The 461373-nt window shown below is 60.8% G+C and carries 423 protein-coding genes, 7 tRNA genes, 2 pseudogenes and 2 riboswitches (2 of these 434 cut by a window edge); of the genes and pseudogenes, 215 read left to right on the plus strand and 217 right to left on the minus strand.

Annotated features, from left to right (window positions below; genetic code table 11):
• The 5 genes from CD351_RS13290 to CD351_RS13310 form a co-directional block, all read right to left on the minus strand.
• Positions 1–585 carry the 5' portion of a response regulator transcription factor gene (locus CD351_RS13290; RefSeq protein ID WP_111993757.1) on the minus strand. 108 nt of this gene lie to the left of the window's left edge, so only the first 585 of its 693 coding nucleotides appear in the window; its start codon is at positions 583–585; the stop codon falls past the left edge of the window.
• Between the two features lie 140 nt (positions 586–725).
• Positions 726–1604: an SH3 domain-containing protein gene (locus CD351_RS13295; RefSeq protein WP_234027138.1), complete on the minus strand. Its 879-nt coding sequence runs from the start codon at positions 1602–1604 to the stop codon at positions 726–728.
• A gap of 163 nt (positions 1605–1767) precedes the next feature.
• Positions 1768–3045, minus strand: coding sequence for an MFS transporter (locus CD351_RS13300; protein WP_111993086.1), 1278 nt, complete (start codon positions 3043–3045; stop codon positions 1768–1770).
• Positions 3042–3926, minus strand: a complete 885-nt coding sequence (locus CD351_RS13305; RefSeq protein ID WP_111993087.1) for an alpha/beta fold hydrolase — start codon at positions 3924–3926, stop codon at positions 3042–3044. The genes CD351_RS13300 and CD351_RS13305 overlap by 4 nt, the downstream gene beginning before the upstream one ends.
• 13 nt (positions 3927–3939) lie before the next feature.
• On the minus strand, positions 3940–6297 hold the full coding sequence (locus tag CD351_RS13310; RefSeq protein WP_111993088.1) for a TonB-dependent receptor: 2358 nt from the start codon (positions 6295–6297) through the stop codon (positions 3940–3942).
• A gap of 119 nt (positions 6298–6416) precedes the next feature.
• Here CD351_RS13310 and CD351_RS13315 point away from each other — a divergent pair, with 119 nt between their 5' ends.
• From CD351_RS13315 to CD351_RS13335, 5 genes are all read left to right on the plus strand, one after another.
• A complete protein-coding gene (locus tag CD351_RS13315) occupies positions 6417–7073 on the plus strand; it encodes a TetR/AcrR family transcriptional regulator (RefSeq protein WP_111993089.1) in 657 nt (218 codons plus the stop codon).
• A gap of 141 nt (positions 7074–7214) precedes the next feature.
• Positions 7215–8660 carry an efflux transporter outer membrane subunit gene (locus CD351_RS13320; protein ID WP_111993090.1) on the plus strand — a complete coding sequence of 482 codons (1446 nt, stop codon included), beginning with the start codon at positions 7215–7217 and terminating at the stop codon, positions 8658–8660.
• A complete protein-coding gene (locus CD351_RS13325) occupies positions 8657–9982 on the plus strand; it encodes an efflux RND transporter periplasmic adaptor subunit (protein ID WP_111993091.1) in 1326 nt (441 codons plus the stop codon). The genes CD351_RS13320 and CD351_RS13325 overlap by 4 nt, the downstream gene beginning before the upstream one ends.
• Positions 9979–10701, plus strand: coding sequence for an ABC transporter ATP-binding protein (locus CD351_RS13330; protein WP_111993092.1), 723 nt, complete (start codon positions 9979–9981; stop codon positions 10699–10701). Before CD351_RS13325 ends, CD351_RS13330 begins: the two co-directional genes overlap by 4 nt.
• Complete coding sequence (locus CD351_RS13335; protein ID WP_111993093.1) at positions 10701–11897, plus strand: ABC transporter permease; 1197 nt, start codon at positions 10701–10703, stop codon at positions 11895–11897. The genes CD351_RS13330 and CD351_RS13335 overlap by 1 nt, the downstream gene beginning before the upstream one ends.
• A 52-nt stretch (positions 11898–11949) precedes the next feature.
• Here the strand turns inward: CD351_RS13335 and CD351_RS13340 are convergent, their stop codons facing one another.
• From CD351_RS13340 to CD351_RS13385, 10 genes are all read right to left on the minus strand, one after another.
• Positions 11950–13683 (minus strand): ABC transporter substrate-binding protein, encoded by a 1734-nt coding sequence (locus CD351_RS13340; RefSeq protein WP_199797878.1) that lies wholly within the window; start codon positions 13681–13683, stop codon positions 11950–11952.
• A gap of 38 nt (positions 13684–13721) precedes the next feature.
• Positions 13722–13994: a DUF2160 domain-containing protein gene (locus CD351_RS13345; protein WP_111993094.1), complete on the minus strand. Its 273-nt coding sequence runs from the start codon at positions 13992–13994 to the stop codon at positions 13722–13724.
• Positions 13995–14012: 18 nt separating this feature from the next.
• A complete protein-coding gene (locus tag CD351_RS13350; protein ID WP_111993095.1) occupies positions 14013–14825 on the minus strand; it encodes a carbohydrate ABC transporter permease in 813 nt (270 codons plus the stop codon).
• Positions 14822–15697: a carbohydrate ABC transporter permease gene (locus tag CD351_RS13355; protein ID WP_111993096.1), complete on the minus strand. Its 876-nt coding sequence runs from the start codon at positions 15695–15697 to the stop codon at positions 14822–14824. Before CD351_RS13355 ends, CD351_RS13350 begins: the two co-directional genes overlap by 4 nt.
• Positions 15697–16797: an ABC transporter ATP-binding protein gene (locus CD351_RS13360; protein ID WP_111993097.1), complete on the minus strand. Its 1101-nt coding sequence runs from the start codon at positions 16795–16797 to the stop codon at positions 15697–15699. The genes CD351_RS13355 and CD351_RS13360 overlap by 1 nt, the downstream gene beginning before the upstream one ends.
• Positions 16798–16799: 2 nt before the next feature.
• Positions 16800–17888 (minus strand): ABC transporter ATP-binding protein, encoded by a 1089-nt coding sequence (locus CD351_RS13365; protein WP_111993098.1) that lies wholly within the window; start codon positions 17886–17888, stop codon positions 16800–16802.
• 182 nt (positions 17889–18070) lie between these two features.
• Positions 18071–19003, minus strand: coding sequence for a hypothetical protein (locus CD351_RS13370; protein WP_111993099.1), 933 nt, complete (start codon positions 19001–19003; stop codon positions 18071–18073).
• Between the two features lie 291 nt (positions 19004–19294).
• Complete coding sequence (locus tag CD351_RS13375) at positions 19295–20077, minus strand: LytTR family DNA-binding domain-containing protein (RefSeq protein WP_111993100.1); 783 nt, start codon at positions 20075–20077, stop codon at positions 19295–19297.
• Positions 20074–21165, minus strand: a complete 1092-nt coding sequence (locus tag CD351_RS13380; protein ID WP_111993101.1) for a sensor histidine kinase — start codon at positions 21163–21165, stop codon at positions 20074–20076. The genes CD351_RS13375 and CD351_RS13380 overlap by 4 nt, the downstream gene beginning before the upstream one ends.
• A 16-nt stretch (positions 21166–21181) precedes the next feature.
• Entirely contained in the window at positions 21182–22354 is a 1173-nt protein-coding gene (locus CD351_RS13385) for a sensor histidine kinase (RefSeq protein ID WP_162627733.1), read from the minus strand.
• A gap of 99 nt (positions 22355–22453) precedes the next feature.
• Here CD351_RS13385 and CD351_RS13390 point away from each other — a divergent pair, with 99 nt between their 5' ends.
• Positions 22454–22993, plus strand: a complete 540-nt coding sequence (locus tag CD351_RS13390) for a helix-turn-helix transcriptional regulator (protein WP_162627734.1) — start codon at positions 22454–22456, stop codon at positions 22991–22993.
• An 87-nt stretch (positions 22994–23080) separates the two neighbouring features.
• On the opposite strand, the gene CD351_RS13395 is transcribed toward CD351_RS13390, so the two are convergent.
• Positions 23081–26155, minus strand: coding sequence for a TonB-dependent receptor domain-containing protein (locus CD351_RS13395; protein WP_111993104.1), 3075 nt, complete (start codon positions 26153–26155; stop codon positions 23081–23083).
• Positions 26156–26342: 187 nt separating this feature from the next.
• On the opposite strand from CD351_RS13395, the gene CD351_RS13400 reads away from it, so the two are divergent.
• From CD351_RS13400 to CD351_RS13415, 3 genes are all read left to right on the plus strand, one after another.
• Entirely contained in the window at positions 26343–26909 is a 567-nt protein-coding gene (locus CD351_RS13400) for a hypothetical protein (RefSeq protein WP_111993105.1), read from the plus strand.
• Positions 26910–28390: 1481 nt separating this feature from the next.
• Positions 28391–30247 carry a DUF1800 family protein gene (locus CD351_RS13410; RefSeq protein ID WP_111993107.1) on the plus strand — a complete coding sequence of 619 codons (1857 nt, stop codon included), beginning with the start codon at positions 28391–28393 and terminating at the stop codon, positions 30245–30247.
• A gap of 9 nt (positions 30248–30256) precedes the next feature.
• Complete coding sequence (locus tag CD351_RS13415) at positions 30257–31675, plus strand: DUF1501 domain-containing protein (protein WP_111993108.1); 1419 nt, start codon at positions 30257–30259, stop codon at positions 31673–31675.
• 11 nt (positions 31676–31686) lie between these two features.
• Here the strand turns inward: CD351_RS13415 and CD351_RS13420 are convergent, their stop codons facing one another.
• The 7 genes from CD351_RS13420 to CD351_RS13450 form a co-directional block, all read right to left on the minus strand.
• Positions 31687–31935, minus strand: coding sequence for a hypothetical protein (locus CD351_RS13420; RefSeq protein WP_162627735.1), 249 nt, complete (start codon positions 31933–31935; stop codon positions 31687–31689).
• Between the two features lie 167 nt (positions 31936–32102).
• A complete protein-coding gene (locus CD351_RS13425) occupies positions 32103–32669 on the minus strand; it encodes a hypothetical protein (protein WP_162627736.1) in 567 nt (188 codons plus the stop codon).
• A 49-nt stretch (positions 32670–32718) separates the two neighbouring features.
• Positions 32719–33201: a hypothetical protein gene (locus CD351_RS15765; RefSeq protein WP_162627737.1), complete on the minus strand. Its 483-nt coding sequence runs from the start codon at positions 33199–33201 to the stop codon at positions 32719–32721.
• Between the two features lie 429 nt (positions 33202–33630).
• Positions 33631–33984, minus strand: coding sequence for a hypothetical protein (locus tag CD351_RS13435; protein ID WP_111993112.1), 354 nt, complete (start codon positions 33982–33984; stop codon positions 33631–33633).
• 237 nt (positions 33985–34221) lie between these two features.
• Complete coding sequence (locus tag CD351_RS13440; RefSeq protein WP_111993113.1) at positions 34222–34446, minus strand: helix-turn-helix domain-containing protein; 225 nt, start codon at positions 34444–34446, stop codon at positions 34222–34224.
• 251 nt (positions 34447–34697) lie between these two features.
• Positions 34698–35876 carry a site-specific integrase gene (locus CD351_RS13445; protein WP_111993114.1) on the minus strand — a complete coding sequence of 393 codons (1179 nt, stop codon included), beginning with the start codon at positions 35874–35876 and terminating at the stop codon, positions 34698–34700.
• Positions 35877–36044: 168 nt separating this feature from the next.
• Positions 36045–36134: transfer RNA gene (locus tag CD351_RS13450), tRNA-Ser, on the minus strand.
• Positions 36135–36425: 291 nt separating this feature from the next.
• On the opposite strand from CD351_RS13450, the gene hspQ reads away from it, so the two are divergent.
• A complete protein-coding gene (gene hspQ, locus CD351_RS13455) occupies positions 36426–36806 on the plus strand; it encodes a heat shock protein HspQ (protein WP_111993115.1) in 381 nt (126 codons plus the stop codon).
• Between the two features lie 30 nt (positions 36807–36836).
• Here the strand turns inward: hspQ and CD351_RS13460 are convergent, their stop codons facing one another.
• Entirely contained in the window at positions 36837–37691 is an 855-nt protein-coding gene (locus CD351_RS13460) for an ABC transporter permease (protein WP_111993116.1), read from the minus strand.
• Positions 37692–37783: 92 nt separating this feature from the next.
• Here CD351_RS13460 and CD351_RS13465 point away from each other — a divergent pair, with 92 nt between their 5' ends.
• From CD351_RS13465 to CD351_RS13475, 3 genes are all read left to right on the plus strand, one after another.
• A complete protein-coding gene (locus tag CD351_RS13465; protein ID WP_111993117.1) occupies positions 37784–38491 on the plus strand; it encodes a GcrA family cell cycle regulator in 708 nt (235 codons plus the stop codon).
• 74 nt (positions 38492–38565) lie between these two features.
• Positions 38566–39090, plus strand: a complete 525-nt coding sequence (locus CD351_RS13470) for a DUF1993 family protein (protein WP_111993118.1) — start codon at positions 38566–38568, stop codon at positions 39088–39090.
• Between the two features lie 5 nt (positions 39091–39095).
• Complete coding sequence (locus CD351_RS13475) at positions 39096–40052, plus strand: YdiY family protein (protein WP_111993760.1); 957 nt, start codon at positions 39096–39098, stop codon at positions 40050–40052.
• 23 nt (positions 40053–40075) lie between these two features.
• Here CD351_RS13475 and CD351_RS13480 read toward each other — a convergent pair whose 3' ends face one another.
• From CD351_RS13480 to CD351_RS13505, 6 genes are all read right to left on the minus strand, one after another.
• Positions 40076–40825 (minus strand): Crp/Fnr family transcriptional regulator, encoded by a 750-nt coding sequence (locus CD351_RS13480; protein WP_234027139.1) that lies wholly within the window; start codon positions 40823–40825, stop codon positions 40076–40078.
• Between the two features lie 250 nt (positions 40826–41075).
• Entirely contained in the window at positions 41076–41759 is a 684-nt protein-coding gene (locus tag CD351_RS13485; protein ID WP_111993119.1) for an MnmC family methyltransferase, read from the minus strand.
• Between the two features lie 78 nt (positions 41760–41837).
• Positions 41838–44132 carry a polyribonucleotide nucleotidyltransferase gene (gene pnp, locus CD351_RS13490; protein WP_111993120.1) on the minus strand — a complete coding sequence of 765 codons (2295 nt, stop codon included), beginning with the start codon at positions 44130–44132 and terminating at the stop codon, positions 41838–41840.
• A gap of 175 nt (positions 44133–44307) precedes the next feature.
• Positions 44308–44577 (minus strand): 30S ribosomal protein S15, encoded by a 270-nt coding sequence (gene rpsO, locus CD351_RS13495; RefSeq protein ID WP_111993121.1) that lies wholly within the window; start codon positions 44575–44577, stop codon positions 44308–44310.
• A gap of 12 nt (positions 44578–44589) precedes the next feature.
• Positions 44590–45513 (minus strand): tRNA pseudouridine(55) synthase TruB, encoded by a 924-nt coding sequence (gene truB / locus CD351_RS13500; RefSeq protein ID WP_111993122.1) that lies wholly within the window; start codon positions 45511–45513, stop codon positions 44590–44592.
• Between the two features lie 31 nt (positions 45514–45544).
• Positions 45545–47017 (minus strand): SLC5 family protein, encoded by a 1473-nt coding sequence (locus CD351_RS13505; RefSeq protein WP_111993123.1) that lies wholly within the window; start codon positions 47015–47017, stop codon positions 45545–45547.
• 83 nt (positions 47018–47100) lie between these two features.
• On the opposite strand from CD351_RS13505, the gene CD351_RS13510 reads away from it, so the two are divergent.
• Genes CD351_RS13510 through galK form a run of 4 tightly spaced genes read left to right on the plus strand, consistent with a single transcriptional unit; the run spans position 47101 to position 52882 of the window.
• Entirely contained in the window at positions 47101–49257 is a 2157-nt protein-coding gene (locus CD351_RS13510) for an alpha-galactosidase (RefSeq protein ID WP_111993124.1), read from the plus strand.
• 9 nt (positions 49258–49266) lie between these two features.
• Positions 49267–50748 carry a glycerol-3-phosphate dehydrogenase gene (gene glpD / locus CD351_RS13515; RefSeq protein WP_111993125.1) on the plus strand — a complete coding sequence of 494 codons (1482 nt, stop codon included), beginning with the start codon at positions 49267–49269 and terminating at the stop codon, positions 50746–50748.
• The gene (locus tag CD351_RS13520) at positions 50745–51842 is read left to right on the plus strand and encodes a galactose-1-phosphate uridylyltransferase (RefSeq protein ID WP_111993126.1); all 1098 of its coding nucleotides are present in this window, start codon (positions 50745–50747) and stop codon (positions 51840–51842) included. Before glpD ends, CD351_RS13520 begins: the two co-directional genes overlap by 4 nt.
• Complete coding sequence (galK, locus tag CD351_RS13525; RefSeq protein WP_111993127.1) at positions 51839–52882, plus strand: galactokinase; 1044 nt, start codon at positions 51839–51841, stop codon at positions 52880–52882. The genes CD351_RS13520 and galK overlap by 4 nt, the downstream gene beginning before the upstream one ends.
• 28 nt (positions 52883–52910) lie before the next feature.
• Here galK and CD351_RS13530 read toward each other — a convergent pair whose 3' ends face one another.
• Positions 52911–53627, minus strand: coding sequence for a site-2 protease family protein (locus CD351_RS13530; protein WP_111993128.1), 717 nt, complete (start codon positions 53625–53627; stop codon positions 52911–52913).
• 33 nt (positions 53628–53660) lie between these two features.
• A complete protein-coding gene (locus tag CD351_RS13535; protein WP_111993129.1) occupies positions 53661–54254 on the minus strand; it encodes a thymidine kinase in 594 nt (197 codons plus the stop codon).
• A 141-nt stretch (positions 54255–54395) separates the two neighbouring features.
• On the opposite strand from CD351_RS13535, the gene CD351_RS13540 reads away from it, so the two are divergent.
• Both CD351_RS13540 and CD351_RS13545 read left to right on the plus strand, forming a co-directional pair.
• Positions 54396–56060 (plus strand): AbgT family transporter, encoded by a 1665-nt coding sequence (locus tag CD351_RS13540; RefSeq protein ID WP_111993130.1) that lies wholly within the window; start codon positions 54396–54398, stop codon positions 56058–56060.
• 102 nt (positions 56061–56162) lie between these two features.
• A complete protein-coding gene (locus CD351_RS13545; RefSeq protein WP_111993131.1) occupies positions 56163–56768 on the plus strand; it encodes a YceI family protein in 606 nt (201 codons plus the stop codon).
• Positions 56769–56772: 4 nt separating this feature from the next.
• On the opposite strand, the gene rbfA is transcribed toward CD351_RS13545, so the two are convergent.
• Complete coding sequence (rbfA, locus tag CD351_RS13550) at positions 56773–57216, minus strand: 30S ribosome-binding factor RbfA (protein ID WP_111993762.1); 444 nt, start codon at positions 57214–57216, stop codon at positions 56773–56775.
• A gap of 155 nt (positions 57217–57371) precedes the next feature.
• Between rbfA and CD351_RS13555 the strand changes: the two genes are divergently transcribed.
• Positions 57372–57626, plus strand: a complete 255-nt coding sequence (locus CD351_RS13555; RefSeq protein WP_162627738.1) for a hypothetical protein — start codon at positions 57372–57374, stop codon at positions 57624–57626.
• A gap of 86 nt (positions 57627–57712) precedes the next feature.
• Here the strand turns inward: CD351_RS13555 and CD351_RS13560 are convergent, their stop codons facing one another.
• The 8 genes from CD351_RS13560 to pspF form a co-directional block, all read right to left on the minus strand.
• Complete coding sequence (locus CD351_RS13560) at positions 57713–58270, minus strand: DUF1697 domain-containing protein (RefSeq protein WP_111993133.1); 558 nt, start codon at positions 58268–58270, stop codon at positions 57713–57715.
• Positions 58270–58710 (minus strand): PaaI family thioesterase, encoded by a 441-nt coding sequence (locus tag CD351_RS13565; protein ID WP_111993134.1) that lies wholly within the window; start codon positions 58708–58710, stop codon positions 58270–58272. Before CD351_RS13565 ends, CD351_RS13560 begins: the two co-directional genes overlap by 1 nt.
• Positions 58711–58728: 18 nt before the next feature.
• The gene (infB, locus tag CD351_RS13570) at positions 58729–61287 is read right to left on the minus strand and encodes a translation initiation factor IF-2 (RefSeq protein ID WP_111993763.1); all 2559 of its coding nucleotides are present in this window, start codon (positions 61285–61287) and stop codon (positions 58729–58731) included.
• Between the two features lie 83 nt (positions 61288–61370).
• Positions 61371–62105 carry a DUF448 domain-containing protein gene (locus tag CD351_RS13575; protein ID WP_111993135.1) on the minus strand — a complete coding sequence of 245 codons (735 nt, stop codon included), beginning with the start codon at positions 62103–62105 and terminating at the stop codon, positions 61371–61373.
• Positions 62086–63765 (minus strand): transcription termination factor NusA, encoded by a 1680-nt coding sequence (gene nusA, locus CD351_RS13580; RefSeq protein WP_111993136.1) that lies wholly within the window; start codon positions 63763–63765, stop codon positions 62086–62088. The genes CD351_RS13575 and nusA overlap by 20 nt, the downstream gene beginning before the upstream one ends.
• Positions 63765–64331 (minus strand): ribosome maturation protein RimP, encoded by a 567-nt coding sequence (gene rimP, locus CD351_RS13585; protein WP_111993137.1) that lies wholly within the window; start codon positions 64329–64331, stop codon positions 63765–63767. The genes nusA and rimP overlap by 1 nt, the downstream gene beginning before the upstream one ends.
• Before the next feature lie 184 nt (positions 64332–64515).
• Complete coding sequence (locus tag CD351_RS13590; protein ID WP_111993138.1) at positions 64516–64926, minus strand: PilZ domain-containing protein; 411 nt, start codon at positions 64924–64926, stop codon at positions 64516–64518.
• A gap of 126 nt (positions 64927–65052) precedes the next feature.
• Positions 65053–66102, minus strand: a complete 1050-nt coding sequence (gene pspF, locus CD351_RS13595; protein WP_111993139.1) for a phage shock protein operon transcriptional activator — start codon at positions 66100–66102, stop codon at positions 65053–65055.
• A gap of 168 nt (positions 66103–66270) precedes the next feature.
• Between pspF and CD351_RS15770 the strand changes: the two genes are divergently transcribed.
• The 12 genes from CD351_RS15770 to CD351_RS13650 all read left to right on the plus strand — a co-directional run bounded on the left by CD351_RS15770 (position 66271) and on the right by CD351_RS13650 (position 71025).
• Positions 66271–66438, plus strand: coding sequence for a hypothetical protein (locus CD351_RS15770; RefSeq protein WP_162627539.1), 168 nt, complete (start codon positions 66271–66273; stop codon positions 66436–66438).
• A complete protein-coding gene (gene pspA, locus CD351_RS13600) occupies positions 66435–67397 on the plus strand; it encodes a phage shock protein PspA (RefSeq protein ID WP_369880458.1) in 963 nt (320 codons plus the stop codon). The genes CD351_RS15770 and pspA overlap by 4 nt, the downstream gene beginning before the upstream one ends.
• Before the next feature lie 60 nt (positions 67398–67457).
• Entirely contained in the window at positions 67458–67733 is a 276-nt protein-coding gene (gene pspB / locus CD351_RS13605; protein ID WP_174214322.1) for an envelope stress response membrane protein PspB, read from the plus strand.
• Positions 67730–68104, plus strand: coding sequence for an envelope stress response membrane protein PspC (pspC, locus tag CD351_RS13610; protein WP_111993141.1), 375 nt, complete (start codon positions 67730–67732; stop codon positions 68102–68104). Before pspB ends, pspC begins: the two co-directional genes overlap by 4 nt.
• Positions 68105–68147: 43 nt before the next feature.
• The gene (locus CD351_RS13615) at positions 68148–68465 is read left to right on the plus strand and encodes a hypothetical protein (RefSeq protein ID WP_111993142.1); all 318 of its coding nucleotides are present in this window, start codon (positions 68148–68150) and stop codon (positions 68463–68465) included.
• Positions 68462–68797, plus strand: a complete 336-nt coding sequence (locus tag CD351_RS13620; RefSeq protein ID WP_111993143.1) for a hypothetical protein — start codon at positions 68462–68464, stop codon at positions 68795–68797. Before CD351_RS13615 ends, CD351_RS13620 begins: the two co-directional genes overlap by 4 nt.
• Positions 68797–69096, plus strand: coding sequence for a hypothetical protein (locus tag CD351_RS13625; RefSeq protein WP_111993144.1), 300 nt, complete (start codon positions 68797–68799; stop codon positions 69094–69096). The genes CD351_RS13620 and CD351_RS13625 overlap by 1 nt, the downstream gene beginning before the upstream one ends.
• Positions 69096–69377 (plus strand): hypothetical protein, encoded by a 282-nt coding sequence (locus CD351_RS13630; protein WP_111993145.1) that lies wholly within the window; start codon positions 69096–69098, stop codon positions 69375–69377. Before CD351_RS13625 ends, CD351_RS13630 begins: the two co-directional genes overlap by 1 nt.
• The gene (locus tag CD351_RS13635) at positions 69377–69727 is read left to right on the plus strand and encodes a hypothetical protein (RefSeq protein ID WP_111993146.1); all 351 of its coding nucleotides are present in this window, start codon (positions 69377–69379) and stop codon (positions 69725–69727) included. The genes CD351_RS13630 and CD351_RS13635 overlap by 1 nt, the downstream gene beginning before the upstream one ends.
• Complete coding sequence (locus CD351_RS13640; protein WP_111993765.1) at positions 69727–69978, plus strand: hypothetical protein; 252 nt, start codon at positions 69727–69729, stop codon at positions 69976–69978. The genes CD351_RS13635 and CD351_RS13640 overlap by 1 nt, the downstream gene beginning before the upstream one ends.
• Before the next feature lie 227 nt (positions 69979–70205).
• Positions 70206–70619 carry a SufE family protein gene (locus CD351_RS13645; protein ID WP_111993147.1) on the plus strand — a complete coding sequence of 138 codons (414 nt, stop codon included), beginning with the start codon at positions 70206–70208 and terminating at the stop codon, positions 70617–70619.
• Between the two features lie 58 nt (positions 70620–70677).
• The gene (locus tag CD351_RS13650; protein WP_111993148.1) at positions 70678–71025 is read left to right on the plus strand and encodes a YbaN family protein; all 348 of its coding nucleotides are present in this window, start codon (positions 70678–70680) and stop codon (positions 71023–71025) included.
• Between the two features lie 228 nt (positions 71026–71253).
• On the opposite strand, the gene CD351_RS13655 is transcribed toward CD351_RS13650, so the two are convergent.
• From CD351_RS13655 to CD351_RS13670, 4 genes are all read right to left on the minus strand, one after another.
• Positions 71254–71661 carry a hypothetical protein gene (locus CD351_RS13655; RefSeq protein ID WP_111993149.1) on the minus strand — a complete coding sequence of 136 codons (408 nt, stop codon included), beginning with the start codon at positions 71659–71661 and terminating at the stop codon, positions 71254–71256.
• Between the two features lie 18 nt (positions 71662–71679).
• The gene (locus CD351_RS13660) at positions 71680–72180 is read right to left on the minus strand and encodes a sterol desaturase family protein (RefSeq protein WP_111993150.1); all 501 of its coding nucleotides are present in this window, start codon (positions 72178–72180) and stop codon (positions 71680–71682) included.
• Positions 72177–72971 (minus strand): fatty acid desaturase, encoded by a 795-nt coding sequence (locus CD351_RS13665; RefSeq protein ID WP_111993151.1) that lies wholly within the window; start codon positions 72969–72971, stop codon positions 72177–72179. The genes CD351_RS13660 and CD351_RS13665 overlap by 4 nt, the downstream gene beginning before the upstream one ends.
• A gap of 78 nt (positions 72972–73049) precedes the next feature.
• Positions 73050–73448, minus strand: coding sequence for a thioesterase family protein (locus tag CD351_RS13670; protein ID WP_174214273.1), 399 nt, complete (start codon positions 73446–73448; stop codon positions 73050–73052).
• 137 nt (positions 73449–73585) lie between these two features.
• Between CD351_RS13670 and leuC the strand changes: the two genes are divergently transcribed.
• The 9 genes from leuC to CD351_RS13715 all read left to right on the plus strand — a co-directional run bounded on the left by leuC (position 73586) and on the right by CD351_RS13715 (position 79370).
• On the plus strand, positions 73586–75019 hold the full coding sequence (gene leuC, locus CD351_RS13675; protein WP_111993153.1) for a 3-isopropylmalate dehydratase large subunit: 1434 nt from the start codon (positions 73586–73588) through the stop codon (positions 75017–75019).
• Positions 75016–75423: an aldehyde-activating protein gene (locus CD351_RS13680; RefSeq protein ID WP_111993154.1), complete on the plus strand. Its 408-nt coding sequence runs from the start codon at positions 75016–75018 to the stop codon at positions 75421–75423. The genes leuC and CD351_RS13680 overlap by 4 nt, the downstream gene beginning before the upstream one ends.
• A gap of 64 nt (positions 75424–75487) precedes the next feature.
• The gene (locus CD351_RS13685) at positions 75488–75649 is read left to right on the plus strand and encodes an isopropylmalate isomerase (protein ID WP_111993155.1); all 162 of its coding nucleotides are present in this window, start codon (positions 75488–75490) and stop codon (positions 75647–75649) included.
• A gap of 12 nt (positions 75650–75661) precedes the next feature.
• Positions 75662–76261, plus strand: coding sequence for a 3-isopropylmalate dehydratase small subunit (leuD, locus tag CD351_RS13690; RefSeq protein WP_111993156.1), 600 nt, complete (start codon positions 75662–75664; stop codon positions 76259–76261).
• A gap of 14 nt (positions 76262–76275) precedes the next feature.
• Positions 76276–77274 (plus strand): NADPH:quinone oxidoreductase family protein, encoded by a 999-nt coding sequence (locus CD351_RS13695; RefSeq protein WP_111993157.1) that lies wholly within the window; start codon positions 76276–76278, stop codon positions 77272–77274.
• A gap of 84 nt (positions 77275–77358) precedes the next feature.
• Complete coding sequence (locus CD351_RS13700) at positions 77359–77682, plus strand: DUF1476 domain-containing protein (RefSeq protein ID WP_111993158.1); 324 nt, start codon at positions 77359–77361, stop codon at positions 77680–77682.
• A gap of 7 nt (positions 77683–77689) precedes the next feature.
• Positions 77690–77923 (plus strand): BolA/IbaG family iron-sulfur metabolism protein, encoded by a 234-nt coding sequence (locus tag CD351_RS13705; protein WP_111993159.1) that lies wholly within the window; start codon positions 77690–77692, stop codon positions 77921–77923.
• Positions 77924–77962: 39 nt separating this feature from the next.
• On the plus strand, positions 77963–78295 hold the full coding sequence (gene grxD, locus CD351_RS13710; protein WP_111993160.1) for a Grx4 family monothiol glutaredoxin: 333 nt from the start codon (positions 77963–77965) through the stop codon (positions 78293–78295).
• 286 nt (positions 78296–78581) lie between these two features.
• Positions 78582–79370 carry an NUDIX domain-containing protein gene (locus CD351_RS13715; RefSeq protein WP_174214274.1) on the plus strand — a complete coding sequence of 263 codons (789 nt, stop codon included), beginning with the start codon at positions 78582–78584 and terminating at the stop codon, positions 79368–79370.
• Positions 79371–79379: 9 nt separating this feature from the next.
• Here the strand turns inward: CD351_RS13715 and CD351_RS13720 are convergent, their stop codons facing one another.
• A complete protein-coding gene (locus CD351_RS13720; protein WP_162627739.1) occupies positions 79380–79730 on the minus strand; it encodes a hypothetical protein in 351 nt (116 codons plus the stop codon).
• A 118-nt stretch (positions 79731–79848) separates the two neighbouring features.
• Positions 79849–79925 (minus strand) — tRNA-Arg (locus CD351_RS13725).
• A 72-nt stretch (positions 79926–79997) separates the two neighbouring features.
• On the opposite strand from CD351_RS13725, the gene CD351_RS13730 reads away from it, so the two are divergent.
• A complete protein-coding gene (locus CD351_RS13730; protein WP_111993163.1) occupies positions 79998–80888 on the plus strand; it encodes a queuosine precursor transporter in 891 nt (296 codons plus the stop codon).
• On the opposite strand, the gene CD351_RS13735 is transcribed toward CD351_RS13730, so the two are convergent.
• The 11 genes from CD351_RS13735 to CD351_RS13785 all read right to left on the minus strand — a co-directional run bounded on the left by CD351_RS13735 (position 80885) and on the right by CD351_RS13785 (position 93533).
• The gene (locus CD351_RS13735) at positions 80885–82420 is read right to left on the minus strand and encodes a Ppx/GppA family phosphatase (protein WP_111993164.1); all 1536 of its coding nucleotides are present in this window, start codon (positions 82418–82420) and stop codon (positions 80885–80887) included. The two genes, CD351_RS13730 and CD351_RS13735, sit on opposite strands and share 4 nt — an antisense overlap.
• Positions 82417–84618 carry an RNA degradosome polyphosphate kinase gene (locus CD351_RS13740; protein ID WP_111993766.1) on the minus strand — a complete coding sequence of 734 codons (2202 nt, stop codon included), beginning with the start codon at positions 84616–84618 and terminating at the stop codon, positions 82417–82419. The genes CD351_RS13735 and CD351_RS13740 overlap by 4 nt, the downstream gene beginning before the upstream one ends.
• Before the next feature lie 167 nt (positions 84619–84785).
• Positions 84786–85835: a P-type DNA transfer ATPase VirB11 gene (gene virB11 / locus CD351_RS13745; protein WP_111993165.1), complete on the minus strand. Its 1050-nt coding sequence runs from the start codon at positions 85833–85835 to the stop codon at positions 84786–84788.
• A 21-nt stretch (positions 85836–85856) separates the two neighbouring features.
• Positions 85857–86993: a TrbI/VirB10 family protein gene (locus tag CD351_RS13750; protein ID WP_234027141.1), complete on the minus strand. Its 1137-nt coding sequence runs from the start codon at positions 86991–86993 to the stop codon at positions 85857–85859.
• A 13-nt stretch (positions 86994–87006) separates the two neighbouring features.
• Entirely contained in the window at positions 87007–87852 is an 846-nt protein-coding gene (locus CD351_RS13755) for a TrbG/VirB9 family P-type conjugative transfer protein (protein WP_111993167.1), read from the minus strand.
• Positions 87849–89036: a type IV secretion system protein gene (locus tag CD351_RS13760; RefSeq protein ID WP_111993168.1), complete on the minus strand. Its 1188-nt coding sequence runs from the start codon at positions 89034–89036 to the stop codon at positions 87849–87851. Before CD351_RS13760 ends, CD351_RS13755 begins: the two co-directional genes overlap by 4 nt.
• Positions 89033–91483 (minus strand): VirB4 family type IV secretion/conjugal transfer ATPase, encoded by a 2451-nt coding sequence (locus CD351_RS13765; RefSeq protein WP_111993169.1) that lies wholly within the window; start codon positions 91481–91483, stop codon positions 89033–89035. Before CD351_RS13765 ends, CD351_RS13760 begins: the two co-directional genes overlap by 4 nt.
• Before the next feature lie 35 nt (positions 91484–91518).
• Positions 91519–91803 (minus strand): type IV secretion system protein VirB3, encoded by a 285-nt coding sequence (locus CD351_RS13770; protein ID WP_111993170.1) that lies wholly within the window; start codon positions 91801–91803, stop codon positions 91519–91521.
• A gap of 9 nt (positions 91804–91812) precedes the next feature.
• Complete coding sequence (locus CD351_RS13775; protein ID WP_234027142.1) at positions 91813–92118, minus strand: TrbC/VirB2 family protein; 306 nt, start codon at positions 92116–92118, stop codon at positions 91813–91815.
• 47 nt (positions 92119–92165) lie between these two features.
• Positions 92166–92792, minus strand: coding sequence for a lytic transglycosylase domain-containing protein (locus CD351_RS13780; RefSeq protein WP_234027143.1), 627 nt, complete (start codon positions 92790–92792; stop codon positions 92166–92168).
• Positions 92793–93110: 318 nt separating this feature from the next.
• Entirely contained in the window at positions 93111–93533 is a 423-nt protein-coding gene (locus tag CD351_RS13785) for a hypothetical protein (protein WP_162627740.1), read from the minus strand.
• Between the two features lie 329 nt (positions 93534–93862).
• Here CD351_RS13785 and CD351_RS13790 point away from each other — a divergent pair, with 329 nt between their 5' ends.
• Complete coding sequence (locus CD351_RS13790; protein ID WP_111993174.1) at positions 93863–95425, plus strand: hypothetical protein; 1563 nt, start codon at positions 93863–93865, stop codon at positions 95423–95425.
• Between the two features lie 123 nt (positions 95426–95548).
• Positions 95549–98257, plus strand: coding sequence for a TonB-dependent receptor domain-containing protein (locus tag CD351_RS13795; protein ID WP_111993175.1), 2709 nt, complete (start codon positions 95549–95551; stop codon positions 98255–98257).
• A gap of 112 nt (positions 98258–98369) precedes the next feature.
• On the opposite strand, the gene CD351_RS13800 is transcribed toward CD351_RS13795, so the two are convergent.
• From CD351_RS13800 to CD351_RS13835, 8 genes are all read right to left on the minus strand, one after another.
• Positions 98370–99056 carry a response regulator transcription factor gene (locus CD351_RS13800; protein ID WP_111993176.1) on the minus strand — a complete coding sequence of 229 codons (687 nt, stop codon included), beginning with the start codon at positions 99054–99056 and terminating at the stop codon, positions 98370–98372.
• Positions 99057–99190: 134 nt separating this feature from the next.
• On the minus strand, positions 99191–100213 hold the full coding sequence (locus CD351_RS13805) for an aldo/keto reductase (protein ID WP_111993177.1): 1023 nt from the start codon (positions 100211–100213) through the stop codon (positions 99191–99193).
• 193 nt (positions 100214–100406) lie between these two features.
• Complete coding sequence (locus CD351_RS13810; RefSeq protein WP_111993178.1) at positions 100407–101147, minus strand: SDR family NAD(P)-dependent oxidoreductase; 741 nt, start codon at positions 101145–101147, stop codon at positions 100407–100409.
• Positions 101148–101271: 124 nt separating this feature from the next.
• Complete coding sequence (locus tag CD351_RS13815) at positions 101272–102414, minus strand: acyl-CoA dehydrogenase family protein (protein WP_111993179.1); 1143 nt, start codon at positions 102412–102414, stop codon at positions 101272–101274.
• 91 nt (positions 102415–102505) lie between these two features.
• Complete coding sequence (locus tag CD351_RS13820; RefSeq protein WP_111993180.1) at positions 102506–102901, minus strand: hypothetical protein; 396 nt, start codon at positions 102899–102901, stop codon at positions 102506–102508.
• Positions 102902–102989: 88 nt separating this feature from the next.
• Positions 102990–103823 carry a ferredoxin--NADP reductase gene (locus CD351_RS13825; RefSeq protein WP_369880468.1) on the minus strand — a complete coding sequence of 278 codons (834 nt, stop codon included), beginning with the start codon at positions 103821–103823 and terminating at the stop codon, positions 102990–102992.
• 150 nt (positions 103824–103973) lie between these two features.
• Complete coding sequence (locus CD351_RS13830; protein ID WP_111993182.1) at positions 103974–105020, minus strand: Fe(3+) ABC transporter substrate-binding protein; 1047 nt, start codon at positions 105018–105020, stop codon at positions 103974–103976.
• A gap of 60 nt (positions 105021–105080) precedes the next feature.
• Complete coding sequence (locus CD351_RS13835; RefSeq protein WP_111993183.1) at positions 105081–106106, minus strand: ABC transporter ATP-binding protein; 1026 nt, start codon at positions 106104–106106, stop codon at positions 105081–105083.
• A gap of 32 nt (positions 106107–106138) precedes the next feature.
• Here CD351_RS13835 and CD351_RS13840 point away from each other — a divergent pair, with 32 nt between their 5' ends.
• The 5 genes from CD351_RS13840 (at position 106139) to CD351_RS13860 (ending at position 111655) form a co-directional block, all read left to right on the plus strand.
• Positions 106139–107812, plus strand: a complete 1674-nt coding sequence (locus CD351_RS13840) for an iron ABC transporter permease (protein WP_111993184.1) — start codon at positions 106139–106141, stop codon at positions 107810–107812.
• Positions 107813–107877: 65 nt separating this feature from the next.
• Positions 107878–108879 (plus strand): ATP-binding protein, encoded by a 1002-nt coding sequence (locus tag CD351_RS13845; protein ID WP_111993185.1) that lies wholly within the window; start codon positions 107878–107880, stop codon positions 108877–108879.
• Positions 108876–110567: a magnesium chelatase subunit D gene (locus CD351_RS13850; protein WP_111993186.1), complete on the plus strand. Its 1692-nt coding sequence runs from the start codon at positions 108876–108878 to the stop codon at positions 110565–110567. The genes CD351_RS13845 and CD351_RS13850 overlap by 4 nt, the downstream gene beginning before the upstream one ends.
• Complete coding sequence (gene bchO, locus CD351_RS13855) at positions 110564–111457, plus strand: alpha/beta fold hydrolase BchO (RefSeq protein WP_111993187.1); 894 nt, start codon at positions 110564–110566, stop codon at positions 111455–111457. The genes CD351_RS13850 and bchO overlap by 4 nt, the downstream gene beginning before the upstream one ends.
• Before the next feature lie 15 nt (positions 111458–111472).
• Positions 111473–111655 (plus strand): hypothetical protein, encoded by a 183-nt coding sequence (locus CD351_RS13860; RefSeq protein WP_111993188.1) that lies wholly within the window; start codon positions 111473–111475, stop codon positions 111653–111655.
• On the opposite strand, the gene CD351_RS13865 is transcribed toward CD351_RS13860, so the two are convergent.
• Both CD351_RS13865 and crtD read right to left on the minus strand, forming a co-directional pair.
• Positions 111652–112557 carry a hydroxyneurosporene dehydrogenase gene (locus CD351_RS13865; RefSeq protein ID WP_234027306.1) on the minus strand — a complete coding sequence of 302 codons (906 nt, stop codon included), beginning with the start codon at positions 112555–112557 and terminating at the stop codon, positions 111652–111654. The genes CD351_RS13860 and CD351_RS13865 overlap by 4 nt on opposite strands.
• Complete coding sequence (gene crtD, locus CD351_RS13870; RefSeq protein ID WP_111993190.1) at positions 112491–114065, minus strand: 1-hydroxycarotenoid 3,4-desaturase CrtD; 1575 nt, start codon at positions 114063–114065, stop codon at positions 112491–112493. The genes CD351_RS13865 and crtD overlap by 67 nt, the downstream gene beginning before the upstream one ends.
• 124 nt (positions 114066–114189) lie before the next feature.
• Here crtD and CD351_RS13875 point away from each other — a divergent pair, with 124 nt between their 5' ends.
• The 9 genes from CD351_RS13875 to pufM all read left to right on the plus strand — a co-directional run bounded on the left by CD351_RS13875 (position 114190) and on the right by pufM (position 122782).
• Entirely contained in the window at positions 114190–115323 is a 1134-nt protein-coding gene (locus CD351_RS13875) for a methyltransferase (protein ID WP_111993191.1), read from the plus strand.
• Positions 115324–115460: 137 nt separating this feature from the next.
• Positions 115461–116396 (plus strand): chlorophyll synthesis pathway protein BchC, encoded by a 936-nt coding sequence (gene bchC / locus CD351_RS13880; protein WP_111993192.1) that lies wholly within the window; start codon positions 115461–115463, stop codon positions 116394–116396.
• Positions 116393–117382, plus strand: coding sequence for a chlorophyllide a reductase iron protein subunit X (locus CD351_RS13885; RefSeq protein ID WP_111993193.1), 990 nt, complete (start codon positions 116393–116395; stop codon positions 117380–117382). Before bchC ends, CD351_RS13885 begins: the two co-directional genes overlap by 4 nt.
• A gap of 52 nt (positions 117383–117434) precedes the next feature.
• Positions 117435–118913 carry a chlorophyllide a reductase subunit Y gene (bchY, locus tag CD351_RS13890; RefSeq protein WP_111993194.1) on the plus strand — a complete coding sequence of 493 codons (1479 nt, stop codon included), beginning with the start codon at positions 117435–117437 and terminating at the stop codon, positions 118911–118913.
• Positions 118910–120367 (plus strand): chlorophyllide a reductase subunit Z, encoded by a 1458-nt coding sequence (bchZ, locus tag CD351_RS13895; RefSeq protein WP_111993195.1) that lies wholly within the window; start codon positions 118910–118912, stop codon positions 120365–120367. The genes bchY and bchZ overlap by 4 nt, the downstream gene beginning before the upstream one ends.
• A 150-nt stretch (positions 120368–120517) precedes the next feature.
• Positions 120518–120676, plus strand: coding sequence for a light-harvesting antenna LH1, beta subunit (gene pufB / locus CD351_RS13900; protein WP_007164989.1), 159 nt, complete (start codon positions 120518–120520; stop codon positions 120674–120676).
• A gap of 86 nt (positions 120677–120762) precedes the next feature.
• Complete coding sequence (gene pufA / locus CD351_RS13905) at positions 120763–120891, plus strand: light-harvesting antenna LH1, alpha subunit (protein WP_007164990.1); 129 nt, start codon at positions 120763–120765, stop codon at positions 120889–120891.
• A 128-nt stretch (positions 120892–121019) separates the two neighbouring features.
• Positions 121020–121856, plus strand: a complete 837-nt coding sequence (gene pufL, locus CD351_RS13910) for a photosynthetic reaction center subunit L (protein ID WP_111993196.1) — start codon at positions 121020–121022, stop codon at positions 121854–121856.
• A complete protein-coding gene (gene pufM / locus CD351_RS13915; protein WP_111993197.1) occupies positions 121856–122782 on the plus strand; it encodes a photosynthetic reaction center subunit M in 927 nt (308 codons plus the stop codon). Before pufL ends, pufM begins: the two co-directional genes overlap by 1 nt.
• Before the next feature lie 622 nt (positions 122783–123404).
• Here the strand turns inward: pufM and CD351_RS13925 are convergent.
• The 7 genes from CD351_RS13925 to CD351_RS13955 all read right to left on the minus strand — a co-directional run bounded on the left by CD351_RS13925 (position 123405) and on the right by CD351_RS13955 (position 130191).
• Positions 123405–123665 (minus strand): hypothetical protein, encoded by a 261-nt coding sequence (locus CD351_RS13925; protein WP_111993199.1) that lies wholly within the window; start codon positions 123663–123665, stop codon positions 123405–123407.
• A 22-nt stretch (positions 123666–123687) separates the two neighbouring features.
• Positions 123688–124176 (minus strand): tryptophan-rich sensory protein, encoded by a 489-nt coding sequence (locus tag CD351_RS13930; RefSeq protein WP_174214275.1) that lies wholly within the window; start codon positions 124174–124176, stop codon positions 123688–123690.
• Positions 124177–124210: 34 nt separating this feature from the next.
• The gene (locus tag CD351_RS13935; RefSeq protein ID WP_111993200.1) at positions 124211–125419 is read right to left on the minus strand and encodes a geranylgeranyl diphosphate reductase; all 1209 of its coding nucleotides are present in this window, start codon (positions 125417–125419) and stop codon (positions 124211–124213) included.
• On the minus strand, positions 125416–126777 hold the full coding sequence (locus CD351_RS13940) for a BCD family MFS transporter (protein ID WP_111993201.1): 1362 nt from the start codon (positions 126775–126777) through the stop codon (positions 125416–125418). The genes CD351_RS13935 and CD351_RS13940 overlap by 4 nt, the downstream gene beginning before the upstream one ends.
• Positions 126777–127703, minus strand: a complete 927-nt coding sequence (gene chlG, locus CD351_RS13945) for a chlorophyll synthase ChlG (protein ID WP_111993202.1) — start codon at positions 127701–127703, stop codon at positions 126777–126779. Before chlG ends, CD351_RS13940 begins: the two co-directional genes overlap by 1 nt.
• 135 nt (positions 127704–127838) lie before the next feature.
• Positions 127839–129263 carry a transcriptional regulator PpsR gene (ppsR, locus tag CD351_RS13950; protein ID WP_111993203.1) on the minus strand — a complete coding sequence of 475 codons (1425 nt, stop codon included), beginning with the start codon at positions 129261–129263 and terminating at the stop codon, positions 127839–127841.
• Between the two features lie 13 nt (positions 129264–129276).
• Positions 129277–130191 carry a B12-binding domain-containing protein gene (locus CD351_RS13955; RefSeq protein ID WP_111993204.1) on the minus strand — a complete coding sequence of 305 codons (915 nt, stop codon included), beginning with the start codon at positions 130189–130191 and terminating at the stop codon, positions 129277–129279.
• A 325-nt stretch (positions 130192–130516) separates the two neighbouring features.
• Between CD351_RS13955 and bchF the strand changes: the two genes are divergently transcribed.
• The 14 genes from bchF (at position 130517) to hemA (ending at position 146138) form a co-directional block, all read left to right on the plus strand.
• Positions 130517–130990, plus strand: a complete 474-nt coding sequence (gene bchF / locus CD351_RS13960; protein ID WP_111993205.1) for a 2-vinyl bacteriochlorophyllide hydratase — start codon at positions 130517–130519, stop codon at positions 130988–130990.
• On the plus strand, positions 130987–132285 hold the full coding sequence (locus CD351_RS13965; RefSeq protein WP_111993206.1) for a ferredoxin:protochlorophyllide reductase (ATP-dependent) subunit N: 1299 nt from the start codon (positions 130987–130989) through the stop codon (positions 132283–132285). The genes bchF and CD351_RS13965 overlap by 4 nt, the downstream gene beginning before the upstream one ends.
• A gap of 2 nt (positions 132286–132287) precedes the next feature.
• On the plus strand, positions 132288–133850 hold the full coding sequence (gene bchB / locus CD351_RS13970) for a ferredoxin:protochlorophyllide reductase (ATP-dependent) subunit B (protein ID WP_111993207.1): 1563 nt from the start codon (positions 132288–132290) through the stop codon (positions 133848–133850).
• Positions 133840–137478, plus strand: coding sequence for a magnesium chelatase subunit H (locus CD351_RS13975; protein ID WP_111993208.1), 3639 nt, complete (start codon positions 133840–133842; stop codon positions 137476–137478). Before bchB ends, CD351_RS13975 begins: the two co-directional genes overlap by 11 nt.
• Positions 137479–137492: 14 nt before the next feature.
• Positions 137493–138389 carry a ferredoxin:protochlorophyllide reductase (ATP-dependent) iron-sulfur ATP-binding protein gene (bchL, locus tag CD351_RS13980; RefSeq protein ID WP_111993209.1) on the plus strand — a complete coding sequence of 299 codons (897 nt, stop codon included), beginning with the start codon at positions 137493–137495 and terminating at the stop codon, positions 138387–138389.
• The gene (bchM, locus tag CD351_RS13985) at positions 138389–139096 is read left to right on the plus strand and encodes a magnesium protoporphyrin IX methyltransferase (RefSeq protein ID WP_111993210.1); all 708 of its coding nucleotides are present in this window, start codon (positions 138389–138391) and stop codon (positions 139094–139096) included. The genes bchL and bchM overlap by 1 nt, the downstream gene beginning before the upstream one ends.
• Complete coding sequence (locus CD351_RS13990) at positions 139093–140526, plus strand: BCD family MFS transporter (RefSeq protein WP_162627741.1); 1434 nt, start codon at positions 139093–139095, stop codon at positions 140524–140526. Before bchM ends, CD351_RS13990 begins: the two co-directional genes overlap by 4 nt.
• A 97-nt stretch (positions 140527–140623) precedes the next feature.
• Positions 140624–141457, plus strand: coding sequence for a photosynthetic reaction center subunit H (gene puhA, locus CD351_RS13995; RefSeq protein WP_111993211.1), 834 nt, complete (start codon positions 140624–140626; stop codon positions 141455–141457).
• A complete protein-coding gene (gene puhB, locus CD351_RS14000) occupies positions 141448–142170 on the plus strand; it encodes a photosynthetic complex putative assembly protein PuhB (RefSeq protein WP_111993212.1) in 723 nt (240 codons plus the stop codon). The genes puhA and puhB overlap by 10 nt, the downstream gene beginning before the upstream one ends.
• Complete coding sequence (gene puhC, locus CD351_RS14005) at positions 142167–142646, plus strand: photosynthetic complex assembly protein PuhC (RefSeq protein WP_111993213.1); 480 nt, start codon at positions 142167–142169, stop codon at positions 142644–142646. The genes puhB and puhC overlap by 4 nt, the downstream gene beginning before the upstream one ends.
• 3 nt (positions 142647–142649) lie before the next feature.
• On the plus strand, positions 142650–142988 hold the full coding sequence (locus tag CD351_RS14010) for a hypothetical protein (protein WP_111993214.1): 339 nt from the start codon (positions 142650–142652) through the stop codon (positions 142986–142988).
• Positions 142985–144046, plus strand: coding sequence for a magnesium-protoporphyrin IX monomethyl ester (oxidative) cyclase (acsF, locus tag CD351_RS14015; protein WP_111993215.1), 1062 nt, complete (start codon positions 142985–142987; stop codon positions 144044–144046). The genes CD351_RS14010 and acsF overlap by 4 nt, the downstream gene beginning before the upstream one ends.
• A complete protein-coding gene (puhE, locus tag CD351_RS14020) occupies positions 144040–144879 on the plus strand; it encodes a putative photosynthetic complex assembly protein PuhE (RefSeq protein ID WP_111993216.1) in 840 nt (279 codons plus the stop codon). The genes acsF and puhE overlap by 7 nt, the downstream gene beginning before the upstream one ends.
• A gap of 38 nt (positions 144880–144917) precedes the next feature.
• Positions 144918–146138: a 5-aminolevulinate synthase gene (hemA, locus tag CD351_RS14025; RefSeq protein WP_111993769.1), complete on the plus strand. Its 1221-nt coding sequence runs from the start codon at positions 144918–144920 to the stop codon at positions 146136–146138.
• Positions 146139–146275: 137 nt separating this feature from the next.
• On the opposite strand, the gene CD351_RS14030 is transcribed toward hemA, so the two are convergent.
• Positions 146276–146749 (minus strand): cytochrome c family protein, encoded by a 474-nt coding sequence (locus tag CD351_RS14030; protein WP_304529386.1) that lies wholly within the window; start codon positions 146747–146749, stop codon positions 146276–146278.
• Between the two features lie 287 nt (positions 146750–147036).
• On the opposite strand from CD351_RS14030, the gene CD351_RS14035 reads away from it, so the two are divergent.
• Positions 147037–147840: a DUF1499 domain-containing protein gene (locus CD351_RS14035; RefSeq protein WP_111993218.1), complete on the plus strand. Its 804-nt coding sequence runs from the start codon at positions 147037–147039 to the stop codon at positions 147838–147840.
• A gap of 7 nt (positions 147841–147847) precedes the next feature.
• Here CD351_RS14035 and CD351_RS14040 read toward each other — a convergent pair whose 3' ends face one another.
• The 4 genes from CD351_RS14040 to CD351_RS14055 are packed head-to-tail and all read right to left on the minus strand — an operon-like array spanning position 147848 to position 153091.
• On the minus strand, positions 147848–148450 hold the full coding sequence (locus CD351_RS14040) for a CDP-alcohol phosphatidyltransferase family protein (protein WP_111993219.1): 603 nt from the start codon (positions 148448–148450) through the stop codon (positions 147848–147850).
• A 4-nt stretch (positions 148451–148454) separates the two neighbouring features.
• Positions 148455–149732, minus strand: coding sequence for a NupC/NupG family nucleoside CNT transporter (locus tag CD351_RS14045; protein ID WP_111993220.1), 1278 nt, complete (start codon positions 149730–149732; stop codon positions 148455–148457).
• A 38-nt stretch (positions 149733–149770) separates the two neighbouring features.
• A complete protein-coding gene (locus tag CD351_RS14050; protein WP_111993221.1) occupies positions 149771–151909 on the minus strand; it encodes an FAD-dependent oxidoreductase in 2139 nt (712 codons plus the stop codon).
• Between the two features lie 54 nt (positions 151910–151963).
• A complete protein-coding gene (locus CD351_RS14055; RefSeq protein ID WP_111993222.1) occupies positions 151964–153091 on the minus strand; it encodes an FAD-dependent oxidoreductase in 1128 nt (375 codons plus the stop codon).
• Between the two features lie 244 nt (positions 153092–153335).
• Here CD351_RS14055 and CD351_RS14060 point away from each other — a divergent pair, with 244 nt between their 5' ends.
• The 3 genes from CD351_RS14060 to CD351_RS14070 are packed head-to-tail and all read left to right on the plus strand — an operon-like array spanning position 153336 to position 157563.
• Positions 153336–155045 carry an ABC transporter transmembrane domain-containing protein gene (locus CD351_RS14060; RefSeq protein ID WP_111993223.1) on the plus strand — a complete coding sequence of 570 codons (1710 nt, stop codon included), beginning with the start codon at positions 153336–153338 and terminating at the stop codon, positions 155043–155045.
• Positions 155042–156088 carry an HlyD family secretion protein gene (locus CD351_RS14065; protein WP_111993224.1) on the plus strand — a complete coding sequence of 349 codons (1047 nt, stop codon included), beginning with the start codon at positions 155042–155044 and terminating at the stop codon, positions 156086–156088. Before CD351_RS14060 ends, CD351_RS14065 begins: the two co-directional genes overlap by 4 nt.
• Positions 156089–156090: 2 nt before the next feature.
• Positions 156091–157563, plus strand: coding sequence for a TolC family protein (locus tag CD351_RS14070; protein WP_234027145.1), 1473 nt, complete (start codon positions 156091–156093; stop codon positions 157561–157563).
• A 3-nt stretch (positions 157564–157566) separates the two neighbouring features.
• On the opposite strand, the gene acs is transcribed toward CD351_RS14070, so the two are convergent.
• From acs to CD351_RS14100, 6 genes are read right to left on the minus strand one after another with little or no spacing between them, the layout of a single operon-like run.
• The gene (gene acs / locus CD351_RS14075; RefSeq protein WP_111993771.1) at positions 157567–159492 is read right to left on the minus strand and encodes an acetate--CoA ligase; all 1926 of its coding nucleotides are present in this window, start codon (positions 159490–159492) and stop codon (positions 157567–157569) included.
• Between the two features lie 55 nt (positions 159493–159547).
• Positions 159548–160126 carry an NTP transferase domain-containing protein gene (locus CD351_RS14080; protein ID WP_162627742.1) on the minus strand — a complete coding sequence of 193 codons (579 nt, stop codon included), beginning with the start codon at positions 160124–160126 and terminating at the stop codon, positions 159548–159550.
• Positions 160119–161063, minus strand: coding sequence for an XdhC family protein (locus CD351_RS14085; RefSeq protein ID WP_111993226.1), 945 nt, complete (start codon positions 161061–161063; stop codon positions 160119–160121). The genes CD351_RS14080 and CD351_RS14085 overlap by 8 nt, the downstream gene beginning before the upstream one ends.
• Before the next feature lie 5 nt (positions 161064–161068).
• Positions 161069–161539 (minus strand): cytochrome c family protein, encoded by a 471-nt coding sequence (locus CD351_RS14090; protein ID WP_111993227.1) that lies wholly within the window; start codon positions 161537–161539, stop codon positions 161069–161071.
• Between the two features lie 14 nt (positions 161540–161553).
• Entirely contained in the window at positions 161554–163806 is a 2253-nt protein-coding gene (locus CD351_RS14095) for a molybdopterin cofactor-binding domain-containing protein (RefSeq protein ID WP_111993228.1), read from the minus strand.
• A gap of 3 nt (positions 163807–163809) precedes the next feature.
• On the minus strand, positions 163810–164289 hold the full coding sequence (locus CD351_RS14100; protein WP_111993229.1) for a (2Fe-2S)-binding protein: 480 nt from the start codon (positions 164287–164289) through the stop codon (positions 163810–163812).
• A 79-nt stretch (positions 164290–164368) separates the two neighbouring features.
• On the opposite strand from CD351_RS14100, the gene CD351_RS14105 reads away from it, so the two are divergent.
• Positions 164369–164707, plus strand: coding sequence for a tRNA-binding protein (locus CD351_RS14105; RefSeq protein WP_111993230.1), 339 nt, complete (start codon positions 164369–164371; stop codon positions 164705–164707).
• On the opposite strand, the gene CD351_RS14110 is transcribed toward CD351_RS14105, so the two are convergent.
• The 3 genes from CD351_RS14110 to CD351_RS14120 all read right to left on the minus strand — a co-directional run bounded on the left by CD351_RS14110 (position 164704) and on the right by CD351_RS14120 (position 171495).
• Entirely contained in the window at positions 164704–166668 is a 1965-nt protein-coding gene (locus CD351_RS14110) for a tetratricopeptide repeat-containing sulfotransferase family protein (protein WP_111993772.1), read from the minus strand. The genes CD351_RS14105 and CD351_RS14110 overlap by 4 nt on opposite strands.
• A 79-nt stretch (positions 166669–166747) precedes the next feature.
• The gene (locus CD351_RS14115) at positions 166748–169405 is read right to left on the minus strand and encodes a TonB-dependent receptor (RefSeq protein ID WP_174214276.1); all 2658 of its coding nucleotides are present in this window, start codon (positions 169403–169405) and stop codon (positions 166748–166750) included.
• Positions 169406–169779: 374 nt separating this feature from the next.
• Positions 169780–171495, minus strand: a complete 1716-nt coding sequence (locus CD351_RS14120) for a BCCT family transporter (RefSeq protein ID WP_111993773.1) — start codon at positions 171493–171495, stop codon at positions 169780–169782.
• Between the two features lie 217 nt (positions 171496–171712).
• Between CD351_RS14120 and gdhA the strand changes: the two genes are divergently transcribed.
• Complete coding sequence (gene gdhA / locus CD351_RS14125; RefSeq protein ID WP_111993232.1) at positions 171713–173065, plus strand: NADP-specific glutamate dehydrogenase; 1353 nt, start codon at positions 171713–171715, stop codon at positions 173063–173065.
• An 85-nt stretch (positions 173066–173150) separates the two neighbouring features.
• Here the strand turns inward: gdhA and CD351_RS14130 are convergent, their stop codons facing one another.
• Positions 173151–174092 (minus strand): tetratricopeptide repeat protein, encoded by a 942-nt coding sequence (locus CD351_RS14130; RefSeq protein ID WP_111993233.1) that lies wholly within the window; start codon positions 174090–174092, stop codon positions 173151–173153.
• 111 nt (positions 174093–174203) lie between these two features.
• On the opposite strand from CD351_RS14130, the gene CD351_RS14135 reads away from it, so the two are divergent.
• The 4 genes from CD351_RS14135 to CD351_RS14150 are packed head-to-tail and all read left to right on the plus strand — an operon-like array spanning position 174204 to position 180436.
• Positions 174204–176720, plus strand: coding sequence for an NAD(P)-binding domain-containing protein (locus tag CD351_RS14135; RefSeq protein ID WP_111993234.1), 2517 nt, complete (start codon positions 174204–174206; stop codon positions 176718–176720).
• Positions 176720–177583 carry a hypothetical protein gene (locus CD351_RS14140; protein ID WP_111993235.1) on the plus strand — a complete coding sequence of 288 codons (864 nt, stop codon included), beginning with the start codon at positions 176720–176722 and terminating at the stop codon, positions 177581–177583. The genes CD351_RS14135 and CD351_RS14140 overlap by 1 nt, the downstream gene beginning before the upstream one ends.
• A gap of 10 nt (positions 177584–177593) precedes the next feature.
• On the plus strand, positions 177594–179549 hold the full coding sequence (locus CD351_RS14145; protein WP_111993236.1) for a cytochrome c3 family protein: 1956 nt from the start codon (positions 177594–177596) through the stop codon (positions 179547–179549).
• A 2-nt stretch (positions 179550–179551) separates the two neighbouring features.
• On the plus strand, positions 179552–180436 hold the full coding sequence (locus tag CD351_RS14150) for a phosphodiesterase (RefSeq protein ID WP_111993237.1): 885 nt from the start codon (positions 179552–179554) through the stop codon (positions 180434–180436).
• A gap of 290 nt (positions 180437–180726) precedes the next feature.
• Here CD351_RS14150 and CD351_RS14155 read toward each other — a convergent pair whose 3' ends face one another.
• From CD351_RS14155 to CD351_RS14170, 4 genes are read right to left on the minus strand one after another with little or no spacing between them, the layout of a single operon-like run.
• On the minus strand, positions 180727–185238 hold the full coding sequence (locus tag CD351_RS14155) for an LVIVD repeat-containing protein (protein ID WP_111993238.1): 4512 nt from the start codon (positions 185236–185238) through the stop codon (positions 180727–180729).
• Entirely contained in the window at positions 185238–187223 is a 1986-nt protein-coding gene (locus tag CD351_RS14160) for a hypothetical protein (protein WP_111993239.1), read from the minus strand. The genes CD351_RS14155 and CD351_RS14160 overlap by 1 nt, the downstream gene beginning before the upstream one ends.
• 2 nt (positions 187224–187225) lie before the next feature.
• On the minus strand, positions 187226–189220 hold the full coding sequence (locus CD351_RS14165) for a heme-binding protein (protein ID WP_111993240.1): 1995 nt from the start codon (positions 189218–189220) through the stop codon (positions 187226–187228).
• 2 nt (positions 189221–189222) lie between these two features.
• A complete protein-coding gene (locus CD351_RS14170) occupies positions 189223–190590 on the minus strand; it encodes a multiheme c-type cytochrome (protein WP_111993774.1) in 1368 nt (455 codons plus the stop codon).
• 410 nt (positions 190591–191000) lie between these two features.
• On the opposite strand from CD351_RS14170, the gene CD351_RS14175 reads away from it, so the two are divergent.
• From CD351_RS14175 to CD351_RS14190, 4 genes are all read left to right on the plus strand, one after another.
• Positions 191001–192713, plus strand: a complete 1713-nt coding sequence (locus CD351_RS14175; protein ID WP_162627743.1) for an FAD-dependent oxidoreductase — start codon at positions 191001–191003, stop codon at positions 192711–192713.
• Positions 192714–192774: 61 nt separating this feature from the next.
• Positions 192775–193605, plus strand: coding sequence for a sulfite exporter TauE/SafE family protein (locus CD351_RS14180; protein ID WP_111993242.1), 831 nt, complete (start codon positions 192775–192777; stop codon positions 193603–193605).
• Positions 193606–193677: 72 nt separating this feature from the next.
• Positions 193678–194901, plus strand: coding sequence for a two-component regulator propeller domain-containing protein (locus CD351_RS14185; protein WP_234027146.1), 1224 nt, complete (start codon positions 193678–193680; stop codon positions 194899–194901).
• Positions 194902–194944: 43 nt separating this feature from the next.
• Positions 194945–197731, plus strand: a complete 2787-nt coding sequence (locus CD351_RS14190; RefSeq protein ID WP_162627744.1) for a DUF3857 domain-containing protein — start codon at positions 194945–194947, stop codon at positions 197729–197731.
• A gap of 57 nt (positions 197732–197788) precedes the next feature.
• Here CD351_RS14190 and CD351_RS14195 read toward each other — a convergent pair whose 3' ends face one another.
• Entirely contained in the window at positions 197789–198922 is a 1134-nt protein-coding gene (locus CD351_RS14195; RefSeq protein WP_111993244.1) for an acyl-CoA dehydrogenase family protein, read from the minus strand.
• A gap of 30 nt (positions 198923–198952) precedes the next feature.
• On the minus strand, positions 198953–200149 hold the full coding sequence (locus CD351_RS14200; protein WP_111993245.1) for an acyl-CoA dehydrogenase family protein: 1197 nt from the start codon (positions 200147–200149) through the stop codon (positions 198953–198955).
• 233 nt (positions 200150–200382) lie between these two features.
• Between CD351_RS14200 and CD351_RS14205 the strand changes: the two genes are divergently transcribed.
• Both CD351_RS14205 and CD351_RS14210 read left to right on the plus strand, forming a co-directional pair.
• On the plus strand, positions 200383–201525 hold the full coding sequence (locus CD351_RS14205; protein ID WP_111993246.1) for an acyl-CoA dehydrogenase family protein: 1143 nt from the start codon (positions 200383–200385) through the stop codon (positions 201523–201525).
• Positions 201522–203066, plus strand: a complete 1545-nt coding sequence (locus CD351_RS14210; RefSeq protein ID WP_111993247.1) for a DASS family sodium-coupled anion symporter — start codon at positions 201522–201524, stop codon at positions 203064–203066. The genes CD351_RS14205 and CD351_RS14210 overlap by 4 nt, the downstream gene beginning before the upstream one ends.
• Here the strand turns inward: CD351_RS14210 and CD351_RS14215 are convergent.
• Both CD351_RS14215 and CD351_RS14220 read right to left on the minus strand, forming a co-directional pair.
• Positions 203063–204073, minus strand: coding sequence for an acyl-CoA dehydrogenase family protein (locus CD351_RS14215; protein WP_111993248.1), 1011 nt, complete (start codon positions 204071–204073; stop codon positions 203063–203065). The genes CD351_RS14210 and CD351_RS14215 overlap by 4 nt on opposite strands.
• Positions 204073–205221, minus strand: coding sequence for an acyl-CoA dehydrogenase family protein (locus CD351_RS14220; RefSeq protein WP_111993249.1), 1149 nt, complete (start codon positions 205219–205221; stop codon positions 204073–204075). Before CD351_RS14220 ends, CD351_RS14215 begins: the two co-directional genes overlap by 1 nt.
• A 92-nt stretch (positions 205222–205313) precedes the next feature.
• Between CD351_RS14220 and CD351_RS14225 the strand changes: the two genes are divergently transcribed.
• A complete protein-coding gene (locus CD351_RS14225; protein WP_111993250.1) occupies positions 205314–208529 on the plus strand; it encodes a bifunctional cytochrome P450/NADPH--P450 reductase in 3216 nt (1071 codons plus the stop codon).
• Between the two features lie 20 nt (positions 208530–208549).
• Here the strand turns inward: CD351_RS14225 and CD351_RS14230 are convergent, their stop codons facing one another.
• The 3 genes from CD351_RS14230 to CD351_RS14240 are packed head-to-tail and all read right to left on the minus strand — an operon-like array spanning position 208550 to position 213635.
• Entirely contained in the window at positions 208550–210625 is a 2076-nt protein-coding gene (locus CD351_RS14230) for a glycoside hydrolase family 97 protein (RefSeq protein ID WP_199797880.1), read from the minus strand.
• 23 nt (positions 210626–210648) lie between these two features.
• The gene (locus CD351_RS14235; protein WP_111993251.1) at positions 210649–212028 is read right to left on the minus strand and encodes an alpha-amylase family glycosyl hydrolase; all 1380 of its coding nucleotides are present in this window, start codon (positions 212026–212028) and stop codon (positions 210649–210651) included.
• Positions 212028–213635 carry an MFS transporter gene (locus tag CD351_RS14240; RefSeq protein WP_111993252.1) on the minus strand — a complete coding sequence of 536 codons (1608 nt, stop codon included), beginning with the start codon at positions 213633–213635 and terminating at the stop codon, positions 212028–212030. The genes CD351_RS14235 and CD351_RS14240 overlap by 1 nt, the downstream gene beginning before the upstream one ends.
• Positions 213636–213988: 353 nt before the next feature.
• Between CD351_RS14240 and CD351_RS14245 the strand changes: the two genes are divergently transcribed.
• From CD351_RS14245 to CD351_RS14260, 4 genes are read left to right on the plus strand one after another with little or no spacing between them, the layout of a single operon-like run.
• Entirely contained in the window at positions 213989–215752 is a 1764-nt protein-coding gene (locus tag CD351_RS14245) for an alpha-amylase family glycosyl hydrolase (RefSeq protein ID WP_111993253.1), read from the plus strand.
• Positions 215749–217404 carry an alpha-glucosidase gene (locus tag CD351_RS14250; RefSeq protein ID WP_111993254.1) on the plus strand — a complete coding sequence of 552 codons (1656 nt, stop codon included), beginning with the start codon at positions 215749–215751 and terminating at the stop codon, positions 217402–217404. Before CD351_RS14245 ends, CD351_RS14250 begins: the two co-directional genes overlap by 4 nt.
• 3 nt (positions 217405–217407) lie before the next feature.
• Positions 217408–218436 carry a LacI family DNA-binding transcriptional regulator gene (locus tag CD351_RS14255; RefSeq protein WP_111993255.1) on the plus strand — a complete coding sequence of 343 codons (1029 nt, stop codon included), beginning with the start codon at positions 217408–217410 and terminating at the stop codon, positions 218434–218436.
• Between the two features lies 1 nt (position 218437).
• On the plus strand, positions 218438–219961 hold the full coding sequence (locus CD351_RS14260) for a tryptophan halogenase family protein (protein WP_111993256.1): 1524 nt from the start codon (positions 218438–218440) through the stop codon (positions 219959–219961).
• Between the two features lie 94 nt (positions 219962–220055).
• Here the strand turns inward: CD351_RS14260 and CD351_RS14265 are convergent, their stop codons facing one another.
• Positions 220056–222764: a TonB-dependent receptor gene (locus CD351_RS14265; RefSeq protein WP_234027147.1), complete on the minus strand. Its 2709-nt coding sequence runs from the start codon at positions 222762–222764 to the stop codon at positions 220056–220058.
• 506 nt (positions 222765–223270) lie between these two features.
• Between CD351_RS14265 and CD351_RS14270 the strand changes: the two genes are divergently transcribed.
• Together CD351_RS14270 and CD351_RS14275 are read left to right on the plus strand one after the other, a co-directional pair.
• Positions 223271–223933, plus strand: coding sequence for a DUF6445 family protein (locus CD351_RS14270; protein ID WP_111993258.1), 663 nt, complete (start codon positions 223271–223273; stop codon positions 223931–223933).
• A complete protein-coding gene (locus CD351_RS14275) occupies positions 223933–225435 on the plus strand; it encodes a tryptophan halogenase family protein (protein ID WP_111993777.1) in 1503 nt (500 codons plus the stop codon). Before CD351_RS14270 ends, CD351_RS14275 begins: the two co-directional genes overlap by 1 nt.
• Before the next feature lie 40 nt (positions 225436–225475).
• On the opposite strand, the gene CD351_RS14280 is transcribed toward CD351_RS14275, so the two are convergent.
• The 6 genes from CD351_RS14280 to CD351_RS14305 form a co-directional block, all read right to left on the minus strand.
• Positions 225476–227059, minus strand: coding sequence for a sodium/sugar symporter (locus CD351_RS14280; RefSeq protein ID WP_111993259.1), 1584 nt, complete (start codon positions 227057–227059; stop codon positions 225476–225478).
• 122 nt (positions 227060–227181) lie between these two features.
• Positions 227182–229410: a glycoside hydrolase family 3 protein gene (locus CD351_RS14285; protein ID WP_234027149.1), complete on the minus strand. Its 2229-nt coding sequence runs from the start codon at positions 229408–229410 to the stop codon at positions 227182–227184.
• Between the two features lie 267 nt (positions 229411–229677).
• The gene (locus CD351_RS14290) at positions 229678–230877 is read right to left on the minus strand and encodes an MFS transporter (RefSeq protein WP_111993260.1); all 1200 of its coding nucleotides are present in this window, start codon (positions 230875–230877) and stop codon (positions 229678–229680) included.
• Positions 230874–231929 carry a LacI family DNA-binding transcriptional regulator gene (locus CD351_RS14295; RefSeq protein ID WP_111993261.1) on the minus strand — a complete coding sequence of 352 codons (1056 nt, stop codon included), beginning with the start codon at positions 231927–231929 and terminating at the stop codon, positions 230874–230876. Before CD351_RS14295 ends, CD351_RS14290 begins: the two co-directional genes overlap by 4 nt.
• Before the next feature lie 24 nt (positions 231930–231953).
• The gene (locus CD351_RS14300) at positions 231954–232910 is read right to left on the minus strand and encodes a family 16 glycosylhydrolase (RefSeq protein ID WP_234027150.1); all 957 of its coding nucleotides are present in this window, start codon (positions 232908–232910) and stop codon (positions 231954–231956) included.
• A gap of 171 nt (positions 232911–233081) precedes the next feature.
• On the minus strand, positions 233082–236432 hold the full coding sequence (locus CD351_RS14305; RefSeq protein WP_234027151.1) for a TonB-dependent receptor: 3351 nt from the start codon (positions 236430–236432) through the stop codon (positions 233082–233084).
• A 239-nt stretch (positions 236433–236671) separates the two neighbouring features.
• Here CD351_RS14305 and CD351_RS14310 point away from each other — a divergent pair, with 239 nt between their 5' ends.
• On the plus strand, positions 236672–238186 hold the full coding sequence (locus CD351_RS14310; protein ID WP_111993264.1) for a tryptophan halogenase family protein: 1515 nt from the start codon (positions 236672–236674) through the stop codon (positions 238184–238186).
• 306 nt (positions 238187–238492) lie between these two features.
• Here the strand turns inward: CD351_RS14310 and CD351_RS14315 are convergent, their stop codons facing one another.
• The 4 genes from CD351_RS14315 to CD351_RS14330 all read right to left on the minus strand — a co-directional run bounded on the left by CD351_RS14315 (position 238493) and on the right by CD351_RS14330 (position 247161).
• Positions 238493–242329: a GMC family oxidoreductase N-terminal domain-containing protein gene (locus tag CD351_RS14315; RefSeq protein ID WP_111993265.1), complete on the minus strand. Its 3837-nt coding sequence runs from the start codon at positions 242327–242329 to the stop codon at positions 238493–238495.
• Entirely contained in the window at positions 242326–243759 is a 1434-nt protein-coding gene (locus CD351_RS14320) for a metallophosphoesterase (protein WP_111993266.1), read from the minus strand. The genes CD351_RS14315 and CD351_RS14320 overlap by 4 nt, the downstream gene beginning before the upstream one ends.
• On the minus strand, positions 243756–245006 hold the full coding sequence (locus tag CD351_RS14325) for a serine hydrolase (RefSeq protein ID WP_111993267.1): 1251 nt from the start codon (positions 245004–245006) through the stop codon (positions 243756–243758). The genes CD351_RS14320 and CD351_RS14325 overlap by 4 nt, the downstream gene beginning before the upstream one ends.
• Before the next feature lie 205 nt (positions 245007–245211).
• Positions 245212–247161 carry a hypothetical protein gene (locus tag CD351_RS14330; RefSeq protein WP_111993268.1) on the minus strand — a complete coding sequence of 650 codons (1950 nt, stop codon included), beginning with the start codon at positions 247159–247161 and terminating at the stop codon, positions 245212–245214.
• 165 nt (positions 247162–247326) lie between these two features.
• Between CD351_RS14330 and CD351_RS14335 the strand changes: the two genes are divergently transcribed.
• On the plus strand, positions 247327–249609 hold the full coding sequence (locus tag CD351_RS14335) for a trypsin-like serine protease (RefSeq protein ID WP_162627745.1): 2283 nt from the start codon (positions 247327–247329) through the stop codon (positions 249607–249609).
• Positions 249610–249690: 81 nt separating this feature from the next.
• On the opposite strand, the gene CD351_RS14340 is transcribed toward CD351_RS14335, so the two are convergent.
• From CD351_RS14340 to CD351_RS14360, 5 genes are all read right to left on the minus strand, one after another.
• Positions 249691–249915, minus strand: a complete 225-nt coding sequence (locus CD351_RS14340; RefSeq protein ID WP_162627746.1) for a hypothetical protein — start codon at positions 249913–249915, stop codon at positions 249691–249693.
• Positions 249916–249953: 38 nt separating this feature from the next.
• Complete coding sequence (locus CD351_RS14345) at positions 249954–251951, minus strand: TIR domain-containing protein (RefSeq protein WP_111993271.1); 1998 nt, start codon at positions 251949–251951, stop codon at positions 249954–249956.
• A 181-nt stretch (positions 251952–252132) separates the two neighbouring features.
• The gene (locus tag CD351_RS14350; RefSeq protein WP_162627747.1) at positions 252133–252885 is read right to left on the minus strand and encodes an alpha/beta hydrolase; all 753 of its coding nucleotides are present in this window, start codon (positions 252883–252885) and stop codon (positions 252133–252135) included.
• Positions 252886–253033: 148 nt separating this feature from the next.
• Positions 253034–254251 (minus strand): HAMP domain-containing sensor histidine kinase, encoded by a 1218-nt coding sequence (locus tag CD351_RS14355; protein ID WP_111993273.1) that lies wholly within the window; start codon positions 254249–254251, stop codon positions 253034–253036.
• Complete coding sequence (locus CD351_RS14360; protein WP_162627748.1) at positions 254251–254940, minus strand: response regulator transcription factor; 690 nt, start codon at positions 254938–254940, stop codon at positions 254251–254253. The genes CD351_RS14355 and CD351_RS14360 overlap by 1 nt, the downstream gene beginning before the upstream one ends.
• 174 nt (positions 254941–255114) lie before the next feature.
• Here CD351_RS14360 and CD351_RS14365 point away from each other — a divergent pair, with 174 nt between their 5' ends.
• From CD351_RS14365 to CD351_RS14415, 13 genes are all read left to right on the plus strand, one after another.
• Positions 255115–255774 carry an ABC transporter ATP-binding protein gene (locus tag CD351_RS14365; protein WP_111993779.1) on the plus strand — a complete coding sequence of 220 codons (660 nt, stop codon included), beginning with the start codon at positions 255115–255117 and terminating at the stop codon, positions 255772–255774.
• Entirely contained in the window at positions 255771–258260 is a 2490-nt protein-coding gene (locus CD351_RS14370; protein ID WP_111993275.1) for an ABC transporter permease, read from the plus strand. The genes CD351_RS14365 and CD351_RS14370 overlap by 4 nt, the downstream gene beginning before the upstream one ends.
• 79 nt (positions 258261–258339) lie before the next feature.
• Positions 258340–259350: an AraC family transcriptional regulator gene (locus tag CD351_RS14375; protein ID WP_111993276.1), complete on the plus strand. Its 1011-nt coding sequence runs from the start codon at positions 258340–258342 to the stop codon at positions 259348–259350.
• Positions 259351–259445: 95 nt separating this feature from the next.
• Entirely contained in the window at positions 259446–260291 is an 846-nt protein-coding gene (locus CD351_RS14380) for an NAD(P)H-binding protein (RefSeq protein ID WP_111993277.1), read from the plus strand.
• The gene (locus CD351_RS14385) at positions 260288–260791 is read left to right on the plus strand and encodes a DUF1772 domain-containing protein (protein ID WP_162627749.1); all 504 of its coding nucleotides are present in this window, start codon (positions 260288–260290) and stop codon (positions 260789–260791) included. Before CD351_RS14380 ends, CD351_RS14385 begins: the two co-directional genes overlap by 4 nt.
• A 49-nt stretch (positions 260792–260840) precedes the next feature.
• Positions 260841–260981, plus strand: a complete 141-nt coding sequence (locus CD351_RS15775) for a hypothetical protein (protein ID WP_162627750.1) — start codon at positions 260841–260843, stop codon at positions 260979–260981.
• A 5-nt stretch (positions 260982–260986) separates the two neighbouring features.
• Complete coding sequence (locus CD351_RS14390) at positions 260987–261706, plus strand: CPBP family intramembrane glutamic endopeptidase (RefSeq protein ID WP_111993279.1); 720 nt, start codon at positions 260987–260989, stop codon at positions 261704–261706.
• A 433-nt stretch (positions 261707–262139) separates the two neighbouring features.
• Positions 262140–263201 carry a BLUF domain-containing protein gene (locus tag CD351_RS14395; RefSeq protein ID WP_111993280.1) on the plus strand — a complete coding sequence of 354 codons (1062 nt, stop codon included), beginning with the start codon at positions 262140–262142 and terminating at the stop codon, positions 263199–263201.
• A 258-nt stretch (positions 263202–263459) separates the two neighbouring features.
• Entirely contained in the window at positions 263460–263726 is a 267-nt protein-coding gene (gene infA, locus CD351_RS14400) for a translation initiation factor IF-1 (RefSeq protein ID WP_111993281.1), read from the plus strand.
• A 46-nt stretch (positions 263727–263772) separates the two neighbouring features.
• Positions 263773–263925, plus strand: a complete 153-nt coding sequence (locus CD351_RS15780; RefSeq protein WP_162627751.1) for a hypothetical protein — start codon at positions 263773–263775, stop codon at positions 263923–263925.
• A 57-nt stretch (positions 263926–263982) separates the two neighbouring features.
• Positions 263983–264201: a hypothetical protein gene (locus CD351_RS14405; RefSeq protein ID WP_111993282.1), complete on the plus strand. Its 219-nt coding sequence runs from the start codon at positions 263983–263985 to the stop codon at positions 264199–264201.
• A 7-nt stretch (positions 264202–264208) separates the two neighbouring features.
• Positions 264209–264430, plus strand: coding sequence for a hypothetical protein (locus CD351_RS14410; protein ID WP_199797882.1), 222 nt, complete (start codon positions 264209–264211; stop codon positions 264428–264430).
• A 63-nt stretch (positions 264431–264493) separates the two neighbouring features.
• Positions 264494–265690 carry a sensor histidine kinase gene (locus CD351_RS14415; RefSeq protein WP_111993283.1) on the plus strand — a complete coding sequence of 399 codons (1197 nt, stop codon included), beginning with the start codon at positions 264494–264496 and terminating at the stop codon, positions 265688–265690.
• A 13-nt stretch (positions 265691–265703) separates the two neighbouring features.
• Here the strand turns inward: CD351_RS14415 and CD351_RS14420 are convergent, their stop codons facing one another.
• On the minus strand, positions 265704–266078 hold the full coding sequence (locus CD351_RS14420; RefSeq protein ID WP_111993780.1) for a response regulator: 375 nt from the start codon (positions 266076–266078) through the stop codon (positions 265704–265706).
• Between the two features lie 301 nt (positions 266079–266379).
• Between CD351_RS14420 and CD351_RS14425 the strand changes: the two genes are divergently transcribed.
• Together CD351_RS14425 and CD351_RS16115 are read left to right on the plus strand one after the other, a co-directional pair.
• Complete coding sequence (locus CD351_RS14425; RefSeq protein WP_162627752.1) at positions 266380–266640, plus strand: hypothetical protein; 261 nt, start codon at positions 266380–266382, stop codon at positions 266638–266640.
• Between the two features lie 15 nt (positions 266641–266655).
• Positions 266656–266802 (plus strand): nuclear transport factor 2 family protein, encoded by a 147-nt coding sequence (locus CD351_RS16115; protein WP_369880503.1) that lies wholly within the window; start codon positions 266656–266658, stop codon positions 266800–266802.
• A gap of 342 nt (positions 266803–267144) precedes the next feature.
• Here the strand turns inward: CD351_RS16115 and CD351_RS15790 are convergent, their stop codons facing one another.
• The 4 genes from CD351_RS15790 to CD351_RS14450 form a co-directional block, all read right to left on the minus strand.
• Positions 267145–268101, minus strand: a complete 957-nt coding sequence (locus tag CD351_RS15790; RefSeq protein WP_162627754.1) for an alpha/beta hydrolase — start codon at positions 268099–268101, stop codon at positions 267145–267147.
• Between the two features lie 122 nt (positions 268102–268223).
• Positions 268224–268814: a hypothetical protein gene (locus CD351_RS14435; RefSeq protein ID WP_162627755.1), complete on the minus strand. Its 591-nt coding sequence runs from the start codon at positions 268812–268814 to the stop codon at positions 268224–268226.
• A 64-nt stretch (positions 268815–268878) separates the two neighbouring features.
• Positions 268879–271071: a peptidase domain-containing ABC transporter gene (locus tag CD351_RS14440; protein WP_255413057.1), complete on the minus strand. Its 2193-nt coding sequence runs from the start codon at positions 271069–271071 to the stop codon at positions 268879–268881.
• A gap of 371 nt (positions 271072–271442) precedes the next feature.
• On the minus strand, positions 271443–272366 hold the full coding sequence (locus CD351_RS14450; RefSeq protein WP_162627756.1) for an HlyD family secretion protein: 924 nt from the start codon (positions 272364–272366) through the stop codon (positions 271443–271445).
• Positions 272367–272811: 445 nt separating this feature from the next.
• Here CD351_RS14450 and CD351_RS14455 point away from each other — a divergent pair, with 445 nt between their 5' ends.
• From CD351_RS14455 to CD351_RS15905, 5 genes are all read left to right on the plus strand, one after another.
• Positions 272812–273015, plus strand: a complete 204-nt coding sequence (locus CD351_RS14455; protein WP_111993290.1) for a hypothetical protein — start codon at positions 272812–272814, stop codon at positions 273013–273015.
• Positions 273016–273228: 213 nt separating this feature from the next.
• The gene (locus tag CD351_RS14460; RefSeq protein WP_255413058.1) at positions 273229–273381 is read left to right on the plus strand and encodes a DUF2924 domain-containing protein; all 153 of its coding nucleotides are present in this window, start codon (positions 273229–273231) and stop codon (positions 273379–273381) included.
• Positions 273378–273515, plus strand: coding sequence for a recombinase family protein (locus CD351_RS15895; protein WP_199797883.1), 138 nt, complete (start codon positions 273378–273380; stop codon positions 273513–273515). Before CD351_RS14460 ends, CD351_RS15895 begins: the two co-directional genes overlap by 4 nt.
• Before the next feature lie 63 nt (positions 273516–273578).
• Positions 273579–274163 (plus strand): recombinase family protein, encoded by a 585-nt coding sequence (locus tag CD351_RS15995; RefSeq protein WP_234027152.1) that lies wholly within the window; start codon positions 273579–273581, stop codon positions 274161–274163.
• Positions 274057–274983: a recombinase family protein gene (locus CD351_RS15905; protein WP_199797884.1), complete on the plus strand. Its 927-nt coding sequence runs from the start codon at positions 274057–274059 to the stop codon at positions 274981–274983. The genes CD351_RS15995 and CD351_RS15905 overlap by 107 nt, the downstream gene beginning before the upstream one ends.
• A 365-nt stretch (positions 274984–275348) precedes the next feature.
• Here CD351_RS15905 and CD351_RS14470 read toward each other — a convergent pair.
• Positions 275349–275439: transfer RNA gene (locus tag CD351_RS14470), tRNA-Ser, on the minus strand.
• A gap of 336 nt (positions 275440–275775) precedes the next feature.
• Here CD351_RS14470 and CD351_RS14475 point away from each other — a divergent pair.
• Both CD351_RS14475 and CD351_RS14480 read left to right on the plus strand, forming a co-directional pair.
• Positions 275776–276795 carry a peptidylprolyl isomerase gene (locus CD351_RS14475; protein WP_111993781.1) on the plus strand — a complete coding sequence of 340 codons (1020 nt, stop codon included), beginning with the start codon at positions 275776–275778 and terminating at the stop codon, positions 276793–276795.
• Positions 276792–277109 (plus strand): DUF1905 domain-containing protein, encoded by a 318-nt coding sequence (locus CD351_RS14480; RefSeq protein WP_111993292.1) that lies wholly within the window; start codon positions 276792–276794, stop codon positions 277107–277109. Before CD351_RS14475 ends, CD351_RS14480 begins: the two co-directional genes overlap by 4 nt.
• A 1-nt stretch (position 277110) precedes the next feature.
• On the opposite strand, the gene CD351_RS14485 is transcribed toward CD351_RS14480, so the two are convergent.
• From CD351_RS14485 to CD351_RS14495, 3 genes are all read right to left on the minus strand, one after another.
• On the minus strand, positions 277111–278910 hold the full coding sequence (locus CD351_RS14485; protein WP_111993293.1) for a methyl-accepting chemotaxis protein: 1800 nt from the start codon (positions 278908–278910) through the stop codon (positions 277111–277113).
• A gap of 114 nt (positions 278911–279024) precedes the next feature.
• Complete coding sequence (locus CD351_RS14490; protein WP_111993294.1) at positions 279025–279390, minus strand: VOC family protein; 366 nt, start codon at positions 279388–279390, stop codon at positions 279025–279027.
• The gene (locus CD351_RS14495; protein WP_111993295.1) at positions 279390–281480 is read right to left on the minus strand and encodes a bifunctional (p)ppGpp synthetase/guanosine-3',5'-bis(diphosphate) 3'-pyrophosphohydrolase; all 2091 of its coding nucleotides are present in this window, start codon (positions 281478–281480) and stop codon (positions 279390–279392) included. The genes CD351_RS14490 and CD351_RS14495 overlap by 1 nt, the downstream gene beginning before the upstream one ends.
• Positions 281481–281610: 130 nt before the next feature.
• Here CD351_RS14495 and CD351_RS14500 point away from each other — a divergent pair, with 130 nt between their 5' ends.
• Positions 281611–283449 carry an ATP-binding protein gene (locus CD351_RS14500; protein ID WP_162627758.1) on the plus strand — a complete coding sequence of 613 codons (1839 nt, stop codon included), beginning with the start codon at positions 281611–281613 and terminating at the stop codon, positions 283447–283449.
• Positions 283450–283455: 6 nt separating this feature from the next.
• Here CD351_RS14500 and hemF read toward each other — a convergent pair whose 3' ends face one another.
• Positions 283456–284313 carry an oxygen-dependent coproporphyrinogen oxidase gene (gene hemF / locus CD351_RS14505; RefSeq protein WP_111993782.1) on the minus strand — a complete coding sequence of 286 codons (858 nt, stop codon included), beginning with the start codon at positions 284311–284313 and terminating at the stop codon, positions 283456–283458.
• Between the two features lie 106 nt (positions 284314–284419).
• Between hemF and pdeM the strand changes: the two genes are divergently transcribed.
• Together pdeM and infC are read left to right on the plus strand one after the other, a co-directional pair.
• Complete coding sequence (pdeM, locus tag CD351_RS14510; RefSeq protein WP_111993783.1) at positions 284420–285142, plus strand: ligase-associated DNA damage response endonuclease PdeM; 723 nt, start codon at positions 284420–284422, stop codon at positions 285140–285142.
• A gap of 99 nt (positions 285143–285241) precedes the next feature.
• Positions 285242–285760: a translation initiation factor IF-3 gene (gene infC / locus CD351_RS14515; RefSeq protein ID WP_111993297.1), complete on the plus strand. Its 519-nt coding sequence runs from the start codon at positions 285242–285244 to the stop codon at positions 285758–285760.
• A gap of 3 nt (positions 285761–285763) precedes the next feature.
• Here the strand turns inward: infC and CD351_RS14520 are convergent, their stop codons facing one another.
• Positions 285764–286369 carry a GNAT family N-acetyltransferase gene (locus CD351_RS14520; protein WP_162627759.1) on the minus strand — a complete coding sequence of 202 codons (606 nt, stop codon included), beginning with the start codon at positions 286367–286369 and terminating at the stop codon, positions 285764–285766.
• Positions 286366–286755 carry a hypothetical protein gene (locus tag CD351_RS15795; RefSeq protein ID WP_162627760.1) on the minus strand — a complete coding sequence of 130 codons (390 nt, stop codon included), beginning with the start codon at positions 286753–286755 and terminating at the stop codon, positions 286366–286368. The genes CD351_RS14520 and CD351_RS15795 overlap by 4 nt, the downstream gene beginning before the upstream one ends.
• 384 nt (positions 286756–287139) lie before the next feature.
• Between CD351_RS15795 and CD351_RS14525 the strand changes: the two genes are divergently transcribed.
• The 6 genes from CD351_RS14525 (at position 287140) to CD351_RS14550 (ending at position 294569) form a co-directional block, all read left to right on the plus strand.
• Positions 287140–288264, plus strand: a complete 1125-nt coding sequence (locus CD351_RS14525; RefSeq protein WP_111993299.1) for a DUF547 domain-containing protein — start codon at positions 287140–287142, stop codon at positions 288262–288264.
• Between the two features lie 163 nt (positions 288265–288427).
• Positions 288428–289654 carry a DUF547 domain-containing protein gene (locus CD351_RS14530; RefSeq protein ID WP_111993300.1) on the plus strand — a complete coding sequence of 409 codons (1227 nt, stop codon included), beginning with the start codon at positions 288428–288430 and terminating at the stop codon, positions 289652–289654.
• Positions 289655–289666: 12 nt separating this feature from the next.
• Complete coding sequence (locus CD351_RS14535) at positions 289667–290821, plus strand: DUF547 domain-containing protein (RefSeq protein ID WP_111993301.1); 1155 nt, start codon at positions 289667–289669, stop codon at positions 290819–290821.
• Positions 290822–290932: 111 nt separating this feature from the next.
• Positions 290933–292126, plus strand: a complete 1194-nt coding sequence (locus CD351_RS14540; RefSeq protein ID WP_111993302.1) for a DUF547 domain-containing protein — start codon at positions 290933–290935, stop codon at positions 292124–292126.
• Between the two features lie 250 nt (positions 292127–292376).
• Entirely contained in the window at positions 292377–293693 is a 1317-nt protein-coding gene (locus CD351_RS14545) for a cystathionine gamma-synthase family protein (RefSeq protein WP_111993303.1), read from the plus strand.
• Positions 293694–293735: 42 nt separating this feature from the next.
• Complete coding sequence (locus CD351_RS14550) at positions 293736–294569, plus strand: SDR family NAD(P)-dependent oxidoreductase (RefSeq protein ID WP_111993304.1); 834 nt, start codon at positions 293736–293738, stop codon at positions 294567–294569.
• Between the two features lie 83 nt (positions 294570–294652).
• Here the strand turns inward: CD351_RS14550 and CD351_RS14555 are convergent, their stop codons facing one another.
• From CD351_RS14555 to CD351_RS14565, 3 genes are all read right to left on the minus strand, one after another.
• Entirely contained in the window at positions 294653–294847 is a 195-nt protein-coding gene (locus tag CD351_RS14555) for a hypothetical protein (RefSeq protein ID WP_234027153.1), read from the minus strand.
• 78 nt (positions 294848–294925) lie between these two features.
• A complete protein-coding gene (locus CD351_RS14560) occupies positions 294926–295180 on the minus strand; it encodes a cold-shock protein (protein ID WP_111993306.1) in 255 nt (84 codons plus the stop codon).
• Positions 295181–295407: 227 nt separating this feature from the next.
• Positions 295408–295941, minus strand: a complete 534-nt coding sequence (locus CD351_RS14565; protein WP_111993307.1) for a J domain-containing protein — start codon at positions 295939–295941, stop codon at positions 295408–295410.
• 182 nt (positions 295942–296123) lie between these two features.
• Between CD351_RS14565 and CD351_RS15800 the strand changes: the two genes are divergently transcribed.
• The gene (locus CD351_RS15800; RefSeq protein ID WP_162627761.1) at positions 296124–296276 is read left to right on the plus strand and encodes a hypothetical protein; all 153 of its coding nucleotides are present in this window, start codon (positions 296124–296126) and stop codon (positions 296274–296276) included.
• Positions 296277–296350: 74 nt separating this feature from the next.
• Here CD351_RS15800 and pal read toward each other — a convergent pair whose 3' ends face one another.
• The 12 genes from pal to hisB all read right to left on the minus strand — a co-directional run bounded on the left by pal (position 296351) and on the right by hisB (position 304937).
• Positions 296351–296878, minus strand: a complete 528-nt coding sequence (gene pal, locus CD351_RS14570; RefSeq protein WP_174214278.1) for a peptidoglycan-associated lipoprotein Pal — start codon at positions 296876–296878, stop codon at positions 296351–296353.
• An 83-nt stretch (positions 296879–296961) separates the two neighbouring features.
• A complete protein-coding gene (gene tolB, locus CD351_RS14575) occupies positions 296962–298383 on the minus strand; it encodes a Tol-Pal system beta propeller repeat protein TolB (RefSeq protein ID WP_111993308.1) in 1422 nt (473 codons plus the stop codon).
• Between the two features lie 4 nt (positions 298384–298387).
• Complete coding sequence (locus tag CD351_RS14580; protein WP_111993309.1) at positions 298388–299197, minus strand: energy transducer TonB; 810 nt, start codon at positions 299195–299197, stop codon at positions 298388–298390.
• Between the two features lie 12 nt (positions 299198–299209).
• Entirely contained in the window at positions 299210–299665 is a 456-nt protein-coding gene (locus CD351_RS14585; protein ID WP_111993310.1) for a biopolymer transporter ExbD, read from the minus strand.
• Complete coding sequence (tolQ, locus tag CD351_RS14590) at positions 299665–300387, minus strand: protein TolQ (RefSeq protein ID WP_111993311.1); 723 nt, start codon at positions 300385–300387, stop codon at positions 299665–299667. The genes CD351_RS14585 and tolQ overlap by 1 nt, the downstream gene beginning before the upstream one ends.
• A 3-nt stretch (positions 300388–300390) precedes the next feature.
• Positions 300391–300861, minus strand: a complete 471-nt coding sequence (locus tag CD351_RS14595; RefSeq protein ID WP_111993312.1) for a YbgC/FadM family acyl-CoA thioesterase — start codon at positions 300859–300861, stop codon at positions 300391–300393.
• A 212-nt stretch (positions 300862–301073) separates the two neighbouring features.
• Entirely contained in the window at positions 301074–301451 is a 378-nt protein-coding gene (locus CD351_RS14600; protein ID WP_111993313.1) for a histidine triad nucleotide-binding protein, read from the minus strand.
• A 22-nt stretch (positions 301452–301473) separates the two neighbouring features.
• Positions 301474–301785, minus strand: a complete 312-nt coding sequence (locus CD351_RS14605) for a phosphoribosyl-ATP diphosphatase (RefSeq protein WP_111993314.1) — start codon at positions 301783–301785, stop codon at positions 301474–301476.
• Positions 301786–301801: 16 nt separating this feature from the next.
• A complete protein-coding gene (hisF, locus tag CD351_RS14610) occupies positions 301802–302602 on the minus strand; it encodes an imidazole glycerol phosphate synthase subunit HisF (RefSeq protein WP_111993315.1) in 801 nt (266 codons plus the stop codon).
• Positions 302603–302732: 130 nt separating this feature from the next.
• Positions 302733–303461, minus strand: a complete 729-nt coding sequence (gene hisA / locus CD351_RS14615; RefSeq protein WP_111993316.1) for a 1-(5-phosphoribosyl)-5-[(5-phosphoribosylamino)methylideneamino]imidazole-4-carboxamide isomerase — start codon at positions 303459–303461, stop codon at positions 302733–302735.
• Between the two features lie 106 nt (positions 303462–303567).
• A complete protein-coding gene (hisH, locus tag CD351_RS14620) occupies positions 303568–304206 on the minus strand; it encodes an imidazole glycerol phosphate synthase subunit HisH (RefSeq protein WP_111993317.1) in 639 nt (212 codons plus the stop codon).
• Positions 304207–304331: 125 nt separating this feature from the next.
• The gene (gene hisB / locus CD351_RS14625) at positions 304332–304937 is read right to left on the minus strand and encodes an imidazoleglycerol-phosphate dehydratase HisB (RefSeq protein ID WP_111993318.1); all 606 of its coding nucleotides are present in this window, start codon (positions 304935–304937) and stop codon (positions 304332–304334) included.
• A 116-nt stretch (positions 304938–305053) separates the two neighbouring features.
• Here hisB and CD351_RS14630 point away from each other — a divergent pair, with 116 nt between their 5' ends.
• From CD351_RS14630 to gmk, 3 genes are all read left to right on the plus strand, one after another.
• On the plus strand, positions 305054–305557 hold the full coding sequence (locus CD351_RS14630) for an SspB family protein (protein WP_111993319.1): 504 nt from the start codon (positions 305054–305056) through the stop codon (positions 305555–305557).
• A gap of 85 nt (positions 305558–305642) precedes the next feature.
• Positions 305643–306113, plus strand: coding sequence for a hypothetical protein (locus tag CD351_RS14635; RefSeq protein WP_162627762.1), 471 nt, complete (start codon positions 305643–305645; stop codon positions 306111–306113).
• A gap of 48 nt (positions 306114–306161) precedes the next feature.
• Positions 306162–306806, plus strand: coding sequence for a guanylate kinase (gmk, locus tag CD351_RS14640; RefSeq protein ID WP_111993321.1), 645 nt, complete (start codon positions 306162–306164; stop codon positions 306804–306806).
• Between the two features lie 128 nt (positions 306807–306934).
• On the opposite strand, the gene CD351_RS14645 is transcribed toward gmk, so the two are convergent.
• The 4 genes from CD351_RS14645 to CD351_RS14660 all read right to left on the minus strand — a co-directional run bounded on the left by CD351_RS14645 (position 306935) and on the right by CD351_RS14660 (position 311037).
• Positions 306935–307366 carry a PA2169 family four-helix-bundle protein gene (locus CD351_RS14645; RefSeq protein ID WP_111993322.1) on the minus strand — a complete coding sequence of 144 codons (432 nt, stop codon included), beginning with the start codon at positions 307364–307366 and terminating at the stop codon, positions 306935–306937.
• Positions 307367–307788: 422 nt separating this feature from the next.
• Positions 307789–308595, minus strand: coding sequence for an SDR family NAD(P)-dependent oxidoreductase (locus tag CD351_RS14650; protein ID WP_111993323.1), 807 nt, complete (start codon positions 308593–308595; stop codon positions 307789–307791).
• A 12-nt stretch (positions 308596–308607) separates the two neighbouring features.
• The gene (locus CD351_RS14655; RefSeq protein ID WP_111993324.1) at positions 308608–309747 is read right to left on the minus strand and encodes an acyl-CoA dehydrogenase family protein; all 1140 of its coding nucleotides are present in this window, start codon (positions 309745–309747) and stop codon (positions 308608–308610) included.
• Between the two features lie 96 nt (positions 309748–309843).
• A complete protein-coding gene (locus CD351_RS14660; RefSeq protein ID WP_111993785.1) occupies positions 309844–311037 on the minus strand; it encodes an acyl-CoA dehydrogenase family protein in 1194 nt (397 codons plus the stop codon).
• 187 nt (positions 311038–311224) lie between these two features.
• On the opposite strand from CD351_RS14660, the gene CD351_RS14665 reads away from it, so the two are divergent.
• The 5 genes from CD351_RS14665 (at position 311225) to CD351_RS14685 (ending at position 317210) form a co-directional block, all read left to right on the plus strand.
• Positions 311225–312091, plus strand: a complete 867-nt coding sequence (locus CD351_RS14665) for an SDR family NAD(P)-dependent oxidoreductase (RefSeq protein ID WP_111993325.1) — start codon at positions 311225–311227, stop codon at positions 312089–312091.
• Positions 312091–313578, plus strand: a complete 1488-nt coding sequence (locus CD351_RS14670) for an MFS transporter (RefSeq protein WP_111993326.1) — start codon at positions 312091–312093, stop codon at positions 313576–313578. Before CD351_RS14665 ends, CD351_RS14670 begins: the two co-directional genes overlap by 1 nt.
• Before the next feature lie 94 nt (positions 313579–313672).
• Positions 313673–315007 (plus strand): acyl-CoA dehydrogenase family protein, encoded by a 1335-nt coding sequence (locus CD351_RS14675; protein ID WP_111993327.1) that lies wholly within the window; start codon positions 313673–313675, stop codon positions 315005–315007.
• A gap of 44 nt (positions 315008–315051) precedes the next feature.
• A complete protein-coding gene (locus tag CD351_RS14680) occupies positions 315052–316140 on the plus strand; it encodes a Zn-dependent alcohol dehydrogenase (protein ID WP_111993328.1) in 1089 nt (362 codons plus the stop codon).
• Entirely contained in the window at positions 316140–317210 is a 1071-nt protein-coding gene (locus CD351_RS14685) for a phosphotransferase family protein (RefSeq protein ID WP_111993329.1), read from the plus strand. Before CD351_RS14680 ends, CD351_RS14685 begins: the two co-directional genes overlap by 1 nt.
• Positions 317211–317246: 36 nt before the next feature.
• Here the strand turns inward: CD351_RS14685 and CD351_RS14690 are convergent, their stop codons facing one another.
• A complete protein-coding gene (locus CD351_RS14690) occupies positions 317247–319733 on the minus strand; it encodes a S8 family peptidase (RefSeq protein WP_234027154.1) in 2487 nt (828 codons plus the stop codon).
• A gap of 255 nt (positions 319734–319988) precedes the next feature.
• Between CD351_RS14690 and dapD the strand changes: the two genes are divergently transcribed.
• From dapD to CD351_RS14710, 5 genes are all read left to right on the plus strand, one after another.
• Positions 319989–320825 (plus strand): 2,3,4,5-tetrahydropyridine-2,6-dicarboxylate N-succinyltransferase, encoded by an 837-nt coding sequence (gene dapD, locus CD351_RS14695; protein ID WP_111993330.1) that lies wholly within the window; start codon positions 319989–319991, stop codon positions 320823–320825.
• Between the two features lie 108 nt (positions 320826–320933).
• Complete coding sequence (locus CD351_RS15850) at positions 320934–321095, plus strand: hypothetical protein (protein ID WP_174214279.1); 162 nt, start codon at positions 320934–320936, stop codon at positions 321093–321095.
• A 78-nt stretch (positions 321096–321173) separates the two neighbouring features.
• Entirely contained in the window at positions 321174–321401 is a 228-nt protein-coding gene (locus tag CD351_RS14700) for a DUF2945 domain-containing protein (RefSeq protein WP_111993331.1), read from the plus strand.
• 3 nt (positions 321402–321404) lie between these two features.
• Entirely contained in the window at positions 321405–321599 is a 195-nt protein-coding gene (locus CD351_RS14705) for a DUF3008 family protein (RefSeq protein WP_111993332.1), read from the plus strand.
• 2 nt (positions 321600–321601) lie between these two features.
• On the plus strand, positions 321602–321937 hold the full coding sequence (locus tag CD351_RS14710) for a DUF3140 domain-containing protein (protein WP_174214280.1): 336 nt from the start codon (positions 321602–321604) through the stop codon (positions 321935–321937).
• A 73-nt stretch (positions 321938–322010) separates the two neighbouring features.
• Here CD351_RS14710 and CD351_RS14715 read toward each other — a convergent pair whose 3' ends face one another.
• Complete coding sequence (locus CD351_RS14715) at positions 322011–323336, minus strand: dipeptidase (protein WP_111993334.1); 1326 nt, start codon at positions 323334–323336, stop codon at positions 322011–322013.
• Between the two features lie 50 nt (positions 323337–323386).
• Between CD351_RS14715 and CD351_RS14720 the strand changes: the two genes are divergently transcribed.
• From CD351_RS14720 to CD351_RS14730, 3 genes are read left to right on the plus strand one after another with little or no spacing between them, the layout of a single operon-like run.
• Positions 323387–323845, plus strand: a complete 459-nt coding sequence (locus CD351_RS14720) for a cupin domain-containing protein (RefSeq protein WP_111993335.1) — start codon at positions 323387–323389, stop codon at positions 323843–323845.
• Positions 323842–324279, plus strand: a complete 438-nt coding sequence (locus tag CD351_RS14725) for a DoxX family protein (protein WP_111993336.1) — start codon at positions 323842–323844, stop codon at positions 324277–324279. Before CD351_RS14720 ends, CD351_RS14725 begins: the two co-directional genes overlap by 4 nt.
• Positions 324269–324529 carry a DUF3253 domain-containing protein gene (locus CD351_RS14730; RefSeq protein ID WP_111993337.1) on the plus strand — a complete coding sequence of 87 codons (261 nt, stop codon included), beginning with the start codon at positions 324269–324271 and terminating at the stop codon, positions 324527–324529. Before CD351_RS14725 ends, CD351_RS14730 begins: the two co-directional genes overlap by 11 nt.
• Before the next feature lie 16 nt (positions 324530–324545).
• Here the strand turns inward: CD351_RS14730 and CD351_RS14735 are convergent, their stop codons facing one another.
• Positions 324546–324797 (minus strand): SWIB/MDM2 domain-containing protein, encoded by a 252-nt coding sequence (locus CD351_RS14735; RefSeq protein ID WP_111993338.1) that lies wholly within the window; start codon positions 324795–324797, stop codon positions 324546–324548.
• Positions 324798–324840: 43 nt separating this feature from the next.
• The gene (locus CD351_RS14740) at positions 324841–325431 is read right to left on the minus strand and encodes a YbhB/YbcL family Raf kinase inhibitor-like protein (RefSeq protein ID WP_111993339.1); all 591 of its coding nucleotides are present in this window, start codon (positions 325429–325431) and stop codon (positions 324841–324843) included.
• Between the two features lie 267 nt (positions 325432–325698).
• Between CD351_RS14740 and CD351_RS14745 the strand changes: the two genes are divergently transcribed.
• Complete coding sequence (locus CD351_RS14745; RefSeq protein WP_234027155.1) at positions 325699–327153, plus strand: S41 family peptidase; 1455 nt, start codon at positions 325699–325701, stop codon at positions 327151–327153.
• A gap of 14 nt (positions 327154–327167) precedes the next feature.
• Here the strand turns inward: CD351_RS14745 and CD351_RS14750 are convergent, their stop codons facing one another.
• The 4 genes from CD351_RS14750 to CD351_RS14765 form a co-directional block, all read right to left on the minus strand.
• Positions 327168–327530 carry a response regulator gene (locus tag CD351_RS14750; protein ID WP_162627763.1) on the minus strand — a complete coding sequence of 121 codons (363 nt, stop codon included), beginning with the start codon at positions 327528–327530 and terminating at the stop codon, positions 327168–327170.
• A 17-nt stretch (positions 327531–327547) separates the two neighbouring features.
• Complete coding sequence (locus CD351_RS14755; RefSeq protein WP_111993342.1) at positions 327548–328237, minus strand: HWE histidine kinase domain-containing protein; 690 nt, start codon at positions 328235–328237, stop codon at positions 327548–327550.
• Between the two features lie 327 nt (positions 328238–328564).
• The gene (locus tag CD351_RS14760) at positions 328565–329014 is read right to left on the minus strand and encodes a COG3650 family protein (RefSeq protein ID WP_234027156.1); all 450 of its coding nucleotides are present in this window, start codon (positions 329012–329014) and stop codon (positions 328565–328567) included.
• Between the two features lie 140 nt (positions 329015–329154).
• Positions 329155–329730, minus strand: a complete 576-nt coding sequence (locus CD351_RS14765) for a fasciclin domain-containing protein (RefSeq protein ID WP_111993343.1) — start codon at positions 329728–329730, stop codon at positions 329155–329157.
• Between the two features lie 150 nt (positions 329731–329880).
• On the opposite strand from CD351_RS14765, the gene CD351_RS14770 reads away from it, so the two are divergent.
• Both CD351_RS14770 and CD351_RS14775 read left to right on the plus strand, forming a co-directional pair.
• On the plus strand, positions 329881–331119 hold the full coding sequence (locus tag CD351_RS14770) for an FAD-binding domain-containing protein (RefSeq protein WP_111993344.1): 1239 nt from the start codon (positions 329881–329883) through the stop codon (positions 331117–331119).
• 80 nt (positions 331120–331199) lie between these two features.
• The gene (locus CD351_RS14775; RefSeq protein ID WP_111993345.1) at positions 331200–332168 is read left to right on the plus strand and encodes a patatin-like phospholipase family protein; all 969 of its coding nucleotides are present in this window, start codon (positions 331200–331202) and stop codon (positions 332166–332168) included.
• Positions 332169–332246: 78 nt separating this feature from the next.
• Here the strand turns inward: CD351_RS14775 and CD351_RS14780 are convergent, their stop codons facing one another.
• Together CD351_RS14780 and CD351_RS14785 are read right to left on the minus strand one after the other, a co-directional pair.
• Positions 332247–332777, minus strand: a complete 531-nt coding sequence (locus tag CD351_RS14780; RefSeq protein ID WP_111993346.1) for a hypothetical protein — start codon at positions 332775–332777, stop codon at positions 332247–332249.
• 2 nt (positions 332778–332779) lie between these two features.
• Positions 332780–333124, minus strand: coding sequence for an HPF/RaiA family ribosome-associated protein (locus CD351_RS14785; protein WP_111993347.1), 345 nt, complete (start codon positions 333122–333124; stop codon positions 332780–332782).
• A 193-nt stretch (positions 333125–333317) separates the two neighbouring features.
• Between CD351_RS14785 and CD351_RS14790 the strand changes: the two genes are divergently transcribed.
• A complete protein-coding gene (locus CD351_RS14790) occupies positions 333318–333926 on the plus strand; it encodes a thiamine biosynthesis protein ThiC (protein WP_111993348.1) in 609 nt (202 codons plus the stop codon).
• A 6-nt stretch (positions 333927–333932) separates the two neighbouring features.
• Here CD351_RS14790 and CD351_RS14795 read toward each other — a convergent pair whose 3' ends face one another.
• Entirely contained in the window at positions 333933–334721 is a 789-nt protein-coding gene (locus CD351_RS14795) for a CPBP family intramembrane glutamic endopeptidase (RefSeq protein WP_111993349.1), read from the minus strand.
• A 113-nt stretch (positions 334722–334834) separates the two neighbouring features.
• Positions 334835–334944, plus strand: a riboswitch (TPP riboswitch).
• A 38-nt stretch (positions 334945–334982) separates the two neighbouring features.
• Here CD351_RS14795 and thiC point away from each other — a divergent pair.
• Complete coding sequence (gene thiC, locus CD351_RS14800; protein ID WP_111993350.1) at positions 334983–336872, plus strand: phosphomethylpyrimidine synthase ThiC; 1890 nt, start codon at positions 334983–334985, stop codon at positions 336870–336872.
• Positions 336873–336948: 76 nt separating this feature from the next.
• Here the strand turns inward: thiC and CD351_RS15805 are convergent, their stop codons facing one another.
• Positions 336949–337314 carry a hypothetical protein gene (locus CD351_RS15805; protein WP_162627764.1) on the minus strand — a complete coding sequence of 122 codons (366 nt, stop codon included), beginning with the start codon at positions 337312–337314 and terminating at the stop codon, positions 336949–336951.
• A 156-nt stretch (positions 337315–337470) separates the two neighbouring features.
• On the opposite strand from CD351_RS15805, the gene CD351_RS14805 reads away from it, so the two are divergent.
• The 4 genes and pseudogenes from CD351_RS14805 to CD351_RS14820 form a co-directional block, all read left to right on the plus strand.
• Positions 337471–338166, plus strand: a complete 696-nt coding sequence (locus CD351_RS14805) for a hypothetical protein (RefSeq protein WP_111993351.1) — start codon at positions 337471–337473, stop codon at positions 338164–338166.
• A gap of 43 nt (positions 338167–338209) precedes the next feature.
• Positions 338210–338437, plus strand: a complete 228-nt coding sequence (locus CD351_RS14810) for an AbrB/MazE/SpoVT family DNA-binding domain-containing protein (RefSeq protein WP_111993352.1) — start codon at positions 338210–338212, stop codon at positions 338435–338437.
• A gap of 115 nt (positions 338438–338552) precedes the next feature.
• A pseudogene (locus CD351_RS14815) lies at positions 338553–338944 on the plus strand (type II toxin-antitoxin system death-on-curing family toxin).
• A gap of 69 nt (positions 338945–339013) precedes the next feature.
• Positions 339014–339711 (plus strand): annotated as a pseudogene (locus tag CD351_RS14820) (IS5 family transposase); the annotation flags it as partial.
• Between the two features lie 78 nt (positions 339712–339789).
• Here the strand turns inward: CD351_RS14820 and CD351_RS16000 are convergent.
• Positions 339790–340395, minus strand: coding sequence for a DUF188 domain-containing protein (locus CD351_RS16000; RefSeq protein WP_234027157.1), 606 nt, complete (start codon positions 340393–340395; stop codon positions 339790–339792).
• A gap of 284 nt (positions 340396–340679) precedes the next feature.
• Between CD351_RS16000 and CD351_RS14835 the strand changes: the two genes are divergently transcribed.
• From CD351_RS14835 to CD351_RS14845, 3 genes are all read left to right on the plus strand, one after another.
• The gene (locus CD351_RS14835; RefSeq protein ID WP_007165167.1) at positions 340680–340895 is read left to right on the plus strand and encodes a cold-shock protein; all 216 of its coding nucleotides are present in this window, start codon (positions 340680–340682) and stop codon (positions 340893–340895) included.
• 85 nt (positions 340896–340980) lie between these two features.
• Positions 340981–341196, plus strand: coding sequence for a hypothetical protein (locus CD351_RS14840; protein ID WP_111993353.1), 216 nt, complete (start codon positions 340981–340983; stop codon positions 341194–341196).
• Positions 341197–341258: 62 nt separating this feature from the next.
• The gene (locus CD351_RS14845) at positions 341259–341759 is read left to right on the plus strand and encodes a RidA family protein (RefSeq protein ID WP_162627765.1); all 501 of its coding nucleotides are present in this window, start codon (positions 341259–341261) and stop codon (positions 341757–341759) included.
• A 324-nt stretch (positions 341760–342083) separates the two neighbouring features.
• Here the strand turns inward: CD351_RS14845 and CD351_RS15810 are convergent, their stop codons facing one another.
• Complete coding sequence (locus tag CD351_RS15810; protein ID WP_162627766.1) at positions 342084–342533, minus strand: hypothetical protein; 450 nt, start codon at positions 342531–342533, stop codon at positions 342084–342086.
• A gap of 125 nt (positions 342534–342658) precedes the next feature.
• Between CD351_RS15810 and CD351_RS14855 the strand changes: the two genes are divergently transcribed.
• A complete protein-coding gene (locus tag CD351_RS14855; protein WP_162627767.1) occupies positions 342659–343462 on the plus strand; it encodes a hypothetical protein in 804 nt (267 codons plus the stop codon).
• 878 nt (positions 343463–344340) lie between these two features.
• Positions 344341–345915 carry a YadA-like family protein gene (locus CD351_RS14865; protein WP_162627768.1) on the plus strand — a complete coding sequence of 525 codons (1575 nt, stop codon included), beginning with the start codon at positions 344341–344343 and terminating at the stop codon, positions 345913–345915.
• Positions 345916–345951: 36 nt separating this feature from the next.
• Here the strand turns inward: CD351_RS14865 and CD351_RS14870 are convergent, their stop codons facing one another.
• Genes CD351_RS14870 through CD351_RS14880 form a run of 3 tightly spaced genes read right to left on the minus strand, consistent with a single transcriptional unit; the run spans position 345952 to position 349495 of the window.
• Positions 345952–346896, minus strand: a complete 945-nt coding sequence (locus tag CD351_RS14870) for an MBL fold metallo-hydrolase (RefSeq protein WP_111993359.1) — start codon at positions 346894–346896, stop codon at positions 345952–345954.
• On the minus strand, positions 346893–348167 hold the full coding sequence (locus CD351_RS14875; protein WP_111993360.1) for a S41 family peptidase: 1275 nt from the start codon (positions 348165–348167) through the stop codon (positions 346893–346895). The genes CD351_RS14870 and CD351_RS14875 overlap by 4 nt, the downstream gene beginning before the upstream one ends.
• Positions 348164–349495: an amidohydrolase family protein gene (locus CD351_RS14880; RefSeq protein WP_111993361.1), complete on the minus strand. Its 1332-nt coding sequence runs from the start codon at positions 349493–349495 to the stop codon at positions 348164–348166. Before CD351_RS14880 ends, CD351_RS14875 begins: the two co-directional genes overlap by 4 nt.
• On the opposite strand from CD351_RS14880, the gene CD351_RS16040 reads away from it, so the two are divergent.
• Positions 349494–349628 carry a hypothetical protein gene (locus CD351_RS16040; RefSeq protein WP_255413019.1) on the plus strand — a complete coding sequence of 45 codons (135 nt, stop codon included), beginning with the start codon at positions 349494–349496 and terminating at the stop codon, positions 349626–349628. The genes CD351_RS14880 and CD351_RS16040 overlap by 2 nt on opposite strands.
• Before the next feature lie 31 nt (positions 349629–349659).
• Entirely contained in the window at positions 349660–351732 is a 2073-nt protein-coding gene (locus CD351_RS14885) for a S9 family peptidase (RefSeq protein ID WP_111993362.1), read from the plus strand.
• 95 nt (positions 351733–351827) lie between these two features.
• Here the strand turns inward: CD351_RS14885 and CD351_RS14890 are convergent, their stop codons facing one another.
• Positions 351828–352826, minus strand: a complete 999-nt coding sequence (locus tag CD351_RS14890) for a MipA/OmpV family protein (RefSeq protein WP_234027158.1) — start codon at positions 352824–352826, stop codon at positions 351828–351830.
• Positions 352827–353007: 181 nt separating this feature from the next.
• Between CD351_RS14890 and crtY the strand changes: the two genes are divergently transcribed.
• From crtY to CD351_RS14925, 7 genes are all read left to right on the plus strand, one after another.
• Entirely contained in the window at positions 353008–354285 is a 1278-nt protein-coding gene (gene crtY / locus CD351_RS14895) for a lycopene beta-cyclase CrtY (protein ID WP_111993364.1), read from the plus strand.
• A gap of 74 nt (positions 354286–354359) precedes the next feature.
• Positions 354360–355871: a phytoene desaturase gene (locus CD351_RS14900; RefSeq protein WP_111993788.1), complete on the plus strand. Its 1512-nt coding sequence runs from the start codon at positions 354360–354362 to the stop codon at positions 355869–355871.
• 5 nt (positions 355872–355876) lie between these two features.
• A complete protein-coding gene (locus CD351_RS14905) occupies positions 355877–356458 on the plus strand; it encodes a TIGR00730 family Rossman fold protein (protein ID WP_111993789.1) in 582 nt (193 codons plus the stop codon).
• A complete protein-coding gene (locus CD351_RS14910; RefSeq protein ID WP_111993365.1) occupies positions 356455–357465 on the plus strand; it encodes a phytoene/squalene synthase family protein in 1011 nt (336 codons plus the stop codon). The genes CD351_RS14905 and CD351_RS14910 overlap by 4 nt, the downstream gene beginning before the upstream one ends.
• A gap of 33 nt (positions 357466–357498) precedes the next feature.
• Entirely contained in the window at positions 357499–357972 is a 474-nt protein-coding gene (locus CD351_RS14915) for a hypothetical protein (RefSeq protein WP_111993366.1), read from the plus strand.
• Positions 357969–359861, plus strand: coding sequence for an acetyl/propionyl/methylcrotonyl-CoA carboxylase subunit alpha (locus CD351_RS14920; protein WP_111993367.1), 1893 nt, complete (start codon positions 357969–357971; stop codon positions 359859–359861). Before CD351_RS14915 ends, CD351_RS14920 begins: the two co-directional genes overlap by 4 nt.
• Before the next feature lie 142 nt (positions 359862–360003).
• Positions 360004–361554, plus strand: coding sequence for an acyl-CoA carboxylase subunit beta (locus CD351_RS14925; protein ID WP_111993790.1), 1551 nt, complete (start codon positions 360004–360006; stop codon positions 361552–361554).
• Here CD351_RS14925 and CD351_RS14930 read toward each other — a convergent pair.
• Entirely contained in the window at positions 361551–362819 is a 1269-nt protein-coding gene (locus CD351_RS14930; protein WP_111993791.1) for a multidrug effflux MFS transporter, read from the minus strand. The genes CD351_RS14925 and CD351_RS14930 overlap by 4 nt on opposite strands.
• Positions 362820–362947: 128 nt before the next feature.
• On the opposite strand from CD351_RS14930, the gene dinB reads away from it, so the two are divergent.
• Positions 362948–364123: a DNA polymerase IV gene (gene dinB, locus CD351_RS14935; protein WP_111993368.1), complete on the plus strand. Its 1176-nt coding sequence runs from the start codon at positions 362948–362950 to the stop codon at positions 364121–364123.
• A gap of 3 nt (positions 364124–364126) precedes the next feature.
• Here dinB and CD351_RS14940 read toward each other — a convergent pair whose 3' ends face one another.
• From CD351_RS14940 to CD351_RS14955, 4 genes are all read right to left on the minus strand, one after another.
• Positions 364127–364624 (minus strand): NUDIX domain-containing protein, encoded by a 498-nt coding sequence (locus CD351_RS14940; RefSeq protein WP_111993369.1) that lies wholly within the window; start codon positions 364622–364624, stop codon positions 364127–364129.
• Positions 364612–365250 carry a 6-phosphogluconolactonase gene (locus CD351_RS14945; protein WP_111993370.1) on the minus strand — a complete coding sequence of 213 codons (639 nt, stop codon included), beginning with the start codon at positions 365248–365250 and terminating at the stop codon, positions 364612–364614. The genes CD351_RS14940 and CD351_RS14945 overlap by 13 nt, the downstream gene beginning before the upstream one ends.
• A gap of 70 nt (positions 365251–365320) precedes the next feature.
• Positions 365321–365800 (minus strand): Dps family protein, encoded by a 480-nt coding sequence (locus CD351_RS14950; RefSeq protein WP_111993371.1) that lies wholly within the window; start codon positions 365798–365800, stop codon positions 365321–365323.
• Positions 365801–365928: 128 nt separating this feature from the next.
• A complete protein-coding gene (locus CD351_RS14955; protein WP_111993372.1) occupies positions 365929–366492 on the minus strand; it encodes a hypothetical protein in 564 nt (187 codons plus the stop codon).
• A gap of 299 nt (positions 366493–366791) precedes the next feature.
• On the opposite strand from CD351_RS14955, the gene CD351_RS14960 reads away from it, so the two are divergent.
• Positions 366792–367586 (plus strand): SDR family oxidoreductase, encoded by a 795-nt coding sequence (locus tag CD351_RS14960; protein WP_111993373.1) that lies wholly within the window; start codon positions 366792–366794, stop codon positions 367584–367586.
• 19 nt (positions 367587–367605) lie between these two features.
• Here the strand turns inward: CD351_RS14960 and CD351_RS14965 are convergent.
• The 3 genes from CD351_RS14965 to CD351_RS14975 form a co-directional block, all read right to left on the minus strand.
• Positions 367606–367679, minus strand: a tRNA-Gly gene (locus CD351_RS14965).
• 178 nt (positions 367680–367857) lie between these two features.
• Complete coding sequence (locus CD351_RS14970; protein ID WP_111993374.1) at positions 367858–368955, minus strand: copper resistance protein B; 1098 nt, start codon at positions 368953–368955, stop codon at positions 367858–367860.
• Entirely contained in the window at positions 368955–370682 is a 1728-nt protein-coding gene (locus tag CD351_RS14975) for a copper resistance system multicopper oxidase (RefSeq protein ID WP_111993375.1), read from the minus strand. Before CD351_RS14975 ends, CD351_RS14970 begins: the two co-directional genes overlap by 1 nt.
• A gap of 55 nt (positions 370683–370737) precedes the next feature.
• Between CD351_RS14975 and CD351_RS14980 the strand changes: the two genes are divergently transcribed.
• Complete coding sequence (locus CD351_RS14980) at positions 370738–371025, plus strand: metal-sensitive transcriptional regulator (protein ID WP_111993376.1); 288 nt, start codon at positions 370738–370740, stop codon at positions 371023–371025.
• Positions 371026–371039: 14 nt separating this feature from the next.
• Positions 371040–371786, plus strand: coding sequence for a glutaredoxin family protein (locus CD351_RS14985; RefSeq protein ID WP_111993377.1), 747 nt, complete (start codon positions 371040–371042; stop codon positions 371784–371786).
• A gap of 46 nt (positions 371787–371832) precedes the next feature.
• Here CD351_RS14985 and CD351_RS14990 read toward each other — a convergent pair whose 3' ends face one another.
• A complete protein-coding gene (locus CD351_RS14990; RefSeq protein ID WP_111993378.1) occupies positions 371833–372471 on the minus strand; it encodes a bifunctional 4-hydroxy-2-oxoglutarate aldolase/2-dehydro-3-deoxy-phosphogluconate aldolase in 639 nt (212 codons plus the stop codon).
• 182 nt (positions 372472–372653) lie between these two features.
• Here CD351_RS14990 and CD351_RS14995 point away from each other — a divergent pair, with 182 nt between their 5' ends.
• The 4 genes from CD351_RS14995 to CD351_RS15010 are packed head-to-tail and all read left to right on the plus strand — an operon-like array spanning position 372654 to position 375356.
• Complete coding sequence (locus tag CD351_RS14995) at positions 372654–374147, plus strand: CoA-acylating methylmalonate-semialdehyde dehydrogenase (protein WP_111993379.1); 1494 nt, start codon at positions 372654–372656, stop codon at positions 374145–374147.
• Between the two features lie 2 nt (positions 374148–374149).
• Complete coding sequence (locus CD351_RS15000) at positions 374150–374626, plus strand: hypothetical protein (protein ID WP_111993380.1); 477 nt, start codon at positions 374150–374152, stop codon at positions 374624–374626.
• Positions 374627–374647: 21 nt separating this feature from the next.
• Positions 374648–374959: an I78 family peptidase inhibitor gene (locus CD351_RS15005; protein WP_111993381.1), complete on the plus strand. Its 312-nt coding sequence runs from the start codon at positions 374648–374650 to the stop codon at positions 374957–374959.
• A 10-nt stretch (positions 374960–374969) separates the two neighbouring features.
• On the plus strand, positions 374970–375356 hold the full coding sequence (locus CD351_RS15010) for a RidA family protein (protein WP_111993382.1): 387 nt from the start codon (positions 374970–374972) through the stop codon (positions 375354–375356).
• A gap of 4 nt (positions 375357–375360) precedes the next feature.
• Here the strand turns inward: CD351_RS15010 and CD351_RS15015 are convergent, their stop codons facing one another.
• Complete coding sequence (locus CD351_RS15015) at positions 375361–375768, minus strand: hypothetical protein (RefSeq protein WP_111993383.1); 408 nt, start codon at positions 375766–375768, stop codon at positions 375361–375363.
• 137 nt (positions 375769–375905) lie between these two features.
• Between CD351_RS15015 and CD351_RS15020 the strand changes: the two genes are divergently transcribed.
• From CD351_RS15020 to mmsB, 5 genes are read left to right on the plus strand one after another with little or no spacing between them, the layout of a single operon-like run.
• Positions 375906–377051, plus strand: coding sequence for an acyl-CoA dehydrogenase family protein (locus CD351_RS15020; RefSeq protein ID WP_111993384.1), 1146 nt, complete (start codon positions 375906–375908; stop codon positions 377049–377051).
• A complete protein-coding gene (locus tag CD351_RS15025) occupies positions 377048–377443 on the plus strand; it encodes a VOC family protein (protein WP_111993385.1) in 396 nt (131 codons plus the stop codon). The genes CD351_RS15020 and CD351_RS15025 overlap by 4 nt, the downstream gene beginning before the upstream one ends.
• Positions 377440–378510, plus strand: a complete 1071-nt coding sequence (locus CD351_RS15030) for an enoyl-CoA hydratase/isomerase family protein (RefSeq protein WP_111993386.1) — start codon at positions 377440–377442, stop codon at positions 378508–378510. The genes CD351_RS15025 and CD351_RS15030 overlap by 4 nt, the downstream gene beginning before the upstream one ends.
• Positions 378507–379313: an enoyl-CoA hydratase-related protein gene (locus tag CD351_RS15035; protein WP_234027159.1), complete on the plus strand. Its 807-nt coding sequence runs from the start codon at positions 378507–378509 to the stop codon at positions 379311–379313. The genes CD351_RS15030 and CD351_RS15035 overlap by 4 nt, the downstream gene beginning before the upstream one ends.
• A 5-nt stretch (positions 379314–379318) precedes the next feature.
• The gene (gene mmsB, locus CD351_RS15040) at positions 379319–380209 is read left to right on the plus strand and encodes a 3-hydroxyisobutyrate dehydrogenase (RefSeq protein WP_255413059.1); all 891 of its coding nucleotides are present in this window, start codon (positions 379319–379321) and stop codon (positions 380207–380209) included.
• A 7-nt stretch (positions 380210–380216) separates the two neighbouring features.
• Here the strand turns inward: mmsB and CD351_RS15045 are convergent, their stop codons facing one another.
• Positions 380217–380945, minus strand: coding sequence for a hypothetical protein (locus CD351_RS15045; RefSeq protein WP_111993388.1), 729 nt, complete (start codon positions 380943–380945; stop codon positions 380217–380219).
• Positions 380946–381035: 90 nt separating this feature from the next.
• Between CD351_RS15045 and CD351_RS15050 the strand changes: the two genes are divergently transcribed.
• A complete protein-coding gene (locus CD351_RS15050; RefSeq protein ID WP_111993389.1) occupies positions 381036–381845 on the plus strand; it encodes an NTP transferase domain-containing protein in 810 nt (269 codons plus the stop codon).
• 18 nt (positions 381846–381863) lie between these two features.
• Positions 381864–383159, plus strand: coding sequence for a lipopolysaccharide biosynthesis protein (locus CD351_RS15055; RefSeq protein ID WP_111993390.1), 1296 nt, complete (start codon positions 381864–381866; stop codon positions 383157–383159).
• On the opposite strand, the gene gcvPB is transcribed toward CD351_RS15055, so the two are convergent.
• From gcvPB to CD351_RS15135, 16 genes are all read right to left on the minus strand, one after another.
• Positions 383160–384728 carry an aminomethyl-transferring glycine dehydrogenase subunit GcvPB gene (gcvPB, locus tag CD351_RS15060; RefSeq protein ID WP_111993391.1) on the minus strand — a complete coding sequence of 523 codons (1569 nt, stop codon included), beginning with the start codon at positions 384726–384728 and terminating at the stop codon, positions 383160–383162.
• Positions 384725–386101 (minus strand): aminomethyl-transferring glycine dehydrogenase subunit GcvPA, encoded by a 1377-nt coding sequence (gcvPA, locus tag CD351_RS15065; protein WP_111993392.1) that lies wholly within the window; start codon positions 386099–386101, stop codon positions 384725–384727. The genes gcvPB and gcvPA overlap by 4 nt, the downstream gene beginning before the upstream one ends.
• A 43-nt stretch (positions 386102–386144) precedes the next feature.
• Positions 386145–386516, minus strand: a complete 372-nt coding sequence (gcvH, locus tag CD351_RS15070) for a glycine cleavage system protein GcvH (RefSeq protein ID WP_111993393.1) — start codon at positions 386514–386516, stop codon at positions 386145–386147.
• A gap of 3 nt (positions 386517–386519) precedes the next feature.
• The gene (gene gcvT, locus CD351_RS15075) at positions 386520–387668 is read right to left on the minus strand and encodes a glycine cleavage system aminomethyltransferase GcvT (protein ID WP_111993394.1); all 1149 of its coding nucleotides are present in this window, start codon (positions 387666–387668) and stop codon (positions 386520–386522) included.
• 159 nt (positions 387669–387827) lie between these two features.
• Positions 387828–387927: riboswitch (glycine riboswitch) on the minus strand.
• A 110-nt stretch (positions 387928–388037) separates the two neighbouring features.
• On the minus strand, positions 388038–388343 hold the full coding sequence (gene csgH, locus CD351_RS15080; RefSeq protein ID WP_162627769.1) for a curli-like amyloid fiber formation chaperone CsgH: 306 nt from the start codon (positions 388341–388343) through the stop codon (positions 388038–388040).
• Positions 388344–388414: 71 nt separating this feature from the next.
• Positions 388415–389170 carry a hypothetical protein gene (locus tag CD351_RS15085; protein ID WP_111993396.1) on the minus strand — a complete coding sequence of 252 codons (756 nt, stop codon included), beginning with the start codon at positions 389168–389170 and terminating at the stop codon, positions 388415–388417.
• Positions 389171–389205: 35 nt separating this feature from the next.
• Positions 389206–389838, minus strand: coding sequence for a hypothetical protein (locus CD351_RS15090; RefSeq protein WP_162627770.1), 633 nt, complete (start codon positions 389836–389838; stop codon positions 389206–389208).
• 81 nt (positions 389839–389919) lie between these two features.
• Positions 389920–390927, minus strand: a complete 1008-nt coding sequence (locus CD351_RS15095) for a hypothetical protein (RefSeq protein WP_111993398.1) — start codon at positions 390925–390927, stop codon at positions 389920–389922.
• Between the two features lie 118 nt (positions 390928–391045).
• Positions 391046–392776 (minus strand): hypothetical protein, encoded by a 1731-nt coding sequence (locus CD351_RS15100; protein WP_111993793.1) that lies wholly within the window; start codon positions 392774–392776, stop codon positions 391046–391048.
• A gap of 147 nt (positions 392777–392923) precedes the next feature.
• Positions 392924–394663, minus strand: coding sequence for a hypothetical protein (locus CD351_RS15105; RefSeq protein WP_162627771.1), 1740 nt, complete (start codon positions 394661–394663; stop codon positions 392924–392926).
• A 190-nt stretch (positions 394664–394853) separates the two neighbouring features.
• Complete coding sequence (locus tag CD351_RS15110; protein WP_111993400.1) at positions 394854–395822, minus strand: CsgG/HfaB family protein; 969 nt, start codon at positions 395820–395822, stop codon at positions 394854–394856.
• Positions 395822–396244 (minus strand): curli assembly protein CsgF, encoded by a 423-nt coding sequence (locus CD351_RS15115; protein ID WP_174214281.1) that lies wholly within the window; start codon positions 396242–396244, stop codon positions 395822–395824. The genes CD351_RS15110 and CD351_RS15115 overlap by 1 nt, the downstream gene beginning before the upstream one ends.
• 252 nt (positions 396245–396496) lie before the next feature.
• Positions 396497–399124 (minus strand): methionine synthase, encoded by a 2628-nt coding sequence (metH, locus tag CD351_RS15120; protein WP_111993402.1) that lies wholly within the window; start codon positions 399122–399124, stop codon positions 396497–396499.
• A gap of 1 nt (position 399125) precedes the next feature.
• Entirely contained in the window at positions 399126–400172 is a 1047-nt protein-coding gene (locus tag CD351_RS15125; RefSeq protein WP_111993403.1) for a homocysteine S-methyltransferase family protein, read from the minus strand.
• Positions 400169–401098 (minus strand): methylenetetrahydrofolate reductase, encoded by a 930-nt coding sequence (gene metF, locus CD351_RS15130; RefSeq protein WP_111993404.1) that lies wholly within the window; start codon positions 401096–401098, stop codon positions 400169–400171. The genes CD351_RS15125 and metF overlap by 4 nt, the downstream gene beginning before the upstream one ends.
• On the minus strand, positions 401095–402102 hold the full coding sequence (locus CD351_RS15135) for a metalloregulator ArsR/SmtB family transcription factor (RefSeq protein ID WP_111993405.1): 1008 nt from the start codon (positions 402100–402102) through the stop codon (positions 401095–401097). Before CD351_RS15135 ends, metF begins: the two co-directional genes overlap by 4 nt.
• A 138-nt stretch (positions 402103–402240) precedes the next feature.
• Here CD351_RS15135 and CD351_RS15140 point away from each other — a divergent pair, with 138 nt between their 5' ends.
• Genes CD351_RS15140 through CD351_RS15150 form a run of 3 tightly spaced genes read left to right on the plus strand, consistent with a single transcriptional unit; the run spans position 402241 to position 405196 of the window.
• A complete protein-coding gene (locus tag CD351_RS15140) occupies positions 402241–403320 on the plus strand; it encodes a Gfo/Idh/MocA family protein (RefSeq protein WP_111993406.1) in 1080 nt (359 codons plus the stop codon).
• 3 nt (positions 403321–403323) lie between these two features.
• Positions 403324–404280 (plus strand): aldo/keto reductase, encoded by a 957-nt coding sequence (locus tag CD351_RS15145; protein WP_111993407.1) that lies wholly within the window; start codon positions 403324–403326, stop codon positions 404278–404280.
• Positions 404273–405196: a TauD/TfdA family dioxygenase gene (locus CD351_RS15150; protein WP_111993408.1), complete on the plus strand. Its 924-nt coding sequence runs from the start codon at positions 404273–404275 to the stop codon at positions 405194–405196. The genes CD351_RS15145 and CD351_RS15150 overlap by 8 nt, the downstream gene beginning before the upstream one ends.
• A gap of 8 nt (positions 405197–405204) precedes the next feature.
• Here the strand turns inward: CD351_RS15150 and CD351_RS15815 are convergent, their stop codons facing one another.
• From CD351_RS15815 to CD351_RS15170, 5 genes are all read right to left on the minus strand, one after another.
• Positions 405205–405342 carry a hypothetical protein gene (locus CD351_RS15815; protein ID WP_162627772.1) on the minus strand — a complete coding sequence of 46 codons (138 nt, stop codon included), beginning with the start codon at positions 405340–405342 and terminating at the stop codon, positions 405205–405207.
• A gap of 80 nt (positions 405343–405422) precedes the next feature.
• Positions 405423–407156, minus strand: coding sequence for a solute:sodium symporter family transporter (locus CD351_RS15155; protein WP_111993409.1), 1734 nt, complete (start codon positions 407154–407156; stop codon positions 405423–405425).
• A gap of 199 nt (positions 407157–407355) precedes the next feature.
• Positions 407356–408282, minus strand: a complete 927-nt coding sequence (locus tag CD351_RS15160) for an NAD(P)H-binding protein (protein WP_111993410.1) — start codon at positions 408280–408282, stop codon at positions 407356–407358.
• A 10-nt stretch (positions 408283–408292) separates the two neighbouring features.
• A complete protein-coding gene (locus tag CD351_RS15165; RefSeq protein WP_111993411.1) occupies positions 408293–410179 on the minus strand; it encodes a cation:proton antiporter in 1887 nt (628 codons plus the stop codon).
• 58 nt (positions 410180–410237) lie between these two features.
• Positions 410238–411101 carry a LysR family transcriptional regulator gene (locus tag CD351_RS15170; RefSeq protein ID WP_111993412.1) on the minus strand — a complete coding sequence of 288 codons (864 nt, stop codon included), beginning with the start codon at positions 411099–411101 and terminating at the stop codon, positions 410238–410240.
• A gap of 115 nt (positions 411102–411216) precedes the next feature.
• Here CD351_RS15170 and CD351_RS15175 point away from each other — a divergent pair, with 115 nt between their 5' ends.
• Both CD351_RS15175 and CD351_RS15180 read left to right on the plus strand, forming a co-directional pair.
• Positions 411217–412776 carry a proton-conducting transporter membrane subunit gene (locus tag CD351_RS15175; protein WP_111993413.1) on the plus strand — a complete coding sequence of 520 codons (1560 nt, stop codon included), beginning with the start codon at positions 411217–411219 and terminating at the stop codon, positions 412774–412776.
• Positions 412777–412818: 42 nt separating this feature from the next.
• Positions 412819–415263 (plus strand): YbcC family protein, encoded by a 2445-nt coding sequence (locus CD351_RS15180; RefSeq protein ID WP_199797886.1) that lies wholly within the window; start codon positions 412819–412821, stop codon positions 415261–415263.
• Here the strand turns inward: CD351_RS15180 and CD351_RS15185 are convergent.
• The gene (locus CD351_RS15185) at positions 415260–416288 is read right to left on the minus strand and encodes an adenosine deaminase (protein ID WP_111993414.1); all 1029 of its coding nucleotides are present in this window, start codon (positions 416286–416288) and stop codon (positions 415260–415262) included. The genes CD351_RS15180 and CD351_RS15185 overlap by 4 nt on opposite strands.
• Positions 416288–416854: a phosphoribosyltransferase gene (locus CD351_RS15190; protein ID WP_111993415.1), complete on the minus strand. Its 567-nt coding sequence runs from the start codon at positions 416852–416854 to the stop codon at positions 416288–416290. The genes CD351_RS15185 and CD351_RS15190 overlap by 1 nt, the downstream gene beginning before the upstream one ends.
• Positions 416855–417018: 164 nt before the next feature.
• Between CD351_RS15190 and CD351_RS15195 the strand changes: the two genes are divergently transcribed.
• Positions 417019–418845, plus strand: coding sequence for a hypothetical protein (locus CD351_RS15195; protein WP_111993416.1), 1827 nt, complete (start codon positions 417019–417021; stop codon positions 418843–418845).
• Between the two features lie 3 nt (positions 418846–418848).
• On the opposite strand, the gene CD351_RS15200 is transcribed toward CD351_RS15195, so the two are convergent.
• From CD351_RS15200 to CD351_RS15215, 4 genes are all read right to left on the minus strand, one after another.
• Positions 418849–424314: an AAA domain-containing protein gene (locus CD351_RS15200; protein WP_111993795.1), complete on the minus strand. Its 5466-nt coding sequence runs from the start codon at positions 424312–424314 to the stop codon at positions 418849–418851.
• Positions 424311–425492, minus strand: a complete 1182-nt coding sequence (locus CD351_RS15205) for a M48 family metalloprotease (RefSeq protein WP_111993417.1) — start codon at positions 425490–425492, stop codon at positions 424311–424313. Before CD351_RS15205 ends, CD351_RS15200 begins: the two co-directional genes overlap by 4 nt.
• Before the next feature lie 395 nt (positions 425493–425887).
• A tRNA-Thr gene (locus CD351_RS15210) sits at positions 425888–425963 on the minus strand.
• Between the two features lie 21 nt (positions 425964–425984).
• Positions 425985–426058: transfer RNA gene (locus CD351_RS15215), tRNA-Cys, on the minus strand.
• A gap of 153 nt (positions 426059–426211) precedes the next feature.
• Here CD351_RS15215 and CD351_RS15220 point away from each other — a divergent pair.
• Complete coding sequence (locus CD351_RS15220; protein ID WP_111993418.1) at positions 426212–426991, plus strand: thioesterase family protein; 780 nt, start codon at positions 426212–426214, stop codon at positions 426989–426991.
• A 6-nt stretch (positions 426992–426997) separates the two neighbouring features.
• Here the strand turns inward: CD351_RS15220 and CD351_RS15225 are convergent, their stop codons facing one another.
• From CD351_RS15225 to CD351_RS15255, 7 genes are all read right to left on the minus strand, one after another.
• Complete coding sequence (locus tag CD351_RS15225; protein WP_111993419.1) at positions 426998–427849, minus strand: crotonase/enoyl-CoA hydratase family protein; 852 nt, start codon at positions 427847–427849, stop codon at positions 426998–427000.
• 92 nt (positions 427850–427941) lie between these two features.
• Positions 427942–428331, minus strand: coding sequence for a winged helix-turn-helix domain-containing protein (locus CD351_RS15230; RefSeq protein ID WP_111993420.1), 390 nt, complete (start codon positions 428329–428331; stop codon positions 427942–427944).
• The gene (locus CD351_RS15235; protein WP_111993421.1) at positions 428328–428750 is read right to left on the minus strand and encodes a JAB domain-containing protein; all 423 of its coding nucleotides are present in this window, start codon (positions 428748–428750) and stop codon (positions 428328–428330) included. The genes CD351_RS15230 and CD351_RS15235 overlap by 4 nt, the downstream gene beginning before the upstream one ends.
• Entirely contained in the window at positions 428747–429319 is a 573-nt protein-coding gene (locus CD351_RS15240; protein ID WP_111993422.1) for a hypothetical protein, read from the minus strand. The genes CD351_RS15235 and CD351_RS15240 overlap by 4 nt, the downstream gene beginning before the upstream one ends.
• Positions 429320–429333: 14 nt before the next feature.
• Positions 429334–429687, minus strand: a complete 354-nt coding sequence (locus CD351_RS15245) for a hypothetical protein (protein ID WP_111993796.1) — start codon at positions 429685–429687, stop codon at positions 429334–429336.
• Between the two features lie 31 nt (positions 429688–429718).
• Positions 429719–430327: a LuxR C-terminal-related transcriptional regulator gene (locus CD351_RS15250; protein WP_111993423.1), complete on the minus strand. Its 609-nt coding sequence runs from the start codon at positions 430325–430327 to the stop codon at positions 429719–429721.
• Between the two features lie 108 nt (positions 430328–430435).
• Entirely contained in the window at positions 430436–431635 is a 1200-nt protein-coding gene (locus CD351_RS15255; protein WP_111993424.1) for an LL-diaminopimelate aminotransferase, read from the minus strand.
• A 216-nt stretch (positions 431636–431851) separates the two neighbouring features.
• Here CD351_RS15255 and CD351_RS15260 point away from each other — a divergent pair, with 216 nt between their 5' ends.
• The 8 genes from CD351_RS15260 to CD351_RS15295 all read left to right on the plus strand — a co-directional run bounded on the left by CD351_RS15260 (position 431852) and on the right by CD351_RS15295 (position 439284).
• The gene (locus CD351_RS15260) at positions 431852–433813 is read left to right on the plus strand and encodes an alpha/beta hydrolase (RefSeq protein ID WP_111993425.1); all 1962 of its coding nucleotides are present in this window, start codon (positions 431852–431854) and stop codon (positions 433811–433813) included.
• Positions 433814–433962: 149 nt separating this feature from the next.
• Positions 433963–434766, plus strand: coding sequence for a phasin family protein (locus tag CD351_RS15265; protein WP_111993426.1), 804 nt, complete (start codon positions 433963–433965; stop codon positions 434764–434766).
• A gap of 207 nt (positions 434767–434973) precedes the next feature.
• Positions 434974–435396: an ATP-dependent Clp protease adapter ClpS gene (gene clpS / locus CD351_RS15270; RefSeq protein WP_234027160.1), complete on the plus strand. Its 423-nt coding sequence runs from the start codon at positions 434974–434976 to the stop codon at positions 435394–435396.
• A 7-nt stretch (positions 435397–435403) separates the two neighbouring features.
• Entirely contained in the window at positions 435404–435901 is a 498-nt protein-coding gene (locus CD351_RS15275) for a DUF427 domain-containing protein (RefSeq protein ID WP_111993427.1), read from the plus strand.
• Positions 435902–436051: 150 nt separating this feature from the next.
• On the plus strand, positions 436052–437302 hold the full coding sequence (locus CD351_RS15280; RefSeq protein WP_111993798.1) for an LptF/LptG family permease: 1251 nt from the start codon (positions 436052–436054) through the stop codon (positions 437300–437302).
• 18 nt (positions 437303–437320) lie between these two features.
• Complete coding sequence (lptG, locus tag CD351_RS15285) at positions 437321–438418, plus strand: LPS export ABC transporter permease LptG (protein WP_111993428.1); 1098 nt, start codon at positions 437321–437323, stop codon at positions 438416–438418.
• Positions 438415–438939 carry a GNAT family N-acetyltransferase gene (locus tag CD351_RS15290; RefSeq protein ID WP_111993429.1) on the plus strand — a complete coding sequence of 175 codons (525 nt, stop codon included), beginning with the start codon at positions 438415–438417 and terminating at the stop codon, positions 438937–438939. The genes lptG and CD351_RS15290 overlap by 4 nt, the downstream gene beginning before the upstream one ends.
• A gap of 42 nt (positions 438940–438981) precedes the next feature.
• Complete coding sequence (locus tag CD351_RS15295) at positions 438982–439284, plus strand: hypothetical protein (protein WP_162627773.1); 303 nt, start codon at positions 438982–438984, stop codon at positions 439282–439284.
• A 3-nt stretch (positions 439285–439287) separates the two neighbouring features.
• Here CD351_RS15295 and CD351_RS15300 read toward each other — a convergent pair whose 3' ends face one another.
• Positions 439288–440382, minus strand: a complete 1095-nt coding sequence (locus CD351_RS15300; protein ID WP_174214282.1) for a fatty acid desaturase — start codon at positions 440380–440382, stop codon at positions 439288–439290.
• Between the two features lie 165 nt (positions 440383–440547).
• Here CD351_RS15300 and CD351_RS15305 point away from each other — a divergent pair, with 165 nt between their 5' ends.
• From CD351_RS15305 to CD351_RS15325, 5 genes are all read left to right on the plus strand, one after another.
• Positions 440548–441714, plus strand: a complete 1167-nt coding sequence (locus tag CD351_RS15305; RefSeq protein WP_111993431.1) for an N-acetyltransferase — start codon at positions 440548–440550, stop codon at positions 441712–441714.
• A 281-nt stretch (positions 441715–441995) separates the two neighbouring features.
• Positions 441996–442793, plus strand: a complete 798-nt coding sequence (locus CD351_RS15310) for a response regulator (RefSeq protein ID WP_111993432.1) — start codon at positions 441996–441998, stop codon at positions 442791–442793.
• 85 nt (positions 442794–442878) lie between these two features.
• The gene (locus tag CD351_RS15315) at positions 442879–443112 is read left to right on the plus strand and encodes a NepR family anti-sigma factor (RefSeq protein ID WP_111993433.1); all 234 of its coding nucleotides are present in this window, start codon (positions 442879–442881) and stop codon (positions 443110–443112) included.
• Positions 443112–443735, plus strand: a complete 624-nt coding sequence (locus CD351_RS15320; protein WP_111993434.1) for a sigma-70 family RNA polymerase sigma factor — start codon at positions 443112–443114, stop codon at positions 443733–443735. The genes CD351_RS15315 and CD351_RS15320 overlap by 1 nt, the downstream gene beginning before the upstream one ends.
• Before the next feature lie 90 nt (positions 443736–443825).
• Complete coding sequence (locus CD351_RS15325) at positions 443826–444989, plus strand: AI-2E family transporter (protein ID WP_111993435.1); 1164 nt, start codon at positions 443826–443828, stop codon at positions 444987–444989.
• Here CD351_RS15325 and CD351_RS15330 read toward each other — a convergent pair whose 3' ends face one another.
• Positions 444990–446276: a dicarboxylate/amino acid:cation symporter gene (locus CD351_RS15330; RefSeq protein ID WP_234027161.1), complete on the minus strand. Its 1287-nt coding sequence runs from the start codon at positions 446274–446276 to the stop codon at positions 444990–444992.
• Positions 446277–446412: 136 nt separating this feature from the next.
• On the opposite strand from CD351_RS15330, the gene glmM reads away from it, so the two are divergent.
• Both glmM and thiD read left to right on the plus strand, forming a co-directional pair.
• Positions 446413–447750: a phosphoglucosamine mutase gene (glmM, locus tag CD351_RS15335; RefSeq protein WP_111993436.1), complete on the plus strand. Its 1338-nt coding sequence runs from the start codon at positions 446413–446415 to the stop codon at positions 447748–447750.
• A 2-nt stretch (positions 447751–447752) separates the two neighbouring features.
• Positions 447753–448568, plus strand: a complete 816-nt coding sequence (gene thiD, locus CD351_RS15340) for a bifunctional hydroxymethylpyrimidine kinase/phosphomethylpyrimidine kinase (RefSeq protein WP_174214283.1) — start codon at positions 447753–447755, stop codon at positions 448566–448568.
• Positions 448569–448583: 15 nt separating this feature from the next.
• Here thiD and CD351_RS15345 read toward each other — a convergent pair whose 3' ends face one another.
• Together CD351_RS15345 and CD351_RS15350 are read right to left on the minus strand one after the other, a co-directional pair.
• Entirely contained in the window at positions 448584–449456 is an 873-nt protein-coding gene (locus tag CD351_RS15345) for a TIGR00730 family Rossman fold protein (RefSeq protein WP_111993438.1), read from the minus strand.
• Between the two features lie 83 nt (positions 449457–449539).
• Positions 449540–449613 (minus strand) — tRNA-Gln (locus tag CD351_RS15350).
• A gap of 175 nt (positions 449614–449788) precedes the next feature.
• Between CD351_RS15350 and CD351_RS15355 the strand changes: the two genes are divergently transcribed.
• Positions 449789–451051: a Ppx/GppA phosphatase family protein gene (locus CD351_RS15355; protein WP_111993439.1), complete on the plus strand. Its 1263-nt coding sequence runs from the start codon at positions 449789–449791 to the stop codon at positions 451049–451051.
• A gap of 13 nt (positions 451052–451064) precedes the next feature.
• Positions 451065–451730, plus strand: coding sequence for an RlmE family RNA methyltransferase (locus tag CD351_RS15360; protein ID WP_111993801.1), 666 nt, complete (start codon positions 451065–451067; stop codon positions 451728–451730).
• 21 nt (positions 451731–451751) lie between these two features.
• Here CD351_RS15360 and CD351_RS15365 read toward each other — a convergent pair whose 3' ends face one another.
• Positions 451752–452438 carry a cytochrome c family protein gene (locus CD351_RS15365; RefSeq protein WP_111993440.1) on the minus strand — a complete coding sequence of 229 codons (687 nt, stop codon included), beginning with the start codon at positions 452436–452438 and terminating at the stop codon, positions 451752–451754.
• A 120-nt stretch (positions 452439–452558) separates the two neighbouring features.
• On the opposite strand from CD351_RS15365, the gene CD351_RS15370 reads away from it, so the two are divergent.
• From CD351_RS15370 to bla, 8 genes are read left to right on the plus strand one after another with little or no spacing between them, the layout of a single operon-like run.
• Positions 452559–453464: a prephenate dehydratase gene (locus tag CD351_RS15370; RefSeq protein ID WP_111993441.1), complete on the plus strand. Its 906-nt coding sequence runs from the start codon at positions 452559–452561 to the stop codon at positions 453462–453464.
• Between the two features lie 60 nt (positions 453465–453524).
• Complete coding sequence (locus tag CD351_RS15375; RefSeq protein ID WP_111993442.1) at positions 453525–454262, plus strand: hypothetical protein; 738 nt, start codon at positions 453525–453527, stop codon at positions 454260–454262.
• Complete coding sequence (locus CD351_RS15380) at positions 454259–455530, plus strand: DUF4350 domain-containing protein (RefSeq protein WP_111993443.1); 1272 nt, start codon at positions 454259–454261, stop codon at positions 455528–455530. The genes CD351_RS15375 and CD351_RS15380 overlap by 4 nt, the downstream gene beginning before the upstream one ends.
• 41 nt (positions 455531–455571) lie before the next feature.
• Entirely contained in the window at positions 455572–456528 is a 957-nt protein-coding gene (locus CD351_RS15385; RefSeq protein ID WP_111993802.1) for a MoxR family ATPase, read from the plus strand.
• Positions 456529–456532: 4 nt separating this feature from the next.
• Positions 456533–457870, plus strand: a complete 1338-nt coding sequence (locus CD351_RS15390) for a DUF58 domain-containing protein (protein WP_111993444.1) — start codon at positions 456533–456535, stop codon at positions 457868–457870.
• Positions 457867–458946, plus strand: a complete 1080-nt coding sequence (locus CD351_RS15395) for a stage II sporulation protein M (RefSeq protein WP_111993445.1) — start codon at positions 457867–457869, stop codon at positions 458944–458946. Before CD351_RS15390 ends, CD351_RS15395 begins: the two co-directional genes overlap by 4 nt.
• Positions 458947–458966: 20 nt before the next feature.
• Entirely contained in the window at positions 458967–459860 is an 894-nt protein-coding gene (locus tag CD351_RS15400; protein ID WP_111993446.1) for an RDD family protein, read from the plus strand.
• A complete protein-coding gene (gene bla, locus CD351_RS15405) occupies positions 459857–460843 on the plus strand; it encodes a class A beta-lactamase (RefSeq protein ID WP_111993447.1) in 987 nt (328 codons plus the stop codon). Before CD351_RS15400 ends, bla begins: the two co-directional genes overlap by 4 nt.
• 6 nt (positions 460844–460849) lie before the next feature.
• Here the strand turns inward: bla and CD351_RS15410 are convergent, their stop codons facing one another.
• Positions 460850–461373, minus strand: partial view of an isoaspartyl peptidase/L-asparaginase family protein gene (locus CD351_RS15410; RefSeq protein WP_111993448.1) — the end only. The gene runs 592 nt beyond the window's last position; only the last 524 of its 1116 coding nucleotides appear in the window; the start codon falls outside the window, past its right edge; it ends in the stop codon at positions 460850–460852.

Here is a 461373-nt window from a genome sequence, read left to right on the forward strand (position 1 = left end):
GACATTGGTCTGAGGATCGAAATCCATTTTCCATACATCGCGCAAAAGCATCTCTCGCGTGACGGTCTCTCCGGCATTTTCCATAAAATAGCGGAACAGTTCGAATTCCTTGGGGCTCAGCGCCAGATGGCGGTTTTCGCGAAAGGCCGTTCGCGCCTTCAGGTGGCATTCGAACGCACCGTAAATGATTACAGCGCTGTGTTCGCGCCCCTGGGATCGGCGATGCAAGGCGCGAAGGCGAGCCATCAGCTCCCCGGGTTCGAATGGCTTGGCCATGTAGTCGTCGGCACCAGCATCGAGCCCGTCGGTGCGATCCGAGCTTCGGCCCAAAGCCGACAGGATCAGGATCGGCGTCCCAATCCCGCTTTCGCGCAGCCGCCTGGTGATGGTGAGGCCGTCAATGTCATCAAGCATCCGGTCAAGGATGACGACGTCGAACGCCTCCATCCCTGCGCGCAGCAACGCTCCGCTCCCCTCCTGCTCCCATACGATGACATCGCCATTTTGTTCGGCAAGTTCGCTTACCGCAGCGGCCGAGCGCGCATCGTCTTCGACATAGAGTATCCGAAGCGGCGTTTTGTCCATTGCCCCACCTTGGCTAATTGCGCCCGCCAGCGCACGCCCCTGAGGTTGAAAAGCTGCCATGTCTCGGTCGCCCCTGCAAGCGTTTGACGCAAAAGGCGGAAGAAGCGCTGTCGCACCCTCCCGCCTTCCCCCTTGCATCGTTAGTTGAGCGCTTCGACCGAGACCCAGCCCTTGGTCCCGAAATTGTCCTCGACCTCGACAAATAGGCCCTCGCGCTTGCCGGTCGGCGTTAGCGTCGTGCCTTCCATCAGGCCGCGAACCACCTTGGCGTCGTCCATGGGCATTGCCAACATCGACGTCGCGACAGAAACAGTGGCAACCTGCGGCTGCGTGGCGGCGGCGGCTCCCGTCTTGGGGATGGATGTGATGGTCGCGTCCTGTGCAACCACGGCGTTGAAAGCTATGACAAAGGCTTCGACCAGTTTCTTGCCCTTGCCGCTGCTGCGATATCCGATCTGGTCAGCGCGCTCGCCCCATGTCGAGTTGCGGGTGAAGGTGAGCGAGCTGCGGCGCACTTCGCCTGAGCCGGTTACGATGGTCTGCCCCGTGGCAGGCGAGAGAAGCTTGATACCAGCAGCAAGGCGCGTGCTGCGGCCTCCAAGCCCACCAAACATGCCAAGCACCGCACCCGCACCCGGAACGCGCGACATGACCGAAGCTGCTGCGCCCGAGCGTACTAACCCCTCGACAGCAGCGGTCTTGGCGAGTTCGATCGACTGGTCGACTTCCTCGGTAGTGCCCGCCACAACATTCATGAGGAAGTCAGCGGGAGCGCTCGATGCCGCGCTGTGCGGAGTGAAGCACCCGGATTCGACCGCCAGCGTGTTGATGAGTTCGCGCGGCGAACCAAGGCTGAATTCGGCCCAGCCTTGCGTATCGCCGTCGACCACCGCGATAGTGCCAAGGCTCTCTTCGCAAGTGACAAGCTGCAACTCGTCATCCGCCATCGCTGGCGTTGGAATTGCCAAAGCCGTCACTACTGCGGCGATTGCGAGGCCTGAAACTGCTTTCTTCATCATTTGCACTCCCCATTGATTGATTGCCATCAAGCAATGGAAGCGCTGGGCGATATGGGCCACACACAGTCACTGTCATCACAATGACAATGACTGTTAGGTTATGCACACACCTTCAAATCAAGTCGGCAATCAGGGGCTGTGGTGAGGTTTGGGTTGCGCGTGATTACTCAGCAACCCAATCACGGCGCAAGAATGGCCCGGCAAGAGCCATCAGCAGCCCTGCAATCCCGTAAAGGCCAAGCGCGTAAAGCATCGAATAGCGCAACGCTTCATCGCCATAGGCAGGCGCGAGAAAGTCTGACAAAGCGCCCAGCGCGTAAATGCCGCCGCCCAGACCAATCAGATTGTTGATCAGCAGGAAAAGCGCCGAGGCCGTCGAGCGGGCCGATGGAACGACGAGATGCTGAATCGCGGACAGTACCGGTCCAAGCCAGACGTAAGAGAGGGCTTGCGGCAGGAGGAACAGGAAGAACGCCACACGCGCCTCGCTGCTCAAGATTCCGGCACCGAATAAGGGCGCGCCAAGGAAGAATGCGATTGCGGGCAGCCAAGAATAATACGCCCGGTCGTGCCCTCCCAGCTTGTCGGCCAGAAGACCGCCGGCCATCACACCGGCCACGCCGCCTATCAGAAGCAATGCTCCGTAGAATTGAGACGTTTCGACAAGGTCGAAGCCGAAACTGCGAATAAGCAGGCTCGGCAACCAGAACGCGATACCATAACCGAGCATTGATGATGACGCGGCGCCAAATGACAGCAGCCAGAACGAAGGCTTTCTGGCAAGGATGCGTGCGGTCTCCCTGAGCGTGGGCCGCTGCATCTCGGGAAGCGCCTCAGATTGTCCGGCGACCCCCTTTACCTTGTCGCGCACAAGGAACTTGAAGATCGGGGCAATCGCCACTCCCGCCAATCCCACGACGAAAAACGCAGTGCGCCAATCGACGCTCGCGGCGATGTAGCCGCCCAGCAGCACACCAAGCCCCGATCCAATCGGAATGCCCAGCGAATACACCGAAAGCGCTGTCGCGCGCCGTTCGCTAGGGAAGTAATCGCCGATCAGCGCATAGGATGGGGCAACGCCTCCCGCCTCTCCAATCCCGACACCGAGCCGCGCGAGGAAAATCTGCCAAAAATTCTGAGCAAGCCCACACAGCGCCGTAAAACCGCTCCACGCTGCAAGCGAAACCGTAATAACCCACGATTTGCTCGTGCGATCTGCAAGGGCAGCAAGCGGAACGGCCATGGTCGAATATAGAAGCGCAAACGCGAGGCCGCCCAGCAATCCCATCTCACCATCGCTGAGCTGCAATTCAGCCTGAATGGGCGTCGCGAGGATCGACAGGATCTGCCGATCTACGAAATTGAAGATGTAGACCACCAACAGCATGAGAAGCACCGTGTTGCGGTGCGGTTCGGCTCTGGCCGTTGCGACGTCGGTCATTTGCAATTCTCATCGAGGAAGCGGGCGATGGCGGATACAGCTTCCGGCTCATCAAGCAAGGGCGCATGCCCACGCCCTGCGACCTCGACCGATGAGAATTTTTGCGGATGGCGCTGTCCCATCTTGGCGACGGTCTGCGCTGTCAGGATGTCACTCTTTGCGCCCCGGATAGCGAGAATGGGCTTGTTCTTCAGCGCGTCCCACATCTGCCACAGATCGGGCGGAACCGCGTTCGTGCCCTCAACGGCCATGCCTGCTGCGATGCCCGAATCATACGCGAAACGGACCGATCCATCGGGCAATTCCTCGCAGGTGCGCCGAGCGAACGCGGCCCAATCCGAATGGTCGAGGCCGTCCAGCGCATCCCGGTTGATCTGCGCGCATCGCCGCGCTGCTGCATCCCATCCATCCATTGGATCGGAGGCTCCAACGTAAGAGCGAATGCGATCAAGGCCTTCCTCGCTGACATGGGGTCCAATGTCATTGAGCGCAATGGCGGTCACCGCGCGTGGTCTTTGCGTCCCCATCATCATCGACATCAGACCACCCATGGACGTTCCAATGCACAGGACACTGTCAATGCCAAGGTGGTCGAGCAACGCCCACATGTCCTCGACGTAGATATCCGGGCGGTAATTGGCGGGGTCGCGATCATATTGCGAGCGACCCCGCCCGCGCTGGTCTGGCACGATCATTCGACCGATCCAGTCAAGCTGCGCGATGAGCGGCTCGAAGTCGGCGCTGTTCCGGGTAAGACCGTGCATCATCAGCAGTGCTGGACGCTCGCAGCCGCCTTTCGCCGGGTAATCCCTCGCGAAAAGCCGCAGGCGACCGTCTGCGCTGGTGTAGTCTACCTCTCGGTACGAGTTCGGATTTGTCACCGACCGCGCCCGATCAGAAGCGGATCTCTCCGGTCACGAAAATCCGTCGAGGGTCGCCATAGAAGCCAGTCAGAGTCCCTTCGCGGCCAAGCGTCGGCACGAACGGCGTGCCCGGAGGCGTACCGCCAGCGACGAAGTTGTAGCCTGCGACAATGTACTCCTTATCGAGCAGGTTCTTGCCGTGAACACCGATCGAGAACCGGTCTGAATCGTCGGTGTAGACAATGCTGGCATCCACCAGAACGAAGCCATCCTGATCGAGGAACGGGTTCGGCGTCTCGAACTGGCTCGCATCAGAACGCAGCGAAGCACTTCCCAGGAAGTCGATCATTCCATCAGCAGCCGGGATACCGAGCACAAAGCCCATATGTCCGGTGATATCAGGCGTGTTCTGGAACACGCGCTGATCGGCCACGTCATTGCCGAATGCGTCGATAAAGGTGTTGAAGCTTGCATCAAGATAGCCGAGCGACCAGTTCACGCTGAAGCGGCTGCCATCACCTGCGAAGTCTTCACCGACAAGCGCATTGCCTTCGAATTCGAAACCGTTGACGTCAGCGCTCGCCGCGTTCGACGTGATGCCGATGAAGCTGTCATTGATGCCATCGCCGTTCGTGTCGAGCCCGACCGATCCGGGGATCTGCACATCGTTATAGTCGCCGAGGAATGCGGCAAAGCTGACGTTCAGACGATTGTCGAGCAGCGAAGCCTTCCAGCCGAGCTCGTAACTGTCGACCGTTTCAGGCGCGAAGCGGAGGAACTCGAACTGGTCGTCGAAGTCGATGTCGCCATCGCCGTCGAGATCGGGCGCTGCAGTCGTCTGCCCGCGCGGGTCGAAACCGCCGCCTTTGAAGCCCTGTGAATAGGTGAAGTAGATGTTGTGATCGGGCGTCGGCTGCCAGCTGATCGAGGCGCGCGGATTGAAGTCCTCAAACGTTTCGCTGCCCTGGAAATCGCTGGTGGTTGCGATGGCAGCAGCGGGGCTGTTGGGAATGAACAGGTCGGAAAACCCACCGATAAAGGTGGTGCGCAACACGCGGCTCGTGCGCTTGTCGTTCGTATACCGGCCACCCAGCGATACGCTGATCGTGTCGGTCAGGTCGTAGGTGAAGTCGCCGAAGAAACTGTATGTTTCGGTATCGACATCGCCCAGCGTCTGCGCATTCAGGCCCGGGAGTCCGATAAGATCGCCGGTCGTGAACAAAGCCACGTCGAACGCCGTAAACGCGCTTGCATTGAGGTAGTATGCGCCAAAGACACCCGACAGCCGGTCGCCCTCATAAAGCAGCTGCAATTCCTGGCTGAACTGATCGTTTTCATAGATCGCTGGAACGTCGAGATCAGCAGCAGGCAAGCTGTCGAAATCGATCGGGGTCGTCGAACTGTCTTCGCGATAGCCGGTGATCGATTTCAAGGTGATCGTGTCGGACAGCTCAATCGCAATGTTGAGAGCGCCGCCATAGGCTTCAACCTCCTGATCGACGACGTTCAGACCTGCCCTTGTGTCGAACACATCGTCGAGCACGGGTGCTCCTGAGAGAAGACCCGGGATCAGACGTCCGCCCTGCCGGGCTTCGCTGTTGTCCTTCACATAATCGCCCGAAAGCCGGACGAAGACGGGGCCGTTGTCGAACTCGATAGTTCCACGCGCTGCCCAGATATCCTTGTTGTAGTTCTCGGTCCCCAACGTGAGGTTCTCGCCAAACCCGCCACGCGAAAGCCGGGCACCGCTTGCCCCGATCTTCAGATTAGGCGTGACAGGTGTGGACGCGGTCACAATCAGATCGGCCTGATCATACGATCCGTAAGTGCCGCGCACTGTCACGCTGGTTTCGTCGGGAAGGCTGGCCGTTACATACTTGATCGCACCGCCAATCGTGTTGCGGCCATAAAGGGTTCCTTGTGGCCCGCGCAGGACTTCAATTCGCTCCACATCGTAGACGTCAAGCACAGCGGCCTGAGGGCGGTTCAGATAGACGTCGTCGATGTAAAGACCCACGCCAGCTTCGAAACCGGCGACCGGGTCCTGCTGCCCCACGCCGCGGATGAATGCGGTCAGGGTCGTGTTCGTCCCACGGCTCACCTCGAGGGTGATGTTGGGAACCTCTTGCGCAATCTGGACAAGATCCTGAATGCCGCGCTGCTCGAGTTGCTCGCCGGAAAGCGCAGTCACGGAAAGCGGCACATCCAGCAGCCGCTCTTCACGCCGACGGGCGGTTACGACAATCTGGTTGCCGCCAATCTGTCCGACGCCTTCGCCCTCATCACCTTCCGCGTTCGTTGTCTGCGCCGCCGCAGGAGCAGCGATTAGCGCGATGCCAGCGCTGCCAGTCAAAAGCGCAGCGCGCACGATAGCCGAACGAATAGTCATTGATTTTGCCTCCCAAGAATCCTCTCACGAGTGTCAATACTGAAAGTTGAACCACCTTTCAAGTTCTTCTCTTGCGAATGGTCTTGCGAACCCCTAACCCACACCAATAAAGGGGACGTATGGCCGACACACGAACGGAAATGAGCGACGCGGCGGGCACCAAGACACCGCGGACGGAGCGTGGCCGAAAGACCTTGCGCAAGTTGCTCGACGCGTCCGCAGAAGAATTCGGGGAAAAGGGTTTTCACGAAGCGTCGGTAAGCTCGATCACACGCCGTGCTGGCGTCGCGCTGGGCACGTTTTACACCTACTTCGACAGCAAGGAGGCGCTGTTTCAGGCTCTCGTCCAGCACCTTAGCAGTCAGGTGAAGGTGTCGGCTGGCAAATCGGTCGGAGACCTCAAGGCCGGCGGTCAATTCAACGCCTTCGACGTCGAACAGGCTGCCCTTTCAAGCTTCTTGGACTTCGCGCGCGAACACAAGGAAATCTACCGGATCATCGACGAATCCGAGTTCGTCGATCCGCAAGCCTACCGCGCCCATTACGAAGGGACCGCTCAGCGGATCCTGGCGCGTTTGCGCGAAGGAGCGGCGCAGGGCGAAATGCGCGACGACATCGAAGAAGCGCACGCATGGGCGCTCATGGGAATGAACGTCTTCCTCGGCCTCCGGTTTGCGGTCTGGTCGGACGAAAAAAGCAGTGAAAGCGTAGCGATGGCCGCTCGATCTATCCTCGAACACGGTATTCGCGCGGCGGGGCCAAAAGCCGGCGAATAAAAATCCACGCTTTTCCAGAGCTATTCCCTGTTGGTCGATCAACGCGTGCACATTCTCGGCAAGCGTCGATGAGCAAGGCTTGCCAAACACCTGAGAAACGTGGTCGTTAGGGAATGTCGCAACACTGCATGAGGGGGTCGAATGCAGAAAATTCGGGAACTAAGGTTCGCAGCTGCCGCTGCGGCGCCCGCAATATTTGCGTTGGCGCTTTTGCAGGGCTGCTCGCTTCCCGGCACGGCCGAGCCCCTGACGTTGCAGGAAACCCTCCCATTGCCGGAGCGCTGGACCTTTGCTTCTGAAGAAGGCCAATCGATTGAACTCGGTACTTACTGGGCGCTGCTGAACGATCCGCTGATCGACGAATTCGTGGCTCAGGCCCGTGAGCAGAACTATGATATCGCACAGTCGCTTGCCCAGTTGCGCGCTGCCGAAGCAGGGCTGCGCGAAGCGCGAGCGGCGCGCGTCCCTTCTGCAACAGCAGGCGGAGGCGTCGGGCGCGACTTTGGTGACCTTTCTCGCGACGAATTCCAATTCTCGCTGAATGCCGATCTGGCATGGGAGCTCGACCTGTTCGGCAGGATCAGTTCCTCGATCGACGCCTCGCGCGCCGACCTTGCTGCAGCCGGCTTCAACGCGGCTGATCTCGAACGGGTTGTGGTGGCAACGGTCGCGATCCAGACAATCACGGCTCGTTCCGTTGCTGCACAACTCGATTTTGCCCGCAGGTCGCTCGCCAATCAGGACGACAATCTACAGATCGCCCGGTGGCGCAATCAGGCTGGCCTTGTATCCAGCCTTGATGTCGAACAGGCGCGGACACAGCGCGCGCAGACCGCAGCTTCTATACCGCTGCTTGAAGGCGATCTCGTCACAGCAGCCAATGCCATTTCCACACTGATCGGTGATCCGCCGGGCGAAGTATACGCTCGCTTGCTCGCCGATCCGCGAGATGTGCCCACCCCGCCGCTTTCGAACTCCGTCGAAGCGCCCGCCGATATTCTCAGGATGCGCCCGGACGTAAGCGCAGCCGAGGCGCGCCTGGTGGGTGATCTGGAGCGGATTGGCATTGCAAGAGCGCAGCTCTATCCGATCGCCCGCCTGACAGGCACGGTCGGCACGTCCTCATTCGGAATAGACGATCTCTTCGATGTCATCACCGGCAACATCTTCGCCAGCATTTCGCAGCTGATCTTCGATGGAGGAGCAGCGCGGGCAAGGGTCGATGCATCGCGGGCAATAGCCGACGGATCACTTGCCGCATGGCAACAGTCGATCCTCACCGCGCTAGAAGACGTCGAAACCGCATCGGTCGATCTTGAAACCAGCAACGAACGAGTGATCGCCCTTGTCGAAGCGAGCGATGGCGCACGTAACGCGGCTATTCTGGGGCGCAGTCAGTATCAGGCAGGGCTCATCGATTTTCAGGTCCTGCTGAATGTGGAAAGCGCGCTTCTCAGTGCCGAGACTTCCCAGATCTCGGCAGAAGCTGCGCGCGCGATTGCCTTTGTACAGCTGGCGCGGGCCATGGGTGGAGGGTGGCGAATGCCGACCGAACAGAATTCGCAAGACAGGGATAACGGGCAATGAGCGACACGGCGGACACGCTCCAGACGGACGATGACACGAACGTCGATGACTTCCTCGGCGTGAAGGAGCGTCCGCGCTGGCGCCGCTGGATAAAGTACTGGCTTCCGGCACTTATCATCCTGCTCCTGATTCTCGCGATCTCGCAATGCACAGGCGGTGATGGAGAGGTTTCGTACATCACCGAGGAAGTGACAGAAGGCTCGCTCGAACTCACTGTCACTGCGACAGGAAATCTGCGTCCGACAAATCAGGTGACGGTTGGCTCGGAAGTGACCGGCCCTGTCGATCAGGTGCTCGTCGACGTCAATGATCGCGTCACGCGTGGGCAGGTGATTGCGATCATCAACACCGAGATCATCGACCAACAGATCGCGCAGTCTCGCGCCAATCTCAATGCAGCGCGGGCCAGTCTCGTCCAGGCGCAGGCCTCGCTCGAGGCGACCAACGCGCAGCTTGTTCGCTTTCGCGAAGTGAGAGAACTTTCAGGAGGCCGCGTGCCGTCCCTGATCGAGCTTGAACAGGCAGAAGCAGCAGCGGCACGCGATGAAGCGGCTGTTTCATCAGCGCGCGCCAACATTCAGGCAGCGGAGGCGACCCTGAGGGCGAACCTCACCACCCGCTCACGCGCAGTAATCCGCGCGCCGGTGACGGGCGTGGTCCTCGCTCGCCAGATCGAGGTCGGGCAGACCGTGGTTGCAGCGTTCAACACGGTTACCTTGTTCGTGATCGCAGAAGACCTTGCCGCGATGCAGCTGCGCGTATCCATCGACGAGGCGGATGTCGGTCAGGTCACCGCAGGTCAGGATGCGACTTTCACCGTAGACGCCTATCCGGGCCGGCGTTTCCCGGCGATCCTCGAGAGAGTGGACCTTGCTTCTGGCAATACAGTGAACGAACAGGCTGGCGGTGCCGCTGCCGCTGCTGCAGGCGCATCTGTTGTGAATTACGAGGCGCGGTTGAGCGTGCAGAACACGGAAGGGCTTTTGCGCCCCGGCATGACTGCCACAGCAACCATCGCCACGGACACCACCGGTAGCGTCAAGCTCGTTCCCAACGCTGCGCTGCGGTTTCGACCGGGTCAGCAGAACGAGGACGAGGGCGGCGGCGTACTTAATGTCAGCGTCGGGCTTGAGCGCCAAGACCAGCAGGCCACCATCGGTGTTGGCAGCAGACAGACAGTTCAGGTGCTACAAGACGATGGCACTCTGGAAGCGGTCGAAGTCATCACAGGACGCAGCGACGGGCGCACAACCGCCGTTCAATCGGCCGAAATCGAAGCTGGCATGAAAGTTGTCACCGGGATCGAGGCACAAGGCGGATGAGCGAAGTCCCGCTCATCCGACTCGAAGGCATAACGAAAGTCTTCGGCAGCGGCCCGGCTGCATTCAAGGCGCTCAAGGGCGTGGACCTCACTATCGATCGGGGCCAGTTCGTCGCGATCATGGGGCCTTCTGGATCGGGCAAGTCGACCACGATGAACATCCTTGGCTGTCTGGACATTCCGACCGACGGCGTCTTTCGTTTTCGCGGGGTCGAGGTCCAGAAGATGGACCGCGATCAACGAAGTCTTTTGCGCCGCAAATATCTCGGCTTCGTGTTTCAGGGCTTCAACCTACTCTCGCGCACGACCGCGCTTGAGAACGTCGAGTTGCCCCTGCTCTATCGTGGCGAGAAAAAGGCGGTGCGGCGTGATGCGGCCATGCATGCTCTGGACCAAGTAGGCCTCGCGCCTTGGGCATCGCACACTCCGGCAGAGCTTTCGGGCGGCCAGCAACAGCGCGTTGCGATTGCGCGGGCGCTCGTATCCGATCCCGATGTCCTGCTGGCTGACGAACCCACCGGCAACCTCGACACCGAGCGCTCGATCGAGATCATGGAGCTTATGCGGGAACTCAACGCGGGCGGCATCACCGTCATCATGGTCACGCATGAAGAAGAAATGGCTGCCTTCGCAAAGACCGTGATCCATTTTCGCGATGGCCTTGTCGAGCGCACTGAGCGCGGTGCTCGCAGCCTTGAGGCGCAGGGAGGGATGGCCTGATGCTTGGTGCGACATTCCTCCTGGCCCTTCGCGAGATCAGGCGCCACCTGATGCGCTCGATCCTGACGACGCTTGGTATCATCATCGGCGTTGCAGCAGTGGTGACGATGGTCACGCTTGGCAATGGCGTTACCGCATCGGTTCAGGACGAGATATCGTCGCTGGGCTCGTCCAACTTCATCGTTTTCCCGGTGCGCGTTGACAATGGGCCTGTCCGCCAGTTCGAACTTGATGACGTAGAAGCGGTCGAGCAGCAGATTGCAGGCGTCGAAGTAGCCGCCGCCAATGTCGGCGCAAGTGCCACCGCATTTTACAACGGACAGGACTGGGACACGCGCGTCACCGGCGCGGACACGAATTTTCTCGAAGCACAGGCCATCGACGTGGTCGAGGGCCGTCCGTTCACCAGCGACGAGGAGGCTTCCGGGCAAAATGTTTGCCTGCTCGGCCCCAAGGTGCGCGAGGCGATTTTTCTGCCTGATGTGAGCCCGATCGGGGAGGAAATGAGGCTAGGCGACGTGCCTTGCACCGTGGTCGGTGTGCTGGAGGAACGCGGCCAGGGTGGCGGCGGAGCGGATGATGATGACACCGTTTTCATGCCGCTCAAGACAGTTCAGCGGCGCTTCCGCGGGAGCGACAATATCGATTATTTCGTGCTGAAATATAACGCGGCCTACTCAGCGTCCGTCATTCAGGACTCGCTGATCGACTTGCTGCGCGAACGCCGCGTTCTACAAGGCGACGCCGCTAACGATTTCAACATCATCGACACAGCGCAAGTCAACGATGCGCTCAGTTCGGTGACTGGCGCCCTTACCGCGATGGTTGCGGTGATCGCATCGATCAGCCTTCTGGTAGGCGGCATCGGCATCATGAACATCATGCTCGTTTCGGTCACGGAACGAACGCGGGAGATCGGGATCAGGCTGGCCATCGGGGCCTTGGCCAGGGAAGTGCGATTGCAATTCCTGACCGAAGCCGTGGTTCTTTGTGCCTTTGGTGGTTTGGTCGGGCTCTTGCTTGCTTTCGTTGCCTCCGTGTCGCTGGCCGGCGTCATCGACGTGCCCTTTGTGTTCGATCCGACGATCAATATCTTCAGCTTCCTGTTCGCGTCAGGGATGGGGATCGTCTTTGGCTATTATCCCGCGCGCCGTGCATCGCAGCTCGATCCGATCGACGCATTGCGGCACGAATAGGTCGCCTGTTCTTCGCCAGCGAGCCGACTCTCGTCGGCAGACGCAGCGCGACCTACTGCCAGGTCTGGATCAGCTCGTCATATTCGATCGTGATCGGCGCAGGGTCTTCGTTAGCAAGCTTGGCCTTCGGTGAACCCGGCTGGGAGAGCCAATAATCGGCGCTTCGAACTTCGTTGAGCTTGGGCCCAAGATCGCCCTGAAGGCCAGCGCGCTCCAATCGCTCAAGCACGCGCTCCTGCTGTTCGCACAGAGCATCGAGAGCAGCTTGCGGGCTCTTGGTGCCGGACGAGGCATCGCCGATATTCTGCCACCACAGCTGCGCGAGGCGCGGATAGTCGGGAACGTTCGTGCCGGTTGGCGACCACCGGGTGCGCGCAGGCGAGCGGTAGAACTCGACCAGTCCGCCTAGCTTTGGCGCGCGCTCGGTGAAGCTTTCGTGCTGGATCGTGCTTTCGCGAATGAAGGTGAGGCCTACGTGAGCCTTCTTCACATCAACGGTCTTTGAGGTCACGAATTGAGCATACAGCCATGCTGCCTGAGCGCGTTCCAGCGGTGTCGACTTCATCAGCGTCCACGACCCTGCGTCCTGATAGCCGACCTTCATCCCTTCTTCCCAGTACGCCCCATGCGGACTGGGCGCCATGCGCCAGCGCGGTGTGCCATCGTCATAGAGGACCGCCGATGCTTCTTCGCCCACCATGTTGGCGGTGAAGGTGGTGTACCAGAAGATCTGTTGCGCGATCGCTCCCTGCGCAGGCACCGGACCGGCTTCGGAAAAGGTCATTCCCGCAGCCGATGGCGGCGAATATTCGTTCAACCACTTGGAGTATTTGGCGAGCGCGTAAACGGCGGCAGGCGAATTGGTCGCGCCGCCGCGAACGACGCAGGAGCCAACCGGCTGCGAGTTTTCGTTGACGCGGATGCCCCACTCATCGACCGGCAGGCCGTTCGGCTCTCCAACCGAGCCCATGCCCGCCATCGACATCCAGGCATCGGTGAAACGCCAGCCAAGTGATGGATCCTTCTTGCCGTAGTCCATGCTGCCATAGACCGTTTGCCCGTCGATTTCGCGTCCGGTGAAGAAGTCTGCGATGTCTTCGTAAGCCGACCAGTTGACCGGCACGCCGAGGTCGTATCCATACTCTGCCTTGAAATCGGCCTTGATCTGAGGGTCGGTGAACCAGTCGTACCGGAACCAGTAAAGGTTCGCGAATTGCTGGTCAGGCAGCTGATACAATTTGCCATCGGGGCCCGTGGTGAAGTCGGTTCCGATGAAGTCGGGCAGGTCGAGCGTCGGGCTCGTGACCTCGCTTCCCTCGCCCGTCATCCAGTCGGTCAGGTTGCGCACCTGCTGATACCGCCAATGGGTGCCGATGAGATCGGAATCGTTGACATAGGCATCGTAGATATTCTCGTCCGACTGCATCTGGGTTTGCAGTTTTTCGACCACGTCCCCCTCTCCGATCAGGTCGTGGGTGACATTGATGCCGGTCATCGCGGTGAATGCCGGAGCAAGGACCTTGGCTTCGTATTCATGGGTCGCGATGGTTTCCGACACGACGGATATCGACATGCCCTGATACGGCGTTGCCGCCTGCATGAACCAGTCAAGCTCTGCCTGCTGCTCCTCGCGCGAAAGCGCAGACATACCGCCGATTTCGTTGTCCAGAAAATCAGTTGCAGCCTGCTGCCGCTCCGCCTCGCTCGGCACGACAAAGTTGCTTTCGGTGGAGTCCGAACACGCCGCCAGCACGAAGCTCACGCCCAGAACAATCGCAATTCTCATGAGTTTACTCGCCTCGCCCCATTTTCTCTCTCAACGCATCATACCCAGCGGAAAACGCAGAATGCAAACACCGCGCTCAGCATAAGCGCCCAATATTGCGGCAAGTCCAGAAGCCCGATCCACGCAAGATTGATGAACGCGCTTCCCAGCAAGGCAATGAACAAGCGATCTCCGCGCGCGGTCTCCATGCCGAGGATGCCTGTTCTTGACGTGCTAGGATACCGCACCTGCAAGATAGCCATCACCGCGAGTGTCGATGCAATCGCGGCGAAGAACAGCGCCGTCGGCCAGGTCCATGCCATCCATTCCATGTTCAGGCCTCCCGCATCTTAAACCCGGCCAAGGGCAAAACCCTTGGCGATGTAGCCGCGCACGAAATAGATCACGATCGCTCCCGGAATGATCGTGAGAACACCCGCCGCCGCCAGCACGCCCCAGTCGAGCCCGGACGCCGATACCGTGCGTGTCATCGTCGCGGTGATCGGCTTCGCATCGACGCTGGTCAGGGTGCGGCTCAGCAAAAGCTCGACCCAGCTGAACATGAAGCAGAAGAACGCTGCAACCCCAATGCCGGGTGCGATCATCGGGATGAAGATGCGCGTGAAGAAACGCGGGAAGCTGTAGCCATCGATAAAGGCCGTCTCGTCGATTTCGCGCGGAACACCGCGCATGAACCCTTCGAGAATCCAGACGGCCAACGGTACGTTGAAAAGACAATGTGCGAGAGCAACCGCGATATGCGTGTCGAACAGATTGACGCTGGAATAGAGTTGAAAGAACGGCAGCGCGAACACCGCAGGCGGCGCCATGCGGTTCGTGAGCAACCAGAAGAACAGATGATTGTCGCCCATGAAGCGGTAACGGCTGAACGCATAAGCTGCGGGCAGCGCAACGCTCAGCGAGATCACGGTGTTGAGCGTGACGTAAACGAAGCTGTTCACATAACCCATGTACCAGGACGGATCGGTCAGGATCGTGCGATAATTTTCAAGCGTGAAATTCTCTGGCCAAAGGGTAAATGAGCCAAGTATTTCCGAGTTCGACTTGAAGCTCATGATGACGAGCCAGTAGATCGGCACCAGCAGGAACAGCAGATAGACTACCAGCACCAGCGCGGAGGGTCGAAAGCGCGAACCGCTCATCGTGCCACCTCGTCTTTGTCGGCGCTGATCATCACCGTGTAGAACACGTACGAAATCAGCAGGATCAGCAGGAAATACATCAACGAGAACGCCGCTGCCGGTCCCAGATCGAACTGGCCCAGCGCCATCTTGACGAGATCGATCGAGAGGAATGTCGTGGCGTTGCCCGGCCCACCCCCGGTGAGCACAAACGGCTCCGTATAGATCATGAAGCTATCCATGAAGCGCAGCAGCACGGCGATGATCAAGACCCCCCGCATCTTCGGCAGCTCGATATACCGGAAGATGTTCCACCGGCTCGCCTGGTCGATTTCGGCGGCCTGATAATAGGCCTGAGGGATCGAACGAAGCCCGGCATAGGCGAGCAATGCGACCAACGACGTCCAGTGCCATACGTCCATCACGATGACCGTAAGCCAGGCATCGAACGCGTCCTGCGCGTAGTTGAACGGGATACCAAGGTCGGTCACGACCCGCCCAAGAAGGCCAATGTCGCTGCGCGCGAACACTTGCCAGATCGTGCCCACAACATTGTAAGGGATAAGCAGCGGCAGCGCCATCAGGACCAGACACAAGGTGGCGAGCCATCCTTTCTTCGGCATGCACATCGCCACGAGAATGCCGAGGGGTATCTCGATCAACAGGATGATTGACGAAAACAACAGCTGTCGGCCAAGCGCATCCCATAGCCTCTCCGAACGAAGAAGCTCGCGGTACCATTCAAGACCGACCCAGAAGAACTCATTCCCGCCAAAGCTGTCCTGAAACGAATAATTGACCACGGTCATCATCGGGATGATCGAAGAAAAAGCGACCAGCACAAGGACCGGCAAAACAAGGAACCATGCGCGTTGGTTGGTGGGCTTTTCCATCATGACGTGCCTGCACTCGCGTTCGCCAAGGGCGTTCCCTCGATGCGCCAGTCGTCACAGAAGAGGCTCGCCTTGGTCGGGTCGAGAGCCACCTTGTCCATGTCCGCCGCGATCTCGAATTTCGCATCGGCGACCATGTTGACCTCGGTCCCCATCACATTGGCGCTGATGAATTTATGCCTCCCGACGTCCTGCACCCGGTTGACCTTGGCAGGCAGCCCTTCGCCGCGTGTCAGCGAGAGGAATTCGGGCCTGATCCCCAGAACGGTTTCGCCTGCCGGATTGCCGTAATCGAATGCAAGGGCAATCGCCTCACCATCCAGATATGCACGTGACCCTTCGACAGAGACGGGGAGGAAATTCATGCCGGGCGAACCGATGAAGTAACCGACGAAGGAGTGAGCGGGCGTTTCGAACAGCTCTTGAGGCGTGCCGATCTGCACAACGCGACCCTCGTGCATCACCACCACTTCATCAGCGAACGTAAGCGCCTCGGTCTGGTCGTGCGTGACGTAGACCATCGTATGCCCGAACTCGCGGTGCAGCGACTTCAACTGGGTGCGCAATTCCCATTTCAGGTGCGGGTCAATCACCGTCAGCGGCTCATCGAACAAAATTGCGTTCACGTCATCGCGAACGACCCCGCGACCCAGCGAAATCTTCTGCTTGAGATCCGCCGTCAGCCCCCTCGCCTTCTTTCTCAGATGATCCTGAAGCCCGATCATCTCGGCAACCTGCTCGACGCGGGTCGCGATGTAGCTTGCTTCCATCCCGCGATTGTGTAGCGGGAATGCAAGGTTCTCGCGCACGGTCATGGTGTCGTAAACAACCGGGAATTGAAAAACCTGCGCGATGTTGCGTTGAGCGGTCGATGCGGCGGTGACATCCTTTCCATCGAAAAGTATCCGGCCGCGGCTGGGCTGGAGCAGCCCGGACATGATGTTCAGCAAGGTCGTCTTCCCACACCCGCTAGGGCCGAGAAGCGCATAAGCCCGTCCGTCTTCCCACTGGTGATTGAGTTCCTTGAGCGCATAGTCGCCCTCTCCGTGAGGATCGGGATGATAGCTGTGCGCGATTTGCTCAAGAGTGATGGCAGCCATTCCTAAGCCTCTGCCAGCACGCGGACCGGGTGAGCAAGAGCGCCGTCTTCGTCGAAGTACAAAAGGTCCGCTGGATCGAGCCAGACCTTGATCCCGTCGCCGGGCTGATAGTTGCGCGGTCCAGAAAGGAGCCCCACCCATCGCTCTGCGACAGCATTGATGTGAAGGTACGTTTCCGACCCGGTGAGTTCGGTGACGATCACCTTCGCATCGAATGCAATCATGCCATGTCCGCATTCGCCAACATTCAGATTGTGAGCCCGAAAGCCAGCGCGATAAACGCCGTCAGGAAATTCAGCTGGCGTTTCATCCAGCATGACCGATTGACCGGCCGGAAAGTGAATCGCAGAGCCGCGCTTTTCAGCTCGCACAAAGTTCATTGGCGGATCGGAATAAACCCTTGCGGTCGTCTCATCGACCGGACGCCGATAGACCTGTGTCGAAGGACCAAACTGCGTCACCCTGCCCTGCCAAAGTGTCGCAGTGTTCCCCCCGAGAAGAAGTGCTTCCTCCGGCTCTGTCGTCGCGTATACGAAGATGCTCCCCGACCTGGCGAAAAGGCGCGGTATCTCGATGCGCAGCTCCTCGCGAAGCTTGTAATCGAGGTTGGCCAGCGGTTCGTCCATCAGGACCAGACCGACATCCTTGACCAGCGCACGCGCGATCGCGCATCTTTGCTGTTGCCCGCCGGAAATCTCGCTAGGTTTGCGATCCAGCAGAGGGGTCAGCTGCAACAGTTCAGCCATCTCCCGGACCTTGCGATCGATCTCCTGCGCCGATGCGCCCCGAAGCTTCAGCGGCGAAGCGATATTGTCCTTCACAGTCATCGAAGGGTAGTTGACGAATTGCTGGTACACCATCGCGACATCGCGCTTCTGCACGCGCCGCCCGGTAACATCATCGCCATTCCAGAAGATTTTGCCGGTGTCGGGCACATCGAGCCCCGCCATGATCCGCATGAGCGTGGTTTTACCGGCGAGGGTCGGGCCCAGAAGGACGTTCATCGTGCCCTTCTGCAATTCCAGATCAAGAGCGTGGATGTGGGCTTCACCATCGACCGACTTGGAAACCCCTTGCAAGCGAAGGGTCATGGATCGGTTTTCAGCTCGATACTATTCAACATGCCCACCCGTCTGTCGCATCGCGCATTGCAGAGCGTCGATTGCGCGCGGAGACAAGCATTAGGTTCACCGACCTAAATGGCAATGCCTTTCCTGTTTTGCGATCAACCGAAAACCAGCGAGATCGGGCAGGGCCTTTCTCAGGGCCTTTCTCAGGGCCGGTTCGAATGGTCCATCACGACGCGATGCGTGCGGATCGCGGGGGCGCCCTCGCACTCGTCGCCGCGGAGATGCGGTCGTCGCCAGAACAGTGCATTACCCCGGCGAACGAAGTGGCCCCTGACATGATGAAGGCGCGCACGCCGACGCGCTTCGCTGGCCGCATCGCCCCCGTCATGGCGGTCGGACGCAATAAAGCAGGGTTTGAACAGACGCACTTCGCTGTGATCCAGCAGCCGCGGTTTGCCCTTGCGTAGGCGTTGTCGATTAAGCGCAGCGAGGTCGGCGGGCCGGGTTTCAATCTGCGCCTGGGCATTAAGGATCAGCACGAATGAAAACACCATTGCAGGTACCATCCAGAGGCTTTGCGCAAGCTGGCGTTTTTCGCTGGCGAGACGCGCCCCGCCCCCGCCTGCTATCCATCGAGCAGCCCACTCGGGCAGGATCTCGCCCTGTACACAGGAGAAGAAATTTCCGAGGTCGAGCGCGTCGTGGGCCATGGCGAAGCGGATACCGTCGCAGCGCGGCGCGGCGGGCTGGTCGAAGTCAAACACAAAACGGGCAGGCGAGATTTCCGGGCCGCCACTTTGCTGTTCCATTGCGACCGTAATCGTGCCAGCGCGCCCGTCGCTTGATGCCTCTACGAATGCGCCGATGCGAAAGGCAGGATCGCCTCCTTGCGCTTCTTCCACCCATTCGATCCAGCAGCACTCTGAGGGAACGCGCAGCATATCTGTGCTCGCATTCAAGAGATCCGATTGACCGAGCACCAGTTCGCGGGTGAAGCGCGCGCTGTCCGCGGCCAAGCTGTAGCGCGCCGCGCTCGAAGCAATCGCATCGCGCAAGGCGAGCATGTCGGAGAGCTTGCCCTCGACGCAGGGAGACCCGTTATCGTCGCATTGCGCGATCTGATCGAGAAGCCGCATTGGTCAGTCCCGTGCGCCAGACGTTCTTTAAAGCAGACCAAGCGGCTTGGTCCGCGTGCGCGCAGTATGCCCCGTCGCCGCTCGCCGTGCGTGCTGGCGCAAGGGCGCATCGGACGATATTGCCTGCGCAAGCTTTCGGCCTGCCACGTTGATGCTTGCCCGCACATTCCTGTCCATCAATCCCTCCTTCGATCCCTGAGGCGAAGGTGCGACAGATGCGGTTCGAAGTCCGAAGCGAAATCGGTGAACGGCTCGCTTTGGTCTGTGACCGGCCAGTTTCGCGCAAGCAGGTCAGGCGGTTAGCTTGTCCAGCACCGCGCGCTTGTAGGACTTGCTGACCCGAACGCGCGCGCCCGTCTGCAATGTCAGGCTGATCGCCGAGAATTTCTCACGATTGATCTCGCTGACTGAGGAAATCCGCACGATCGCGCTGCGGTGGACCTGAAGGAAGCGGGCGGGGTCGAGCCGCTGGGCAAGCGATCGGATGCTGTCATCGGCAAGATGCACCTCCTCGCCAACGTGGAGCGCGACATAGTCGTTTGCCGCTTCAATCCAGTCGATCTCCTCGACGCGCACACGCCTCACCGCCCCGTTTTCACGCACCCACAGGTCGCGTTCATAAGGCGACGGCACGGCGCTCGAAAAATCGGAGTTCATCCGCGACAAGGCTCCGCGCAATTGCTGGAACCGCAGCTGGTTCGCATCGCTCTCGATCCGCCCGCGCGCACGCTCGATCGCCGTCGCAAGCCTTTCGTCATCAAGCGGCTTGAGGATGTAGTCTATCACGCCTTGCGCAAAGGCATCGACCGCGAAGTTGTCGAATGCGGTGATGAAGATGACCGATGGTGCATGGTGCTCATCAAGACTTTCGAGCAACTCGAACCCGGTAAGCCCGGGCATCATGATATCGAGCAACAGAACATCGGGCCGGGTGGCGGCGATTGTTTCGAGCGCTTCGTTCCCGTCCGAAGCCGTGCCGACGATGTCGATGTTGTCGATGCTCTTGAGCGAGCGCAGAACGCGGCGCAGCGCGAGCGGCTCGTCATCGGCGACGAAAATGCGGAGCGGTTTCATGCTGGCATTTCCTCTCCGTCCGCCTCCATCGCGGCGCGCTGATAGGGAAAGCTCAGCCTCACCGCATACCCGCCAGCGCTGCGCGGCCCCGCATCGAAAGAGACATTGTCGCCGAAACGCGCGCGCAGGCGTTCCTGCACGTTGGCTTCTCCTGTCCCGAGGCCATGCGAGTTGGACGAACCCGGTCCGTCATCGACAAGGCTGATTTCGACATTCTCCCCGGCCCTGCACGCGCTCAGATCGAGCGTGACAAACCGTTTGCTCGGCGCGACAGCGTACTTGATCGCGTTTTCGACCAGCGGCTGGAGAAGAAAGCCTGAAACAAGTGCATCGCGCACGCCCGCGTCCAGATGCGCCCGGAACTCGAAACGCCCTTCGAAACGGATACGCTCGATATCGATATAGACGGCAAGATCGGCAAATTCCTGTTCCAGCGTAACGTCTTCGTTCGCTTCGCGGCGCAGGCCGCGGCGAAGGAAAATGGCGAGCTTGCGCACCATCGCCTCGCCTTTTTCGAATTGCTCTTCGCCGACCAGCGAAGAGACGGCACCAAGTGTATTGAACAGGAAATGTGGGTGAACCTGAAAGGTCAGCGCATCTAACTGTGCGCTTTGAGCCTCGCGTTGAGCCATCAGCCGCCCCTCGCGTTCCGCCTTCGCCTGTGCACCCATTACAAGCGTCAGGATGAGCACTCCCCACGCGAGCTGGAAGTGCAGCCAATAAACAATCGCGACGACATGCTGAAGCGGGGTCGCGGTTGCGCCCGCCAGTTCGAAATAAAGCAGAGAATTCACGACCGTGTGAAACGCGCCAAACACGCAAACCAGCGCGACCAGCGCGGTAATGGGCCCAATCGACGTATTCTCCACGCTCCATTCGAGGATACGGAAGATCAGCCAGCCAAGTGCAAAGCCCGACGCCATCCAAGCAAGGCGCACCAACCATAATTGCAGTGGCGGCACCTCCTCGACCGTGTTGATCGTGCCCGCATACCAGAGCATTCCCATGATGAACGCCCAAAGCGCGAGGCTGAGCCCAAGCGCCCGCCGACGCAGGCTTGCCCGGTCAATCGCTGGTGAGGCGGTCATTGAAGGGGACACGGCCTTATCCACGCATCACCAGCGAAGACAAAGGCGGCTGGCCTTCGTCCTTCAGGTGAGCGCCTGGCGAGGTCTCTTCGACAAGACGCACAAGAGGCCCGCTGACGCTGACCTGCATTCCCCCCGCGATCGCTCGAACCTCCAGATCGAAATCGGCGGGAATTGCAGCGGAAAGCTCTCCGGGAAGGGGAGCGGAGCGATGTGCGGTGCTCTCATCGGCCACGGTCTCGCTCACCCAGCGCAATTCGATGACAAGCGTGTCGCCATGATCTCGTGCCTGAAGGGTGATCGCCACCGGCTGTGAGCTGCGCGACACTCCTTCGCCGATGGCCTGCTCTATCATCGGCTGGATTAGAAATGGCGGAACAGCCGCATTCTCCAGCGTTGCAGGGAGGTTCAAACGCGTCGTCAAGCGGTCGGGAAAGCGCACGAGCTCAATTTTGAGGTAATCCTCAACCTGCGCGAACTCGTTTGCGAGCGTGTGATAGCCGCCAGCATCCTTGTGCAGGCTTGCCCGAAGAAAACTTGCAAGGCGATTGATTAGCGCCTCGGCTTCACTTTTGCGCTTTTCGAGCGCGAGAAGGCCGATCGAATTGAGCGTGTTGAACAGGAAGTGCGGGTTCAGCCGATATCGGACTGCGCGCATCCTTGCCCTGTGCGCGGCCGCGCTTGCCTCTCGGCGCAGGCTCTGTTCGCGCGATAGGCGGATATGATAGAAGCTCGCCAGGACCGCCGCTCCCCATAACAAAAGGAATTGTGCCCAAGATTCGGCGGCGAAGATGATCGGACCAAGCTCCCCCTGAAGCCATCCCATCGCCCCGCCGACCGCCCGCATAGCTAGGGCGTGTGCGATGGCGAGAGGAAAAAACCCCAGCCCAAGGACCATGATCGCCGCTGCCTGGCCTACCCTTTCGACCCATTCAAGTGCGACATAGGCCAGCAGACAAGTCGCCATCAGGACCACAAACCGCACGGCGTACATGGCGTAGAAAACATCCTGCCACACCCCCAAGAACCGCACTGCGTGAAGCGCAATTTCGACACTGATCGCAATCAGCGTGACGAGCAGCACCTTGCTCCTGAACCGCCAGAGCTCTTCGCGTGGAGCAAGAGGAGGATGGAGGATCATCATCGCGCGCATGGCGATAGTCCGATACGCACCTTTTGCAAAGGACAATGTGCCGATCCAGACGATCGCCGCCGACTTGATGGCTTGCGGGCGCGCACGTATGGCAGTTTCACAATCACAGGGTTTTCATTGCATGGTGCAGCAGGAATGACACACGCATTGTCCGACGGCGAAGGCACCCTGTTGTCTCTGATCGAGCGTGCCCAGCCGGTCACCGTCTATGAGATTTCCAAGATCTACGCATCTTCACCGGTTACGCATTTCGGCACCAGCAAGGGAAAGCTGTACCCGATGGTGCGTCGTTTGAAGGAACTGGGGCTGTTGCTGGGTGAAGAGATCGCGGGTGACCGGCGCCGGACCGAACATCTGCGTTGCACGAAAGTCGGGCTTGCGGCGCTGCGCGACTGGGCCAAGCGGGTCGATCCGGAACACCTCTTGCTCGAAGACCCGCTGCGCACGCGGATCCAATCACTGCATTTGCTCGACCTGTCCGAACAGGTCGCCTGGCTCGAACAGCTGGCCAAGGACATGCGCGCAAAGATCGCGGAGGTTCAGTCCTATGTCGAGGAAACCGAATTGCCCGAGACGGCGATAATGTTCGACAATGTGCGCGCCACCAGCGAGGCCCGGCTCGGCTGGGTCGAGCGAACGCTAGGCGCGATCCGCGAACGCAAACAATCCGACTGAAACGAAGAGAGGGCCGGCACCAAAGCGCCGGCCCTCCAAGGGTCCCGCTGTCGCAACACCGCGGGGAAGAGAAGGTTCGCCTTCGGCCTAGAAACGGAACCGAACGCCTGCGTAATACCTGCGCCCGAGGATATCGTAGACCCCCGATGCCGTATCGGTGCTGGTGGCGTTGAAGGTCGTGCCGGTCAGCAGGTTTGGCGCATCGTTGTCGAGCAAGTTGTCGACGCCTGCAAAAATCTGAAGCTCGTCGATGTCGAACACGACCTGCGTATCCAGATTGAACTCCGCCCCCTGCCGGAAGCAGCCCGCATCAAGTCCGAATGCCGAGCAGAACTGGTCGTCCTCGGTCGATGCGCCGATATACGTACCCGTAAGGCCCCAGCTGATTGCGCCGAAGTCGAACAAGGCGGTTGTGGTGAAACGATCCTTCGCCGAGCCGACTTCGCCTGCTAGCGGGTTCGCGGGCTGTCCAACCGCGGGCAGGAAATTCAGCTTGATCAGGTGCGTATAAGCGCCGGACAAATTGAGATTGGCGTTTTCGAGCCCAATCCCGTCGAGCGAGGTGTTGTACTGGACTGTCACATCGACACCCTCGGTCTCGCGAAGCGCGCCATTGGACTGAATCGCGTTGACGAATTCTAGCGAGCCGGCACTGTTGGTGCTGTCGCCGGCTGCGCGGCGGGTGATGAGATCACAAAAGACCCGATTGCCCTTGTTAAAGCACTGGTCGAGCGTGAAAGGCCGTGTCGGCGCCGCAATCACGTTTTCGATTTCGATGTCGAAATAATCGACCGTCAGTGTCAGATTGCGCAGTGGCTCGATCGAGCGCGGGTTGATGACCAGACCCAGTGTCAGAGTATCCGCAGTTTCCTCCGCGAGGTTCGGGTTGCCACCATTGAAGCCGCTGATGCCCTGAATGTCGGCCTGATTGAGCGTGAATACCCCATTGAGCGCGATATTCTCGTTTACACCCGCAAAGGATCGGCACGTATCGCCAAGTGTACCGCCGCCGCTTGGGCCGATACCGACGCAGGGGTCGGTAAGGCCTGGCGGGAAGGTCTGCGACTGTGCCGAGAACAATTCGCCAATATTCGGCGCGCGTACCGCTCGCGAATATGTTCCGCGGAAGCGAATGTCGTCGATCGGCTCCCAGAGAACTTGGCCGTTCCAGCTGGTCACTGAACCGACTGTTGAATAATCGGAAAGCCTGACCGCACCAGCGAGCTCAAGCGTGCGGAAGAACGGCACGTCGCTCAAGATCGGCACGCGCACTTCGACGAACCCCTCGATCACGTCGAATTCCCCCTGCGTGTCAGGGATCTGGTTGCTGGCGTTGAGCCCTTGGTTGGTCAGTGAATCGAAGTCGGCGAGCGAGGCTTCCTCACGGTATTCGACGCCGGTCGCAAAGCCGACCGGGCCGCCCCAAATCTCGAACAATTCGCCCGAAAGGTTGGCCTGGAACACCCGCTGCTCGATCTCGGTCTGGAACGAGCCTGGCGCATCGATATAGGCCAGCGCCTCGGGCGAGATCGCGTTCAGCCCGAAGATGTTTACAGGTGCACACCCCTGCGCTCGCGCATCGGCACTTGCACAGATCACTTCGGTAGTGTCGCCGTCGCCATCGACATCGTCAACGTCGGCCACCGCCGCGAAGGCCTGCTGGAAGTTGGGCACATTGAGCGCGCCAGCCGAACGCTGGTTCTCAGTGGTCTGGCCGTAATTGTAGCTTACATCCCAACGGAACTGCCCGTCGGCAAACTCGCCTTGCAGCCCGGCGACGACGCGGAAAAAGTCGCGGGTCGTGTCGTTGGTGCGCTCGCCCACTTCGAGCAAGCGGCGCACGAAGCCGATATCGCGCAGACCGTCGCCGTCAAGATCGGAGGCTGCCGCCACGATTTCGTCTGGGACAAGAGGGTTCAACCGGATTTCGGAGCTGTCGAGCACGCCGTCGCCGTCACTGTCTACCAGAACACGCGTTTCGATCGGCGCTCGGCCGGTTGCCGGGAACAGTCCGTTTGTCCCGCTCGATGACGACGCGAACGGTTCGATGATCCGCGCGCTCTGCGTTTTGACATAGGTCCCTTCGACGAAGGCCGTGACGCCCGGCGCGATCTCGTAATCGGCCGTGCCTGCAAAGACATAGCGCTGGACCGGCGATGCGAGCGTGCGGAAGAACTGGCGGTTGAAGCCGTTTGGCCCGCTGGCCGGGGAGCCGTCGAATGCCGTGCAGGTCGGCGTGCTGTTGACCGAAAAGCACGGTTGCAGGACGCCGGAAGGGTTGAAGGTAAAATCATCGGCATTGCTGGGCGTGCCGTTTACATCGAAGCGTCCCTGCGGCGGGAAGCTGGAGAAGAACGGCTCGCTCGGCGTGCCGAAATCGGCAGGGTCGCCGCTCAGGACGAACAAGTCGATGTCGTCGACCAGCGTGTTGCTGCGCTCGCGCGAAAGCAGTTGGCCCTGATCCGAATAGCCGGCGTGCAGCATGAAGCGCCCGCGTCCGTCGTCGATCGAACCACCGAAAGTTGCGTTGAGGCGGTAATCCTCGGCATCGCCCTGTTCGGTAATGCCATAGCGGCCTTCAAGGTTGAGCCCCTCCAGATCATCGCGATAGACGAAGTTGACCACACCTGCGACCGCGTCGGACCCATAAAGCGACGACGCGCCGCCGGTCAGGATGTCGATACGACCGATGAACTGGGTCGGGATCACGTTGAGATCGACCGTGTTGGTGCCCGCAAGCCCGCCCACGACCCGGCGACCGTTCACCAGCACCAGTGTGCGGGCGATCCCCAGATTGCGCAGATCGACAGTGGCAACGCCCGTGCCGGTGACACCGAACGCATTGTTGGTGCGCGCGAAGGTTGGCGCGCCAAAGACAGGGTTTTCGAGCAGCAGGTCCTGAATGTTCGTAACGCCCGACTGGGCGATATTCGCGGCGTCGAGCACTTGAAGCGGCTGCGTCGAAGCGGCGCTGTCCGACAGGATGCGGGAGCCGGTAACGACAATGCGGTTTTGCGCTGCGTTTTCTGACGCTGCGGCATCCGATGTGACGTCTTCGCTTGGAGCCTCGAGATCCTGCGCGCTTGCAGGCGATGCAGCAACCGCAATGGAAAGCGCTGCGCAGGATCCGAACAGTCGACGGCGTGTCTGTGAAATATGCACTGGATAGTCCCCTGATTTGCATGACAGCGACCAGGTATCGATCGCGTCGTGAGCTCAGAGGTAGTACGATTCGCACTATTCGCAATTGCTTTTAGTTCGAATCGTACTATTAAAGCGGACATCGTTGCAATTTGGCAACAAAATCAAACACCACGCCATAGCGCGGGTGAACGATGGGGAGCTTTGAATGAGTGTTTTGCCAATCCTGGGCGCGGGTCTGATCCTTGCCGGTTCGCCGGTCGTAAGTGCCTCGCCCTTCGTCGATCCGAGCAAATCGGACTTCGATACGCAGGCGACCGCATGCCGCGACGGCGTGACCTCGGCCTTCGGGCGCTATCTCGGCCAATGGGAATTCGCTGACAGTCAGATCACCCAGGACGGAACGTGGCAAGACGGTCCGGGCGGTGAGTGGGACTTCCACTGCGTCGGCGAAGGCATTGCGGTGACCGACTTCTACCGCTCACGCGCCGGGGTGTTCGGCATGACGGTTCGGATGGTCGATCCTGAAACCGGCCAGTGGGACATCATTTATACCGGGGAGGGTTCGCAGGCGATGAACCACCTCACCGGACAGGTGCGGGAAGACGGCTCGATCGAAATGCATTACACAAAGCCGGTTTTCGACCCGCTGCGCCGGATTACGTTCACGCCGATCGTCGACAATGCGTTCGACTGGACCCTCGCCATCTCGCGTGACGAGGGCGAAACGTGGCAGGACGTCTACAAGATGAGAGCAACCAGACGAGCCCTGTAGAGCGCCCTTGCCCGAAAGCTCAGCTCGGCGACCAGTCGCCTAGAGGGCGCGATATCCAGACGCCCAGCGCGCGATGCATTCGCGGACGACCAAGAGGTAATAGGTAGATGGATTAAATGGCGGAGAGGGAGTCCCCTCTAATTTAATGGTAACCCGCTAATATTGTACGGTAAGTTCTCTCGCATTGTGGTGTTCTACCACACTCTATACCACACTTAACCATCGTGAGTCTCGAAACCATGCTGGAGACGTCGAGAACGAGTTATCGCCATCTTAAGAGGCGGCTTTTCGTTTTTGGGCTCAGTCGTGTTAGTGCCTTCCCATCATGTCAGGGGGCAGACTGAATGACACGTGCAGAAGTTTTGGCGCACTTGCGCAATATCCAGACTCAAATGGATTTTGAAAGAGATGGGATTTCCAGCGCATATTTGCAAAATGTAATCGATAGAATCCTAGCTCGCTCAGAATCTCCGTCGCAAAACGATGTCACTAGCGCGCAGCCCGACAATTCAGAATGTTAATTCTCCTGGGTCAACCTTCTTGAAATAGCAATCCAAGGCACACTCTACTTTCGCCAAACCAATTGGCGTTAGCTCCAAGTACGTTCTTCTCTTGTCTTTGGGGTCCGGGCGCTTAGCCACGAGACCTTCATCGATCAGAACTTGCACCCAACGCAAACCAGTGGTCGCGGGGCACCCTGCAGCAACACATGCGTCGGTAACACTGACCTTTCGGTCGCATTTTCGCGACACGAACAAGTCGATTAAGATGTCCCATGAGGGGCTGTGAATGACTGGCACGTTGCCAAAAATGGACTGGGTTAGCTCTCTCGCCTCTAGCAGTGACGAAGCCACTCCAAGGCGGGCACTTGAATCGCATTGTGGCGGCTCGCCCGCGCCTTGTTGCTCCAACCTTTGAGCGATATTTCGAATGATTGCTGCAGCGACCTCAAGAGTTCGAGCACTAGGTGTCGATGCTCCATCGGTCATAACATTTTTGTAGTCAGCAATCCGATCTAACTCGAATGCCTCACTGTTAGATTTTCCCAACATTTGCGCCCCCCAGGATTCAATCAACTCTTGCGCTTGGCTTTCAAGCGCATCCAGAACCGATGAAACGAATCAAACACTTATCGCATTTGGATCAATCCATTAGGTGGCTGACTTATCCCGGCAGCGCGATCTATATGAACTACCTCCAGATACGGCATTAAAACTTCGACAGGCGGCCTGTAATCGAGGCAGAGCATCGAAATCGCACGAGCTACGGTGACGCTTTTCAGGCTATATTATCTATGTATAACAGATGCTTAAAATAAGGGCGCCTCAATGAGTGTGCTACAGCCCCTCATTTAGAAACCTATTCGATCTCGACGAACATTCGTCCGAAATGGAGTAAGCCGGTTAACTTAAGTATTTTCACTCAAGCGCCGACATAGCGCCAACAACTATTCTGCCTCCAACTCAATTGGAGGTCGTTCAATGGTCGCGGAGTCCCTGACACTAGTAGAAGCAAAAATCGCTCTCGATCCGTTGGGAGACGAAGATCAAGAGGACCATTCGACAAATGGCAACCTGAACCAGCCTCTCGCAATTGGCGCACTGGTTGCATCACCAATTTTGAGCAGCTGCGGTGGAGAGGACTCTGCTCCTGCAATTGTTTCGACGCCGCCGTCTAATCCCTCCCCCTCACCAACACCAAGCCCCTCCACTTCGAGGGGCATTCAAGTCGAAGATTCGGAAGCTGCTAGGTTCATACTCAGAGCAACCTTCGCTGCTTCACGAGAAGCGATTGATGCAGTGAAACGAGAGGGACGAGAAACCTGGTTGCAGCGAAACATGCGGCCACAAAACGACCAATCAGCTCAATCCTTCTTCGAGCAACTTGGTGTTGACGAGGTTGATGCTGAGCGGACGTTTGCGACTGACAGATTCCTCGACAGCATGCTCTGGTCTCAGTTCCTTTTCGGTGGGAACTCACTGCGCAAGCGCTTTGCTTTTGCTCTTTCCGAGTTCTTCGTTGTTTCTTCCAATCCGCGTTTGCGAATGTGGTGGCCTTCTCAAGCAGTGGGACACTTTTGGGACATTCTCAATCAGAACGCTTTTGGCAACTTCCGAAGCCTGCTTCGCGAAGTCTCTCTGTCGCCCGCAATGGGGACTTACCTAGACACAATCGGCAGCCAGAAAGAGGACGCTTCAAGTGGGCGAGTGCCTGATGAGAATTTTGCTCGCGAAGTAATGCAGCTTTTTACGATTGGCCTCACCGAACTGAATGATGATGGCACCGAGCGAACTAATAATGGCCGCGCGATTGAGACCTACACCAATGATGACGTCATCGGCTTAGCGAGGGTCTTCACCGGATATGACCTAGACGTATCCGGCCTCGCGAGCTTCTCCGACCCAGCCAATCCGAACCGTCAAATTCCCTCGGTAGAGGCTGTGAGAAGGCCAATGACGGCTAATCCTCAGCACTGGCCTAGACCTGCTTCTGAGAGCCAACACTCATTAAGACAAAAGCAATTCCTGGGCCGGACGATTCCAGCCGGAACTAGCGCTGAACAAAGCCTGGAGATGGCTCTCGACATCTTGTTTTTGCACCCGAACGTTGGCCCATTTTTCGGCAAGCAAATGATTCAACGTTTGGTAACTAGCAATCCAAGCCCGGACTATGTCCGAAGGATAGCGAGAGCGTTTAACGACAATGGCGAGGGAGTGCGCGGCGATCTAGGTCACGTCTTCAAGGCAATTCTGTTAGATCCCGAAGCGAACTCGCGAGCAACTCTAACGGACCTTCGCTTCGGGAAGCTTCGTGAGCCGGTTGTGCGCTTTGTGCAATTCGGTCGAACGTTCAATCTTTACAAAAACAGTGAACCAGGCATCACTAGGTCGCTCGACGACAATGCTGATGCGCTGTCTCAGTCTCCATTCCAAGCCCTCTCTGTCTTCAACTTCTTCCGACCAAGATACTCGCCGCCTGCGTCCGCCACCGCCGCAAACCAATTTGTCGCGCCGGAATTTCAGCTAGTCGATGAAACAAGCATCGCTGGGTATGTGAATTTCCTGTCCCGGCTGGTCTCCGGCAAGCTTCACTACCTCAACGACCTTGCACCGGACTATTCGGGCGTGATGGAATTTGCCTCCGAAACGGCGCGCCTAATCAACGAATTAGACCTGATACTTACGGCAGGTCAGCTTAATGAGGCAACACGCGCGACTATCGCAGAAGCGATCGACACCATTCCGAATGCCGATCAGGGGGACGACGAGCTGCTCCGACGTGTCCAGTCCGCGATTACGCTCATTATGGCGTCGAATGACTACCTCATTCAAAAGTAGGAGGCCCGCATGTGGGTTATTAAATCTCAGGAACTGTCGCGTCGCGCTTTTCTCGAACGCAGTGCATCTTTGGCGATAGCAGGAACAGCCAGCTCTTTTGCTCTTGGCCTTACAGGAATATCCGAAGCCGCGGCCCTCGCGACGAACGGCGACTATAAAGCTCTCGTGTGCATATTTCTCTATGGGGGGAATGACCACGCCAACACACTCATTCCTTTCGATGCGAACAACTACGGGAAATACGCTTCGATCAGGCAAGGGGTGGCTCTGGCGCGCGAGCAGCTTAGCGGCACCTTGCTTCGCCAGCCGGATGAGCAAATTCTCACAAACGACGTCAACTTCGCGCTATCCCCATCGATGCCACGAATGCACAGGCTATTCGGTGAGAACAAGCTGGGCGTTCTGCTAAACGTTGGGCCGTTGGAGGCGCCAATCACAAGGGCTCAGTTCGAGAGCGGCAACACGCGCTCATTTCCCCGCCCTGCCAAGCTCTTCTCGCATAACGACCAGCAATCAACCTGGCAGTCATCCGGGGTCGAAGGAACGCCTACTGGATGGGGTGGGCGCTTGGGCGACCTAGCTCAAAGCGCAAATTCCAATGCGATGTTTACTGCGATCAATGTGACAGGGAATGCCGTATTCTTGACGGGACGCTCGACCATACCCTTCAAAATATCAAAGAGAGGCCCTGTAGAGTTCGTTCCCGTGAAGTCTGGTACGCTCTTCCGCTCAACTGCAGTTAGCGATGCTCTTCAATCCGTAATGAGGACGCACCACCAGCACATTCTTGAGCAAGACTACGCGGCAACAGTCTCGCGCGCTCTCGCAAATACGCCGTTCGTGAGCGAAGTTTTGTCCGGGTCTTCATCCGTTCCGGGAGCGATTGCGGGCAACTCCCTTTCTGAGCAATTGGAGACAGTTGCGAAACTGATTGAGGCGCGGGATGCATTGGGCGTGACTAGGCAAGTGTTTATGGTTTCCTTGGGCGGCTTCGACCACCACAGCAACCTGATTGGTCCGCACGAAGAGCTGCTCTCTCAACTCGATTCCGCTGTAGATCAATTCTATCGGACCACGGAGAGACTAGGTGTTTCCGATCAAGTCACGACTTTCACCGCTTCAGATTTCGGAAGAACTCTGACGCCAAACGGAAACGGTTCAGACCATGGCTGGGGCGGACACCATTTCATCATCGGAGGAGCGGTCAAAGGCGGCCAATTCTATGGCACGGCTCCCTCCGTTTCCACTCGGACAGACGACCAAGTCGGACGCGGACGGTTGCTCCCTTCGACTTCGGTGGATGAGTATTCTGCGACGCTCGCGCGCTGGTTCGGAGTAGCAGACTCCGAGCTATCGAGCATCGCTCCAAACATCGGTCGGTTCGGCCAGCCGAACTTAGGATTTATGAAAGAGCCACCGCAGGCATAACGACGCATGCGCTAGGTTCGATAGGCAGGCGAGGCTAAGCCATCGGCCAACTCTGCCGACGGGAACTCTTGAACAAAGGCAATCGCCGTTTCGAGATTACGAAAGTAGAAGGCCGCTGTGCTGCAGGCGAAGCCCGGCTGACTGTGGCAGGCATGATCCATCGCGCCGACGTGTTCGTTGAGCCATTGATGCATTGAGTCGAGCTGCGGCCCCAACCCTTCGGCTGGTACGCGAATTTTTACTCTTATTGGGAAAGCCAAGTCATCGCGCTTGGCCTGTCGAATCGAGTGCCGTGACATTTGCGGAACAATACGGGAACAACATCAAACAGCAATCGCTTGCGCGCGCGCGCGAAAAACTGGTTTAGCGATGACGCGGCGGCTTGCCGCCGGTGTCCTTGATACCGGACTGCACATTGCGCTACCCCCTACCCCTCGCCCAGTAGGGACAGTTCGCGAGCCTCAGCCTTCCGAACCGTCACGCGGTAAATGCCAAAGGTTGGCTCGGCATCTTGCTTCGCGCGCCTGTCTTCGCCTATGTGAAGTTCGACTACCCAATTTTCATCTTCCTTAAGCTGCTCGAAAAGCTGTGTGTGCAGTTCTACTGGCAAGAATACATTGGCGCTGTCAAAACTGCGGTCTTTTGCAACTCTCGACGGCCAGCCTAATCGTGTTCTCTCGATTTGACGGCTTTCAGGAATGAAATGGATTGTCTGCGTTTTCTTGAACTCTAAGAGCAAGTCTGGGACGTATTCCGGATGAAACGGGATTATCTCCCCAACTAAATCAAAACTTCGTCCTAGACGCCAATTTCCACAGAAGCCCACCTCAAAATCCCGCGGGATTATGTGCTTCACCAACAATTGGTAGCCGCCATCGTTAGGAGGATGGTAGGTCATTTCTGGGTCCTGCCTCGATTTCGGCAATCGAGAGCGAACGTCCACAATAAGGAGGAAGATTGCGGCGATGGCGATAAAGAGGAAGCCAAGTTCCAAGTTCGAACCCTCCAGCATCGAAAGCAGGGAGGGCGTTGATTAGCCGCTGTCAGGCCATCGAGCCAATGTTTTGAGTCCGCCCCCAACGTTTGCCGACCACCAAGCCCCCATGCTTGCGCAGACGTAGACCCAATTCCACAGCTACGGTCTCAGAGCTACCCTTCACCATGTAGTTCGCCATCGCTTCGGCATTGGCCCAATAGTGAGCGGGGTTCGTGCTGGCACAGTCAAGCCTTCCCCCTATTGGCCGCATGTCGCTCACCTTGGTGCTATATTGTCCGCCCGCCCTTTTGATCCACTTGCGAGGGTGATGGCCGCTCAGTTTCCAGCCGAGTGGCAAATGAAGGGCGATGTGGACGTGAGCGCCGTTCTTGGGTCCGATTTCTCTCACCCAAACTGCCGCAAAGCATCCACCTTGATTTCGCGCAAAGCGACCGCACTGCGCGAGCAGTTTGCCGATGAACGCAGCTCCGTCGCCATCATCGATCCCGGCCCATTCGTAATTGACCGTCCAATAGCGGTTGAGCGGCATGCCCTTAAGCTCGGCTACAGCTATAGCCTTGAGAATGCCTTCACTGTGCTCCTGCTTAAGCGCAGTTGAGATACGGTTTCTGCGATTGCGTGCACCGCCCCAATTGCTGAGGGCATTCCCGCCCCCACTCTGGCGTCTAGAAGCCCGCCTCGCGCGCGTACGCGTACTGTTCCTTTTGCTCGGTTCCTCGAATGCGCGGGGAATGCGCGAAGGCTCTTCTTCCGGCTGGCTTGGCCCGGAACTATTAATTTGCATGATGCGTGCCAATCAAGTGCGCACGCCTGTTTCCCGCCTGTAAAAACAGGCAAGACCGCGTAGCACTGTCGAAGTTTCAAGATTGGTCGGAAGCTGGGTGGGGACCGCCGTGCAATGACAGCCCCCTTGCCCGTTTTTCACCGTTATAAAATGGTGTGCTGGTTGTTGTGGCGCTTACGCGCTCGCCTCGCGATTTGATTTCCTTTGATTGTTTTTCAAAGGCGAAAACCGGTGTTCGCTCGGTGAGTTATCACCAAGGAGCTTCAGCCCGAGGCGATAGCGCGCATGGCGATAAGGCCCTTCGATCTCTGTCGAGATTTCCAGCCCATCCTCGCGCAAGGCGTGGATCGTGCCGCCAAGCCGCGTATGCCAAGGAAGCGTATCGTGCTGCGTAATGCCGCCGGGGCTTTCGACCAGCATGTCGAGCACGATAGCCCGCTTGCCTCGGTAAGCCCATTTGCGGCCCTCTGAGTCACGATATGCGGTTTTGGCGCTGTCGGCTCGCCTGTAGCCTTCTAGCGCGCTCACAGCGCATCCTCAGGAGTCTGAGCAATGCCGTCGCTCTCTGAAGAGCGTCGGTCGATCAGATCCAACCAATCAATGGCCGATTGGATTGCAAACTCCACTGTAGAGCGAGGCAAGGCGAGCCATTGCTCATTCGTGTTGCTTTCACCCCGTGGTCCGAGGTACATCGGAATTGCTGTTGCTAGGACTGTAATGGCATCGGGGGTTGGTGTTGGCGCACCGCCCCCACTCTTTGCGCGATTAGGCGGCTTCATCTTCACCTCCCTTGACGATTGGCAGGCTCGCAGCCCAAGCTTCGGCATCTTCGATTGCGATGCGAGTGGCACTACCGAACTTGCGCAGCTTAAGACGACCAGCCGCAGCCTCACGGTAAAGCGAAGTCTTGCCGATGCGATAAAGGCTACAGAAGTCTGCGACGGTGAGGAGTTTACTAGGTCGCTCGGCCCATTGGTTTGAAAAACCCATGGCTTTTCCTTTCTTGCTTGGTCTCCCAATGCGCTGGGAGTGGGGTGAAACCGCGACGAACGCCACGGACGCCTAGAGAATCCTCTAGGTCGTCTCGCTAAGCAAGAGTGATGAGCCCGTTTTATTGACAGAAATTCCCCCTTGATCTGTGGATAGCGGGGATTCGACCTTAAGCTGGCACGCATCCGACATTTCTGTGGCACTGCTCCACTAGCAACCAACAGCTTATCTACTCTGTCATTGGTGCTCGGTCAGTTTGCCACAAGTTTCAGGATGCGGCCATCGGCGGAACCTACGCAATACGCAGCCCACACGTTCATCAACTGCCGACGCTTTTCGAGCATGGTTCCACGCTGATATGCAGCTACCGTCTTGTCGCTCACCACATGCGCCAACGCTGCCTCTGCTAGATCAGATGGCCAATTCGTTTGCTCGCCCACCCAATCCCTGAAAGTTGAGCGGAAGCCGTGCGCCGTCACGCCAACCCCCATGTCGCGCAGCGCTTTCGTGAGCGTCATATCGGACAAGGGCTTTCCGCGTTTCTGTCCCGGAAAGACAAGGTCGGTGTACTCGCGTCGGTGCGGCTCCATCCCTTCGAAAAGCGCCACGGCTTGCGGCGAAAGCGGAACCACGTGCTCGCGCCCTGCCTTCATTCGTTCGGCTGGCACGGTCCAAGTCGCAGCCTCCAAATCCAGCTCGCTCCACGTCATCAACCGAACTTCGCCAGAACGCGCGGCAGTCAGGATTGCAGCCTCCAAGGCCAATCGGCCCATGCTTTCGGTTTCCCGTAGTTTGCCCATAAACTGGGGAAGCTCGGAGTATGGAAGTGCGGCGTGGTGCTTGGTCTTGGCGCGCTGTCTTGGCAGTGCCTTGTCTATGACGGGAAGTGCGAGCGCGGCATCGCGATAGCCTTTGCCGACCGCCCAATCGATCACGGTGTTAATGCGTTGGCGAAGCCGCCGCGCAGTTTCCGGTTTCTCAAGCCAAATCGCGGCAAGGCAGTCACGAACCGCCGCCGCGTCAACGTCTGCGACCGATCGATTACCAAGCGTTGGCACTGCATAAGTTTCAAGCGTATTGATCCATTGCGCCGAATGCTTTGGGTTCTTCCAATTCGGCGCGTTTTCCGCATGCACCGCTTTTACGGCGTCCGAAAACGTTGGGATACCAGCCGCCCTAGCTCTTTCCGCAACCGGATCGATGCCGCGCTCAATCTTCTCGCGAACTTCGCTTGCTCGCTCTCGCGCCAGCTTGAGAGGAACCTTGCTCGCACTGCCGATTCCGATGTCGCGCCGCCGCCCGTCTTTCTGCACTCGGACAACCCAGCTTTTCCCTCCACGTTTGCCGATAACGAGATAAAGCCCTTCGCCGTCGCCATAGCGCCCTGGCTCCTTTGCCGCCTTCACCGATGCTGCTGTCAGCCTCGCCATAACCTTACCCCAACCTTGCCGTAACCTTTGGGTCTTCCCACACTTTATCCCACACGCTAGCGCGGTTGGCAGGGAACGGCAAGGCTCGGCTAGGCGCGTCGAACGCCGCTAACTCCCTCTATCTCAGGGGCTTCGTCGAAAGGTGGGGTTCGGCTAGGAAAGCGTAGGTGGCGGAGAGGGAGGGATTCGAACCCTCGGTACTCGTGAGAGCACAACGGTTTTCGAGACCGCCCCGTTCGACCACTCCGGCACCTCTCCGCATCTGCCTGCACTATCGCTTTGCCGCTTGAGCGCTGGCGTCTTGCCTGCGCTATCGCTTCGCTGCTTGAGCGCTGGTGTCTTGTCTGCGCCGCCACTTCGTCGCTTGAGGACGAAAGATGGTGCGCCGATCTGGTCCAACCGACGACAAGGAGCGCGCCCGTTAGCGCAGGCTCAGCCGCTTGCCAAGCCCTGTTCGCGACCATTTGGCACCAAAAGGCGGGCATATCTTATTGGCAACAAGGGCGCGTAACTTGTTTTGCACGTGCGAAGGACCATATTCTGAAAGCTATGGAACGCGCTCACTTCTTTTCCAGCCAAGCGGGACGGACCATCAACGCCCCTCGCTCTTCACGCAGCCGGTTCGGCATTGGCGAGGTTGTACGCCACCGCCTGTTCGATTTCCGCGGCGTCGTATTCGATATCGACCCGGTCTTCGCCAATAGCGAGGAATGGTACGAATCGATCCCCGAAGAAATCCGCCCTCCCCGCGACCAGCCATTCTACCACCTCCTCGCCGAGAACGAAGAGTCGAGCTATGTCGCCTATGTGAGCCAGGGAAATCTCGTCGCTGATCCTAGCGGTGGGCCGATCGACCATCCGACCGTCCCCCAGCTGTTTGAGCAGTTCAAGGACGGTCGCTATCGGATGCGGCGCAGCCTCACGCATTGATGCCCCGCGGCTGGCTGGGCCATCGCCGGGCTAGCTCTTAAGCTTCCAGCCGGTGCGCAGGACGGCATAGACCGCAAAAGCGATAACAAGATTAAAGACCGCGATGCCGATGGCGGCCATCGTGACGGCGCTCGCATCTCCGATATCGCTTTGCCCGAGGAAGCCATAGCGGAAGCCCGAGATCACGTAGAAGAACGGGTTCGCACGGCTCACAGCCTGGAAAGCGGGCGCGAGGTTGTCGATGACGTAGAACGTGCCCGACAGCAGCGAGAGGGGCGCAATCACGAAATTGGTAATCGCGGCGTTGTGGTCGAACTTCTCGGCCCAGATCGAGGTCGCAAGACCAAGCAGCGCCAGCATCACAGCTCCCATCAGCCCAAACCAGATCACCGCCCAAATGTGTGTCACGGCCAGAGAAACGCCCGGCCAAAGCGCCATCGCGAGCGCAACCGTGCAGCCCACAGCGATCGCCCGCGTGACAGCAGCCGCCACGATCCCGCCCATCAGCTCTCCGGGAGAAAGCGGCGGCATCAGTAGGTCGATAATCGTCCCCTGGATCTTGCCCGAGAGCAGCGAGAAGGACGAATTGGCAAACGCGTTCTGCATCATGCCCATCACGATCAGGCCCGGCGCAACGAAGCTTGCGAACTCCACGCCAAGCACTTCGCGCCCTCCCCGGCCCAGCGCGACCGTGAAGATTACGAGAAACAGCAGCGTTGTGACCGCCGGAGCCCAGATCGTCTGCGTCTGGACCTTGAGAAACCGGCGCACCTCCTTCATATAGAGCGCGAAAAGACCCACGCGGTTGATGCCGGTTATCACCGGGACACCGCGCTCCGGGAAGTTTCGCGGACTATTGGGGTTTGCTGAAAGCTCGTCTGCCATGGGAAAGGTCGCCTAAGGCCTCTGGCAAGATGTGACAAGCAACCTATCTAGGGCCCGAGGACAAGTTCGGGCACGACAGGAACGGATGTTTTATGAGTTGGACTGACGAGCGCATCGCAACGCTCAAGAAAATGTGGGAAGGCGGATCGACCGCCAGCCAGATTGCAGAGGAATTGGGCGGTGTCAGCCGCAACGCGGTGATCGGCAAGGCACACCGCCTCGGCCTCAAATCGCGGCCTTCTCCGGTCAAGACGAACGAGAAGAAAAAGGCCGCGGCCAAGAAAGCGGCACCCAAACCCGCGCCAAAGAAGGCGGCGAGCAAACCGGTGGCGAAGCCCGCCGCAAAGCCCGAGCCCAAGGCCGACGCTCCGGCAGCCGAAGCTGAGAGCGAAGCCGCCAGCGCGAAGGCAGCAGATCCCAAGTCCACAAATTCGCAAGCCATTCCCAATCCCACGCCAAACCTGCCGAAGATCGTCTCGGTCGGCCCCGGCGGCTTTCTGCGACAGGGCCCCGGCGACCAGCAGGCACCGATCCCGCCCGCACCGCCGCGTCGCCTTGTCCCCGCCAAGCCGAGCCCCGAGATCGCGGACAAGACCAGCCTGCTTGACCTGTCGGACAAGGTCTGCCGCTGGCCGATGGGCCATCCGGGTGAGCCTGATTTCCATTTCTGCGGCGAAGCGGTGAACCCCGGCTTCCCCTATTGCGTCGAACATTGCGGCCGCGCTTATCAGGCACAGCTGCCTCGCGGTGCGCGCCGTCCCCCGCCGCCGCTTCCGTTTGGCGGTCCGCGGGTCCGCTAACAATCACAATCACGTAAGGCCCGGCCGCGCACCAAGCGCCGCCGGGCCTTTCTGTTTTCAGGAAGGAACCGCCCATGCCGCTCACTCTTCACGCAGCTTTTGTCCCGAGCGCACTCCAGATGCTTGGCACCGCATCGCATCTTCTCGACAAGACCGAAGGCTGGTGCGCGACACGCGAATGCGACCATTCGGCGATCCTTGGTGCGCAGCTGATCGATGACATGTTGCCCTTTACATACCAGATCAAAAGCGTTGCGGAGCATACTGCGGGCGCGATCGCAGCGGTGCGCAAGGGGGTTGCCACTCCCGACCTCAATCCCCCGCCTTCCACATTCGATGCGCTGCGCGAAAAGCTGGATGGCGCAAAAGAGGCTATGAAAGCGCTCGACGAAGAAGAGATGGAAGACTGGATCGGGCGCGACATGCGCTTTGAGTTCAAGGAAACCCGGCTCGCTTTCACGGCTGAGGATTTCCTGCTGAGCTTTGCTCAACCCAATTTTTATTTCCACTGTAGCGCCGCCTACGCCATCGCCCGCCACTTTGGCGTTGAGATCGGGAAGATGGATTACATGGGCCGTGTCCGCGCCCGTCAGGGATGAAGCGCATGCGTTTCAAGAACACGCGCATCGCAGCCCTTGGGCTAGCAATTGCTGCGCCGGCCTTCACTGCACAGGCGCAGCTGCCCGAACCGGTGCGCGCGATGATCGATGCGGCCATCGCCACCGGCGACGAAGAGAAAGTGCGCACGGTCATCGACATTGCCCGCATGACAAATCCGGATGATGCGGGCGAGCTCGACACCATACTCGCCGCCTACGAGACGGACCTCGCCGCTGCGCAAGCGGAGGCAGCGGCGCTTGAGGAAGCGGAAATACGCAATGCCGGACTGTTTGAAAACTGGAGCGGGCGCGGCGAGCTTGGCGCATTCAACTCGACCGGCAATGCCTCGAACACCGGTATCACAGCCTCGCTGCGCCTGACGCGCGAGGGGATCAATTGGCGCCACAAGCTAAGCGGGCGAGCCGACTACCAGCGCAATAACGGCGTCACCACGCGCGAACAGCTCCTCGCCACCTACGAACCGAACATCAAGCTGAACGACAGGCTCTTCGTTTTTGCGCTGGCGCAATACGAGCGTGATCGCTTTCAGGGATTTGCGGGCCGCTACGCAGTATCTGGCGGGCTCGGTTACCAGATCTTCGACAACGACACGCTTAAACTATCGGCCAAAGCAGGCCCCGCTTACCGCGTTACCGAGTTCGTCGACGGTTCAAGCGAAAGCAGTATCGCCGGACTGATCGGGATGGATTTCGACTGGAACATCACGGACCGGCTTACGCTCACTCACGACACCAACGCTGTTGCCGAAGCCGGCGGGAATGCCACGGTCATCATCGACAGCTCGAACACCAGCATCAATCTCATCACGGGTCTTGATGCAAAGATCAGCGACAATCTCTCCGCCAGGCTGTCCTATGCTTACGAGTATGACAGCAACCCGCCCGCAGGCGCGGTCAAGACCGACACACTGAGCCGGATCACGGTCATTTACGACTTCTGAGCGTGGCGCTCATGAACGGCGGATCAGGTCTCTTCGCCAAACTCCGCTAGGGAGCGCAGATATTCGACGTCGCGAACGGTCAACGTGCGTCCGTCGCGCGCAATGATGTCCTGGCTTTCCCATTCGGACAACAGCCTGCTCACATTCTCGCGCGCCAGACCTGCAAAGGCACCAAGGTCGCTTTGACTCGGATTGTAGAGCAACCGGCCATCCGTGCGATCCTTGTCGACAAGACGCACCAGCGCTCTGGCAAGGCGGGGCCCCATCGAGAAGGTGCGGTCGCTTTCGATAATGAGGTTTTGCTGCCTCACGCGCTGCGCCAGCTCGCGCATGATACGCGCTACCGATGCGGGGCTGGAGGAGACGGCTTCGAGAAAATTCTTCGATGGCAGCAGCAGGACGCTCGATTCGACGACCGCGGTGGCCGTTGCGGTGCGCGGCCCGCTGTCCAGGAGGGCAATCTCGCCAACCACTTCGCCCGGTGCGCAATAGCTGAGAATGATCTCGCGACCGCCAGCGCTCACGAATCCGATCTTGAGCCCGCCAGACAGGACGTAGACCGCGTAGTCGCCATTCTCGTCGCCCTGATTGATTACGACATCGTCGGGTTTCAGATCCCTGCGGGTGGCATCCTTCAGCAGCGCTTCGATCTGTTGAGGGTCAAGCGCCATCAACAGGCTGTCAGGAGGCAGGTTGGCCATCATGTCACTCAAGGCTTCCATCGCTTTTTCCCACCATGCAAAAGTGATCGGCACGCGCAATCGCGCGTGCATACCGTCTTAATGCCTTGGTCTGAAACACTCTGATTGCAAAGGACTTTGCGTCCGGCTGTCCCAAGAATGGTTAATTTGTGACGGCCATCACAGACCGACGATGCGATTCGGCCTAGATAGGGTTCCAGCAAAGAGATTCTCGGAGCGACCCGAGCGGAGGGCTGTCCCCTACCGCCGACTTGGCCCACACTTCGGGGGGAGTGTGGGCCATTTGCATGTCACGCGTAGTCTTTCGGCTGTCCTTCGCATTTCAGCGGGTTTTGCGCGCGAACCAGATCGTATGATGCGCGCCCTTGTTGTTCGGTCGGGAGCGAACACCCTTCTCTTCGACCACGAAGCCTGCCTCTTTCAGTCGGCGGCGAAAGCCGTGATCGGGTGCTGCTGACCAGACCGACACGATACCTCCGGGTTTTAGCGCATCGCGCGCCTTGCCCAGCCCGGTTCTCGAATAAATGCGATTGTTGTCGGCCCGCACCAGCCCGTCGGGACCATTGTCGACGTCCAGCATGATAGCGTCGAATTTTTCGCACGTTCCGTCATTGGCATCATCGATAAGCGCGGCGACATCGCAGATCTTGAGGTCTAGCCGTGGGTCGGCGAGCGTATCGCCGGTCAGCTCCGCCATCGGACCTTCGGCCCATTCGACAATCTTGTGCGATATCTCGCCGACGACGATCTGGGCGCCCTCACCCAACCGTTCGCGCGCGGCGCGGTAGGTAAAGCCCATTCCATAGCCGCCGATCAGGATGCGTGGCGCGTCGCCTGAAATCCGGTCGAGCGTCATCTCTGCGAGCTGTTCCTCGGAGAACCGCATACGTGTGCTCATCAGCTCGTTGCGCCCCAGCACGATCATGAAATCGCGTCCGTGGCTGAAGAGTTCGAGGGTTTCGCCGTCTTCGATTTCGGCTGTATCGATCAGTTCGCGTTTGAGCATAAATGTCCCTTACCCAAAAAGAAGGCCCGCCGAAATCGCTTCCGGCGGGCCCTTTCGTGTTCGGTTAGCCTGAAGAACTTAGTCCTTCAGGAAGTCCGGCATCGCTGCAGGGCCGTCATTTCCGCCGTTATCGCCGCCCCGGTCGTTCCTGGGACCACGACCACCGCGACCACCGCGACGGTCACCGCCCCTATCGCCTCTGGGGCCGCCCTTGCCACCGCGATCACCACGCGGTTCGCGCGGCGGGCGGGTGTCTTCGAGCTCTTCGCCGGTTTCCTGATCAACGACGCGCATCGACAGGCGGACCTTGCCGCGGTTGTCGATTTCGAGAACCTTGACCTTCACTTCCTGGCCTTCGGAGACAACATCGGTCGGCTTCTCAACGCGCTCGTTCTTCATTTCGCTGACGTGGACGAGGCCGTCCTTGCCGCCCATGAAGTTCACGAATGCGCCGAAATCGACGATGTTGACGACCTTGCCATTGTAGATCTTGCCGACTTCGGCTTCCTCGACGATGCCTTCGATCCACTTACGCGCGGCTTCGATCTCGTCAGCGTTGGAAGAGCTGATCTTGATCGTGCCTTCGTCGTCGATGTCGACCTTGGCGCCGGTTTCAGCGACGATCTCACGGATCACCTTGCCGCCCGTCCCGATGACGTCACGGATCTTCGACTTGTCGATCTGCATCGTCTCGATACGCGGAGCATGCTTAGACACCTCGGTGCGGGCACCGGTAAGAGCCTTCGCCATCTCACCAAGGATGTGCGCGCGGCCAGCTTTCGCCTGCTCGAGCGCCTGTGTCATGATTTCCTGCGTGATGCCGGCAACCTTAATGTCCATCTGAAGGCTGGTGATGCCTTCTTCCGAACCTGCAACCTTGAAGTCCATGTCGCCAAGGTGGTCTTCGTCACCCAGAATGTCGGAGAGAACCGCGAAGTTATCGCCTTCGAGGATCAGACCCATCGCGATACCCGAAACCGGGCGAGCGAGCGGAACGCCTGCATCCATCATCGACAGCGCGCCGCCGCAGACCGTCGCCATCGAGGACGAGCCGTTGGACTCGGTGATGTCGGAAAGGACGCGGATCGTATACGGGAATTCCTCTGTGTCAGGCAGAACCGGACGCAGCGCGCGGAATGCGAGCTTGCCATGGCCGGTTTCGCGGCGGCTGGTGAAGCCGAAGCGACCCACTTCGCCGACCGAATAGGGCGGGAAGTTATAGTGCAGCATGAAGTTGCTATAGCTGAGGCCTTCGAGACCATCGATCATCTGCTCGGCGTCCTTGGTGCCGAGCGTGGTGGTGCAGATCGCCTGCGTTTCACCGCGGGTGAACAGCGCCGAACCGTGCGTGCGCGGCAGCAGGCCGACCATGGCTTCGATCGGACGAACCTGATCGAGCTTACGACCGTCGATGCGCGTGCCGTCCTTGAGGATCGAGCCGCGAACGATCTCGCTCTCAAGCTTCTTAACGAGCTTGAGCGTGCCGAGATATTCCGCCGGATCGCTTTCGGCGAGGTCAGCAAATGCTTCGCGCGCCTTTTCACGTGTTGCGTTGACAGCATCCTGACGGGCCGACTTGTCGGTGATCTTGTAGGCGGCTTCGAGGTCTGAACCGATGGCTGCGCGAAGCTTGTCCATCTTGGCCGACTTGTCTTCAACCGGATCGAGCTCCCACGGAGCCTTTGCAGCCTGTTCGGCAAGCTCGATGATCGCGCCGATGACCTTGCGGCTTTCCTCGTGTGCGAACATCACAGCGCCGAGCATTTCTTCCTCGGTCAGCTCTTTCGCTTCGGATTCGACCATCATCACCGCGTCATTGGTTGCAGCGACAACGAGGTCGAGACGGCCGTTCTCACCCAGAGCGTCTGCGACGGTCGGGTTGAGGACATATTCGCCATCATTGGTGAAGCCGACGCGTGCTGCGCCGATCGGGCCCATAAAGGGAACGCCCGAAATGGTCAGAGCAGCTGATGCCGCGATCATGGCGACGATGTCAGGCTCGGTCTCGCCGTCATAGGACAGGACCTGCGCAATGACGTTGATTTCGTTGTAGAAACCTTCGGGGAAGAGCGGGCGGCAGGGACGGTCGATCAGACGCGAGGTCAGCGTCTCTTTTTCCGTCGCGCGGCCTTCGCGCTTGAAGAAGCCGCCGGGAATGCGCCCTGCTGCGGAGAATTTTTCTTGGTAGTGGACGGTCAGCGGAAAGAAATCCTGACCTTCCTTGACGCTCTTTGCAGCGGTGACTGCGCAAAGAACAACTGTTTCGCCGTAAGTGGCGAGGACCGCGCCGTCAGCCTGACGGGCAATACGGCCGGTTTCCAGAGTGAGGGTTTTTCCGCCCCACTCCAGCGATACGGTTTTCGTGTCGAACATTGATTTTCCTTCTGAACCCGCACGGCCTCATTGCGGTGCGGGGCCTACATTTCCGGGAGAGACCGGCCCGGTCCGGTGCGGGGCTATTCGCGCCCCCATTGTCCGCTCCCCGCCGAATTGCGTGGGAGCCGGATAGACGAAGGGCGGCCCGTTGGAGCCGCCCTTCGCAAAACTCTTATTTACGCAGACCCAGTTTCTGGATCAGCGCGTTGTAGCGCTCGACATCCTTCTTCTTGAGGTATGCGAGCAAATTGCGGCGCTTGTTGACCATCATCAGGAGACCGCGACGCGAGTGGTTGTCCTTGTGGTTGGACTTGAAGTGCTCGGTCAGGTTCTTGATGCGCTCGGTAAGGATCGCGACCTGGACTTCCGGCGAACCGGTGTCGCCTGTGCCTTGTGCGTTGTCCTTGATGACTTCTGCTTTACGCTCGGGTGCTACCGACATGTATTTCTCTTTCTACTCAGCGACATCGGGAAGGTTGAACCCCCTCACCACTTTCGCGGTGCCATCCGAAATTTCCATCAGCGCTACCGGCACATTGTCCAGCATCGCACAATAAAGCCCGGATGATTGGGGCATTCCAGACAAGACCCGGCCAACTCGGACCGCCTGCGCGTCTGTCTGGGTGAGGTTGAGGGCCGGGATGTCGTCCAGCCCTGCCTCTAACGGCAAGAGGAGGTCAGATAAGGGCGCGCCATTAGCTATTTCGTTGAGATTGTCCAGCGAAATCGCCTGCTCCTGATGGAACGGGCCAGCCTTGATGCGACGGAGATAGGTAACATGCCCGCAAGTTCCAAGGGCGCGGGCAATATCACGCGCCAGGCTGCGGATGTAAGTGCCCTTGGAAACATGCGCGGTGAGAGTGATTTCGTCGCGTTCATGCGGGCCGTCGGCGATGCAGAGCGAATGGATCGTGACCGCGCGGGTCTTGAGAGTTATTTCCTCCCCAGCCCGCGCAAGATCGTAAGCGCGCCTCCCATCGACCTTGAGCGCAGAATAGGCCGGCGGGACCTGTTCTATCGGTCCGGTGAATTGCGGGATGATCGCCGCGATCTGCGGCAAGGATGGGCGAACATCGCTACGTTCAACAACCTCTCCCTCGGTGTCGAGCGTGGTCGTTTCCTCGCCGAACTTCAGCGTGAAGTCGTAGATCTTGCTCGCATCCAGCATCCGTCCGGCCAGCTTGGTCGCCTCGCCCAGCGCAATCGGCAGAACGCCTTCGGCCAGCGGATCGAGCGTGCCGCCGTGCCCCACCTTGGTCTTGGCATAGCCGCCTTCACGCAGGTTCCGCTTCACAGCACCCACGGCCTGCGTCGAGCCAAGCCCGCGCGGCTTGTCGAGGATGATCCAGCCGTGTGGAGGAGGCTTCTTGTCAGTCATTGCGCCCCGCTAGGGGATTGGGCCGCGCGCCTCAAGCAGTGCCGGTCGCAAGCCCGCCCGATGCATCCTCGGTCTCCTCACCGCCAAGCGAGAACACCGGCGTCTGGCCGAAGACGAGCTTGTTGACCACCAGCGCGGTCACGATCGAAAGCATCAGCGTTGCAAACATGCCGTGGATGTAGTGCGCAGGCTCCCAGACCATGCTCCAGAAGCCATAGAACGCGACACCGGTCACCACACCGATCATCGCCGCGCCTGCCTTCACATTCTTGAACAGCAGGCACACGACAAAGGCGGAAAGGATCGGCATGGAGAGCAGCCCGTAAAGCTGCTGAACCGTGTTGATGAGGCTTTCCTGGCTCGCGAAGAACGGAACGAGCGCAAGCGCCAGTACGCTCATCACGATAGAAACCGCAGCGCCCAGCTTACCGACCCGCGTGACGTCGCCGATATAGGCCTCATGCAGATCGCATACGTAGAGCGCAGCGCTCGCGTTCAGGATCGAGTTGAAGCTGGTGAGGATCGCCGCGGCAATCGCCGCGGCAAAGGCTCCGGAAAGCCAGATTGGCAGCACCTCGCCAACGATGCGCCCATAGGCAACATCGCCGACATCGCCGAACAACTTGTAAGAGACGATGCCCGGCACCACCACGATGATCGGCACGATCAGCAGCCGGATGCCAGCTGCAACCACGACGCCCTTTTGCGCCTCGCGAATGTTGGGCGCGGCCATCGCGCGTTGGGTGATCGTCTGATTGGTCGACCAGTAGAATGTCTGGATGAAGATCATGCCCGTCAGCAGCGTGTGCCAGGGGATCGGGCTTTCGTTGTCTCCGATAAGCGTCAGCCGCTCTGCGGGAATGCCGGTGAGATCGAAGTCGATGGCTTGCAAAGCGAGGAAGACGACCAGCAGCGCCAGACCCAGCACCAGCACGCCGGAATAGGTGTCCGACACGGCCACAGCGCGCAGCCCTCCAAAAATCGCATAAGCCGCTCCCACAGCGGCGAGAACGACCGCGCTGACCATGATCGTGCCGAGATCGGTCGCGAGGCCTGCCAGCGAGAGCAGGAACAGCGAACCGCCATAAAGGATCGCCGGTAGGAAAATGAACAGGTTGCCGAACAGGAACAGCACACTGATGAGCGCGCGAATGTGTTTGTCGCCGTACTTCTTTTGCAGAAGCTCGGTCGTGGTCGTGCAATTGTTCTTGTAGTAAACCGGCAGGAACACGAAGGCGAGGATGAACAGGCCGGCAACCGCAGCAAACTCCCACCAGGCGAGCAGCGCCATCTGATTGCCGTTCATCCCGACAAGCTGATCGGTCGAAAGGTTCGTCAGCGTGATCGAGCCGGCCACGAAGTACCAGGCGAGGCCCCCGTTTGCGAGGAAGTAATCGCGCTCATCCTGCGGGCCTGCGCCGCGCTTGCCGCGACAATGCAGGTAGGTTGCGAGCGCGATCAGCGCGGTGATAACCAGAAATACCGCGACCTGGGTGGTGCTCATGACGACTGTTCTCTCCCCATTTCCGCCTGTTCTTCGCGGATTTGGGTTGTCCTATAACAGTCGGTGCCGCATGGCGATTCTCGATGAGCACGCCTGTTGATGACATTGTCCGCTGGTATGAACTGCGTGCGGGCGGGTCGCTGATCGCGCTTGAGGCTGCGGTCGGTGAGCGGGCTTATGTCGTCTATGCCGGACCCAATATCGAGGGTGCATCGCCCGCAGAGCTTGCGCTGCTGGCAACCCGTCAGCACGCACCGGGCGGACCTGCCGAGCACCCGCGTGGATCGCTGCTGCATACGATCGGGACTGGCATTTCGGGTCCGTCAGGTCTGGTCGGGCACCGCGAGGGAAAGGACTGGGCTGTCGATTTGAGGGTCGCTTCGGTCGAGAGGACAGGACCCACCGCGCTCACCATCCACTGCGACGATGCGAATACCGGCCTATCGAGCGCGCATCTGTTCGCGCTCGACCCTGAGACGGGGCTGTTGACGGCCAGCACCGAGATCACGAACCGCGCCAGCGAACCGTTCTGTCTCGACTGGTGTGCTGCGCTTTGCCTCCCCTTTGACCATAGCCTGTCCCGCTTTCTGAGTTTCACGGGTCGTTGGGCAAACGAATTCCAGATCGAGGAAGTCCCGCTTTTTCAGGGCAGCATAGTGCGCGAGAACAAGACGGGGAGAACCAGTCACGACGTCTTTCCCGGCGGCATCCTCACAAACGAACACACTGGCGAGAACGAAGGCACGGCGCTCGGTTTTCACCTCGGCTGGAGCGGCAATCACCGCCAGCGCATCGACCGCCACAGCGACGGGCGCGGTTTTTTGCAAATGGGCGAGCTGTTCTTTCCCGGCGAAATGCAACTGGCCGAAAGCGAAAGCTACCGCACTCCCGACATGCTGATCGCTTGGTCGATGGACGGTTTCAATGGCGTCTCCCACGCGTTTCACGATCACCTTGAACGCGCCGTTCTGGACCGGCGCAGCGCTGCAAAACCTCGCCCCGTCCACTACAACACGTGGGAAGCGGTTTACTTCAATCACGATGAAAGTGCGCTGATCGAGCTTGCCGAAAGGGCCGCTGACGTGGGCGCGGAGCGCTTTGTCCTCGATGACGGCTGGTTCGGGTCGCGCCGAAACGACGCGGCTGGACTTGGAGACTGGTGGGTATCGCAGGACGTATACCCCCACGGCCTCCATCCGATCGTCAACCGCGTGCGCGAGCTCGGCATGGAGTTCGGCCTGTGGTTCGAACCCGAGATGGTCAACCCCGACAGCGACCTCTACCGCGCACGTCCCGACTGGGTACTGGGCGTCGAAGGAGCCGAGCCCATCGCGTCGCGCAACCAGTTGACGCTCGATCTCACGAAGTCCGAGGTCACCCAATACCTGTTCGAGCGTATCAGCGCGCTCGTTAGCGAATACGAAATCGCCTACATCAAGTGGGACATGAACCGCGATGCACAGCACCCGGCGAGTGGCGGCCGCGCAGTCATGCACAGGCAAACCAACGAGGTTTACGCGCTGATCGAGAGGCTTCGGACCGCTCATCCGGGCCTTGAAATCGAAAGCTGCTCATCAGGCGGTGCGCGCGCCGACTTCGGCATCCTGCGTCACACCGACCGTGTTTGGACTTCGGACAATAACGATGCACGGCATCGCCATGCGATCATGCGAGGCGCGTCACATTTTCTGCCGTTGCGCGTGCTCGGCAATCATGTCGGACCCAGGACCTGCCATATCACCGGACGCCGTTTTTCGATGGCCTTTCGGGTCGCGAGCGCGATCTTCGGCCATATGGGCATGGAGCTTGACCTCAGGCGCGAGAGTGAACGCGATCTCGACGTGCTCAAGGCCGGGATCGCGCTTCACAAGGAACACCGCGAACTCATCCATTCAGGCCGCTTCTGGCGCGGTGAAAGCGCAGCGCACACCAACCTTATGGGTTGCGTAGCAAGGGATGCGGGCGAGGCTTTGTTCGCCTTCGCTGTACTCGACCTCGAAATTGCGACCTTGCCAGAGCGCGTCACATTCCCCGGCCTTGATCGTGCGAAAACCTATCGCGTCAGGCTCGTCTGGCCGAAGCACAATCCATCCATCTCAACGCCTTGCATCATTGACGCGGCGGGGCTTCAGGGAGAGGGAGTGGTGGTATCCGGCGCGGCGCTGACCACTTATGGTATCCAGCCTCCGCTGACCCGTCCCGATACGTGCCTGATCTATCACCTCAAGTCCTGCGAGTAAGCATCCGATATGGAAACAGATTTCGACCTGCTTGTCATCGGCGGCGGCATCAACGGCGCTGGGATCGCGCGCGATGCGGCGGGGCGCGGGTTGAGCGTTTGCCTGGTCGAAAAAGACGATCTCGCCCAGCATACATCCAGCGCTTCGACCAAGCTGGTGCATGGGGGCCTGCGCTATCTTGAGCATTACGAATTTCGGCTGGTTCGAGAAAGCCTGATCGAGCGGGAACGGCTCTTGAACATGGCTCCGCACATCATCTGGCCGCTGCGCTTCGTGCTGCCGCACGACAAGGGGTTGCGGCCCAAGTGGATGCTTCGCCTTGGCCTGTTCCTTTACGACAATCTGGGTGGCCGCAAGCTTCTGCCGCCGACGCGCAATGTGGACCTGCGCGAGCCCCCGCATTGCGAGGTGCTCGAAGGCCGGCTGACGCATGGCTTCGAATATTCCGATTGCTGGGTCGAGGATTCGCGCCTTGTCGTGCTCAATTGCATGGACGCACAAGAGCGCGGGGCGACAATCCGCACGCGCACGGAATGCATCGGCCTTTCACGCGAGGACGAGTGTTGGAGCGCGGTCCTTCGAACCAATGACGGCGAAGAAACGATTACCGCAAAGATGGTCGTCAACGCCGCTGGCCCGTGGGTCGACACGGTGTTGGGCCGTGCCCTCCCCGGCGAAATCCATGCGAACCTGCGCCTCGTAAAGGGAAGTCACCTGATTTTCCCGAAGCTATACGAGGGCGAGCATTGCTACATCTTTCAGAACAAGGACGACCGGATCATTTTCGCGATCCCCTATGAGCGCGACTTTACCCTGGTCGGAACCACAGATGTCCTGTTCACCGGCGACCCATCGGACATCGACATCAGCGCAGATGAGGCGGATTACATCTGCAATGCCGCCAATGAATATCTGCGCGTGGACGTGACGCCTGACCAAGCTGTCGCCAGCTATGCCGGGGTGCGTCCGTTGTATGAGGACAAGGCCGCATCCAATTCCACCGTCACCCGCGATTACCAGTTCGAGCTTGAACAAGACGGCCCGAAGATGCTCTCGATCTTCGGAGGCAAGCTGACAACATATCGCAAGCTTGCCGAGCATGCGCTTGAAAAACTTGGCATAGAGGACGACAGGTGGACTGCCGACGAGGTCTTGCCGGGAGGTGAGATCGACCCGGTTCATTTCGGCCGCTTCATCGAGGATCAGGCCGCGCTGTTCCCCTGGCTCGGCGACGAAACCGTTCTGCGCCTTGCACGGGCATACGGCACGAGGATGATTGATCTGATCGGCGATGCGCAGGGCATAAACGACCTTGGCGAGCATATGGGCGGCGACCTTTATGCGCGCGAGCTTGAATATCTTGTCGAACACGAGTTTGCACGCAGCGCAGACGATGTGCTGACGCGCCGATCCAAGCTCTATCTCCACATTGACGATGCGGCACAGGCCAAGGTTGCGCGCTGGTTCGACGCTCGCACGGTCGACGCATGACTGACAGTGTGATGCTCAGACGCGCGCTGGGCGGTCCGATCCATCGCCGCGATCATCGCAAGGCCGATGGGCGAATGCTGCACCTCTATGGTCGCGCGCCGCATACGCTGCCGATCCTCTCCGAGAGTGACGATGACATCGCGCAGGGCGGCGAACTCAGATACCACCCCTTGAGGCAGGAGTGGAACGTCTACGCCGCGCATCGCCAGAACCGCACTTTCAAACCCTCCGCCGCCGAAGATCCGCTTGCCCCCACCCTTCCCGGCGGCGCGGAGACGGAGATACCGTTCGAGAACTTCGAATGCGCGGTGTTCGATAACAAGTTTGCCGCGTTCCATCCCAGCGCATCCGATGCAGCCGATCTCGGCGGGATCGAGACCGAACCTGCGGTGGGAGCGTGCGACGTGGTCGTGTATGCACCCAATGCGACGGGCAGCCTGCACACGATCGGCTCCGACCGGCGACAGGTGCTCATCGGCGCATTGATCGACCGCTATGAAACGCACTTCGCCAATGGTTGTCAGTACGTGCTTCCATTCGAGAACCGAGGCGACGAGGTGGGCGTCACGCTCCACCATCCGCACGGGCAGATCTACGGCTTCAACCGCGTGCCCGAGGTGCAGGCCCGCGCAGTCGACGCCTTTGCGAATGGCTTTGACCTTGCTGCCGAAATCGCAGCGGCGATGCCCGATTACGGGCTAGGCGCTGAGGGCGGGATGGCGGCGTTCGTCCCGCGCTTCGCTCGCTTTCCTTACGAAACCTGGATCGCCCCGGTGCAGCGCCGGGCAGGTCCATGGGATTGTACGGACGAAGAGCTTGAAGCACTTGCCTTCTGGCTTGGCGAGATGACGCGGCGGTATGACGCTCTGTTCGAGGGGCCTGCGGCGACCATGATGGCTTTCCACGCCTCGCCCAATCCGGATGCGGTCGGCGACGCATCGCGCTATCACTTTAGCGTCCAGTTCTACCCCCTGCTGCGCGCGCCGGGACGGGTGAAGTACCTTGCATCGGTCGAACAGCATACGGGAACCTTTACGGTCGATGTCATGCCCGAAAGCGCAGCAAAAGCGCTGCGTGAGCACGCCGCGCCATGAGCAAGGCTTTCACCGCAAGGGCGCCCGGCCGCGTCAATCTGATTGGCGAGCACACCGATTACAATGGCGGGTGGGTGCTTCCCGCTGCGCTGTCGGTCGGGATCGAGGTCAGCCTGACCCCGCGTGCAGACAGCGCCGTCACGGTCAGCTCGCTCAACTACGCCGCGCCCGCGATGCGCGAATTGACTGAGGATGCTGTAGGCGACTGGTCCGACCCCTGCGTCGGAGCCATATGCGAGGCGAATTCGCTTGGGCTGCTGGAAGGCGGCGCATCGCTTGATGTGTCATCGACCATTCCCGAAGGCTCGGGTCTTTCTTCCAGTGCCGCGTTGATTGTCGCAATTCTCAAAGCCGCGCGACAAGCCGCCGGCAGCGACCTGAGCGATGTCGATCTCGCCATCGCGGCTCGCCGGGTCGAGAATGAGTATATGGGCGTGCCATGCGGGATCATGGACCAGATGGCGGTTGCCCTTGCCTCACCCGGAAGTGCGATGGCGCTGGATACCAAATCGCTCGATTGGGAAATCCTGCCCCTTCCGGCGGGCCACGAAATGGTGGTCGTGCATTCGGGTCTTACCCGCAAGCTCACCGAAGGACGCTATGGCGAGCGCAAGGCCGAGTGCGACGCGGCCAAGCGGCATTTCGGGACCGAGGATCTGTGCCTGCTCGACCCCGGCGAGATCGAAGCCGCCGGTCTCGACGACGTGCCGAAACGCCGCGCTCTTCATTGCGCGACGGAGCACCAGCGTACTCTCGCCGCTGCAAAGGCACTTCGCGATGGAGACGTTGCAGCACTTGGGCGATTGATGAACGAAAGCCACGCCTCAATGCGCGATCTGTTCGAGATGTCGCTGCCCGAGATCGACGATCTTGTTGCGACGAGCGTGGGCCTTGGAGCGCTTGGCGCGCGCTTGACCGGTGGCGGGTTTGGCGGGTGCATTGTCGCCTGTGTCCCGGCGAACGAGCGCGGCGTGTGGCTCGCTGAACTGCTCAAACGCCATCCCCAAGCCCGGTTTATCGATGCCGCGCGCCCGTCCTAGGAAAGTCCCGGCCTAAAAGAAGCCGGGCCTAAAAGAAGCCAGGATTGTACCCGAATAGGCCGAAAAGAAACACGAAGGCTGCATCGACCAGCGGCAGGATCGTGACCTCAAGCCAGCCTGTTCCGAAGATCCAGCTGTATGCGATCACACCCACGATCAGCAGCACGCCAACATTTTGCAATCGCGCCCAATGGCGTCGAAGCCGGTCCGGCAGCAGACCTCCGACGATATGCGATCCGTCGAAAGGCGGAATCGGCAAAAGGTTGAAAAGGCCGAGGAACAGGTTGATCAGAACGAAGTAAAGCAGCGCGGTTTCCACCGTCAGCGTCTCGCCAACGGCATCGGCGACAAAGACCAGTCCACCCGGCCCCTCGACCAGACCGACGCCCTGCCCGAAGCTTGCAAGCAGGAAGGCGCTGAGCGTTGCCAGCACGAAGTTGATGCCCGGCCCTGCGGCGGCAACCGCCATCATGCCAAATCTGGGATTGTCGAGCCGCCGCTGATTGACCGGGACAGGCTTCGCCCAGCCGAACGGAGGACCGCCAAGCAACAGCAGTCCTGCGGGGACAAGAAGCGTCCCGATCGGGTCGACATGCTTGATAGGATTAAGGGTCAGGCGCCCGCGCTCGCTCGCGGTCGGATCGCCTAGCGCCTTGGCAGCGTAGCCGTGCGCGACCTCGTGGAAGACAATCGCCACGACGATGCAGGGCACGACCATCGCGGCGAAAATGAGACTGTCATACATGACAAGGGATATGGGGTGGGCGCTACGCCTTGGCTAGCCTTCGCCCACGATCCCGGTCTTGAGCGCCTTGCTGAAATGTTTGCGGCAAAGCGCGACATAGCGGTCATTCCCGCCGATCTCGGTCTGCGCGCCTTCGCTTACAGGAGTGCCGTCTTCCATCACGCGCAGGTTCATGCTCGCCTTGCGCCCGCAATGGCACACGGCTTTCAGCTCAACCAGCGCGTCGGCAATGCCCAGCAGCGCCGCCGAGCCGGGAAACAGTTTGCCGAGAAAATCGGTGCGGATGCCGTAGCACAGCACCGGTATGCCCGTTTCATCGGCCAGCGCGGCAAGTTGCCAGACCTGTTCCTCGGTAAGGAACTGCGCCTCGTCCAGCAGCACGCAATCGAGCGGTGTGTCCTTGTGCGCCTCGCTCACCGCAGCGAACAGGTCCGTATCGGGCCGATAAAGATGTGCACCCGCCTCAAGTCCGATCCGGCTGCGCACCATCCCTTCGCTGCGCGTGTCGAGCTCGGCAGTCCACAACATCGTTTTCATCCCGCGCTCGCGATAGTTGAAGTCGGCCTGCAAGAGCGTGGTCGATTTTCCCGCATTCATGCTGGAATAGTAGAAATAGAGCTTTGCCATCGCTCGTCAGCTTTAACGAGCGCGCTGCCCGCACACCAGAATCTGCCGGGGTCAAGCCTGTTGATTAATCCCTGTGACAGCTAGCCTGCGCGATGCTAGCCCTTACGCGCATTACTGCACTTTCTTACGGGGATCACACTTATGGCATCGGCCGCAGACGCGACCAAGGGGACTGACAACGCGCCCGGAAACGAACAGCGCATGACCGGCTTTCTGGGCTGGATCGAGCGCAACGGAAACAAGCTGCCAGACCCGGTATTCCTGTTCTTCTACCTAATCATTGCGCTGGTCGCGATTTCGGTCCTGACTTCGGTTCTCGGCGTGTCGGCGGTCCATCCGACAAAGGTCGACGAAAGCACCGGTTCGCTGGAGATCATTCAGGCGGTGAGCCTGCTTTCAGCGGACAACCTGCAAAAGCTCTGGGTCGAAATGCCCAAGACTTTCACTCACTTTCACCCTCTGGGATATGTGCTGGTCGTGATGCTGGGAGCTGGCGTTGCCGAGCGGTCGGGCTTCTTTGCTGCCGGGATGGCGAAAGCGGTGAAGAGCGCTCCCAAGGCGCTGCTCACTCCGGTGGTCGCGCTGGTCGCGATGATCGGCAACCATGCAGCCGATGCGGGCTATGTCGTGCTGATCCCGCTCGCCGGCATTCTGTTTGCCGCTGCCGGACGTCACCCGATGGCGGGTATCGCCGCGGCCTTCGCAGGCGTTTCGGGCGGGTTCTCCGCAAACATTTCGCCGGGCCAGCTCGACGCGCTGCTGTTCGGGATTACCGAAGAAGCCGTGGGCGCAAGCGCGCTCGACCCAAGCTGGACGGCCAATATCGCGGGCAACTGGTACTTCATAAGCGCGATGACCGTGCTGTACCTGCCGATCATCTGGTACGTTACCGACAAGGTGATCGAACCCAAGCTTGGTCTATGGAAAGGCGGCGCGACCGCTGGTGCAGCCGATCAGGACGATCTCAGCCCCGACCCGGCGCAGCACGATGACCAGCGCGCGTCGAAGGGCCTGCGCCGGGCCGGTCTTGCCGCGCTGGGCGTGATCGCGCTTTGGGTGGTGATGGTCTTTGCCCCCGGAACACCGCTCGTCAACGAGGCGGCGTGCCTCACCGAAACCGGCGCACCCATTCCCGATTGTTCGATCCACAGCGAGCTGCGCCCGCTATACCAGTCGCTCGTCGCGGCATTTTTCGTGCTCTTCCTGGCGACCGGCTGGGCCTATGGCAGCGCGACGGGGACGATCAACAACCACCGCGACCTGGTCGGCATGATGTCGGAATCGATGAAGGACATGGGGTATTATCTCGTCCTCGCCTTCGCCGCCGCGCACTTTGTAGAAATGTTCAACTGGTCGAACCTCGGCCTGATTTCCGCCGTCCACGGCGCCGATGCGATCCAGTCGACCGGTCTGCCGCTGCCGCTGGTTCTGGGCCTTATGGTGCTGTTTGCGGGGCTGCTTAACCTGTTCGTCGGGTCTGCAAGCGCCAAGTGGGCATTGCTTGCGCCGATCCTTGTGCCGATGCTCATGCTGCTCGGCATCAGCCCGGAAGGCGCAACCGCAGCCTACCGCGTGGGCGACAGCGCGACCAACATCATCACGCCGCTGATGGTGTATTTCCCGCTGATCCTCGTATTCGCAAGGCGCTGGCAGCCAAGCTTCGGACTTGGCAGCCTGACCGCGATGATGATCCCTTATTCGATCTGGCTGCTGGTTTCGGGCACGCTGCTGATCGTGGTATGGTTCTATCTCGGCGTCCCTCTTGGGCCAGACGCACCGGTCGGTTACCTGCTGCCGACGCCCTGAGCTACTGGCCAGACAGGCTCGGGCGCGGTGTGAAGGATAACGGGTGAAGGGTGAAACCTAACCCGGCCCTCGCGCGTAGTAAGGTGTAAGGAGAGCAATGCCATGACCATCCTACGCCTGATCCTCGCCAGCGCTCTGGCTGTGGGCGTGCCCACGGCAATCGTTGCACAGTCCGGCACGGCGGCCGCGTCGCAGGCGACGCTCAACTACCGCCTCGATGCAACGGCAAGCCGGGTATCAGCGCGCGTCCCCTTCTTCGGTATTTCGAGCAAGACCGCCCGCTTCCCGCAAATGTCCGGCGATGTTCGCATCGTTCCCGGAGCGCCCGAACGCGCTGTCATCGACGTGACGTTCGACGCGCGGGCGCTCGAAGCGCCGGACGAGACGACTTTGCGGCGGCTGCGCGGTGAAAAGTTCTTCTGGGTCGAACGCTACCCGACCATCCGTTTCGTAGGAACGTCCATCAATCTTTCCTCACCGACGAAGGGCAAGGTCACAGGGAAGCTCACCGCTCGCGGCGTCACCAACACCGAGACGCTCGAAGTGACCTTTGCCAGCGACCCGACTGTTGAAAGCCGTCAGGCGGTGCGCTTCACCGGTGAGATGGAGATTGACCGGCGCGAATACGGTATGCGCAGTTACCAGCTGATCGTTGGCAACAATGTCGATATCAAGCTTGACGCGCGCATGGTCCCGCGCGGCATGTAAGGGCCTATTCGGCCGCGCCCTCACCATTCTCGTTATCGCCTGCTTCATCGAGATCGCGCGCAACCTTGGGATCGCGCAACAGCGTTTCGATCCGGTCTGCTTCGGCAAAGCTTTCATCGCTGCGAAACTTGAGCTTCGGCGCGAATTTGAGGCCTAGCCGCTTCGCGACCTCTCGCTGAAGGAATGCGGTGTTCTGGCGCAGAGCATGGACGACGTCGGCATCGGTGATCCTGGGCCCTGACCCGAGCAACGGTTTCACATAAGCGGTCGCGTGGCGAAGGTCCGGCGTCATGCGCACTTCGGTCACCGCGATGTTCGAGGCGCTCACCACCTCGTCATGCACTTCCTGGCGTGCGAGCAATTCGGACAGGATATGTCGCACCCGCTCGCCCACTTTGAGGACGCGGACCGATTGCTGTTCGGCTGTGAATTCTTGTCGCTTGGCCATGCCTGTAACCTTCATCTGCGCGTCCCCGTACCCTCTCGCGCCCGGTTTGCCAATTCATCAGCGCAACAGCACTCCGGCTTTACTTGACATTAAGTCGCAATTGCATAGATACAAAAGCCCCTAGTTACCAATGAAACCAGATGAGGATGCCCCCCGTGAAAAAGCTGACTTCGATACTCGTAGCCGCTGCTCTCGTCGCCCCCACGATGGCTTCAGCGCAGCGCATCGCCACCCCCGGCACTTTTGAGCGTCACGAACAGAACCTCAAGAAGGTTGACGACAAGCGCGCCGAAGGTCGCATGACCGAACGCCGCGCCGACAACGATCGCAATGCGAACGAAAGCCGTGTTCCCGCCGCCAAGGCAGGCAAGGTCAACACCGCTGCCGCTTCGGCAGGTTCGCCGAACTAGGAATTAACGCTTGAACGGGCGTTTCGCAGGCGGGTGATGGGATGCCATCATCCGCCTGTTCGTGTTTCTGGACGAGCCGCTTGCGCTCAACCCATCTTCGAGAGGATGTTCTTCAGCGAGTTCATGTTGCGCGCCGTGCCTTTGCACTTGAGACGCCGCTCAAGCACCTTGTTCGACAGATCCGACACGCCGACCCCATAGACATAATCGAGGAAAAGCACCCGGTCGCCCAGCGCGAGACGCTCGCTCCCCTTACTGGCGTGTTCGGCAATCAGAGCGTCGACAGCGCTTTGTTCGGGCTGCTGACTGAGGAAAATCGAATGGACCATCTTGTCCGAACCATGTGCGGGACCTGTCCCGTGAAACGGGTTCTCCTCAATCGCCGAACGCACCTCGTCCCGTGTCCTGACCATGGCGCAGGATTTGAAGCCGAAGCTATCCTGAACAAGGCTTTCCAGCTGCACCTCAAGCATGGCCGGATCGCGATCATCGGTGAGGATCACGTTGCCGCTGGCGGCGACGGTCGCGACATTCTTCAAACCGGCGCTCTCCAGCACCGCTTTCAGATCAGCCATCTTGATGCGGTTGCCGCCGATATTGATGCTTCCAAGAAGCGCCAGATAGCGCTGCCCGCTGCCGGCCATTACCCCATGCCCGTTTCGCCGGGTGAGGGGCGCGGCGTTGGGATCGCGGTTGAGGTGGAGCGGGCATAGAGGGTACCGTCCTCCGCCAGCAATTCGCCTTCGAGGAAGACCACGCGTCGCCCGGCCTTCACCACCCGGCCTTTGCCGATGATGGTTGCGCCGTCCGGGATCAGACGGATGAGGCTCATCGAAATGTCGAGATTGAGCGGCGCCATCTCGCCGCCGGTCGCGGCAACATAGGCATAGCCCATCACATCGTCGAGATAGCCCGCAACAAGACCGCCCTGAACGCCTCCGCGCCAGGTGGTCATCTCGCGTTTGACAGTGAAATGCATGGTCGCGGTCGCGGTCTCTTCGTCAAAGGAGACGAACCGCGAGCCGAGTAGGTTGGAGTGAGGGGACCCTTCGGCCCCCTCCTCGATCTGTTGTCGCCAGTCCACGACGCAGCCGGGCCGTTGTTACCCGACCTCAAGCGTGCGTTCGCGCAATTCGACTTCGAAGACCTCCAACTGGTCGCCCGGCTGGATGTCGTTCGTGTCTTCGAGCACCACGCCGCATTCAAGGCCAGCGCGCACTTCGTCGACATCGTCCTTGAAGCGCCGCAGCGAGGCGATGGTGGTTGCCGAGACGATGACATCCTCGCGGGTGAGACGGGCGAACAGACCTTTGCGGATGACGCCTTCCTCGACCAGCAGACCCGCTGCCTTGTCCTTCTTGCCCGACTTGAAGACCTGCTTGACCGCAGCACGGCCAACGACGGTTTCGATCCGCTCGGGACCAAGCTCGCCGGCCATTTCCTTCGCGACGTCTTCGGTGAGGTGATAGATCACATCGTAATACATCATGCGCACACCGTCGCGCTTCACCAGCTCGCGCGCCTTCGCGTTCGGGCGAACGCCGAAGCCGATGATCGGAGCGTTCGAGGCCGCCGCCAGCGTTACATCGCTTTCGGTGATGGCACCGACGCCTGCGTGAAGGACGCGCGCCTTGATGTCGTCGCTCGAAATGTTGTGCAGCGCGTTGACGATTGCTTCGACCGAACCCTGCACGTCAGCCTTCACCAGAACGGGCCATTCGATGACATTCGACTGAAGGTTGTTGAACATCGTGTCGAAGCTAGTCGGAGCAAGCGCGGTGCGCTTCTCGGTTGCCTTTTCCTGACGATATTCAGCGACTTCGCGGGCACGCTGTTCGTTCTCTACCACGGTCAGCTGGTCGCCAGCCGACGGCACGCCGCCAAGGCCCAGGACCTCGACCGGCATCGACGGGCCGGCTTCCTTGATCTGCTTGCCCTGGTCGTTGACGATTGCGCGCACACGGCCGCTCTCGGTCCCGACCACGAAAGTGTCGCCACGCTTGAGCGTACCGCGCGTGATCAGCACCGTCGCGACAGGACCGCGGCCCTTGTCGAGCTGCGCCTCGATCACGGTAGCTTCGGCTTCGCGGTCCGGGCGGGCCTTGAGCTCTAGCAATTCGGCCTGAAGCGCGATCTTTTCGAGCAATTCGTCGAGCCCGGTCTTCGCCTTCGCGGAGATTTCCACGTCCTGCACATCGCCCGACATCGCCTCGACGATCACTTCGTGTTCGAGCAGACGGCTGCGGATGTTGTTCGGATCGGCTTCGGGCTTGTCCATCTTGTTGATCGCAACGATCATCGGGACGCCAGCGGCCTTGGTATGATTAATCGCCTCGATCGTCTGCGGCATGATGCCATCATCGGCTGCGACCACCAGAACCACGATATCGGTCACATTGGCGCCGCGAGCACGCATTTCGGTGAACGCTGCGTGGCCCGGAGTGTCGAGGAAGGTGATGTTCTGCTTGTCCTTCGTCGTGATCTGATAGCTGCCGATATGCTGGGTGATACCACCGGCCTCGCCTTTGGTCACATCGGTGCCGCGCAGTGCGTCGAGCAGCGAGGTCTTGCCGTGATCGACATGGCCCATGATCGTGACGACCGGCGGACGCGGGCGCAGCGTTTCTTCCGGATCGACATCCTCTTCTGCCTGAATGTCGATATCGGCTTCGGAGACCTTCTGGATATTATGACCGAACTGTTCGACGAGCAGTTCTGCGGTGTCCTGGTCGATCGTCTGGTTGACGGTGACCATCATGTCGAGATTGAACAGCTCCTTCACGAGGTCTGCGCCCTTCTCGCCCATGCGCTTGGCGAGTTCGCCAACCGTGATGGCTTCGGGGACGATTACGTCGCGAACCTGCTTCTCACGCGGCTTGGACGAGCCGCCACCCTGCATGCGGCGCTCTTTCTCCCGCGCGCGCTTCAGTGCGGCGAGGCTGCGTGCACGGCGGCCTTCGTCCTCGTTCAGCGCCTTGGTAACGGTCAGCTTGCCGGAACGGCGCTTGTCCTTGACGCTGCCGCCAGTGTCCTTGGCAGCGCGCTTGTCTTCCTTTTTCTTGGCCGGGCGCTTGGGCTCGGGCCGGGCGACAGGCGTGAACTTGCGCGCAGCGGGCGTCGGACTGCCCTTTGCAGCCGGCGCATCTTCCTTTGCAGGCGCAGCCTCGGCCTCGGTCTCAACCGGCTTGGGCGCTTCTTCGTCCTGCTTGACCTCATTGGCGCGCTTTTCGGCCTCTTCTTCGGCCTTTTTGTTTTCTTCCTGCCGCTTCTTTTCTTCCTCGGCAGCCTTCTTCGCCTTTTCGTCATCACGCTTGCGCGCTTCCTGGGCGAGTTTCAGGCGGTCTTCTTCCGCCTCGCGCTGAAGGCGAGCCACACGTTCCTGCGGGGTTTCCGCAGCCGGTGCAGGCTTCTTGGGAGCAGCCTTCTTGGGCGGCTCCTTCTTGGCGACCGGTTCGGGCGCCGGTTCCGGCGCGGGTGCGGGTGCGGGCGTCGGCTCAGGCGCGGGCGCTTCGCCCGGTTTCACGAGCTTGCGGCGGCGCTTCACTTCAACCGCGACCTTATTGGTACGGCCATGGCTGAAGGTCTGCTTGACCTCGCCAGCATCGACCGCCCTTTTCAGGCCCAACGGTTTACGTGCAGGTTTTTTCTCTTCGTCGCTCATTCTAGCTCGTTCGTCCTTCAAATATTCTTCTGTCGCCGCGCGGAGCATGATGCCTGCGCGCATGTTCGCATCGTTAAGGGCCGCTAATCGGGAGGATCGCTCCCCATGAAACGAGACAGGCGCGTTACCGCCTGTCCAACCCGGTCTGCCGCGCTCGGTCCTTTTGACCGGACACCGCGCAGACCCGAAACGCCCAGATGGACGACATTTTCGCGGCCCAATGCCACAGACAGAGCATCGCGGTCCAGTGGCAAGACTGTCCCGCGCTCACCCGATCCCTCTTTATTCGTCCCCACGCGCCACGCCTGATCGAGCTTCTTGCGCCCGTCCTCGCTGCTGTCGCTGGCATGCAGCAACAATGCGATGCGGCCCGTGCGTGCGTGTTCTTCGATCTTGGCCGACCCAAGCACCACATTCCCGCCGCGCAGTTCAAGGCCCAGCCGATCGGCAAGTACCTTGCTCAGCGCAGATTCGATCCTGTGCGGCAAATCGTCGCTGTAGGAAAGAGGAACGCGCTTTGCGTCATCTTTGGCAGGCCCGCCCTTGAATGCGCGCATCAGCGCCCGCTTGAGATGGCCATCGGTCATCGCGCTTTCAAGCGCCGCGCGATCAGGCACGATCCATGCGCCGCGTCCCGGAGCCTTGCCCGCCGGATCGGGGTGCACCGTTCCATCGGGCGCAACCGCGAGCCGGATCAGCTCCTCGCGCGGAAGGACCTGGCCCGAAAGGACGCAGCGGCGCTCGCTCCCGGAAGCGTGTCCGGGAACCTCATCTTCAGCGATGTCGGAACTTACGCGCTCATTGGGTGGAGTCCGCATCGGCGGCCTCCTCAGCGGGAGCGCTAGCGGGCTCCTCGTCTTCGGACCCCGATGGAGCTGCCTGCGGCTCTTCGTCTTCGAACCAGTGCGCACGGGCAGCCATGATGATCTCGTTGCCCTGCTCTTCGGTGAGGCCGTACTCACCAAGCACACCGCCCTTGTCCTGCTCACGCTGCGGGCGACGCATCGGCGGACCGTCGGTGTTGTTCCGGCGGCGCGGAGCCTCGCGCTTCTTGGCGATCAGTTCGTCGGTGGCAAGGTCGGCCACATCGTCGAGCGTCTTGAGCCCGGCCTTGCCGAGCGTGACGAGCATCGCTTCGGTCAGGTGCGGCAGTTCGGCGATTGCATCTTCCACGCCCAGTTCGCGGCGAGCGGTGCGGTGCGTTTCTTCCTGCCGTTCCAGTGCTTCGATCGCGCGGCTCTGAAGCTCTTCGGCGAGCTCTTCGTCGAAGCCTTCGATCGCGGCGAGTTCGGCCATTTCGACGTAAGCGACTTCCTCAAGCATCGCGAAGCCTTCGGCCACGAGCAGCTGCGAGAGCGTTTCGTCAACGTCGAGCTCTTCTTCGAACATCTTGGAGCGTTCGGCGAATTCCTTGGAGCGCTTCTCGGAAGCCTCTTCCTCGGTCATGATGTCGATCTGGTGACCGGTCAGCTGGCTGGCGAGACGCACGTTCTGGCCGCGGCGACCGATGGCGAGCGACAGCTGGTCATCCGGAACAACCACTTCGATGCGGCCATCTTCCTCGTCAAGGACCACGCGGGCAACCGTTGCCGGCTGAAGCGCGTTCACGACGAAAGTCGCGGTGTCTTCCGACCACGGAATAATGTCGATCTTTTCGCCCTGAAGCTCCTGAACGACAGCCTGAACACGGCTACCCTTCATGCCAACGCAGGCGCCGACCGGGTCGATGCTGCTGTCGTGGCTGATCACGCCGATCTTGGCGCGCGAACCCGGGTCGCGGGCGGCGGCCTTGATCTCGATGATGCCATCGTAGATTTCGGGCACTTCCTGAGCGAACAGCTTGCGCATGAAGTCAGGCGCGGCGCGCGACAGGAAAATCTGCGGCCCGCGATTGTTGCGCTCGACCTTGGTGATGAGCGCGCGGACACGCTCGCCAACACGGGCGGCTTCGCGCGGGATCTGCTGATCGCGGCGGATGACGCCTTCGGCGCGGCCAAGGTTCACGATCACGTGGCCAAATTCGACCGACTTGATGACGCCGGTGATGATTTCGCCTGCGCGATCCTTGAACTCTTCGAACTGACGCTCACGCTCTGCATCGCGGACCTTCTGGAAGATCACCTGCTTTGCGGACTGCGCATCGATACGGCCAAGATCGACCGGGGGCAGCGGGTCAACGATAAAGTCGCCGACGCTCGCGCCGTCCTGAAGCTTCTGAGCCTGCTTGAGGTCGACCTGCTTGAAATAGTCCTCGACCTCTTCAACCACCTCGACCACGCGCCAAAGCGTCAGGTCGCCGGTGTTGGGATCGAGCTTTGCGCGAATGTCGTTTTCCGCACCGTAGCGGTTGCGAGCCGATTTCTGGATCGCTTCTTCCATCGCCTCGATGACGATGGCTTTGTCGATCATCTTCTCGGACGCGACGGAGTTTGCAATCGCGAGCAGTTCTGCCTTGTTGGCGGAAATGGCACTGGCCATCAGTCGTCTGCCTTTTCTTCTTGGTCTTCTACAATGTCGTCGGCACCGGTGGTGTCGATGGGTTTGGTTGCAGCGATCAGCTTGTCGGTAAGTTCAAGCTTCGCGCTGTGAATCTGGTCTTGCGGGAGCTTTGCCTCACCCGCCTTGGCATCGGTGATGGTCACCATACCATTTTCGATGCCGCCAAGCTCGCCTTTATACACGCGCTGGCCATCATACCCCTTGGCCATGACGATCCGAGCATCATGCCCGGCCCAGTTGGCGAAATCCTTTTCCCGCGTGAGCGGACGGTCGATACCGGGCGAGGACACTTCGAGGTGATAGGCGCCTTCGATCAGCACTTCGCCCGCTTCCTCGCGCGCGTCGATCATGTCCGAGACACGGCGCGACAATTGGGCGCATTGCTCGATCACGAGCTGGCCGGTGGCCGGATCTTCGGCCATGATCTGCAATGCCTCGCCGCCGTCACCGGCTTCCGAAGGCATCATCTTCACCCGCACCAATTCGAAACCCAGAGCTTTCGCTTCGGGTTCGATCAGGTCTTCAAGGCGCGCAATGTCAGTCATGCGTTGGCGGGTTACTCTTCGATTGTGACATCATCGAAATGGCATGAGCCGTTGGTGCCGGCCCCTTGCGGCGCCAGCCCCTTCAAAGTTTCGACGATGTCGGGATGAGTGATCAGTTAGGCGTCCGGCCCCGCTTTGGCAAGCCTTAGCTCGGCCCGATCACGCACTTTTCCTCTTGCGCGGTTCAGATACCCACGGCCCAGCGCCGTGCCTCGGCCCAAAGTGCACGCACCTCGTCTTCCTCCATCCGCTCTGAATAAGCACGCACCGCCAGCACGTCCTTCTGGTTCAGCGGCGGGTCGAAGGACAGGCCGACCGTTCCACCGGTCTGCTTGAAATCACTGCGCACGACCGTGCCGAACGGTTCCAGTCCGTCGATCTGCAGCAGGGCATCCTCCCCATGGGCGAGGCTTTCTTCGAGGCTGATTTTCGCACCCGTCAGGGACAGGTCGATCAGAATGCAGCGGCGCGTATCGTATCGGGTCACCAGCCGCGCAGGTATTGCAAGCCTCAGTCGGGGCGCGCCGCGCCTTCCGACTTTCGCATGCGATATCTTCGGATCACCGTTTTGCCATGGGGTACGAGGCTTGGTCATGGCCTGGGGATAGGGCGTTATGCTCAAGCCGAGCTTGACCGCCTGCTGCGTAATTCTACGGAGCGTGTCGCAAAGGCTGAGACGCAGCCGGGCCGCTGTCTGCCGCCCCGCCAATCAGGCAGCCAGTCAGTCAGCCTCTTCCATCAGCGCATGCTTCTTGATGCAATGGCGCAGCTGGTCATAGCTGAGGCCAAGCGCCTTGGCCGTCTGGCGCTGGTTCCAGCGATGCTTGCCCAGCGCATGTTCGACAATCGCACGCTCATGCGCATCGACTGCGGCGCGCAGATCCTCGACCTCGTCGAAACACGGGGCCTGCGATGCGAAATCGCTCGCAGCTGGCGTGGCAGGTTGTGACCTGGGAGCGGACGAATCGGAGCGGCGATGGCTGGGCATTGCGGGCTTCCACGGGCTGTCGAACGGGTCGAACTGGACATGCGCGATCGGCCTGTCGGGATCGTCCCAGCGATAGACTGAACGTTCGACCACATTGCGCAATTCGCGCACATTTCCGGGCCAGCCATATTCTTCCAGCTGGTTCATCACGTGCGGCGCAAATCCCGGCCAGCCATGCCAGTCGAGTTCGGCAGCCATTCGCCGCGCGAAATACTCGGCCAGAACGCCCACGTCGCCTTCCCGCACGCGCAGGGGCGGAAGCGTGATAACCTCGAAACTGAGCCTGTCGAGCAGGTCCGCACGAAACTCCCCGGTTTCGGCAAGATTGGGCAGGTCGTCATTGGTTGCAGCCACGATGCGCACATCGACACGGATCGGGCGCGAGGAACCGATGCGAGTCACTTCGCCATATTCGACGGCCCTGAGCAGGCGTTCTTGCGCGCCCATCGACAAGGTGCCCAGTTCGTCGAGAAACAGAGTGCCCTTGTCGGCTTCCTCGAACCTTCCGGCGCGCGCTTTGGTAGCGCCGGTAAAGGCGCCCGCCTCGTGACCGAACAATTCGGCCTCGATCAGGCTTTCGGGAAGCGCGGCGCAATTCATGGTGACGAGCGGTTCGTCCCAACGGGTCGACAGGCGGTGGAGACGTTCGGCGATCAGTTCCTTGCCGGTTCCGCGCTCTCCGATGACCAGAACGGGGCGGCTCATGGGCGCAGCACGCGAGGCGCGCTCGACCGCGTCGAGGAAAGCGCCGGACTGGCCGATAAACTGGTTTTCGCGCTCCATATTCCCTCCTTTCGCCAACCTATAGTGAAAAATCCCAATGTTTGGCAACAGGAACCATAGCGTTCTTCAACGTGTCATGGAAAAACCAAGGAATTCCGGCATTTTCGAGTTTTGGCACGCTGGTTGCAAAAATGAGGGCAAACACTGACACGTTCTTGGAGACCCACAATGTACAACGCCTCTTTCTTCCGCAGCAAGCTTGGCCACGCCTCGCTCGCCAGCGTTGCCGCCATGGCTCTGATGATTGCCTTCACCGGCCAGATGACCCTCGGCGTGGAAGATGCGCATATCGCTCAGCCGAGCGGTGAAACGACCATGCTGGTTGAGCTTGCTTGAGCATTATCGTGAGCAAGCGAGACGATATTCCAGGCGGTGATCCCTTCGGGCCGGAGCGCAAGTCTCCAGTCGCGAATGCCGATTTTAGCGACGCGCTGTCCCCGATGCGCGCTCGCTCCAACGGCAGCGCTTCGGCCCACCCCTCAAAACTCTCGCGCCTCGATGCGGAAATCGAGGCCTTGCGTCGCAGCCCCACCCCGACGCAAACTCATGGCAGAAGCGATCGTGACGACGACTCGCGCCAGAGCACTAACCCGTTCCTAGATGGAGTAGCCTTCATGGGCATTTTCAGCCGCACTCGTGACATCATTGCCGCGAACTTCAACGACATGCTCGATAAAGCGGACGACCCGCAGAAGATGATCCGCATGATCATCCTCGAGATGGAAGAAACGCTCGTCGAAGTCCGGGCAAGCGCGGCGCGAACGATTGCTGACCAGAAGGAAATGCACCGTCACGTCGTCAAGCTCGACAAGCTCCAGGCCGACTGGGGCGAGAAGGCGCAACTGGCGCTGTCGAAGGACCGCGAGGACCTCGCCCGCGCTGCTCTGGTCGAGAAGAAGAAAGCGACCGGCATGGCAGACCAGCTGCGCGCCGAGATCGCCGTGCTCGACGATGCGCTGCGCGCTTACGAGGACGACATTCAGAAGCTGCAGCATCGCCTGCGCGAAGCCCGCAGCCGCCAGACTGCCATCGCAGCGCGGCTCGAAAGCGCGGAGAACCGCGTCAAGCTGCGCACGCTGATGAGCACCGAACGCACGGACGAAGCGCTTGCCCGCTTCGACCAGCTCGAACGCCGCGTCGATTACGCCGAAGGGCGCGCCGACGCGATCCAGATCGGCCAGGACCAGCCGCCCTCGCTCTCTGACGAGATCGCCGCACTCGAAGGCGCCGATGCCATCGACGACGAGCTTGCCCAGATGAAAAAGGCGCTCGGCAAGCCTGAAGCCGACGACTGAAACAAGAATAGACAAACGACAGGGAATTGAACCGTGGAACCCGAATTCATCATCATCCCGATGCTCTTCATCGGCCTGCCGTGGCTGATCCTCCACTACGTTACCAAGTGGAAGACGGCAGCCACGATCACCTCTGACGATGAGGTGCTGCTCGAAGAGCTCTACAATCTCGCCAAGCGCCTTGATGAACGCATGGACACGGTCGAGCGCCTCGTTGCCGCCGATGACCCGTCGTTCAACCCGGTCAAACGCCTTCAGGCGGACCAGGAAACAGACAATCAACAGCTGCGCGAACTCGAACAGCTGATGGCCGAAAAGAAAGGAGCCAGCCAATGAACAGCCCCCGCACCTCCCTTTACCGGGACAAGCACAATGCAAAGCTGATGGGCGTGTGCTCCGGCATTGCCGACTATACCGGGATCGACGCCTTCTGGCTGCGCCTTGCAATGGTCGTCCTTACCGTGACGCTCGGCTGGCCGCTGATTGCCTACTTCATCGCCGGCGCGCTCCTCCAGAAGAAGCCGCCGCACCTGTACCGCGACAATCAGGAACAGCAGTACTGGCAGCGTGTCCGCCAGAGCCCGAAGCGCACCGCACGTGAAATCCGCGCCCGCTTCCGCGATGTCGACCGCAGGCTGGCCGATGTGGAAAGCTACTATGTCAGCAACAATCCGCGTCTGACGGCCGAGATCGAGCGCCTGCGCTGATCCAGCGAACGCAAACTCAACATCAATCAGGGGCATTTAGATCATGGATCCGGGTCAACTCGCACTTCTCATTCCGATCATCGGGGTCTCCATCCCCGTCATCGCGATCTGGGCGGGGCACCAGCAGAAGATGGCGAAGATCAAGATGGACGCCACCGCCAATGCGACGGCAGAAAAGGCCGCTCAATACGCAGCGCAGGTCGCCAAGCTTGAAGACCGCGTACAGGTGCTGGAACGAATCGTCACCGACCGCGGCTACGATATCGCCACCCAGATCGAGGCACTGCGCGACACCCGCTCTGTCGAAGAAAGCGGTGCCGGTGTCCCCCTCAATATGGGCAAGAAGGAACTCCAGTCGTGAACGAACTCATCACCACCGAACTGTTGACTGTCGTCGGGCTGGGCTTTGCCGCCAGCTGGGTTTTCACCACCTGGTTAAGGGTCAAGCACGGCTACCCGCTCGAAGGGGCATGGGGCCAGGCGCTAAAGCCGTCCAGCGACGGTGAAGCCAAACAGCGCGTCACCCTGCTCACCCAGGAAAACGCCGAGCTTCGCGCCGAACTCGGTTCGGTCAAGGATCGCCTCGCCAATGTCGAACGCATCGTCACCGACAGCGGCTATCACCTGTCGAGCGAGATCGAACAATTGAAGGACCGCACTCTCGAACACCGCAAGGATGAAGGGAGCGCATAATGGATGCAGATCTCATCCTGATATTCGGTTTCATCACCATCGTGGTGGCGATCACCGGCATCAGCATCAACGCGATTGTCGCCAAGGTCTATGCTCACAAGAAGTGGGCGCGCGAACACTCGCTGATCGGCTCGAAATCAAGCGCGTCCGTCAACCAGATCGCCGAACGCACCGACATGATCGAGGACCGCCTGCGCGTTCTCGAACGCCTCGCAACCGATCGCGGCACGCTTTTGTCGGATGAAATCGAAGCGCTGCGCGACGATATGAAATCGCGCCGCCAGTTGGAGAACGGCTGATGTTCGGCCCTGACACCGCCTTGATGTTCGATGCCATGCAGATGTCGGCCGTCGTAGCCGGTGTCACGGGCGCAGCGGTCTACTTCGCAATGCGCTGGCGCCGGACAAGCAAGAACCGCAAGGTAATCGACAAATCGCAAGGCATGGACCTTGAAGAGCGTGTGCGCGTGCTCGAACGCATCGCGACCGACCGTTCAATCGACCTTGCCGAAGAGATCGAGGCGCTGCGCGACCCTGTACCTTCCGCCAGCGCCAAACCACAGCTTGGAGGAAGCCAGTAATGAGTTCGTGGGCAATCGTCGCTGTCATCGCAATCGTCGTCTGGGGGATCGTCCAGATGGCCAAGGCGCGCCACGGCATCACGACCGATGCCGAAGGCAACGAACACTGGACGCCGCGCGCCCATGACGAAGACGACCGCCCAAGCCGCGCCGAGATCGAAGAGACAAGGCGCGAAATGGAACAATTGCGCGAACGGCTTCACGTGCTTGAACGCATCGCGACCGACAACAACACGATGGATGCCCGCGAACGCGCGCGCATCGCCGCCGAAATCGAAGCTCTGAGAAGCCCTGGCGAGGGTTCGATAGCTTCAACACCACTCCCGTCCAAGGAGGAGCAGAGCCAATGATGATGGACCCCGTACTCGTTATCGCCGCAACCTGCCTTGTTGGCATCACTGTGGTCGCCTTCGCGCTCCTGCGAGCGTGGCAGGGCTGGCTTCAGCTGAAACGCGAGGAAATCGAACGTGGCACGACCCGGCCCGATCCCGCAGCCGAAATCGAAGGCGGCGCCAGCGTAGGCGCAGCCCGGATCGAGCTTGCCGACATGAAAGAGCGTATCAAGAAGCTGGAAGCGATTGCCAGCGGAGTGGAGCTTTAAGGGCGCTTTCGTCCGAACGGCGGAGCCAATCTTCTCGTCATTGCGAGCGCAGCGAAGCAATCCATGATCCGGCATTCGCGCCAATCGCCATTCGCGTGACTGTCACGAATAACAGTCCATGGATTGCTTCTTCGCTTTGCTCCTCGCAATGACGAAATGAGCCGCGGTGTCCAAAGGACCGCGATGAAAAGGATTGGATTTTCGCCATAGACTACTAAGTCCACGCCATGCGAAATCTTGATGATATCCGGGAAGAATACGAATTCCTCGAAGGCGATGAACGCTATCGCCTGCTGATCGAGCTGGGGCGTGAGCTTGAGGACATGCCCGATGCGCTCAAAACCGATGCGACGCTGGTGCGCGGATGTTCGGCGGCGGTGTGGGTCTATCCGACAGAGACCGCTGGCGATGGCGCGCTCCATTTCCTTGCCGACAGCAACGCTGCGATCACCAAGGGCATCGTCGCTCTGGTGATTGCTGCGGTTCAGGACAAGCCTGCGCGCGAAGTTGCCGAAATGGACGTGACCGGGGCGCTCGAACCGTTTGACCTCAAAAACCAGCTATCGTCCAACCGCACACAGGGCGTCCCCAACATGATCGCGCTGGTCAAGCAGCATGCGGCGCGGCTGGCGTTGACTTGATGGGCAATCGCCTGTCCGGGCGAGCGCTTGCGGCCCTCAAGGCCGGTTGGAGGTTACGATGAGGTGGTTCTACCTCGTCTCCGGTATCGTCTGCGTCGCGCTGGGCGCGATCGGCGCGGTTTTGCCGTTGATGCCGACCGTTCCGTTCCTGCTTCTGGCCGCGTTCTGCTTTGCGCGAAGCAATCCGGAATGGGAGCAGCGCATTCTCGCCGATCCGCGCTGGGGTCCGCAAATCCGCGAGTGGCGCGAACGCCGGGCAATCTCGCGCAAGGCCAAGATCGCATCAGTTGCTGCGATGAGCGCCGGGGTCGTTTTCACCGGCCTTACCCTTGGACAGCCGTGGGTCTGGATATCGGTCGCCGTTCTGGTGATCATCGGCGGCTGGATCGTGACCCGCAACGAATAGACGAAGCCGGATGGAGCGGCTGACGATTTTCCTACACAGGTGATGGCCTGTATTGTCGAAGTGTCTTCAGCGTGACGCCGGAGCAAATCGAAAGGTCACACATCCTACATGGGAAATGGCGCGGATGCCTCTCTCAAGACCCTGAAATCGCGTGATTATGCGGATACGCACGGGGCTTTCGCGTTTCTCCCAAACACCCCTTTGCACGGTCCAACCGGCGCCAGCAAATCAACGCTCGATCCCGGCTTCGGCCTTGTCGCGCACGCTGACCTCTGCTGCGGGCAACGGATCGCGGGTCATCTCGAACGGCCCGCGCCAATGGTCGATCTGCCACTCACCGGCAATGCGGGTGCCATCGTCGTTGAGCCTGCCGTAATAGAGCACGGTCTGGCGGTACTCCCAGCCAGCGCCGTGATAGGTCTTGGCAAAATGAACGGACTTGCCGATGCGAGAGCCGCAGACGGTCGCCCTGACAGTGCCTTCCGCAAACTCGTTCGGTTCGATCACGCTGCCCGTCAGGACACCGCCCGCTTCGCTCAGGCGCGCGAGAAACGGTGTGACAGGGCCCGCTTCGGGGACATCGGGATAGGCAAACGTGCCATCCCACTCGCCCGTGAGGTTATCGGATCCGCTCATCAATGCCGGTCAGTCCGATCAGGCCCCGGCGCTTTCGCGGACGATAGCCTCGCCGCTTTGGGACTGGCGCTTGAGCTCGGCCTTGAGCTTGGCCGGATCGCGCGCGAGTACGAAGCCGAAACTGACCCCGCCTTCCTTGCCGATGGTGGCATGATGGAGGCGGTGCGCCTGCACCAACCGCTTGGCATAGGCGTTCTTGGGCACGTACCGGCCAAAACGCTGATGGACGAGGCCGTCGTGAACGAGAGCGTAGATCACGCCGTAGAGGTTGACGCCGAGCGCCGCCCACCACAGCGCGTCCCAATAGATCGCGCCGAAGATGTACATCCCTGCGTTGATCGTGCCGAAGACGACCGCGAAAAGGTCGTTCTTTTCAAGCTTGTTGTCGTGCGGTTCGTGATGGTCGCGGTGCCATCCCCAGCCCCAGCCATGCATGATGTACTTGTGAGCGTACCATGCAAAGAACTCCATGAAGATCAGCGCGCCAAGCGTGACGGCGATGGCTGCGGGCCAACTCATGCTGCGATCTCCTTCCTCACGGTTCCTGTCTCATATGACTGTTCGACCACCCCTGCCCGCCGGGCAGCAGGCAGCGCCCACCACGGCACATCGGGCCGATGGTGATGCTCCAGATGATAACCGAAATGGAAGCAGGTCAAAAGGCTCGTCAGGGTCGAAAAGCCATCGGTGCGCGCATTGTGCTTGTCGGCAAACGGCTTCGCATCGGCATGGTGATGCGGGCGGTAGGTGCCGAAATAGAACAGCTGAAGCGAGGAAAGCAGCGCAGGCGCTCCGTAAAGCAGCACGATCTGGACCATCGGAATGCCCAGCACCAGCCAGTAAATGCCGACCACCGTGTGCACGAAGACCAGCGACTGCCAGCCGAAGTAGCGTTTGAAGAAGGTCCAGTACCACCGAAGGAAGCTCGACGGATTGTCCTCGTCAAAGTCGGGATCGCCCTTGTGCCCGGCGAGCCGGTGATGTGTGTGATGCGCATCGCGCAAGGTGCGCCATGCAAAGCCTGCATAGAGGAACAGCAGAACCGTGGCGATCGCCGCGTTGATGCGCCCGCGACCGGGCATCAGGCTGCCATGCATGGCGTCGTGGCAGACGATGAATACGCCCACCGAAAGCCAGCATTGCACCGCAGCCATGAGGATCGCGAAGGGCAGGTTCGACCACGAAAGCTCGAACACGAACATCGCATAGGCATGGATGCCCAGCCAGCCGCCAGCGATCAGCGCGGCAAGCGCAAGGCCAATCGGCCCCTGTGCGCTGCGAAAAGGCAAGGTGAAGCGTTGCTCGCTCATGCTGGTAGATACGCTAGGGGCGGCCATCGGGTTGCGTATAGGGGAGCCGGGCGCGCCTGTACAATCGCTTGTAGAGGCTCAATCTTCGGGGAAGAAGAACTCGCGCAGATGCTCTCCGATGCGAGCGGGGCGCAGCGTTTGGGCATCGATGCAGCACCAGCTCGATTGCACCTCGGCCAGCACGTCTTCACCGCGGCGGATCACCGTATGATAGAACGCGCGTGCCCCGTTGAAGCGTTCGAGCACGGTCTGCGCGATGACATCGTCTTCGAGAAAGGCGGGCTTGCGGTACGTGATCTCATGCTTGAGAGCGACCCAGGCCTTGGACGCGACCTCTTCCGCCGGAGCAAGGCCCTGCCAATGCGCCAGCACCGCATCCTGCACCCAGTTGAGGTATCGCGCATTGTTGACGTGCCCCATGAAGTCGATGTCTTCAGGGGTAACGGTGATGGGAAAGCGGAAGGGCATTGCTGACATGAATGTCAGTTAGCGTAAGAAACCCTGCATTGCCATGACAAACTGCACCGAAATCGCATCGAAATCAGAGTGCGGCTTGCTTCAAGCCTCAGCCCGACGCTAACGCATAGCTCGAAAGATCCGAAAGACCCCTTCCGATGGCCAGCAAACCGCGCACTCTCTACGACAAGATCTGGGACGACCACGTGGTCGAAACCCGCGATGATGGAACCGCGATCATCTATATCGACCGCCATCTCGTCCATGAGGTGACGAGCCCGCAGGCCTTCGAGGCGCTGCGTCTGGCGGGACGCACGGTGCGCCGTCCCGAACTCACACTCGCGGTCCCCGATCACAACCTGCCAACCACCGCGCGGCGCGATGCGGCGGGCGGCAAGGTGCCGATCGAAGACCCGCAGAGCGCGGCACAGCTCGCCGCGCTTGAACGCAACGCGCCCGATTTCGGGATCCGCTATATCGGCGATGCCGACGCAGAGCAGGGGATCGTCCACGTGGTCGGCCCGGAACAGGGCTTCTCGCTTCCCGGCACAACCATCGTCTGCGGCGATTCCCATACGGCCAGCCATGGCGGCCTCGGAGCGCTGGCCTTCGGGATCGGGACGAGCGAGGTCGAGCATGTGCTTGCGACGCAAACGCTGCTGCTCCAGCGCTCCAAGTCGATGGAGGTGCGGGTCGACGGCGAACTTGGCCCCGGAGTGACCGCCAAGGACCTGATCCTGCACATCATCGGAGTGATCGGTGCAGCCGGTGGTACAGGCCATGTGATCGAATATCGTGGCCGTGTCTTTGAAGAGATGAGTGTCGAACAGCGTCTGACCGTTTGCAACATGAGCATCGAGGCCGGCGCGCGCGCCGGCCTGATCGCACCCGACGAAACCGTGTTCCTCTACCTTAAGGGCCGCCCCATGTCGCCCAAGGGCGAGGCGTGGGAACAGGCGGTCGAATACTGGAAGACGCTGCACACCGATGACGGCGCGCGGTTCGACAAGTCGGTCACCATCGACGCCGCCGACGTCGCGCCGACAGTCACGTGGGGCACCAGCCCCGAAGACGTATTGCCGATAACCGGCTCAGTCCCCTCGCCAAGCAGCTTCGCCGACCCATCGAAACAGGCGGCGGCAGCCAAGAGCCTCGATTACATGGGCCTCACCCCCGGCACGCCAATGACCGAGGTTTCCATCGAGAACGTCTTCATCGGCAGCTGCACCAACAGCCGGATCGAGGATCTGCGCGCCGCGGCAAAAGTGCTCAAGGGTCGCCACAAGGCGGACAATGTGCGCTGGGCCATCGTCGTCCCCGGATCGGGTCTGGTGAAGCGCCAGGCGGAGGAAGAAGGGCTGGACCGCATCTTCACCGATGCCGGCTTCGAATGGCGCGAGCCGGGCTGCTCGGCCTGCCTCGGCATGAACCCCGACAAGGTCCCCGCAGGCGAGCGCTGCGCCTCGACCAGCAATCGCAACTTCGTGGGTCGTCAGGGCCCCGGCGCTCGCACGCACCTCGTCTCCCCCGCAATGGCAGCGGCGGCAGCGATCGCCGGAAGGCTGGCGGATGTGAGGGAACTGACTGGATGAAGGCCTCATGCCTCTGCGACCGCGTGACGATCACCCTGCCCGAGCGCCCCACCTCGATCACCTTTTGCGATTGCAATCTGTGCCGCAAAAGCGGCGCAGCATGGAGCTATTTTGCACGAGGCGCGCTGATCGTAAACGGCGAAACGGATTGCTTCCAGCGCGGCGATATCGACGATCCGATGGTCGAACTCCATTCATGCAGCCACTGCGCCGTGACGACCCACTGGATTGCCAGCGACGCTTCGCAAGTGGACCGTATGGGAGCCAATATGCGGCTTTTCAATCCGTCAGAGGTCGCCGGTATTGAAGCCCGCTTCATGGACGGCCTTGGCTGGGATGGTGTATCAGAAATCCGCGAACGACGCGAAAGAGGCGTCATCGGTCAAGATGTGCTGATCGCCTGACAAGAGGACCGTTACCACTCACCTATCCCTTGCCTTTCCCCCCACCCCTCACCATGAGACACCAATGACCAAGACTTCCAAAGCCGCCATCGCCGCCGCAGGTGCCATCGGTTCCGCAGCAATTGCCGCCGCACTGCTCTATGCTGGTAAGCGCTCAAAGGACAAGAAGAACGAGCCAAAGCAGATCGGCACAATTCCATCGGGCGAGCCGCCGGAAACCGACTAAGGGGGCGGGAAAGTGGATCCCATCTCGCAGGTCGAAGGACGCGCAATCCCCTTCGGCGCAAAGAATGTCGACACCGACATCATCATCCCGGCAAAGTGGCTGAAGACGATCAGCCGCGAAGGGCTTGGCGAAGGCGCTTTCGAAACCATCCGCGCGGATGAAGGCAATGTCTTTGACGATCCCGCCTACAAGGGCGCGCCGATCCTGATCGCGGGCGACAATTTCGGTTGCGGGTCGAGCCGGGAACACGCGGCATGGGCGATCCTCGACCTCGGCATTCGCGCCGTGATCGCGCCGAGCTATTCGGACATCTTCTCAGGCAATGCGGTCAAGAACGGCATCCTGCCCGTCGTCCTGCCGCAGGAAGTGATCGACCGGCTGATGGAAGTCGCAAAGGACGGTCACGAGATCACCGTCGACCTCGAAAACCAGACCGTCACCACGCCGTTCCAGGACCGCTTCACCTTCGAGATCGATCCGTTTCGCAAGCACTGCCTTCTCGGCGGGCTTGATGAAGTGTCGCTGACGCTCGAAAGCAGCGACGCGATCACCACATTCGAAGACCGCCGCAGTTCCGCTCATGCGTGGATTGCGACCGGCACCAATATCTAAGGGAGAGACCTCACATGAAAGCCATCCGCACGCACGAAGTCGGCGGTCCTGAGACGCTGACGCTCGACGAGATCGAAACGCCCAAGCCCGGCAAAGGCGAAGTGCTGGTCGCGGTGAAGGCTTGCGCGATCAACTATCCCGACACGCTGATGATCCGCGACCTGTACCAGTTCAAGCCCGAGCGACCCTACTCACCGGGCGGCGAGATCGCAGGCGTGATCGAAGCGGTTGGCGAAGGTGTCGAAGGCTTCAAGGTTGGCGACAACGTGATGGCCGGGATCGGCAATGGAGGGCTTCGCGAAAAGGCTATCGTGCCGGCCAATCGCATGTTCCCGGTGCCCGACGGGGTGCCGCATGAAAAGGCGGCCTCGCTGCTGATGACCTATGGCACGACGATCCACGGCCTCAAGGATCGTGGACACATCAAGGAAGGCGATGTCGTGCTCGTGCTCGGCGCGGCGGGCGGCGTGGGCCTCTCGGCGGTCGAGCTTGCCAAGGCGTTCGGCGCGCGCGTTGTTGCTGCGGTATCGAGCGAAGCCAAGGGCGAAGTCGCCCGCAAGGCCGGCGCTGACGAGGTGGTGATCTATCCGCGCGAGGAAATGGACAAAGCGGCCTCCAAGGAACTCGCCAACAAGTTCAAGGAAGCATGCGGCCCCACCGGCGCCAACATCGTCTACGACATCGTGGGCGGCCAGTATTCCGAACCTGCCCTGCGTTCGATTGCATGGGAAGGTCGGTTTCTGGTTGTCGGTTTCCCGGCCGGTATCGCGAAGATGCCGCTCAACCTTACGCTCCTCAAGTCCTGCGACATTTGCGGGGTATTCTGGGGAGCCTTCACCGCACGCGAACCTGCCAAGTTCGTCGAACAGGTGAAGGAGCTTTTCGCGCTCATGAAGGAAGGCAAGATCGACCCGCTGGTGTCGGAAACCTTCCCTCTCGAACGCGCAGGCGATGCAATCGCGAAGCTGGAAAACCGTGAGGCGGTGGGCAAGCTTGTCGTAACAATGGGCTGAATTGATGGCGCGGCATGGCGAAAGCCTGTTGCCGCGCGCCCTCACCGACCCTATTTCGAACAGGTATCATCCAAGGGGATCACCATGACCGATTTCAAAGACCGCGAACGCGCCGAAGAGGCCAAGTTCGCACTCGACGAAGAAACTGCCTTCAAGATCGCGGCACGCCGCAACCGCTTGCTGGGCGAATGGGCGGCCGGGGTCATGAACCTCACGCCCGAAGAAACCGAAGCCTATAAGAAAGCGGTCGTTCAGGCCGATTTCGAGGAAGCGGGCGATGAGGACGTGATCCGCAAGCTTCTGGGCGATCTCACCGCTGCGGACGCCGATGTCAGCGAAGCCGACATCCGGGCCAAGCTCGAAGAGAAGGCGATCGAAGCCAAACGCCAGTACATGAGCGAAAGCTGATCGCATTATGCCCATGACCGGCCCAGATATCGAAGCGGCGATCCTCGCTGCCCTGCCCGGCGCAAGCATCGAACTCACCGACCTTGCGGGGGATAACGACCACTGGGCAGCGGTTGTTACCGCTCCGCAATTCGTCGGCAAGTCCCGGGTGCAGCAGCACAAGATGGTCTACGCAGCGCTTGGCGGACGCATGGGCGGCGAACTGCATGCCTTGCAAGTGACCACCGTGGTCCCCACGTAGCTTTCGACACCAGAACTCGCAGAACGAAGGCCCTCCACCATGGCTGATATCAACACCCGCATTTCCACCCTCGTCGGCGACAACGACGTCGTACTGTTCATGAAGGGCACTCCGCTCTTCCCGCAATGCGGCTTTTCAAGTCGCGCCGTCGCTATACTCGATCATTGCGGCGTCCAGTATGAAAGCGTCGACGTGCTGCAGGACATGGAAGTGCGTCAGGGGATCAAGACTTTCTCCGACTGGCCCACCATCCCCCAGCTTTATGTGAAGGGCGAGTTTGTCGGCGGTAGCGACATCATGATGGAGATGTTCGAAGCGGGCGAACTTCAGCAGATGATGGACGAGAAAAACGTCACCAAGATCGAAAGCTGATCGCTTCACCCGATCGGCAAAGAAAAAAGCCGCCTCGCAACAGGTAATGCGAGGCGGCTTTTTCTTTGAGGAGGTGAGACCCAGAGACCAGGAAGGCCGCACCTCAATTCGAAGACCACTTTCTTCGCATTCCTTTATGCACCGTCCGTGCCAAAACTGCGAAGCCGCGGAATTGTGCCTCTTTTGATGGTTAGCGATCCTTAATCTTTGGCCGGGCTGTAAAAGAGTCCGACACCGCCGCTCACTGCCCTTGGCAATCTGGCGAAGCCACGTCATCACAGTTGCCATGACAAGCGAATCCGCACCGCATGGTATTCCTGCCGCCACCATCATCATTTTCCGAAACGATCCTGAAGGCGGTGCTCCTCAGGTGCTGATGACCGTCCGTTCGCGCACGATGGTGTTTGCTGGCGGGATGGCGGTCTTCCCCGGTGGCCGGGTTGATCCGGAAGACTTCGCGCTCGGTGAGATCGCAGCGTCGCGATCGGGCGGGGACATCACGCCGGACGAGGCCGCCCATCAGATTGCCGCGATCCGCGAAACGCTCGAGGAAACCGGGCTCGCTTTGGGGCTTTCAGGCGATATCGACGCATCGAAGGCCGCGAAGGCGCGCGCAATGCTTGAAATGCGCAATGAGCTTCAACCGGTGCTCGATGCCTTTGGATGGTCTCTCGACCTTGATCAGATTGTCCCTTTTGCGCGCTGGTTTCCGAAGAACGAGAACCTTGCGCGCGTTTACGACACCCGGTTCTATCTCGCTGATCTGGGCACTGGCGAAGTCGACATCTCGATCGACAATTCCGAAAATACCCGTCTGTTCTGGACCAGCGCAAAAGGTGCGCTCGAAATGGCTGAAAAAGGCGAGATCAAGCTTATCTTTCCGACAAGGCGAAATCTTGAGCGCCTTGACCTGTTTGCAAGTTTCCAAGAGGCACGAGCGCAGGCCGAAGCGATCCCGGTCAAGACCATCGTACCGCGCATCGACACGACTGGCGCTCAACCCATGCTGACCATCATGGAAGATGCCGGCTACCCGATCACGTCGGAGTTGCTTGAAACGGTCGCTCGCGGGTAGCCGCCTGACCTAGCGCCGGGCCATTCGAAACCGGTTTTCGCGGAAACTAACGACGCGGTAGCCTCGCTCGAGCATCTCTTTCTCGTAGTCGTATCGCGCATCTTCGAGCTCTCGCTCATATTCGCGGCGCGCATCGAAACGATCTTCTGCATCGGTTGCTCGTCGCAAATCGCTGCGTAGTTCGCGGCGCGCTTCGCTGATGTCGGTCTGGTAGTCGACCCACCACTTGTTCGAGAAATTGTTCGGAGACGGCGGCAGCGAGCGGTAACGCTCAACCACGATCTCGCGGTCATGCGCGGCGAGCGGCGCAGAGACGAGAATTCCGGCGACAGCCAGTGAGGCGGCAAGGATACGGGTCACGGTGAGTCTCCTGTTTGCTTCGATGACTACATTTGTCATCCCGACATGAACGTGAGCGGACTCGCCGCGCAGCGTGGCCTGTCGCGCCACAGGCCGTGCATCAGCTGCGATAAAAGAGTGGCGCGCCCGGCAGGACTCGAACCTGCTGCCTCAAGATTAGAAGTCTCGCGCTCTATCCAGATGAGCTACGGGCGCGCATTCCTGTGCGGAATCGGCCCCCATTAGCGCGCTTTGCGGACAAAGGGAATCGCGCTAGTGCCCGCGCATATGGAAAACGCATCCGACCCGGCCGATCGTGGCGCCGCTTTCGACCGCGACCCCGGTGATGGCATTCAGGCGACCAGCCGTGCGCCGATTACGTTCCGATATTACGATTTCGTTATGGCGGCCTTCGTCGCGATCCTGCTGCTGTCGAATATCATCGGTGCAGCCAAGCTGACATTCGTCGAAGTGAGCTTTTGGCCTAGCGGATGGTGGCCCGCCCCTGACGGGGTCTTCATCTATGGTGCGGGCATTCTGTTCTTCCCGCTTGGCTACGTCATCGGCGACATTCTGACCGAGATTTATGGATTTGCACGAGCACGCCGGGTCATCTGGACGGGCTTTGCAGCGATGCTCTTCCTCGCCTTCATGAGTTATGTCGTGGTCAGCCTTCCTGCGTTTGACGGGTGGGCCTGCGGAGCGAGCGGGTTTGACGGTCAAGGCCCTCTCACCTCCACCACCGATCCCGATGGCCCTACAGGCTCGATCTGCCAGCAAACCTATGAAAGCGTGTTTGGCAGCACGTGGCGGATCGTGCTCGCGTCCATCACTGCCTTCTGGGCAGGTGAATTCGTCAATTCCTATGTCATGGCGAAGATGAAAGTCTGGGCACAAGGCCGCGCCTTATGGACCCGCACGATCGGCTCAACAGTCGTCGGTCAGGGCGTCGACAGCCTGATCTTCTACCCTGTCGCTTTCCTGGGCATCTGGACCACAGAGGCGGTCATTACCGTGATGATCACGAACTGGCTGCTCAAAGTAATCTGGGAAGCGGCGCTGACGCCTGTGACTTATCTGGTGGTCGGCAAACTGAAGAAGGCCGAAGGTGTCGACTTGTTCGACACCGATACCGATTTCTCGCCCTTCTCTGGCAAGGAAACCAAGTCGGCAGGCTAGATCAGCTCGTTCTCAAGAAGCTCATCATCAGGAATGATATCGACCTTCCAATCGAGGTCGAGCTTCCCAGCGAGCAGTTTCATATCCTTTTCGGTCGGAACGCCGAACAGGTCCGAGTGGCTTTCGGCCAGGCGCAGGATCAGCGTTTTGTCCTCCACCAGTAGCCGGCTGACCTGAAGCGAGCGGCGCGATCGCGCGCCCAATCGGCGGGCAAGCCGCACGGCAAGTCCCCAGCACATCGCCTCGTCCAGCGCCTCTTCGCTAGCAAGCTCGCGGACTTCGCCTGGCAATTCAGCAGCGTTGCCGTTCGCAGCGATGGCAGCGGCGAGCATGGCCCGGTCCTTGCTGCTGACCGCGATCCAACGTTTGTGCAGCGCCCAATCGATCGCCTGTGGCAGGCGTATGTTCGGCTCAATCTGCATAGAAGCGAGCGCGAGCATCGTCGCGGCCAGTCTCAACCGCTCTGAACCGTGCTTTTGCGTCGGGGCGGCATCGACAGTCCAGCCCGCGATGCGAGCAGCGAGCGTTTGAGGAGCGCCGCGCTGAGTGGCGAACACACCCACGCCAGCGAGCAGCGGGTCCTGTGCTTTCGCGTGATCGGGCAGCCGGTCGTACAGCAAACCTTCGCGCAGGCCCCAGGATGAGAATATCAGGCAACTCGGGTCAAAACGTGACAGCATCGCCTCGGCCAGCACTGACGCGTCGGGCAGCTTCTCAGCGCGCATTGCTGAGATTCGGTCGCGCTCCTTGAGGCTATCAACGGTCTCTTTAGCAAGAGCCTTCCCGATGTGAGCCTTGGCTTCGTCAGGTTCGAGCATGAAGCCATGCGGGTCCGAAAGCGGGTGCCCTTGCTCCTGCATCGCGTAAACCGCCATCGTGCGCAGCGTGCCGCCAACAAGATAGAGCGGCTGCCCCTTTTCTATTCGAGGCGCGCCCTTCTTCAGCGCTTTCTCGATCGCCTTGCGCATCGCACTGCGCGAATCGCCTCTATATTCAGGCAGACGCAGCGTCCCCAGAGGCAGCGAAACCGCATCGCCGGGCTGACCGTTCACGACACTGACGAGTTCAAGACTGCCGCCACCCAGATCGGCAACGGTTCCGGTTGCGCCGGGAAAAGCGCCTGCGACACCGTTTGCGCTCAGACAGGCTTCTTCCTCGCCCGAGATGATACGTGGCTGGAAACCGAGTTTCCTGAGTTCGGCAACAAACTCTGCGCCATTGCTTGCTTCGCGAACCGCAGCGGTCGCGACCGTTTCGACATCATCGACGCCGAGATCTTCTAGCAACAACGCAAAGCGCTTGAGCCCGCGCATCGCAAGGTCGATTGCCTCGTCGGCAAGCTTACCGTCGGTGGCAATGTCACGGCCAAGTCGCGGGCTCACCTTCTCGTTGAGCAGCACTGTCGGCGCGCGCATGGTGCCGCCGTAGATCACCATGCGCACTGTGTTGGAACCGATGTCGATAATCGCGCGACCCGGCGTTGCACCGCCAAAAGTCCCGTCGCGCTCGGCACGCCTGCGCTTGGAGCTCATCCAGCACGCCCCCGGCGCAAGGTGAGTTTGGGCACTGCGCCTGCCTCCAGCGCGCCGCCTCGCCCGGACAAGGATGGGTTGGTCATGAAGTACCGGTGGCAATTGAACGGCTTTCCATCGGTTTCGACCCGCGAATAGCTACCATCGGCATGGAGCCACCAGCTTTGTTCAGTATCGAGCATGTTGGCGAGCAGAACCTGCTGCAAGATCTGATCGTGCACGGTCCGATTGGTGATCGGGATCAGAGATTCCACCCGGCGGTCGAGGTTTCGCCCCATGAGGTCGGCTGAGGAGATGTAAAGGCGCGCATTTGGCCCCGGCATCGCTCGGCCATTGGCGAAAGCGTAAATTCGTGAATGTTCCAGAAAACGGCCGATTATGGATTTCACACGGATGTTTTCGGACAACCCTTCGACACCGGGGCGCAGGCAGCAAATGCCGCGCACGACCAGGTCCACCCGCACACCTGCATCGCTGGCGGCATAGAGGCGGTCGATCACGCCTTCATCCGTGATCTGATTGCACTTCATCCAGATCGCAGCCGGCTTGCCCCTTCGCGCGTTGGATATTTCAATGTCGATCCGCCTGTAGATTTCCTCGCGCAGGTCGAGAGGAGCGATCGAGATCATCTCAAGCTCGTGCGGTTCGACATAACCGGTCACGAAATTCATCATCTTCGCCGCATCGCGCCCCAGTTTGGGATCTGCGGTGAAGAAGCTCATATCGGTGTAAATCTTGGCGGTGATCGGGTGATAATTTCCGGTCCCGAAATGGCAGTACGTGCGAAATCCGCTTTCCTCACGCCGCACCACCATCGCGACCTTTGCGTGGGTTTTCCAGTCGGTGAACCCGTAGATGACCTGCACCCCGGCGCGTTCAAGCTTGGTCGCCCATTTGAGGTTCTGTTCCTCATCAAAGCGCGCCTTGAGCTCCACCACGGCAGTAACCGACTTGCCGTTCTCTGCCGCCTCAATCAGCGCGCTAATGACTGCGGACTGAGAGCCTGCGCGGTACAGCGTCTGCTTGATCGCAACGACATCAGGGTCGGCGGCGGCCTGGCGAATGAAATCGACCACCACTTCGAAACTCTCGTAGGGGTGGTGGATCACGATGTCCTTCTCGCGAATTGCAGAGAAGGCATCGCCATCATGTTCCCGGATGCGTTCGGGATAACGCGGCGAATAGGCGTCGAACTTGAGGTCAGGCCGGTCCTCGTCGACGATCTCGGCAAGGCCATCGATCCCGATCATTCCATCGGTCTTGATTACCGCCGCTTCGTGCACACCCAATTGCTGAAGCAGGATTTCCTCGCCCTGAGGGTCGAAGTCTTCTTCCAGCTCCAGCTGGATCACTTGGCCGCGCCTGCGACGCTGGATGGCGCTGCGGAAAGTGCGCACCAGATCCTCGGCCTCTTCCTCGATCTCGATATCGCTGTCGCGCAGGACGCGAAACAGGCCGTCGCCTTCGATGGTAAAACCGGGAAACAGCTTCTTCGCGTAACGCTGAATCAGACTGGCGATCGAGATATAGAGTGCCTCGCCTGCCCCGGCGATGTCTCCTGGCACGCGGACGAAACGCGGCAGTGCGGTCGGGATCAGGATCATTTCAATGATCTGTTCCTGATCCGCATCGCGCGTGAGCGTGAAGAGCAGACCCATCCCTTCATTATGGACAAAGGGAAAGGGGTGCGCCGGGTCAAGCGCTTGCGGCGTAATGACGGGAAGGATTTCTTCGAGGAAGAAGGCTTCAAGCCACTTGTGAGCGGCAGGCTTTACGCGCTGTTCGTCGGCAATGTGAATGTCGGCTTCGGCAAGGCGCGAATGCAGATTGCGCCAGATATCCTGCTGACGCGTCGACAATTCGGCCAGCTTCTCACGAATGGCGCTCAATTGCTGGGTCGGAGTGCGCCCGTCGATCGCGGGCTTCTCGATACCGCGCTGAGCCTGCCCCACGAGACCAGCGACGCGAATCATCATGAACTCGTCGAGATTGCTGCCTGAAATCGACAGGAAACGAAGCCGTTCGAGGAGCGGGTAACGCTCGTTACAGGCCTCCGCCAAAACCCTCTCGTTAAAGGCGAGCCAGGACAATTCGCGATTGAAATATGCCTCGCCGCCCGGTGCGATGGTCGCAGGAGGGACGGACGGCGGGGAAGCGGCCGAAACGGTCTGATCGTCGGTGATAGGCTGGCTGCTCATTCGCGTTTCTATCGAAGCTCCACAAGGCTGTTCAAGCGCACCGTCGCGTTCCATTCAATGCGCCTCGCACGCGCCCAATGTTCGCACGCAAGCGAGGTGTAAATCACGCAAACGCCCTTGTCACACGATTGTCAATTTGGTCGGCACGCAAACCGACGCGCCCGGCTTCAAACCAATGAGCGACTATCTGCGATTGCCGTGATGCCGCGCTTCCCATTTGCATCACGGCCAAGCTGGACGATCACGTCGATCACGCTGGCAGCATAGGCAATCGTGTCGCTGCGCGTCAGTCCGATCCCGGTCTGCATAACCATGAGCGACAATTGCTCGAGCGCCCCTCGTAGTGAATTGGCGTGGATGGTTGAAAAGCTGCCTGGATGGCCCGTATTGATCGCGCGAAGGAAGGAGACGCTTTCCGCGCCGCGAAGTTCACCCAGGACAATCCGGTCAGGGCGAAGCCGAAGGGCTGCCTGAAGCAATTCGTTGGGCGTGACCTTGGCTTCGCCGAGTTCGCCTTTCACAGCGACAAGCCCGACCGAGTTTTCGCCCGGAAATTTGAGCTCGGGCGTATCCTCGACAAGCACTACACGCTCCTCGCGCGGGATTTCGCCGAGCATGGCGTTGAGGAAGGTCGTTTTGCCCGTGCTGGTCCCGCCGGATATAAGGATCGTGCGACGATGTCGGATGGCTTCGCGCAGATATTCGATCGGCTGAAACTGCGGGTCAGGCAGGTCGATCACCTGCTCGCCTGCAAGCGGGCCGGTGTCATAGGCATCGAGTGGCAGATCAAGACGGCGGTGGCGACGGATCGCCATGACCCAATGCTTGCGGCTTGCGGGAGGGCCGCAGAACTGAATGCGTGCACCATCGGGCAGTGTTGCGCCCAAAAGCGGGTGTTCGCGATTGATGCCTTGATGGCTAACCCGCGCCACCTGCTCGGCAAGCCGCTGAACCAGGCGATCATCTATTTCCGGAGTGATGATTTTCTTGATGCCCGGGTTTGATGCGTCCTCCACCCAGACCTCGCCGGGTTCGTTGACCATGATCTCGGTCACGGTATCCCGGTCGAGCCAACGTTTGAACGGTGCGAGATAGGCGTCGAGATAGACGCTGCGCTCGCCTCCAATCGGGTTTTGCGAAGCGTCCGACGCCTCCGTTTCCTGCGCGGCGCCGGACTGACCAGCACCTGAGGGAAGCGGATGTATCTCGGCTGTCATGACGCTCGGCTTTCGCTCAGATCACTCGGCCACGCCGGTGAAGTCAAGATCACGCGCCGTAAACACCCGGATCGGTTCACCCATGCGCACGCGAATGGTCGGGCTAATCTGGCCGTCCTGCTGCGCCGCAATGCTGGCAGCGCTCTGACCAGCGCCGCCGAGTACAACCGAAGTCCCGCCCGTGGCAATCGCGCCAAGCCCGCCGACTACTGACAAGAGCATGGCCGAACCGAAGCGGCGGAAGAAGTGGTTGTTCACATCGCCTTCAAGGCCCGTGGTCCCATCGAACGCCACTGCCGGAGAGGCGATGTTAACCGAAGCGCCGTCCGGGCGGATCAATCGGGTCCAGATCACATAGGCGCGCTTTTGACCCTGCTGGACGCCCGACTGGTACTGGCCGATCAAGCGCGAAGAGCGCGGGATGAGCACATTCGTGCCATCAAAGCTGCGTACGTCCTGGCTCACAACTGCGCGGACATAGCCCGGCACATCGGTGTTGATCGCGGTTTCGAGCACCGCCGGGATCATGGTCCCTTCGGTCACAGTCGTGGCCGGATTGACCATCGGGCGAGCCTGCGCCGGAGCGCCGCCGACACCGCCAACTGCGCTAGCAAACGCTGCTGCCGAGCCGATGGCACCGGAATCACCGGCACCGGGGCCAGTGGCGGCCACCGCACCGGGCGCCGTTCCGGCCGCCTGCGCGTTGAGCGCGTTGCGGCTTGCATCGTAAATCATCGTCGGGCTGGCGAACGGATTGGTCCCCGGTCCAATTGCAACAGCAGGCGGATTGGCGAGGATCGGCGCAGGTGCCGGATCTGGCCGCGCAACGACAGGGGCAGGAACCGGAGCTACCGCCGGCTGCGTGGCAGGCACGGCTGCGGCCTGAGCTGGCTGCGCGCCAACTCCGCCCGTTGCTTCGGCCTCTGGCAGTTCCGCCGCGGTCATCGCCCAGAACGTTGTCGCCCCCAGCAATCCGACAATCGCGACACCAGCAGCAAGCCCGAGTCCTTCGGTTTTGGTCTTCCGCTCGGCAACCGCGGAATAGCCATTACGGCTCGCAAGATCGATAACCTCAGCGGATTCACCGTCGCGCGGATCGCCGGCCTCAGTGTTACCGTTTTCGCCCTTCTTGGGCGGAAGACGCATGGCAAGACGCATTACTTCATCTCCCTCATGATCCGCGACCGCGATTGCTCGCGGCGCTGACCTGGCGCGATGGCGCCGGGCCGTTGTTGGTCAGTGTAGCACTATCGTTGCCCGAGCGCAGGATGATTTCGCTCGGAACCATGTCGAGCACGACCGTATCGCCGCGCACGGTGAAATTGGCAGGGCCTTCATCGCCCTGATCGTTGGTAATCAGGATAGCCGGAATGGCGGTTCCTGCGGGCCATGTGAGGAACACCGCTTCGCCATCGTCATAGGTGCGCGCAGGCAGAAGCTCGCTCTTGCCCTCGCCCGCCCATGCGAAATTGAGCATTGCGGGATCAGCAACGGCATAAGGATCGTTTGCAGCGGCGAGTTCTACCGCGTTGGCCTCTTCGCGTTGCTCCGAAGCGGCAGCAGCGAGTGCCGCCTCCTCGGCCGCTTTCTCGAGCTCGGGATAGCGGAACTGCATCACGTAAAGCGGCGCGTTGCGCGGGCTCGCCACCAGATCGAACAGATAGGTTCGCTTGCTCGTCACGACCGTCATATTGGTGCGCGCACTTGCTTCCAACGGCTTCACAAACAGGATCGACTGAGCCTGATTGGGCTGAACCTGCCAGGAATTGCTGTCTCCGATGCCGACATTCTGGATCGATTCGTCAGGCGCGAACTTGATCGTTGTCTGCACCCGGACCTTGCCGTTGATGGTGTAGACGCGGGTCTCATCGAAGATCACCGTCACAAGACGCGGATCGCCCTGCGAGGTCTCCTGCACGGTTTCGGCCTCTTGCGCCGCGACGGGCAGCGCAGTGGCTGGCGTGATGGCGATCGCGAGTGCGACCAAGGGGAGCCGAAGAGTGTCGGCGCGGATCATTGTTTCTTCTCCGGTTTGGAAAGAGCGTTGTTGGCACCTGCCGAACGGAACCGGTTCCCGATCCCGCGAGTGCGCGAAACCTGCGCGCTACCCGGCGTAGACTGACTGCTGCCTGAAGATGTCGCGAACACCTTCGTTTCGCGAACAGTGGTCGAGCCAGAGGAGCCGGTGTCATTCGCTGCCGACTGGCTCGGTACGTTGACGTCGATGCGGCGCTGCGCCGCAGCATTGGCAGACGCTGTCGGGGCAACTTGCGTGGAACGAGGCTGCGTAGCGGCGGCAACCTGGGCTGTTGCGAGGGCAGGTTCAGCTGAGCGATCCAGCACCTTGTCAGGCCTCGCAAAGCCGAACACTTCCCACTTCGCGACCATAACCGCCGACACAAGCAGCGCCATCAGCATCAGCACCACGTGCACAAAGCCGACCACGAAAAAGCCCATTGCTGCCTGCTGATCTATCTGACCCGGAACGGCGACCAGCGCGGCAAGGATCGGGACGGCGAGTTCGAGCATGATCGAACCGCCAACTACCGCGAAGAGCGGGCCGAGTGCGAGCATCACCAGCCCCTTTAGCCAGCCAACGAACAAACCGCGAGTGCCGTTGAATAGGGCGAGGACAACGAAAATCGGACCAACCGCAAGCAATAGTGCGATCCCGATCCGCGCCGTCACCAGCAAGCCCACCGTGCCCAAGAGCAGCATCATCGCCCCGGCCCACATCATCCCCGGTGGAGAAAAAAGGTTGATGTCTGTCTGGCCGGTCGATGCCTCCTGCACCGCGAGAAACACGATATCCAGTTTGGTTGCGAAAGTAGCGGTTGCCGACCCTTTGCTGTCAGTCAGGATCCCCGCAATCTGGTCAGGGCCGCCGACAACCAGATTGTAAAACACCGTCTGGAACGCGGCGAAACTGGTCGCAAAGGTCAGCACGAGGCCGATTGTCATCATCTTGGGAACGACTGCGCGAACCGACAGGTTCGAACGCCCCAGCATCAAGCTGAAACCGAAGAAAGCGACATACATCGTCAGCAGGACAGTCAGCACAACGCCAAGCTGCCCTTCGGCACCGAACAGGCGGTTGAACGCCTGCTCGCTAACCTCGCTGGCTATGCAATCAACCGCAGTCAGCGCCGCGGCGACGCCTGTGCCAAGGTCCTGGGCAGCAAGGTCGCAAGTCGTCGTCATTCCGCAGCCTGCCAGACGGGCGAGCCGTCTTCGTCAACCGCGCCGTTCCCACCATCGGGCCATGCCCTGTTGGTAAGCGCCGGGTACCACGCGCTTGGTTCGTCACCCACCGCTTCGCGCAGGAGGTCGAGACGGCGCACCGATGCCTCTCGGCCCGACAGGATCGTGAGCACTTCGGGCGCACCCGACAGGTCCAACCGCACGACCACGCTCGCATCGGGCTGCCGGACCAGGAAGCAGCGGGAATGCGCCGGCAACGTGCGGATCAGCGCCAGTTCATGATCGGTAAGGCCAAAACCGTCGCAGTAATCTTCGGGCCGAGCGCGGCTGTTCGGCATGAAAACCATGGTCGCGGTCTGTTCAACCAGAGCCGTCGAAATGCGGCTTTCCAGCGCATCTCGCGCCGACTGGGTCGCGAATCCGACAAGCGCATTGCGTTTACGAAGCGTCTTGAGCCAGTCGCGGATGCGCGCGGCAAACACCTCGTCATCGAGCGCCTTCCAACCCTCGTCGATCAGGATCATGGTCGGTTCGCCATCCAGACGCTCATCGATCCGGTGGAACAGATACATCATGGTCGGCGTGCGCAGGCGCGGATTTTCTAGGAGCTGCGTCATGTCGAAACCGAGTACGCGTGTGTCGAGGTCCAACGCGTCCTTCTCGTTATCGAACAGCCAAGCATGTTCGCCGCCATCGCCAGACGGGCTTCCGATCCACGCTCCAAGCCGGTCCGCGAGGTCGCCCGGCTCCGGACGCCGTGCACCGGCCAGCAATTCCTTGAAGTGGCGCAGGCGGCGAAGGCTCGGATCGTTGGCATAGGTCGCGTCGACCGCGGCGCTGATTGTCGCGTATTCCTCGGGTCCCTCGGCCTTCAGTAGCACGCCCAGCCAATCGCGAAGGAACGCCTTGTTCGCAGGAGTATCAGGCAGCGCGAGCGGATTAAAGCCGGTCGGCTCACCCGGATTGATGCGGTCATAGCGCCCGCCAATCCCGCGAATGAACAACTCAGCCCCGCGATCCTTGTCGAACAGGATCGTGCGCGGTTTGAACTTTTGCGCCTGCGCGGCGAGGAAGTTCATCACAACGGTCTTACCCGAGCCAGATGGCCCAATGACCGAGAAATTGCCCAGATCGCCATGGTGGAAATTGAAGAAAAACGGCGTTGCGCTGGTCGTTTCCAGCAACGTTACCGCATCGCCCCAATGATTGTTCGATGCCTGTCCCAGCGCAAAGCCGTGGAAGCTGCCGAAGCTCGCCATGTTGGCGGAGGAAATGAGCGCGCGGCGCACCACGAATTCCTCATTACCGGGGAACTGTGCCCAGAAGGATGGCTCAAGATTGGTGTCCTCGCGCACCGCAATCGCGCCAGTATCGGCAAGCGCGGCCGATGCCGCAGCCGTCGCGTCATCGAGCCGGTCGAGCGAGCGCTCACGCACCAGAACGGTGAGGTGATGATCGCCAAAGCCGACCGAGCCGTTTCCAAGCTCGTCGCGCGCGGCCATCATGTCGGCGCGTTCGGCAGCGGCCTCTTCATCGACCGAGCGTGAACGACGCAGCGCGAGGTCTATCCGCTCACGCGCCGTCGTACGTTCATTTGGCGCGTAGCTTTCGGTGACGACCATCTCGTATGGCAAGCGAAGCAGTCCATCGAGCAGGCCCGGAGACGTCGCTTCTGGATAATCCTTGAGCCCGATGATCGCGGAGAAATCGAGCTTGCCCGAACCTTTCAGCTCCATCGCATCGAGCCCGAAGCTCGCGCGGCGATATGGCAGCATGTGCCCGATATCGGTGTCCGCAGCGGGACGTCGTACCGGGCGCATCTCGCCGTTATACAGCGCGGAGAGCAGCTCCAGCATCTCGGAGTTGGTGCCGTCTTTCGAGCCAGGTGCGACATAATCGCCGAGAACCGCTGCACCATAGGCCGAAAGCGAAGCGGTCAGTCCGGTGATAGCGGCCTTCAAACTGCGGATGTCCTTGGGGTCGGCCTCAAGCTCTTCCTTGCCCTGACGCGAGAAGAACTTGCTCATGCGTTCAGGCAAGCCGGTCTTGCCCCGCGCGGGACGGCGGATGAGCGTGACGAACTGATCGTTGATGAACAACGATCCGCCTGCAAGCCGCTCTTTCCAGCGCGCGTTGATATGGCGCGAAAGCGGATCGGGGAACTCCGCGTCGAGTTCGACCTCAACCCTTCGGCGGATCACGTGGTGATATAACACGAAGCGCGCATCGAGGGTCGAACGCAAGACCACTTCGCGCGTGGCCGCGTGGGCATTGAGCGCGTCGGAATCCTCGGTTTCGAACAACAGGCCTGGGACCTGGATCGCGCTCATGACCGAGCCGTCGCGCAATAACACGGTGCTTTCGTCGATCAGCCGCTCATATGGCAGACGATCGCCGACGCGCGCTTCCTTGGCACTCCATGCAGCAGGTCCGATCCATTTCACCATGTGTGCCCCTCCCTAAGAGGCGGAAACCAAGCCGCTTATGGCGCGTAGCTGTTGCAGCCCCAGCGACGGAAATTCGGTATGCGCGGGCATTTCGATACCTTCGTGATCCACAAGTCGAAGATACGCGGTTCGCGCAGCGAAGCAAAATAGCCGATGGCGTGCATCACAAACGGCACCGGAACGATCCAGAACGAATTCAGGATAAGAAACGAAATCGTCGTCACCATCATGTTGATGATGAAGAAATTCATCGTCACGCCCATGAACATCTGTGGGCGGGTCAAGGTGCGGTGAACCGGATGACGGACGAGATCGCTCATGATCGCGCCTTACACCGCACTGATTGTCGCGACGAGGCGCGGCGCACCGAAGATGATGAAGACACCGATGATGACCGTCGCGCCATAGCGCCAGTTCATCCGGCCGGTGAGCATCATGAAGCCGACACCGGCCACAGCCATGACGGCAACCGTCGTCGCGATCGGGCCAAGCAGTATTGACTGCATCCAGACCAGAGCCGTCGTGATCGGGTCACCGCTCTGTTGGGAAGTCTGCTGTGCAAATGCTGCGCTAGGCATAGTAATGAGCGCGAGGAAAGCAGCCAGACGGGCCGAGAGGCGAGTAAGCGAAGTCATTGAGTATTCCATATCCTTCAAACGGAGTGGCCCAGGCGATGTCTCAGCTATTGGGCGCCGGGGCGTGAATGGTTTGAGAGCCGTCCCATGATGGCGGCAACATATTGGCGGGTCTCTCGAATGTTCGGGATGCCGCCTGCGCGGATCACCCGCCCCGGTCCGGCATTGTAGGCAGCGAGCGCTTTTTCGAGATCACCGTCGAAACGATCGAGCTGTTCGCGAAGATAACGCGCGCCGCCCTCTAGATTCTGCATCGGATCATCGGGGTCGACGCCGAGGTCGCGAGCCGTGCCCGGCATGAGTTGTGCGAGGCCGCGCGCTCCTGCATGCGATACAGCAGTGGGTCGCCAGCGACTCTCCTGCCACACCACCGCTTCGAGCAGTGCGGGGCTTAAATCGAAGCGCTGAGCGAGCTCGTGTATTTTCGCGGAGTATTGCGGCGGGATGGCGGAGGCATGGCGAACCGTATCGGCCACGATGTTCTCCGGGACGTAGACTGCGCTCATCGCCGTGGCGCCGTCTTCTATCGGAAAACTGCCATTGTCATCGCCGACGAGAAAGGATTCGATGGCGGCCACAGGCTGACCGCCGGCCACCCAGCGGGCACCGTTTGCGTCAACTTCCATGACGTCAGCCTGGGCTGCACTTGCCAGAAAGGCCAGCGACAGTGTCATGCCCAATGATACAGCTCTGCCCGCGCGTGCGAGAATCATTCCTGTCCTCCAGAGGCTTCCCCTTTGTCTATCGTAAATGACACGCAGGTGACAGTCTCGCCGAACAGGCTCCGTTTCGGCGCCAATTTAAGTTAACCTCCGCCCCGCCAATTTGAAAAAAGACAGGCGCGAAGCATTACACTTCGCGCCTGCTATTTGAGCGCCTCAGACGCGCCCATAGTATAACGTGTTACACGCGGGGTTTGATCACCCGACTTCAGCGCAACAGGCAAGGCCAACTTATGCGAGCCCGAACCATGCTTGTTGGCGATACCGTTTTTAGTCGCGCAGCGTGAACTGGCTGCCACTTGCGGACTGGGTGCGAAATTCTCCGCGCTCCAGCATGGCCATGGCCTTGCGAGCCAGACGCCGCGAATCGGTCATCGTGCCGTTGGCCGTTTCGAGATCGACCACATCACGGCTGCGCATGGCAGCTTCGAAATTCGCTCGCGCCTCCTCGGTTTCGCCGATCTGTGCTCGTGCGATGCCCAGATTGATGAGCAGCGCAGGATCGCCGGGAGACGCTTCAAGTTCGGCCTCAAGCGTAGCGATCGCCAGGATGGTCTGGCCATCCGACAAGGCCTGAGCCGAAAGATCCGTGTCAGCTGGCATCACGGATTGCGCATGAGCAGGCACCGCAAGCGCTGCACCCATCGCCAGAATCGCTGTTAGGCCGAGCCGGTTCTTGTTGTTGTATGACATTGGCATGCCCTCCTTTTCTTGTGAGAGCATGATGCGACTTGTTTCTTAAAAATGCAATACAACTGTAACATTGTCATACTTTTGCCATTCTAGGTCAGATTCCATCGAATTTTCAATGCGTTGAACCGCCTTTTCTGTTTCACTTTTGTTACGACTACGTAATGCTTCATAGTCACACTTGTCTTTTTTCAGTCATATGACAGTCCTGTCGCAAAAAGCGTAACTCAGCAAAAATTCTGTCATGTCCGACCCCTAGCGGAGTCTTCGGCGCCGCAGTTCGCGCGCTTCCGAATTTCGATTCTCTCGGTTTTTTTAGGGGACCGCTCGCTGTGAAAAATATCCAACGCACTCTCGTTCTTGGCGCCAGCATCATTGCTCTTGCGGGCTGCGGTGCGGACGAAATCGTATCGCCCGGCACAAGCGGCGACATCATCATCAACAACCCGTCTCCGACGCCCACGCCGACGCCTACCCCGACACCGACGCAGACTCTCGTCACCCCGGCATCGGGCTGCCCGACGATCGCGTCGACCGGTGGGCTTACCGACATCGGCACCATCGCAGGTCCGACCGGCGAATATCGCGTGTGCCAGCTTCCGACGACCTTCAACGCTGACGACAACCTGCCGTTCATCAACGGTCTGCTGTATCAAATCTCGGGCCGCGTGAACGTCGGCACCGACCAGGGCTTCAGCAGCACGGGCACCGACGTAAACCTCTCGATCGAGCCGGGCGTCATTCTGTTCGCACAGGCCGAATCGTTCTTCGTCGTGAACCGCGGCAACACCATCTCGGCTAACGGCACCGCAACCCGCCCGATCGTGTGGACCAGCCGCGACAACGTGCTCGGCCTTGCCAGCGACTCCAGCGATGCACAGTGGGGCGGCGTCGTCCTTCTGGGCCGCGCACCGGTTTCGGATTGCTCGACCCAGGTTTTCAACACCGCAGCGGCTCCAAATGCCAACCCGCAGTGCGAGCAGCAGCTTGAAGGTACGACCGTCGCAACGCCGTTCGGCGGCACCGACCCGGCTGACAGCTCAGGCTCGTTCACCTTCAACCAGATCCGCTTCTCGGGCTTCGAGCTTCAGCAGGCCAACGAACTGCAGTCGCTCACCACCGGCGGCACCGGTAGCGGCACCGTCATCAACAACCTGCTTTCGTTCAACAGCTCGGATGACGGCGTCGAATTCTTCGGCGGTGTCGTGAACGTCCGCAACCTCGCCGTCATCGGCGCATCGGACGACTCGATCGACCTCGACAGCGGTGTTCAGACCGCTCTCGAAACCGGCGTGGTCGTGCAGCGCACCAACACCGGCGACAGCCTGGTTGAATTCGACTCGCCCGACGATCTTGGCGATGGCACCCCCGGCAACGCTCTCCCGCAGAGCCGTGGTCAGTTCAACAACTTCACCTTCATCCAGCGTTCCTCGGCTTCGGGTCAGGCACTTCGCGTTCGCGGCGGTGCAGCGCTCGGCGTGACCAACTCGGTCATCGATCTCGACACTGCTGCCGACGTTTGCGTCCGCGTCGACGAACAGATCACACTCGATGCGCTGATCGGCTTCGATTCGGTTGTGTGTGACGGCGTGGATCGCCCGGTTCGCGGCTCTGACGGTCCGTCGGATGCGCAGGTGCAGGCAGTCGTCGACGCTGGATCGAACAACGACTTCACCGCGACGCTGACGCTTACCGATGTTGTCGTAAACGGCTCGTTTGAGAACGGCGTGACCGCATTTGATGCGACCGCCCGTTCGTCCTTCTTCACCGACACCGGCTTCGTCGGCGCCATCGAAAGCGCCATCGCAGACGACTTCGGCGACTGGACCTGTAACTCGTCGATCCTCGACTTCGGCAGCGCCAACGGCGACTGCACCTCGCTGCCGGTCTTCTGATCGCGCCTTTCGAATTGAGGGAGGCGCCGCGTCTAAAGCGTGCGCCTCCCCTTTTGCTTCTGACGGTTCCGACGCGGAACCGCACACGTTTTTCAAGGCCTAATCATGAGGGGGTCTAGCATTATGTCGACCGGCAAGCGCCTGGCAGGGCTGCTGCTTCTCACCACGTCGCTCACCTTTCCCGCGGTTCTTCACGCCCAGTCGACTGAGCAAACCGAGGAAGATGAGCTGGCGCAGGACGTCCAGGATCCACAGGACGACGAGGATTTCCAGGAACCCGAGGTGTCCGTTCCGGGCGGTTCGGGCATCATCGTTACCGGACGTCGCAACCGCAATCCCGAGCGCTCCTCGACCCAGGTTCTGAACGTCCTTTCCGAAGCCGACATCGCCCGTACGGGTGAAGGCGACATCGCTGGCGCTCTTGGCCGCGTTACAGGTCTGTCGCTCGTCGGCGACGGCCGCGTCTTCGTTCGCGGCCTGGGCGATCGTTACTCGCTTGCTCTTCTCAACGGCCTTCCCCTGCCGAGCCCGGAACCGCTCAGCCGCGTCGTTCCGCTCGACATTTTCCCGACCAACGTGATCGCATCGAGCCTTGTGCAGAAGACCTATTCTGCCAACTATCCCGGCGAATTCGGCGGCGGTGTCATCAACCTCACCACCAAGGCAGTTCCTGTAGAGGACTTCCTCTCGGTGAGCTTCGGCATCAGCGGTGACAGCGAGACCACCTTCGAAAACGGCCTGACCTATTTCGGCTCAGACTGGGATTCGTTCGGTTTCGACAACGGCAACCGCGACATTCCGTCGAACTTGCAGTCCTTCTTCGACAGCGGCGAGCGTATCGGTACGATCGATCTGGCCACTTCCGAAGGCATCGCAGGGCAACTGTTTCCGCTGAACCTTGTGACGCTGCAGAAGGACAATTCGCAGCGCCCCAACTTCTCGGGCTCGATCACCGGTGGCCTGTCACTTGAGCTGGGTGACGACACCTTCCTCGGCGTGATCGCAACCGCTTCGATCAAGAACAGCCTGCGCAACCGCCAGGTCCTCTCTCAGCGTGGTAACAACGACCTGAGCGAAGTGTTCGAAACCCGCGAGACCTTCATCACCGACGAGAACATCCTGGTGAACGGACTTCTCGGCTTCGGTCTCGATTTTGGCCCGCACACGGTTCGCTGGACCAACCTGTACATTCGCGACACGCTCAAGACCGCGCGTCTAGAAGAGGCTTTCGATCCCTTCCCCGGTGAGGTCGGCTTCGACTTCGTCAACCAGCAGACCGCATGGTTCGAGCGTCAGCTCATGGACACGCAGCTGGTGGCGGAGCTCGACTTTGACCGGATCAGCGTCGACCTGCGCGGCGGCTATGCCCGCACCGACCGCGAAGCGCCGTTCAACACCACCTTCAGCTATACGCGCACGAACTTCACCGGTAACCAGTTCGGTGACCAGTTTGTCGCGTATTTCAACCAGCTGTCCGACGCCGGCATCACAACGGTCGCTTTCGACGACCTGAAGGAAGAGCTTTACTACGGCGGTATCGACCTCGGATATGAGATTACGAGTACCTTCGAGGCTACCGTAGGTTACGCCTATTCGGACACCGACCGCCGCTCGTCGAGCCGCGAGTTCCGTCCGTTCATCGCACCCGATCCCGCGTTCCAAGACGTGGGCCTCAATGAAACCGCCGCGGTTGCGCTGGGTTTGCGTCGTCCCGGCGACATCATCAACGGTGCGACCCTCGCTGGCTTCAACGTCTCGCTGACCGAAGCGACGCCGTTTCCCGTGTTTGACGCAGCGCTTCAGGTGCATGCAGGTTACGGCCTGCTGCGCTGGCTGCCGACCGACACGCTGACGCTCGAAGCGGGTGTGCGTTACGAGGATGGCGAGCAGGTTGTCGCTCTCGATCAGTCAGTGTTCAACACGCCGATCGCCGGGGCAACGCCGACCAACATCTTCAACGACTACTTCCTTCCGTCGGGGACCATCACCTGGGAACCGATCCCGGACTTCCAGGTTCGCGCCAGCGCTTCGCAGACCATCGCCCGCCCACAATTCCGCGAGCTGGTCGAGCAGCGTTATTTCGATCCGGAATCCAACCGACTGTTCCAAGGTAACCCGCTGCTTCAGGACTCCGAGCTGATCAACGCCGAAGTCCGTGCAGAGTACTACATGGGCGGGCCCAACCGGGTGAGCCTTGCAGGCTTCTACAAGGAGATCGACAACCCGATCGAGAGCACGTTCAACGTCGCATCGGGTCAGGTCTTCACCAGCTTTGCAAATGCTCCTTCCGCAGAGCTTTTCGGGCTTGAGCTTGACGCGGTGTACGGGATTGATCTGTACGGCATGGGAGGCAGCTTCTGGGAGACCAAGCAGCTGCTGTTCATCGCCAACTACACCTACACCCAGTCCGAGCTTTCGGTGAGCGACACCGACATCTCGCCGGTGCCGGGCAACCCGGGGCAGCTTGCCAACCTCATCTTCGACGATGGCGCTCCGCTGGTGGGTCAGTCCGACCATCTTGCCAACCTGTCGATCGGGATCGAAGACACCGAGAAGACGCAGCAGCTTTCGGTGCTGTTCAACTATGCGAGTGAGCGCGTCACGCAGCGCGCCGGTGCGCAACCGGACTTCGTCGAAGATCCGGGCCTGACGATCGACATCGTCGCCCGCACCGAGCTTCAGCTGGGTGTCCCGATGGAGCTGAGCCTCGAGGTGCGCAACATCACCGGACGCGACAATTTCGAGTTCCAGGAACTCGGCGCGAACCGTGTGGAGTTCAACACTTTCCAAGTCGGCACGACCTTCGCGCTTGGGATAACGGCGAACTTCTGATCGCCTTGCCATCTGCGCATTTGCAAGAGGGCCGCTTCCTTTTGGGGGAGCGGCCCTTTTCGTTTGGGTCCAAGCTGAAGTTGAAGCGCGGTTCGCGCGCCCCTTTGCCGGATCAGCCGATGTCGAAGACGTAGCCCGCCCCGCGCACCGTGCGCAGCGGATTGCCCCCGCCAGCTGCCTTGATCGCGCGGCGCAGCCGGCCGACCCAGACGTCGACGGTGCGCTCGTCGATCTCCGGTTCGCGTTTGCCAAGTCCGGCGATCAGATCATCGCGGCTCATCACCGTGTTTGGGTTCTCCGCGAAGAAGCGAAGCAGGCGGAACTCGTTAGGCCGCAGCTTGATCGGTTCGCCTGACCAGCGCGCCTGAAGGGCTGACATGTCGATCGACAGGTCGCCTGCCTCGATCCGGCGCGCCGCGTGGCGGTCAGGCGCTCTCGTCAGCAGCGCCAGCACCCGGTCAAGCACGCCCGTCCGGGTCAACGGCCCGACCACATAGTCATCCGCGCCCGCCTTGAGAGCACGCCGGCGGTCCTCTTCGTCGTGCTCGTCCAGCACCATCGTGATGTGCGCGGCGGCGGTTCGTTCGTCCGCACGCAAGCGGCGGCACATTTCGAGCCCCGCCAGGTCTTCCATCACCCAGTCAACGAACACCCACAGCGCACCATCGACCAGCCGCCTGGGCCCATCCGATCCCAGCCGGTCGAACGTGATGCGCCTTCCATCGTGGATGAAGTCTTCGCGAAAGCTGTCGGGGCCCTCGCCCAAATCGCTGGTCAGGAAGACGGTGATGACATCCATGAGCCCGGCCAAGTCCAGTGGTTGCAAGTGAGGCGCACCACCGGAATTGACGCGCCTGTGTGACGCGTTCGTGACGAGCACCGCGCTAGTTCGACAGGCTTGTCACAAAGCGACTGATCTGGCCCCTAAACCGCTCATTTCACGACCGAAACTGTATCCATCGCTGGCAGCCCCATACCAAGGCCAGTTGGCAATTTAGGTCGATAGGGCTTCTCCAGCGAAGCGATCTCATCGTCGCCGAGTTCAAGCTCCACCGAAGCCAGCGCCGCTTCGAGGTGATGCGCCTTCGTCGCACCGATGATCGGGGCGCACATGGCGGGCTTCGTGAAGTGCCAGGCCAGCGCGATGCTTGCCATCGCATCGCCGCGCTGCTCGGCGAGATCGGCCAGCGCTTCGACGATTGCCCGGTCTGCTTCGTCATCATCCTTGTAGAGCGCCTTGCCCACGCCGTCGGTTTTCGAGCGCACCGTCTCCTCGCCCAGCGGCCTCGCCAGACGCCCGCGCGCCAGCGGGCTCCACGGGATCACACCCACGCCCTCATCCTCGCACAAGGGCAGCATCTCGCGCTCTTCCTCGCGGTAGAGGAGGTTCAGCTGATTCTGCATCGCTATGAAGGGCGTCCAGCCGTTTGCGCGCGCGGTTTCCTGCGCCTTGGCGAACTGCCATGCATACATCGAGGACGCCCCGATATGCAGCGCCTTGCCCGCCTTCACGATGTCGTGCAGCGCCTCCATCGTCTCTTCGATGGGCGTTTCATCGTCCCAGCGGTGGATCTGGAAGAGGTCGACATAGTCCATGCCGAGCCGCGTCAGGCTGTCGTCGATGGCCTGCATCAGGCTTTTGCGTGAATTGCCACCGGCATTGGGCGCCTGCCGCCACGGGAAGTACGCCTTGGTCGCGACCACGATCTCGTCGCGCCGCGCCATTTCGTTCAGCAGCTTGCCGGTGATCTCTTCCGACGTTCCGCCGGAGTAGACGTTGGCGGTGTCGAAGAAGTTGATCCCTCCCTCCAGCGCCTGCCGGAAGAACGGGCGGCTTGCATCCTCATCGAGCAGCCAGTCGCCGTGCCAGCCCTTGGTCGTGTCGCCATAGCTCATGCAGCCAAGGCAAAGGCGCGAGACCATCAGGCCCGAGTTTCCAAGACGGGTGAATTTCATGAGCGATTACTCCTGGATGGACCACGCAAGGGGGTGGTTTGAAAATATGAGCCCTGCCCGCAAGGCCCTGTGAAAATTGGCAATTTCGAGAAATGCGGCTGTAGGATGTGTGACTTTCCAAATCGTGGCGGCGTGACAATGCTTGAGACTGCGTTCTAGCAGTCGCCCACCCAGTAGGAAACCGACGCAGGCTTCAACTCAGCGTCAGCCCGCCATCGACCACCAGCGTCTGGCCGGTCATGTAGCTCGACAGCGGCGATGCGAGAAACAAAGCCGCGCCTGCCATGTCTTCGGGCGTCCCCATGCGGCGCAGGGGGATTGATCGCAGCGATGCTTCCAGCCGTTCGGGATGCTGCGTCGTGACGGCGGTCAGCTTGGTCGGGACCAGCCCCGGCGCGATGCCGTTCACGCGAATGCCATCCCTCGCCCACGCCTCGCCCAGCGTCTTCACGAGGCTCGCCGCGCCAGCCTTCGATGCGCCATAGGCAGGGTTGCCGATCACCGACTTGAACGCCGCGACCGAGGACACGACGATCATCGTGCCTCCCGTATCGGCAAGACCGGCGTGAAACGCGCGCGCCACGTCCATCACGGAATTGAGGTTGACGTCGATCACATCATCCCAGCCGGGCCGCGCAAATTCCTCGCGGCCATAGCGCACGATGCCCTGCGACTGGATCAGCACATGCGGCTCCAGCATGGCATCGGGCAGGCTCTCAACCGCGCTGCGGTCCATCACGTTGAGCCGGTGATAGGTCAGCCCGGTCATGTCGCTGTCCTCGGCTTCCAGATAGTCGCCGCTATCCGGCCGGGTGCCGGTGACATGGACCTCAGCCCCGCGAGCGCGAAACCCTTGCGCAATGCCATTACCGATCCCGCTCGACCCGCCGATGACGAGGACGCGCTTGTCTGTGAAATCGAGTGGATTGGTCATGGTTGTTCTCCTCGGGTAACAAACAAGAGCGGCGCGTTAGGCAGTCAAGGCGCGAATTGCATTCCAGCCCCTTTCCGTCATTCCAGCGAAAGCTGGGATGACGTGTTTAACAAACTGGCGCCCCTCAAATCGCGCGGCTGACCACTTCCTTCATGATCTCGCTCGTCCCGCCATAGATTCGGGCGACGCGGGCGTCGCGCCACAGCCTCGCGATGGCGTATTCGTTCATGTAGCCTGCGCCGCCGTGCAGTTGCAGGCAGGCATCGACCATCTCCCACTGCATCTCGGTGTGCCACAGCTTGGCTGCCGATGCCTCGTCGGTGGTCAGCTCTCCGCGAAGGTGGCGTGCGATTGCCCAGTCGAGATGCGCCCAGCCGACCTGCAGCTTGGCCTTGAGGTCCGCGAGCGTGAATTTGGTGTTCTGGAATTCGAAGACGGTGGTGCCAAAGGCCTTGCGGTCCTTGGTGAAGTTGACCGCTTCGTCGAAGGCGCGCTGCGCCCCGGCCTGTGCGGAGACCGCGATGCTGAGGCGTTCCTGCGGCAGCTCTTCCATCAGATGGATGAAGCCGCGCCCTTCTCGGCCAAGGATATTGGTCTTGGGCACGCGCACATCGGCGAAGAACAGCTCTGAGGTGTCGGCGGAATGCTGGCCGATCTTGTCGAGGTTGCGGCCCTTTTCGAAGCCGGGAGTGCCTGCATCGACCAGCACCAGCGAAGTGCCCTTGGCGCCCTCTTCCGGGTTGGTCTTGGCGACCACGATCACCACATCGGCGTTCTGGCCGTTGGTGATGTAGGTCTTCGAGCCATTGATGACGAGGTGATTGCCATCCGGAATCGCGGTGGTCTTGATCCCTTGCAGGTCGCTGCCCGTGCCCGGTTCGGTCATGGCGATCGCGCTGATGATGTCGCCCGAGATCATACCGGGGAGGTACTTCGCCTTCTGCTCTTCGCTGCCGAGCCGCTCGAAATAATTGACGGTGATGTCGTTCTGAAGCGTGAAACCGGCGGATGAGCCCATATAGGCAAGCTCTTCGGCGAGCACGCAGTTGAACCCGAAATCAAGGCCGAGGCCGCCATTCTCTTCCTTGACCGTGGGGCACAGCATGCCCGCATCGCCCAGCGCCTTCCACGCCTTGCGCGGGACCAGGCCGTCCGCCTCATGGTTGTCGAGGTAAGGCTCCATATGTTCGGCAAAGACCTTGCGAACGGTGTCGCGGAAGGCTTCGTGATCGTCGTTATAGGCGGTGCGGTGCGCGGTATCGAGCATGCGTTATCGGTCTCTCTCTAAGGTCCAGTTGCTAGGTGCAACTGAACCTGAGAGACACGCTCATGTAAAGGGGGCAAACTGCCCCGGCGGCTCAATTTGCCTTGTTGCAGATCACCAGCACGCGCATCGTTTCGCCGTCATTGCTGAAGATGGGCGAGGCCTGTCCGGTGGGCAGATCACGCAGGACATCCTGTACCGCGCCCGGCAGGCGTTCCTGCGGCACGTGGCGGTTGCGGGTGATCTCGGCATCGATGTCGCGGGCGAGATCGATTGCGTCCGCGCAGGAAGCGATTTCCTTGGTGCGCGCCTCGAACGCCTCTGCCGACATGCCAGCCAATGCGACCGACAATTGCACGAGGTGATAGCTGGGCTGGAACGAACCACGCGCGCCTTCGACCACCTGCGCCGAAGCGGCGACCGGGGCGATTGATGCAGCGAGCAGCGCGGCTGCGCCAGCGGACTTTGCGAAAAGAGACCTTGCGAACATTTGAGACACCTCCTGTTACCCGCCGCAGCAGAGTTTCAGGATTAGCCATGAACGCGGGGTGAATTCTCCCGCTCTCACCTGGCGTGCATCAGCCTACGAAAGCACGCTCGATCACGAACTGGCCGGGCTTGTTGTTCGCGCCCTCTTCGAAGCCGCGTGCTTCGAGGTCGGCGGCGTGGTCCTTGATCATCGCCATCGAACCGCACAGCATCACACGGTCGGTTTCGGGGTCGAAATGCTTGGGGCCCTTGCTGTTCTTGAACAGGCGGCCATCGTCGATCAGCACCTGAATGCGGTCGGAGGTGTGGAACTCCTCGCGCGTGACGGTGGGGACGTAGATCATCTTTTCGCGATCTTCGTCCTCAAGCAGCGGATCGCCTTCGAGCTTGCTTTCAAGAAGGTCGCGATAGGCAAGGTCGGCAACGCGGCGGACCGAGTGCACAACGATCACTTCGTCATACATCTGGTAAACCTCGGGATCGCGAACGAGGCTCATGAAAGGCGCAAGGCCGGTGCCGGTCGAGAGCATGAACAGCCGCTTGCCCGGAAGCAGCGCGTCGGTGACGAGCGTGCCGGTCGGCTTCTTGCCCAGATAGATCGGATCGCCCGGCTTGATGTGCTGCAGCCGCGAGGTTAGCGGGCCGTCCTGCACGATGATCGAGAGGAATTCCAATTCCTCTGCATAGGAAGGGCACGCCATGGAGTACGCGCGCAGCAGCGGCTTGCCGTCTTCCTTGGGCAGGCCGATCATGATGAATTCGCCCGAGCGGAAACGAAACGCAGGCGGCCGCGTCATCTTGAGGCTGAAGAGCTCCTCGTTCCACTGGTGCACATCGGTCACCGTCTCAACGGAAATCGCTCCGCTTTCCTGAAACGCATCGCGCGGGGGAATCGGGGAGGTGGTGGTGGCAGTCTCAGTCAAAACATCGGCCTCGAATTCAGGTGTGCGAGGCGCGGGGCGCGCCTCATGCTTGAGGGGGCAAATGGCGGTTTTGCCCCCTCGCATCAAGGTAGATTAGCGTTTTCGCCCTAAAGCGCGCCTTTTGAAGGTGACGTGTCCGTCAACGCCCGATCAGTTCCAGCCCGCGCGGTCGAACACCTGTACCGCCTGCGCCTGATTGCGCCCGATTTCGGCAGCGTTGAGCGTATCGGCCTTGAAGTCGCCAAGCTGCTCGACTGCCGAGTTGGCTTCGAGCCCTGCGACAGCAGGATACTCGTTATTACCATCCGCGAAGTAGCGCTGTGCGCTTTCCGATGTCAGATATTCAAGGAAGCGGATGGCGTTCTCGCGGTTGGGCGCGTTCATCACCACGCCCGCACCCGACAGGTTGATGTGCGTGCCTCGGCCATCCTGATCGGGGAAGATCACGCCAAGCCTGTCGAAGATCGCGCGCTGCTCCTCATCGCCGCCTGCAAAGCGTGCGAGGTAGTACGAGTTCACGACCGCAATCCGGCATTCGCCAGCGGCCACGCTTTCGATCTGCGCGGTGTCGTTGCCCTGCGGGTCACGGGCGAAATTGGCGACCACGCCGCGCGCCCATTCCTCCGCTGCCTCCACACCATCATGCGCGATCATCGCGGACAAAAGCGAGATGTTGTAGATGTTGGACGAGGAGCGAATGCAGATGTCGCCGCGATAGGCCGGATCGGCGAGATCGGCATAGGTATCGAGGCCCTCGGGCTCGCCCTGCTCCTTGTCGTAAATGATGACGCGCGCACGGGTCGACAGGCCGAACCACAGGCCATCGGGATGGCGTAGGTAATCAGGCAGGCGCTCGGTCAGCACGTCGGACTGGACCGCGGAGAGAATCCCCGCTTCCTCCGCGCGCCAGAGGCGACCTGCGTCGACAGTGATGAGAAGGTCGGCAGGCGAAAATTCGCCTTCGCTTTCGATCCGTTCGATCAGCGCATCGGCATCGGCCTCGATGCGGTTGACGGTGATCCCCGTTTGCTCGGTAAAGTCCTCGTAGAGCGCCAGATCGGTGTCGTAGTGGCGCGAGGAATAGATGTTGACCTCGCCATTGTCGGCGAGCGTCGAGGCTTCCTCGCCTTCAGCACAAGCGATTACGGCAAGAGCGCCGAGCGCGAGCGAAAAGCTGCCGAGAATCAGTTTCTTCATGGATGTTCCTTCCGTCATTCTTGCGAATGATTTGCAATAGTAATTTGGCGAATGCAAGCTCTAATCGCGAGCGAATGCGCGGACACTGCCAGCGCGCGGCGTGACGCGGTAGCGCTGCCCCTCCTCGACCGGAGAGGTGGTCTGGATGCTGATTTCCTCGCCGCTCTCGCTTTCGACCAGCACCCGGCTCGCAACGCCAAGCGGGTGGACGTCGAGGACGGCAAGGCCCCCGGCGTCCGGCTCGCAAACCAGTGCCTCGGCATGGATCAGCAAGTCGACATCCGGCCCCGGCGGCACATCGCCAGCAACGCTTTCGATCGGCCATGTTCCCAGGGGCGTGCGAAATCGCTCCCCCTCGCGCTCGGCGACAAGGATCTGCGCGCCCCCGAAAATCGCCCCGACCGAGGCGGTCGCGGGCCGCTCGTGCAAGTCCTCAGGTGTGCCGAACTGGACAATCCGCCCGCCTTCCATCACCGCGATCCGGTCGCCCACGTCGAGCGCTTCTTCCGGGTCGTGCGTGACCATCACCGTGATCGTCCCCGCCTCGCGCAGCAGCCGCCTGCAATCGCGCCGCAGGCGTCGCCGCAAGACAATATCCACGCTGGCAAATGGCTCGTCCATCAACAGCACTTTTGGCCCCGGAGCCATCGCGCGGGCGAGTGCGGCGCGTTGTTGCTGGCCACCGGAAAGTTCATGCGGATACCGCCCGCCCAGCCCCGAAAGCCCGACACGCTCAAGCCAATCCTCAACAACCGCGCCACTTGCGCTTCCACGCGGCAACCCAAACGCGATGTTCTTTGCAATCGTCATGTGCGGAAACAGCGCGCCGTCCTGAAACACGAGGCCGACGGGACGCGCTTCGGGAGGCGGGTTGCGTCCGGGCTCCGCCATTACCTCTCCGCCGACGCTGACGTTGCCTTCCTGCACTTCCAGCAAGCCCGCCGCGAGGTTCAGCAAGGTTGACTTGCCGCAACCCGACGATCCAAGCAGACAGGTGATTTCTCCGGCATTCGCGCTAAAGGAGACGCCTTTGAGCGCCGCAACATCTCCGTAAGCATGGGCAATATGACGAAATTCAAGGCTCACATGATTGTCCGTTTTGGAAACGCACCCGGCAAATGCAGGTGAGCCGCATTACGCAGGTCGATGGGGCCAAGGCAAGCACAGCTGCGCGCTTCCAGCTTGATCGCTGGACGCTTAGCGCGCTCGTGCTGGCCACCTTTGCCGCGCTGCCGATTGTCGCCATTCTTGCCGCAGCGCCCGAAGGCGGGTTCGAGGCGATTGCGCATCTCGCGCAGACCGTGCTGGGACGATATGTCGCCAATACGCTGGCGCTGATGGTGATGGCAGGCGGCTTTGCGCTGGTCGTGGGCACGGGATGCGCGTGGCTGGTGAGCGCAGCGCGGTTTCCGGGCCGGCGCATATTCGCGTGGGCTTTGGTGCTGCCACTCGCGGTTCCGGCCTATATCGCCGCCTATCTTTATGCCGACATTCTCGATTTCACGGGACCTGTGCAAAGCGGCCTTCGCAGCGCATTCGGCCTGTCGGCAGGCGAATATTGGTTCCCCGAGATCCGCTCGCTCACCGGCGGCGCATTTGTGCTCGGCATCGTGCTTTACCCTTACGTCTATCTGCTCGCCCGCTCCGCCTTTGCCGCACAGAGCCTTTCTCAATTTCGCGCCGCGCGCAGCCTTGGTGCGGCACCTGCGCGAGCCTTCTGGCGCGTCGCCCTGCCGGCTGCACGCCCTGCCATTGCCGGAGGTCTGGCGCTGGTCCTGATGGAGGTGCTGGCGGATTTCGGCGTAGCGCAATATTTCGCGATCCCCACCTTCTCGACCGGGATATTCCGCAGCTGGCTGTCTATGGGGGACAAACAGGCCGCGCTCAAACTTGCCGCATTCATGCTGATTTTCGTGATCGCGCTGATCGCATGGGAGGCGCGCACGCGGACGGGGCGCACCGCAAGCAAGGACGGGCTTGCCGCGCGCGATGATGCGCCTTTCATCGAGCTGTCACCTGCGGGCAAGGCGATGGCGACGCTGGCCTGCGCGCTGCCGTTGCTGCTCGGCTTCGTGATCCCGGCAGCCCACCTTGCCATGATGGCGATGAGCGACACCGCTATCGCGGCGGCGGGCGTCCTGTGGGATTATGCAAGCGGAAGCCTGTGGCTTGGCCTTGCAACCGCTATCGCCTGTCTCGTGGCCGCACTGGTGCTCGGCTTTGCGAAGGCGCGCTCGCACAGCCGCATTGCGCGCGGCGCGATCCGGGTGTCGACGCTCGGCTATGCGATGCCGGGTGCGCTGCTGGCGGTGGGCCTCCTGGCTCCGCTTGGCGCGGTCGATATCGGATTGACGCGGGGACTGCGCGACACGTTCGGATATACCGGCGGGCTGGTGCTGACGGGCACATCGCTGGTGCTCATATATGCACTGGCGGTGCGGTTCCTCACCGTCGCTTACAACAGCGTTGACGGTGGCCTTGCGGCAATCCCGCCTTCGCTCGACGCAGCGGCGCGCTCGCTGGGTGCCGGGCCTGCGCGGGTATTGGGGCGCATCTACGTGCCGCTGCTTTCGCCCAGCCTCGCCGCAGCGGCAGCACTGGTCTTCATCGATACGGTGCGCGAGTTGCCGGCGACCCTGATTCTTCGCCCCTTCAACCTCGAAACGCTCGCCACCCGCACCTATCGCCTTGCAAGCGATGAACGGCTGGTCGAAGCGTCGATCCCCGCCCTGATCCTGCTCGCAGCCGGATTGCTGCCCGTCCTGTTGCTCACGAGGACCGCGAAGCGCTGAACTGTCAGGATAAACTGTCAGTTGTGCTTGTCCAATGACGGCCAAGCGTTCACAAGGGCAACCCTATGGCCCGGTTCCCATTCTCCGCAATCGTCGGACAGGACGAAATGAAGCGAGCGCTGCTTATCGCAGCGGTCGACCCAAGTGTTGGCGGCGTGATGGTGTTCGGCGACCGGGGTACCGGAAAAAGCACGGCAGCGCGTGCGCTGGCAGGACTGCTTCCGCCGATCACCGCGCATGTCGATTGCATCTATGGCGGCTCAAAGGAAGACGCCCGGCGCTATCCCGACGTGTGCGGCGGCGGTCCCTTGCGCAAGCGGCCGGTGCCTTTCGTCGACCTTCCGCTAGGCGCGACCGAAGACCGCGTGATCGGCTCGCTCGACCTGGAACGCGCGCTGCGCTCGGGCGAGAAAGGGTTTGAACCCGGCCTCCTCGCCAAAGCGCATCGCGGCTTTCTCTACATTGACGAGATCAACCTGCTCGAAGACCATCTGGTCGACCTGCTGCTCGACGTGGCTGCATCGGGCGAGAACGTGGTTGAGCGCGAAGGGCTTTCGGTGCGCCACCCGGCGCGCTTTGTCCTGATCGGCAGCGGCAACCCGGAAGAAGGCGAACTGCGCCCGCAATTGCTCGACCGCTTCGGGCTTTCGGTCGAAGTGCGCACGCCTGGCGATATCGAGACACGGGTCGAAATCATGCGCCTCGTCGCCGCGAACGAACGCGACCCGGAAGGCTTTGCGGCACAATGGGCAGGAGAGGACGAAAAGATCCTCAAACAGATCGCGCGCGGGAAAAAGCGGCTCGAAAAGCTCGAACCGGGCGAAGACGTGTTGACCGATGCGGCGCATCTGTGCCTCGCCGTGGGGGCCGATGGTTTGCGCGGAGAGCTGACCTTGATGCGGGCGGCCCGCGCGCTCGCGGCGCTCGACGGGGCGAAATCAGTACGGCGCGAACATCTCATCGCTGTCGCCCCATCCGCGCTGCGTCACAGGTTGCGGCGCGATGTGCTCGACGAAACCGGCTCAACCGTGCGCATCATGCGCGCGATTGACGAGCTGTTCGGGTGAACGGCCCATACGAACGGGGGAGCGCGCCCGATCCGCTCCACGACGCGATCCGCGCCGCACGGCTCTTCACCCAGAACCCCACCCTTTTCGGCGGCATGGTGCTGCGCGGAGCATCGCCTGCGCGCGATGCCCTGGTCGTCGCCATATCGGAGGCGCTCCCGACCCGGCGCCTGCCCGGTCATGTCGATGATGAACGCCTGCTCGGCGGGATCGACATCGCGGCTAGTCTTGCTGCGGGCAAGCCGGTCGAGACAGCGGGCTTGCTGGCAGAAGCGCAAGGCGGCGTGCTGGTCGTGCCCATGGCGGAACGGCTTGATGAGGCTGTCGCGGGAAGGCTTGCGCAAGCGCTCGATGACCGGCGGGTCGCGCTGGTGTTGCTCGACGACGGGATCGAAACTGAGGACGCGCCACCTCCTGCTCTGATCGAGCGGCTGGCATTCATGTGCGACCTTTCACAGTCGCGCGAATGGCTCGGTGTATCGCTTGGCGCAATGCCGACGGGCGAAGCCGCGCCGCTGTCCGACGATGCTCTGGGCGCGATTGCAGCAACCGGGGCCGCACTCGATGTGCCCTCTCTACGCCCGTTGATCCACGCCGCCGAAGCCGCCCGCGCTCATGCCGCACTGGAGGGGCGCAACAAGGCTGCGAAACCCGACCTCGAAGCCGCAGCGCGCCTCGTGCTCGCCGCGCGCGCGACCCGGATGCCGCCGCAGGAACCCCCTCCGCCAGAGGAGGAGCAGCAGGAGCCGCCCCCTCCCCCACCGGAGAGCGGCGACACGCCCGACGACACCGACATGCCCTCGCCCGAACAGCTGGAAGAAATGCTGATCGAGGCCACTGCCGCCTCGATACCGCGCGACCTTCTCGAACAGCTGGTGAAGGGCAAGACGCCCAAGCGGGGCGCATCGGGTACAGGACAGAAGCGCAAGGCAGGGCTGCGGGGCAAACCACTCGGCGCGCGTCCCGGTATGCCGCGTGGCGGAGCGCGTTTGGCGTTGATCGACACCCTGCGCGCTGCCGTCCCATGGCAGGCCGAAAGACGCCGCGAGCGCGCCGCCGACCCCGACGCGCCGATCCTGATGCGCAAGGAAGACCTGCGCATCCGGCGTTACGAGGAAAAAGCCGCGCGCGTGACGATCTTCGCCGTGGATGCCAGCGGTTCGGCCGCCGCCGCCCGCCTTGCCGAGGCCAAGGGTGCGGTCGAGCTGATGTTGGCGCAAGCATACGTCACGCGTTCCGAAGTCGCTCTGATCGCTTTTCGCGGAGAGAATGCCGACATGCTGCTGCCGCCCACGCGCTCGCTGACACGGGCGCGGCGCGCGCTGGCCGAACTTCCCGGTGGAGGCGGAACTCCGCTCGCCATGGGGCTTAATGCCGCGCGCGAGCTGGCACGCTCGGTCGCGGGCAAAGGCCGCACGCCGAGCCTGATCGTCCTCACCGATGGCCGCGCCAATCTCGATGCCAAGGGCCAGCCGGGCCGCACGCAGGCACGCGAAGACGCAGAGGCTTCGGCCAAGTCCATCGCACGCGAAGGCTATGATGCGCTGGTGGTCGACATATCCGCAAGACCGGGCCGCGAAGGTCCGGAACTCGCCGCCGCCATGCAGGCACGCTACCTCGCCCTCCCGCGCGCCGACGCCAAGGCGTTGCATTCGGCGATCTCGACCAATATTCGAGAGCCCGCATGAGCGCAGCCCTGAACTGGAACCGCGAGGGACGCATCTGGCCGCATCGCGATGCGTCGAGCTTCGTGCGCCTCGGCAGCGCGAACTGGCACGTTCAGCGCATGGGAGAGGTCGGCACCCCGCGCATCCTGCTCCTCCACGGGACCGGCGCATCGGTGCACAGCTGGCGCGGCGTCATGCCGGCGCTGGCGGGCGAGTTTGAGATGCTCGCCTGCGACCTGCCGCGTCACGCTTTCACCCAGGGCCACCTGCCCGATGACACCTCGCTCCTTCGCATGGCGCGCACGATCCGGCGGCTGCTCGATGAAACCGCGTTTGCACCCGACATGATCGTCGGTCATTCCGCAGGCGCTGCGCTCGCGCTCCAGCTCGCGCTCGACCACGGATTTCGCGGCCCCATCGTCGGGCTCAATTCCGCGCTTCGTCCGTTTCCGGGACTTGCCGCGCAGGTTTTCCCGGCGATTGCCAAGGTGCTGTTCGTCAATCCTTTCGTGCCGCGCATCTTCTCGGCAGCGGCAAGCTTTGGCGGGGAAGCGGACCGGTTCCTTTACAAGTCGACCAATTCGCGCATCGATACCGAAGGGCTGGCCTGCTATTCGGCGCTTCTGAAGAACCCGCGCCACACCAAGGGCGCGCTGGCGATGATGGCAAACTGGGACTTGCCGACCCTGCGCACGCGTATGAGCGAGGTCGCCAATCCGGTGCTGCTGGTCCACTCGACCGATGATGCGGCAATCCCGCTGGACTGGGCGAAGGAAGCGCATTCGTGGCTGCCGACCTCTCGGCTTGAAGTGCTGGGCGGCCTGGGTCATCTTGCGCATGAGGAAGAGCCCGAGCGCGCGGCACAAATGATCCGCGAGTTTGCCGCAGAAACGCTCGCACCCGCCGATTGAGGAGGAGGAGCCGCGATGGAAAACTTCACCGAAAACTTCGGCTGGATCGAGATCGCGCTGTTCTACGGCATCGCGATCGGGGTGTGCTTCTGGCAATGGTGGAAAATGCGCCGCGAAGTGCGCGAAATGCGCGCCGAACGCGAGGCGCGCGAGGCGGCCGAGAAGGCTAACGCTGAAACCAAGGAAGAGGCGAGTTAAGCCTTCTTTCGCGGCATCCGGAACGGCAGCATGAATTGCACGACCGGCGATGCAAAGCGCCGCATGTCGAGGCTTTCCTGCACCGCGACCACCTCTTCGCCGTAAAGCTTCGATGCGAGTTCGCTGCGCGCATAGAAGGGCGTATCCTCCCACGTCCGCCGGACATGCCCGACCCCGATGTCCGATCGCGTGCGCCGCTCGATCCGCCAGCCGCTCTTGGGAAGCGCTGCGATGGGCGGCAGGTCGACCTCTTCCGGGATCGCGTCGGCGTCAAACCGGATAGCGCTTGCAAACACCGACCCGTCCGATCGCTCACCCTCGTAGCAAACCACCGCGCCTTCGCGCATGTGAGCGCGCGACCAATGCCACATGTTGAAGCCGCTCTCGAGGCTTTCGCGTCCGCGATTGTGGTCGAAATAGCCGCTCCCACTCCATGTGATGCCGGGCTCCTCCATCTCGACCTCGATCCGGGCGCGCGGGGCCATGCAGTGCCAAATATGGTTCTGCGCCGGGTCGAGCGCGAAGCTCGCTGGATTGAGAGCTTCGGGATGGACGCGCACCTTGCCAGCCACCCTTCGGTGGATCGGGTTGAAGAGCCGCGTGTCGCGCTCTTCAATATCGATTTCGAGCACGTTCCCATCCCAGCGAACAGCACTCGTCCCGATTTCTAGATTGCGCTCATCGCGCGTCACGTCGGCGCGCGGACGTTCGTGCATGACCCAGCGATGCGAGGGGCCATAGAGCGCGACATTGAGCGAGGAATGGTCGAGCGGATCGCCCCGCCCGCTACTCTTGTAATAGGGTGAGAATACGCTTCCCAGAAAAGCGATGATCGTCAGCCCGTGGCGCCCGTCCTCGCTGATGGCATCGACGTACCACCATGAATAGCCACCCGGCTCGATCGCCTCGTTGAAGCGAGGTCCGCGTCGACCTTCTTCGCTGCCAACAGCCCGGACAAGGCGGCCATCGGGACCCCTGCCGAGGGATGCGTCGCCCCGCCCGCGCAATACAGCCCCGGCATCCTCGTTCGCGGGCCTTGCCGCAGGAAGGAAGCTGCCGAGCCGTGCGACGCTCTGCCATAAAGTGCCCCCCCGGTTGCCGGGAACAGGTGTTCCCATTGCGCCGGGCTGGCGAGTTCGTGCGGCATGTCCTCCTCGAGCTCCAGCCCGCATCTCTCGAGCGTCGCTCTCATCTGCGTGGTGCATCGCTCTTTCTCCTCGTCTGGGTAGGAACAGGTGTCGCCATTGGCGGGTGCGTTGACGATGATCTGAATACGCTCGCGCTTGCCCTGCGCGATGGATGAGGCATTGGCCGCATGGCCTCCGCGATCCTGTGCGCAGACATAGACGCTCGGTTCGCTTGGAACCTTTCCGCCTGCGATCTCGTCAAATTCGCGCTTGTAATCGCGCGAGAAAAACACGTTGTGATGGGTGAGGTCGAAGCCCTTTGTCTTGGCATGTGCGAACCACACCATCGCGGAAAGAGAGCGCTTTTTGGGCGCGAGCGGCTTGACCGCCCGCTCGCTCAATTTTCCGAAATACCCTTGCGCTATGGCGTTGGGATCGGCGTTGCAGATCACCGCATCGGCCTCGATCACGTCGCCATTGGCAAGGCGCACGCCGCACGCGCCGCTGCCGCGCTGCGTGAGGATTTGCGCGACTGACGTGCCAAGCCTGAATGTCGCGCCCTTCGCCTCAGCCGCGTCTTTCAGCGCCTCGGCAAGCGCATGGATGCCCCCGTCGATCAACCACACGCCGGTCGCCTCGACATGCGCGATCAACATCAAGGTCGCAGGCGCATCGAACGGAGACGAACCGCAATAGGTTGCATACCGGCCAAACAACTGGCGCAGGCGCGGGTCGGGGAAAAATTCGCCCAGCGCATTCCACATCGACTGGTGCGGGCGCATCGCGGCAAAGTCCGAAAAGCGCCACAGACCGATGCGCCACAATAGCGGCAACGGAGTGGAGACATTGTCGCCGCGCATCATCGGCTTGTCGAGGATATCGTACATGCGCCGGGTGGTCTGGCGAAATTCGCGATAAAGGCGCGCTGCCTCAGCTCCTGCAAAGTCGCCCACCGCTTCTTCACTGCAAAGCGGATCGGCAAACAGGTCGAGCGTTCCGGTATCGTCCCAGGCGTGGCGGGCAATGATCTCGGCGCGGCGGATGCGTACATGATCGTCGAGGCGCGTGCCGCATTCGGCGAAGATCTCGTCGAACACATCGCGCATGGTGAAAACGGTAGGCCCGGCATCGACCGGATGGCCGTCGACGCAAACACGGCGAGCCTTGCCGCCAACGCCCGCTTCCTTTTCGACGACCGTCACATCGTAGCCGCGCGCCGCCAGCCGGGCAGCGCTTGCAAGCCCGCCCATTCCGGCCCCGATCACGACGATTTTGCCGCCCATCTCCCCTCTTCCCGTGCGCCTTGCCCGGAGGCGCAAATGCTCCGAGTCCGGACAACATCATTGACGTAACACTAGCATCTGTCCAATCATTTGGACATATGATGTGTAAATCGAAGCTACGTGCATGACCAGGGGGTCGCCCAAGGACAGCTGGAAAGTGCGCTACGTCGCACATCGCAACCGCGTGTTCGCAAATCCGCGATTTCAGTATTGGGCCGCAAAGCTCCCGCTCATCCGGCGCATCGCCAAGACGCGAGCAGGCGAGGCATTCGACCTTGTCGCCGGCTTTACCTACTCACAGATCCTTCGCGCCTATGTCGAAAGCGGACTGTTCGATGTCCTCGCCACAGGCCCGGTCAGCCACAGGCGCGTCGCGGCCGAGCTGGAACTGAGCGAGGAAGCCGCCAAGACCCTGCTTCGCGCCGGTCGTCCATTGGCGCTTTCGGAAGAACCGATCGCCGATGGCTGGATGCTTGGCGAATCCGGCGCGGTGCTGGCGGCTGACATGGGCGCACAGGCGATGATCCGGCACCACCGCCTCCTTTACCGCGACCTCGCCGATCCACTGGAGCTACTGCGCAAGGACCGCAAGGAGCCGACCGAGCTATCGCGCTACTGGTCCTATGCGGGCGCTCTGCACGGCGCGGCGGAGCGCGGGCAGGAGACATCGGAATACTCGCAATTGATGGCCGCATCGCAGCACTTCGTCGCCGATCAGGTGCTCGCGAGCTTCACCTTCCCGCAGAGCGCGCGGTTGCTTGACGTAGGCGGCGGGCACGGCGCTTTCCTCTCGCGCATGGGCGAGGCCTTTCCTTCGCTGCAACTGGGCCTGTTCGACCTGCCTGAAGTCGCGCAGCAGGGCGCACAAGTGCTGACGGACCGATTCGGCAACGAGCGGGTAAGCGCGCATCCCGGCAACTTCTTCGAAGACCCGATACCTACCGGATACGATATCGTCAGCCTCGTGCGCATCCTGCACGATCACGACGACGAACCGGCTTCCCGCCTGCTTGCCAACATCCGCGCAAGCCTCGCGCCGGGAGGGAGGCTGCTGATCGCGGAACCGATGGCCCGTGCGCCCGGCGCGCAGGGCATGGGAGAGGCGTTCTTCGGGCTTTACCTTTGGGCGATGGGATCGGGCCGCGCCCGGTCGGTGGAGGAGATTTCCGCGATGCTGCGTAAAGCCGGATTCAGCAAAACTCGATCCATCGCAACCCCGCAACCGGTCAACGCCAGCATTATTGTCGCGTCAGCCTGACTATAAACTGTCCGCTTTAATTGACACTTTAACGTGTAAGGCGTAGCACACGCATGAGAGAACCCATCTCTCGACCATTGCACGAGTCGGTCTGGATCACCGCTCAGGCATTGATTGAAGGGGGAAGTGAGAGGACAATGGAAACACTGGCCGTGATACTCGAGGGACCTGAGCGCCTGGCGCTTCAGACTCTTGAGTTGAATGCGCTCAGTGAATGTGACGTCCTCGTCGATATCGCCTGGAGCGGGATCAGCTCAGGCACCGAGAAACTCCTCTGGACAGGGCAAATGCCCGAATTTCCCGGCATGGGTTACCCGCTTGTTCCCGGATACGAATCCGTGGGCCGCGTCGTCGATGCTGGTCCGTTGGCCCGCGCACGCATCGGTGAATGGGTATTTGTGCCCGGTGCCAATTGCTATTCGGGTGCGCGTGGACTTTTCGGCGGAACCGCCGACCATGTGATCCTGCCCTCCGCTCGCGCCATGGCGGTGCCAGAGCGACTCGGTGCCGAAGGGGTGCTTTGCGCCCTCACCGCTACCGCACTTCACGCAATCAACGGCGGTTCGCCGCCTGACCTTATCATCGGCCACGGCGTCCTTGGACGCTTGTTGGCCCGGCTGACCATCGCGCTTGGCGCGCCCGCTCCCACCGTCTGGGAAAAGAGCGAACACCGTGCCATGGGGGCTGCCGGATACACCGTCACCGACAGCGATAAGGACGACCGCCGCGACTATCGTTCAATCTACGATGCGAGCGGCGATGCCGGGCTGTTCGACACGCTGATCGGCAGGCTCGCCAAAGGCGGCGAGGTGACGCTTGCGGGCTTTTACTCCGACCGCATCAATTTCGCCTTCGCGCCCGCCTTCATGAAGGAGGCGCGGCTGCGCATTGCCGCGGAATGGCACCCTGACGATCTCGCCCAGACACTGGCGCTGATCGAAAGCGGTGAACTCGATCTTTCTGGACTGATCTCGGACCACAGTCCTGCCGGACGCGCGAGCGAGGCCTATCCCAAGGCCTTCAGCGATCCCGATTGTCTCAAGATGGTTCTCGATTGGAACGGTGCTGAATGACGATGCTTGAATCCCAGGCCCAGGCCCTGCGCGATGAAGCCGCAGAGGAGCCCGATCCCGTCCACACCGGAGAAGTGAAGAGCGAGACTCAGGTCATCGCGATCTATGGCAAGGGCGGATCGGGCAAGAGCTTTGCCCTGTCGAACCTCAGCTACATGATGGCTCAGCAGGGCAAGCGTGTGCTGCTGATCGGCTGCGACCCGAAAAGCGACACGACCAGCCTGCTGTTCGGCGGCAAGTCGTGCCCCACCATCATCGAAACCTCTTCCAAGAAGAAGCTCGCAGGCGAAGAAGTCACGATCGAAGACGTGTGCTTCCAGCGTGACGGTGTCTTCGCGATGGAGCTTGGTGGGCCGGAAGTCGGGCGCGGCTGCGGCGGTCGCGGGATCATTCACGGTTTCGAACTGCTCGAAAAGCTGGGCTTCCACGAATGGGGCTTCGATTACGTCCTGCTCGATTTTCTGGGTGACGTCGTGTGCGGCGGGTTCGGCCTGCCGATCGCGCGGGACATGTGCCAGAAAGTGATCGTTGTCGGTTCGAACGACCTGCAATCGCTCTATGTTGCGAACAATGTCTGCCACGCGGTCGAATATTTCCGCAAAATGGGCGGCAATGTCGGGGTTGCCGGCATGATCGTAAACAAGGATGACGGAACAGGCGAGGCTCAGGCATTCGCCAAGGCTGTCGACATCCCGGTCCTGACCGCGATCCCCGCCAACGAAGACATCCGCCGCAAGAGCGCGAATTACCAGATCATCGGCGTGCCCGGCGGCGAATGGGCGAGCCTGTTCGAAGAGCTTGCCATCAACGTCGCTGAGGCACCGCCGCGCCAGCCCTCGCCGCTTGATCAGGATGGTTTGCTGGGCCTTTTCAGCCCCGATGAGACAGGCGGCAACGTCGAGCTGGTCCCGGCCACTCAGGCCGATATGCGCGGCGGAACCTTCGAAAAAAAACCATCGCTTGAAGTGATTTACGACGAGATTTGATCTGACCGATCTACCCGCCTCGAACGCGCAACGCACCGCCGACCGGCTCGATATGAGCGCACCGGTCGAAGGCGGCTGCTCAAGCGGCGACACCATGCGCGAAGCGGCGCGCAAGGCGGGCAAGAGCGAAGTGCTCGACCGTTATGAGGCTGACTACCCCGTTGGACCGCACGATCAGCCGCAATCGATGTGCCCTGCCTTCGGGTCGCTCCGGGTCGGGCTTCGCATGAAACGCACTGCAACCGTGCTCTCCGGCTCGGCCTGCTGCGTCTATGGTCTCACCTTCACCTCGCATTTCTATGGCGCGCGGCGAACGGTCGGCTACGTGCCCTTCTCTTCGGAAACGCTGGTCACCGGCAAACTGTTCGAAGACATCAAGGAAGCGGTCGAAGACCTCGCCGATCCTGAGAAATACGACGCCATCGTCGTCACAAATCTGTGCGTGCCAACGGCCAGCGGCGTTCCACTGCGGCTGCTCAAGAACGAGATAAACGGCGTGCGCATCATCGGGATCGACGTTCCCGGCTTCGGCATTCCAACACATGCCGAGGCGAAAGACGTTCTCGCGGGCGCGATGCTCGCATATGCGCGTGAAGAGGCCACCCAGGGCCCTGTCGCTGCGCCGAAGGAACGACCGGACCGGCCCACAATCACTCTGTTAGGAGAGATGTTCCCGGCTGATCCTGTCGGCATCTCTCAGATGCTCGAACCGCTAGGACTTGCGGCCGGTCCGGTTGTTCCGACACGCGAATGGCGTGAGCTTTATTCAGCGCTCGATTGCGCAGCAGTCGCCGCGATCCACCCGTTCTACACCGCCAGCGTGCGCGAGTTCGAAGCCGCTGGCCGCCCGGTCCTCGGCTCCGCCCCGGTGGGCGCGGACGGCACCGCCGCCTGGCTCGATGCAATCGGTCAGACCTGCGGCATCGCGCAGGACAAGGTGGACGTGGCGAAAGATCGCTTCGTCGGGGCTATCCGCGGCGCTTTGTCGGCCATGCCGGTCAACGGGCGGATCACCGTGTCCGGCTACGAAGGTTCTGAATTGCTGGTTGCGCGCCTGCTCGTCGAGAGCGGAGCGGATGTGCGTTATGTCGGCAGCGCCTGCCCACGCACCAAGTGGTCGGATCCCGATCGCGAATGGCTCGAGGACAAAGGCATCCGGGTGAACTTCCGCGCCAGCCTCGAAGATGACATCGCCGCAGTCAACGAATTCCAGCCCGACCTTGCCATCGGCACCACCCCGGTGGTCCAGCATGCGAAGGCGAAAGCGATCCCGTCGCTGTACTTCACCAACCTGATTTCCGCCCGCCCGCTGATGGGGCCAGCTGGTGCAGGCAGTCTTGCGCAGGTCGTGAATGCGGCCATGTCGAACAAACACCGCTTCGACAAGATGCGCGACTTCTTCGAAGGCGTCGGCGATGGCCATGCCACCGGTGTCTGGGAAGACACGCCCGTAGACAGGCCCAAGTTCCGCAAGAAGTATGCCGCCCTCAACGAAGCGGCACGCAAAGCGTCCGAGGCGGTGGGCACATGACGCTCGTTCTCGACCATGATCGCGCCGGCGGATATTGGGGCGCCACTTACGTCTTCACGGCGGTGAAAGGCCTGCAGGTCATCATCGATGGCCCGGTGGGCTGCGAAAACCTGCCCGTGACCAGCGTGCTGCATTACACCGACGCCCTGCCCCCGCATGAACTGCCCATCGTGGTGACGGGTCTTGGCGAGGAAGAACTGGGCAAGACCGGCACCGAAGGCGCAATGAAACGCGCTTGGGAAACGCTCGATCCGGAACTGCCTGCCGTTGTCGTGACTGGCTCCATCGCCGAGATGATCGGCGGCGGCGTTACGCCCGAAGGCACCAATATCAAGCGCTTCCTGCCGCGCACGATCGACGAGGATCAGTGGCAATCGGCAGACCGCGCGCTGACCTGGCTGTGGACCGAGTTCGGCCCTAAGAAAATGCCGAAGGTCAAGGAGCGCAAGGAAGGCGAGAAGCCGGTCGTCAACATCATCGGCCCGTCCTACGGCATGTTCAACATGCCTTCGGATCTCGCGGAAATTCGCCGCCTGGTCGAAGGGATCGGGGCTGAAGTCGGCGTGGTCTTCCCGCTCGGCTGCCATCTTGCCGACATCCGCGCGCTGGGAACGGCAGACGCCAATGTCTGCATGTACCGCGAGTTCGGCCGCAACCTGTGCGAAACGCTAGAACGGCCGTATTTCCAGGCCCCCGTGGGCCTTTCCAGCACAACCAAGTTTCTCCGTGCGCTCGGCGAAGAGTTGGGGCTTGACCCCGAACCCTTCATCGAGCGCGAGAAACACACGACGATCAAGCCGCTTTGGGACCTGTGGCGGTCGGTCACGCAGGACTTCTTCGGCACCGCCAATTTCGGCATCGTTGCCAACGACACTTACGCACGCGGTATCCGCCACTTCCTCGAAGAAGACATGGGGCTCCCTTGCGCCTTCGCTTTCAGCCGCGAGGCTGGCGTAAAGCCCAAGAACGACGAAGTGCGCGCCGCCATTTATAACAGCCGACCCCTGGTGGTGTTCGGCAGCTATAATGAGCGTATGTACATGGCCGAATGCGCCGGCGGGCTCGGCCCGAGCGGCATGTTCATTCCGGCAAGCTTTCCCGGTGCAGCCATTCGCCGCCACATCGGCACGCCCTTCATGGGCTATTCGGGTGCGACCTATCTTGTGCAGGAAGTGTGCAACGCGCTGTTCGACGCGCTGTTCCATATCCTCCCGCTCGGCACCGATATGGACAAGGGCGACGCAACCCCTGCCCGCCTCGAACGAGAGCTGCAATGGGATGCGGACGCCAAGGTCCGGCTCGACGAGCTGGTCGAAAAGCAGCCCGTCCTCATTCGAATTTCCGCTGCCAAGAGGCTGCGCGACGCCGCCGAGGCAACCGCGCGCCGCAAGGGCGCAACAACAGTTTCCGCAGATTGTCTCGCCGAGACGCTTCTCGAAGGAGAGGTGGCATGACGATGGGACTTGATATTTTGCCTCCAGTCGCGAGGCGCCGCAACTTGCCTGAATGTATCGGGCATCCGCAATCCACGTGGGGGATCACGCGCGGATACCGTCGGGGGCAATCCAGCTCCCGCTCCAATGTAACTAAACGGAGATACGACTATGGCCGATGGTGATCGCCCCAGCGTGGGTACTTACCTGACCGACGAAGAAGCAAAGGAAATCCATGGCGCGTTCATGGGTACCTTTGGTCTCTACGTCGCGATTGCAGTGGTAGCCCACATTCTCATCTGGGCTAACAAGCCCTGGCTGCCGCTCTGATCTTCCAAATCGCCTGATTGCCCTTGCTCTCGCCCGTCATGGGCGCGCGCCTCGGCAAACCAAGCTCATGGAATAAGGAAACAATTATGTACAAGATTTGGCATCATTTCGATGTTCGCCGGACTCTGGTCGCACTTCATGTCGGCCTCGCTGTCCTGGCGTTCACGATCCACTTCATCCTGCTCAGCACGGAAAGCTACAACTGGCTCAGCTAAACCGCTGAGCTGGGTAGGCTTTACAAGCTGAACAGCCAAACTTCGTGAGGGGGCAGGTTCGCCTGCCTGCCTCCCACAAACCGACACGCAACGATAACGCCCGCCCCTGAGGCGGGAAGGATGGACCTATGGCGCTCCTTAGTTTCGAGCGGAAATACCGCGTGCGCGGTGGCACAATAATCGGCGGCGACCTTTTTGATTTCTGGGTCGGGCCGTTTTACGTTGGGTTCTTCGGTGTCCTGGTGGCAATCAGCGCTCTTCTGGGCACTATGCTGATCTTCGCCGCTGCGGCAGCGGGACCCACTCTCAACCCCTGGCTTATCGACATCCAGCCACCGCCGATAGAAGCCGGGTTAGCCTTTGCACCTCTTAAAGAGGGCGGATACCACCAGGTCATAACCCTGTGTGCCATCGTCGCCTTCGGATCGTGGGTGATGAGGCAGGCGGAGATCTCCCGCAAGCTGGGCATGAGTTATCATGTTCCCATCGCTTTCGCGGTGGCGGTCTTCGCTTTTGTCACATTGAACGTGATCCGTCCCTTCTGGATGGGCGCATGGGGACACGCGTTCCCGTACGGCATCTGGACGCACTTGGACTGGGTCTCATACACGGGCTACAACTACGTGAACTTCCATTACAATCCGGTTCACATGCTCGCGATCACGTTCTTCTTCACGAACTGTCTCGCGCTGGCTCTGCACGGCGGACTTGTCCTTTCGGCGGTGAATACCGGCGAAGGCAACGAAGTGCGCGCACCCGAATATGAAGACACCTATTTCCGGGACTTCATCGGTTATTCGGTCGGCACGCTCGGCATTCACCGTGTGGGTCTGTTCCTGGCGCTCAACGCAGCGTTCTGGAGCGCGATCTGCATCGTGATCTCGGGCACGCTTTACGCCGGTAGCTGGATCGAGTTCTGGGACTTCTGGCGCAAGATCCCGATTTGGGCAGGAGGACCGGTCTGATGGCTACCTATCAAAACATCTTCACTCAGATCCAGGTCAAGGGCCCGCCCGAAATGGGCGTCCCTCTGCCTCCCGGCGATGAGAGCCGTGTCCGTGCAACGGGCTACAGCTACTGGCTGGGCAAGTTCGGGCAGGCTCAGATTGGCCCGCTCTATCTTGGTCTTCTCGGAACGATCTCGCTGGTCTTCGGCTTCGCAGCCTTCATGATCATCGGATTGAATTTCTGGGCACAGGCCGGGTGGAACCCGCAGACCTTCATGCGTGAGCTGTTCTGGCTTTCGCTTGATCCTCCGGGACCGGAATATGGCTTCAGTCCGTTCGTACCATTGAATGAGGGCGGCTGGTTCATCCTGACCGGCGCGTTCCTGTCGATCTCGGTGCTGTGCTGGTGGGCGCGGACCTATATGCGGGCGAAGTCGCTCGGTATGGGGATGCACATCCCATGGGCATTTGCTTCGGCGATCTGGCTGTTCCTGGTGCTTGGCTTTATCCGCCCGCTGCTCCTTGGCAGCTGGTCCGAAGCGGTGCCTTACGGCATCTTCAGCCACCTCGACTGGACGAACAACTTCTCGCTCATTCACGGGAACCTGTTCTACAATCCGTTCCACGCACTATCGATCGTCTTCCTGTATGGTTCAGCAGTGCTGTTCGCCATGCACGGGGCAACGATCCTTGCACTTGGCCGCTATGGCGGTGAGCGCGAGATCGAGCAGATCACCGACCGTGGCACGGCTTCGGAACGCGGAGCCCTCTTCTGGCGCTGGACCATGGGCTTCAACGCCACGATGGAATCGATCCACCGCTGGGCGTGGTGGTTCGCGGTTCTCACGACCCTTACCGGCGGCATCGGCATCCTGCTTTCAGGAACCGTCGTCGACAACTGGTACCTGTGGGCACAGGAGCATTACTACGCTCCGATGAATTAGGCGGTTCAACGCCTCATAGGTCTATCTATCCAGGAGGCCCGGCTGCGCGACAATGCGCGGTCGGGCTTTTTGGTTCATGGGTTAGGAACAAATGCCAGTGCCTGAGAGAGGCGCCGGTAAAGCCCCCAATCGGCATGAAAGCGGAGCTATTGCGTGCACCGCTTCAGTGTCTCGATGGCCGACGACGAGAGTGGCTGGTTATGCAAAACTCTGACTTCAACCATGCCATCTGAAGGCTGCACGGAAAGGCGCATCTGCCCGTCGTCCGACAGATACGTCATCCCTCTTTGGCAAGACCCTCTTCGATTGCCACGGCAGGCATTGATAAGCTGGATATCGTTCTTGATGAGTGCACCATTGGTTGAGACGCACTTCATCACATTGCTCAGGCTTCGATCGCTCGCGTAGATACTCGACGAGGAGTACTCATCTCCGCGCGCCAGGTTCCACACCACCGCTGCGCCGACCATTAAGACGAAGATTGCGAAGAGGATTCTTATCAAGGCGCGTCCATCAAGTATTGAAACAGGTAACGCCTTGTTTCGTCGCTTGGCGGCGCTGTCAATATTTGCAAATCGGGACGGTAACAGACGGCCAGATACAATGTTGGGCCAGCACTAAATTACTCCGACCCAGATAATCGACCGCGCAAGTCCATCAGATGCAACGGCAGCGAGAGCGCCAGAAGCACCGCAACCCACTCCCAGCCAGCGCCGACCAGCGCGGCTCTCAGCGCGAGGACTATAAACACTGCGGGGCCGATCAGTCCCGCGATTCTTGCCCAGCGCCAGCCCTTCACGCGCCAAAGCCACACGGCTTCCGCGGCCAGCAGTGCCAGAACGAGATCGGCAGCGTGACCGCTTGAGAAGAAGGCGTCAATCATCTGCCCGTTGGCCCAAAGGCGATCAGCCGAAAGGGCCGTTGAGATCGACGACCGCCCAGTTGAGAGCCGCGGTAAAGGTCACCCAGAGCAAATAGGGCAGAAACAACAGGCCAGCGGTTCTCGAGTACCGTCCGCAGTAGAACACAAGCGCCACGATCGAGAGCCACAGGAGGAGCACTTCGATGAACGCCCAGTCGGGCCGCTGGATGCGAAAGAAGATCATCGACCAGGTAATGTTGAGGAAGGCATTGAGCGCAAAAAGCCCGATGATGGTGTCGGAAACCTTGGGTGTCGGAGCCGCTCGCCACGCTGACACGATCGCGGCGGTGTTGAGCGCGAAGATAACGGTCCACCCGACCGGATACATGACATCGGGCGGATTCCAGCTCGGCTTTTCGAGGCTTTGATACCACGGCCCCAGATCGGTAATCGTTGCACCGAGAACCGCCACGATAGCAGCGGTTACCGCAGCCACCACAGCGGGCAGTATCCAGGTCTTGCTCACACTCATGGCTGGTGATCCCTCTCCCGCCGCTTGGAAAACGCTACGAACTCGCCGGTCTCAGGCCAAGAAGATGAGCTGTATCCTTCAGGAATATCTTCACATGGGCGAGCGGCTTTTTCCGGACCAGCTTCTTGTTCATGTAAGCCTGCCATGTGAGCTGCTGCACATCCTTGTCATCGCACATATCGACAAAGCGTTCGCGCCGCTTGTCGCTCGAATACCAGAAATACTGCATGACCCCGAGTATCCAGAACACCCGGCCGTGATCCTTCATGAAGCGCTTGCGCGCCAGTTTGAGCGCCTTGGCCTCACCGGTCAGGAGCATCTGTGATGCAGCTTCGGCGGAATAGCGCCCGCCAACCATCGCGTAATAGATGCCTTCGCCGGACGCTGGAGCCACGATACCGGCGGCATCGCCCGCGACGATGACGTCGGCGCCGTTGTCCCAGCGCTTCAATGGCTTCAGCGGGATTGGTGCGCCTTCGCGGCGGATCGTCTCGCACCGTGTAAGGTCGAGTTCGGTGCGCATTTCCGACACTGCACCGCGCAGAGAAAAGCCCTTGTTCGCGCTGCCGACGCCGATGCTGGCGGTTTCGCCATGCGGGAACACCCAGGCATAGAAATCGGGAGACAGCTTGCCCTGATAGAACACGTCGCAGCGGTCGGGATCATAGGCGTCGTCATTGGCGATCATACCCAGCTCTGGCGACTTGATGATTTCGTGATAAGCGAAAACACATTTCACGCGCTCTGCGTCGGGCAGGCATTGCTTGGCGACTGCCGAACGCGCACCGTCGGCACCAATGACACACCGTGCGCGGACCTTCTCTATCGGACCGCCGCGCTCTCGCCGGAAAGTGACAAGCGGATGAGCGTGATTGTCGCGCTCGACCTTGTCGAAAGTGGCCGTCAGCCTTTCAGCGCCTGACATGCGCGCGCGCTCGCGCAGCCACTCGTCGAATTCCTCGCGGTCGACCATGCCGACATATCCGATCTCGCCGACGGGCATATCGACGGCACGGCCAGAGGGCGCGATCATCCGGGCCGACCGCGCGCGTGCGACCAGCAGCGATTGAGGGATGTCGAAATCATCCAGGGCGCGCGGCGGAATGGCTCCGCCGCATGGCTTGATCCGCCCGCCGCGCTCCATCAGCAGCACCGAATGGCCCGCAAGCGCGAGATCGTTTGCAGCAGTTGCGCCAGCGGGACCCCCGCCAACCACGACGACATCGTAGATTTTCTCGCTCATGCAAACACCTCTTCATCCCTCTCGATAATGGCACGCGCGGGCGCGAGCCCTCTGGCGGTGGCACGCACCGCAAGCCACGCGGCGAGCACGAACAGCGCTGCCTCGATGGCAAAAACAATCTGAAATGCGCTTGGGTCGTGCGCGATAGCGCGGCGTGCGAGGTCCAGACCACCGCCGCCAAGCATTCCGCCAAGGCCGAATGCGATAGCCTGCGCCGCGCCCCACACACCCATGCGAACACCTTCACGCGTTTTCTCGCCAGCCCCGGCAAGCCCCATCATCGCCCCGATCGCGGCAACCGCGAACAGGCCGTTGCAGAAGCCAAGCACGAAGACATTCGATGCAATCGGCCAGCCCGGCCCGACCTGTGCGGCCATCGCGAGGCTCGCAAGCGCCAAGGCCGATCCAAGACAGCCAAACACAATCCAATGGCGAAGCTCGAACGGCAGCCGTCCTGCAAAGGCGCTCCCCCCGATGCCGGCCACGATCATTCCGACAAGCACACCGCCCGATTGCATGCCGCCCAACTGAGTGGATTGGCCCGGTGTCATGCCGAAGATCAATCCGGCAAAGGGCTCAAGGATAAGGTCCTGCATGTTGAACGCCATCATCGAGACGAAGATGAAAAGCGTGAACCGGCGCGCTGCCTTTTCGTTGAGAATCTCGCGCAGGGCTTCTCTGAAATCGGGTGGCGGATCGCTCTTCGCCGTTTCAGCAAAGGTGAGCGAGACGCCCATCCGCGGCTCGATCCGAAAGACCGCGATGCAGGTGATCGCGATACAGGTGATGAGCAAGCCCGATGAAACTGTCAGCAACCTCTCAGGCGAAAACGGCTGGAGCAGCGCCCCAACAGTGATTGCCGATACGACAATGCCAGCCACCATCATGATCCAGGTAACCGCAGCCGCTGCGGCGCGGCGTTCGGGTGCGACGCCCGATGCAAGCAATGCGAGCGCGGAAGTCCCGCTTGCACCAACGCCGACGCCGATCAGCGTGTAACCGACAACCGCGATGACCATCGCGAGAGCGAAATCCTGCTGGATCATCACCGTCGCCTGAACCGCCATGATTGCGCCAAGGCCCAGCACCATGATCCCGCCCGCAATCCAGAGCGACCGACTACCGCCCTTGTCGGAGCCGTGTCCCCATAAGGGCCGGCCCAGCTGCACCGCATAATGCCAGCCGACGAGCGCTGCCGGGATCGCTCCGGCCAATGCGTATTCGACCACCATCAGCCGGTTCAGAACGGTGGTGATGAGCATGACCATGGCGCCGATAGACGCCTGCACCATCCCTATGCGGATGATCGCCAGCCAGGATAGTCCCCTGTTTGCCGAAGAGGGTGCGGGCGCATGCATCAGATGTAACCCCCGAGCCCCAGAGCCGCCGCAAGCATGCCGAGGACGTAAAGCGTCACGCCAACACCATTGTACCAGGGCGCATAACGCTTGGGATCGCGCAGCAGGCGCGGCATCGCTGCACACTGAGCGAGCAGCACCCCGGCCACGATCAGCGCGGAGAGCGTCAGCCCCCAAATCGCGAGAAGCGCAATCACCGCGATCTGCGCGGCGGCCATGACCCCGCAAGCGAGGCGCGCAGCGGGCGTAACACCGAGAATGACGGGAAGCGATCGCAGGCCCGTTGCTTTGTCGCCTTCGACCGCCTTGAAATCGTTGAGCGTCATGATCCCGTGTGCGCCGAGGCTATAAAGCACGAGGACGATCAGGACTTCCGCGCGCGGCATCGCGCCCAGGATCACGGCCGCGCCGGTGAACCAGCTCAGCCCCTCATAAGTGAAACCGACCACCGCAGGTCCGGTCCAACCGCTTGTCTTGAAGCGGAATGGCGGCGCGCTGTAGCCCCAGGCCAGTGCCAGCCCGACGAGCGCTGCGACAAACACGAGCGGCCCGAGAAACCATGCGACAAGCGCAGAAATCAGCGTCGCGATGATTGCGATGTACAGGCCCCAGCGCCCCGGAATACGCCCTGAAGGGATCGGTCGATCCGGCTCGTTGATGGCATCGACATGGCGGTCGAACCAGTCGTTGACGGCCTGACTGGTCCCGCAAACTAGCGGTCCTGCCAGCAGCACACCGCCCAGAACGAACAGCCACCGCCCGTCAAGGCCCGCCCCGGACGAAACCGCACCGCACATGAATGCCCACATTGGTGGGAACCAGGTGATCGGTTTGAGCAGCTGGAGAACGTCGCGAGGTCTTGGACGCAAAGGCGTCTGTGCCTGAGCAATGGGCACTTCGCGAGTCGAGACGGCGGACCTCTCCATCTCGTAAACGTATGCCTGACAGGCTAGTGCGTCAAATTAATTGGACACTTTCATTTGTCAGATTGCCGATTTTCCGCCGATCTCCGAAAAAGCGCATAGATTGGCGCCTCGGATCAGGCTCGCTTGGCAGCGCCCTTAGTCAGGATCGCTCGGCAGATTGCCCAGCCCATGCCGGTGCAGCTTGGAATAAAGGCTCTGCCGCGACAGACCCAGGATTTCAGCGGCAGAAGCGCGATTGTCCGAGGTGTATTGGAGCGCCGCCTCAATGCACAAACGCTCAATCAGGTCGGTGCTTTCGCGCACGATTTCCTTCAGCGACATCCTACCGACAAGATCGGTAAGTTGCTCGACCGATCGGGGCAGATCCTGAGAACCGGGCGGCAGGTCGCGCAGGCGGCGGCCAATCGGACGGATCACGAAAGCATAAAGGCCGCCCTCACCCGACGAGCGAACGGCGGACAATTCGATCGGCTCACCGTCGATATCATCACCGACGCGAAGGACGGTGGAGACGTTGCGGGCACAGCCATACTGGTCGATCTGCCCTTCAATAAGTTCCAGGTCGATGCCGGGTCGGCCAATCCAGCTTGCAAGCGCCCGTCCCCGCAGCGGATCGGCGCTGGCGGCCTGCACCAGTTCGACAAAGGCGTTGTTGCAGCTCACCACGTCGAGGTTGGAATCGGCAATGACGAATGCGTCGGGCATCTGGTCGACCAGTTCGAGCGCAGGGGATGCGCCTGCCCCGTCCCCTTCGCCACGATGCGGCGCGAGCTTGAGAAGGAGGTATTGCCCGCGATCCTGGCTGAAGGCTGCAGCACTTGCCGCAACCTCGGTCGATCCTTTTGTCAGCGTGATGTTGGCCGGTGTCGCGTGTTCAGACGCCAGCGCAGCCCCGACGAGATTCTGCAACGTATCGCGCGAGCCTTTTTCGACCAGGGCAGGCAGCTTCTTGCCCGGCAAACTGCCCGAGCGTACGCCCATCAGGGTGTGTGCGGCCGGGTTGGCCTCGCGGATGCGCAGGGTCGCAGCCTCGACAATCAGGACCGGCTCGCCCGATATCTCGAAGAGCATCCGATAGCGCGCTTCGAGCTGGCGCATGCGCAGGTAATCGCGTTCAAGCGATTGCTGCACCTGAAGCAGCCGCTGCTGCATCTTGCCCGCTTCGCGAAGGTCACGTCCGAAAGCGATGCGGTGCTCGCCCCCGTTGACTGTCAGAACTGCATAGCGAATCGGCACGTCGCCATCGCGGGTCGGGTGGTTCACCTGACGCCAGTGCTGAACCTCTCCGCGCCGTGCGGCGGCCAGCATTTCCATGACTTTGGGGCGACTCTCGACCGTAACCGTGTCGATCCAGTTGGTGCCTTCCCAGCCTTCAAAACCCGGGAATTCCTTGGGATCGAAGGCTGTGTCGAGGATCATCCCCGTGTCATCAAGCACCAGGGTGATGTCGCCGGCGACCATCGCGAGCTTCATCGCGGCGTCGGCATCAAGCGAGTTGAAGAGTTCAGCGGCCTTGCCGAACGGGTTCTTGCCTTCGATGGAGTGCTTTCGGGTCAGCATCTACAGGCCCACCCTATTTCAGCATATGCGCACGCACCTCGGCGGACTGGACCAATCGCTCTGCCACATCGAGTGCAGCCCGAGCGTCGGCGCCGGTCCCATCGGCTCCCACTTCGGCAACAAGTGCTGGGTTTTGGTTGATCATTCGACCACCGATCAGAATAGAGAGGTGCGGATTTGCAGACACGCTGCGCATCGCTTTAATTATGTTTGTGATGGCGGCGCTAGGGCAATCGCGTGAAAGCGTCAATCCTACGACGTCAAACGGCTCTCTCGACAGCGCGTCGAGAAGTTCCTTGCGCAAAGGCTTGTTCAGCGCCCTGCTGTCCCAACCCGCGCGGGCAAAGACCTCATCCATCATCAGCGAACCGAAATTGTGCTGGTCCCCTGGCATCGGCGCGAACAGCGCTCGTGCAGCGTCGGGCCGGGCAAGCGGCGGGCGGATCGGAGCGCGCAGGGAAATCTCGCGCATCACCTCTTGCAGGCGCCACAAACCCATTGTGACGTCCAGAAAATCAGCTTCGTCGTCATCCCACATCTGGCCGAGGCGACGCGCTGCCGGAGCAAGAAGGTCGAGCAGGACCGCTTCGACACTGACGCCATCGGAGAGATAGGCGTCGACTTCTTCAAGCAGGTTCGCCGCCTCCAGCCGCAAGGGCAGAAGCGCAAACTGGTCTGCGGCGCAAGGGTCGATCTCCGACCGGGCATCGCCGCCATCTGGACCAATGGCGTGCGCCATCATCAAGCGCGGAATGATCTCACCTTCGATGATTGCGTTGATCGAATCGTCGGCAAGCGCGTGATTGTCGGAATTTGCAGGAAGGCGATCGCCTTTGGAATCTTTGCGCAGCTTCAAAGACGCAGACATGACACGCCGTAACGCGGCCGAGCCAGCGCCGATCATTCCTGAGCCTTTCGAGGCTGCCATAGCTGACCCTTCCCGTCCACCGGCTGATAGTCTCCGGCGATGGCGCGGGTCCCCGCGTCGAGGCTGGCGAGGTCGGATGGTTCCCGACTCCTTTGCCGCCAACGCGACTCCTCTACACCAATCACCCATTCTTAGCAAACAACCTAAACAGCCAGCGGTCAGACTGTCCACTTTATTTTACGTCTAATTTATTTGACACTTTGAGGTCGAAAGGCGTAGTCTTGCATTCTGAAAGCGAAGGCTATCGATGAGGATGACTCGACAAGATCTCTCATGCTCGGCTGACTCCGGAGCGCCACGTAACGGCGCAGGGAGAGAAGCTGGGATGCATGGGGCGCTCTACTCACCAGAAGAGCGTCGGCGCAGAGACGAGTCGGTCTGGACTTTGGTCCAGGGTATCCTTGCCCCACTGCAATTCCTGGTCTTTCTCGTCAGTCTTGGACTGGTCCTGCGCACGCTCTCCACCGGCGAAGGCGCCTGGCTTGCCGACGTCTCTATCGTGATCAAGACGCTGGTGCTTTACACCATCATGATCACCGGCTCGATCTGGGAAAAGGTCGTGTTCGGCAAGTGGCTCTTTGCCCCCGCCTTCTTCTGGGAAGATGTCTTCTCGATGGCGGTGCTTGCTCTGCACACGCTCTACCTTGTCATGCTCTTCGGCGCGATCGGCACGATGGAGCAGCGACTCGGCGTCGCGCTGGCGGCTTACGCCGCTTATGTCATCAATGCCGGACAGTTCCTCTGGAAACTGCGCATGGCGCGCCTGCAGGGCAGCAACGCCGAGGCGGTGCCCGCATGACCCCGCCGCTCGACACCCCACTGGCCGGCTGCGATGCCCCTCAGGTCACACAAACACGCCCGGTCCTGCGCGAGCGCGGTCAGCGTGAGGTTTTCTGCGGGCTGACAGGGATCGTCTGGCTGCACCGCAAGATGCAGGACGCCTTCTTCCTCGTAGTCGGCTCGCGCACCTGCGCTCACCTGCTGCAATCTGCGGCGGGCGTGATGATCTTTGCCGAGCCGCGCTTTGCAACCGCGATCATGGAAGAGCGCGACCTTGCAGGCATGGTCGATGCGCAGGACGAACTCGACCGTGTCGTTACTCGGCTCCTTGCGCGCAGGCCCGATATCAAGACGCTTTTCCTGGTCGGCTCTTGCCCGTCCGAAGTGATTAAGCTCGACCTTGCCAAGACCGCGCAGCGACTCGGCGCGCAGCACATGCCCGATGTGCGCATCCTCAATTATTCAGGCAGCGGGATCGAGACGACCTTCACGCAAGGTGAGGATGCCTGTCTCGCCGCGCTCGTGCCGGTCATGCCCAGCGAAGCCGCCGCTGCGCCCAGGCAGCTGCTGCTAGTCGGCTCGCTTCCCGATATCGTGGAAGATCAGTTCCTGCGGCTGTTCGATCAACTCGGCATCGACAATGTCGGTGTGCTTCCGGCTCGCAATGCGCGCGACCTTCCGCCGGTCGGCCCGAATACGCGCTATCTGCTCGCCCAACCGTTCCTTGCAGACACCGCCATGGCGCTGGAAGATCGCGGCGCAAAGCGGATCGACGCGCTGTTCCCGTTCGGCGCAGAGGGCACGACCGGTTGGCTTCACGCTGCCGCGCGCGAGTTTGGCGTGGACGACGCGCATTTCGACCGCGTGGTCGCGCCCGGTCGCGAGCGGGCAAAGCGCGCAATCGAACATGCGCGGGGCAATCTTGAAGGCAAGCGCATCACCTTCCTGCCCGATTCGCAGCTCGAAGTGCCGCTGGCGCGCTTTCTTGCGACCGAGCTTGGCATGATCCCGGTCGAAGTGGGCACACCTTATCTCCATCGCGCGCACTGTGCGCAGGAGCTCGACCTCATTCCGCCGTCAGCCCGCATCAGCGAAGGCCAGCATGTTGAACGCCAGCTTGACCGCGTGCGCGAAGACAAGCCCGACCTCACCGTCTGCGGCCTCGGTCTCGCAAACCCGCTGGAGGCTGAAGGTTTCAGCACTAAGTGGGCGATCGAGCTCGTCTTCTCGCCGATCCACGGTTTCGATCAGGCAGGCGATCTCGCTGAACTCTTCGCCCGGCCTCTGCGCCGTCGCGACAGGCTGGAGGTGTAACGATGCAGCTCTCCGTCTGGACTTATGAAGGACCGCCCCACGTTGGCGCGATGCGCATCGCCACCGCGATGAAGGGGCTGCATTACGTGCTCCACGCGCCGCAGGGCGATACCTATGCCGACCTGCTCTTCACCATGATCGAGCGGCGCGGTGAGCGTCCGCCCGTGACCTACACGACCTTCGAGGCGCGCGATCTCGGCAAGGATACAGCGCAGCTCTTTCAGGACGCAGCGCGCGATGCCGCCGAACGGTTCAAGCCGCAGGCGATGATCGTGGGTGCTTCATGCACGGCGGAACTGATCCAGGACGATCCGGGCGGCCTAACCGAAGCGATGGACCTGCCCTGCCCCGCCATCCCGCTTGAGCTGCCAAGTTATCAGCGCAAGGAAAACTGGGGCGCGGCGGAAACGTTCTACCAGATCGTGCGGCACCTTGCAGACAAGGACCTGGCACCCGGCCCGCTTGAAGGCCGAGCTGCACGCGCAAACATCCTTGGCCCTACCGCGCTCGGCTTTCGCCACCGCGACGATCTGGTCGAAATCCGCAAGATCCTTGAAACCCTGGGCGTCGAAATCAATCTCGTCGCCCCGCTGGACGCTACCCCGTCGGACATCGCGCGCATTGGCGCTGCCGACTTCAACATCGTCCTTTACCCCGAAATCGCAGATGAGGCGGCCCGCTGGCTCGAACGTACGTTCAAGCAGCCGACGGTCCGCACAACGCCTATCGGTGTGAGCGCCACACGCGCGTTCATTGCCGAGGTCGCCGAGTTGGCAGGTGCAGATCCCACGCCTGCCCTCGGCGACCAATCATCCAGGCTCCCATGGTGGAGCCGCAGCGTCGATTCGACGTATCTCACCGGCAAGCGCGTCTTCATTTTCGGCGACGCGACGCACGCCGTGGCCGCTGCGCGCATCGCGCAGGACGAGCTCGGCTTCGAGGTCTGCGGGCTTGGTTGCTACAACCGCGAATTCGCGCGCGAAATTCGCGAAGCTGCAAAGCTGTACGGTGTCGAACCGCTCATCACCGACGATCATCTCGCGGTAGAAGATGCGATTGCAGAGGCTTCGCCGGAGCTCGTGCTCGGCACGCAGATGGAGCGGCACATTGCCAAGCGGCTCGGCATGCCGTGCGCGGTGATTTCGGCGCCGGTTCATGTGCAGGATTTCCCTGCGCGCCACAGCCCGCAAATGGGATTTGAAGGCGCCAATGTGATCTTCGACACGTGGGTCCATCCGCTCGTGATGGGCCTCGAAGAACATCTGCTCACCATGTTCCGCGAGGATTTCGAGTTTTCCGATGAAGCGGGTGCATCGCATCATGCAGCGCACTCACCGCGCGCGCCAACCATCGACGCCGAAGTGCCGGAAGAACCGGTAATCCCGGCAGCGCCTTCCAACCCCGACAGCATCTGGACGGCAGAGGCAGAGCGCGAGCTCAAGAAGATCCCGTTCTTCGTGCGCGGCAAGGCGCGGCGCAACACCGAAGCCTTCGCTCAGGATCAGGGTCTGGCCGAGATCGACCTCGAAACGCTTTACGACGCCAAGGCACATTATGCACGGTAGGGCAGGCCTTCCTTCTGCCCCGGGTGGTGACAAGCGCAAGGCTCCCGTGCGCGTCACCATCATCACGCTCGACAACCATCTGAAAGGCGCGGTCGACCGAGCTGACGAGGTGCTGGCCGAGGACAATATCGAACTCACGCTTCACGCCGCATCCGGCTGGGGCAGCGAGGACGGTTCACTCGAAGGCGCCAAAAAAGCGATCGAAGAGGCAGACATCGTGATCGCCACGATGCTGTTCCTTGACGATCACGTGCGCGCAATCCTTCCCTCGCTCGAAGCGCGGCGTGAGGATTGCGATGCGATGGTCTGCCTGATGTCCGCAGGCGAGGTCGTGAAGCTTACCCGCATGGGCGGCTATCGCATGGACGCGCCCGCCAAGGGTCCGCTGGCGCTGCTCAAGAAACTGCGCGGCTCGAAGAAAGCGGGGGCAAGCTCGGGCGCCGGGCAGATGAAGATGCTGCGCCGCCTGCCCAAGATCCTCAAATTCATTCCCGGCACAGCGCAGGATGTGCGCGCCTATTTCCTGACGCTGCAATACTGGCTCGCTGGATCGGACGAGAACGTCATCGCCATGACGCGCGCGCTGATCGACCGCTACGCGGCAGGCGAGCGCGCTGACCGCCGCGGCGAGACCAAAGCCGATGCGCCGATCGATTATCCCGAAACGGGCGTCTATCATCCGCGCACCAGGCAGCGCATCTCTGAGACGCTGCGGCTGCTGCCGCGCGATGGCAAGGAGAATGGCAAAGGCAAGAACGGCACAGTCGGATTAATCCTGCTGCGCTCCTATCTGCTGGGGCACGATAGCGGCCATTATGACGGTGCGATCGCCGCCTTCGAAGCCGCCGGTATGAAGGTGGTTCCGGTGTTTGCGAGCGGCCTTGATGCGCGTCCGGCTATCGAGAAATTCTTCGTCGAAGACGGTGAGCCGGTGGTCGATGCCATCGTCAACCTGACCGGTTTCAGCCTGGTGGGCGGCCCTGCCTATAACGATGCGCAGGCCGCGCGCGAGATCCTCGGCAACCTCGACGTTCCTTACGTCGCGGCACACGCAATCGAGTTCCAGAGCCTTGAGGAATGGCGTTCGCGCGATCAGGGCCTGCTCCCTCTCGAAGCGACCATGATGGTGGCCCTTCCCGAACTCGACGGTTCGATCACGCCTAGCGTCTTTGGCGGTCGCCCCGCCCCCGGCGCAGCGGTCTGCAACGGTTGCGACCGCAAATGCGAACGCGCCGCGGCCGAGCGCCTCAACCCGATGCAGGGCTGCCCCGAGCGCGCAGAGGCGCTCGCAAACCGCGTCGCCAAACTGATCGAACTGCGCCGTTCGGCGCGAGCTGCACGCAAGCTTGCCGTCGTCCTTTTCAATTTCCCGCCCAATGCGGGCGCGACGGGCACGGCCGCGTTCCTCGCCGTTTACGAGTCGCTTCATGCAACGCTCACCCGGCTCTCGGCTGAAGGCTATTCGGTCGAGGTTCCGGAAAGCGTCGATGCGCTGCGCGAGGCCATCCTCAACGGCAATTCGGAAAAGTTTGGCTCAGACGCCAATGTCGCTCACCGCGTGCCGGCAGACGAACATGTCCGGCGCGAAACCCATCTGGCCGAGATCGAGGCGCAGTGGGGCCCGGCACCGGGCAAGGCGCAGACGGACGGTTCACATATTCAGGTTCTCGGCGCGCATTTCGGTAACGTCTTTGTCGGGATACAGCCCGCATTCGGATATGAAGGCGACCCGATGCGGATGCTGTTCGAAGGCAACTTCGCACCCACCCATGCTTTCAGCGTGTTCTATCGCTACATCCGCGAGGATTTCGGCGCACATAGCATCCTTCATTTCGGCACCCATGGCGCGCTTGAATTCATGCCTGGCAAACAGGTCGGCATGACCGGCGAATGCTGGCCCGAGCGTCTGATCGGCAACGTGCCCAACTACTATCTCTACGCTGCGAACAACCCGACCGAAGGTATGATCGCCAAACGCCGCGGCGGGGCAACCTTGGTGAGCTATCTCACGCCTCCTCTCGCGCAAGCCGGCCTTTACAAGGGTCTCACCGAACTCAAGGCAAGCGTCGAACGCTGGCGCATGAGCGATGATCCTGCGGAACGCGCCGACCTTGCCCTGATCATCGCCGACCAGTGCGATGCGCTCGACATCGAATATGCCGACATCTCTGAGCTTTCCCAGAAGCTCTACGAGCTGGAAGAGGCGCTGATCCCGCATGGCTTGCATGTCCTGGGCAGCAACCCTGCCGGCGAGCGGCGCGAGGCGATGCTCGATGCCATGATGGAAGCGGCGAGCGACGATGCGGACCGCGAAGCTATCGGCAACATGCTTGATTCAAGCGACGAACTCGGCTCGCTTATCCATGCGCTCGACGGCGGCTATGTCCAACCGGCACCTGGTGGCGACGTGGTTGCCAACCCGGACGTCTTGCCAACCGGACGCAACATTCACGGCTTCGATCCCTTCCTGATCCCCAGCGCATACGCCTGTAAGCAAGGCGCGGAACAGGCCGAAAGGCTGCTTGCCCGTCATGTCGAAAGCGGCGCAGAATTCCCGAGCAGCATTGCGATGGTGCTGTGGGGCACGGACAACATGAAGTCCGAAGGGGTGCAAATCGCGCAGGCGATGACGCTGATAGGGGCCCGCCCACGCCGCGATTCCTATGGCAGGCTCTGCGGCGCGGAGCTGATCCCGCTGGAGGAACTGGGCCGTCCCAGAATTGACGTGGTGATGACCTTGTCGGGCATCTTCCGCGACCTGCTGCCGCTTCAGACAAGAATGCTGGCCGAAGCAGCATTGCTGGCGGCGCAGGCCGACGAACCGGTACACGCAAATTTCGTGCGCAAGCATTCGCTAAACCACGCCGAAGTCCACGGCGTCGACATCGAAATCGCAGCGCTCCGGGTTTTTTCCAACCAGGAAGGGGCCTACGGTGCGCAGGTCAACCAGATGATCGACGGCGGTGTCTGGGCCGATCCGGACGAACTCGCCAACGCGTTCGAAATCAACAAGGGCTTTGCTTACGGCGTGCATGGCGAACCGGTACAGCGGCGCGAACTGCTGACTTCGGCTCTCAAGGACGTCGAATTCACTTACCAGAACCTTGAGAGCATCGAAGTCGGGATCACCGATCTCGACCAGTATGTCGATGGACTTGGCGGGGTCAGCCGCTCTGTCGCACGCGCCAGAGGCAAGGATGCACCGGTTTACATCCTCGATGCGACGCGCGGGAACGCGAAGGTGCGCACTCTTGCCGAACAGATTGACCTCGAAACCCGAACCCGTACGCTTAATCCGAAATGGTTCGAAGGTCTGCTCGACCACGGTTTCGAGGGCGTGCGGAATATCGAGCAGCACGTGACCAACACGCTGGGCTGGTCGGCAACCACGGGCGAGGTCGCCCCTTGGGTGTACCAGAAGATTTCCGAGACTTTCGTGCTCGACGAACAGATGCGCCGGCGTCTCTCGGAACTCAATCCGAAAGCAAGTGCGCGGGTTGCCGGACGCCTGCTCGAAGCGTGTGACCGCCACCTTTGGGAGCCAGACGAGGCCACCCTTGCTGCGCTGCGCGAAGCCAATGACGAGCTCGAAGACCGCCTCGAAGGCGTCTTTGTGGCCGAGAATTAAGAGGGATCGACGACATGAACCTGCACACACCGAAATCCGGTTTTTCCAAGCCCGACGGGGAAGGATCGGTCCAGGTCCAGCTCGACCCGAACGACAAGATCAAAGGCGCAAAGGTCTTCGCCGTCTACGGCAAGGGTGGAATCGGCAAGTCGACCACCTCGTCCAACCTTTCAGCCGCATTCTCAAAGCTTGGGCACCGCGTGCTGCAGATCGGCTGCGACCCCAAGCATGACAGCACATTCACCCTGACCAAGAAACTGATGCCGACCGTGATCGACGTGCTCGAAACGGTAGAGTTCCACTCAGAGGAACTTCGGCCCGATGACTACATGTTCGAAGGCTATAACGGCGTGATGTGCGTCGAGGCCGGTGGCCCACCGGCAGGCACCGGCTGCGGTGGCTATGTCGTGGGACAAACGGTCAAGCTTCTGAAACAGCACCACCTGCTCGAAGATACCGACGTTGTGATCTTCGATGTGCTGGGCGATGTCGTGTGCGGTGGTTTCGCGGCGCCCCTGCAGCACGCAGAACGTGCCTTGGTCGTTGCGGCGAACGACTTCGACAGCATCTTTGCGATGAACCGGATTGTCGCGGCAATCGGTGCGAAGTCCAAGAATTACGATGTTAGGCTTGCAGGCGTGGTGGCCAATCGCAGCCGCGAGACCGATGAGATCGATCGTTTCTGCGACAAGATCGGGATGCAGCGGCTCGCCCATTTCCGCGACGTCGACGCAATCCGCCGTTCGCGGCTCAAGAAGTGCACGCTGTTCGAAATGGGCGACGATCCCGAAGTGATTGCCGCGCAGGACGAATATCTGCGTCTGGCCGCGATGCTCTGGGCCGGGGTCGAGCCGTCGACCGCGCAGCCGATGAAAGATCGCGACATCTTCGATTTTCTGGGGTTTGAGTGATGGCTACTCAGTTTGACGACACAGCCTACACGATGCGCCGCGAGGCACTGGCTACCTATTTCGATTCCACCGCGAAACAGGCGTGGATCGACCTGACCTCCGACGCCAAGGTCAGCGGCATTCGTGCGACAGTGCGCGCCGGGCGCAAGTCGATGCGCGATCTGCTGGTCAGTTGGCTCCCGTCGGATTTGCGGCGCACGCGCATTCTTGATGCCGGCTGCGGCACGGGCGCTCTGGCGATCGACGCTGCCTGCCGCGGCGCGGATGTGACTGCGGTCGATGTGGCGGGCGGTTTGGTCGAAGTGGCAAGAGAACGCGCGACCGGTTTCACAGGTCATGGGAAAGTTCGCTGGCAGGCGGGCGACATGCTCGATCCTTCGCACGGAACATTTGCTCATGTGGTCGCGATGGATTCGCTCATTCACTATTCGCCCGAAGACCTCGTCGATGCCGTCGAAGGGCTGAGCGAACGCACGACGGGATCAATCCTGTTCACTTTCGCCCCCCATACGCGGCTGCTTGGCGCAATGCATTCGGTGGGCAAGGTCTTCCCGAAAAACGACCGCTCGCCTGCGATCGTTCCTGTCTCGGAAACCGAACTGCGCGCGCGTCTGGGCCGCCTTTCCGACTGGAAAATCGGTCGCACCGAACGAATCTCAAGCGGCTTTTACACATCGCAGGCGCTTGAACTGGTGAGACGCGGATGAGCCAGGCGCCTCGCCAATCCTACCGGTTCGCCCGGATGATCGCAGGGCTTCTGCCTTTTGCGGATGCGGCAAGCACCGAGCTGCCGCTTTCGCGACTGCTGCGGCTTGCGCTTTTCCAGGTGAGCGTCGGGATGGCGATGGTGCTGCTTTCGGGCACGCTCAACCGGGTGATGGTGGTCGAGCTTGGTACGCCAACCTGGCTGATCGCGCTGCTGATCGCCGTGCCGCTGGTGGTGGCACCGTTCCGCGCGCTGATCGGGCACAGGTCGGACCAGCACGTCTCCGCGCTCGGATGGCGGCGGGTTCCCTATATCTGGTTTGGCACCATGATGCAGTTTGGCGGGCTTGCGATCATGCCGTTCGCCCTCCTTCTTCTCGAGATAGAAGGCCGCTTCGAACTTGGGCTTTGCGCAGCGGCGGTCGCGTTTTTGCTGACTGGTCTTGGCTTCCACGTGACCCAGACCGCAGGTCTCGCGCTCGCGACCGATCTTGCCCCTGAAGACAAACGCCCTCGTGCAGTGGCGCTGCTCTACGTCATGCTGCTTGTTGGCATGATGCTGTCAGCTTTTGTGATCGGCGGCTTGCTGATCGACTTTTCGCCGACCCGGCTGGTGCAGGTCGTTCAGGGTGCTGCGGTTCTGACACTGGTGCTCAATGTCATCGCGCTGTGGAAACAGGAGGCGCGCGCGCCCGAGCGCACCAGGCCCGATCCGGACGCCCCAAGCTTCAGCCAACTCTGGAACGCGTTCGTGCGCGACGGGCGCAATGCACGCCTTTTGACCGGCATCGGAATTGGCGCAGCAGGGTTCGCCATGCAGGATGCACTGCTTGAACCCTATGGCGGCGAAATCCTCGGTCTTTCGGTCGGCGCAACCACTTTGCTCACGGGCCTGTGGGCGCTGGGTGCATTACTCGGCTTTACCTATTCGGGCCGCGCTCTTTCGCGTGGCGGCGATCCGCTGCGCATCGCCGGCCTTGGCCTAGTTGCAGGGCTCAACGCCTTTTTGCTCGTGCTGTTTGCTGCACCGATCGGATCACCGGCCATGCTGTTTGTCGGCGCTGCGCTCATCGGGTTTGGCCTTGGCCTGTTCTCGGTCGGAACGCTGATCGAGGCGATGGCGCTGGCTAAGAGCGAAACAGCTGGTCTGGCACTGGGTGCCTGGGGCGCGGTGCAAGCGACCTGTGCTGGCGCAGGCATTGCACTGGGCGGAGCGCTGCGCGACCTGATCGCGTTTATCGGCCTCAACGCAGATGCCGCACTCCTGTCCAGCCGCGCAGCCGGATACACCACCGTCTACGCTCTGGAAATCCTGCTGCTTCTTGCAGGTCTCGCCGCGATCGGACCGCTCGTCGGCCATTCTCGCACCAATGCCAACCATTCAAGGGATAGCGCAGGCCAGCCGTTCGGCCTGCGTGAGTTCCCGACATGAGCCGCGATCCCAAGATTGTTGGGGGGGATATCGCGGCCCTTACCGACGCAAGGAGCGAGAGGCGTGTCCGCTCCATTGCTTTTGAGAGGAAAGTACCATGACTGCCACCACATACCTGTTGGGGAACGCCGCTTACATCGTGGGCGTGTTTGATGTCGCTGAACTGGCGTTCATCCTGTTTTTCATCTTCTTTGTAGGCCTCGTCATCTATCTGAATCGCGAGAGCCGCCGCGAAGGCTATCCGCTTGAGCATGAGCAAACGGGTGTCGTTCAGCCCGGCAAACCGCTGACCGACGGCGACAAGAAGGTGTTCAAGTTGCCGCATGGCCGGGGCATCTACGTTCCGGAAGATGTCGCTCGCGATCCGGTCAACATCCCGGCGAAACAGGCCTTTGGAGCCGCCGGCGCGCCTTTCGTGCCGACCGGGGATGCCATGATCGATGGTCTTGGCCCGGCAGCATATGCCAACCGAAACGACTATCCTGACCTCACGATTGACGGTGCGCTGCGCATCCTTCCAATCGCGGCAAGCCACGGTATCACCGTCGCAGAAATGGATATGAACCCGGTCGGACTGCCGGTGTACGCAGCCGACAAGAAGAAAGCGGGCGTCGTAAGCGACATCTGGGTCGACCAGTCGGAGCACCTTATCCGCTATCTCGAAGTGACGACCAATTCGGGCAGGAAGGTGCTGACCCCGATGGGCTTCTGCGCCGTGCAGGGCACCGGTTTCCTCGGCGGCATTACGCCACTCAAGGACGACCAGACCGCTCTGATCGACGTCACCGCCATCCGCTCGGACCAGTTCGATGCGGTTCCTGCCATTGCCACCGCCGGCCAGATCACGCGTCTCGAGGAAGACAAGATCCAGGCCTATTATGGCGGCGGCTACATGTACGCGACTGCGGAGCGCTCTGAGCCATGGTTATAACTGCGCAACAGCAAGATGGATCTCCTGAGGTTCGCCAGGAGGACTTGGAGGCGCTTGGCCCCAAGGCTTTTGGCGATCCGATGGGAACGCCCGGTGCAGGTGAGGAAGTGCTGTGGCGGGGTCGGCCAGATGTGTCGATCCTCGCCCGCACGGCCTTTCGCACGCGCAGTGTCGGGTTCTATTTCCTCTTGCTGATTGGCCTTTCAGTCGCGTTCGGGAATACCAACGCGGCGATTGTGTGCACTGTGCTTGGCCTGATTGCTCTTGGTATCCTGCATATTCTTGCCTGGATAAGCGTGCGGACCACTCTCTACATCCTTACCGATGCCAGGCTGATCATGCGGATTGGGATGGCGATTGAGACACGGATCAACGTCCCGCTGAAGCACGTCACCTCGGCCGACCTCAGAATGCGTGGGAAGAACCACGGAGATATCGCGCTGCAACTGGGTGGAGAACGCCTGCTGGGCTACGCGTTGATGTGGCCGCATGTGCGCCCATGGCGTTTCAACAAGCCAGAGCCGATGCTTCGCGCAGTGCCCGATGCCGAGGCGATTGCAGAAAAACTTGCAGACGCCTGCGCCAAAATCGCACCAATCGATCAGAATTTGTCCCAGATCAAAGACGCTGCGCCCCAAAATCCCCAGCAGGTGAACGGCCCTGCTCGGGCGGGCGCATATCAGAACAGCGATCTTGAGGGAGCCCACGCATGATCGTTCGCGAATATGAAGAAGACGAGATTACGGTCCACAAGGTACCGTTGATGATGGCAGGCGCACTGATCGCATCGGTGCTGGCGCTGACGACCGCGACTACGCTTGGCTATTTCGAGCGGCAGTCCGTCCCCAGCGAGGCGCGAGCGGTATCGGGAGCGCAGGCGATCGAGACGCGCTCGCTCTTCTTCTTCGACGAGAGCGACGGCACAGTGCGTGTAGAGGACGCAGCAACCGGAGCCGAAGTCGCCAGGTTTGTGCCCGGCACAGGCGGCTTCGTGCGCACTTCGGTGCGCAGCCTCACGCATCGCCGCCGGATCAACGGGATCGGCCGCGAAGTGCCCTTCGATCTGGTTGCCTGGGACAATGGCGAACTCACGCTGATCGATCCGACAACCGGCGGCACGGTTGAGCTCGCCTCATTCGGCACAGGCAACCGTGCGACTTTCGCGGCATTTCTGGACAGAGGACAATAAGTGATGGCTTCGATAGCCCCGGGATCGGCTAAAGCCCCAAACAAGGACGACGTGCTCAATGCGCGCCGTTTCGAAACTCATTGCACGATAACGGTCGAACAATCGTCCGAACATTTCCACGCGCATGTCGAATTGCCTGAAGAGATTGTGATGGAAGCGGGCGACAAGGTGCGCGTCCACGGCGATCCGATTTCTATTCCTTTTGGCAGTCGCGAAGTATTCGAACGCACGGCAACGGTCACGCGCGCCGGGCCACTCAAACGGCTCCTTACCCGCTGCGCCGCCTATTTCGACTTGGCCGAACTTTACGAAGTCAGCTTCAACGCCGGGAGGATCAAATGAACGCTTACAAGCCCATGACGAGCGAAGAGGCCATGGCGCTGGCGACCGAAGACACGATGCTCACGCCGCGCTTCTACACCACCGATTTCGACGCGCTCGATGCGATCGATGTCTCGCTTGTGCGCGAGGAATGGGACGCGCTGATCGCGGAAATGATCGGCGATCCTAACAAACAGCACTTCAAACATAATGACAGCTTCAAGGGCGTGATCGAAGGCCTCGAACCTGAATTGCGCAAGGAGTTCATGGATTTTCTCGTCAGTTCGATGACCTCGGAATTTTCCGGCTGCGTCCTTTATGCAGAGATCGCGCGACGTACCAAGAACCCGGATGTGAAACAGCTCTTCAAGCTGCTCGCCCGCGATGAAAGCCGCCACGCTGGCTTTATCAATGAAAGCCTCAAGGATGCAGGCGTTGGCGTCGATCTGGGGTTTCTGACCCGGACCAAGAAGTACACCTACTTCCAGCCCAAATTCATCTGGTACGCGGTCTACCTGTCTGAGAAGATCGGCTATGCGCGGTACATCACCATTTATCGCCACCTCGCCGCAAACCCGCAGCACAAGTTCCATCCGATCTTCGACTGGTTCGAGGAATGGTGCAACGACGAGTTTCGCCATGGCGAGGCATTTGCGATGCTGATGCATGCCGACCCGGATTTGCTCAAGGGCCGCAACAAGCTCTGGATCCGCTTCTTCCTGCTTTCGGTTTACGCCACAATGTATGTGCGCGATCACAACCGTCCCGTGTTTCACAAAGCGCTCGGCGTCGATCCGACCGAATATGATTACAAGGTGTTCTCGATCTGCAACCAGATCAGTCGACAGGTTTTTCCAGTCGAACTCGACATCGACGACCCGACCTTCCGCGCCAATATGGAAGCGCTGAGACTGGCTGCTCTCAAGATTGAGGAAGGCAAGGCGCAAGGCGGCATCGGTGGCCTCGCCAAACGCGTAAGCGGCATGGCAGGCGCGGGGCTGAACTTTGCGAAGATGTATTTCCACCGCACCAAGCCAAACGCGCTTCCCCAGACGATTAGGCTGCATCCTGCGTGGTAAGCTGGAGCGGTCATATTCTCCCGTTCATAGTGACGGTCATGATCTGGTTCCTTGCAACCGGGCTGATCGCCTTTTCGGTGACCGATGGGACTGAAAATCGCGGCCGCGCGACTTTCCGGCGCAGCGTCGCTGTGGGCGGCGCGGCAGGGATTGCGGGGCTGATCGCGATTCTTCTGACCTCACAACATGTGAGCGTGGCTGCGGTCTACGTATCATTCGTCGGCGCGCTGCTCGTCTGGGGTTGGCATGAGATCGGGTTTCTTACCGGCGCAGCTGCCGGTCCGCGCAGATCGGCATGCCAGCCCGGCGCGCGCGGGATGGACCGCTTCATGCAGGCAAGCGCGACGGTGATCCATCACGAGATCGCCCTGGCCCTGACCGCCTTGATGCTGATTTCCCTGTCGTGGAATGCGGCCAATCAGATCGGTGCCATGGTATTTGTATTGATGTTCGCCTTGCGGCTGTCGTCGAAGGTCAACCTGTTTGTGGGCGTCCCCAACTCCACGACAGAGATGCTTCCGCCTCACCTCAGCTATCTGAAAAGCTATTTCGGCCGCAACCGGATGACCTGGCTGCTTGCTGTGTCGATTGGCGCGATCCTTGCGACTGCTGCCTGGTTTGCCAGTCTGGCCATCTCGGCTCCGCTTGGAAGTGCGGAGATGACGGGTGCAAGCCTGCTCACGGCGCTGTGCCTGCTTGGCGCGCTCGAACATTTTTTCCTCGCCCTGCCCTTCAGAGATGGGATGCTGTGGGGGTGGGCATTACCGCAGGCCGGGGCACGACCCGGCTCGCAAACCGATCTTGGCGGCAAGGGGGGCCCTCAGCCGTCATGACGAACGACAACAAAGCCATGCAGAACAGGGGAATTCCCATGAATTTCGAAGCCTATTTCGCGGAACAGCTCGACGCCGTGCGCGAAGAGGGGCGCTACCGCGTCTTCACCGATATCAAGCGGCATCGCGGTCGGTTTCCGCACGCCACGCGCTTTGTCGAGAATGAGACCCAGGCAGTGACCGTGTGGTGCTCCAACGATTATCTTGGCATGGGCCAGCACCCCAAGGTGATCGAAGCCATGCATTCGTGCCTTGATGAATGCGGCGCGGGTGCAGGGGGCACGCGCAATATCTCCGGTACCAATCACTACCACGTCGAACTCGAAGCCGAACTTGCCGATCTGCACGGCAAGGAAAGCGCGCTTCTGTTCACGAGCGGCTATGTTTCGAACTGGGCGGGTCTTGGCACCCTTGCCAGCAAGATCCCAGGCTGTGTGGTGTTCTCCGATGCGCTCAATCACGCGTCGATGATCGAAGGTATTCGGCACAGCCGCGCGCCTTACAAGATCTGGAAGCACAACGATGTCGAGGACCTCGACCGGCACCTGTCCGAATTCGGTCCCGAGGTGCCCAAACTTGTCGCTTTCGAAAGCGTCTATTCGATGGATGGCGACATCGCTCCGATCGCGGATATCCTCGATGTGTGCGAAAAACACGGCGCGATGAGCTACATCGACGAGGTGCACGCGGTCGGCCTTTACGGCCCGCGCGGCGGCGGCGTTGCCGAGCGCGAAGGCCTGATGGACCGGATCACCGTGATCGAAGGCACGCTGGGTAAGGCGTTCGGCGTAATGGGCGGATATATCGCGGCGAGCCGCGACCTAGTCGATTTCGTGCGCACCTTTGCGAGCGGATTCATCTTTTCCACAGCGCTTCCGCCAGCTGTTGCTGCAGGCGCTGCGGCAAGCATCAGGCACCTCAAGAAAAGCGACGCCGAGCGCGAGCTCCAGCGTGAACGAGTTGCGCAGGTTCGCCGCCAGCTCGATATTCTGGGGATTCCGCATCTGCCAAATCCCAGCCACATCATCCCGGTGATGGTTGGCGATGCCAAGAAGTGCAAGATGATCAGCGACTGGCTGATGGACAATCATGGCATCTATGTGCAGCCGATCAACTATCCCACGGTTCCCGTCGGAACGGAGAGGCTGCGCCTGACGCCCTCACCTGTCCACGACGATGGCGATATCACTCGCCTTACCGACGCTCTGAGCGAAATCTGGTCGCAGTGTGAGCTTGCTCGCGGCGCCATCGCTGCCTGAGGGTCGATGCGAACAGATTGAGGCCGGGCCCTTCCCCCCCAAACCGATCCGGGCCAGAGCCAAAAGAAAGGGCGGCGTAGTATCCCACGCCGCCCTTTCTTTTTGTGTTTGACCGGGTTCCGGCCAGAACTTTCAGCTTAGTCGTCGGTCGCGTCGAGATAGGCGATGACGTCAGCGCGGTCCTGCGGATCCTTGAGGCCCGGGAACGCCATGCGGGTGCCGGGCATATATTCACGCGGAGCTTCGAGATATTCGAACATCACTTCGGGGGTCCAGGTGATGCCGCTATTCGCGTTGGCGTCTGAATAATTGAAACCGTCAATCGTACCGGCTTCGCGGCCGATCACACCATAAAGCGACGGGCCAACGCCGTTCTTGCCTTCTTCGACAAGGTGGCAGGTGCGGCATTGTGCAAATACGGTTTCACCGGCAGCTGCATCGCCAGTGAGGTCAGTGAAGGCGACGTCCATCGGGACTTCGTCTTCGGCAGGTTCCTCGACCTCAGCCACTTCTTCAGCATCGGCAGGTTCATCGTTAGCGGGGGCGCCGCCACAGGCGGCCAGTGCGAGCATGCCGGGTACAGCGACAGCGCTCATAACAATCTTACGCATAGGATCTAATTCCCTCTTGTTTTTCCACTCAGACCCCTCGCTCAGAGAAAGCCAGCAGACCGTCCAAAATTGATCCCGACCCCTGTGTAGAAGCCAAGGTCTGGATTTTCAACACCGTCCGACCAGGTGTGGAGCCATGGAATAGACGAATTGATGCAGTTATCCAACGAACCGCCTCCGATTTGGTTTCCGGTAAAGCACGAAATACCTCCCCGACCTGCGGCGGCTGCCCATGTGAGAGCAGCGAATGGATTGCCAATCGACACATGGGCGCTAAAGACACGCGGATGAAAAACTTATCCTGGCATTCGAAGCTCGTCCTCGCCCTGATCGTGTTTTTGCCGGTCTACTTCGTGATCGCCGCGCTCGGCACAAAGGTTGGCCTGTGGAGTTGGGTGACGGGTCTTGTCAGCATGACGTTCACCGCCGGTCCGATCCTTCTGGGAATTGTCGCCGCGATCGCGCTAATTTCTCTCATCATCGGCCTTGTGAAAAAACCGCGCAGCAAGGTGACAATCGGCATCGCACTGGTCGGCGTTGTGCTGCCAGCCTTGATGTTTACCGGCTTCATGTCAGCGCGTTCGACCGCGGGCGAAAATCCGATCCACGATGTAGCGACCGACACAGCCGATCCCCCGCTATTTTCAGCCGAAACCTTGGCTGCGCGAGAGGAGAGCGGCGCTAATCCTCTGAGCGATTATCAGACGCCGCTTGGCGAGATCGAAATGTATGCGAGCAGCCCGCCCGAACTCGCTATCAAGAGCCATGCGCAGATCATCAACGATACCTATGCGCGTTTGTCGCCACTCCCGCTAGGCGGGGCGAGCAAGGCCGATGCAGTTGCTGCGGTGGCCGCAGCCATGGGCAATATGGGCTTCGTCGACATTCGCACTGATGTCGAAGCTGGCCGGGTCGAAGGCGTCGCCGAGACATTCTGGTACGGGTTCAAGGACGACGTCGTCGCACGCGTCGGCGATGAGGAAATTGATTTCCGTTCTGTCAGCCGTGTGGGCCGCAGCGATCTTGGCGCAAACGCAAAACGCATCGAGGAACTGCGCAACCGCGTCGCCGACCAGATTGGTCAGCGCTAAACCCGGTTCATCGAAACTGTGAGGCAGCCATTGCGCTGCGCTGAAAGACCGTGAGCACGCATAAAGCGGCATAGCCATATGCCAATACCCCGAACCAAGCGGGGAAGAGGCACATGGCGATAAACACTGCGATGGTCTCCGTCCCTTCGGCGAGGCCCGTTGAGTAGAAAAAGCTCTTCTTGCCGTGTGCCGTCGTTTCCTCACCGCGTTCGGCGGCGATGACGGCAAAGGCGAGGAAGCTTACTCCGGTGAGGACGAAACTCGCGACCAGAACCAGCGCTGGAAGCGTGTTCTGCGAAGCCATGACGCCGAAACCGAGCGGGATCGACACGTAGAACGCAAAGTCGGCCACGATGTCGAAATAACCGCCCAGCGAAGTTGGCGCGGTGGCGCGAGCAACTGCACCGTCAAGGCCGTCCAGCACCCGGTTGCCGATCACGAGCGCCAAACCAAGAAGCAATTCGCCCGAGGCAATCGCGAATGCTCCGCCAAGTCCTATCGCAAGACCGGCGAATGTGAGCATGTTGGCGGTTATGCCCATACGCGCCAGCAACCGTCCCACCCGGTTGAGCGGTGGGTCGATCAAGGGGCGCAGCTTTGCATCAAGCATCGCGTCAGGCCCCGAATGTCACTAGACCGATCCACGCGCCTGTCATGGCTGTGGCAATGTTTCCGGCGATCCAGCTTTTCATGCCGAGCCCAGCCGTCTCCGCACGGCGCTCAGGACACAAGGTTCCGATGGTCGAGACAAGTAAGCCCACGCTCGCGAGGTTGGCGACCCCGCACAAGGCGTATGTCACAATCAGCAGGCTGCGTTCTCCAAAGGTGTCTGCGGGCAAGGCTGCGAGTTCGAGATAGGCGACATATTCGTTGAGGATCGCCTTGGTTCCCATCAGACCGCCCGCGGCCTGCGCTTCGGCCCATGGTATGCCGATGAGCCACATGAAAGGCGCAAACAGCCATCCGAACAGGCGCTTCAGCGTGATCGGTTCATCTCCGACCAGCGGCAGCAGTGCGAGAACCTGATCGGTGAGCGATACAAGCGCGAAAATCACGATGATGACCGCGATGACTGCAAGGAACAGCTGCATCCCGTCCATCGTGCCCTTCACGATAGCGTCGATCGAGCTTTCATACTTGAGGCCCGGCTCATCCTCATCGGCTTCGGTTGCCGCGTCGTCCTCGCGCCCCGGCACCATCAGCTTTGCGATCAGCAGCGCAGCGGGCAGTGAAACCAGCGAGGCCGAGATCATGTGTCCAACCGCATCCGGCACTGTCTGACGAAGGGTCGTTGCGTAAAGGATCAGGATCGCTCCGGAAATGGTGGCCATGGCGAGCACCATGATCTGGAACAGCTCTGCCCGACTGACTTTCGAGAAATAGGCCCGCACCGCGAGCGGGCTTTCCACCACCCCCAGAAACATGTTTGCCCCGCCCGACAGGCCAACCACCCCGCTCACTCCCAGACTGCGTCTGAGCAGGAACGAGAGTCCGTTCACCAGCCAGCGCAGCACGCCCCAATGCCACAGAAGCGCCGCAAGCGCGGAGAACACAATTACGAGCGGCAGAATCTGGAAAGCGACGATGAGCGGCGGCTGTGCACCTTCCTTCAGCTCGAACGGAAGGTCAGCCCCACCGAGATAGCCGAACATGTAGGACGATCCGGCAAGGGTCGCCCGCTCGATCGCCGCCACGCCCTGATTGGCAAGCGTCACGACATCCCAGACAAACGGCACCCGCACGATCAGCAGCGCGAGCGCTGCCTGAAGACCGAGCGCCCCGATAATCCAGCGCCAGCCAGGCCGATTGCCGCGGTCTTCGCTGAAGGCCCAGGCGAGTGCAAGCAGCACCGCGATGCCGATGATTCCGCGAAACTGATCGAAATATTCCAAGAAGCGATCCCCTCGAGCGCTGCCTCTCTAGGCTTGCATCACCCGCGCCGCCAGTCGTGATACTTCTCAACCCATTTGAGCAAGGCTTCGGGCTTGTTCGCTTTCTTCCAGTTGCCAGCGGCAAATTTGTTTGCCTCTGCCATGGTCGGATAGGGGTGTATCGTACCGAGGATCTTGTTGAGGCCCAGCTTGTGTTTCATCGCCAGCGTGTATTCGGCGAGCAACTCTCCTGCATGGCTTCCCACGATGGTCGCGCCCAGGATTGTATCCTTGCCCGGCGGCGTGAGGACTTTGACGAAGCCTTTCGTCTCGCTTTCGGCGATGGCCCGGTCAAGATCGTCAAGGCCATAGGTCGTGACCTCGAACTCGACGCCCTGTTCGCGAGCCTCTGTTTCGTTGAGGCCGACGCGGGCGATCTCGGGATCGGTGAAGGTCACTGCCGGGATCACTCGATAATCGGCCTTGAACTTCCTGAACTGGCCGAACAGCGCATTGACGCTTGCATACCACGCCTGATGGCTTGCCGTGTGCGTGAATTGATACGGCCCGGCGACGTCGCCGGCTGCGAAGATGTTCGGGTACTTGGTCGCCAGAAATTCATCGGTGCTCACCGTCTTATCGGTGTCGACGCCAAGTTTTTCCAATCCGAAGCCTTTAAGACGCGCCTTGCGCCCGACCGCGAGGATCAACGCATCGTATGGGATTTCAACCTCGCCATTCGGACCTTTCGCGGTAAGCACCTTGTCGGCAAGGCGGACGGCCTCGTGCGAGGTAAGCACCTCGACGCCTGCCGCCTTGAGCGAAGCCTCGGCAATTTCGGCCACGTCTTCATCTTCGCGGCCCAGCAAATGGTCGCCCATCTCAACCTGAGTGACGTTCGATCCAAGCCGGGCGAGAGCCTGGCTGATCTCACAACCGATCGGACCGCCGCCGAGCACCGCAACGCGCGCAGGCGCCTCGTCCATTTGCGAGAACGCATCCCACATTGTCTCACTGGTGAGATAGCCTGAATTTTCAACGCCTTCGATAGGCGGGACAACCGGCTCGGCGCCGCTGGCGATTACGATACTGCGGGCGGTGAGGCGCTGCGTGCCCCCGTCATTCAGCGCAATCTCTACGGTCCATGGGTCGATGATGATCGCATATCCCTTGACCACATCGACGCCCAGACCTTCGTAGCGTTCGACGCTGTCATGCGGCTCGATCGTCTTGATGATGTCCATGACGCGGGTCATCGTCTTGCGGAAAGGCACTTCGGGTTTGACGGGCGTGATGCCGTAGCGGTCCGCATGCTGCATCGTGGCAGCGACCTTGGCGCTTTTGATCAGGGCCTTGGACGGCACACAGCCGGTGTTGAGACAATCGCCGCCCATCTCGTTTGCCTCGACAAGCGTGACCTTCGCCTTGACGGTCGCCGCGATATAGGCGCTGACGAGGCCAGCCGAACCTGCGCCAATAACAACCATATTGCGGTCGAACGTCTTGGGCTTGGAATAGCCAGCATAGACCTTGCGCCGCTTGATCAATGCGATGATACCCTTGGCGATCCAGGGCACGATGCCAAGCAGGACGAAAGAGCCGATCACCCCCGGCGAAGCGATGCCCGAAAGACTGTCGATCTGCGCCAGCTGCGTGCCTGCATTGACGTAAACGATTGTGCCCAGCAGCATCCCCAATTGGCTCACCCAAGCGAAGGTCCAGGTCTTGATCCGGGTAAGCCCCATGACGAGATTCACCACGAAGAACGGGAACAGCGGGATCATGCGGATGGTGAAAAGATAGAACGCACCATCGCGCTCCAGCCCGCTGTTGATTGCCTTCAGTCGCTCACCGAACTTGCTCTCGATCGTGTCGCGCAGGACATAGCGCGACGACAGGAAGGCAAGCGTTGCGCCAAGGGTGGAGGCGAAAGAAACCAGCATCGTACCCGCCACCAGTCCGAAGAGCGCGCCTGCTGCCAGCGTCATGATTGCTGCGCCCGGCAAGGAGGCAGCCGTGACAGCGACATAGGCTGCGAAGAACACGCCGAGCACTAGTGCGGGGTTGTCGTCGTAAAATGCGATCGCCTCGCCCGAGACCTGCTTGATACCCTCCAGCGTGAGGTACGAACCGAGGTCGAAGATGAAATAGGCGGCGATGAGCGCAGCCAGCGCGGCAAGAATGATGATCTTCTTCATGGGTGCCCCTTTGTACGACCCTTCTTCGCGCCGGTCGGCCAGTTTGTTACGCCTCTAGCCCGATCCGCCTGCAAGAACAGCGTATTTCCTTAGCCAGCGCATATCGATGAAGTGCTTGAGCCGCGAAACCCAGCGCCCCTTTGCACAAAGCGGTCCGTAACTCGCAATGGCGCGGCCATCCCCGGTCGACATCAGGTAGAGGTTGCTCCAGCGCGGCCGATAGGTGTCGCGCGGCTCCTGCCCTGCCATGACTGCGCGCAGGTTCGCGGCAAGCACTGGGCCGGCGAACACCGCGTGCACGCCTGAATGTGGCACGTTGCGATCCTGCCGGGACGCGACGTCGCCGACGGCAAATATGTGAGCGTGGGATGTTGAGCGCTGGTGCCGGTCAACCGCTGCGAACCCGGCCTCGTCCGTGGCGAGTCCGCTTTCTTTCACCCAATCGGGCGCGCCGCTGCCAAGCGCAGCTATAATCGTGTCGACCGGCTCCAATGAGGTTCGCCCGGCATACAGCCCACCCGCGGTGATATGCGCGTCTTGCTTCATGAGGCTGATCAACTGTTTTGAGAGTTGCTTCTCGACGGCCTTTCTGACCGATTTCGAAAAGTCAGGGAGCAATCCGGCTTCGCCCGATACGAGGATCACGTCCGGACCCCGCTCATCCGCTGAGCGATTGCGAAGTGCAAAGGCCAGTTCCACCCCGCCAGCCCCTCCGCCAATGACGGCTATTCTTCGTGACGGACCCAAAGTGTCGATCCGCTCAACGAAGTTTTGAATTGGTCGGACATCGACGAGACGCGGATCCTCGCCCAGAACATCGCGCGCCTGGCCGACACCGCCGGTGTCCAGCGAGGCGATATCGAACTCGATCCGCTCTCCGGTGTCGGTTTCGACCATGCGGGCATCGGGTTCGATCCGGCTGCACCGTCCCTCATGAAAGGTCGCACCTGCGCGCCGCGCCAATCCGGCCACATCGACCAAACCTTCGTCACGGGCATAATGGCCCGAAATCCAGCCGGGGACCGTTCCTGAATAGCGCAGATGGCTCGAAGGAGTGAGGATCGTTGCGCGATCGCATGGCAGCCCATTCCGGATCCAGTCGGCCAGCACCGCCACATGCGCGTGCCCTCCTCCTATCAGCAGCAGATGCTCCGGTTGGCGACGGGTAACAGGGTCCTTCATCGTGCAACGCCATTCCTGATTGCGCCTGCCGTGTCGAGCGCGAGCGCCTCTCAGCCAACGATTTTGCAAAAAATACAGCATTAAGCGCATTTCCTTGCTTTGACCGTGCGCTCTCTTGCATCTAAGGCGTTCTTCAATGCACTGGCCTGGTGGCCCGCTTCACTTGGACCGTTAAGGGATCATCCGGTCCCGGTAAGCGTTGATGCAGAAATCGACACAAGGCTGACTGGACAGGACAGCATAGATGGCCCTCGAGACCCCTACTCACGGCTCGAAAATTTCGCTGGTCACGTTTTTCCGGCACTTCTTCGCAATTTTGCGGCCCGAAGCCAGTTTCTACTGGCTGGCCATTGTCTACGGCGTGGGCATAAGCCTGCTTTCGCTGGCAACGCCGATCTCGGTGCAGATGCTCGTCAACACGGTCGCGAACACCGCGCTTACCGCGCCTTTGGTGGTTCTATCGCTGACCTTGTTTGGCCTCCTGATCCTGTTCGGCCTGCTCTATGCGCTGCGCATTCACCTGATGGAGCTTTTTCGGAGGCGTTTTTACGCTCGGATGGTTGCGGAGATTTCGCTGATTGCGGTCTATGCGCAGGACCCGTTCTTCTCCGATCGCAAGTCATCAGCGCTGTTCAACCGTTATTTCGACGTCGTGAACGTGCAAAAATCGCTGCCTGTGCTGTTCATCGGCGGCTTTTCAGTCGTGCTTCAGGTGGCAGTCGGTTTCGTTCTGGTCTCGCTCTATCACCCGCTGTTCCTTGTTTTCACGCTGGTTATGTCGGCGCTGATCTGGGTGATCTGGCTGATCTGGGGAGCAAAGGCGATCCGAACCGGCATCGACCTTAGCCACGCGAAGCACGAAACCGCCAACTGGCTCGAGACGGTCGGCGGGTCGAACGGCTTTTTCAAGTCAGAGCGCCGGGTCGACTATGCCCTCGACCGGACGGACGAATATACGCACGCTTACCTCGAACAACACAAACGCCACTTTCGCCAGCATTTCGCGCAGACGCTGGCGTTCCTGTTGCTCTATGCTGCAGCGAGCGCCGCGCTGCTCGGCCTTGGCGGATGGCTCGTCATTCAGGGTCAATTGACGCTCGGCCAGCTTGTCGCGGCGGAGCTTGTGTTGTCCGTGGCATTCTTCGGAGTGGCGCAGCTGGGCACATACCTCACCTATTTCTACGACCTTTGCGCCGCAGTTGAGGAGCTGTCGCTCTTTTACGATGTCGAGCAGGAGCAACCCTCTTCGCAGGACCCCGTCGATATCAGCGACCACACGCTGGTCTTCACCGGTGTGAAGGCGCGCGCGCGCAGTGACGAGGTTAAGTTCGACCTCGAAATTCCGAGCGGCGCGATCATCATGGCGGCAACGCGACACCATGGCATCCAGCGATTGTTCACCAACCTTCTCAAGATGCACGTGCGCCCCGAGACAGGCTTCCTGACCATAGGCGGCACCGATTTCAGGGACATCGAGGGATACAATCTCAGGAAAGACGTCCATGTCCTTGAGCGCGCGACTTTCGTTGGCATGACAATCCGCGAGTACCTTGCCTTGTCCTGCCCCGACGCCGCGAGCCAGCGCATGGTCAAGGCGCTTGAAACCGTCGGGCTGATCGACACGATGTCAAAGCTCGACAAAGGGCTCGACACGCCCATCGCTTACACGGGGCACCCCCTCTCAGCGGTCGAGGTGCAGCAATTGAAACTTGCCAATGCGCTGCTCGAACAGCCGCGCATTCTGGTGCTGAGCCCGCTGTTCGACCTTGTCAGCGAACGGCATCTGGCAGCTGCAATTCGCGAACTGCGCGAACAGGCCTATTCGACCGTGATCTACTTCTCGAACCGCGAGACCGATTTGGGCTTCGACAGGTTCCTGTATCTCGATGTCGACCAGCAGGGGTATTTCGAGGATTTCGAGCATTTCCATGATGTTGTGGGAGCATCACAATGACCCTGCGCGCACTGCACATGAAGCATTTTACCGCGCTTCAGGGCGTGCGAACGCCGTACGTGTTCCGGACGATTTTCGTGACCGTTCTGATCGCCATCGTGCTCGCTGTCCTGTTCCTGATTTACGTACCCTGGGTGCAGACCACAGGAGGTCGCGGGACCGTAACGACGCTCAATCCCAATGAGCGCCAGCAGGAAGTCAATGCGCTCGTCTCGGGCCGCATCGAGGAATGGTATGTTGGCGACGGCAGCCGGGTCCAGAGAGGCGATCCGATTGTTCGTATCGCCGATATCGACCCGCAATTGCTGCAAAGGCTCGAAGCTGAGCGCGGCCAGGTCGAAATCCAGTTGCAGACAGCCCGCAACGCGCTCGCAACGGCAGAGATTGACCTTCGGCGTATGCAGGAGTTGTTTCAGGCAGGTCTGTCGGCGCGCCGCGAATATGAGCAGGCTCAAATCCGGGTCGAGGAAATGCGCGGTAATGTGGCCGCTGCAGAAGCAAGCCTCGTCAGGACCGAGACGAACCTTGCCCGTCAGTCCGAACAGTTGATCACAGCCCCTCGCAACGGCTTCATCCAGTCGATCAATGCGGGCGACGAAGCAACTTTCGTGAGCGCCGGGCAGGTCCTTGCAACCTTCGTTCCCGAAACGCAGACGCGGGTTGTGGAAGTGTTCGTCGATGGCCGCGATGTCGCTTTGGTCCAGACCGGAGAAGAGGCACGGATTGAATTCGAAGGCTGGCCCGCGGTGCAATTCAGCGGATGGCCATCGGTAGCCATTGGCACCTTCCCGGGCATTGTCGAAACGGTCGATCAGGTCGCTCAAGCTGACGGGCGTTTTCGTGTGCTGATCAAGGAAGATCCCAATGCCGAAGAAGGCTGGCCAGAAGACCGCTATGCCCGTATCGGGACCGTAGTGCGGGCGTGGATCCTTCTGGAAACCGTTCCTGTCGGTTATGAAATCTGGCGTCAGCTGAACAACTTCCCGCCCGAGCTTCCGCCGGTGAGTGCTGACGGCTCTACCAATGGGTCGCAGGGCAACTGATCATGACGGTCCGCTCTGCCATCAGAGCCGCCATGCTGTGCGTTGCAATTGTTGCTGCGCAGCCTTCTTACGCGCAGGATATCGAGCCTCTCGAGGAACCGCTTGAACAGGCCCTGCGCACAGGTCCGCTTTTGCCCAGGGAAGTGTTGCGTTCATCCGCCCTCACATTCCCGAGCATTCTCGAAAGCTTCCAGCGTGAAGCAGCCGCCCGGTCCGACCAGCTTGCAGCCGATGGCGCTTTCGATCTGATACTCGAAGGGGAAGCCTACGACCGCGTCACCGGCACATTTTCAGGTGGCTATGCCGAAGTCGGCGCGCGCCAACCGCTCGCCCCGATGGGTGCGGAAATCTACGGGACCTATCGCCTGTCCGACGGCACCTTTCCGATTTACGAAAATATCTACAACACCAATCAGCTCGGTGAATTCAAGGTCGGCGGCCTCTTGTCGCTGCTACGCAACAACAGCATCGATCAGCGGCGTTTCGCGGTCGAGGACAGCCGGCTTGCCGCAGGTCAGGCGCAGCTCGATGTGCTTTTGGTGCAATTGCAGGTCCAGCACGAAGCGCTCGGCGCATATTGGCGCTGGGTCGCGGCAGGCGAGGAAATCCGCGTTTACGAAGAATTGCTCGAAATCGCAGAAGCGCGCGCAGTGGGCCTTTCGCGCGAGGTTGGTCTGGGTGCACGGGCACAGGTCGACCTGATCGAGAACGAACAAAATGTCCTTCGCCGCCGCACGCTTCTCGCTGAGGCTCAGCGAACCTTCGCTGTGGCTGCGACCTCGCTTTCCTATTATCTGCGCGATTATGACGGTGAGTTGATCGTTCCCACCCGGGCGAACCTGCCCACCTCTGACGTCATCGCTGAACTGCCAGACATGGCGAGCCTGATGGCGATCGAGATGAGCGAAGTGCTTGCGAACCGGCCCGAGCTTCAAAACTTTCGTCTGGCAATCGAGCGCGCAGAAAACAAAGTTGCCTTGCGCGAGAACGACTTGCAGCCCGATCTTCAGCTGCGAGCCGAAGTCTCACGCGATTTTGGAGCGATCGGGGATGGTGGTTCGACTTTCGACTCCACAGATACCACGGTCGGTGTGACCTTCACTGTTCCGTTGCAGCGACGTACAGCGCGCGGACGGCTTCAGCGCGCTGAAGCAGAATTGCGCGAGATCGAACTTCGCGAACGGCGTGTCGCTGACCAGATCGCAGTCGAACTCGACAACATCCTCACGAACCTCAATGCCTCGCTAAGGCTAGCCGATTTGGCGACTGAAGAGATCGAGCAGGCTGAAGCGATGGTCGCGGCGGAGCGCAGGCGTTTCCAACTGGGCGCAGGCGATTTTTTCAGGGTCAACCTGCGCGAGGAAAGCGCGGCGGACGCCAAAATTCGCGGCATCCGCGCACAGCTTGTCGGAAGGCTCGCCACCGCAAGCTACAATGCGGCGGTGATGAACCTCGATGAGCTAGGTCTCGAATAGGCTCTAAGTGCTCTGGCGCCCTTCGATCAGGCGATCGACGAGAGACGGGTCCGCAAGTGTGGATGTATCACCCAGCGAGCCGTAGTCGTTTTCTGCCACTTTCCGAAGGATGCGGCGCATGATCTTGCCCGAACGGGTCTTGGGCAGGCCGTCGGTGAACTGGATCTGGTCAGGCGTCGCGATTGGACCGATCTCCTTGCGCACATGAGCGCGCAGCTCCTGATAGAGTGCGTCGGACCCTTCGACGCCAGCGTTGGTGGTGACATAGCAATAGATGCCCTGCCCCTTCACATCATGCGGGTATCCGACCACGGCGGCCTCTGCGACCTGAGGGTGGAGCACCAACGCGCTTTCGACTTCAGCCGTGCCCATCCGGTGGCCTGAGACGTTGATCACGTCGTCCACGCGGCCCGTGATCCAGTAATACCCGTCCTCATCGCGCTTGCACCCGTCGCCGGTAAAGTATTTGCCGGGGTAGGTAGAAAAGTATGTCTGCACGAAGCGATCATGATCGCCGTAAACGCTGCGCGCCTGACCCGGCCAGCTGTGCGTGATGCACAGATTGCCTTCGGTCGCTCCCTCCAGCACCGCCCCGTCATTATCGACCAACTGAGGGCGAATGCCGAACATCGGCAGCCCCGCGCTCCCCGGTTTCATGTCGTGCGCGCCGGGAAGGGTCGTGATCATGCAGCCGCCGGTTTCGGTTTGCCACCAGGTGTCGATGATTGGGCAACGGCCTTCTCCGACCACATCGAAATACCATCTCCAGGCTTCGGGATTGATCGGCTCTCCCACGCTTCCCAGCAAGCGGAGCGAGGACCGGTCGCGGCTGGTCACGTAGCCATCACCTTCCCGCATCAGCGCGCGGATCGCGGTGGGTGCCGTGTAGAGAATGTTGACCTTGTGCTTCGCCACAACATCCCAGAAACGCCCGAAATCGGGGTAGTTGGGAACACCTTCGAACAGCACCTGCGTCGCGCCGTTCATCAGCGGGCCATAAACGATGTAGCTGTGCCCAGTGACCCAGCCGATATCCGCCGTGCACCAGAACACCTCACCCGGCTGATAATCGAAGATGTAGTTGAAGGTGGTGGCAGTCCAGACGCCGTATCCGCCGGTCGTATGCAGCACGCCCTTGGGCTTTCCGGTCGATCCTGAGGTGTAGAGAATGAACAGCGGGTCCTCTGCGGACATAGTCTCGCAAGGGACGTCAGCGTCCGACCTGACGGCGTGGAACCAGTGATCGCGCCCTTCGACCATCGGCACGTCGAGGCCGGTGTGCTGCACAACCAACACTCCGGTCACATCGACCCCATCGACATTGAGAGCGGCGTCGACATTGGCTTTGAGGGGAACGCTCTTTGCGCCGCGTTTGCCTTCATCGGCTGTGACCACGAAGCGGCTTTCGCAGTCGATGATACGGCCTGCGAGCGCTTCGGGTGAGAAGCCGCCGAAAACGACCGAGTGGATCGCGCCGAGCCTTGCGCAAGCAAGCATGGCAGTCACACCCTCTACGATGTTTGGCATATAGATTGTCACGCGCTCGCCCCGGGTCACGCCGATGGCTTTCAGGGCGTTGGCCATATGAATGACTTCCGTGTGCAGCTGGCGAAATGTGAGTGTGCGCGAAGGCGTTGTAGGGTCGTCAGGCTCGAAGATGATGGCGGGTGTCTCCCCGCGGCTTTCGAGATGACGGTCAACCGCGTTGTGACACAGGTTCAGGGAACCGTCGGCAAACCACTTGATATCGACAGGGTCGTAGCTCCATTCCCCGCCCTTGCTCGGCTGCGTGGTCCAGTCGAGACGCTTGGCCTGTTCGAGCCAGAAACCATCGGGATCAGCCAGCGAACGCTCATACATGGCCGCATACTGGACTCCGGTACAATGGGACGTATGCGTCTGGTCTGGGCGCGCGACAAATCCGGTCATCATCTCTCTCCTTGGCAACGGTTCTTAAGGGGCGTCAGGGCCGCCTGTCCATTGTTCAATCAAGGGATTTGAGAGCCTCGGTGGTGTCTATGTCCACCAGCCAGTTGGGCGGGCACAAGATGGCTTCGCCACGTGAAAGAAGGTCCCGCGCGCCGATGTCTCCTTCACGCGATGCGAGAGCGGAAAAGTGGTCTTTTCCAAAAGCTGCCGGCGGGGAGCGCAGAGTGTGATAGGCGGAAACCGCAATGGCCTGTGGTCCACAAAGCGCGCCGATGAGCGCCATGAAATGCCCCTTCGGGACCATCGGCATGTCGGCAAGTGCAATTATAAGACCGTCGAGTTCCTCGGCCTCGGCCATCCGGGCCGCGCAGGCCACCGAAGTGCCCATTCCTTCAGACGCCCTTGGATTGACAATGGGTTTCAAGCCGCAATCCTGCCAGACCTGTTCGCAGGCATGACCGATGCGCGAAGTGATGACCCATGACACGGCGAATTCTTCGACCGGAATGGCTAGCGCCGCGTGGTCGCCCAGCCGTCTGCCTCTGAAAATGGCAGCAAGCTTGTCACCGCTGCCGAACCGCCGTGATGACCCAGCGGCAAGCAGCGCAACGCCAAGACGCGGCGCATCAGCCAAGGTCGTTCTCAAACCGGGTTTCCTCGTAGGTCCGAATGACCTCTCCAAGCGTAGACAGCGCGAGCGTCCTCGGATCGCGCGAAGAGTGAAACAGCCCTATTGGCGCGCGGATCATGGAGAGCGCCTCGTCGCTCAGTCCTTTTCTGGAGAGAGCATCAGTGCGAAATGCATGCGCTTTTCTGCCACCCATCGCGCCCAGATAGAAATGCGGCTGCTCAAGCGCGCACCGCATCAGGTCGATCTCCCAGTCGTGATCGTGGAACAGAAAGATCGTGGCGGTCCACCGATCGCTGGCAAGCAAATCGGTCTGGCTCGTTCGCTCAAGCAGGGTCGCCTCAATCCCCTGCGCTGTAAGCCCGCCGATCATTCGCTCGTCCGGCGTGAGGATGCGGGTCGAGCAACCATGTGTGCGGCCAAGCACAGCCAAAGCCTCAACACCTGCACCGTGTCCGACGATCTGCAACAATGGCTGAGGCCAGTGACCGAACGTCGCCGTGCCCTCACGCGCATCGAATGTTGCAGGCATCCATTCGCTTACGTGCCGGGCACCGTCGGGGCCAAGTCTGATCGAGAAAGGTGAACGCTCCGCGATGGAATTCAGGCATTCCAAAGCAAGGCCCGCGTCGGCGAGCGGCTGAAAATGGAGGTCGAGCCCTCCGCCGCAGGGCAGCTTGATATCGAGGTAGGGCGAGCCTGCGCCAAACCGGACAATCCGCGCAGCGCCCGCATCAAACACCCGCCGCGCTTCCGCGACCACTGCGTTCTCGATACAGCCACCCGACAAGGAGCCTTCGAAGGAGCCGTCTTCGGCAACGCCCATGATCGTGCCGGGATTGCGCATGGAAGACCCCTCGACCGCGACCACGGTGACCAGAACGCAGCGCTGGCCCTTGTCGATGGCTCCGGCGAGAAATTGGCAGACTTGCTTGATATCCAATTGTCTTACTCGCCGTTCTCGACAGGCGTTTGACTGGCGGGCTGATCGCTGAGGTGGGAGAGATAGGCGATCAATGCGCGCCGAAAATCAGGTTCTCTCACCGTACCGCGCTGCATATCGGTTCCCGGTACATACCCTTCCGGGTCAGCGAGGTAGGCATCCAGGCTCACGGCATCCCACGTGATGCCTGAACCGCGCAGCGCGTCGGTAAAGAGGTAACCGTCCAGACTGCCTGCCTCTCTCCCGATAATCCCGTGAAGGTTCGGTCCGGCGGCAGAGCTGCCACCGGGCGCGAGCGTGTGACATCCGTCGCACATGCCAAAAACCTCACGTCCGAAGGCGATTTCCTCTGCGGAATACGGCGAAGTCTCATCTCCCTCGGAATTACCCTTCGTATCGAGGCCGTACTGCGCAAATGCGCCGACATTTGCCGAGAGGACGACCAGACCCGCTGCGCCGATTGCGCGAAGCTTCATTTGCCCACCTGCGCTCAGGTAAATTGCTTCGCTATGGGAAGATCGCGCAAACGCCTGCCGGTCGCAGCGAAGATCGCATTCGTGAGGGCCGGTGCTGCCGGAGGGAGGCCGGGTTCGCCCGCGCCGCCGATTGGCACAATACCGCTGTTGATGACCGCAACCTCGATATTGGGCGTCTCGTCGATCCGCAGCATCTTGTAATCGTGAAAGTTGCTCTGGACGATCGCGCCGTCCTCAAGATCAAGCTCGCCATACATGGCGGCAGTCAGGCCAAAGACGATGCCGCCTTCGATCTGGTTTGCAAAACCATCGGGATTGACGACATAACCCGCATCGCAAACCGCCCAGGCATTGAGCATCTTCGGTTTGCCCGAACTCATGTCCACGTCGATCACTTCAGCGACAATAGTGCCGAAGCTCTCAACGATGGCAACACCCTTTGCTGTGCCTTGTGCGCCAGGTGTGTCCCAGCGGCTCATCTCTCTCAGCTTTTCGAGCACCGCGACATGGCGCGGCGAGCCCGAGACCATTGCCATGCGGTAATCCATCGGGTCGCTGCCCGCTGCGTGCGCCGCTTCGTCGATAAAGCTTTCAATGAAGAACCCGTGCTGTGAATGGTCGACTGACCGCCATGCTGCGAACGGCAGGTGAAGCGGAGCTTCGGCGACGCGGACGCTGGTGTTGGGTATCGCGTAAATGCCCGGAACACTGGCCTCGGCAGGATCGTGGCGCTGGGTGAAGACGTTGTCGTAAGCAACTAGAGCGCCATTTTCGTCAAGCCCGCCTTTGAAGCGGCTGAGTTCGGCGGGACGATAGAGCGCCTTTTGGGTATCTTCCTCGCGGCTCCAGATCGACTTGACCGGATAGCCTGTCGCCTGCGCAACCCGCGCGGCCATCACTGCATACACCGCTTCCAGACGTCGCCCGAAGGAACCGCCAAGATAGGGGTGATGGACGGTGATATCGTCCTTCGAAATTCCGAGCGCATCGGAGAGCGCGGAGCGGACCATCAACGGGACCTGAGTGCTGGTCCACACGTCGCATTTGCCGTAGATCACCTGCGCGGTGCAATTGATCGGCTCCATCGGCGCATGGGCGAGATAGGGCGCCTTGTATTCAGCCTCGATCACAATGGCGGCGCTTTCGAGGGCGGCTTGCGCATCGCCTTTCGCTGCCGCTTCCTCACCTCCGGTTGCGCCAGCTTCGTCGAGCGCTCTTGCGTAAGCAGCGAACTGGTCCTGCGTGGATCGGATGGGGCTTTCGGCTTCGGTCCAGGTGACGTCGATCTGACCCAGCGCCTGCTGCGCCTGCCAGTAACTGTCGGCCACCACCGCGACGAAATCGCCCATGTTTAGGATCTGGAGCACGCCGGCCATGGTTTGGGCCTTTGACGCGTCCATGCTGGCGACGCGCGTACCGGGCACCGGAGGGCGAACGCTTGCCGCATAGGCGTAGTCCACGCCTTCGGGCGCAGCGTCGATGCCGAACTTGGCGGTGCCATCGACCTTTGCGGGAATATCCGTGCGCGCCTTGCTTTTCCCGATCAGGCGATACTGATCGGGTGATTTGAGCTCGGGTGTCTGGTCCATGGGCTGCTCTGCCGCCGCGGTCGCAAACTCGGCATAGCTCGCCTGCCTGCCGCTCGCCGCATGGATCAAGGTACTGTCGCGCGTTTCGATCTCACTCGCGGGCACACCCCACTCATCAGCTGCCGCGCCCACCAGCATCTTGCGTGCTGCCGCTCCGGCTACGCGCATCTGGTACTGGCCGGTGGTACGGATCGAGGACGACCCGCCGGTCAACATTGCATCGGCAAGTCGCCCGATCTGCGTGAAGAGGCCGTTCCAGGTTGGCTCGATCCAGTCCGCCGCGTTCATCGTGAACGGAGCAACGAACATGCGAGCCGTATCGGTCACGATGTAGGAGCCGTCCGTCGGGGCCTGCATGACATTGACCTTGCTCCAGTCCGCATCAAGCTCATCCGCGAGCATCTGCGCGAGGACCGAATGAGCGCCCTGCCCCATCTCGCAATGAGGGACGATGGCGGTCACGATGTTGTTGGTGTCGATCTTGACCCAGCTGTTGACTAATTGCTCATCCGCGCCGGGCGCGACTTTGGAGGACAGCTTGCCGATCGGGTTGCCGGGTCGAACGCCGATGCCGATAAGCAGACCGCCGCCTGCCAGCACACCGGCGCCGATGAAGCCGCGCCTGCTCCATTTGGCGAGGCGCGAGCGTTCTTTCTTCTCAGGAGACATGTCGTTCATGGCTTATGCCTCCTCATTACGGGGTTGAGCCTGCCCGGCGGCGACTTTGATCGCACGCCGGATGCGCGTGTACGTACCGCAGCGGCAGATATTGCCGCGCATTGCCATATCGATGTCTTCATCGCTCGGGTTCGGGTTGTCGCGCAGCAGGGCCGTCGCGCTCATGATCTGGCCCGACTGGCAATATCCGCATTGCGGAACCTGCTCGCTGATCCACGCCTTCTGGATTGCGGAAAGCTCCCCTTCAGGTCCGGCGACACCTTCGATAGTGGTGACTTCGCGGCCTTCGGCCTGCGAAATCGGTGTCGAGCAAGAGCGCACAGGCTGACCATCAAGATGCACGGTGCAAGCGCCGCATTGCGCAATACCGCAGCCGAATTTCGTGCCGGCAAGTCCCGCCTTCTCACGAATGACCCAAAGGATCGGCATCGCGGGATCGGCGTCAATTGTCACCGACTCCCCGTTCAGGATGAAACTTGCCATATCAATTAATTCCCCGAGCGCTCTTGAGTTGCTATCCGCAATCTATCTGATGGGCGCGATCTTGTAAAAGGGAACGACAGTGGACACGATTACCTTCGACGACTTCATGGCGGTCGATGTGCGCGCAGGCACTGTGACCAAAGCCGAACCTTTCCCGGAAGCGCGCAAGCCCGCGATCAAGCTGTGGGTTGATTTCGGGGGTGAGATCGGCGTGAAGAAAAGCTCGGCTCAAATCACCGATCATTATTCGCCCGATGGGCTGGTCGGGCGCATGGTTATGGCGGTGGTCAATTTTCCGCCCCGGCAGATCGGGCCGTTCATGTCCGAGGTGCTGGTTCTGGGCTTCCCTGATGCTTATGGCGCGATCGTTCTCGCTGGGCCAGATCACGACGTGCCCAACGGCGCGCGGATGGCTTAGGCAAGGTCGCCCAAAGCATCTTTGAGTGGGTCTAGCCACGGCTCGAACGGCTTCCACGCGCCCTGCCCTTTGCGATTGATCGGCTGGCGCACCTGCTCGCTCGACGCCGTGCGCACGGCGCGGTCGGTCTTGTGGAACGACAGGCATTGTTCCTCAAAGGGCACTTCGAGGTATTCGAGCATCCGCCTTGTCTGCCCTTCAAGATCGTCGAGAACGTCCTCGTGCTGCACGCGCAGGACCTTGCCGGGAAGCACCTTGTCCCAATGATCCATCAGGTCGACATAATCGGCATAGTACCGGCCGATCTCGTGTAGCCCGTAGGTGAACTCCTGCCCCTGTGCGAAAAGCTGCTTGAAACCGGAAAAGCAGCAATCCATCGGCGCGCGCCGCGCATCGATGATCTTTGCGTTGGGCAAGATCAGATGAATCAGGCCGATATGCCGGAAGTTGTTCGGCATCTTGTCGATAAAGAACGGCGCGCCCTGACGGTGAATGCGGGTGTTCTCAATGAATTGCTGGCCAAACTTTGCGAAGTCGTCAGCGTCTAAATCGTGAAGGTTGGCCGGATAAAGCGGTGCCCCCGCCTTGCGCCCGCGCAACCTGTGAGCAAGCGCGAGAATGTCGGGAAGCTCAAGTGTACCGTCGATCTGCGAATGGCTGGCCAGAATCTGCTCCAGAAGAGTTGAACCAGCGCGTGGTAATCCGAGGATGAAGATCGGATCGGGCGCATCGTGGCCGGTCCCTGCGTGCTTTTCGAACAGGTCTCGGGTGGCGAACGCCTTTTGCCGCGTAAGTTCGTCAGTCATACCCTTGGCGCTGTATCGGGTCTGAGCGCGCTTGAGCGCGTTGCCCTCATCATAGTGAGTGAAGCTCGCTTCATACTCACCGCGATCCTCCAATGCCTTGCCCAGAGCGAAGGCTATGTGCACCCGGTCCATGAAAGCCAGATCGGATCTTGCTGACTGCATACGCATCGCCTCGATCTCAGCATCGGTGAAGCGATAGGTCTTGAGGTTGGCGAGAGCATAATAGGCATCACCGTGATCGGGACGCGCAGCGAAGGCGGCTCGGTAACTTGCGACCGCATCGTCCTGCTTTCCCATAGTTTTCAGCGCATGCCCCTTGCTCGTAAGGGTCGAATGGTCGCGAGGCAGCTTTTCGAGCACCTTGTCGAACAGTTCAAACGCGCGTTCGTACTCGCCAGCCTGCATGCTCTCTATCGCGAGGCGCGACTGAAACAGGGCGTTGTCAGGGTCGCGCGCATAAAGCGCCTCGGCTTCTTCGCAGGCGCGTTCGAACTTCTGCTTGCGCCGAAGAACGTCGATGAAATCGAGACGCAACTGGATGTTCTCAGGTTCGAACGTGACGGCTGTTTCGAGCAGGAACTCCGCATCATCCAGAACGCCCAGTTCGACGCCGATCCTCGCAAGCAACCGCATGCCTTCGACATCGCGCGGCTTCTGACGCAGGTGATGGCGGCAGATTTCCTCCGCCCGCAGCAAGCGCCCTTCGTGAAAATGGTTGGTGACCGCGACCAGTTCGCGCGGCAGCCGGCGCAAACGATCAAGCTGAGCCTGCGCGGCAGCAGCTTCGTCACTTCGTCCCAGCTGACCGGCCAGCCGCGCCTGTTCGCGCCAACTTGCCTCAAGAGCCGAATTGAACCGCGTGGCTTGGGCAAATGCGGCCAGCGCGGCCTGCTCATCACCGCGAGCAAGCGAGAGATGCCCCTCCTCCTGCCATGCGCGGCCATATTCCGGCATCGCTGCATGAAGCCGCTGGAGATACCCCGACGCATCTTCGAACCGCTTCAGATAGCGGCACGCGACTGCCGCCATGTATAGCGCCTCGCCATCTGCCGCCTCGTCCGACAACACAGCCTCGACATGCGCCAGCCCCTCGGCGAAGCGACCTGCCTGCAGCGCTGTCTGCGCGAGTTTCAGCTGTTCATCGCGTGAACTCATCATGTCGGCCTGTTACACAGCAAACGGCGGGAGTGAACAGCCTGCTCACCCCCGCCGCCGATTGCTTCATTGCATCCGATCAGTAGTTGAACGACACACGCGCGCCCACGGTAAGTGGACGGTTGGTGATGATGCGTTCGCGATCGTTGCCGAAGATGCCCGAGATTTCGGCACGCTCGTCGCTGAGGTTTTCGCCAAAGATCTCAAAGCCCCACTGATCCGCCTTCACGCCGACCGAAAGGTCGAACAAAGTGTAGGAATCGAGCTGGATCTTGTTGATCTCGATGATGTCGGTGAACTTCGACGCCGAATAGGAAACCTGCGGCTGAATGTAAGCCGTCAGTTCGTTGGAAACGTCCCACTCATAACGAGCGCGAAGGTTGCCCTGGAAGCCCGGCGCATAGGCCAGCTCTTCGCCTTCAAGCACGTCGGTGGTCGGGATCAGCACTTCGGTAATCTCGGTATCGAGGATCGAGAAAGCGCCCGCAATGGTCAGACCCGGCGTCGAGTAAGGCGCGATCACGAAGTCCGCTTCGATCCCGAAAATCTCCGCATCGGCCGCATTGGACGAGAAGAAGAGGTTGGTGATCGAGGGGTCGAAAATCTGCGTCTGCAGGTTGGAGATATCGACGAAGAAGGCCGATCCGTTGAAGCGGAACTGACCGTCGACCAGGTCCATCTTCCAACCGAGTTCGTAGTTCTTGACCTCATCGGTTTCGACCTCGAACGGCACGACGAAACCTGTGCCAGCCGATACTGCGCCGCCGGGGCGGTTGAGCAGCCCCGGACGGAAGCCTTCCGAATAGGTCGCGTAGAACAGCAGGTCAGGGGTTGGTGTAAGAGTGACCGTCCCCTTGAAGATGGTTCCGCTGGTCGATGCCGTGTCAGGCGCGCGCACGGCGTTGAACACCTGCTGTGCCTGGCCTGCGCTTAGGCCAGCGTTCTGGATGTCCTCCAGCGTATCGTTCAGATCGAACACCTGGCGTAGAGCCGGGTCGCAGGAACCGATGAAGGTGAACTGACCGTCGCCGTTATACAGGTCGCTGATATCGGTGCCGAAAGCGTTCTGGTCCTCAGCGCTGAAGCTGTTGCAGAACGATCCGTTGGCGCTGCCTTCGAAATCGACCTCGACGTCGTAGTAACGCGCGCCAAAGGTTGCGGTCAGAAGGTCGGGCACGATGTCGAAGCTGACTTCACCGAAGATACCGTATTGTTCGTCGGTGCGGCGAATGTCGTTGCGGAAAATCGTGTCGCGCTGGAACGGACCCGCATCCGAGATAAAGCCTGTCGTCTGCGGGAAATTCGCCTTGAACGGTCCGAAGGGTGCCGCTGCGACGTTGCCTGGATAGTTGAAGTCGACCCGTTCCTCGAGGCTGAGGTCGGAATAGAAGCCACCACCCTGGAAACGCACGCGCCAGTCGTCCGGCGTGCTCAGACGCAGTTCCTGCGTGAAGACTTCGGTCTTCGAGAACGAGTTCACGTAAAGATTGGGCGCCTGACACGTGCCGCTCGGATCGGCGGAGCCGGGATAACTCACCGAACCGTCGCAAATGTAATACGGCAGATACTGGCCAGCAAACAGGTAGTCGGTGTAGTCTGCGCGCTGGTCACTTTCGCGGTCAGTGTATGCACCGGTGTAGATCACGTCGAGCATCGCAATGCGCCCCTCGACGGTCCAGCTGGTGTTCGAGAAATCGTCTTCGAGGCGATCTTCCTCGAACCGTTCAATCTCGAGATCGTCGAGGCCGCCCAGCTCGGGATCGACGAAGAACACGCCGTCCGATTCAAGGCTCTGGCGCTGGTGCGAGACGGTCACGGTCCAGTCGGGCGTAACTTCCCAAAGACCGCTGATACGGAAACCGGCATACTGGGTGTCGTTGAAGTCGTCTTCCGCGAGCCCGGCATTGTCCGCGTCGAGGAAGGTGACGCCGCTCAGGTCCGAGGTCGACTGGAAACCTGCACGGTTGGCGTTCACCGGAACGCCGTTTTCGCGCACGAAGCCTTCGGGACGGAAGCGGGCGCTTTCCGAAAGGTTGCGCGTGCCCGGCACGTTGTCGATGTAGCCGCCCTGATCGTCGAGATAGACCACGCCGCGCAGTGCGAATGTGTCGGTTACCGGTACATTGACCGTAAGCTCACCCTGATAGCTGCTTTCGCCGCCCTTGGTGAAAGACACGCCCGCTGAACCGTTGACTGCAAAGCCGTTCAGGTCCGGCTTGTTGGTGATAAGACGAACAACGCCTGCCTGCGAGCTCGCGCCGAAGAGCGTGCCCTGCGGACCAGAGAGGACCTCAATACGCTCAAGGTCGGCGGCATATACGTCGAGGTTACGGCCCGGCTGCGATAGCGGCTGATCGTTGAGATAGAGAGCAACGTTTGGCGCAAGTCCTGCAACACCGGCAACGGTAATGTTCGGCGTGGTCGAGGCAAGGCCGCGAATGTAAATCGTGCTTTGGCCGGGGCCGTTGCCGCCGGCGGTAACCGATGGAATCTGCTCAAGATAATCCTCGAACGTGTCGATGTTCAGCTCTTCAAGCTCCTTTGCGCCGATAGCCGAAACCGAAACGGGCACGTCCTGCAAATCTTCGCTACGACGCTGAGCGGTCACGACGATTGTGCGGACACCGCCCTGACGCTCGGCCTGCGTAGGAGCGGGAGCCTGCTCCTGAGCGGCGACAGGCGCTGAGAGTGCGACCGCAAGCGCGCCCATGGACGCGCCAGCAATGTGATTTTTCATTTTGAACCCCTTTAAGGCTTTTGGTGCTTGCGCGATGCGAGGGACGCACCAGCTTGATCAAGCAAACCCGCGCTCTCGATAAAGTATCGGCGCGCGTGTGGGGGTCCGGTATCAAGCCCGTGAGAGTCTGACCACAGGGTCAGTCCGGTTTTCGGGACGCTAAGAAACCTTGTTGCAGAATAACCACACAGAAATGGTTGGAACTGCAATTTCCAAGTATATCTTAAGTCAACTTTGCGAACACAAAGAGCATCTTTATCATTATTTGAAATTCTTGTCGTTAAGACTCAGATAACTGACGATCAGTTTCTAAGATACGGATTTTGATTTTACCTTAGGGATGTTAAGCGAGAAGTCTTCGTGAAAACCGTAACTTAGCCAGCCCAGCCCTCACAGGCCTCTGCAGTCGTCGGCACGCCATGCCGTTTCCGAATGAGATCGAAGACGACCGCCTTGATGATGCTCACGCACATCGCGACAACCACGATCGAGAACGGCAATGCTCCGATAATCATGGTGATCCGGATGGCCTCTATCCCCCCAAGGATGAGCATGGAGCCGACCACGAAGGCGAGCGCCATGCCCCAAAATACGATGTGATAGCGACGCGCGCCTTCATCATCGCCAGCGCCATTGATCGTATTTACAATCAGGATCGCGCTGTCGGCAGAGGTGATGAGGTATGTCATCAGCAGGACCACCACGAGACCGGAAACGATCAGGGCTGCGCCCGGACTGAGGAGCACCGCGAGCGTCGCGTAAAGCTGATCGGATATCCCTGTTTCGAGGATCTGTCCGCCAGCCTGCCCGCTGAGCTCGAGCTCAATCGCCGTCCCGCCAGCCAGCGCCATCCACAAAAAGCACATCAGCGAAGGCACCAGGGCGACGCCGAAAATATACTCCCGAATTGTTCGCCCGCGAGAGATGCGTGCGATGAACATGCCGACAAACGGTGCGAAAGCGATCCACCAGGCCCAATAGAACACCGACCAATCAAGCTGCCATTGCACGAGAGCGTCGCCAGCCTGACTGCCATCGCTTGAAAACAGCGTCAGGGAATTGGCCGGAAGCGTTACAAGGTAATCCCACACCCCCACCGCAAGCAGTTCGAGCCCACCGATCCCGACACCAACGGTCGCAAACAACGCCAGCAACCCGAAAGACAGGGCCATGTTGATATTGGACAGCCACTTGATGCCTCGCCCGACGCCGGAAAGCGCGCTCAATGTCGATGCCCCGACCAGTGCCAGCAGCGCCGCAACAATCGCAGGAGCGGAAGCGGTCAGCCCGCTTCCATCGCCTGCCTCGACCATCAGCCAATCACCCATCCCGACCCGGTAGAGCCCCGCAACGAATTGCTGCACGCCCAACCCCATCGTGACCGCGACACCGAGGATTGTCGCGACAACCGCAACGATATCGACCACGTGCCCCGCAATGCCCGACATCGACTTGCCGAAAATGGGCGCAAGGCTTGACCGGTTGGTTAGCGGCAGCCCTCGCCTATGCGACACATAGCCGATCGCCAGCCCGACCAGCGCGTAGGTACACCATGCGCCGAAACCCCAGTGCAGGAAGGTCCACATATAGGCTGGGCGCACGGCCTCCGCTGTGCCCGCTTCGATGGTGCCGCGAATGATGTCCGGATTGTTCGCAAAATGCGCGAGTGGCTCACCGGTGGAGTAGGTCAGCATCCCAATGCCGATGCCGGCCCCGAAAAGCATGGAGAACCACGAGAAGCGCGAAAACTCTGGTTTCTCGCCCGGACCGCCGATCCTGAGCGAACCCATCTGCGGCACAAGCGCCAGGATACCGCAAACCACGATCAGGGCAGCGACGAGATAGACGTACCAGCCGCTGAAAGAGGAAATGATGGTCGAATTGGCAACCTGCAGCGTTTCCATCGCGCTGACCGGGAAGAAGATTGCCCACATGATGATCAGCGAGACGATGATCTTGCCCGGGATGGTCACTTCGCGGCTGAAGCCGTCGTAGAAACCGCTGTCATGCGTGAAGATGTGAAGGTCGATGATCGGCGGATCGATCGGGTAATCACTGGAAGAAGAGGCGTCAGCGCTTTCGCTGGTCATGAGCATCCTTGGTTTGGCGCCCGGTCAAGGATACCGTTCTTGGAAGCGCCGCTCCTACAGGGGCCGGACGCCTCTTTGCAACCCCGCCCCCCCTTTCGCGGCCACTTCGCACCATTTACCCCAAGCCCCTTGCGCATTCAGGACTTTACGCTGATACAGGGCGCAACAAAAAGAACATCATTTCAGGTCGCGTATTTCCTAGTGGGGGGAGAAAACAATGGCCGTATCTGATCACGTAAATCTCGAACAGTTCATGGAAGGCGTCAAAAAGCGCAATCCGGGACAGCCCGAATTTGTCCAGGCAGTGCACGAAGTTGCGCAGGACATCTTCGAATTCATGGAAGACAAAGTCGAATACCATGAGGCGCAGATCCTGCGCCGGATTGCAGAGCCGGACCGGATCATCTCGTTCCGCGTGTGCTGGGAAGACGACAATCATAATGTTCGCGTACAGCGCGGATGGCGTGTCCAGAACAACAACGCCATTGGTCCATACAAGGGCGGCATCCGCTTTCACCCGAGTGTGACCGAAAGCGTTCTGAAGTTCCTCGCGTTTGAGCAGACCTTCAAAAACTCGCTCACCGGCCTGCCCATGGGCGGCGGTAAAGGCGGCGCGAACTTCAATCCGAAAGGCAAGTCGGATGCCGAAGTGATGCGCTTCTGCCAAAGCTTCATGACCGAACTTTATCGCCATATCGGCCCAGACACCGACGTGCCTGCAGGCGACATCGGCGTGGGTGGTCGCGAAATCGGCTACATGTTCGGCCAGTACAAGCGCATTACCAATCGCTGGGAAGGCGTGCTGACGGGCAAGGGCCAGGAATATGGCGGCTCGCAGATGCGTCCCGAAGCAACCGGCTACGGCGCGGTCTACTTCCTGCAGAACATGATGAAGCACAAAGGCATGGATGTCGAAGGACACACCGCCGTTATCTCAGGCTCGGGCAATGTCGCGACGCATGCCGCTGAAAAGATCACTCAGCTCGGCGGCAAGGTCCTGACCCTGTCGGACTCGGGCGGCTTCATCCACGACCCGGATGGCATCGATCAGGAGAAGATCGACTGGGTCAAGCATCTCAAGACGGTCAAGCGTGGCCGGATCAGCGAATATGCCGACGAGTTCAAAGGCGCGACCTTCCACGAAGGTCGTCCTTGGAATGTTACGGCCGATCTGGCCCTGCCATGCGCAACGCAGAACGAGCTCAATGAAGACGAGGCGAAGGCGCTCGTCAGCAACGGCTGCAAGGGCGTGTCGGAAGGCGCTAACATGCCGACGACACTTGAAGGCGTGAAAGTCTTCCACGATGCAAAGCTGATGTACGGCCCAGGCAAGGCCGCGAACGCAGGCGGCGTTGCGGTTTCCGGTCTGGAAATGAGCCAGAACTCCGAGCGCATCAGCTGGAACCACGAACGCCTCGGCGAGATGCTGACCGACTTGATGAAAGGCATCCATGAAAAGTGCACCGAGTATGGTGACCAAGGCGATGGCTATGTCGATTATGTGAAGGGTGCGAACATCGCAGGCTTCAAGAAAGTCGCTGACGCGATGCTGGCATTCGGCGTCGTCTGAACCACCCGTTCAAGGGCAAGAAAAAAGGGGCGTCTCCTTGATGGAGGCGCCCCTTTTTTCATACAGTCGAGCAAAATTCGGTATGTTACCGCACCCCGAGTTGTTCCGCCGCAGCGCGCAACTCCGCAGCCCGCGATGGATTCGCCGCAATCGCCCCATCAAGCGCGGCACGTGCACGGTCAGGCTCGCCCAGGGTCATCCGACTGCGCATCAGCATGACCCAGCCATCTATATTGTCAGGCTCGCTTTCGAGTCGGCTCTCCAGCCTCGCGACCATTCCTTCGGCCATTGTCCGCTGTTCGCCGGGAGGCATGCGGCTTGCCTCGACCACCTGCTGCGCTGTGGGTCCGCGCACATCAGCCGATGCAGCCGGACCAGCCGCCGCGCCCGATCCGGGCAGCATCGGCGTCTGTGTGGCGCGTGTTTCCATGACGGTTGCCAGTCGTTGATCGACCGCGATGTCATTGATCGCGCCGACCTGCTGAATGGTGCGCACCACGTCGGATTCCCACGGTGCGCCCGGAGGTGTCTCGGAAAGCAGAGCCAGCCAGTCGGTGATCGCACCCTGATGGTCGCCATCGATGTCCTTCTTCACAGCGAGGAAATATCGCGCCCGGGGATCGGAAGGATCGAGCTCAAGCGCCCTTTCGAACGCATCGAGCGCAATCTGCGGAAGCGGATCGGCAGCCGCGCTGGCCGCATCCACCGCCATCACGCGCGCTTCGCCGAGTGCTGACCACAGGGCAGCGGCGCTGTCGTCAATCTCCACTGCGCGTTCATACGCGCCTACCGCATCGCTGAATTCATTGCGTTGGAAATGCGCAAAGGCGAGCTCGCTCCACGGGCCGGCATCGTCGCTCGACGCATTGGCCGCGGCGCGCAACTCCTCCATCGACGGGCCAGTCTCGCTCGCAGCGACGGTTTCCGCCTCGCTTTCTCCGCTTCCGATAACGTTGTAGCCAATCGAACCGGCTGCAAGCACAGCCGCGCCACCTAGCAGGACCCAGCCCGCCTTACCCCCAGACATATCGCTATAAATCCCTTCAATCGCGCTATTTGCATCGGATCACATAAGAATTTCACTAGCAAGCGGTGCAGAAAACGGCAATTGACTCTGGCATTGGGGGCCACTTTCCTTATGGTGGCCTTGGGATTTGATCTAACCAAAGGGGGGGTTAGATTGTCAGACTTGTATGAAGTCGCCATTATTGGCTCCGGTCCTGCCGGGATGAGCGCCGCTGGCCAAGCTGCCAAGCGTGGCCTGTCGCATGTCCTGTTGGAAAAGACCGACCACCTCTCCGACACGATCTACAAATACCAGAAGGGCAAGCACGTCATGGCGACGCCTTCCAACCTCCAGCTGCGCGCTGGCGGTTACGAAGAGGGCGTGCATGCCGGAATAGAATTCGACGAAGGCAAGCGGGAATTCATCCTCGACACCTGGGATCGCCAGGTTGCCGAATTGGGCGTCAACGTCGAATACAACGCCGAAGTCGTCGAAGTGTCGGGCGAGAAAGGCGACTTCACGCTCAAGACGAAGGCCGGGGCCACCTTCCGTACCAAAACGATCATTCTGGGTATAGGGACGCAGGGCAATCCCAACAAGCTGCGCTGTCCCGGTGCTGATCACCCGATGATCACTTCCCAGCTCGATGACCCTGCAGACTATCACGACACGCATATCACCGTCGTGGGAACGGGCGATGCGGGGATCGAGAATGCTCTCGGCCTTGCCGAAGAAGCGCTTGGCAACACGGTCACGATCCTCAACCGCGGGTCCGACTTTGCGAAGGCAAAGCAGCGCAACGCCGATCTGCTTCAGGCTGCACATGACGATGGCAAGCTAAGGATCCGTTACAAGACCTCGCCTGCCGAAGTGCGCGACGGAGAAATGGTGCTTGAGACCGAAACCGGTCAGGAAACCATCCCGTGCGAGACGATCATCGCGCGTATCGGTTCTCAGCCTCCGCGCAAGTTCATCGAGGCGATGGGCGTCGAATTCACCAGCGAAGACCGCAGCGCCTTTCCCATTCTCTCGCCCGTATTTGAATCGACCAAGCCCGGCATTTTCGTAATCGGGGCGCTGGCGGGCTATCCGCTGATCAAGCACTGCATGAACCAGGGCTATGACGTCGTCGAATATCTCGCGACGGGCGAATCACCCAAACCTGCAGACGAACCGCTGCTCGAAGAGGTGTTCGCAAGCCTTCCCGGCAACAAGCCGGTCGATCACTGGCTTGAGGTTTATCAAAAGAATGTCGGCATCTTCCAAGGTCTGTCGACCCTGCAGATGCGCGAGCTGATGCTCGATTCCAACTGCACGGCCTTCGCGCCGGGTGAGGCGATTTTCCGTCGCAACGAACAGGGCTCCTCGCTGTTCGCCATCGCGCAAGGATCAGTCGCGGTTGAAGTCGATCCCAATGATCCCTCGATCACGGTACCCATCGGTCAGGGTTCGATCTTTGGCGAGGTCGGCCTGATTTCCGGTCGCCGCCGCGGTTCAACGATCCGCGCTGCCGAGGAAACCGTGGTGGCCGAATTGTCGCGCAAGGCCGCGCTGAAACTCATTGGTTCCTCGCCCGAAGCGAACGAGACCGTGAAGCGCATCTCGATCGAGCGCCAGATCCTGCAAATGTTCGGATCGGGCCTCACACCTGACGACATTGCTCCTCTGGTCGCCAGTGCGCAGACGGAAGAAGTGCGCGCAGGCCAGGTCGTTATCAAGGAAGGCGATGACGATAAGGACCTCTTTATCCTGCGCTTTGGTTCGATGCTGGTCGAGAAGGCAATCGGCGACCGCCAGATTTTCCTGTCCTACCTGCCCGCAGGCACCTTTTTCGGCGAGATGGCCGTTATCGACGGTTCCAAACGCACCGCGACGGTCAAGGCATCGGTGAAGTCCGAAGTCATCCGCCTGCCGGGCGATGGCTTCCTCGAGCTGCTCGACAAGAAGCCGCAGCTGCGTGAACGCGCGCTCGAAGTCATGGCGGATCGCCGCCGCACGACAGACTTCATCGAGAGCCAGAAAGACAGCGTCGACAACGCGCTCGAACTCTACACCGAAACCGCCAAGTTCCTGTCCGAACAGGGTATCGGCGAGGCAACCGACGCGCTTCTTATCGACGAGAAATTGTGCATCGGCTGCGACAATTGCGAGCGGGCCTGCGCCGACGCGCATGAAGGGCTCTCGCGGCTCGACCGTGAGGCGGGCAAGAGCTTTGCTCACCTACACGTCCCAACCTCATGCCGCCATTGCGAACACCCGCACTGCATGGCCGACTGCCCACCCAACGCGATCCAGCGCGGGCCCGATGGCGAGGTCTCGATCAACGCGGAAACTTGCATCGGCTGTGGCAATTGCAAGAGCAACTGTCCCTACGGCGTGATCCGCATGGATCCGGTGCCGCCCAAGAAGCCATCGCTGCTGAGCTGGCTGTTCTTCGGCAGCGGCCCCGGTCCCGGCGAGGCATCCTATTCGTGGCGCAAGAAGAACGGCGATCCCGACCTCGCGAAGAAGGCGATCAAGTGCGATATGTGCGCTGGCATCGACGGAGGCCCTGCCTGCGTGCGCGCCTGCCCGACCGGTGCTGCCATCCGCGTGGCCCCTGACAAGTTCCTCACCTTTGCCAAGCTTACAGAGGACGTCGAAGACTGATGGCGAGTGTAGCAGGCAAACGCTTCAACCAGGACGAACGTCGGCGCAACGCCGACCATGTCAGCTTCCTCAAGCATCGGCGTTTCCGCTGGCTTTGGATCGCCTTGATGCTGTGCATCGTGTCCGGGCTTGGTTACGCGATGATCGATCAGGAACCGCGCCCGAATGGGGGCAGCTGGTATGGCTATACCCTCGGGACGATCGGGCTTCTGCTGATCGTGTGGCTCTCGCTGCTCGGCATTCGCAAACGCAAGATCACCACCGGGCAATGGAGCCTGAAAGCATGGACCAGCGCGCATGTCTATCTGGGCCTCGCGCTGATCGTGGTGGGCACGCTGCACACCGGTTTCCAGATCGGGTGGAATGTCCATACACTTGCCTATTTCCTGATGCTGCTGGTGATCATCAGCGGCATTTATGGGGTGATCGCCTACGCCACCCTGCCCTCCACCCTGTCATCGAACCGCAAGGAGATGACCCGGGCCGAAATGCTCGATGCGCTGACAGCGCTCGATCGCCAGCTTGAAAGCGCAGCGCAGCCGCTTGGCCGTGAGCAAACCGACCTTGTGATCGCCGCGCTTGAACAGGATGTGTTCTATGGCGGGGCCTGGGGCCGGCTGACTGGCACCTATCCCGGCTGCAAGACCAGTCGCGCGCTTGCCCGCATTTCCGAGAGCGGAAGCGAGGCCGAAGAGCGCGTCCATGCACTGCTCGTCAAACGTGCCGATCAGCTCGGCCAGATCCGACGCCACCTGCGCATCAGGGCGCTGCTTGAGGTGTGGCTGTTCATTCATATTCCGGCGACGATTGCCCTTCTCGCCGCACTGCTCGCGCATGTCGTGAGCGTGTTCTACTATTGGTGAGGCTGGCGTCATGGCATTCCTGATCCGCACCATCGACATCACCGCTTCGGGCCGGGAGATCGTCCGCGACCGTGAGGTTGGCAAGCCCGAATTGATCACCGGCCGCGCTGCGGAAAGCGACATCCACCTTGCCGACCTCGCCGTGGAGCAGCGCCACGTGCGCCTTGCCGATGCGGGCGGCGGAATGCTGATGGCCGAGTCTCTCGGCGGACTTGAGTTTGGCTTGAATGGTCGCTCGGTCAAGGATGGCACGATTGACCCTAATGTCGGTGCCGAAATCTCGGTCGGCTCTGCGCGTCTGGCGATCTCTCGCGAAGGCGACGGACCTGTCCAGATCATCATCAAGCAGGTCGAGAAAGACGAGGCAGCGAGCGATGCGCTTTCCTCCTTCGCGCTTGCCGCCGCGCTGCCCAGCAAGCGCACGATGGCCTGGGGCTTCACGATCGCGATCCTCGGCCTCCTCCTAGCGGTTCCGATCGTCACCAACCTTGCAAGCACACCGCCTGAGAACGATCCGATGGACAAGGACGTCGTGGGCGCAACCAAATTCGACGCAGCATGGATTTCGGGCGGAATGAGCGTCGAGCACGCTCACCTCGAAGACAATTGCGAAGCCTGCCACGCGACACCGTTCGTTTCCGTGCAGGACGAGACCTGCCTTTCGTGTCACGAGGAACTCGGCCTTGGCGATCATGCTGAAATGCCGCGCCTGCGCGAAGGCATGGCACCGCTCAGCACCGGCGATGCGATCCAGTGGTCGATTGCCGAAACGCTCGGCAAGGAAGGTCCGCTGGGCTGCGTCTCATGCCACTCGGAGCATGAAGGCCCGGTCGATCTTGCCGCCGAAGAGCATCAGTTCTGGGACCAGCAATTCTGCTCGGATTGCCACGACGACCTCGATGCGCGGCTTACCGATGTCAGTTTCGGCAACGCCACCGACTTCGGAGACAAGCACCCGCAATTCCGCCCGCTGATCTACACTGCTCATTTCTCCGATAAGCCGGTGCGCGTGTCGCTCGACACCGAGCCGGTAGAGATGAGCGGCCTCAAGTTCACCCATGACGAACACATGGACGAACAAGGCGGCGTTGCCCGCATGGCAATCAGCCTCAGCCAGTACGGCGCCCCGCTCGAATGCAGCGATTGCCACTCCGAATGGAGCGACGCCGAGCGCGATATGATGCGCAAGGGCGGGCTGACCGACGCTGCGGTCGAGACGCTCGGCAATGTCAAATGGTCGCAGGCTGACCTCAAGAGCCTCAAACAGTCCGGCCTGTCGAAGCGGCGGGTCGAGGACCTTGGCGACTACAAGCCGGTGGTGATGGAAGACTCGTGCGAGTCCTGCCACAGTCTCGTTTTCGATCGCGCCGGGCCGGGCTTCCGCACCCTGCGGCACGGCAATATCGATGACCTCATGGCCGACCTTGCGACCATGAACCGCGGTCCGCGCGGCGACATCGTATCCGGGCGCGGACGTCCCGGACAGTTCGCTCGCGGGGGGCGTTACTACTCCAACTTTGGCCGCCCGATGGGGCTTTACATCGCGATCAATCGCGCCCTTGAGCGCGATGGCGTCTGCGGCGAGTGCCACATCCCGACCATGACCGATGGCAGGCGCGACCTGACCCCGGTCAATCTGCCCAACCGCTTCCTGATGCACGGCGCATTCTACCACTCGGCGCATGAGGAAGACGCAGCGGGCAAACCGCTCGAATGCACAGAATGCCACGCGACCAGCACTTCAAACGAGGCCACGGACCTGCTGATCCCTGACCTTGAAAGCTGCCGCGATTGCCACCTCGGCGAAACGGCGGCTAAGACCGACGAGATCGTGCCATCCACTTGCGCGATGTGTCACGGCTATCACACACCGACCTCTCCCTGGAGACCGAAAGATCATCCAGATATGCCCGGAAATGGTGCTAACGATAATGTCGCAGCAATCTTGAGCAGTCTAAGACGCTAAGGATGGAGAGCGAGAAACGCGGTGTGCTGATAGCACAGATCACCGATACGCATGTCGGCTTTGAGCCGGAAGCGGGAGAGAACGAGTTCAACTTCGTGAGGTTTCGCAATGTCTTGGGGCATTTGCTGAACCAGAAGGTCCTGCCCGACATGCTTATCCTGTCGGGCGACCTTGCCGATGGCGGCCAACCCGACAGCTACGCCCGCATTCGCGAACTCGTCGCCGAATGCCCCTTTCCGGTCCATGTCATCCCGGGCAACCACGATTCGCGCGATGAGCTGCTCAAGGCGTTTCCCGATTGCCCCACAGCCGATGGTTTCGCGCAATTCGCGATCGATTGCGACGACGGAGCCGGCAACGCGCTGCGGGTCGTGTGCATCGATTCGTTCGAGCCGGGCCGTCACGGCGGTGCCTTTTGCGAAACCCGCGCCGCGTGGCTCGCGAGGGAACTGGCCGCGCATCCGGACACGCCCACGGTGATCTTCATGCACCACCCGCCTGTCGTCGCCGGTATCGACTGGATGGACCCGAGCCCCGGCGAAGCGTGGTTCAAGCGTTTCCACGCGACGGTAAAGGGCCATGACCAGATCATCTCGATCCAGGCCGGGCACCTGCACCGTCCGTTGCATTCCGTAGTCGAGGGTATTCCGCTCAGCGTTACGCCCGCGGTTGCGCCTGCGGTTGCGCTCGACCTTCGTCCCATGGATGCAGAGGTCGCGGACAGCCGCCCGATTGTCGCGGCGGAACCGCCCTTCTACTCGCTCCACCTTTGGCGAGACGCAGAGTTCGTCTCCCACTTTCAGCCGGTCGGACATTGGCAGACGCTTGCCCGGTTCGAAGACCACCTGAAGCCCATGATGAAGGGCCTGTTCGCCGAACGCACCTAGGCCCGCTTCACGCAGCTGACATCGAAGGATCTGGACCACGCAAGTGGTGCGTTTGGAAAAACGCATCTGACCTGCCCCAGCGACCGAAACCCGCGCAGTTCCGAGGCTTTCACGGGGCCATCGAACCCTGCACCGCTGTAGGATGTGTGACTTTCCGATTTCGCCAAGAATGCGAAACCTTGCATCCGTGCCTCACCCAACGCTTTCAAAGAGCCGCCCGCACGTTAGTGCACGCGGCCCCTTGTAGGAAAGCTGGCGTGAGCGCTTGCCGGTCGCCGGCCCGCGCTTGGTCACCGGGCGTTTAACGCGATCTCGTCCGTCTCTTCAGGCTGCGCGTCCATGCCGGCGCTGCGGCGCCACACGCTGTTGCGTCCGACCCATCGGTCCATATCGACATCGTCGGTGACACGGTACGGCACGCCCGAGCGGGTGAGGAAGAGCTTTTCCATCTCCTCGCGCGTGAAGGGACGCGATCCGAGCCTGCCGAACACCGCCATCTGGCCGCCGGTCTCATCCACCGCGCGGTCGCGGTCGAGGCCCTTGGAAAGCGCAATCGCAGGAGACGGCGTTTTCGCATAGGCGATGAGTTCGGGCATCGGCGCGGGGCTGAAGCCGTAGAAATTGCGCTGGCTATCGGGCGAGGTCAGCTGCAGCACCTTCATCCCGTTCACCCCGTCCGCGACATAAGCGAAGAGCGAGGCATTGGTCGAACCGACCACCACATCCTCCGCATCGTTCAACGTCCCGTCGAGCGTCACCTGCTGGTAAAGCTTGGGCGCACGCGGGTTGATCACGTTGAAGATCATCAACCCGTCGCCCTTCGCCGCGACATAGGCATAGGTGCGCGCGACGTAGATCCGGCGGGCATCGGCAATCGGATAGGTCGCCTCCGGCACCGCGACGGGATTGTCCATCTTCGTCACGTCGAAGACCTTGAGGCCCTCCGCATCGGTCACCCAGAGATAGCGGAACTGGATCGTGCTGGCGCGCGCATCGGTCATCGGGATGACCTTGGTTACGCGCGGTGCGAGGCAGCTTTCCGCCGGGTTGGCCGGATCGAGCTCGCATTCATCGCGCCACGCGGTTGCAGGATCGTCGGCGATATCCTTGGGCAGGTAGACCACGACCAGGCCTGCATCGGCAGTGATGTAGGCATAATCGCCTGCCAGCGTGATGTGCTTTGCTCCGGTCAGAACGCCGTCCGGGTTCCACGCTTTTGAGCCATCCGGGAAGATCGCGCGCTCGAAGAAGTTGTCGCGGAATTCGCCGTCGGCCAGAGTGTTGATGTCGACCGCGATCAGGCCTTCGACGCTGTCGGTGATGAAGGCATAGTCATAGACCGGGCTGAAGGCCTGCTCCTGATTGACTTCGCGCATCTGGGCCGTGTTGCGTTCGGGCGCGATCGGCTGGGTTGTGGCGATCGCCATGCAGGTCGCGTCCTCGGTGTCGATATGCGTGTCATGGCCGAGCGGCGAGAACGGCGCGGTGATGATCCGCTCCGAGATGCCCTTGTTCCCGATCGAGGCGATGTCATAGGCGCGGAAACCGCCCCGCCCTTCGGCAACGAACAGGTATTCGCCGCGCATCTGCAGGCAGCCGACGCGGTCGCGCGTGCCCTCGTGGACGTTGACGAATTCCTCGAACGGTTTGGTTTCGCCGGAGAAATCGTCGTCGAAGGCTTCCCCGCGCACCCAGTTCTTGAGCTCGCGGCCGTTATCTTCGACGTGGCGACGCCAGTAGTCGGGATAGGAATAGCGGTGGAGGTAGGAGCCGAGCACGGCTTGCGGCTCGTCATATTCGGTGACGCGAATGGCGTTGATGCCGCCTTCAAGGCCGGTGAACGCGTGCATCCCGACAAAGTTCACGTAATTCGTGCCGAGCAGCAGAAGCTGCGCCATGATCGCGTTGTTGTCCTCTGCCTGGCTGAGGTGGCAATCGGTGCAGGTTTTGGTCTCGTTCAACCGAACCGTGTGCGGGAAATGCGGCGCGAAGGCTTGCGAAGAGAAGCCGACCGCGCTGATCGGCGGCTGCTGCACATAGATGCGTTCGCGGTTGATGTTGGTCGAGGACAGGACGAGCGCCGAGGACGAGCGGACCGGAGCGGTCTGGTTGCCCTTGGTCGTCTGGTGCACGCCAAGCTGGAACATCTGGTCGCGCGCGACCTGCGGATTGTAGGTTGCAAAGTTGCGCGTCTCGCCGCCTTCATAACGGTGCGACTTGGTCTTCCAGTTCGCCTCGATCGGCAGGTGACAGCCGCCGCATGATGTCGTCCACGACAGGTGGCAGGTGAAGCATGCCATTTCCGGATCGCGGTGGGCGCGGTCTTCCTCGGCAATGCCGGGGCCGAATTCGAAACGCCCGGTTTCGCCGCCATACTTGCTCATCAGTTTCGAACGCGCCGAACGGTCGTTAAAGCACGCGCCGTTCGAAGTGCTGCCTTCGTTGTCGCAGGCAGGAAGCTCGGGATTGACCGAGTCCTTGGTAAGGCTGACCTGCCATTCGAGTTCGGGATCGACGAGGCTGCGCTGGATCAGGATGCGGTGGCCCTTGTCGTCCTCTTTCCATTCGAAGCGGCGCTGGCCATCCGGGTTCCGAAGAAGCGCAAGGTTGTGGCCTTCGGGCGGTGCGGCAGGTCCGCTGGTGCGCAGTGTCGGATAAGCATCGGCGGTGCCGTGGCAGTCCTTGCACCCGATCTCGATCGCGTTGGCGACTTCGCCGTAGATGAGGCCGTTGCCATGCGTGTCCTGTTCGAAGTGACAGTCGACACACTGCATCCCAGCCTCGGCGTGGATCGACATCATGTGAACCGCGATACCGGGATTGGTCGTGTCGTTTTCAGCCGGGTTCTTCTCGACCTCGACGAACAGTTCCTCGCCATCCTTGCGCCAGCGCTGACGCCAGCGGTCCTGGTGGTAGGCGAACGCCTCGGCGCTGTCGGTTTCCGGGTTGCCGGGACGGATGATGTTGCCCTCCGCGTCGAGCAGGTTGCCATCGCGGTCGCGCTTGAAGATGCCGCGGAAATTCCAGCCGTGGCCGTGATAGTCGGCAAACTGGGTGTGCTCTAGCTCCGGGTTGAGCTCAAAGACGTTGCGCAGGAAATCGAGGTTAGCCCACATACCGCGAGCGGCAGCGCCTTCAGGGTTGCGATCCATGATGGCACGCACTTCCTCGGCGGTGGGGAATCGTTGTTCCTTGTAGAACGCCTCGTAATCCTCATCGCTCATGCCGTGCGGGCGCGGGGTGGTGTTTTCCGGGCCGGACCACATGAAGGGCGCATCGCTCTCATAGTCCCACATCGTGTAGCCGAGATACGAGTTCAGGAAGATGTTGGGCTGGTGCATGTGGCAGTTCATGCACTGCGCGGTCGGGATCGAGCGGGTGAAGACGTGGCGGATCGGGTGACCGCTTTCGCGCGTGGGCTCGTCCGAATGCGCGTCATGACCGTCGCCGTAGGGATCGTCGCCCGGCCCTTTCAGCGCGCCGTGGCCGCCGGTGTAGTCGCCGCCATGGTCATCGCCGTGGCCCTTGCCGTCATAGCCTTCGCCCGGAATGCGGCCACCGTAACCGGCGCTCTCGCGCGAATAGCACTGGGCGACTGCGGCGGCGTTCGCATTGGCGACGGGGTTGATGCAAGGATCGACCGTCTGGGTCTGACCGTCGCGGCCATATCGCGCATAGACGAGGCTGTGACGCGGCTCGCGATCGTTGGCGTAGACCACGTGGCAGCTCGCGCAGCCCGAATGGCGATAATCGCCCGGCTGGTCGTTCGTGCCCATGAACCAGGTGAACGGGTCGTTGAGGCGGGTCTTGTGAATGTTCAGCGCCGGGATCGCGACGCGCAGGCCGGTGCCGGGGCCACGGTTCGACTGTTTGAGGTCGGGACGGCCCGGCTCCTCAAGGCGCTGGATCAGGCCGGTCGGGCTTGGCAGGCCGATTTCCGGGAATTGCGAGTTGATCGTGCGACCGCCGCGCTCGAACACGCGGAAGACGTCGGCAGGCGGGATCACGTGCCAGGTCGGCAGCGGGTAAAGCTGGCCGAGCACGCCGCGCGCTTCCTGTTCTTCGGACAAAGCGCCGTCTTCGCCATCGCCGGGCGAGGAGATGACATTGGCCACACCCGAAATCGTCGCCGGATCGCCCGAGCGGGTGTAAGCCTCGCCAAGGATGTAGTTTTTGAAGGGCAGAATGCCGTTATTATACGTCGCCCCGCCCCACAGCATCGCGCCGGTTGCCATGATCGAACGCTCAGCCGCTTCGATCGACTGAATGTGGCAGGAACCGCAGGCCTCACGCGCGACGCGGTAGTCCGAGGGGTTCACGAACTTCACGAATTCGGGCGATTCCTTGTTGAGCAGCGCGTAAGAACGCTTGGGGTTCGCCGATGATGGTGCGTGCCAGCTGTCCGGATATTTGGGCAGGACGTGTGCAGCATCGCGCGCGGCTGCGTAATCAGGATGGTCGTATGGCAGCGCGGGATTGCCTTCGACGCCTGCGTTACCGCCGTGGCAGTCGGTGCAGCCCAGCACGACAGCAGGCGTTTCGTGCATCGTCGCCGCATCGCTTGCCTTGTGGCAGGTCTTGCAGCCCATTGATTTTGCATCGGCTTCAGCCTGCGACTGGCGCGCGGGAGCGGGCGGCGCGAGCACGCCTGCGTCCTTGTAATTGCGATAGACCGGCTTTTCCTCTGCCGCCGCAAAGCCGGTCGACTGGAACACCGATAGGCCAAGAACCATCACGGCAAGCGCGAAAAGGGCCTGTGCGGGCGAAAGGAAGCGTGAGAGCGAGATGAGTTTGCCTTGCATCAGTAAGTCAACGTCACGTTTGCGAGGATCGAGTAATACTCATCCTGGTTGCCGAGATTGTCGAACAGGTCCTTGAACCCGTCGCCCGAAAGGAGCGCAGCGCCCGACAGGCGGAAAACGATGTTCTGGTTGGCCTTGGGCCGCCAGATGGCCGAGGCCGAGACGTCGTAGCCGATCTCGCTCGGGATCGAGCCTTCGACACGCAGCGCCTCAAGCGAAGAGGTGTCTTCGAACCACAAATGGTTGGCGTTCGCGCTGAGGCGGAATTCCGGCGTCAGGTCGAAGTCCGCGCCCACGCCCACCAGCCACAGACCGGGGTTGTTGAAATTCGACTGCCCCTGCTCTTTCGAGGAGCGCAGGTTGTTGAGGATGCCGTTGCGACCATTAACTGCCACCGCGCGGCCACCGCCTGCGAACGGGATCGTCTGCCTGATCCAGTAGGAGGTATCCGCGCCCGCAAAGACCGGGTTTTCGAAGATCGCGTCGAACCCGCCCTCTGTGTCGTCATAGGGATCGCTGTCGCCGCTCTGGAAAGCGCCCGACAGGCGGAAACGCGCCCAGTCGCGGTCGTAGCTGAGTTCGACCGCGGCAAACTGCGCGTTGATGTCAGCCTCTTCGCCAGTGAAGAAGTTGTTGCGATCCTCACCCAGCGCCCAATAGGCGCTGCCCGTGATGTTGATGCGCCCGATGCGGCCATCGACGTTGTAGCCAAGATAGAACACGTCGTAATCGCGCCCGCGAATATCGCCGAGCAGCGCCGGGCGAACCGGGAAGCCGTTATCGTCGATCTCGATATCGTTGCCCTCGCGATTGCGGTTATAGGCAAAGGTGATCTGGCTGGTCAGCGCCGGGATCAGGAAATCCTGACGATAGGCGTTGGCGATGAAGACGAAGTCGTCGCGCGGTTCCTGAACGACCGAGTTGAGGCCGCTATTCGTGTCTTTCTCAAGCCGCCAGAACGCGCCGAGATTGAACTGGAAACGGTTGTTGTCGCGGTTGCCGAACAGCCGCACGCCAAGCTGTTGGTCGTTGAACAGGAAGCCACGGAAATCGGCCTGAAACGGCTGAATGCCTGCGCGGATCGAGATGAAGTCGAACCGGTCGGTGTCGAGCGGGGTGAAGTGATAGTCGACGAACAATTCCTGGACGCCCAGGAAATGGTCGAGACGGTCGGTCCCCTTCGACGGCTCGACGAACAGAACGCGCCGCTCTGGCACGTCGACATAATTGACGTTGTAGGCGAGCGTGACGCGATATTCGACCGATGGCGGCTGATAGGCGGTGTTGCCTTTGAGCAGCGCCGCGCCGACGATGAAGGTCTGCGAAAGCACGGTCGAGAAATCGTTGCCGAACACATCGAGCCGGTCGGGGTCTTCGGTGGTCTGCACGCCGACGGGAATCGGAAATGTGCGTGGCTCGTAAACGGTGTCGCTGATCGCGTTCAGGACAAAGAACCACTTGCCCGGCGATTTCAGGCCAAGGAACTTGGGCGTCCCGCACGGCGCGCTGCCATAGGGTGGCTCTTCGCCCGCTGCCTCTGCCGCTTCGCGAATGCGGCGGCGGCGTTCCTGCTCGTCCTCGGTCGGGATGCAGATCGGGCGGTCGCCCTTATAGGTGTTCTGAGCGTAGGGGTCGAAGAAGTCCTCCTCGACCACGCCCAGTGATTCGATCAGTCGCCAGCGATCGGGGATCGGCACCTGCGACGGGTCGAACGCCTGTGGCGGGGGGGCGCGCACGGCGCCTTCGTTGACCTGAATGACCTCTTCGGGAAGCTCTTCATTGAAGCCGGGACGTTCGCGCCCTTCGAGGATCTGCCGATCGAGGTCCTCACCCTCTTCGCGCGCGGTGGTGTTCAGCCCCTCGCCGACGGTCCTGTTGTGATCCTGCTCCTGTTCCTGCGGCTGCTCCTGGTGCGTGCTTCCCCCGGCGTCCTGCGCCATAGGCTGCGAGAGGATCACGAGTGGAAGGAGGGAGAAGGCCGACATGGTTACAGCCCCTCACACACGTTCTGCGTCGGATCATCGAGGAACGGCGCAAACGGACAGTTCACGTAGCGCAGCCGAACTTGCCGTCCGGCGACATTGACCACGATGCGGTCTGCGCGAATATCATTGGGCGCGTTGTTGATCGATCCGGTGCGCACCCCTGCATTGTGAAGGCCGAGGAAACTGACCATGTCATCCTGGTCGATACCGTCGCCCGAAACCCCGATACCGCCGATCAACTGGCCGCCGCGATAGATGGGGACAGAGCCGGGGAAGATCTGGATACCGTTGGAGATGCGCGGCGTGCCTTGCGAAGTGGCGGGCAGCCCGGTGCAGGCACGCGGCGTATCGGGCTGTGTGCCGTTGCTCGCGATAAAGCCTGCGTGCTGGAAGATGTTTCCGGCAACCAGCGTCAGCTGAAGCCCCGTCGCGAACGGGCTAAACGTCTGCGGATCCTCAACCGACAGGGGCCCCGCAATCGGGCCGACTTCGCCATCGGGGAAATAGGGCCGCGCAAGGTTGCCGCCCGAACGGTCTGCGAAGGCGAATGTCCCGGTCAGGGCATTGGGATCGCCGAGGAAATCGCGCACCCGCTGCACCACCGCCGCAACTTCGGGCGGAGCCGCCGAGAAGTCCTGCGCGGCAATCGGGTTCGAAAATAGCGCCGCCGTGCGCGCTTTTTGCAGCGACACGTCGGTGCCGAAGATCGGTCCGTCCGGGCTGCGAACGATGCCGAGGATCTGGCCGTTGGTGTCGACCACACTGATCGTCGCCTGCATCCGGCTGTCGAGCGGGCGGCGGATTTGCGCGCGGGCACGGCTGAGGACAACGAACGCTTCTTCGAGAACCGCGCGAACCTCGCTGGCCGTCAGGGGCTGGCTAACCAGAGTGCCATCGGTCCCGGCGCGGATCGGATAGCGGTTGTTGCCGTTACCGTCGGTCAGGACAAAGGCGTCGGGATTGGAAAACTCGGCAGGGGTCGAGGCGCGGATGCCGCTTGCCTCTGTGCCATATGCGGTGCCTGCGCGAATTGTGCCGTCGGTATAGCCAGCAACCGAAATCAGCCCTCCGCCCGGACCGTTTACCGCGTCAAAGTTGGTCTGGAGCGGAGAAAGCTGGTCGAAGCGCGCATCGACGAAGCGGAGCGCCGTGCCATCGACGCTGATGCGGTTTGCGCGGATCGTTTCGGGCGCGACGAAGCCTTGCGTTCCGGCGAGCGCTGCGAATTCTTCGGGATCGTTGTCGACATCGAGGATGTTGGCATCGAAGCCGTAATTGCCATCGCCTTCTACCCCGATCCCCCCGACGATGACGCCGTTCTTGTAGATCGGAAGCCCGCCTGAATCGGCTGCAAGGCCAAGCGGCGAACGCTTGGGTCCAATAAAGGCCCCCGGCCCGCCCGATGCGGAAAAGCGCTCGCTAAGGTCGGAGCACGGAAGCTGGCTGAACTGCACACCGAACAGCGGGCCGCTTTCAAGTCCAACCGTCGTTGGAGCCGGCGGAAAGTGCTCCTGCACAATCTGGCTTGCTGTGCGGGTCGAAAACGCATTGCCGCCGCTTGAAAGATATGCGCCGGTGACGGCCTTTGCGATGGCCGCTGCTGAAGAGGGAACGTCAACGCCTTGCAAGCCGATCCCTGTGCCCGGTGCTGCCGTGCCGCCGATCTGGTTGAGGCTTACCTGCGTCGTGCCCGGTGCGCCTGCCATCTGGAACACGGCGAGCACATTGCCTACGCGGTCGGTGACAGCGATCGTCGATGGAATACCGCGCGCGCTCGCTTCACCTGCGGCCTGGGCGATGATCTGCTGAACTTCGCCGACCGAGAGGCTTTCCTGCGCGGGGAAGCTGAACAATTGCCCCTGGGGCGGGGGCGGAGGCGGCGGGGGAGGCGGCGGATTGCCTCCCGTCCCTCCACCACCGGGAGCCGAATCGCCACCACCACACGCAGCGAGCACCAGAAGCGGTGCGCCTGCCAGAACTTTCCATCCCCCCGCCATGGTCAGCTCAACCTGCGGATCGCTGCGATGGCCGAAGCCAGCGAAGCGCGGAAATTGTCGGGATCGTAGGCGTTCGGCTCCTGCACGGCGGCATACGCCTTGTTGATGTCGGAGCGGATACCGGCGGCAGCGCCAGAGGTCACGCGGCCATTGGTAACAAGGCCATTCAGCAGCGTGTCGATCGCCATCACCGCCTGCACCGAACCCGAATAATCGGTGAAGCGCGGACGGATCGCATTGTCGCCGATGATGCCGATCACCCGGAAAGCGTCGGCATTGGCATAGGCCCGCTGGCTCAGCGCATTGGATAGCGCCCCTGCCCTCTGCGACAGCGCAATCGCGGCCTCGCGCGGGTCGGAACCGTTGCCACCCATCGCCGCGTGGAAGCTGCGGCTGGCCGCCCGGAATTCATCCGCCTGACCCGGCACCAGAGCGCCCGCCACGGCGGTCAGCATGATGATGCTCTCATCATTGAACGGTGCATTGCCGAACGGGATCGGGCGGCCCGGATTTTCCTCAAACGTGAGGCGGCGTTGGCTCGAATCCTGAATTTCGCGGTGGCACGAATGGCAATCGAGGAAGTAATATTGCGGGAAGACGCCTTCCATCCCGAACTTGGGATTGGCGAAAAGCCCGGTCGCGCGGCGCACTGCCTCCGCCTGTCCAACCGCCCAGAAACGCACCGCATTGGGCCGGCCTTTGCGCTGCGTGTAGTCAGCGTCGATATTGTGGTGCTGCTGAAGCGCGCTGAACAGGTCAAGCTCGAACGATACGCGCGGGTGACCCGCCGCCATCATCGAGTGGGTGACGAACTGCCCCGGCTTGGTCGAACCGTAATGACAATCAAGGCAGACATTGGCGCGAACCTGAGGCCGGTCCAGCGGGGTCAGGCCATCGGCCACGTTCGAGGCGTGCGTCGCAGGGCGGGCATAGTGGCTCGACAACCAGGCATCGCCTGCCGGGCCATGGCAGCTTTCGCAGCCGACCCCGTCGGAAAGTTGAAAGCGCGGCCCCTTGGGAGCCGAAGGCACATAGGTCGCGTGACAGCCAAGGCATTCCTTGGCCTGCGTCGCATCGCCAAGGCCGAGGGTCGCAGTGATCTGTTGACCACGGCGACCGGCGAGCACAGCATAGGCGCGGCTGTGAGCGCCGCTTGGCGAGGAAGGTTCCTGCCATGTGGCGATTTCATCCTGCCTGACGACGGCGCCGTTACCTTCGGCGCGGCCATGGCAGGTCGAGCCTGCACAGCTGGCAACACCTTCGAACTGCGCATTGCCCGATGCGGTCGCTGCTGGATAAATTGCAATGAGCCCGAGCACGGCAAAGACGCGCGCGAAACCCGCGACATTCCGGCTCAGGGAATTAGCCAATCCCCACACTGGCCCTGATCTTGTCATCTCATACCCCCCACGAGATGCCTGCAACTTTGCCTTTTTATCCGAGCGACGCAAGCCCTTAGGCCCGCCCTCGCCCGAATATCCCGTCGGCTGCCTGCGCAAATCGTGCCCCCAGGCTAGCAATGCGCAGACCGCGATACTTGTATGGTAACGTCAAGTAATGGGTGATCCCCAGACTCTGCCCTCCCAAGCAAGCGCTCCTTTGTCACAGTACCGGGCGCGTGATGCAACCTCCAATACGATGATTTCCCGGACAAACCCCGCGAATTTTTTGCAAGTGTGGCCACAAGATGCGTGAAACTGTCGTCTCAGTCCTTTCACCTGTGGCGCAGCCTTGTCATGAGTGGTCCGGGCACGATTTTCAGGGGAGCCGAGCCGTTACAATGACAACACCACCCATTCCCGTCGGCACAGACGGCTTTTTCCATCCGGCGAACGAGGATGAGGTGATTGCCCTCGTCCACTATGCACGCGAGGCTGGCGTCCAGATAAGGGCGCGCGGTTCGACACACTCGGTCGCGTGGAGCATCTACACCAATCCATGCAGCGACACTCCGCGCAATCGCACGCTCCAGCAGAGCCCGCCGCCGCTGAAGGACGGAAAGCAGGAGATCAACATCGCATTCGACAAGATGCGCGATCTCACATGGGTCGACGCCGATAAAGGCGTAATCGAAGCGGGGCCGGGCATCAATCTGGGCTGGGACCCGCAGGACCCGTTCGGCGTGTCGACGCGTGAAAACAGCCTGCTTCATCAAATTTTCGAGCGCGGCTGGGCGGTCAACACGCTTGGCGGAATTACGCATCAGACGCTGGCCGGGTTCACGGCGACCGGCTCGGCGGGAGGTTCGACCACATATGGATGGGACAATTCCATCGCGTTCAAGGTGGTGGATGGCACGGGCAAATGCGAGTGGATCGAACAGGGCCACGATCATTTCGATGCCTATGCGACCTCGATGGGGTTGCTGGGGATAGTCGTCGCGGTCCGCATGCAGCTTGTTCCTATGTACAATATCGAAGGGACCGAGCAGACCACCGCGCTCTCGGGCGCAGAGGCGCCGATGGATTTTCTTGGGAAAGGCGGCGCGGACCAGCCGAGCCTTGAAGAGTTCCTCAAAGACACACCCTACGCCCGCGTCGTGTGGTGGCCGCAAAAGGGCGCTGAGCGCATCCAGACATGGCAGGCGAAGCGCGTCGATCCGCCGCAGAACCCCGATGACAACGTCCCTTACCAGCAATTCACGCCCGACTATGGCGGCCAGACCGAGCAATATCTCGGCGCGCTCATATTCGTGCTGGTCGGCAACACCAGTCCCTGGCGCATCATCGGCCTGATCTGGCAGAAAACCTGCGCTTACCTTGAGAACCTCGCATTCGTGCTGCGCCAGAGCGGCAAGGGAGAGTTTGCGCGGTTCTTCACCTTCCTGCTTGGATGCCTGACCGGGATCGTTGCCGGGGCCATCGCGACGCTGCTGGCCTTCTTCAACTCGGTTATAACGGCGGTCTTTCCCAAGCTCCTGCCGATCTTTCAGCCGATGACCAAGCGCGGGGAAGAGACGCGCTTCAATGACTGGTATTGGCGCTCGCTTTGCATGGACAACACGGTGAGCGACGAATTGCTCGGCACCGAATTTACCGAAATCTGGGTGCCGATCGACCGGACGCAGGAGGTGATGAACATCTATCAGACCATGTTCGATGAGGGCGGCGAAGAGGCCACCGGCTATTTCTCGACCGAGGTTTACGGCGGCTCACCCACCAGCGGCTGGCTGCATCCCGGATACAGCGATGGCGCGGATGAATACGCAAACGGCGCGGTGCGGATCGACGTGTACTGGTACCGCGACAATGACGGTATTCCCAACGATGACGAGGGTTTCCTCGACCAGTATTGGGACATCCTGAAGCAGAGCGACATTCCGTTCCGTCTACACTGGGGCAAGTTCATTCCGCGTGACAACCTCTCTTTCTGGGCAAAGCATTACCGCGACAATCTGCCGCGCTTCGATGATTTCATGGCATTGCGGGCGCAGCGCGACCCGCACGACCTGTTCTTCACCGATTACTGGCGCACGAGGTTGACCGGGAAATAAGCCGCGCCCGTCATGCTTGCTGCGCTGCAACGAAGCGCTTGGCGAATGCCGGAACAGGCGTATGTTCGGGCCGGTGGGTGACATATCCGATCTCGCATTGACTGGGGCCGCGCTGCTGATGGCAGGGGCGGCTGCTGGCTTCGCGGGGGGACTGTTCGGGATTGGCGGCGGCTTTGTTGTTGTTCCCGCGCTTGTTTTCTTGCTGCCGTTGATGGGAGCGGGCGCTGAACAAACGGCGCATGTCGCGGTGGGCACATCACTTGCCACGATCATCTTTACATCAATCCGCTCGACGATGAGCCACGCAAAGCGCGATTCGGTCGATTTCGATCTGCTCAAGGGCTGGGCCCCGTGGGTCGTCCTGGGCACCGCCGCCGGCGCATGGATCGCCGATTTCGTTTCCGGGGCGCAGCTGGCCATGATCTTCGGCGTCGGCGTGCTTGGCTTTGCGGTCTATTTCCTGCTGCCTGCGCGCGCGGCGGAGCCGATTTTTGCAGCGATGCCCGCCGGAGTTGCGCGCGTCGGTATTGCGGGCACTCTTGGCGCGTTCTCGGCGCTTCTCGGGATTGGCGGGGGCACGCTGACGACCCTCACCATGACCGTATGTGGCGCGCCGATCCACCGCGCGATCGGCACGGCGGCAGGCATGGGCGCGATCATCGCGATACCGGGCGCTGTTGGTTTTGCCGTTATCGGATGGGGCGAGGCGGGATTACCGTGGGGCTCGCTCGGCTATGTCAATCTGCCTGCCGCCCTCGGTATCGTTGTGACCTCGATCATCTTTGCGCCGCTCGGAGTAGCGGTCGCTCACAATCTTGCGCCGCAGGTGCTTCGCCGGGTCTTCGGAATTTACCTCATCGTCGTTGGAATAACGATGATCGCCAAGTTCTAGTGCGGTTGCGCTATGCATCGGCGCTGCCCGAGATTATCGATAGCATGAGAGCGTAGGAAAGAGAGGATTGGCATGATGCGGTTTTCGGCAGGGATGGCGCTTGGCGCTGCGATTGGTCTGGCGAGCCCGGCACTGGCGGACACGCTGGTCGATGTGGAGAGCGAGCATGTCGACCAGAGCGTCGAGATGCCCACTTTCAAGGTCGACACCAGCTGGCCCAAGCTGCCCGATGACATGATCCTTGGGCAAATCCCCGGCCTCTCCATTGCTGAGGACGACACGATCTGGGTGCTCACCCGCCCCAATTCGCTGGGGCCCACGGAAATCGGGCGCGACACCGATCCGCCGATCACGCAGGCATGCTGCACGGCCCCTCCCCATGTCCTTCAGTTCGACAAGGAGGGCAATCTGCTGCGGAGCTGGGGCGGGACCGAGCTTGCGCCGGGTGAAAGCACGGTCACGGGCAGCGGCGGTGACGCGGTCGAGGAAGGCGACGAGCAATGGCCTGCCAATGTTCACGGCCTTTATGTCGACAAGGAAGGCACCGTCTGGATCGGCGGCAATGGCAATGGCGACCACGTGGTCCTCAACTTCACCGCCGATGGCGAGTTCATCCGCCAGATCGGCCGCCGCCAGACGACTGAGGGCAATTCGAGCGAAGAGTATCTCGGCAACCCCGCCGACATCGCTGCCGATGGTGACAGCGTGCTGGTGGCCGACGGCTACATCAACAAGCGCATCATCGCCTTCGACCACGGCGACCTCGCCTTTGACGAGCTTTACGGTGCCTATGCCGAAGACCCCGATGGCGGCACGCGCGATGAACCCTTTGACCAGAGCCAGGCGACGAGCACTGGCGATGGCGGTGCGAACCCGGAAAGCCGCAGCTTTGGCGACATTGTCCACTGCGTCGTGCGCGGGCCCGACGACACCGTCTATGTCTGCGACCGCCGCAACAATCGCCTGCAAGTGTTCCGCGAAACCGCAGAGGGGACCGAATTTGTCCGCGATGTCGTCATCGCCGACGGCACCGGCGGCACGCGCACGGCAAGCGATGTCGCATTCAGTCCCGATGGAACCTACGTCTACGTCGCCGACATGATGAATGGCCGGGTGTGGATCCTTCTGCGCGAAACGCACAATGTCGTTGGCTGGTTCGGACGCAATGGCCGGTATCCGGGCCAATTCATCTGGCTGCACAGCGTCGATGTGGACAGCGAAGGCAATGTCTACACCAGCGAAGTCAACACCGGGCGCCGCGTCCAGCGCTTCGTCTTGCAAGGAGCCGAAGACTAGGCTCTACTTGTGCCTGACGGGATTTAAACGGGGACTGGAAATAATGCGTTACCTGGGGTCGCTCCTCGCTACGACGGCGCTCGTGGCACAGCCTGCACTTGCGGGCGAAGACGTTCTGTATGACGAACGACCCGATTGGGTCGACGTGCGCGAGATTGACGCACAGGCGCGCGAGGAAGGCACGCCGATCCTGCTTCTCGACCAACAGGCCCGGATCGAGAGCGGGCAGCTCTGGCGTTACAGCGACACTGCCATTGCGGTCGATTCCCCGCAGGCGCTGACCCGGTTCGGCACGCTGTCGGCCAACTGGCTTCCGGACAAGGGCGACCTTATCGTCCACGCGGTCCAGATCATCCGCGAAGACGAGGTGATCGACCTGCTCGAAGGTGAGACCCGATTTGAAGTCCTGCGCCGCGAACAAGGTCTGGAATCGCGCCTGCTCAACGGCGCGCTGACCGCGACGATGAACGTGCCGGGCGCGCGTTTGGGAGACGTCATCCGCCTCGCCTATTCCGTCACGACCAGCGATCAGGCCATGGGCGACAACGTGCAATGGCAATCGGGCATTATCGCCGATCCCTTCCCGCTCGGAGACGGACGGATCAGCGTGTCATGGCCGCAGGATCTGCCCGTCACGCGCCTGCGCAAAGGCGATGCCGAAGTGGCCGAGCCTGAGTTGATCGACGGATACAATGTCTGGTCGGTCGACATCCCGGTAAGCGAGGTTGACCCGACCCCGAACGATGCCCCGTCCCGCTTCAAGATCGGCGAACTGATGCAGGTTTCGACCTATGCCGATTGGCAGGCGGTCTCCTCCAACATGGCCAGGCACTACAAGGTCGAAGGCAGCATCGCACCGGGCGGTGATCTTGCCGCCGAAGTCGCCCGCATCGCGGAGGCAAGCGACGATCCGCTGACCCGCGCCGCGATGGCGGTAAAGCTGGTGCAGGACGATGTCAGCTACCTTCTGAACGGGCTCGACGGAGGCAATTACTTGCCACAATCACCCGAAGAAACATGGGAAAACCGCTTTGGCGACTGCAAGGCGAAATCGGTCCTGCTGCTCGCCATGCTGCGCGATCTTGGCGTCACATCCGAGGTCGTGCTGGTCAAAAGCCAGGGCGGCGATTCGGTCCCGATGCTCGCCCCGATGCCGGGCAATTTCGACCACATGATCGTTCGCGCCGAGATCGACGGGGTGAATTACTGGCTCGATGGCACCGCGTCGGGCACGCGGATCGACACGATCGATGCGGTCCCACGCTTCTTCTACGCCCTGCCCTTGCGCGATGAAGGGGCCGACCTCATCAAGCTGGATGAACGGGCAAAGGCGACGCCGGACCGGTTTGTCCGGCTCGAAATAGACCATTCCGCCGGTGTTCGTCTTCCCTCGCTCTTCAACGTCGAAATCGAGTTTCGCGGCACGACTGGCGCCCAATGGCGTTCGGTCGCCGAACAAGGTGACGAGGACATGCGCGAAGGCGCGGTTTACCGTGCCGTTTCAGGCGTCGTTGGCCCTTCTCAACTGGTCGACCATGAAATCTCCTACGACGTCGAAACCGGCATCGCCCGTGTCAGCGCGCGCGGCGCACGCACGACGCCGTGGCAGCGCGACGATATCGAATACAAACTCGTCGCGCCCGCTCAGGCGGCCAAGGCTGTCGGTTTCAACACCGACCGCGCGCGCGCGGCGTGGCGCGACATTCCCCTGAAGCTCAACGGGCCGATCTATTTCGCTTCCCAAATGGAAATGAAGCTGCCCTCGAGTGGCCCCGCATTCGATCTCGAAGGCAGCGAAGAAGCCTCGCAGACAATCGGCGGGGTCGAGCTTTCGTCGAAAGCCACGCTCGAAGGCAACCGCTTCATCCTGTCGCAATCCATGCGCAGCGTGGCTGAAGAACTGCCTGCCGAAGACATTCCGGTAGCTCGCCGTGCCCTTGCCCGGTTCGACCGCGCCTTGCCGGTCGTGCAGACCTCTGGCGGCGTGCGCGAATTGTGGGAATATTTCGGGGAGGACCGCGCCCTGCTCGATGCGCATGAGCAATTCTACGCGCAGGCCATTGCCGAAGCGGACGAGGACGAAGGTAATCCCTCCCTCAACCGCGCCGCCTTCCGCGCCGGGGTTTATGACCATGCAGGTGCACTTGAAGACGTGGAAGCCGCGCTGGAGATCGAGGCATCGCGCGACCTGTATCTGCGCCGCGCTTCATTGCGCCGGCAATTGGGCGATCTCGAAGGGTCGCTGGCCGACCTTCAACTGGCCGAGGATCTGAAACCCGATGGCGCGACATACAGCAATCAGGTTGAACTGCTCGCCCTGCTGGGAGAAACCGAGGAAGCGCTCGCGCTGGCTGAGGATTTTGCGAGCTTCGCCGACGATCCGGTCGATGAAGCGAACCTGATGGCGACCGCTTTGGGCTGGGCGGGGTCAGTCGAGGAAGGGCTCGACCTGCTCGCAGCGCAGGTGCTCCGCCGTCCGGGCGATGGTACGCTGCTCAATTCGGTATGCTGGAATGCGGGCATCTGGAACGTGCTCAACGAAGAGCGCATGCAATCGTGTATCGATGCGGTCGAAAAGAGCGACTATTCCGCCGCCGCGCTCGACAGCCGCGCTCTGGCGCATCTGCGGATGGGCAATCTCGAGGCGGCGCTGGCCGATGTCGATGCCGCGCTTCTGGCTCAACCGGGCCTTACCGCATCGCGACTTTTGCGCGGGATCATCAAGGTCCGGCAAGGCGAGGAGGCCGAGGGTCGCCGGGAAATCGCGCTGGCGCTTGCCATGACGCCCGGTATCGAGGCGACGTATCGCGCGTGGGGTCTAGACTTCTGATACCAAACGGGCGGAGGCTCACACCCCCGCCCGTTCAATCCTCTGTATAGCCAGACCTTACGAAGACAGCGCCACGTGCCGTTTCATGTGGTGGTCGATATTGCCGAACTCGCTGTCGAAGATCGTCAGGCGCTTGAAATAGTGCCCGATCGCATATTCGTCGGTCATGCCGTTGCCGCCGTGGATCTGGATCGATTCCTGCCCGACATGATGCGCTGCCTGCCCGACGCGAACCTTGGCCGCCGACACGGCAAGCTTGCGCTCACGCTCTTCGGCATCGAGGCGCAGGGTTGCGAGGTAGGTCATGGAGACCGAGCTTTCATACTCGGTATACATGTCGACCATGCGGTGCTGGAGCACCTGAAACTTGCCGATCGGCACGCCGAACTGCTTGCGCTGCTTCGAATATTCGAGCGTGATTTCGTTCGCGACCTTCATCGCTCCGCATGCCTCGGCGCATTGTGCGGCGATGGCCTCATCGGTAACGCGCTCGATCAGCGGGAGAGCGCCGCCCTCTTCACCGATCAGAGCGTCGGCAGGGACCTGCGCATTCTCGAAATAGACTTCCGAAGCGCGGCGTCCATCGACGGTCGCATAATCGCGGGTGACGACGCCGTCGGCGCTCTTGTCGACGACGAACACCGACACGCCCTCGCTGTCGCGGCGATCACCGCTCGTGCGCGCTGTAACGATCAGGTGGCTCGCCCAAGGTGCGCCAATTACGACCGCCTTGTGGCCGTTGAGAACATAGGCGTCGCCGTCCTTCTTCGCGGTGGTCTCGAGGTCGGCATAATCATACCGGCCCTTCGGCTCGGCATAAGCGAAGGCGAAGACCCGGCTGCCATCGACAATGCCGCCAATATGTTCTTCCTTCTGCGCCGCCGTACCAGCGTGCTTCAGGAAACCGCCTGCGCATACGACGGTCGGGACGAACGGCTCGACCACGAGGCCTTTGCCGAACTCTTCCATCACGACCATCGCGTCGATCGAACCGCCGCCGAAGCCGCCATCTTCTTCGCTGAACGGCATGCCAAGAATGCCAAGCTCTGCCAGCTGCGCCCAGATTTCGGGACGCCATCCGGCCTCGCTCGCGATCACTTCGCGGCGGGTTTCCGAGCCGTATTCTTCGCGGACAAGGCGCGACAATCCATCGCGCACCATGTCCTGTTCTTCTGTGAAGTTGAAATCCACGTGAGTTCCTCTCTGGTGTCCTTGGGTACCTTAGAGGCCCAGGATCATTTTCGTGATGATGTTGCGCTGGATTTCGTTCGATCCGCCGTAGATCGAAGTCTTGCGCATGTTGAAATAGGTCGCTGCCGAATGCTGCGCATAGTCCGGTCCGATCGGGTACTGGTTCGAACTTGCATCGACGATCGAACCGTACATCGGTGTACCGTAGCTGCCGACCGCTTCGAGCGTGAGTTCGGTCAGGCGCTGCTGAATTTCGGTGCCCTTGATCTTGAGGATCGAGCTTTCCGGCCCCGGCCCCTTGCCCGCCTGTTCTCCGGCCAGCGTGCGCAACTCGGTGATCTCGAGCGCGGCTAGGTCGATCTCAAGCTGGCTCACCTTGCGAGCAAAATCGAAGTCGCTCATCAGCGGCTTGCCGTCGAGGGTTTCGCTGCCGGCAATCTCGCGCAGCTTTTCAACGCCGCGCTTTGACCGCGCGACACCGGCGATCCCGGAACGTTCGTGAGCGAGCAGGAACTTCGCATAGGTCCAGCCCATGTTCTCCTGACCCACGAGGTTTTCGACCGGTACGCGCACATCGGTGAGCCAGGTCTCGTTGACCTCGTATCCGCCGTCGATGAGCTTGATCGGCTTCACCTCGACGCCGGGCGTTTTCATGTCGATCAGGATGAAGGAGATGCCCTCCTGCGGCTTGGCAGCATCGGGATCGGTCCGGCACAGGAAAAAGCCCCAGTCGGCGTGCTGCGCCAGAGTGGTCCATGTTTTCTGACCATTAATGACGTAATGGTCGCCATCGCGCACGGCAGTAGTCTTGAGGCTGGCGAGGTCCGACCCTGCGCCTGGCTCTGAATAGCCCTGACACCACCACACATCGCCCGACAGGATGCCGGGGAGGTGGCGCTGTTTCTGTTCGTCATTGCCGAAAGTGTAGATCACCGGGCCGACCATCGAGACGCCGAAGGGCAGCGGCATGAAAGTGCCCACGCGCGCATTTTCTTCCGACCAGATATAGCGCTGCGTCGCGCTCCATCCGGTGCCGCCATATTCGACCGGCCATGCCGGAGCCGACCAGCCCTTCTTGCCGAGGATCTTGTGCCACGCGGTCATGTCTTCGGGCGACATGTCCTCGCGGTTGCCCATGCCTTCGAGATGCTTGGGGTGGTTCTCTTCGATGAAGGCGCGGACTTCTTTGCGGAACGCCACTTCTTCGGGGGTGAATTCGAGGTTCATAGCTGTGCTCTCTCTTCAAACTTTCTGCGCTTCAGTGTGGCATGAGCTACGCAGCACTTAAAGGATAAGTTTCGTTTTTGAACCCGTATCGAACGGTAAAGTGCGCGGCGATGCCGGCTGACGTAACGTCACGGCGGGATCGCCATGTTTTCCACCGTAAGCCCCAAGGCGTTGCTGCGCAGCGAAGGGCTGATTAGGACTGATGCCAAACAGCCATTTGGACAGGATCAACCATGCAATTCACCGAGCAGCACGAGGCGCTCAAGGCCTCGCTCGAATCGTTTATCGAGCGCGAAATCAATCCGCATGTCGATGCGTGGGAGGATGAAGGCATCTTCCCGGCAAAGGAGCTGTTCAAGAAAATGGGCGATGCAGGCTTCCTCGGGATCAACATGCCCGAAGAGTTCGGCGGCGCTGGACTCGACTATTCCTACGGCCTCGTCTTTGCCGAGACGGTCGGCACGATCAATTGCGGCGCCCTGCCGATGGCGATTGGTGTGCAGACCGACATGGCAACCCCTGCTCTCGCCCGCTTCGGCAATGACGATGTGCGCGAGCGGTTCCTGCGCCCCTCGATCAGCGGCGATTATGTCGCGTGCCTTGGCGTGTCAGAGCCCAGCGCGGGGTCGGACGTCTCGGGCATCCGCACCACGGCGAGGAAGGATGGCGATGATTACATCATCAACGGCACGAAGATGTGGACCACCAACGGCACGCAGGCCGACTGGATGTGCCTGCTCGCGATCACCGATCCCGAAGGCGGCGTGCATCACAACAAGTCGCTGATCTGCGTGCCGATGGATACGCTCGGCATCTCCACCGCGCCGCGCTTCAGGAAGCTTGGCATGCATTCCTCCGACACGACGCAGGTGTTTTTCGAAGATGTGCGCGTCCCTCAGGCGAACCTTATTGGCGAGGAAGGCAAGGGCTTTGCCTACCAGATGTCGCAGTTTCAGATCGAACGGTTGTGGGCAGGCGCGGCGGGACTTCGCAGCATGGAGAACCTGATCGCCGCGACGCGCGAATATGCGGCGGGTCGCAAGCTTTTCGGTCAGAGCGTGCTCGACTTTCAGTCGGTCGCCTTCCGGCTCGCCGAGCTGGAAACCGAGGTCGAACTGTTGCGCAGCCTCACCTACCGCGCAGCGGAATTGCATATTGCAGGTGAGGACGTGACGCGGCTTGCGACGATGGTGAAACTGAAGGCGGGTAGGCTGAGCCGCGAGGTGTCGGATGCGTGCCTGCAATATTGGGGCGGCATGGGATATATGTGGGATTCGCCCGTCGCGCGCGCCTATCGCGACAGCCGGTTGGGATCGATCGGCGGCGGCGCAGATGAGGTGATGCTGCAAATCCTGTCGCGACAGGCCGGTTCGTGACCCTTCCCGACGCGACGAACGGGGCGAACGGGGCGAACGGGGCGAGACCAGCCTCACTGCTTTGGACATATCGCGCGTTGGGTATTGGACTTGCAGCGCTCGTCTATGCCTTGCTCGGTTCGGCTGAGATGTCAGGCGATGCGCGCTTTGTTGCAGCCATCGCCACCCTGATGGCGGTCTGGTGGATTTCCGAAGCCGCGCCGCTTGCCGTGACTTCGCTGCTGCCCATCGTGCTGGTTCCTGCGCTGACAGAGAGAACCGTGCGCGAGACTACCAGCGCTTATGCGAACCCCATCGTTTTCCTGTTCCTCGGGGGATTCCTGATCGCGATTGCGATGCAGAAATGGGGGCTGCACCGGCGCATCGCGCTGCTGACGGTCAAGCGCGTCGGCGTGTCGCCGACCCGCATCGTGCTCGGCATGATGATCGCGACCGCGTTTCTGTCGATGTGGGTGTCGAACACCGCGACGACCTTGATGATGGTGCCGATTGCGATCTCTGTGCTGTCGCTGGTCAGCGCCAACGCTGCGGTCGCAGGCGCCGGAGACGCCGAGGCCGACACCAACATCGCGACCTTTGGCGTGTGTCTGGTGCTCTCCATCGCATGGTCATCGAGCATGGGGGGCCTCGCCACGCTGACGGGGAGCACGCCGAACGCCTTCATCGCAGGATATGCGCGTGAGCAGCTGGGTATCACCATCGGGTTTGCCGAGTGGATGATGCTCGGGCTGCCGCTATCGGTCAGCTTCATCGCCATCGGCTGGTTCGTCATGACGCGGTTTCTCTACCGCTTCGACCTCGACGAGATACCGGGCGGCAAGGAGCTTATTGACCGCGAGGTTGACGAACTCGGCTCGATGAATGCGGGCGAGCGGCGCGTGGCGTGGGTGTTTGCGAGCGCAGCCTTCTTGTGGATCGTGCCCGCTTTGCTTGAACAATTGCCGCTCTCCGATGCAGTCATGGCGGTGCTTGGGGTGCTCGACGATGCAGTCATCGCTATCGGTGCAGGGGTGGCCCTCTTCCTGCTGCCTGCAAGCCGTCCGGGCGAGATGGTGCTCAACTGGAAGGACGCGGAAGAGGGTCTGCCATGGGGCGTACTGCTGCTGTTCGGCGGGGGACTGAGCCTCGCCGGAGCGGTTGCGGGAACGGGCCTCGATTCGTGGTTTGGAACGCAGGTCGCAGGGCTCACCACCCTGCCCGCGATACTGCTTATCGCAAGCGTGACCGCCATCGTGCTGTTCCTGACCGAGCTCACCAGCAACACCGCGACATCGGCGACGCTCATCCCGGTCCTTGGTGGCGTTGCGCTCGGCGTCGGGATGGAGCCGATGGGGCTGCTCGTGCCCGCAGCGCTCGCCGCGACTTGTGCGTTCATGCTGCCGGTCGGCACGCCGCCCAATGCTATCGTGTTCGGCACCGGCGCCGTCACCATCGGGCAGATGGCGCGCGGCGGCGTGGTGCTGAACCTGATCGGGATCGCGCTCATCACCGGCTTTGTCTATTGGCTCGGCGGCACAGCGATGGGGCTGGTCTTCAGCTAGAGCGGCGCGCTGATCCGGGGCCATAGCGCAGGCTCATCCTCGGCCAGCACGGCATGGCCAAGCCGGATCGCCCACTCGCTTTCCGCTCCGAACTCGTCCTGCCACTGCCACAGGCGGCGAGTGTAGCGGCCCAGCTTGTATTCGCGGGTGAAGCCCATGGCTCCGTGGGCCTGATGCGCACCCGCTGCGACCCTGGACGCCGCCTGACCGCAGCGAATTTTGGCAATTGCGATTTCCTCGATTGCGCGCGCACCGCAATGCGGATCAGCCGCCAGCGCATCGCTCGCGATCTCGACCGCCGCGATGGAAGCAGCGGTTTCGCAGGCGATGTCGGAGAGGTGATGCTGGATCGCCTGAAACTTCGACAAGGGCCTGCCGAACTGCTCGCGCTCGCTTGTATAGGTCAGTGTCAGGTCGAGCACCGCCTGCATGGCCCCCGCCATCTGCGCGGCTCGAAGCAGCGCGGCGAGCGCGTGAAAGACCTGCGCCGTCAGCCGGTTCGGCGCGGCGATCTCGATTATCGCCTCGGCCCGCGATATGCGGGGTGCTGCGCCATCCTCTGCTCCCTTTAGCGGCTTCACCTGTTCGGGCGCATGAGGCTCAAGTCGCAAACGCCCGTCCTTGATCGCCAGCACCGCATCAACCTGCGCCGAATGAGACAGCGGAGCGCTCTCGTCGAGCGGGTCGGCAATCGCGATGCGGTGGGCGGGCGGCTCGATCCCGCAGGCGGACAGCACACCGATAGCCAGCACCGTATCGGCCAGCGGCGCGGCAAGCGCATGCCGCGCCGTGATGCTCGCGATGAAAGCCGCATCGGCAAGCGAGCCACCCATCCCGCCGTGCTCTTCCCTCGCACAAAGCAGAGGATAGCCATTGTCGAAAAGCGTTTCCCACAAGGCGTTAGCATCGTCGCCGACCCCGCCCACATGGTCGATGGCCTCGAGCGGCGCATCGATGAGGATGCGCTCCAGCCCTTCTGCGATCATCTGCAGGTCGCCAGCTTCCATCACCGCATCCCCATTTCGCGAGCGATGATGCCGCGCAGTATCTCCGTCGTCCCGCCGCGCAAGGTGTTGGACGGCAAATGCAGCACCGCGTCTCTTAGCAGCGTTCCCAGTCCGTCGGGCCACTCGCCTCTCGGGATGCCAGCAAGCACATTGCGCAGCTTTGCGACGACATCGTTCTCAAGCCGATTGCCCATTTCCTTGACCACGGCGGCAAGCGTTGCCGGTGATTCCCCCCGCTCGAGCAACTCCGCCACCCCCAGCGACATGCGCCTCAGCACGCGGAGATTGGCAAGGATCGACCCGACCTCGCCGGCCCTGCGGTCGTCGGCATGGCGCGCGATCACCGGCAGCGCGGTTTCGAGCACGATCAGCGACGTCAGAAACCGCTCCGGTCCCGAGCGCTCCAGCGCGAGTTCGCCCATGCACTGCGCCCAGCCATTGCCTTCGGTCCCGAGCAAGGCATCACCCGGCAACTCCACATCCTCGAACAGTGTTTCGTTGAAATGCGGTGTGTCGCCAAGGTCGCGAATGCCCGAGATATCGACGCCGGGAAGCGAGAGGTCGACGAGGAACTGCGACAGGCCAACCTGCCGATTGCGCCCCTCTGCAGGCGAGGTGCGCGCAAGGACGATTATGTAATGCGAGAAATGCGCGCCGGTCGACCAGATCTTGCGCCCCGACAGCACCCACCCCGTATCCGTGCGCTTCGCCGACGTCTTGATCGCCGCAAGGTCTGAACCCGCCTGCGGTTCGCTCATCCCGATGGCGGTAAAGCACTCGCCCGCTGCAATGCGAGGCAGAATATCGTGCTTCTGCTCTTCGGTGCCGTATTGCAGGATATGGCTGCCCGTCTGGCGGTCCGCGATCCAGTGCGCGGCAACCGGAGCGCCCGCTGCGAGCAATTCCTCGGTCACGACGAAGCGGTGCGCCATGGGCCGCGCATGCCCGCCATATTCCTTCGGCCACGTGATGCCGAGCCAGCCTTGTGCGCCAAGCTTGCGACTGAATTCCGGGTCAGCGGCCGAGACCCAGCAATCCGCCTGCGGCACAAAGCCGCCCGACGCGCGCTCTGTAGAGAGGAATGATCGGATCTGCGCTCTCAAGTCGTCGGCTTGGGCGTCAAAAGCGAGACGGGGAAACTGGAACATGCTCTCCACGCGTAAATGCCGAGCGCGGCCGCGTCCAGAGCGGATGCCTTCGCGGCTTTTCACTCTCGCAATTGTCTGGCAGACAACAAAACATGGCCACAAACGCGACGCTCACACCCATCCCGCAACCTCCCGGCAAGCCGCTGATCGGCAACGCCCTGACTGTGGATGCAAGTCAGCAGATCCAGTCGCTTATGCAGCTGGCCGAAGAATATGGCCCGATCTTCCAGCTCGACATGATGGGCACCGCGATTGTGATCGTATCGGGCGCGGATCTTGTCGCCGAAGTGTGCGACGAAAAGCGTTTCGACAAGTCGGTGCGCGGGCCGCTCAAACGCCTGCGGCTGATCGGCGGCGATGGCCTTTTCACCGGTGATACGGACGCGCCCAACTGGTCGAAGGCGCACAACATCCTGCTGCCCTCCTTCAGTCAGAAGGCGATGGGCAGCTACCTTCCGATGATGACCGACATTGCCACGCAGCTGGTCATGAAGTGGGAGCGGATGAACTCGGACGACGTGATCGACGTGCCCAAGGATATGATCCGCCTGACGCTCGACACGATTGGCGTTTGCGGTTTCGGGTACCGGTTCAATTCGTTCTACCGCGAAGACTTCCACCCCTTCATCCGCGCGCTCACCCGCACGCTGGAGACAACGCAGAAGATACGCGGAATTCCGGGCGAGAAGCTGCTCAAGAGCGACGCTGTGAAACAGCTGCACCGCGATGCGAAATACATGAACAACCTCGTCGACGAGATCATTCGCGAACGCCAGCGCAGCGGCGGCGACGGGCCGGAAGACCTGCTCGATTTCATGCTTTCGGGCCGCGACCCGCTGACCGGGGAGAGGCTGTCGGATGAGAACATCCGCTATCAGATCAACACCTTCCTGATCGCGGGCCACGAAACGACATCGGGTCTCCTATCCTTCACGCTTTACTATCTGCTCAAGAACCGCGACGTGCTGACCCGCGCCTATGCCGAGGTCGACACCGTCCTTGGCCGCAATATCGACCAGCCGCCAAGCCTCAAGCAGATCGGCCAGCTCCCTTACATCCGCGCGATCCTGTTCGAGGCGCTGCGCCTGTGGCCGACCGCGCCCGCCTTTGGCCTTGCCCCGTTCGAAGACGAAGTGCTGGGCGGCAAGTACCTGATCCCCAAGGGCACGTTCACGACCGTCCTCATCCCCTCGCTCCATCGTGACAATTCGGTCTGGGGCGAAAATCCTGAGAAGTTCGACCCCGAAAACTTCGCTCCCGAGGCCGAAGCCGCGCGGCCCGTCCATGCTTACAAGCCTTTCGGAAACGGCCAGCGCGCCTGCATCGGGCGGCAGTTTGCGATCCAGGAATCGATCCTGGTCCTTGCGATGATCCTCCAGCGGTTCGAGCTGTTCGACCATTCCGACTACAAGCTCGACATCAAAGAGACTTTGTCGATCAAGCCCGACGAATTCACGATCAAGGCGCGGATGCGCAAGGATGTGGAACGCGGCGGCAAGGTGACCGAAGACACGGACGAAGCGGCAATTGAGCGCGCCGCACCCAAAGTCGCCAAACACGGCACGCCGCTGCTCGTCCTTTACGGATCGAACCTGGGATCAAGCGAAAGCTTCGCCCGCGAAGTCGCGCAGAAGGGGGAATTCAACGGCTTCGACGTCGAGATGGCCCCGCTCGACGATTATGTCGGCAAGCTGCCCGATGGCGGTGCGGTTGCGATTGCGTGCGCGTCATACAACGGCATGCCGCCCGACAATGCCGCCAGGTTCGTTGACTGGATCGAAAGCAAGGACGGCGCTGCGCCCGACCTCTCCCACGTATCCTACATGATGCTCGGCTGCGGTAATTCCGACTGGGCGGCGACCTTTCAGGCTGTACCGCGCCTGATCGATGCGCGAATGGAAGAGCTTGGCGCGAAGCGGATCGTCCCCACCACCGAACTCGACGCGCGCAGCGATGTCGACACGCAATTCCACACCTGGCTCGATGCGCTGATGCCGCAGCTGGGTGAGCATTTCGACCTCGACCTTTCGGGCGAGGCTGCCGGGATTGCAGAGCCGCTCTACAAGGTCGAAGTCACGCAGAGCGTTACCGCCAACACGGTCGCCTCGCGCGTGGGAGCGCATGCGGTGCGGATGGTCGCCAATCGCGAGCTCAAGAACACCGACATGGGCGAAGGGCGCTCGACCCGGCATATCGAAGTCGAACTGGCCGATGGCGAGACATACCAGCCGGGCGATCACCTGTGCGTCGTGCCTGAAAATGACGATGCCGTGGTCGAACGGCTGCTGCACCGCTTCAATCTCGATGCGGACACCTATGTTCGGATCGAATCGCGCAGCGAAATGCGCGGCCCCTTCCCAAGCGGCAGTACCTTCTCGGTCTACAATCTCGCCAAGACGGCAGGCGAATTGCAGGCGGTCGCAACGCGCAAGGACATTGCAACGCTGGCGCTCTATACCGAGTGTCCGAATTCGAAACCGGAACTTGAAAAGCTTGCCCAGCCGCCAGCCGATGACGGGACGGACCAGTATGCAACCGATGTTCTGGCCAAGCGCAAATCGGTGCTCGACCTGCTGGAGGAATACCCCGCCTGCGACCTTCCGCTGGCGGTATTTCTCGAGATGATCCCGTTCCTTTCCCCGCGTTACTATTCGATCTCATCAGCGCCCGGAGACACCCCTCAGACGTGTTCAATCACCGTCGGCGTCGTCAAAGGACCGGCACTTTCGGGCAAAGGCACATTTAAAGGGACGTGCTCGAATTACCTCGCTGAACTTGAGCCGGGTGCATCCTTCAACGCCGTTGTGCGCGAACCGACTGCGAATTTCCGCCTGCCGGACGATCCCATGGTGCCGCTCATCATGGTCGGACCGGGAACAGGCCTCGCGCCGTTTCGCGGTTTCCTGCAGGCGCGCGATGCGCTTGCCAATTCGGGCAAGGAATTGGGGGGCGCGCGGCTCTATTTCGGATGCCGGACCCCGGAAGAGGACTACCTCTATCGCGACGAGCTTGAGGATTACGACAAGCGCGGAATTGTCACCTTGCGCACCGCTTTCTCACGCATTGGCGAAGGCAATTGCTACGTGCAGAACCACATCGCAGAAGATGCCGACGCAATCTGGCAGATGCTTGAGGCAGGTGGCCGCGTCTATGTCTGCGGCGACGGCGCGCGGATGGAGCCGGACGTGCGCGCGGCGCTGGCCAAAATCCACAGCGACAAGACCGGCTCCACACCAGCCGAGGCGCAAAGCTGGATCGGTGAGCTTATCGCGAACGGGCGCTATTCACTCGACGTCTGGGTCGGGTGAAGCGCGCCACTTAGTCCCGCTCAATCGCGCGCGATAAAGCGCACCGCGACCCCGCCCGATGACGCAAGTTTTGCCTCCATGGTGCCGCCGCCGGTGACTTCGATCTCTTCGATGACAAGCGCGTAGGGGTTGGTGTCCCAATGCGCGCCATCGCCGTCGCGATAGACCTGTGCGGTGTAATTCTTGCCTTCTTCGAGGAAATCGAGCGGCAGCGTGAGATCACGCTCCTCCTCATCGGTCACAGCGCCGAGGAACCACTCGCCGCCTGCGCGCCCTTTGCGCGCAATCGCAACATATTCGCCCACTTCGCCCGCGATGGCCACGCTCTCTTCCCAATCTGCCTCCACGTCCTTGATGAACTGGAAAGCGTCCATCTTCGCCTCGTAATTCTCAGGCAGGTCGGCCGCCATCTGGAGCGGTGAATAGAGCACCACGTATAGCGCCAGCTGCTTTGCGAGCGTCGTCTGCGGACGGTTCGAAGGATCGCCGCGCTGCATGTCCTCGCGCACTGGGGGCCGTTCGTTTGGACGCAGGTCAAAGATGCCCGGCGTGTAGTCCATCGGCCCGGACAGCATCCGGGTATAGGCGAGGATCGAGATGTGGTCTGTCGGGTTAGGCGGGCTGCCCCATGCGTTGAACTCCATCCCGCGCGCGCCTTCGCGGGTCATCCAGTTGGGATAGGTGCGACGCAGCCCGGTGTCCTTCACCGGCTCGTGCGCGTTGATCGAGATCCGGTGGCGAGCCGCTGCTTCGACCGCGCGCAGGTGGTGGCCGACCATGAACTGGCTGTCGTGCCATTCGTACTGCTTCACGCCGTTTTCGTCATAACGAACGATATCGCCTGCGTCGGCCACGTATCCGGTCTTCACCTCGCGCACGCCGTTGGCGGCATAGAGCGCAAAGGCGTCCTCCATCTGCGCTTCATAATTGGCGACGTTGCCACTGGTTTCGTGGTGACCGATGATGCGCACGCCCTTGTCGGCGGCGTAGTCAGCCAGCATCGGCAGGTCGAAATCGGGATAGGCCTGCGTGAAGTCGAACAATTCGCCATTGTTGAACCAGTCACCGTCCCAGCCGATATTCCAGCCCTCCACCAGCACCCCGTTGAAGCCATGCTCTGCCGCAAAGTCGATGTAGCGCATCACATCTTCGTTGTTCGCGCCGTGAATGCCGTCATTGCCCCAGGTGCGCTCGCGAATATGCATCGCCCACCAGATGCCGATATATTTGCCCGGCTCCACCCACGAGACATCGCCGAGCTTGTTCGGCTCGTTGAGATTGAGAATGATGTCGGAGTTGATGAGGCCAGCGGCATCAGGTGCAATCTGGATCGTACGCCAGGGTGATTTGAAAGGCGCCTTGGTGTGGACCTTGATCCCGTCAGAGCCTGCACGCAACGCGGCCTCGAAGCTGCCGGGACGTAGCGCGAGCAGCGACATGGCCGAATAATCAACCAGCGCGGCTTCGTGGATCGAGATGTGCAGGCCATCGGGCTGGCGGAAGGTCACAGGGGTATGCGCATCGTCGACGATCGCTGCCTTGCCCTTGCGGTAAATGTATTCGTAGCGGTTGAACTGGCGGCTCGGCGTCCACCACGCATTGGCGTCCGGGCCGATAGAGAACTGGGTCAGCTCATCTGTGATGCGGATATCGCCTGAAAGCGCGTCCTGCTCAGGCAGTTCATAGCGAAATCCGACACCGGTATCGAAGACGCGGAAACGCACGACCATAGAGCGCGCCGGACCCTCGGATGCGCCAAAAGTTACGACAAGTTCATTGTGGTGATCGCGCACATAGCGGCGCTCACCCCACGGTTGCTCCCAAGTGTCGTCATTTGAAACGCGCGCCGATGCGGTGATCGCAAGGTCGTTTTCAAAGCCGTGATGATCGGCGAACAAAAGGCCGAGGCGCGATGTATCGACTGCCTGATCGCCGTCATGCGTGATCCGGTAGCTTGCGTGCCCGCCATCGTCGCTGACGCTGACGGTGATCCGGCCATCAGGTGACGCGACCGTCAGCGTCTCCGCCTTCAAAGGCAGCGCGACCGCTATCGTCAGAGCGAGCAGAGCAGAAAACTTGATCCCGGTATGCAACATGGTGCTCTCCAATCAGAATGGGCTTAGTTGGCAGTGAAAATCCGATAGCCCCACGCACCAAGCGTCAGCGACGTACCGTCCTCGAACTCGTTCGCTTCACCTGAAAGCGCGTCGGTGAAGCTGCCGTGATGGCGGGCGAAATCAAACGTCACCGTGCGCTCGCGCCCGGAGAGGTTGAAGACGCCGAAAACACGGTCCTCGCCTTTGCCTCTGACGAACGCAAAAACATCGTCGTCTGCGCTGGTCGGGACATCGACCATCGGCGCACCCCATGCACCGTTCCACAGAGCGCGCTCTTGAGTTTTCAAGGCAATAAGCTGGCGCAAGAGCGGATCATACTCGCCGACCTTCCACTCAATCTCGTCCTTCTCGAAAAAGGCGAGCTGGCGGTCGAGATCGGCTTCCTGACCATTGTAGATCAGTGGAATGCCGTGCGCGGTGAAGCTCAATGCAATGGCGGTCTTATAGGCGGGACCATAGATATCCGATGCGACACCATCCCACGAATTCTGGTCGTGATTGTCGGTGTAGGTCATGCGCATTGCCGCGTGCGGCCAGCTTACCTTTTGCGTGGCGAAGTAACCGCGCATGGCGCTCGCATCAGTATCGCCCTTCGCGATTTTCTGCATGACCTCTTTCCAGCCCCATGCATAAGTCGCATCGAAGGCACCTCGGTGCAGGTCGCGCGTCTCCCACTCGGCGAGCATGAAAACCGGCTTGATCGCGTCAAGCTCGGCGCGCGCGGTTTCCCAGAAGTCGGTCGGGACATATCCAGCGACATCCGCGCGGTATCCGTCCACGCCGAACTCGCGCACCCAATAGGCGAGGCTCCCGGTCATGTATTCACGAAGGCCCGGGTTGGAGAAGTCGAAGTCGACCACGTCGGACCAGTCGGTCCCTTCAGGCGGCATCATCTCGCCTTCGGGTGTGCGTGTGTACCATTCGGGATTGCTCTGGGTCAGCGGATTGTCCCAGGCCGAGTGGTTCGCCACCCAGTCGAGAATAACTTTCAGACCCTGCTCATGAGCTGCATCAACGAAGGCGCGAAATTCTTCCTCTGTGCCGAGGTCCGGATTGACCGCGCGATAGTCGAGCACCGAATAGGGGCTACCCATGACGCCTTTTCGCTTTGCCTCGCCAATCGGGTGGATCGGCATCAGCCAGACGATATCGACGCCCATTTCGGCGAGGCGCGGCAGGTGTTCCTGCGCAGCGGCGAAGGTGCCTTCCTGCGTAAACTGTCGCGTGTTCATCTGGTAGATGACCGCATCCGCCGCCCATTCAGGTGCCTCGATCTGCACGTAAGGCTGCGGCTCGTAAGAGGTCGCCGTGTCAGACCCGATAGCCGCGTCACACGCACTCAGCGCCAATGCGGCGGTCAGTGTCAATCCGATACGCAGCATCACGATGCCTCCTTCAGCTGGGCCTGCCGTTCGAGGATCGCGCTGGTCCCGTCGGTTACGAAGAAAGTCGCGACGGCTGCGAGCGCAAACGAGATTGCCGAAATCATCATCGCGTAGATCGGTGCGCCATCGAAGAACGTCGTCAGCAGGAAGCCGAGCAACGTCGCGGCGATCAGCTGCGGCACGACGATGAAGATGTTGAAGATGCCCATGTAAATGCCCATTTTCTTCGCAGGCACCGACCCGGCAAGGATCGCGTAAGGCAGCGACACGATCGAGGCCCAAGCGATCCCGACCGCCACCATCGGCAGCCATAACAGCCCCGGATCGCGGATCAGCAGCATCGCAGCAAAGCCGACTGCGCCGATGGCCAGATTGAGTGCATGCAGTCGGCAACGATCCATCTTTGCAGCGATGATAATGAAGCCGAGCGCAGCCGCCGCAGCGATCCCGTTGCGAACCGAACCAAGCAGGCTCCACCAGTCGGCCGCATCCTGATACCCCTGCGTCACCGGATCGGGCGAGGCGAAGTGGAATTCGGCCACCGCGGGCGTGCCGTAAATCCACATCGAGAACATCGCGAACCAGCTGAAGAACTGCACCACGGCCAGCTGTCGCATCGTCTTTGGCATGGCGAAGAGGTCGTTGACGACTTCCATAAAGCCATTCTCGTCACGCCCGCTCTTGCGCAGGAAAGAGGCGATGAACTGGATAATGCCGAAAGCAGCGATCAGTCCGGCAAGGACGTAAAGCTCCTGAGCGATTTCCAGGTCGCCTATCCATGCAGGTCGCGGATCGGTGCGTGCGGTCATTACGAGCGCTGCAAAAGCGATGCCGATAATGATCCAGAGCAGCCCGCCACGCTGGAACTGCGCAGCGCTGCGGCGGGTGGTGGAGGCATTGTCCGGAGTAACGCCCAGCGCTTCGTGCCGCGCCGCCTCAAACCCGGCGAGCTGTTCGGGACTGTATTCTTTGGTCTTGAAAACTGTCCAGCAGACGGCCGCTAACAGGGCAGCACCGCCAATGTAAAACGCCCATTGCACCGTTTCGGGGATCTGCCCCTCGGGCGCGACGTTGCTCAGTCCCATCCAGTTGGTCATCACCCAGGGCAGAGCGCCTGCGATCACCGCGCCAACGCCAATGAAAAAGCTCTGCATCGCATAACCGCGCGTTCGCTGCCGGTCGGGCAGGTTGTCGCCGACAAAGGCGCGGAATGGCTCCATCGTGATGTTGAGCGAGGCGTCCATGATCCACAGCATCCCCGCCGCGATCCAGAGCGTTGGCGAGTTGGGCATGATGAACAAGGCCAGCGTCGCGAGCAGCGCACCTACGAGGAAATAAGGGCGACGACGCCCGAACCGGCCCCAGGTGTTGTCGGACAAATGCCCGATAATCGGCTGCACGATCAGGCCGGTCATCGGCGCTGCAATCCACAGGATCGCAAGCTCGTTCACCTCGGCTCCCAGCGTCTGGAAAATCCGGCTGACATTGCCGTTCTGAAGGTCGAAGCCGATCTGGATGCCAAGAAAGCCGAAGCTCATGTTCCATATCTGGCCCGCATTCATTGCCGGCTTGCGCGCAGAGCCAGTGGCCGCTGCCTGATTCATCGCTAGTATCCCTCTCCTGCGCCCGCCCGTGTTTAGCTCACGGTGCTCTCGCGCTTCCCGATTGGCGTGTCCCATATACCAACCTTCGAGCGCGCAGTGTGGCGCTTATGCAAAAATTTGCAAGAATCTTTGATAAAGATGTGCGGAAAGTCGCCATTCAAGGCGGATGTGGCGATCTATCTTATTGATAATAAAAATTATATTTGCATCACCTTGCAAGAAGGCAAATTTTCACAAACAATTGCAAAACTGGGCTCGTGGTGGCAATCAGTCGATGGGAGGATTGGATGAGCAAACGAATCTGGCTTTCATGCCTCGCAGCGCTTTCGCTGAGCGGGGGCGGTGCCTGGGCTATGACTGAGCCATCGACAAGCGAATCGAGCTTCCGCGATCGGTTGCCTGAAGACGAGGTGGTCTATTTCGTCCTGCCAGACCGTTTTGCCAATGGCGATACGTCAAACGATCGCGGCGGCGTCACCGGAACAGCGCTCGATCACGGCTATGATCCAACGCATAAAGGTTTCTATCACGGCGGCGACCTTGCCGGCCTGACCGCGCGGCTCGACTACCTCGAAGGCATGGGCGTCACCGCAATCTGGTTTGCACCGATCTTCAAGAACAAGCCTGTACAGGGGCCGCAAGGCCAGGAAAGCGCAGGGTATCATGGATACTGGGTGACCGACTTCACCAGCATCGACCCGCATTTCGGGACCAATGATGAGTTCAAGGCCTTTGTCGATGCAGCCCATGCGCGCGGGATGAAGGTCTATATGGACATCATCACCAACCACACTGCCGACGTGATCCAGTATGAAGAAGGCTACGAATATCGCAGCCTCGCCGACTATCCCTACACGCGGCGCGGTGGCGTGAATGGAGAGCCGATCAACGAAGGTTTCCTTGGCGACGATGTCCAGACGGCGGAGAATTTCGCCAGGCTTACCTCGCCCGATTACGCCAACGTGCCGTTCGTTCCCGAGGCGGAGCGAGATGCGAAAGTGCCCGCCTGGCTGAACGATCCGATCTATTACCACAACCGAGGCAGCACGACTTTCAGCGGTGAGAACAGCCGCTATGGCGATTTTGCCGGGCTTGACGATCTCTACACAGAGCATCCGCGCGTGCTCGAAGGGATGATCGACATCTATTCCAGCTGGATAACCCGCTTTGGCATTGATGGCTTCCGCATCGACACCGCGAAGCACGTAAACCCCGAATTCTGGCAATCCTTCGTACCAGCCATGCTCGAAACCGCCGAGGCCGAGGGCATTCCCAATTTCCTGATCTTCGGCGAGGTCTATTCGGCAAGTCCCAACAGCGGATATCTGGCTCAGTTCACCCGCCGCGACGGGTTTCCCGCCGTGCTCGACTTCGCATTTCAGGCCGCGATGCACGAAGCGATCGGCCGCGGAGCACCCACCACGGTGATCGTCGACATGTTCGATGGCGATGTGAATTACGAAGGCGGAGAGGATGCAGCGCGGGCCATGCCGACCTTCCTCGGCAATCATGACATGGGCCGCTTTTCGACGCTGATAAAAGCCGACAATCCCGATATCTCACAGGACGAATTGCTCTCGCGGGTGAAGCTGGGCCACGCGATGATGATGACGCTGCGCGGCAATCCGGTGATCTATTACGGCGACGAGCAGGGCTTTGTCGGCGATGGAAATGACCAGGCCGCACGCGAGGACATGTTCCCCAGCCTGACCGACAGCTACAACGACAACGCGCTGATCGGCACCGATGCGACCACGGCCGATGAAAACTTCGACACGGCGCACCCGCTTTATGAACTGGTTCGCGAATTCGCGAAGGTTCGCGCCGATCACGCGGCGCTTCGCCGGGGCAGGCAGGTCACGCGCACCTATAACGATACCGGACCCGGTCTCATCAGCTTCTCTCGCTTCGATCCTGAGACGGGCGGCGAATATCTGCTCGCTTTCAACACTTCGGGTGATGCCTTGAGCGCGTCCTCGACGATCGGCTACACCGCGCGCAAGCTTCAAACGCTGAGCGGCTCGTGCCCCGCCGAGGTTTCGGCACCGGGGAGCGTAGCTGTCGAGTTTAGGCCGTATGGCTGGTGCATCGCACGTGTTTCCGGGGCAGCCGAATGAGCGAAATGACAGAAATGAAAAGCCGAACGGTGACCAGCGGCGCCCAGTGGTGGCGCGGCGCTGTAATCTACCAGATCTATCCGCGCAGTTTCCGCGACACCAACGCTGACGGCATCGGTGACCTGCGCGGTGTGGTCGAAGGGCTCGACTACATCGCTTCGCTCGGCGTGGACGGGATATGGATTTCGCCTTTCTTCACTTCGCCGATGAAGGATTTCGGATACGATGTTTCCGACTATTGCGGCATCGACCCCACCTTCGGGACATTCGAGGATTTCGACGCGGTCATTGCCAAGGCGCACGAGCTGGGCCTGAAGGTTATCATCGACCAGGTCTATTCGCACACCTCGGACGAACACGCCTGGTTTCAGGAAAGCCGGCGCGACCGCGATAATCCGAAGGCGGACTGGTATGTCTGGGCCGATCCAAAGCCCGATGGCTCACCGCCATCGAACTGGCAGTCGGTTTTCGGCGGGTCTTCGTGGCAGTGGGATGGTCCGCGCAGGCAATATTACCTGCACAATTTCCTCACCAGCCAGCCTGATCTCAATGTCCATAACCGGCAAGTGCAGAACGCGCTGCTCGACGTTGCACGCTTCTGGCTGGATCGCGGAGTAGACGGGTTTCGGCTCGATGCGCTCAACTTCTCGATGCACGATCCCGAATTGCGCGACAATCCGCCCTCTGGCGTGCCGATGAGCCAGGTTACGCGGCCCTTCGACATGCAGATCAAGCGCTACAATCAGAGCCATGCCGACATTCCGGCATTCCTTGAGCGCATTCGCGCGACCATCGACGAATATCCCGGTCGTTTCACTGTCGCTGAAGTGGGAGGGCCCGAACCCCTCGAAGAGATGAAGGCGTTCACCGATGGCGGCAAGCGGCTCGATTCCGCCTACAATTTCGATTTCCTGTACGCGCCGGACCTGACGGCGGAGCGGGTGCGCAGCTCGCTCGCCAACTGGGACCAGACACCGGGCGAAGGCTGGCCATCCTGGGCATTTTCAAATCACGACGCGCCGCGAGCGACCACGCGCTGGGCAGGCGATGACGACTTCGAAAAGACCGCTCGGCTCAGCATGTTGCTGCTCTTGTCGCTACGCGGCAATCCGATCATCTATCAGGGCGAGGAATTGGGCTTGCCGCAGGGGCACGTCGCCTTTGCCGATCTGCAGGATCCGGAGGCCATCATCAACTGGCCGCATACGCTGGGCCGCGATGGCGCACGCACGCCTATGCCGTGGTCAGCCGAAGCGCCTCAGGCAGGGTTCTCTCAAGCCAACCGCACCTGGCTAAAGGTTGACCCCGATCATGCAGCGCGCGCGATTGACCGTCAGTCGGCAGAGCCCGGAGCAGTGCTGAATTACACCCGAAAGCTGCTTACCATCCGCAACGACAATCCGCCGCTCGTCAGCGGGTCTAGCGAGTTGCTCGACACGCCTGACGACATTGTCGCCTTCATCCGCCATGACGGCGGGGGCGAAGTCCTTTGCGCCTTCAACCTTGGCCAATCGCCAATCGAATGGTCGCCGCCCGATCGCTTCAAGTCAGCCACAACTATCGCAAGCGAGGCGGTGGCTGAAACGCGCGAAGGCGTGCTAACGACCTTGGCGCCGCGAACGGGATATTGGGCGGCTATCGGGAGAAAGTAGGCGATGGGCTCGGCCGGTCTGAAATCCAGAAAGAACGCACGGCTGGAAGATATCGCGCGCCAGGCAGGCGTATCGATCTCGACCGTCAGCCGTGCGCTCAACGACAGCCCAGCGGTCAAGCGCCGGACCAAGCAGGAAATCTGGAAGATCGCGCGCGAGCACGATTACGATTTCCGCACCAACATGCCCAACGGGCCGGTTGGTGCAGAAGCAACCATTGCGGTGATCGTCCCCGCCCCGCAGGCGCGTGAGACGCGTGTGGCCGATCCTTTTTTCCTCGAATTGCTGGCAGGCATCGCCGAGGCCGCGCGCGAACGTAATGCCGATCTCGTCATCAGCCATGTCTTCCCGCGCTCAGCCGAAGATCTCGAATTCGCCATGACGACGAGCCGCGCGACCGGCATGATCTTCATCGGGCAGAGCTCGCTGCACCACGCTTTCAACAAACTGTCCGACACGAACGACAGGTTCGTCGTCTGGGGCGCAGAGTTTGGCGATGCACGATATTGTACCATCGGATCTGACAATGTCGCGGGCGGAAAGCGAGCCACCTCGCATCTGTTGCGACTTGGAAGGAAGCGCGTGCTTTTCCTGGGCGACACGGAAGCGCCCGAGGCCGAGCAGCGTCACCGTGGTTATCGGATTGCGCACACCGAGGCAGGCGTCGCTCTGGACGACAGCTTGACCTTGCCTGCGCACTTTGATGTGCATTCGGGCGAAGCGACCACGCGTGCGGCGATTGAACGCGGGATCGATTTCGATGCGGTGTTCGCCGCCAGTGATCTCATCGCGATTGGCGCCATCCGAGCCTTGACCAAGTCGGGCCGCTCGGTCCCCGGCGATGTCTCGGTGGTGGGTTATGACAACATTCCTGCCGCCCGGCTTGTTACCCCGCGGCTGACAACGATCGACCAGGACACGAACCTTGCAGGTCGGATGCTGGTATCCAAGCTTATCGACACGCAAGGGGCACAGGCCGTCTCGGAGCGCTTGGAGACGAGCCTCCTAATTCGGGAGAGTTGTGGCGGCTGATATGGCTGAGGACGCATACGCTCCGCTGAAAAGCATCGTCATCGTCGGCGGCGGAAGCGCCGGCTGGATGACCGCTGCTGCGCTGTCCGATGCATTGGGCAAGTCCTGTTCGATCACGCTCATCGAAAGCGAAGCCATCGGCACGGTCGGCGTGGGCGAGGCGACGATCCCTCCCATCCGCCAGTTCAACGCGCGCATCGGGATCGACGAGGCAACCTTTGTCAAGGAAACCGCAGGTTCTTTCAAACTCGGCATCCAGTTCGTCGACTGGTCGAGACTGGGCCACAGTTACTTCCATCCCTTCGGCCAGTACGGGGCCGAGTTCGATAAAGTGCCCTTCTACCATTACTGGATGCGCGAGGCGCTCAATGGCCGTGTCGAGGGGCCAATCGACGATTTTTCGATGTGCTGGGCGATGGCCAAGGCGGGTAAATTCGCGCGGCCTGAAGCCGACCGGCGCAAGATCCAGTCGACCTTCGATTACGCATACCACTTCGATGCCGGCCTCTACGCAGCCTTCTTGCGCCGCGTGTCCGAAGCACGCGGGGTGAAGCGGATCGAGGGGCGCGTTACGGACGTGATCCAGCGCGGCGAGGACGGCTTCATCGAGAGCGTCACGCTCGACAACGGCACCAGTGTTTCCGGCGAGTTATTCGTTGATTGCAGCGGATTTCGCGGCCTGCTCATCGAAGACACTTTGGAGGCAGGGTACGAGAATTGGCAGCATTGGCTCCCCTGCGACCGCGCAGTCGCCGTGCCTTGTGCCAAACAGTCCGATATCACGCCCTATACCCGGTCCACGGCGAAAGCGGCTGGCTGGCAATGGCGCATCCCGCTTCAGCATCGCACCGGCAACGGCTACGTCCATTGCAGCGAGTTCATTTCCGAGGATGAAGCGACCGAGACCCTGATGGGCTCGCTCGACCGTGAGGCGCAAGCGGACCCGCGCACGCTTCGCTTCGTCACCGGGCGCCGCAAGAAGTTCTGGGACAAGAATTGCGTCGCCATCGGCCTTTCTGCCGGGTTCATGGAGCCGCTGGAATCGACCAGCCTTCACCTGATCCAGTATGGCATCCTGCGGTTGATTGCGCTGTTACCCGATAGTGAGATGTCACCCCTTCTCGCACGCGAATATAATCGCCAGACGGCGGACGAATATGCGCGCATCCGCGACTTCCTGATCCTCCATTACAAGGCCACCACACGCGATGATGCAGAGCTGTGGCGGTATTGTTCTGCGATGGAAATTCCCGACACCCTGCAATACAAGATCGACCACTTCCGCAATTACGGCCTGCTGGTTGCCGATGAGCGCGAACTGTTCGCCAATCCCAGCTGGATCGCGGTCTATATGGGTCAGGACATCATGCCGCGCCGTGCCCCCGCGATTACTGAAATGCGGGATAATGTTCCTGTGCCACAGCGCATGCAGATGATTTCGCAAGCAATGCGCGAAGCGGTCGCGCAGATGCCGACGCATGCCGACTTCCTTGCGCGCCACTGCCCTTCCCCGCTCGCGAGCTGAGCGCGCTTTTCCATTCGATATTGCAAAGAAAAAGGGCCCGCCGATCGCTCGGCGGGCCCTCCCCGGTGTCCTGTAGGTTGCGACCCTTCAGGCTCTAGAAATTCTTGCGGATCGTGAAGTTGAACGTGCGTCCATAGACCTCGTGGCGGCTGGGGAACGTGCCCACCTGATTGCCGCCTGCACCGAACAGATCGTTCTGCGTCACGAACGGCTCGTTGGTCAGGTTGAACACCTCGATCAGGATACCGAGATCCTTGAGCGGACCGGCTTCTTCCTGGAAGGTGTAGCCAATTTGCGCATCGAGGATCGTCTCGTTCTGCGCGTCCGCACCGCTCAGCGATCCGTCGAAGTTTTGAACCTCGGACAGGAAGCCGCTGCGGTAACGGGCTGCGAGTTTCGCACGCCAGCCGTTGTTTTCGTAGAAGATGTCGCCCGACCAGGTCTGCTCCGAGTAACCCGGAATGGGTAGTGGAACCGCATTCTGGTCCTCGACCTCCGCATCGGCATAGGTGTAGCTGAAGAAGCCACCGAAGCCTTGGAGAGCAGGGGTCAGGTCAGCGAAGTCAACGCGGACGGTGCCTTCGATACCGGTGATCTTGCCGTCAGCAAAGTTGACCGGTCCGGCGAACACACCCGTCGCAAGTTCAGGCGCATTGGTCAGGATGCCGCCAAAACCGGCATTCTCGATCGGCTGCGTCAGGTCGATCAACTCGTTGAAGTCGATGATCCAGTCGGACAGGTCCTTGTGGAACGCAGCGATGATGATCGCACTGCCCGGCGAGAAATACTTCTCGAACGAGACATCGAACGATAGCGATTCATAGGGCTGCAGGAACGGGTTGCCGCCGCTCAGGTTGAAGCAAACAAGGTTAGGCGGATTGAATCCGATCACCGTATCCGGGATCTGATCGCCATCTGTATCGGCGCAGGCCAGCGGATTGGCGGTGATGTTCTGGTTCGCCGCCATCTGGTCAAGGCGGGCCCGCGTCACCGTCTTCGCAGCTGCCAGACGGATGAACGTATCCGTTGCAACTTCGAAGCTGAGGTTGAGGCTCGGCAGCCAGTCGTCGTAGCTCTCTTCGACGGTGTTGGTGAATCCGCCGCCGATCGTGCCGGTCGAAGACTGATCGGTGTCGGCATAGCGCAGGCCGATATTGCCGCGCACCGGAACCTCACCCAGCATGCCGTCGATGTTGGCCTGGATGTAGAAGTTGTGGACCTGCTCTTCGACGACCCATTCGGTGTCGAAAGTCGCCTTCTCGACGAGATAGGTGCCATCGGTCAGGAAGCCCGACGGATCATAGGCGAGGATATTCTGGCCCAGATCACCGGTGTCGGTAATCCCGACGATGCTGTTTGTCGGAACGGGAAGTCCGTCGCCGAACGCCGCTGTCGGGCGCAGGAAGGATTCGTTGGAGTCGAAGTTCTTCTCGCGATCGGTGTAGAGCCAGCCGAAGATGATGCTGTCGAGAAGTCCGCCGCCAAACTCCCACGATGCCTCAGCACGAAGCTGGTGCAGTTCGTCGTCGATAAGCGGCTGCTTGATGAAGCCCACCTGGCCCCAACCACCCGGGTCGGTCAGGAGAACATTCGCCGGATCGGTATAGTCCAGCAGACCGTCGATCGAATAGCGACCATTTTCCGGGAAGGTGAAGTTCAGCGTGTCCTGAGCACCGCCACGGGCACGCCCCGTTCCGGCGTAGGATTCGTAGTCGATATCCTGCCGATCGAGCGTCGAATAGCCGTAGTCGAACAAAAGTCCGAGATTGTCGGTGACGTTGAAATCGGCATTCGCTCCGATGGCGAAGATTTCGGATTCGCTGCCTTCGGTGTCGGTGCGAATGATCGGGACGACCGCCGAATATTGGGCGCTGTCGGCGAACGGGCCGCTGCCGGTCGCGCCATCGAATTGCGCACCGCTCCACGAAGCGATTGGCGTTTCCGTCCCGCGGAAGATGCCCGTATCCTGCGTGTCGGTGAAGAACGCGTCGATCATGAGCGAGAAATCGCTGCTCGGCTCGAACTGGAGCGAACCGGCGACCGATGTACGCTCAAACTCGCGGCTCACTGCGCCCTGACGCGGGTTGTCCGACGGGTAGATCAGGCCATTTGCGTCGGTAGAAACCTGGAACTGGTTGGTCTTCAGCTCGCGGCTGATGAAGTGGGTCGGGTTCGACTGAACCGTGACGCCCAGCGACCAACCCAGAGTGCCGTCAGCGTTCTGGTCGATATAGGACCCGAAGAAACGATAGCCATCGTCTGCAAAGTCAGGATTGCGCGAGCCGCTGTCGTTGATGACGTAAGTGGCCGAGGCGCTGACCTGGCGGTCGTTGAAGTCGAGCGGACGAACAGTGCGAAGGTCCACAGCACCGGCGATACCGATAGCAGCAAGGCGAGCATCGCCCGTCTTGTAGACGACACCCTGGCCGATCAACTCACTTGGAAACTGGTCGAACTCGATGCCGCGGTTGTTGCCTGCCGAAACGACTTCGCGGCCGTTAAGGAGCGCGAGGCTGAAGTCGGGACCAAGGCCACGGATCGAAATCTGCTGGGAGCGACCGCGCACACGCTGCGCGGTGACGCCCGGAAGGCGCGCGAGCGAGTCGGCGATCGACAGGTCGGGCAACTGCCCGAGGTCTTCAGCAGAGATCACCTCGACAATCGACGTGGCCTCCCGCTTCGTCTCAAGCGAGTTCTGGATAGCGCTGCGGATACCGGAGACGACAATCTCGTTGTCCTCGCTCTCTGCAACGGTTTCTTCCTGGCTGTCCTGTGCGACTGCAGGCGCAGCGGTGGCGACCAATGCCAAACCCGTGGCTGCAGTACACAGCAGACGAGTGTTAGCGGAGTAACGCTTCAATCCCATTCTATCTCTCCCCGACGCATCACGATCTGTGCGTGTTTGCAGTTTTTTTCATAGCTGCAAAACTCGCCCGCGTAAATCATGAATTGCGAAACGTTGATGACATGGTCGAAGTGTCATTTTATCATTTCCGGTCAGTACTTTACTGAAATTCGATGAGCTGAAGTCAGCAAATTCAGGGTAACTATCAACACATTGTGTCTGTGGTGTCACACTTTTGCATGCCCACCCGTTAGACGGCACCCTCTGGCTAAGGGGAACCTCTAGAATACCAACCCAATCAAAGGCTCTAAATAACGCTATTACAGTTACTTAGTCAGGCCCAATTGGATTCGCTCCGACGCTCTGTTAGCCTCTCGCCACGATCCGAACAGAACGAAGCGGCTTCATGCACCATGCAAGACTGGACTATATCCCTCGCAGACACGCAAATTGGATCATTTTCTTTGCAAAATCATGTATTTGCGTCTGTCGTAAACATCCTGTCATCGCCAACGCAGGTCATCGAAGCTGCAACTTTGCAAAAATTTGCAAAGATCACGCCGCAATATCCCGGTGTCCGCGCGCCGTTGCCGCAAAGTGTCTCGCTCGCATGGCTGAATGAGCTGTCACCGCTCTTGGACACGGCGTTCGGCTCATCGGAGCACGGATGGGAGATGCAAGCCTGGTTCTCGCTAGTCACTGCAGGGCCTGGCGACCTGATCCCGATGCAGCGTTTTCCGCATGTAGACGGGACCGATGCGAGACAGCTCGCGATGATGCTTTACCTGCACGACACACCTCACGGGGGGACCGGATTCTTCCGCCAGCGTTCCACCGGACTGGAAGCCCTGACCGACGCAAATTTTCCACGCTATAGACAGGCGCTCGAGAACGACGTTCGCACCAATGGTCTGCCCCCTCCTGCCTACGTTACCGATGGCGAACCTTATTTTGAGCGCACTCACGTGTGCGAAGGGGCATTCAATCAGGCGTTTTTCTATCGCGGCAATGTGCTGCACTCGGGCCTGATCGACGGATCGGCAGAGTTGTCACCCGATCCCGCAAGGGGCCGCTTGACGATAAACGCCTTCTTCCGGCCTATTGAACAGGCGCAAATGGGATCATGATGAGCAACACCTCTGTTAAAAAACTCGTCATAGTGGGCGGCGGGACCGCAGGCTGGATCACCGCTGCGGCTTTCTCGCGCCTGATGGGACGCGCGTTATCGATCGAATTGGTCGAATCGGATGCGATCGGCACCGTCGGCGTTGGCGAAGCGACCATTCCTCAGATCATCCGCTTGAACACGATCCTGGGTCTTGATGAGCACGATTTCATCAAGCGCACCAACGGCACTTTTAAACTCGGCATCGAATTCGTTGATTGGGGCAAAGTTGGGAGCCGGTATCTTCATACTTTCGGGGACGCAGGCATGAACCTCGCGAGCGTGCCTTTCCACCATTACTGGAAACGCGCCGCTGCGTCGGGTTCGGGGCACAGCCTGTGGCACTATTCTCTGCACCAGCTGGCCGCCAGTCACGCCAAGTTCGGAAAGCTTGACCGCGTCGGCAACACACCGATGACTGGTCTTGCCTATGCCTATCACTTCGATGCCAGCCTCTACGCCGCTTACCTTCGGGCGTATTCAGAGCAGAAGGGCGTGACGCGAACGGAAGGCATCGTACAGTGCGTTGCGCGCGACGGGGAGAGCGGTGACATTACGTCCATCACCCTTGATAACGGCCACGAGGTCGAGGGTGACTTCTTCATAGATTGCACCGGATTTCGCGCGCTGCTTCTGGGTCAGGAGCTGGGCGTCGGGTATCAGGACTGGTCAAAATGGCTGCCGTGCGACAGCGCGCAGGCAGTGCCCAGCGAACGGCTTGAGACGCTCGTGCCGTTTACCCGTGCCACCGCGAAGACAGCTGGCTGGCAATGGCGCATCCCGCTTCAGCACCGGACCGGCAACGGCCATGTCTATTGCAGCGACTTCATTTCGGACGAAGAAGCGGGCGCGGCGCTGCTGGAAGGGCTTGATACAAAGCCACTGGCCGATCCGCGGCCCATCCGCTTCACCACCGGCAGGCGCGAGAAGTTCTGGTCGCACAATTGCGCTGCCATCGGCCTGTCGAGCGGCTTTCTCGAACCGCTTGAATCGACCAGCATCCACCTGATCCAGTCGCATGTCAGCCGCCTGTTGCAGCTCTTTCCGACGAACAATCGATCCGACGTTGAGCGCGCCGAGTACAATCGTCGCTGCGAGGCGGAGTTCGAACAGATCCGCGATTTCCTGATCCTGCACTATCATCAGACCGAGCGGGACGATTCCGAGTTCTGGCGTTACTGCAAGAACATGGATGTCCCCGACAGCCTGACGCACAAGCAGGAGCTTTTCGCGTCCTCCGGGCGCGTTGGTCGCGATGCCGACGATCTGTTTCGCGAGGCGAGCTGGGTGCAGGTAATGCTGGGCCAGGGCGTCGTTCCGCAAAGCCACGATGTAATGGCGAACGGGCTCAGCGATGCGCAGCTTTCGGAATTCCTGCGCAATGTGCGCACTTTGATCGAGCGTGCCGTGGGCACTTTACCGACCCACGAGGACTATCTCGCCCGGCACTGCGCCGCTGGTTAACGCGCACGGCCTTCGGGGGCGGCAAGCGCCCCCGAACACTTTACCAAAGCCAGACGTAAAGCCCCACGAGGATCGCCACCGTGATCGTAGCGAGCGTGTTGAACAGCGTGCTCGTCGCAAAGGCCATGTCCGACAGATTGACTGTGCGGTCTTCGTCCGGCTTCGCCGTAACACGCGACACAACCATCGCTGCGACGATGCCGACCATGAAGACAATCCAGATACGGACCACGAACGGCAGTTCCGGGAAGGCCGCATTGACCACGAGGTTGAGTGCAACCGATCCGATCAGGGCGGTGAAGGCACCAGCGGTGTTCGCACGCTTGTCGAAGAAGCCGAGCAGGAAGACGATCACGATGCCGGGCGCGATGTAGCCGGTATATTCCTGAACCGTCTGGAACGCGCTTTCGAACCCGCCAAGGAACGGCCGCGCCAGAACAAGCGCAATCACCATTGCGGTGAAGGCGGCTAGACGACCTACAGTGACGTAGTGAGTCTCCGCCTCGTCAGGCTTCCAGCTGCGATAAAGGTCCATCGTGAAGATGGTCGAGATAGAGTTCATCATCGATGCAAGCGACGAGACGATCGCCGCGATCAGCGCCGCAAAGACCAGTCCGCGTAGACCAGCCGGTGCAAAGCCCATCAGCTCGCCATAGGTCCGGTCCGATGCCTCGTTGAGAGCATCGCCATTGAGCAGGCCTTGCTGCGCAAGGATCACCGCCGCGATGCCAGGAATGACAACGATAAAAGGCACCAGCAGCTTGAGGAAGGCAGCAAAGGCGAGGCCCTTTTGCGCTTCGCCAAGGTTCTCTGCGCCAAGAGCACGCTGGATGATGTACTGGTTGAAGCCCCAATAGCTGAAGTGGAGCACCCACAGGCCGCCCAAAAGCGTCCAGATACCCGGCAGCTTGTCGTAGCCCACATCGTCGGTGTCGAGGATCATTTCGAAGTGCCCAGGCATCTCTTGCATGAGATAACTGAAGCCAGCGACCGCCCCATCAGCAGGCAGCGCATCGAGCGCAAACCACGTGATCGCAAGGCCGCCAATGATCAGGATAACGACCTGAATGATGTCGGTAAGCGCGACAGCCTTCAGACCGCCATACAGGGAATAGAGCGCGGCAAATCCGGCCAGTGCCATCATGGCAGGCATCACGCCCCAGCCGGTCAGCGTGTCGATGGCAAGACCGCCAAGCCAAAGCACCGCCGTGAGGTTCACTGCGGTGTAAAGAGCGACCCAGAAGACGCTCATCAGGTTCTTCACGCCTGCGCCGTAACGCTGCTCGAGGAATTGCGGCATCGTGTAGATGCGACGCTTGAGGAAAATCGGGAGGAAGTACTTGGCGACGATCAAGAGAACGATGGCCGCTTGCCATTCATAGGCCGCAATCGCGATCCCGATGGCAAAACCTTCGCCTGACTGGCCGATGATCTGTTCAGCAGAAATGTTGGAGGCGATCAGCGAGGCACCGATCGCCCACCACGGGAGCGCGCGACCAGCGAGGAAGTAATCCTCGGTGTTCTTGTCGTGGCCCTTTGGCTCGCGGCTCACATACAGAGCGATGCCGAGAAGCGCGAGCGCGTAGCCCGCGATGATGATGATATCGATAGTCTCCAGCGTCATCGCTGCTTCACTCCCCAATGCGCGCGAGTTCTTTCACGCGCGTCGTATTTCCCCATGACTGCGAACTAGCACGCGGCGCGGTCTTTCCCAGCCACGCTCGCGCACATGTCCTCAGCTATTCCCTAGAATGAGCATTCCGTACCTTCTGGCAGCGCGCTGCGCGAGATCTGCGCGATCGAGAATTGCAGCGGCGCGTTCGTGGTGATGGTGAGGCCATCGCCAAATTCGCCAAGGCACGCCTCGGTCAGGACCATTTCGCGCCATCCCTTGCCAGCGGCAACCGTCATGCGGCGCGTCACGTCCTCGGTCCGCTCGCCGCTTGCAATGGTCACGGTGCCTGCGGGAGCGGCGGGCAGGTTGTAAGTGATGATGTAAGCGCCCTCGCCTTCGCCAGCGACGGTGAAGCTTGAACCCGGTCCGAATGTCAGCTGGCGCGCATCTTCCTGCCGGTTGCGGTCGATACCGCGAGCAACGAGACCCCCGCCTTCACCGCGCAGGTTCGGCAAGTCCGTCCCGCCAGCACTTGCGGTGATGCCGGCAGACAGGCGACCATTAACAAACCAATCGGCAGCCGGAGCGCCATCCAGGAAGCCGCAGCTTTCGCTGAGGTCGCCCAAGGGGGCAGTGTCGTCGAGCGAACGGCCATAGCCAAGCGCGAACAGAGCGCCATCCGGGCCATTGAGCGGATTCCCCTCGCAGCTTGCAGGCCAGCTGAAGGATAGCTTGCCCGTGGCAGCCCTCTCGCCGAACAGAATGTCAGCAACGCCCGCGCCTTCACTGCCCGGAAGCCATGAGGCAACAAATGCGTCGGATGCGTTCAGTTCGCGGTTCACCCACATGGGACGGCCCGAAAGGAACACCGATACTGTCGGGATGCCTAGCTCTTCGAATTTGCGTAGCAGGTCGAGGCCCTCGCTATCCGCGAAGATCAGGTTCTTCCGGTCGCCAGCAAATTCTGCGTAAGGCTCTTCGCCAAAGACCACGATCGCAATGTCGGGGCGCTGGTCGAATGTGCCATCTGTCGAAAGCGTTGCGCTGCCGCCGCTTTCTTGCGCCGCTTCCTCGATCCCTGCCCAGATCGAGGTCGCTCCCGGGAAGTAGTCGTTGGTCAGCTCGCGACCGCCTTGCCAGGTGAGCGTCCAGCCGCCAGCGGCCTGCGCGATGCTGTCCGCGGCGACACCGGCAACGAGGATATCGGAGCCCGGCTTCAAAGGCAGGACCCCGTCATTCTTGAGGATCACCTGCGACTTGGCGACAGCTTCACGAGCAACAGCGCGGTGCGGCGCCATGCCAAGCTTGTCGTATTCACCGGCATTGGGCCGCGCCGAGGGACTCTGAGCATCCGGACCCAGCAGTCCGGCACGCTGCTTGATGCGAAGGACGCGGGCAACCGCCTCATCGACGCGCGCTTCGGGAATAGTGCCATCGCGAACCTGCGCTACCAGCGAGGTGTGCAAGGCGACAGCATCGTCTGGCACCATGTAGATATCGAGCCCTGCGATAAGCGCCTGCGGGCAGTCGGAAACAGTGCAGCCAGCAATCTGCCCGTGGCCATTCCAGTCGCCGACCACCAGTCCTTCAAAGCCCATCTCGCCGCGAAGCACGCCCGTGAGCAAAGCTTCGTTCCCGTGCATCTTTGTGCCATTGATTGAGTTGAAGCTTGCCATGATGGTTTCGACACCGGCCTCGATCGCGACCGGGTAAGGAACCGCGTGGATCGCCTTGAGCGCATCGATGTCACCGTTGACGTCGCCCTGGTCGACACCCTGATCGGTGCCGCCATCGCCAAAGAAGTGCTTGGCGGTTGCGATAACGCGGCCTCGGCCGAGGTAATCCTCGGCGCCTTTCTTGCCCTGCAAACCTTCGACGAGTGCAGCGCCCATTTGTGCGACCAGATCGGGATCTTCGGAATAGCTTTCGTAAGTACGGCCCCAACGGTCATCGCGCGCGACCGCAACGGTCGGCGAGAAGTTCCAGTCGATCCCGGTCACCTCGATCTCTGTAGCGGTTGCAGCCCCGATCTGCCGGACAAGGTCCGCATCGCCGGTTGCGCCAAGGGCGATGTTGTGCGGGAAAATTGTCGCCTGAACGACATTGGTGTGGCCGTGAACGGCGTCTGTGCCCCACATCGTAGGGATGACAGGCTCACCATCTGGCAAGGGTTGCGTCGATGCGTCCCACATCTCGTCCGCGAGGCGCAGCCATTGCGATGCGGGCGCAAATTCGTCGCCGTAAGGGCCGCCATTGCCCCCATTGAGATAGCTGCCCCAGCGATACTCTTGCATCTCTTGTGCATCGAACGAATTGATTTGCGGCTGGATCAGCTGCGCGACCTTGCGCTCCAGGCTCATGCGCGAAACCATGTCCGCAATCATGTTATCTGAAGCGGAGGGCGCGGCTTGCGTTGCTGTTGCAGCTACGGGCGCGCTGCTCGCAGATTGAAGGCTGCCTTCGCCACATGCAGACAAGGCACCAAGGCTAACGGCGTTGACCAACGCCAGACGGAAATTCAGTCGCATTGTAAGGCAAGCCCCTCCCAAAGGCTCAATGATTCTGCGCTCGTTGAGAACGTTATCAAGATACTACATCTCGGCCTCCGAAATGCAAGTATCTAGCCACTATCGACGCACACGAAGCGCAGCGAGCAGTGCGGCGGCAAGCAGCGCGAATCCCGCGAACAGCCCGAAAAGCGCAGCAAAACCAAAGCTTGGTACAAGCGTCAGCGTCAGCCATGGCATAACGATGGAGGGGACGGTATTGGTGAGATTGAATATCCCCATGTCGCGTCCACGATGACGAGGCTGCGGCAAGACACGCAAAGTTTGCGCTGTGTGGAGCGACAGGAAGATCGAGGCGCCGATCCCGAACACCACATAACCCGCGATCGCAAGTTCAAGACCCGTTGCAACCGCCATCGTTCCAAGCCCGAGCGCAGCAAGGACCGCGCAAAAGCTCAATGGCAAGATCGGTCGGCCTTCGCGGTCCGACCAACGTCCTGCGGCAAGTGCAAGCGGGACCGACATAACCAGCACCATGCTGAAAATATTGGCGGCGGTGTTTTCGTTGAAGCCTTCAACAATCGAGCGAAGCCAGAACAGGAGGAAAGCAAACAGGCCCGCCTCTGAAATTTGGATCAGGAACCGGGCCAGCCACATGCGCGCGACGGTAGAACGGTCACTAAGCTCGCGCACCGTTTCCACCTCCTCGCGACGTGGCTGCATCAGTTGGGGGCGAACTCTGCCCCGGCCAAGAACAATCACCGGGCTCATCAGCAAGACGACCAGCAGCGCCACCACTTCCAGCCGCAAGCCCGTAGGCACTAACATCTCGAAAGTGACAAACGATCCGGCAATGGCTCCCAAAGCAGGCGCGAGGGAGAGCGCTCCGCCAAGCGAGCCTTTCTGCTCGTCAGGAAAACAGTCGCCTGCCCACGCGAAAAGCGGCGAGAGCATCATATTCAACGCGACCTGCCAGAGCATCGTGAAGATGATGAGTTCGCTCAGACTGCTTGCCTGATCTATCGCAATCAGGAGCGCGCTTGACCCAATGAGGCCTGCGAGGATCCACGGAAGGCGCGAGCCGCTGCGATCGCTGAGCATGCCGATGGCGATGTTCGCTACACTCGCCATGACGGCGCCGTAGAAGGTCACCTGCGCAAGCGCGGGGACGTCCTCCGAACCTGTCAGCTCGGTGATCTTGAGCGGAAGCAAAACCGTCAGAAGCGGCACATAAGCGATCGAGCCGCCGCCTGCCGCAAGCGCAAAGAGAGCCAGGAACCAGAGCGGCTGGCGTTCTGCAGTGGGTTGAGACGTGCTCAAGCTGACCTTGGAGCAGGACCTGTGGAAGCGCGCTCGACCAAGGAGGCTTTGACGTCGATCACACCGCCCTTGTGATCTTGCCCTTTCAGCGTGATGAGCTTCTCGACAGCAAGCGAAACGGTTTCGGCAATGGGCTGATCGACGGCTGTGAGTGGCGGCTGCGAAAACCTGACAATCGGCGTGTTGTCGAACGAGATCAGAGAGATGTCGCGCGGCACATGCATTCCGCGATCACGTACCACTTCTAGCGCGGCAAGGGTCATCTGGTCGTTGCTGCCGATGATCGCGGTCATTTGCGGATTGCGGTCGAGCAAGGCGCGCGCGGCCTGCGTGCCGGACTCGTAGCTGAAATCTCCGCGCTCGTTGAGGCCATGAATATCGAGCCCATGCTCGCTCATCGCGCGTTCCCAACCCGCGACGCGCCAGCCAGACAGGCTGTATTCGCGCGGACCTGCGATTATGCCGATGCGCTTGTGCCCCAATTCGATCAGGCGCTTGGTCGAGGTGTAAGCCGCTCCCTCATCACCCATCGTCATCGGGATGCCGGGTTCCTCGCGGTTCGAGCCGATGCGAGCAAACGGCACGCCGCGTTTTTCCAGCAACGTGGTTATAAGCGGGTTTTCCGAGTGCGGCGGGGTCAGGATGACACCGTCCGGCTGCAAGGCCGCGATGGTGGCTGCAAGCTCGCGCTCGACATGGTCGGCGTGCGTATCGACCAGTTCGACCATCATCCGGTAGCCATGTTTTGAGCATGTGAGGATACCGCCCAGAAGCATCTGGTCGACCCAGTCGGTCCCTTGCCGCTCGCGCCAGTCGGCAAGAGTGCGTTCGCGGTCGTTGATGGCAAGGATGATGTAGGAGCGCGAACCGCTCATGCGCTGCGCGGCAAGCGAAGGCACATAACCCAGCCGATCAATCGATGCCTGCACCTTGTCGCGCATTTGCGGGCGCACATTGGGCCCATCGTTTATGACACGGCTCACCGTTTGCAGGGACACGCCTGCATCCTCCGCAACCTCGCGGATGGTGACCGATTTGTGGCCTCTGCCCATTGCGATGCCCGTCCTTAGCTTCGCCTATTTAATGCAGGCGCGCCCCGTCCCCGGGTCGCTCCCGCATTGGTAAACTCTGATCCAGTCGACCTCGAATTGAGCCGGAACGCTTTCAGGTGCAAGCCCCTTTTCGTTGTCGCGTTCAGGCCATCGCCCGCCTACTGCCAGATTGGCCATAACATACATCGGCTGGTCAAAGGGAGCGTTGGCATTGCCTTCGGCCTTCGGCGAACCTGTATCCCAATCCTCTGGCGTGAAGACGGCATGCACCCGATCGTTCACGAGGAAGCGTATGATCCCCTCGCCCCACTCCACCGCATAGACATGAAAGCCGTCGGAGGGCAGCGAGTTATCGGGAAGCGCCGTCTTGCTGTCGACATAGCGGTTGTTCGGGGGAAGATCGCCGAAATGAAGCGCGCTGACAGTGCGGTTCTCGCCGACATCGCCGTCACATTCGTCACAATCTGCGCCAATATTGACAGCTTCAAGAATGTCGATCTCGCCCGATAGTGGCCAACGACCATAGTGATCGTCGGCCGGCATCATCCAGACGGCTGGCCACATGCCCTGCCCGCCCGGAACCTTCGCCCGCGCTTCGATCCGGCCATAGCGCCACGCGTGAAGGCCGCGCGTGCGAACCTTGCCCGACGTGTATCCTTGCGTAACTTGCGGATTGGGGTCTGCGGCAATTTCAGGCGGACGATCAGGTCCGGTGAAGGTCTCCTTGCGCGCTTTAAGCAGGAGAACGCCATCCTCGACCGCGATGTTCTCTGGCCGGTCGGTGTAGCATTGCCGCTCATCATTGCCGCCGCCCCAGCACGATTGTTCCGGTGTCCAGTTGGTGCGGTCGAGGCCGTCGCCATCGAATTCGTCCGACCAAACCAGCTCCCAGCCCGCCCCTTCGAGCGGTGCGACCACGGTCTGTGTCGCGTCGCCTTGCGACGCATCCGATGCTGCGCAAGCTGTAAGCAAGCCGGCCAAAACTACGGCAGCGCTCCTTCGTCCCATTCGCTTCATGTCATTCCCCTGCGTGCGAATTCCAATGCGTCCAGCGCCCGAGCAAGAAGAGGGGACTTTGCCCCCTCAAGCAAAGCCCCCTCTTACCCTCACCCGAGATACTCAAGCGAGCATTCGGAAGCTTCGACAAATCCCCTAGAAGTCGAAGCGGGCAAGGAACGTGAAGCGACGGTCGTTGCGGAACGCCGAACGCGTGATGCGTGTGCCGTCGAAATCGACGACCTGACTGGTCTCCGTCACCTCGTCGAGCAGGTTCACACCTTGCACGCCGATCTTCAGCTGGTCCGTAACCGAGTAGAAGATGGACGCGTCGAGCTGGCCCGTCGATTCCTGCCAGATCGGCGAGAACGGGAAGATGTCGTCGCGTGGTGTGATAAGAAAGGCCGATCGCCAGTTGTAAGCGGCGCGAGCCGAGAACTTGCTGTCCTCATAGAACACCGTAGCGTTGAACGAGTTCTTCGAAATGCCGGCGAGCGGTTGCTGACCAACGAACGCGCCACCGCCCAGATCACCCGTCGTTGACGTTACCGAGGGTTGGCCGAACTGTGCCAGATCCGGGTTCGAAAAATCGCTGCCATCCACATAGGTGTAGGTGAATGCGGTACCGATGTTTCCAAGCGGTCCGGGCAGGAAGTCGTAGACCTGCTGGTGCGTGATTTCGAAGCCCTTCAGCGTGCCGTCCTGCGAGTTGACCGGCCCTTGAACAGCCACGTCGACCGTAACGGCAGAACCCGGATAATCGACCCGCGAGAACCCGGTGTCGATGAACCCGCTGACATCCTTGGCAAAGACCGAGAAAGTCAGCTGGCCGACTTCGGCAAAGTACCACTCAACCGAAAGGTCGTAATTCCACACCTCAACCGGCAGCAAATTGCGGTTTCCGGTGCTGAGCGTGAACAGTGGCCCGCTGGCAAGGGCGCCGCTGCCGGCATTGGCAAGCGCCACGGTGTTGTCCCCTATGCCGCCCCCGGCGCGGAACAGCTGCAGATCCGGACGCGAGATGTTCTTCGAGGCCGCGGCACGGAACAGCAGGCCATCACCTACATCTAGACGCGCGTTGAAGCTCGGCAGCCAGTGATCGAAAGTGATGTCGCGATCGTCAATCAGCACTTCCCCGGTGAACGCTGCGGCAAATTCAGCCACGCGCTCCGGAGAGAGCTGGCAGATTCCCGCCAGGCTGATCGGCGCTGCGCCGCCCGTGTTGCACCCGGCGGTCACTTCGGAAGGCTGGACGACACCGTCGCCATTGCCCCCGCCTACGACGACGCCGTTTTCGATCACAGGAGTGTCAAATCGGCCCGGATCGGGGAAGCCGATGCGACCGATAGTCGAAATCTCGGTCTCGACATAGCGCAGTCCGATGTTGCCGGAAAGTTCCCAGCCATTGTCGAAGTCCATACCGTAATCGACGCGGCCATAGGCGGCCTTGGTCACTTCGGTCACGACCGATACTTCGCCCGGGCAGAACACGCCTTCAATGTCGCAAGGCAGGATCTCGCCGGTCACTTCATCAGGACGGAAACGGTTGTTCACGCCATAATTGAAGCGCTCAGGCGATTGGCTGAACTGCTGAACTTCCTCGACCTGCGTGTCTGTCAGGCCGCTCAGATATTCGCCAAGAAAATCATCGCCGCCAAAGAAGAAGGCCGCACCGTTCTCGATCGGCAGCGGCGCGTTGCCGCGCTGGAAATTGTCGCCAAATGGGTTTCGGTAGTTCGAGAAGGCGGGGAACTCGTCAACATAGGCACCGCCAGCAATCGCAAATTCCTGGCCGGGAAGACCAGTGAAGAAACGACCCGGAATAAAGCCGTTCCCAAACGGGCCAGGCCCGCTTGCACCACAACCCGGGCCTTCGCCCCACGGCAGACAGCCCGCGCGGCCGGCCCAAGGCGCCGAAAGATTGCCCCAGGTGCTGAAATTGGTGTTGCGGGTCGTGCGATCACGCTCGGCCCAGCGGGCACCGAAGCGCGCCGCCTTAAAGAAGCCGTCGTCGCTGATGTCGTACTCTGCGTCGAAGCGAAGGCTGTCGAGATCGCCTTCGTTGAGCTCGCGGCTGTCGAGAGCGAACCAGTAATAGGTGTTGAGACCCGAGGTAAAGTAATCCGCAGGAGCGCCCTGCGGAGCGAGGAACTGAACCGATGGCACCGAACCTGTGAGGTCGAGAGCAATATCGGCCCACGTCGACATCGCGCCGAACACCGAATTGCGTTCCAGATCAGAAGTGATCCGTTGCGCTTCGAAGTTGATGCGGAAGCGATCGGTGATGTTCCACTTTACGTCGAGCGAGATGTCCTCGGTCCTCGTGTCGAGCGCACGCTCGAAGCGCAGCGAGTCCAGTGGTAGACCACCTCGACCGAACGGGTTGGCATAGGCATCACCCTGACGCTGGCTCAGAATACCGCTCTGAAAGATGCCGTTCGCGTCGTACTGGAACGAGGTGCCATTCAGCGGCTCAGGGAAAAGACCCTCGTCATCGACTCGGGCGAGAAGCGCAAATTCTTCAGTCTGGAATGTTGCATCCGCGCGCAAATATTCGACTGTAACAACGAAATCGCCAGTGGGGTCTTCATACTGAAGAATGCCCGAGAACGCTTCACGCGTACGATCCAGATCGGTCGTGCGCAGACCGGCACCTTTCGGCACAAGGACGGAGCCAGCCGGCGGGAAATTCGACGGATCGAAGTTGGGATCGCCAACGAAGCCGCCCGACCCGACCGACAGCGGACGGATGCACGGTCCGCTCAGCGAGGCGTCGCGATAGCAAGGGTCGGTGACTTGCGAAGCGTCGGTGCGGCTTTTGAGCTCGGAATAGGCGTAGGAAGCCTGGATGCCAAAGGTGCCGGCGCCGGTTTCAAACGTGTTCGAGCCCAGAACCGAGAATTCAGGCGACCATTCTTCACGAAGATCACCGTAGTTCGCGCCAATGGTGCCCGCGATCCTCAACCCGCTGGCGTCGAGCGGCTTTCGGGTAACGAGATTGACCGTACCCGACGGCCCGCCTTCGATCATGTCAGCGGTGACATTCTTGAACACCTCGACGCGACCGAGAAGCTCGGGTGAGACATCGTTGAAGTTCAACTCGCGCCCGCCAGTCGCCGAGAAAATGTCGCGGCCATTCAACTCCGAACGCGCAAAGGGAAGACCACGAATGATGACGCCGGTGCCCTCCACCGAGAAACGGTCAGGATCGGTGGTCTTTTCAAAACGGCCGATCGTGACGCCCGGGATACGCTGAAGCGTTTCTGCAACCGACCGGTCAGGCAGAGCACCGATGTCTTCCGCCGTGACAGCATCGACGAAAGTGTCCGAATCGCGCTTGATGTTCTGTGCGTTTTCGAGCGAGGCACGGAAGCCTGAAACGATGATCAGGTTTTCGGTGTCCGCCACGTCGGACGCGATCTGCTCATCCTCATCAGCGTCATTGTCTTGCGCATATGCCGGCATGGCAGCGGCCATCGAAATGGCGAGGCCGGATGCGGTGCTCAATGCAAAAAGACGCCCTTTGGGCGCAATTCGACCGGTGTTCATTTCTAGGTATCCCCTCCGAAAAATCGCATGCGGGCTTTGTGCCGACAATTCGATTGACAGATGGCTACCTTATTTTGTTAGCGTTCACAAGAGCTGCAATAAATCGTTCACAATTGCTGTGGCCTCCATGCCACAGAATAGAATTTGGCACGGGTGCGGCGTGTCTGTTACGCTGCCGGTCGGGGATAGAGGAATACATGACAATTCAACACATCGTGATCGTCGGCGGAGGGACCGCTGGCTGGATGGCCGCAGCGGCCCTGTCGCGGCTTAAGTCCGGCAGGAAGCTGGACATAAGCCTGATCGAGTCAGAGCAAATCGGCACAGTCGGTGTGGGCGAGGCAACGATTCCCCCTTTTGTGGGCTTCAATGATCTGCTCGGCATTCCGGAAAGCGAACTGCTGTCCAACGTGCAGGGCACATTCAAACTGGGGATCCAGTTCGAAAACTGGGGCAAGCGCGGTGACAGCTACATCCACCCGTTCGGCGCCTATGGGTACACGATGGGAGGCATCTCCTTCCATCATGTCTGGCACAAATTCGCCGAGGAAGGCGACAATCGTCCGATCCAGGTCTTCAATGTTGAAACCATGGCCGCTTACTTCGGAAAGTTCATGCGCAGCGAGGACTATCAGAAGCAGCGCGACGACCTGCCGCCGATCAACTACGCTTACCACCTCGATGCCGGGAAATACGCCGCTTTTCTTCGCCAATATGCCGAAAGGCGAGGCGTTATCCGGCACGAGGGTAAGGTCAGCGACGTCTCCCTCGATGGAGAAACCGGCTTTGTCACCGGCCTCACGCTCGACGATGGGCGCTCGCTTGAAGGCGACCTCTTCATCGATTGCTCAGGCTTTCGCGGGCTGTTGATCGAGCAGGCGCTCAAGACCGGATATGAGGACTGGACCCATTGGCTCCCATGCAATCGCGCCGTCGCACTGCCTTGCGGACGCGATGATGGCAGCCCTCCCCCGCCCTTTACAAAGGCAACCGCACACAGCGCGGGCTGGCAATGGCAGGTCCCGCTGCAGCACCGCAATGGCAATGGCCATGTCTATTGCAGCGACTTCATGGAAGACCAGGAAGCGCTCGACATCCTGCTCGGCAACATCGCGGGCAAACCTCAGGCGGACCCCAATTTCCTGCGCTTCACAACTGGGCGCCGCAAGAAGTTCTGGAACAAAAACGTCGTTGCGCTTGGTCTTTCAGCTGGCTTCATGGAGCCGCTCGAATCAACGTCGATCCACCTCATCAACACCGGGGTCGACAAGCTCCTGTCGCTGCTTTCGCTCGACGGAGTGACGCAAACGCAGGAGGACACGTTCAACCGGCTCACAGGCCGTGAGTATGCGCGCATTCGCGACTTCCTCATCCTTCACTATAACGCGACCAGCCGCGACGATTCTGGTTTCTGGAACTATGTGCGAACCATGGACGTGCCCGAAACGCTCACCGAGAAGGTCGAATTGTTCAAGGCGAACGGCCAGATCTTCCGCGAAGAAGATGAACTGTTCACCGAAACAAGCTGGGCAGCGGTGATGATGGGACAGGGCATCGCGATGCACGGCCACAATGCGATGGCCGACTCGCTCGATCCGGTCTCGACCCGCAAGGAGATCGACGAGATGGAGCAATCGATCCGTTTCCTCGTCCAGCATATGCCGGGACATGGCGAATACCTGTCTCGTTACTGTCCGGCCAAGGCGGCATAGACCCAACCAGTTTTAACCCGCGCATACACATGCAAATTTTTGCATTTTTTGTTGGTAACGTTATCAACTTTGACGGAAGGATGTGTAAAGTGTCGAGGACACGGGAGCCTCACGAACAGGCGCACCGGGCCGAGTTCTGGCGGCTCTCATGGGCCTCGCATTTGTAACCTCGCCACAGATCGCTGAGGCAAAAATGACGAAACGCTCGAGCCGCTCGACGCGGAGCTTGAGGTTTACTTCCGCGGAACGACACAGGAAGCCGACCTGGGACCAGTATATGTCTTCATGCGGGAGAGCGCGCAGTAATCAAGCGATCCTGCGCGCTTCGCCAGTTCGATCATCCCACCCGGTCATCCGGTCGAGCCGTTCCAGCTCTTCGAGCAAGAGCGGCATGACCTCACGGCTTGCATTGCGGCCGATGAAGAGGTCCATATGCCCGTAATCCGGCACAATTCGCTGGCGATAAAGGTCGCGGCCATTGTGCTCTGACAGCCAGACGCGCGTGCGCTGCCCGCTCTCCGGATAGAATATCTGGTTGGTTGCACCTGACAGGAAGGTAATCGGCAGCGCAAGACGCCGCGCGGCGTCCTCGTCGGTGTAGATCGCTTTGCCATCGGCGTTCACCGCCAGCCCCTTGTGCATGATTTCGCCCAGATGCTTGAAGGGAGAGAGCGACACGCGGCTGAACATGCTGCCTAGCGCCAGATGGGTATCATGACCCAGCTGACGGTGATCCCAGCTTGGACCGAAAGTGCCGAAGACGCGCCGACAGGTCGGGTTCTTGCACTCCTGCCCCTCCGGCACGGGTATCTGGTAAGCGACCGCGTCGATCTCGTAGTCGGCCTCCGTCCCCTGGCTCACGAAATCCATATGCCCGTCGAGCAAAGAGATTTCGCCCAGCACGCCAGCGATACCCAGATCGGCCTTCATGTAATTGAGCCAGTCGGTTACAGGGTGCAGCGTCAGCTGCGAACTGATGACCGATCGCACATGGCTGACCCAGCCGGCACCAATACCCATGAGGAGGCTCATCGACCCGACGCAATGAGCCAGTGCCTGAACGCTGTGCGCGCCAGTGACTTCACGGATTATCGCGATGGCAGCTGGCCAGTCGTATCGCGCAATGTCATCGATGTTGAACTCGGGTGGATGCTCAGTATCGTTGCCCGCATCCTCGCTCGCGCGGTAGTCGAACAGCCAGACGTCATATCCTTGCGCCACAAGGCTTTCACTGAGGTTTTCATCGACCGTCGGTGTCGCAAAGCTAGACGCACGCACCGAAAAACCCGGAGCAAGCACAATCGGCCCGCGCGAACCGCCGCGATATCGGGTGAGCCCAATATTCACGCCGTCTTGCGTAGGCACGATATGGCGTTCGGCACTCGGCAAGCGAAGATCGCGCAGCTTGAGCTCTGCGGCGTCTGCCTTGGCGAAGTCGTTCAGCGTCGCCAGCATTCCGCCATACGCGCGGAACACGGTCATTGCGAAAAACCCGGCATATTTGGCCTGGAAGTAGGTCTCGATCGCTTTCTTCGCGCGCGGGATCAGGCCGACGATATGCCCGACCAGCGTATCGGCATCGTGCACGGTGATAGTGGTCAGCTGACGCATGAATTCGTCAATGCCCAGCTTGAGCACGCCGCGCCCGATCAGCTCCCCGCTTTCGTCCTCGCCATGTCTCAGGGTCACGAACAAGGTGGTGAGATCGGTCCAGGGGTCGGACTTTCCGCTCCCCGCGCCGCGCTGCTCCAGCGTCTTGAACCCGTGGAAATGGACAGGACCCTGCGGTCCATCAAGCACCATGTCGTAGAGCATCTTCCAGCTCTCGGCCTTGTCGGGGTCTGCGACGAGCAGGCGGAAGGTTCCTTCGCGCACCGGCATAGGTTCAGGAGCGATGGCGCTCACCAGGACTTCTCCGGTGATTGCCGAGCGGTGCTCGCGCTCCTCGATCATGCGGTGCAGGTTCTGGGTGGTGACAGTCAGCTTGAAACTGCACTCCCCACCCTCGGCTTCACCCCACGCCGCGCCATTGGCATAGTCGTCCCGAATGCGTTCTGCATGTCCGCAGGGGCGATGATGGCAGCCTGTGGCGCTGATATGTCCCGCCATAGTCTCGGTAAAGGATAGCCCCGGGCTCATCGCTTCCGGGTGCTCCTTCACCAGGTTCCGGATCGCGGCTTTGCCCTCCTCGATTGCGCCCTCTTCGAAGTGCTTGCCAGCCTTGGCGACAGCGTCGGCTACAGGCCCGATTGCGTGACCCGCGACCCATTTCGCGATCCCGAGCTTGAGGTGGTCGTGATGAGGCATCGGCTTGCTCTCGCCCGGTTCCACCTCTTCAATGACCGGCGGCGGAAGTTCGGACTCCTCACCGAGCGCGTAATCGATTGTCCACCCCTCACGCTGAGCCATCTTCTCCACCGCGCGCTCTGCCACGGCGGTGATCGTCAGCAGCGGATTGACGCCTACAGCGCCCGGAAGCGCTGCTCCATCGCAGACATAGAGTCCGTGGTGAACGTCGGTCCCCTCCGAACCGGCATAAACGCGGCAGCTGTCATCGACGACGCCGCTGCTGGCATCGTCGCCCATGCCGCACCCGCCGATCGGGTGCACGGTTATGAGCTTGCGGCCAAGCTTGTCTGACCAAAGCGGGTCGGTGAAGTACTGCGCCTCGATCGCTTCTGCCGCCTCGCGCATTTTGTCATCGTCGTGGCGGAAGGTCTTTTGCTCGCCGGCATGCGCCCAGTTTATCGTGATGCGGTCGTCCTCAAGGGCAAGCGATCCGCCAGAATCGTCGACGCTCATCACGAGATAGGTTTGCGTTCGCGACATCGGCCCCTTGTAAGCCCAGTCGGCGATGCTGCCCGGATCTGTCTGCACCGCCTCGCCCATTGCTTTTGCGTCGAGCAGTCGCGGTTTCACCTGATCGAAACCGAAGCGTGTGAACCCGTCGGCCAGGGCCTCGCCGAAGAAGAACGCAGGGCCGAGCGCGGCTGCGATGATACCGGGAGCTGCGCCCTCCTCAATCACCAGGCCTTGAGTGACGTCCTCTGCATCGCGCATGTCGATGATGCCGGTGATGCAGGGGCCGGGATAGGCTTCCTCGCTTACATCATTCGTGCCGACGCCCAGCGCGTAGATCGGCTGAGGCATGACGACGTCGCCTTCCTTTTCTGTCTTGTAGTAGCTGTCATAAGCAAACCCGAGCGCATCGCCGTTGCCGGAGAAGCGCTTGCCCAAACGGTTCGACAGCGAAAGCCCCTTTTCGCGCGAGCGCAGCAGGATTTCGGTCGACCCGATAGCGCCTGCGCCCAGTACGACGTGGTCGGCGGTGATTGTCGTTGCCTCGCCGGCGGATCCTTCTGCGTTGTGCTCGACATGGACGCGCCATTGTTCGCCGTCGCGCTCGATCCAAAGCACCTTGGCCTGCGTGAAAATCTCCGCGCCGTGATTTGCCGCATCGGGCAGGTAATTCATCAGGGTCGTGTTCTTTGCCCCGACATTGCAGCCCGAGGTGCAATCGCCGCAATTGGTGCAGGCAGGCTGAGGCACGCCGAACTTGTTGGTCTTGTCCTCGAATGTGACGTTGATCGGCGTCTTGTAGAACCGTTTGCCCATCACCTTGGCCGAATGCTCCAGCGCATCGAGCTTGCCGAGCGCGGGATAGGTATCGGGATAGGGATTGGGCGAAAGCATCTCTCGCGCACGCTCGTAATAGGCGTCGATCGCATGAGGGTTTTCGCGGAAAGCTGCAGGCCAATGGGCCTGGTCGAGTAGGCGCTTGTCGAGTTCGAGCGAGACATTTGCGTTGATCAGCGAAGTGCCCCCAAGGCCGCAACCGACTAGCGCGTACTGGTCATCGTTCACATGCACTTCGAACAAGGCGTCCGGCGCACCGATGCGCCCACCCTTGGCGTTGAACTGCACCGCGCCCTGCGCGTCTGCGAGCTTGTTGGGGTATGCGCCGGGAAGTATCTCCTTGCCCCGCTCAAGCACGCACACGTCTTTGCCCGCTCGCGCCAAACGCGATGCCGCGACCCCTGCTCCATAGCCCGAGCCGACGACGAGCACGGTGTAATGCACTCTGGCCTCAGCAAGCGGTTTTGCGATGCGTTTCTGGCCGTATGATGGGATTGCCTGGGTCATTCTGCCGCCTCCCGCAGCTGAGTGTTGGAGCGTTCGAGCAACTCGCGGGTGCGTTTGTCCGCCTCCTCGATGATGCGGGCGTGGACCAGGCGCGAGAAATCCGCCCAGCTTGCAGAGGCGCGATCGACCGCCTGCGATGCTTCCTCGACCAAACGACTGACGCGCCCGCTTCCCTCGACCCGGACCGGGGCGATGGTGCCGTCGGTGGGATCGTTGAAGAGACGCAGGGAAGCGACTTCCAGAGTGTCGGACACCAGCATCGCAGCACAGCCCTGCACCGGCATCAGCGTCGGCTCGTCGAGCACCCATCCTCCGGTGTTGAAGACGGCAACCGGCAGGCCGAAGCCATCGACCTTAAGCTCGTCCTGGAACGGCTTGTGAGTATGCCCGAAGATGAAGGAAAGCTCGCGCGGGCGCTCTGCCAGCTCGTCATCCATCGCTCTTGCAAGCGGAGTGCCGATGTACCAGCCAAGATCATCGATCTCGTCTGCCCCGAGCACATGACCGTAGCCATCGCGCTGACGCTCTGCGGTGCGGCCCGCTGTGATGTCGATGCCTGCGCGGATAAGGTTATCGAGCGTGACCCCGTATTTCAGCGGCATCTTGGGATTGATGCCCATCTTGGTATGAAGGCCGCCAGTGATCCGGCGCGCGAGACCTTCTGCGAAATCGTGGCTCGCGCCAGCGCTGAGCATCGTTTCGTAAAGAGAGCCAACTTCCCCGCCGACATCGCCGGCGCTTCCAAGGTCAGACCAGAGGAAGTCGATCCACGGGCCGTTTTCTTGCTCAAGCTGGCGCATGGTCGAGGGGCGCGGATCGCTGTCTTCGAGAAACCCGCGCACATTCGAAAGCGAGCGGTACATGCCATCGAGGTAATGACCGTGATGCATAACGACAGCCCGTCCGCTCTCGCGATCGGAGATACCCCAGTTTGGATAGGCAATTCGCACCGAAGCTCCGGTCAGATGCGGGCGATGCGCGATGAGCGATTCCATCAAGCGGCAACGATGGCGCGGCGTGCCGAAAACAGCCGTCACTGCCTCAAGATCGCCCGGCAACTCGCCGCTCTGAAGCGCGGTGACGAAGCCATGATCCTGCGCCATGCGCCACAAGTGGTGATCGTGATTGCCTGCGATGTAGATAATCTCGCGCTGGAAGAGCTCGGGCCCTTCCTTAGGAAAGAAGGCGTCGAGCAATTGCAGGAAGCTTTTCGACACATCCCCGAATGGCGAAAGCCCCAGATCGAGAGCATCGCCGAGGAGGACCAGCTGCGGCTTCACGCCCCCCATGGTCTCTCCTATGGCTGCGGTGAAGGCGCGCAGAACTTCTGAAGGTCCGTCCGCGATTGCTCCTGCACCATCGATGTGAGTGAGCAGGCTGTCTCGTGCACCCAGATGGATGTCAGAGAGAACGACGTAACGAACGCTCATTTTTGGTTCTCCAGACAGGAATAGAAGGCATCGCGCACGAGCTTTTCGCGCGGATCATCCCACTTGCCGGTGCCAAGCTGGTTGGTGATCCAGGCGTAAGAAACGCCGTCTTCGGGGTCGCAGAAGGCGAGCGAGCCCCCGACAGCGAAACTGCCAAAGGCGCTGCGCGTTCGGGCGAACTCCCACTGGCTGAACGGTTTTTCAAAGCCGTAGGAATAATACATGTCGGCGGTCAGGATCTGATCCTTGAGACCCTTGCGCGGATAGGGGTGACCTTGCTTGAGCGTCGCCATGACTTCAGACGTCACGCCCAGCGACGCCCCGCCCTGCGCAAAGGCATCGTAGAGCCGCGCCAGCCCGCGCGCCGACGCCATTCCGCCAGCAGCTCCCTGTCCGACGCGCCAGAATTCCTCGTTATCCAATGCACCCGGACCTTCGAGCACGAGCGGATTGTTCAGCGTGCGAAAGGCCAGCGTTCCCGGCACGCACATCTTGAAGGTGAGCGGCCATGGCATCGTTGTGTGGTGAATGAAGAGGTCCTGCATTCCGAACCCTTCGATCCGGGCAATGCGCCTCTGATCGAAGCCTTCAGGCAGGCCCACAAAAACATCCGCACCAAGGGGGGCGCCGATCTCTTCATTGAAAAACTCGGGCAGTCGGCGGCCTTGAGGATCGCGACGATGAATGATCTCGCTCGCGATCCAGCCTAGTGTGTAAGCATGGTTTCCGGAATAGTCGCCTGGCGCCCAGTTGGGCTTCTGCCGCGCAATCGCGGCGCAGATCGCCTCTTCATCGCCGAGCCTGTCGACTGCGAGCTTGTAATCTATTGCTGCAAGCCCGGCCTGCTCGGACAAGGCCTCGCCAACCGTTACATCGCCTTTGCCGTGGGCGGCGAATTCGGGCCAGATATCCGCGACACGCTCGTCATAAGAGAACAGGCCCCGCGATGCGGCAACAGCGGCAGCCATGCCGGTGAGCCCCTTAGTCAACGAGTAGACCAATGCGATCGTATCGCTGGCCCATGCCTTGTTTCGTTTGGCGCTGTTCCAGCCGCCATGCAGATCGACCACAGCTTCACCGCGGTGCATAATCGTGCAGGCAGCACCCAGAGCACTTCCGGAAATGATCGAAGCTTCAAAAGCGTGAGCGACGGGTTCAAAACCGTCAGCAACAAAACCTCCAATTGTCGGCGGAAGCTTCTCACCGCGCACATCCGTGTGCAGAAACGGACTCCTTGATACCTGCATAATGAGTCCCCGTTTTCGCGATGGCCAAACGCCACGCGCCTCGATTACAGGGCTAGGGCAGAATGGTTAATTACGAGTTAGGGGAGTTCACTCAATAGACTTATCTGAAGTGAATTCGGCTGACTTATACTTACCAGAGACAGTCAGGTTTTATTGCCACCGCGCTTTAGTGGCTGATATCGAAGTATTCGCTGAAATGCTGCGATTATGCGGGAAGGGCGAGATGCTTGGCTCCGTAGACAGCCTGCCAGCTCTCGATTTCCTCTACCACGATATCGTCGATCGCGCGGACAAGATCAGAGGCGACGTGATAGGTGAGGCGCTGCTCGTCGCCGCTCAAAAGCAGGACGATCCTCTCCTCGACATCGGCCAGTTTTGCGACCGTTACGCGAGAGATCGATGAAAACCGCTCAAAGTCGCCAAAGTAACGGATGCCCGCAAGGTTTGCGCCAATGGTTGGAAAGGCCACTCCGAGGAAGGTGAAAAGCTTCGCCGTCGCGTAGGGCCAGCCAGCAGGCAAGACGCCGGCAAGCGCGCCAAGCTCAATCAGCAGGTAGATCGAAACCGACACCACGGCGGCGAGAAATCCCCATTCAGCGGTCTTGTCGATCCGGTGGTGCACACGGTGCAGCTGCTCGGCCTTGGCTGCATGGTATTGGCGCTGCCCCCGAACGTGGGGAAGCACGACGTTCGAGAGGACGCGGCGAAGATAAGCGCGATCGACGCGCGCTTCTGGCAGGCCAGCATCGCGCAAGGCATCGCGGACATATCGCTCGGGCCATTGCGCCGTCTCTGCCCGTGGCCAGCGCGCAATTGGGCGAGACACCCCCATCATCAGGATGCCGGGTGCAAAGCGCAGATACTCAGCGACGCGCCGTGTCTCGAACCAGCGACGATGCCATGCCCTGCGCGCCCCGGCATAAGTGATCGAAAGGATAAGAACGAGCAGCGCCAGCTCGATCGAAGCGAATATCCATTTATACTTCGCCAGATCGAACGGCAGGTAGGCAATTCCGGCAATGATCGCCAGGGCCGAGAGGATGAAGTTGAGCGACATTCCGCTGCGATAGGCATCGGATAAACGGCTCGACACTGCATCGGCCCATGCGAACATGGGCAACAGGCTGTCACGGATACGGCTGTGCAAATGCTTGTCCGCACCCAGCAATTCCTGCGCCGCGTCGACGACTGATGCGGCTGAACCGTTCGCAATGTCTTCAGGAGATTCGTAAGCGGCTTTCGTGGTGCCGGACTTGACCGATCGCCCCCCAAAAAACGCTTCGATGCGGCGATAAAACCCGAAGAAAAAGCCAGCCTTTGGGCGCCACTTTTCGCGGTCGAGCGGGTCCATGCTGTCACCATCAAGCCCCAGCGATGTGCGGACAAGAGTATCGAGCCGATCACCGTCGGGATTGCCGTCGCCCTGCTTGCGATGCCCCAGTTCCTCAGGCCGAACGAGGATCGACCAGCCTTGCGGCATCGCAGGGTCTATCACGAGAACAGGCGTTCCCTGTTCCAGCGCGTGCAGGACCGTATGACCCGTGCCACCGGGCAAATCGGTCATCTTGCCATCCCAGACCGCGATCAAAAGATCGCATCGCTCGATCATCACACGGCCCGCGAGGGCAACATTGTCTGACGCAAGAGCGGCAAAACGATGCGCCGCACTTTTGTTGGCAGGTTCATCGAGAGTTTGCTCGAAGACCGCGCGTATCTCCTCATCGCGATCCGCAATCTGGAAGACATGCGCCCGGTCCATCAGACCGCGAATTGCGGCGGCGCGGCGTTCGACTTCGGGATCGCCGGGCCGTTCGCCTCGTGCGAGAGCTCGCACATCACTGGCACTTGATGCGCCCGCATTGATCGCAAGGTTCAGCTCTGCGCCAAATGGCAGCGGTGCAATCAGCGACCAGTCACGCTCAAGCGCGAGATGGGCTGCGACCTGATCGACGCCGCCTGCAAGCAGGCAGTGCAACCGGACTGGGCGAACCAGATCAGCATCCGCGCGGCGCAGGCGATCAAACCGGTCGAACAGGTCTGACAGGACGGCCCTTACCTCCGCCTCATTCGCTTCGAGTGAAGCGTTGTCGGGACGGTGTCCGGTAATCGCAAGCGCCAGATGCGGCTGCCAGGGAGCGAACGCTTTTGGGTTCATCAGTGCTTCGCTTTTTAACCCCTGTTGCCGCCCGAAATGCAGCCAGCCCGTATAATGGCTGGCCTTTCCTTACCGTCCGATCATCGCGAGGCACAACCCCGTAGCGGTTGACACCCCCAAATGCGAAGCGCAGCCTGTTTCGACGCGTGGGGGAGGATGCAAGGTATGCATCGAAAATATGCGAGCGCATGGCTGGTTGCGGCAATCATGGTGGCACCGTTTGCCGCGCATGCGCAAACGGTTGAGCCTGAGCTCAAGCAACCCAACGATACGCCCATCGCGAATGTAGACTATGAGCGGATCGCAACTACCAAGGCGCCGGTCGACAAGTCGGAGGATAGACTGCGCGATGAAGCCGCGACCTTTGCGGCATTGCAACAGGCTTGCGCAGCAGAAGAAATCGCGTCCTGCGGCAATTTGGGCAAGGCATATGAGCGCGGTGAAGGAACGCCGCAGAACCGCCCGATCGCGGGGATCCTGTTGAGCGAAGCATGCGACGCCGGCGATGCCCGCAGCTGCTTGGGACTAGGAGAATTGCTACTCGCCTCACGACTAGAGCAGCCTGGCAAGCGCGCTTTCACGGCGTTCAGCCGCGCCTGCGAATTGGACTCGCTCGATGGCTGCGCAAGTGTCGCTCGCGCCTATCGCAAGGGTGATGGCGTGGAACAGGATGTGGTGCGCGCGAACGAACTAGCGCGCGCTGCCTGCGATAAAGGCGGCGGGCTTGCATGCCGTGACATCGCGGACCAGATCGCCTCAGCTGACACTGAAAACCTGCGAGTTGACGAACTCGTTGCGCTCTACACACGTGCTTGTTTTGCCGGGGATGCATGGTCCTGCAGTAGCCTGCCGAGCTATTCAGGCTTTGACGATGCGCTGCCTTCCCATCCCGGCAAGGCGGAGCTGTTCGAGCGCGGCTGTCAGCTCGACGATGCGTTCTCGTGCATTCGGCGCGGCGAGATCGCGTTGTCCGCTGACAGCGGATATCGCAACTTCCCGGCAGCGATGCCCTATTACGACCGGGCCTGTTATCTGCAGCCGGATCGCTTGTGCTGGGGGGCGCAAGTCCTGCGCCAAGAACCGATTGAGTCTGACGCCTGTCAATTCGGTGACAATTCGGCTTGCGCAAGGCTGGCTGAGATCTACTACCGGCCCAACACTCCGTTCTACGACCCGGAATTGGCTCAGGCCTATTACGAATATGCCTGCTATGCCGGGGCGACCGAAGCCTGCGCACAAGCGGGGCAGTTGGTGCTCGATGAATCTGGCCCCCTCGATGCCGAGACGGTTTATCAGGGCATCGCCTATCTCGAACGCGGTTGCGCGGCAGAGCATCTGTTTGCCTGCTCTCAGCTTGCCGAGCATCTCGAACGAGGTGAGATCATCGCCCGCGACATGGCGCGCCATTACGAGCTTTCGCTGCGCCTGTGCGATGCGAATTGGGGCAGGAGTTGTCAGGATCTTGAGAACGCCTTCGCAACCGATCCCGACGCCCCATTAACGCAGGCCGGTATCCGCTACCCCGCCCCAGTCGAAGAAGGCGACACCGATTGGATGGACCCATACCTCACCGATCAGGAGCGAGAGGACAGGCGAAATCGATGCGCTACCAGCGAAATCGAGTTTCGGGGCACAGTCTACACCGACACCGTCTGCGTCCCGCAGGAACTGGTCATTGGCGGCAGGAGTTTGCAGCCCGGTGCCGCGCCTTGGCAAGCCTTGATCTGGCGTCCTGAGCGTGGATTTGGAATCGACCTCAATGAAAGCCAGCGCGTGCTATGTGGAGGATCGCTGATAGCGACCGGGTGGATACTGACTGCGGCGCATTGCCTGAACGATGATGGAGGGCTGATCGAAGGTCGCGGTTATACCGTGAGGCTGGGCGTCCACGATCCACACGAACGGCAGGGTTTCTCCTATCCGATTGTTCGCGTCTATGATCACCCGCTCTATGATCCAGATACTTTCGCGTACGATATCGCGCTGATCCGCTATAACCCCGGTGCCGGCCGACGCGAAGGTCCGGTCAATTCGATCACCAGCATCGCCATCGATCAGCAAACTATGCAGGACCGCGTGATCCGCCGGGGTGCGCCGGTTTACGTCTACGGTTTTGGGCGCACACAATTGAACGATGCGTCAAGCACGGCATCGCTTCAGAGCGCCAGGCTGTTGCTTGAATCCCAGGCACGCTGCAACAGCATCACCGAATTTCCACGCGAGCAATGGAATACGATGCTGTGCGCTGCCGGCCCTAATCGCGAACAGGCATGCAAGGGCGACAGCGGCGGCCCTCTTATCACTTACAGCGACGAGGATCGGAGGCCTCGCGTGATCGGGGTGGTGAGTTCGGGGCGCTCATGCGGTCAAACCGGCGAAGCAAGCCGCTACACGCGTGTCGCGGCAGCGCGGGACTGGCTCGACGACATGCTGGGCATCATGCGCTGATTCGTTTGCCAAAGTGAAAAGCAAAGGGCCCGGCTCAGGATGACCTGAGCCGGGCCCTTGGTTCGGTATTGTGACCGAGAATTACATGGGATCGACGGGATTGCCGCTGCCTTCGACCGGATCGGCTGCGGGCGTCTCTGCGGCGTCCTCAGCATCGCCCTCTGCGCTCTCTTCGGCCATCTCTTCGCCTGCTTCTTCAGCCATCTCGTCGGTGGTTTCGTCAGCAGCGTCGGTTGCTTCGCCAGCACAGGCGGTAAGGGAAAGCGCCGCTGCGCATGCCATTGCCGTCAGAAAAGTCTTTCTCATTGTTCCCCCCTTGGAAAATCGACCCGCAGCAACGGCTATCACGAGGAAAGGCGCAAAAGCAAACGATCTAGCCCCGGCTCCGTGCGAAGGGGATCGAGCAGGGGATCGTTGGTTGTAAGCAGCACGCCGGGATCGCCCGCATCAAACGCACGGGTGAGCACTTCGAGGGCGCGTTCATTCTCTCCCCACTGTGCGAGCACCTGTGCCTGTTGGTAAAGTCCTGTGTCTCCGTAATCAGCAAGCAATGCGGTAAATGCCTCATTCGCACCTGCATCGTCGCCCAGTTTGCGCCTGGTGATCGCCAGACCGGGAAGCGCGAACAGGTCGATAGCCTCAGCCTCGAATGCCGCCCGAGCGCCTCCAAGATCTCCCAGCGAAAGCCGCGCCACGCCAATCGCGTAGAAGGAATTGGCAAGGCTTGGATTAAGCTCGAGCGCCTTTTCCATGTAGGCGATCGCCTGATCGAAAGCTCCGGCAAATAGCGCGACGAAGCCTGCGCTGCGAAATGCGAGGGCGTTGAGGGGATCGAGTTCCAGCACTCGCTCGATCATTTGCATCGCCAGGGCCTGTTGGTTTCCGAAGGCGTAGAACGTGGCGATTGACCGCATCGTATCGGCATCGCCGGGAGCAAGCTCCTCTGCTCTCTTGTAGTGCGGATAAGCGCCCGCTCGGTCGATCTTTCCAAAGTTCAGCACATATCCAAGCGCCAGATGACCCTGAGCGTAGTCCGGTGCAATCTCGATCGCGCGCTCCGCAGCTTCGATCGATCGCGCAAAAAGGCGGCCTACTTCGGCAGGGTCCGACGCAGTATTTGCAATGGCGGCAAGCGTGTTTGCCCGCCTCGCATGAGCTGCTGCATATTCAGGGTCGAAACCGATCGCTGCATCGAACTGATCGAGCGCCGATCGCTTTACCTCTTCGCCCGATCCAAGGGCATAGAGCGACTGGCCGCGCAAATAGGCTTCGAATGCGCGCACGTTTTCGGTTCCGCCCACGTCATCTTGCTGTTCGACGCTGCTTCGCGCAGCCCTGTCGCTGGCGATGCGTGCGACCAGAGACAGCGCGACCGTTTCAGCGATTTCCTTTTGAACAGCCAGCACATCGCTGAAATCGCGGTCGTAGCTTTCGGACCATTGCACCAGGCCGCCATCCACTTCGAGAAGTTCGGCATAGATGCGAACCGTCTGGTCCACTTGCTGCACATTGCCGCGCAGAATCGAGGTCACACCAAGCGCAAGGCCAACGGCAAAATCATCCTCGCCCTGGCTGGCATTGGATGAGGTCGGAGCAGAAACCCTGAGGCGCGGGTTGCGCGAAAGTGCCTGTCTCAATTCGTTGGACAAGCCATCGGAGAACCAGACCTGATCCTCGCCCCCCGTAAGGTTTGCAAAGCGCAATACAGCCATCGACAAAGACCCATCGCCCTCGCCGATATCAAAAAGCCCCTGCTGCCAAGCTGCGATAACAGCCCCTGCCCCCAACACGCCTGCTCCTGCCGTCATCAGGGCGCGGCGTGAAAGTCCTTTATGCGCAGAAGCGGCGGCAACGGGCGAACCTGCGCCCGGCGCGATAGTCGGCGCGGCTTTGCCATTATCGCCTTGGGAGGCCGCGACCTGACCGTTGATGGCTTTGACCAGCTTCGCGATTTCTGGCGCATCGGAAGCGCCCGACCACTCGCTCATGTCGAGAATCTGTATCTGACGGAAACCGAGCGGGGACATCGTTCCGTCAAGCGTTACCGGAACCAGGCACCCTCGCTCGCGTCCTCGCTGTGCCTCGTCGCGCACCCAGCTCGAATCCACCGACAGCCTGGTCCACAAGACGACAACGCAATCCGCACCTTCAAGGGCAGCTTCGGTTGTCGGCAGGTAATTCACACCGCCTTCGAGCAATTGATCCCACCAAACCTCGAAACCTCTGGCTTCCAGTATTTCGCGAAGTTTCCCGGCTTGTTCGATATCGGCACGGGTGTAGCTCAGGAACAGCTTGGGACGCGGCGCATGGCGCGCTTCGCCTGCTGCATCGAGACCAGCCATATGCCCTCCGTGAAATCCCCGTCAGGACGGAGCTTAGGACGCGCAATCGCTGATGACCAGCCTTCGCACAGTCGTCGGGGTACAACAGTAGCCGGTCCGAAAATGAAGAAGGCGCAGGGATGCTTTGAAGCTGACCTGCCGCCACGACAGTCCAAGGAAACGCCTGCTCGCTCTGAACCAATCAGCGTTCTCCGGCACCGATCGTTGAATTCGCTCGATCCTCCTGTGCAATCCATTCCGAGACGACATGGGTGTACTCGCGAGGCAGCCTGTGTCCGCTATCGAATTCCACCCGCGTGAGATTAGCACCGGCAAGCGCAACCAGCTCGGTATTTTGTTCCGGAGTTGAGAACTGGTCCTTGCCAGCGGTGACCAGAAGCCACTTCGATTTGACGTGGTCGGCGAAGGTGATCGGAGCGACATCCGGCACGTTGCGAACAGCTGGCGGCACCATGGTCGCAATGTGCGACACCCGATCATCTTGCGCTGACAGCAAAATCGCTGTCTGGGCGCCCATACTGTAGCCGATGGCCAGCAGCCGTTCGGGTCTCCCGAACCGCTTGTCGATATAGTCCAGCAGTTCGACATAATCGGCGACCGTCAGGTTGATCATGGCGCGATAAGGCCCGGCGTCGCCCGATCGTGCGCCCTGTAACCGGTCCATCGGCGATATATGATCGGCGCGTGGCCCATGAGCGCGTGCGTCGAGGGCGAACACTCTGTACCCCCGGTCGATGAGATCACGCGTGACGACATCGACATAGAATGCCTGATCATAAGCCAGCCATGCCAGGCTGGACTGGCCCAGTCCGTGCATCAGGATCGCGACGGGCGCGTCATCTCCGGTTCCATGCTTCTGGAACAGGAAGCCGGTGATCCGATCCCCATCCGACGCTTCCATGACCAGTGCCTCGATCTGCGTTTGCGCATGCACTGGCATTGCGCCAGCGAATGACACAGCCACAGCGACGCAAAGCAGTATTCTCGAGAAGAAATGTCTCATAGCAATCTCCCTATGTGAGGAGGCTTGCTATCGGTGGCGGTGTCAAAGCCGCGTCAAATGTGGCCCCAAGCCACTCAGCTCACCAGAAAACCCGGGCGAGCGTCCCCGTTCTCTCTGCGGGTCCGACACTCAAATTCAGGCCGAAATGCGCGCATAGCCGTTCGGCGAGAGACAGCCCGATGCCGAAGCCGCTTGCATCGGAAGGCTCGCCAAAACCCACGCCCGTATCCCTTACCGATACTTCGCGCGCAGAGATGCAGATCGTCACCGCGCCTCGCTGGGTGAAGGCGAACGCATTGCGCAGCAGATTGCCGATGATCACTTGCGCGACGGCATCCGGCACCGGCATCCGGGCGTCCTTGTCACCGGTGATGCTGAATTCGACCTCGCTTTCCTTGAGCAAGTGCCGGTTTATCCCCGCTGCCTGTTCGCAGTTCAGCCAGATATTGCACACCGCATCCTCATCCGGCTGGCGTCCGAGCCACAGGATGCCTTCGGTCAGCAACCGCATGTTTCCAAGAGCCGATCCAAGCCGGTCGGTGACCGGTGTGCGCTCTGCCCCCTTCTCCAGCAACTCAGCAGCCCCCATCGCAATCGAGAGCGGCGTTCTGAGCTCATGACTTACGTCGCGATTGAATTGTCGTTCACGTTCGATGAGTTTTTCGATCCGGTCATCGCGCGCGGCTAGCGCCTCGGCCAGCGAAGCGATTTCTTCAGGCGGCGCGGACAGGTGGATCAACCCGAAAGGAACGGGGCGTTCGCTGGACGCGGCACTTGCCATCGCTTCGAGAGGTCCACTGACCCGATTGGCCAACCTTCTCAGGAATATCAGCGCGATAGCCAGCATGATGCCGGCCAGCACGATCATGATAAGGATGAAGTCCCCCACCTGGTCGATCGAGCGAACGTAGGGCCGGGCGTTAAACGCGACATAACGCTGCTGACCGGCATCAGAACGTATGGCGATATGGTAGTGAGTGTCCCTGTCGACGGTGACCTCGTATTCGCCATCGGGCCATGCCGGGTCGATCCTGTTCGCCAGGGATGGAGGCAGTGCGTCGAACTGATCATAGTATTGCATCTCCAGGCCGCGAAGCTCGTTTGCTCCCGATGGATCGGCGGTTTCCCGCCCGCCAATGACCTCGTCCGCTACCCGGCTGACCTGGTTCTCGAATATCTGGTCCTCGAGGTCGAAACCGAACATCACCGCAAGCGCGAGGGTGGCTGCGAAACACAGCCCGACCGAGAGCAGCAGGTTCCGCGTCAGCATGGATTTGACGCTTTGCGATCTGGGCATCACCGTTCTCCATCGCGGCAAAGCCGATAACCGCGCTCGCGATCTGTTGCGATCGCGATAGCGGGTCCGCCACCGCGGCGCAGTTCGGACAGAATACGGCGCAGGTTATAGATGTGCGTTCGCAAGGCACCGCTGGCTGGCGGGTCCTCGCCCCATATCCGATAGCTAATCGTCGAACCGGGAACAGGGTTCGGAGCTTCCTGGATCAGCCACTTGAGGATGTCCGCCTCCATATTGCTGAGCCGCCGCGATGCTTCCCCGATGGTGGCAGTCTGGCCAGACGGATCAAGGACCAGATCGCCAAAGCGAAGTTCCAGAGCGTTTATGACCCTCGGACGGTTCGCCAGCGCGCCAATCCGCATCTTGAGCTCCCTCAAGGCGAAAGGTTTGGTCAGATAGTCGTCCGCTCCTGCCGCAAACCCATCTTCCTTGTCATCGAGCGTGTCCCTGGCCGTCAGCATCAGGATCGGCGCCTGTAGCCGTGCTTCAGCCTTGTATCTGCGGCAAAGCTCTATGCCGTCCAGTCTCGGAAGGTTGAGGTCGAGCACGATCACATCATAATCGTTCGCGCAGGCGAGCTTGAGCCCTTCTTCGCCGTTGTAGGCGAAATCGAGGAGGTATTCGGGCTCGAGATAGTCGGCGATGTTCGCCTGAATATCCAGATTGTCCTCAATCACCAGTACGCGCAATCCGCACCTCCCATCGCCCTTTTTCCGGCTATCCCATAGCACAGGCAAATTGCCGCGACTGTCCTGCCGGACCGCTTGGATCACCGAGGGTCAAATGAACGTCAAATCCCATTTCACACTGATTTGACCTACCGACCCATAAACCTCGCGGTCATCGCATCACCCGAGGACGGTATGAACACCCAGATTGGCCTGCACGGCGTTTCCCATTTTTTCGACACCCCCCACGGCCGGATCTCGCTGTTCAACGATGTCGATCTCGTCTTCGAAGGAGGCAAGACACATGCCATCGTCGGCCCCTCGGGCGTCGGCAAATCCAGCCTGTTGTCGCTTGCCGCCGGGCTGGAGCCGCCCAGAAAGGGCGAGGTCACATTTGTCCTGAAGGGACGCGAACTCACCACCACGCAGCTTCGCAGAAATTCTGGTTTCGTTTTCCAGCAATTTCACCTGCTCCCCGAACTCGACGCCCTTGGCAACATCGCCCTGCCGCTCAAGCTTGAAGGCGATCGGCAGGCTCTCGCAAAGGCATCCGACTGGCTCGAAAGGGTCAACCTTCGGGAACGCGCCGGGCACAAACCCTCCCATATGAGCGGCGGTGAGCAGCAACGTGTCGCTATCGCCAGAGCCTTTGCAACCGACCCCGCTTTCGTTTTCGCCGACGAACCGACGGGCAATCTCGACGCGGCCACTTCATCGAGCATCATCGACCTCATGTTCGGATTCGCGGAGGAAACCGGGGCGGCCCTTATAGTGGTCACTCACAGCGACGCCCTGGCGCGGCGCGCGCACAATCGCCTGGCCCTCTCGCCGTCGGGCATCGAGGCAATTGCATGAGCTGGCTGCGCACCGCATTCGAAAACGCCATTTCCGATGCGAGGTCGAGCGATGGCCGGCTGGTCATCGTGATCCAGACCGCCCTGATCTTCTTCCTGACGACGTTGGCGCTGACCGGGGCGTCCGTGCAATCGTACCTCGACGACAATCTCGACCAGATGCTGGGTGCGGACATGTCCTTGTCCGGCCCGCGATCGCTTTCGGATGCAGATTTGCAGCAGATTGCCGGTTGGTCCGACACGCTGGCCACCATTCAAATGGTTCCGCTCGCGATTTCGCATGAAGCCGAAACCGTGCCGGTACAGGTCAAGATCGCAGATGAGCACTATCCCGTGCAAGGCGAGCTCGAAACAGGGTCGGGTCTGGATCAGTCGTCTCTGGTGAAATCCGACCACGGTCCGGAGCCGGGCGATATCTGGCTGGGTCCGAGGGCGATCAGAGCGCTTGACGTAAGGATTGGCGATCGGGTGGCGATCGGCTCAGATACATTGACTGTAACCGCAGTCCTTTATCACGAGCCGGACCGTCTCGCCGAAGGGCATTCGGTTGCCATGCGTGCCTTGGTCGCAGAAGGATCGCTGAACCTCGCCGATCTCGATAGCAGCCGCATCGTCCATCGCTACCTCATTGCCGCCGATCCCCACGGGCGGGCCCTGATCGAGGAATGGGCGGCGAACAGGCTCGATGATTTCACCCTCGTTACCAAGACCGCAGGAGGCCATCCCCTCGCTCTGTTCTGGCAGCGGGTCGAGAACTTTCTCGGGCTCGCTTCGGTGATCCTGTTTTTCCTTGCCGCAATCGCGATCGACATGGCCAATCGCCGATACCTCAAACGCCAGACGCAGAGGCTTTCGATCTACCTGAGCTTCGGCCAGAGCATGGCTCAGTGCCTGCGTCTCGCTGCGTTCCAGTGGTTTGTCGGCTTCGTGGTGTCGTTGTTGATCGGAGCAGCTTTGGCGATGCTCGCGCAGAGCTTTCTGGTCGACCAGCTCGCCGACCAGTTCCCGGGCATGGAAGCCCAACCCCACCCACTCGTCATGGCAAAAACGTGTGCGCTGATTACCCTTCTTCTGCTGGCTTTTCAGGTGCCGATGCTGGTGCAATTGCGGCGGGCGTCCCTGATCAGCCTGATCCGTTCGATCGAATACCCTTCGGCTCGGTGGCTGAGGCTGTTCTGGGGCGCGGCCAGCATCACCGCACTGGCCTCCTACTATTCCGACAACATGACGCTGACCTTGCTGACGCTGGGCGCATTGGGTGCAGCGCTGATTCTCATGATCTTTCTGAGCTGGGCCATCCTGACTGCCGGAGAGCGCCTTGGGCGCAACCGGACGGGACTGTTGTCCTTCAACTTTTTCATCATGAAACAACGGATCGTCAGCAAGTCGTCCCAGATCGTGGGGCTGGGCCTTTGCAGCCTGCTGTTGCTCTTCACCCTCATGCTGATGAAGGACATCGGCGCGACCATGGAAAGCTACTCGCGTGCCAATAACGGCAATCTGATGGTGGCGGAGCTTCCGGCTGAAGAGTTGGCGAATTTTGAAGACTGGAGCGCGGCGAACGGGGCCGAGATCCGCCAGCTGCGCCCCTATACCGGTGCAAAGCTTGTCGGGATAAACGGGCTGCCCGTTGCCGAGGCAGTCACCACGCCCAGCGAAACGCTCGCCGTGGTGGGCGATACCCTCCGCATGTCATGGTCGCGCGACGTTCCTGGCAACAACACCCTCGTCGCGGGGCGTTGGTGGTCAGATGAGGATCCAGACTGGAACCAGGTTTCAGCGGAAAGCGAGGTTATCGCCGATCTGGGCCTTGAATTGGGAGACCGGCTCACATTCGCGATTGATGGCGAACAGGCCGATCTGCAGTTGGTGGCAGAGCATGCCTACAAGCCCGGCGGTGGTTCCGTGACCTTCTGGTTCCAGATGCCCGAGAGGGCGCATGCCGCGCTTGATCCCAGGACATATTACATGGGCAGCGCAGAGCTTCCTGATGCAGCATGGGACAAGCTTGGAAACCTGTGGCGAGACACGCCGACGCTGTCCCTTGTACCCTTGAAGGAAATCACCCGCAGGTTTGACGATACCCTCGCGCTCGTCACAAGGATCGTCGTCGGGTTTGCGGGCATGGTGCTGTTCATGACTGCACTCGTCATCGCCGCGTCCATGCAGGGCTTCGAGGCCGAGGATCGGCAGAAGAACGGCTTGCTCCTGAGCATGGGGATCACGAAAACCGGCTGCCTTCGCCTGGCTCTGTACGACTGGCTCACAGTCGCAGGCATTGCGGGGATCGGGGCCGTCTCAGGGACATGGCTCGCAGGCCTTCTGATTTACCAGTCGCAGTTCTCGATGACCTACACACCCCAACCGATCTGGATGGCGAGCGCGATGCTTCTTATCGGCCTGTGCGTTTGCGCGCTTGGACTGATGTACAGCCGGGCCAGCCTTGCTGTTTCGGTGAAGTCGCTCCTCGATCAGGATCGCGGATGACCCGATGACCACAACCCGCCAGATCGCCGCTCCCTGCCCACCCCTTCCTCCAGCAATTCAGAGAGGTTAACGTCTGGCCGTGCCCCAATCCTCGTCCATCTACGCGCGAAAGGCGATAGAACAGGCTCCAGCGCATCTGGATCGAGCCGAGCTCTTCGCGATTTGCAAGCTTGGTATCGACGAGCCTGCGGACCTCGCAAAAACGGTGGCAGAAGCAGACTATGTCAGGCTTCTCGAAACGATAGCGCAAGCCGAAGACGGGCGACCAAGAGCACATATCAAACTTGGTGCATCCATGCGTTGCGAAGATCTGGGTGCAGCGGGTCTTGCCTGGAAAAGCTCACCCACCCTCATGGATGGCTGGGATCGCGCGCGGCGATATGTCGGAGTTGTCACCGGGGTGAGAGCTCTTGAAATCACCCGCAGCGCGCGAACAACCGAGATCCGGTTTGTGCGATTGACCGACGAAGCTCCGATCGGCGCAAGATTGTCCAACGAGGCGACTTTCGCCTCCTTCACCGCGATATCGCGCGAAGCCTCTGGCCGCCCTTTCAAGCCGCTTCACGCACAATGCGCGCACAAAATCCTCGGGGATAGAGAGTATCTGGAGGACTATCTTGGATGTCCGGTCGAGGATGAGGCAGGCATCAACGCAATTGTTCTGGCGAACGATGATCTGGCACTGCCCAACGCGGTGGGCGACGATGCGATCTCTCGCTTTTTCGATCAGCGCGTCGAGGAAATGCTTGAGGAAATGCGTTCGGATGTGCCGATAGCATTTCAGGTGAAATCGCAGATCGGCAAGAACCTGAGCGGCGGCGTCCCGAAACTGTCGCATGTCGCCAGAGCCTTGGGAATGAGCGCCCGTACTCTTCAACGCAAACTGAGTGATGAAGGGGCGGTGTTTCAAGACCTGGTGGATCAGGCTCGGCGTGAACTGTCCGAGCGGCTGCTGCGCACAACGCAATATCCGCTGGTCGAAATAGCCTTCCTTACCGGCTTTGTCGAGCAGAGCGGATTTACGAGGGCATTCAAACGATGGGCTGGTGAAACGCCGCGCTCATACCGATTGAGTTCGACATCCGGCTGATGGCGCAATCTGCACAAAGCTTGTCATCCTAAGGCAAGAATGCCGCGAGCCCCCAGCCTAATCCATGTTTGCCTCCAACAAGCAAGAGCAAGCAAATGACCCAGAACGCTTCAGACAAAAAGACCACGCTGGTGATCGGCGGGACCGGCAAGACCGGTCGCAGAGTTGCAAATCGGTTGGCGGCCGAAGGGCAGTGCGTCCGGATAGGCTCACGCTCGGCCATCCCCGCTTTCGACTGGAACCGTGAAGACGGCTGGGATGCCGCGTTGAGCGGCGTTTCCAGCATTTACATTACCTATTCCCCCGATCTTGCCATGCCCGGCGCGACCGACGCGATCAGGGCACTTGTCAGGCGTGCAAAGCTGCAAGGTGTCGAACGGCTTGTGCTGTTGTCGGGTCGCGGAGAGACCGAAGCGCAGGCTTGCGAGCAGATCGTGCAGGATAGCGGCCTGAAATGGACCATCGTGCGTGCGAGCTGGTTCAACCAGAATTTTTCCGAAGGCGCCTTCATCGACATGGTGCTGAGCGGGGCGATCACCCTGCCAGCAGGCGAAACACCCGAGCCATTTGTCGATGTCGACGACATTGCCGATGTCGCAGCTGCCGCGCTCATGGACGACAGGCACAACGGCGAAATCTATGAGGTCACCGGCCCCCGGCTGATGACCATGGCCGATATCGCCGCCGACCTTTCGAATGCCACGGGGCGAGAGATCGCCTACATCGATGTGCCTCACGATGCCTTCATCGAAGGACTGACACAGTCTGGCGCACCCGAAGACGTCGTCTGGATGCTCGACTATCTGTTCTCAACCGTGCTCGACGGACGCAACGCGCACCTTGCTGACGGTGTCGCGCGAGCGCTGGGTCGGCCTGCAAAGGACTTCCGCGACTATGCCCGTGAAGTCGCTGAGACTGGTGCGTGGAGGGTCGCGGCATGACCTATGAGTGGCCCCTCTTCTTCTGCCTCTTCCTCGCGCTTTGGAGCGCGCTTGTCGGAGGTGTGTTTTCAGCTTTTTCCGAATTCATCATGTCGGCTTTGCTCAAAACCGAAGCAGCGGGCGGCATGCAGGCGATGCAGCACATCAATCGCGATGTGATCCGGACCCAATTCGTTGCGGGCATTCTCTCGATCGCGGTTTTCTCGACCCTTTTCGCATTCTACAGCCTCGCCGTCTTCGAAGGGGTTGCACTGGCCACGCTGATCCTTGCCCCTGCGGTTTACCTGCCAAGCGTCTTTCTGATGACGATGTTCAGCAATGTGCCGATGAACAACCGGCTCGATCGGCTCGATCACGCCAGTTCAGAGGGTCAGGCCTACTGGCTGGAATATGGCCGCAGATGGACGCGCCTCAATCACATCCGGTCGATCGGAAGCGTGCTGACAGCCGGACTTTACGCAGCCGCCGCGATCACGCTGATCACCAGCGGACAGGTTTGATCGTTTCCCGATGTTCCACCCTGCCACGCCCCGCTGAAAGGACGCGATGATGGTCAACATGCCCTTGGTCACGTTCGGCCTGTTCGCGCTGGCCATGTTCGCTGCCGGAGCCATCCTGATCTTCGTCCTCATCGGCTTGGCCATCGTGCGCCAATGCCGAATTGCAACTCTTGAAAATCGAGAGCGCTGAAATCGATGTCACTTCCCCGTGAAAACACTCAACCGGTCGCCGAGGCAAGTCACGCGAGCAAGCGATGGATCGCCCTGCGAGACTTGTGCCTGGTCGTCCTCGTACTGGTCGTCGTCAAGCAATCGCTGCTCCCCTTCACGCAGCTATACGCCGGGCCCGCATCGACTTTCAGCGCGATGATTGCAGGGACAATCCTGCTGCGATGCCGCGGTCTTGGCTGGCGCGATCTGGGCTTGCGCTGGCCGGAAAGCTGGCTGAGGACCATCGGGCTGACCGTTTTATCCATGGTCGTCTTCCTGGTCTTCGCCCAGACCATGAATTTGGTTGCCGACAGGTTTTTCACGGACATCGGAACCAGCGACCGGTTCGCCCATATCAAAGGCAATCTGGGTGCCTATATCGTGATAATGCTCCTCGTCTGGACGCATGGGTCGTTTTTCGAGGAGCTCCTGTTTAGAGCTTTCATCATCACCCACGCGAGCGAGGCAATGAACGCAGGACTGCGTGGAGACCTGCTGGCGGTCCTCATATCGTCGATCTTCTTCGGCTATCGCCATGCCTACTATCAGGGCTGGCACGGCGCGCTTGTCACAGGCGCGGGCGGCTTCGCTTTCGGATTGCTCTATATCTGGTTCGGGCGGCGCAACATCATGCCGCTGATCCTGGCGCATGGAATTTTCAATACGCTGGGCCAGACGTTCCGGTTTCTTGGCATTGAGGACTGAGATCGAGCTGGTCCGCTTTGACCGCGATCCAATCGCGTGGCCCACCGTCTTTGACGGGTGCGAGATCTGTGGTCTGAACCGCAATTTCGTATCGCCTGACGACAGCCCGAAATATGCGAGAAATCGAACTGCCGATTATTGACTGGCCGTGCGTGCACTGCACGAACCACTCGCTTCGGCTGGCCACCCCATTGCCGGTTCAGCTTGACAAGACCATGCCGCGCATTCAGCTTCCATCTGGGATAAATCGAGGAACAGCAGCAAGAGTCGGCGTGGACGCGCTCATGGCTATTCAGACAGGTCTTGGTTCACAGGATCGACCAAGTCTGAAAGCACGGGGCTGAGTTTCCTTTAAAGGGTAACAATGCCTCGCCTGATAAATTCTGCCAACTGAACTGTTTATGCATCCCGAACATGCGAAGGGAAGCAATTCATGTCGACACAGCTTGAAGACGCGGCGATCGGGCCAAGCGACTGGACCAGCAGCCTCACCTATCAAAGCAGGGCTACCTTCAGGCCGACCGCTGCCGATTTGCGCGAGTTGGCGTGGAAAGCGAGATCGCGGAACCATGCGCTCGGCGTGACCGGGATGCTGCTCTACGACCGGGGACGGTTCTTCCAGACGCTTGAAGGACCTCCCGAAAGCCTCAAATCCCTGTGGGATTCGATCAGCAAGGATCAACGGCATACCGATATCGAAATCCTGAGCGAACATATCATTCCCGCAAGGCTCTTTGGCGCATGGGACCTGTTGAGCTGCCACGGCGATGTAGCGGACGATTCAGACGTCCGACGGGCAAAGGCAGGGCACGAGCTGACCCGCCTTGTCCCATCCCTCATTGATCTGGTCCTCAATGGCGATGACATCGGCATCAACAAGACCATCGCGTCGCTTGCCGATCAGGGATGGGATGGCGACACAATCCTCACTCACCTGATCGAGCCGACGGCTCGCGCGCTCGGCGATGCGTGGATGTCGGACGACTGTTCCGAATTCGACCTCACTATCGGGCTCAGCATGCTGCAACTGGCAGGCCACGCCGTGCGCAACTCGCCTACCCCTGCGGCGCTAAGGCAGAGTCGCTACAGCATCCTCTTGGCCAGTGCGCCGGGTGAGCCCCACACGCTGGGTACCTCGCTGCTGGCGGACCTGTTCACCGATGCTGGCTGGCATGTCGACATGGCCTTTCCCGACAGCAATCAGGCGCTGGCCAACCAGTTGGCAAAGCAACAGCCCGACGCGGTAGACATTGGCCTGTCCGAAGCAGTCCCCCGCGAACACACGCTTGCCAAGCTGCGCGAAACGGTCGAGCGGAGCAGGTTTGCAGCTCCCGACCATCTCACGGTTGTTTCCGTCGGCGGGAGGCTTTTCGCCGACGCCGCGGCGACAGCGGAAAATGTCGGCGCGGACCACGCCCGAAAAACCGTGGTGGGCACAAGCATCAAGCTTGCAGAACTCATAAAGCTAAAACGTCAGGAGCACGGCCCGCGTTAGGCCGCGACCTCGACTGTTGGTGCAAGGTCGCAGCAAAAGGTTCTGTCACTTATAGCAATTTCGATCATCCGCGTGCAGGCTCATTGTAATTTTTTTGCAAGCTGCTATATAGATGTTGCCTAACGTCGTTTGCGACGGATTATGATTGCCACACTTTTCGCCAAGGGCGAGAGATCGGCTCCACTTCCTTTTCATCCTACCTGGCTCCGCTGCGGAATACGTCCGCGCGGATGATTTTTTGTACGCAAGGATGATCGATTGGCGAAAGAAGAGCTTATTACGATGGAGGGTGAGATCAACGAGATCCTGCCCGATGGCCGCTTCGGCGTCACCCTGGATAATGAGCATCGTCTGATCTGCTACACCGCAGGCAAGATGCGTCGCTACCGTATCCGATCGGTCGTTGGAGACCGCGTACATGTCGAATTGACGCCATACGATCTGACCAAAGGCCGGATCGTCTTTCGCGAACGAACACCCGGGCAAGGCCCCGGCGGTGCTCGCAAACGCGGATACAGGCGCTGACACTTTAGAATAAGGCGGCGGGCAGAACCTGCCGGATACAACACCAATGAATACGATGAATTTGCGCGATGCTTCGCGCCCCAAACTTTCTCTGCGCTATGGGGCTATCCCTGCACAGGGCGCGGATCATGACCAGTCACATTCCAGCCACATGGCGACCGCTGAATTGCGACGCCTTGTCGCGGCGATGATCGACTGAGCAGCACCATAATCTGCGGCCATGCATCAGCATTCCCGCCATAGCAGGAGAACTGACATGGACCTGAACCATCAATATGCCGAGCACCAGCGCGCCCTTATGGGTGCAGACGGTGCCGCAAACGATGGTGACCGCCTGGCCAAACTTGCCAAGGCATCACACATCGCTGGTCGTATCAGCGATTTCCAGCATGGGCTCGGCGCTGCCGCAGCCTGTGCCTGGAGCAAAGCCCAATTTGCGAGTCAGAGGACCATCGGCGATGTCAAAGAATTATGAATTCCAAATGGCCCGCGCCGACGAAGCCGCAGTCGAGGCCAGCGAAGCCTCGCTCGATAACGTGAAGCAACGAGCGCTGCGCTCTGAAGCGGCGTGGCGCAACATGGCCAACCTCACTATGAAAATGGACAAGGAGCGCGAAAAAGCGCGTCTTGAACGCGAGCGACTTCAAACCGAACCGCAGGGCGATGATCAATCCATGCCAGGTCATGATTTGGCCAAGGTATAATCAAGACTTCTTGCGACTCTTCCAGTAGTTGGTAGGCACGCGTTCTGAAGGGAAGAGTCTGCCGTGGAGCGTTTGCCAAATAATGAGGACCCGGCAGTCCTCACCACCCCTTTGCCCTATGAGCAAGTTCTGGAAATCTGGCGCCGTCAGCAAGAACTTCTTGGCCGTGTGGCACTCGGGGGGGACCGTAAAGCCATCCTTTCCGATATTGTCCGTCTGGCCGAAAGTCAGACCGGAGACGAGATGCTCGCTTCGGTTCTTCTGTTGTCGGAAGATGGCAAACGGCTGGAGATTGGCGGCGCGCCAAGTCTGCCTGCCGAATACAATGCTGCCATCGAAGGAATGGAAATCGGTCGAGGGGAGGACCCGTGCGCTACAGCCGCCGCTACAGGTGAGTCCATTTTTGTTGCGGACCTCGCAACCGACCCGCTCTGGCAGAATTTTCGCGAACTGGCTCTTTCGCATGGTCTGGCAGCATGCTGGTCTGTCCCGATCAAAGCGAGCGACGGCAGCGTTCTTGGTACCTTCGCGAATTATTATCGCGAGCCGCACGAACCGTCTCGTCTCGACCGCGAAATCATCGAGGTGCTTGCGCTTACGACCTCCATCGCTCTTGAGCGAATGAATCTGGAGCGGATGCGACAACATGCCGAAGAAGCCAAGGCACTCGTGCTTGAAGAGCTGCAGCATCGCGTCAAGAACGCGTTCGCGCTCGCGCAGAGCCTGATCAGCCTGAATGTGCGAGGCGCTGCCACTCCTCAGGACCTGGCTGATAAGGTCAATGGCAAACTGCGCGCTCTGGCATCGGCGCAGGATCTTATCATCGTGCGTGACGCGTCAGGTCGATCCGATGAGATGACGTCGATCCGCACGCTGCTAGCGACTATCCTTGGGCCACTGGGCTTTGGCGATGCGGCAAACCGCATAAGCCTCAGCGGCAGTGACCAGACGGTCGATGCGCAATCGCTCTCCGGGCTCGCCATGATTTTCCATGAACTGGCCACCAACGCGACCAAATATGGCGCCCTCAAGGATGCAAGCGGCACGGTTTCGATCGAGTGGCAGACAACGCCCGAAGGATTGAAGATCGAGTGGGCTGAAACGGGCGGCCCCCCGGCACAAGCCCCGGAAAGCCAGAGCTTTGGCACGCGCCTTGTCGCCACGACGATCCGGCAGCTGGGCGCGAGCATCGATCATGACTGGCAGGGTGACGGGCTGCGCGTCACGATTGTCCTGCCTCGCACCTCGGTCACCGTATAGGTCAGCAACGCCTTCAGTCGGGTTTGGCCAAAATCTCCTGTATCGCGGCGTGAACCGCCGAAGGCGAATACGGTTTCGTGCAGAACCGCGAACCTTGCGGTAACGAGCCCGGGTCTGGCGACGCCTTGCCGGATGTGACGATAATGCCGATCCCGGGCCAGGTTTGCGACACCTCATTTGCCAGCATCACCCCGTCGGTATCTCCGGGCATGTCGATGTCAGTGAAAAGGACATCAACCTTCTCGGCATCCGCCAGCGCGCTCAGGGCTTCACGCCCGCTTGAAGCTTCAAGCGCGACATACCCTTCGGCGCTGAGTTGATCGACGACGTCCATTCGAATGAGAACCTCGTCCTCTACGACGAGGATAACGGCGTTGCTCAAATGCATCTGGACTACATCCTTCGAGGATTGCCCCTCCGCCTTTTGGAACGACATCTTACTAACGTCGTCAAACGCCCTCATGTTCCATTTGATGCAATTGTCTCGAATTCGTCCCTGCCGGGTGACTATCGAAAGCGATGAGGGACGCGCCACCCTGCGGCCATAGACCTGAGTTTGGGATGGGTGGCGGAGAGGATAGTCAGCTCCAATCCGTCTCTGCGCAATAAACCGTCGTTGATCCGTAACCTGCAGCTTTTACCTATGGCTGAGAAAACATACGCGTAAACGATCGACGAAGGAGCCAACCTTGCGTGATGCTAACACAAGACTCATCTATACGAGTTTGGTCCCTGATGATCCCGAAGGGCTTGGTCCTGAACAGGTGTACAGCTGGTTTGCAGCTTACTTCGCCGGAACCCAGTCCATGGGCGCCGATCAATGGTATTCGGCATTCGCGTCGGACGCCCGTGTCGATGATCCTGTCGGCACGCCTATCAAACGAACACCTGATCAAACTAGGGCGATGGGAAATGGTTTTCTCGAGCCTTTCCGCAAGATTGGCCTGTAGAAGTTCGTTCACGTCGTGGGCAACGAAGCGGTCGCCAAATGGCAGGGCCGTGGGATAACCAAAGACGGCCATGAGGTGACGCTCGACGGCGTTAATCTCTTTACGCTTAACAATGATGGCAAAATCAGCGAGCTGCGCGCGTTCTTCTCTCCGCCAGGTTGATGGCGTCTGTTCTTGGGCCGTGGAGGGAAATCAAGCCTAGCAGAATCCAGCTGTTGCGTACTCGCCAATGTTTTGAACAGCACGTCAATGTCGCCCTCGTCCGTGCAGCTACAGAAACCACCGTTTACCGCAGCTTCGCAGCGCGCGACTGAAAGATCTTTGCAAGCGGGATTGAAGACCTTGACATTTAGCGCCACTTTCAAGCTACCGCCAAGGATGCCAATACCAAGATAGCGACCGATCTGGCTGCCTTCATCCACCATCGGCCGGCCCATAAGGGCGAAGCTCGACCTAATCTATCTGTCGTCTCTATCCCGGTCTGCCTTGGCCTTAGCGGTTGCTTTAGTGCTCGTTGCGGACGCTAGTTGAGATGCATTCAATCGCAGTTTCGAATACATTGTGAAGTTTGCCCGTATTCCCAGAGAAGACGTCGTGCCCTGCGTTCTCGATCGCAACAATGCTTGCAAGATCCCACTGATCGAAGCCTGAGTTTTGGGGGTCATTTTCACCGATGATGAAGCTTGGACATTGAGAATTCAGCATCTCATCTAGTGGAGTGGTGTCGCGTTCAACTGCAAACGCCTCAAGGTGCCGAATCGGTTGAATGAGGCGGGTCCCAACGAATTGCTCAGGCTCGGAATCTGGGCTACGATAAATGTACGCTGTCGCAAACTCACGGGACAATTCTTCACTCGAGCGAATGGTCTTGAAGTGACTGACGGCATATGAGATTCCGAGCATCACCGGGGATATCGCCAAAAAGTCTAGATTTAGGTCTTTGTACGTCCGCATGTAGTGAAAAACTATCGCGGCCCCTAAGCTCTCACCTATAACTAGAGGCTCGCAGGCACAGCGTTGTCTGTAGTAAGATAATGCGTTTCTGAGGTCGCGAGCTGCTAGGTCAATCTCGTTTTCTTGCAAGTTTGTTCTGAAACGCGACCCCCAATATCCAATAGATGCAAACAGATAGCCGCGCGAATGAAAATAGGAAAAAGCATCTGACCTGTAATCCGCCGCGTATGCAAAAGGGGGCAAATCGGTCCCCCCGCTAAGATGGATCACCACTTTGTCCGCTTCGATTGATCCGGCGACTAATGACTCGATCGAAGGGACAGACGCCCAATCATTGGCATCAATCCTATTCAATCTGAATTCTAGCCCGTTTTCTTCCCAAGCGCTGCAAACCGATGAGTTTAATGACCCTGGCGCTTCGCTCGTCAAGCAGTTTGACCAGTCTTTCGCAGCTCTGTTGAATTCACGCAGGCTGTGCGAGCCAAGTCTTGCCTCAAGTTCGCTCATAGTTTTTTCTGAAACACCGCAGCACTCCGCACTGTCAACGCAAGATGAAAGGAGGAGTGCTGCGAGCACTCCTCCACATTTGAGCTTCGAAATGAATTGATTTGAAGCTGGCATCGGGTGGCTTACCAGCCAGGCGAAGTCTGAGTAAGCTCAAAGCTAATCGAACCGCCATCACTCGATGACATTGAAAGCGTGAGTGCTGAACTCCCACTCGTGCTCGATCCGCTATTCATGCCTAGCCTCGTGTTTTCGACGTAAGTTACGAATTGGTAGGTGTCTGAGGTGAAGATGTTATCGGTAACAGCCCAAAGATAACCCTTGCCATCTGGCCCAATGTTTGCCGCAAACTTGCTGTCACCAATGTTACCGACAACCATAATCTGGTTTTCTTGGTCAGGGAATTGGTTTTCAACAAATGCTTTGAAGTCATCGGTATCCGAGTCGAAAAGACCAGCTGGCTGCCACTCGTCATCGTCTGGGAATTCTTCATTGGTTCCCTCCATCATGTCGATCATCATCTGGATGGCACTGGCTTGCTGCATATTTTGAAGGCCTATCAGATCCATACCACTTAGACCGCCAGACCTGGGGCCAGTCACCGTGATAGTGTTTCCGGTAACAACGATGTCTGCACCTCCACAGACAGCCATCAGTTCCGCATTGCTGAGAGTCCTGAAGCCACTGTCTTTTTCAATTACGTTCGATTGAAGCATGTGCGTTTCCCTTAGTTTCCGCGCCTTCTTGACCTAACCGAGGTGGCGCGGAGTTTAACCTCGGCTAGCTCCTGACGTCGGTTGGGCCCTCTCCGTCTCCACCTGTTGGATAAATCTCCATCGCTCGCGATTTGTTTCGCTCGGCCATCTCGATCAGCATGGCTCTACTTTCTGCTTCCGCTCGCAAGACGGCTTCTTTGTCGACCGCCTGGCCGGCCGAGACCTCGTATACCTTCTCAGCTGCCTCCAAAGTCGCAGGACGATGCGCGACTGCGATGCGAGTAATGCTCAACGACTTGAGGGTTTCGAGGATTTTGCTTTCATTCTCGGCGTCGAGATTTGCGGTTCCCTCATCAAGGATGAGGACGCTGGGATCAGGATAAAGTGCACGGGCCAGCAATACCCGCTGCAGCTGGCCTCCTGAGAGGACAGAACCCATATCACCGACAAGAGTTTCGTAGCCCATCGGCATCGCTTCGATCTCGGAGACGATCTGGGCCATTCGGGCAACCTCTCGAACCCGTCTCATGTCAATCTCGGGGTCGAAGAATGCAATGTTCTCTGCGAGCGAACCGGCATAGAGCGTATCGCCCTGAGCGACCGATCCAATGGCACGACGATAGTGCGCTTTCCGGCATGACGATATGGGGCGTTCGCCCAATCGAACCACGCCATTGGTTGGCTCAAACAGGCCTGTCAAAACCTTCATTAAGGTGGTCTTTCCGCCACCCGATGGGCCTGTCATGGCAATAAACTCGCCAGGTCCGATTTTCAGGTTGATCCCCCGAAGAACCAAGGGTTCATTTGTCCCGTATCGATAGCACACGCCATCCAGCACGAGTGGTTTGGTGAAGTCTGGGTCTTCATTGCTTTTCTCGACCTCTCCTTCTTCGAGCGGAGTGAGAGCAATGTCAGCAATGCGCGTGAGATGCACTTTGACAATCTGATAGTTGATCGCCTGTTCAGTCAGTCGCATTCCTGCATCCAGAAACTGTTGCTTGTAAGCCTGGAAAGCAAAGATCATGCCCACTGTGAGAACGCTATCGAACGCGAGGTTGATGGCGATGTAGACAAAGACCACACGCTCTGCGCCGATCACAAACTGCCCCAGCGCATCGAATGCTGCCTGCAAGCGGCCGAGCTTCACTTGAGCGTTTACGGCATCAGCCTTGGTTCTTTGCCAGATACGCTGGCGATTGCCTTCCTGGCCAAAGGCCTTGATCGCGGATATTCCCCGGACACTCTCAATAAAATTGGAGTTTTCTTTCGCCATCGTTGTGATGACGTCGAGGTTGCGAAGCTTGATCGACTGAAGGAATGCAAGCCGCAGGCCCACATATACTGCCAATGCTGTGCAAGCGACTCCACCAAGGATTGGCGAGTACACGAACATAAGTGCAAGCGTCAGGATCGCCATGAGTCCATCGATGAACGCTGCTATCATGCCTTGACTAATAAGTTGGCTGATTGGCTGCGTTGATCCAAAGCGTGAGATTATGTCGCCAACGTGTCGCTTCTCGAAATAGTCAAGCGGCAGGCGCATCAGGTGCCTGAAGAGGTTCACAATTACTTGGTACGAGAGCGAATTTGAGAGTGTCACCAAGATCAATGACCTTAGCCAACTCGCAAGCAAGTTGACGATGACAAGACCGCCAAAACCCAGCGCCAACATGAAGAGCAAGTCGCTATCGAACGCTGGAAAGACGGTGTCGATTGAAATCTGAAGGAAAAAGGGTGTAGCAAGAACAACCAGTTGCATCACCAGCGAGTGCAAGACGATCTGCCGGATCGTGCCCCATAACCCGGTCATCTTCGACCAAAGTTGAGTAATGCCGAGCTGCTTGCGCTCAATCCTCGGTTTAAAGCCTTCTGATCGCAACAATTCGAGAGCAACACCGGTCCATTGCCGCGACACCTCGTCCTCGCTCATTACCAAAGAGCCGCGAGCCGGATCGTGAATGTGGTAGCGTTTTCCTCGGACACTGCCAGTGATTGCAGTGAGAACCACGAAGTGATTGAGATTCCAATGAAGGATCGCAGGCATCGAAAGATGCGGCATATCCTCAATCTCACCCCGCAAGGGACTTGTATTGAAGCCGATGTCCTCGGCGACCTGCATTACTTGCTTAAGGTTCGCGCCCTTTAAGCTCATGCCATATCGCTGGCGCATTGCGATCAAGTCTGTCTTGAATCCGTAAAAGCCCGCAACCATTGCGAGACACGCAAGAGCGCACTCGCTTGCTTCCCCTTGCGCAATCTAGGGTGTGCGCTGACGCCCGGAAAACTCGACAAGATCAAGAGGACTGTTCATCAGGTTCTATTGATCACCGCATTGAGTGGTTGAAGTATCCAAGCGAGAAAGCTCTGGCGTTCAAGCACGATGTTGGCCTGCAAGGTCATGCCAGGCTGAAGGCGGGCAGGTGCACCAAACGCATCGACTTTCTGCTCCTTGAGCGCGACTCTCACCCGATAAACTGGCTCTTCGAACGGGAATGGGATTTCAGATTCGTGAGGATCGATTGCGATCCGTGAGATCGAAGCGACCTGCCCTTCGAAGCTGCCAAAGCGTTGATAGGGAAAGGCGTCGTAGAGTAGCCTCGCTTCTTTGCCTTGCTCGACAAAGCCAATCTAGCGTGTTGGTGCGTAGAGTTCAGCCGCTAACTCTGCCCCCGTTGGCACGATCACCATTAAGGGACGGGCGGTTGAAGCCGTTCTACCCGTTCCGGTTGCAAGGGCGGTCACTCGCCCGCTGATGGGAGCCGTGACGGCGTAGCTGCGCTCGCCTTCTAGTCTGGCTTGTTCTGCGGACAATGATTGAAGGCTATCCTTGAGGCGAGATATTCCTTGCTCTGCATCGAGGCTGACGGTCGACAGCTGGCTTCGCGCCTGCGAAGCATCGGATAAGGCCGATAAACGTCTTTGTTTCAGACCTGCCAAGGATTGCTGTGAAGAAAGCACGGTTTGGCGTCGGCGCTCAAACTCAACTTTCGAAACGTAGCCTTGCTCGACGACCTCTCTTACTCGGTCGAAAATTTCCTGGTTCGAAGCAACAACCTGTTCTTGAAGCGCGATTTGCTCAGCAAGGCTACGCGCTTGATCTTCGGCTGACGCGACAAGTGCCGAAAGACGGGCTCGCTCTACGGAAGCACGAGAATCTGCGAGCACTACCTGCGCCTGCGTCAACTCTCTGCGCGCCTCTATCGCACCAAGACCTTTGCCAACAATGCCGCCACCTGCCTCCGTCTCTCGATCCGAATTGATGACAAGCAGAGTGTCACCCTTCTTTACTGACTGTCCTTCAGCGACCCGAAGATCTATTACGATGCCTGCCTGTGCGGGTAGTACCCTCGCGCTCGGTTCATTGGTGACTAGTATTCCAGGGACTGTTTCGATCCGGGCGTAATTTCCCACTGACAGCCAAATAGCCGCAAACACCAAGACTGCGAACAGAGTTCCGGCGAATAGCTTGGTTGATAGCGGCTGCGAAAGAACTACTTCACCATACAGTCGGTTCTGATTAGCCTGAACAGCCTCATTACGAAAAAGTGACAATTGCAACCCCGTGATTCGAGACACACAAAAGCTATTTCCGGACCACTATCGGACAACTTAAGAGAATCTATAGGGGTGCTGTTTTCCTAGTAATTTTTATGGTCAAAGACGACGAGACGAGCGATAGCAAAGACCAATTGATTGTCACAATAAATCAGTTTTTTGGATGAGCGCGACGACATGTCAATTCCAGCCGGATACTTGCCTTCGCAACACACTACTGAGCAACGCTATATGCCATTAGTGCCCCTATCAGCTCCGCCTTCCTTGGCTCCAATGGTCGTAGAATAGAGCAAGAATCGGACGAGCGAGGCTAGGCGTGGCTGCTGTGAGAGCTAAGGCCCTATGCTCGCGCTCGCGCAAAATAGCTGTCGCACTGGGGGAGTAAACGAGGGAGAAGGAATTGCTCTTGCCCGATAGATCATAGTCTTACAGCGCTAAAGGCGTGAGGCATGGCTCGGGCGGCGTCCGCCTCGACGATCAGATCGCCTTTACCCGGACCTCCATCATCTGCCAGGCTTCCAAGTCGCACCGTTTCGATGACGAACTGCTCGCCACTGTGAACGACGCCGGTATCGGAAAAAGACTGGACCACAGACCAGCAGTGTCGAGACGAACTCCCAATGATGTCGTGGTGATCCGCGAGTGAAGCAATACGTTTTTGGGAGTAGATCAGAAAATTCGGGTCATCTACACCGTCGCACGCACCTGAGACAGCACGTCCGATGCAGTAAGTCTCGCGCCTGGACGTTTGCCGAGATAAGCCCACTTCTCAGCAATCACATCATCCAGATCACGCGCCGCATACGCATACTCGCTCTGTATTGTCGCTTCGCTCAAACAAGCTGCGGCTGCCACGACTATCAGATCATTTATGGACTCCACCGTCGTGGTCGAGGAGGAGGATTTTCGCTGGAACGACCGGCTCTTCCCCAGCCTCTCGGCTGCCGCAACCGCGATCGCGGGCAGCCGCTGGAATGGACCGCGGTTCTTCGGATTGCGGGACAACGCATGAGCAGCAAGATCAAACGTTGCGCGATCTACACCCGCAAGTCGTCCGAAGAAGGGCTCGACCAGTCGTTCAACAGTCTCGATGCGCAGCGCGAAGCGTGCGAGGCCTATGTCCTGAGCCAGGCATGCGAAGGCTGAGAAGCGAGAGCATATCGCTATGATGACGGAGGGTTCTCGGGCGGCAACACCGATCGACCCGGATTGCAGGCACTGCTCGCCGATATCGAAGCCGGACGCATCGATATCGTAGTCGTCTACAAGATCGATCGGCTCACCCGCAGTCTCGCCGATTTCGCACGCATCGTCGAGATCTTCGAGACACACGACTGCAGCTTCGTCTCGATCACCCAGTCGTTCAACACGACCGGCTCGATGGGCAAGCTGATGCTCAACGTATTGCTGTCATTTGCTCAGTTCGAGCGCGAGGTCACCGGCGAGCGCATTCGCGACAAGATCGCTGCGTCCAAAGCCAAGGGCATGTGGATGGGCGGCAACTTACCATTGGGGTATGATGGGCCACGCGACGGTATACGAACACTTGTCGTGAACGAGGCAGAGGCTGAAACCGTCTGCGACATCTTCAAACGTTATCTCGAGCTTGGCTCGGTCCATGCGCTCGCGCGATCTCAAAGCCCGCGGCGTTGTCTCAAAGCATCGTATCACCGCCAAGGGTCGCAGGATGGGCGGACTGGCGTTCAGCCGCGGTGCGCTGTTCCATCTGCTCCGCAACCGCGTCTACCTAGGGCAGATCATGCACAAGGGGGTAGCCCGCGAAGGCGCGCATGATGCGATCGTCGACGCCGAGCTGTTTGCTAAGGTCCAGGATCGGCTTGATGCGCAGGTTCGACGGCACCGCAGCAAGGCCCACCGCCGAAAGATCAAGGCCCCACTTGCCGGAAAGCTGTTTGATGCGGTCGGTGAACCTATGAGCCCAACCACCTCGCGCGGGAAGTCGGGCAAGAAGTATCGCTACTATGTCTCTGCCTCGCTGCAGCAGGGATCAGGACCAACCGATGCCGATCGTGTGCAGCGCGTGTCGGCACCCGAGATCGAGAAGGTTATCGCAGCCGCGATGGAACGATGGATGCCAAAGGACAATGATCCGTTCGGACTCATTCGTTCCGTTCGCCTGCGCGACCGGGGACTGCAGGTCAGCGTTGGCAACGTTCAAGCAGCCAACATTGCAGCGCGGCTTGCCGATGACGAGACGATTCTTGATCGCACCGCCGACATGGTCACCATTCTTCTACCGATTCAGTTTGCAACGCGCGGGAGCAAGCAAAAGATCGTTCCCGTAACCTCGCGTCCGCCGCAACCTGATCCGGTGCTGATCGTTGCCCTTAGAAAAGCCCATTGCCTGCTGCGCGTTGAACGCGGATTGCCGGTCATGGATACCGCGCCAGGCTCTCCTTACGATCGCAACATCCTAAGGTTCGCATTCCTCGCACCTGACATCCAGCGCGCCATAATCGATGGGCTTCAGCCGCTGGATCTCAATCTCGAGAAACTGAAAAGAACAACGATCCCGCTCGCGTGGTCGAAACAGCGGCAAGCGCTGGGATTTGCCGAGATGGCCGCGCCCTGTTCTGGCGAACAAATATCCTGATATCGCCAATTAAAGCCCCTGTCATGGGCGATTAAATACCCTGTTCTGTCGATTAACATGAGAAACCCTAATTCGGGCGCTTAACCCTCGGAAAAGTCTTGGTTTTATCTGGTGCGCATATGCCAGATTCGCCCAAAATCACCTGTTTTGGGCCTTAATTTCGCGAAATTCCCTGTTCTTTCCCTGTTTAACAGGGAAACCGAACCGATGTTCGCAGCTGCAGAGACGGCCTCTGGAAATGACCCCTGAAACGGCTCCAGAGACCGCGAGAATGATGCGGGCATTACTGATTAGGCGGTGAAAACACGCCTGTTCTCAGCGAGTTGTGAGGCCCGCTACAACCAGAGACTAGTGCTGGGGATGGGTGGCGGAGCAGGAGGGATTCGAACCCTCGATACGGGGTTACCGTATACACACTTTCCAGGCGTGCGCCTTCGACCACTCGGCCACTGCTCCGCACTTTTTTGGCGCTAACGCTTCGCTGCTTGAGCGCCATTGTCTTCGCGCTACCGCTTCGCTGCTTGAGCGCACTCATTTTCGCGCTACCGCTTCGCTGCTTGAGCTTGGGCATGAACGCGAAGGCGTGCCTCTAGCCACTTGGCGAGCGTATCGCAACCACGCTTGAGCGTTGTTTGTTTGGGTCGCTTCCGATTTGTGGTAAACGAGTCGCATTGGACAGTGCTGCGCGCCATAGCATTCGCTGCGAACACTGTTCGAAGAGCCCCTTTCCGCCCTCGAAAACGCGTGGAAAGGGGTTTTCTTTTAAGCGCGCCCGATGGCAAGAAGCTTCCCATGAAAAAACACCTGCTCACGCTTACCGCAATCGCCGCGCTCACCTCGCCCGCTCTGGCACAAGATGCGCCTGAGGGTGCGCCCTCGCCTAACGAGATCGTCAACGCAGCCGCGCCAGAGGAATGGGTGGCGATCGAGGCGGAAGATTTGCTGGTCATGACGCTTGCCCCTGATGCAGGGGGCAATGCGCGCGAGGTGGTGATCCAGCTTATGCCCGCGCCTTTCTCGCAAGGGTGGGTCGAGAACATCCGCACCCTCGCCCGATCGCGGTGGTATGACGGGACTTTAGTCAACCGCGTGCAGGACAATTACGTCGTCCAGTGGGGCGATCCGGGATACGACAATCCCGAAAGCGGAGAGACCGAGGCGAAGCCGCTGCCCGAGGGGCTGCAGGTGATGGCGCAGGAAGATTACACGGCGCGCGTGCCGGTCGAGCTCATTTCACCGGACATCGCGGCCAATTTCAATCCGATTGTCAGGAGCGGGTGGCAGGCTCCCATTTTGCGGGACGCTTATGCCAGTTCCGCCACATTCGAGAGCGGCTGGCCCTTCGCCCTTCTTCAATATCCTGACAAGTCGGACCGGTGGCCGGTCCACTGCTACGGCATGGTCGGCGTTGGCAGGAACTACTCGCCCGACACCGGCTCCGGCGCCGAACTCTACACCGTGATCGGCCACGCGCCGCGTCACCTCGACCGCAACATTGCGCTGGTCGGCCGGATCATCAGCGGGATGGAGCACCTGTCCTCCCTGCCGCGCGGGTCGGGAACGCTGGGTTTCTACACCGAAGAAGAAGCCGACAAGCGCACGCCTATCCTCTCGGTCCGTATTGCCAGCGAATTGCCTGAAGGCGAGCGCCCGCTCTTCGAATACCTATCGACCGAGGGCGAGACTTTCGCGCGCTATGCAGAGGCACGCGCCAATCGCCGCGATCCGTTCTTCATCGTCCCCGCAGGCGGCGCGGATATCTGCAACGTACCCGTGCCGGTGCGCGCGTACGAGTATGCGGACGGAGAGTGAGCGAGGCGATCACCGCTATCCTGCCCCTGCGCCGATGGCAGGGGGAAAAAGCGGTCTATCATCTCGTCACGTTTTTAGGTGACGAGGCCGAGGCACTTGCCGGTCATGCCCTGATGCAAAGGCTGGAATTTGGGCGATCGCGCGGGTTCGGGTCTATCAAGGTGACGGCGCGCATCGGATCGACCGAATGGAAAAGCTCGGTCTTTCCGCAAGACAAGCAGACCGAGTGGGTGCTGCTCGTCTCGAAAAAGGTCATGCGCGCTGAGGATCTGGCCGCTGGCGACGAATGCGCGGTCAGCGTGACGCCGATCTAGCTCAGACGGCATTGCCCGTTTCGAGATCGCGTGCCGAGCGGCGCACATCTGCGATGAAGCGTCCTGCCTTTGTGCGAAGATCTTCGGCGTGATCACCCAGCGCATTTGCGCTTGCAACCACATCGTCGGCTGCGGTCCCGGTCTCCTCGCTCGCATTGCGCAGCTCGGTTAGCCGCTGGCTGACCTGGCGCGAACCCTCGGCAACGGTATCGATATTGCGGGCCAGTTCCTCGCCCGAAACCGATTGCTGATCGACAGCGCTCGCGATCATGACGGCAGCCTTTTCGAGTTCGCTGATCTGATCGACAATCGAGCTTAGATCGCCCGCGCTTGAGCGAGTGGAGTCCTGCATCGTCTGAATTTTCTCGGCAACCGAACTCGTCGCGTTGGAGGTTTGCATGGCAAGCTCTTTCACCTCGCTCGCAACCACCGCGAAGCCGCGACCTGCCTCACCGCCGCGCGCCGCCTCGATCGAAGCGTTGAGCGCAAGCAGGTTCGTGCGCTGTGCGATGGTCTGGATCAGGCCGGCAATCTCGCCGATCTCTTCGCCCGCTTTCGCAAGGTCGTTCATGCGGGTGTTGGCGCTCGCGACAAGAGTGGTCGCATCGCGCGCCAGCGTGGCCGATGCCGAGGCCTGTCGGCTGATCTCGCTGATCGAAAGCGCAAACTCGTCGGTTGCAGCGGCAGCCGCCGTGACGTTCGCGGTCGCCTTTTCCATAGCCTGGCTAGCGCTGTCGGCCTGATTGTTCGATCCGTCTGCGAGGCTCACCATCTGTTTCGAAGTCGCCTTGAGCTGCTCCGAGGCAGCCGAAACCGCCGTGATCAATTCGCCAACGGAAACCTCGAACCCATCTGCGAGCCCTTCAAGCAGCTGGCTTTTTTCATGTCGCAGCTTGAGCATCTGCTCGCTGATGTCCTGTTGCTGAACCAGTTGTTCCTCAACTTCGCGGGTTCGGGCATCGGTCATTTCGCGCAAGGTTTGCGCGCTGTTGCGAAAAACCTCGAGCGCGCGGGCCATCGCGCCGATCTCGTCCCCGCGTTCCCGGCCGGGAATGACCGTATCGGACGACCCTTGAGATATCTCCTGCATGGCATGGGTCATCTCGGTGATCTTGTCCGACACATGGTTGGCGATCTTGCGAGAAACGACATAGGAGGCAAAGGTCAGCGCGATAAAGGCTGCAAGCAGGATCACGAGCGAGCGGGCGATGGCGTTGAATACCGGTTCGGCTGCAGCGATCGAACGTTCGTTCAGTCCTTCGGTCGCGGTCCGAAGCGTTGCGTTGATCTCGCCAATACGGGCAGCGATTGCCCGTGCCTCTTCGCCGTTGGGCGCGGTGCCTGATGCTCTTTGTGCAACGCGCTCCACATCGCGCTGGGCCGACGTGAATGCCTCGGCCAGATCGCTTTCCAGTCGATTTGCATCGACACCCTGGGCGCCGATAAGGAAAGTTGATGCATCGTCCAGCGACCTGCGCGATGCGGCGAGGTCCGTCTGGTTGCCGCCTTGTGCGAACGCAATCATTTGATCGCGCGCCCGATAAAGCTCTCCCGAGGCATTTGCGCTGCTGGCATCCGCAGTGCTGAGCGCCCGCAGGTTCTCACCGGCCTGACTGAAATAGGTCATCGTCCCCAGGATCGCGCCAGCGAGCACGAAGGTGACAAGCGTGCTGGCAAACACCACCGCCTTGAGCTTCACTGCCAAAGACAGGCGTTCGTGCCAGGCGAGGCCAATCTGGTCGCTCTCGCGCGCGACGACATTATCTAAATCGGCAGCAGGTACGAAACCTGCGGACTGCATGTTCACTCCAGTTCCCCCTCGTTCAAACCAGGAAGTTTGATTGAGGAGCCTAAAGCCATGCTCCCTAAGATTGCGTAAACCCGGATTTAACCATGCGCGCAGCGGCGATTGGTTTCAGCGCCCGGTTCGCTTCATGATCTCGATACGGTTGCCGAACGGGTCGGTCGTGAAGAAGCGGCGGTAACCTTTGACCGGCTTGTCCTGCCTGGTTTCATATCCGGCATCGCGAAGCTTGCTCTCAAGCGTATCGAGATCGTCGACAAGAAACGCGGGGTGCGCCTTGCTGGCCGGTCGAAAATCAGGGTCTACGCCAATATGCAGGCTCACCGTCCCGCCATCGAACCAGCATCCTTGTGGTGACAGGTTGGAAGGCTTGGGTACTTCCTGCATTCCGAGCAGGCCGACAAAGAATAATCTCGCCTCGTCCTCGCCGCCTTCGGGAATTGCGATTTGCACGTGATCAAGACCGATGACGCCCATCAGATACGGTCAGCCTGCGCAACCGCATCGCTGGCGCGCAGCGCGCTGAGAATGCGGGTGAGGTGAGCGAGATCGTTGACCTCGGCGTCGATTTCGTAAGTCGTGAAAGGATGATCGAGCTGGGTTTGGATCAGGCTTTTCACGTTGATCTTGTTCTGTGCGAAGACACCGGCCATTTCGGCCAGTGTTCCGGGCCGGTCATAGATCGTGACCGTCAGACGCCCGATTGCGCCATGGGATCGTCTTCCCCAATTGAGATCGAGCCAGTCGGTGTCGACCCCGCTTGCCAGTTCGAGACAGTCGATCGTGTGCACCGCAACGCGCTCTCCCTTGCGCCTGAGGCCGACGATCCGGTCACCCGGCAGCGGGTGGCAGCATTCGGACAGCTCGAAAGCCACGCCCGGCGTCAGGCCACGGATCGAGATCTGGCGTTCGTGTTTCGACCATTCCTCGTCCTCTTCGAATTCCGCAGTGCAGCCCGGCACGAGTGCTTCCATCACCTCGCGGTCGGAGATTTTGCCTGCGCCCACGGCGAACATCAGATCGTCGGGCTCATCCATTCCGAGCCGTTCCACCGCCTTGCGGATCGCCTTCTTGCCGATGCGCGCAGGCACGCGTGCGGCGATCGCGTCGAACAGTTTTGAGCCGATCTCTGCGATCTCGTCGCGCTCTTTCAATCGCACTGCGCGCCGGATCGCGGCACGCGCCTTGCCTGTGACGACAAAGCCAAGCCACGACAATTGCGGCTCCGCGCCCGCGCCCTTGACGATTTCCACCACATCGCCGTTGGTCAATTGAGTGCGCAGCGGCATGTGCCGCCCGTTGATCTTGGCGCCCACTGTCGCAAGTCCAAGGTCGGTGTGGACTGCAAAGGCAAAATCGACCGCAGTCGACCCCTTGGGCAACTGGAACAAGGCGCCTTTGGGCGTGAAGGCAAAGATGCGATCTTGGTAGATCGCCAGCCGCGCATGTTCGAGCAATTCTTCGGCATCGTGGCTCGCATCGACGATCTCGATCAGGTCGCGCAGCCAGCCGACCTGTCCATCGGCAGTGTCGTGTTGCTTGTAAGCCCAGTGCGCAGCGAGGCCGAATTCGTTCCTCTGATGCATTTCGCGCGTGCGGATCTGGACTTCGACGCGCATCGAGTTTTCATACATCAACGAGGTGTGAAGCGAGCGGTAGCCATTGTTCTTGGGCGTCGAAATGTAGTCCTTGAACTTGCCCGGCAGGAATTGCCACGTCGTGTGCAGCACGCCCATCGCGCGGTAACAGTCGGCGATGTCATCGGTCACCACGCGGAAGGCCATGATGTCGGTGACCTGCTCGAACGAGACGTGCCGCTCGCTCATCTTGGTCCAGATCGAATAGGGGTGCTTCTCGCGGCCCGACACTTCGACCTGAAGCCCCGCTTCGGCAAGCGCCTGCTTGATCTTCAAGGCGATCGCATCGACCTGTCCGCCATCCTTGCCGCGCAGTTCTTCGAGCCGGTTCGTGATGGTCGTGAAGGCTTCGGGTTCAAGCTCCTTGAAGGCGAGCGCCTGCATCTCGCGCATGTATTCATACATGCCCACCCGCTCTGCCAGCGGAGCGTAGATATCCATCGTCTCGCGCGCGATGCGCTGCCGCTTTTCCGGCTTCTTGATGAACTGAAGCGTGCGCATGTTGTGGAGCCGGTCTGCCAGTTTCACCAGCAGCACGCGGATATCTTCCGACATGGCGAGCAGGAATTTGCGCAGGTTCTCCGCCGCGCGTTCGTTCTCCGGCATCGCCTCGATCTTGGACAGCTTGGTCACGCCATCCACGAGCCGCGCGACTTCGGGACCGAAATTCTCCTCGATATCGTCAATCGTGGCGAGCGTATCCTCGACCGTATCGTGAAGCAGCGCGGTCATGATCGTTTCCTGATCGAGCTGCAGGTCGGTCATCAGCCCTGCAACTTCGATCGGGTGCGAGAAATAGGGATCGCCGCTCGCGCGCTTTTGGCTGCCGTGCTTTTGCACGGTGTAGACATAGGCGCGATTGAGCGCGGCCTCGTCGGCATCGGGGTCGTAATCCTTGACCCTTTCAACAAGTTCGTACTGGCGCAGCATTGATGTAGATATGTGCTGCGCTGCGGCATCGGGCAAGCGCAAAGCTTGCAAGCGGCAAAGCTTTTGATCGGTATTCGCCCCTATGCGACCGGGCACGCTATCTTCGTCATGCCCGCGCTAGCCCTTGCCAGTGACCCATATCCGCTCTTCCGCCTTCGTAAGATGGCTTTATATCGCCAGCCTGGCATGTCTGGTCGCGTGCGCCGGCGCTGTCGCTGCCATCGTTCTTGGCCTCGTCCAGACAGGGTCCAATGACGAGTTCGGGATCGCCGCCATAATCTGCCTGCTGGCCGCGGTGGTGTTGCGCGAAGCGGTTTCTCGCCATCGCGCGAAATTCAGGAACGAAGACCTGCGATCCAAACTGCGCAGGCTGGAAGAAGCGAACAGACTGCTCGAACTTACCGAGACAACGGCGCGGGTCGGTCATTGGCGGCTCGATCTGGCAACCAACGAAGTTTATTGGTCGCCCGGAACTTTCGCCATTCACGGCGTCGATGGCGGATCGCCGCCACCGCTCGACAAGGCCATCGAACTTTTTCACGAAGATGATCGCGGGATCGTTGAGAACGCCGTTGAGCAGTCGCGCCAGACAGGCGTACCGTTTGAGTTTCGCGCGCGCCTGATCCGGGCGGATGGCTGCGTGCGTCACGCCCAGAGCACCGCGCTGGTCGAATTTGACGACGACGGAGCGCCGGTGGCCTTGTTCGGAGTATTCTGCGACCGGACCGAAGAAGAGGAAATGCAGACCAACTTGCGCAAGGCGCGCAACGAAGCGAACGCCATGGCCGAGGCCAAGAGCTCTTTCCTGGCAAGGATGAGCCACGAGATCCGCACCCCCATGAACGGCGTCATGGGCTTTGCCGATCTGTTGTCGCGCAGTGAGCTATCGCACGATCAGGCGCGGCATGTCGAATTAATCACGGAGTCCGGCAAGGCTCTCCAGACACTTTTGAACGATATCCTCGACCTCTCGAAAATCGAGTCCGGTGAATTCAGGATCAAAGAAGAGCCGGTCAACGTCTCTCATCTGGTCAAGCGCACGGTCCAGCTGTTCGAGCCGCTCGCCCGAGAAAAGGTCATCGGGCTATCTTTCGAGGTTTCCGATACGCTGCCGCAATTCGCGATGCTCGACGCATTGCGGCTGAGGCAAGTGCTCAGCAACCTGTTGGCAAACGCGATCCGGTTCACCGATCGCGGAGGTGTCAGGGTCATCGTTGCGCCATCGCCCTTGGGCATCGACTTTACTGTGAAAGACACAGGGACCGGCATTCCGGAATCGATGGTCGAGGCGATTTTCGATCCCTTTCTACAGGCCGATGGTGGCAAGAACAGCCCACGAGGCGGGACCGGTCTGGGTCTCGCGATCAGCCGCCAGCTTGCAGAATTGATGGGGGGTGATCTGCGCGTCGAAAGCACCGAAGGGCTTGGCTCTGCCTTCACGCTGGGGCTGCCGCTTGTGCCCGCGACCGCTATCGAGAAATCACCGCAGCCCGCCCTTGCCCGCATCGAGGAAAATCCGTGCGCAGGTTGCCAGTGCCGCATCCTGCTTGCCGAAGATTTCGACATAAATCAGGAATTGATCCGCGAAATGGGCAAACAGCTGGGTCTTGATTTCGACTTGGTAGAAGATGGCAAGGCAGCGGTTGACGCCGTTATTTCAGCGAGCGCGCGCGGAAAGCCCTATTCGCTGGTGCTGATGGATGTGCAGATGCCGCGCATGGACGGGCTCGAAGCCACCCGCGCGATCCGGGCTGCTGGCTTTGATGCAGAATCGCTGCCGATTATCGCGCTGACCGCCAATGCGTTCGAAGACGATATCGAAGCCTGTCGGCAGGCAGGCATTCAGGAGCACGTCGCCAAACCGCTTGAACTGAACAGGTTGCGCGAGGCCCTGCAGCGCTGGCTCAAGGGGACAGTCACCGCATCAGGCATGCGCCGTCCGTGCGCCGCGCGTAAAGTCAACGAGTAAGAGCGATCAGCTCCACGTCGCGCGAGGCGGCAGGCTCATCAGGATCGCGTCGATATTGCCGCCGGTCTTCAGGCCGAAAATCGTACCCCGGTCATAGACCAGGTTAAATTCGGCATAGCGGCCGCGATATTCGAGCTGCTGCGCAATGTCGGTTTCGTCAAAGTCGCTGTCCATCCGCTTGCGCACAAGCTTTGGATAGATATCGAGAAACGCCTTGCCGACATCCTGTGTGAAGGCAAAATTGCGATCGAAGCTCTGATCGTCTTCGCATTCGAGATGATCGTAGAAAATGCCGCCGACCCCGCGATGCACCTCGCGATGGGGGATGTAGAAATAATCGTCCGCCCAATTCTTGTAGCGTTCGTAATAGGTCGGATTGTGCGCCATGCATGCGGCTCGCATGGTGGCATGAAATTCTTCGGTGTCTTCCTCGTAAGGGATCGGCGGATTGAGATCCGCTCCGCCGCCGAACCATGCAGCCTGCGTGGTGAGGAACCGCGTGTTCATGTGCACCGCTGGCACATGCGGATTGTGCATGTGAGCGACCAGACTGATGCCGGTCGCGGTGAATTCCGGGTTATCGACACTCGCGCCGTTGACCTGGTTTGCGAACTGTTCGGAAAAGCGTCCACGAACGGTCGACACATTCACGCCGACCTTTTCAAACACCTCACCTTTCATCAGGCCCTGCACGCCTCCGCCGGGGTCATCATTGCCCTCTTCCTCGCGGTTCCACGGCGTGTATTGAAAGCTCGCATCAGAGCCAGCCTCGCGCTCGATACTTTCGAAAGCGGCGCAGATCTGGTCCCTCAGGCTTTCAAACCATTCTTTCGCCCGGCTCGTATGGGCTGCCCACTCGCTCATGCTTTTCGATCCCTTCCCGTCTTGGCTCGGCATTGCCCGATGACAGCATGAGTGTCCACCCGCTTTGACACTTGTCAAACGCCTGCAATCGCGCCAGATGGGGCGCATGGTTCCCGTTTCGTTCCCGCGTGATTCTGGCGCTCCACTCCCCTTCGCCGGGGAAGAGCTTGTCCTGACCAGGTCGAACGCGCTTTATTGGCCGCGCGAGCGTGCGTTGCTGGTTGCGGACCTGCACCTTGAAAAGGGAAGCTGGTTTGCCAGCCATGGCCAGATGCTCCCGCCCTATGACAGCCGCGAAACGCTTGAGCGGTTGGCGGACACGGTCAAGACAACGGGCGCGCGCCGGGTCATCACTTTGGGCGACAATTTTCACGACGATGACGGGGTCAGCCGCCTCGATCCTTTCGCGGCCGGTATGCTCGAGACGCTGACGCGCGCACTCGACTGGGTGTGGATCACGGGCAATCACGATGAAAACATGCACCGGTCTTTCGGTGCTCAACTGGCAAACGAGATGGAGATCGGGGGCATCGTCCTGCGTCATGAAGCGCGCATGGGCGAGACGCGGCCCGAGCTTTCGGGTCACTACCACCCCAAGATGCGCGTGCATGTCAGGAACCGGCACATCGCGCGGGCCTGCGGCGTGATAAGCCGATCGCCAAACTCCGGCGACCGTATGATCCTGCCCGCATTCGGCGCCTATACCGGCGGGATGGATGCAGGCTCGCCCGAAATCCTGAAGGCGCTCAGCCCGGCCAACAGGATCGACGCGGTGCTGCCTGCGAAGGGCAAATTAGTCACCTTTCCGCTTTATCGCGCGGCAGCGTAAGACTCATCTGGAGTTTTGCGCCCCGGAGCACTACATAAGGCGCATCAAGACTCAGGCTACAACAGGAGAACACACATAGCCCGTCCACCTCGGCGTTCGATGGCCCCGCCAACTAAAAGCGGCCCTCGCTACGATCAGTTTATCCAGGTTCCCAAGGTCCGCGTCATCGATGACGAAGGCGAGAATCTGGGCGTCATGTACACCCGCGAAGCAGTCGAGCAGGCCCAGGAGAAAGGCCTGAACCTGGTTGAGGTCAGCCCCAACGCTGATCCGCCGGTGTGCAAGTTCCTCGATGTCGGCAAGTACCGCTACGAAGCGCAGAAAAAGGCAAACGCCGCGCGCAAGACGCAGAAGACGCAGGACATCAAGGAAGTCAAAATGCGTCCCAACATCGACACGCATGATTACGACGTGAAGATGAGGAACGTGAACAAGTTCATCGACAATGGCGACAAGGTGAAGGTCACCCTGCGCTTTCGCGGGCGCGAAATGGCTCACCAGCATCTCGGTATGGATCTGCTCAAGCGGGTTCAGGAAGATGTCGAGGAAATCGCCAAGGTCGAAGCATTCCCACGCCTCGAAGGCCGCCAGATGCTGATGGTGCTCGCACCGAAGTAACCTTCAGGGTGCCGGGTGAACCATGGTCCGGTATCTGGGCCCACCATCCGGCACCTGCCATTCCTCAATAATCTCGAAACCCAGCCTCATATAAATCGCGACATTGCTTTGGGTCGCGGTTTCCAGAAGCGTGCCGAAGCCCTGTGAGGCGGCATGTTCGACGCCTTTTCGGATCAATGCCCCTCCCCATCCCTTGCCCTGCGCGTCGGGCGCGACGCCGACGAAGCGCAGATAGACATGCGGTTGCGGATCGGGATGGCGCGCGGCCATGGCTTCGGCCAGCTTGAGCCCGCGCAAAAGGACCGGGCCGAACACCCGCGCCAGCCGCAGGTTGTCGCGAAAGCTTGCCATGATGCTATCCCTGACCACGCCCGGCGGATACCACAAGGACACCGCTTTCGCATCGGGCGAGGCCAGCACTTCTCCATGACGATGCGATTGCTGCACCATCACTTCGAAAAAGGTAGGCAGCGCACGGCGGCGGCGCTCCGCATCGGGCAGCAGCCATGTCAGCGCCGGATCGTCCTGAAACGCGAGCGCCAACGTCTCGGCAATCTGCGCCGCTTTGTCGCCTGGCTCGACAGACAGGACAGGGCGATCTTCTCTCACAGGACCTGCATGGCCATGGGCCGGCTCATCATCGCAAAAGCCAGCGCCGCCGCGATGCCGCCGAGGAAGAGGGTCAACGCGACCGACTTTCGCCAGGCACCCGTCACTAGCAGGATCGCGGTGGCTCCTGCATTCGAAACCAGCCCCATCGTCACCACTCCTGTCGGAAAAACGTCGCGCGAGATCCACGACAGGCCAAAGCAATAGCCGACCAACAGCGCGATGACAGCCCATCCATAAAGCCGGATCAACGGCATCGCCGCTTCAGCACCTTCGATGCGCAAAAGGCGGATCAGCAGCGGCGCGGGCAGCAAAAGCATGGGCAGGCCCACGAAAAGGCCGGTCCCGGCGATCTTGATAAGCAGAATTGCATCGAGATAGGTCATCACTTGCCCCGTCATTCGACCTGAGCACTAATCGCAAGCCACGCCGATTTCCAAACAAAAGCACGCAGCTGCCGGATGGGCGAGCGATGTTGCCGAGCCAACAAAGCGCTGATCTGGAACGACGAACGACAATCGCTTTCGACGAAAAACAGGTATCGTCCGATTGCCGGGAACACACCCGGCGTTCTTCAGGTTATACACTGACACCAGAGGCGCGGACCGGTGCGATGCCCTTTATGCGAACTTTCGGGCACACCCCCACGCACCGGTCCCACTCCTCTGACCAACACCAGATCACTCCCCAGGCCCCGTCCCCCGGCCGACCACCCCGCCAAAGACCCCGTTGAAGAAGGGTCGGCCATTTCAGGAAGGAATACGACGCACATGCCCCGCATTCAGGCTCTTCTGCTGGCAGCATCGGCCCTTGCGATGACCGGCGTTCCGGCGACCGCGCAGGCACAGCCTGCCGCCGACCCCCAGTTCGAAACCTTCGCACCCAAGGGCGCGCCGATCGACCACACGATCGACTATTCGATCTGGGACGAAGCGATGAAGAACCTGGTCGTTTCGATGGGGCCGAGCCTTCGTGAGACCGCGGGCTCTCCGCCGCAGAGCTTTGGCACGCGTCGCCAGTACGGGCACACGTCGCGCTATCGCCTCGAAGGCTCGCGCATCATGTTCAGCTTCCTCGATGCCGACATCCGCGCAAGCTTCGGCGAATATCGCCGCGACCTCGAAAGCGTCGCCGACAAGGTCGATATCCAGTCGCTTTCGCGCAACGAACAGCTCGCATACTGGATCAATCTCCACAACGTCGCGATGATCGAACAGATCGCCGATGCATGGCCCGTGCGCCAGCCGCGTGAGATCGAAATCGGCGGCGTTCCGCTTGACGAAGCCCGCTTCATCACCGTCGAAGGCATCGCGATGAGCCCGCGCGACATTCGCGAAAAGATCGTCTTTGCCAACTGGAGCGATCCCAAGGTCATTTACGGCTTCTGGCGCGGCGAGATCGGTGGTCCTTCGATCCAGCGCGAAGCGTTCAACGCCGACAATGTCGCCCGCCTGCTCGATCGCGGTGCGCGTGACTTCGTGAACTCGCTTCGCGGCACGCAGAAAAGCGGCTCGACCCTTGAGGTGTCGGAACTCTACCGCGAGGCAGCGCCGTTCTTCTTCGACAATTTCGAAGCCGACCTGCGCGCGCATATTGCAACCTACGCTGATGAGGACACAGCCGCGCTGCTCGCCGGCACCACCCGCTTGGAAGCCTCGGTGAGCGAACCCGACATCGCCGACCTTGCAGGTGGCGTGCGTGAGCCGAGCTACCAGAACATCCAGGGCGCCGACGGCAACCAGGCAAGCTTCCGCATTCCGCAGAGCATGCAGCGCCTGCTCGCCCAGCGTGAAGAGAAGTTCCAGCGCATCATCCGCGAGGGCCGCACCGGAACGGTCACCTTCTCGAACATCGACCTGCCCGGCGATCCGGAGGGTGACGGCGAAGTCGAATAAGACAGACCGGAAAGTCTCAGCATCAGAAAAAGGCCGCAGGAACCAGCGTGGTTTCTGCGGCCTTTTCTTACTTAACCGCGAAATATTGTTACATAATTGAAAAGTCGGGGTTTTTGAGGCATGTAATGTCGCATCATTGATTGCAGCAAGGAACCGTTTCCTCATGCCCGGCTTTCGTCTCCCCGCCCTTTCCATCGCCGCGTCGAGCATCGTCGCGCTTTCCGCTATGCCTGCTGCTGCGGAAAGCATGGTCCCACAGGAACGACCTGAAAGCAGCGCAGAAGAGCCCGCATCCTACATCCCTGCATCCACCGAAGGCACGAGGCCCGCTGCTGACGACCGGTTCGCGATCTTCACCCCGACCGACGCTCCGGTTCGCCACCGCATCGACTTCGAGAATTACGATTACATCTTGAAGAACATCGTCATCGCAATGGGGCCGAGCACGCGCCAATTGCCATTCCGCCGGGCAGAAGCGGTGGGCACCCGCATCAGGCAGGGACACAAATCGCCGTACAGGCTTGAGGGCAGCCAAGTCATGTTCCTGTTCATGGAGAATGATGCGAAGGCCGCTTTTACCGACTACCGGCGCGAGCTGGAGGGGATCACCGACACGCTCGACATCGCCAGTCTGCCGCGCAACGAGCAACTGGCTTTCTGGTTTAACTTCCACAACATTGCGATGCTAGAGCAGCTCGCAACCAACTGGCCCACGCGCGAACCGGCAGAGATCGAGATCGATGGTGCGCCGCTCAACGATGCCAAGTGGCTGACCGTGCGCGGCATTCCGATGAGCCTGCGCGACATTCGTGAGAATATCGTCTTCGCCAACTGGAAGAGCCCGAAGGTCATTTACGGTTTCTGGCGCGGTGACATGGGCGGACCCGCCCTCGAGCGCGAGGCCTACACTGCGGCCAATGTGAACTCGCTCCTCGATATTGCGGCGGAAGATTTCGTCAATTCCTTGAGAGGAACCCAGAAGCGCGGCGATAGGCTCGATGTATCGACGCTTTACGACGAAACGCGCGAATACTACTTCCCCGATTTCGAGACCGATGTGCGCGCGCACCTCGCATCTTACGCGCATGAGGAAGTCAGCGAGATCCTTTCCAGGACCAGCACGCTCACCGCCTCGATCAAGGATGGCACGATCGCCGACCTGTCTGGCGGAGCGCGCTTTGCAAACTACCTTTTCAATTCCACGCAAGGCAATCCGCTGTTCTACGACGATGCCCCGTCGAGCCGTGTCCCGATCCCGCTCTGGCTGCATCTCAACGATCGCGAGCGCAAGCTTGAACGCATGGAGCGCCAGGACATCCCGACAGGCCGTGTCATCTTCTCCAATATTGACCTCCCGGGCGATCCGCCGAATAAGAACGCTGTCGAATAAGGACGCGTTTTTATGAATCCAATCCGCGAAGCTGCACTCTTTGGCGCATGCCTGATCGCTTTGACTTGCGCGCCCGTGGCGGCGGCACAAGAAGCTGGCGCCATGTATGCCTCAGGTCAGCCTGAAGAAGCGCGCGCCGATCCCTTTGCCATTTTTGTGCCCACCAACGATCCGATCCGTCACCGGATCGATTACGAGATCTGGGATTTCGCGCTCAAGAATATCGTGATTTCGATGGGGCCTTCCACCCGGTCGCGGCCCTATGCGGAAACTCCGCCGATGGGCACGCGCGTCCGTCAGGGGCACAATTCGCGATACCGGCTCGAAGGCTCGATGGTTTCGTTCTCCAGCTTTCAGACCGAGACCATCGAAAGCTTTGCCGAATATCGCCGCGACCTCGAAAGCGTCGGCGACAAGCTCGACATCTCCTCCCTGCCGCGCAACGAACAACTCGCCTTCTGGATCAACCTCCACAATGTCGCATTGATGGAGAAGATTGCGGCGGAATGGCCCGTGCGCCAGCCACACCGGATCGAGGTGGACGGTGTGCTGCTCGACAGCGCGAAGTTCATCACGGTTGCGGGCGTCCCGATGAGCCTCAAGGACATTCGCGAGCGGATAGTCTTCGCCAACTGGAAGAGCCCGAAAGTCATCTACGGCTTCTGGCGCGGCGAAATCGGTGGGCCGGCGCTTGAGCGCATGGCCTATACCGGCAACAATGTCGGATCGCTTCTGGACCTGGCGGCAGAAGATTTCGTGAACTCGCTGCGCGGCACGCAGAAACGCGGCGACCAACTCGACGTCTCGCGGCTCTACACCGAAGCAGCGCCCTTCTATTTCCCCGATTTCGAGAATGACCTGCGTGCGCATCTGGCCGAATACGCCAATGAGGAAGTCGCGGAAATCCTCGCCGAGACGGGCATGGTGCGCGCCTCCATCGCGGAGCAGGATATCGCCGATCTGTCAGGCGGATCGCGCGGGGCAAACTATCTTAACGGCTCATCCAGTGGCAGCCGCCCCGGCATTCCACCGGGTGCGGCGCTTCTGCTGGTCCAGCGAGAGCGAAAGCTTGAGGTGCTGCGCCGCGAGGAAGTGCCGACAGGCCGCGTGATCTTTTCGAACATAGACTTGCCGGGCGACCCGCCGAACAAGAACGCGGTCGAATAGCTCCACTAGGTCATATGCCTGATGGCCTAGGCTGCTCGCGTTCAGCGCGAGTCCATCAATTAAGGGTAAACTCCTGATTCTCGGACGTATTTTGTCAGGTGGAGGCATTAAATGATCAAGTCCCCGCAACTTCGTTTCGCCGCAGCTTTGACTGCTTCAGCGGGGCTTGTCGCGCCGCTTGCCGCTGAAAGTCCGGCAGCGGTCGCTCCAGCGCAATCTCAGGCAGGCAGCAGCACGGCTAGGGTCGACACGGCGCTTACCCGTTTCGCCCCGCAAGCCGATCGCCGCGAACATCGCATCGACTATGAACACTGGGACGAGGCGCTGGCATGGATGGTCGTTCCAATGGGGCCGTCCGTGCGCCAAGGTGCACCCCGGGTCAATCCGACCACAGGGACCCGGCGGATCTATGGTCACGAATCGCGCTTTCGTCTTGAAGGCAACCGTGTCGCATTCTCGTTCCTCAATGACGAGATACTGACCGGGATAAGTGATTATCGCGCAGCGCTTGAACGCGTGGGGTCCGACCTCGATCTCACCGCGATCCCGCGCAATGAACAGCTGGCCTTCTGGCTGAACCTCCACAACGTTGCCGTCGTAGAGGCGCTGGCGAAAGAATATCCGCTGAGCGAGCTCGATGCCTCGATTGATGACGCCAAGTTGGTGACAGTCGCAGGCGTGTCGCTTTCGCCGCGCGAGATTCGCGAAGGCATCGTGTATCCAAACTGGCGCGATCCGAAAGTCATCTACGGCTTCTGGCGCGGAGCGATCGGCGGTCCCTCGATCCAGCGGATCGCCTTTACCGGCGACAATGTGGACGCCCTGCTTTCGCTGTCAGCCGAGGAATTCGTGAATTCGCTGCGCGGTGTCGAACGCTGGGGCGGTGCGCTGCGGGTCAGCCCGATCTATCAGGAGGCGGAGCCGTTCTATTTCAGCGAGAATGACAGCCTGCGCGCGCACCTGTCGCAATATGGGCGCGAGGACGTGCGAGAGCTGGTCTCTGAGACGCAACAGGTCGCTTACACGGATCTGGAAACCGATATTGCCGACCTGTCTCGCGGTGAGAAAGAGATGGTCTACTCACCGCTGCAGATCATCCAGTGCCGCGGGGCCTGCGATCCGAACACGATTGGGGTGTCTGCCGCCATTTCGGTCCGCAATCGCCCACATCTCGCGATCCAGCGTCTCATGATTGAGCGTCAGTACAAGCTGGAACGGGCCGCGAAGCGGGGCATTCGCACCGGCATGGTAATCTATGGCAATGGCGAATATTCCGAAGGCGAAGCGCCGCCTGAAGTCGAATAGGCCTCGACAAGAACCCTGCGCCCCCGCGCGATGTGACACGCATGGCAAAGGGGCGCTGGTTTTGCCCACATCATACTAGACAATGCGACCTTCAAACCGGTTGCAAGCGCAACCAGTGCGCGATAATTCCTGAGCCAACAGGCGAAGGGGAGAGGCGCTTCTGCGGAGGTTAGAAGCGGGCGCCCCGTTCGTCCTGCCAATCGGCTCCTGCCTTCCTGGGAGCGTTATTCAGGAAGGACGACGCGTTCCCATGACCGACGCCATTGACGCAACCGACACCCCCACTCCGCGCCGCAAGCCCAAGCCCGAGCGCACCGAGATCGCGGGCCGCCCGCTCAAACCCTCCACGCTGATGATGGGCCACGGCTATGATCCCGAGCTTTCCGAAGGCTCGCTCAAGGCTCCGATCTTTCTCACCTCCACCTTTGCTTTCCCAAGCGCGGCGGATGGCAAGCGTCACTTCGAAGGCATCACGGGAAAGCGGCCGGGCGGAGCGGAAGGGCTTGTCTATTCGCGCTTTAACGGCCCGAACCAGGAAATCCTCGAAGACCGGCTCGCGATCTGGGACGGCGCGGAGGATGCGCTGACCTTCTCCAGCGGGATGACCGCGATCTGCATCCTGATGATGGCATATGTGAGCCAGGGCGACGTGATCGTCCATTCCGGCCCGCTTTATGCCGCATCCGAGGGTTTCGTCGCGAAAGTGCTCTCCAAGTTCGGCGTCACCTATATCGACTTTCCAGCAGGGGCGGGCCGCGAAGAGCTGGACGAGGTGCTTGAGCGCGCCAAGAAGCAGGCGAGTGAAAACGGGGGCAAGGTTGCGATGATCTACCTTGAAAGCCCGGGCAACCCTACCAATGCGCTGGTCGATATCGAGGCGGTAAAGGCCGCGCGCGATGCTTCGCTCGACTGGTCGTGCCCGATCGCGATCGACAATACGTTCCTCGGGCCGCTGTGGCAGCGCCCGCTGGACCATGGCGCAGACATCGTCGCCTATTCGCTGACCAAGTATGTGGGCGGGCATTCCGATCTGGTCGCGGGCTCTATTGCCGGCGCGCAGAAGTGGATGGACCCGGTGCGCGCGCTGCGCAACACGATGGGCGGCATCGTCGATCCCAACACCGCGTGGATGCTGCTGCGAAGCCTTGAAACGGTCGAATTGCGCATGCAGCGCGCCGGCGAAAACGCGGCCAAGGTCTGCGCTTTCCTCAAGCAACATCCGAAGGTCGAGGGGCTCGGCTATCTCGGCATGATCGAGGATAAGCGCCAGCAGGACATCTATGACCGCCATTGCCTCGGCGCTGGTTCGACCTTCAGCGTTTTCCTGAAAGGCGGCGAGGCCGAATGCTTCCGCTTCCTCGATAGCCTCACCATTGCCAAGCTCGCGGTCAGCCTCGGCGGGACAGAGACGCTGGCGAGCCATCCCGCTTCGATGACCCACCTGTCGGTTCCACATGCGCGGCGCCAGATGCTCGGCATTTCGGACAGTCTGGTGCGCATCAGCATCGGGATCGAGGATGCAGACGACCTTATCGCCGACTTCGAACAGGCGCTGGACTGCGTCTGATCTTTCGGCCTAACTCTCGCCGCACAAAGCGAGAGGAATGCCATGACCGACGAGAGAAAGCCCGTATGTCTGGTGCTGGGGGCAGGCGCTGGAATTGGCGGCAACACGGCAATACGCTTTGCCAAGGGCGGATATCACATCGTCCTTGCGCGCCGATCTGATGGGGACGGGCTGGCAAAGCTCGTCTCCGAGATCGAAGCGCAGGGCGGCTCGGCCACCGGCACGCTTATCAACGCGGTCGAGGATGGCACGATCGAGCAATTGGTCGAGACGACCGAGCGCGATATCGGCCCGATCGCGGTTTGCCTGTTCAATCTCGGGGCGCAAATCGGCAATCGCGCGTTCTTCGATACCTCGCACAAGGCGTTCGAGCTTGGCTGGCGGATGACGAGCTATGCGCTGTTTCGTCTGGGACAGGCGATGCTTCCCGCGATGGTTGAGAGAGGCAGCGGCGTGCTGCTTGTCACGTCCGCGACCTCCGCCATGCGCGGCAATGCGGGCCAGCACAGCCACGCGGCGGCTATCGGCGGACGGCGCATGCTGTGCCAGTCACTCAACGCCGAATTCGCTCCTCAGGGCATCCATGTCGCGCATGTCGTGGTCGATGCGCCTGTCGATGCGCCGGACACGCTGGGCCGGCTGCTTGGCGACAAATATGAGGCGTTCAAGGCGTCGAAGGGAGAAGACGGGATTGTCGACCCCGCCGCTCTCGCGGAGACGTACTGGCATATCGCCCACCAACCACGCAGCTGCTGGAGCTTCGAGGTCGACGTGCGGCCCTGGACCGATGTGCCGTGGTGGAACGACAATCCGCCAGCCGCGATCACCACAAGCCCGCGCGATGGCAAGACCGCTTTTGGAGGCGAAAAGGACTAAGCTTCGATCAGGATTGCTCGTAGGCCTGCATTTTTCAGGTTGCGCCAGACTGCCCAGAGGCAGCGGCAGAAAACGCGTTCCTTCTATCGACCTGTTGAGACAGGAGAACCGCCCTCGCCAGGCCATCCCATATTGGACAGCCCGTTCTCAAATCGCCAGTCGGCCACCCTCTTCGCACGCGCTTCCATCAGCTCGATTGCGAGACTGCGCTCATGCAGCCAGCCAGAACGGTCGACCTTCATGGCGGCAAGCTGTTGATCGAAAAGAAACTGGTTCATCGGCATCTCGGTGCACCCTTGCAAGAGAGAAGGAAGCGTGAGCCGGGAGGATGATTGCCCCCCGGCCCTGCGTTGTTGTCAGCCCTGCTGTTTGCTGGCCTGATCCTTCTGGTTCTGGCCGTCGCCCTGCTGGTGTTGCAGGTTCACGGCGGACTTCTTCCCGCCATCGACTTCCTTCGTTTCGTAGCTGTAACGCTGATCGACCTTCGGGACCTGACCTTCCTGTTGAAGGTCGGCCTTCTTGAACCTGAGCACGTCGCCGCCATTCTCTGCGGTGATCGAGCCTGCGCCCATGCTACTGTCGTAGCTCTTGATTTTGCCAAAGTGTGCCATGTGTCATTCCTTCATACGAGTTTGCAGCGCGCCAGAATTGACCCGGCTGCGACTATGAGGCGGAACTGAAGGAAAGGGCTTTCGAAGTAGAAAGCGATCACCGTCGATTACGACTGGTAGCTGATTATTAGATGGCCATGCCGGGCCATGAATACAACAGCCGCCATCGCTTTATATATTTGTGTGATTGAAGTCTGCGGCAAACGCTGGATTTCGGCTAGTGCAGGCTAACCTTTCCATTCCCGCCGTTCTTCGGCAGCGCGCAGGACTTCGTAGGCGACCTGGAGTTTCTGGAACTCGGCTGCCGCCTCTTCGTCGCCCGGTTTTACATCGGGGTGCACGACTTTCGCCTTGGTGCGATACGCCTTCTTGATAGCCGCAAAATCGGCGTCGGCTTCAAGCTCCAGCACGTCGAGCGCGCGCATCTCATCTGCCGAGCGCGACCCATCGCCTGATCCGGTCCAGCCGTAATGCGAAGCCTCGGCATATCCGGCACTTTCGGCGCGTTCGGCCTTTGCGCGTTCTTCTTTCTGCTCTTTGTCGAGACCCTCGAAATAGTCCCAGCCCTTGTTGTATTCGGCGGCGTGTTGCTGACAGAAATACCAGCGATCCGGGCTGTTGGGTGATTTGGGCGCAGGGCAATTGCCCGGCTCATCGCAACCGTGACGGTCGCAGATGCGCACATTGGTCGTCTCGCGCGAAGAGCCGTAGCCACGCCAGCGCGGAAAACCCCAGTCGTTGGAACGCCGTGCCTTAGGCATGGCAGTGCGCAGTGGGGCTGTGGCCGGCGGGGCTGATGCAGTTGGTCGGATAAATCACGCGCCTAACCTAGGGTCGGTGGCGCGGATTGGAAAGGTGTGGAACCAGTTGCGATGTGAAATGTTGCATTGCAACTAATACTTCACACTTTCGTCGCATTGCGCGGCAGCACGATCAGGACCTGATGAGCCAACAATTGACCATATCCAGTCTGTTTTCAGCGCTCGCGCTGGTCTGCCTCGCGCTAGTCGCGCGGGTCGGAGCGGACCGTGACGTGCAGATCGGCACTACAGGCCCCGTCGCTCAGGTCATTTCAAGCAGCAACGGCGCGAAGTAGACGCTCCAGCGCACAAGCGAACGCCCGCCCCTCCCTGCCGGGAGAGACGGGCGCGCATCGTTTTGTAATCGCGATCAGTTGATGATGATGCTCGCAGCGCGGCGGTTCTGCGACCATGCCTCGGGGCTGGAAGCGAGCGCGACCGGGCGCTCCTTGCCGTAGCTGACAGTGCGGATGCGGTTTGGCGAAACCCCAAGGCTGACCAGATAGTTCTTCGCTGCATTGGCGCGGCGCTCACCCAGAGCAAGGTTATATTCGCGCGTGCCGCGTTCGTCGCAGTGCCCTTCGATCGTGAAGGTCAGCTGCGGGAAACGGGCAAAATACTGCGCCTGCGCCTGAAGCGCGGCTGCATCGGTGCTGTCGATGTTGAAGCGGTCGGTGTCGAAATAGATCACGCTCGACGAGCCGACGGCGGACTCGAAATGCCCCTGTGTTCCGGGAACCGGGCCGGTGGGAGCGGTCGAAGCCGGTGCCGGGGTCGGCGTCGGGGTCGAAACCGGCGCGGGCGGCAATTCTTCGGGAGCCTTCTTGGCACACGCGCCCAGCGCAAGTGCGGAAGTCATCAGAGCGAGCGTGGCCGCTTTGGAAACGGAGAAAGTCATAAATTTGCTCTCCTATCTTGGAGCCGGTCAGCAATGCGCACCGGGCAGGTTTAACCTTGTAAGTTCGTGGGGGTAAAACGCAATCAGGGACGAATGGGTCCCCATGCTGGGTCCGATGCATCGACCGGCGTCGGCAATCTCCTTTCGTTGCGGCCGGTGAGGTCGACCTGCCACAGCGAGGAACGACCGGCATCGCGGGTGGTCCGGAAAAACTGGATGATCCGGCCATTTGGCGCCCAGGTGGGGGCCTCGTCCTGCCAGCCGTTTGTAAGGACGCGCAAGGACCCTCCCGATGGGGTCATGACGGCGACGTTGAAATCGCCTGCAATGCGCGTGAAGGCGATCTGGTCGCCGCGCGGGCTCCATTCAGGCGTGGCGCAGCGCCCGCCGAAGAAGGTGATGCGGCGCTGGTTCGAACCGTCCGCATCCATGATGTAGCATTGCTGCGTTCCCGAACGGTCGCTTTCGAACACGATCCGGCGACCATCGGGCGAGTACGATCCTCCGATGTCGATACCGGGCGTATTGGTCAGCCGCTCGCTTCTCCCACCGGTTACTGGCACGCGGTAGATGTCGGTGTTGCCCGCAACGGCCATCGAATAGAGGATATGGCGACCATCAGGCGACCAGCGCGGCGCAAGCGTCGGGTTCTGGTTCTCCGTCACCAGCGTCTGCTGGCCGCTGCCGATGTCATAGACATAGATGCGCGGGTTTCCGTCGACATAGGACAGGTAGAGGATCTTCGAATAGTCGGGCGAATAGCGCGGGGTGAGCGCGGTTGCGCTGCCGAGGGTGAGGAAGCGGTGGTTCGCGCCGTCCGAATCCATCACTGCGAGGCGCTTGACCCGGTTATCCTTGGGCCCGGTTTCCGCGATATAGGCGATGCGGCTGTCGAAGAACGGGCTCTCTCCGGTCAGGCGCGCATAGATGAGGTCGGAGCATTTGTGCGCCGCGCGCCGCCAGTCTGCCGGGCGCACCACCCAGCCTTCGCGGATCAGCTCGTCCTGAAGCGCGACGTCGTAGAGATAGCAGCCGACCACCAGGCGATCATCGCCGCGCGCGCGGACATAGCCATGCACCAGCATCTCCGCCCCGCGCCCGGTCCAGCTCGACCAGCTGGGCGCGGTAATCTGCTGAAAGCGCGGCTCGGGCAAGCTGTCGGGACCGGTCGGCTTGAACAGGCCATTGTTGCGCAGATTTGCCGTGATGACCCGCGCAATCTCGCGGCCCAGCGCCGCGGTGCCGTCGCTGTTCGCAGGGGTCGGGCGGTCTGCATCGGTAGCGAAGGAGGGAATCGCGATGCCAAGGTCCTGCCAGTCGCTTTCGTCAGTGACCGTACCGCGCAGCGGGCCAAGCTCTTCGCCATCGTCGCCCTCGATCGCGATATCTTCGACCTCACCGCCTTCACCAAGCGGTTCGCCAAGGTCCTGATTCTGAGCGGTCGTTATCGACGCGGACGTGGCCATGAGGCCAGCGATGAGGGTGACGAAAATCTTGGTCTTCATGGGGTCAGAGCCTTCTGTTGAATTCCCATTCGAGGTCTTTCCAGCGACTGTAGAATTGCTCGGGCAAGTTGAAAGGGGCAGCAAGCTGGACCGCGCGAATTGCGCGTTCGCAGTGCAGGCCTGCTTGTGGACGATTGCTGTCGGTCACACTGCGGGAAACATTGGTGCAGCGCGGGCGGCCCTTGAGGCTGCCGTCTTCGTTGAGCTGCCAGGTTACCACCGATTCAAGCAGTTCGGCCTCCACCCCTGAGGGCGCGTTCCAGTGCGGGCGCAACTGGCGCGTGATGGCCGATGCCAATGCGGCGCGTTCCGCGCGGCCGAATGTTGCTGCCGGGGCGCTGGTTGTATCGGTCTGGGTCGAGCTGCCCTGTCCCTCGAGGAAGTTGTCGCCGATGCGGCTGCCGCCTGCGGGCTGCTCGGCGCGGCGCTGAGAGGGTTGCTGGCGGGTTTCTTCGGGACGGCGGCGGTCGCGGGTGTCGGGCGGCGCCTGTGTGCGAGGTTGCGTCCGCGTTTGCGGGCGCGGCGGTGTGGGCGGCGCGGTTTCCGCAGCAGGCTGCGACGAGGCCTCCTCCGGCGGAGAAGGAATATCGGTCAGCGTCGGCGCAATCGCCGCGCGGCTTTCGGGCACCGGATTGGGCGCGGTCGATTCAAGGCTTACCTCGGTCGCGAGGCTCACCGCGACGCGTTGCGGCGGGGTGAAAGGTTCAGGCGCGAACAGGACCTGCGCCGCAAGCAACGCGACCAGCGCGCCGTGCAGCACGATCGCGGCGATCAGCCCGATCCTGTCTTCAGTCCTGAACGTGCTCTCTCCCATCTCTGCCTCTCGCTATGGGGGAGTAACTGAACCGTCGGTGACCAGCGAGATCGAGGTGAAGCCGGCACGGCCAAGCTCACCCATCACCGCCATCACCCGGCCATAATCGAGGCTGCGATCGCCGCGAAGGACAATCGTGGGCAGCTCTCCCGCCGCGTTGCGGTCAAGCGTCGCCAGCGCATCGGGCAGAGCGCCGGTCGGCACGGCGTCATCGCCGATATAGACGCGGCCATCGCTGTCGATGCTGATCGTCACCTGCTCCCGCGCTTCCTCGACCGGATTGGCGCGGCTCTCGGGAAGTTCGATCGGCACGCCCACGGCGGGCAGCGTCACCGTCACCATGAAGATGATGAGCAGCACCAGCATCACATCGACCAGCGGCGTGACGTTGATCTCCGCCATGGCCGCACGCTTGCGGCTGGAACGGCGAGAGCGCGCACCCGAAGAAGAGGCAAGCGAGACGCCCATTACGCTCTATCCAGCTCGCGGCTCAGGCCTGCGTGGACCTTGTCGGCGAAGCGGTGAAGCTTTGCCTCGTACTGGTTCACCGCGTTCGAGAAACGGTTATAGGCGATCACCGCCGGGATAGCAGCGAATAGGCCGATTGCGGTGGCGAACAGTGCCTCTGCGATGCCCGGTGCGACGACTGCGAGCGATGCCGATTGCTGCGCGCCGATCTGGAAGAAGCTGTTCATGATGCCCCACACGGTTCCGAACAGACCCACGAACGGCGCAACCGATCCGGTCGTGGCGAGGAAGTTGAGCTTGCCCGCCAGTTCGTCGGCCTCCTCTGCGACCTGGCTTTCCATCGCCGCGCCGATACGTTCGCGCGCGGCGGGGCGGTCGGGCGCGCCTGACTTGGTTGAGCGCCGCCATTCGTCGAGCCCTGCTCCTGCCACGCGGGCAGATGGCACTGTCGCGCGGCGCTGTTTGGTCAGCATCGCTTCGCGGTCGCGCGTGTCCCAGAACTCAGCCTCGTATCCGCGCGATGCGGAATTGAGCTTGCCGATGCGCAGCATGAACGACACGATGATCGCCCAGGTCCAGATGCTTGCAAGGATCAGCCCGATCATCACCGCCTGAACCACGATATCGGCGGCCAGAAACAGCTCAATCGGATCGAGCCGCGTCGGCCCAAGAGAGGTGGCCCCCGCTTCGGCGAGCCCGGCGCTCAACAGGTCAATCAGCACTCTCTAGCTATCCTCTCGTGTCATGAATTGGTTGAAGGCCTCGCGCCATTCGGCAGGCTGGCGCTTGGGCCGGCCTTCGAGCGATATGAACCCGACGCGCAAGGTCGCTTCGCACAGGCCTTCCTCGCCGCGCCTTGCAATCTGGTGCATCCGGCAACTTGCCGCGCCCAGTTCGGTGCAGGTGGTGGTGATCACCACGTCATCGTCGAGCTTTGCGGGCCGCAGATATTTGAGATGTATCTCGGAAACGGCGTACGCACCGCCCGCACCTTCGCCATCTGCTCCTGCCTCGATCTCGGCGCGCTGGTCGATGCCCAGCATCCTCAGCAAATCGCTGCGAGCACGCTCGAACCAGCGCAGATAATTGGCATGATAGGTGATGCCTGAAAGGTCGGTATCCTCGTAATAGACGCGCACCGCATAAAGGTGCTGCGAACCATCGATGACGCCGCCCGGAGGAGTTGGTTTTACCATGTTGCAAAGCCACCTAGCGCAGCGGAGATTCGCTGGAAAGGTGCGTTTGTCGCTGGCCGCATGAACGGGGACGAAACGAATCTCAGCTGCGGTGAGGTGTTAGAAGTCGGAAACGACGCCGCAGGCGTCGCAAGGGCGACTGCCCGCCCGCAGCGGGCGCAGCTTTGCTGCGCGTCTAGCGAGGACGCACACGCGGATGCGTGTGCGAAATGCTAACGAGCTATCATCGGACCCAGAGGCTGGCCGCCGAAGATATGGACATGCAGGTGCGGGACTTCCTGTCCGCCATGCGCGCCGATATTCGCCATGAGGCGATAGCCGGGTTCGACAAGGCCCTTCATGCGGGCCACTTCGCCGACCGCGCGGATAAAGCCGCCGATTTTCTCGTCCGATGCCTTTGCGCTGAAATCGTCCCAGCTGACATACTTGCCCTTGGGAATCACCAGCGTGTGAATTTCCGCCTGCGGATTGATGTCCTCGAACGCGAAGGCCCAGTCGTCTTCGTAGACTTTGTTCGACGGAATTTCCCCGCGCAGGATCTTCGCGAAGATGTTGTCGTCATCGTAAGGCAGCGTCGGGTCGATCGGCATGATTTACTCCTTGCGACAGAAATCAGGGGCGTGAAGCTTTTTCCTCGAGCCCCGAAAGCCCCTCTCGCCGGTCGAGTTCGGCAAGGACGTGGTCGAGGCTGACACCCTTGGCCTGAAGCAGGACGAGCAGATGGAAGATGAGGTCGGCGCTTTCGCTCACCAGTTCCTCGTTCGAGCCGGAGACCGCCGCGATCACCGCCTCGGTCGCTTCCTCGCCCAGCTTCTGCGCGATCTTGGACAGGCCTTTGGCGTTGAGCTTGGCGACGTAGCTGGTCTCAGGCGAGGCAGCGCGGCGCTGCGCGATGGTCTTTTCGAGGCGTTCCAGGGTGCTCATGGGCGCGGGGTCTCGCTCAAACGCCGCGCGCAGGCAAGCCTGCATCGCGCAGCGCCTTGTGCGCCTCGGCAATCGAGTGGGTGCCAAAGTGGAAGATCGATGCGGCGAGCACTGCGCTCGCATGGCCTTCGCGCACCCCTTCGACGAGGTGGTCGAGATTGCCGACGCCGCCGCTGGCGACGACTGGGATGCTCACGGCATCGGCGATGGTGCGGGTTAGTTCCAGGTCATATCCGGTCTGCGTCCCGTCGCCGTCCATGCTGGTCACGAGCAATTCGCCCGCTCCAAGCTCGGCGACTTGTCTGGCATATTCGACAGCGTCAATCCCGGTCGGCTTGCGTCCGCCATGGGTGAAGATTTCCCACTTCGGCCCTGGCTCGGGTGCCTCGCCCTGCACGGGAATTGCAGGTGTGACCCGGCGCGCATCGACGCTGGCGACGACGCACTGGCTGCCGAACTTCGCTGCGATCTCGCTCACCAGTTCGGGCCGCGCGACTGCGGCGGAATTGATCGCAACCTTGTCGGCGCCTGCGAGCAGCAACGCACGCGCATCTTCGACGCTGCGCACTCCGCCTCCGACGGTGAGCGGCATGAAGCACACCTCTGCCGTGCGCCGGACGATATCGAGCAGTGTCCCGCGCCCTTCATGGCTGGCGGAAATGTCGAGGAAGCACAATTCGTCCGCCCCCGCTTCGTCATAGGCGCGCGCCTGTTCGACCGGGTCGCCTGCGTCTTTGAGATCGACGAAATTGACGCCCTTGACGACGCGCCCATCGGCGACGTCGAGACAGGGGATGACGCGGATGCGGACGGTCATGGGGTGCTCCAGTCTGGCTCCTCATTGCGAGGAGCCGCAGGCGACGCGGCAATCCAAGGGCCATTGGTCTCAATCACTGGGTTCGGTCCATGGATTGCTTCGCCTCGCTCGCAATGACGAAATAGGCTGCTCATGCCCGCGCGCCCATCTGGATCGCCGCTGCAAGATCGAGCTTGCCTTCATAAAGAGCCCGCCCTGTAATCACGCCTTCAATGCCGTTATGCGCCTGAAGCGACAGGATGTGGATGTCGGCCAATCCCTTTACCCCGCCGCTGGCGATCACCGGGATGTCGACGCGCTGGGCCAAGTCCACCGTCGCCTCGATGTTCACGCCTTTGAGCAGCCCGTCGCGCCCAATGTCGGTGAAAAGCAGCGCGGCAACGCCTGCATCCTCGAACCGACGGGCGAGGTCGACCACGGGAACGTCGGACACTTCGGCCCAGCCTTCGGTCGCGACCATGCCGTCTTTCGCGTCCACCGCGACGACGATGCCGCCTTCCCATTCGCGGGCCATCTCCTTGACGAATTCGGGGTCCTTGAGCGCGGCGGAGCCCATCACCACGCGCGCAACACCAAGATCGAACCATCCCTCGACCGCCTTGGCATCGCGGATGCCGCCGCCAAGCTGCACATAGCCGGGGAACTGCTCGACGATGGCCTTCACCGCCTCGATATTGCGTCCCTCGCCTGCAAACGAGCCGTCGAGGTCGACCACGTGAAGGTGCTCTGCGCCCGCTTCGGCGAAGATCATCGCCTGCGCGGCAGGATCGTCGCCATAGATCGTCGCGCGGTCCATGTCGCCTTCGGCAAGCCGCACGACTTCGCCGCCCTTGAGGTCGATGGCTGGGAAAACGATCATTTCGCTGTGACCCCTCTCAAAGTCATCCCCGCGCAAGCGGGGACCCTGGGCGAATTTGCACCAAGGCCATCCTGGGTTCCCGCTTTTGCGGGAATGACAGCAGGTCTTACGGCTTCCATGCGAGGAACCTTTCCAACGTCGCAAGACCATAGGCTTGGCTCTTTTCAGGGTGAAACTGCACGCCTGCAATGTTGGCGCGGCTGACCGCTGCCACAAGGCCTTCGCCATGGTCGGTCAGAGCCGCAACGTGATACGGGTCTTCGGCGACGAAGTGATAGGAGTGGAGGAAGTAGGCCTCGCCCTCCTCGATCACCTGATGCCCCCCGGACTTTCGGCGCGCATGAGGCATGATTGCAACGTCGTTCCAGCCCATATGCGGCACCTTGATCGCCGGGTCGTGCGGCTGGATCAGGCGAACCTCGCCCGGTATCCAGCCGAGGCCCTTATGCGTGCCGTGCTCAAGGCCGCGCGTCGCGAGCAATTGCATGCCGACGCAGATGCCGAGGAACGGCGCACCGCCGATCTCGACCCGTTCATGCAGCGCGTCGACCATGCCCGGCACGGCTTTGAGGCCTTCGGCACACGCCTTGAACGCGCCCACTCCGGGGAGCACGATGCGGTCGGCTGCGCGCACGACGCTGGCATCGGCGGTGACCTTGACGTTCGCCCCGACCGCTTTCAGCGCATTGTAAACCGAATGCAGATTGCCCGCGCCGTAATCCACCAAAGCAACCTGCTCAGCCATGGCGAAACCAATCGGCTGCGGAGCAGCCGCAAGGGCGACCGCCCGCCCGCAGCGGGGCCGCAGCGGAGCGGAGGCCGTCTAGCGAGGACGCGCGCCCGGATGGGCGCGCGCAAAGCAAAAACACCTCACCCACCAAGCTGCCCTTTCGTACTCGGGATAGCGCCGCCCTTCCTCGGGTCGCGTTCGACCGCGATGCGCATGGCGCGGGCAAAGCCCTTGTAAAGGCTCTCGCAAATGTGGTGGTTGTTGGTGCCGTAAAGCAGCTCGCAATGCAGCGTCAGTCCGGCAGACTGCGCGACCGAATGGAACCAGTGCTCGATCAGCTCGGTGTCCCATTCGCCGAGCTTTTCCTGGCTGAACGCGGCCTTCCACACCAGGTAAGGCCGCCCCGAAATGTCGAGCGACACGCGAGAAAGCGTCTCGTCCATCGGAGAGTACGCGCTGCCATACCGCCCGATCCCCGCCTTATCACCCAGCGCATCAGACAGCGCCTGACCCAGCGCAATCGCCGAATCCTCGGTCGTGTGGTGCTGGTCGACATGCAGGTCGCCTTCGACCTTCATCGTCACGTCGATCAGCGAATGTTTCGAAAACTGTTCGACCATGTGATCGAGAAATCCGATCCCCGTCGAAACGTCATAAGTGCCTGTTCCGTCGAGGTTCACCGCGATCTCGATCGAGGTCTCTGCGGTTTTCCGCTCTACTTTTCCGGTTCTGGGCTGGTCAGTCATGGCGCGCGCTATAGGCTTCTCGTCGGGGTGTGCAAACGGGTGATTGGCATAATTGCATACAATCGCTCACGAAACGCTTGACCCGCGCCGCGAGGCTCGCCACGCTTTGTATCGTGATGACCGAAGACACACCCGATAGCCTGATCCCGTATGACGAGATCGTCCAGGAGGCGCTGCGCGCCGTGGTCGGGCGTGTGCTCGGAGAGATCGAGCGTGGGGGCAGCGAACTGCCCGGCAACCACCATTTCTACATCACTTTCAAGACCGGGGCGAGCGGCGTGTCGATCCCCGCTCACCTGCGCGAACGCTTTCCCGATGAAATGACGATCGTCCTTCAGAACAAGTTCTGGGACCTCGACGTGCGCGAGGATGGCTTTACCGTCGGCCTCTCTTTCAACCAGATCCCGGCCAAGCTTGAAATTCCCTTTGCTGCGATCACGGCCTTCGTCGATCCGGCGGTGGATTTCGGCCTCCAGTTCCAGGCATCGGTCAGTGAACTCGCCCCCGAAGAGCATGAAGACGCCCAGAACGACGCCGACGTGCAGACCGCTAATGTCGCCGGGGACAGCGCGGACGATGGCTCCAATGTCGTAACGGTCGATTTCGGCCGCAAGAAATAGCGCGGGGCGCAAAACTTTTCGCGCTGATCTTCACGGGCTGGGAAACGGGCTGGAAACCTTCCGCTGCTAGTGGTGTTGATTAGTAATGAGCGAGAGACGATCACAAAAAGCACGCGAATTTGCCCGCGACAAGGCCAGCCGGTTGAAACGCGGGGCGATGGCGCGCGACCCGGTTGCGCGCGAACTCGTCGAACCGAGCGCCGATGCAAGCGCCAATACGCGAGCGCCCGTCCCCAGCACCAATCCCGCGACCAACCTTGTGATCGCCGAAATCATCATCCGCGGCGCATCGACCATGTTCCGCAAGAATGTCGAACGCCGGGTTGCACGGGCCAATTACGGTGATGACGACAAGGCGCGCGAAGTGCTTGACGGGCGCACCGTGGTCACTTCGCTTGCCCTTTATGGTGCGAGCAAACTTGCCACGCGTTCTCCGCTCGGGCTTGGGGTTGTGACCGGCGCGCTGGTTGCCAAGACGCTGTATGATCGCGGCAGAAGCCGGCAGCTGCGCAAACGCCGCGAAGGTGTCGGCAAGCTCACCTCATCAGAGGAATAGCGGCCAAAGCCCCCTTGATTTGACGCTGCGATAACGCCAGTGGGCGATATGGGCGACTTCAAAACCATCGACAAACTTGCACGCCGCGGCCTGCTTTTCATCCTGTCCTCGCCATCGGGCGCAGGCAAAACGACGCTTTCGCGCATGCTGCTGGCGAAGGATCCCGAGATCAGGCTTTCGATTTCGGCCACCACCCGCCCCCCGCGTCCGGGCGAGGAAGACGGCGTGCATTATCACTTCGTCTCCGATGCCGAGTTCGACCGCATGGTCGAGGAGGACGACTTCTACGAATGGGCGCACGTCTTCGGCCATCGTTACGGAACGCCCAAGGGCCATATCCGCGAGGGGCTTAAACAGGGGCAGGACTATCTGTTCGACATCGACTGGCAGGGCACGCAGCAGCTGAAGCAAAAGGACGACCAGGACGTCGTTACCGTCTTCGTCCTCCCGCCCAGCCTCGATGAATTGCGCCGCCGGCTGGAATCGCGCGCGCAGGATTCAGACCAGGTGATCGACGTCCGCATGGAACGCGCCCGCGCTGAAATCAGCCACTGGGCCGAATACGATTACGTCGTCATCAACGACAGTGTCGAGGAATGCTTCGCACGGGTATGCGAAGTGCTGGACGCCGAGCGTATGCGCAGGACGCGCCAGACCGGGCTGATTCCGTTTGTGCGCGAATTGATGGGGTAGGTGGCTGCGGGCTGCTCGCGGCCCGATTGCGGACCGCCACGCCTCTCGCGACTGTGAGCTAAAATCTGACCTTGACGTAAGAAAGGGCACGGATTCCTCCGCGCCCTTCCTCCAATATCGTCACGATCTTAGTCGTATTGCTTTGCGATCAGGTCGCCAAAGCGTTCGCCTTCGCAGATTTCGTTGAACACCTGCTGGACGACGGAGCGTTCCGACGCTTCGAGCTGGTCGCTCTGAAGCGCTTCTTCGAACTTGTTCTTGATGTAGTCTTCGCCTTCTTCTACGCGCTCGGCGGCGGCTTCGTCGTTGTCCTCGAACGCCGAAGTGATGCTCTGCCACATCTGATGGGCTTCGCCGGTCAAGGTGCCTTTGGTCACGAGCTCGTCGCCCTGCCGCTCCAGTTCCGCATTCATCTGGCGAAGCGTATTTTCACGCTCGCTGCAGCGCTTTTGGAGTGCCTGCTTAAGCTGAGGACTGTCAGCCTTTTCGTGGGCCTGGCGGTAGCCTTCGACAGAATCGAAAGTGGTATCGGTGAGTGATTTGAAAACCGTGCTGCTCATTTTTTGCATCCTTTTTGAAATACTTAGATGCAGGTGCAACACGGGGCGGACGACAAAGTGCCAAAATAATTCGGGTATGAGCCAAGCTGGCTCTGTGTTGAGCCAAGTTGAATTGGGTCGGGCGAGAGACCGCCAGCAAATTGACGGCTTCTGCCCCACCCGGACGCGGCCGTTTTCCTACTCGCAGCCGGTTTGCTATCGGGCGGAAAGCTCTTTCAAATTGTCGATGCTCGCAAACCGCAGATCGCGCCGCGCCAAGGTGACACTTTGCACCCTCGTACAGTGACGCTTGGCCCTGCTAAGGTTACACTTTGGGCGCTAAGGTGACGCTTTTGGCGCTCAAAGGTGACACTTTGCCGGTTTTGGCCCTGGACCGTGTAACATGCGGTCCACTTCTCGGGCAAAGCGCTGGCGCGAACCGCTCATTCGCCCGACGGATCGACGAAGTTGCCCGCGCCGACATTGGCGTTCACCACGCCGCCATCGATCGCGATGGTCGTGCCCACCACGTAGTCGCCAGCGCGGCTCAAGAGGTAGATCGCGCCGCCTGCCATGTCCTCGGTCACGCCGACGCGCCTTGAGGGGATGCCGCGCTTGACCAGATCCTCGTTGTCGCGCGCCGCCTTGTTCATCGAGCTCGGGAAAGCGCCCGGCCCGATGCCGTTGACGATGATGTTGTCGTTCACCAGCTCTGCGGCCATGCGGCGGGTCAGGTGGATAAGGCCCGCTTTCGACGCCTGATAGGGATAGGTCGGCCATGGATTGGTCTTCATCCCGTCGATCGAGGCGATCATCAGCACCTTGGCCGGACGCTCGGGCGTGCCGGCGGCCTTGAGCAGGCCGTGCAGCTTCTGCGTCAGGAAAAACGGCGTCTTGACGTTCAGGTCCATCGTGCGGTGCCAGCCCGCTTCGCTGAACTCGGTGAAGGGTTCGCCCCACGCAGCGCCTGCATTGTTGACGAGGATGTCGAGCTTGTCCTCGCGGCTCGCAATCTCGTCGGCAAGCTGCTGGATGCCGTCCATCTGCGACAGGTCAGCAACAAGGCCGATGACCTTCTCACCAAGCTCTGCGGCGGTTTCGTCAACCTGTTCCTTCTTGCGGGCGACGATGTAGACGCGCGCCGCACCCGCAGCGAGCAGGCCTTCGACGATCATCTTGCCGATGCCGCGCGATCCGCCGGTGACAAGAGCGATGCGCCCTTCGAGACCGAAAAGTGAATTGATGTCCATGTTCTAAACTCCTCAGTACCCGCTCAGCTCGGCAACGCGGCTGGCGTGGAAATAGGCATCGCCCAGGAACTCCTGCAGCGCGCGGTCGCGCTTCATGTAAAGGCCGATGTCGTATTCGTCGGTCATGCCGATGCCGCCGTGCATCTGCACGCCTTCCTTGACCGCGAGGCCGGCTGCCTTGGCGACCTTGGCCTTGGCGACCGAGATCATCAGGTCGGCGCGTTCGCTGTCTGCGTCGAGCAGTTGCTGAGCCTTGATCGTAGCGGCGCGGGCGATTTCGACTTCGGAATAGAGGTGCGATGCGCGGTGCTGGAGCGCCTGAAACTCGCCGATAACCTTGCCGAACTGCTTGCGCTGCTTGAGGTAGTCGACGGTCATGTCCATCGCCCCTTGCGCAACGCCGACGCCTTCCGACGCTGCGCCCACGCGGCCTGCTTTCAGCATCGTGTTCAGGATCTCGCGCCCGCCATCGACTTCGCCGATCACAGCATCGCCATCGAGCATGGTGCCATCGAACTTCGTGTGCGTTGCCATCGAGCTGTCGACGAGGCGAACGCTGTCGTGGCTCATATTGGCCGCATCCCTGGGCACGGCGAACAGGGTAATGCCATCCTCATCATCGTCCGCGCCGCTGGTACGCGCGGCGACGACCAGCATGTCGGCGCTGACCCCGTGGATCACGAAGCTTTTGGAGCCGGTCAGCCTGAAGCCATTGCCCGACTTCTCGGCACGGGTGGTGATGCGGTCGGGGCGGTGCTTGGCGGTCTCGTCGATGGCGACGGCAAAGACGCTCTCGCCTTCGATGAGGCCGGGGAGGTAGCGGCCTTTGAGGTCCGAACTGCCGTGACCGAGCGCGGTCGCGGCGAGCACGGATGATGTCAGAAACGGCGAAGGCGTCAGGTTGCGGCCGATCTCTTCGAGCACGATCCCTGCCTCGACATGGCCCATACCAAGACCGCCATCATCTTCGGCCACCAGCATGCCGGTGAAGCCCATCTCGGCCATTTGCTTCCACAGGCCGTGGCCGAAACCGTCCTTGCAATCGCGGTCGCGCCAATGGCGCAGCTGTTTGGCGATGTTGCCTTCTTCGGCCATGAAGCCGCTGGCGCTGTCGGCCAGCATGGCCTGATCTTCGTCGTGAAAAAGGGGCATTTGGTTGTTCCTCTCCGCACCCATCATCCCGGATGTGATCCGGGATCGGTTCGGTATTGTGAGTGGCCCCGGATCAGGTCCAGGGCAACGGATTGCTTACGATCCCGGCAGTTCGAGAATGCGCTTCGAAATCACGTTGAGCATGACTTCGGACGTGCCGCCCTCGATCGAGTTCGCCTTGGTGCGAAGCCAGTTGCGCGAGGGCTTGCCGCCGCTCGTCTCTTCGCTTTTCCATTCAAGGCTGCGCGAACCGCCAGCGCTCATCATGAGCTCGTGGCGGCGCTTGTTCAGCTCGGTGCCGACATATTTCATCATGTTGGGCTGAGCCGGGTGACCCTTGCCTGCCTTCATCTCGTCCATGAACTTCTCGGCCATGGCGGTGAAAGCGAGCGCGTCGACGTCGAACAGGGCAAGCTCGCTGCGCAGGATCGGATCGAGTTCATCGCCGTTCCGCTGCGCATGGCGCTTCATGGCAGAGCCGATGGCTGCGGTACGTTCGCCGCCGCCCATGCCAGAGATCATCTCGCGCTCATGGCCGAGCAGGTACTTCGCAACGTCCCAGCCGCGACCCACCTCGCCGACATAGCCGGGAACGTCCTCGCCATAGGACTTGGGCACTTTCACATCGTCGAAGAAGGTCTCGCAGAAAGGCGAGTTGCCGCTGATCAGCAGGATCGGCTTGGTCGAAACGCCCGCGCCCGCCATGTCGAAGAGCATGAAAGTAATGCCCTTGTACTTGTCGTTCTTGTCGGTGCGAACGAGGCAGAAGATCCAGTCGGCCTGATCGGCGTAGGAGGTCCAGATCTTCTGGCCGTTGACGATCCAGTGATCACCCTTGTCCTCGCCAAAGGTCTGCATCGAGACGAGGTCGGAACCGCTGCCCGGCTCCGAATAGCCTTGGCACCAGCGGATTTCGCCACGCGCGATTTCATTGAGGAAGCGCTTCTTCTGGCCCTCGGTGCCGAATTGCAAAAGCGCGGGGCCAAGCATCCAGATGCCGAAGGAGGACAGCGGCGGGCGTGCGCCGATGCGGCTCATTTCCTGGCGCAGGATCTTGGCTTCGGGAGCGCTGAGGCCAGCTCCGCCGTATTCCTTGGGCCAGCTTGGCACGGTATAGCCCTTGTCGCGGGCCGCCTCGAACCATGCCTTTTGCGCATCGTTCTTGAAGGTCGCGTTGCGCCCACCCCAGTAAACGTCGTCGTCATCGCGCACGGGTTGGCGCATTTCGGGGGGGCAGTTGGCTTCAAGCCATTCTCGGGTTTCCTGACGGAAGGTTTCCAGATCGGTCACGGTTCGGTCAGCCATGGGGGCGACTCCTCTCATTGTCTCTCACTTGACGCTTACGTTATCGTCATTTGCCCGCGCGCCGCAAGCACACTTCGCTGGCACGCCCATGCCGTAACGTCATCCGGTTTGCGTTGACGAAGTCCCCTTTCCGATTAGGTTGCAATTGAGGATGGAGAGAGGGACAGCATTGATGAGATTCGCCGGAAAGACGATAGTCATCACGGGCGCAGCGTCGGGCATCGGCCTTGCCGCAGCGCAGCTCTTCGCCCGCGAAGGCGCCACCGTCTTTGCCAGCGACATCGACAAAGTGGGCGGCGAAAAGCTCGCCAGCGAAACCGAAGGCGATGTGCGCTTTGTCCCTTGCGACGTCACCGACCCCGCTTCGATCAAGGCGCTGATGGACACAGCCGCGCGCGAGACCGGCGGAATCGACACCGTGTTCAACAATGCGGCAGCTGGCGGAGCACGTCCCGGCATCGACGAGATCGAGCCTGAAGAATGGGACATGACGATGGACCTCGTCCTGCGCTCGGTCGCATTCGGCATCCGCTACGCCGTCCCGCATATGAAGGGGCGAAAGGGCGCGAGCATCGTCAATGTGTCCAGCGTGGCCGCAGTCGGTCCGGGTTATTCGCCCACGGCCTATGCGGTTGCAAAGGCAGGCGTTCTGCACCTGACCAAGTGTGCCGCCGCCGACCTCGCCCAGCATGACATTCGGGTAAACGCGATCCAGCCGGGCTTCATCAACACCAACATCTTCACCTCGACGCTCGAAATTCCGGACGAGATGAAGACCATGGCCAACGCTGCCATCGCGCAGCTTTCCTCCAACGCCCAGCCGGTCAAGCGAGGCGGGCAGCCATCGGATATTGCCGAGGCGGTCGCATATCTTGCCAGCGATGCGGCGAGCTTCGTCACCGGTACTTCGCTGATCGTCGATGGCGGTATCACCATCGGTCCGCGTCATTGCTGGGACCCGGAGGAGGATACCTTGTTCGCCGGGCTCGAAGCGATGGAAGAACAGGCCAAAGCTGCTGCCGAAACGGCGGGCAAGTAATGGCATTTACGAAGGGCAAACTCCCCGGACGCCTCAAGCTCATTCATGGCTTTGGCGCAGTGGCGTTCGGGGTGAAGGATTCCGGCTTTTCGTTCTTCCTGCTGATCTTCTACAATCAGGTCCTCGGCATGGATGCGCGGCTGGTCAGCCTTGCTTTGCTGATCGCGTTGCTGGTCGATGCGGTGATCGACCCTATCATCGGCAATCTTTCCGACCGAACCTACACACGCTGGGGCAGGCGTTTGCCGTGGCTTTATATCGCGCCCATCCCGCTTGCGGTGGTCTGGGTCATGCTGTGGTCGCCGCCGGGAGGCGAAGCGCCAAGCTTTTACGGCCTTGTCGGGATAGCGATTGCGGTGCGCATCCTGCTGTCGGCCTGCGAGGTGCCCTCGGTCAGCCTCGTGCCTGAAATCACGCAGGATTATGACGAGCGTACCACGCTCTTCCGCTACCGCTTCCTGTCGGGTTGGCTTGGGGGCCTGCTGATGATGGCCCTCGCCTATACGGTGTTTATGCCGGGCGCGGATGGGCTCCTGCAGGAAGATGGATACATCTATTTCGGCGCGTTCGGAGCGGCGCTGATGGCGATCTCGGTCATCGGGTCGGCAGCGGGTCAACATTACCTTGTCGCACGCCTGCCAGAGCATAAGCCGCCGCCCTTTTCACTCAAGGGCGCTTTCTCCGAAATCTTTGATGCGTTTTCCGAAAAGAGCTTTCTGATCTTCGCCGCGGGCGCGCTGGCAGCCTATATCAGCCAGGGGATGACGTTCTCGATCCTCAACTACCTCAACCTGTTTGTCTGGCAGTTGAAGGAGAACGAGCTGATCCTGTTCCCAGCGACCTTGTTCCTGTCGGTTGTCCTGATGTTCGTGATCGTCGGCCCGATGCACCGCGAATGGGGCAAGGCGCGCTCTGCCGCGATTGCCGCACTGGGTGCGCTTGTCATCGGGTTCACGCCCTATGCGCTGCTGCTCGCCGGTCTCTGGTTTGAAAGAGGCACGCCTGCCTCGACCTATGGCTATTTCTTGTTCCTGCTGTTCGGCAACACGCTGGGCGTTGTCATGATGATTTCGGCCACCTCCATGATCGCGGAGATTGTCGAAGCTTTCGAGGAACGCACGCACCGCCGTGCAGAGGCCGCGTTCTATTCGGGCAACTGGCTGATCCAGAAATGCGCCACCGGGGCGGGCATTTTCCTGACCGGACAGATCATCGGCCTTGCCCAGCTTTCGACCGACGCCGATCCAGGCTCTGTTCCCGGCGCGGTCGTAAACGACATGGTGCTGTATTATGGCAGCGCGTCGATCATACTCGCCTTGATCGCGGCTTACTGGCTCGGCAGCTTCCCGATCGGGCGTGAAGAGCACGAAGCCCGGCTCGAACGCCTGCACCGCCGCCACACGGGCAAGGATGAGGGCGTGCCGCTGGGAGGCAAGGCCATCGGCGATGCAGCCCGCGCCGATCCCGATGCCCATTCGGTGATTTGATCGGCAAAACTTACCCTTGGCGCAGCTTACTGGCTCTGCCACGGTCGATTTCAACAGATTCGGTTTCAGATAAGGACGAGAGAGGAACACCCCCATGGATTTCGAACCCACAGAGCGCCAGGCCTATTGGCGCGACCGCGTGCGCAATTTCATCGAAAAGCACGTGCGTCCCAACATGGACACCTACAAGCAGCAGGACGCCGAGGGCGACCGCTGGAAGGTGATCCAGATCATCGAAGACAAGAAAGCCATCGCCAAGGACGAAGGCATCTGGAACCTGTTCATGCCCCCGCGCAATGACAGCCACCACCATGTCGACGACACCTTCGAATTCGAAGGTCCCGGCCTCACCAACCTCGAATATGCGCTGTGCGCAGAGGAAATGGGCCGCATCGGCTGGGCGTCTGAAGTCTTCAACTGCTCCGCTCCCGACACCGGCAACATGGAAGTGTTCCACCGCTACGGCACGCGTGAACAGAAGGAAGAGTGGCTGCGCCCGCTGATGAACGGCGAAATCCGCAGCGCCTTCCTCATGACGGAGCCTTACACGGCATCCTCGGACGCGACGAACATCGAAACCCGGATCGAACGCGACGGCGACGAATACGTCATCAACGGTCGCAAGTGGTGGTCGTCAGGGCTCGGCGATCCGCGCTGCAAGGTCGCGATTGTCATGGGAAAGACCGACTTCGAAGCCAAGCGTCACGCACAGCAATCCATGGTCCTCATGCCGATCGACACGCCCGGCGTGAACGTCATCCGTCACCTGCCTGTCTTCGGCTATGACGATGCACCGCACGGGCACATGGAAGTCGAAATGAAGGACGTGCGCGTCCCTGTCTCCAACATGCTGCTGGGCGAAGGCCGCGGTTTCGAGATCGCACAGGGGCGCCTCGGCCCGGGCCGTATTCACCACTGCATGCGCACCATCGGCGTTGCCGAAGAAGCGCTCGCCAAGATGTGCCGCCGTCTTCAGGAGCGCGAGGCGTTCGGCAAGCCGATCTACAAGCACTCGGTCTGGGAAGAGCGCATTGCGCGTGCCCGCATCGACATCGACATGACCCGCCTCCTGTGCCTCAAAGCTGCAGACATGATGGACAAGGTCGGCAACAAGTCGGCCAAGCAGGAAATCGCCATGATCAAGGTGCAGGCGCCCAACATGGCCCTCAAGATCATCGACGATGCGATCCAGGCCCATGGCGGCGGCGGCGTGTCCGAGGATTACGGCCTTGCCAGCGCCTACGCGCATCAGCGCACGCTGCGTCTTGCCGATGGTCCCGACGAGGTTCACGCACGCTCGATCGCCCGCATGGAGATCGGCAAGCACGCACCGCAGGAAGGTCCGACTGCCAACGCCCTTCGCGATGGTGGCGGCGCAGCGAACGACGCGGGCGGCTTCAGCTCGGGCGATATGGGCGTCGCTCGCTAAACGACACATAAGGGCCCGCAAGGGCGCGAGAGAGGAAGCCAAAGATGGCGAAAGCAGCAATCCTGGAACAGCCGGGAGAAGGGCTTGTGATCGGCGAGGTCGAATATTCCGACCCCGCCCCTCACGAAGTCCTGATCGACACCAAGGCGTGTGGCCTGTGCCATTCCGACCTGCACTTCATCGACGGAGCCTATCCGCACGCCCTGCCCTGCGTCCCGGGTCACGAAGCCGCGGGCATCGTGCGCGCGGTGGGCAGCGAAGTGCGCACGGTGAAGCCGGGCGATCATGTCGTCTCGTGCCTCTCCGCCTTTTGCGGAACCTGCGAGTTCTGCGTGACGGGCCGCATGGCGCTGTGCCTTGGCGGGGCGACCCGGCGCGGCAAGGGCGATGCGCCGCGCATGACCCGCGCGGATGGTTCACCGGTTGCCCAGATGCTCAACCTCTCGGCCCTGTCCGAGCAGATGCTGATCCACGAAAACGCCTGCGTCGCGATCGACAAGGACATGCCGCTGGACCGTGCTGCCGTGATCGGTTGCGCGGTGACGACGGGTGCGGGGACGATCTTCAACGCCTGCAAGGTGACGCCGGGTGAAACCGTGCTGGTCGTTGGCTGCGGGGGGGTTGGCCTTGCGACGATCAACGCAGCCAGGATCGCTGGCGCTGGCAAGGTGATCGCGGCCGATCCGCTCCCCGAAAAACGCGAGCTTGCCAAGGTTCTGGGCGCGACCCACACGGTCGATGCGCTTGCCGAGGACGCGGCAAAGCAGATCCTGGAGCTTTCGGGTGGCGGCGTTCACTGGGGGATCGAGGCTGTGGGGCGTCAGGCCTCGGCGGACCTCGCGGTTGCCTCGCTGAGGCGCGGCGGGACGGCGGTGATCCTCGGTATGATGCCGCTCGACTGCAAGGTCGGGCTGGGCGCGATGGACCTGCTTGGCGGCAAGAAGCTGATGGGCGCGATCATGGGCATGAACCACTTCCCGGTCGACCTCCCGCGCCTTGTCGATTTCTATATGCGCGGGCTGCTCGACCTCGACACGATTATTGCAGAGCGCATCGGGCTTGAGGGTGTGAATGCCGGGTTCGACAAAATGCGCGAAGGGAGCCACGCACGCAGCGTGGTCATGTTCGACTGATGGACATTGATTTTGACAAGGAGATGGTCGGCACGGTCGAGGTCGAAGAGCGCGACAAGCTCGACCTTGAAGCCCTGACCCGGTGGTTCGAGGCCAATGTCGAAGGCTTCGCCGGGCCGATCAGCTACACCAAGTTCAAGGGCGGGCAGTCGAACCCCACCTACAAGATCGAGACGCCGGAAACGAACTACGTCCTGCGCCGCCAGCCTTTCGGCAAGCTGCTTCCGTCGGCCCACGCGGTGGACCGCGAATATGCGGCGATGACGGGCCTTCACCCGACCGGATTTCCGGTGCCAAAAACATATGGCCTTTGCGAAGATGCCGAGGTTATCGGCTCCAAGTTTTTCGTGATGAGCATGGCCGATGGGCGTTCGCTGTGGAACGGCGCGCTGCCGGGGATGGAGCCGGAGGAACGCCGCGCGCATTACCACGCGCTGATCGACACGATGGCCGACCTGCACCTCAACAAGCCTGCCGAAATCGGGCTTGGCGATTATGGCAAGCCGACCGACTATTGCGCGCGTCAGATCTCGCGTTGGTCGAAGCAGTACAAGCTTTCCGAAACAGAGCACATGCCCCAGATGGAGCGGCTGATCGAATGGCTGCCCGAGACGATCCCGCCGCAGCATGAAAGCTCGGTCGTCCATGGCGACTACCGGCTCGACAACGTGATCTTTCATAAGAGCGAGCCGCGCATCATCGCAGTGCTCGACTGGGAGCTGTCGACGCTGGGCGATCCGATTGCCGATTTCAGCTACCTGATGCTCAACTGGTTCCAACCTGCCGACGGGCGCGCGGGTCTGCTTGGGCTTGATCTGGGCAAGCTCGGCATTCCCACGGTCGAGGAAGCGGTCGAACGCTATGTTGCGCGGACCGGCTATCCCGTCCCGCCGATGGACTGGTATTTTGCCTACAACCTGTTCCGGCTTGCGGGCATCATGCAGGGCATCAAGAAGCGCGTGATCGACGGCACGGCATCCTCCGCCCACGCCAAGTCGATGAGCGAGCGCGTCGCCCCGCTGGTTGAGCGCGCCTATATGTTCGCGCGCGATGCCGGGATGCCGGAATAGAGCAGCCCCTTACAAGAACGCATGCCGGAATAAGGTTCAGAACGCCGCGCCGATGCTGAGCAGCGCGCCGATGTCGCTGGACGCGCTGTCAAAGTGGCCCGGTTCCTGCCGGTAATAGACGCTGGTTGAAATGCGGGCGGAGCCGACCCATCCGCTCCAGTTGAGTTCGCTCATCAATTCGCGTCCCGCGGGTGCAAGGCTCAGCGACTGGCGGCCAATGATCGCGCTTTCGGTCGCGTAATCGTAAGCGACGGGCAGATCGAAGTTGAGAGCGCCGCCGACCACGCGAAGGGGCTGGCTTAGGCGCAGACCGATGCTGTCATGGCCTTGGAACAACCCTGCGCGTGTGAGGTCGAGCGACCATCCCTGCGTCTCGACCTGTGAGCCTGCACCGATCAGAGCCGAGCCGCGCGGCCGGGTGAAGCCGGCGCGGTACGCCCCGCCCAGCCGCCAGCGTGAACCGATGCGCTGCACCAGGCGCGCGTCGACGGACATCGTGTCCGCGCCCGACAATCCAAAGGCGGGGTTGAAATAGGCCCCAAGCAGCGTCTCTTCCTCCGCGAGCCACGACACTGCGACGCTCGCGTCCAGCCCGCCCCAGCTGCGGTCTGCGGCCAGCGCCATGCTGCTGGTTTTGCGCCGTTCGCGCACGCCGAACAGCACATCGCTCGCCCGCCGATTCTCGCCAAGCCAGGCGCGCCCGCGTTCCCCCGAAACGGTCAGGCCCCAAGGCCCGAATGTATGGCGGGAGGCAAAGGCGAGTTCACTCTCCTCCAGAAAGCCTGCATCGCGGCCCGCCTCCGGCGCGATCATGAAGGCTGCGCGGTCTGCGCCCTGCATGTGTGCGACGAGGCCCGACGCGCTTTGCCGGAATGCGACGCCAAGCTGCGTGTCGGGCGCGATGTGAGCGGCCACGCGTGCGGCCAGCACCCGCGCGCCTTGCGCATCCTCGGGCGACAATTGCAGGCCTTGCGTCCACCCGACACCCGCGGCGCGATTGGTTTCTCCAACCGTAACGGCAAGCGAAAGCGCAGGGCCGGATGCCGCGCTGGTATATCCCCCCCGCTCAACCGCGCCGCGCAAGCGTTGGACCTGCGCTGCATTCTGCGTGCGGCCACCGAAGTTGAAAGTGTAGGCGCGGTCGTAACGGTCGGTGACAATCGTGCCGAGCGAAGCGCTCGACAGTGCATCCCCCATCGCCGCCGAGCCAATCGCAAAATCGTCAGCCAGGCCAAGCGCGTTCGGCGTGCCCGCAAGTGTCGTTGTCCCTGCTGGCTGAAATGCGCGCGCGATGTCGAGAATTCCGGTCCCGAACACCCCATCCGTTCCCGTTGCGCCCGCATCGCTTGCGCTGGTGAGCAGGATCTCGACGATTTCATCACCGGTCAGATTGGGGAACGCCTGCGCCAGCAGCGCCACTGCGCCCGCGACTTGCGGGGTTGCAAAACTGGTTCCCGAAAACAGCGTGACGAATTGCTGGCCGTCGATGGTTTCGACGAAAATCTCGCCATCCTGATAGACGCAGCAGATCCGTTCGCCACGGGCGCTCAAAAACGATCCTGCGGATGTTCCGGCGCGGTTGCTGAAGCTGGAGAAGCCGCCATTTTCGTCGACTGACCCGACGATGATAACATTGCCGCCGCCTGCATCGAGAAGGCTGGTGGCAAAGGGGTCGGGTTGGCCGGGATCGATATCGGGATCGGACCCGTCTCCGCCATTTCCCGCGGCGACCACGATCACGATCCCTGCATTGGCTGCCCGTGTGATTGCACCGCGCAGCGAGGCGGAAGCATCGCTTCCCCCAAGGCTCAGATTGATGACGACAGCGCCGCTGGCAATGGCCTGATCCACGCCTGCGGCAATGTCGGTGTCGGTAAAGGAGCATCCCAGCGTCGGGTCCTGCGGGGTATCCGTCCCGCACGATCCCGGCATATCGGCGCGCAGCGCGAGGACCTGAGCATCGAACGCGATGCCCACAATGCCCTCATCATTGCGCGCGGCTGCTGCGACCATGGCGACATTGGTGCCATGATCATCCTCTGGATCGATCCCGCGATTGCCCGCGACATCGCGCGAATCCGGGTGAATGCGCCCTGCGAATTCCGGGCTGTCGGAATCGATGCCGCTGTCGATCACGGCGATGATCTGCCCTCCGCCCGTCGCACCGTCCTGCCATGCCGCAATCGCGCCGTGAAAATCCGGGCCATCCGAACGACGGAATTCCGCCGTGTCGAAATTGGTCGATGGGGGAGGCGGAGGGGGTGGCGGCGGGGGAGGCGGTGGCGGTGGCGGAGGCGGCGGAGGCAGCGTTTGCACCCCGCCCCCTCCTCCACCGCCGCCGCAAGCAGCAAGTGCAGTGCAGGCGAGCGCCGCCGCGACCACTTTCCAGACCACCGGGGCTGACCGCGCGGCGCATTTGGCCGCAGGCACATGCGTGATGCGAACGGGCGAGTTGCCCTGCTGCTTTAGCGAAAGCGAGATTGCAGGGGGTGTTTCACCGGAAGTGCAAGGCATGCGTTTCATCCTAAACTGCCGGCCCCCTAACAGAAGTGAGCATAGGCTCCTGTCTTACCTCTCGGCAAGCATGGCCTGAAGTGCAACGCCAACAAGCCCCGAAATGACGCTTTTGGCGCTTCACCAAGCTTGTCGCTTGCCGCCTCGCTGCGGGCAAGCTAGCAGCGCGGGTGAACCAGAGAGCCGAAACCAACGCGGACCTTGCGCGTTAGCGTTCCATTGCAAGGCGTCCCTTGCACGAAGGTGACGCAAGCCGGAGACACCATGACCGACACCATCATCAGCCAGATCGAAGCCGCCTGGGAAGAGCGCGACACCGTCACACCGGGAAGCGATGTTCGCCACGCGGTCGGCGAAGCGCTTTCGCTGCTCGACAATGGCGAGGTGCGCGTGGCGCAGCCGGGCGAAGATGGCACATGGACCGTCAACCAGTGGCTCAAGAAAGCGGTGCTTCTTTCCTTCCGCCTTCAGGACAACCGCGTGATGGAGCATGGCTCTGCCGGTGAGGCAGCGTTCGACAAGGTTCCTCTGAAATTCGCCGGCTGGGGCGCAAACCGCTTCAAGGAAGCCGGTTTTCGCGTGGTTCCCGGTGCCATCGTGCGGCGCGGCAGCCATATCGGCAAAGGCGCGGTCCTGATGCCGAGCTTCGTCAACATTGGCGCCTATGTCGGCGAAGGCACCATGGTCGATACATGGGCGACCGTGGGCTCGTGCGCGCAGATCGGCAAGAACGTGCACCTGTCGGGCGGCGCCGGGATCGGCGGCGTGCTCGAACCGCTTCAGGCCGAACCGGTCATCATCGGTGACGGCGCGTTTATCGGCGCTCGTGCAGAGGTTGCAGAAGGCGTGCGCGTGGGCGAAGGCGCGGTGCTGTCCATGGGGGTATATCTCGGCGCATCGACCAAGATCATCGACCGCGCGACCGGCGAGGTGCATCGCGGCGAGGTACCGCCCTATGCTGTGGTCGTCCCCGGATCGCTCCCCGGCAAGCCGCTTCCCGATGGAACGCCCGGCCCCTCGCTCTATTGCGCGGTGATCGTGAAGACCGTCGATGCGCAAACGCGCTCGAAAACCGGGATCAACGAGCTGCTGCGCGACTGATCTCGCCACACAATCATTGCTTCGATGAATGGCGTGCGGGCTTTCACCGCGCGCTGATTTGTCCTAGAAGCCAAACACAAACACGAATTTGGGATTACGGAGTTTTTCATGAGTGAAGTCGACAAAGACGGGCGCGTCCATATTGAAGACGACGATGCGCGCGGTGCTCACACCACCGGTTACATGCGTTACGTGCTCGGTATCGGGCTGCTGCTTGCCATCATCGCGATGAGCATCATCTGGATCGTACCCGCAATCACGGGCGTCTGATAACGGTCGCCGTCAACAGATTGGAACGATCTGAGCGTTGAATTGATTACTCCTTTGAACCAATCAAAGGAGACTTAAATGAGCAATTCTAACAGCTTCCAGACCAACCAGTACGTCAAGTGGAACTGGGGCGACGGCGAAGGCAAAGGCCAGATCAAGGAACGCTTCGAACGCGAAGTGACCCGCACCCTTCAGGGCACCGAAGTCACCAAGGACGGTGACGAGGACAATCCCGCATACCTGATCAAGCAGGAAGACGGGGACGAAGTCCTCAAGCGCGGGAGCGAACTCGAGGCTCAGGATTGAGCCATGGCCCAAGCGAAGAGCAAGGCGCAGCAGCAGGCTGCGGGCGCCGCGCTTTCTGCAAAGCGCGGTGAAACTGACAAGTCCGACCTCCAGGGTGCATCGGAAGAGATGTACGACAGCATGACGGAGGAAGAGCTCGAGGATATGGCCTCGACCGCTCGCGAGAACCTGCCCGACACGGCCGACGAGGACGATTGATCGTGGACAGCCAGGAAAAAGACGAAATCTACGACACGTTCTACGACCGGGTGAACATGCAGCCCAAGGAGCTCGAGGAATGGCTTGAGACGGACGAGTCCAAATCGGTCGGCGACAATGATGACGGCGAAAGTACCGGACACAGGTCCGGTCGCCGCATCGTCGAGATCAAGCGGACAAACAAGGACGAGCTTACCGACAGCCAGTTCGAGCACATGAACAAGGTCGCCAATTACATCAAACGCCACCTCTCGCAGCGCCCCGACGGCGATGTTGAAAAGACCGACTGGCGCTACAGCCTGATGAATTGGGGCCACGACCCGCTCAAGGACAGCTGAGCCGACACAGAGGCGGCGGCGCAACCCATCATCCGGGTCGTGCCGCCGCTTTACCTATAAATCCTCGCTCGGCTCAGTCCTCGGTCGGGATCAAGGTCTCGATCGGCGGCTGGGCCGATGCGCGCGCTGCGAAGCGTTCCGCCTCGCGCAGAACGCGCATGGCGTTGCGGCTTGAGATCAGCTCAAGCTCCACCTGCGAATAGCCGCGTCGCGACAGCTCGGCGAACAATTGCGGATAGCCGCTCACGTCCTCGAAGCCTTCTGGGCCGGTCGGCATTCCGTCAAAATCACCACCAATTCCGATATATTCGACCCCGATGAGGTCGCGGATGTGGTCGATGTGATCGGCCATATGGCTGATCATGGTCGGCGGCATCTCGTTTGCCGCATCCCATTCCGCCATCGCGCGGGCGATGACATCGGGCTGACCTCGGAAAAGCGATTCCTGCCGCGCGACCTCTGCCGCGCGCTCGGCAAACCATTCGCGCTGCGCGTTGTTGAGGAAGCCCGGCAGCCCCACCACCATCACGATCCCGCCATTGGCTGGCAGACGCTGGAGCACGCTGTCGGGCACATTGCGCGCGTGACCATTTACTGCGCGCACGCCCGAATGGCTGAAGATCACCGGCACCTGCGTCACGTCAAGCGCGTCGTGCATGGTCTTCTCGCTCACATGGCTGAGGTCGACCAGCATCCCGATCCGGTTCATCTCGCGCACCACGTCCTTGCCGAAATCGGTGAGGCCGTCATGCTCGGGATCGTCGGTCGCGCTGTCAGCCCAGGGCGTGTTCGCGCCGTGGGTCAGCGTCATATAGCGCGCGCCCAGATCATACATCTGGCGCAGCACCGCAAGGCTCGACCCGATTGAATGGCCGCCTTCCATGCCCAGCATCGAGGCGATGCGCCCGTCGGCAATCGCGTTCTCTATGTCGTCCGCCGTTTCGGCGAATGCGAGACTGTCGGGATAACGCGCAATCAGGCGCTTCATCACGTCGATCTGTTCGATGGTCATCTGGACTGCCTGGGGTTCGGGCAGGCTGGCGGGGACATAGACCGACCAGTACTGTGCCCCAACGCGCCCTTCGACCAACCGCGCAAGATCGGTGTGCATCGGGTTTCCGTCGACCTCCGGCCCGGTGTCGGTTGTATCGGCAAAGTCGAACGTGTTGATCTGGTTATCGAACCGGCGGCGCAGCTGGATCGGCACATCGTTGTGCCCGTCAAACACCGGAGCAACCGCAAGTGCGGCCTCCGCCGCAGCGAGCGCTGCGTCGTTCTCAACTTCGGGGGCGATATCCTCGGCAACGGTGCCTTCGACGTCCTGAGCTGCGACAGGCGCACTCCAGACAAGGGCGATGGCTGCGCAAGCGGCCACGTGATTAAGCGCTTTGTATTGCATGCGGCGAAAAACTCCCGATACTTACGCGCTTCCTTCAGGGGCGCATTTTCATGACAAAAGCGAATAGCGCGGGCGCGCTGATCGAACAATTGCAGATGCAACCGCATCCCGAAGGCGGGTGGTATGCAGAAACCTGGCGCGCCGATGCAGATGGCACCGGGCGCGCTCGGGGTACGGCGATTCATTTCCTGCTGAAGTCGGGAAAATCCTCGCACTGGCACCGGGTCGATGCGGACGAGATGTGGCTGTGGCAAAGCGGCGACCCGCTTGAACTTGGCATCGCCCGAAGCGATGACGAACCCCCACGCTGGCTGCGCCTTGGCGGAGATGTGGCGGGTGGTGAGACACTTCAGGGCCTCGTCCCCACCGGCGCATGGCAGGCCGCGCGTCCGGTCGATGGTCCGGCGGGCTATGCACTGGTATCCTGCATCGTCGTTCCCGGGTTCGAGTTTGCAGGTTTCGAGCTTGCCCCGCCCGGATGGGCTCCCGGACAAGGAACGCGCGCATGATCATGGGCTTCATCAAGGCATTGCTGCGCATCATCCTCGCCGCGTTCTATGCATTCGCGGGCTACATGCACATCGTGAAGCCCGAACCGTTCCTGTCGATCATGCCCGAGATGATCCCTTATCCCGAACAAATCGTCTTCTGGACCGGCATTGCGGAGATCCTCGGCGCAATTGCCCTGATCCAGCCGTTCAATGCACGCCTGAGGCGGATCGGCGGGATCGGTCTGGCGCTTTATGCGCTGTTCGTGTGGCCGGCCAATATCAATCACTTCGCGATGGACATGGCCCGCGCCGATGGTGGCCTGGGTCTGGAGTACCATGTGCCGCGCATGATCGCGCAGCCAATCATCATCCTGTGGGCGCTCTGGGTCGGCGATGTGCGCATTCCGCACCGCAAGGACCTGCCCTGGCGCCGCCGCAAATATGGGGAGTGACAGCGAGGCTGCTGACGCGATCCGCACGCTGCTGAGCAGAAGGCGCGAAGGAGCAACGATCTGCCCAAGCGAAGCCGCGCTCCTGATCGCCACACCCGGCGGCGACTGGCGGTCGCTGATGGACCCGGTTCACACCGCCGTCGATGCGATGCACGAAGCGGGTGAAATCACGCTAAGTTGGAAAGGCAAACGGCTCGCCCGGCGCAACGGTGCTTATCGCATCGCATTGCCCGGCGAGCCGCCTGAATAAGAAGCGAAGACGCGTCTTAGGTGAGGTGCTTCGAAACAGCAGCCGTCATCTTGAACATCGAGATCTGCTCTTTGCCGATCACCGCGCCAAGCTTGTCGTCAGGGTTGATCTGACGCTTGTCCTTCGAATCCTGAAGGTCGTTCGCCTTGATGTATTCCCACACTTTCGAGGTGACCTGTGCGCGGGTCATCGGACCCTTGCCGACCACGTTTTCCAGTTCGCCCGAAAGGTTCACCGGTTTCTGCAGTGCGTTGGTTTTGCCAGCCATGGTTGTTCTCCCTAATATTTTGGCAGGTTATTCGAAGTTCAAATCAATCGAATTCTGGGTCGTCAATGAAGCCGTCATCCGCCTCGACCCCGGTGAACGGTGCATAAAGCACGGCGCAGCCGGTTACGAAGCCTTTGATAGCGGCCATCACTTCTTCGCGGTTTGCCCCCGGCATGATGGTCAGCGGCAGGTCGGTCGCAAAAATCTGAAACACATAGTGCCGCGTCTCTCCAACCGGAGGATCGGGCAGCAGCCATTCGGAATTGCCAACGGCGTTCTTTCCGGCGCGCGGCGGCACTTCGCCTTCGAGCAGCTTGCCGCGCTGTCCGGCAAGGCCCCAGACGAGCCAGTGGCAGGCAGGCTCTGCGCTGTCGGAGGAAGCATCCTCAACGATAACGATCAGTTCCTGCGAGCCCGGTGGCGGCGCGGTCCATTCAAGCGGGGGCGCGACCGCGTCTTCTTCCTTCGCGGTGAAGCACGGGTCGAGTTCATCCCCGCCCTTGAACGCCGGGCTGGTGAGGGCAAATCCGCCGCGCTCAAACGTCTTGGCATCACCAAGGCTTGCGATCGCAAGTCCGGCGTGGCGCGCTGCGGGCGGCAATTTGGCGGTCAGCCAATCAGGCAGATCGGTCATGATTCTGTCTTTCCATGTCATGTTTGCTAGTCGGATAAGGGGGGCAAAACGAGGGAGCCTTGCGCGATTTGCCCCGGTTTCTGAGGAAAACCTGCAAAAAACACAGCATTTTCAATGCCAGGGCAGGATTTGTGGCGGTGGACAAGTGGACTTCGCATGTCGAAAACGACATGCAAACTTGCCGTTAGCGGGTCGCTCATGCATTCTGAGCGCTCAGGCGTAAACATCATTTGCTACAACTTCACGCTCCGGAGTCGCCTTCTTTTCATGAAAAACGATGCAAACACCGCGTCCCTTCCACTAGGGCGCAGCACGCTGACTGCAACTCTCGCATTGGCGCTTGCCGCTTGTGGAGGCGGCGGGTCTTCGGCTCCTCGCACCAGTGGCCCCACGCCGACCCCGACACCGAGCGTCGCGACCTGCGCGGTGCAGAACCAGATCGCCTTCGCCAATGACGTTCTGAATGAATGGTATCTGTTCCCGGACCTGCTCGACAACACGGTCAACGCAGCCAATTTCAGCGACGTTCAAAGCTATCTCGACGCGCGCGTCGCCCCGGCCCGCGCCCAGTCGCGCGACAAGGGCTTCACCTTTGCAACCTCGATCGAGGCCGAAAACGAGCTGATCAATTCAGGATCGAGCGCAGGGTTCGGCATCCGTTTATCCTATGACACAGTCAACGACCGGGTGTTCCTGTTCGAAGCTTTTGAAACCGCACCCGGCTTTGCCGCCGGAATGGATCGCGGGACCGAACTGCTGGCCATCGGGACGAGCGCGAACAACCTCGTATCGGTCAGCTCGCTCATGGCATCGGGCGGAGCGCAGGCTGTTATCGAAGCACTCGGCCCTTCCGATCCGGGCGTGACCCGCGTGATCCGCTTTGCCCAGGTCGACGGGACCGTCATCGAAGCAAGCATTACCAAGGCCGATTTCAACCTCGATCCGATCTCCGACCGGTACGGGGCGCTGATCATCAACGATGGCGGCAAATCGGTGGGTTATCTCAACTTCCGCACCTTCTTCCCGCAAACCGCCGATGCGCAGCTGCGCGATGCGTTCCAGCTGTTCAACTCGAACAATGTTGACGAACTCATCATCGACTTCAGATACAATGGCGGCGGGCTGGTCTTCCTTGCCAACACGATCGGCGACCTGCTGGGCGAAAACCGCGTCGGACAGGTCTGGAGCAAGACGGTTCTTCGCGAATCCAAGTCTTCGGAGAACGAGACACGTTTGTTCCAGAACGAGGTGCAGGCGCTACAAGCGACCAAGATCGCGTTCATCACGACAGGCAACACCGCTTCGGCAAGCGAACTCACGATCAATTCGATGATCCCGTATCTTGATCCGGCCAACATCGCGATCGTCGGGCGCAACACTTCGGGCAAGCCGGTGGGGCAGTTCGGCTTCGATTTCGAGGAATGCGACCTGCGCGTTCGCGCGGTCACTTTCCAGACGCTCAACGCCAATGACGAGGGCGACTATTTCACCGGCCTTGCAGGGACGGTGCCCAACTCCTGCCGCGCCGGAGACGATATCTCGGTCCAGCTGGGTGATCCTGCAGAAGCGTCTATCGCAACCGCGCTCGACTTTCTGTCAGGGCAAAGCTGCACCCCGATCAGCGCCAGCGGTGCGCAAGGGGCGCAAAGCGTCGGCGGGCTCGAAACGCTCCAGCCGGAGCGGCCAAACGCGGCGCAGTTCGAAATTCCGGGTCTGTTCTAAGCGCAAAGGCGCTGTCAGGCAGCGTCTTGCTTGCAAGGCGAGTTGCGGTGCTGAAGGGCGAGTTCGATCACGTCGTTTGGCATCGCAGGCTTCGGAATGAACGGCACGCCCGCGCTGCGCACGACTTCATTGTTGCGGTCGATTGCGCCTGAGTGCAGCACGAAAGGCACCTCGCGAGCGGCCAGTTCCATCGCCACGGGGGCGCAGGTCTGGTTCACGCCGAGATTGACATCGAGCACCGCGACATCGGGAACAGGTCCACGGTTGATCAGATCGAGCGCCTCTTCCAGGCTCAGGGCAGAGATGACCTCGTGCCCCATATCCTGAGCCGCCATTTCGAGGCCCATGAGCACAAGTGGCTCATCCTCGACGAGCAATATGGTGCAGTTCCCGCTCAACCGACGCGCGCAACTGGAATGCAGATTTTTGCCTCCAGTCCCTCTTCAGTCCAGTTGCGTTCGATCGTTCCCCGCGCGGTCGCAAGGAGACGGTCAACGATCTCGGTTCCGCCACCAGCGGCGACCGTGTCAGCATCGGTCGCAGGGCCGCCCCTTTCGGTCCAGATCAGCGTGATGGCCTGCGCATCGCCGGCGCTCACATCGCATGTCAGACCTTCGCTGCATCCGGCCACGAGCTTGACCGAAACCGACCCATTGCCGCGCCATGCGCCGTGTTTTCTGGCATTGATCGCAAATTCGTGAAGCACCATCCCAACCAGCGAGATAGTCGCGCTCGGCGCGCGAATGGTGTCGCCTTCAAGGCTCAGCCGCTCGGCAGACTGCGCATAGGGGCGAAGGACCGCCTCTATCGCTTCGCCAATGTCAAAAGCGCCGGTGTGCGATCCTTCGAAAGTCGTTTCGTAGGCCCGGCCCAATGCCTGGATGCGCGCGTTTATTTCCGCGGCTTCCTGCGGGATGTTCTTTACGCGCCCGGTGATGCTGACGATCGCATTGATGACCGCGAACATGTTCTTGACGCGGTGCGAAAGCTCGCGCTCCATGTCCAGCGCATAGTGCGGGCTGGCGCCGGGGTCCTGCCCGCTACCGTCGGCTGCCTTGTCTTGCGATGAACTCGAATTTGTCACTGGCTCGTTTCTTTCGCGGGGTTAAGGGCCCACAATTAAAATGGCTATGCCTGATCCCAATCAGGTGTCTGTTCCGGCTTCAACGCAAGGAAACGGGCCCGGTTCCCACTGGGAGCCTGTAAAAATGGAGGAAAATCGCGCTTCTCGTGACCAGTGCGCCAGTGAGAAAACCGGGCCGGCTTGTGCGTTTCGGTGATTGGCGATTGGTTTTCAATAGCTTGGATCGTGGGTCGCGCGGCTCAAAATAACGCCGCCCGCCCTCTCAGAAAATCACAGGATTTCTGGAAGAATTCGGCCATTTACCCACGTTTTCGCGCTTCGCCCCGCTCAGGGTGTCTCTATGTCGGTGTAGGGTTGAGCGCTGGTGTAGGCGCAGCCGAGATAGGTTTCCTCACCGAGGGCGAAGGTCGCCGTATAGGGGTAGGTGCGGTCGCTCATCGTGTCGTTGCACTCCCCCGGGGTGAGCGCGAGGCTTGCCTGAGCGCCGCCCAGTTCACCGCTCATCCCGATACCGTTATTGCCTGCAAAGCGCGAGACGGCGAAGGATTGCCCCTCGATATCTTCAGGCGTTGCAAAGGTCGCGGTGAACGCGCCGTCGCCGGTCGGCTCGACCTTTACACTCCAGAATGGCTCGTTCCCCTGAGCTGTGACAACCTCTTCAGGAGCAATCGCGGAAAACGGTTCGGTGTCGCGGGTGATCTCTCCAGGCGTCTCGGTGCACGCGGCAAGCGCAAGCGGAGCGGCAAGAAGGGCGATCTGGAATGGTTTGCTCATCATCCAAGGCGCTATAACCGGCGGATTCGCTTCGCGAAAGCCATTGAATACGGCGCGCGGCCCACATGGCAAAAGCAAAAAGGCGGGCCGCTGCACTGTGCAGCGACCCGCCTTGTTTTGCGTTTCGCAATATGCGGCGCAGATTACTGCGGCATCAGCACGCCGTCGATCACGTGGATCAGGCCGTTCGATGCTTCAACGTCGGTTGCGGTGACGTTCACGGTCGCGCCGGTGGCATCGGTGAGCACAACGCCGCCATCAACAAGCGTTGCAGTCAGTTCGCCGCCGCCAAGCGTCGGGACCGGGTGGCCTTCTTCGCCAGCTGCTTCGATCATGCCGATCAGCGTTGCGGCATCAACGCGGCCTTCGACCACGTGGTACTGCAGAATGGCGCCGAGCGTTTCGGTGTCGTTGGTGGTGAGGTTTTCGACCGTACCTTCAGGCAGTGCGCCGAACGCGTCGTTGGTCGGTGCGAATACGGTCAGCGGGCCTTCGCCCGAAAGCGCATCGCCAAGACCGGCCGCCGTCACGGCAGCGACGAGGGTCGAGAAGGTGTCTTCGTCGCCCTGAGCGACTTCTACGATGGTGCCGGGTGCCGTGGCTTCTTCGGCCATGGCGGTTTCGTCGGCCATCATGGAATCGTCGGTTTCGGTTTCCGAAGCACAGGCAGCAAGAGCAAGCGCGGTGCCTGCAACGAGGCTAAGCTTGATGAATTTCATTGGGATCGTCCTCTAGTGATTGAGGTTGGGGAATGATTTACGAAGCCGCAAGAATTGTGGCGGCTCTGTGGCAAGATACGCATGAAGGCTTCGGTTGGATCCAAATTCTTTTGAGATCATTTGAGTGACGACACCTAATCTGGAGCTTCGATGACCTTCACACCCGACCGCAAGGCCGGTCTCGGCCGCCTTGCCGATTTCGCACCTCGCTCTGGAACCGCCTATGCCAGCAACCGCAATTACGATGATGGCGTCTCAGAAAATGGGATGCTTTCCAACGTCTCGCAATTGTCGCCTTGGCTTCACGCGGGGTTGTTGAGCGAGCGCGAGGTTATCGTCGCCGCACTTGACGAACATGGCCCCGGCAAAGCGGAGAAGTTCATCGCCGAAGTGTTCTGGCGGGTCTACTTCAAGGGCTATCTCGAACAGCGCCCAGCCGTGTGGGACGCCTACAAACAGGGCCGCGACGGCGCTCTGATCGCAGTCCAGAACAATTCGGGCCGTGCCAAGGGATACGAGGAGGCGACCCAAGGCCGCACCGGAATCGAGGCATTCGACATGTGGTCGCACGAGTTGGTGCAGACCGGTTACCTCCACAACCATGCGCGCATGTGGTTTGCGAGCATCTGGATCTTCACATTGAAGCTTGACTGGCAGCTGGGCGCAGACTTTTTCCTGCGACACCTGATGGATGGCGATGCAGCCTCGAACACGCTGTCGTGGCGCTGGGTCGCGGGGCTTCATACCAAGGGCAAGAATTACGCCGCGCGCGCCTCCAACATCAAACGCTACACCGAGCGCCGCGATGGAGGGCCGCTATCTGCGGAAGGATTAAACGAAGACCCGCAGCCGCTGAGCGAGGAGACCGAGCACCAGCGCGAGCCGCTCGACCTGCCAGCAGCGCCTTCAGCAGACGCGTTCGATGCGCCCTTCGCGCTGCTCTTGCATGATGAGGCGGCCAGCCACGTGCCGCTCACCCTCCCCCGTCCGCCTGCGGCCATAATCGGTGCGGCACGGCCAGAGGCGCGCTCGACCGGCGAAGTGGGTGAACACGCGGCGCGTTTTGCAACCGGAGCGGTCGAGAGCGGCGCGACGGAGGCCGCCAAGGCTTTTGATTGCCCCGCCCTGACCTGGGAGCCGGGTGAGGATCCTGCAAAACTGCTCGGCGAAGCAGGCGTGGAACGGCTTGCCGTGCCCTACCTCCCCACCGGATGGACCAGAGATGCACTGATGCCGGAGATCGCGCCTCTCGCCGAGGCAGGCAACACCATAACCCTGCTCTCCGACCTCGACCGCCTCACCTGGCCACATGCGCGCGCCGGGTTCTTTCGGGTGAGGAAGGAAATCCCCGACATTCTCGGCGAATTGGGGCTGGAACCGGCTGACTAGAGCCACCTTGCCGCATTGATCCTATCGCTGGCACTGTTCACGCGATAACCCCCTAAAACACGACAAGGGGAGCGAAACGCATGGCTGGTGGACTGGGACTGGCGCTCAGCGGTGGGGGCGCAAAGGGCGCGTATCAGGTGGGTGTGCTGGATGAATTGATCCGGGTGAGAGGCGTCGATTTCGAAACGGTGGTCGGCACATCGACCGGAGCGATCCAGGCGGCAGGCGTGGCGCAGGACACGATCCCCGAACTGGTCGATTTCTGGACCAACCTCAAAGGCCCCGATGACATTTATAAAAGCCGGGGCGGTCCGATCTGGGCGGTGATCAGCGGCAAGAACTCGGTCTACAGCACCGGCCCCCTGCTCAAGCTGCTGCGCGGTGCGTTCAAGGATAATGACATCCGCGCAACCGGCAAGAACCTGCGCCTCGCGGTCGTCAACATCACCACGGGCGAACTCATAACCGTGGCCGAAAATGCCAACAATATCGCCGACTGGGTCTATGCAAGCTCGGCCCAGCCGCCCTTCTTCCCTCCGTTCGAAACGCAGGATGCGGGCGGCAAGCTGGAACAATGGGTCGATGGCGGGGTGAAGGACATCACGCCTTACGACGCCGCCATCCGGTTGCGCCCGCGCGCAATCCTGGTGGTGCGCGCCGAAGCGCCGCTGCCCATGACGCATAACGAATATAACAGCATTATCGACATCGGCCTGCGATCGGTCGAATTGCTGACGCGCGAGGTGGCCGACAGCGACCTTGGCAATATCGAACTTATCAACGACCTGCTGCGCGCCGAGATGGAGCAGCGCAGCGTGCTCGCGGGGCTGAACCTGACCCCCGAGCAAATCGAACAGGCGATGGCTCCGATCAAGGCTCGGATCGACCGGTATTTCCTGATCCCGACCATGGTACTCCAGCCGCCGACCGACCTTTACGAAACGCTCGATTTCATACCTGAGCTGATCGCACAGAATATCGAGCGTGGCCGCAACGAAGTGCGCGCACGGTGGAGCGAGATTGCAGCGTTTCTGGGAGTGCCCGAATAGCGCTTATTCGCGCGCGCCCGCCCACGCTCCGGGTTCGCCCGCGCTAAGCCTGCGGATCGACTGGATCGTGCAGCGCGGTCATCGTCCGGCGGCGAGGTTGCGAGCCCTTGCCCGGACGGAGGCCCGGTCGTCCTTGGCCGCCGCAGCGAGCGCGGCTTCGAACCGGTCGGCAAAGCTCTCATCAGCGCGCGCCAGATGCCCGAGCGCATCAAGCGACCAGGCCCGCACGAAAGGTCGCTCATGCTGCAGCAGCGGCTCCAGCCAGTTCGCAAGAGCTGCGGTGTGGCGCGGCGTTATATCCAGAAAGCCTATCGATTGGCACAGGTGAAGCTTCGCCGCCCAACCAGTGATGGCGGGCAGGCAGGCAATCAATGCCTCGGCCTGAGACGAGCTTGCTTCGTGCCCTGCCTCAAGCGCGCTCTTGATGAGCCAGGTTGCACCGGCAGGCACATGCCCATCGCGCGAACCTGCAAGCTCAATGAGCGCGTCGAAATAATCAAGATCGCGGCAACACGCCGCCTCCGTCTCGCCGAGCAGCGTCACGGATTGCCCGTCATACTCCGCCAGCCGCGCGCGCAGTTGACTGCGCACATCGCTGGCGGAAGTCATGCTTACATCACCTTGTCGGGACGCGCGTCGTGTTTGTGCCGCTCACTCTTGCCGAACAGGCGTTCGAGGCGCTGGGTCAGAGTGTTCGCGGCCTTGCGTGCAGCGTCGTCGACCTTGTCGGCCTTGCCAGTCACGCCGATGGGTTTGCCGCCGCGCGGGCGTGCCTCGATCACGCAGTGCTTGTCATCGGCACCGTGCTTGGAGCCGTTTACATCCGACACGTGCACCTCGACCCGCGTAAGACGATCCTCGAAACGCGCGATCTTTTCGCGCACCATGGCCTCGATCCGTTCCGAGACGTTTTCGGTGCCCATGACGCTGCTGTCGGAATTGAACTGGAACTGCATGAAAGTAACTCCTCTCTTTCTTGCCCCTCTTGGCATTCGATATGGGAGCGCTGTTCTACGATTGCGAGCGAAATCGGTTCCGTTCCGGCGTCGATTCTTCTCCTGCCCGAAGACGATCGGCCAACAAGGCGTAACCATTTGGCGTATGACGACATAAGGCAATAGAAGAGCTCTAACGGGGACCCACCAGATCATGCACACCGCTTTCCATCGCAACGCGACGATCGTTGCCTCCTTGCTGCTTATCGCGGCTGTTACGCAGGCCATCTACACCGCGCTCCACGCCGCCGAAATGGACGTACCGCGACAATTCTTATGGGGCACAGAGGGCGTTCTGTTCACGATCCTTGCCGCCTTTGCGGGCGCGGCGATGGTTCAGGTGAAGGAGTTTCATGTAGGCTGGGCGGCGATTGCTGCTTCGGCTGTTCTCAACGTCGTACAGGTCGGCGTGGGCCTTACCTTGTTCGGCCCCTTCTTCGAAGTCGCTGGTGAACTCCCCCAGATGGCCCCTGTCGCCTCTGCGATCGTCGCGTATTCCTTCATGGTTTATAACGCCGCCAAGGTGTTGATTGCGCTTGCCGCCGTGGTCTTTGGCCTTGGTCAGATGAGCGCGGGATCGAAGGCAGTGGGCGGCCTCACCGCCATCGTCGGCGCGGTTGCATTGGTCAGCAACGCGCTGTCCGCCGCCATGGGCCGCGACTTTGCCGGCGGACTTCCGATTGCCGGCGGATCGGGCGTTGCGGCAACGGTGCTGCTGGCGGTCTGCCTGTTCGCGCAGGCCCGCGCCGACGCCGCGAAATAGCGGCGATCAGGCAGAGCCGGGCTCGCGCACCAGTCGCCGCAACCGGTCCCTGCCCCAGATCGTAAGGACGATCGAGCCCGCGATCACCGCCAGCCGCACAGCATTGCCAAGCTGCCCTCCAAGCGCGTTTTCGCCGAGTGCGAAGATCGCCCACGCGCTGTTGAGCCCTGCATGGAGGAAGATGGCGGGCCACAGGTTGAAATCCCACTTCCAGTAGATCCAACCAAACCACAGCCCCCCGAATGCGGTTATCCCCGCAATGGTCAGCGCCTGGGTGATGTCGCCCTCGCCCTGCCACATGTGGAAACCGCCGAAGAACAGCGAGGGCAGAAGCGCGGCGGGTATGAAGTGCCAACGGAAATGCTGCATCAGCACTCCGATGGCGAGGCCGCGAAATATGATCTCTTCCATGATCGGAAAGATCACCCCGCCAAAGGCAAGCTCATCGGCATCAAGGTCGGGATTGAGGCTGCCCGCGAAGAGGAACACCGCTATCGCAGGCACGAACAGGATCGCAGCGAAAAGGGCGGGCGCAAGCACGGGCCGCATCAGCCCCACGATGTCCCATTGGCGCCTCCACGCGACCCCTGCGATCAGCCAGAACGCCAGCGCGACCGCCGCGAGATCGAGAAGGTTCAAAAGCAGTGGCCAGCCATACGGAAAGTCGGTGAACCACTCGTCCACCGCCAGATATCGCAGCGCATCGGCATTATACGCATTGGCGAGCATCGCGACAACGACAGCGATCGCGGCGATGCACCATGAGCGCGGAGGTGAGGAAGCCAGTGTGTTCACGCGCTGAAGAGATGCCGCGTTACGCGCTGGCGTCAAGCGGCAAAAGACGCTTACCCGTTCTGGCCTATCCTGGCCCGGGCCACTCGACAGGCGCGCCCATCATCGCTACCAATGCGCCATCCCCGGGGAGCCAGCTTTGGCTGAGAGGGGCGTGTAAGCACCGCCCGACCCGTTGAACCTGAACCGATTAGCATCGGCGGAGGGAGTGGGCGGCTGATTACCAGAGGTCCGCGCTCCGTCGTTCGCAAGGAGAGACTTCGCATGGCCGACATCAATTCCCCCGTAGAGATTGGCGTAACCACCGGGCCCATCCGTGGCAGCCGCAAGATCCATGTCGGCGCACGCACGGGCAGCGGCGTCCAGGTCGCCATGCGCGAGATCGACCTTGAAGGCGGCGAGCCTCCGGTGCGCGTTTACGACACGTCCGGCCCCTACACCGATCCCAATGCCAATATCGACATCAATGCGGGCCTTCGCGCGCTGCGCCGCGACTGGATCATGTCTCGCGGGGACGTCGAGGATTACGCTGCGCGCGAAGTGAAGCCTGAAGATAACGGCCAGCTTGGCCCGGATCGCTCGGGCGGCGTTCCGCAATTCCCCAACACGGTAAAGCGCCCCCTTCGCGCCAAGGCGGGCATGAATGTCAGCCAGATGCACTATGCCCGCAAAGGCATCATCACGCCTGAGATGGAATATGTCGCAGAGCGCGAGAACCTGGGCCGCGAAATCGCCGCCGACTTCGTGCGCGATGGCGAGGATTGGGGCGCGGAGATCCCCGACGTGATCACTCCGGAATTCGTGCGCAGCGAAGTCGCCCGTGGCCGCGCGATCATTCCCAACAACATCAACCACCCCGAAACCGAACCGATGGCCATCGGGCGCAATTTCCTCGTCAAGATCAACGCCAATATCGGCAATTCCGCCGTCGCTTCGGACGTCGCGCAGGAAGTCGACAAGATGGTCTGGGCGACGCGCTGGGGCGCGGACACGATCATGGACCTTTCGACAGGCCGCAATATCCATGACACGCGCGAATGGATCATCCGCAATTCCGCCGTGCCGGTCGGAACCGTGCCGATCTATCAGGCGCTAGAAAAAGTCGGCGGCGTTGCCGAGGAGCTCACATGGGAGATTTTCCGCGACACGCTAATCGAGCAGGCCGAACAGGGGGTCGACTATTTCACCATCCATGCCGGCGTCCGCCTGCCTTACGTGCCGCTCGCCGCCAAGCGCGTCACCGGCATCGTCAGCCGCGGCGGCTCGATCATGGCGAAATGGTGCCTAGCGCATCACAAGGAGAGCTTCCTCTACGAGCACTTCGACGACATCACCGAGATCATGAAGGCCTACGACATCGCCTATTCGCTGGGCGATGGCCTTCGCCCCGGCTCGATCGCCGACGCCAATGACGAAGCGCAATTTGCCGAGCTCTACACTCTGGGCGAGCTCACCAAGAAGGCGTGGGCGCAGGACGTGCAGGTCATGATCGAAGGGCCGGGCCATGTCCCGATGCACAAGATCAAGGAGAACATGGAAAAGCAGCTGGAAGCGTGCGGCGAAGCGCCGTTCTACACGCTCGGGCCGCTCGTCACCGACATTGCGCCGGGCTACGACCACATCACCAGCGGCATCGGGGCTGCACAGATCGGTTGGTACGGCACCGCGATGCTCTGCTACGTCACGCCCAAGGAGCACCTGGGCCTGCCCGACCGCGACGATGTGAAAGTCGGCGTTGTGACGTATAAACTCGCCGCCCACGCCGCCGATCTTGCCAAGGGCCACCCGGCAGCAAAAGTGCGCGACGACGCGCTGTCAAAAGCCCGCTTCGAATTCCGCTGGCGCGACCAGTTCAACCTCAGCCTCGACCCCGACACGGCGGAGCAATATCACGACCAGACGCTCCCGGCGGAAGGTGCGAAGACCGCGCATTTCTGCTCGATGTGCGGACCTAAGTTCTGCTCGATGAAGATTTCGCAAGAGGTGCGCGAGTTTGCGGCGAAGCAGAATTCGGACCCCGACAGCTTCCTCGCCAGCGAGCAACTGAAGGGCGGAAACACCCCCGAAGAGCGCGCCGAGAACGAGGCCGGGATGGAAGAGATGGCGAAGCTCTACGACGCAAAGGGGCGGGAGCTTTATCTGCCGGAGGGCTAAGTCCAGCTGAGTACGCGAGTTGAAAGTCGTAAACTTGATCCGGCGTCGCTATGCGACGCCGGAGACTTGGCGAGTTTCAAACAACATTAAGACTTCTTGTTCGTTCGCCGATTGAAGCAACTAGCATTTCTCTAATCCGCTCAACGATAACCCGCCGTGCATACGCAGGTGGGCAACTTCTGCGATCCTTCCAACGGCTAATCGTGCTCACGGAAACTTTGAATTCTTGAGCAAGTTCGCTGGGATTGAAGTGATTTCTTATTACTGATCCAATTATATGAGAAAAATCTTCGTCACTTTCTTGGTCGTAGGAGTCGAGTGCATCTGCCAGAAGCTTAAGGCTGCGAACCTCTGCATTTTGTAGTTTTTCGAAAAACGTAGAGCCGTTTAGCGTCTTTTTTCCACAATCGACTTCCCTAGCTACGTTTAGCTTGTCAGACATGGGAAGTATCCTTTCGAATTAAAACACTTGATTGAGGGTATCTCGAATCAGCGCAGCGCCGAATCGCTTTCACGGGCGGCGCATAAGTGTGTATCGCACAAACCTTGACAATATGCAAATTTTTTGCATATGCGCTTTCATCATTTCGGAGAAAAAATGGCTCGACTAATTATACGTGAAGCTACCGCCGGAGACTATGAGGACGTCTTCTGTTTCTATGAAGAAAATCCAGATGACCATGTGATGCTTCGCGATGAGGCTGATGTGCGCAATGCTATCAGCAATGGTACATTTTTTATTGCTATTGACACGGAAGCTGACAACAACGGACGAATATGCGCTGCCTCTGCCGTGTACGATGTTCCGTCGACGTTGGACTCAGGAGGTTCCGTGCTACTGAAGGAGGCTGGTGGTTCACTTACTAAACCAATAATGCGAGGATTAGGACTTCACAAGATTTTTCATGCGGCTCGCGGACTTCATGAGTATATCTTGGATCGCTTTGGCTTCGATTACTACTTTGGTGCAATAATCCTGCCGAACCCACCGTCTGTAAAAAACATAGAGAGAATGGGTTTTGAGCCGTGGACTGAAGCCCCAAAGAAACTCGTAGAGGAACGGGCGCCTTATGCATTGACGGACGAGGGGATCGGCTTTTTTCGTTGCAAAGAGGCTGCGCTTCAATCCCATGCAAAGTTTCTCCTAGATATTCAAAATGTTGGACACGTTGTCAGGCACGGCGAGAACTCGCAGACCGAACAGGTCGAAGTTGTCCTGAGCATCGAAACTTTGAAACGATATCGGCCCATTGTAGAGATTATCGCGGCGGGAGATTTCGAAAAGCTGACGTAGTTAATCTGTAGAACTAAATCGCGCAGCACGTTATAACCCCCGTATGAACGCACCGCTCAAAGTCACCAAGATCGGCAATTCTGCCGGGGTTATCCTGCCTAAGGAAATCCTCGCGCGCCTGCGGGTGGGCCCGGGGGACGTGCTCTACGTCACCGAAGCGCCCGATGGTATCCGGCTGACCGCCACCGATCCCTCCTTTGCCGAGAAGATGGCGCTGGCGGAAAAGATCATGCGCGAGGATCGCGACATCCTTCGCGAACTGGCGAAGTGACCACTTTTCGTCGCTCCAGCGAATGCTGGGGTCTCTGGCCGCTGCGCAAGACGCTTGAGATACCGGCTTTCGCTGGCGTGACTGCATCGATTGGTCGAGAGTGACCGATCCCCCTATCCGCCTCGAACCCGTCTGGATCGACGCCACGGTTGCGAGTGCGATCCACGACCGGCAGCTGGCGAACATGGCGGGCCGAGCGGCGTGCGCGATGCAGGCGCTCTCGAAAGCGCGCTCGCGCGACCGCGTAACCAGTGGGAATATGGCGAAGACGATCTGTCTGCGCTCGCCGCCGCCTACGCCTTCGGGCTGGCGCGCAATCATCCGTTCGCCGATGGCAACAAGCGCACCGCATGGGTGCTTGCACGTCTCTTCCTGAAGCTGAACGGACAGACCCTCTCGTTTACACCGATAGAGGCTATCAATGTGGTCCTGGCACTGGCGGAAGGCGAACTCTCCGAAGACGCACTCGCCGACTGGTTTCGACATCACCTCGCCGAGCCCGACTAGGGTCCGTACTCAATAAGGACTGGTGCTGTTGAGTGATTGGTGATTCAAGGCTGTTGGAAGGAGCCTTGGATGAGCAAGCATCTTTACTGGTTGGACGATCAGTCGTGGGCGGCGATTGAGCCTTTGCTGCCCCGTGGTCGGCGCGGTGCACGGCGGGTTGATGATCGGCGCGTGATCTCGGGGATCATGCACATGCTCAAGACGGGTGCCCGGTGGCGCGATTGCCCTTCTGAGTATGGTCCCTACACGACGGTCTACAACCGCTTCAACCGGTGGAGCCGACAGGGCGTGTGGCAAGACATCTTCTATGCTCTGACCGGATCGAGCGGGGTGATCGGCGGGGTCACCGCCTCGGTGGACTCGATGCACATCAAGGCGCATCGCTCGGCAGCGGGCGCAAAAGGGGGGCCTTCCATCACTGTATCGGGCGCTCGCGCGGCGGTCGTACCACCAAGGTTCACGCCCTGACCGATGAGCGGGGACGGCCCCTCGCTCTGGTCCTGACCCCCGGCAACACGCATGATCTGACAGGCGCGCGCGATCTGCTGGCCATCACCGGTGCGCCCCGCCGCCTGCTGGCCGATCGCGCCTATGACGCGCGGTCCCTGCGCGACTGGCTTGCCGAGCACGGCTGCGAACCAGTCATCCCGCCCAACCCGACCCGCAAACACCCGCACACATACGACGCTCTCGCCTACAAGCAGCGCAACGGGATCGAACGCTTCTTCTGCCGCCTGAAAGACTTCCGACGCATCCACACCCGCTACGACAAGCGCGCAGACATCTTCCTCTCTGCAATACTCATCGTCGCCGCCATCATCTGGTGGGCTAATTGAGTCCCGACCCTAACCCCGCCCCATCCCCACCAGCACGCGATCCAGCGCCTGCAGGAACCGCGAGCGATCCGCCTTGCTGAACGGCGCAGGGCCACCACCGACCCCGTCCATCCCGGCGCGCAGGTCTTCCATGATTGCACGGGTGGCAATCGCGTTACCGATGCTGGCGGCGTCGAATTCTCGCCCGTCGTGTTTCAGCACGCGCGCGCCTGCTTTGAGGCAGCGTTCGGCCAGCAGGATGTCGGCGGTGATCACCACGCTGCGCTCGTCGGCATGCTCCGCGATCCAGTCGTCCGCCGCGTCGTATTTTGGTCCCTCAGGCGCCGGGCGCGGGCCATCCGGCCCGCTTGGCTCCTTGCATAAGCTCGGGCGCGCTTGCAGGTGGCCTTTGGCCAGCTGCGTCTTCGACTTCGCTTCCGCGCTTGTGGGCGGTGGGCCGCCCGAGATGTGCACGGTATAACCATCAGCGACCACGCGCTTCACCCGCTCACTCACCGGCACGCGGAAGGGCGAGTTGCTCACCACGCGGACCTGGGCCTTGAACCTGTCGGCCACGCGGTACACTTCGTCCTTCACCGGGCAGGCGTCGGCATCGACAAGGATGGTGATCGTCATGGGACCACGCGTTAGCGCACGGGCATGCGGGAATCCAGAAACGCAGCCACTCCTCGCGAACAATAATTAGGCGACTGCGCAATTGTGTGCTACATCCTCCCCGCTGACGTCGGAATTTGCGACGGAACTTGAAATTTGCGCTCCGCCGCTTGGTCGCCCTTCCAACGGGATGCACCCCCGGCGTTAACCGGACGACGACTTCCTTTCATCTGAACGAATTGACGCACAACCTTGCCGCATTCCGTGGTGAGGCAACACCCACGTTCTTGAAAGGAACGATTATTATGTCCAGCAAAACTGGCTCCGTGAAATTCTTCAACGCCGACAAGGGTTATGGCTTCATCCAGCCCGACGATGGCTCGGCTGACAGCTTCGTACACATCAGCGCCGTGCAGGCCGCAGGCATGCAGACGCTCGATAAGGAGCAGCGCCTCAACTACGAAGTCGAAACCGGCCGTAACGGCAAGGAAAGCGCCGTAAACCTCTCGGCCGCAGACTGACGGACAAGCGCAGCGCGGAACATCATGGTCCGCGCTGCGTTTTATCCATTCAGCACTTTTCCGGCAGACCGAAAGGCAGATCACCATGGCGCAGACTTACGAATTCTATCTCGAACGCGCGGCGCAATCTGCTCTGGCTGCGGACGAAGCGGTGCTCGAAAATGTGCGGATGCGCGAGCTGCGCTCCGAAAAGAACTGGCTCGCCCTTGCCGAGCGTACCCGCGAAGGCAAGATTGCCCGCGAAAAGGCAGACGCCATGCGCGCGGCCAAGCGCGAAGCAGAGCTTGGCCTGACCAACTGACAGTTTTTGCGGCGCGCCTTGATTGAGCGTGTATGATGTCCCCTCGAAAGAGAGGACCATCCATGCACAGATCAGCCACCCGTTTCGCCGCCACTATCCTCGCAAGCGCCGCTTGCACCGGCCCCGCGCTCGCCGATGCGCATGTCGAGGCTGGCAGCGAGCAGGCCAGCGCGGACAAGCGCACCATCATGCCCGAAGACCCGGGCGCGCGCGGCTTCATGGAACAATTCGGCTTTTCCGAAGCGGTGATCCACGGCGACACCGTCTACCTTTCCGGCGTGATCCTCGGCCCTGCGCAAGAGGGCGAGACGCAGGAAGAGGCGTTCGACCGCACGTTCCAATATATCGGCAGCATCCTGGAGCGCGCCGGGTCGAGCTGGGACGACGTGCTCGACATCACCACCTACCATGTAGACATAGACGCCTCGATGCCCGCGCTCGCCGCGGTGAAGAACCGCTATGTTAAAGCGCCGTTTCCTGCGTGGACCGCGATTGATGTGGACCGGCTGTACACGCCCGACGGGGTGGTGGAGATCAAGATTACGGCTCGGGTTGGTGAATGACCGTTCTAATCGAAGCTTTTAGAAGCATTTGCCCTAGACTATAGCCAGTTTGGGCGCATCTTATTTTTCAGATCAGATTAAAATATTTTTTTTGGGCTACCACCAGATCAATTGCAGACGTCATCATAAGCCAGGCCATTCTTACTTTTTATGTGTCGCTATATGGATCATAAGGTAATATGATTGCATGAATGCCAGATAATACGACATAACATTCGGCAACGATAGCGACACCATTACATAAGTTGAGCTTATAGACCGAAATTGCGTTCGCCGCTTAATAAGCTCTTCATTTATGAGAAGTCTGTTACCTCATAAATACATTTAGCGGCTCGCGACAACTCTAATCTTCTCATGATCTGATGAACATTCCTCGTCCGTTATTGATATCACCTCAAAAACACTTGGATTTGAGTCAAACCCACATTGATCAATTCTCCTTTGAGATTCTTCCGAAATCCGTTTGAGTATTTTTCTTGAAAACACCTCCCTTGCCTCTTCGTATCTTGGCGTAGCAGAGCGATCGGCCCAACGCGCCGGAGTAGAACGAGCAACACCCGTAATTTCAGCAATCTCGGCCGCAGAAATTCCGATATCCAACGCCCATTGGACAATTCCAGCAAAAACTTCTTGATCACCCAATGGCTTTTGGTCAGCTAGTGAAATAGTTTTCAATGCTAAGCCAGCTTGAATACCTCTATATACTTTAAGCAATTTCGCGAATTCTGCATCAGCTAGGTTAGATGAGAGAGATTTCGATATACAAAGTTCCATGGTGGGAATCCTTTCGAATCATATGAGTCAACAAAATTATTTCGTGCTTATGTCGCGGTAAGGATTAATGTTGCATTTTGCAACATATAAGATATGTGCTACATTGTAGCTTTATGGAGGGGTGCATGGCGCTCGAGATGGTTGACAAAGGCGCAGTGCGCATCCGAAGAATGCGGCAATCCGATATCGGTGACGTCGCGGCACTGATCCAATCTATCATACAACGGGACCAGGATAATGGGAGGCCGCCACGCCTCGGGCCATTGGATGAAGACACTGTTGAGCGCTCTTTGATCGAGTATGTGGGGCAGTCCGTTGTCCTAGAAAGCGCAGAGAGGCCTCGCATTCTAGCCTGTGCCCTAATCCTGTTGTTTGAAGACTTAGAGGAGGAAGGGGTCACTTACCCCCCCGGACTCGCTGAAGCAGCGAAGCTGACTCTCGACCCGGAGCTATATGGAACCGAAGTTGCGAATCTGATGCACTCGATTCGGATTGTTAGCCAAGCGCTATCTGAAAGGCTTGGAGGCCAAACGCTTGACTTGGTTTACAATGTTCTGAGCCAGAATGCTGGCCAGTTAAAGCATGTTGAAGCGCTGGGCTTAAGAATTCGAGCCCCTCGAGGCTACCTGAAGGCTGTCTTGGAAGCACGAGAAGCCAATCTCAATCTTTCAGGACAAAAGATACTGACCTTCGATGTCTCTGATGAAGCGATCGGCATTGCTTTAACGAGTATCTTCGACCTTGTTGGTAGCGGCTCATTCTCTAGAAGACTTATGGGTGCCTCAAGCCCACAAATCGAAGGATGGGCTGTGCAATTGGATCATCCATTTTTCGGTGACGAATTACCGATCCTGAAATGTCTTGCAGATGAGATCGGCCTCCAGACACCTCGATGGATGGCCACTGCGTCAGGGTCGATGATCACCTAGAGAATCTCTAATCTGAGGTGGCGAAGCCTCCCTTTCCTACACCGCCCAAATCTGCCTTAACCTCGCAGATGGCACCCTCCCCGACCCCTCCCCGCTCGCCCTCTCTCCAATCCGACAACACCCGCTGGACCGGCGCTAAAGCCGCCGCGTTTCTCAAGGCGCTGGCTCGCATGGGTAAGGTTGCGCCTGCGGCTCGTTCGGTGGGGATGAGTCGGCAGGCGGCTTATCGGTTGCGGGCGCGGGCGCCTCGGTTTGCTCGGCTTTGGGACATGGCGCTTGATAACGCCCGGCGCGAGGCGGCGGGGCGGCGTGCGGGGCGCTCTGCCACTCATCCCCTGCTGGCTCGCGAACCCGAAGCGCATGGTTGGGCGGATGGTTCGGCACAGGCTTTTGCGGCAAATACGCTACGGTGACACTTTGCGCGGGTAAGGTGACACTCTCGCGCGCCAGGGTGACGCTTTTGCGCGCAGGGTTACGCTTTGGCGCTCAAGGTGACACTTCGGGGTGTTTTTGCCCTGGACCGTGTAACATGCGGTCCACTTCTCGAACAAAGCACTGGAATCGCTCGGCTTGTAGGAAAGGCGGCTGGCGGCGCTCTGCCCGGTGCTGCGACGGGCGCGGCTGCTGCGCGGGCGAGAGGTGGTCGCCATGCGCGTGGCTGACGGTGTCGTCGGGGACCTCAGAACACGCAGCAAGCGCCATGATGGCGGCAAAAGGATGAGCGGAAAGGAGCAGGCGGAAGGCGCGCATGAACAGGCCCTTCGCGACAGGGCTGCGGCGAAAGGGAAGCCGGGTACAGCGGGCGCGGGTGCCAGATGCCTCGAAAGTGGAGCCAGTTGCGCGGGCGGGAGGGGCGCTCAAATGGCAGGTTGGCGCGCATGGCCCATCACCGCAACTCTCATCGCAGCCTTGGCCTCGCGCTTGGAGCGCTGGTCGTCGGCATCGCCACTCACTCCCTCGCACACGCCGATGCGACCGCTTCGTGCAATGTCGCGAGGGGGCCGGACTTCGTCCTTGTCACGCAAGATGACAGCCTCGAATGCGGGGAGAACTCGGCGGCGGGCGGCGCCAATGCGACGGCGGTCGGCAACGATGCGGATGCCAGCGGCGACCTCAGCCTCGCCGTGGGCGACAGCGCCAGCGCCATGGGGGATCGCGGCACGGCGGTGGGGCAATTCGCGCAAGCGGGCAGCGCCAGCACCGACGCAAGCGCGAGCGCGTTCGGCCAGTCGGCTCAGGCCACAGCCAGCGGCGCGACCGCTCTGGGTGCAGGATCGGATGCGACGGCGAGCAATGCAATCGCCATCGGCATCCTCTCGGTCGCTGGCGGGGCCGATACGATTGCCGCAGGCCGGCTCGCACAGGCCAGCGTCGCAGATGCGATCGCCATCGGCAGAGCCTCGAATGCATCGGGTACGGGGTCGGTCGCGATGGGATCGGGAGCCAGCGTGAGCGCCGCGAGAGCGATCGCCATCGGAGACCTCGCCACGGCGCAAGGTACAGCCGGCGTCGCGCTGGGCTCGGGCGCGCTGGCGCAGGGGCTCAACACGACTGCCATCGGAACGGGCGCGCAGGCGATCCGCGACGAAGCGCTTGCCATCGGAACAGGCGCGGTGGCGTTCGACTTCAACAACGTGGCAATCGGGACAGGCGCGCAATCGACCGCGCTCAACTCGACCGCTTTCGGCAACAGGGCGCGGGCGACGGGGACAAGCTCTGGCGCATTCGGGCAGGAGGCGCTGGCGACCGGAACGTTCTCGACCACCACGGGCACGGCCTCGGTCGCGGCCGGGCTTTCGAGCGCGGCTTACGGTGTGCTCGCCAGTGCGGTTGGCGATCAGGCGACGGCTATCGGCGCCAACGCCTCGGCCAGTGCGGCGCGGGCGACTGCGATCGGGCAAGGCGCGGTGGCGGCCAATACGGGCTCTACCGCCCTCGGTCAGGGAGCGGTGACGACGGCGGACAATCAGGTCGTGCTTGGCGGGCTGGGCACCTCGGTCAAGCTGGGCGACATCGCTGCCAGCACCGCCGCGCAGGTCGGGCCGGTCGACGTGGTGACGGTCGATGCGAACGGAACGCTGGGGCGCGAGGCAGTGGTAAGCCCGCTGGCGGTCGAGAATGTGCGGGTGGCGGTGAACTCGCTCGCCATGGTCTCCGACCGCCAGTTCGACGCGCTGACCACGCGGGTCGCAGGCCTCGAATTCGCTCTGGAGGATCTGGACGAACGCACCAGCGGCGGCATAGCGGCGGCGATGGCGATGGGCGGCGCAATGGTTGTGCCCGGATCGGCGATCTCGCTCAGCGCCAACGTGTCGACCTATGAGGGCGAGCAGGGCTTCTCGGGCGCGGTGTCGGCGAGGCTTGGGGAAAGGGTCTACGTCTCAGCCGCGATCGCCGGATCAAGTGCGCCGGACAGCACCGGAGGCAGGGTCGGCGTCGCTTTCGGCTTCTGAGGTGAAGTGTGTGTGGGGCGGCACTTGCGCCTCGCCCTACCCGCCTTCGACCAGGCAGTGACGATCCCCCCGCCGCGCGATGGCAAAGCTCTTGTCGGCAACCATCAGGCTCTGTGCGCTGCCGGGATCGCGGATCGGGTTGGTGTGGTTGTAATGGATGAAGTGCACCTTCGCGCGCTCGGCCTCAGGGAGATGCGAGAGCCGCTTCATCGTATGCACGACACGCGGGTGAGGGATCGCGCTCATATCGCGGCCCGGCAGTTCGTCATCGTCGAAAAAGGTCGCATCGACAAAAGCAAAGTCGACGCGCGAGACAAGCGCTTCGAGGCTGTCGCCGCTCATCTCTTCCCACTCTTCCCAACTGTCGAGGTCGGGGATGAAAACGGCGCTCTTGCCGGGCGTGGTCAGAAGGTAGCCGACCGTCTCGGAGAACTCGTCGCGGTGCGGCATGCGCATCGGCTCGACGGTCAGGGTATCGGAGACCCTCGCGCGCTCACCCTCGACGAGCTCGATAATCTCGATGTTGCCCAATTCGACCAGCTGGCTCCACGGGCCATTGCGCCTGAGGAACTGCGCCATCCGCTCCATCGCAAAAACGCGCTGCCCGTCAGCGCCCGCGCTCTCGACGCCAAATTGCGCAAGGCCAAGATAATGCCCGATGTGAGCGTGAGTGAGGAACACGCCGTCAAGACCCAGACCGCCGGGCGCATCGTCCCTGCCCGGCTCGACCCGGTCGAGCGCGTGGACCTGCTGCGTGATGGCGGGCGTGGCTTCGAACAGGAAGCGCTTCCTCCCATCGCGATCGATCAAACCGAGCGAGGTCGGAAGCAGATGCGGCCCATCGTCGGAAGGGTTGCCGAGTTGCGGCGCTCCCGCATCCTGCCCTGCCCCCAGCACCACCAGTTCAAGATCGCATGAGGGCGGCTCTTTCACAGCCTCTCCGGCCAGCAAAAGCGCGAGCAACGGGCCCATCGTGATCATTCGCTCACCCCGCTCGCAAACCAGTCCAGCGCCACTTCAAGCGCTGCATCCCCGCCGTCCTCGCCCGTGTCGCTGGCCTCCATCACAGTGCCGGGCAGCCAGTCTTCGCGCGGGGTCATGTCGCGCGAGAACAGGCTGTCCCATGCGAAAGCGAAGCTCAGGCAGCGATTGTCGGTGCTGGTGCGGTTCAACGTGCCGAGGAGGTCGGCCAGAGGGGAGCCGATTGTCGTGGCTCCGACGGTACGATCGAAAGCCATCGCCAGCGCCTCGCCAGCGCTTCCTGTCCAGCGCCCGGCAAGGACCACGACCGGACCTGAAAAATGCGATCCGCGAGGGAACACATACTCCGCATATTGGCGCGGCACGCCGAACACGGCGTCTTCATAGGCGTTGCGGTGCACCTGATAGACACTGGCCTCGGTTACGAAGTGGCCAAGGATCGTGCGCGCGACAGTCGTGTTGCCGCCGCCGGGCGTGTCGCGAAGGTCGATGATCAGGCCGCGCGCTTCTGCGACTTCCATCATGGCGCTGTCAAAGGCTTCGACCATCGCATTGTCGCCGAGCGAATCGTGGAACCGAATGCGGGCGACGCCGCCGTGATCGGTTATCTCAAGCCCGCCGTCCGGTCGCTCACCCAGCGCCTGTTGAGCAGGTGCGAGGGTCAGCGTGCGCTCGCCTTCAGGCGTTGCGAAAGTGAGCTTACGCTCATGCCCCAGAAAGCCGGTGGTCACCACGTTGACCGCATATTCGACCTGCCCAGCGTCCGGGTCGGCTTCGACAGGCGCAAGCGCCGCTTTCGCCCGCGCTTCTATCGCCTCGCCGTCCATGCTGATGAGCTGCCAGCCCGGGCGCACGCCAAGAGCGGCAGCATCGCTGCCCTGCTTCACATCTGCGACGATCCATCTGTCGCCCGACCGGATCGTCCAGAAATCCGACGAGGACGGGATCCATGCACGCTCAGGGGAGGATACGGGGCGCACGTGAAAGTGCCCGTCGCGAAAGGCATAGCCGAGCGTTTCGGCAATCCGCGCCAATTCGCCGACGGTCTGGGCCTTTCGCGCGCTTGCCCCTGCTTTTGACAGCAGCGCATCGACATCGGGAACCCGGCCAAGATAGGCGTAGTTCTCGCGCAGGATGACCTCAACCTCGTCCCACGCCTCCGGTGTCTGCGCCCACGCATCGCAATCCTTCGCGTCCGACGCTGTCGCCGGAACGGGCCAAGCCGCAACCGCAAGACTTGCGGCAACCGCCGCTCGCCAGTTCAGCTTCACTCGATCACGCGCCCGCGCACCATGACCCAGTCGACCTGTTCGAGCACGGTCGCATCGCTGATAGGATTGCCATCAACCGCGATGATGTCAGCCGAATAGCCCGGCATCAGCCGACCGATCTGGTCGCTCATCCCGAGGATGTCGGCAGCGACAGTCGTAGCGCTGGCAAGCGCATCGCGGCTCGACATGCCGCCGCGGATCATCAGGCGAAACTCGCCTGCGTTAAGTCCGTGGGGGAAGACGCCCGCATCGGTGCCGAACGCAATACGCACGCCGTTTGCACGGGCACGTTCGACAATGGTGTCAGCGACCTTTGCAACTTCTCGGATCTTGGCTTCGACCACGGGCGTGTAGAAGCCCTTGCCAAGGTTCTGGCGAATGCCCTCGAATGCCATGAGAGTGGGCACCAGCGTCGTGCCGCTTTCATTCATCGCCCGTGCGGCCGCGTCGTCGATGTAAGTGCCGTGCTCAATCGTATGCACCCCGGCGCGCGCCGCAGCCTCGATCCCGCGCGCACCGTGAGCGTGCGCTGCGACCTTGAGGCCAAGGCTTTCGGCGGTGTCGACGATCGCCTTCATTTCGTCATCGGAGAAATGCGCTTCGAGCCCGCGGCCCTGCTGCGAGAGGACGCCGCCGGTTGCGGTGATCTTGATAAGGTCAGCGCCATATTGCGAGGCGAGCCGCACCTTGGACGCGCACTCCACCGGGCCGGTACAGGTGAAGCCTGAATCGAGCGCGTCGTTCACATGCTCGACGAAACCGTTGGTGTCGCCATGCCCGCCGATGATGGAGATCGTGCGCGCGCTGGTCACAACGCGCGGTCCCGGAGCAAGCCCTTCGGCGGTCGCGCGGCGTAGCATCTGCGTCACCTGATCCGTTCGCGAACCCAGGTCGCGGACGGTGGTAAAGCCTGCAAGCGCGGTGATACGCGCGTTCTTCGCAGCGATCAGGGTGAAGTATTCAGGCGGGGTGGTCGCCGCACGCCAAAACTCGCCCGAAGGATCGCCGGACAAATGCGTGTGCAGGTCGATAAGGCCGGGCAGGACCGTCTTGTCGGACAGGTCGATATAATCCCACACCCACTCGCCGGCCTCATTGGTCGCAGCCGCTTCATAACCGCGCGCCTGATCGCTGTCGGCGGCGACGATATCGTGGATGCGGCCATCCTTGACGATGATGTAGCTGGGCCCGGATGGCTCGTTCGCTGCATCGGTGATCACGCTGCCCGCGTCGATCAGCGTCTCGGCGAAGGCTGGCGCTCCGGCCAGCGCCGCCAATCCTGCGGCAGTTCCAACAAGCGCGAACCGAATGGTCTTGAGCAGTCCCATGTCTTTCTCCCTGCTTCTCCTGATCCCTCAGGAGCAGGTGATGCCGGTGTCCAGCGGCCCTGACAACCCCTACCCGTTAAGCGCGCTCGACATTTGCGATTCATCCGGTGGTCGCTATGACGGCACGCATTGACTAAAATTTGAGAGGACTGAACGACAAACCTATGAACCGACTGACCGTTGTTACCGCCGCGCTGTTCGCGACCGCTTCGCTGACCGCCACCGCACATGCCCGCCCGATGACCCCCGAAGACGTTGCTAAGATCGAAAGCGTTGGCGCCATCGCCATTTCGCCCGACGGTATGCGCATCGCCTACACCACCGGCAGCCTGCCTGACGTCACCGAAGGCGAGGACAATGGCGGCATCAAATCGCAGCTCAGCATTGCGACCGGCCCGGACATTGCGCGCCAGTTCCTGCCAGAGGATGTGTCGCCGGGCGATGTTGCCTTCTCGCCCGATGGCCGGATGCTGACCTTCACCTGGTCCAAGGACGACGAGGACGCAGCGGTATGGGGCATTCCCGTTGACGGCGGTACCTACATGAAGCTCGCTGCGATCGAGGATTCGGGCGTTCGCGATTACCGTTTCAGCCCCGATGGCCGCACGATCTACATGATGGTCGGCCCGGCCAAGGACGAACAGCGCGAGGCGCAAGCCAAGGGCGGCTTCACGAGCAAGGTCTATGAGGAAGAATTCCGCCCGGCTCGCATGTTCGCCGCCAACGTGATGATGAACGGCGAGATTGACGACGAGCCGCGCGAAATCGCTTTGCCCGGTTATGTCTCGGCATTCGACATCGCGCCTGACGGATCGTTCGGCATCATTGAGACAACGCCGACCCCGCTGGTCGACGACAGCTACACCTCCAAACGGGTCAACGTCATCGACCTTGCCAGCGGCGATGTGCGCGCCGTGGTCGAAACGCCGGGCAAGCTGGGTGATGTCGAGATTTCGCCTGATGGTTCGCAGCTTTCGCTGATCGCGGGCATCGATATGAACGATCCGGCTGCGACCACGCTTCACCTTGTTGACACAGCGACGGGCGATTACCGGGCCATCAATGCGGGTGAGCCGCTTGCCACCGTCGATGCAGAATGGATGTCCGACGGGCGCCTGATGACGGTTGTGCATCGCGGTGTTCAGTCCGAGGTGCACGTGCACAATGCCGATGGCACCCTCGCCGAAGTCATTGATCCGGGCGAGCTGATCCTCACCGGCGTCGAAGCGGCAGGCGACCGGGTCGCCTTTACCGCCAGCGCTCCGCAGCATCCGACCGAGCTTTTCGTCTGGAACAACGGCGCTTTCGAACGCTGGACGCAGCATAATGAGTGGCTGTCGGACATCACCTTCGGCGAACAGCGCGCCTACACCTTCACCGCAACCGACGGTCAGGAAGTCGAAGGCGTGCTGATCCTGCCCGTAGGCGGCGTGGCGGCGGGCGGCGCCCCGACGATCATGAATGTCCATGGCGGGCCGGAAGCGCACGATTCGAACGGTTGGCAGACCGCCTATTCAAAGCCGGGTCATGTGGCAGCGGGTCAGGGCTATGCCGTGTTCCTGCCAAACTATCGCGGCTCGACCGGCTATGGCACCGCGTTTTCAAAACAGCATCAGGGCCGCTACACCGACCCTGAATTCCGTGACATTGTCGATGCGAAGAATGCGCTTGCCGCTGACGGCATCACCGACCCTGATCGCACCGGCATCACCGGCGGATCGTATGGCGGTTATGCAAGCGCCTGGGGTGCGACCTATTATTCCGCTGAGTTCGCAGCGAGCGTCATGTTCGTCGGCATCTCGGACCAGATCAGCAAGTTTGGCACGACCGACATCCCTTACGAGATGTACAACGTGCACAGCCTCGCCTGGCCGTGGGATAACTGGCAGAAGATGCTTGAGGTTTCGCCGATCTACTACACCGAACGGGCCGAAACACCGCTGCTCATCATGCATGGCGAAGAAGACACGCGCGTCGATCCGTCGCAGTCGATGGAGCTTTATCGCTTCATCAAGGTGAGAAAGCCCGACACGCCGCTGCGTCTCGTGTTCTTCCCTGGCGAAGGGCACGGCAACCGGATGGCTTCGCACCGCTATGACTACAACCTTCGGATGATGGAGTGGTTCGACACCTATCTGAAGACCGGCGACCGCGATGCGGAAATGCCGCCTGCGCGCCCGCAACTGGCCGAAGGCGCCAAGGGTGCGAGCGCTGAAGAGGACGACAGCGAGGACTGATCGCCGTCGAAGTCAGATAAAGGAAGGGCCGCCCGGTGAGGCGGCCCTTTCGCATTTTGAGCTCAAGCAAATCGGCCCGGATGGGCGCTCACAAACTAAAACGTATAACCAAGCCCGATGCCGCCGATGAACTGGTTGGCGCTGCCACGCTCTGCGGTGAACGGGGTATCAGCGGCATCGCCCACCATCCGCGTGTAGCCCGCGACGGTGTAGATGTTCAGGCCGCCGTTCAAAGCATTGCCATCGAAGTCGAAGGTGAGGATCGCGATTGAACCGACGCTGTTCAGCCCGCCATCGGCAGTGAACTCGGCAAGCCCCGTCGCTGCCGCATCGGATGGCGTGACGGTGTAGTAATAGTCGGCAAAGTCATCGTCGACGAAGCTTGCATTGACGCTCAATTGCAGGGCGGCGCTGTTCCCGAACGGCCTGAAATAGCTGATACCGGGTTCAAACAGCATGCCGTTATGCGCATCGAGAATATCCCAGCGAACTTGCGCGTTGAGGGTGATGCTGTCGCGCTCTGCGAAGATCCCGGGAAAGCTTACGCCGCCATTGACGCCCACTTCGATTGCCACATCGAGTTCGGTTGCAAGCTCGACCACTTCGTCTTCGATCTGGTTTGCCCGGTCATTGCGAAAACGGAAGGACGGGCCGAACGAAAAGCTTGTCTCGGGCGGCATCAGCGAAGGGCCCTGTGAAAGCAGGTCGAGATTGAAGCCGGGACCGTTCGGGCTGATCCCGACACCGGCCACGCGCCCGACAATCAGCGGCAGCGGGAAAACGATGTAATCGTCCGATCCCGAATAGCTTGGAACAAGCCCTGCCCCGATGCCGACCGTGGCCCATGTTTCGTCGAATACGAATTTGAACGGCGCAACGCCCGATGGCGGGCCGCTCGCCACTGGCCCCTGGGGCGGACGTTCCTCTTGGGGCACGCTCTCAGCGCTTTCTGATGCGGTGTCTTCTGGCTCGCTGGCAGCATCGGCAAGGTCGAAGCCGGTTAGATCATCGCCAGTTTCGGCCGCTACAGGGGCCGCAAAGAGGGCCGAGAGCGCGAGAACGGGTACAGCGAGCATTCGGGGATTGGGGTACAAGGGTGTCTCCAGTCGGGGATAGGGTGTAGAGTGCGCTCGAGAATTGATGCACACAATGCACTTAGAGGCGAGCGGTTCCGGTTGCATGACACCCCGAGCACACCGTGCGCAAGGCCTGCCGGGATCAAAATCCAGCGCGTCATTGCTCATGCTCTCACCCTCGCCTAGGGCCTTGAAACAGATGAGCGACTCACAATTCGATTGCGTCATTGTTGGCGGAGGCCTTGCTGGCGGTCTGATCGCGCTTGCGCTTCACAAGGCGCGGCCCGAATTTCGTATCGCAGTGGTCGAAGCCGGGCGCACGATCGGCGGCAATCACCGCTGGAGCTGGTTCGACAGCGACCTGTCGGACAAGGGCCGCGAACTGCTCAGCACATTCCGCCAGACCGGCTGGGACGATGGCTACGAAGTCCGGTTTCCCAAGTATCGCCGCAAGCTCAAGACCGCCTATCGCTCCATGGCGTCGGGCGACTTTCACGAAGGTCTTACCCGCGAACTGCCCGATAGCGCGCTTTATCTGGGGCGCAAGGCGGTCGGGCTTGACGCGGGCGGCGTCGATCTGGCGGCGACGGAATATGGCGAGCCGGAGCGGCTGAACGCGCGCAGCGTGATCGATTGTCGCAGCTTCAAGCCAAGCCCGCACCTCAATGGCGGCTGGCAGGTGTTCCTTGGCCGCCACATTCGTTTGAGCGAACCGCACGGGCAGGAACGCCCGATAATCATGGATGCAACGGTCGACCAGCATGCCCCCCATGGCAACGGCTCGGCCTATCGGTTCGTTTATGTTTTGCCGCTGGGCGCGCACGACGTATTCCTCGAAGACACCTACTACGCCGACGATCCGAGGCTCGACCGCAGCGCGTTGTCGGGCCGGATCGATCAGTACGCGCGGGCGCATGGCTGGGACGATGGCGCAATTGTCGGTCACGAGGCAGGCGTACTCCCGGTCCTGACCGGCGGCGACTTTCCTGCGTATCAGGACACGATTCGGATACAAGGCGTGGCGGTTGCAGGGGCGCGTGGCGGCTTTACCCACCCGTTGACCAGCTACACGATGTGCATCGCGGTTGAAAATGCCCTCGCGGTTGCCGAAAACGCCGACCTGCCCGGAGAACAGCTGGCCGCGATGTTCGACTTTCGCGCGCGCAGGCACTGGCGCAAGACCGCGTATTACCGGCTGCTCGCCCGCTTTCTGTTTTTCGCCGCCCGTCCAGACCGGCGGGTCAAGGTTTTCCAGCGCTTCTATCGGCTGCGCGAAGGGTTGATCGAACGCTTTTACGCGGCCCGCTCAAATCCTTTCGACAAGGTCCGCGTCCTGTGGGGCGAACCGCCCGTACCTATCCCAAGCGCGATTACCGCCATGTTCAAACGCGGCGCGCCTCTCAAGACAGATACGCAAACCGAGTTTGAATGCTCTGAGTTTGCACAAAGTGAAATTCCAGCGGAGAATGAGGCATGAACGTCAATTCGACAATCCAGGGCGGGCTTGACCTCAACCCGCCGGTGAACCGCGAAAAGGGCATCAATCCCGCCATGGCCGAAAAGTATGCGGGCAAGCGCGCCTGCGTGATTGGATCGGGCTTTGGCGGAATGGCGCTTGCGATCCGGCTGCAATCTCATGGTATCGAGACAACTGTCGTGGAAGCACGCGACAAGCCCGGTGGCCGCGCTTATTTCTGGGACAAGGAAGGCTTCACCTTCGATGCTGGCCCGACCGTCATCACCGACCCGCCTTGCCTCAAGGAACTGTGGGAATTGACCGGGCACGACATCGCTGAAGATGTCGAGCTGATGAAGGTCATGCCGTTCTATCGCCTCAACTGGCCCGATGGCACCAACTTCGATTATTCGAACGACGAGGAACAGCTCGCCGCCGAAATCGCCAAGCTGAACCCTGACGACGTGGTCGGTTACCAGCGCTTCCTCGAATATTCGGCGGAAGTGTACGAGGAAGGCTATCTCAAGCTTGGCACTGTGCCGTTCCTCGACTTTAAGTCGATGCTGAAAGCCGCGCCTGCCCTCATCAAGAAGCAGGCCTGGCGCAGCGTCTACGACATGGTGTCGAAATACATCAAAAGCGAAAAGCTGCGCGAGGCGTTCAGCTTCCACACGCTTCTGGTCGGCGGCAGCCCGATGAAGACCTCGAGCATCTACGCCCTGATCCACAAGCTTGAGAAAGACGGCGGCGTCTGGTGGGCGCGCGGCGGGACCAACCGCCTGATCGCTGGCATGGTACGCCATTTCGAGCGCCTCGGCGGCACGATGCGCGTCGGCGATCCAGTGGTGCAGGTTCACACGATCGGCACCCGCGCAAGCGAAGTCGAGACCAAGTCGGGGTGGAAGGAACGCTTCGACGCGGTCGCCTCCAACGCCGACATCATGCACTCATACAAGGACTTGCTTTCGGGTTCGGAGCGCGGGCCGAAATACGCAAAGTCGCTGGCGCGCAAGAGCTACAGCCCTTCGCTGTTCGTCGTGCATTTCGGGCTGGAAGGCACGTGGCCGGGCATCCCGCACCACATGATCCTGTTCGGTCCACGCTATCACGGACTTGTCGACGACATCTACAAGCACGGCGTGCTGCCGCAAGATTTCTCGATCTATCTTCACCACCCGACCGTCACCGATCCAAGCATGGCACCGCAGGGCAAGAGCACGTTCTACGCGCTGGTCCCCGTCGCTCACATGGGCAAGCTCGCGGTTGATTGGGATGCGGTTGGTCCGCAGCTTGAAAAGGCGATCCTCGATGAAATCGGGCGCCGCCTGATCCCCGACATCCACGACCGGATCGTCACCAAGTTCAGCTACGCACCCAAGGATTTCAAGCAGGACCTTTCCGCCCACATGGGCAGCGCCTTCAGCCTTGAACCGGTCCTGTGGCAAAGCGCATACTTGCGCGGCCACAACCGCGATGACGTGATCGAGAACTTCTACCTCGTCGGCGCGGGCACGCATCCGGGCGCAGGCATTCCGGGGGTTGTCGGCAGCGCCAAGGCGACAGCGGGTATTGTGCTGGAGGACTTGGCGGCTAAAGCGACCGCATGAGCTCCATGAAACGACTTGCCGTTTATTGCGGCTCCGCCACCCCTGCCGATCCGCGCTATATCGAACTCGCCGAAGATGTCGGCGCAGCGCTCGCTCAGCGTGGGATTGGTGTTGTCTATGGCGGTGGTCGTCTAGGGCTGATGGGCGCGGTGGCCAAGGGGGCCTTGCAGGAGGGCGGCGAGGTCATCGGGGTCATCCCGGAGGCGCTTGCGGGCTCCGAGGTCGCCAATAACGACTGCACCGAGCTTCACACCGTGCGCGGTATGCACGAGCGCAAGCAGAAGTTCACCGACCTGTCCGACGGCTTCGTGACCATCCCCGGCGGGGTCGGCACCATGGACGAATTATGGGAGGCGATGAGCTGGGCGCAGCTTGGCTATCACTCGGACCCTGTGGGACTGCTCAACGCGTTCGGGTTCTATGACGACCTTATCAAGTTCAACGCCCGCATGGCCGAAGTCGGCTTCGTCCGACCTGCTCACCAGAACATTCTGATCCATGCAGAGCGGCTCCCCGACCTGCTCGAAAAGATGGCGGCCTACAAACCGCACACCCCGATATTCAGAATGAAGGCCGAGGATTTGTGAGCACGAGGCAGCGCCCGCTTTTCCTGAAGGACCGGCGGGACACGCCCCGCGTCCCCGGCGGCGGGCGCAAACGCGAGGCTTTGGTCGAAAAATCCCGCATCGCGATCCGCGAAGGTTCGCACAGCTTCCATGCCGCCGCGCGCCTGTTCGACAAGACCACGCGTGAACGCGCATGGCTGCTCTATGCCTGGTGCCGCCGGTGCGATGACATTGCCGACAATCAGCATATGGGCGGGGAACTTGGCGACCAGTCGAATGCCGAGGACAGGCTCAAGTCGATCCGCCTGCTGACCCGCCGCGCTCTCGATGGTCTGCCCACCGCTGACCCGGCTTTTGACGCATTCGGTCTGGTCGCAGCCGAGGTTGGCATAACCGAACAGATGGCCGAAGATGTGATCGCGGGTTTTCAGCTCGATGCCGAAGACTGGCGGCCGCGGACTGAGGCCGACATGATGCGCTATTGCTATCATGTCGCGGGCGCGGTCGGTGTGATGATGGCGGTGGTGATGGGCGTCGACCCCAAGGACACCGACACGCTCGACCGGGCGAACGACCTGGGGCTCGCCTTTCAGCTTTCCAACATCGCCCGCGACATTGTCGAGGACGATGCGGCGGGGCGCTGTTACCTCCCTGAGATGTGGTTGGTCGAACAGGACATCGAACCGGGCCAGCACACCAAGCCGCACCACCGCGAAGAACTCGCCGAAATGGCAGCGCGCCTTGTCGACCTTGTTGAAAAGCACGAAGCCGCCGCGCGCGTTGGCGCAGCACGCCTGCCCCTCCGCAGCCGCTGGGCCGTTCTCTCCGCCGCGCGCATCTATGGGGCGATCGGGCGCAAGGTCAGAAAGCGCGGGATCGAGGCATGGAACCACCGCGTCTATGTGCCACGCTGGGAAAAGGCATGGTACGGTGTGCGCGGTTTCGTATCGGCAGTCATCAACCGCCCGCACGAACCCGATGAGCCAATCGACTGGGGTATCGCGGATTATCGTCCCGATCCCGCTTGAAGCGAGCGCGCTTGCGGCGTAGCGCTGCGAGGCATGAGAGGATTTCACACAATCGCTGCCAGCGCGCTCGCGCTCGTCGCCACCCCGGCCCTGGCCGAAGCCCATAATGAAGCTGCCAGCCCCGAGGCCGCCGTCACCGCATTCATGACCGCGTTCGACGCGCAGGATGCAGACGCAATGCGCGCGATGGTCGTTGAGGGCGTGAGTGTCACGGTCATCGAAGAGCGCGAGGGGTCGGACCGTGTCCGCGCGGTTCCGCTTGCGACGCTCATCGAAAACATCGGGTCTTCGCCGAATGATCTCGAGGAACCCATTTACGGTCTGCGATGGCTCGAAATGGGCTCAGTGGCCACCGTGATGGCCGAATATGAATTTCTAATCGACGGCGAGCGGTCGCATTGCGGGACAAACGCCTTCAACCTCGTGCGCGTTGATGGGGACTGGAAGATCGCAGGGATCGCCTACAGCCATATCGAAGACGATTGCGATGTGGAGGCGCCGCAATGATCTCCAAGCTCCTCATCGCCAATCGCGGCGAGATCGCCTGCCGCATCATGCGCACGGCCCGCGAAATGGGCGTGGCAACGGTTGCGGTCTATTCGGACGCCGATGCCAAGGCGCTGCATGTGCGCATGGCAGACGAAGCGGTTCATATCGGCCCCTCTCCCGCTGCCGAGAGCTATCTGGTAGGTGAGAAGATCATAGCGGCGGCCAAAGAAACGGGCGCCGAGGCGATCCATCCTGGCTACGGCTTTCTGTCGGAAAACGCCGGTTTCGCGCAGGCCGTGATCGATGCAGGGCTGATCTGGGTCGGGCCCAAGCCTGAAAGCATCGAGGCGATGGGTCTCAAGGACGCTGCAAAAGAGCGCATGATCGCTGCGGGCGTGCCGGTAACGCCGGGCTATCTCGGCGAGGACCAATCGGTCGAACGGCTAAAATCAGAAGCGAACGCCATCGGCTACCCCGTGCTGATCAAGGCGGTCGCAGGCGGCGGTGGCAAGGGGATGCGCAAGGTCGATGCGCCCGGCGACTTCGAAGCCTCGCTCGAAAGCTGCCGGCGCGAAGCCAAGGCCAGTTTCTCCAACGACGAAGTGCTGCTCGAAAAGTGGATCACCTCCCCCCGCCATATCGAGGTGCAGGTGTTCGGCGACAGCCACGGCAATGTCGTCCACCTGTTCGAACGCGACTGCTCGCTCCAGCGCCGCCACCAGAAGGTGATCGAGGAAGCCCCCGCCCCCGGCATGGACGAGGCCACCCGCGAAGAAATCTGCGCCGCCGCCGTGCGCGCCGCCAAGGCGGTCGATTACGAGGGTGCAGGCACGATCGAATTCATCGCCGATGCCAGCGAAGGCCTGCGCGCGGATCGCATCTTCTTTATGGAGATGAACACCCGCCTGCAGGTCGAACACCCGGTGACCGAGGAGATCACCGGCGTTGATCTGGTGGAATGGCAACTGCGAGTGGCGAGCGGGGAGCCGATCCCGCTGAAGCAGGAAGACCTCTCGATCAACGGCTGGGCGATTGAAGCGCGGCTGTATGCGGAGGACCCGGCAAAAGGGTTTTTGCCGAGTACGGGGCGGCTCGACGTCTTGCGCTTGCCTCGCGGTGCGAGGATCGAAACTGGGGTGGAAGAAGGCAGCGAGGTTTCTCCCTTCTACGATCCAATGATTGCCAAGATTGTCGTCCATGAGGAAACGCGCGATGAGGCCATTTCCGCTATGGACGAGGCTTGTCGTGGTGTTGCAGCCCTGCCCGTCAAGCACAATGCTTGGTTCCTCAGCCGCTTGACCGGGATGGAAGAATATCAGCAAGCCACGATGACAACCGGCACAATTGAAGCGCGACATAACGAGCTTCAGGCCGAACCCAAGCCATCAAAGTCGCTTTTGGCAGCTGCCGCCATGGACGCATTTTTCGAGCATGTCCCGTTTGGCGAGACTGAGCGTGCCAAGGGATTGTTGGGCTTTCGCCTCAATAGCGCTCCGCAAAAAGAGGTGGCGCTTTCGCTTTCTGGATCACGGATACACGCACCGCTGGATTTGCCCTCAGGCTATGAGTTCTTTGATGGCGAGGCGACTTGGTGGGCATCGCAGCATCACGCCTATTTCGAAGATGGTGCAGCCTTCGTTTTACCCGCCTATCGAGCAGAAGGCACCGGCCACGCCTCAGCCGCCGATGGCGCGATCATCGCGCCCATGCCAGGCAAGGTCATCGCGGTCGATGTGGCCGAGGGCGATACCGTAACCGCAGGGCAGCGGCTGATGGTGCTCGAGGCGATGAAGATGGAGCACGCGCTCACCGCGCCGTTCGACGGGACCGTGACCGAGCTTTCCGCCAGCGAAGGCGGGCAAGTGCAGGTCGAGGCGGTGCTGTGCGTGGTGGAGCCGTCGGAGTGATCCGGGTTTCCTTGTCATTGCGAAGAGCCGGAGGCGACGCGGCAATCCATGGACCAATTCTTGCCTCACACAATTGCCGTCGTGGTGGCCGCGATCAGCCGTCCATGGATTGCTTCGCAACGCTCGCAATGACGAGATAGGGATGAGCTGGGAAAAAGAACTCGAAGAACTCCGCCAGCGCGAAGCCTTCGCCGATCAGATGGGCGGCGCAGACAAGGTCGCCCGCCAGCATGGGCGCGGCAAGATGGATGCCCGCGCGCGGCTCGCTGCGATCTGCGATCCCGGCTCCTTCCGTGAAATCGGCAAGATCGCAGGTAAAGGCCATTACGACGAAAACGGCGACCTGACCGGCGTCACCCCTGCCCCTTTCCTGTTCGGCAAGGCCACGATCAATGGTCGCCCTGTGGTCGCCACCGCAGACGACTTCACCATTCGCGGCGGTGCGGCGGACGCGGGCATCGCGCGCAAGATGGTGCAGGCAGAGACGATGGCGCACGAACTCAAGCTGCCTATCATCCGCATGATCGACGGGACAGGTGGCGGCGGCAGCGTCAAGACGCTCGAACAGATCGGCGCAACCTACATCCCCGCAGTGCCGGGATGGGATGCGGTGGTCGAGAACCTCGATACGGTCCCGGTGGTCGCACTCGCGCTTGGCCCGACCGCAGGGCTTGGCGCGGCGCGCACGGTCGCAAGCCATTACTCGATCATGGTGCGCGGCCTCTCACAGCTTTTCGCCGCCGGACCTGCCGTTGTCGATGGACTGGGCGAGGCGTATAAGAGCGCAGAGGATCACAGCCAGGCAAAGGAAGAGCTTGGCGGGGTCGACATCCACACGCGCAACGGCGTGGTCGATGACGAGGTTGCGAGCGAAGCCGAAGCCTTTGCCCGCGCGCGTTACTTCCTCTCCTTCATGCCCGAACATGTCGGCCAGCTTGCGCGGCGCTCAACCTGCACGGACCCGGTGGACCGCAAGGATGAGGCGCTGCTCAGCCTCGTGCCGCGCGATCCCAAACAGGTCTATTCGATGCGCCGCTGCATGGAGATGGTCCTCGACCAGGGCACCGTTTTCGAAATCGGCAAAAACTGGGGCCGCGCTGCGATCACGGCGCTCGCCCGTCTCGATGGCTGGCCCGTTGCTGTGGTGGCGAGCGATCCGTCCTATCTCGGCGGATCGTGGGAAGCGAAGACCAGCGAAAAGGTCGAACGTTTCGTGCGTCTCGCCGACCAGTTCCGCTTGCCTATCGTTCATCTCGTCGACAATCCCGGCTTCATGATCGGGCGCGAGGCGGAAATGGCGGGGACGATCCGCTACGGCGTGCAGGCGATGAATGCGATCTACAAGGCCTCAGTCCCGCTCGCCAGCATCGTGCTGCGCCGCGCCTATGGCATTGCGGGCAGCGCGATGAGCAATGCGGAGCGTTACCAGTATCGCTTCTGCTGGCCGAGCGGCGATTGGGGAAGCCTGCCTATCGCAGGCGGGATCGAGGTCGCTTACAAGTCCGAACTCGAAGCGTCGCAAGACCCCGAAGCCGAGCTTTCCGCGATCCGCGAAAGACTGGCGAAGGTCACCTCGCCCTTTCGCAGTGCCGAAAGGTTCAACGTCGAGGACATTATCGACCCGCGCGATACGCGGCCATTGCTGTGCGAATTCGCACAGCTCGCCTGGCGCAAGCTTGAGGCCGAGGCCTAGGCTCTGTTCGGGGCATCCTTTGCGCCCAACCCCATCTCAGGCTCCGGCGGACCGAACAGCTTGCCCTTTTCGCTGAACAGGACGAGCGCAAGGCAGGCGAGCCCTGCTGCAAGCAGCGAGAGCGCAAGCGGCTGCGGTGTGCCGTCATAGGCATAACCAACCGCTGCGCCCAGCAAGGCCGCGACCGTCAACCGGATGAAGCCGTGGACCGAGCTCGCAGCGCCTGCGATATCGAAGAACGGGTTCATCGCGATCGAGCCGAAATTGCTGCCGATAAAGCCGAGAAGCATCATGTTCACAGCCATTAGCGGCACGAACTGCCACAAGGTCTCGTCCGGCTGGAACGCGAAATAGACCTGCAGGCTGGCGACGAAAATGAAGGTGATGAGCGCGGTGTGGCTCACCCTGCGCGCGCCAAACCTTTCGACGATGCGCGAGTTCGACCAGCTCGCAAACGCCATGGAGCCTGCGCAGATGCCGAAGATGATCGGAAACAGATCGGGAGCGCCGAAGCTCTCTGAAATGAGCTGCTGCGAGGAATTGATGAAACCGAACAGCGCTCCGAAAACGAGCGAGGAGCCGATCACGTAGCCGATGATGCTGGGCATGCTGACAGCGCGCAGCATATTGCCGCCGATCACTCGCGGGCGGATTTCCTGGCGGTTCTCTTCGGTGAGGCTCTCAGGCAGGCGGAAATAGACCCATGCGCCGATGATGAGACCCTGCAACGCCATCGCGCCGAAGATCATCCGCCAGTCGCCGACGAGCAGGATGACCTCGCCAATGCTGGGGGCGATGGCGGGGACCATCAGGAAGATCACGAAGATGAGGCTCATCATGCGGGCCATCTTGTCACCGCCCACCCTGTCGCGAATGATCGCCGGCGGCAAAGCGACAATGCCCGCTCCGAAAAAGCCCTGCGCCGCGCGAACGGCGATCAAGGCCTCGTAAGTTGTGACAAGCGCGCTTGCGATGGAAAGAAGGATATAGACCGCAATGGACCCCAGCAGGATCGGGCGTCGACCGAAGCGGTCCGCCAGCGCTCCCGGGATGAGCGCGCCGATGCCCGCGGCCAGCAGGTAAACTCCCACCACGAACTGACGGTCATTGCCCTCAACGGACAAGGACACGGCAAGCTCATCAAGCGCAGGCAGGATCGCGTCGATCCCGAAGGCCTGAAGCGCCATCAGCAGGGCCATCATCCAGATCATCTCGGTTTCGCCGAGACGTTTGGTGGGCGCAGAGAGCGGGGCAGCGGTTGCCATTGCCGCTCCCTTGCCTTGCGGCTCACCCGATGACCACTGTTCTTTTCGCATATGCACAAAATCGCTGCGTTCGCCGAAAGTTCCAGCCACGCTTTCTTCGCAGGCACGAAGCGCCTATTTCGTGAACGATGTCCGAGCCTGCTCCCGACCATGCCAATGACGCGGCCAAAGACGAGGCCGAAGACGGGGCCGAAGCCTCCGAAAGCGCGGGTTTGCGCAAGATCATCCATGTCGACATGGATGCCTTCTTCGCGAGCGTGGAACAGCGCGACGATCCGAAATTGCGCGGAAAACCGGTCGCTGTCGGCGGGTCAGGCGGACGCGGCGTGGTGGCAGCTGCGAGCTATGAGGCGCGCAAATTCGGCGTGCGCAGCGCAATGCCATCGGTGACCGCCAAGCGGCTGTGCCCCGATCTCGTTTTCGTGCGCCACCGCTTCGATGCTTACAAGGAAGCGAGCCGCCAGATCCGCCGCATTTTCGAGCACCACACCCCGCATGTGGAACCGCTCAGCCTCGATGAGGCCTATCTCGATGTGACCCAGGACCGGCTCGGGATCGGTAGCGCGACGCGCATTGCCGAGCTCATCAGGCAGGAAATTCGGGCCAAGACGCAGCTCACTGCAAGCGCCGGGGTCAGTTACAACAAGTTCCTCGCAAAGCTGGCAAGCGACCAGAACAAGCCCGATGGCCTGTGCGTCATCCGGCCGGGCCAAGGCGCCGACTTCGTGGCTGGCCTGCCGATCCGCCGGTTCCACGGCGTCGGCCCCAAGGCGGAGGAGAAGATGAAGCGCCTCGGCATCGAAACGGGCGCTGATCTTGCGGCCAAGGATATCGACTTCCTGCGTGCCAATTTCGGCTCGTTCGCCGATTATCTCTACCGCGCCGCCCGAGGCATCGACCTGCGTCCGGTAAGAGCGCACCGCAACCGCAAGTCGGTCGGCGGCGAACGCACTTTCAGCGACGACATCTCCAGCGGATCGGCCCTGCGCGACACGCTGGAGAACATCATCGAAATCGTCTGGGGCCGGATCGAGAATTCAGCGAAGGATGGCAAACCGACGCGCGGACGCACGATCACTCTGAAGCTTAAATTCACCGATTTTCAGATCATGTCGCGCGCCAAATCCGTGCCCCACTGGATCGGCGACAAGCAGGAGTTTGCCCGGCTCGCGCGCGAATTGCTCGAAGAAACTCTGCCGCTGCCAATGCCGATCCGGTTGATGGGACTGACGCTGAGCAATCTTGAAGGCGCGCAGGAGAAAAGCAAGCAGCCGCGTGACGATGCGCAGCTCAGCCTGCTTTAGCGATCACTGCCGCGCGCCGGTTTTCCATTGCTCGATCCGTCTGCGGGTGACCCGTCCCAAAGGCTCGGGCAGCGAGTGTGACGGGAAGAAGCGCGCATCAACGACCTCCCTGCCATCGGGCTTGGGCCGCGTATCGCAGATCGCGTGAAACAGGTACGCGGTGTGAGGAGAGCCTGAGATGCTCTCGGTCAAAGCACCCAGCGTCTCGATTTCGGCAAGCGCAATGCCGACTTCTTCCATCACTTCGCGGCGCGCGCCTTCCTTCGGGTCTTCGCCGCGCTTGATCCCTCCACCGGGAAGCGCCCAGACGTCAGGACCATAGGAATGCTTGAGCAGCAGGATATCGCCGGCAAGATTGGTCACGATCACGCTTGTCCCGGCAATCGGCGCGCCTGAAAACTTGCGCCATCTGTGGCGAACCGAATGAGCAATCGGCAGCAGGCGGCGATGCAGCGGCCTGGGCAGCAATCGCTCTGCAAGACTGACGATCAGGTGAAGCATGTCACACGAATGCCGCGTGCCTTCGCTGCGCCGAGCAGGCGCGCAATCGGCAGATCGTGCTCGCCAGCCATCGCGGCCTTGAACACGCCAAGCTTTTCAGCGGAGCCGCCAAGCGTAAGCACCACTTGCTGCGTGTCGAGAAGAGCGGGCAAGGTCAGCGTGATGCGGTCGAACGGTGCGTTTTCGGGCAAGGGATCGGGTGTGATACGGCGGATCGCCTCGGCGTCGTCGACCTGCGGATCGGTGTTGGGAAACAGCGAGGCGATGTGCCCGTCCGCTCCCATCCCGAGCCAGGTCAGCGCGAAATGCGGTGGCTCGCTCAATTCGCCAAGCGCCGTGATCTTCGCGCCGGTCGTGCCAAGCAGTTCGCGCATTTTCCCTGTATTCGACGCCTCGTGATCTTCCGGCACGATACGATCATCATTGGGAATGAAGCACGCACGCTCCCATTGAGGCCCCGGTTCGCGCGCGATCATTGTTTCGAGGATCGGAAACGGCGTCGATCCGCCCGGCATCGTGATGAAATACGCGCCGTCGCCAGCGGCTTCGGCTGCCTTCATCCGATCGTTCAGCCAGCCAGCGATCGTGTCGATATCGGCGTCGTTGACAATGTCGATAGTGCTCATCGCACCCGCATAGCAAAAGGGCCGCTCCCGCAAAGCGGAAACGACCCTTGATTGCCTATGCGGTCGAAATTCAGGCGGCGGTCGGTTCTTCACCGAGGATCGAGCTGAGGAACCACACGCGCTCTTCGGCCATGTCGGTCCAGTCGTCGATAAGGCCATCGGTGGCATTGTCGCCGGCGTCTTCTGCGAGCGGCTTCATGCCCTTGAGGCGGTCGACCATCTTCTTGTTGTCGTCGCGCAGTTCGCGAACCATCGCGTCGGGATCGAGGCCTGCCGAATCCTGGTCCTTGATGTTGGTATGCTTGGTGATCGAGCCGATCGAGGTCAGCGTTTCGCCGCCGATCTTGCGCACGCGCTCACCAATTCCGTCGATCTGGTCGCGAATTTCAATGGCCTGTTCGTCGAACAGCAGGTGAAGGTCGCGGAAACGCGGACCCTTGATGTGCCAGTGGAAATTCTTGGACTTGGTATAAAGTGCGAAGTGATCGGCCAGAAGACCGTTCAGTTCAGTGATCAGGGCGTTTTTCGAATTGTCGTTTGCGTCTGCCATCGGGGGTTCTCCAAATTAATAATGCGAATAGTTCGCAAAGCATTGCTTTCCGATTGTTACATCACTCTAACGCACCAGCTTGGGAATCGTTTCGAGGAATAGCCGCAAAGACTGATCGCATCAGTCGATCAAAGAAATACGTAACGCGCATTTAATCCGATCATAAGAGCCGCGAGAAACAAACAGACCGACAAAGCGAGCCGCATGGCGCGCAGCGGGAACCGTTCGAGCTTGTCGAGGCCCAACGCCCAGCCAAGTCCAACTGCAGCCACCCCTCCCATGGCCCCGCCAAGCAATGCCGTCGTCGGATAGATCGCCCATGCGGCAAGCGCGAACACGACAAATCGCGCCGCATCGCCGATCTGCCGAAAGATGAGCACGGCTCCAATCGCGACATAGGAGCGCGTCGGCTCCTTCATGCGCTTTAATTTGACAGGCCATGCAAGTTCAAATGCAGCAATCGCCAGCGCAAACGCGACCAGCATCTCAGCTGCGCGGCGGGGAAGGATCGCGGCGATGCTCGACCCGGCATAGGCCATGACCACGGCGCTCACGACGGCGCAGGCTCCGGCAATCAGGAGCAGCGGAACATTGCGATCAAGCTGCGATGAAAACAGCGCGACGATGCTCTGCTCTCGCCCGCCAAAGGCGATGACAAAGGTAAGGATCATGGCAAGGAGGAAGGCGTCCATTTTCGTGCTCTAGCATGCTTGCCGGGGCGCGCCAGCGGGTTGCCGGACCGCGTTGTGCAGCGCAACCAGGTGAGCGCTGTCACACGCCGTTTTCCTACTGCGGCGCGATGCGGTAAGTCGGCTTCTATGCCCCGGTTCTGCGCCATTTGTGACGATCATGTGCCGCAGCTGAGGGACGCGGGAATTTTACCTCCAGGACCGTGTAACATGCGGTCCATGTTGCACAGTATCATGCCGCTGGCCAATGCCCGTGATGGCGGGTAGGCAGGAGGGTAGACTGACATGAGGAGCGGCACGCGATGAAACTGGAAACTGGAATGGCCGCCGTCGTAACCGGCGGTGCATCGGGACTTGGCCGGGCGAGCGCCGCGGCGCTTGCCGAGGCCGGGCTCAAGGTCGCGATCTTCGACATCAACGACGAGGCGGGAGAGGAGCACGCCGCCGCAATCGGCGGGACCTTCCACCACGTCGACATCATGGACGAAGAAAGCGTCGAGGCTGGCTTTGCCGCCGCACGCTCAGCCAACGGTCAGGAGCGCGTGACGGTTCACTGCGCCATGGCATCGAAGCGCGGCAAGACGATCGGCTGGGACAAGGAGAACGGTCGGTACAAGCGCCTTCCAACCGAAGACTACGCTTTTGGTGCCGAGGGCATCCTCGTCGCCAGCTACCGCATCGCGAGCATCTCGGCTCTCGGCATGGCGAATTCGGAGCCTCTGAACGACGATGGCGAGCGCGGGTCGATCACCCTGACCGCAAGCGTTGCGGCACAGGACGGCCAGATCGGACAGGTCATATACGGGTCATGCAAATCCGGAGTGAACGGGCTTGTGCTGCCGATGGCGCGCGACCTTATGGACCTCGGCATAAGGGTGAACTCGGTCATGCCGGGCATCTTCGCGACGCCGCTGATGCTGGGCATGAAGGATCGCAATCCGCAGATGTGGGACCAGCTAAATGCCAGCGTGCCCTTCCCCAAACGGCTCGGCAAGCCGGAGGAATTCGCCTCGCTAATCTGCGAGATCGCGCGCAACTCCTACATCAACGGCCACCAGTTTAGGCTGGACGGAGCGATCCGGATGCCGCCGAAATAGGGAGCTTGAAAGCTGGGTTTGGAGCGGGTGAAGGGAATCGAACCCTCGTCGTCAGCTTGGGAAGCTGCTGCTCTACCATTGAGCTACACCCGCAAGGCATCGTCGAACATCAGGCAAGTGACCATAAACCGGAACCGGCAAAACAGTCAGCTTGCATCGAAGTTCATGATGAGCCACCCGATTGCCACGAGAGCGTGCCTTGGGTCAACACAGGTTAGACCACGGTGCGAGGCTGATGCCTACCCAGCACGTGGTCCACCGGTACGAAGGCCTAGAACCATGCCCTTATGCCGACCAAGAGCTTGAAGCCGTCGGGATCTTCTCCAGCGGCTCGGGCAATGTCGGCCGTCTCACCAATCGCTGCCTCATATTCGATACCGATGTAAGGGGCGAACTCGCGCTCGATCTCGTAGCGTAGCCGCACCCCCGGCTCGACCTTGGTGATGCCAGCACCGATGCCGCGTTCGGGGATGTCCTGTGCAGCGAGCTCTACCTCGACCCTTGGCTGAAGTATAAGCCGCTGGGTGATGAGTTGATCGTATTCACCTTCGATCCGCGCGGTCAGATCGCCGCGATCTGAGAGGAACAATGCTCCATCTACGTGGAACATGTAGGGAGCAAGGCCCTGCACGCCGACGACCAGATGCCCGCGAGTGTCCGGTTCAGGATCGAACCGCACACCGGCTTGCAGATCAAAGAACGGTCCGATTGCGCGGCTGAAGAGCGCCTGTATCTCTGCCTCTTCCAATCGCTCGCCGAACTCGCCTTCGCCCTCGGTCTTGAGCACGAAGCGATTGATGTCGCCGCCATAGAAGGCTTGTGCATCCCAGACATATCCGTCTTCGCCGCCGTCGGGAGCGATGCGTGCTTCCAGCCGTTCGATCAGAACGCTGCCAGTACGCAGACCGCCATTCTCGCGGGCCAGGTTCTTGCGGCTTGGCTCCATCGCATTCGGCCCCCAGATCGCATCGGCCGCATGGCGCGGCCCATCAAATGCACGCTCCGGGATGGCGTTCTCGGGCGCAGCACCCGGAACCGATTTGTCGACCGCAGAAGTATGCGCACTGTGGTCCATCTGTGAGTGGTCCATCTGCGGATGATCCGCGTGCTCAGGCGCATCAGCATCGCTCTGGCCATGAGAGGAATGATCCATCTGGCCGTGGTCGTCGCGGCCCTCCTTTGGCGAGCATTGGTCTGGCGGCAGGTGTCCCATCGCGCAATGATCGACTTCGGGCTTGCTCTCGGCAGGCGCTTGAGCCTGGGGTTCGCCATGCGCGGCATGAGCGCCATGCGCAGCGTGCTCCGAATGGTCCTGGGCTGCGACCGGGGCGGCGAGAAGCGCCGCGCCTGCAAACAGAATTGAGCGCATCAGGAGGGCGTGCCTTCGGGAAACGGGCGCACTGTGACGACCTGCATCATGCCGGCATGCATGTGATAGAGCAGGTGGCAGTGAAATGCCCAGTCGCCGGGTTCGTTCGCAGTAAGATCGAAGGTCGCCGTACCCCCGGGCTGCACCACCATCGTGTGCTTCAATGGCTGATGCATGTGATCCGCACCATTCACCATCTCGAAGAAGTGGCCATGCAAGTGGATCGGGTGAGCCATCATGGTCTGGTTGACAAGCTTCACCCGAACACGCTCGTCATAGCCGAAGCGGATCGGGTCGTCGGTGACCGACGTGAACTTCTTGCCATCGAAGCTCCACATGTAACGCTCCATGTTGCCGGTGAGATGGATCTCCATCTCGCGGTCTATCTCACGGTGCGGGTTCATGCGCTTGGCCTTGAGATCGGTGTAGCGCAGCACGCGGTGCGGCACTTTGTCGAGGCCGAGGCCGGGAAAATCCATCCGGTCCATCGGCATCGGCGCAACCATGTCGAGGCCGGGGCCGACCTTCACATCCTCGGGCAGCTTCGATGTATCGCGCATATTATGGTCGCCAGATGACATTGGGCCGCCCATGCCGCCCATATCGCCCATGTCGTGACCCATCGCAGCGTGGTCCATCATGCCCATGTCGGTCATGCTCAGCGTCGGTGTCTCGCGCAGCGCTGGCGGCGTGGCGATATGCCCCTTGAGGCTGGTGAGACTGGCCACTCCCATGCCGCTGCGATCCATCGCCTCAGCGACAATGGCGTGGCTACCATCGGCTGGCGCGACGATTACGTCGTACGTTTCTGCAACGCCGATCTGGAATTCGTCCACCTCGACCTCGTCGACGTCTTTGCCGTCTGCCTGAATGATCGTCATCGGCACGCCCGGAATGCGGACGTTGAAGAACGACATCGCGCTTCCATTGATGACGCGCAGCCGGACCCGCTCGCCGGGACGGAACTCAATTTGAAGATTATCGGCGGGGCCGTGCCCGTTGATGAGATAGGTATAGGTCGAGCCGGTCACGTCAGAAATGTCGCGCGGGTTCATGCGCATCTGGCCCCACATGCGGCGCATCTCGCCTGACATGTCTCCTTCACTCGCCGTTTGCATCTGGCGATTGAAGTAATGCTCGCCGACCTTGAGCTTGCGCATGATTTCATGCGGGTGGATCGGCGTGAACTCTGACAAGAGCACCACATAATCGCGATCGTAGCGCGGGTCGGGCTCTGCGCTTTCGATGACTATTGGACCATAGTGCCCAGCCTGCTCCTGAAGGCCGGAATGCGAGTGCCACCAATATGTGCCGTTCTGCCTGATCGGAAACTCATAGGTGAAGGTTTCACCCGGCTTGATGCCGGGAAAGCTGACACCGGGAACGCCATCGAATTGAAAGAGCAAGAGCAGACCGTGCCAATGGATCGAGGAATCCTCGGCAAGATTGTTGGTCACGTGCAGGCGCACGTTTTGTCCTTCGCGCAAACGGATCAGCGGCCCCGGCACCGTGCCGTTAACGGCAAAGGCGTGGCCAGAGCGACCGCCTGTCATGAAGTGAGCATCGCCGATAGAAAGCTCGATGTCTTCGCCTGACAACTCCCCAAAGCCGTTTCGGGCATGGGCCAGCGAACCGCCCCGAGCCCAGGCCGGCATGGGCAGGCTCGCCGCGGCAGCGAGTGCGGCTGAGCTAGAAATGAACGCACGGCGAGAGGAAATCAGTGTCATTTTCGCTTCGAAGTTGTTGCAAGGTCCGGGGCGCGATACTATACCCCCCTATGGTATGCAAACAGGAATTTCCCGTATGAGCGGAACGGACAAGATTAAGCGACTGAACCGCATCGCGGGACAGGTACGTGGTGTCGCCCAGATGATTGAGGACGACCGCTACTGCATGGACATCCTGCACCAGATTAGCGCGATCAAGTCAGCCTTGGCGAAGGTCGAAAGCCTGGTTCTGAAGGACCACGCGGCGTGTTGTGTCGCAGAAGCAATCACAAGCGGTGACGAAAAAGAACAGCGCCAGAAATTCGAAGAACTCGTCGAGCTTCTTGAACGCACGCGCAGATAGCGGTTAGCCCAGACATGAAACAGCCCAAAACAGCCAAGCTCTATCGCATGGTCATGGAAGACCATGTGTGCCCGTATGGCATCAAGTCGAAGTGGCTGCTGGAGCGCAGCGGTTTTCAGGTGGACGACCATCACCTCACCACCCGAGAAGAAACCGACGCTTTCAAAGACAAGCACGACGTGAAGACCACGCCCCAGACATGGATCGGCGATGATCGGATCGGTGGCTACACCGACCTCGCCGCTCATTTCGGCTCGCCGGTCAAAAGCGAGGGCAAGTCCTACCAGCCCATAGCCGTGCTCTTCGGGATGATGGCGCTCATGGCGCTGGGTGCAGCCTGGGTTGCCACCGGAGAACCCGTCTCGGTCCTGTCCGCCGAGTGGTTCGTCAGCTTCTCGATGTGCGCACTTGCCTATCTCAAGCTGCGCGATGTCGAAAGCTTCTCGACCATGTTCTTGAATTACGACCTGCTGGCAAAGCGCTGGGTCCCATACGGCTATATTTACCCGTTTGCGGAAGGGTTGGCGGGCGTTTTGATGACAGCGCATGTGCTGAATGTGGTTTCCATCCCCGTGGCCCTGTTCATTGGCACGATCGGCGCGGCCAGCGTTCTCAAGGCTGTCTATCTCGACAAGTGCGAGCTCAAATGCGCGTGTTTGGGCGGCGACAGCAACGTGCCGCTTGGGTTTGTCTCACTCACCGAGAACCTCTTCATGATCGCAATGGCGATCTGGATGCTGGTGAAGCCGACCGTAATCTGATCGGCGCGGATTCATGTCCGCGCCTCAGCTTCGCATCAGAGCGAAATCAGCGCGCGCCCTTCGCGATCGCCAGTGCCTCAGCGGCCAGAGCGGTTACCTCACTGAAGCGGCCCTCAGCGACCGCATTCTTGGGCGTCAACCAGCTTCCGCCGCAGGCGATCACGCTGGGAACTTTCAGAAACTCGGCAAGGTTGCTGGGCGAGATGCCGCCAGTTGGCATGAACCGCATCTCGCGGAAGACCGATGAGAACGCCTTGAGCATAGGTACGCCGCCTGCAAGGCTGGCCGGGAAGAACTTTACCTCTCGCAGCCCCATCGCGTAAGCGCGCTGGACTTCGCCTGCGGTCATCGTGCCCGGGAAAATCGGGACCCCTTCAGCAAGGCAGTATTCCGCGATCTCATCGACAAGACCCGGGCAGACGATGAATTGCGCACCGCTCGCCAGAACCGACTTCGTCTGATCAAGCGTGAGCACTGTGCCTGCGCCGACGAAAAGATCGTCTGTCTCGGCGATAATGGCTTCCATCCCTGCCTGTGCATTCGCACTGCGCATCACCACCTCGATCACGGTCAGGCCACCTGAAGCAACGGCGCGCGTGATTGCGACTGCTTTGGCAGGGTCACCCTCGGCAATGAGAGGCACCACAGGCGCCGCTTCAAGTCGTGTGGAAAGGTCAGTGCTCAATGCCGGTCTCCTGATGTGTTATGCCACGCGATAGAAAGTTTTGGCCGCGCCAGCAATCACGCGACGAATGCGTCCCAAGGAAAGCCCTACGCGCACGATTTCGCTTACTCGCGACCATGCTCTTGCAACGCGTCAAACGCCGCGTCATGTGAGGCGCAACTGGAGAGGAGTTTCAAGTAACCATGCGTCAGGTTGACCATTTTATCGTAGGCGAGCGTCCAGCCCCTACCCGCAAGGCAAATGTCTGGAACCCGTCGACCGGCGAAGTTCAGGCCGAAGTCGTACTGGGAGACCGCGACCTGCTCGAACGCGTGGTTGCAACGGCCAAGGAAGTGCAGCCCGCTTGGGCAGCGACCAATCCCCAAAAACGCGCCCGCGTCATGTTCCGCTTCAAGGAACTGATCGAGGCGAACATGCAGGAATTGGCAGAGCTTCTGTCCTCAGAGCATGGCAAGGTCGTCGATGACGCGAAAGGCGATGTGCAGCGCGGGCTCGAAGTGATCGAGTTCGCCTGCGGCATCCCGCAGGTGCTCAAAGGGGAATACACGCAGGGCGCTGGGCCCGGCATTGATGTCTATTCGATGCGCCAGCCTCTTGGCATTGGTGCGGGCATCACACCGTTCAATTTTCCTGCGATGATCCCGATGTGGATGTTCGGCATGGCCATCGCAGCTGGCAATGCCTTTATCCTGAAGCCCTCGGAGCGCGATCCGTCCGTACCGGTTCGCCTGGCAGAGCTGTTTGTCGAAGCAGGCGCTCCTGAAGGTCTGCTTCAGGTTGTACACGGCGACAAAGAGATGGTCGACGCGATGATCGAGCATCCCGACATTCCGGCGATCAGCTTCGTCGGGTCATCCGATATTGCGCACTATATTTATCGTCGTGGAGCAGAATTCCATAAGCGGGTCCAGGCCTTCGGTGGGGCCAAGAACCACGGCATCGTGATGCCGGATGCCGACCTTGATCAGGTGGTGAATGACCTGTCCGGCGCCGCTTTCGGTTCTGCGGGAGAGCGTTGCATGGCGCTGCCTGTCGTCGTTCCGGTCGGCGATGAAACTGCCGATAGGCTGCGCGAGAAACTTATACCGGCGATCAACGCCCTGCGTGTCGGTGTTTCGAATGATCCCGATGCGCATTACGGCCCCGTCGTAACGCCCCAGCACAAGGAGCGGATCGAACAGTGGATCACCACTGCAGAGCGCGAGGGCAGTGAAATCGTGATCGACGGTCGTGGTTTCACACTCCAGGGGCATGAGAAGGGCTTTTTCGTCGGCCCCACCCTGATCGACCACGTCACCCCGAACATGTCTTCCTACAAGGAAGAGATCTTCGGCCCCGTCCTGCAGATTGTCCGCGCCAAGGATTTTGAAGAGGCGGTTCGCCTGCCAAGTGAGCACCAGTACGGTAACGGTGTCGCAATCTTCACGCGCAACGGTCACGCCGCCCGCGAATTCGCAAGTCGCGTCAATGTGGGAATGGTCGGCGTGAATGTGCCGATCCCGGTGCCGGTCAGCTACCATACGTTCGGCGGTTGGAAGCGCTCTGGCTTCGGTGACATCGACCAGTACGGTACTGAGGGTCTGCAATTTTGGACCAAGAAGAAGAAGATCACGCAGCGCTGGCCCGATGGCGGCGGTGATGGATCGAACGCTTTCGTCATTCCGACGATGAGTTGACGATGCGCACAGCAATCCTCCTGATCGGCGCTTTTGCCCTTGCCGCGTGCGGCAGTGATCCGGCACCCAGCGAACCTGACGTTACCGAGAGCCCCATACCCGTCGAACCCGATGGCGGGATCGGCGATGGCGCGGGTCCACCGCCGGAAGAAGCTCTCGCCAACCGCATCCCGACGCGCTTTCATGGTGCGTGGGATTATGTTGGCGGCACCTGCGATCTGGCATCTGATTTGCGAATGGAGGTCAGCGGTAGCGAGATCCTGTTCTACGAATCCGTCGGAATTGTAACCGCAACCGAGGCAGAGGGAGACGCTGTCATTGTCGATCTCGCCATGGAGGGCGAAGGCGAGACCTGGCAACAGCGCACCCGGCTGATGATTGAGGGCGAAGGCAATGATGAGCGGTTGCTCACTTCTGATGGCGATCAACCGCGTGTCGTAGACGAGTATCCAAGCAAGCGGTGTCCGCCGCAACAGTGAGAAGTATGAAGGGTTGTTGCGATGAAAAGAACTGTTGCAGCGTTTGCCGGCCTCTTTCTGCTGGGCGGTTGCGCGGCTGCGATGGAGCAGACGCCCGCACCATCGCCCGAACCGCTGCGTCCGCCTGCCGGAAACTGCGATGCCTCCGCAGTGCAAGACTATCTAGGCCAGATCGCCAATCAGCAAAACGGCGCTGCCATTCTGGCCGCCAGCAAGGCGCGCGTGCTTCGCTGGGGGCCACCCGACAGCGCGTGGACCATGGATTACCGCGATGATCGCGTGAACGTTCGCTATGACGCGAACATGGAGATCACCGCGGTGACTTGCGGATAGAGCTAGCAACATGTCCAAACGTCAGCGCGCAACCTCGGGATCACCCTATGAGGAGCAATTCGGCTTTTGCCGCGCTGTGCGGCAAGGCAATCGGATCATTGTCGCAGGCACCGGGCCGATCGAAGAGGACGGTTCGACCACAACTGGCGGGGCAGCGCAGCAGGCAGAACGTTGCTGCGAGCTGATTGTTGCTGCCATCGAGGAACTCGGAGGATCGGCAAACGATGTCGTTCGCACACGCATGCTGCTCACCGATTTCGAAGATCAGGATGCGGTCGGCGCTGTCCATGCGCGTTATTTCGGCAGTGCAAAGCCTGCTGCTACGATGGCCGGGGTTTCGTGGCTGTGCCGTAAGGAATGGAAAGTGGAGATCGAAGCCGAAGCGCTTGTCGACTAATCGATCAGGCGACGATCCGCAGTTCGGGTGCGCGGAAATGGGCCGCCACAAGTGCTTGCCTCACTCTCTCAATGAGCTTGGAAGTGGTTTGCATTCGGTCGAGCTCGTCTTTCGAAATGATGACCTCTGGATACTCATCGCCTGAATCGATTGCGATCGCTGGCAACGCGATACTGTGCCCGGGGAAGACTTTCTCGAAGTCGTCCTTATGATGGAACACGACTTCGACAGGCAAGCTCTCCAGAAAGCGTCGCCAGTCGCTGTGCATCGAAACCGCGCCATGGGTTATGGCACAAAGCGAGCACGGATAGGTGTCAGGAGAAGCGATTTTCCAGACCGTATCTCTGAGCGCGTTGATGATGCCGCTGTCGGCATTGTAAATGAGCAGCAGACGAGTTCGTTTCTGGGTCATGCGAAAAGATACGTTGCAATAGCACAAAAGGTTACATGATTGCGTGATCTTTGCGCCAGATGCGCGAAAACAACCACTCGTTGCTCTTGCGCGGATCGCACTTTTCTCGGCCACGCTCAGGGGCTAAACGGCCTCCCATGACAGGACAATTCGCACTCACCGACGACCAGCTCGCGATCCAGGAAATGGCGCAGCGCTTCACCGCCGACAACATCACACCGCACGCCGGCGAATGGGATGAGAAACACATCTTCCCCATCGACACGATCAAACAAAGCGCCGAACTTGGCTTTGGTGCGATCTATGTTTCGGAAGAAAGCGGCGGGATCGGGCTTGGACGCCTCGAAGCCGCGTTGATCATGGAGGCCATGGCCTATGGCTGTCCGTCGACCAGCGCCTTCATCTCGATCCACAACATGGCCGCATGGATGATCGACCGGTTCGGCTCGCAAACGGTGAAGGACAAATACCTTCCCGAGCTCGTCGGAATGGACAAGATCGCAAGCTACTGCCTTACCGAACCGTCGAGCGGATCGGATGCGGCTGCGCTCAAGACCACTGCAAAGCGTGATGGCGACCACTACGTGTTGAACGGGACCAAGCAGTTCATCTCGGGCGCAGGTTCCAACGAAATCTATGTCGCAATGGTGCGCACCGGAGAAGACGGGCCCAAGGGCATCACCTGCATGGTGATCGAAAAGGACATGGACGGCGTAAGCTTCGGCGCGAACGAGAAAAAGCTTGGCTGGCACTCGCAACCTACAGCGCAGCTTATCCTCGAAGATGTGCGTGTGCCGGTTGAAAATGTCGTTGGCGGCGAAGGTGAGGGCTTCCGTATCGCGATGATGGGTCTCGATGGTGGGCGCCTCAATATCGGCGCATGTTCGTTGGGCGGGGCTCAGCGCTGTCTCGACGAGGCGATCCGTTACACCAAGGAACGCAGCCAGTTTGGCAAGGCCGTCGCCGAGTTTCAGAACACCCAGTTCACCCTCGCCGACATGGCTACCGATCTCGAAGCCGCGCGCGCGCTGCTTTATCTCGCTGCCGCCAAGGTCACCGAGAACGCGCCTGACAAGACACGCTTCTCCGCCATGGCGAAGCGGCTTGCGACCGATAATGGATCATCCATCGTCGATCGCGCGCTCCAGCTCCACGGCGGCTATGGCTATCTTCAGGATTACCCGATTGAGCGCTTCTGGCGTGACCTGCGCGTCCACTCCATCCTCGAAGGGACCAATCAGATCATGCGCATGGTCGTTGGCCGGGATCTTCTGCGTCAGTGACCACGCTGACGCTTTCTACGATCACCCTTGTCGTCCCCGACTACGACGCTGGCATTGAATTCTACCGCGATCGGATCGGCTTCGAATTGGTCGAAGACACTGATCTTGGCAACGGGAAACGCTGGGTTGTGGTTGCGCCAGACTGTGGCGGTCATCTGCTTCTCGCCAAGGCAATGGGTGCCGAGCAGCGCGCGGCGATTGGCAACCAGACAGGTGGGAGGGTGGCCTTTTTCCTTGAAACAGACAGTTTTACAGAGACTTACGATCGTTTCGCGCGCGCGGGAGTAAAATTTCTCGAACAGCCGCGCGAAGAGCCTTATGGCAAGGTGGTTGTATTCAGCGATCCTTTTGGCAATCGCTGGGACCTGATCGAACCGAAAGCAGCTGAATGACAGACGACGTCCTTATCCGTACAAACGGCCCGATCGGGCACATCTCACTAAACCGTCCCAAAGCGCTTCACGCGCTCACGCTCGACATGTGCCATGCGATGAGCGCCGCTTTGACTGAATGGGCGCAAGATCATGCCATCGAAGCCGTCATTCTCGACCACCACGAAGGACGGGGCTTTTGCGCTGGCGGCGATATCAACCTGCTGCGCGAATCCGCCTTGAATGATGGGGGCGTCAGTGGACGCAAGTTCTTCCACGACGAATATCAGCTGAACCATCAGATGTTCACCTATGAAAAACCGATTGTCGCCTTCATGGACGGGATCACGATGGGCGGCGGCGTCGGAATTGCGCTCCCGTGCAAATTCCGCGTCGCGACCGAAAACACGCGCTTTGCGATGCCGGAGACGGGCATTGGCCTGTTTCCTGATGTTGGCGGTGGCTGGTACCTCTCGCGCCTTGGCGGCCGCTTGGGCCAGTTTCTCGCGCTGACGGGAGCACGGCTTGACGGTGCAGAAACGCTCTGGACCGGTCTGGCAACACACTACTTGCCCAGCGAAATGCTCGACGACATCAAGGCACGCATTGTTGAGCGACCGGGCCGCATTTCGGGCATCCTCTCTGAACCCGTCGGCACCCCGCCAGAGGCGCGGATTGAGAAGAACGCGCTGAAGATCGCCAAGCACTTCGCCTCGGACCGGTTGGAGGACATTCTCGAAAGCCTGGAATACGAGATCGAGAATAATGAGAATGGTGGCGCGGAATGGGCGCAGAAGGAGCGCGACACGCTTGGGACCAAAAGCCCGCAGACCTGCAAGGTCGCGCTGCGACAGCTTGCGACCAGCGCAGAGCTGACGGACTTTGCTGAGAACATGGCGATGGAGTACCGCATCGCGAGCCGCGTCATTACGAGGCCCGATTTTGCCGAGGGGGTCCGCGCGGTCATCGTTGACAAAACCCACGATCCCAAATGGGACCCCGCAACGCCCGAAGAGACGAGCGAAGAGCTGATCGACAGCATCTTTGCACCGCTCCCGGCTGACGAAGAATGGAAACCGATCAAATGACCGAAACCCAAGGCTACGAAACGATTCAGGTCGAAACAGACGCCCACGGGACGAAAGGCGTCACCCTGATCACGCTCATCCGCCCCAAGGCGTTGAATGCGCTTAACTCAAAGGTGCTCGACGAGCTTACCTGCGCTTTTGCCGGATACCAGGCCGATGACAGCCAGCTTTGCGCTGTAATCACCGGTTCGGGCGACAAGGCTTTCGCAGCAGGTGCCGACATCAAGGAAATGTCAGAGAAGCCGGCGTCGGACTTCTACCTCGACGACTTTTTCTCACCGTGGACGAGCGAGATCGTCAAGAAGACCCGCAAACCGTGGATTGCCGCAGTCAATGGGTTCGCACTGGGCGGCGGGTGCGAGCTTGCGATGATGGCAGACTTCATCATCGCCTCAGATAACGCCAAGTTCGGACAGCCTGAGATCAAGCTCGGCGTTGCCCCTGGCATGGGCGGTTCGCAGCGTCTCACCCGTGCGATTGGCAAATCAAAATCGATGGAAATGTGCCTCACTGGCCGCATGATGAGCGCCGAGGAAGCTGAGCGTGCGAACCTCGTCGTGCGCGTCGTGCCCCAGGCCGACCTTGTCACCGAAGTCCTCAAGACCGCAGCCGTCATCGCCAGCATGCCTCCGATGGCCGCAATCGCGAACAAGGAAATGGTCAACGCCGCGTTTGAGACCACGCTCGACCAGGGGCTGATCATGGAGCGCCGAATCTTCCAGATCCTCACGGCCAGCGAAGACAAGGCCGAAGGCATGGCCGCGTTTATCGAGAAGCGTGAAGGAAACTGGAAAGGGCGCTGAACCCAATCCAGCGGGAGAGAGACATGACGATCGCATTCATTGGCCTTGGCAACATGGGCGGCGGTATGGCCGCAAATCTCGTAAAGGCGGGTTTCAAAGTCCGCGCCTTCGACCTCAGCGAAGAGGCGCTGGCGGCTGCAAGACAAGCGGGCTGCGAGACATTCACGAGCGCCCGGGAAGCGGTCGAAAGGGTGGACGCGGTCGTCTCGATGTTGCCAAACGGCGCAATCGTGAAAGGCGTCTATACCAATGACGTCATTGGCCACGCGCCACACGCCGCGACGCTGATCGACTGCTCAACCATCGACGTCGCCACCGCGAAAGAAGTTGCCAATGCGGCGCATGCAGAGGGCTACAAAATGGTCGACGCGCCGGTTTCTGGTGGCATCGCAGCAGCCAATGGCGGGACGCTGACCTTCATGGTCGGCGGTGAGCACCATGCATTCGAAGCCGCAGAGCCGATCCTTTCGGCCATGGGCAAGGCGGTGATCCATGCAGGCGCAGTCGGCGCGGGCCAGACCGCCAAGATCTGCAACAACATGCTGCTTGCCATCACGATGATCGGCACTTCAGAGGCCATGAAAATGGCGGAGAAGCTCGGTCTGGACCCGCAGAAATTCTACGAGATCAGCTCGCAAAGTTCGGGGTACAACTGGTCGCTCAACGCTTACACCCCGCTACCCGGCGTGGGTGTCGAGAGTCCCGCTGACAACGACTACAAGGGAGGCTTTGCAACCCCATTGATGGTCAAAGATCTGCGGCTTGCAATGGAAGCCGCCGAAACAGCAGACGCCGCTGTTCCGCTCGGCTCACGGGCCGCAGCGCTGTACGAGGACTTCCTTGGCGCAGGCAACGAAGCGCTCGATTTCTCCGCAATCATCAAGACCTATACCTGATCGCTTGTCAGAGTGGGCGATTGATGTCTGCAATCACCCAATTGAGCCATTCGCGCGGGGCCTTCCGGCGGCCGATGTCGGCGACGAATTCCTGACCGCGTGCGACGCTCTTCAGCCTGCCGCCACGCAGCCAGCGATCTGCGCGGTCGTGGTAGGACAATCCGCCACGCTTTAGCCACGGAGGTCGCTGCCAGAGGCTTGGCGGTCCTTCCGGCACGGTCAGGCGAAGCGCATCGCTTGCGCTGCGCGCCTGCCGCCCCTCACCTCGCCAGATAACGTCGTTGCGATGATGCAGCGCCAGCGCGTGCGGATGCGCGAGTTCGGTGAACTCTTCTGGAACCTGCTGCGATAGAGGGAAAACCTCTTCGACCCGAAGGTATCCGAATATCCTGTGGTGAGGCTCACGCGTTTGTTCGTCAGCAAACAGACCGAAGAATATGAACACGTCGCCCACGACCACCCCCTGTCGTTCGAGATGAGTTTGCGCTGCGCCGCATTGTCCAAAAACGCAGATTCCATCGTTTAGAAACATGGGATCGTGGTGACAGAGATCGTTCTCCGCCAGTTTCCCGCGACTGGCCGCGTGCGCCAGCTGGCCGAGCCCCAGATCGCCGTAGGTCGTGTTGCTCGCTGCTCCGGCCGGAATCGGCAAACTGACCGGCTTCCCTCCGACAATCGGTGACGGGCCACCGCCGGCGCTTGAATCGAACCCTTTGCGTGAGAAGATGATGCGCATGAGCCTCTCTTTGCCATGCGACAAAAAGTTGCACAAACGAACGCTTTCCTTGCTTTGCGCAGAAGTCCGAATGACGCTAAAGGCGCGGCCATGACACAAGAAACCAAAATCACTGCCCTCATCATGGCGGGCAAGCGTTCGGGTCGGCTCGATCCACTCGCAGCCAATGCTGGCGTGTCGCAAAAGGCGGTTGTGCCGGTACTCGGTGTGCCTATGGTCGAGCGTGTGGTCCAACAGGTCGCAGCCTGCGACCAGATTGGCGCCATCCGCATTGTCGCGCATGAACCCGATGAAATTGCAGAACTTCCCACCATCGCCGCCCTGATGAAGGAAGGTCGGCTGAAATTTGCAGAGGGCAAGTTCAACATCGTCGACAGCGTATTCTCTGGCGCAGAAGGCGTGACGTTCCCGATGCTCATCACGACAGCGGACAATTGTCTCGTGACGCCTGAGGGCTACGGTGAATTCATCACCAAGTGCCTCGCAAAGGACGCAGGCGCCGCTGCCGGGCTCGCTCGAAAGGAAGACGTGATTGCTGCGGATCCTGAGGGGCAGAAAAAGTTTTATCAGTTCCGCGACGGCGCATTTTCCAACTGCAACCTCTATTGGCTTGGCGGTCAAAAAGCACTCGGTGCCGCCGAGATCATGCGCGGTGGCGGTCAGTTCGTGAAATTCCCGAGCCGCATCATCAAGGCATTCGGCCTGATGAACCTCATCCGGTTTCGCCTCGGCACCGGCTCGAAGGAGAAGCTGTTCGAACAGGCTTCCGGGCGTTTCGGGGTCAAGCTTGTGCCTATCGAACTGTCGAACGGCCAATACGCCATAGATGTCGACAACCAGCGCACTTTTGACGTGACCGAACGGCTTCTCAAAAAGCGCGAGGAGCAAAGCGCGGCCTAGTCGGCCGATGTTGCGCAGATGAAGCGTCTTTTCACCAATATGGGCTGGCTGCTCGGTGGGCGCAGCATCAATGCGGTACTCAGCCTCGTCTACCTTGCTCTCGCCACGCGAACGTTGGGGCTGGAGGGCTTTGGCTACTTTGCGGCAATTGTCGCGCTAGGGCAGGCGGTCACGGGACTGGCCAATTTCCAGACATGGCAATTCATCGTGAGATGGGGCGCCAATGGCGAAGGCGCGAGCGAGGCGACAGGCTTCGCTATCGCGTTGGATAGCCTGTCGGTTGTGATGGGGACAGCGATTGCGGCGCTGCTCGTGTGGAGCGCGCCGTTTTGGCTACCCCTGCCGTCCGAGCTGTTGTGGCTTACGTTCGGGTACTGCGTCATATCGCTGCTCTCAATCCGCACGACGCCGACAGGACTGCTGAGGCTGCGCTTCGAATATGCGACCGCCACTGCGGCTGAGGCAGTGCAACCAATCGTGCGCGCGGCGGGCGCGGTCCTCGCTTGGTTGTTCATGCCGACAGTGACCGGTTTCATTCTGGCCTACGCGGTGTCTGAGGTGGCCGTCGCTGCTGCATTGTGGATCGCAGCCGCAAGGAGCGAGCGGATCGACCTGAGCAAGTTCAGTTTCAAGCGCATTCCAGCCAAACACCAAGACGCCTGGCGCTTCGTCTGGTCGACTAACATGTCAGGAAGCCTCACGATTGCAGGCAAGCAGGTCATTATCCTGCTGGTTGGTACGTTCGGTGGAGCGGCTCTGCTAGGCGGGTTCAGAGTTGCGAGCCAATTGGGTCAGGCGCTCGTCGAGCTCGCCAAGACAATCTCCAAGGCGATCTTGCCAGAACTGGTCCATGCAAAAGACGACGCGCTCTACATGGCCCGGCGAATGGCCAACATCGCGCTGATCGGAGGGGTTCTGGCCGTACTGGTCGCGCTGTTCTTTGGACGCTGGGGCCTTGATTTGCTCGCGGGCGGTGAGTTCAACGGATTTTATTGGGCAATGGTCATTTTGGCGATTGCCGGTGCGGTCGAGCTTGTGGGCGCAAGTTTGGAATCGCTGCTCGTATCAGCGGGACGCGCAGGCACTGCATTCATCGTCCGTGCGGTTCCGACCATCCTTGCGCTGCTTTTGCTCGACGTCGCGATCGACTGGAACGGGGCGAAGGGTGCCGCATTTGCAGTGCTCGGCTCCAGCTCGCTTGCAGTGATCGGCTTTTACGTCGCGATCCTGAACATGCAGCAAATCCGGATTACGCTGGAACCCGACGAAGGCGCGGAAATTCCGCCCTCGCCCGGGTCCGGCCCAAATTCCTGATCAGTCTTCAGGCTCTTGCCAAGCAAGCTTGGGCTTGCGCGCAGCTGCCGTTTCGTCGAGCCGGCGACGCGGCGCATAGTAAGGCGCCTGCTTAAGCGTCTCGTCCCCCGCCCTGGCACGTTCAGCGATGCTACGGATCGCCGTGATAAACTGGTCGATGGCAGCTTTGCTTTCCGTCTCGGTCGGCTCGATCAACATCGCGCCATGAACCACGAGAGGGAAATACACGGTCATCGGATGATATCCCTCATCGATCAGCCCCTTCGCAAGATCGAGCGTGGTGAGGCCATTTTCGAACCCTTTATCGCCGAACAGTGCCTCGTGCATGCATGGCCCGCTATCGGCGAACGGTGCGTAGAGGGTGTCTTCGAGATTTCGCAGGATGTAGTTGGCATTGAGGACCGCATCCTCGGCCACCTGCTTGAGCCCGTCGGCACCGTGGCTGAGCATATAGGTCAGCGCCCGAGTGAACATGCCCATCTGGCCATGGAACGCGGTCATCCGGCCAAAGGTCTGGCCACGCGACGCCTCGCGCGCTTCCTCTTCGACAAGTTCGAAGGTGCCGTCATCGTGTTTGCGAACGAAGGGCAAAGGAGCAAACGGTTCGAGCGCTTCGGAGAAGACCACCGGACCTGAGCCGGGACCACCGCCACCGTGCGGTGTCGAAAAGGTCTTGTGCAGATTGATGTGCATCGCATCGACGCCGAGGTCGCCAGGGCGCACGCGTCCTACGATCGCGTTGAAATTCGCCCCGTCGCAATAAACGTATCCGCCCGCCTCATGGACCGCATCGGCAATCTCACGAAAGTCTTTCTCGAACAGACCGCACGTGTTCGGGTTAGTAATCATGACCGCAGCCACATCCGGTCCCAGACGCTCTTTAAGCTTCGCCACGTCAACGCGCCCCTCGGCGGTCGCGGGAATGTCTTCGACACGGTAGCCGGCAAATGCGGCGGTGGCAGGGTTCGTGCCGTGGGCGCTTTCAGGAACAAGAACCACCTCGCGCGCATCGCCGCGTGCTTCGTGCGCCGCACGGATCGCGAGAATGCCGCACAATTCCCCATGGGCGCCCGCCTTCGGGCTCATCGCGACCGCAGGCATCCCAGTGAGGGTCTTCAGCCAGCCACCAAGCTCGTAGATCACCTCAAGTGCGCCCTGCACGCTGTTTTGCGGCGCCAGCGGGTGGATATCGGCATAACCGGGAAGACGCGCCAATTTCTCGTTGAGCCGCGGATTGTGCTTCATCGTGCAGCTGCCGAGCGGGAAGAAGCCCAGATCGATCCCGTAATTCTGGCGGCTGAGGCGCGTGTAATGACGCACGGTCTCCGGCTCGGTCAAACCGACCAGACCAATCGGCGCTGAACGTTTCAGCGCGCCCAAGCGGGTAGATGCTTGCGGGTCGATTTCAGGAAGATCCACCCCTGTCGTCTCCGCGTGCCCGATCTCGAAGATCAAAGGTTCTTCAAGCATCAGAGCGCGGTTGCCGGTCGTGGTTGCAGGGCCGTTATGCAGGCCGTCTTCAGCAACGGTCATTTCAGGCTTCCATCCGGATTTGTTGGGCGCGTTCATTGCACCGCCCCCTTCACGCTGGCTTCGAGCTCTCGGGCAAGCGTCTCTATGTCTTCTTCAGTCGTGGTTTCGGTCACAGCCACCAGCAAAGCGTGCTCAAGCGCCTCTACCCCCGGATAGAGACGTCCGAGCGACACGCCGCCCAGCACACCGCGATCAGCCAGATCCCGCACGATCTCGCGCGCAGGCTTACCGTCGAGCATGAGGGTGAACTCGTTGAAGAACGTGTTGTTAAGCAGTTTGACCCCGGGAACCTTCTCGAGCCTGTCCGCCGCCAGGCAGGCGAGGCGGTGGTTCTCGGCGGCAAGTTCGCGCAGGCCCTTTTCCCCCAGCAAGTTCATGTGGACACTGAATGCCAGCGCGCACAATCCGCTATTGGTGCAGATGTTGGAGGTCGCCTTCTCGCGCCGAATATGTTGTTCCCGAGTAGACAGCGTCAGCACAAACCCGCGCTTTCCTTCTGCATCGGTCGTCTCGCCGCATAGCCGTCCCGGCATCTGGCGAACGTGCTTGGGATCGCGAACGGCGAAAAGACCAAGGTAGGGGCCACCGAATTGAAGGCCGACGCCGATCGACTGTCCCTCGCCCACGACGATATCAGCGCCCATCTCGCCCGGAGCCTTGATCGCACCCAGAGCGACTGGTTCGGTGTTCACCACAACCAGCAACGCGCCGACCGCGTGGGCCGCTTCGGCAACCGGGGTGAGATCGCTGATCCGACCGAGAATATCGGGATACTGGACGACCACGCAGGCGGTGTCTTCGTCGATACGCGACGTCAGTCCGTCAAGATCGGGCTCGGCCTGGATCGCAGGAGCGCTGTCAGCGATCACGTCTCCCGTAAAGTGCGCCATGGTGCGCACAACTTCCGAATAGTGCGGATGCAGCGCCCCGGACAGAACCGCGCGCTTCTTGCGAGTAACCCGCGTCGCCATTGCGACCGCTTCCCAGCAGGCGGTCGAACCATCGTAGAGCGATGCATTTGCGACTGCGCAGCCATAGAGCCGAGCGACCTGGCTCTGAAACTCGAAAAGCATCTGAAGCGTGCCCTGCGCAATCTCGGGCTGGTAAGGTGTGTAGGCCGTCAGGAACTCGCCTCGCTGGATGATATGATCGACGCTGGCGGGGACATGGTGGCGATAAGCCCCTGCGCCAAGGAAGAACGGTGCGTCTCCCGCAGCGAGATTCTTTGCCGCGCGCGCCTTCATATGGCGTTCGACAGCCATCTCACTCGCGTGCATCGGCAGATCGCGGATCGGGCCATCAAGCCGGGCCACTTCTGGCACGTCGACGAAAAGGTCGTCGATCGAGCCCGCGCCAATCTTGGCCAGCATTTCGGAGCGGTCGGTGTCAGTCAGCGGGAGGTAGCGCATTGGGGGAATTCCTAAGGTGAGCCGTCAGGCTCGTGTCACACGGTCACAGACTGTCTACGAAGGCCTTGTAACCCTTTTCGTCCATCAGGCCTTCGAGTTCGGCAGTGTCGGAAATCGAAAGCCGGAAGAACCAGCCTTCCTCTTCAGGCGATGAGTTGACGAGTGCGGGGTCTTCTTCGAGCGCGCCGTTGGTCTCAGTCACCTCGCCCGAGATGGGCGCATAGACATCGCTCGCAGCCTTGACGCTCTCAACCACTGCCGCATCTCCGGCTTTGTCGAGAACGGTGCCGACACTCGGCAATTCGACGAACACAATGTCGCCGAGCTGTTCCTGAGCATAATCCGTGATGCCGACGGTGGCGCTGTCGCCCTCCACGTCGATCCATTCGTGTTCATCAGTGTAATAGCGAGGCATTGGTCAGTTCCCCCTGAAATAGCGATGCGGGACAAACGGCATTGGTGTTACGGATGCTGGAAGGCGGCGGTTGCGAACCTCGCATTCCAGCTGTGTTTCGGGAGCAGCATAGGCTGCATCGACGAAAGCCATGGCGATCGGGTGGCCGAGCGTCGGCGAAAACCCGCCGCTAGTGACAATCCCGACTTTCTTGTCGCCACTGAAGACCTCCGCGCCTTCGCGAGCGGGGAGGCGCCCGTCGAGCTTCAGGCCGACGCGGCGCTGGGCAAGCGTACCGGACTCAAGATCGGCAAGTCGGCCGAGAACGGCAGTGTGCCCTGAATAGCCGCCAGCTTCCCGGCGCTTCTTCGATAGCGCGAAGGTGAGGTCGGCGCTGACCGGGTCGGTGTCGATGGTAAGGTCGTGACCGTATAGCGGCAGACCTGCCTCAAGACGCAGGCTGTCACGCGCGCCAAGACCTGCAGGCTTTACCCGCTCATCGGCGACCAGAGCGTCTGCCAGCGCCTCTGCCTTGTCTTCCTGCACGGCAATCTCGAAGCCATCTTCGCCGGTATAGCCAGCACGGCTGACCCAAAGGTGACCGCCGTTCCATTCGAACAGGCCAGCAGTCATGAAGGTCAGGGCGCCGGTGCCGGGAACGAGGTTTTCCAGCACCTCACCCGCACGCGGCCCTTGCAGGGCGAGCAAGGCGAAATCGTCGAGATGGGTGAGCGTGACATCATCATCGAGATGTTCTCGCAGGTGAGCGATATCGTCCCACTTGCAAGCACCGTTGACCACCAGCGCCAAATGGGAACCGGTGTTGGTTACCATCAGATCGTCGATGATGCCGCCGTCTTCGGTCAGGAGCAGCGAGTAGCGCATCTTGCCAGGTTTCAGGTTGGTGATCGCTCCGGGAAGCAGCTTTTCGAGCTCGCGCGCTGCAAGCGTGGGGTCAATTTCCGGTGACTTGAGAGCAAGCTGGCCCATATGCGAGACATCGAACAGGCTCGCGCTGGTTCGCGTCCATTCATGCTCAGCCACGATGCCTTCATACTGGATCGGCATCTCATAGCCCGCAAAAGGCACCATCCGTGCGCCGCGATCCCGGTGCCAGGCATCCAGAGGTAGCGTCCCCAGCGGGAGTTCCTCAGGCAGTTCTTCTTCGCTCAAATCATGTCCCCGAACAGGCAATCAAACGCTTCGAAGTGAAGCGAGTTCCTGCCCCCTCTGTCGGGTGAACCTGAGAGCTTAGCCGTATCGCAGATGCGCACAGCCTTCCCCTTCGGTGGCTCCGAACCGAATGGCTCGCAGCGCTTTCCAGAGTGCCTATGCCTTTTCGCGGTCCATTTGCCTGAGAGTTTCCGGGGCGGTTGCTCCTTCGGCGCCGGATCGGGGCTTGGCCCAGACCAGTCTCTCCCGCGAAAGACGCCGGAATCACCCCCGGCAGGCGCGCTCTATGTTGCGGATGCGAAAAGAGGCGTCAATCGCTCGATAGCGCTTAGAGCAAAATAATTATGCACAAAGTGCACAAATGGGGTTTCAACCTTGCGCGCAGGTTCCGGCTGTCAGCGTATATTGCTCGCCATCGGCCTCGGTCACGTCGACCGTCGCGCACCAGGTTTCACCGAAACTGGTCTTGAGCCGCGACAGCACATGCCTTTCGCCTGCGGAGACGTTCGTGCTTCCCGAATGGCGAGCGGTCGAAGATCCCGTAAGCTTGAGCTTGTAATCGACCTGTTGGTTGGTTTGGGAATCGGCGATGAGTTCGAGTTCAACGTTGTTGCCCTGCTCAACCACTGAAAGCGTGAGCGCCCTGCCCGAATTGTCCATGGTCTTGGCTCCCACCACACTCCCGATTGCAAGCGCAGGTATAAGAGCAAGCCAAGCTGTAAGTGAGTTCCGCATCACGATGAGCCTCAATTCCCGCCCAGCTGCGTGACGATAGCGTTCACGACTGCCTGCGTCTCGGGCGACAGGCTGTCGATGCCATCGCCTTCAGCCGCTGTCGCCTGTGCGTCGCTTAATGTCTGTTGCCCCAAAGCAACCGATGCGACCGCCTGATCGGAAAAATTCTGAGCGCGACCGGTGTTCTGCGCCAGTCGCGAAATCGCGGATTCAAGCGTTGCGATCCGGTCGCTGTCGAAGCGCCCGCCCAGTAATGCATCCTCTGCCGAAGCCGTGCGACGCTGGCCAAACTCCGCCGATCGGTTCTCGATCCGATCTTCGCACAGTGCGCGGATTGCCGCGATATTGTTTGCCTGCTCGCAAATGTCCGTACCTTCAACCGCTTCGAGAAGGACCTGTCGCTCAGCCGGACTGAGCTGCGCAAGCGCCTCCGAAGATTTTCCATCGGAAAGTTGAGCCACATCGCGAGCGCCCTCGCCCGTCGACACCTGCGCGAGTTCGCTTTCTTCAGCAGCTGCGCGCTGGCGCGCCAGCTGTTCCTGCTGCGCAGCGCGCGCGCGTGCTTCAGCGACCGTTTCAGGGGTTATCTGGTCCGGATAGTAAACCGGCGAGCCGATATGTTGAACTGGCGGCGCGACTGGCTCAACCTTGGACGACTGATCTGGAGCCTGATTGACGAACGCGCTTTCTTCGCGCGGAACGTCATTGGGATTAGCCTGAGCTAACGCGTAACCGGGTACAGCAAGCGAGAGGCCGAAAAGGGCCATTCCAGTGGCCGGCCAGGCACGCGTTTTGGTCAGGACTATCCTCCGTTGGTTTGCAGGATAAACATGGTCTGTCCGCCCGTCTGTTCAACGGCCATATCCGACAGTCCTGAGCCATCCTGCACCCACTCAAGCCGGTTCCCCGAATTGAGCTGCGACGCCGTCATTGTATTGTTATTTCCATTTTGCACAAGTCGCGCCTGATTGTCAGAGCCGTCTTGCACGAGACCGATCATGTTATCGTTGCCCGACTGGGCGATTTCGGCAGCTGTTCCAAGCAGGCCGTTATCGGTCTGGGAAAGCAGGATCGCGTTGCCATCGCCTTCCTGAATGAGGTTCGCGACCGCTTCGCCATCGCCCGACTGAGCGATCTCAGCGGCGTTACCCACACCGTTCTGGCCAAGGACGGCAATGTGCGCGCCATTGCCACTCTGTTCGAGCGTGGCTTCGTTGTCGCTGCCTTCCTGCCGAACCTCTGCCGTTTGCGTGTTGGTCGATTGTTCGACCGTCACCTCGTGACGCTCGCCGACTTGTTCGACGAAAACGTTGAATGCTTCGGTCGTGGGCGTTTCGACCGGCGTGAAACTCTGAGCCGAGAGCGGTGCGGTTGTAACACCTGCGCCAAGCATGAGAGCAGCCGCTGCTGAGAGAGATATCCGATTGAAACGCATTGTCATAATACACCTTGGCATTCTTTGATGGGATGCCGGACGAACCCCCCGTCCGCCCGGCATGCCTGGCTCATGAGCCTATCAGGGGGTGCCCTGCGTAACGGTTGCAAGTGAGCCCGTACCGCTCTGGGTAACGAACGAAGAGCTACCGTCATACTGGGTTACGAATGCCTGATGATCGCTTCCGTTCTGAGTGATGCGGCTGAAGTTGCCGTCACTGCCGAACTGGTCGACATCGGCAAGGTTGTTGCCGCCTGCAGCCTGATCGTTCTGATAGATCTCGCTGAAATTGGCGTCGCCCTGCTGATTGACGAGGGCATCATTGTCAGCGCTCAGCGCACCCGAACCCTGAACCACGAGAGCGAAATTGCCGAAAGCGGCGCCGCCGCTGCTGTTCTGATCGACGTCTGCGAACTGATCGGTGCCGCCCTGAACAACCGAACCGACATTCAGGTCGCCGATCTGGTCGATCGTGGCAACGCCTCCGTCAGAGTCCGTAACGGTGCCGGGCGCGATGCCGCGGATCGTATCGGTGAACACAGTCGTGCGCCCCTGAACGATCGCTGCATCATTGAGGAAACCATCTGTCTGGACGATGGTCGCCGTGTTCGCTCCGCCGCCCGCAGCGCCAGTCTGTTCGACTGTGGCGAAGCTGAAATCGGTAAGTGCGTTCTGCGCAACGGTGGCAGTACCGCCGGCCTCGTTGCCAACCTGATCGATGTCAGCGAGCGAGTTTACCCCGTCCTGAATGACAGTGGCTCTGACGCGCGCAGTGTTGGTTGCACTCGTGTCCTGAGTCACGAAGGCAAAGTTTTCCGTACCGGTCTGATCGACCGTCACGAGATTTCCCGGTGCCGCGAACGTGCCGGTCTGGCTTACATCCGCAACGTTGTCGCTGCCAGTCTGGTCAACAGTCGCATCGTTTTCTTCGCCCGTTTGCTCGACCAAAGAACAGTTATTGACGCCAACCGGGCATCCTGCAGGAGTGGCAGCAGCAGGGGTTGGGCCGTTGCCTGCATTCTGAGCCATTGCCGGAACGGCAAATGCCAATGCAGCGACTGATGCACCTGCAAGAATTACCTTCGTCATTCCATATTCCTCACGCAGTCAGGTTTGAACCAAATTCGTTCGGGTTACCTTGAGCGGCAAGCTCGGGAATTTCCTGAAGGGGACGCCGGTGCGCCCCCTTCAGGCGTATTCATGGCAATCAGGGGACCACAGGACCCTGATTGACGGTAGCGGTGTTGCCCGTGCCGGTCTGGTCAACGGACGAGAAGTCGCCCGTGCCCGCCTGGGTCACGTTGGCGGTGTTCGACGTACCGTCCTGGAAGATGACCGAGATGCTCGTGTCAGATGTCGACTGCTGGAACACGTTCGCATCGTTGAGCGTGCCGGTCTGTGCGATGCCGGATTCGCTGAAGATACCGTCCTGATTGACGTTTGCGTCGTTTCCGCCGCCAGCGCCATTCTGGTCGATCTGCGAGAAGTTACCCTCACCGATCTGGTCAACGAAAGCGATGTCGCCAGCGCCCAACTGGAAAACATACGAAATGTTGTCCGTGCTCGTACCGGTTACGCCCTGACGAACGGTCGCCGTCGAAGCGTCGTCCTGATCGATGTCAGAGTTGTTGCCGGTTCCGTTCTGCGTGACGAACGCGATCGCGTCGCCGCCAGCGTTATTGTTGGTCTGACGAGCGTCCGAACGGTTGCCGAAACCGGTCTGATCGACTGTGATTTCCGTACGCTCAGCACCATCCTGAACAATGTTCGAATAGTTGGCCCGAACCGAATTTGTCACAGGGTTCAACGGGTCAGTCGTATCGAGAATGGCGAGACGATCGACGCCTGCAACGCTGCCCGACGTATCGGTCGAGGTCTGCGTCACCTGAGCGCGGCCGGTTCCCGACGACTGCGAAACGAAGCTGTCGTTGCCGTCTTCGTTTTGCTCAACGAGAATACCGCTGGCATCCGCGCCGGTGGACACGTTGTTCTGCTCGACGCGCGAGAGGTTGTCGCTACCGCTCTGAATGATGTCGACGTTCACGCCATTGAAGATGCCGTTACCGGCAACACCGGTCTGGACGATCGACGAAATGTTGTCATCGCCAAGCTGGTCAACGCGTGCGTCGACATTGCCATCGTTGCTCTGGATGATGATCGAATCGTTGCGATCACCTTCCTGATCAGTCCGAGCGGTCACGGCGCGGCTGCCTGAGAGCTGGAAGACGTCCGAGAAGTTGTCGTTGCCGATCTGGGTGATGCCGTTGCCGTTGGTGTTGCCGTTACCAACACGGACGCTATTACCTTCTTGGATCGCGAAGGCGTTGTTACCTGTACCGCCAGACTGACGAACGGTTGCACGCGGCTCGAAGCCGCTGTCGCTCTGCTCGACATAGGAATCGTTGTCTCCATCCTGGACGACGCTGACGCTTGAGTTACGGGTTTCTAGCTGGAAGATCACCGAAGACGCACCAACGCCGGTTTGCTGGACAGTTGCGCGAGTTGGAAAGTCACCCCCACCCGACAATCCTACATTGTCTTGGACAACCGACGAGCTGGCTTCGTCACCAGACTGCGTGACATTTACTAAACCGCGCCGTGAGCCGTTTAGCTGATCAATATCTGAATCGTTGTTGTCGCCCGACTGAGTGACTGTGGCTTCGTTGCCGAGCATGGCTCCACCGTTAGTCGTATTGCCTGGTCCATCCTGCTCGATGTTCGATGTATTGCCGTCGCCTGTTTGAGTAAGCGTTGCCTCGTTGAGAGCGCCGCTCTGCTCGATGATCGAGCAGTTATTTGCACCCGGAGGGCAGTCCTCGATAACAGGTGCCGTGTCAGGCGTACGCGGATCGGCGGGTGCCGAGACGGACTGCGCCATTGCGGTTCCGGCCATGCTCAGGGCAATGATTGATGCCCCCGTCATTGCTAGCTTTCTCATCGTTCTTGTCCTTCTTTTCTATCTCTAGTTTTTTTCGGTCGCGACGTGCGGAGCCTTGAGCTCCATCATTATCGTTAGAGGCCTGCTGCCTCAGAAAATCTGGGAAGGCCGCTCCATTGAAAGAGCGGCCTTCCCAACCCGTGTTGTTTAGAAAACCGGCTGAACCGGGACGGTCGAACCTTGCTGGACCGTAGCGGTGTTGCCAGTGCCGTTCTGGGTGATGCTCGAGAAGCTGCCATCGTCCTGCGCGACGAGCGCGTAGTTGCTGCTTCCGTCCTGCGTGATGATGCTCACGTTGTCGTCGCCAAGCTGGATCGAATACGCTTCGTTCGAGCCGCCAGCAGTCAGTCCGTTCTGGGTGATCGTGCTGCTGTTGTTGCCGCCGAGCGACTGATCGATGCTGGCCGTATTGGCGTCGCCTCCACCGAACAGGCCCTGATCGATCGTCGCAAAGTTGGTCAGACCGGTCCCGGCCTGATCGACATTCGCGAAGTTGGTCGAGCTGTTCTGCGTGACGTCCGCAAAGTCGTTCGTGCCGATCTGGTCGATGAACACATCGTTGTCAGCGCCGCTGGTACCGCCCTGATCAGTGAGAACCAGGTTACCGGTTCCAGTCTGATTGACCTGTGCATTCTGGAGGTCGCCGTACTGCGCTACGTTTGCTTCGTTGTCCGAACCTTCTTGTGTGATATCCGCATCGGCATTCGATGCACCAAGAATGGTCGGAGCAAAGGCGGGCACATTTTCACCCTGCGCAATGGAAGCCGCGTTATCGCTGCCACCGCGCTGAGTGATATCGGCATCACTGTTTGTCGCATCGGTTTGGAAGACCTGTGCGCTGGTACCAAAGACCGCAGCGGTAGCGGTCGCCTCCTGTGTGATCGTAGCGGTGTTGTCGCCCGACGTTCCGGTTTGGAAAATATCGGCAAAACCGCCCGTCCCGTCCTGGTTGACGTCGGCGTTGTTATTGCCGGTGCTACCAGTTTGCTCGACAATCGAAGCGTTGTCCGATGAGGTCTGATCAACGGTCGCTACCTGCAAGGTCCCCGACTGTGTCACATCGGAGTCGTGCCCGTTACCGGTCTGATCGACAGAAGCCGAAAGGCCGCCGTCGTTGAGACCAAGCGCATCCTGCGTCACGGTTGAGGTGCTTATACCGTCCTGATCGATGTCTGCAAAAACGTCATCCGCGCCGTCGCCAGTTGCTGTCTGAAAGACGTCAGAGGTCGCCCCACCAGTCTGATCGACGGTCACCCGAACGTTCGGATTCGCATTGCCTGACTGGCTTGCGATCTGCTGGACATTCGAGATCGAGTCGGTCTGGTTAACGTCAGCGCGAATGTTCTTGCCGCCATCGAAACCAAGCTGGGAAACGGTCGAATTCGACGTCCCGTTCTGAGTGACGAAGGCACGCAGCGTACCGCTGAAGCCGCCGCCGGTCGAAGTCTGGTCAACCTGCGAGACGTTGCCGTCGTTATTCTGCTCAACCTCGGCGAGCTGGTTGAAGCCCGAATTGGCATCGATCGTCTGATTGACGACCGAATCGTTGCTGTTGCCGTTTTGGGCGACAATCGCTTCAGGGTCACCCACCAGGCCGACGGAACCGGTCGATGCATTCGCATCCAGCTGAGTCACATTGGAGATATTACCATCGCCATCCTGGGTGACATCAGCCAGGGCACCGAGCGAATCCTGATCAATATCCGAAACGTTGTCGTCGCCGTCCTGGTCGACGTCGGCTGTGTTGTTATCGCCATTCTGGTCGACGATACTGCAGTTTCCAGCAACCGTATTACAAGCAGCAGGTTCAGTTGCCTGCGCGAAAAGTGGCGCCGTCGCGAGCGACAAAGCCGCCATCGAAACGCCGCTTAGGATTATCTTCTTCATTTCATTCCCCCCGGTTGGGTCAGAGACCATATCAACCTCGCAAGCCCGGCCATTGCCACCGAGCCACGAGAGCCTCTTGTTTCATCCATTGAGAGATCGGGACCATTCCCTCACCCTCGACTGTAACGACCCTTCAGGCGCGCTTATTTCAGCGTATTGCACGCGCCTTGAAACATTTTGCCCGCCTAAATCACGAGCCTTCTTCGTCATCCTCTCCGCTATCCACGACTGTAAGTGCGGTCAGCGAACCGGCGCGCTCAACGGCATTCTGCACGTCGCCCGCGTCGTAAATTCCGTCGCGCTCAGCGCGATAGGTGCTCATAAGGGCCTCGGCGCTCGCCATGTCGGCAAAGCGCCACAAGCCCAGATCCACGCCTTCAAGGACGAGGCCATAAACCGCCTTCTCAATCGCCTGCTGCAAGGCAACCTGATCAGGCTCGTTCGAGGTAATACCCGCCTCGGCTTCGAGCAGTTCGCGGAAGGCGACGAAGCGATATGCGCTCGCACCGATGGCCTGACTGGCGATAGTCTTGGACGCCTGAACGTTGGTGAGAACCTCACCAGTGCGAACCGAAACCGCGCGCAGATAGACCGTCACGGTGTCCTGGCGATATTCGGTGCGAGCACCAATTCCGAGGAAGGCCGCGCCTGCACCGCCAGTAACGGTGTTGGTGTCATACCCGATGATCCCGCCCTCAAGCAGCACGCCCGCAAACAGCAAGGCGGGCAGCGCATTGGGATCGGTCTGCTCTTCGCCAAGATAACGGCGACGCATCTCGCCGATGATCTGGCGCTCTTTGAGAAGGTTATCGAGACGCTCGCGCTCAACCACGGTGAACCACTGACGACTGCCAGCATCCTGGAGAGCCTTGACCAGAATGGAGCCGGCACCCTGCGTTACCGCACGCGAAAGCGTCTGACCGGTGTTGGTCGGACGGAACTGACCGGTCTGATCAGTAAACCCGTAAACCGCTATAGCCACCTGCCGCTGAGGCGCGGGAAGCTGGTTCAGCAGACCTTGCGTCTGCGTCTTCTTCGGGAAGTAGGCAAGGCTTGTGGTTTCAGGCAGGAAATCGCGCCCGTCTTCGCCGATGGACATACATCCACCAAGACCAAGCGCCAGCGCTGCGAGCACGCCAATTTTCGCAAACAACCGCATCAGTTCACCTCGATGAAGAGCGGTATAACGATGCGGGTCTCTTCACCCGTATCGTCGTTGCGGATTACCAGCGTCACCTCGTCGAGGCCGCGGAAGAATTCGATCGTCTGACCGCCGAAAGTGATCGTCCCCTGCTCTTGCGGGTTATCGCCGAAGATCGCGTCAACGATCTGCGAAGACAGCGCCGAAAGCAGCCGCGATTCAAGCTGGCGGGCGAAAATGCTGGACTGATCATTGCGATCAACCGCATCAGGATTGGTCGTATTGTTCTGGGCATTGGCAGTGCCGAGAATGTGTGCCGAATTGAATGGGTTACCCCCGAAAGTCGGACTGATCGGCTGATGCACGAGATCTTGTGCAAGTGCCGGACCTGCAATCGTGGCACTGGCCAGAGCCAGTGTCACCGCTGCTATGCGTAGCATTGTCTTTCCCCTCTGCCCTAACGGACAGCCCTAACCGAAAATTAAGACTCTCGCACGGGTTAGTACGGTGAGTCGCCCTCAAAGTCGACCCGTTTAATACATCATCGCGCTGAAATGGCCAGCAATCCAGCGGCTTGCCAACCGGTCAGTTGCAAATCTGTGCCTTAATGGCACGTCCGGCTGCAAAGCCTTGCGAAGGCTCGAAATGGTTAATTTCGAGCCCATCCGGCGACTATCGAGCAACTCGGTCGTTTACAGATTGGGGCGCAGCCAGCGCTCCGCCGTGGCAAGGTCGACCCCGCGACGCTCGGCATATTCCGTTAGTTGATCGCGGCCAATTTTCGCGACCCCAAAGTATTGGGCTTCAGGATGCCCGAAGTAAAAGCCGCTGACAGCAGCCGTCGGCCACATTGCGAAGCTTTCGGTCAGACTGAGCCCGGTATTCGCCTCGGCATCGAGCAGATCGAACAGGATCGGTTTAAGCGAATGATCGGGGCACGCGGGATAACCGGGAGCGGGGCGTATGCCGCGATACTGCTCTTTTATCAGAGCTTCATTGGTTAGTTGCTCATCAGGGGCATATCCCCACAAGTCCTTGCGCACGTGTTCATGCAGCGCCTCTGCAAACGCCTCAGCGAAACGGTCGGCCAGCGCCTTCAGAAGAATGTCGGAATAGTCGTCCTTGTCCGCCTGGAAACGTGCCGAGTGCGGCTCGATCCCGTGGATGCCGACCGCAAAGCCCCCGATCCAGTCGCCGTGAGGGTCGATGAAATCGGCAAGGCACATATTGGCCCTGTCGCGGCTCTTCTTGATTTGCTGACGAAGAAACGGAAGGCGCACGTGCTCTTCGCGCTTCACCCGATGAATGGTCACGTCGTCGCCGTCGCGTGCACACGGCCAGAAGCCGCATGCGCCGCGCGCGGTCAGCCACTTTTCTTCGATAAGCCGGTCGAGCATCGCGTCTGCGTCTGCCTTGAGACTGCGAGCGCTTTCTCCAACCACCTCGTCGTCGAGGATTTTGGGATAGGTCCCGTGCAACTCCCATGCGCGAAAGAACGGGGTCCAGTCGATATATGGACGCAAGTGTTCGAGCGACCAATCGTCGAACACGTGGACGCCGGGCTTAAGCGGCGGTGCAGGCTTGTCCGACAGATAGGCGTCGTAAAAGTTAGCCCGCGCTTCTTCGAGCGGCATCAATTGCTTTTCCGCTTTGCCTTCGCGCGCATCGCGGACATGTGTGTATTCGCTCGCGACTTGGGCAACATAATCGTCACGCAGCGTATCCGACAACAGCTTGGAAGCAACGCCGACCGCACGGCTCGCGTCGAGAACGTGGATCACCGGCCCTTCGTAATTCGGGTCGATCTTGAGCGCGGTGTGAACCTTGCTCGTGGTCGCACCACCGATGAGCAGCGGCATGGTCATCTGCGCGCGCTGCATTTCCTCGGCAACTGTGACCATCTCGTCGAGCGAGGGAGTGATGAGACCCGAAAGCCCGATCATGTCGGCCTTGTTGTCATTGGCGCTCTTAAGGATGTCCTGCCATGGGACCATCACGCCCATGTCGATCACTTCATAGCCGTTGCACTGCAGCACGACGCCCACGATATTCTTGCCGATATCGTGCACGTCGCCCTTTACGGTCGCCATGATGATCGTCCCCTTTGAGCTGCGCTCGGCTTCCGGCAGCAACTCTTTCTCGGCTTCGATAAAGGGGATGAGGTGCGCGACGGCCTTTTTCATGACGCGCGCGGACTTGACCACTTGTGGCAGGAACATCTTGCCGGACCCGAACAGATCACCGACCACGTTCATCCCGTCCATCAGCGGGCCTTCGATCACTTCGATCGGCCGACCGCCCGACGCCTCGAGCGCGGCGCGCGCCTCCTCAGTGTCTTCGACAACATGCGCGTCGATACCCTTGACGAGCGCATGCTCCAGCCGCCGCGAAACTTCCCAGCCGCGCCACTCCTCGGCGGCCTTTTCGTCAGCGACCGACCTGCCTTTGTAGCTTTCTGCAAGCTCGATCAGCGCTTCGGTCGCGCCGGGTTTGCGCATCAGGATAACGTCTTCGCACGCCTCGCGCAGCGCAGGGTCGATCGTGTCGTAGACATCAAGTTGCCCTGCATTGACGATCGCCATGTCGAGGCCAGCCGGGATCGCATGGAAGAGAAAGACCGAGTGCATGGCGCGGCGCACGGTCTCATTCCCGCGAAAGCTGAAGGAGAGATTGGAAAGCCCGCCACTCGTTTTCGCGTGAGGGCACTGCTCCTTGATCTCGCGCACCGCCTCGATGAAGTCGAGGCCGTATCGGTCATGGTCTTCAATCCCCGTCGCCACAGCGAAGATATTAGGGTCGAAGATGATGTCCTCGGGCGGGAACCCGATGCCGGTGAGCAAATCGTAGGCGCGTTTGCAAATCTCGACCTTGCGCCGCTTGGTATCGGCCTGGCCGACCTCATCGAACGCCATGACCACCACGGCCGCGCCATAGGCCATGCATTTGCGCGCCTGATCGAGGAATGGCTCTTCGCCTTCCTTCATGCTGATCGAGTTCACGATCGGTTTGCCCGAGACGCATTTAAGCCCGGCTTCGATGACATCCCATTTCGAGCTGTCGATCATCACCGGCACGCGGGCAATGTCGGGCTCTGCGGCAATCAGCTTGAGGAAGGTCGTCATCGCGTGCTGCGCGTCGAGCAAGCCTTCATCCATGTTGACGTCGATCACCTGCGCGCCGTTCTCAACCTGCTGGCGAGCGACTTCGACTGCGGTGGCGTAATCGTCCGCCATGATGAGCTTCTTAAAGCGAGCCGAGCCGGTGACATTGGTGCGCTCGCCGATATTGATGAAGCGGGCGCTTGAGTTCGTGCTGGTCATGTCAGGACGCCACCACGAATGCTTCGAGGCCCGACAGCCGCATCGCAGTTTCCGGGGTGGGAACTCTGCGCGGGGGCAATCCGTCGACCGCCTCTGCAATCGCCTTGATATGAGCGGGCGAAGAACCACAGCATCCGCCAAGTATGTTGGCCTGCCCGCTCTGCGCCCAAAGCTTTACGAGACCGGCGGTCGTCTCGGGCATCTCGTCATATTCGCCCAGCTCGTTGGGAAGGCCGGCATTGGGATAGGCCATCAGAAGGGTGTCCGCGATAGCCGAGAGCGATTGAATATGCGGTCGCAGCTGATCGGCGCCGAAGCTGCAATTGAGGCCGATAGTAACCGGGTTTGCATGTCGCACTGCGTACCAGAACGCCTCGACCGTGTGGCCTGACAGGTTGCGGCCAGACAGGTCAGTGAGCGTCATCGAGATCATCAGCGGCAAGTCGCGGTCAAGCTCTTGCTCGAGCTGTCTGACAGCCATGATCCCGGCCTTGGCGTTGAGCGTGTCGAACACCGTTTCGATAAGGATGAAGTCCACCCCGCCTTCGACCAGGGCGGCAGCCTGCTCCTTGTAAACGGCGGTCAGTTCGTCAAAGTCGATCTCGCGAAAACCGGGGTCCTCGACGTCAGGTGAAAGCGAGAGCGTTTTATTGGTGGGCCCGATAGCGCCTGCGACGAACCGGGGACGACCATCCCTCGCCTCGTACTCATCGGCCAGTTGGCGCGCGATCCTGCCGCTCGCGATGTTGATCGCCGCCACCTGACCCTCGGCTGCATAATCCGCCTGACTGATGGAATTTGCCGAGAATGTGTTGGTGGAAATGACGTCGGAGCCTGCCTCGAGATAGCTGCGCGTGATATCGGTAATCACATCTGGCCGGGTCAGGGCGAGAATATCGTTGTTGCCCTTCTGGCCGACCTTCAACCCAAGATCGCCCGCATAGTCTTCCTCGCTAAGCTTGCGCTCCTGAATCTGCGTTCCGAACGCACCATCGAAGATGAGTACGCGCTTTTTGGCGGCCTCGTTCAGCCTTTGACGTGCGCTCATGCGGTATCTCCTGCAGGACGCTTGCCGAGCATGTGGCAAATTGCATAGCTGAGCTCGGCGCGATTGAGTGTGTAGAAGTGGAACTGGCGCACGCCGCCCGCATAAAGCTTGCGACATAATTCGGCTGCGATGGTTGCACTCACCAGCTGGCGGGCGGCTGGGCGTTCGTCGAGGCCGTCGAAAAGACCCTCCATCCACGATGGGATCGCCGTTCCGCACATCGCGCTCATCCGCTGGACCGCAGCAAAGCTCATCACGGGCATAATGCCGGGCACAACCTCGGCAGTGATGCCTGCTGCAGCGACCTCGTCGCGGAAGCGGAAGAAGCATTCGGGATCGAAGAAGAATTGCGTAATTGCACGGTCAGCGCCCGCGCCGAACTTGGCCTTCAAGTTTTCGATATCGGCCTGAGCATCAGGGGAGTCCGGATGCACCTCCGGGTATGCAGCCACCGAGATTTCGAAGTCGGCGACTTTCTTGAGCCCTGCAATCAGGTCAGCGGCGTTTTCATAGCCACCAGGATGCGGCGCATAAGCGGACGCCCCGTCGGGTGGATCGCCGCGTAGGGCGACGATGTGGCGGATGCCCTCTTCCCAGTAATGGCGGGCGACCTCGTCCACTTCGTCTTTCGTCGCGTTGACGCAGGTGAGGTGTGCCGCCGCCGGAATTCCAGCCTCTTTCTGAATGCGCACGACCTGTTCGTGGGTGCGCTCCCGCGTCGAACCGCCTGCGCCGTACGTGACCGACACGAAGCGCGGCCCGAGCGGTGAGAGTGTCGCCACCGAGCTCCATAACGTCTCGCCCATCTTCTCGGTCTTGGGCGGGAAGAACTCGAAACTGATGTCGATATCGCCGGGGAGGTCGGAGAACAGCGGCGCGTCAAGCGCTGTCTTCGCCTCGTGAAGCTGGTTGAGTGTAGGGGTCATGCGTTTGCTTCTTTGAGAGAAGGATCGGTCTTGTGATCGTGAGTTACGGAAGGAAGCTTGCGGCGGGTGCCAATCCAAATTTTCACCACGAGTTCGCCCCCTTCGAGCGCGATAGGCGCCTTGGGCGAGAAGCCCGCATCGCGAAGCAGCCTTGCCATTTGCCGATCGCTGAAGCCGAGCCGCGCATGTTGGTAGCGGCTGCGCAGCTCTTCGCGATCATGCGCCGCAAAATCGACTATCGCAATCCGCCCTCCTGCCCGCGTCACGCGCGCTGCTTCGGCCAGCGGCAATGCCGGGTCTTGCGCAAAGTGCAGCACCTGATGAAGCAGCACGGTGTCGAAGCTTTTCGCCGGGAAATCGAGTGCAGTGAAATCGCCCTGCACAAGCTCGATCTGCGAAGTCGGAAGGTGCTGAAGCTTGGCCCTTGCTACGCGCAGCATCTCCAGGTTCTTGTCCAGAGCCACGATGCGTTCGGCATCTTGCGAGAACAGTTCCGCCATGCGGCCCGTGCCCGTACCGATGTCGAGCACGGTGCCCAGCGGTGCGTCGCCAAGAGCTTTGGACAGCTGCTGCTCCACCTGCGCATCGGGTGTATGAAGCGCGCGCAATTCGTCCCATTCGCCTGCATGGCGCGCGAAGTAATCCTCGGCATTGGCTTCGCGCGACTTGTGAATGGCGGCGAGCTTGCGTCGATCATCGTCGCATTGTGCGGCAAATTCGGGATTTTCCCGCTCCGCCGTCGCGAGCAATCGGTCAAGCGCGGCAAGCGTTGCATCTGCATCGTCGCCGCTGCCGGTCGATCGCAGGAACACCCAGCTGCCCTCACGCCGTCTCTCGGCAAGACCAGCGTCACACAATATGCCGACATGGCGGGAAACACGCGGCTGGCTTTGGCCCAGCACCTGTGCAAGTTCACCCACCGCAAGCTCCATCGCCGAAAGCAACCGCGCAATGCGCAGCCGGGTCGGATCGGCAAGGGCCTTGAAGATGGTGTCGATAGCCATGGTCAGGCTATCATATAAAGATATTTAGATATGTGTAAATGCAGTCATTGCCGATGGTGTCGGATCGCGCCAGCACACCGGCGATGCTGCATTTCCTAGCTTGCCAATCCAGCGCCGTGCGCACAAGAGCACGCGAATATGAGCGAGAGCAGACGATACGCAATCATCGGCTGCGGCATGATGGGCCGCGAGCATATGGCAAACCTCGCTCTGGTACCCGGCGCTCACCTTGTCGCGATAGCCGATCCGGATGAAGGATCGCGCAAAGCCGCGCTCACTCATGCGCAAGGGCTCGGCCAGCAGATCTCCCTCTTCGACGACACGCAGATCATGCTGGCCGAGGCGAAGCCAGAAGCCGTTATCATCGCCTCGCCCAACTTCACCCATTTTGACGTCGTTCGCCCGGTGATGGACGCGGGATGCGCGGTGCTGATGGAAAAGCCGATGTGCACCGCCATCGACGAAGCGCTGGTTCTGTATGAGAAAGCGCGCGATTATCCGAGCTTGTTCTGGGTCGGGCTCGAATACCGCTACATGCCTCCCGTCACCAACTTCATCAGCCGCGTTCATGCGGGCGATGCCGGTGACATCAAGATGCTGGCCATTCGCGAGCACCGTTTCCCTTTCCTCGTGAAGGTGGGTGACTGGAACCGTTTCAACCGCAACACCGGCGGCACGCTGGTCGAGAAGTGCTGCCACTTCTTCGACCTGATGCGCCACATATTGCGCGATGAACCGGTCCGCATCTTCGCCAGCGGTGCGCAGGACGTGAACCACCTTGATGAGCGATACGATGGTGAGGTGCCCGACATCATCGACAATGCCTTTGTGCTGGTCGACTTCGCAGGCGGAGCGCGCGCGGTGCTCGACCTGTGTATGTTCGCCGAGGGTTCTCAGGAGCAGGAAGAGATCAGCGCAGTCGGTCCTGAAGGCAAGCTTGAGGTGAAGTTGCCCGGCGGTTTCGTCACATGGTCGCCGCGCGACAAATCGGGGCCTTTCGCGCAGCACATCGCGACCCCGCCCGACGCGCTGGCTGCAGGCGACCACCACGGCGCAACCTACTACCAGCAGCGCGACTTTCACGAGGCCCTCGTGAGCGGCACCGCGCCGCTTATCACTGCACGCGACGGCTATCGCTCTGTCGTGATGGGAGCCGCCGCCCAGCAGAGCATTGCCACCGGCCTTCCGGTCGCGATCCAGTTCGAGGACGAGGATTAAGACATGCCCCAATCCATGCCTCCAGTTGGCTTCGGCCTTTGGAAGATCCCTCGCGAAGACACCGCAGCAAGCGTGGTCGAGGCGGTGCACGCAGGCTACCGCCATTTCGACAGCGCAGCCGATTACGCCAACGAGGCCGAGACCGGCGAAGGTCTTGCCGAGGCGATGGCGGACGGCCATGTCACCCGCGACGATCTCTGGATCACCTCCAAGCTGTGGAACACGTTCCACGCGCCCGACCATGTGGAGGAAGCGTGCCGCAAGACGCTCGCCGATCTTCAGCTCGACTGTCTCGACCTTTACCTGGTCCACTTCCCGATCGCGCTTGAATATGTGCCGATCGAGACGCGCTATCCGCCTGAGTGGCTGCACGATCCGGACGCTACCGAACCGGTCATGAAGCCCGCCAGGGTTCCGCTGCACCGGACCTGGGCGGCGATGGAGGCGCTCGTCGACAAGGGGCTCGTGAAACAGATCGGCGTCTGCAACTACAACTCCGCGCTGTTGCACGACCTGATGACCTATGCCCGCATCGAACCGGCGATGCTTCAGATCGAGGCGCATCCGTATCTGACGCAAGAGAAGCTGATCCGCTGTGCGCAGGGTTATGGCATTGATGTCACCGCCTTCTCCCCCTTGGGCGCGCAAAGCTACTTTGAGCTCGGCATGGCCGACGAAGGCGAGAGCCTGCTTGGCGCTGCGCCGGTGATGGTGGCAGCCCAGGCTCACGGCAAGACGCCCGCGCAAGTGCTGCTGCGCTGGGGCGTGCAGCGCGGGACTGCGGTGATCCCCAAGACCTCGAAGCCGGAGCGGATGCGCGAGAACCTCGACATCTTCGACTTCGAGCTTTCGTCCGTCGAGATGGCCGCGATCAGCGCGCTCAACCAGGACCGCCGTTTCAACGATCCCGGCGTCTTCACCGAGGCCGCCTTCAACACCTTCCACCCGATCTATGACTGAGACACCGACGAGCGAGTTTCCCGGCATCATTCCGGGCGGAGGCGATCTGGCCGCGTTCCTTGCGGCCAACAGGGGCGCGGTCAATGCCGCGCTTGCCGATGCGGGAGCGTTGCTGTTCCGCGGTTTCGACGTGCCCGACCCGCAAGCGTTCGACGCCGCGGTCGAGGGGTATGGCGAACCCGGCTTTACCTACGAGGACTCGCTTTCCAACGCGGTGCGCACCAATGTCACGCCGCGCGTTTTCACCGCCAATGAAGCCCCGCCCACGACCGAGATCTTCCTCCATCACGAGATGGCGCAGACCCCGCTCTATCCGTCCAAGCTGTTCTTCTATTGCGAGATCGCACCGCAAGCGGGCGGCGCAACGCCGCTGTGCCGGTCCGACTGGGTGCTCGAACGTCTGGCCAACGAAGCGCCGGGCTTCGTGTCGCGTGTCGAGGCAGAGGGCGTGCGCTACACCAATGTCATGCCGGGCGACGACGATGCGGGATCGGGTCAGGGGCGCAGCTGGCGCAGCACCTTGAGCGTTGCGGATCGCGACGGAGCCGAAGCGCGGCTCAGGCAACTTGGCTATGACTGGGAATGGCTCGATGATGGCAGCCTTCGGGCAACCACGCCGAGGCTGGACGCCGTGCGCGAGCTTCCCGATGGTCGCCGCACCTTCTTCAACCAGCTGATCGCCGCCTTCCGGGGCTGGGCCGACAGCCGCAACGATCCGAACCGTGCGATCACGTTCGGCGATGGATCGCCGATAACGAGCGATGACATGGCCCCGGCCATCGCGATCGCGGACGAGCTGACCAATGACCTTGCCTGGCAGGCGGGCGACGTCGCGCTGGTCGACAACTTCCTCGTCATGCATGGCCGCCGCCCGTTCGAGGGCAAGCGCCGGGTGCTCGCCAGCCTTGTGGCCTGATCGCCGCGCTAGAAGCGCGAGCGCTGGATCGCCCCGTCCCGAGCGCGGGTGAAGCTTCCCCCGGTGAGGTTGCGGACCGTGCCGAGCCTTTGCAAGCGCGGGCGTGTGTAGCGCCGCTTTGAGCGAGGATCCTTCGTAGATGACATTAGCGACCTCCAGTTCGAGATTCGCCCCCGTCACCATTGTACGCCCGCCCGTTTCGCTCACAATCCGGCCAGGCGCCCGATCAGGCACTCTGGCCCGCTTTGCTACCGGCCCGTCGTAAGCTTAACGCCCATAACGCGATATTGCCCGCAATCAGCGCTCCCACCAGCATCGCAAAGGTTAACGATGGCCCTTGCGGCGATGCCGCGCCGAGCGGGGAGAACAGCAGATAGGTGGCGACCACGCAGCTGAACAGAGTCACCGCCAGCGGCCTTGCGAAAGGCCACGGCGTCAGGTCCACCTGCTCATTTCGGGTGAACTGCCATGGCGTCTTGCGCGGGGCGAGCCAGCCGCAGGCGAGCATGATGCCGACCTCGATCACAAACAGGATCGCATATTGGTGGAGGAAGTGGATCGTCACCACGTCGTCGAACGCGAAGCGCAGCAGGCCGTATGCGATAACGTGGAAGACGATCACGATCTTCGCGCCCAATGCCGGAACCCGCGCCGTGAACAGACCGACGATCACGATCACCACGGTGGGTATGTTGTAGAAGCCGGTGAAGATGCGGATGATCTGCCACAGCCCCTCGGGCGAGAACCACAGGAGCGGTGCGACCACGAAGCTGAACAGCGCGATCACCACGCTTGCGATCTTGGCGACCCGCACCAGCTCGGCATCGCTCGGCAGCGCGCCGTTCACGCTCTGCCTTGCCGGGCCGTACACGTCGAGGCTGAACAGCGTTGCTGCACTGTTAAGCAGCGAGTTGAAGGACGAGAACACCGCGCCCAGCAGCACGGCGAGGAAGAAGCCCGACATCCATAGTGGCAGCACGTCGCGGATCAGGCGCGGATAGGCCTCGTCGATGGTGCCAAGGCCGGGGCCGTACATGTGGAAGGCGATGACGCCGGGGATCATCATCAGGAACGGGACCATGATTTTGAAGAAGCCTGAAAGCAGCACGCCCTTCTGCCCCTCTGCCAGCGACTGCGCGCCGAGCGTGCGCTGGATCACGTATTGGTTGGTGCACCAGTAGAACAGGTTGGCGACGATCATGCCGGTGAACAGCGTTCCGAACGGCGTCGGCGCGTTTGCATCACCGATGGCGTTTAGCTTCTCGGTATGCTCGCTGCCGAGCGTCGCCAGCCCTGCGCCAAAGTCGCCGCCGCCCAGCGCGATCAGCCCGAAGACCGGCACCGCAATCCCGATGATGAGCAAGCCCACGCCGTTGAGCGTATCCGACACCGCCACCGCGCGAAGCCCGCCGAAGATCGCGTAGATCGCCCCGATGCCTCCGATCGCGATAACCGTGACCACCAGCGCTTCAAAGTTGCCAAGGCCTGTCAGCTCAGGCACGTCGAAGAAGGCGATCACCGCAAGGCTGCCCGAGTAGAGCACGCTGGGGATCGTCACGAGGCCATAGCCGAGCATGAACAGCACCACCGACATGCGCCTCACCACGGGATCGAACCGGTCGCCGAGGAACTGCGGCAGGGTTGTGAAGGCGCCGGCGAGGTATCTGGGCAGGAAGATGAGCGCCATCGCGATGGTTGCGACCGCCGCCGTCACCTCCCAGCCCATGCTCGATAGGTTGTATCCGTATGCAGAGCCATTGAGCCCAATCAGCTGCTCTGCCGACAGGTTGGTCAGCAGCAGCGAACCGGCGATGAAGGTCGCGCCCAGCCCGCGTCCGGCGAGGAAGTAGCCGTCCTTCGTCTCCGCACTTCCGCGCGTCTTCATCCAGCTGATCCATCCGACCAGCGCCATGAACGCAATGCAGGTGCCAAGCGTGAAGGCGATGTTGGTTCCCGTCACGCCGCGACCTGTTTCGATGGCCGGATGTTACACGCAAGGCCCCTTTTGAGAAAACCGACTGGGCCGAATACACGTGGGGCTTCAGGGGCTTGCAGCGAAAATCGCTGTAGGAAGTGTGACTTTCCAGTTTCCAGACGGGCGCATATCGTCATCGCGCCGGTGCTTACCAAGCCGCGCTCAAGTAGGAAAACGCATAGCCTCATGAAGCGGCGCTCAACATCGCGCGGTAGTGATCGCGCAATGTGTCCTCACCGAATTCAGGCGTTGCCTCCGCGTCGTATTCGCCCGTTTCTTCGTCCAGCACCAACATGCTCTGCGTCGCGTAATAGTGAGCGATGCGCGCATATTCGGCCTTTTCGGCGAACCATGACGAAAACGGCGCCACCAGCGACAGCACCCGCGAGGCTGCGAGAAACAGGCGCGGAGAGATCGAACGGAAACGGGCTGGCTTGTCCGCAAGCTCAAACAGCATCTCGCCCTGTTCACGCAAAGATATGGCGGGACCGGGACCGCCGATGGGCAACACCTTTCCTTGGCGCTCCGGGTTGCCGACACTGTCGACTATGAAGCGCGCAAGGTCCGCATCCGAGATCGGCTTGCAGCGGGTGAGTTCTCCATCGCCGAATATCAGGAATGGCTTGCCGTCGCGCACCCGCCCGACCTGCCCCGACAGCGATTTGAAGAACGCGGTCGGGCGGATGATCGTGTGCGCAATATCGGCCTCGCTCAGCGCGGCCTCAAAGGCGAGCTTGGCATGCTGAAAAGCAAGGCGCGGGCGCTGCACACAGATGGCCGAAAGGAGGATGAAGTGCTCCGCATCCGCTTGCCGGGCGGCGCGCAGCAGGTTGAGATTGGCGTCGAGGTCGACCGCCTTTGCATCCCTTGGCGACCCGTTGCGCGAGGCGAGACAGGAAATGACGGTCGCAGGCCGCGCCTCGTCCAACGCATGCACCAGCGCGGCAGGATCGGACAGATCGACCACGCGCCTTTCGGCCCCCTCAAGCTCGGGCAATTGTCCCGCCCCCTCGCTGCGCAGCAAAGCCGTCACCGTGTAGCCGCGCGCCGCACATTCGCGCACCACCGCGCGGCCTATCGTGCCGCTCGCCCCCGCGACTGCCACCTTCATCAAAGAGGCCTCATTCTGCAGCTTCGTCCAGATCGTCGCGGCCTATGATTGCGTCCATCTGGTCGCGCAGCAGCGGGTCCCATTCGCTGCGCAGCTTCTTGACCAGAGCGATCATCTCGTCGTTCTCCCACGGGGGGACCTCTGCGTCCCAGACATTCGCCATCGGGACCATCATCTCGCGGTCCATGTCCTCGAATGCCTCGGTCAGCTTTTCCGCCTGTTCGCGCGTCAGCCCAAGCGCTTCGTAAGCCGAGCGGCCCATGCGCAGCGAGCTGTCATAGGTTTCGCGGATGATGTCGCGGCAGCCAAGCGACCAAAGCTCGAAAACGTGGTTGCGGTCATAAGCGCGCGCGATGATGTGGACGTGGGGATAGGCCTTGTGGACGTAGGAGACGAGGCGGTTGGTCGCCTCCTTGTCGTCGATTGCGACGACGAGCAGCTTGGCGCTTTCGATCCCGGCAGAGGCCAGCATATCGGGCCGTGTCGCATCGCCATAATAGACGCGCATGCCGAAGCGCCCGAGCCGTTCGATCTGGCTTGAGGAATAGTCGATCACGGTCGTGCGATAGCCGGCCGTCTCCAGCATCCGGTCGACGATCCCGCCCACGCGTCCGCGCCCTGCGACGATGATGTCGCGGTTCTCGTCGATGGCATCGAACTCGCGCTCGCGCTCCCGGTCGAAACGCGGCAGGATCGCCTTGTCGTAAAGGATGAAGAGCAGCGGCGTGATCAGCATCGACATCGCCACGACCAAGAGGAGCAGGTCTGCGGTGTCCTGCGGGATGACCGAATTGCCGACCGCAAAGCTCAAAAGGACGAAACCGAACTCCCCCGCCTGCGCAAGCGAGAGCGCAAACAGCCAGCGCGCCGTGCCGCTGATCTTGAAGATCCCGCCCAGCACCCACAGCACCGCCAGCTTGGTCACAACCAGCACCGCGGTCCACATCAGCACCTCGCCCCACTGGGTTGCGAGCAGGCTGAAGTTGATGCCAGCACCAACGGTGATGAAGAACAGGCCGAGCAGCAGCCCCTTGAACGGGTCGATATCGCTTTCAAGCTCGTGGCGGTATTCGCTGTTGGCCAGCACAACCCCGGCAAGGAATATTCCGAGTGCGGGCGAAAGGCCCACGACGGTCATCAACAGCGCAATGCCGGTCACGAAGAGCAGCGCGGTTGCGGTGAACAGCTCGCGCAATCCTGCTGACGCGATGAACCGGAAGACCGGGCGCGTCAGGTAGTTGCCGGCCAGCGCGACGAACGCGATGGCGGCGAGCGTGATCAGGCCCGACTGCCAGGCGGGCATGCCGTCCATGAAGCTGGCCACGCCGCTGCCATGATCGCCCGCTTCGCCCGCATGTTGAGCGACCTCGCCCGCCAATTCGGGCAGCGCGAGCAGCGGCAGGATCGCCAGCATCGGGATAACGGCGATGTCCTGAAACAGCAGGACCGAGAACGCCGATTGTCCGCCTTCGGACTTCATCAGGCCCTTTTCATCCAGCGTCTGCAGGATGATCGCGGTCGAGGACAGCGCGAGGATCATGCCGATGGCAAGCCCCGTCTGCCACGGATCGCCGACGATGAAGATTGCCGTTGCCGCAATCACCAGGGTGGTGACCAGCACCTGTCCCCCGCCAAGCCCGATCAGGCGGCTGCGCATCTCCCACAGCTTTCGCGGTTCAAGCTCAAGCCCGATCAGGAACAGCATCATCACGACGCCGAATTCGGCAAAATGCTGAAGCTGGATGACGTCCACCCCCAGCGCGCCAAGGACCGGGCTGATGGCCATGCCTGCGATCAGATAGCCGAGCACCGACCCCAGCCCCAGCCGCGTCGCAATGGGGACGGCGATCACACCGACGCCCAGCAGGATGGTGGCAAGAACGAGGAATTCGGTCATCGCTGCCAAGCGCTATGGCATGACAGGGCCCGGCTCAAGCGAATAGAAGGACGCGGGGCTAAAGAAGAACTTCGAGCAGCGGATTGGGAAAACGGCGCTCGACGGTCACTCCGTAGAAGCTCTCGACGAAGCCCGGCAGTTCCGCGCATTCAACGAGAAAGCCGTTTTCAAGCTCGTCGCTCACGACAATGGGCGGGATTACCGCAATCCCCGTCCCCTCTCGGGCGAGCAGGCGCATCATCGCCATATCGTCGACCTCGGCAGCAATCTGCGGACGGATACTGAGCCGGTCAGCGAGCGAATTGAACGCCATGCGGATCGCGGTGCCGGGTGTCGGCAGGATCAGCGGAGCGGTCGAAAGGCGCTCCTCGACCGACATGTCCTGCGAAACAAGTTCGGGCACAGCGATAAGGCCCACCGGCTGTTCGTCGATGCGGGTGACGACAAAGTGGCTGAGCGCGTCCGTATCGGGCGGCTGGTTGGTCAACACGATATCGAGCTGCAGGTCGGCGAGCGCGTTGAATAATTCACCCCCACTGCCCGAGCGCAAAATCACCTCGACATCGCTGCGGCCAAGGATCGGGCGAAGGAAGCCGAGCTGGAAGTTGCGCGACAGCGTGGCGAGCGATCCGACCCTGAGTGCGCGGCGCTGGCGACCGGCGGCCTGCAAGGTGGCGACCAGTTCGTCCCCGCTCGCAAAGATCGAATTGGCATAGTCGAGCGCGATGTGCCCGGCTTCGGTCAATTGCAGCGAGCGCCCGCGCCGTTCGAACAATTGCTGGCCCAGCCGTTCTTCGAGAAGCTTGATCTGCGTCGAGACCGCGCTTTGCGAGACATTGAGGCTCTGCGCGGCGCGCGTGAGGTTCCCCATGACGGCGACAGCCTGAAAGTATCGCAGGTGGTGGAAGTTGAAGTCGCTCATCTGTCGTTCTTTTAATCAGAACGTTCCGTAACAAACAATGTATTTTTCTTAAATCTAACCTCCCGCTAGTTCAGCGCAATTCCCGCTCGCCCCCTTCCCCCGGAGCTTACCTCGCATGATCCACACCTTCCTGCCATTGGCCGCGCCGCTTCTGTTTGCGATTGTCGCGCTCGTCGCATGGGCAAGCCCGCGCCGCCGTCCTAAGGCGCTTTTGCAGTTCGCAGAGATGGCCGCGCTTGGCACCATCGCGATTTCGCTTGCCTCGATCGTGCAGCTTGTCGTCGCAGGCCCCTCCACCTCGGCGCTGATCGGCGCGGGCGGGTTCGGCATTTCGGCGCGGCTCGACGCGGTGAGTGTCACGATGCTCGCCATGATCTGTTCGATTGGTTGGGTGCTGCTTCGTTATTCGGCGAATTATCTCGACGGGGAAGAACGGCAGGGCGTGTTCATCGGCTGGATGGCGGCGACGCTTTGCGCGGTGCTCCTATTCGTGCTGGCAGGCAATCTCGTCCAGCTGACCGTCGCCTTCATCGCGATCAGCCTCACGCTTCAGCGCCTGCTGCTGTTCTATCCCGACCGCATTCAGGCGGTCCGCGGCGCGCGCAAAAGGTTTATCGTCGCGCGCCTCGGCGATGCGGCGCTGATCGGGGCGGTTTTCGCGCTTTGGCAGGGTTACGCCACCACCGACATCGCCACCATCCTTGGCGAAGCGAGCATGGGCAGCGCGACCACGGCAACGCTCGTCGCGGCCAGCCTGCTGGCGCTCGCGGCGATCCTCAAGTCGGTGCAGTTTCCCACTCATGGCTGGCTGACCGAAGTGGTCGACACGCCCACCCCCGTCTCCGCGCTGCTACACGCGGGCGTCGTCAATGGTGGAGGCGTGCTGCTGATCCGCTTTGCCGATGTGATGCTGCTTGCGCCCAACGTGCTCGCAGTTCTGGTCCTTATTGGCGGGTTCAGCGCTCTGCTGGGTAGCCTTGCTATGCTCGGCCAGCCGGCGGTCAAGAACTCTCTCGCCTGGTCGACCATTGCGCAGATGGGCTTCATGATCATGCAGTGCGGCCTCGCGCTCTTCCCGCTCGCGCTGCTGCACATCGTGGCGCACTCCTATTACAAGGCGCACGCCTTCCTCTCATCGGGAAGCGCGGTCGAGAATGTCGCGGCGATCCGCAAGCCGGGGCCGATCGCGGTGCCGAGCATGCGCAACGTGATGACCGCCTTTGCGCTGGCGCTCGGCATCTATGCCGCCATCGGCGCGCTGTTCGGCATCAGCGACAAATCCCCGCAAGCCATCGCGCTGGGAGCGATCCTCGTCTTCGGCGTCGCCTATCTTTTCGCGCAGGGTCTTGCCGACAAGGCCCCGCGCGAGCTTACCCGCAAGACGGTGATCTACTCGCTCGCCGCGTCGCTGGGATACTTCACGCTGCAACGCGCATCGGAGTGGCTGACCGCTGGCACGCTCCCCGCAACGCCCGCCCCCGGCCCGCTTGAATGGGCGTTGATCGTGCTGGCGGTGGCAAGCTTTGGCGTCGTCGCCATCGCACAGGCGCTGTTCCCGCTCTGGGCGCTGCACCCGGCGGCATCGGGCCTTCGCGTCCACCTTTCCAACGGGCTTTATGCCAACGCCGTCTTTGACCGCCTCGTCGGCAACTGGTCGACCCGCAAGGCCCGCTGAGCCTCTTCGAGCGCCCCCATTTTCCGCCAAGGATACCCCGATATGAACACCCAGTTCCCCTCTACCCAGTTCGAAGTGACAGCCATCGCGGTCGCCATCGAGGGCGCGATTGATCACGCTATCCGCCAGATCCCGCCCGCATGGCCGCTGTCGGCAACGGTCGCGGTCAACCCGTTCCTTGGCCAGACGGACGAGACGCTCGCCGCCGCCGCTGCGCGCCTGCGCCGTGTGGGCGGGGTGCGGGTCACGATGCCGCGTTCGTGGTATCGCGAACGCATCGCGCAGGGCGAGATTGGAATGCAGGACCTTGCCGCCGCGCTCGCTGCATCGCCGCACGCATCGAAGCCCTCTTCGCTCGAAGCGCTGAAATTCGAAGTCCAGACCGAAGGCAACATTGCCCCCGCCCTGCCCACCATCGCCGACCTTGCCTCCGATGCGAGCGGCACGGACTGGGCGGGCGTGTGCGCCGATCGCACCGGATCGTGGTTGTCGAGCTATTTCGATGAAGGCCAGGCGCTATGGCCCGCCATTCCGGGCCGCTCGGCCTGGGCGGCATGGCGCACCTATGCGACCCACGATCTGACGCCGGAGATCATGGGATTGACCGGATTTGGCCGGATCGTTGCCGAAGCGCCGCAGAACCCCAAAGTGCTGATCGCGCGCGCGGTCGAGACATTGGGCCTCAGTGACGAGGAGATGGCGACCTATTTCCACCAGCTGCTGTTCTCGCTGGGCGGGTGGTCGCAATATGCGCGATACAAGCTGTGGCAGGCAGAACTTGCGGGCGAGACGGATGAAGTGATTTCTGACCTGCTCGCAATCCGTCTGCTTTGGGAAGAGACGCTCTACCTCCAATATGCCGACATGGTCGCCGACAAATGGCGCGAGACGCGCGATGTCCATGCCCGCGACACCCGCGCCGACCGCGCCGATATCGTCGATGAAATCCTGCAGGAAGCTGCCGAGCGAGCCGCGCAGCGCGGCCTTGGCGAAGTGCTTGCGATGGAAGGCAGCGCACCGATCACCGAACGCCCCGCCATGCAGGCCGCCTTCTGCATCGACGTGCGCTCCGAAGTGTTCCGCCGCGCGCTCGAAAGCGTGGATCCGGCCATCCAGACTTTGGGCTTTGCAGGCTTCTTCGGTCTGGCCGCCGAACACCGCAGCTTTGCTTCCGACGTGGCCGAGCGCCGTCTTCCGGTGCTCCTCAACCCGTCGGTCAGATCGGTGTCGGGGACCGAAGGCGACATGGGCCGCGACCGCTCCACCCGTTTCACCGCCCGCGCAAAACGCGCATGGGGCCGCTTCAAACTGGCGGCCGTCTCCTCCTTTGCCTTCGTCGAGGCGACAGGACCGCTCTATGCCGTAAAGCTGCTGCGCGACACGTTCGGGCTTCAGCCTTCGCGCAAGCCCAACGAACCGGCGCCGCGCCTCACCACGCGCATGGAATTGAGCGAACAGGTCGATGCAGCCGAGACGATCCTCAAGGCGATGTCGCTCACTGGCAATTTCGCTCCGCTGGTCCTGATCGCGGGACACGGCGCAAACGTCACCAACAACCCGCATGTAAGCGCGCTTCATTGCGGTGCGTGCGGGGGCTATTCGGGCGAGGTGAATGCGCGATTGCTGGCCGGTCTGCTGAACACCGGGGCCGTGCGCGACGGTCTTGCCCAGCGCGGGATCGAAGTGCCCGCCGATACGATCTTCGTTGCAGCTTTGCACGATACGACCAAGGACGAAGTCACGATATTTGACGGCGACCTTGGCGAAGCCGCGCCTGCCGATGGGGTCCGGCAGGCGCGCACCTGGCTTGCGATGGCGGGTGAGCTGACGCGCACTGAGAGAAGCCGCCGCCTTCCCGGCGCTGCCAGTCAGCGCGACATCGCCCGCCGCGCAAGCGACTGGTCCGAAGTTCGCCCCGAATGGGCGCTCGCCGGATGCAAGGCGTTCATCGCCGCCCCGCGCCGTCGCACCAGCGGCAAGGCGCTGGATGGCCGCGCTTTTCTGCACGATTACGATTGGCGGCACGACAAGGAAAACGGCTATTCGGTGCTCGAACTCATCATGACCGCGCCGGTCGTGGTCGCCAGCTGGATCAGCCTGCAATATTACGGCTCGACCGTCGCCCCGCAGGCTTTTGGCGCGGGCAACAAGCTGCTGCACAATGTCGTTGGCGGCATCGGCGTGTTCGAAGGCAATGGCGGCAATATGCGCGCCGGCCTTGCGTGGCAGTCGGTCCATGACGGTGAGAACCTCGTCCACGAACCGTTGCGCCTGTCGGTCTGTGTCGAAGCGCCGACCAGCGCGATGAACGACATCCTTGAGGCGCACCCGCAAGTGCGCGCGCTGTTCGACAATCGCTGGCTGCACCTCTTCGCCATCGACGAGGACGGCCATCTGGCCCAGCGCTATATCGGCGATCTCAAGTGGGAAAGGCAGAGCCCGGCCAAGTCGCAACCAAGCGACCAGCCGGAGCTCGCGGCGGCCTAGACGCTGCTGGCAACCCGGTGCACTTCCTCGACAAAGGCGGCCTTTTGCGCCTCGTCGAGGAAGGAGCCTTCGAACGAATTTGCTGCCAGCGTCGCGATATCCTCTATCGACAGGTCGAGCGCTTCTGCGACCGCGCGGTAATTGTCGTTGATGTAGCCGCCGAAATAGGACGGGTCGTCCGAGTTTACCGTCGCTTTCACCCGGCTTTCGAGCATGGTGCGAACCGGGCTCTTGGCGATGTGGTCGATTACGCAGAGCTTGAGGTTTGAGAGCGGGCAAACGGTCAGCGTGTGGCCTTCGCGCACGATCCTCTCGAGCAATGCCGTATCTTCCAGCGCGCGGTTGCCATGGTCGATCCGGTCGACTTCGAGCACGTCCAGTGCCTGCCAGACATATTCGGGCGGCCCTTCTTCGCCCGCATGCGCGACCAGTTTCAGCCCCAGCTCGCGGCACTTGGCAAAGACGCGTGCGAATTTCTCCGGCGGGTGTCCGACTTCGCTGGAATCGAGCCCTACGCCGTCGATCCGGTCGAGCCATGGCATCGCCTCTTCCAAAGTCGCAAACGCCTCTTCCTCCGACAAATGGCGCAGGAAGCACATGATGAGCTTGTAACTGATGCCAAGCCGCGCCTTCCCCTCGTCAAGCGCGCGCAGGATGCCGGTGATGACCGTCTCGAATGCGATGCCGCGCTCGGTATGGCCCTGCGGGTCGAAGAAAATCTCGACATGGCGCACATTGTCGCGATGGACACGCTCGAGATAGGCGATGGTGAGGTCGTAGAAATCCTGCTCCTCCACCAGCGCCTGCATGCCGAGGTAATAGAGGTCGAGAAACTCCTGAAGGTTCGAAAACTGATACGCCTCGCGCACTTCCTCGACGCTGGCATAAGGCAGATCGACGCCGTTGCGCTTCGCCAGTTCGAACATCATTTCCGGCTCAAGCGAGCCTTCGATATGCAGGTGCAGTTCGGCCTTGGGCACCGAGGCGATGAATGCCTCACGGGTCTCGTTTGCGGCCCGGTCCATCAGGCTTGTCCTTTCAGTTTGAGTATTTCATCCGCACACGGCTTGTGGCTGCGGATTTCCTCATCGGATAGGCCGTTCAGCTCATGCGGGAAAATCAGCCAGTCCTCGGTCTCGCGCATGTAGTAGTCGGGCGTCAGCGCGGTCTGGTTTTTCGATGGCTTGTAGAAAACGGTTGCCACCTTGATCGTCTCAGGCGTGTTGCGGCGGCAGCGTTTGCCCAGTTCATCTATGAATGCCTCGACCGAACGGCCCGTATCGAACACATCGTCGACGATCAGCAGCGCGTCTTGTGCATTGAGCGTATCGATCAGATAGCCGAGCGCGAAGACTTTCACGTGGCGCGATTGTTCGCCGATGCCAGTATAGGACGAGGTGCGGATCGCGATGTGGTCGCATTCGAACCCGCGCGCTTCTAGCAATTCCTGCACGGCAATCCCGATCGGCGCACCGCCGCGCCAGATGCCGACGATATGCGTTGGCACAAACCCCGAAGCGATGATCTGGTTGGCGAGCGCAAACGAAAGCTCAAGCAGTTCGTTTGCGTCCAGATACTGCTTTTGCTCCAAGATTACATCTCCGCACAGTTCGATTACGGCCCAAGAGCTAGCGATATTTCAAGTGCCGGTCCAATGCTGCGACCTTGCTGATGAAGTTGATGGTTTAGCGTTTGTAAACTCTGGCAAATTACAGCGAGGTTGGAACTGGAACGGATCGTTTGAAGGGGGTTGCAATGGGTTTCATGGGTTTTGGTCGCAAGACCTTCGGTCGCAAGGGGCTCGCCCCGCTTGAACCGGAAAAGCCCAAAACGGGCCGGATTTTCGGCAATCGCCCGTCGCGCGGCGGCGGTGGGGGCGGTGGTGGCTCGCCATTCGAGCGCTTCTTTGCCGACGCGCGCGACATGGTCAGCAATTCTTCTTATCCGGCATCGGGCTGCGGTAAGGCGCTGGACCTTCTAACTCCCGAAGAGCGCGGCGATCTGCTTGCCGACATCGTCATGGGCCAAGGCCATCACGGCAATTTCAAACATGACGCATCGGGCGCCGAACTGATCGCGCAGCACGGCCTTTCCACCATGTGGCAAAAGGAAATCGAGGTGCGAAAGGAGCATTTGCCCGCGCTTCTCACGCTCCTTATTCGCAACAAGGATTACCGGACCCGCTATTATTATTCGAGCCAGTTCGAAACGCTGCTCAAGCTCATTAACAGCGCGATCAAGCAAGGGGGGTATCTCTCTTCAGGCGATTGCGAGGACATCGCCGAAATGGCGAGCGAGATCAGGCAGGGTCGCTCGACCTATCGCAAGGCCGACACCAAGAAGATGATCTTGCGCGCCGAACGCCTCGAAAAGCTGGCCGGTGTCGAAGTGAGCGCGACCGAATTCCTGATGGAGCGCTGTGAGGGCGCGGAAAACGAATTTGCGATCCCCGATAAGGAACGCCCGAACGCGCAGTTCTGGGCCGACTTGCTGGCCGAGGTCGCGGCCAATCTGAACGACATTCGCCTTGCCACGAAAGGCTCGAAACGAGCCGCTTGGGCCAGCAGTGAAGCGGCCTTCAACGCCCAATGGCCTGCCTGCGGCGATGTGCGCCCGAGCTATGCCGACTGGAAGGCGTCCGGCCAGCCGGTCGCGGATCTCAAGGCCAATAACGGTCGGCGCAACGGATGGGCCGATACGGAAAGCTACCGCACCCTGCCCGGCACGATTGCGGGCGCGGTGGCGCATTCGCGCTATGACTGGAGCATGAGCCAGATCCCCGGCCTCGACGTGCTGGCCGACCTTGAGAACCCCGCCTGGACCGCTCTGGTCGAGCATCTCATCACCCAGCGGCGCGCGACCAAGGCGACGAAGACATGGCAGAAGGAAGCGATCGAACTGTGCAAGCCGCTCGGCATTGAGACGGTCGAGGCGAAACTGCACGAATGGCTGGCGTTGTTCCATTCGCCCGCGCTTGGCCGTGCGAACTACACCGCGGTCGTCAATGGCGACCGCTTCGCCTACACGATCGACCGGCTCGAAGAGGCCCATGGCGACTGGCCGCAGCGCCACGCTGACGAGGTCGAAGCGCTTGGCAAGGCGATCGCGATCTGCGCTGCGAGTGGCGGAAAACATGGCCTCGACTACTCGCTTGGCTGCAAGCTCGTGCTGACCGACGATCACAGCTACAAGAACAAGACCGCGACCACCGGCGTGCTCGACCTGCCCAAGCCAAGCTACAAGCACGCCGACGGCCGCACCGCGTACAAGTCGCTTTCCAGCTTCATGCGGCTGAGCGTCGAGAACGAGGAATTCGTGCGCGGTGCGCTGTGGCTGGTGGCGCTGATGCCAGACCGGGCGCGCGCGATCGAGGCGCTGGAGCTGACAGCGCTGAGCGCTGCGACCTATCTGTGGACCGGCGAGGACGCGATGCGTTCGAAGATCATCGCCAACGCCGCCATCGCAACGCTGATCGCGATGGGCGGCGACGATGTCGATGCGCCGGTGCTGCGTCTTTCGAAACTGGTCGAACACCGCACCATTCAGGCGCCGCTGCTCAAGCACCTCAATGCCGAGAGCTAGGCCTTAGCTGTATTCTTCGTAGCCCTTGCGGGTTTTTTCCAGCGTCAGCTTGTTCGCCTCGCGCCGCGCGCGGTCTTCGTCGGCAAAGGATTTGACCACACGCTGACCCTTGGTGTCGACGCGTCCGAACTCGACGATGAGGTCGGTGCCATCGACGCCCACGCGCCAGAATTTGTTCGAAGCGCCCGCAACGAGGCGGTATTCGGTCATGCCGGTTGCGCTTGTCTCAGCATTCTCCTGATCGCTGTCCCCTGCATCGGTAGCGGCTTCCGGCGCAGCGGGTTCGGGAGAGGCAATCGGGGTGATGGTGGTGCCCGCAATCGGATCGGGATCGGCCAGCTCCCAGCTTGACCGGGCAATCTCGCGCTCGATCCGTTCGACCACCGCTGCGCGATTGCGCAGCCAGCTGGTCACCGGCACATCGACCACCCGCCAGCCAAAGGCGCGCAGGATGCCGGAGCGAAAGACGAAGCGCTCCTCGATGGCTTCGGGCGACGTCGTCTCGCGGTCGAGCAACACGGCAAGCGCGTAGCCCCCGCCATCCGGATCGACGATCGCGAGGTCACAGCGGAAGCTTGCGCCGCCGACATGCTCGTGCACCTCATGCCCCTTCGCGCGGAGGGCTGCGGCAATCGCGCTTCGCACCGGATCGTTCGGCAATTCGGCATCGAAGGTGCGCGCCGCATCGGGGTTGAGCGTCGCCAGCACAGCCTGCGCGTTGTCATGCGCGCCGTCCGATTGCGCCTCGGCGAAGGCGAGGAAGCTGCGAAGCGCGCGCGCGCCGTCATTGTGGATGTTGGTGATCGCCTCGGGCGCGATGGTGGAGACGATTGCCATATGCCGTTTCGCGCGGCTGAAGATCACGTTGAGCCGCTTTTCCCCGCCGCGCTGGTTGATGGGCCCGAAATTCATCACCATCCGGCCATTGGGGCCCGGCGCGTAGCACACGCTCATCAGGATAATGTCGCGCTCATCGCCTTGCACATTTTCAAGGTTCTTGACGAAGAGGCCGGTATATTGCCCATCATCCTCGCGCTCTACCTCGCGCGTGAGCGCGGCGGCGAAAGGTTCGTCCTCTGCTGCCAGCTTCTCAAGCGCGTCCTCGATCTCAGATTGCTGCGCTTCGGAGAAGGCGACGATGCCAATGGTCTGCCCCGTCTCGCGCATCAAAAGCTCGCGCACGAGCCCTGCGATATAGCGCGCTTCGGGCAGGTTGGCGCGGCGGTCGTAAACGCCGTCCTCGATCCGGTGCGCGGTGATCGGCGCGGCCAGCAGACGGTCGACGCCGGTGCCCCACGCGCCCTCGTCCTCGGAATTGACCGGGCCGCCCGCAGCGTCACGCTTATGCAGTGAGCGGTCGGGAATGGTGACAAGCTCGCCCGCATAGAAGGCCGCGTTCGAAAAGCTGATAAGCGCTTCGAACCGGCTGCGATAATGCCATGCAAGCAAGGTCGCAGGCAGGTTGCGCGCAGCCTGGCTGAGCAAGCTGTCGGCATCGAGCACGATGGCGATCCGCTCCCCGTCTTCCTCGGCGAGGATCTCCATGTCCTCGTCATTTTGCGAGGTCGCAAAGAAGCTGGTCGGCGGCAGCTGCATTTCGTCGCCAACGATCACCACCTGACGCGAACGGCACAGCGCGGGCACGGCGTCCTCGGTCGGGACCTGGCTCGCCTCGTCGAAGATGACGACATCGAACAGGTCAGGTTCGAGCGGCAGCGTGTCGGACACCGAAAGCGGGCTCATCAGCCAGACGGGTTTCAAATCATTGACCACCCGGCCCGTATCGCCGCTCGCCATCTCGCGGATCGATTTATAACGCATGGTCTTGCCGAACTCATGCTCAAGCTCGCGCCGACCATTGGCGTAGACCTTCTTGAACGCGCGGCCATCATTGTCGAGCTGTGTGACCGAGGTTTCGGACAGCTTCACATTGTCGCGGAACTGTCGGTGAAGCGTCGCGCGGATCGCAGCCGAGTTCTGATCGCGCAACACCTCGCGCGCAGCCGCAGCACGGCGCGTCGTCGCGATGATGCGGTCGATATCGAAGCGGCGGATTTCCGGATTGCTGCGCTCTTTTTGCGCGATAGCCTCATCGACGATGAGCGCTTCAATCCCGCCCAGCGGCAGGGGCAAATGGGTGAGCGCGCGCGCAACCGGCTCGGGCGCGCTGTGCAGCTCGGTCAGGTGCGGCAGGCAATCGGGCAGATCGTCGAGATTCTCGCGCAGATCGCGCAGCAATTCGGCCAGCTCATCAAGAGTGATATCGCTCAATGCGCCGAACGTATTGGTGACCGTGTCGCTGAAAGATCGCATCGCAGCGCCAGCCTGCGCCATGCGGGCGAGCGCCTGCCCGCCATTGGGCGTGGAGGCTAGCGCGAGCAGCTTTTCCACGGCCTTTGACGGCGTGCCCTCAAGTATCGTGTTTCGAAATGCGAGCAATCCGGCAAGGTCATTGGTGCCAAGACGCTCTTCGATCATCTTGCGGGCGCCTGCCAGTTCATCGCGCGCGCCATGGAGCTGCGACAGCGTCTCAAGCACGGCGGTAATCTTCGGCTTCACGGCATGCGAGGCAAAGTCATAACGCGACGCGACAGTCGCCTTGAGCGAGCGCCACTCGCCGCTGAAAAAGGCGAAGAGCGATCCTTCCTTCGAGCGAGCCAGATCCAGCGCGGCGGCGGTATCGGCGGGGTCCAGCGGGTCGCTCCACCCGCTTGCATTCTTTGCGGCTTCGGCTTGCGCTGCTTCGAGCGAGGCAATGCGGGCGACATCGGCCTTGAGCGCCTTGGTATCTTCCGAAAGCGGGTCAAGAAGGCGCGGAGAATTGGCGAGCCCGGTCGCAGCCAGTTTCTCGGCCAGCGCGGCGATCTCTCCTGCTTCGGCAAACATCGTGCCCCCCGACAGCGGAATGTCGGCATCCTCGAACAGGGGATCGAGCCGCTCAAGCTGGGCTTCGGCGGTATCGATAGCCGCCTCTATCGCGGCATAGGGCCGATCCTGCCGCAGGATGTCTGCGCGCAACCGGGCGAAGGGGTGGGTCGCGATTTGCGAGACGCCAACCAGTTCGTGCATGGCGCGTGTTACGCGCTCGATCATGGTGCGGTTGGCGTCCCATTGCGCCAGACCGGGCAGGCTTTCACGCGTTGCAGCCCCGATCGACGCATCAGGCCCCGGCAACCCCGCCGCGCGGCGCACGAGGTCGCGCAAGGATGCGCCGTTGCCGTCATCGGCAGCGCCCACCACCGCTTCGAACGAGGCAATCTGCTGCAAATGTTCGTTCAGTGCCGCGACCGTCTGGGCACGCGCAGCGCGAGCATCTTCGAGCTGGTCCGAGGTCCGCCCCCAGCGCTCATAGTGATCGCGAAGGTCGGCGATGAAGTCCTTCTTGTCGTCCTGCGCATCGTGAATGATCGTCGCCAGCCCATCGAGCCCCGCCTGACCCAGACGGTGATACACCACGTCGAGCGCGGCGCGCTTTTCGCATACGAACAGCACGCGTTTTCCCCGACCCGCATAGTCGGCGATCAGGTTGGTAATGGTCTGCGACTTGCCGGTGCCTGGCGGTCCTTGAATGATGTAGCTGCGCCCGGTGCGGGCAAAGGCGACCGCCTGTTCCTGCGTCGCATCGCTCGGCACGACGCTCCACTGTTGCTCAGGCGGGATCGGCGGCGGCGCATCCTCGACGAAAGGGCGCGGTTCGATGGAGAAAACCTGATCGAAACCCGGCTGCGTTCCGGGGTCATCGATGAGCGCGTTGTAATCGCGCACCAGCGACATCTTCTTGTAATTGAAGTTCGCCAGTGTCACTCCGGTTAAGTCTATCGACCACGAGAATTTGTGCCCCTCGCCGTTTGCCTTGCCGTAGGACAGCGCCTCGGTTTCGGCGACCATCAACTCGCGCTTGGCCTGATAGCCGCCGCCGGCCGCCATGCGTTGCGGGAGAGCATCGGGCTTCACGAACTTCTCGAACAGGGCAAGGCCAAGCGGGCGATAATCGTCGCGCGAATAGTTGAAGTCGGCCTTTGCGCTAATCGTTTCCTTGCGGCCCGAGCGGCGACGGTTGAACTTGTTCACCCGAGCGACCGCGCGCTGCATGATCAGGCGGATTTCGGGCCGTTCCTGCAATTCCAGACGCACGCCCGGCTCGCTTTCGTGGATCTGCGTGCGGATCGCCTCGTGCACTGCCTCAATAGGCGTTTCGGCAAGGTCGACGCTTTCAGGCAGGTCGATATCGTAAAGTTGGCGGAGCATGTGGCGCAGCGCGGGGTTGAATTCGGCCACGCTGTCCTGGCAGGTCATGACATATTGATCGCGCACACCCTTGCGTTTCTTCACCTCTACGGGAAGCCACAGCAGCGGCGAGCTGATCCGATCCTCCGGCGCTTCCTTGAGGTTGTGCCAGTGCAGGAAAGCGACCGTCAGGCGCAGGCTGGAAAATCCGTATTCGTTCCGGTTGCGGCGGTTTTCCTGAATGATGCGGTCAAGCTGCGAGGGGATTTGCGGCTGATCTTCGAACCGCAGCCAGCGATTGAGCGGTACGGATTTCCCGCCCAGCACGTCCTGCGTGAACTTGCCCTTCCACGTGCACAGCGAGTCCGCCCGCACGCTCTCGATCCGCATCACCATCGGCATGCTCGCCTCGGTCAGGTTGATCGAGCTTTGCGTGGCGCGAAAGTGGATCAGCCGGTTGCGGCGCGAGAGGTCGAACAACCGGTCGCGCAGGTGCGAGAGCACCGCCGCGCGGCGTCCGGGCACGCCTTGCGCCTCTGCCATGACGCGCTCGACCTCGATGCCGGTGGGCTGGTCGCGCCACGTGTCGAGCCGTCGTGCAAGCTCGGCGACATCGGTTGCGCGTGAATGGCGGTTGAGCTCGGTCGCCTCGAGAATGAGCGAGGCGATGACCGGGTGAAGGCGCGGCGCGATGGCGAACAGGTTGTCGCGGTTCATTGAGAACCTCTTCAGGTCCTCGAACTCGCGCGGGTCGATCCCGCAGGCAAGCGAGGCCATGACCATGCCCAGCTGAAAGACGTCGGTGATCTCGTCATGGTGGCCAAGCTCGATTTCCCAGCTGCGAAGCCCTGTGATGTAAGACGGCGCCTTGAGCTCGATCTCTTCCCCGTCGAGCACCGAGAGATCGTCGATCTTCGTCCCGCGCTCCTCGTCCTGTGTGACGCGGTAATTGCCCACCAGCTTGAGCGCGCTGGAAACCTGCGGCTGAATATCGTGAATCGCCTTGAGATTGCTGCTCGGCGCTTCGCCCGCCGTATCGGCAAGCGCCAGCTGGCCGTCCTCAAGCTCAATCACGCTGTCGAGCGCAATCCGCGCGACCAGCCCCTGTTCGTGAAGCTGTGCGATCTGTCGCATCAGGCCGAGCATCGCGTGAACGATATCGTCCTGCGACAGCACGCGCGCATCTTCGAGGACTGCGCCCAGCAGCCGCGTCGGCGCTGCCTGTTCCAAAGTCTCGCTCATGCTGCCCTCGCCGCCTGCGCGACCAGCTTGTCGCTGCGCGTCTTGGTCCATTTGAGATCGCGCCGCAGCGCTCCGGTCAGTCGTTCGGTTGCGCCGATCTCGGCGGCGATCTTCGCTCCTGCCAGCATCACCGTGTCGGTGGCGTCAGGATCGGCCATTGCAATGTCGAAGGTGAGCGCAACGAAATAGTCCCGCGTCGCATCGTCGATCCGCTCGACACCGATCTCCGTAAGATCGAGCGGGTCTTCCTCTACCTTGCCGAAATCGGGGAAATAGGCGCGCAGCTGGGTGGTGATTTCCTCTCCCGCATCTTCGATATCGACCATCAGCCGAACGAGAAAGGCGCGGGTCATCCGGGTCAGCTTGCTCTGCCCCAGCAGGTCAAGCGCCTCGATGGAAAGAGGCCCGTGCAGCTGCCGTTCCAGCCACGGCTCCATCTCGGGATCGCCTGTCCACCAAAGCTGGAGCGCGCGCGCCCTGACATAGGCTTCGGGATGAGAGAGCCCCTGCGACTTTCTGCCGCGCGTTTCGACCTCCTGCGCCTGTCGCAGATAGGCTTCGGGATCGACATTGGTGAGGCCGGTCATCACCTTGACCAACACCGCCACCGAAGGCTCGAACGCGCCCGCCGCAATCGCAGCGCCGCGATCGGCGAACAGTTCGGTATGAAGGCTCAGCAGCCGCGCCGTCTCGCGATGAGAGGGCTTGGCGTCGGGATATGCCAAAGCGTGATCGAACACGCGGTTTGCGCGGTAATGCTCCCCCTCGCCAATCGACCAGAGCAGGTAATGCGACAATTCGTGGCCCAGCAGCGCAAGCAGTTCCGCCTCGTTCAGCTTTTCCAGAATTGGGCCAAAGAAGATCATATGGATCTCGCCCGGCGTATAGACGAGGCTGGCATTCATCGTGCCATCGTTCGCCTGATAGAGCGTCACGGGCGCATCGATCCCGAGCCGCTCCATCGCGGTATGGCACGCCTTGAACACTGCGGGATGGCCGGCAGGTTCCAGCCGGTACGTATCGCGCAGCATCGCGTCTCGCGTCTCGTCAAATTCCCTGGTCTGAGCCTCGGACGAGGACCATTCCCACGCGTGAGGTTCTTCGCGCTTCAGATGCGCGATCACATCGTCATGATATCGAAAAGGCGCGAGCGAACGCTCTTTCGCAGACACTTCCATTCCCCGACCCCAAGGTAACCGTCTCAAACAGCTAGCTTATAAATTGAAGAGCTTAAAGTCAGGTATGCGCCCTGCACGATTAGGACTCTGCAAAGTCAGCGTTGCACGGCGTGGCGATCTGGAGCGGCGCTACGAAAAATGCCCCCGCAATCACGAGGACAGCGGGGGCTCAGTTCGGGGGGGCATCGCGGGTCATTGAACGATGCAATCACTAATATGCGCCGAACGCCAAAAGGTTGCATTGGAACGAAAATTTTCTGAAATCGCGGCTGCGATGGCCTTTCTGAAGGGCTCAACCGGCGCGAACAGAGGGAGAGCAGTCACACGCTTTCGACGCTGAAGCCGAGCGCGCAGCTTTCGGGTCTCGGGATCGGAAAGTCATATGCTGAAAGACGTGGTGCCGCTTACGTGACTCGAACACGTGACCCCATCATTACGAATGATGTGCTCTACCAACTGAGCTAAAGCGGCACATTCTCATTGCTGAGAAGGTGGAGGCCCGAGCCGGAATCGAACCGGCGTGCAAGGATTTGCAGTCCTCTGCGTAACCACTCCGCCATCGGGCCGAGCCGCCTCTTTCAAGGCGGAAGCGGCGCACTAACGATTCGGCGCGCGAAAGGCAATGCACTCATTCGCTTCAGGCGCGCAATTCTGCATCTGATGGAGATGACGCAACGTCAGTCTGGACCCGCGCGTTCGCTTTGGGCACATGGGCGCACATGACCATTGCCAGCCTTCTTGAACCCATCACCGGCAAGCCCGGCCCCGCCCGGCTCGAACATGCCGGCGACTGGATGCAGGGGCGCACGCTGTATGGCGGCGCGTCCGCTCTGGTCGCCTATACGGCTGCCATTCGCGCTTTTCCCGATCTGCCTCCCCTACGCGGGGCGCAGGTTGCCTTTGTGGCTCCGGTCGGCGAGGAGATCGAGCTTTCTGCCGAAATCGTTCGCCAGGGGCGCAATGTCACTCAGGTGCGAAGCGAGATCCGCAATGACAAAGGCGTCGCTCTCACGGCGTTCTGGCTGTTTGCTGAGGGCCGCGATGCCAACGCGCAGCGTCCGGCTGATGCGCCGGAGAACTGGCCCGGCCCGCCCGAGGAGGCAGCGCAGGCGATGAAGGGTCAGGGCCCCTCATTCATCCAGAACAATTTCGAAATTCGTTTTGGACAGGCCAAGGGCGAGGATCATGGGGCGACTGTCCGGCGCTGGGCGCGGCTGACCGAAGATCACGATCTCGATCCGGTGAGCAAGCTGGTTTTGATGGGCGATGTCATGCCACCTGGCGCGATGCGGATTATGCAGCGCATGGGACCGATCAGCTCGATCAACTGGTCATTCAATGTCCTCGACCCGGAAACGCGCTCGAAAGACGGATGGTATCTCGCCGAGAATGCGAGCCAGCACGCCGATAGCGGCTATTCCTCGGAACGCTTGAGGATGTGGGACGCCGAGGGCAGCCAGGTGCTTGACGGCCTTCAATGCGTAGCGGTGTTCGGGTAAGCGCGCTTACTCCACGTCGCTGAAATCGGGCTTGCGCTTTTGCAGCGCGGCCATGACCGCTTCGATCTGGTTTGGACCGCGCATGATCGCGTGCTGCTCGACACTTTCTTCCATCAGGATTTCGTCGGTGTCCGCTTCCTGCATTACAGCGTGAAGCCGCTTGGCTGCGCGGATCGCGTGCGGGTTGCGATTGGCGATTTCAGTCGCGATCTCGGTCGCGCGGCGGTGCGGATCGTTTTCGACAAAGGTCGCAAGGCCCAGCGTGTGCGCCTCTGCGCCGTTGAATTCACGATTGGTATAGACCAGCTCGCGCAGCACATCATCGCGCACAAGGCCGCGCCACAGGGTATAGCCGCCCATGTCGGGCACAAGGCCCCATTTCAGTTCCATGATCGCCATGCGCGTATCTGGGTGAGCGACGCGGATATCAGCGCCGCTTGCGATCTGCAGCCCGCCTCCAAAGCACACGCCATGAAGCGCGGCGATGACCGGAACGGGCACCTTGCGCCAGACCATCGCGGCATATTGCGGACGGTTGGAGTTGCCGTTCGTCCGCTCGAGAAGCGTGGGCTCGTTCTCATCGGGAGCCTGCGAAAAACGTGACGTATCAAGGCCTGCGCAAAAGGCGCGCCCCTCGCCGGAAAGGACGACCGCGCGAACGCCCTTGGCCTTGGTAAGATATTCGCCTGCCTCGATGATTGCGGCGAACATTTTAGGGTCGAGCGCATTCATCTTGTCGGGGCGGGTCAAGCGGACCTGAGCCACGCCATCCGAGCTGATTTCGATCGACACGCGATCGTTCTCCGGCTTGGTCGGCGCGTTGGTCTGGACTTGGTTATCGGCCTCGATTTGCGACATCGTGATCCCTTACATCTGTCTTGATAAGTGTCGGCTGAAGGTGGAGCAACGCACGCGCGCTGTCCACCCGAAACGGGATGAGCCGCCTCGCTTCAGGCGTGGTTTTCGCGCCTGAAGGTTTCCGGTGTCGCAGGGCAATCGAGGTAGTAGCCACCCTCTGGATGGGTCGCGAGAAGTCCGCCCAGTTCGACAGCGAGGAGCTTGCCCCTCACCCGCGCAACATGGACTGCTACGCTGTTGGTGGAGGGCTCGAAATTGAGCCGCCACACCTCGGCGAGCAACTGGCGCTTTGTCACGGGTTCGCCCGGCGTATCAGCCAGTCGCCACACCAGCTCGAACTCGCGGGGGTGAAAGCCGAGCCAGCGATCATCAACCCGCCCGTCGCGATGAATCAGGTCAAGTGTGAGGTCGCCCACCTCGCGAAATCGCGGGATGAGCAGGTCGCTGTCCGGAAACCGGCGCCTTGCGGCGGAATTCTTCATAATTGTCCCCCTGCGCGCATCGAATAGACCGCGCCTGTCGTAAAAATAAGGTGATCGAGCAGCTCGATATCGAGCATTTGTGCGATGGCTTTGAGCTTCCGGGTCGCCTCGATATCATAAGCGCTGGGTCTACAGAGCCCTGACGGATGGTTGTGAGCGAGGATGATCCCGTGCGCATCGACACTCAAAGCGGCCTGAAAAAGCTCGCGAATGCGCATCGAAAGGCTTCCCGCTGCGCCGTTGCCGATCGGCGTATCTCCGAGATAGGAGCGTGCATTGTCGACGAACAGGGCGTGCATCCGCTCGCATGATCCCGACGGACCCACGACCATGGCCCGCAGCAATTCGACAAGCTCGCGCTGCTGCCTGGCAAACGTTGCCCGTCGCTGTTCGGGCAGTTTGAACACCTGCTGGATCATTTAAGCTCATCCCGCCAGGATGCATTACCGGAAAACAGCTGTTGCCGAGCCGCGCCGGGACCGGCGACGCTTATGTTCGAGGGGGCCTGACCGCGCCAAAGCCGCCAGGAACGATAATCGCCATAAATGCGCGTGCGGCGGATATGCCGTCCCACACCTATCGCGAGGAACAGAAGCTGGAACCAGCCGGGAACCAGCACCATCGTTGCATAAGCGATCGGGGCGATGATCTCGCTCATCCCCCTTGCAAGATGAGCGGTCATGGCAAGAACCTGCATCCCTGCGATGAACAAAGGGTAGTTTCGATTGGCGTAGAGCGCCACGACAACCAAAACTATACCCGCAACCACATCGGTTGCCGCAGCGAATGTATCTACGCCGAGCAGCTGGACTCCACTCCCCGTGGCCCTCTCGTACAACCAGCCGGCAGCTTCGAAAAACACAAGCCACGTTACGGCCACGATGCGTTCCGGCGCGGCACCCCAGATGAGCGCCGCGCCGCAAACGAAGAATGCCAGTACGTTCTGGATCAGGCCGCGGCTGTCACCATCAAGTACGAGTTCGAGCATTGCGGCGTTCCAGTTCAGGCTTCGACCGGGACCTTGAGGTCTGCCGTATCGTCGAGACGCGCGGTCGCTTCCTTCGGAATGACCGTATCGACGCCGTTTTCGCCGCCCATCTTTTCGCGGCCGATCTTGCTCAATTCATCATGGACGCGCAGCAGCGTGGTCGACATTGCTAGCGCCTGGCTTTCGGCCTGATTGAGGCGCATCAGAGCGCGCTGGCCATCGGCGACTTCGACTTCAGGGTTCTGGCGAGCGGCAAGCATGGCTTGTTTGAGGCGGGCGCAGGCGATCATGGATTCATCGGCAAGGGCTTCGGCTTCGCGGATAAGCTTGCGGATATTGTGAGCGTCGTTGAGGATGCGATCGGACATGGGAGGATCTCCAAACAGGCCCCTGTGCTCGTCAGGAAAACCCTCGTTCATCGACCGGGACGGTCGCACGTCCTTCCAACGCATCGCTAAGCGTCACCGCTGCGGTGACAGTGAGAACCACAGCAGCCAGAAAGCCGAATGCGATACCCACGATTGCTGCGAGGCGATAAAGGACAGCGTGTTCGCCGTCGAGCGCCCGGGCAACAACCCTTGGTTCGCCAGGTCGCAGCCAGGGCGCCTGTTGTTCCAGCGGGAGAACGTCGCTCATCACGAGTTCGCCCGGGTCGTTGCCAGGAGAGATATCGACGATCAGTCCCGGATTGGGGACCTGATTATTTTTGTATGCAGGTTCACTATAGGGGTTCTGATTCGATGCAACCCGTTCAGTTTCCTCGGCTTTTTCTTCCGAAGGCGCGTCTTCTGAATTGGGATCTTCAGCATTGTCGGCCCGATAACACTCGACCAGATCGCCAAGACTTTCCGCTTCGTAGATGTCCTTAAGTGCACGGATATGCTGATTGATTCGAGTTTCCGAGACGCCCAGTTCCTGCGCGATAACCTTGATCGAGGCACGCCTGTCGATCATTTCCATAACCGCACGCTGCCGCTCGGTAAGCGGCCGAGCTTCTGGGCTAGGCATGGGAGGCTCCACCTGTTTATTCATCGGGTACTCGCTAAGACAACAGACTGCTTTGCTTGTTAGTTCCGCCCCTTACACATCAACTGACCAAGCGTTTGATAGATCGGATCAAGCGGCTGAGCTATTGACCCCAACCGACGAGAGATATCGCTTAATATTACGGGCTGCCTGTCTCAGCCGCTGTTCGTTTTCGACCATGGCGATGCGGACATAACCCTCGCCTTCTTCCCCATATCCAACGCCGGGGGCGACAGCCACTTGTGCCTCGGTCAACAATTGCTTCGAGAATTCAAGGCTTCCCATCTCTTTCAATGCCGGTGGCAAAGGCGCCCATGCAAACATTGATGCCGCCGGAGTGGGGATATCCCAACCCGCGCGGCCGAACGCCTCGACCATCACGTCGCGGCGTTTACGATACAGGTCGCGGTTGCTTTCGACAATGTCCTGCGGCCCGTTGAGTGCAGCGCATGCCGCCGCCTGTATCGGCGTGAAAGCGCCGTAATCGAGATAAGACTTAACCCGGGTCAGCGCGGCGATTAGTTGCCTGTTTCCTACCGCAAATCCCATGCGCCAGCCGGCCATCGAGTATGTTTTGCTCATGCTCGTGAACTCGACCGCGACGTCTTTTGCCCCGTCAACCTGCATGATCGAAGGCGTCGGCACTCCGTCATAATAGAGTTCGGAATAGGCAAGATCGGACAAGACCCAGACCTGATTCTCTTTAGCCCAGGCGACCAGCCGCTCGTAAAAGGCGAGGTCGACCACCTCGGCGGTGGGGTTGGAGGGATAGCTCACCACCAGAACGCTGGGCCGTGGCACGGTAAAGTTCATCGCGCTTTCGAGCGAACGCCAATAATCCTCGTCAGGCGTCGTCGGAATCGATCGGATCGTGGCGCCTGCAATGATGAAACCGAATGTGTGGATCGGGTAGGACGGGTTAGGCGCCAGAACGACATCGCCCGGAGCCGTAATGGCGTTGGCAAGGCTTCCCAGACCCTCCTTCGATCCCATCGTCACGACGACTTCGTTTTCGGGATCGAGGTCCACTCCGAAGCGGCGAGCATAATAGTTCGCCTGAGCGCGCCTGAGCCCCGGAATACCCTTGGATTGCGAATAGCCATGCGCATCGGGTTTCATCGCGACTTCGCACAGCTTGTCGATCACATGCTGAGGAGGCGGCTGGTCGGGGTTGCCCATGCCAAGGTCGATGATGTCCTGACCCGCCTGGCGCGCCGCGTGCCTCATCGCGTTTACTTCTGCGATGACATAAGGCGGCAGCCGCTTCATGCGGTAGAATTGTTCGTCCATCTCGTGCCCTTGGCTGGTGCAACCTGAAGTGCCCAATTGACGCGTCAATGCGACCATCGGGTTACACAATCCTAAGGCATTAGCTATCGAAGTGAAGAGCCGTTTGGGCTAGATATTGAAATCTCGACGAATGCAGACCGGATTGCCACACAGCTTACGCCGTGATGAGGCAAGGGGCCGGGACTTAGCGAAACGTCACAAGGATGGCTGACACCGATGGCTGACAAGGACGACAATTCCTCAGGCGCTGATGCGACGATGGACGCAATGGCGCCGTTTGGTGCGCTGTTCGACATGCAGGGCAAAGCGATGCAGGGCCTTTTTGCGAAATCTTTTCCGGGCCTTGGCCAGCCGGGTGAAGGTGTCACCGGCAACCTCGCCGACCTGATGCCAAAGAATGTCGGCAATGCAGAGCTTGGCGAGTGGGCACGTGCTGGGGCGGAACTGCAGCAGATGTGGCTGGAATTCGTGGCGAGCCAGGCGCAATCGGCGATGAACCGCGCGGCTGATCCGAAGAACATTTTCGATCCGGGCCAATGGCTGATGGTCGCGCAGAGCATGGCCAGGCAATTGCCCAAGTCCGCGGTGGAGGCGCCCGCCAAGCTTGCGCAGGAATCGCTAGAGCTGTGGCAGGGCGTGCTCGGCAATATGACCGGCACCCTGATCGGCGGCGCAAATTCGCCCGATGCCGCTCAAGCTGATCTTCCCCGCAAGGACCGCCGGTTTGCCGATCCCGCGTGGCGCCAGCTTCCCGCCTTTGCGCTGCTTCACCAGACCTATCTCATGCTGGCCGAATACTTCCAGCAGGCCGCCGCCTCGATTGACGGGCTCGACAAGGAAAAGAAGCAGCAGCTGGTCTTTGCGGTCGAAGCGTTGAGCGAGGCTCTCAGTCCTGCAAATTTCCTGCTGACCAACCCGGTGGTGATGAAGCGCACGGTCGAGACCAAGGGGCAGAACCTTGTGCGCGGGATGCGCCACCTTATAACCGACCTCAAGCGCGGACAGCTCACGCACACTGACCCCAATGCCTTTACACTGGGCAAGAACCTCGCCGCATCGCCGGGCAAGGTCGTTCACGAGACGCCGCTCTACCAGCTGATCCAGTATTCGCCCTCTACCAAGGACGTGTACAAAGTGCCGCTGGTCATCTTCCCGCCATGGATCAACCGATTCTACATTCTCGACCTGACCCCGCAGAAGAGCTTCATCAAATGGGCGGTCGACCAGGGCATTACCGTCTTCGTCGCCAGCTGGAAGTCAGCGGACGAGAGCATGGCCGATATCGTCTGGGACGATTACATCCGCGCACAGATCGAAGCGATCGACACCATTCGCGACCGGCTCAAAGTACCATCGGTTCATGCGATCGGATATTGTGTCGCAGGTACGACGCTGGCCGCGACGCTCGCCGTTCTCGCACGCCGGGGTGAAGCGGACAGGGTGAAGAGCGCGACGTTCTTCACCGCGCAGGTCGATTTCGAACGCGCTGGCGATCTCAAGTCCTTCATCGACGATGCACAGCTCGACATGATCGGCAATCTGTCGAGCGAGGGGTATCTCGACGGGCGCTATCTCGCCGCGACCTTCAATGCGCTGCGCGGCAAGGATCTGATCTGGAACTATGTCGTCAACAATTACCTGTTGGGAGAGGACTATCCGGCCTTCGACCTGCTTCACTGGAATGGCGACGTAACCAATCTGCCGTCCAAATGGCACTCCGATTACCTCCGCGATCTTTACCGCGACAACAAGCTTGTCGTGCCTGACGCTCTTTCAGGAGACGGGACGCCGATTGACCTCACTCAGGTCGAGACGCCTTCCTACGTGCAAGCGGGGCGCGAGGATCACATTGCGCCAGCCGAAAGCGTGTGGCGCATCACCAACCACTTCAAGGGGCCGCTTCAGTTCGTGCTGGCCGGATCGGGCCATATTGCCGGTGTCGTCAACCCGCCGGCTGCGGGCAAGTACCAATACTGGCTCGGCGACAGCAAGGCATCCTCGCTCAAGGAATTCGTCGAAGGCTCTGAAGAGCACAAGGGCAGCTGGTGGCCGCACTGGCTCGAATGGCTGGATGCTCAGGCCCCCGATCGCGTTCCCGCAGCCGGCAAGCGCAAGCCAGGCGGGCGCGGCGATACGGTGATCGAGGACGCTCCTGGCCGCTATGTAAAGTCACGCTGAGCGCATTTTTTTCGCGCCCCAATTGCGGGTGAGAGGCGAAAAGCCTAAATAAATCATAGCCATCGGCATTTTTGTGCACTGCACAAAAAATCCTTGACTTCGCAGTTGCAATGCCTATTTTGTGCACTGCAACACGAAACGAGGTTTTTATGGCCGACGCCGCTAACAAATCGAAGATCGATGCCGCTGCTGAAAAGGCATATGCCGAAGCAGCTGCAAAGAAGACTGCAAGCGCTGACAAGGTCGCAGAAGCAGTCGAAGCCGATGCACCCAAGCCCGCGCCCAAGGTAGAGGCGGTCAAGAAGGCCGTCGCCGCCAAAAAGGCACCGGCACGCAAGGCTCCTGCCAAGAAGGCACCTGCTCGCACGTCCGCCGCTAAGAAGACGGTCGCTGCGAAAAAGGCACCTGCTCGCAAGACTGCTGCCAAGAAGCCGGTCGCAAAGAAGACCGCTCCCAAGGCCGCAGCAAAGACCTCGACCACCAATCCCGTTATCAAACTCAAGGACACCATCATGGCAACTGCTGAAAAGAACGACATCACCGCCCAGGCCAAGGAAATGGCTGCTGACGTACAGACCCGCGTGAAGGGTGCCTATGCCAAGGCAACCGAGATCGCTTCGGAAGCTGGCGAATTCAGCAAGGCAAACGTTGAAGCTGTCGTGGAAAGCGGCAAGATCTTCTTCGCCGGCGCACAGGAAATCGTGAAGTCGGACGTCGAAACCGGCAAGACCGTTGTCGAAACCGTCACCGAAGACGCCAAGAAGATGGCTTCGGTCAAGTCGCCGACCGAGCTCTTCGAACTTCAGGGCGAACTCGCACGTCGCAACTTCGACGCTGCCGTTTCGTTCGGCTCGAAGCGCACCGAAGCTCTCGTGAAGCTCTACAACGACGCGTTCGCTCCGATTTCGAACCGCGTGAGCGTTGCTACCGAGCGTTTCAACAAGGCTGCCTAAGCCACCAAGTTTTCTGAGCCGGGCCTCTCTCCTCTCTCTCCCAACCCGGCTTATGAAAGCGCGCGAAAGCGCAGGGGCCGGACGAACCAATAGCGGTTCGTCCGGCCCTTTATTTTTGCATCGCTATGAGCGGCTTAACGCTTTGTGCAGACCGCTTGGCCGACACATCTTGCGAACCCGCAAGTGCGCGCCCATAATGTAGGACCGATGGCCGACACCCTTCCCTTTCTTGCCGACGATGACTTCGAATGCGCGCTTCGTGCAGCCTTTGGCTCTGCGCGCCTCGCTGACGATGACGAGAAGAAAGATGCCGGCAACGACGCGGACGAAGGCGATGGCCAGGTGGTCATTGCGACCAAGACCCGCACCAAGCCCAAGAAGCCGAGCCAGTACAAGGTGCTGATGCTCAATGACGATTACACGCCGATGGAATTCGTCGTGATGGTCCTGAAGCGGTTTTTCGGGATGGATTTGGAAGCGGCGACACGCGTCATGCTTCACGTTCATCAAAAGGGCGTCGGCGTGTGCGGCATCTTCCCGTATGAAGTGGCCGAGACCAAGGTTAACCAGGTCATGGACTTCGCTCGCCAGAACCAGCACCCGCTTCAGTGCACGCTCGAAAAGGCATAAACGCGTGATGGGCCATCCTGAGCCCGACACGCCCGGCCCCGGACAGGAAAGCGTCTGGGACTACCCTCGCCCGGCAATTTGCGAACCGACCACCCGCCGCATTCAGGTGCGTCACAAGGGTATCGACATCGTCGACAGCACCGCTGCTTACCGCACGCTCGAAACCTCGCACCCACCAACATATTACATTCCGCGCAAAGATATCGCGATGGACTATCTGGAGCCCAATGCGCGCCGCTCGCTGTGCGAATGGAAGGGACAGGCGCGTTATTTCGATATCGTCGCAGGGGGCGAGCGTATCGAGGCAGGCGCGTGGACCTATCCCGAACCCACGCCTGCATTCGATCCGATCCGCGACATGATCGCCTTCTATCCCGACCCGCTCGATGAATGCCTGGTCGATGGGGAGAAGATTACGCCGCAACCGGGTGGGTTCTATGGTGGCTGGATCAGCCAGTACGAGGCCGGCCCGTTCAAGGGCATTCCGGGAAGCCGGTTCTGGTAAATGTCCTGCTCACCTCCCACATGCGAGGCTTGTAAAAAAGCTTCGGCGTATTGGGGACATGACGCGGGCGCGATTTGCCGCTAGGGCGCGTGCCAAGCTAAGAGCCTCTCGGGACGCGAGGATGACCGGATAGCGACTGGACCAAACGTGCTGAACTTTCTTCCCAGTATCGACCGCTATATCTTCCGGCTCGTGATCGTGCCGATGCTGGGTGTGTTCGCGCTCGCCGCGTCGCTGCTGTTGCTCGACAAGATGCTGCGCCTGTTTGACTTTGTCGCGGTCGAAGGCGGGCCGATTGGCGTGGTCTTCAAGATGCTTGGCGCGCTGATCCCGGAATATGCGAGCCTTGCGATCCCGCTGGGCCTGCTGCTGGGTGTGTTGCTCGCCTTTCGCAAGCTCGCCACCTCTTCCGAACTCGACACGATGCGCGCGGTGGGTCTGTCCTACTGGCGGCTGCTGCGCGTGCCTTATGCGATCACGCTGGTGCTGGTCGCGGTCAACATCGCGCTCGTTTTCTACATCCAGCCGGTCAGCCGCTATTACTATGAGCAAATGGAATATGAGCTGCGTTCGGGCGCGCTGGGCGCTTCGATCAAGGTGGGCGAGTTTACCACCCTCGCCGATCGCATGGCGCTCAGGATCGAGCGGAGCGAGGACGACGGGCAGCGCCTGATCGGGATCTTTGCCCGTGTCGCCAATTCGCGCGACCAGGTGCTCTCGATCAGCGCGCGCGAAGGATCGTTCATGGCGACCACCGACGATCCCGACACGATCATCCTGCGCCTGACCGAAGGCACTATCGTACAGGACACCGGAAGCGAGACCCCCCGCGTCCTCTCCTTCAGCCGCCACGATCTGCCGATCGACCTACCCGCTATCGAAGAATTCCGCGCGCGCGGAGAGGCGAGCCGAGAGTACATATTGCCCGAACTGCTCAGAATAGGGTGGAGCGACCAAGCCGAAGAGGATGAACGCGATGCGGTGCAGGCGGCGTTCAATTATCGAACGGTCGAGGTTGTCATGATGCTGCTGATGCCATTGCTGGCGGTGGCGCTCGCCATACCGCCCAAGCGATCTACCAGCGCGTTGGGTGTGTTCGTCTCGATCATTCTCGTCGTCGCCTATCACAAGATCAACCAATACGGGGAGGACATCGCCGCTCTTGGGCGGATCGATCCGATCATCGCCTTGTGGGGGCCGTTCTGCGCTTTCGCGGCGCTGATCATCTGGATGTATTATCGAACGGCCTATGTGCCCGGCGGCCAGGCGCTTGGCGCGCTGGAGACGGTTTTCGCCAAGATTTCGAAACGCGTCGCCAAGCTGTTCAAGCGCCGCGAGCGCGCTTCGCTCAAATCCGATCATTCGGCCGAAGGCGAAGCTGCGCTGGCTCCGGCACAATAGGCGGCGGGCTCTCACACGATGCAACTCGACTTTTTCCCTTCGCGCAGCCTGACGCTTTACCTTGCGAAGATGTTCGTCGTCCGCATCCTTGCGGTGCTGGTGATGCTGGTGCTTGTCCTCATGGCGCTCGATCTGCTTGGATCGACCGGCAAGATCCTTGAACCCGAAGGCAACGGGCAGGCCGAGATCATCAAATATGCAAGCCTTCGAATACCCCAGCTGATCGCGCGGTTCCTGCCCTATTCAGTGCTGCTGGCCACGCTGATCACATTGGTGACGCTCAACCAGAACAGCGAGGTTGTCGCGATGAAAGCCGCCGGACTTTCAGCGCATCAGGTGCTTGCCCCGCTGCTTCTGACCGCGGCGGTGGTCGCGTTGATCAGCTTCGCCTTCAACGAACGTGTCGTCACCCGCGCCAATTCGACGCTCAAGGCCTGGGAGGCGGTCGAATATGGTCCGATCCCTGAACAGTCGGGCGTGCGCGCCAATGTCTATCTCACCGATGGCGACAACATCCTGACCGCGTCTTCGCTGATCGGATCGGGCGAGGATATCGAACTCGACAACGTCACCTGGTATTCGCGAGCGCCGGGCGGGATTATCAGCGAACAGATCAATGCGACCGGAGCGACCTATGCAGCCCCCGGCTGGCGTCTGGAAAATCCCAAGCGTTTCGACGTGGGCTCAGCAACGACCGAACCCATCGAAGATATAGTGGTTGGCGAAGGGCTGACGCCCGAGCAGATAGACCTGCAATCGATCGATCCCGATGCGCAAAGCTTCTGGGAGCTTTCGGAAACCATCGACGCCTATGAGGCTGCCGGTCGCCGCACGTCCGAAATGCGCGCCAAGTGGTGGCACCGATTGTCCGGCCCGCTGTCCGCCTTGCTTATGCCGCTGCTTGGATCGGTAGCGGCCTTTGGCCTAGCGCGTTCAGGCCAGCTATTCGTGCGCGCGGTGATCGGCATGGCGCTGGGCTTTGCCTACTTTGTGGTCGACAACGCCGCCCTCGCGATGGGCAGCTTTGGCGGGTACCCGCCGTTCCTTGCCGCGTGGGCGCCGTTCTTCCTGTTCCTGCTGGTGGGTGAGACGGTCCTCATTCGAACCGAGGAATGAGCCGGGCCGATTGGTCGCTGCGCCTCGCACGGCCAGCCGATGCCGAGCACATGCCAGCCATTGAGGCAGCGGCCGGACAGCTGTTTCGCACGGTCGACGGACTGGCGGGCCTCGCGGGTGAACACACTCTCCCGATAGACAGGCTCCAGCGCTACATCCGCAAGGGACACTGCCTTGTGGTGCATGTAGGTGATGAGATGGTCGGGTTCCTCGTGAACGAACCCTTCAACCGCGAGCTGCACATCTGGGAGGTCGACGTTCATCCCGATCAGCAAGGTCAGGGGATCGGCGCGGGGTTGATGCGCGCCTGCATGGTCGATGCGCGCAATTCAGGCTTTCGCGCCCTTACGCTCACCACCTTTCGTGACGTTGCCTGGAATGCGCCTTTCTACGAAAAGCTTGGCTTTGAGGAGGTCACCGCGCTCGATGCTCACCCGCGCCTTGCCGGCGAGCTCGCGCTCGAAGCCGATCATGGCCTGCCTGCTGACAGGCGCTGCGCGATGATTTGTTTCCTCGACTGAGCGCGCTGCGCTATACTGGCGCAGAATTCAGGAGGACCCCCAATGCGTTACGCTTCCCTTGCCGCAATGGCAGCAATTCCGATCCTGTTGGCCGCATGTCAGAACGAGGCCGAGGAAACTCCCGATATCGAGGAGGCTATCCCTATGGATGAAACCGATGACAGCGCCGATGCGCCGGATGGCGAGGACATGACCGGCGGCGCCGACGCGGCAGACGATGATGCTAATCCGCCTCCAACCATGGAAAGCGGCTCGAACGAAGATCCGAGCATTTATGGCGGCGAGGACGAAGGTTCATCCGGGCCTCCAGGCTCAAAACTGCAACTGGCGGACCCGGTCGAGTAAACCCTAGCGCGGCATCATCGTGCTGCGCGCAATGCGCGAGACCAGGTTGCCCATGCCGGGATGGTTCGCGCCTTCGTAGGTCGAGCCGACGCCAAGCTCACGGGCAAGTCGGCGGTGCGCCTCGGGCAGGTCGTGATAGGGCATCGAGGGCATAAGATGGTGCAGCGCGTGATAGCGCAGGCCAACCGGTGCCCAGATTTCCGCCACCAGTCCGGGCGGCGGAACGTTAACGCTGTCGAGGAACTGCGCGGTGACCGTCATTGGCTCGCCCTCGTTCTCCCAGAGATGCGCGACCAGCGTGCGAAGCTGGTTCAGCAGCGCGGTGAAGGAGAATATCGCAAGCGCCACCAAAAGCGGCTTCCATCCGATGACGAAAGTGCTCGCAATCAGCGTGATCGCCCAGATGCTCGCTCCAGCTTCCTGCCAGCGCACCCGCTTTGCGAAATCGCCGGTCGGTGCCTTGCGGCGGAAATCGGGATTGATCGCGAGGGCCGAAACGCGCCCCCATGTCCAATTGCGCACGGCAGGGAAAATCGCCCCCAGCGGCACGAGAATGGCCGAGCGGATGATCAGAGCAATCGGCGCAAGCAGTGCAACGATCACGAATGCAGGCAGGCTCCACGGCTTCATCAGCGCGAGCGGCAGGTATTCGGGATCCTCGACAGTACCGTATTGCGTGCGTTTGTGATGGATCACGTGCACGCCTTCATACATGAAGCTGGGTGTCAGCATCGGTATGCCGACAAGCAGGTTCCACCCGAGCCGGAAGCCCGGCAGCGCGCTCTTGTGGATGTGCGTGAGCTCGTGGATGAACATCAAGGCGCGATAAAGCGCGAGCGAGGCGACAAACCCCGACACGATCGCGACGGCAAGATTGCTCGTCAGGATAGCAAGCGCGATTGCGCCATAACCGAGCGCAGCTGAAATCAGCATGTCGGGCCAATAAATGCTGGCACGCGCTTCGCCCAGATCCTTGGTCAGATCGCGCGCAGCACGCAGCATGTCCTTGTCATCGGCATCGATGAAATCGGCGCGCACTGCTTTCTGGCGAGGCGCTGGAGCCGCTTGGGACTTGGTGATCGGTTGGTGCATGGTCATGGCTGTTGGCAATCGTAAGTGGTGTGTCCTTACCGCAAGTCAGGGGCTCTCGGCAAACCGGGTTTGTTTATGGCTGTGATCGATTGGGTTGGCGACCGGCCATTGCGTGACTAGGTACGCAGGCCAAATGGTCAGATATTCATACACGATCGAGGAAAACCCTGCGTGAACGAGCGCCAAATAAGCATTGAGCCCGTCTCCGGCAAGAAAGGGCGTGCGCGTTTCGTCGACCTGGGGCGCGATTTTGCCGCAAAAGTGCCCAATTCCGTGCCTCAGTTGCGCAGCGAGCAGCTTGAACTGGTCAATCCGGACAAGAACCCGTTCTTCGGCCATGCCCGCGCGCAGCTGTTCATCGCGCATCGCGCCGGGCGTCCGGTGGGGCGCATTTCAGCCCATATCGACGAACTGGCCCTGCAGATGCCGCCCGAGCAGGGCTTTGGTCCCGGAACCGGCATGTTCGGCTATTTCGATGCCGAGGATGAGGACGTCGCGAAAGAGTTGTTGCGCACCGCGCAGGATTGGCTTGCGAAGGAGGGGATGACCAAGGCGGTCGGCCCCATATCTATGTCGATCTGGGAAGAGCCCGGCCTGCTGGTTCGCGGCCAGGATCACGCTCCGGTCATCATGATGGGCCACCACCCGGCGCAATATGCGGGCTGGATCGAGAATGCCGGTTTCACCCGCGCCAAGACGCTCTACACTTACGATCTGGATGTCAGCCACGATTTCCCGCCACTGATCCAGCGCATCGTCAAATCGGGCGAACGCAATTCCAAAATCACGGTCCGGCAGGTGCGCAAGGACGACTGGGACGAGGAAGTCGACAAGATCCTGGGTATCCTCAACGATGCGTGGTCGGACAATTGGGGCTTCGTTCCGCTGACGCCCGAAGAGATCGACCACACCGGCGTCAAACTTCGCCCGATCATCCACGAAGAACTGAACATGATTGCCGAAATCGATGGGCGCCCGGTGGCTTTCATGCTGACTTTTCCCGACGTGAACAACGTGCTTGCGCGCACCAAGGGCAAGCTGTTTCCCTTTGGCTGGTTTCATATGCTCAGGTGGCTTCGAAACCCGACCGGGTCTGACATGCGGGTGCCGCTGATGGGTGTGCTTAGAGAGTTTCAGAACTCGCGGCTCGCCAGCCAGCTGGCTTTCATGATGATCGACTCTATCCGCCAGAACGCATCGCAACGCTTCAACTCGCAGCGCGCGGAGATCGGCTGGATCCTGGACGACAATCAGGGAATGGTCGCGATCGCCGACGCGATAAACAGCTCTATCAATCGCGAATACGCGATCTATCACAAGCCGCTTTCGGCGGGCTGAGCGCAGTTTTTCGAGATGGAAAGATTAAAGGCCTCCACTTACGGGAAGTGGAGGCCTTCGGGATCGTATCACGGCCGCTCGGACGGGAGAAGAATCGGCAGTGACAGCGAATAAATGATCGCGTGCGAATTCGGTTCCCAAACAATTTGCGAAAATTGTATACCAAAGCCTTGTAGGGGGTTGCTGTGCGGCATTCCGGTAAAGCGGTTGCAGCCAATCCAGTAGCCGTCTAGGCCGCTAAGTCATTGAAACAGAACCGAGTGGCGAACGGAGTGCCAGTCATGAGTTTAAGCCAGAAGATCGCATCGCATTTGCCATACCTCAGACGGTATGCACGCGCACTTACTGGCTCGCAGTCGGTTGGCGATGCAATGGTGCGCAAAACGCTTGAGGTCGCTTTGGCAGACGAAGCGCTGAGGCAGTCGCTCGATGGCGGCAGGGTGCCGCTTTATCGGCTTTTCCTTCAAGTACTTGCGCAAGAGAAAACCGATCCCGCGACCGGGGCGGCCGACACGACCAGGCGCGAAGCCGCGGCGCAAGACCGGCTCGGCGCGATTACGCCTGCAAGCCGCAAGGCGCTGCTGCTGAGCACGGTTGAGGAGTTCTCCCTCGCAGAAGCTGCGCAGGTGATGGGGCTTGAACTTGGCGAGATCGAATCGCTGGTCGCGAACGCAATCGAGGAACTCAACGGCGAGCAATTGGCGCAGGTCATGATCATCGAAGACGAGCCGATGATCATGGTCCAGCTCGAAGATCTGGTGCTCTCCATGGGTCACCACGTCTGCGGCAGGGCAACCACCCACAGCGAAGCCGTCCGTGCCGTGCAAACTCACCAGCCCGACCTGGTGCTGGCCGATATCCAGCTTGCCGATGGATCATCCGGCGTCGAAGCGGTGGCGGAGATACTCACCCAGATCGACGTGCCGGTCATATTCATCACCGGCTTCCCCGAACGGCTGCTTACCGGAGAGACGACCGAGCCGACCTATCTGGTGACGAAACCTTTCCGCGAAGAAACCGTGAAGGCGACCATCAGTCAGGCTCTTTTCTTCGCTGCGCCAAGGCACAAGGCGGCTTAGCCCTTGTCGCTCAACACGGACGAAGATAGCTGAGATTTGGCATAGAGCCTCAGGCATTGTAAGACGAACCGGCACAGAACACAGCATGGCAACCGAGAAAAAACCTGAAACGGACCGTTCGCCTGACAAGGGCGACGAGGCCAACGACAAGGAAACCGAAGCACCAGCCTGGGCAGACGGGCTGAAGGAGCTTTACGATTCGGTGGTCGACGAACCCTTGCCAGATTCGTTTCTCGACCTGCTCGAACAGTTCGACAAAACTCCCGGCGAGACCGCCGACGACGAAGGCAGCGCTGATACTGCGGACAAGTCGAACTGATGGGCGATGCCGAAAAACCGCCTTTGAGAACCGCAACTGAGCGGGCGCAGTTCAAGCGCGACCTTACCGAAGTGGTCCCGCATCTGCGCGCATTTGCACGTGGCCTTTGCGGCCATCCCGATCTTGCCGACGATCTCGTGCAGGAGACGCTGCTGAAATCATGGGCGGCGCAGGACCGGTTTCAGCCGGGCACGTCGATCCGCGCGTGGACCTTCGTGATCCTGCGAAACGCCTACCTCACCGAAATGCGCAGAAACCGGTTTCGCGGCGACTATGACGAGACGACGGCAGAACGCATCCTGACCGCGCCCGCCGACCAAGAAGAACCGATCCACCTGTCCGACCTGCATCGCGGGCTTCAGGCGTTGCCCCCAGAACGGCGCGAGGCGCTGTTGCTGGTGGGAGCCGGCGGCTTTTCCTATGAAGAAGCGGCGCAGATCTGCGGCTGCGCTCTTGGCACGATCAAGAGCCGCGTCGGACGTGCGCGTTCTGCGCTCAACGATATGCTCAGCAAGGGCAACCTGCCCGACGAGAACCGCGGCACGGACAGCGCTCATCGCTCGATCCTTGACGAACTGGACCGCGTTGTCGGCGGGATTTCGAGCTCTTCGCCATCTGAATAAGTGGCATTGGCGATCGGGCCACAGCCGTAAGTGCTTGCGCGTGCTGGGCGCACTGCCATACAGTCCTGCCCTAACGCCAGGGGGGCTTGAATGGATAGCGAGGGAACTGACAACACCGCCGTGTCGGATGACGCCTCCGCCGCTCGCCCGCGCTCGGTCGAGGAATTGCGGCTCCTGTCGGCGCTGGTTCTGATCCTTGGCTTTGGCGCTTTCCTCGCGCTTCCCTTCATACTTTCGCACATGTCGTTGGTGTTCCTGCCCATCGTCGCAGCGCTCGTCCTGACCATTCTGCTGTCGCCTCTGGCCGACTGGATGGTGCGTTCGGGCGTTCCCAACGCGATGGCGTCTCTGGGCGCGTTACTCGCCTTCTTGGGAGTGCTGGTGGCCGCGCTTGCGCTGATCCTGCAACCGGCGGCTGCTCTCTTCGACCGAATGCCGGAAATCATCGCACGGGTGAGCGAACGTTTCGCCGAACTTCAGGCGGAGTTCGCATGGGTATCAGGCATCGACGAACAGATGTCCGGAGCCATGGGCGAAGGCGATACCCGCGAAGTCGTGATCGCGGCGCCCAGCATGCTTGAGGAAATCGCGTTCGCAACGCCGAGCGTGGTCGTGCAAATGCTTATCATGTTCCTCATGGCGTTCTTCATGATCGAAGCGCGAGGCCGGATGCGGCGCAGCCTTCTGTTCGACCGGGCAAGCTTCGGGTCGAGCGTGCGCGCCGCGCGCGCCATTCGCGAAGTTCAGGACCGGGTGGCGGCCTACATCATCACGGTGAGCATGATTAATGCAGGGCTTGGCGTGACGGTTGGCCTTGCCGCCTGGGCGTGGGGCCTTGATGCGCCGATCATGTGGGGCGGCCTCGCCATGATCCTCAACTTCATCCCCTATATCGGCCCGCTCGCGCTGATGGCCCTGCTCGCGGTGTTTGGCCTCGGCACGGCGGACACGATCTGGCTCGGTCTTGTCCCGGCGCTATCCTACATGGTGTTGAACGCGATTGAGGGGAACGCGGTCACGCCGTCTATTCTGGGCGCGCGTTTTACGATGAGCCCGGTGATGATCCTGATCGCCCTGTCCTATTTCACGTGGATCTGGGGCGCAATCGGTGCGCTGTTGTCGGTACCGATCCTGCTGACGCTGACCGGGCTATTCGACCATATCGGCAAGCCGAACGTGATCGGATTCCTGTTCGGCGAACCCCTGTTCACGGGCGAGGAGCCCGAAGCGCCGCTTCCCGAAGGGCTCGGCTGACTATTGCCGCGAGCGGTCGACCGCGCTCACAACCGCAACGTTCATCGTCACATTGGCGAGCGTGCGCATGATATCGGGCAGCATCTCGACCGCGACCAGCAGCGCCAGCGGTTCAATCGGCACACCCATGGCAAGCGCGATCGGGCCGATTGAAACGACAAAGCTGATGGAGCCGGGAAGGCTCACCGACCCGACCGAAATGATCACGGCCACCGCGATCCCGGCAAGCATTAGCGGCCAGGCGACCTCGATCCCCGCAAGCTGCGCAACGTAAAGCGCAACGGCAAGGTTCATCGCCACGCTGGTTGCGCGAAAGACCGCAACGGCAAGCGGCAGGACGAACTCCGATGTCGCCTCGCGCAGGCCCAGCCTTCCAGCGCTGTCGAGCATCGCAGGAAGGCTGGCGAGCGAGCTTTGGGTCGACACCGCGACCGCCTGTGCCGGGATCAGGGCCTTGGCAAAACGCACCGGGCCGATACCGCCAAGCACAGCCGCGACAACATAAGCGAGCACGAGGATGAAAGCCCCCATGCCGGCGACGACCAGAATGTAATGCGCAAGCGCGGCAAAGGCCCCGCCCCCGCTTTTCAGCCCGACCCCGAAGGCGAGCGCCAGAACCCCGGCGGGCGCTGCCCACAGCACCCAGCCGATCACGACCAGCATGGCGTTGGCGATGGCATGAAAAAAGCCGAGCAGCCGCTCGCCCTGTTCATCCGGCAAGCGAGAAATCGCGAGCGCGAACAGCGCGAAGAACACCGTCAGCGGGAGCATTGAAGTCTCCGCCGCTGCGGCGATCACGTTAGGCGAAACCAGCGAGGCGACGAAGTCCAGAATGTCGGGCACTTGCTGCTCGCCCACGGGCACCTCGGCGAGGAAGGCGCTTGCCCCGTCAGGGATCGGCACGGCGGATAGCAGCGGCGGCAGCACGCTCGCCGTGAACAACCCTCCCACGACCGACACACCCAGCACCAATGCGATGAAATAGCGGGCAGCCGCGCCTGCCCGCGCCGCCCGGCTCATCTGCGTGATGCCAAGCACCAGCAGCGAAGCGACCAGCGGGATGATGGTCATCTGAAGCGCGCGCAGCCAGAGCGTCCCGACGAGCGCGGCGCTATCGAGAAACCAGTCGGGCAGCGCCGCTCCGGCGAGAAGGACGCCGGCGCCAAGACCGGCAATCAGCGCAATGAAGGTTGCGACGACCGGCAGGCGGATCGTGACAAGCTCGAAAGGACTACCAGCGTCTTTGCCGATTGCCTCATCACGGGGCGCCTGTGAGGTGCTGTTCAATCCATCTTCCTTGCCTCGGCGCGAATGTCGCCGGATTGCTCATGCGAGGCGAGGAGCCCCTTCCCTTCGGGCGTTACCTGCGTCATTAGCGCCTGACAATTCCAACACCGACCAGCGATGAGGGCAATTTCACGATATGGCGCGAAAGTTTTTCGGTACTGACGGGATCAGGGGCCGCACCAATGCGGGCGTGATGACAGCGGCGACGGCGATGAAGGTCGGTCAGGCAGCTGGTCATTACTTCGTGCGGGGCGGGCACCGGCACAGGGTGGTGATCGGCAAAGATACGCGCCTTTCGGGCTATATGATGGAAAGCGCGCTGGTCGCAGGCTTTACCAGCGTCGGCATGGACGTGATCATGACCGGCCCCCTTCCCACTCCAGCCATTGCCATGCTGACCCGAGAAATGCGCGCGGATCTGGGCGTGATGATCTCGGCGAGCCACAATCTGTTCCCGGACAACGGGATCAAACTGTTCGGCCCCGATGGCTTTAAACTGTCGGACGAAGCCGAGGCCGAGATCGAGGCGCTGCTCGATCAACAGCCGCAGCTGGTGGAGGCCGAAAAGATCGGTCGCGCACGCCGGATCGAGGATGCACGCGGGCGGTATATCCACGCGATCAAGGGCTCGATCGGTAATGACGTGCGTTTCGACGGCCTCAAGGTCGTGGTCGATTGCGCGCACGGGGCGGCGTATCAGGTGGCCCCCAGCGCGATCTGGGAACTTGGCGCAGAGGTCGTGACGCTTGGCGTCGAACCCAATGGCGTCAATATCAATGACGGTGTCGGCTCGACCGCCATCGAAGCGGTGCAGGCCAAGGTCGTCGAAGAAGGCGCGGATATCGGCATCGCGCTCGATGGTGATGCTGACCGGCTTATCGTTGTCGATGAAAAGGGCCAGAAAGTGGACGGCGACCAGATCATGGCCGCCATCGCCACCCGAATGCACGAAAAGGGCGCGTTGACCGGAGGAGGCGTGGTCGCGACCGTCATGTCGAACCTCGGCCTTGAACGCTATCTGGCCGGGCTCGGCCTGACGCTGGAGCGCACCAAGGTTGGCGACCGCTACGTGCTGGAACGGATGAAAGAAGGCGGATTCAATGTCGGCGGCGAGCAGTCGGGGCACATGATCCTGCTCGACCATGCGACGACCGGCGACGGCACTGTCGCGGCGCTGCGCGTCATCGCGAGCCTCGTGCGTTCGGGCAGACCGGCAAGCGAGATTCTGCACAAATTCGACCCCGTGCCGCAGCTTTTGAAGAATGTCCGCTACAATAGCGGCGCTCCGCTTGAGAACGAAACCGTGAAGTCGGTGATCGCCGAAGTCGAGGGCGAGCTTGAAGGCAAGGGTCGCCTCGTCATTCGTCGATCAGGGACCGAACCCGTCATTCGCGTCATGGCCGAAGGGGACGATTCCTCGCAGGTCGAAAACGTCGTCGATCGGGTGTGCGACGCGGTGCGCGCAGCGGCTTGACGATGGCGAAGAAACCGCCACGCATCCTGTCGATTGCCGGTTCGGACTCCTCCGGTGGAGCGGGGATACAGGCCGACATCAAGACCATTGCGATGCTCGGCGGCTATGCGATGACAGCGATCACCTCGGTCACCGCACAGAACAGCGTCGGGGTGCAGGCGATAGCGCCCATGTCCGGCAGCGTGGTCGCACAGCAGATCGCGTCCTGCATCGACGATATCGGGGTCGATGCGATCAAGATCGGAATGCTGCACGATGCCGAGATTATCGCAGCGGTGGCCGAGGCACTTGAAGATGTGTCGGTCCCGATCGTGCTCGATCCGGTGATGATCTCTACCAGCGGATCCGCGCTGATCGATCCCAAGGCGATTGCGGCGCTGCGCGACATGCTCTTCCCGCGAGCTGCGTTGATCACGCCGAACGTGCCGGAGCTTTCGCACCTGCTCGAACGCAGCCTTGGCACCTCGCTCGAAATGGCTGAGGGCGCGGAGGAACTTGCGAACAAATGCGGAGCGGCAGTGCTTGCCAAGGGCGGGCACACCGAAGATGCGCGGATCGTCGACGTCCTCTACGCGCCCGACAGCGCGTTGGGAGCGCGCGCGGTGCAATTCGAGCATGCTCGGATCGATACGCCGCATACCCATGGCACCGGATGCACCCTCTCATCGGCTATCGCGACGCTTCTGGGCCACGGCCAACCGCTCGAACATGCGGTGAGGCTGGCGCGCAATTTCGTACTGCGCGCGATAGAGGAAGCGCCCGGCTTTGGCGCGGGCAACGGCCCGCTGGGCCATCACGCCGTGCGGAGCCTGAACTGAGGCGCAGCGACGCGCTTAGGCTTCGAGCTCGTAGAACTTCGCGATGTGCGCCCACGCTTCGTCGGCGGTTTCGCACCAGTGGAACAGGTCAAGGTCGCTCTTCGCAATCGTGCCCTCTTCCGCGATCGCTTCGAAATTGACGACGCGGTTCCAGAAGTCCTTGCCAAACAGCATGATCGGAACAGGCTTCATCTTGCCGGTCTGGATCAGGGTGAGCAGTTCGAAGAATTCATCGAACGTCCCGAACCCGCCCGGAAAAACCGCGACAGCCCGTGCGCGCAGGAGGAAGTGCATCTTGCGCAGCGCGAAGTAGTGGAAGTTGAGCGAAAGGTACGGCGTCACATAGCTGTTGGGCGCCTGTTCGTGCGGCAATACGATATTGAGGCCAATGCTCTCTCCGCCCGCATCGCTCGCCCCGCGATTGCCCGCCTCCATGATCGAAGGCCCGCCGCCAGTGGTGACGACGAACTGGCGCTTGCCATCTTCGATGATCGCCTTTTCGGAAACCAGCCGGGCAAGCTTGTAGGCCTCGTGATAATACTTGGCCTTGTCGGCGAGGCTTTGGGCGACTTTCTGATCGTATTCAGTGCCGTTCTGGGCTGCCTCGATCTTCGCCTGCGCCTCTTCGGGTGAAGGGATGCGCGCCGACCCGTACATCACCATGGTCGAACCCACGCGCGCCTCGTCAAGGAGCATTTCGGGCTTCAACAACTCCAGCTGGAAGCGCACCGGGCGAAGCTCGTCACGCAGCAGGAAATCATGATCGCGAAACGCGAGCTTGTACGCGGGATGCTCTGTCTGCGGGGTGCGTTCGGGCGATTCGTCGGCGAACCGGCTCTCTTCACCGGCGCGATAGAACTTGCGGTCTGTAAGGTCTTTTTCAGTCATAGGAGAACGCCCCTAGGCGCGCCGCATGACAGCGGCAAGGCAAATGAATTCGCAGGTGGCAGCGCTTGGCAGAAGTCGGGAATTGGATGCCCCGTGAGGATTCGAACCTCAATTGACGGAGTCAGAGTCCGTAGTCTTACCATTAGACGACGGGGCACCAGCGCGGTCGGGGCAAGGAATCACTGTCCGCCGTCTCGCGAGAGGGCGCATCTAGTTTTGTGCGAAGCCCGGGTCAAGGGCGACTTGCTTGCTCTTGCGCAGAGCTTGGGTTAGCTTTGCAGTCAGGTGCTGGCGCAAAGTGTTCGCGTCAGTGATGAAGAAAGATCAGGTTTATGGCGGATGCGCTTCCGCCGGACGAAAACAGGAGAGCTGGTAAAAGACGGAGCGGCAAGTCCGGCAAGGTAGCCGATTTTCGCTACAAACGCTCCAACCAGCAGGGAAAAGGGTCGCGCCAGGCAAATTCCCGGGCTAACGGTGGACGCACAAACGGGTCCACCAGGCCGGACGCTGCGCGTGGTCCGACGAGGCCGGTGCAGCCTTCAAAAGACCCACACCGCATAAATTCAAAACCGCGCAAGAACGAGGCCTATGCCGCGCTCGATCTTGGTACGAACAATTGTCGTTTGCTGATTGCGCGACCGTCGGGGCGCGACTTTACGGTTATCGACGCGTTCAGCCGGGTGGTGAAGCTTGGCGAAGACCTTGCGAAGACGGGCCGCCTTTCGGACGAGGCCATGGACCGCGCGGTGGGAGCGCTCGCAATCTGCGCAGAAAAGCTGCGTCGCCGGAACGTTCGCCTTGCCCGCTCTGTCGCGACCGAGGCTTGCAGGCGCGCCTCCAATGGCGAAGAGTTTATCGAGCGCGTGAAGCGCGAAACCGGCATCATGCTCGACATCATCACCGCACAGGAAGAGGCGCGGCTTGCCGTTCTGGGCTGCCACATCCTGCTGGAATCGGGCGAAGGCCCTGCGGTCATCTTCGACATTGGCGGCGGTTCGACCGAACTCGTGCTGCTGAAACCGGGCGGGAAGATTCCCGAAATCATCGACTGGCAGAGCGTGCCGTGGGGCGTCGTCTCGCTCACCGACACGGTGGGACGCGGTGAGGCAGGCCGCGATGCGCGCATCGCACGCTACACCGAGATGCGGCGGATCGTATCCGATGCCTTTGCGCCTTTCGCCGGGCGAATCGCCGATGCCGCGAAGAGCAACGACATCCGCCTGCTGGGCACGTCCGGGACGGTCACCACGCTCGCCAGCCTGCACCTTGAACTGCCCCATTACGATCGCAAGGCGGTCGACGGGCTGATCGTTCCCTCCACCGCGATGCGCGATATCAGCGGACGGCTTTCGGCAATGTCCCCGAGCGAGCGCAGCGAACTTCCCTGCATCGGACATGACCGCGCCGATCTGGTGGTCGCAGGCTGCGCCATTCTCGAATCGATCCTCGACCTGTGGCCTGCAGAACGCCTAGGAGTGGCAGACCGCGGTATTCGTGAAGGCATTCTTCGCAGCCTGATGGCAGCCGAACGTCAAAGCGAGCGCAGCCTCAAGGCTTTGCATGAAAGCCGCGTCGGCCGCTCGGCCGAGGGCTAAGGAGACTGAAGACTTGGCACGTTCAGGCCGCGACCCCGACAAGCGGGTAAAGACCGCAAAGAAGCGCAGCGAAAGCTCGACCCGCTGGCTGCAACGCCAGCTCAACGATCCGTATGTGAAGCAGGCGAAGGCCGACGGTTATCGCAGCCGTGCGGCGTACAAGCTTCTGGAACTGGACGAGAAGTTTGCGCTGCTGCGCGGTGCGAAGCGCGTGGTCGACCTAGGCATCGCGCCGGGCGGATGGAGCCAGGTGGTGCGGGCCAAGGCGCCCAAGGCAGAAGTGGTCGGCATCGACCTGCTCCCGACCGAACCAATCGAAGGCGTCACCATTTTCGAGATGGATTTCATGGACGACGCCGCGCCAGAAAAGCTCGAATCGGCACTGGGCGGCGCGCCCGATCTCGTCATTTCGGATATGGCGGCGAACACGGTCGGCCACAAACAGACCGATCACCTGCGCACCATGGCGCTGGTCGAGGCGGGCGCATGGTTCGCGGTCGAAACGCTGGAAAAGGGCGGCGCATTCGTCGCCAAGGTGCTGGCTGGCGGTACGGACGCAGAATTGCTCAATCTGCTGAAAAAGCACTTCAAGACGGTCAAACACGCCAAACCCCCCGCGAGCCGCAAGGGCTCGTCGGAGTGGTATGTCGTTGCGCAAGGGTTCAAGGGGCGCGAATAGCCCCCTGATCAGGAGCGGGGCTTAGGCCTCGGCTGCTGCGGTTTCTTCGGAAGTTTCCTCAGCTGCGTCCTGCTCGGCTTCTGCCTCACCCTCGGCTGCTTCTTCTGCTGCCACTTCGGGTTCTTCGGCAGCGGGCACAAATTCAGGCACCGCGATGCCCGAGCCGTTTTCGTTCATGTAGAGCGAAACAGCGGCGCGGTCTTCGATGCTCGACAGACCGGCAAAGCCCATCTTCGTGCCGTCCATATAGCCGCGCGGATTGTCGAGCCAGTTGTTCATTTCTTCCCAGCCCCAGGTGCCGCCAAAGCTCGCCATGGCGCTGGAGTAGGAATAGCCCGAGACGGCGCCGACCGGTGCGCCCATGATGCCGTGCAGGTTCGGGCCAACGCCATTGGCGCCGCCCGCTTCGATGCTGTGGCATGCCGAACACTTGGCAAAAACGCGCTCGCCATCGGCAGCGGTCACCATGGTCAGCGCTTCGGCGAATGTCGGGCCCGAGGGGCCTTCTTCGACGTCCGGAAGCTCGATCACATAGCCCAGCGTTTCAGGGCGCTGCGGGTCGTCGGCGTGGAAATACTTGCTGGCGAGGATCGAGAGGCCAAGGCCAACCACGCCCGCAAACAGGACCCAGCCTGCAGCTGTGTTGAACATGTCGCCTGAGCCCGTTTCGGTTTCCGGCGTGCTCTTTGAAGAATTGTCTTGTGTCATCCCGGCGCTCCCTTAATGCCCCCCTCGCGCGCGTGCAAGGCGAAACGCAACATCTATTCGTGCACTATTCGCAAGGCCCCTTGCCGCCGCCTAGCCGGAGCTTTAGCACGCCTTGCAATCATGCGAAGTTTTCCTGCACCTGCCCTTCATATCGTCGATGCGCTTCGCTGCGCAGCCGCAGCCGATCCTGCGCGCGCCATCGCTTTTCAGGGGTCGCCCGGCGCAAATTCGCACCGCGCCGCACTCGAAGCGCGGCCCGATGCGCTGCCGCTTCCGTGCTTCGGATTCGAAGACGCGCTCGACGCGGTGAAGGACGGGCGCGCGGGTGAAGCGATCATTCCCATCGAAAACTCGCAGCACGGGCGCGTGGCCGACATCCACTTCCTGCTGCCTGAAAGCGGGCTTTCGATTGTCGGCGAGTACTTCATGCCGATCCACCATGCGCTGATGGCTCCCGGCCCGCGTTCATCGGACGACAGGATCGAGGCGGTCTACAGCCATCCGCAGGCGCTCGGCCAGTCGCGCAAATATCTGCATGAGCGCGGGATCACGCCCTTGAGCTACATCGATACAGCTGGCGCAGCGGCTCACGTGGCGGAGCTTGGAGACAAGACCGTCGGCGCGATCGCTCCGGCGATTGCGGCAGAGCATTACGGCCTCGAAATCATCGAGGACAATGTCGAGGATGCGCATGACAACATGACGCGCTTCGTCATCCTCGCGAACAAGCCGACTTTCGTCACCGTGGAAGAAGGCAAGCCAGCCATGACCACGTTCATTTTCGAGGTGAAGAACATCCCGGCTGCGCTTTACAAGGTGCTGGGCGGCTTTGCGACGAACGGCGTCAACATGACGAAGCTCGAAAGCTATCAGATCGGGACCAGCTTTTCCGCGACCCGTTTTTACGCCGACATCATCGGTGTGCCGGGCGATCCTGCGGTGGACCGCGCTTTGGAAGAGTGCGCCTTTCATTCCAAGGAGTTGCGCCTGCTCGGCACTTACGAACAGGCCCGCAAACGCGGTTAAGCACGGTTGTCGGCCAAGGCGGTTGCGCCCGCCTTTTAGGCGTGCCACCACTGCACGGGCATGAGCAACGCGGCGCAGACCATCACGCGGCCCCCTTTCCCGCCCGAGGCAAGCCGTGACGCATCCCTCGCCGAACCCACATCCGTGGCCCCCGTCCCCGATAGCTGGAACGAGCTCAGAGAGGCGCGCGACATACAGTTCGACGAGCTGACCCTCGCCAATCCCCCGATGCCGGAGCCGCGCGAGCCGAGCTGGTTTTCGCAGATGTTGCGCGAACTGTTTGCCTGGCTTGGCGAGGTTCTTTCACCGATTGCCGGTTTCTTCGGCGAAAGCTGGCCGGTGATGAAATGGGTGCTGCTCGCCCTTCTTGTCGCCTTCGTTCTCTACCTCATCGCGCGCAATGTCGGCCTCATCGCGCGTCGCCGACAGATGCCGAAGAGCGCCGCGAGCGAGCCCGAATGGCAACCCAGCCGCGAGGAAAGCGCCGCCCTGCTTGAGGATGCCGATGCGCTTGCCGCGCAAGGGCGCTTCGATGAAGCGACCCGGCTGCTGCTTCATCGAAGCGTGAGCCAGATCGCAGCGGCCCGGCCCGATTGGGTCGATCCGTCAAGCACCGCGCGCGAACTGGCGGCGCTTCCCGCATTGCCCGAGGGTGCCCGGACGGCCTTCTCGGCAATCTCGCAAAGGGTCGAGCGCAGCCTGTTTGCGCTGAGATCCTTGACCAGCGAAGACTGGGACGCCGCCCGCGCGGCTTATGCCGATTTCGTGCAGGCAGAGATCGCACAGGTGAGCGCATGAGCGAGGTTGCAACTCTCACCAGCACGCGCGGCGCAGCCCCGTTCCGCAAGGGAACTGTGCTCGCGGTTGTTCTGGTAGGCTTTGCCGCCTTTCTCGCCATGCTCTATTTTATCGGCGCAGGCGATACGGGCGGCAATCGTCCGGGTCCGGCGCACGCGTCGGCCAATGGTCTCAATGGGTATTCAGGGCTCTATCGCCTGCTTAGAGCCGAAGGGATCGAGGTTGAGCGTTCCCGCAGCCCAGAGAGGCTCACGACATCGAACCTGCTCGTGCTCACCCCGCCGCAGAATGTCGACTTCGAGGAATTCTCCGACACATTGCAATCGCGACGATTTTACGGACCCACTCTGGTAATACTGCCCAAATGGATTGCCGGTCCGCCGCAGGGAGAAGTCGTCGAGGAGGACGAGCTTCGCATGCGCGATGACTGGGTCACGCTGTCGCGCGCTGCGCCGGCGATGTGGACCCAAGACCTGCCCGAACCATACGCGTTCACCTATGGCGCCCAGCGGTTCGGTGGCAATGGCCGACCTCGCTGGTATGCCGATGGCAGGCAGGGAAAGATGCCCACCCGGATCATGTTGCATGCGGAAGAAAAGGCGGGGCACCGGGCGATTGTCACCAACACCGCTGGCCATTCGCTCGCGTTTCAGGCGGCAGGCGATGAGGGGATCAACCCCGTGATCTTCATCGTCGAACCCGACCTTGTGAACAATTACGGCCTCGCCGATGGGCAGCGGGCTGGGTTGGCGCTCGACCTTGTGCGGCTGGCGAGCAACGTTGAGGGACAGCCGGTCACCTTCGACATGACCTATGTCGGATTTGGCCAGACGATGAACCTGCTGACCCTCGCCTTTCGTCCCCCCTTCCTCGCCGCGACCTTGTGCCTGATCCTGGCGTTGGTGATCGTCGGCTGGCGGGCGTTCCTCCGGTTTGGCCCGGCTGCAGTAAGCGGGCAGGCGATTGCGTTTGGAAAGAACCAGCTGGTCAGCAATGGAGCAGGCCTGATCGTCCGCGCCCGAAGGCTGGGCCTGCTGGCCGATCCCTACGTCCATCTGATCCAGCGGCGCGTCGGCAAGGCGCTAGGCATCGCGAGACCTGATGGCGAAACGATCGACGCCGCCATTGCCCAGCGTCTGCCCGATCAGGAGCCGTTCTCTCACCTTGCCGCGCGGCTGCACGATGCCCGCCGACCGGCAGAGATATTGCGCGCAGCCAAGGCACTGAGCGCGCTGAGTTCGAAGTTAACAGGGAAATCCGCCCAATGAGCACTGAAACGCAAAACCCCGACACGCCCGAGGCTGGCGGTATGACCCTCGCGCAGTTGCGCGATCTCGCCGACGCAATCCGCGCCGAGGTCGCCAAGGCAATCGTCGGTCAGACCGACATGGTCGACCAGTTGCTTGTCGCGCTGATCAGCCGCGGGCACGTTCTGCTTGAAGGACCGCCGGGCACGGCCAAGACGTTCCTAGCGCAGTCTTTCGCGACGGCTTTGGGGCTCGATTTCGGGCGGATCCAGTTCACGCCTGACCTTTTGCCGGGCGACATTCTCGGCTCCAACCTGTTCAACTTCCAGACCAGCCAGTTCACGCTGACACGCGGTCCGATCTTCTGCGAATTGCTGCTTGCCGATGAAATCAACCGCACGCCGCCCAAGACGCAGGCCGCGCTGCTCGAAGCGATGCAGGAGAGGCGCGTTACGCTCGATGGCGAGACACACCGGCTGGCCGATCAGTTCATGGTGGTGGCAACGCAGAACCCGATAGAGAACCAGGGGGTCTATCCTCTTCCCGAAGCCCAGCTCGACCGGTTCCTGTTCAAGCTGCCGGTCCCTTATCCGGGCGAGGCTGAAGAGGCGCGGATCGTCGCAAGCTATGGCTCGAAATCCGGACCGACACGGCCAGCCGACCTTGGGGTCACAGCCGTCGCGAACGCACAGATGCTGTCACGCGCCAACGCGGCGCTTTCACAGGTCGCGGTCGCCGATGAGATCACCCAATATGTCGTCAGGCTGGTGCGCGCGACGCGGGAGCATTCCGAGCTTGCCGTGGGCGCATCGCCGCGCGCAGGCGTGATGCTGGCAGGGGCCGCAAGGGCGCGTGCGGCGCTGGAGGGGCGCGACTACACGATCCCGGACGATGTGAAGGCGCTGGCGCTCGCGGTGCTGCGCCATCGTTTGACGCTCAGCCCCGCAGCCGAAATCGAAGGCCGCGACGTCGAAGCGCTGGTGGCCGAACTGATCGAAAGCACCGAGGCGCCGCGCTGAACCAATGAGCCGCGCCCTCGCCTTCCCCGTGGTCCCGACCCAGCGCGCCGCATGGATTGCCGCCGGCTTTGCGCCGATCGCGCTGTTGATCGCGGCGGTTTCACCGGCGCTGTGGGTGGTCGCCCCGGTTCTGGCGGTCGCATTCCTCGCGCTCATCGCGCTCGACGCAATGCTCGCGGGCAGGGTCGAGGAATGGCACGTCGTCGCGCCCGCAGACACCGAGATCGGTCAGCCCACACCGCTTGATGTGCATGCTCGTTTCGACCGCAGGAAGGTCAGCGGCGCCGAAGCCGCGCTTGAGTTCGATCCGCGCCTTGCCGAGGGCGGGCGCGCCACGATCCTGCTGGTGCCCGAACCCGATACAGGCGCGCAGAGCGGCACTTTCAAAGCCCTGCCCGACCGGCGCGGAACCGCTGCGATCACCAAAGCGTGGCTGCGCTGGACCGGGCCGCTCGGCCTCGGCGCGCGCCAGTCCAGCCTCGATCTGGCTCAGGAAGTGCGGATCTGGCCCGATCTTTCGCCCGTTCGATCAAAGGAGCTGCAAACCTTCCTGCGCGATGCGCAGACCGGCCTCATCGCACGGCGCATTCGCGGTGAAGGCACCCAGTTCGAAGCGCTCAGCGAATACGAACCGGGCATGGACCGTCGCCGGATCGACTGGAAGGCGAGCGCGCGGCACAACCACCTCTATGCCCGCGAAAACGAAAGCGAGCGCAACAACCCGATCATCTTCGCTTTCGATTGCGGGCAGGCGATGTGCGAGCCAGTCAACGGGATGCCGCGCATCGACCGGGCGGTCACGGCTGCTCTCACCTGTTCTTATGTCGCTTTGAAGGGCGGAGATCGTGTTGCGCTGTTCGGCTTTTCCCAAAGGCCGCAATTGATGACGCCTTTCGTCAGCGACACGCGCGCCTTTCACCGGCTGCAAAGCGCGGCAGCGGGGCTGGATTACGATGCGAGCGAGCCGAACTTCACGCTTGCGCTGGCAACGCTGACGTCGAAGCTCAAGCGTCGCTCGCTGATCGTGCTGTTTTCCGACTTCACCGACCCGACCGCAGCGCAGCTGATGGTTGAAAGCATCGGGCGGCTCGTATCGAAACACCTGGTCTTGTTCGTCACCATAGCCGACAGCGAGCTTGAGGAGATGATCGCGCAGGAACCCGCCTCGATTGCCACGCTGGCCCGGTCGGTGACGGCTGACAGCCTGCTTCATCAGCGCCAGATCGTGCTTCAGCGCCTGCGGCAAATGGGCGTCGATGTGATCGAGGCACCCTATGACCAGATCGGTTATCAGCTGATCGACAGCTATTTCCGCATCAAGCGCAGCGAGGCGATCGGATGAATTCGCCTGTCCCTTCAAGCTGGTTCGGGCGCGGCGAAGTGGCAGCGCCGGTCGATATCGAAAGCGCGAGCCTGCGCTCGGATCGGTTCCGGCTGGAGCGTGAAAGCGACTGGAAGCGGCTTGAGGATATTGTCGCGAGGATGGAAAAAGGCGGCCTGTCGCGCATCGACGATGCCGAATTGCTCGTGCTGCCGACCCTTTATCGCACCGCGGCATCAAGCCTTTCGGTCGCGCGCGAAACCTCGCTCGATGCTGCGACCCTGCGCTACCTCGAAGGGCTCGTGCAGCGGGCATGGTTTCAGGTCTACGGCCCGCGCAAGGGCTTCTTCGCCTGGTTTCGCGAGTTCCTATTCGGTGGATGGAGCCGCGCCGTGCGCGAAATCTGGCTCGACATCTCAATCGCGCTGTTCGTGATGGTAGCGGGCACGTTGGTAGGCTGGCTTCTCGTAATGCGCGATGTCGACTGGTATTTCCGGCTGGTCCCGACACAATTCCTCGACGCCCGCGTGCCCGGAGCCAGCCGCGAGGAATTGCTCTCCACGCTCGCGGTTGAGGAAAGCACCGGCGGCCTGTCGACATTCGCTGCTTCGCTGTTCAGCAACAATGCGGGTGTGTGCATCCTCGCTTTCGCCCTCGGATTCGCCTTCGGCATCCCTTCGCTGTTGCTGCTGGTCCACAATCTCGCCGTGCTTGGCGCGATGATGTGGTTGTTCGCCGATGCCGGATTGGCCGTCGAATTTTCAGCATGGCTCAGCGTTCACGGCACGACCGAGCTGTTCGGCATTCTGCTGTCGGGCGCGTCGGGCCTGCATATCGGCCGATCCATGGCTTTTCCGGGCGACAGATCGGTGCTCGACGCCGCCTCAGCAAGCGGTCGGCGCGGGGCCGTGGTCATGGTCGGCGTGGTCATCATGATGATCGTCGCCGCGCTTCTCGAAGCGTTTCCGCGCCAGTTGGTCGAAGGTGCCGGCAGCCGGTTCGTCATCGGCGGGGCGTTTCTTGCGTTCTGGCTGTCCTACTTCTTCCTGTACCGCCCCGCTTCGCCGGCCCCCGATCAACAGGAGCGATCGGTGTGAGCGAACGGGCAGTTCCACTCATGAAGGATCCCGCAGAAAAGCGGCTGCGCCAGATCATCACCCCCGAAGGGATCGCCTTGCCCATCCGGGTCGCGAGCCGTGGCAGCCGTTTCGGCGCTCTGGTGCTGGACTTCGCCATCCTCGTAGTCGGGATGATCGCTTTCTATGCCCTGGTATTCTGGCTGGCGGGCGAATTGCTTGTCGGTTCGGCTTTCGGGGTAAACAACGGCGCATCCGAGGCGGTCAACATTGTCCTGATCATCTCGTTTTTCCTAGCCCGCTACGGCTACTTTCTCGCGTTCGAGCTGGGCCCGCGCGGGGCGACCTGGGGCAAGCGCGTACTCGGCATCAGAGTCGCGGCGCGCGGCGGAGGCAGGTTGACGCCCGAAGCCGTGGTCGCCCGAAACCTTCTGCGCGATATCGAGCTGTTCATGCCGCTCATCTTCCTGCTGATCGCGCCCGGCGGACAGGCGGGCAGCTTCGGGATTGCGGGCCTCGTCTGGTTCGCGACCTTCATGGCGTTCCCCTTCTTCAACAAGGATGCCCTTCGCGCAGGCGATATCATCGCTGGCACCTGGGTGGTCGAGGCGCCCCGCGCGAAACTGGCCGAAGCGCTGTCAGTGGCCGGGAGCGCTGCAAACGGCGCAAGCGAAGTGACCGGCGCGCGCTACAACTTTGGCGAGGCGGAACTCTCGGTCTATGGCGAGCATGAATTGCAGGTGCTCGAACGCATGCTGCGCGACAATCAGGCGGAATCGCTCTCTGCCGCACACAGGGCGATCTGCACCAAGATCGGCTGGGATCCGGGCGCAGGCGATGAACGCGCTTTCCTTGAAGCCTTTTATGCGCGATTGCGGGCCAAGCTCGAAGGCGACATGCGCTTCGGCAAACGCAAGGCGGACAAGTTCTCATGACGATACACAGGCGTCTTTTCATGATCGGTGCGCTCGGTGCGGGTCTGGCGGTGAGCGGTTGCGCATCGCGTCTTCCCGACATCACCCTGCCGCGCGGAACGCAGCTGCAATTCGGTCCCGACAACCGTTTCGAGGCCATGCTGAGGCAGATCGAGGGCGAGGCTGACGGCACCTTGGGTGTCGAGCTGTTCGACGTATCGACCGGCCATTCGGTCGGCATCAATCGCGACCGCAAGTTCGGGCATTGCTCCTCGTTCAAACTGTCGCTTGCCGCAATGGTGCTTGCCTCGGACAGCCTTGGCATCGTCGATGCGGCGAGGCGTGTGATGTGGAGCGAGGACGATCTCATGTTCGTCTCGCCCTTCACCACGCAGCGCCTGACCCAAGGCGCGACCTTGCACGAACTGGCCGAAGCGACGCAGAAATATTCGGACAACACCGCCGCGAATATCCTCCTTCGCGAATATGGCGGACCTCAGGCGCTGACCGCTTTCTGGAGCGGGATCGGCGACAATGTCAGCCGCCTCGACCGGTATGAGCCGCGCGTGAACTACGTTCCTGTCACCGAATATCGCGACACCACCACTCCCGCTGCGATGGCGCGCACGGTGGCCGCGCTGGCGTTCGGTGGGGTGCTGCCGGATGCAGAGCGCGCATTGCTTCGCCAGTGGATGATCGACACCGAAACGGGCGCGCGCCGGGTCCGGGCAGGCCTGCACGAGGAGCTGGTGGGAGGCGACAAGACCGGCACCTCGATCTGGCCGGGCATGGGCAGCCTTTACGTCGATATCGGCTTCGTCCAGCCGCCAGCCGACAAGAGCGGCGAGGATGAGAAGTGGAAGTCCGGTCCCTTCACCTTCGCGACCTATTTCCGCACGCGCACCGCCACTGACGGGATCGACCCCTCTGCCGAGGCGGCACTGGCGCGAGTAGGCGAAGTCTTGAGCGCCTTTGCGGAAAGGCCCGATTTCTGGCCGTTCTAGCGGGCTTTAATGGTCCGGAGTGTGGCCTGACCCCGTATCCTCGCCGCCAAAGATCGCCACTTCGTTCATCCCATCGCTGGTAGCGCGGCCGCGATACATGCCGGTTGTGTTGAAGCTGTAGAGCGCGTGGCCTTCCGGCGTGACGAGGATGATCCCGCCATCGCCGCCCAGTTCCTTGACCTCGGCCATGACTTCATCGGCGATGGACTGGTCGTGCGCGCGAACGGAATTGCTGAAAGCGTCACGCCAGCTCGCTAAAGCAGCGCCGGTTGGCGCATGTTCCGCGTGCATTTCACGGTGAATTCTAAGTCGGGTGCAAATCTCCTGCGCGACCCCGACGCGAATGAAGTATTCACCCCAACCGGTCGCAGAGAGCGCGCAGCTTCGGTTGTCCGCGTAAGTCCCCGCGCCAACTACGGGGGCATCGCCGATGCGGCCCCAGCGCTTGCCGGTCATGCCGCCGGTTGACGTGCCAGCTGCGAGGTTGCCCTCCATGTCGAGTGCCACCGCACCCACCGTGCCGAATTTGT

The sequence above is a fragment of the Erythrobacter sp. KY5 genome, from assembly GCF_003264115.1.
Lineage (GTDB): Bacteria > Pseudomonadota > Alphaproteobacteria > Sphingomonadales > Sphingomonadaceae > Erythrobacter.

What these genes read in the sequence shown, in the direction of transcription:
- CD351_RS13295 (WP_234027138.1), bottom strand. Translation starts at nt 1,604, where the DNA reads ATGATGAAGAAAGCAGTTTCAGGCCTCGCAATCGCCGCAGTAGTGACG.
- CD351_RS13300 (WP_111993086.1), bottom strand. Translation starts at nt 3,045, where the DNA reads ATGACCGACGTCGCAACGGCCAGAGCCGAACCGCACCGCAACACGGTG.
- CD351_RS13310 (WP_111993088.1), bottom strand. Translation starts at nt 6,297, where the DNA reads ATGACTATTCGTTCGGCTATCGTGCGCGCTGCGCTTTTGACTGGCAGC.
- CD351_RS13315 (WP_111993089.1), top strand. Translation starts at nt 6,417, where the DNA reads ATGGCCGACACACGAACGGAAATGAGCGACGCGGCGGGCACCAAGACA.
- CD351_RS13320 (WP_111993090.1), top strand. Translation starts at nt 7,215, where the DNA reads ATGCAGAAAATTCGGGAACTAAGGTTCGCAGCTGCCGCTGCGGCGCCC.
- CD351_RS13325 (WP_111993091.1), top strand. Translation starts at nt 8,657, where the DNA reads ATGAGCGACACGGCGGACACGCTCCAGACGGACGATGACACGAACGTC.
- CD351_RS13330 (WP_111993092.1), top strand. Translation starts at nt 9,979, where the DNA reads ATGAGCGAAGTCCCGCTCATCCGACTCGAAGGCATAACGAAAGTCTTC.
- CD351_RS13335 (WP_111993093.1), top strand. Translation starts at nt 10,701, where the DNA reads ATGCTTGGTGCGACATTCCTCCTGGCCCTTCGCGAGATCAGGCGCCAC.
- CD351_RS13340 (WP_199797878.1), bottom strand. Translation starts at nt 13,683, where the DNA reads ATGAGAATTGCGATTGTTCTGGGCGTGAGCTTCGTGCTGGCGGCGTGT.
- CD351_RS13345 (WP_111993094.1), bottom strand. Translation starts at nt 13,994, where the DNA reads ATGGAATGGATGGCATGGACCTGGCCGACGGCGCTGTTCTTCGCCGCG.
- CD351_RS13350 (WP_111993095.1), bottom strand. Translation starts at nt 14,825, where the DNA reads ATGAGCGGTTCGCGCTTTCGACCCTCCGCGCTGGTGCTGGTAGTCTAT.
- CD351_RS13355 (WP_111993096.1), bottom strand. Translation starts at nt 15,697, where the DNA reads ATGGAAAAGCCCACCAACCAACGCGCATGGTTCCTTGTTTTGCCGGTC.
- CD351_RS13360 (WP_111993097.1), bottom strand. Translation starts at nt 16,797, where the DNA reads ATGGCTGCCATCACTCTTGAGCAAATCGCGCACAGCTATCATCCCGAT.
- CD351_RS13365 (WP_111993098.1), bottom strand. Translation starts at nt 17,888, where the DNA reads ATGACCCTTCGCTTGCAAGGGGTTTCCAAGTCGGTCGATGGTGAAGCC.
- CD351_RS13370 (WP_111993099.1), bottom strand. Translation starts at nt 19,003, where the DNA reads ATGCGGCTTCTCGATCAGATCGCGCAATGCGACGATAACGGGTCTCCC.
- CD351_RS13375 (WP_111993100.1), bottom strand. Translation starts at nt 20,077, where the DNA reads ATGAAACCGCTCCGCATTTTCGTCGCCGATGACGAGCCGCTCGCGCTG.
- CD351_RS13380 (WP_111993101.1), bottom strand. Translation starts at nt 21,165, where the DNA reads ATGACCGCCTCACCAGCGATTGACCGGGCAAGCCTGCGTCGGCGGGCG.
- CD351_RS13390 (WP_162627734.1), top strand. Translation starts at nt 22,454, where the DNA reads ATGACACACGCATTGTCCGACGGCGAAGGCACCCTGTTGTCTCTGATC.
- CD351_RS13400 (WP_111993105.1), top strand. Translation starts at nt 26,343, where the DNA reads ATGAGTGTTTTGCCAATCCTGGGCGCGGGTCTGATCCTTGCCGGTTCG.
- CD351_RS13410 (WP_111993107.1), top strand. Translation starts at nt 28,391, where the DNA reads ATGGTCGCGGAGTCCCTGACACTAGTAGAAGCAAAAATCGCTCTCGAT.
- CD351_RS13415 (WP_111993108.1), top strand. Translation starts at nt 30,257, where the DNA reads ATGTGGGTTATTAAATCTCAGGAACTGTCGCGTCGCGCTTTTCTCGAA.
- CD351_RS15765 (WP_162627737.1), bottom strand. Translation starts at nt 33,201, where the DNA reads ATGCCGCTCAACCGCTATTGGACGGTCAATTACGAATGGGCCGGGATC.
- CD351_RS13440 (WP_111993113.1), bottom strand. Translation starts at nt 34,446, where the DNA reads ATGGGTTTTTCAAACCAATGGGCCGAGCGACCTAGTAAACTCCTCACC.
- CD351_RS13445 (WP_111993114.1), bottom strand. Translation starts at nt 35,876, where the DNA reads ATGGCGAGGCTGACAGCAGCATCGGTGAAGGCGGCAAAGGAGCCAGGG.
- hspQ (WP_111993115.1), top strand. Translation starts at nt 36,426, where the DNA reads ATGGAACGCGCTCACTTCTTTTCCAGCCAAGCGGGACGGACCATCAAC.
- CD351_RS13460 (WP_111993116.1), bottom strand. Translation starts at nt 37,691, where the DNA reads ATGGCAGACGAGCTTTCAGCAAACCCCAATAGTCCGCGAAACTTCCCG.
- CD351_RS13465 (WP_111993117.1), top strand. Translation starts at nt 37,784, where the DNA reads ATGAGTTGGACTGACGAGCGCATCGCAACGCTCAAGAAAATGTGGGAA.
- CD351_RS13470 (WP_111993118.1), top strand. Translation starts at nt 38,566, where the DNA reads ATGCCGCTCACTCTTCACGCAGCTTTTGTCCCGAGCGCACTCCAGATG.
- CD351_RS13475 (WP_111993760.1), top strand. Translation starts at nt 39,096, where the DNA reads ATGCGTTTCAAGAACACGCGCATCGCAGCCCTTGGGCTAGCAATTGCT.
- CD351_RS13480 (WP_234027139.1), bottom strand. Translation starts at nt 40,825, where the DNA reads ATGCACGCGCGATTGCGCGTGCCGATCACTTTTGCATGGTGGGAAAAA.
- CD351_RS13485 (WP_111993119.1), bottom strand. Translation starts at nt 41,759, where the DNA reads ATGCTCAAACGCGAACTGATCGATACAGCCGAAATCGAAGACGGCGAA.
- pnp (WP_111993120.1), bottom strand. Translation starts at nt 44,132, where the DNA reads ATGTTCGACACGAAAACCGTATCGCTGGAGTGGGGCGGAAAAACCCTC.
- rpsO (WP_111993121.1), bottom strand. Translation starts at nt 44,577, where the DNA reads ATGTCGGTAGCACCCGAGCGTAAAGCAGAAGTCATCAAGGACAACGCA.
- truB (WP_111993122.1), bottom strand. Translation starts at nt 45,513, where the DNA reads ATGACTGACAAGAAGCCTCCTCCACACGGCTGGATCATCCTCGACAAG.
- CD351_RS13505 (WP_111993123.1), bottom strand. Translation starts at nt 47,017, where the DNA reads ATGAGCACCACCCAGGTCGCGGTATTTCTGGTTATCACCGCGCTGATC.
- CD351_RS13510 (WP_111993124.1), top strand. Translation starts at nt 47,101, where the DNA reads ATGAGCACGCCTGTTGATGACATTGTCCGCTGGTATGAACTGCGTGCG.
- glpD (WP_111993125.1), top strand. Translation starts at nt 49,267, where the DNA reads ATGGAAACAGATTTCGACCTGCTTGTCATCGGCGGCGGCATCAACGGC.
- CD351_RS13520 (WP_111993126.1), top strand. Translation starts at nt 50,745, where the DNA reads ATGACTGACAGTGTGATGCTCAGACGCGCGCTGGGCGGTCCGATCCAT.
- galK (WP_111993127.1), top strand. Translation starts at nt 51,839, where the DNA reads ATGAGCAAGGCTTTCACCGCAAGGGCGCCCGGCCGCGTCAATCTGATT.
- CD351_RS13530 (WP_111993128.1), bottom strand. Translation starts at nt 53,627, where the DNA reads ATGTATGACAGTCTCATTTTCGCCGCGATGGTCGTGCCCTGCATCGTC.
- CD351_RS13535 (WP_111993129.1), bottom strand. Translation starts at nt 54,254, where the DNA reads ATGGCAAAGCTCTATTTCTACTATTCCAGCATGAATGCGGGAAAATCG.
- CD351_RS13540 (WP_111993130.1), top strand. Translation starts at nt 54,396, where the DNA reads ATGGCATCGGCCGCAGACGCGACCAAGGGGACTGACAACGCGCCCGGA.
- CD351_RS13545 (WP_111993131.1), top strand. Translation starts at nt 56,163, where the DNA reads ATGACCATCCTACGCCTGATCCTCGCCAGCGCTCTGGCTGTGGGCGTG.
- rbfA (WP_111993762.1), bottom strand. Translation starts at nt 57,216, where the DNA reads ATGGCCAAGCGACAAGAATTCACAGCCGAACAGCAATCGGTCCGCGTC.
- CD351_RS13560 (WP_111993133.1), bottom strand. Translation starts at nt 58,270, where the DNA reads ATGGCCGGCAGCGGGCAGCGCTATCTGGCGCTTCTTGGAAGCATCAAT.
- infB (WP_111993763.1), bottom strand. Translation starts at nt 61,287, where the DNA reads ATGAGCGACGAAGAGAAAAAACCTGCACGTAAACCGTTGGGCCTGAAA.
- CD351_RS13575 (WP_111993135.1), bottom strand. Translation starts at nt 62,105, where the DNA reads ATGCGGACTCCACCCAATGAGCGCGTAAGTTCCGACATCGCTGAAGAT.
- nusA (WP_111993136.1), bottom strand. Translation starts at nt 63,765, where the DNA reads ATGGCCAGTGCCATTTCCGCCAACAAGGCAGAACTGCTCGCGATTGCA.
- rimP (WP_111993137.1), bottom strand. Translation starts at nt 64,331, where the DNA reads ATGACTGACATTGCGCGCCTTGAAGACCTGATCGAACCCGAAGCGAAA.
- CD351_RS13590 (WP_111993138.1), bottom strand. Translation starts at nt 64,926, where the DNA reads ATGACCAAGCCTCGTACCCCATGGCAAAACGGTGATCCGAAGATATCG.
- pspF (WP_111993139.1), bottom strand. Translation starts at nt 66,102, where the DNA reads ATGGAGCGCGAAAACCAGTTTATCGGCCAGTCCGGCGCTTTCCTCGAC.
- CD351_RS15770 (WP_162627539.1), top strand. Translation starts at nt 66,271, where the DNA reads ATGTACAACGCCTCTTTCTTCCGCAGCAAGCTTGGCCACGCCTCGCTC.
- pspB (WP_174214322.1), top strand. Translation starts at nt 67,458, where the DNA reads ATGCTCTTCATCGGCCTGCCGTGGCTGATCCTCCACTACGTTACCAAG.
- pspC (WP_111993141.1), top strand. Translation starts at nt 67,730, where the DNA reads ATGAACAGCCCCCGCACCTCCCTTTACCGGGACAAGCACAATGCAAAG.
- CD351_RS13615 (WP_111993142.1), top strand. Translation starts at nt 68,148, where the DNA reads ATGGATCCGGGTCAACTCGCACTTCTCATTCCGATCATCGGGGTCTCC.
- CD351_RS13625 (WP_111993144.1), top strand. Translation starts at nt 68,797, where the DNA reads ATGGATGCAGATCTCATCCTGATATTCGGTTTCATCACCATCGTGGTG.
- CD351_RS13630 (WP_111993145.1), top strand. Translation starts at nt 69,096, where the DNA reads ATGTTCGGCCCTGACACCGCCTTGATGTTCGATGCCATGCAGATGTCG.
- CD351_RS13635 (WP_111993146.1), top strand. Translation starts at nt 69,377, where the DNA reads ATGAGTTCGTGGGCAATCGTCGCTGTCATCGCAATCGTCGTCTGGGGG.
- CD351_RS13640 (WP_111993765.1), top strand. Translation starts at nt 69,727, where the DNA reads ATGATGGACCCCGTACTCGTTATCGCCGCAACCTGCCTTGTTGGCATC.
- CD351_RS13645 (WP_111993147.1), top strand. Translation starts at nt 70,206, where the DNA reads ATGCGAAATCTTGATGATATCCGGGAAGAATACGAATTCCTCGAAGGC.
- CD351_RS13650 (WP_111993148.1), top strand. Translation starts at nt 70,678, where the DNA reads ATGAGGTGGTTCTACCTCGTCTCCGGTATCGTCTGCGTCGCGCTGGGC.
- CD351_RS13655 (WP_111993149.1), bottom strand. Translation starts at nt 71,661, where the DNA reads ATGAGCGGATCCGATAACCTCACGGGCGAGTGGGATGGCACGTTTGCC.
- CD351_RS13660 (WP_111993150.1), bottom strand. Translation starts at nt 72,180, where the DNA reads ATGAGTTGGCCCGCAGCCATCGCCGTCACGCTTGGCGCGCTGATCTTC.
- CD351_RS13665 (WP_111993151.1), bottom strand. Translation starts at nt 72,971, where the DNA reads ATGAGCGAGCAACGCTTCACCTTGCCTTTTCGCAGCGCACAGGGGCCG.
- CD351_RS13670 (WP_174214273.1), bottom strand. Translation starts at nt 73,448, where the DNA reads ATGTCAGCAATGCCCTTCCGCTTTCCCATCACCGTTACCCCTGAAGAC.
- leuC (WP_111993153.1), top strand. Translation starts at nt 73,586, where the DNA reads ATGGCCAGCAAACCGCGCACTCTCTACGACAAGATCTGGGACGACCAC.
- CD351_RS13680 (WP_111993154.1), top strand. Translation starts at nt 75,016, where the DNA reads ATGAAGGCCTCATGCCTCTGCGACCGCGTGACGATCACCCTGCCCGAG.
- CD351_RS13685 (WP_111993155.1), top strand. Translation starts at nt 75,488, where the DNA reads ATGACCAAGACTTCCAAAGCCGCCATCGCCGCCGCAGGTGCCATCGGT.
- CD351_RS13695 (WP_111993157.1), top strand. Translation starts at nt 76,276, where the DNA reads ATGAAAGCCATCCGCACGCACGAAGTCGGCGGTCCTGAGACGCTGACG.
- CD351_RS13700 (WP_111993158.1), top strand. Translation starts at nt 77,359, where the DNA reads ATGACCGATTTCAAAGACCGCGAACGCGCCGAAGAGGCCAAGTTCGCA.
- CD351_RS13705 (WP_111993159.1), top strand. Translation starts at nt 77,690, where the DNA reads ATGCCCATGACCGGCCCAGATATCGAAGCGGCGATCCTCGCTGCCCTG.
- grxD (WP_111993160.1), top strand. Translation starts at nt 77,963, where the DNA reads ATGGCTGATATCAACACCCGCATTTCCACCCTCGTCGGCGACAACGAC.
- CD351_RS13715 (WP_174214274.1), top strand. Translation starts at nt 78,582, where the DNA reads ATGACAAGCGAATCCGCACCGCATGGTATTCCTGCCGCCACCATCATC.
- CD351_RS13730 (WP_111993163.1), top strand. Translation starts at nt 79,998, where the DNA reads ATGGAAAACGCATCCGACCCGGCCGATCGTGGCGCCGCTTTCGACCGC.
- CD351_RS13735 (WP_111993164.1), bottom strand. Translation starts at nt 82,420, where the DNA reads ATGAGCTCCAAGCGCAGGCGTGCCGAGCGCGACGGGACTTTTGGCGGT.
- CD351_RS13740 (WP_111993766.1), bottom strand. Translation starts at nt 84,618, where the DNA reads ATGAGCAGCCAGCCTATCACCGACGATCAGACCGTTTCGGCCGCTTCC.
- virB11 (WP_111993165.1), bottom strand. Translation starts at nt 85,835, where the DNA reads ATGACAGCCGAGATACATCCGCTTCCCTCAGGTGCTGGTCAGTCCGGC.
- CD351_RS13750 (WP_234027141.1), bottom strand. Translation starts at nt 86,993, where the DNA reads ATGCGTCTTGCCATGCGTCTTCCGCCCAAGAAGGGCGAAAACGGTAAC.
- CD351_RS13755 (WP_111993167.1), bottom strand. Translation starts at nt 87,852, where the DNA reads ATGATCCGCGCCGACACTCTTCGGCTCCCCTTGGTCGCACTCGCGATC.
- CD351_RS13760 (WP_111993168.1), bottom strand. Translation starts at nt 89,036, where the DNA reads ATGACGACGACTTGCGACCTTGCTGCCCAGGACCTTGGCACAGGCGTC.
- CD351_RS13765 (WP_111993169.1), bottom strand. Translation starts at nt 91,483, where the DNA reads ATGGTGAAATGGATCGGACCTGCTGCATGGAGTGCCAAGGAAGCGCGC.
- CD351_RS13770 (WP_111993170.1), bottom strand. Translation starts at nt 91,803, where the DNA reads ATGAGCGATCTCGTCCGTCATCCGGTTCACCGCACCTTGACCCGCCCA.
- CD351_RS13775 (WP_234027142.1), bottom strand. Translation starts at nt 92,118, where the DNA reads ATGACTTCGCTTACTCGCCTCTCGGCCCGTCTGGCTGCTTTCCTCGCG.
- CD351_RS13780 (WP_234027143.1), bottom strand. Translation starts at nt 92,792, where the DNA reads ATGACACTGTCGCTGGCCTTTCTGGCAAGTGCAGCCCAGGCTGACGTC.
- CD351_RS13785 (WP_162627740.1), bottom strand. Translation starts at nt 93,533, where the DNA reads ATGTCATACAACAACAAGAACCGGCTCGGCCTAACAGCGATTCTGGCG.
- CD351_RS13795 (WP_111993175.1), top strand. Translation starts at nt 95,549, where the DNA reads ATGTCGACCGGCAAGCGCCTGGCAGGGCTGCTGCTTCTCACCACGTCG.
- CD351_RS13800 (WP_111993176.1), bottom strand. Translation starts at nt 99,056, where the DNA reads ATGGATGTCATCACCGTCTTCCTGACCAGCGATTTGGGCGAGGGCCCC.
- CD351_RS13805 (WP_111993177.1), bottom strand. Translation starts at nt 100,213, where the DNA reads ATGAAATTCACCCGTCTTGGAAACTCGGGCCTGATGGTCTCGCGCCTT.
- CD351_RS13810 (WP_111993178.1), bottom strand. Translation starts at nt 101,147, where the DNA reads ATGACCAATCCACTCGATTTCACAGACAAGCGCGTCCTCGTCATCGGC.
- CD351_RS13815 (WP_111993179.1), bottom strand. Translation starts at nt 102,414, where the DNA reads ATGCTCGATACCGCGCACCGCACCGCCTATAACGACGATCACGAAGCC.
- CD351_RS13820 (WP_111993180.1), bottom strand. Translation starts at nt 102,901, where the DNA reads ATGTTCGCAAGGTCTCTTTTCGCAAAGTCCGCTGGCGCAGCCGCGCTG.
- CD351_RS13830 (WP_111993182.1), bottom strand. Translation starts at nt 105,020, where the DNA reads ATGAAGAAACTGATTCTCGGCAGCTTTTCGCTCGCGCTCGGCGCTCTT.
- CD351_RS13840 (WP_111993184.1), top strand. Translation starts at nt 106,139, where the DNA reads ATGCAGGTGAGCCGCATTACGCAGGTCGATGGGGCCAAGGCAAGCACA.
- CD351_RS13845 (WP_111993185.1), top strand. Translation starts at nt 107,878, where the DNA reads ATGGCCCGGTTCCCATTCTCCGCAATCGTCGGACAGGACGAAATGAAG.
- bchO (WP_111993187.1), top strand. Translation starts at nt 110,564, where the DNA reads ATGAGCGCAGCCCTGAACTGGAACCGCGAGGGACGCATCTGGCCGCAT.
- CD351_RS13860 (WP_111993188.1), top strand. Translation starts at nt 111,473, where the DNA reads ATGGAAAACTTCACCGAAAACTTCGGCTGGATCGAGATCGCGCTGTTC.
- crtD (WP_111993190.1), bottom strand. Translation starts at nt 114,065, where the DNA reads ATGGGCGGCAAAATCGTCGTGATCGGGGCCGGAATGGGCGGGCTTGCA.
- CD351_RS13875 (WP_111993191.1), top strand. Translation starts at nt 114,190, where the DNA reads ATGACCAGGGGGTCGCCCAAGGACAGCTGGAAAGTGCGCTACGTCGCA.
- bchC (WP_111993192.1), top strand. Translation starts at nt 115,461, where the DNA reads ATGGAAACACTGGCCGTGATACTCGAGGGACCTGAGCGCCTGGCGCTT.
- CD351_RS13885 (WP_111993193.1), top strand. Translation starts at nt 116,393, where the DNA reads ATGACGATGCTTGAATCCCAGGCCCAGGCCCTGCGCGATGAAGCCGCA.
- bchY (WP_111993194.1), top strand. Translation starts at nt 117,435, where the DNA reads ATGAGCGCACCGGTCGAAGGCGGCTGCTCAAGCGGCGACACCATGCGC.
- bchZ (WP_111993195.1), top strand. Translation starts at nt 118,910, where the DNA reads ATGACGCTCGTTCTCGACCATGATCGCGCCGGCGGATATTGGGGCGCC.
- pufB (WP_007164989.1), top strand. Translation starts at nt 120,518, where the DNA reads ATGGCCGATGGTGATCGCCCCAGCGTGGGTACTTACCTGACCGACGAA.
- pufA (WP_007164990.1), top strand. Translation starts at nt 120,763, where the DNA reads ATGTACAAGATTTGGCATCATTTCGATGTTCGCCGGACTCTGGTCGCA.
- pufL (WP_111993196.1), top strand. Translation starts at nt 121,020, where the DNA reads ATGGCGCTCCTTAGTTTCGAGCGGAAATACCGCGTGCGCGGTGGCACA.
- pufM (WP_111993197.1), top strand. Translation starts at nt 121,856, where the DNA reads ATGGCTACCTATCAAAACATCTTCACTCAGATCCAGGTCAAGGGCCCG.
- CD351_RS13925 (WP_111993199.1), bottom strand. Translation starts at nt 123,665, where the DNA reads ATGATTGACGCCTTCTTCTCAAGCGGTCACGCTGCCGATCTCGTTCTG.
- CD351_RS13930 (WP_174214275.1), bottom strand. Translation starts at nt 124,176, where the DNA reads ATGAGTGTGAGCAAGACCTGGATACTGCCCGCTGTGGTGGCTGCGGTA.
- CD351_RS13935 (WP_111993200.1), bottom strand. Translation starts at nt 125,419, where the DNA reads ATGAGCGAGAAAATCTACGATGTCGTCGTGGTTGGCGGGGGTCCCGCT.
- CD351_RS13940 (WP_111993201.1), bottom strand. Translation starts at nt 126,777, where the DNA reads ATGCATGCGCCCGCACCCTCTTCGGCAAACAGGGGACTATCCTGGCTG.
- chlG (WP_111993202.1), bottom strand. Translation starts at nt 127,703, where the DNA reads ATGGAGAGGTCCGCCGTCTCGACTCGCGAAGTGCCCATTGCTCAGGCA.
- ppsR (WP_111993203.1), bottom strand. Translation starts at nt 129,263, where the DNA reads ATGCTGACCCGAAAGCACTCCATCGAAGGCAAGAACCCGTTCGGCAAG.
- CD351_RS13955 (WP_111993204.1), bottom strand. Translation starts at nt 130,191, where the DNA reads ATGGCAGCCTCGAAAGGCTCAGGAATGATCGGCGCTGGCTCGGCCGCG.
- bchF (WP_111993205.1), top strand. Translation starts at nt 130,517, where the DNA reads ATGCATGGGGCGCTCTACTCACCAGAAGAGCGTCGGCGCAGAGACGAG.
- CD351_RS13965 (WP_111993206.1), top strand. Translation starts at nt 130,987, where the DNA reads ATGACCCCGCCGCTCGACACCCCACTGGCCGGCTGCGATGCCCCTCAG.
- bchB (WP_111993207.1), top strand. Translation starts at nt 132,288, where the DNA reads ATGCAGCTCTCCGTCTGGACTTATGAAGGACCGCCCCACGTTGGCGCG.
- CD351_RS13975 (WP_111993208.1), top strand. Translation starts at nt 133,840, where the DNA reads ATGCACGGTAGGGCAGGCCTTCCTTCTGCCCCGGGTGGTGACAAGCGC.
- bchL (WP_111993209.1), top strand. Translation starts at nt 137,493, where the DNA reads ATGAACCTGCACACACCGAAATCCGGTTTTTCCAAGCCCGACGGGGAA.
- bchM (WP_111993210.1), top strand. Translation starts at nt 138,389, where the DNA reads ATGGCTACTCAGTTTGACGACACAGCCTACACGATGCGCCGCGAGGCA.
- CD351_RS13990 (WP_162627741.1), top strand. Translation starts at nt 139,093, where the DNA reads ATGAGCCAGGCGCCTCGCCAATCCTACCGGTTCGCCCGGATGATCGCA.
- puhA (WP_111993211.1), top strand. Translation starts at nt 140,624, where the DNA reads ATGACTGCCACCACATACCTGTTGGGGAACGCCGCTTACATCGTGGGC.
- puhB (WP_111993212.1), top strand. Translation starts at nt 141,448, where the DNA reads ATGGTTATAACTGCGCAACAGCAAGATGGATCTCCTGAGGTTCGCCAG.
- puhC (WP_111993213.1), top strand. Translation starts at nt 142,167, where the DNA reads ATGATCGTTCGCGAATATGAAGAAGACGAGATTACGGTCCACAAGGTA.
- CD351_RS14010 (WP_111993214.1), top strand. Translation starts at nt 142,650, where the DNA reads ATGGCTTCGATAGCCCCGGGATCGGCTAAAGCCCCAAACAAGGACGAC.
- acsF (WP_111993215.1), top strand. Translation starts at nt 142,985, where the DNA reads ATGAACGCTTACAAGCCCATGACGAGCGAAGAGGCCATGGCGCTGGCG.
- hemA (WP_111993769.1), top strand. Translation starts at nt 144,918, where the DNA reads ATGAATTTCGAAGCCTATTTCGCGGAACAGCTCGACGCCGTGCGCGAA.
- CD351_RS14030 (WP_304529386.1), bottom strand. Translation starts at nt 146,749, where the DNA reads ATGCGTAAGATTGTTATGAGCGCTGTCGCTGTACCCGGCATGCTCGCA.
- CD351_RS14035 (WP_111993218.1), top strand. Translation starts at nt 147,037, where the DNA reads ATGAAAAACTTATCCTGGCATTCGAAGCTCGTCCTCGCCCTGATCGTG.
- CD351_RS14040 (WP_111993219.1), bottom strand. Translation starts at nt 148,450, where the DNA reads ATGCTTGATGCAAAGCTGCGCCCCTTGATCGACCCACCGCTCAACCGG.
- CD351_RS14050 (WP_111993221.1), bottom strand. Translation starts at nt 151,909, where the DNA reads ATGAAGAAGATCATCATTCTTGCCGCGCTGGCTGCGCTCATCGCCGCC.
- CD351_RS14055 (WP_111993222.1), bottom strand. Translation starts at nt 153,091, where the DNA reads ATGAAGGACCCTGTTACCCGTCGCCAACCGGAGCATCTGCTGCTGATA.
- CD351_RS14060 (WP_111993223.1), top strand. Translation starts at nt 153,336, where the DNA reads ATGGCCCTCGAGACCCCTACTCACGGCTCGAAAATTTCGCTGGTCACG.
- CD351_RS14065 (WP_111993224.1), top strand. Translation starts at nt 155,042, where the DNA reads ATGACCCTGCGCGCACTGCACATGAAGCATTTTACCGCGCTTCAGGGC.
- CD351_RS14070 (WP_234027145.1), top strand. Translation starts at nt 156,091, where the DNA reads ATGACGGTCCGCTCTGCCATCAGAGCCGCCATGCTGTGCGTTGCAATT.
- acs (WP_111993771.1), bottom strand. Translation starts at nt 159,492, where the DNA reads ATGACCGGATTTGTCGCGCGCCCAGACCAGACGCATACGTCCCATTGT.
- CD351_RS14090 (WP_111993227.1), bottom strand. Translation starts at nt 161,539, where the DNA reads ATGAAGCTTCGCGCAATCGGCGCAGCGGGTCTGGTCGTCCTCTCGGCA.
- CD351_RS14095 (WP_111993228.1), bottom strand. Translation starts at nt 163,806, where the DNA reads ATGAACGACATGTCTCCTGAGAAGAAAGAACGCTCGCGCCTCGCCAAA.
- CD351_RS14100 (WP_111993229.1), bottom strand. Translation starts at nt 164,289, where the DNA reads ATGGCAAGTTTCATCCTGAACGGGGAGTCGGTGACAATTGACGCCGAT.
- CD351_RS14110 (WP_111993772.1), bottom strand. Translation starts at nt 166,668, where the DNA reads ATGAGTTCACGCGATGAACAGCTGAAACTCGCGCAGACAGCGCTGCAG.
- CD351_RS14115 (WP_174214276.1), bottom strand. Translation starts at nt 169,405, where the DNA reads ATGAAAAATCACATTGCTGGCGCGTCCATGGGCGCGCTTGCGGTCGCA.
- CD351_RS14120 (WP_111993773.1), bottom strand. Translation starts at nt 171,495, where the DNA reads ATGACCAGCGAAAGCGCTGACGCCTCTTCTTCCAGTGATTACCCGATC.
- gdhA (WP_111993232.1), top strand. Translation starts at nt 171,713, where the DNA reads ATGGCCGTATCTGATCACGTAAATCTCGAACAGTTCATGGAAGGCGTC.
- CD351_RS14130 (WP_111993233.1), bottom strand. Translation starts at nt 174,092, where the DNA reads ATGTCTGGGGGTAAGGCGGGCTGGGTCCTGCTAGGTGGCGCGGCTGTG.
- CD351_RS14135 (WP_111993234.1), top strand. Translation starts at nt 174,204, where the DNA reads ATGGTGGCCTTGGGATTTGATCTAACCAAAGGGGGGGTTAGATTGTCA.
- CD351_RS14140 (WP_111993235.1), top strand. Translation starts at nt 176,720, where the DNA reads ATGGCGAGTGTAGCAGGCAAACGCTTCAACCAGGACGAACGTCGGCGC.
- CD351_RS14145 (WP_111993236.1), top strand. Translation starts at nt 177,594, where the DNA reads ATGGCATTCCTGATCCGCACCATCGACATCACCGCTTCGGGCCGGGAG.
- CD351_RS14150 (WP_111993237.1), top strand. Translation starts at nt 179,552, where the DNA reads ATGGAGAGCGAGAAACGCGGTGTGCTGATAGCACAGATCACCGATACG.
- CD351_RS14155 (WP_111993238.1), bottom strand. Translation starts at nt 185,238, where the DNA reads ATGCAAGGCAAACTCATCTCGCTCTCACGCTTCCTTTCGCCCGCACAG.
- CD351_RS14160 (WP_111993239.1), bottom strand. Translation starts at nt 187,223, where the DNA reads ATGTCGGCCTTCTCCCTCCTTCCACTCGTGATCCTCTCGCAGCCTATG.
- CD351_RS14165 (WP_111993240.1), bottom strand. Translation starts at nt 189,220, where the DNA reads ATGGCGGGGGGATGGAAAGTTCTGGCAGGCGCACCGCTTCTGGTGCTC.
- CD351_RS14175 (WP_162627743.1), top strand. Translation starts at nt 191,001, where the DNA reads ATGACAACACCACCCATTCCCGTCGGCACAGACGGCTTTTTCCATCCG.
- CD351_RS14180 (WP_111993242.1), top strand. Translation starts at nt 192,775, where the DNA reads ATGTTCGGGCCGGTGGGTGACATATCCGATCTCGCATTGACTGGGGCC.
- CD351_RS14185 (WP_234027146.1), top strand. Translation starts at nt 193,678, where the DNA reads ATGATGCGGTTTTCGGCAGGGATGGCGCTTGGCGCTGCGATTGGTCTG.
- CD351_RS14190 (WP_162627744.1), top strand. Translation starts at nt 194,945, where the DNA reads ATGCGTTACCTGGGGTCGCTCCTCGCTACGACGGCGCTCGTGGCACAG.
- CD351_RS14200 (WP_111993245.1), bottom strand. Translation starts at nt 200,149, where the DNA reads ATGAACCTCGAATTCACCCCCGAAGAAGTGGCGTTCCGCAAAGAAGTC.
- CD351_RS14205 (WP_111993246.1), top strand. Translation starts at nt 200,383, where the DNA reads ATGCAATTCACCGAGCAGCACGAGGCGCTCAAGGCCTCGCTCGAATCG.
- CD351_RS14215 (WP_111993248.1), bottom strand. Translation starts at nt 204,073, where the DNA reads ATGGAAGCTGGCGACCTGCAGATGATCGCAGAAGGGCTGGAGCGCATC.
- CD351_RS14220 (WP_111993249.1), bottom strand. Translation starts at nt 205,221, where the DNA reads ATGTTCCAGTTTCCCCGTCTCGCTTTTGACGCCCAAGCCGACGACTTG.
- CD351_RS14225 (WP_111993250.1), top strand. Translation starts at nt 205,314, where the DNA reads ATGGCCACAAACGCGACGCTCACACCCATCCCGCAACCTCCCGGCAAG.
- CD351_RS14230 (WP_199797880.1), bottom strand. Translation starts at nt 210,625, where the DNA reads ATGTTGCATACCGGGATCAAGTTTTCTGCTCTGCTCGCTCTGACGATA.
- CD351_RS14235 (WP_111993251.1), bottom strand. Translation starts at nt 212,028, where the DNA reads ATGCTGCGTATCGGATTGACACTGACCGCCGCATTGGCGCTGAGTGCG.
- CD351_RS14240 (WP_111993252.1), bottom strand. Translation starts at nt 213,635, where the DNA reads ATGAATCAGGCAGCGGCCACTGGCTCTGCGCGCAAGCCGGCAATGAAT.
- CD351_RS14245 (WP_111993253.1), top strand. Translation starts at nt 213,989, where the DNA reads ATGACTGAGCCATCGACAAGCGAATCGAGCTTCCGCGATCGGTTGCCT.
- CD351_RS14250 (WP_111993254.1), top strand. Translation starts at nt 215,749, where the DNA reads ATGAGCGAAATGACAGAAATGAAAAGCCGAACGGTGACCAGCGGCGCC.
- CD351_RS14255 (WP_111993255.1), top strand. Translation starts at nt 217,408, where the DNA reads ATGGGCTCGGCCGGTCTGAAATCCAGAAAGAACGCACGGCTGGAAGAT.
- CD351_RS14260 (WP_111993256.1), top strand. Translation starts at nt 218,438, where the DNA reads ATGGCTGAGGACGCATACGCTCCGCTGAAAAGCATCGTCATCGTCGGC.
- CD351_RS14275 (WP_111993777.1), top strand. Translation starts at nt 223,933, where the DNA reads ATGAGCAACACCTCTGTTAAAAAACTCGTCATAGTGGGCGGCGGGACC.
- CD351_RS14280 (WP_111993259.1), bottom strand. Translation starts at nt 227,059, where the DNA reads ATGACGCTGGAGACTATCGATATCATCATCATCGCGGGCTACGCGCTC.
- CD351_RS14285 (WP_234027149.1), bottom strand. Translation starts at nt 229,410, where the DNA reads ATGAGCCTGGAGCGCAAGGTCGCGCAGCTGATCCAGCCGCAAATCAAT.
- CD351_RS14295 (WP_111993261.1), bottom strand. Translation starts at nt 231,929, where the DNA reads ATGGGCAGAGGCCACAAATCGGTCACCATCCGCGAGGTTGCGGAGGAT.
- CD351_RS14310 (WP_111993264.1), top strand. Translation starts at nt 236,672, where the DNA reads ATGACAATTCAACACATCGTGATCGTCGGCGGAGGGACCGCTGGCTGG.
- CD351_RS14315 (WP_111993265.1), bottom strand. Translation starts at nt 242,329, where the DNA reads ATGACCCAGGCAATCCCATCATACGGCCAGAAACGCATCGCAAAACCG.
- CD351_RS14320 (WP_111993266.1), bottom strand. Translation starts at nt 243,759, where the DNA reads ATGAGCGTTCGTTACGTCGTTCTCTCTGACATCCATCTGGGTGCACGA.
- CD351_RS14325 (WP_111993267.1), bottom strand. Translation starts at nt 245,006, where the DNA reads ATGCAGGTATCAAGGAGTCCGTTTCTGCACACGGATGTGCGCGGTGAG.
- CD351_RS14330 (WP_111993268.1), bottom strand. Translation starts at nt 247,161, where the DNA reads ATGAACCCAAAAGCGTTCGCTCCCTGGCAGCCGCATCTGGCGCTTGCG.
- CD351_RS14335 (WP_162627745.1), top strand. Translation starts at nt 247,327, where the DNA reads ATGCATCGAAAATATGCGAGCGCATGGCTGGTTGCGGCAATCATGGTG.
- CD351_RS14340 (WP_162627746.1), bottom strand. Translation starts at nt 249,915, where the DNA reads ATGAGAAAGACTTTTCTGACGGCAATGGCATGCGCAGCGGCGCTTTCC.
- CD351_RS14345 (WP_111993271.1), bottom strand. Translation starts at nt 251,951, where the DNA reads ATGGCTGGTCTCGATGCAGCAGGCGAAGCGCGCCATGCGCCGCGTCCC.
- CD351_RS14355 (WP_111993273.1), bottom strand. Translation starts at nt 254,251, where the DNA reads ATGCCCAGATCGCAAAGCGTCAAATCCATGCTGACGCGGAACCTGCTG.
- CD351_RS14365 (WP_111993779.1), top strand. Translation starts at nt 255,115, where the DNA reads ATGAACACCCAGATTGGCCTGCACGGCGTTTCCCATTTTTTCGACACC.
- CD351_RS14370 (WP_111993275.1), top strand. Translation starts at nt 255,771, where the DNA reads ATGAGCTGGCTGCGCACCGCATTCGAAAACGCCATTTCCGATGCGAGG.
- CD351_RS14380 (WP_111993277.1), top strand. Translation starts at nt 259,446, where the DNA reads ATGACCCAGAACGCTTCAGACAAAAAGACCACGCTGGTGATCGGCGGG.
- CD351_RS14385 (WP_162627749.1), top strand. Translation starts at nt 260,288, where the DNA reads ATGACCTATGAGTGGCCCCTCTTCTTCTGCCTCTTCCTCGCGCTTTGG.
- CD351_RS15775 (WP_162627750.1), top strand. Translation starts at nt 260,841, where the DNA reads ATGGTCAACATGCCCTTGGTCACGTTCGGCCTGTTCGCGCTGGCCATG.
- CD351_RS14390 (WP_111993279.1), top strand. Translation starts at nt 260,987, where the DNA reads ATGTCACTTCCCCGTGAAAACACTCAACCGGTCGCCGAGGCAAGTCAC.
- CD351_RS14395 (WP_111993280.1), top strand. Translation starts at nt 262,140, where the DNA reads ATGTCGACACAGCTTGAAGACGCGGCGATCGGGCCAAGCGACTGGACC.
- CD351_RS15780 (WP_162627751.1), top strand. Translation starts at nt 263,773, where the DNA reads ATGAATACGATGAATTTGCGCGATGCTTCGCGCCCCAAACTTTCTCTG.
- CD351_RS14405 (WP_111993282.1), top strand. Translation starts at nt 263,983, where the DNA reads ATGGACCTGAACCATCAATATGCCGAGCACCAGCGCGCCCTTATGGGT.
- CD351_RS14410 (WP_199797882.1), top strand. Translation starts at nt 264,209, where the DNA reads ATGGCCCGCGCCGACGAAGCCGCAGTCGAGGCCAGCGAAGCCTCGCTC.
- CD351_RS14420 (WP_111993780.1), bottom strand. Translation starts at nt 266,078, where the DNA reads ATGCATTTGAGCAACGCCGTTATCCTCGTCGTAGAGGACGAGGTTCTC.
- CD351_RS15790 (WP_162627754.1), bottom strand. Translation starts at nt 268,101, where the DNA reads ATGAGCGAACTTGAGGCAAGACTTGGCTCGCACAGCCTGCGTGAATTC.
- CD351_RS14435 (WP_162627755.1), bottom strand. Translation starts at nt 268,814, where the DNA reads ATGCTTCAATCGAACGTAATTGAAAAAGACAGTGGCTTCAGGACTCTC.
- CD351_RS15895 (WP_199797883.1), top strand. Translation starts at nt 273,378, where the DNA reads ATGAGCAGCAAGATCAAACGTTGCGCGATCTACACCCGCAAGTCGTCC.
- CD351_RS15905 (WP_199797884.1), top strand. Translation starts at nt 274,057, where the DNA reads ATGGGCGGACTGGCGTTCAGCCGCGGTGCGCTGTTCCATCTGCTCCGC.
- CD351_RS14475 (WP_111993781.1), top strand. Translation starts at nt 275,776, where the DNA reads ATGAAAAAACACCTGCTCACGCTTACCGCAATCGCCGCGCTCACCTCG.
- CD351_RS14485 (WP_111993293.1), bottom strand. Translation starts at nt 278,910, where the DNA reads ATGCAGTCCGCAGGTTTCGTACCTGCTGCCGATTTAGATAATGTCGTC.
- CD351_RS14490 (WP_111993294.1), bottom strand. Translation starts at nt 279,390, where the DNA reads ATGGGCGTCATCGGTCTTGATCACGTGCAAATCGCAATTCCCGAAGGC.
- CD351_RS14495 (WP_111993295.1), bottom strand. Translation starts at nt 281,480, where the DNA reads ATGCTGCGCCAGTACGAACTTGTTGAAAGGGTCAAGGATTACGACCCC.
- hemF (WP_111993782.1), bottom strand. Translation starts at nt 284,313, where the DNA reads ATGAGCGAGTGGGCAGCCCATACGAGCCGGGCGAAAGAATGGTTTGAA.
- pdeM (WP_111993783.1), top strand. Translation starts at nt 284,420, where the DNA reads ATGGTTCCCGTTTCGTTCCCGCGTGATTCTGGCGCTCCACTCCCCTTC.
- infC (WP_111993297.1), top strand. Translation starts at nt 285,242, where the DNA reads ATGGCCCCGCCAACTAAAAGCGGCCCTCGCTACGATCAGTTTATCCAG.
- CD351_RS15795 (WP_162627760.1), bottom strand. Translation starts at nt 286,755, where the DNA reads ATGACCTATCTCGATGCAATTCTGCTTATCAAGATCGCCGGGACCGGC.
- CD351_RS14525 (WP_111993299.1), top strand. Translation starts at nt 287,140, where the DNA reads ATGCCCCGCATTCAGGCTCTTCTGCTGGCAGCATCGGCCCTTGCGATG.
- CD351_RS14530 (WP_111993300.1), top strand. Translation starts at nt 288,428, where the DNA reads ATGCCCGGCTTTCGTCTCCCCGCCCTTTCCATCGCCGCGTCGAGCATC.
- CD351_RS14535 (WP_111993301.1), top strand. Translation starts at nt 289,667, where the DNA reads ATGAATCCAATCCGCGAAGCTGCACTCTTTGGCGCATGCCTGATCGCT.
- CD351_RS14540 (WP_111993302.1), top strand. Translation starts at nt 290,933, where the DNA reads ATGATCAAGTCCCCGCAACTTCGTTTCGCCGCAGCTTTGACTGCTTCA.
- CD351_RS14545 (WP_111993303.1), top strand. Translation starts at nt 292,377, where the DNA reads ATGACCGACGCCATTGACGCAACCGACACCCCCACTCCGCGCCGCAAG.
- CD351_RS14550 (WP_111993304.1), top strand. Translation starts at nt 293,736, where the DNA reads ATGACCGACGAGAGAAAGCCCGTATGTCTGGTGCTGGGGGCAGGCGCT.
- CD351_RS14555 (WP_234027153.1), bottom strand. Translation starts at nt 294,847, where the DNA reads ATGAACCAGTTTCTTTTCGATCAACAGCTTGCCGCCATGAAGGTCGAC.
- CD351_RS14560 (WP_111993306.1), bottom strand. Translation starts at nt 295,180, where the DNA reads ATGGCACACTTTGGCAAAATCAAGAGCTACGACAGTAGCATGGGCGCA.
- CD351_RS14565 (WP_111993307.1), bottom strand. Translation starts at nt 295,941, where the DNA reads ATGCCTAAGGCACGGCGTTCCAACGACTGGGGTTTTCCGCGCTGGCGT.
- CD351_RS15800 (WP_162627761.1), top strand. Translation starts at nt 296,124, where the DNA reads ATGAGCCAACAATTGACCATATCCAGTCTGTTTTCAGCGCTCGCGCTG.
- pal (WP_174214278.1), bottom strand. Translation starts at nt 296,878, where the DNA reads ATGACTTTCTCCGTTTCCAAAGCGGCCACGCTCGCTCTGATGACTTCC.
- tolB (WP_111993308.1), bottom strand. Translation starts at nt 298,383, where the DNA reads ATGAAGACCAAGATTTTCGTCACCCTCATCGCTGGCCTCATGGCCACG.
- CD351_RS14580 (WP_111993309.1), bottom strand. Translation starts at nt 299,197, where the DNA reads ATGGGAGAGAGCACGTTCAGGACTGAAGACAGGATCGGGCTGATCGCC.
- CD351_RS14585 (WP_111993310.1), bottom strand. Translation starts at nt 299,665, where the DNA reads ATGGGCGTCTCGCTTGCCTCTTCTTCGGGTGCGCGCTCTCGCCGTTCC.
- CD351_RS14595 (WP_111993312.1), bottom strand. Translation starts at nt 300,861, where the DNA reads ATGGTAAAACCAACTCCTCCGGGCGGCGTCATCGATGGTTCGCAGCAC.
- CD351_RS14600 (WP_111993313.1), bottom strand. Translation starts at nt 301,451, where the DNA reads ATGCCGATCGACCCGACGCTGCCTTACGATGACGACAACATCTTCGCG.
- CD351_RS14605 (WP_111993314.1), bottom strand. Translation starts at nt 301,785, where the DNA reads ATGAGCACCCTGGAACGCCTCGAAAAGACCATCGCGCAGCGCCGCGCT.
- hisF (WP_111993315.1), bottom strand. Translation starts at nt 302,602, where the DNA reads ATGACCGTCCGCATCCGCGTCATCCCCTGTCTCGACGTCGCCGATGGG.
- hisA (WP_111993316.1), bottom strand. Translation starts at nt 303,461, where the DNA reads ATGATCGTTTTCCCAGCCATCGACCTCAAGGGCGGCGAAGTCGTGCGG.
- hisH (WP_111993317.1), bottom strand. Translation starts at nt 304,206, where the DNA reads ATGGCTGAGCAGGTTGCTTTGGTGGATTACGGCGCGGGCAATCTGCAT.
- hisB (WP_111993318.1), bottom strand. Translation starts at nt 304,937, where the DNA reads ATGACTGACCAGCCCAGAACCGGAAAAGTAGAGCGGAAAACCGCAGAG.
- CD351_RS14630 (WP_111993319.1), top strand. Translation starts at nt 305,054, where the DNA reads ATGACCGAAGACACACCCGATAGCCTGATCCCGTATGACGAGATCGTC.
- CD351_RS14635 (WP_162627762.1), top strand. Translation starts at nt 305,643, where the DNA reads ATGAGCGAGAGACGATCACAAAAAGCACGCGAATTTGCCCGCGACAAG.
- gmk (WP_111993321.1), top strand. Translation starts at nt 306,162, where the DNA reads ATGGGCGACTTCAAAACCATCGACAAACTTGCACGCCGCGGCCTGCTT.
- CD351_RS14645 (WP_111993322.1), bottom strand. Translation starts at nt 307,366, where the DNA reads ATGAGCAGCACGGTTTTCAAATCACTCACCGATACCACTTTCGATTCT.
- CD351_RS14650 (WP_111993323.1), bottom strand. Translation starts at nt 308,595, where the DNA reads ATGGACATCAATTCACTTTTCGGTCTCGAAGGGCGCATCGCTCTTGTC.
- CD351_RS14655 (WP_111993324.1), bottom strand. Translation starts at nt 309,747, where the DNA reads ATGCCCCTTTTTCACGACGAAGATCAGGCCATGCTGGCCGACAGCGCC.
- CD351_RS14665 (WP_111993325.1), top strand. Translation starts at nt 311,225, where the DNA reads ATGAGATTCGCCGGAAAGACGATAGTCATCACGGGCGCAGCGTCGGGC.
- CD351_RS14670 (WP_111993326.1), top strand. Translation starts at nt 312,091, where the DNA reads ATGGCATTTACGAAGGGCAAACTCCCCGGACGCCTCAAGCTCATTCAT.
- CD351_RS14675 (WP_111993327.1), top strand. Translation starts at nt 313,673, where the DNA reads ATGGATTTCGAACCCACAGAGCGCCAGGCCTATTGGCGCGACCGCGTG.
- CD351_RS14680 (WP_111993328.1), top strand. Translation starts at nt 315,052, where the DNA reads ATGGCGAAAGCAGCAATCCTGGAACAGCCGGGAGAAGGGCTTGTGATC.
- CD351_RS14685 (WP_111993329.1), top strand. Translation starts at nt 316,140, where the DNA reads ATGGACATTGATTTTGACAAGGAGATGGTCGGCACGGTCGAGGTCGAA.
- CD351_RS14690 (WP_234027154.1), bottom strand. Translation starts at nt 319,733, where the DNA reads ATGAAACGCATGCCTTGCACTTCCGGTGAAACACCCCCTGCAATCTCG.
- dapD (WP_111993330.1), top strand. Translation starts at nt 319,989, where the DNA reads ATGACCGACACCATCATCAGCCAGATCGAAGCCGCCTGGGAAGAGCGC.
- CD351_RS15850 (WP_174214279.1), top strand. Translation starts at nt 320,934, where the DNA reads ATGAGTGAAGTCGACAAAGACGGGCGCGTCCATATTGAAGACGACGAT.
- CD351_RS14700 (WP_111993331.1), top strand. Translation starts at nt 321,174, where the DNA reads ATGAGCAATTCTAACAGCTTCCAGACCAACCAGTACGTCAAGTGGAAC.
- CD351_RS14705 (WP_111993332.1), top strand. Translation starts at nt 321,405, where the DNA reads ATGGCCCAAGCGAAGAGCAAGGCGCAGCAGCAGGCTGCGGGCGCCGCG.
- CD351_RS14715 (WP_111993334.1), bottom strand. Translation starts at nt 323,336, where the DNA reads ATGCAATACAAAGCGCTTAATCACGTGGCCGCTTGCGCAGCCATCGCC.
- CD351_RS14720 (WP_111993335.1), top strand. Translation starts at nt 323,387, where the DNA reads ATGACAAAAGCGAATAGCGCGGGCGCGCTGATCGAACAATTGCAGATG.
- CD351_RS14725 (WP_111993336.1), top strand. Translation starts at nt 323,842, where the DNA reads ATGATCATGGGCTTCATCAAGGCATTGCTGCGCATCATCCTCGCCGCG.
- CD351_RS14730 (WP_111993337.1), top strand. Translation starts at nt 324,269, where the DNA reads ATGGGGAGTGACAGCGAGGCTGCTGACGCGATCCGCACGCTGCTGAGC.
- CD351_RS14735 (WP_111993338.1), bottom strand. Translation starts at nt 324,797, where the DNA reads ATGGCTGGCAAAACCAACGCACTGCAGAAACCGGTGAACCTTTCGGGC.
- CD351_RS14740 (WP_111993339.1), bottom strand. Translation starts at nt 325,431, where the DNA reads ATGACCGATCTGCCTGATTGGCTGACCGCCAAATTGCCGCCCGCAGCG.
- CD351_RS14745 (WP_234027155.1), top strand. Translation starts at nt 325,699, where the DNA reads ATGAAAAACGATGCAAACACCGCGTCCCTTCCACTAGGGCGCAGCACG.
- CD351_RS14760 (WP_234027156.1), bottom strand. Translation starts at nt 329,014, where the DNA reads ATGATGAGCAAACCATTCCAGATCGCCCTTCTTGCCGCTCCGCTTGCG.
- CD351_RS14765 (WP_111993343.1), bottom strand. Translation starts at nt 329,730, where the DNA reads ATGAAATTCATCAAGCTTAGCCTCGTTGCAGGCACCGCGCTTGCTCTT.
- CD351_RS14770 (WP_111993344.1), top strand. Translation starts at nt 329,881, where the DNA reads ATGACCTTCACACCCGACCGCAAGGCCGGTCTCGGCCGCCTTGCCGAT.
- CD351_RS14775 (WP_111993345.1), top strand. Translation starts at nt 331,200, where the DNA reads ATGGCTGGTGGACTGGGACTGGCGCTCAGCGGTGGGGGCGCAAAGGGC.
- CD351_RS14780 (WP_111993346.1), bottom strand. Translation starts at nt 332,777, where the DNA reads ATGACTTCCGCCAGCGATGTGCGCAGTCAACTGCGCGCGCGGCTGGCG.
- CD351_RS14785 (WP_111993347.1), bottom strand. Translation starts at nt 333,124, where the DNA reads ATGCAGTTCCAGTTCAATTCCGACAGCAGCGTCATGGGCACCGAAAAC.
- CD351_RS14790 (WP_111993348.1), top strand. Translation starts at nt 333,318, where the DNA reads ATGCACACCGCTTTCCATCGCAACGCGACGATCGTTGCCTCCTTGCTG.
- thiC (WP_111993350.1), top strand. Translation starts at nt 334,983, where the DNA reads ATGGCCGACATCAATTCCCCCGTAGAGATTGGCGTAACCACCGGGCCC.
- CD351_RS15805 (WP_162627764.1), bottom strand. Translation starts at nt 337,314, where the DNA reads ATGTCTGACAAGCTAAACGTAGCTAGGGAAGTCGATTGTGGAAAAAAG.
- CD351_RS14805 (WP_111993351.1), top strand. Translation starts at nt 337,471, where the DNA reads ATGGCTCGACTAATTATACGTGAAGCTACCGCCGGAGACTATGAGGAC.
- CD351_RS14810 (WP_111993352.1), top strand. Translation starts at nt 338,210, where the DNA reads ATGAACGCACCGCTCAAAGTCACCAAGATCGGCAATTCTGCCGGGGTT.
- CD351_RS16000 (WP_234027157.1), bottom strand. Translation starts at nt 340,395, where the DNA reads ATGACGATCACCATCCTTGTCGATGCCGACGCCTGCCCGGTGAAGGAC.
- CD351_RS14835 (WP_007165167.1), top strand. Translation starts at nt 340,680, where the DNA reads ATGTCCAGCAAAACTGGCTCCGTGAAATTCTTCAACGCCGACAAGGGT.
- CD351_RS14840 (WP_111993353.1), top strand. Translation starts at nt 340,981, where the DNA reads ATGGCGCAGACTTACGAATTCTATCTCGAACGCGCGGCGCAATCTGCT.
- CD351_RS14845 (WP_162627765.1), top strand. Translation starts at nt 341,259, where the DNA reads ATGCACAGATCAGCCACCCGTTTCGCCGCCACTATCCTCGCAAGCGCC.
- CD351_RS15810 (WP_162627766.1), bottom strand. Translation starts at nt 342,533, where the DNA reads ATGGAACTTTGTATATCGAAATCTCTCTCATCTAACCTAGCTGATGCA.
- CD351_RS14855 (WP_162627767.1), top strand. Translation starts at nt 342,659, where the DNA reads ATGGCGCTCGAGATGGTTGACAAAGGCGCAGTGCGCATCCGAAGAATG.
- CD351_RS14865 (WP_162627768.1), top strand. Translation starts at nt 344,341, where the DNA reads ATGGCCCATCACCGCAACTCTCATCGCAGCCTTGGCCTCGCGCTTGGA.
- CD351_RS14870 (WP_111993359.1), bottom strand. Translation starts at nt 346,896, where the DNA reads ATGATCACGATGGGCCCGTTGCTCGCGCTTTTGCTGGCCGGAGAGGCT.
- CD351_RS16040 (WP_255413019.1), top strand. Translation starts at nt 349,494, where the DNA reads ATGTCTTTCTCCCTGCTTCTCCTGATCCCTCAGGAGCAGGTGATGCCG.
- CD351_RS14880 (WP_111993361.1), bottom strand. Translation starts at nt 349,495, where the DNA reads ATGGGACTGCTCAAGACCATTCGGTTCGCGCTTGTTGGAACTGCCGCA.
- CD351_RS14885 (WP_111993362.1), top strand. Translation starts at nt 349,660, where the DNA reads ATGAACCGACTGACCGTTGTTACCGCCGCGCTGTTCGCGACCGCTTCG.
- crtY (WP_111993364.1), top strand. Translation starts at nt 353,008, where the DNA reads ATGAGCGACTCACAATTCGATTGCGTCATTGTTGGCGGAGGCCTTGCT.
- CD351_RS14900 (WP_111993788.1), top strand. Translation starts at nt 354,360, where the DNA reads ATGGCCGAAAAGTATGCGGGCAAGCGCGCCTGCGTGATTGGATCGGGC.
- CD351_RS14905 (WP_111993789.1), top strand. Translation starts at nt 355,877, where the DNA reads ATGAAACGACTTGCCGTTTATTGCGGCTCCGCCACCCCTGCCGATCCG.
- CD351_RS14915 (WP_111993366.1), top strand. Translation starts at nt 357,499, where the DNA reads ATGAGAGGATTTCACACAATCGCTGCCAGCGCGCTCGCGCTCGTCGCC.
- CD351_RS14920 (WP_111993367.1), top strand. Translation starts at nt 357,969, where the DNA reads ATGATCTCCAAGCTCCTCATCGCCAATCGCGGCGAGATCGCCTGCCGC.
- CD351_RS14925 (WP_111993790.1), top strand. Translation starts at nt 360,004, where the DNA reads ATGAGCTGGGAAAAAGAACTCGAAGAACTCCGCCAGCGCGAAGCCTTC.
- CD351_RS14930 (WP_111993791.1), bottom strand. Translation starts at nt 362,819, where the DNA reads ATGGCAACCGCTGCCCCGCTCTCTGCGCCCACCAAACGTCTCGGCGAA.
- dinB (WP_111993368.1), top strand. Translation starts at nt 362,948, where the DNA reads ATGTCCGAGCCTGCTCCCGACCATGCCAATGACGCGGCCAAAGACGAG.
- CD351_RS14940 (WP_111993369.1), bottom strand. Translation starts at nt 364,624, where the DNA reads ATGCTTCACCTGATCGTCAGTCTTGCAGAGCGATTGCTGCCCAGGCCG.
- CD351_RS14945 (WP_111993370.1), bottom strand. Translation starts at nt 365,250, where the DNA reads ATGAGCACTATCGACATTGTCAACGACGCCGATATCGACACGATCGCT.
- CD351_RS14950 (WP_111993371.1), bottom strand. Translation starts at nt 365,800, where the DNA reads ATGGCAGACGCAAACGACAATTCGAAAAACGCCCTGATCACTGAACTG.
- CD351_RS14955 (WP_111993372.1), bottom strand. Translation starts at nt 366,492, where the DNA reads ATGGACGCCTTCCTCCTTGCCATGATCCTTACCTTTGTCATCGCCTTT.
- CD351_RS14960 (WP_111993373.1), top strand. Translation starts at nt 366,792, where the DNA reads ATGAAACTGGAAACTGGAATGGCCGCCGTCGTAACCGGCGGTGCATCG.
- CD351_RS14970 (WP_111993374.1), bottom strand. Translation starts at nt 368,955, where the DNA reads ATGCGCTCAATTCTGTTTGCAGGCGCGGCGCTTCTCGCCGCCCCGGTC.
- CD351_RS14975 (WP_111993375.1), bottom strand. Translation starts at nt 370,682, where the DNA reads ATGACACTGATTTCCTCTCGCCGTGCGTTCATTTCTAGCTCAGCCGCA.
- CD351_RS14980 (WP_111993376.1), top strand. Translation starts at nt 370,738, where the DNA reads ATGCAAACAGGAATTTCCCGTATGAGCGGAACGGACAAGATTAAGCGA.
- CD351_RS14985 (WP_111993377.1), top strand. Translation starts at nt 371,040, where the DNA reads ATGAAACAGCCCAAAACAGCCAAGCTCTATCGCATGGTCATGGAAGAC.
- CD351_RS14995 (WP_111993379.1), top strand. Translation starts at nt 372,654, where the DNA reads ATGCGTCAGGTTGACCATTTTATCGTAGGCGAGCGTCCAGCCCCTACC.
- CD351_RS15000 (WP_111993380.1), top strand. Translation starts at nt 374,150, where the DNA reads ATGCGCACAGCAATCCTCCTGATCGGCGCTTTTGCCCTTGCCGCGTGC.
- CD351_RS15005 (WP_111993381.1), top strand. Translation starts at nt 374,648, where the DNA reads ATGAAAAGAACTGTTGCAGCGTTTGCCGGCCTCTTTCTGCTGGGCGGT.
- CD351_RS15010 (WP_111993382.1), top strand. Translation starts at nt 374,970, where the DNA reads ATGTCCAAACGTCAGCGCGCAACCTCGGGATCACCCTATGAGGAGCAA.
- CD351_RS15015 (WP_111993383.1), bottom strand. Translation starts at nt 375,768, where the DNA reads ATGACCCAGAAACGAACTCGTCTGCTGCTCATTTACAATGCCGACAGC.
- CD351_RS15020 (WP_111993384.1), top strand. Translation starts at nt 375,906, where the DNA reads ATGACAGGACAATTCGCACTCACCGACGACCAGCTCGCGATCCAGGAA.
- CD351_RS15030 (WP_111993386.1), top strand. Translation starts at nt 377,440, where the DNA reads ATGACAGACGACGTCCTTATCCGTACAAACGGCCCGATCGGGCACATC.
- CD351_RS15035 (WP_234027159.1), top strand. Translation starts at nt 378,507, where the DNA reads ATGACCGAAACCCAAGGCTACGAAACGATTCAGGTCGAAACAGACGCC.
- CD351_RS15045 (WP_111993388.1), bottom strand. Translation starts at nt 380,945, where the DNA reads ATGCGCATCATCTTCTCACGCAAAGGGTTCGATTCAAGCGCCGGCGGT.
- CD351_RS15050 (WP_111993389.1), top strand. Translation starts at nt 381,036, where the DNA reads ATGACACAAGAAACCAAAATCACTGCCCTCATCATGGCGGGCAAGCGT.
- CD351_RS15055 (WP_111993390.1), top strand. Translation starts at nt 381,864, where the DNA reads ATGAAGCGTCTTTTCACCAATATGGGCTGGCTGCTCGGTGGGCGCAGC.
- gcvPB (WP_111993391.1), bottom strand. Translation starts at nt 384,728, where the DNA reads ATGAACGCGCCCAACAAATCCGGATGGAAGCCTGAAATGACCGTTGCT.
- gcvPA (WP_111993392.1), bottom strand. Translation starts at nt 386,101, where the DNA reads ATGCGCTACCTCCCGCTGACTGACACCGACCGCTCCGAAATGCTGGCC.
- gcvH (WP_111993393.1), bottom strand. Translation starts at nt 386,516, where the DNA reads ATGCCTCGCTATTACACTGATGAACACGAATGGATCGACGTGGAGGGC.
- CD351_RS15085 (WP_111993396.1), bottom strand. Translation starts at nt 389,170, where the DNA reads ATGGCCCTTTTCGGCCTCTCGCTTGCTGTACCCGGTTACGCGTTAGCT.
- CD351_RS15090 (WP_162627770.1), bottom strand. Translation starts at nt 389,838, where the DNA reads ATGCGTTTCAATCGGATATCTCTCTCAGCAGCGGCTGCTCTCATGCTT.
- CD351_RS15095 (WP_111993398.1), bottom strand. Translation starts at nt 390,927, where the DNA reads ATGACGAAGGTAATTCTTGCAGGTGCATCAGTCGCTGCATTGGCATTT.
- CD351_RS15100 (WP_111993793.1), bottom strand. Translation starts at nt 392,776, where the DNA reads ATGAGAAAGCTAGCAATGACGGGGGCATCAATCATTGCCCTGAGCATG.
- CD351_RS15105 (WP_162627771.1), bottom strand. Translation starts at nt 394,663, where the DNA reads ATGAAGAAGATAATCCTAAGCGGCGTTTCGATGGCGGCTTTGTCGCTC.
- CD351_RS15110 (WP_111993400.1), bottom strand. Translation starts at nt 395,822, where the DNA reads ATGCGGTTGTTTGCGAAAATTGGCGTGCTCGCAGCGCTGGCGCTTGGT.
- CD351_RS15115 (WP_174214281.1), bottom strand. Translation starts at nt 396,244, where the DNA reads ATGCTACGCATAGCAGCGGTGACACTGGCTCTGGCCAGTGCCACGATT.
- metH (WP_111993402.1), bottom strand. Translation starts at nt 399,124, where the DNA reads ATGACCAGCACGAACTCAAGCGCCCGCTTCATCAATATCGGCGAGCGC.
- CD351_RS15125 (WP_111993403.1), bottom strand. Translation starts at nt 400,172, where the DNA reads ATGAGCGCACGTCAAAGGCTGAACGAGGCCGCCAAAAAGCGCGTACTC.
- metF (WP_111993404.1), bottom strand. Translation starts at nt 401,098, where the DNA reads ATGACCCCTACACTCAACCAGCTTCACGAGGCGAAGACAGCGCTTGAC.
- CD351_RS15135 (WP_111993405.1), bottom strand. Translation starts at nt 402,102, where the DNA reads ATGGCTATCGACACCATCTTCAAGGCCCTTGCCGATCCGACCCGGCTG.
- CD351_RS15140 (WP_111993406.1), top strand. Translation starts at nt 402,241, where the DNA reads ATGAGCGAGAGCAGACGATACGCAATCATCGGCTGCGGCATGATGGGC.
- CD351_RS15145 (WP_111993407.1), top strand. Translation starts at nt 403,324, where the DNA reads ATGCCCCAATCCATGCCTCCAGTTGGCTTCGGCCTTTGGAAGATCCCT.
- CD351_RS15150 (WP_111993408.1), top strand. Translation starts at nt 404,273, where the DNA reads ATGACTGAGACACCGACGAGCGAGTTTCCCGGCATCATTCCGGGCGGA.
- CD351_RS15815 (WP_162627772.1), bottom strand. Translation starts at nt 405,342, where the DNA reads ATGTCATCTACGAAGGATCCTCGCTCAAAGCGGCGCTACACACGCCCG.
- CD351_RS15160 (WP_111993410.1), bottom strand. Translation starts at nt 408,282, where the DNA reads ATGAAGGTGGCAGTCGCGGGGGCGAGCGGCACGATAGGCCGCGCGGTG.
- CD351_RS15165 (WP_111993411.1), bottom strand. Translation starts at nt 410,179, where the DNA reads ATGACCGAATTCCTCGTTCTTGCCACCATCCTGCTGGGCGTCGGTGTG.
- CD351_RS15170 (WP_111993412.1), bottom strand. Translation starts at nt 411,101, where the DNA reads ATGAGCGACTTCAACTTCCACCACCTGCGATACTTTCAGGCTGTCGCC.
- CD351_RS15175 (WP_111993413.1), top strand. Translation starts at nt 411,217, where the DNA reads ATGATCCACACCTTCCTGCCATTGGCCGCGCCGCTTCTGTTTGCGATT.
- CD351_RS15180 (WP_199797886.1), top strand. Translation starts at nt 412,819, where the DNA reads ATGAACACCCAGTTCCCCTCTACCCAGTTCGAAGTGACAGCCATCGCG.
- CD351_RS15185 (WP_111993414.1), bottom strand. Translation starts at nt 416,288, where the DNA reads ATGGACCGGGCCGCAAACGAGACCCGTGAGGCATTCATCGCCTCGGTG.
- CD351_RS15195 (WP_111993416.1), top strand. Translation starts at nt 417,019, where the DNA reads ATGGGTTTCATGGGTTTTGGTCGCAAGACCTTCGGTCGCAAGGGGCTC.
- CD351_RS15200 (WP_111993795.1), bottom strand. Translation starts at nt 424,314, where the DNA reads ATGAGCGAGACTTTGGAACAGGCAGCGCCGACGCGGCTGCTGGGCGCA.
- CD351_RS15205 (WP_111993417.1), bottom strand. Translation starts at nt 425,492, where the DNA reads ATGGAAGTGTCTGCGAAAGAGCGTTCGCTCGCGCCTTTTCGATATCAT.
- CD351_RS15220 (WP_111993418.1), top strand. Translation starts at nt 426,212, where the DNA reads ATGACCATTGCCAGCCTTCTTGAACCCATCACCGGCAAGCCCGGCCCC.
- CD351_RS15225 (WP_111993419.1), bottom strand. Translation starts at nt 427,849, where the DNA reads ATGTCGCAAATCGAGGCCGATAACCAAGTCCAGACCAACGCGCCGACC.
- CD351_RS15230 (WP_111993420.1), bottom strand. Translation starts at nt 428,331, where the DNA reads ATGAAGAATTCCGCCGCAAGGCGCCGGTTTCCGGACAGCGACCTGCTC.
- CD351_RS15235 (WP_111993421.1), bottom strand. Translation starts at nt 428,750, where the DNA reads ATGATCCAGCAGGTGTTCAAACTGCCCGAACAGCGACGGGCAACGTTT.
- CD351_RS15240 (WP_111993422.1), bottom strand. Translation starts at nt 429,319, where the DNA reads ATGCTCGAACTCGTACTTGATGGTGACAGCCGCGGCCTGATCCAGAAC.
- CD351_RS15245 (WP_111993796.1), bottom strand. Translation starts at nt 429,687, where the DNA reads ATGTCCGATCGCATCCTCAACGACGCTCACAATATCCGCAAGCTTATC.
- CD351_RS15250 (WP_111993423.1), bottom strand. Translation starts at nt 430,327, where the DNA reads ATGCCTAGCCCAGAAGCTCGGCCGCTTACCGAGCGGCAGCGTGCGGTT.
- CD351_RS15255 (WP_111993424.1), bottom strand. Translation starts at nt 431,635, where the DNA reads ATGGACGAACAATTCTACCGCATGAAGCGGCTGCCGCCTTATGTCATC.
- CD351_RS15260 (WP_111993425.1), top strand. Translation starts at nt 431,852, where the DNA reads ATGGCTGACAAGGACGACAATTCCTCAGGCGCTGATGCGACGATGGAC.
- CD351_RS15265 (WP_111993426.1), top strand. Translation starts at nt 433,963, where the DNA reads ATGGCCGACGCCGCTAACAAATCGAAGATCGATGCCGCTGCTGAAAAG.
- clpS (WP_234027160.1), top strand. Translation starts at nt 434,974, where the DNA reads ATGGCCGACACCCTTCCCTTTCTTGCCGACGATGACTTCGAATGCGCG.
- CD351_RS15275 (WP_111993427.1), top strand. Translation starts at nt 435,404, where the DNA reads ATGGGCCATCCTGAGCCCGACACGCCCGGCCCCGGACAGGAAAGCGTC.
- lptG (WP_111993428.1), top strand. Translation starts at nt 437,321, where the DNA reads ATGCAACTCGACTTTTTCCCTTCGCGCAGCCTGACGCTTTACCTTGCG.
- CD351_RS15290 (WP_111993429.1), top strand. Translation starts at nt 438,415, where the DNA reads ATGAGCCGGGCCGATTGGTCGCTGCGCCTCGCACGGCCAGCCGATGCC.
- CD351_RS15295 (WP_162627773.1), top strand. Translation starts at nt 438,982, where the DNA reads ATGCGTTACGCTTCCCTTGCCGCAATGGCAGCAATTCCGATCCTGTTG.
- CD351_RS15300 (WP_174214282.1), bottom strand. Translation starts at nt 440,382, where the DNA reads ATGACCATGCACCAACCGATCACCAAGTCCCAAGCGGCTCCAGCGCCT.
- CD351_RS15310 (WP_111993432.1), top strand. Translation starts at nt 441,996, where the DNA reads ATGAGTTTAAGCCAGAAGATCGCATCGCATTTGCCATACCTCAGACGG.
- CD351_RS15315 (WP_111993433.1), top strand. Translation starts at nt 442,879, where the DNA reads ATGGCAACCGAGAAAAAACCTGAAACGGACCGTTCGCCTGACAAGGGC.
- CD351_RS15320 (WP_111993434.1), top strand. Translation starts at nt 443,112, where the DNA reads ATGGGCGATGCCGAAAAACCGCCTTTGAGAACCGCAACTGAGCGGGCG.
- CD351_RS15325 (WP_111993435.1), top strand. Translation starts at nt 443,826, where the DNA reads ATGGATAGCGAGGGAACTGACAACACCGCCGTGTCGGATGACGCCTCC.
- glmM (WP_111993436.1), top strand. Translation starts at nt 446,413, where the DNA reads ATGGCGCGAAAGTTTTTCGGTACTGACGGGATCAGGGGCCGCACCAAT.
- thiD (WP_174214283.1), top strand. Translation starts at nt 447,753, where the DNA reads ATGGCGAAGAAACCGCCACGCATCCTGTCGATTGCCGGTTCGGACTCC.
- CD351_RS15345 (WP_111993438.1), bottom strand. Translation starts at nt 449,456, where the DNA reads ATGACTGAAAAAGACCTTACAGACCGCAAGTTCTATCGCGCCGGTGAA.
- CD351_RS15355 (WP_111993439.1), top strand. Translation starts at nt 449,789, where the DNA reads ATGGCGGATGCGCTTCCGCCGGACGAAAACAGGAGAGCTGGTAAAAGA.
- CD351_RS15365 (WP_111993440.1), bottom strand. Translation starts at nt 452,438, where the DNA reads ATGACACAAGACAATTCTTCAAAGAGCACGCCGGAAACCGAAACGGGC.
- CD351_RS15370 (WP_111993441.1), top strand. Translation starts at nt 452,559, where the DNA reads ATGCGAAGTTTTCCTGCACCTGCCCTTCATATCGTCGATGCGCTTCGC.
- CD351_RS15375 (WP_111993442.1), top strand. Translation starts at nt 453,525, where the DNA reads ATGAGCAACGCGGCGCAGACCATCACGCGGCCCCCTTTCCCGCCCGAG.
- CD351_RS15380 (WP_111993443.1), top strand. Translation starts at nt 454,259, where the DNA reads ATGAGCGAGGTTGCAACTCTCACCAGCACGCGCGGCGCAGCCCCGTTC.
- CD351_RS15385 (WP_111993802.1), top strand. Translation starts at nt 455,572, where the DNA reads ATGACCCTCGCGCAGTTGCGCGATCTCGCCGACGCAATCCGCGCCGAG.
- CD351_RS15390 (WP_111993444.1), top strand. Translation starts at nt 456,533, where the DNA reads ATGAGCCGCGCCCTCGCCTTCCCCGTGGTCCCGACCCAGCGCGCCGCA.
- CD351_RS15395 (WP_111993445.1), top strand. Translation starts at nt 457,867, where the DNA reads ATGAATTCGCCTGTCCCTTCAAGCTGGTTCGGGCGCGGCGAAGTGGCA.
- CD351_RS15400 (WP_111993446.1), top strand. Translation starts at nt 458,967, where the DNA reads ATGAAGGATCCCGCAGAAAAGCGGCTGCGCCAGATCATCACCCCCGAA.
- bla (WP_111993447.1), top strand. Translation starts at nt 459,857, where the DNA reads ATGACGATACACAGGCGTCTTTTCATGATCGGTGCGCTCGGTGCGGGT.